Source organism: Limibacter armeniacum (assembly GCF_036880985.1).
Taxonomy (GTDB): Bacteria; Bacteroidota; Bacteroidia; order Cytophagales; family Flammeovirgaceae; genus Limibacter; species Limibacter armeniacum.
Window position 1 is genome coordinate 1 of record NZ_JBAJNO010000002.1, and the last position, 348,801, is coordinate 348,801.

The 348,801-nt window shown below is 42.3% G+C and carries 231 protein-coding genes, 3 pseudogenes and 1 riboswitch; of the genes and pseudogenes, 134 read left to right on the forward strand and 100 right to left on the reverse strand.

Going from position 1 to position 348,801, the window contains the following annotated elements; translation table 11 throughout:
• Both V6R21_RS01235 and V6R21_RS01240 read left to right on the forward strand, forming a co-directional pair.
• A partial coding sequence (locus tag V6R21_RS01235; protein WP_408612966.1) for a sodium:solute symporter family transporter occupies window positions 1-787 on the forward strand: 787 nt, incomplete at its 5' end.
• 100 nt (window positions 788-887) lie between these two features.
• On the forward strand, window positions 888-2,393 hold the full coding sequence (locus V6R21_RS01240; protein WP_334240124.1) for a sulfatase: 1,506 nt from the start codon (window positions 888-890) through the stop codon (window positions 2,391-2,393).
• Between the two features lie 77 nt (window positions 2,394-2,470).
• Here the strand turns inward: V6R21_RS01240 and V6R21_RS01245 are convergent.
• Window positions 2,471-2,800, reverse strand: a pseudogene (locus tag V6R21_RS01245) (nuclear transport factor 2 family protein).
• Window positions 2,801-3,101: 301 nt separating this feature from the next.
• Here V6R21_RS01245 and V6R21_RS01250 point away from each other — a divergent pair.
• Together V6R21_RS01250 and V6R21_RS01255 are read left to right on the forward strand one after the other, a co-directional pair.
• The gene (locus tag V6R21_RS01250; RefSeq protein ID WP_334240126.1) at window positions 3,102-3,359 is read left to right on the forward strand and encodes a hypothetical protein; all 258 of its coding nucleotides are present in this window, start codon (window positions 3,102-3,104) and stop codon (window positions 3,357-3,359) included.
• A gap of 20 nt (window positions 3,360-3,379) precedes the next feature.
• Window positions 3,380-4,369 carry an endonuclease/exonuclease/phosphatase family protein gene (locus V6R21_RS01255; RefSeq protein WP_334240128.1) on the forward strand — a complete coding sequence of 330 codons (990 nt, stop codon included), beginning with the start codon at window positions 3,380-3,382 and terminating at the stop codon, window positions 4,367-4,369.
• A 55-nt stretch (window positions 4,370-4,424) separates the two neighbouring features.
• Here V6R21_RS01255 and V6R21_RS01260 read toward each other — a convergent pair whose 3' ends face one another.
• The 4 genes from V6R21_RS01260 to V6R21_RS01275 all read right to left on the reverse strand — a co-directional run bounded on the left by V6R21_RS01260 (window position 4,425) and on the right by V6R21_RS01275 (window position 9,963).
• On the reverse strand, window positions 4,425-5,828 hold the full coding sequence (locus V6R21_RS01260; RefSeq protein ID WP_334240129.1) for a sulfatase family protein: 1,404 nt from the start codon (window positions 5,826-5,828) through the stop codon (window positions 4,425-4,427).
• A 239-nt stretch (window positions 5,829-6,067) separates the two neighbouring features.
• Window positions 6,068-7,573, reverse strand: a complete 1,506-nt coding sequence (araA, locus tag V6R21_RS01265) for an L-arabinose isomerase (RefSeq protein ID WP_334240131.1) — start codon at window positions 7,571-7,573, stop codon at window positions 6,068-6,070.
• 40 nt (window positions 7,574-7,613) lie between these two features.
• Window positions 7,614-8,315 (reverse strand): L-ribulose-5-phosphate 4-epimerase, encoded by a 702-nt coding sequence (locus V6R21_RS01270; RefSeq protein WP_334240133.1) that lies wholly within the window; start codon window positions 8,313-8,315, stop codon window positions 7,614-7,616.
• On the reverse strand, window positions 8,278-9,963 hold the full coding sequence (locus V6R21_RS01275) for a ribulokinase (RefSeq protein WP_334240135.1): 1,686 nt from the start codon (window positions 9,961-9,963) through the stop codon (window positions 8,278-8,280). The genes V6R21_RS01270 and V6R21_RS01275 overlap by 38 nt, the downstream gene beginning before the upstream one ends.
• Before the next feature lie 431 nt (window positions 9,964-10,394).
• Here V6R21_RS01275 and V6R21_RS01280 point away from each other — a divergent pair, with 431 nt between their 5' ends.
• From V6R21_RS01280 to V6R21_RS01315, 8 genes are all read left to right on the forward strand, one after another.
• The gene (locus tag V6R21_RS01280; protein WP_334240137.1) at window positions 10,395-12,164 is read left to right on the forward strand and encodes an RICIN domain-containing protein; all 1,770 of its coding nucleotides are present in this window, start codon (window positions 10,395-10,397) and stop codon (window positions 12,162-12,164) included.
• Window positions 12,165-12,230: 66 nt separating this feature from the next.
• The gene (locus tag V6R21_RS01285) at window positions 12,231-13,775 is read left to right on the forward strand and encodes a glycoside hydrolase family protein (protein WP_334240140.1); all 1,545 of its coding nucleotides are present in this window, start codon (window positions 12,231-12,233) and stop codon (window positions 13,773-13,775) included.
• Between the two features lie 188 nt (window positions 13,776-13,963).
• Window positions 13,964-16,945: a T9SS type A sorting domain-containing protein gene (locus tag V6R21_RS01290; RefSeq protein ID WP_334240141.1), complete on the forward strand. Its 2,982-nt coding sequence runs from the start codon at window positions 13,964-13,966 to the stop codon at window positions 16,943-16,945.
• A 9-nt stretch (window positions 16,946-16,954) separates the two neighbouring features.
• Window positions 16,955-19,285, forward strand: coding sequence for a sulfatase-like hydrolase/transferase (locus tag V6R21_RS01295; protein ID WP_334240144.1), 2,331 nt, complete (start codon window positions 16,955-16,957; stop codon window positions 19,283-19,285).
• 398 nt (window positions 19,286-19,683) lie between these two features.
• Complete coding sequence (locus V6R21_RS01300) at window positions 19,684-21,165, forward strand: arylsulfatase (protein ID WP_334240146.1); 1,482 nt, start codon at window positions 19,684-19,686, stop codon at window positions 21,163-21,165.
• A gap of 31 nt (window positions 21,166-21,196) precedes the next feature.
• The gene (locus V6R21_RS01305) at window positions 21,197-22,651 is read left to right on the forward strand and encodes a glycoside hydrolase family 27 protein (RefSeq protein WP_334240147.1); all 1,455 of its coding nucleotides are present in this window, start codon (window positions 21,197-21,199) and stop codon (window positions 22,649-22,651) included.
• Between the two features lie 78 nt (window positions 22,652-22,729).
• On the forward strand, window positions 22,730-23,764 hold the full coding sequence (locus tag V6R21_RS01310) for a glycoside hydrolase family 43 protein (RefSeq protein WP_334240149.1): 1,035 nt from the start codon (window positions 22,730-22,732) through the stop codon (window positions 23,762-23,764).
• A 27-nt stretch (window positions 23,765-23,791) separates the two neighbouring features.
• Window positions 23,792-25,468, forward strand: coding sequence for an arylsulfatase (locus V6R21_RS01315; RefSeq protein WP_334240150.1), 1,677 nt, complete (start codon window positions 23,792-23,794; stop codon window positions 25,466-25,468).
• A 31-nt stretch (window positions 25,469-25,499) separates the two neighbouring features.
• Here the strand turns inward: V6R21_RS01315 and V6R21_RS01320 are convergent, their stop codons facing one another.
• The gene (locus V6R21_RS01320; RefSeq protein ID WP_334240152.1) at window positions 25,500-26,432 is read right to left on the reverse strand and encodes an IS1595 family transposase; all 933 of its coding nucleotides are present in this window, start codon (window positions 26,430-26,432) and stop codon (window positions 25,500-25,502) included.
• Between the two features lie 276 nt (window positions 26,433-26,708).
• On the reverse strand, window positions 26,709-26,906 hold the full coding sequence (locus V6R21_RS01325; RefSeq protein ID WP_334240031.1) for a hypothetical protein: 198 nt from the start codon (window positions 26,904-26,906) through the stop codon (window positions 26,709-26,711).
• Between the two features lie 214 nt (window positions 26,907-27,120).
• Between V6R21_RS01325 and V6R21_RS01330 the strand changes: the two genes are divergently transcribed.
• From V6R21_RS01330 to V6R21_RS01350, 5 genes are all read left to right on the forward strand, one after another.
• Window positions 27,121-27,759, forward strand: coding sequence for a helix-turn-helix domain-containing protein (locus V6R21_RS01330; protein WP_334240032.1), 639 nt, complete (start codon window positions 27,121-27,123; stop codon window positions 27,757-27,759).
• Window positions 27,760-27,858: 99 nt separating this feature from the next.
• Complete coding sequence (locus tag V6R21_RS01335; RefSeq protein WP_334240034.1) at window positions 27,859-28,875, forward strand: hypothetical protein; 1,017 nt, start codon at window positions 27,859-27,861, stop codon at window positions 28,873-28,875.
• A gap of 70 nt (window positions 28,876-28,945) precedes the next feature.
• Window positions 28,946-30,625, forward strand: a complete 1,680-nt coding sequence (locus V6R21_RS01340) for an ATP-binding protein (RefSeq protein ID WP_334240036.1) — start codon at window positions 28,946-28,948, stop codon at window positions 30,623-30,625.
• 471 nt (window positions 30,626-31,096) lie between these two features.
• Window positions 31,097-31,240 carry a hypothetical protein gene (locus V6R21_RS01345; protein ID WP_408612967.1) on the forward strand — a complete coding sequence of 48 codons (144 nt, stop codon included), beginning with the start codon at window positions 31,097-31,099 and terminating at the stop codon, window positions 31,238-31,240.
• Between the two features lie 52 nt (window positions 31,241-31,292).
• Window positions 31,293-31,862 carry a transposase family protein gene (locus tag V6R21_RS01350; protein WP_334240154.1) on the forward strand — a complete coding sequence of 190 codons (570 nt, stop codon included), beginning with the start codon at window positions 31,293-31,295 and terminating at the stop codon, window positions 31,860-31,862.
• Window positions 31,863-31,917: 55 nt separating this feature from the next.
• Here V6R21_RS01350 and V6R21_RS01355 read toward each other — a convergent pair whose 3' ends face one another.
• The 7 genes and pseudogenes from V6R21_RS01355 to V6R21_RS01380 form a co-directional block, all read right to left on the reverse strand.
• Entirely contained in the window at window positions 31,918-32,286 is a 369-nt protein-coding gene (locus V6R21_RS01355) for a hypothetical protein (protein ID WP_334240156.1), read from the reverse strand.
• The gene (locus V6R21_RS01360) at window positions 32,255-32,632 is read right to left on the reverse strand and encodes a hypothetical protein (protein WP_334240157.1); all 378 of its coding nucleotides are present in this window, start codon (window positions 32,630-32,632) and stop codon (window positions 32,255-32,257) included. The genes V6R21_RS01355 and V6R21_RS01360 overlap by 32 nt, the downstream gene beginning before the upstream one ends.
• A gap of 237 nt (window positions 32,633-32,869) precedes the next feature.
• Window positions 32,870-33,001 (reverse strand): annotated as a pseudogene (locus tag V6R21_RS32375) (hypothetical protein); the annotation flags it as partial.
• Between the two features lie 50 nt (window positions 33,002-33,051).
• On the reverse strand, window positions 33,052-33,306 hold the full coding sequence (locus V6R21_RS01365) for a hypothetical protein (RefSeq protein WP_334240160.1): 255 nt from the start codon (window positions 33,304-33,306) through the stop codon (window positions 33,052-33,054).
• 448 nt (window positions 33,307-33,754) lie between these two features.
• Window positions 33,755-34,342 carry a hypothetical protein gene (locus tag V6R21_RS01370; protein ID WP_334240162.1) on the reverse strand — a complete coding sequence of 196 codons (588 nt, stop codon included), beginning with the start codon at window positions 34,340-34,342 and terminating at the stop codon, window positions 33,755-33,757.
• Window positions 34,323-34,727 carry a hypothetical protein gene (locus V6R21_RS01375; RefSeq protein WP_334240164.1) on the reverse strand — a complete coding sequence of 135 codons (405 nt, stop codon included), beginning with the start codon at window positions 34,725-34,727 and terminating at the stop codon, window positions 34,323-34,325. Before V6R21_RS01375 ends, V6R21_RS01370 begins: the two co-directional genes overlap by 20 nt.
• 102 nt (window positions 34,728-34,829) lie before the next feature.
• Window positions 34,830-36,839, reverse strand: a complete 2,010-nt coding sequence (locus V6R21_RS01380; RefSeq protein WP_334240166.1) for a cation:proton antiporter domain-containing protein — start codon at window positions 36,837-36,839, stop codon at window positions 34,830-34,832.
• Window positions 36,840-37,426: 587 nt separating this feature from the next.
• Here V6R21_RS01380 and V6R21_RS01385 point away from each other — a divergent pair.
• The 4 genes from V6R21_RS01385 to V6R21_RS01400 all read left to right on the forward strand — a co-directional run bounded on the left by V6R21_RS01385 (window position 37,427) and on the right by V6R21_RS01400 (window position 40,482).
• Window positions 37,427-38,017 (forward strand): TetR/AcrR family transcriptional regulator, encoded by a 591-nt coding sequence (locus tag V6R21_RS01385; protein WP_334240167.1) that lies wholly within the window; start codon window positions 37,427-37,429, stop codon window positions 38,015-38,017.
• 116 nt (window positions 38,018-38,133) lie between these two features.
• A complete protein-coding gene (locus tag V6R21_RS01390; RefSeq protein WP_334240170.1) occupies window positions 38,134-38,835 on the forward strand; it encodes an SDR family oxidoreductase in 702 nt (233 codons plus the stop codon).
• Window positions 38,836-39,019: 184 nt separating this feature from the next.
• A complete protein-coding gene (locus V6R21_RS01395) occupies window positions 39,020-39,628 on the forward strand; it encodes a Crp/Fnr family transcriptional regulator (RefSeq protein ID WP_334240172.1) in 609 nt (202 codons plus the stop codon).
• A gap of 74 nt (window positions 39,629-39,702) precedes the next feature.
• Complete coding sequence (locus V6R21_RS01400) at window positions 39,703-40,482, forward strand: alpha/beta hydrolase (RefSeq protein WP_334240174.1); 780 nt, start codon at window positions 39,703-39,705, stop codon at window positions 40,480-40,482.
• Between the two features lie 58 nt (window positions 40,483-40,540).
• Here V6R21_RS01400 and V6R21_RS01405 read toward each other — a convergent pair whose 3' ends face one another.
• Window positions 40,541-40,957: an OsmC family peroxiredoxin gene (locus V6R21_RS01405; protein ID WP_334240176.1), complete on the reverse strand. Its 417-nt coding sequence runs from the start codon at window positions 40,955-40,957 to the stop codon at window positions 40,541-40,543.
• Between the two features lie 248 nt (window positions 40,958-41,205).
• On the opposite strand from V6R21_RS01405, the gene V6R21_RS01410 reads away from it, so the two are divergent.
• From V6R21_RS01410 to V6R21_RS01485, 16 genes are all read left to right on the forward strand, one after another.
• Window positions 41,206-42,072, forward strand: a complete 867-nt coding sequence (locus tag V6R21_RS01410; protein WP_334240178.1) for a helix-turn-helix domain-containing protein — start codon at window positions 41,206-41,208, stop codon at window positions 42,070-42,072.
• A gap of 283 nt (window positions 42,073-42,355) precedes the next feature.
• Window positions 42,356-42,901 carry a YceI family protein gene (locus tag V6R21_RS01415; RefSeq protein ID WP_334240180.1) on the forward strand — a complete coding sequence of 182 codons (546 nt, stop codon included), beginning with the start codon at window positions 42,356-42,358 and terminating at the stop codon, window positions 42,899-42,901.
• Between the two features lie 464 nt (window positions 42,902-43,365).
• Complete coding sequence (gap, locus tag V6R21_RS01420) at window positions 43,366-44,349, forward strand: type I glyceraldehyde-3-phosphate dehydrogenase (RefSeq protein ID WP_334240182.1); 984 nt, start codon at window positions 43,366-43,368, stop codon at window positions 44,347-44,349.
• 79 nt (window positions 44,350-44,428) lie between these two features.
• Window positions 44,429-45,406, forward strand: coding sequence for an alpha/beta hydrolase (locus V6R21_RS01425; protein WP_334240183.1), 978 nt, complete (start codon window positions 44,429-44,431; stop codon window positions 45,404-45,406).
• 424 nt (window positions 45,407-45,830) lie between these two features.
• The gene (locus V6R21_RS01430) at window positions 45,831-46,403 is read left to right on the forward strand and encodes an RNA polymerase sigma factor (RefSeq protein ID WP_334240184.1); all 573 of its coding nucleotides are present in this window, start codon (window positions 45,831-45,833) and stop codon (window positions 46,401-46,403) included.
• A gap of 84 nt (window positions 46,404-46,487) precedes the next feature.
• Window positions 46,488-47,456: a FecR family protein gene (locus V6R21_RS01435; protein ID WP_334240186.1), complete on the forward strand. Its 969-nt coding sequence runs from the start codon at window positions 46,488-46,490 to the stop codon at window positions 47,454-47,456.
• A 92-nt stretch (window positions 47,457-47,548) separates the two neighbouring features.
• Window positions 47,549-48,739 (forward strand): TonB-dependent receptor plug domain-containing protein, encoded by a 1,191-nt coding sequence (locus V6R21_RS01440; protein WP_334240188.1) that lies wholly within the window; start codon window positions 47,549-47,551, stop codon window positions 48,737-48,739.
• A 9-nt stretch (window positions 48,740-48,748) separates the two neighbouring features.
• Window positions 48,749-50,803 (forward strand): SusC/RagA family TonB-linked outer membrane protein, encoded by a 2,055-nt coding sequence (locus tag V6R21_RS01445; protein WP_334240518.1) that lies wholly within the window; start codon window positions 48,749-48,751, stop codon window positions 50,801-50,803.
• Window positions 50,804-50,834: 31 nt separating this feature from the next.
• Window positions 50,835-52,433, forward strand: a complete 1,599-nt coding sequence (locus tag V6R21_RS01450; RefSeq protein WP_334240190.1) for a RagB/SusD family nutrient uptake outer membrane protein — start codon at window positions 50,835-50,837, stop codon at window positions 52,431-52,433.
• Between the two features lie 174 nt (window positions 52,434-52,607).
• On the forward strand, window positions 52,608-54,281 hold the full coding sequence (locus V6R21_RS01455; protein ID WP_334240192.1) for a calcineurin-like phosphoesterase C-terminal domain-containing protein: 1,674 nt from the start codon (window positions 52,608-52,610) through the stop codon (window positions 54,279-54,281).
• Window positions 54,282-54,283: 2 nt separating this feature from the next.
• On the forward strand, window positions 54,284-55,507 hold the full coding sequence (locus V6R21_RS01460; RefSeq protein ID WP_334240194.1) for a metallophosphoesterase: 1,224 nt from the start codon (window positions 54,284-54,286) through the stop codon (window positions 55,505-55,507).
• A gap of 477 nt (window positions 55,508-55,984) precedes the next feature.
• Window positions 55,985-56,548: an RNA polymerase sigma factor gene (locus V6R21_RS01465; RefSeq protein WP_334240196.1), complete on the forward strand. Its 564-nt coding sequence runs from the start codon at window positions 55,985-55,987 to the stop codon at window positions 56,546-56,548.
• Window positions 56,549-56,742: 194 nt separating this feature from the next.
• Window positions 56,743-57,738 carry a FecR family protein gene (locus tag V6R21_RS01470; RefSeq protein ID WP_334240198.1) on the forward strand — a complete coding sequence of 332 codons (996 nt, stop codon included), beginning with the start codon at window positions 56,743-56,745 and terminating at the stop codon, window positions 57,736-57,738.
• 85 nt (window positions 57,739-57,823) lie between these two features.
• Window positions 57,824-60,961 carry a TonB-dependent receptor gene (locus V6R21_RS01475; protein WP_334240201.1) on the forward strand — a complete coding sequence of 1,046 codons (3,138 nt, stop codon included), beginning with the start codon at window positions 57,824-57,826 and terminating at the stop codon, window positions 60,959-60,961.
• A gap of 112 nt (window positions 60,962-61,073) precedes the next feature.
• Window positions 61,074-62,324 (forward strand): Ca2+-dependent phosphoinositide-specific phospholipase C, encoded by a 1,251-nt coding sequence (locus V6R21_RS01480; protein ID WP_334240203.1) that lies wholly within the window; start codon window positions 61,074-61,076, stop codon window positions 62,322-62,324.
• A 47-nt stretch (window positions 62,325-62,371) separates the two neighbouring features.
• A complete protein-coding gene (locus V6R21_RS01485) occupies window positions 62,372-64,327 on the forward strand; it encodes a glycoside hydrolase family 3 protein (protein ID WP_334240205.1) in 1,956 nt (651 codons plus the stop codon).
• Window positions 64,328-64,665: 338 nt separating this feature from the next.
• Here the strand turns inward: V6R21_RS01485 and V6R21_RS01490 are convergent, their stop codons facing one another.
• From V6R21_RS01490 to V6R21_RS01520, 7 genes are read right to left on the reverse strand one after another with little or no spacing between them, the layout of a single operon-like run.
• Window positions 64,666-65,400 carry an SCO family protein gene (locus V6R21_RS01490; protein ID WP_334240207.1) on the reverse strand — a complete coding sequence of 245 codons (735 nt, stop codon included), beginning with the start codon at window positions 65,398-65,400 and terminating at the stop codon, window positions 64,666-64,668.
• Window positions 65,318-65,902: a toxin-antitoxin system YwqK family antitoxin gene (locus tag V6R21_RS01495; RefSeq protein WP_334240209.1), complete on the reverse strand. Its 585-nt coding sequence runs from the start codon at window positions 65,900-65,902 to the stop codon at window positions 65,318-65,320. The genes V6R21_RS01490 and V6R21_RS01495 overlap by 83 nt, the downstream gene beginning before the upstream one ends.
• Window positions 65,903-65,908: 6 nt before the next feature.
• Window positions 65,909-66,172, reverse strand: coding sequence for a hypothetical protein (locus V6R21_RS01500; protein ID WP_334240210.1), 264 nt, complete (start codon window positions 66,170-66,172; stop codon window positions 65,909-65,911).
• 14 nt (window positions 66,173-66,186) lie between these two features.
• Entirely contained in the window at window positions 66,187-67,002 is an 816-nt protein-coding gene (locus tag V6R21_RS01505) for a YHYH protein (protein ID WP_334240212.1), read from the reverse strand.
• Between the two features lie 47 nt (window positions 67,003-67,049).
• The gene (locus V6R21_RS01510) at window positions 67,050-67,508 is read right to left on the reverse strand and encodes a hypothetical protein (protein WP_334240214.1); all 459 of its coding nucleotides are present in this window, start codon (window positions 67,506-67,508) and stop codon (window positions 67,050-67,052) included.
• On the reverse strand, window positions 67,508-67,792 hold the full coding sequence (locus V6R21_RS01515) for a hypothetical protein (RefSeq protein ID WP_334240216.1): 285 nt from the start codon (window positions 67,790-67,792) through the stop codon (window positions 67,508-67,510). Before V6R21_RS01515 ends, V6R21_RS01510 begins: the two co-directional genes overlap by 1 nt.
• Before the next feature lie 19 nt (window positions 67,793-67,811).
• Window positions 67,812-68,423 (reverse strand): RNA polymerase sigma factor, encoded by a 612-nt coding sequence (locus tag V6R21_RS01520; RefSeq protein WP_334240218.1) that lies wholly within the window; start codon window positions 68,421-68,423, stop codon window positions 67,812-67,814.
• A gap of 82 nt (window positions 68,424-68,505) precedes the next feature.
• Here V6R21_RS01520 and V6R21_RS01525 point away from each other — a divergent pair, with 82 nt between their 5' ends.
• The 3 genes from V6R21_RS01525 (at window position 68,506) to V6R21_RS01535 (ending at window position 70,745) form a co-directional block, all read left to right on the forward strand.
• Complete coding sequence (locus tag V6R21_RS01525; protein ID WP_334240219.1) at window positions 68,506-69,072, forward strand: TetR/AcrR family transcriptional regulator; 567 nt, start codon at window positions 68,506-68,508, stop codon at window positions 69,070-69,072.
• Between the two features lie 141 nt (window positions 69,073-69,213).
• Window positions 69,214-69,762, forward strand: coding sequence for a carboxymuconolactone decarboxylase family protein (locus tag V6R21_RS01530; protein ID WP_334240221.1), 549 nt, complete (start codon window positions 69,214-69,216; stop codon window positions 69,760-69,762).
• Between the two features lie 200 nt (window positions 69,763-69,962).
• Window positions 69,963-70,745 carry a peroxiredoxin-like family protein gene (locus V6R21_RS01535; RefSeq protein WP_334240223.1) on the forward strand — a complete coding sequence of 261 codons (783 nt, stop codon included), beginning with the start codon at window positions 69,963-69,965 and terminating at the stop codon, window positions 70,743-70,745.
• Between the two features lie 144 nt (window positions 70,746-70,889).
• On the opposite strand, the gene V6R21_RS01540 is transcribed toward V6R21_RS01535, so the two are convergent.
• The 6 genes from V6R21_RS01540 to V6R21_RS01565 form a co-directional block, all read right to left on the reverse strand.
• Window positions 70,890-73,094, reverse strand: coding sequence for an alginate lyase family protein (locus V6R21_RS01540; RefSeq protein ID WP_334240225.1), 2,205 nt, complete (start codon window positions 73,092-73,094; stop codon window positions 70,890-70,892).
• Between the two features lie 223 nt (window positions 73,095-73,317).
• Entirely contained in the window at window positions 73,318-76,266 is a 2,949-nt protein-coding gene (locus tag V6R21_RS01545) for a chondroitinase-B domain-containing protein (RefSeq protein ID WP_334240227.1), read from the reverse strand.
• Window positions 76,267-76,464: 198 nt separating this feature from the next.
• Window positions 76,465-77,217, reverse strand: a complete 753-nt coding sequence (locus tag V6R21_RS01550) for an SDR family NAD(P)-dependent oxidoreductase (RefSeq protein WP_334240229.1) — start codon at window positions 77,215-77,217, stop codon at window positions 76,465-76,467.
• Window positions 77,218-77,250: 33 nt separating this feature from the next.
• Window positions 77,251-78,540, reverse strand: a complete 1,290-nt coding sequence (locus V6R21_RS01555; protein ID WP_334240231.1) for an MFS transporter — start codon at window positions 78,538-78,540, stop codon at window positions 77,251-77,253.
• A 24-nt stretch (window positions 78,541-78,564) separates the two neighbouring features.
• Window positions 78,565-78,915 carry a cupin domain-containing protein gene (locus V6R21_RS01560; RefSeq protein WP_334240233.1) on the reverse strand — a complete coding sequence of 117 codons (351 nt, stop codon included), beginning with the start codon at window positions 78,913-78,915 and terminating at the stop codon, window positions 78,565-78,567.
• A 235-nt stretch (window positions 78,916-79,150) separates the two neighbouring features.
• On the reverse strand, window positions 79,151-83,131 hold the full coding sequence (locus V6R21_RS01565; protein WP_334240235.1) for a hybrid sensor histidine kinase/response regulator transcription factor: 3,981 nt from the start codon (window positions 83,129-83,131) through the stop codon (window positions 79,151-79,153).
• Between the two features lie 279 nt (window positions 83,132-83,410).
• Here V6R21_RS01565 and V6R21_RS01570 point away from each other — a divergent pair, with 279 nt between their 5' ends.
• The 5 genes from V6R21_RS01570 to V6R21_RS01590 are packed head-to-tail and all read left to right on the forward strand — an operon-like array spanning window position 83,411 to window position 91,956.
• Window positions 83,411-86,392, forward strand: a complete 2,982-nt coding sequence (locus V6R21_RS01570; protein ID WP_334240237.1) for a SusC/RagA family TonB-linked outer membrane protein — start codon at window positions 83,411-83,413, stop codon at window positions 86,390-86,392.
• A gap of 49 nt (window positions 86,393-86,441) precedes the next feature.
• Window positions 86,442-87,809: a RagB/SusD family nutrient uptake outer membrane protein gene (locus V6R21_RS01575; protein ID WP_334240239.1), complete on the forward strand. Its 1,368-nt coding sequence runs from the start codon at window positions 86,442-86,444 to the stop codon at window positions 87,807-87,809.
• Window positions 87,810-87,868: 59 nt separating this feature from the next.
• A complete protein-coding gene (locus V6R21_RS01580; RefSeq protein ID WP_334240241.1) occupies window positions 87,869-90,211 on the forward strand; it encodes a polysaccharide lyase 6 family protein in 2,343 nt (780 codons plus the stop codon).
• Window positions 90,198-91,220, forward strand: coding sequence for a sugar kinase (locus tag V6R21_RS01585; protein ID WP_334240243.1), 1,023 nt, complete (start codon window positions 90,198-90,200; stop codon window positions 91,218-91,220). The genes V6R21_RS01580 and V6R21_RS01585 overlap by 14 nt, the downstream gene beginning before the upstream one ends.
• Before the next feature lie 25 nt (window positions 91,221-91,245).
• Entirely contained in the window at window positions 91,246-91,956 is a 711-nt protein-coding gene (locus V6R21_RS01590; protein WP_334240244.1) for a bifunctional 4-hydroxy-2-oxoglutarate aldolase/2-dehydro-3-deoxy-phosphogluconate aldolase, read from the forward strand.
• Between the two features lie 549 nt (window positions 91,957-92,505).
• On the opposite strand, the gene V6R21_RS01595 is transcribed toward V6R21_RS01590, so the two are convergent.
• Entirely contained in the window at window positions 92,506-92,787 is a 282-nt protein-coding gene (locus tag V6R21_RS01595) for a hypothetical protein (RefSeq protein ID WP_334240247.1), read from the reverse strand.
• A 201-nt stretch (window positions 92,788-92,988) separates the two neighbouring features.
• Window positions 92,989-93,558, reverse strand: a complete 570-nt coding sequence (locus tag V6R21_RS01600; RefSeq protein WP_334240249.1) for an RNA polymerase sigma-70 factor — start codon at window positions 93,556-93,558, stop codon at window positions 92,989-92,991.
• Window positions 93,559-93,737: 179 nt separating this feature from the next.
• Here V6R21_RS01600 and V6R21_RS01605 point away from each other — a divergent pair, with 179 nt between their 5' ends.
• From V6R21_RS01605 to V6R21_RS01695, 19 genes are all read left to right on the forward strand, one after another.
• Window positions 93,738-94,718 (forward strand): FecR domain-containing protein, encoded by a 981-nt coding sequence (locus V6R21_RS01605; protein ID WP_334240251.1) that lies wholly within the window; start codon window positions 93,738-93,740, stop codon window positions 94,716-94,718.
• 236 nt (window positions 94,719-94,954) lie between these two features.
• A complete protein-coding gene (locus V6R21_RS01610) occupies window positions 94,955-98,359 on the forward strand; it encodes a SusC/RagA family TonB-linked outer membrane protein (protein WP_334240252.1) in 3,405 nt (1,134 codons plus the stop codon).
• A 12-nt stretch (window positions 98,360-98,371) separates the two neighbouring features.
• Window positions 98,372-99,775, forward strand: coding sequence for a RagB/SusD family nutrient uptake outer membrane protein (locus V6R21_RS01615; protein ID WP_334240254.1), 1,404 nt, complete (start codon window positions 98,372-98,374; stop codon window positions 99,773-99,775).
• A gap of 225 nt (window positions 99,776-100,000) precedes the next feature.
• Window positions 100,001-100,987, forward strand: coding sequence for a glycerophosphodiester phosphodiesterase family protein (locus tag V6R21_RS01620; RefSeq protein ID WP_334240256.1), 987 nt, complete (start codon window positions 100,001-100,003; stop codon window positions 100,985-100,987).
• Window positions 100,988-101,213: 226 nt separating this feature from the next.
• Complete coding sequence (locus tag V6R21_RS01625; RefSeq protein WP_334240258.1) at window positions 101,214-102,788, forward strand: S8 family serine peptidase; 1,575 nt, start codon at window positions 101,214-101,216, stop codon at window positions 102,786-102,788.
• A 148-nt stretch (window positions 102,789-102,936) separates the two neighbouring features.
• A complete protein-coding gene (locus tag V6R21_RS01630) occupies window positions 102,937-103,539 on the forward strand; it encodes an RNA polymerase sigma-70 factor (RefSeq protein ID WP_334240260.1) in 603 nt (200 codons plus the stop codon).
• A gap of 428 nt (window positions 103,540-103,967) precedes the next feature.
• Window positions 103,968-104,972, forward strand: a complete 1,005-nt coding sequence (locus V6R21_RS01635; RefSeq protein ID WP_334240262.1) for a FecR family protein — start codon at window positions 103,968-103,970, stop codon at window positions 104,970-104,972.
• Between the two features lie 333 nt (window positions 104,973-105,305).
• On the forward strand, window positions 105,306-108,584 hold the full coding sequence (locus tag V6R21_RS01640) for a TonB-dependent receptor (RefSeq protein WP_334240265.1): 3,279 nt from the start codon (window positions 105,306-105,308) through the stop codon (window positions 108,582-108,584).
• 312 nt (window positions 108,585-108,896) lie between these two features.
• Window positions 108,897-110,333: a hypothetical protein gene (locus V6R21_RS01645; RefSeq protein WP_334240267.1), complete on the forward strand. Its 1,437-nt coding sequence runs from the start codon at window positions 108,897-108,899 to the stop codon at window positions 110,331-110,333.
• A gap of 302 nt (window positions 110,334-110,635) precedes the next feature.
• Window positions 110,636-112,174 (forward strand): hypothetical protein, encoded by a 1,539-nt coding sequence (locus V6R21_RS01650; protein WP_334240269.1) that lies wholly within the window; start codon window positions 110,636-110,638, stop codon window positions 112,172-112,174.
• A gap of 837 nt (window positions 112,175-113,011) precedes the next feature.
• Window positions 113,012-118,324, forward strand: a complete 5,313-nt coding sequence (locus tag V6R21_RS01655; protein ID WP_334240270.1) for a phosphodiester glycosidase family protein — start codon at window positions 113,012-113,014, stop codon at window positions 118,322-118,324.
• Between the two features lie 52 nt (window positions 118,325-118,376).
• Window positions 118,377-118,778, forward strand: coding sequence for a hypothetical protein (locus V6R21_RS01660; protein ID WP_334240272.1), 402 nt, complete (start codon window positions 118,377-118,379; stop codon window positions 118,776-118,778).
• A gap of 918 nt (window positions 118,779-119,696) precedes the next feature.
• Window positions 119,697-122,840, forward strand: coding sequence for a SusC/RagA family TonB-linked outer membrane protein (locus V6R21_RS01665; RefSeq protein ID WP_334240274.1), 3,144 nt, complete (start codon window positions 119,697-119,699; stop codon window positions 122,838-122,840).
• A 20-nt stretch (window positions 122,841-122,860) separates the two neighbouring features.
• Window positions 122,861-124,561 carry a RagB/SusD family nutrient uptake outer membrane protein gene (locus V6R21_RS01670; protein ID WP_334240276.1) on the forward strand — a complete coding sequence of 567 codons (1,701 nt, stop codon included), beginning with the start codon at window positions 122,861-122,863 and terminating at the stop codon, window positions 124,559-124,561.
• A gap of 243 nt (window positions 124,562-124,804) precedes the next feature.
• Entirely contained in the window at window positions 124,805-127,450 is a 2,646-nt protein-coding gene (locus V6R21_RS01675) for a glycoside hydrolase family 3 N-terminal domain-containing protein (protein WP_334240278.1), read from the forward strand.
• The gene (locus tag V6R21_RS01680; protein WP_334240280.1) at window positions 127,447-128,892 is read left to right on the forward strand and encodes an alpha-L-fucosidase; all 1,446 of its coding nucleotides are present in this window, start codon (window positions 127,447-127,449) and stop codon (window positions 128,890-128,892) included. The genes V6R21_RS01675 and V6R21_RS01680 overlap by 4 nt, the downstream gene beginning before the upstream one ends.
• Complete coding sequence (locus V6R21_RS01685) at window positions 128,892-130,253, forward strand: alpha-L-fucosidase (protein WP_334240281.1); 1,362 nt, start codon at window positions 128,892-128,894, stop codon at window positions 130,251-130,253. The genes V6R21_RS01680 and V6R21_RS01685 overlap by 1 nt, the downstream gene beginning before the upstream one ends.
• Window positions 130,254-130,441: 188 nt before the next feature.
• Entirely contained in the window at window positions 130,442-132,763 is a 2,322-nt protein-coding gene (locus tag V6R21_RS01690; RefSeq protein WP_334240284.1) for a glycoside hydrolase family 20 protein, read from the forward strand.
• Window positions 132,764-133,062: 299 nt separating this feature from the next.
• A complete protein-coding gene (locus tag V6R21_RS01695; protein ID WP_334240286.1) occupies window positions 133,063-134,445 on the forward strand; it encodes an SLC13 family permease in 1,383 nt (460 codons plus the stop codon).
• 159 nt (window positions 134,446-134,604) lie between these two features.
• On the opposite strand, the gene V6R21_RS01700 is transcribed toward V6R21_RS01695, so the two are convergent.
• The 5 genes from V6R21_RS01700 to leuC form a co-directional block, all read right to left on the reverse strand.
• Window positions 134,605-134,757, reverse strand: coding sequence for a hypothetical protein (locus V6R21_RS01700; protein ID WP_334240287.1), 153 nt, complete (start codon window positions 134,755-134,757; stop codon window positions 134,605-134,607).
• A gap of 1,051 nt (window positions 134,758-135,808) precedes the next feature.
• Window positions 135,809-136,864, reverse strand: a complete 1,056-nt coding sequence (gene leuB, locus V6R21_RS01705) for a 3-isopropylmalate dehydrogenase (protein ID WP_334240289.1) — start codon at window positions 136,862-136,864, stop codon at window positions 135,809-135,811.
• Between the two features lie 4 nt (window positions 136,865-136,868).
• Complete coding sequence (locus V6R21_RS01710; RefSeq protein ID WP_334240291.1) at window positions 136,869-138,389, reverse strand: alpha-isopropylmalate synthase regulatory domain-containing protein; 1,521 nt, start codon at window positions 138,387-138,389, stop codon at window positions 136,869-136,871.
• Between the two features lie 45 nt (window positions 138,390-138,434).
• Window positions 138,435-139,031, reverse strand: coding sequence for a 3-isopropylmalate dehydratase small subunit (gene leuD / locus V6R21_RS01715; protein WP_334240293.1), 597 nt, complete (start codon window positions 139,029-139,031; stop codon window positions 138,435-138,437).
• A gap of 136 nt (window positions 139,032-139,167) precedes the next feature.
• Entirely contained in the window at window positions 139,168-140,562 is a 1,395-nt protein-coding gene (gene leuC / locus V6R21_RS01720; protein ID WP_334240295.1) for a 3-isopropylmalate dehydratase large subunit, read from the reverse strand.
• Window positions 140,563-140,716: 154 nt separating this feature from the next.
• Here leuC and V6R21_RS01725 point away from each other — a divergent pair, with 154 nt between their 5' ends.
• The 9 genes from V6R21_RS01725 to ccsA all read left to right on the forward strand — a co-directional run bounded on the left by V6R21_RS01725 (window position 140,717) and on the right by ccsA (window position 153,576).
• On the forward strand, window positions 140,717-141,598 hold the full coding sequence (locus tag V6R21_RS01725; RefSeq protein ID WP_334240298.1) for a LysR family transcriptional regulator: 882 nt from the start codon (window positions 140,717-140,719) through the stop codon (window positions 141,596-141,598).
• Between the two features lie 575 nt (window positions 141,599-142,173).
• On the forward strand, window positions 142,174-144,660 hold the full coding sequence (locus V6R21_RS01730) for a tetratricopeptide repeat protein (RefSeq protein ID WP_334240300.1): 2,487 nt from the start codon (window positions 142,174-142,176) through the stop codon (window positions 144,658-144,660).
• Between the two features lie 12 nt (window positions 144,661-144,672).
• Complete coding sequence (locus V6R21_RS01735; protein WP_334240302.1) at window positions 144,673-145,338, forward strand: DUF1266 domain-containing protein; 666 nt, start codon at window positions 144,673-144,675, stop codon at window positions 145,336-145,338.
• 102 nt (window positions 145,339-145,440) lie between these two features.
• Window positions 145,441-146,814: a hypothetical protein gene (locus V6R21_RS01740; protein WP_334240304.1), complete on the forward strand. Its 1,374-nt coding sequence runs from the start codon at window positions 145,441-145,443 to the stop codon at window positions 146,812-146,814.
• 13 nt (window positions 146,815-146,827) lie between these two features.
• Window positions 146,828-147,685, forward strand: coding sequence for a hypothetical protein (locus V6R21_RS01745; protein ID WP_334240306.1), 858 nt, complete (start codon window positions 146,828-146,830; stop codon window positions 147,683-147,685).
• Between the two features lie 17 nt (window positions 147,686-147,702).
• Window positions 147,703-147,969 (forward strand): hypothetical protein, encoded by a 267-nt coding sequence (locus V6R21_RS01750; protein ID WP_334240308.1) that lies wholly within the window; start codon window positions 147,703-147,705, stop codon window positions 147,967-147,969.
• A gap of 309 nt (window positions 147,970-148,278) precedes the next feature.
• Window positions 148,279-148,887, forward strand: coding sequence for a cytochrome c nitrite reductase small subunit (nrfH, locus tag V6R21_RS01755; RefSeq protein WP_334240310.1), 609 nt, complete (start codon window positions 148,279-148,281; stop codon window positions 148,885-148,887).
• Entirely contained in the window at window positions 148,884-150,389 is a 1,506-nt protein-coding gene (gene nrfA / locus V6R21_RS01760) for an ammonia-forming cytochrome c nitrite reductase (protein ID WP_334240312.1), read from the forward strand. Before nrfH ends, nrfA begins: the two co-directional genes overlap by 4 nt.
• Before the next feature lie 76 nt (window positions 150,390-150,465).
• Window positions 150,466-153,576, forward strand: coding sequence for a cytochrome c biogenesis protein (ccsA, locus tag V6R21_RS01765; RefSeq protein WP_334240314.1), 3,111 nt, complete (start codon window positions 150,466-150,468; stop codon window positions 153,574-153,576).
• Here the strand turns inward: ccsA and V6R21_RS01770 are convergent.
• Entirely contained in the window at window positions 153,573-153,983 is a 411-nt protein-coding gene (locus tag V6R21_RS01770; protein WP_334240316.1) for a hypothetical protein, read from the reverse strand. The genes ccsA and V6R21_RS01770 overlap by 4 nt on opposite strands.
• Before the next feature lie 441 nt (window positions 153,984-154,424).
• Here V6R21_RS01770 and V6R21_RS01775 point away from each other — a divergent pair, with 441 nt between their 5' ends.
• Complete coding sequence (locus V6R21_RS01775; protein ID WP_334240318.1) at window positions 154,425-154,865, forward strand: hypothetical protein; 441 nt, start codon at window positions 154,425-154,427, stop codon at window positions 154,863-154,865.
• 84 nt (window positions 154,866-154,949) lie between these two features.
• On the opposite strand, the gene V6R21_RS01780 is transcribed toward V6R21_RS01775, so the two are convergent.
• From V6R21_RS01780 to V6R21_RS01800, 5 genes are read right to left on the reverse strand one after another with little or no spacing between them, the layout of a single operon-like run.
• Window positions 154,950-156,734, reverse strand: a complete 1,785-nt coding sequence (locus V6R21_RS01780; protein ID WP_334240321.1) for an IucA/IucC family protein — start codon at window positions 156,732-156,734, stop codon at window positions 154,950-154,952.
• A gap of 20 nt (window positions 156,735-156,754) precedes the next feature.
• The gene (locus tag V6R21_RS01785) at window positions 156,755-157,381 is read right to left on the reverse strand and encodes a GNAT family N-acetyltransferase (protein WP_334240322.1); all 627 of its coding nucleotides are present in this window, start codon (window positions 157,379-157,381) and stop codon (window positions 156,755-156,757) included.
• Window positions 157,382-157,393: 12 nt separating this feature from the next.
• Window positions 157,394-158,590, reverse strand: coding sequence for an MFS transporter (locus V6R21_RS01790; RefSeq protein WP_334240324.1), 1,197 nt, complete (start codon window positions 158,588-158,590; stop codon window positions 157,394-157,396).
• Window position 158,591: 1 nt separating this feature from the next.
• Window positions 158,592-159,932 (reverse strand): lysine N(6)-hydroxylase/L-ornithine N(5)-oxygenase family protein, encoded by a 1,341-nt coding sequence (locus tag V6R21_RS01795; RefSeq protein ID WP_334240326.1) that lies wholly within the window; start codon window positions 159,930-159,932, stop codon window positions 158,592-158,594.
• 13 nt (window positions 159,933-159,945) lie between these two features.
• Window positions 159,946-161,469, reverse strand: coding sequence for a pyridoxal phosphate-dependent decarboxylase family protein (locus tag V6R21_RS01800; protein WP_334240328.1), 1,524 nt, complete (start codon window positions 161,467-161,469; stop codon window positions 159,946-159,948).
• Window positions 161,470-161,891: 422 nt separating this feature from the next.
• Here V6R21_RS01800 and V6R21_RS01805 point away from each other — a divergent pair, with 422 nt between their 5' ends.
• The 5 genes from V6R21_RS01805 (at window position 161,892) to V6R21_RS01825 (ending at window position 172,706) form a co-directional block, all read left to right on the forward strand.
• A complete protein-coding gene (locus tag V6R21_RS01805) occupies window positions 161,892-162,839 on the forward strand; it encodes a helix-turn-helix domain-containing protein (protein WP_334240330.1) in 948 nt (315 codons plus the stop codon).
• 166 nt (window positions 162,840-163,005) lie between these two features.
• Window positions 163,006-165,936, forward strand: a complete 2,931-nt coding sequence (locus V6R21_RS01810; protein ID WP_334240332.1) for a triple tyrosine motif-containing protein — start codon at window positions 163,006-163,008, stop codon at window positions 165,934-165,936.
• A gap of 345 nt (window positions 165,937-166,281) precedes the next feature.
• Entirely contained in the window at window positions 166,282-169,020 is a 2,739-nt protein-coding gene (locus V6R21_RS01815; RefSeq protein ID WP_334240334.1) for a carbohydrate-binding protein, read from the forward strand.
• Window positions 169,021-169,069: 49 nt separating this feature from the next.
• Window positions 169,070-170,485, forward strand: coding sequence for a carbohydrate-binding protein (locus V6R21_RS01820; protein WP_334240336.1), 1,416 nt, complete (start codon window positions 169,070-169,072; stop codon window positions 170,483-170,485).
• Between the two features lie 61 nt (window positions 170,486-170,546).
• The gene (locus V6R21_RS01825) at window positions 170,547-172,706 is read left to right on the forward strand and encodes a beta-1,3-glucanase family protein (protein ID WP_334240338.1); all 2,160 of its coding nucleotides are present in this window, start codon (window positions 170,547-170,549) and stop codon (window positions 172,704-172,706) included.
• Window positions 172,707-172,759: 53 nt separating this feature from the next.
• On the opposite strand, the gene V6R21_RS01830 is transcribed toward V6R21_RS01825, so the two are convergent.
• From V6R21_RS01830 to V6R21_RS01840, 3 genes are read right to left on the reverse strand one after another with little or no spacing between them, the layout of a single operon-like run.
• Entirely contained in the window at window positions 172,760-173,344 is a 585-nt protein-coding gene (locus V6R21_RS01830; protein WP_334240340.1) for an imm11 family protein, read from the reverse strand.
• Window positions 173,345-173,385: 41 nt separating this feature from the next.
• The gene (locus V6R21_RS01835) at window positions 173,386-173,835 is read right to left on the reverse strand and encodes a GNAT family N-acetyltransferase (protein ID WP_334240342.1); all 450 of its coding nucleotides are present in this window, start codon (window positions 173,833-173,835) and stop codon (window positions 173,386-173,388) included.
• On the reverse strand, window positions 173,823-174,806 hold the full coding sequence (locus tag V6R21_RS01840; RefSeq protein WP_334240344.1) for a LysR family transcriptional regulator: 984 nt from the start codon (window positions 174,804-174,806) through the stop codon (window positions 173,823-173,825). Before V6R21_RS01840 ends, V6R21_RS01835 begins: the two co-directional genes overlap by 13 nt.
• Window positions 174,807-174,855: 49 nt before the next feature.
• On the opposite strand from V6R21_RS01840, the gene V6R21_RS01845 reads away from it, so the two are divergent.
• Entirely contained in the window at window positions 174,856-175,254 is a 399-nt protein-coding gene (locus V6R21_RS01845; RefSeq protein WP_334240346.1) for a rhodanese-like domain-containing protein, read from the forward strand.
• Window positions 175,255-175,310: 56 nt separating this feature from the next.
• Here V6R21_RS01845 and V6R21_RS01850 read toward each other — a convergent pair whose 3' ends face one another.
• From V6R21_RS01850 to V6R21_RS01860, 3 genes are all read right to left on the reverse strand, one after another.
• Window positions 175,311-175,856, reverse strand: coding sequence for a hypothetical protein (locus V6R21_RS01850; protein ID WP_334240348.1), 546 nt, complete (start codon window positions 175,854-175,856; stop codon window positions 175,311-175,313).
• 100 nt (window positions 175,857-175,956) lie between these two features.
• Entirely contained in the window at window positions 175,957-177,525 is a 1,569-nt protein-coding gene (locus tag V6R21_RS01855; protein ID WP_334240351.1) for a Fic family protein, read from the reverse strand.
• Between the two features lie 70 nt (window positions 177,526-177,595).
• Window positions 177,596-178,330, reverse strand: a complete 735-nt coding sequence (locus tag V6R21_RS01860; protein ID WP_334240353.1) for a protein phosphatase 2C domain-containing protein — start codon at window positions 178,328-178,330, stop codon at window positions 177,596-177,598.
• Window positions 178,331-178,850: 520 nt separating this feature from the next.
• Between V6R21_RS01860 and V6R21_RS01865 the strand changes: the two genes are divergently transcribed.
• Window positions 178,851-179,369, forward strand: a complete 519-nt coding sequence (locus V6R21_RS01865; protein ID WP_334240355.1) for a hypothetical protein — start codon at window positions 178,851-178,853, stop codon at window positions 179,367-179,369.
• Window positions 179,370-179,533: 164 nt separating this feature from the next.
• Here V6R21_RS01865 and V6R21_RS01870 read toward each other — a convergent pair whose 3' ends face one another.
• The 3 genes from V6R21_RS01870 to V6R21_RS01880 all read right to left on the reverse strand — a co-directional run bounded on the left by V6R21_RS01870 (window position 179,534) and on the right by V6R21_RS01880 (window position 191,903).
• Complete coding sequence (locus V6R21_RS01870) at window positions 179,534-180,133, reverse strand: hypothetical protein (protein ID WP_334240356.1); 600 nt, start codon at window positions 180,131-180,133, stop codon at window positions 179,534-179,536.
• A 132-nt stretch (window positions 180,134-180,265) separates the two neighbouring features.
• The gene (locus tag V6R21_RS01875; RefSeq protein WP_334240359.1) at window positions 180,266-189,859 is read right to left on the reverse strand and encodes a SpvB/TcaC N-terminal domain-containing protein; all 9,594 of its coding nucleotides are present in this window, start codon (window positions 189,857-189,859) and stop codon (window positions 180,266-180,268) included.
• A gap of 79 nt (window positions 189,860-189,938) precedes the next feature.
• On the reverse strand, window positions 189,939-191,903 hold the full coding sequence (locus V6R21_RS01880) for a T9SS type A sorting domain-containing protein (RefSeq protein WP_334240361.1): 1,965 nt from the start codon (window positions 191,901-191,903) through the stop codon (window positions 189,939-189,941).
• A gap of 468 nt (window positions 191,904-192,371) precedes the next feature.
• Between V6R21_RS01880 and V6R21_RS01885 the strand changes: the two genes are divergently transcribed.
• A complete protein-coding gene (locus tag V6R21_RS01885; RefSeq protein WP_334240363.1) occupies window positions 192,372-193,103 on the forward strand; it encodes a hypothetical protein in 732 nt (243 codons plus the stop codon).
• A gap of 440 nt (window positions 193,104-193,543) precedes the next feature.
• Here the strand turns inward: V6R21_RS01885 and V6R21_RS01890 are convergent, their stop codons facing one another.
• The 8 genes from V6R21_RS01890 to V6R21_RS01925 all read right to left on the reverse strand — a co-directional run bounded on the left by V6R21_RS01890 (window position 193,544) and on the right by V6R21_RS01925 (window position 208,577).
• Window positions 193,544-194,716, reverse strand: coding sequence for an aldose epimerase family protein (locus V6R21_RS01890; RefSeq protein ID WP_334240365.1), 1,173 nt, complete (start codon window positions 194,714-194,716; stop codon window positions 193,544-193,546).
• A 12-nt stretch (window positions 194,717-194,728) separates the two neighbouring features.
• Complete coding sequence (locus tag V6R21_RS01895) at window positions 194,729-196,243, reverse strand: sulfatase-like hydrolase/transferase (RefSeq protein ID WP_334240366.1); 1,515 nt, start codon at window positions 196,241-196,243, stop codon at window positions 194,729-194,731.
• Between the two features lie 2 nt (window positions 196,244-196,245).
• Window positions 196,246-198,336 (reverse strand): hypothetical protein, encoded by a 2,091-nt coding sequence (locus tag V6R21_RS01900; protein ID WP_334240367.1) that lies wholly within the window; start codon window positions 198,334-198,336, stop codon window positions 196,246-196,248.
• 78 nt (window positions 198,337-198,414) lie between these two features.
• Window positions 198,415-199,887, reverse strand: coding sequence for a RagB/SusD family nutrient uptake outer membrane protein (locus V6R21_RS01905; RefSeq protein ID WP_334240368.1), 1,473 nt, complete (start codon window positions 199,885-199,887; stop codon window positions 198,415-198,417).
• 1 nt (window position 199,888) lies between these two features.
• Window positions 199,889-201,124: a hypothetical protein gene (locus tag V6R21_RS01910; protein ID WP_334240370.1), complete on the reverse strand. Its 1,236-nt coding sequence runs from the start codon at window positions 201,122-201,124 to the stop codon at window positions 199,889-199,891.
• A 36-nt stretch (window positions 201,125-201,160) separates the two neighbouring features.
• Complete coding sequence (locus V6R21_RS01915; RefSeq protein ID WP_334240371.1) at window positions 201,161-204,265, reverse strand: SusC/RagA family TonB-linked outer membrane protein; 3,105 nt, start codon at window positions 204,263-204,265, stop codon at window positions 201,161-201,163.
• Window positions 204,266-204,405: 140 nt separating this feature from the next.
• The gene (locus tag V6R21_RS01920) at window positions 204,406-206,724 is read right to left on the reverse strand and encodes a glycoside hydrolase family 2 protein (protein WP_334240373.1); all 2,319 of its coding nucleotides are present in this window, start codon (window positions 206,722-206,724) and stop codon (window positions 204,406-204,408) included.
• 152 nt (window positions 206,725-206,876) lie between these two features.
• Window positions 206,877-208,577, reverse strand: a complete 1,701-nt coding sequence (locus V6R21_RS01925) for an arylsulfatase (protein WP_334240375.1) — start codon at window positions 208,575-208,577, stop codon at window positions 206,877-206,879.
• A 503-nt stretch (window positions 208,578-209,080) separates the two neighbouring features.
• On the opposite strand from V6R21_RS01925, the gene V6R21_RS01930 reads away from it, so the two are divergent.
• The 9 genes from V6R21_RS01930 (at window position 209,081) to V6R21_RS01970 (ending at window position 215,568) form a co-directional block, all read left to right on the forward strand.
• Entirely contained in the window at window positions 209,081-209,389 is a 309-nt protein-coding gene (locus tag V6R21_RS01930; protein WP_334240377.1) for a hypothetical protein, read from the forward strand.
• Between the two features lie 592 nt (window positions 209,390-209,981).
• Window positions 209,982-210,149 carry a hypothetical protein gene (locus V6R21_RS01935; RefSeq protein WP_334240378.1) on the forward strand — a complete coding sequence of 56 codons (168 nt, stop codon included), beginning with the start codon at window positions 209,982-209,984 and terminating at the stop codon, window positions 210,147-210,149.
• A 36-nt stretch (window positions 210,150-210,185) separates the two neighbouring features.
• Window positions 210,186-210,455, forward strand: coding sequence for a hypothetical protein (locus V6R21_RS01940; protein WP_334240379.1), 270 nt, complete (start codon window positions 210,186-210,188; stop codon window positions 210,453-210,455).
• Window positions 210,456-210,763: 308 nt separating this feature from the next.
• Window positions 210,764-211,390 (forward strand): hypothetical protein, encoded by a 627-nt coding sequence (locus tag V6R21_RS01945; protein ID WP_334240380.1) that lies wholly within the window; start codon window positions 210,764-210,766, stop codon window positions 211,388-211,390.
• Between the two features lie 404 nt (window positions 211,391-211,794).
• The gene (locus V6R21_RS01950) at window positions 211,795-212,643 is read left to right on the forward strand and encodes a helix-turn-helix domain-containing protein (RefSeq protein ID WP_334240382.1); all 849 of its coding nucleotides are present in this window, start codon (window positions 211,795-211,797) and stop codon (window positions 212,641-212,643) included.
• A 102-nt stretch (window positions 212,644-212,745) separates the two neighbouring features.
• On the forward strand, window positions 212,746-213,165 hold the full coding sequence (locus V6R21_RS01955; RefSeq protein WP_334240384.1) for an OsmC family protein: 420 nt from the start codon (window positions 212,746-212,748) through the stop codon (window positions 213,163-213,165).
• A 95-nt stretch (window positions 213,166-213,260) separates the two neighbouring features.
• Window positions 213,261-214,256 carry an alpha/beta hydrolase gene (locus tag V6R21_RS01960; protein WP_334240386.1) on the forward strand — a complete coding sequence of 332 codons (996 nt, stop codon included), beginning with the start codon at window positions 213,261-213,263 and terminating at the stop codon, window positions 214,254-214,256.
• Window positions 214,257-214,477: 221 nt separating this feature from the next.
• The gene (locus V6R21_RS01965) at window positions 214,478-215,041 is read left to right on the forward strand and encodes a Crp/Fnr family transcriptional regulator (RefSeq protein WP_334240388.1); all 564 of its coding nucleotides are present in this window, start codon (window positions 214,478-214,480) and stop codon (window positions 215,039-215,041) included.
• 137 nt (window positions 215,042-215,178) lie between these two features.
• The gene (locus V6R21_RS01970; protein WP_334240390.1) at window positions 215,179-215,568 is read left to right on the forward strand and encodes a RidA family protein; all 390 of its coding nucleotides are present in this window, start codon (window positions 215,179-215,181) and stop codon (window positions 215,566-215,568) included.
• 119 nt (window positions 215,569-215,687) lie between these two features.
• On the opposite strand, the gene V6R21_RS01975 is transcribed toward V6R21_RS01970, so the two are convergent.
• The 3 genes from V6R21_RS01975 to V6R21_RS01985 all read right to left on the reverse strand — a co-directional run bounded on the left by V6R21_RS01975 (window position 215,688) and on the right by V6R21_RS01985 (window position 220,813).
• Window positions 215,688-216,290 carry a hypothetical protein gene (locus tag V6R21_RS01975; protein WP_334240392.1) on the reverse strand — a complete coding sequence of 201 codons (603 nt, stop codon included), beginning with the start codon at window positions 216,288-216,290 and terminating at the stop codon, window positions 215,688-215,690.
• Window positions 216,291-216,356: 66 nt separating this feature from the next.
• Complete coding sequence (locus V6R21_RS01980; protein WP_334240394.1) at window positions 216,357-216,752, reverse strand: hypothetical protein; 396 nt, start codon at window positions 216,750-216,752, stop codon at window positions 216,357-216,359.
• 38 nt (window positions 216,753-216,790) lie between these two features.
• Entirely contained in the window at window positions 216,791-220,813 is a 4,023-nt protein-coding gene (locus V6R21_RS01985; protein ID WP_334240396.1) for a hybrid sensor histidine kinase/response regulator transcription factor, read from the reverse strand.
• A gap of 433 nt (window positions 220,814-221,246) precedes the next feature.
• Here V6R21_RS01985 and V6R21_RS01990 point away from each other — a divergent pair, with 433 nt between their 5' ends.
• The 4 genes from V6R21_RS01990 (at window position 221,247) to V6R21_RS02005 (ending at window position 230,169) form a co-directional block, all read left to right on the forward strand.
• Window positions 221,247-223,922 (forward strand): T9SS type A sorting domain-containing protein, encoded by a 2,676-nt coding sequence (locus tag V6R21_RS01990; RefSeq protein ID WP_334240398.1) that lies wholly within the window; start codon window positions 221,247-221,249, stop codon window positions 223,920-223,922.
• Window positions 223,923-223,955: 33 nt separating this feature from the next.
• Window positions 223,956-225,578 carry a glycoside hydrolase family 43 protein gene (locus V6R21_RS01995; protein WP_334240400.1) on the forward strand — a complete coding sequence of 541 codons (1,623 nt, stop codon included), beginning with the start codon at window positions 223,956-223,958 and terminating at the stop codon, window positions 225,576-225,578.
• A 15-nt stretch (window positions 225,579-225,593) separates the two neighbouring features.
• Complete coding sequence (locus tag V6R21_RS02000; RefSeq protein WP_334240402.1) at window positions 225,594-227,144, forward strand: family 43 glycosylhydrolase; 1,551 nt, start codon at window positions 225,594-225,596, stop codon at window positions 227,142-227,144.
• 223 nt (window positions 227,145-227,367) lie between these two features.
• On the forward strand, window positions 227,368-230,169 hold the full coding sequence (locus V6R21_RS02005) for a family 43 glycosylhydrolase (RefSeq protein ID WP_334240404.1): 2,802 nt from the start codon (window positions 227,368-227,370) through the stop codon (window positions 230,167-230,169).
• 49 nt (window positions 230,170-230,218) lie between these two features.
• Here V6R21_RS02005 and V6R21_RS02010 read toward each other — a convergent pair whose 3' ends face one another.
• On the reverse strand, window positions 230,219-231,013 hold the full coding sequence (locus tag V6R21_RS02010) for a hypothetical protein (protein ID WP_334240405.1): 795 nt from the start codon (window positions 231,011-231,013) through the stop codon (window positions 230,219-230,221).
• 149 nt (window positions 231,014-231,162) lie between these two features.
• Here V6R21_RS02010 and V6R21_RS02015 point away from each other — a divergent pair, with 149 nt between their 5' ends.
• From V6R21_RS02015 to V6R21_RS02025, 3 genes are all read left to right on the forward strand, one after another.
• Window positions 231,163-232,599: a glycoside hydrolase family 27 protein gene (locus V6R21_RS02015; RefSeq protein WP_334240407.1), complete on the forward strand. Its 1,437-nt coding sequence runs from the start codon at window positions 231,163-231,165 to the stop codon at window positions 232,597-232,599.
• 226 nt (window positions 232,600-232,825) lie between these two features.
• On the forward strand, window positions 232,826-234,199 hold the full coding sequence (locus V6R21_RS02020; RefSeq protein ID WP_334240409.1) for a sulfatase family protein: 1,374 nt from the start codon (window positions 232,826-232,828) through the stop codon (window positions 234,197-234,199).
• 199 nt (window positions 234,200-234,398) lie between these two features.
• Entirely contained in the window at window positions 234,399-235,391 is a 993-nt protein-coding gene (locus V6R21_RS02025) for a ligand-gated ion channel (RefSeq protein WP_334240411.1), read from the forward strand.
• A 341-nt stretch (window positions 235,392-235,732) separates the two neighbouring features.
• Here V6R21_RS02025 and V6R21_RS02030 read toward each other — a convergent pair whose 3' ends face one another.
• From V6R21_RS02030 to V6R21_RS02065, 8 genes are all read right to left on the reverse strand, one after another.
• A complete protein-coding gene (locus tag V6R21_RS02030; protein WP_334240413.1) occupies window positions 235,733-236,413 on the reverse strand; it encodes an immunity 49 family protein in 681 nt (226 codons plus the stop codon).
• Between the two features lie 236 nt (window positions 236,414-236,649).
• Window positions 236,650-236,823: a hypothetical protein gene (locus V6R21_RS02035; protein WP_334240415.1), complete on the reverse strand. Its 174-nt coding sequence runs from the start codon at window positions 236,821-236,823 to the stop codon at window positions 236,650-236,652.
• A gap of 379 nt (window positions 236,824-237,202) precedes the next feature.
• Window positions 237,203-238,297, reverse strand: coding sequence for a family 43 glycosylhydrolase (locus V6R21_RS02040; protein ID WP_334240417.1), 1,095 nt, complete (start codon window positions 238,295-238,297; stop codon window positions 237,203-237,205).
• A 30-nt stretch (window positions 238,298-238,327) separates the two neighbouring features.
• A complete protein-coding gene (locus V6R21_RS02045) occupies window positions 238,328-240,013 on the reverse strand; it encodes a glycoside hydrolase family 43 protein (RefSeq protein ID WP_334240419.1) in 1,686 nt (561 codons plus the stop codon).
• A 5-nt stretch (window positions 240,014-240,018) separates the two neighbouring features.
• Window positions 240,019-241,275: a cellulase family glycosylhydrolase gene (locus V6R21_RS02050; RefSeq protein WP_334240421.1), complete on the reverse strand. Its 1,257-nt coding sequence runs from the start codon at window positions 241,273-241,275 to the stop codon at window positions 240,019-240,021.
• Window positions 241,276-241,289: 14 nt separating this feature from the next.
• On the reverse strand, window positions 241,290-242,681 hold the full coding sequence (locus V6R21_RS02055) for a sulfatase (RefSeq protein ID WP_334240423.1): 1,392 nt from the start codon (window positions 242,679-242,681) through the stop codon (window positions 241,290-241,292).
• 77 nt (window positions 242,682-242,758) lie between these two features.
• Window positions 242,759-244,303, reverse strand: coding sequence for a family 43 glycosylhydrolase (locus V6R21_RS02060; protein WP_334240425.1), 1,545 nt, complete (start codon window positions 244,301-244,303; stop codon window positions 242,759-242,761).
• Window positions 244,300-245,907 carry an arylsulfatase gene (locus tag V6R21_RS02065; RefSeq protein ID WP_334240427.1) on the reverse strand — a complete coding sequence of 536 codons (1,608 nt, stop codon included), beginning with the start codon at window positions 245,905-245,907 and terminating at the stop codon, window positions 244,300-244,302. Before V6R21_RS02065 ends, V6R21_RS02060 begins: the two co-directional genes overlap by 4 nt.
• Before the next feature lie 331 nt (window positions 245,908-246,238).
• On the opposite strand from V6R21_RS02065, the gene V6R21_RS02070 reads away from it, so the two are divergent.
• A complete protein-coding gene (locus V6R21_RS02070) occupies window positions 246,239-249,232 on the forward strand; it encodes a glycoside hydrolase family 2 protein (protein ID WP_334240429.1) in 2,994 nt (997 codons plus the stop codon).
• A gap of 247 nt (window positions 249,233-249,479) precedes the next feature.
• Window positions 249,480-250,148 carry a hypothetical protein gene (locus V6R21_RS02075; RefSeq protein ID WP_334240430.1) on the forward strand — a complete coding sequence of 223 codons (669 nt, stop codon included), beginning with the start codon at window positions 249,480-249,482 and terminating at the stop codon, window positions 250,146-250,148.
• A gap of 247 nt (window positions 250,149-250,395) precedes the next feature.
• Here V6R21_RS02075 and V6R21_RS02080 read toward each other — a convergent pair whose 3' ends face one another.
• From V6R21_RS02080 to V6R21_RS02165, 18 genes are all read right to left on the reverse strand, one after another.
• A complete protein-coding gene (locus V6R21_RS02080) occupies window positions 250,396-251,220 on the reverse strand; it encodes a helix-turn-helix domain-containing protein (RefSeq protein WP_334240431.1) in 825 nt (274 codons plus the stop codon).
• Between the two features lie 85 nt (window positions 251,221-251,305).
• The gene (locus V6R21_RS02085) at window positions 251,306-251,743 is read right to left on the reverse strand and encodes a nuclear transport factor 2 family protein (RefSeq protein WP_334240433.1); all 438 of its coding nucleotides are present in this window, start codon (window positions 251,741-251,743) and stop codon (window positions 251,306-251,308) included.
• Window positions 251,744-252,113: 370 nt separating this feature from the next.
• Window positions 252,114-254,696, reverse strand: a complete 2,583-nt coding sequence (locus V6R21_RS02090; RefSeq protein WP_334240435.1) for a beta-mannosidase — start codon at window positions 254,694-254,696, stop codon at window positions 252,114-252,116.
• A gap of 67 nt (window positions 254,697-254,763) precedes the next feature.
• Window positions 254,764-255,936, reverse strand: coding sequence for an AGE family epimerase/isomerase (locus V6R21_RS02095; RefSeq protein WP_334240436.1), 1,173 nt, complete (start codon window positions 255,934-255,936; stop codon window positions 254,764-254,766).
• A gap of 95 nt (window positions 255,937-256,031) precedes the next feature.
• Window positions 256,032-257,501, reverse strand: a complete 1,470-nt coding sequence (locus V6R21_RS02100) for a glycoside hydrolase family 30 protein (RefSeq protein WP_334240438.1) — start codon at window positions 257,499-257,501, stop codon at window positions 256,032-256,034.
• The gene (locus tag V6R21_RS02105) at window positions 257,498-258,895 is read right to left on the reverse strand and encodes an MFS transporter (protein WP_334240440.1); all 1,398 of its coding nucleotides are present in this window, start codon (window positions 258,893-258,895) and stop codon (window positions 257,498-257,500) included. Before V6R21_RS02105 ends, V6R21_RS02100 begins: the two co-directional genes overlap by 4 nt.
• On the reverse strand, window positions 258,882-260,072 hold the full coding sequence (locus V6R21_RS02110) for a glycoside hydrolase family 130 protein (RefSeq protein ID WP_334240442.1): 1,191 nt from the start codon (window positions 260,070-260,072) through the stop codon (window positions 258,882-258,884). Before V6R21_RS02110 ends, V6R21_RS02105 begins: the two co-directional genes overlap by 14 nt.
• Window positions 260,073-260,116: 44 nt before the next feature.
• Window positions 260,117-261,871, reverse strand: coding sequence for a DUF5060 domain-containing protein (locus tag V6R21_RS02115; protein ID WP_334240444.1), 1,755 nt, complete (start codon window positions 261,869-261,871; stop codon window positions 260,117-260,119).
• 26 nt (window positions 261,872-261,897) lie between these two features.
• Window positions 261,898-262,863: a glycosyl hydrolase gene (locus tag V6R21_RS02120; protein WP_334240446.1), complete on the reverse strand. Its 966-nt coding sequence runs from the start codon at window positions 262,861-262,863 to the stop codon at window positions 261,898-261,900.
• 74 nt (window positions 262,864-262,937) lie between these two features.
• A complete protein-coding gene (locus V6R21_RS02125) occupies window positions 262,938-264,632 on the reverse strand; it encodes a glycosyl hydrolase (protein ID WP_334240447.1) in 1,695 nt (564 codons plus the stop codon).
• A gap of 112 nt (window positions 264,633-264,744) precedes the next feature.
• A complete protein-coding gene (locus V6R21_RS02130; protein ID WP_334240449.1) occupies window positions 264,745-265,929 on the reverse strand; it encodes a glycoside hydrolase family 26 protein in 1,185 nt (394 codons plus the stop codon).
• Between the two features lie 67 nt (window positions 265,930-265,996).
• The gene (locus tag V6R21_RS02135) at window positions 265,997-266,938 is read right to left on the reverse strand and encodes a hypothetical protein (protein ID WP_334240451.1); all 942 of its coding nucleotides are present in this window, start codon (window positions 266,936-266,938) and stop codon (window positions 265,997-265,999) included.
• Between the two features lie 28 nt (window positions 266,939-266,966).
• The gene (locus V6R21_RS02140; protein WP_334240452.1) at window positions 266,967-268,460 is read right to left on the reverse strand and encodes a RagB/SusD family nutrient uptake outer membrane protein; all 1,494 of its coding nucleotides are present in this window, start codon (window positions 268,458-268,460) and stop codon (window positions 266,967-266,969) included.
• A 14-nt stretch (window positions 268,461-268,474) separates the two neighbouring features.
• Window positions 268,475-271,789, reverse strand: a complete 3,315-nt coding sequence (locus V6R21_RS02145; protein ID WP_334240455.1) for a SusC/RagA family TonB-linked outer membrane protein — start codon at window positions 271,787-271,789, stop codon at window positions 268,475-268,477.
• A 169-nt stretch (window positions 271,790-271,958) separates the two neighbouring features.
• The gene (locus tag V6R21_RS02150; protein WP_334240457.1) at window positions 271,959-272,963 is read right to left on the reverse strand and encodes a FecR family protein; all 1,005 of its coding nucleotides are present in this window, start codon (window positions 272,961-272,963) and stop codon (window positions 271,959-271,961) included.
• Between the two features lie 312 nt (window positions 272,964-273,275).
• A complete protein-coding gene (locus V6R21_RS02155) occupies window positions 273,276-273,899 on the reverse strand; it encodes an RNA polymerase sigma factor (protein ID WP_334240459.1) in 624 nt (207 codons plus the stop codon).
• Between the two features lie 74 nt (window positions 273,900-273,973).
• Entirely contained in the window at window positions 273,974-275,554 is a 1,581-nt protein-coding gene (locus tag V6R21_RS02160; protein ID WP_334240461.1) for a sulfatase family protein, read from the reverse strand.
• Window positions 275,555-275,942: 388 nt separating this feature from the next.
• The gene (locus tag V6R21_RS02165) at window positions 275,943-277,130 is read right to left on the reverse strand and encodes a replication initiation protein (protein WP_334240463.1); all 1,188 of its coding nucleotides are present in this window, start codon (window positions 277,128-277,130) and stop codon (window positions 275,943-275,945) included.
• A 654-nt stretch (window positions 277,131-277,784) separates the two neighbouring features.
• Between V6R21_RS02165 and V6R21_RS02170 the strand changes: the two genes are divergently transcribed.
• Window positions 277,785-278,732, forward strand: a complete 948-nt coding sequence (locus V6R21_RS02170) for a ParA family protein (protein WP_334240465.1) — start codon at window positions 277,785-277,787, stop codon at window positions 278,730-278,732.
• Window positions 278,725-279,627, forward strand: coding sequence for a ParB N-terminal domain-containing protein (locus V6R21_RS02175; protein WP_334240467.1), 903 nt, complete (start codon window positions 278,725-278,727; stop codon window positions 279,625-279,627). Before V6R21_RS02170 ends, V6R21_RS02175 begins: the two co-directional genes overlap by 8 nt.
• A 771-nt stretch (window positions 279,628-280,398) precedes the next feature.
• Here V6R21_RS02175 and V6R21_RS02180 read toward each other — a convergent pair.
• Complete coding sequence (locus V6R21_RS02180; RefSeq protein ID WP_334240469.1) at window positions 280,399-280,869, reverse strand: OsmC family protein; 471 nt, start codon at window positions 280,867-280,869, stop codon at window positions 280,399-280,401.
• Window positions 280,866-281,279, reverse strand: coding sequence for an amino acid-binding ACT domain-containing protein (locus tag V6R21_RS02185; RefSeq protein ID WP_334240471.1), 414 nt, complete (start codon window positions 281,277-281,279; stop codon window positions 280,866-280,868). The genes V6R21_RS02180 and V6R21_RS02185 overlap by 4 nt, the downstream gene beginning before the upstream one ends.
• Window positions 281,280-281,378: 99 nt before the next feature.
• Between V6R21_RS02185 and V6R21_RS02190 the strand changes: the two genes are divergently transcribed.
• The 3 genes from V6R21_RS02190 to V6R21_RS02200 all read left to right on the forward strand — a co-directional run bounded on the left by V6R21_RS02190 (window position 281,379) and on the right by V6R21_RS02200 (window position 286,560).
• Window positions 281,379-282,068 carry an ArsR/SmtB family transcription factor gene (locus tag V6R21_RS02190; protein WP_334240473.1) on the forward strand — a complete coding sequence of 230 codons (690 nt, stop codon included), beginning with the start codon at window positions 281,379-281,381 and terminating at the stop codon, window positions 282,066-282,068.
• A gap of 1,443 nt (window positions 282,069-283,511) precedes the next feature.
• A riboswitch (adenosylcobalamin (AdoCbl) riboswitch) is annotated at window positions 283,512-283,654 on the forward strand.
• Window positions 283,646-284,728 (forward strand): ribonucleotide-diphosphate reductase subunit beta, encoded by a 1,083-nt coding sequence (locus tag V6R21_RS02195; protein WP_334240475.1) that lies wholly within the window; start codon window positions 283,646-283,648, stop codon window positions 284,726-284,728. It overlaps the preceding riboswitch by 9 nt.
• A 185-nt stretch (window positions 284,729-284,913) precedes the next feature.
• Complete coding sequence (locus V6R21_RS02200; protein ID WP_334240476.1) at window positions 284,914-286,560, forward strand: ribonucleoside-diphosphate reductase subunit alpha; 1,647 nt, start codon at window positions 284,914-284,916, stop codon at window positions 286,558-286,560.
• 159 nt (window positions 286,561-286,719) lie between these two features.
• On the opposite strand, the gene V6R21_RS02205 is transcribed toward V6R21_RS02200, so the two are convergent.
• The gene (locus tag V6R21_RS02205; protein ID WP_334240477.1) at window positions 286,720-287,643 is read right to left on the reverse strand and encodes a hydrogen peroxide-inducible genes activator; all 924 of its coding nucleotides are present in this window, start codon (window positions 287,641-287,643) and stop codon (window positions 286,720-286,722) included.
• A 246-nt stretch (window positions 287,644-287,889) separates the two neighbouring features.
• Here V6R21_RS02205 and hemH point away from each other — a divergent pair, with 246 nt between their 5' ends.
• The 10 genes from hemH to V6R21_RS02255 all read left to right on the forward strand — a co-directional run bounded on the left by hemH (window position 287,890) and on the right by V6R21_RS02255 (window position 303,687).
• Window positions 287,890-288,921, forward strand: a complete 1,032-nt coding sequence (hemH, locus tag V6R21_RS02210; protein WP_334240479.1) for a ferrochelatase — start codon at window positions 287,890-287,892, stop codon at window positions 288,919-288,921.
• Between the two features lie 192 nt (window positions 288,922-289,113).
• On the forward strand, window positions 289,114-290,562 hold the full coding sequence (locus tag V6R21_RS02215; RefSeq protein WP_334240481.1) for a catalase: 1,449 nt from the start codon (window positions 289,114-289,116) through the stop codon (window positions 290,560-290,562).
• 674 nt (window positions 290,563-291,236) lie between these two features.
• Window positions 291,237-294,350, forward strand: a complete 3,114-nt coding sequence (locus tag V6R21_RS02220; protein WP_334240483.1) for a SusC/RagA family TonB-linked outer membrane protein — start codon at window positions 291,237-291,239, stop codon at window positions 294,348-294,350.
• 12 nt (window positions 294,351-294,362) lie between these two features.
• The gene (locus V6R21_RS02225) at window positions 294,363-296,141 is read left to right on the forward strand and encodes a RagB/SusD family nutrient uptake outer membrane protein (RefSeq protein ID WP_334240485.1); all 1,779 of its coding nucleotides are present in this window, start codon (window positions 294,363-294,365) and stop codon (window positions 296,139-296,141) included.
• 25 nt (window positions 296,142-296,166) lie between these two features.
• Window positions 296,167-299,169: a SusC/RagA family TonB-linked outer membrane protein gene (locus V6R21_RS02230; protein WP_334240488.1), complete on the forward strand. Its 3,003-nt coding sequence runs from the start codon at window positions 296,167-296,169 to the stop codon at window positions 299,167-299,169.
• Window positions 299,170-299,188: 19 nt separating this feature from the next.
• Window positions 299,189-300,865, forward strand: coding sequence for a RagB/SusD family nutrient uptake outer membrane protein (locus V6R21_RS02235; RefSeq protein ID WP_334240490.1), 1,677 nt, complete (start codon window positions 299,189-299,191; stop codon window positions 300,863-300,865).
• Between the two features lie 42 nt (window positions 300,866-300,907).
• Entirely contained in the window at window positions 300,908-301,930 is a 1,023-nt protein-coding gene (locus V6R21_RS02240; protein WP_334240492.1) for a BT_3987 domain-containing protein, read from the forward strand.
• Window positions 301,931-302,178: 248 nt separating this feature from the next.
• Window positions 302,179-302,874, forward strand: coding sequence for a hypothetical protein (locus tag V6R21_RS02245; RefSeq protein ID WP_334240494.1), 696 nt, complete (start codon window positions 302,179-302,181; stop codon window positions 302,872-302,874).
• A 56-nt stretch (window positions 302,875-302,930) separates the two neighbouring features.
• Window positions 302,931-303,500 (forward strand): helix-turn-helix domain-containing protein, encoded by a 570-nt coding sequence (locus V6R21_RS02250; RefSeq protein ID WP_334240496.1) that lies wholly within the window; start codon window positions 302,931-302,933, stop codon window positions 303,498-303,500.
• Complete coding sequence (locus V6R21_RS02255; RefSeq protein ID WP_334240497.1) at window positions 303,493-303,687, forward strand: hypothetical protein; 195 nt, start codon at window positions 303,493-303,495, stop codon at window positions 303,685-303,687. The genes V6R21_RS02250 and V6R21_RS02255 overlap by 8 nt, the downstream gene beginning before the upstream one ends.
• A 93-nt stretch (window positions 303,688-303,780) precedes the next feature.
• Here V6R21_RS02255 and V6R21_RS02260 read toward each other — a convergent pair whose 3' ends face one another.
• Together V6R21_RS02260 and V6R21_RS02265 are read right to left on the reverse strand one after the other, a co-directional pair.
• Window positions 303,781-305,148, reverse strand: a complete 1,368-nt coding sequence (locus V6R21_RS02260; RefSeq protein ID WP_334240499.1) for a sulfatase family protein — start codon at window positions 305,146-305,148, stop codon at window positions 303,781-303,783.
• Between the two features lie 234 nt (window positions 305,149-305,382).
• Window positions 305,383-309,552 (reverse strand): hybrid sensor histidine kinase/response regulator transcription factor, encoded by a 4,170-nt coding sequence (locus V6R21_RS02265; protein ID WP_334240501.1) that lies wholly within the window; start codon window positions 309,550-309,552, stop codon window positions 305,383-305,385.
• Window positions 309,553-310,030: 478 nt separating this feature from the next.
• Here V6R21_RS02265 and V6R21_RS02270 point away from each other — a divergent pair, with 478 nt between their 5' ends.
• The 7 genes from V6R21_RS02270 (at window position 310,031) to V6R21_RS02300 (ending at window position 323,111) form a co-directional block, all read left to right on the forward strand.
• A complete protein-coding gene (locus V6R21_RS02270; RefSeq protein ID WP_334240503.1) occupies window positions 310,031-313,063 on the forward strand; it encodes a SusC/RagA family TonB-linked outer membrane protein in 3,033 nt (1,010 codons plus the stop codon).
• Window positions 313,064-313,085: 22 nt separating this feature from the next.
• Window positions 313,086-314,627 (forward strand): RagB/SusD family nutrient uptake outer membrane protein, encoded by a 1,542-nt coding sequence (locus V6R21_RS02275; RefSeq protein ID WP_334240505.1) that lies wholly within the window; start codon window positions 313,086-313,088, stop codon window positions 314,625-314,627.
• An 83-nt stretch (window positions 314,628-314,710) separates the two neighbouring features.
• Complete coding sequence (locus V6R21_RS02280; RefSeq protein ID WP_334240507.1) at window positions 314,711-316,147, forward strand: sulfatase; 1,437 nt, start codon at window positions 314,711-314,713, stop codon at window positions 316,145-316,147.
• 44 nt (window positions 316,148-316,191) lie between these two features.
• Window positions 316,192-318,018: a glycoside hydrolase family 2 protein gene (locus tag V6R21_RS02285; RefSeq protein ID WP_334240509.1), complete on the forward strand. Its 1,827-nt coding sequence runs from the start codon at window positions 316,192-316,194 to the stop codon at window positions 318,016-318,018.
• 2 nt (window positions 318,019-318,020) lie between these two features.
• Window positions 318,021-319,418, forward strand: coding sequence for a sulfatase family protein (locus tag V6R21_RS02290; RefSeq protein WP_334240511.1), 1,398 nt, complete (start codon window positions 318,021-318,023; stop codon window positions 319,416-319,418).
• 425 nt (window positions 319,419-319,843) lie between these two features.
• Window positions 319,844-321,505 carry a sodium/sugar symporter gene (locus V6R21_RS02295; RefSeq protein WP_334240513.1) on the forward strand — a complete coding sequence of 554 codons (1,662 nt, stop codon included), beginning with the start codon at window positions 319,844-319,846 and terminating at the stop codon, window positions 321,503-321,505.
• Window positions 321,506-321,605: 100 nt separating this feature from the next.
• Window positions 321,606-323,111 carry a sulfatase gene (locus V6R21_RS02300; RefSeq protein WP_334240124.1) on the forward strand — a complete coding sequence of 502 codons (1,506 nt, stop codon included), beginning with the start codon at window positions 321,606-321,608 and terminating at the stop codon, window positions 323,109-323,111.
• 77 nt (window positions 323,112-323,188) lie between these two features.
• Here the strand turns inward: V6R21_RS02300 and V6R21_RS02305 are convergent.
• Window positions 323,189-323,518, reverse strand: a pseudogene (locus V6R21_RS02305) (nuclear transport factor 2 family protein).
• A gap of 301 nt (window positions 323,519-323,819) precedes the next feature.
• Here V6R21_RS02305 and V6R21_RS02310 point away from each other — a divergent pair.
• Both V6R21_RS02310 and V6R21_RS02315 read left to right on the forward strand, forming a co-directional pair.
• Window positions 323,820-324,077: a hypothetical protein gene (locus V6R21_RS02310; protein ID WP_334240126.1), complete on the forward strand. Its 258-nt coding sequence runs from the start codon at window positions 323,820-323,822 to the stop codon at window positions 324,075-324,077.
• A 20-nt stretch (window positions 324,078-324,097) separates the two neighbouring features.
• Window positions 324,098-325,087: an endonuclease/exonuclease/phosphatase family protein gene (locus tag V6R21_RS02315; RefSeq protein ID WP_334240128.1), complete on the forward strand. Its 990-nt coding sequence runs from the start codon at window positions 324,098-324,100 to the stop codon at window positions 325,085-325,087.
• A 55-nt stretch (window positions 325,088-325,142) separates the two neighbouring features.
• Here the strand turns inward: V6R21_RS02315 and V6R21_RS02320 are convergent, their stop codons facing one another.
• The 4 genes from V6R21_RS02320 to V6R21_RS02335 form a co-directional block, all read right to left on the reverse strand.
• Window positions 325,143-326,546 carry a sulfatase family protein gene (locus tag V6R21_RS02320; protein WP_334240129.1) on the reverse strand — a complete coding sequence of 468 codons (1,404 nt, stop codon included), beginning with the start codon at window positions 326,544-326,546 and terminating at the stop codon, window positions 325,143-325,145.
• A gap of 239 nt (window positions 326,547-326,785) precedes the next feature.
• Window positions 326,786-328,291: an L-arabinose isomerase gene (gene araA / locus V6R21_RS02325; RefSeq protein ID WP_334240131.1), complete on the reverse strand. Its 1,506-nt coding sequence runs from the start codon at window positions 328,289-328,291 to the stop codon at window positions 326,786-326,788.
• 40 nt (window positions 328,292-328,331) lie between these two features.
• A complete protein-coding gene (locus tag V6R21_RS02330; RefSeq protein ID WP_334240133.1) occupies window positions 328,332-329,033 on the reverse strand; it encodes an L-ribulose-5-phosphate 4-epimerase in 702 nt (233 codons plus the stop codon).
• Window positions 328,996-330,681 carry a ribulokinase gene (locus V6R21_RS02335; RefSeq protein ID WP_334240135.1) on the reverse strand — a complete coding sequence of 562 codons (1,686 nt, stop codon included), beginning with the start codon at window positions 330,679-330,681 and terminating at the stop codon, window positions 328,996-328,998. Before V6R21_RS02335 ends, V6R21_RS02330 begins: the two co-directional genes overlap by 38 nt.
• Before the next feature lie 431 nt (window positions 330,682-331,112).
• On the opposite strand from V6R21_RS02335, the gene V6R21_RS02340 reads away from it, so the two are divergent.
• The 8 genes from V6R21_RS02340 (at window position 331,113) to V6R21_RS02375 (ending at window position 346,186) form a co-directional block, all read left to right on the forward strand.
• Entirely contained in the window at window positions 331,113-332,882 is a 1,770-nt protein-coding gene (locus V6R21_RS02340) for an RICIN domain-containing protein (RefSeq protein WP_334240137.1), read from the forward strand.
• A gap of 66 nt (window positions 332,883-332,948) precedes the next feature.
• Complete coding sequence (locus V6R21_RS02345; protein WP_334240140.1) at window positions 332,949-334,493, forward strand: glycoside hydrolase family protein; 1,545 nt, start codon at window positions 332,949-332,951, stop codon at window positions 334,491-334,493.
• Window positions 334,494-334,681: 188 nt separating this feature from the next.
• The gene (locus V6R21_RS02350; RefSeq protein ID WP_334240141.1) at window positions 334,682-337,663 is read left to right on the forward strand and encodes a T9SS type A sorting domain-containing protein; all 2,982 of its coding nucleotides are present in this window, start codon (window positions 334,682-334,684) and stop codon (window positions 337,661-337,663) included.
• Between the two features lie 9 nt (window positions 337,664-337,672).
• A complete protein-coding gene (locus V6R21_RS02355; protein WP_334240144.1) occupies window positions 337,673-340,003 on the forward strand; it encodes a sulfatase-like hydrolase/transferase in 2,331 nt (776 codons plus the stop codon).
• A gap of 398 nt (window positions 340,004-340,401) precedes the next feature.
• The gene (locus V6R21_RS02360; protein ID WP_334240146.1) at window positions 340,402-341,883 is read left to right on the forward strand and encodes an arylsulfatase; all 1,482 of its coding nucleotides are present in this window, start codon (window positions 340,402-340,404) and stop codon (window positions 341,881-341,883) included.
• A 31-nt stretch (window positions 341,884-341,914) separates the two neighbouring features.
• Window positions 341,915-343,369 (forward strand): glycoside hydrolase family 27 protein, encoded by a 1,455-nt coding sequence (locus V6R21_RS02365; protein WP_334240147.1) that lies wholly within the window; start codon window positions 341,915-341,917, stop codon window positions 343,367-343,369.
• Between the two features lie 78 nt (window positions 343,370-343,447).
• The gene (locus V6R21_RS02370) at window positions 343,448-344,482 is read left to right on the forward strand and encodes a glycoside hydrolase family 43 protein (protein WP_334240149.1); all 1,035 of its coding nucleotides are present in this window, start codon (window positions 343,448-343,450) and stop codon (window positions 344,480-344,482) included.
• A gap of 27 nt (window positions 344,483-344,509) precedes the next feature.
• The gene (locus tag V6R21_RS02375; RefSeq protein WP_334240150.1) at window positions 344,510-346,186 is read left to right on the forward strand and encodes an arylsulfatase; all 1,677 of its coding nucleotides are present in this window, start codon (window positions 344,510-344,512) and stop codon (window positions 346,184-346,186) included.
• 31 nt (window positions 346,187-346,217) lie between these two features.
• Here the strand turns inward: V6R21_RS02375 and V6R21_RS02380 are convergent, their stop codons facing one another.
• Window positions 346,218-347,150, reverse strand: coding sequence for an IS1595 family transposase (locus V6R21_RS02380; RefSeq protein ID WP_334240152.1), 933 nt, complete (start codon window positions 347,148-347,150; stop codon window positions 346,218-346,220).
• Between the two features lie 276 nt (window positions 347,151-347,426).
• Window positions 347,427-347,624, reverse strand: coding sequence for a hypothetical protein (locus tag V6R21_RS02385; protein WP_334240031.1), 198 nt, complete (start codon window positions 347,622-347,624; stop codon window positions 347,427-347,429).
• Window positions 347,625-347,838: 214 nt separating this feature from the next.
• On the opposite strand from V6R21_RS02385, the gene V6R21_RS02390 reads away from it, so the two are divergent.
• Both V6R21_RS02390 and V6R21_RS02395 read left to right on the forward strand, forming a co-directional pair.
• On the forward strand, window positions 347,839-348,477 hold the full coding sequence (locus V6R21_RS02390; RefSeq protein ID WP_334240032.1) for a helix-turn-helix domain-containing protein: 639 nt from the start codon (window positions 347,839-347,841) through the stop codon (window positions 348,475-348,477).
• A gap of 99 nt (window positions 348,478-348,576) precedes the next feature.
• On the forward strand, window positions 348,577-348,801 hold a 225-nt coding region (locus tag V6R21_RS02395), incomplete at its 3' end, for a hypothetical protein (protein WP_334240515.1).

The following is a 348,801-nucleotide window of genomic DNA, read 5'->3' on the forward strand; positions in this document are numbered from 1 at the left end:
GGGGGTAGTGTTTGCCGGTTACCTGAAATTGATGATGCCACTGATTGTGGTACTTCCGGGTATTGTGGCATTTGTGATCAACAAAGACCCAATGGCTTACAATGTGGGAGAAAATTTGGCTTCAACAACAGCGGATATGGCAGCAGGCGCTATCACCAAATCAGATGAGGCATACCCTTGGTTGCTGAACACCTTTATCCCGACAGGACTTAAAGGGTTGGCATTTGCAGCATTGGCGGCAGCCATCGTTTCCTCTCTGGCATCCATGATCAATAGTACATCCACCATCTTTACAATGGATATCTACAAGGCACATATACAAAAAGAAGCTTCTAACAAGAAGTTGGTAAGTATGGGACGTCTTGTGTCAGTAATAGCCTTGGTGATTGCCGTTTTTGTGGCGCCATTGTTGGGTGAGTTGGATCAGGCATTCCAATTTATTCAGGAGTTTACAGGACTTGTAACACCGGGTGTATTGGTGATCTTTACCTTAGGTCTTTTCTGGAAAAGGGCAACAGCGAATGCAGCCTTTGCAGCGGCTATCCTGACATTCCCGCTTTCATGGGGAATGAAAGTCTTGGTTCCATCCATGCCATTCCTTGACAGGATGTTTATCGTGATGATATTACTGTTGGCTGTAGGCGTGATTGTTTCACTGATGGGAACAGAAGACAAGGAGAAAAGCATCAAACTGGATAAAGGACTTTTCAGTACCAGTACGCATTTCAATATTGCATCAATAGGGATTTGTGGTATTCTATCTGTGTTATATTTGGTATTCTGGTAGAGGATAAACAGCAAACAGACTTTCAATCGGTTAATTTGGTTTAGGGAAAAGTGGAATCGCTTTATATAGCGATTCCATTCATTTTGAAGTAAATAATAAAATGAAAAGACCATACATAATACTAGCTCTAATTCTGCTACTGTTGTCTAATTCGCTTTGGGCACAAAACACCAAACAGCAGAAAAAGCCCAATGTCCTGATGATTATTGCAGACGATATGAACGGTTTTGGGGTCAATAAAATCTACCCGGTAGTCCAGACTCCCCACCTCGATAAATTGGCAAAAGAGTCCATCAACTTTAAGAATGCCGTTTGCAATTCTCCAGTCTGCAATCCTTCCCGTTCTTCCTTTTTCAGTGGTTTGTATCCTCATACCTCAGGGTCTTACTTAAATGGTAGCGATGCTTGGAACCGTTCTGAAAAGGTAAAAGCAATCAAGAGCTTGCCGGAATGTTTTAAAGAAAATGGATATGAAACGTGGGGTAGGGGAAAACTCACCCACAGTCCTGTTCCTGAAGAACGGAAACAGCAAATGTGGGACAACTCATTAGCACGAAATGGAGGGTTTGGACCTTTTCCTGAAGACCAACAATACTGGTATGGCGGAAACAAGTTCAAGTCTGTAAAGGCGTATGAAGATGATCAGGTATTTCCCGATGTGTGGAATGCTGACTCAGCTGTCGTATTTCTGGAGCGAGAACACAAAAAGCCTTTTTTCATGTGCTATGGCTTGTGGCGACCACACTCACCCTACACTGCCCCGAAAAGATTCTTTGACCTGTACAATGAAGAGGAATTAACCTTGCCCGCAACTCACCAAAAAGGAGATCTGGATGATGTACCATTCTTAGGGCGAATGCTGGTGGACTCCCTAAAGAATTTTCAAGGTAGTGAGGAAAACCCTGATGCTTTGGTTAAAAAATTCCTCTATGGCTATGCTGCCAATACTAGTTTTGCGGATTGGAATATAGGTCGTGTATTGGAAGCATTGGACAAATCTGAATATGCGGATAATACGATCGTTATCCTGTTTTCGGATAATGGATTTCATGCCGGATCAAAACAGCGTTGGGGAAAAGCCACGCTTTGGGATATGGCGGATATTGTCCCGATGCTGGTACGTATGCCTGACAAAAAAGGGAGTGTATCCAATGCGACTGTAAGCTTGGTTGATCTCTACCCAACCTTGGTCGAGTATTGCGGCATCAGCAAACCAGCGCAACAAATGGATGGGCAAAGTTTTCACTACTTACTTGAAAACCCGAATGCAAAATGGGATAGACCTTCTTTTACTTCTTATGGCATAAAATATTCGTCTGTTAGAAGCGAGCAGTACCGCTACATTCAATATCCAAATGGAACGCAAGAATTGTATGATCTAAAGCAAGACCCTTACGAGTTTGAGAATATCGTAGAAAAAAGCGATATGAAAGAAGTGATTGAATACCATCAGCAATTTATTCCTGAAAAGTGGGCTGAATCAACAGGCGGAAGACTGGAAGTGAATAGGGATTTTGACGAGGTAATGCGGGAGCTGACGCCTTTACATAGAGCATATGGTAAAAAGAGTAAGAAGAAGAATAAAAGAAAGGAAAAGCAGAAATAGTTGAAGGAGATCTTGAAAAGAAATCTCAATTGTATTCCTTCTAATATAATTGAGATTTCATTAAACCCGTCGATAGTTTAACTTTGGGGAACTGAGGCATGTATTTGTACTATTTTCCAAATGTTATTCCTTTTTTCTAGTACCCCTGTAATTCGAACATTATACTATTTGGGCTGATTCATTATTGACAGTTAGATACCAGTTGCTTACGTCGAGTCAATTTTAGCTTCATTCATTGCTTCAAACTGGTCTATGTGAGCTTTTTTACATTCCTTCCATCCATCATGATGCTCAGATATACCTGTTCCAAAACTAAGCATACTTTCATCATGTGCCATAAGTTCAGACATGAGATCGATATCTTCCTTCTCAAATGATTCATAAAACCTTTGGATAATCTTCGTCACATTAGTTTTCTCAGGTTCTAAATCTTTTTTTTAGAGCATGAAATGGTTATGACAAAAGAAGAAAAAAGGACAGGAAAGAGTAGTTTTGTTTTAATTACTTGAGTTATTTTTAATGAATGTATTCTATTGGGGTATAGGTTTTGAGTATGCTAATGTCCCAAAAAATTGAACTATGTGTAAATCAAAGTGAACATATGGAAGAATATACAATTTGTTATCCTATTGGAGAGGTATTAATGATCAACAGTTGGATGAAAGCTAAATTCTACATACTGAAGATGCCTTATTAAAAGCCACATTAGTGAAATATGGTATTTTGGATATTACATTCAAGAAAGTGGGTATTCAGAAGTTCGTGAAGGTCTTCTGTAATGGAGAAAAAGTTGGTTATTACAATCAAAACTTTGAGGAAAGTGTAAATCATAAAATAGATTTAAATGCATACATACATAATTTTATAAGGGATATTGATCAGCTTTTTCCAATAGCAATAGAGGTTATTGATTGCTGCAAAACGCATAATGAATGGGTATGGTCAGAAAAACACTTTTACCTATAATTATTGGATGACATGTAAATATGAAAGAGAAAATGAGTTTTTTAAAAGGTATTTCGATTCTATTCTTAGGCTGTTGTTCATTATTACTTTTGGGAAGGGATCATTACCTGTTAGGAACCTCTTTGATAATATTCAGATGGGCGATAGTATTGATTGGGATTATAATTCTGTACAGAATTTTTAAAATAACGACCTTGAAAATACTTAGAGGGGTATTGTTTTTTGTTTTACTGTTGCTTTTGGTTGAATCACTCTGGTATAGTTTTTCGCAGCCTGCTTTAGCTAATGTAACGGAAGGTGTTGAACTTGAAATGATGACTTATAATGTCTTCTTTAGAAACAAGAACCCTTTAGCTGTAATAAGACAAATAACAAAGAGGAACCCTGAAATATTGGTTCTTCAGGAAGTAACACCTAAATGGAAAAAAACTTTGTCTGAACAGCTTAGTAGGGTATATCCTTACAACGCTATTTATATTCAAGATGGAACCCACGGTATAGCCTGCTTTTCAAAATATCCAATATTGAGTGACAAATTGTTACTAAACTCGAATCAATTGCCTTTTGCTCAAGTACTAGACATATCAATTAAAGATAAAAGGCTTCAACTATTCAATGTACATCTAGCATCTCCTGCAGTTGCAGTGGAACATCCTGACAAGTTTATGGAGCTGTATAAAGCCAATTATGAATTAAGAAAAACTCAGTTAGATGAAATTATGAGGCTGGCAAAAATTAGTAGGAATAAAACTGATGCACAAGTGCTGATAGGAGACTTAAATACCATGTCTTTTGAACCCCTATATAGGGATTTGAATGCTGAATGGGTAAACTTATATAGTGAAAAGGGAGAGGGATGGGGATTAAACTTTCCCAATCTTGCTAAGGTACAGCCTTTTGTTACACTAGATTATATTTTTATCAGAGGTCAGTTGCAGGCTGTAGGTGCTGAAGTGATCAGCGGGGGAAGTTCTGACCATTTACCAGTTACAGGTAGGGTAATGTTTTGATAGTGTATTGATAAAGAAAATCCACTGACATATTAGGCAGTGGATTTTCTATTTTTCACTCAAACTCCCACTTATACACCCAAGGATCGCCAGTGGTTTTCTGAAATTTGATCAGCTTTTCAGTCATAGCGTTCAGTGTTTCCTGATGCTGAGGTGAGTCAACTAGATTGATGGTTTCGTCAGGATCGTTTTTCAGGTCATAAAGCTCCAGCTTCGGGTGGTGCAGGTAAGTTTCCACTGCCCTTTTTCCATATTGTTCCATTCCCTGGTTCATCACATATTGCCAAGTGGCGGATGCCCATAGGTCAGAAGCAAATGGGTACTGCAGCGGATGGGCGATATTGTAGATCAGCTTGTATCGGTCCGTCCTGATCACCCGCATAGGGTAATACATTGTGACCTCATGGAAGTTATGGGCGGCATAAATTTCCGGCTGTCCTTTCGTATTCGGGTTGTGCAGTACTTCGGTAAAGGAGTGTCCCTGAAATCCTTCGTCCGGAATTTGTCCGGTTGCTATTTCCAATAGGGTGGGGGTCAGGTCTGCCCAGCTGACCAATTGATTCCGCTCACTTCCTTTTCCTTCCTGTTTCGGCATCTTAACCAGCATCGGCAGACGCATGCCCGGTTCGTAGAGCGTGGTTTTGGCACCCGGAAATGCAACACCGTTATCTGAAATATAGATAATCAGAGTGTTGTCGTATTTACCGGATTCCTTCAGCTGTCTGATCAGCGTTTCAAGTCCCTGATCCACTCTACTAACGGACTCATAATATTGTGCGAGTTCCTGACGGGTCGCTTCCGTATCCGGCAGGAAACCCGGGACAATCACCTCTTCCGGTTTGTAGGATTGTGTCGTTACGCCTTTGTAACCGTTTTTCTTGTTTCCGAAAAGGTTTGGTTTAAAAGGCTTGTCATTGGCGTTGTCATGGCTCCGGTGCGGATCGCAGGGGCAATAATACAGGAAAAAAGGATCATCCGAGTTGCTCATAAAACTGTTGGACGCTTCCGCCATTTCTACCGGATTGCGACAGTTGGATGGCAGGACATGCTGAAAGTGATAGACCTTTTCGGGTGCAAGATGATATTTACCCACCCTTGCAGTCCGGTAACCGGATGCTTCCAACATGACGGGAAGGCTTTTCACACCATCGAAAGTACTGAAATGATGGTAGGCATGTTCGTGACCGTAATGTCCAGTGGCATGCCCAAACTTGCCGGTCAGGATCACCGAGCGGCTGGCACTGCAGCTTGCCGAGGTGCAAAAAGCGTTGTTGAACTTGATGCCTTCTGCCGCCAGCCTGTCCATGGCTGGGGTTTTTATCACCGGATTGCCATAGGCACCGATGGCTTCCTTGCCGTGGTCATCCGAGACGATCAGCAGGATATTGGGTCTTTGCTGGGCAAAACTCATACTTGCCAGCGACCATATCCCGAAGAGTAAAATGATGATTCTTGACATAACAAATACGGTTAAAAAAGAGAAGCTGCAAACGGAAATTAGCAGCTTCCTTCCAAAGAAAAATGAATGATAAGATAGGAATTTCCTATTACACTAGTTCAAGCATTAGCGAAGCGGTGCTTGGACTTTTTCAAAATGAAGCATATGCTTCCCGAAAAAGAAGGATACAAGTACCGCCAATTTCACTCGCTTCGCTCTCTTATTAGGCTAATACTTGTACCAGTAGAGAGATATAGTTACTAATACTCTTTTCTCAGCTGGTAGTACAGGTCTGAGAATTTCAACTGCTGCTTGAACTCACGTATACGGGTGTTCTGGTCGATCACTACCAGCTCCAGGTCAAACATATCGGCAAAGTCTTCCATATACTCGGTGGTCAGTGCCTGACTGTAAACTGTATGGTGGGCACCTCCTGCATGAATCCATGCTTCCAGTCCGGTTTTCATGTCCGGAGTGGTCTGCCACAATACCCTGGCAACGGGCAGTTTCGGCAGATCCTGCGGTGGAGTGATGGCTTCCACCTCGTTGACGAGCAGTCTGAAGCGGTCGCCCAACGTGATCAGTGAGGCATTGATGGCAGGTCCTGCCGGAGAGTTGAACACCAGTCTGACAGCGTCGGCTTTGCCACCGATACCCAAAGGATGCACTTCGCATCTTGGTTTTCTGTCAGCGATTGAAGGACAGATTTCCAGCATATGGGAACCGAGTACGGCTTCCTTGCCCGGCTCAAAGTGGTAAGTATAGTCTTCCATGAAAGAAGTTCCGCCTTTCAGCCCTGCCACCATTACCTTGGAGGCACGCAGCATGGCGGCTGTTTTCCAGTCGCCTTCTGCCCCGAAACCGTATCCGTCTGCCATCAGCCTTTGCGCTGCGATGCCCGGCAGCTGAACCATATTGGTCAGGTTTTCAAAAGTATCGGTAAAGCCCTTGAAGTTGCCATTGGTAAGGAAACTGCGAAGTCCCAACTCAATGCGAGCCGCATCCATCAGAGACTGACGGTGAGTACCGCCTTTCAACAGATTGTCAGTCATGTCGTAGCTTGACTCATATTCTTCCATCAGGCTAGCGACAGCGGGGTCTTCCACTGATCGGATATGCTCTGTCAGATCACCCAGGCCGAAGCCGTTCACCGAGAATCCGAATTTGATCTCTGAAGAAACCTTGTCACCCTCGGTTACCGCCACATAGCGCATATTGTCTCCGATACGGGCAAATTTTCCTCCCTGCAAGTCTGCTTTGGCAGCTGCCACTCTAGCCCAAACATCGATCTTTCTGCGTACCTCAGGATCCTGCCAGTGACCTGCGACCACCTTGCGGTTCAGGCGCATACGGGTATTGATAAACCCGAACTCACGGTCACCGTGGGCAGACTGGTTCAGGTTCATAAAGTCCATATCGATCTCTGACCAAGGGATATCACGGTTGAACTGCGTGTGCAGGTGCAGCATCGGTTTTTGCAGGGTTTTCAATCCTAGAATCCACATCTTGGCAGGAGAGAAGGTATGCATCCATGCTACCACGCCTACACATTGTGCTGCCTGATTGGCTTCCTGACAGAGACCGTAGATTTCTTCGGGCGTCTTGACGGTAGGTTTGTAGACCACTTTCAGGGAAATTTCCTCACAGTCATCCAAACCGTTGACGATCTGTCTGGAATGTTCAGCGACCTGTCTCAGCGTTTCCTCCCCATATAGGTGCTGGCTGCCAGTCACGAACCATATCTCACGTTCTTTAAGGTTGATCATTTTAATAGTATATTTTTATTCGTTTAGTCATTATTAAAAATCAGGATTGCCCGTAATAGGCATTCTTGCCGTGCTTCCTGTAATAGTGCTTTTCCTTAAGGGACTGCTTCAGTCTTGGGGTTTCCGGATTTACCTGCAACGTGATGCTTGCCATACGTGCTAACTCTTCCATAACGGCGCTGTTGTACACGGCTTTGGCGGCGTTCTTACCCCATGAGAAAGGTCCGTGGTTCTGCACCAGTACCATTTCCACTTCTTCTGCGCTGAAACCTTCTTTCAGGAAAGTGTTGATGATCAGGTTGCCAGTTTCATGCTCATAGTTACCCTGAATCATATCATCGGTCAATTCTGGCGTACACGGGATATCCTGCGTTAGGTGGTCGGCATGGGTAGTACCGAAGATCGGCACCGGTCTGCCCGCCTGTGCCCATGATACGGCATAGGTGGAATGCGTATGGCAGATGCCCCCGATATGTTCCCATGTCTTGTAGAGTAGCGCATGGGTTTTGGTATCGGAAGAGGGGCGCATGCTGCCTTCCAGTATATTATTGTCGAAATCGACAATAACCATATCCTCCGGCTTCAGCTGTTTGTAAGGAACACCGCTTGGCTTGATGGCGAAGACGCCTTTGCTACGGTCCACGGCACTCACGTTACCGAAAGTGAAAATAACCAGCTCCAGTTCCGGCAGCTGCATATTGGCTTCATAGCATTCCTGCTTCAACGCTTTGTACTGACTCATTGTCTTTGGTGATTTTTTCGGTGAAAGATCCTATTTGTTTGTATTGTTCATAAAGGGAAGCGTAGTGACTCACATGTGCTGCGATGGGTTGGTAAGTGGTTTCAAAACCGCTTGACATACTTTCCATGGCGGTCAGAACGTCAGGATAGATACCCGCTGCCACTGCTGCATACATGGCAGCGCCCAAGGCAGGTGCCTGCTCCGAGCGGACCACCTTGATCGGTTTGTTCAGTACGTCAGCCAGTGTCTGCATCACGAGGGTGGATTTTTTGGCTACGCCACCCATGCCCACAACAGTATGGATCGGCACGCCCTCTTCCTCAAAGCGTTCCACAATCGCTTTGGAGCCGAAACAGATCGCTTCTACTAGTGCCTTGAAGATTCTTGGGGCATCAATGCCCATATTCAACCCGTGGATAGCGCCTTTCAGCAGTTGGTTGGCATCAGGGGTACGTCTTCCATTGATCCAATCCAGTGCAATCACAGACGAGTCAGTCACCGGAATTCTCTCAGCCGCTTCTGAAAGGGCAGGGATGATATTGTCGGAAACCTGCTGCAGTTCCTGTGGCGCCAGTTCCTTGGCAGACCAGATCAGCAGGTTCTTGAACCATGCCAGCACATCCCCGAATCCGGATTGTCCAGCTTCCAATCCGATCATGCCCGGAATGATGGAACCGTCCACCTGACCGCAGATGCCCTGCACGAGATTATTATCGATTTCTTCTTCCGATGCGACTAACATATCGCAGGTCGAAGTGCCCATCACTTTTACCAAGGTATTGGACGTAATAGCACCGCCTAACGCACCCGCATGGGCATCAAATGTACCCACCGTGACAGTAACCTCCTCGGTAAGTCCCAGTCGGGAAGCCCATTCCTGGCAGAGTTTTCCGGCAGCCTGCTCAGCAGTATAGGTATGTTCATACAGATTGTCTCTCAGGTCTGCCAGCGAAGGATCCAAAGCTGACAGGAATGCCTTGTCCGGAAGTCCGTCCCATGACGGATGCCACATGGCTTTATGACCGGCAGCGCAGCGACTTCTTTTAAAGGTCTTCAGGTCTTTGGCACCGGTCAACACAAAAGGAATCCAGTCGCAGTGTTCCATCCAAGAATAAGCTGCGGCTGCTACCTCCTTGTCCTCACGGATGACATGCAGCACTTTCGCCCAGAACCACTCCGAAGAGTAGATGCCTCCTTCATATTTGGTAAAGTCTTCACCGCCCCAGCTTGCTGCCAGCTGATTGATTTCCTCCGCCTCTCTGATAGCCGTATGATCCTTCCACAACAGGAACATGGCATTGGGATTTTCCTCAAAACCTGCTGTCATCGAAAGTGGTGTTCCCTGTGCATTCACGGCTACTGGGGTGGAGCCGGTTGTGTCTACCGAAATGGCTTTGACAAAACGGCGTTCAGCAAGTGTCAGCTCTTCAACCACAGCCTTCACAGTAGCTTCCAGTCCTTCGAGGTAATCCAGCGGGTGTTGGCGAAACTGATTTTTCAGGGCATCGCAGTAAGTCAACTTGTTCCATCGCTGATACGGGTGGACGTGTGTCGCCATCACTTTTCCATCAGCGGTATTCACCAGTATCGCACGGCATGAGTCGGAACCGTAGTCCAGCCCAATCACATATTGTTTGGTGTTGTTCATATCTTTAAATATTTGATGTACGGTTTGTGCAGGAACTAAAGTAGGAGGAGTGACGGGTGGCGGGTTGTTCAATTGTTCACGAAAATAGTCCTGATCGTTCACAGGGTTTTTAATAGTGAAATGGAACATTGTACAAGTACAAAAGGGAAAAGTAGAAGGCTGTCTAATTTGAACCTGTCAAATTGAGATAATACGATAGGAACGAAATGCTGTACGATGATAGTAGAAAGGATGTTTTCATGACACTACTGATACAAATGGGCAAGCTGTTAGTCCTGTTCAGATATTTTGCCTGAATGTTTCTTATTCAGAATGTGATTTTATGAATTGTAAATCAGTCACTTATTTGGATGAGTGATAAATGAATCATGGCAACATCGCAATTATGTTGTAGCCGATATTCCAAATTCATTTCAATTCTAAAATCCAAAATGAAAAAATTTGTATCTGTTTTACTGGTAGTCTTACTGCTGCCTGTTACTATCCTCTGTGCACAGAAAAGAGTAGCGTTGAGCCATGATGGCAATGCGCACGACAGGGATGATATTCCAGCAGCGGTTGCTACTATGGCGCTGGTCAAGAAAGCAGAAGACCAAGGCATTCTCCAGTTGGTTCACTACCATATTAACTGCCACTCATGGAGTGACCATGATCAAGAAATTACGAATCAGCGAACCAAACAGGAAACTGCTATGGCTGAAGGTAAAGCATTGTGGTATCCAAACAGTAATGTCTTTTACAATGCTCGCTCAGCGACCAGTGCAACCATCACACACCTGAAGAACCAGATCAATGCCTCGACAGCTTCAGATCCGCTGTACATCATTGCGGCAGGACCTTTCGAGGTCATCTATCAGGCATTGGCTGCTGCCACGCAGGCAGGCAGGGACAACACCATTATCATCTCCCACTCCAACTGGAATGAGAACCACGATGATGACGGTGCCAACAGCCATGATTGGGCGGAAACCGATCCGTTTATCAAGGCAGCCAATTTTGTGAAAATCGTGGACCAGAATTTCTGTGAGGACAGCAATGTGGCGACCGGATTCAGGAGAACAAGCGGAAACGGTAACAGCTATGCTGACTTCGACTGGATGATCGGAACGGAGTATCAGATTATCCGTGACAAGATGGTACTGGTCAACCGGGCGGATATTTCCGATGCTGGAATGGTGTATTACCTGATCACCAATGATGAATACGGCGGACCTGTCAAGATGGAAAACTTCCTGCTTTCAGGCGGCGGCGGATGTTCAGGTGTTTCCGATATCTCTGATCTGACCGCTGTACAATCAGGCTGTAACACTGTGGACCTTGACTGGTCAACAGACCCTTGCGCCACAGCGTATATCGTTAGACGGAAGATTGTAGGAGAGGCTACTTATGCCAATCTGGCTACTGTGACAGGGACTTCCTATGCAGACAATAGTGTGGCGTTGGGTACAAGCTACGAGTATCAGGTTCGTCCTTCGGATGGAACCAATAAAGGTGTCTCCAATAATCCGGTAGTGAACATGCCGGCAACCTGTGGCACGACTGGCTACTTCCACATTTTCAACAAGAATTTCGGGAAGAAGATCAGGCCTTATGGCTCAGGGGTTTCTCAGGTACAGGCTAGCAGCACAGGTGACTGGACACAGTGGGAACAGGTGACGACCTCAGGAGGTTATTTTCGCCTCAAGAATAAAGGTTCAGGGCAGTACCTCAGTATGCCTGATGCCACTGATGAAGCAGTGATTACCACCTCTACTGCTACAACCAATCAAGAGGAATGGAAAACAGTAGACACCGGTGACGGCTACTTTCATTTGGAAAACCGTGCAAGTGGCAAGCGTATCAGAAGTACTTCTGCCGATGATTACAATGCAGCTCCATCTGGGGACCATACCGTAAAAGTGGCACCTTCCAGTGCCACTGGTGACTGGACAAGATGGGAGTTTATCAATGTAAGCGGAGCAAGGCTTGGATTAAGTGCAATTGAAATACAGTTAGATAACATCATACTATATCCAAACCCTGTGATACATACACTTTCACTTTCTGGTGTAGAAAAAGGAGAGAAAGTTAGTCTATTTACCTTGGAAGGAAAACAGTTGGGCCTGATCGAACTAGGGCAGAATGGGAATGTGATTAACCTGTTACCTGGATGGTATCTGATTCGCCATATGGGAACCTCTTACAGGTTTGTTAAGAAGTGAATTATGACATTTTTGGGGTATGACTTGACCAGAGTCATACCCTGTTACTTTCAATATCAGACGAAAATGAAATCCAGAAAACTATTGTTTATGCTGTTGCTGGTCGGGATGCCGCTACTGGTACAGGCTCAGCTTGAAGTGTACAGCTATCCAGATAAAATCATTGATGCCAACAAGGGGTACAATGCCCGTTCTGCCTTGTATCAGGTATTTGTATCGGAAGGAAATGCCTCCAAGGAAGCGTATGTGATGTATGACCGCAATCAGGCGGCATACAGGAAAAATCTTAGCCGAAATCCTGACAACCATTGGACAAACTTCTCTCATGGAAAAGAGGTCACGGTTACGGTGGTAAAGAAGGAAGGCGACATCCGAAGCTGTACGGTTTATCCGCTGAAAAAGGGAATTCAGGCAACGGTGATCAATGGGAAAGCAACTTTCCAGATACCCGCAAGTAAAACGCCATTGCAGGTATTTGTCATGCTGGACAGCAACCCTGCAGAGCCGCTCTTTATCTTTGCCGATCCGCTGGAAGAGGATGTGCCGGACAGAAAAGATATTGCCCAAGTGGAGGTGATCCGCACCACGGATAAGATTGAAATGGTCAGAAAGAAACTGAACAGTGCCAAACCTTATGCGGTATTTGAGGAAGGTATGCACCAATGGGACGGCGGCTCGCATATGCAATATGAGGGCTACAAAATGCCCATCAGATCCGGAAAGAAAATTTACCTGCCGGGAGGTGCTTATGTAGTGGGTTCTTTCTCTGGTGAAAGCCAGCAGGATTTCAAGATCTATGGGCGAGGGGTATTGTCCGGTTGTGGTCTGCAGGTGATAGAGGATGTATCTGGCATTCCATATTCCTTGGTTTACCAGACCGGAGAAGAAAGTACCGGTACGGTGGAAGGTATCGTAACAATCTGTCCACCTCATTTTGCCATTACGGGCAGGGGCAAGCTGGATGTATTCAATGTGAAGATGCTGTCTTGGTGGTATTCCACGGACGGTACTATTGTGGGAGACAATTCCAAAAACTATGACTGCTTCTTCAAGGTCAATGATGACGCCATGAAGGTCTACAGCCAGAATTGCCACTATCGGAACAATACCATCTTCCAGCAGGTGAATGGTGCACCTTTCCAGTTCTGCTGGAGCAAACAGAACGGTGACGGTAACCTGATGGAGGACACCTATATTGTCTACAGCGTTTACAGGACTTCCTTCCATAAGTTTACCAGCAACACTGCCGTTATCAACTGTCTGAAAGGGTCGGGAAAAGTGACGGAAAACAATACGTTTGATGGCATTTACATTGACAATGGCTGCCATAGGCTGATTGGTCTCAATACAGAGAATGAAAGCAATTCTATTTTCAGGAAAATAAAAATCCGCAATGTGGCGCTGAATGCCGGATTGAACAGCCAGCCACAGGCTGCTGCCAGTTACTTGGTGAATGGCACTGCACAGAACTATGATATCAGTATCGAAAACCTGACGGTAGATGGACATCCTGTCACGGAAACAGAAACTGGAAAGGACGATGCAGGAAAGCTGTGGGTGGCGGAAAATGGCGAATTGCTGAAGTTCAATCAGGCAAGTGACAGCCAATAGCCATTTATAGTTTTCTAAATCGAAAACTAAGTAAAATCCTTGGACTCCGCTCAGGCAACTTGAATAGGTGGCTGAGCGGAGCCGAAGCTTAGAATATTGGTTCGATCACTTATTAGAAGGTTTATTATCATACACGAATTATGCAGTGAACCACTGCCATTATTACCCAAAAACAACTTTTGAACACCATGAAAACAATGCGTTATCTACTGATGATATTGTGTCTCTTTTGCTCATTTCAGGCATTGGCACAGCTGGAACTCTATAACTGGCCTGGCTCGTCAGACATACAGTCAGACAAGTACAGTGTAAGGGTCAGAACTTACCAGAACGGTACACCAGGCACTTGGCAGAATATGACGGAGATTATGTCCAAACCCCGTGACTATGATACAGACAAGGTGGGATTTCCAGCAAGTGATTTTATTACATCCGGAGGTGATTTGGTACATAAGATATGTGGTGGAGATGCCAGTACCGAATTTTTGGAAGACCGTACCTTGACTTTTGTGGAGTTTGGTTTCTCGGGAACCATTGAGGTCGAGGTGACCAAATTGTTTGGAGGTGCTGCTCCTAGGGTGGAAGTCTCTCCTAAAGCATATGGCATCAATCCGCATTACTTTGACGGAACCAAAGTAAGGTTCCTTCTGACTGAGCCAAGGTATGTAAGCGTCAATTTTGATGTGGCGGATAACTGGGATGATGACCGCTATGGTGGAAATAATATCAAGCATGGTGTGATGATCTTTGGAGACAAACCAGAGTCACAGGCAGGGTATACCATTCCGAGCCAGACCGGTGCCAACGTGGTAGTATGGAATAACAATACCGATATTTCCACCATCCTGAATGCAGACATCATCTACTTTCCTCCGGGAGATCACAAGATGAAAAACCATAAGGACAATATCAGTACTTGGCAGACCAACGTGACGACTCAGCAGAACTATCCCTTGTATCATGGACAGTTGCGACTGACAAAACCTGGACAGAAAGTCTACATCGCTGGAGGTGCCTATGTGCGAGGAGCCTTTAACGCCAAAGGCAATGATGATTGCTGGATTTATGGCAGGGGAATAGTATCAGGCAGGGATCATTTGATGCATGAGATTCTGAACTATGGAGGTACGAATGCGAACGGTACTTGGAAACAAAGTACCCAGATAAAAGAAGCGTTCTGTCACTTTGCTACAGGGGCACAATACCATGGGGTGATTTTCAAGGAAGCATTTCACCATACCTGTCCAAGTGGTCAGAACACTGTCATTAAAAATATAAAAATCATTGGCTGGTGTTCCAATAATGATGGCATACGTCCTGGAGGCGGCAGTGACATTGACGGTATCTTTGTCAAGACCAGTGATGACTATGACTATGCCCGTGATCCGCATGAGGTACGTAATTCCGTATTCTGGCCCGGTGTAAATGGGGCAGTGGGAATGCTTGGATGGGGAAATCTGGGAACAGGATTTGCCGAATACCGAGACAACTACATCATTAACAGTGAATGGTCTTCCGCAGGTAAGGACAACACAGGGGTATTTGGTTCGGTAGCAGACGATGGCATCCAGTTGGAATACAATGTAATTGAGCGGATGGCAGTGGAAGACAAGACGGCTTACCTGATCAATGTGACATTGGAAAACAAGAACGGTAACAGCTTCGGTTATATCCGCAATTTCCTGATCAAAGATGTGAAAGTGGAGCAGCCTTTTCAGCTTCCAAATGGTACGCCAGTCAAGCAAAGGATGGCAGGGCTTTCCAACAACTGGATTGACGGTTGGGTATTCACGAATCTGATTGTGGATGGAAAGCTGGTGAAATGGAACAATTACCAGAACTATTTTGACCTGAACCTGACGGGTTCCAATGGTAGCAATACGGATGCAGCCAAATGGGTGAAAAACATCACTTTTAACTCTTCTGGAACCATCCATAATATTACGGTCACTGCCAATGCTGGCGGTAGTTTCTTTCCGTCAGGGAACAGTGGCGTGATTGATTGTCCGGCAGGGACAGATCAGACAGTTACGATACTGCCGAGCAGTGGCAAGAAAATCACGGATGTACTGATTGATGGCGTAAGTCAGGGACGGATGCAGTCTGTCAGTTTTGAGAACGTGACAGGTAACCACACTGTACAGATAGTATTCGGGACTGGTAATGACTACTACGATTTTACTCCATCAAGTGGAGGTTGCTCCGGCATCCAGAATATCACGGACCTAACAGCCGTTCAGAATGGTTGTGGAACAGTTGACCTTAACTGGTCTGCCGACCCATGTGCGATCCAGTATATCGTCCGAAGAAAGATTGTAGGGGAAGCTACTTTTACCAATCTGGCTACGGTTACCGCTACCAGTTATGCAGACAATTCGGTAGCCTTAGGCACCAGCTATGAGTATCAGGTACGTCCGGATGATGGCACAACCAAGATGGTGTCTAATTATCCGGTAGTCAATATGCCAGCTACATGTGGCGCGACAGGCTTGTTCCATATTTTCAATAAGAATTTTGGCAAGAAAATCAGACCCTACAGTGGTGGTGTCTCACAGGTGGAGGCAGGCAGTACTGGCGATTGGACACAATGGGAACAGGTATCGACATCGGGCGGTTACTTCAGGCTACAGAACCAAGGTTCTTTACAGTACCTGAGTATGCCGGATGCCACCGATGAAGCAATGATTACCACCTCAACAGCGACTACCAATCAGGAAGAGTGGAAAACAGTGGACACGGGTGATGGTTATTTCCATCTGGAAAACAGGGCAAGTGGTAAACGTATCAGGTCTACATCAATAGATGATTATAGTACCAATCCCACAGGAGATCATACGGTAAAGGTGGCTCCGTCAAGCGCTACAGGAGATTGGACAAGGTGGGAGTTTGTTTCGGTTGGAGGAGCACGATTTGCTGCCGAAAATACCGAGTTGAGTAATAAGGAATTGACCTTTTACCCCAATCCAGTATCAGAGTCCTTCAAGCTGATATGGAAAGGTAATGCTACAGCACAAGTACAGATTCTGGATTTGCAAGGTAAGGTAGTAAGAGCCTTGGAAGTCAGTCAAGGAACAAAGGATATTTCAACTGCCCAGATTCCTGCTGGTGTGTATCTGCTTAAAGTAGAATCGTCCAATTTTAAGGAAGTGAATAAACTGGTGATCAAATAGGCTGAGGATATGAGAAAGATCATCTTAATATTGGCAATGTTGCTATTGGGGAATTTCGCATTAGGTCAGCAGAAAAACGTGCTACTGATCATGGCGGATGACTTCAACCATTGGTTGCCGGAAATCGGTTACTATCCTGCAGCACAGACACCCAACGTAAGTTCACTAGCTAATAAAGGAGTCCTTTTTGCTAAAGCCTACTGTTCTTCTCCGGTTTGCAACCCATCCAGAAACTCAATGTGGTCGGGATTGCGTCCTTCCACTACTGGCATAACCTCCAACTCAGGGGGGTATGTCAGGGATATTGCAGGGTTTGAAAATGTGGTTACCATGAACCAGTATTTCAAACAGAATAACTATTGGACATACGGGGGCGGCAAACTCTACCATCCAGGTAGTATGGGGAGTTCTGATACCGACCCTACAAACTGGTCAGCACTTTACACGGGTAATTCTGGTGCACAGGGTGGTAGTTTTTATTCCTATGAGGTAGGCAGTGGCAGCCCTATCAAATGGAGTGCAGGCAATTACGATGTCTCTACGTCCAATGATACCCAACTGGCACAGCATATGGCAGATCAGATCACAAACTATAACAAGAACCAGCCATTCTTTATGGGGGTTGGCTTGTTTCGTCCACACCTGCCGTGGAATTGTCCCAAGGAGTTTTATGACCAATTCAATCCGACACAACTGCCAATACCAGATGGATATAGTGCTTCAGATGGTTCTCCATCCTCGGAACATACGACCATCGTGAATGATGGTCAATGGAGCAATGCGCTGCGTGCCTATTTGGCAAATCTTGCCTATGCTGATTACAATATCGGTATTATCCTAGATGCCTTGGAGAATAGTCCCCATAAGGACAATACAATTGTGCTTTTTATGGGGGATCATGGCTGGCATCTTGGAGAAAAGAAGCGGTGGAAAAAGTCATCGGTCTATGAGCAGGCAAACCATACAACCCTGATTATTTATGACCCGTCAGCATCCGGAAACCAGCAGGTAAGTCAGAAGGTGGTCAGTTTACAGGATGTTTACCCAACATTGATTGAATTGTGTAACCTATCCGCAAGAAGTGATGTACAGGGCAATAGCTTACAGCCTTTACTCAACAATCCGAACCAGAGCAGTTGGGATAAGCCAGTATTTGCTACTTACGGTTCTACGAATTATATCAGAACCAACCAATGGAAGTACATCTCTGATGGAGGTAACAGCCAACTATATGATGTGCAGGCTGATCCTTACGAATGGAACAACCTTTATGGAAACACTGCTTACAATACGATAATCAATGACTTGCAGCAGCAGATAGATGACATGTTACTGGAAGGGCAGCAACTGGTAATTGGAGGAGGAGGGTGCACAGCCATTACGGATATCACTGATCTGTCAGCGGTGCAGAATGGCTGTAATACTGTAGACTTGAGCTGGTCAGCAGCCCCATGTGCCATCGAATATATCGTTAGAAGGAAAATAGTGGGGGAAGCCACCTACGCCAATCTGGCAACTGTAACGACTACCAGTTTTTCAGACAATACGGTAGTGTTGGGGACAAGTTACGAATATCAGGTACGCCCATATGACGGTACAACCAAGAAGGTGTCCAACAATCCGGTAGTCAATATGCCAATCACTTGTGGCACGACAGGTTTGTTCCATATTTTCAACAAGAATTTTGGTAAGAAAATCAGACCCTACAGTGGCGGTGTTTCACAGGTGGAGGCAGGTAGTATTGGCACTTGGACGCAATGGGAACAGGTACCAACATCAAGTGGCTATTTCAGGCTACAGAACCAAGGCTCTCTACAGTACCTGAGTATGCCTGATGCTACTGATGAGGCGATGATTACCACCTCAACAGCTACTACTGCCCAAGAAGAATGGAAAACAGTGGAGACAGGTGACGGGTATTTCCATCTGGAAAACAGGGCAAGCGGTAAACGTATCAGGTCGACTTCTGTAGATGACTACAGCACTAATCCCACAGGAGACCATACCGTGAAGGTAGCTCCGTCAAGCGCTACAGGAGATTGGACAAGGTGGGAGTTTGTTTCGGTTGGGGGTGCAAGAATAGCAGCCTTGGATATCATCGGCGAACAGTTTGAGATGAAAGTGTACCCTAATCCTTCAAGAGGCAGGGTGAAAATAGAGTTACCGATAAAAGAAGTTGTATTCGGTCATCTGTTTGATGTCAATGGGAAAATGGTGAAAAACTTCACCTTAAAACAGGGAACGGCAGCATTCACTACCAAAGAACTGAAACCTGGCTTTTACCTGATCAGGCTTAGTACAGCGGAGGGGCCTCTTATCCAGAAATTGCTGATTGAATAGTAAGTAACCCCGACAGATCTATGTAAAGGCTGTCGGGGTTTTGTTTGAATTTCATTTGACCAAATGTGTTTTTCTGTTGACTTATCGTATTTTTCAATTCTTTTTTTCTGTGCTGCTGTTCACCTCACGTAGCACTCATTTTTTATGCTGTACTAAGACATTTATAGCTTTGATGGTTTGGTTTTTTAAATGGTAAATCATTGAAAATGAGTTTTTTTTATTGGTGGGTGGCGAAGGTGGAGATTGAAAAATAGTTCTTTTGATTACCTCATTTGTTCATAGCTGATTGGTGCAGTTGCAGGCATAATTTCCACCTTTTACTTTCACATTGACAACTCATACGAATCATAACGGAGCTAAATCAGCCCTTAAGATATTTTTCAAAACCAATAAGAGATATGATGAGCTTATCTAATTCGATACAGAAAATACTGACAGCAGTACTTTTATTTTCTGTCCTGCTGAATGCAGGATGCCAAAAAACCGATAAGAAATCGGAATTGCCTAAACAACCCAATGTAGTGTATATACTGGTGGATGACTTGGGTTATGGAGACCTAACTGCTTACGGTCAACAAACAATCAAGACTCCCCATCTTTCCAGGATGGCAGATGAAGGAATGTTGTTTACAGACCATTACGCAGGTAGCACTGTTTGTGCGCCATCAAGGGCAGCACTCCTGACTGGTAAACATACTGGTAACAGTTCTGTAAGAGGTAACCACCCAGCACAGGTACAGATACTGGCAGATGAGGACGTGACAGTGGCTGAGGTATTCAAGCAGGCAGGCTACAAGACTGCCAACATCGGTAAGTGGGGAGTTGGTCACCCGATTCCGAACAATGACCCCGGACGTAATGGTTTTGACTATTTCTTCGGTTACCTGAACATGTGGCATGCCCACAACTACTATCCTGAATTCCTGTACAGAAATGAGGAGAAGGTAAGTCTGGCAAACAAGCTGAAAACAGACGAGAACGGTAACAACCCTTGGGCTGACAAGCCGGAGGGCAATGGCTGGTCGGCAGAACGTACGGAATACACGCCGGACCTGTTTGAACAGGAATCATTGAAGTTTATAGAACAGAACAAGGACAATCCGTTCTTCCTGATGGTAACGCTTACTATTCCGCATGCGAACAACGAAAACCTTGAGAATGGTATGGAAGTACCTGATTACGGCAGCTATGTAGACAAGGACTGGCCGGAAGCGGAAAAAGGTTTCGCGGCAATGTTGGAAAGAATGGACAACACAGTGGGTAATATCAGAGCAAAACTGAAAGAACTGGGACTGGAAGAGAATACACTGGTGATGTTTGCCAGTGACAACGGACCTCATACGGAAGGTGGACACGACCCTGACTTCTTTACTTCAAGCGGTGAATGCAGAGGCACCAAGCGAGACATGTACGATGGCGGTATCAAGATTCCTTTTATGGCTGCATGGCCTGGCAAAATCAAGGCTGGAACAACAACAGAACATCTTTCAGCATTCTGGGATTTACTGCCAACGGCTTGTGACCTTACTGGGCAGGCAGCACCTGAAGACATTAACGGTATCTCATTCCTGCCTACGCTTTTAGGAACAGGTGAGCAGCGTGAACACGATTACCTCTATTGGGAATTTTATGAACAGGGTGGAAAGCAGGCGATCCGTAAAGACAAATGGAAGGCAATTAAGCTGAATGTACGCAGCAGTAAGCAACCAGTGACATTCGAGCTTTATGACCTGACGGCTGATGTTGGGGAGGTCAATAATGTGGCTGATCAGTATCCGGAAGTGGTGGAAGAAATGGAAAAACTGTTTGCAGAAGCACACCGCCCATTCAGCGTAACTGACCTATTCTCTGACAAAGAGAATTTGGAAGTAGCTTTTTAGTGAATTTGACAATTGATAAAAGATAGAAAAAATGATTAGCAGAAAACTGATGGGTCTGCTGGTGGTGGGTACGGCGTTGGCTATGTCCTCATGTGGCATGAAAGCCCAGAAACCTAATGAGAATAAGGTATCTGTCAAGAAGACGTTGGTACATGATGTGGCAGCAACCCCACCTATGGGATGGAATTCCTTTGACGCCTATGATTGTAGAATCAATGAAGAGGAATTCAAGGCAACAGTGGACTTTATGGCAGATAACCTATTGGAATATGGTTGGAACTATGCCGTGGTGGACTATGTTTGGTTCAACCATGCACCCGGCAACTGGGATAACCCTGACAGGCGTTTCGGACATCCAGATGTAAGGCTGGATGAGAACGGAATTCCGATCGACAAGTTGGAAATGGATGAGTATGGCAGGTTGCTGCCGTCTGTAAAACGTTTCCCTTCAGCGGTGGAAGGAAAGGGGTTCAAGCAGTTAGCTGACTATGTACACGGCAGAGGCATGAAATTCGGCATCCATATTATGAGAGGTATCTCGAGACAGGCATATTATGAAAATTTGCCAATCAAGGGAACCGAGTTTACGGCACAGGATATCTCTGAGCCTTGGGATACTTGCCCTTGGCAGAATAATATGTTTGGTGTAGACCCAACCAAACCAGGCGCACAGGAGTACTATAACGCTCTTTTTGAGCTTTATGCTGAGTGGGGAGTGGATTTTATCAAGGCAGATGACATGATGGTACCACCTTATCATAAGGGTGAGATTGAGATGATGCGTAAGGCAATTGACAACAGTGGCAGACCGATGGTACTGAGTCTTTCTTGTGGGGAAGCACCATTGTCTCAGGCAAGACATCTAGAAACCAATGCCAATATGTGGCGTATCTCTGCTGACTTCTGGGACAATTGGGAATCGTTGGAACATAACTTTGAATTGCTTGAGGAGTGGTCTTCCTATATTCAGCCGCATCACTGGCCTGATGCAGACATGCTCCCGATTGGCAAATTGTCGCTCAACAACCGTCCTCATGGACCAGAAAGAATGTCGCAGTTTACGGAGGCTGAGCATTACACACTGTTGACACTTTGGAGCATTTCCCGCTCTCCACTGATGATGGGTGGTGATCTGCTTTCTTCACCTGATTGGGTGATCAAGCTATTACAGAATCATGAGGTGTATAATGTGAACCAGAAAAGTGTGGATAACAGGCAGGTGTACCGCAAAAACGGACATGCCTGCTGGGTAGCAACTGATCCGGATACTGGTGACCGTTACGTGGCACTTTTTAACCTTAGGAATGAGGAAAGCCTCGTTACCTTTGAGACGGAATATGAATATATGAGAAAGAAATACAAGGTAAGGGACCTATGGGAAGGCAAGGAAGTTGGTACGGTTGAAAATGATTTTGCTGTGAAAATACCGTCGCATGGGGCAAAGCTATACAGGTTCAGCGCTGTAAATGACGTAGCCTCAAGGTAAATAAATGTTAAGCTAATAGTTATAGAAAGAGGGGCTGATGGTTCCTCTTTCTTTTTTCACCTGATGATTAAATTTGACATGAAAAAACGACTGATTGTTTTCTGTTTATTGTTAATGATGATAGGCTTTGGCAGCTATGCACAGGAATATCCCATTCATATTGATAACCTAATTGTACATGACCCTTGTATTTTAGCTGATTCGCTAACCCATCAATATTATATATACGGTAACTATTCACCCAAAAAAGAATGGCAATTGCCCAAATCTCCAAATGGAAGGGGAGGTGTACAGGCGTATGTCAGTAAGGATCTGGAGCATTGGTCAATACCGAAGATTGTCTTTGAGGTACCAGAAGACTTTTGGGCAGACAAGCTGGATTCGCCATGGGCGCCAGAAGTGCATTTTTACAAAGGGAAATATTACCTGTTTGTCACTTTCAATGATTGGGAAACGGTGATAGATGAAAGAAAGGGCAGACCAAAAATCACCAAAAGGGCTTCACAAATACTGGTAGCGGATACTCCTTTGGGACCGTTCAAGCCTTTTGATAACAAAGCCCATACACCGGAAGGAGAGATGACGTTGGATGCCACTTTTTGGGAAGAAGACGGCATACCTTGGATGGTGTATTGCCACGAATGGGTACAGGAAAACGACGGGAAAATCAAGGCGATCCGATTGAAAGATGACCTATCAGCTACGGTCGGAGATCCGGTTACCCTTTTCTCGGCAGGGGAACTGGACTGGACACGTAAGTCGATTAACTACAAGGAAGTGCGTTTTCCGGGAGTGGTGACGGATGGGCCTTACCTGTACAGGACAAAGACAGGCAAACTGCTGCTTTTTTGGTCTAGTTGGGGGCAAAAGAAATATGCCCAGACCTATGCTTACTCCACTTCCGGAAAAATCACAGGACCTTGGAAGCATATCAAGTCACCACTATTGGAGGATGACCGTGGGCACGGCATGGTTTTCAGGGATTTTGACGGAAGGCTGCTGCTGGTATTGCACCGTTACTTCAAGCAACCTGCAACAAGGGTTCAGATCTATGAACTCTATGACGAAGGCGATTTTATTGAAGTCGGTAGACAGCTATTGGGAACACTTTAAATTCAGAAAAATAAAAATACTGGAATCATGAAATCATTAACCATGACCCGACTTTTACTAGGCATTCTACTGCTGTTTTTGATGGCATGCACTACTAAAACGGTACAGCAGGAAGCTAGAGACAAACGCCCCAACATTGTGGTGATTATGGCAGATGATCTGGGCTATTCCGACTTAGGCTGTTTTGGAGGGGAAGTCAATACCCCCACACTGGATAGGTTGGCGAAGAATGGTATCCGGATGACACAGTTTTACAATACGGCAAGATGTTGCCCTACAAGAGCCTCATTCCTGACGGGACTTTATCCACATCAAGCAGGCATTGGAGCAATGACTGGTGACAAGGGACTGTCCGGTTACCGAGGGCATCTGACAGAGAATACCGTCACAATAGCGGAAGTGCTGAAAACTGCAGGTTACCGTACGGGTATGGTCGGTAAATGGCACGTGTCACTGACCAAAGCCCAAAAAGGAGAGAAGCAATTAAAATGGCTGGCACATCAAAAGAATTTCGGGGATTTTTCAGACAGGGCATCCTACCCGACAGGCAGAGGCTTTGAGAAATATTATGGCAATATCTGGGGTGTGGTAGATTACTTTGACCCGTTCAGTCTTGTAAATGGCGAAGAGCCGGTAGAGAGTGTACCAGCTGACTATTACCATACAGTGGCAATTGGCGATTCGGCAGTGGCTTATGTGGATGAGTTTGCCAAGGATGACAAGCCATTTTTCCTGTATGTGGCACATTGTGCCCCGCACTGGCCATTGCAGGCATTACCGGAAGATATTGAAAAGTACAAGGACACTTTTACAAAAGGTTGGGATGCTATCAGGGAAACCCGATACAAACGAATGGTGGACATGGGGCTGCTAAAAGAAAGTGAGTCGGTACTGTCTCCAAGGATGTTTAAGGAAAAATGGAAAGATAATGCAGACACTGTTTGGGATGCACATGCAATGGCAGTACATGCAGCCATGATTGATAGGCTTGACCAAACCGTTGGCAATCTGGTGGCAAAACTGGAGGAAACCGGAGAACTGGACAATACCATTATCCTGTTTTTCTCTGACAATGGCGCAAGCCCTGAGCAGCCTATCAGAGCGGGTTTTGACCGTGCCGGAGAAACAAGGGAAGGAGAGACCGTCGTATTCCCAAGAGATAAAAAATCGCTGCCGGGACCACAGACCGTTCATGCTGGAATAGGAAAGGAATGGGCTAATGTGGCTAATACGCCTTATCGTTATTTTAAAGCCAAAGTATTTGAGGGTGGTATCCGTACCCCAATGATTGTACACTGGCCGAAAGGCATTCAGCAGAAAGGAAGTTTTGTCAGCAATCTGGGACATGTATCGGATCTGATGGCTACTTTCGTTGAATTGGCGCAGACCAATTACCCCGAGACTTTTGAAGGCAGAACTATCACTCCAACCGTAGGTAAAAGTCTATTGCCTGCTATGCAGGGTGTTGGAAAGGTGAAACATGACCTGCTGTTTTGGGAGCATCTAGGTAACAAAGCAATAAGGATAGGAGACTGGAAATTGGTGATGCTGAAAGAAACGGATAAGTGGGAGCTTTACAACCTTGCGGAAGACCAGACTGAATTGCAGGATTTGTCAGATAAATATCCGGATAAGCTCAAAGAAATGGTAGCCTTGTGGGAACAGAAAGCAAATGCATATCAGGTATATCCTAACCCTCAGTAAGTAAGAGTAGTTTATATATAAAAGTGAATGGCTATCTGCTTTTTTGCAACAAAGTTTGATTATCAATGATTGCGACAAGTAGCCTGTCGAATAAATGTTCATTGAAATATCTTCTGTTGAACTTATAGCAGAATTCATCGAGATACTTCTGCATATGTTTCTCTGAAATCATGTGGTAGCTAGCCAGCAAATACCTTTTGGCATTGCTGATTGCTGTATGTACCCAAGGCAAGACTTTATATGGCTTACGTTCAAAAGTCTTTGTGTGCTCCTTTATGCATTCAGTAAGTCGATCAAAACAGGGAGCACTGTCGGTGGTGGCATGAACCTGACTACTGATATTTTCACGGACAACCTTTAGCACAGTGTCTGACGTGAGATCGTCAACCACCTGCATTTTCAGATACCCACAACTGCGGTGTTTCTTCCCTTTTTTCGGGCTTTCAATTGGCTCAGACTCGACCATGACCATTACTTTGGCTTGCCGCTGGCTGCCTTTCCCTCTTTTGACAGGCTCTTCCAGTCGGGGATCTCCTTTAGGAAGTACCTGCTTGAAGAAAGCGTCATCGAGTTCAATGGACTGCTCCAATTGGTAATGACTATCTCTTTTGCCCATGGCTGCCCTGATTTTATGCATCATAGCCCAGACTGGCTCATAACGTTTCTGTCCCAGCTGACGCTGAACTTCCAAGGCTGAAAACGGCTTCTTGGTTGAGCTCATCAGGTGCAGGCAAAGAAACCAGGTCTGAAGCGGAAGCTTGCTGTTTTCAAGGACTGTCCCACTTTTAAGAGAAGTCCGGAACCGGCAGGATTTGCATTGCCACATTTCGATACTGGAGCACCAGTGATGGTTTTGACCACCACATTTCTTACAGGTAATTCCTTGCTTTTCGCGTAAACGGTGCATTTCCTTTTTACAGCTTTCCTCATCGGGAAAATGGGTGATGAATTCTATCAATTGCATGGCTGTACTGTCTTTTTTTCAACAGTAAGATACCTGCTCAGATCGTAAGCTATTTACGTCCTAATAATTTGGTTGTAATCATGCGGATACCCATTAAAGATAAAATGTGGGTATTGATCTGATTAGCTACAAGGTCAAAACGATTAACTACTGAATCAACGTGACCTACTGCTGCATCAGAATGACCGACATAATAATAGAGAAGAAATAGAAAGTATATAAGATAGAAAGGCTTATGCTTTTTTATTGAGAATAAAAAAGAGGAGATATCCCCTCTTATTGATTGTCTGTATCTGGTTTGATCTTGCCAGCTTTTAAGTCTTTCTCAAACTTCTCTAGTAGAAATATCAAGAAATCACTTGCATTTGATTTAGTTCGTTTTGCTAATACATATTCAAATTGCATTTCAGCAAATTTTTTCTGAGCCTCTTTGGTAATGGAAATTGAGGTAGTTTGTTTTTTTTCTTTAGTCATGATTCAATTTATTTAGAATCATTCTTTATTTGCTTTGACGTAAAGCTTTTTAGTTTAGAAAAATTGTCAAAAAGCAAAAAGCATGATACTTTTGATTATCCTTTAATATAAAGCAAAATTAAAGAATGTAATTAAAAAAGCCCACTTAAGGTGTTTCCATCGCCAAACAGATCACCTTAAAGGGCTTCAGTAAGAAACAAAATTAATTGAATCTATGAGCGCAAACATACTTGAATTGCGTGCAAAAGTCAATGCGTCCGGTAAGTTGACCGGAAATGCCAAGCGACTTTTTGCCTACCTGTCTGCTGTCCAGAAAGAAAAGACAGCCCTTCTCAATATGAATTTTACCAACAGCCAGCTGGCTGAAAAGTTGGTGATTAGTATATCCACTGTACAGCGAGCCATCCGTGAGCTGGTTCGTTTTGGTGTACTTGCCATCGAAAACCCCAAAAGCTGGAGACGCAAGATCACCATCCGGGTAGGTGAGGTGATTGAGCAGCTGAAGCAGACGCTTTCTCCGCAAAAAGAAAAAAGCAATCCCAGTGACAATCCAGAGCAAATTTCTTCAGGTCTAGAGACACTTTCAGAAGAGGAGATCATTCATAGCTCACCTGAGCTGGTTCCGGAACACTTGAGAAAAGCCAAGCTGGAGCAGGCTGTTCACTTGCTTTTCGATCGCTACCTCTCCCTAGTCAGTGCAGAAAAACCTTTCAAGGACGCTGTGCATAGCAAGCGATTTGTCAGCAAGGCAAAAGCCATGCTGCAAGAAAGGTGTAAGGGCAAACCTAACCTTATCAAGCAAGTGCTTTTACGTACCCTTAAGGCGGGTAGCCCTATCCTGCTTTTTAGCTAATCTATTCTGGAAAAGAAAAGTTGACTACCGCTCTTTGCCCTTTGGCAAGGAGGGATCGATACGCTATTGCCTCAACTTTTCATAACACTGTTTAAACTGATGCGAAATATTCTCAATCACCGCATTTGTCAGCAGGCAGACCGCCTGCTGATGGATAAACCCTATATAGATACTTACAAGGAACTGTACATTGCAGGCCTTGTCGGCAGGTACCTATTCCCACTGGCCAGTATTGCCACAGGTTGCTACTTTCTGGCTGATGCCCTATCCTCCAGCCTGCCCTTCTGGCTTTCTTTATGTATGGCCATCAGTCTTGTCACGCTTTGGGAACTGGCCAAGGCAACCCTGTTGCAACAACTTACCCTGCGTTACCTGAAAGGCGGTACAGTCACCACCCTTCTTGTGCTAGCCTTGCTGTTTTCGGTAGGCTCTATCACAGTCAGCTATTTCGGCGCCAAGGCCCTGCACGCAAGACTTGATACCAAGGGGCAAGTCTTGGAGAGCAGTTTTGCACAAGACTTGGACAGCACAAGGCAACACTTTGAGGGAAGAGTTGCAAGTCTTGAGGCAAGTATTGCCGCACTCAACAGTCACAAGGCCAAACGCTGGGGTGGATTGCTTTCAGCAAGTGAAAACCGTCAGATCGGGGAGTACCTCAAGCAGGTCTCGGAACTGGAAAAAGAGAAAACCCAAGTCTTGTCGGCACTTGCCGCAAGGCAAAAAGCAGCAAGTCTTGAGCTGCATGCAAGTAGCCAATTCAACAGTTGGGTGGTCGGACTGGTTTCAGTCCTGTTGGACCTATTGATTATTGCCTGCAACAGCTGGAGCATCTTCTATCTGTATAGGGTAGGAGAGGAAGCAATACAACAACGTACAGACGGAAAAGAAACCAGACAGGTCAGACTGGAGGAGAGAGCAGAGGACAGGCTTTACCCCCGGCAGACCGTGATTGGTTTTACAACCGGAGAACCCCGGCTGTCCAGCAGCAAATTGGACCGACTCCGAAAGCTCTGGTATCAGGAGCAGGTCCACGATACCCGTGAACTCTCCCAGCTGCTGAAGGTGAACTTCACCCAGCTCAAGCGTATGAAGCAGCAGGCAGGTATAGCCTCCTAATACTTAATGGTCGGCAGGTTGGGTTGTTTGACCACCTGCTGATGTTTTACCCCTAAACTTTTTATTTATCATGGAAATCGATTTTTTAAAACAGAATGTGGCCCTGGTCCAAAAAACAATCCGGAGCATTGATGAAAGCTACAACCTTCCCTGGGATATTCTGGCAGAACTTACCCAAAATGCCGTAGACGCGATCCGTCAGAGGGGAACAGGGCAAGGTAAAATTCATTTGGAAATTGATGCCTACAACAAGCAGATTTCGATAGAGGATAATGGCTGTGGCATCAGTTCAAGCCGGCTGCCTTACCTGCTGGCACCTTTCTCAACAGACAAGGAATGGGATTGGGAGACGGTGGGAGAAAAAGGGGTAGGTTTGACCTATGTCATATTTTCCTGTTTTCGATTCTTTATTGTCAGCGGTGATGGAGAGACTTCCTCCTCAGGCATTGTCCGTTGGGGAAATAACTGGAAACGTACCAGAGAGGAAGAGTTTGTCAAGGTGGAGCATGAGCAAGTCGATGATATTAGGAGGGGCACATATATCAGCCTTACCGGGGTAGAGAAGGAGACGATCTTTGATTTTAGCTTCGAGGAGCTAAAGTTCTTGCTCAGGACGCGAACTGCCCTTGGAAATACGGCCAGGCTTTTTGGCCGTGACCTCAATATTAAGGTCGACTTCACCTATTTTGATAAAAGGGGAATAAAGCAAGAAGAGCGGTTGCCTTTCCGTTACCTGCTGCCCACCGAAGGAATGGAACATATGCTTGTGGACATGGATGAGTACCTGCGTTTCCTTCAGAGAGGGGATCGATCCGATATGGAGAAGCGCATTAAAATACAGGGCAAGATCATTGTCAGGAAAGGAGCCCTGTCCCATAGGGGACGATCGGTCAAGTACTGGAGTTGTGTCGTACCGATGCGCAGCGTATGGGAGAAGCTCTCCAACCAGCATGGACTTAAACAGGAGAAATCTGATGGGCAGGAAACGAAGTGGAACTGCCAGTTTGGCTCCGGGATCCAGCTTGCGACAAAGGGCATGCCCACCAGCATTGATATCAGTCATCCGGTTTCGGGAAAGGACCTGTACTGGGGACAGACCTTTATGCTGTTTGAGGATGGAGAGCTTCGCTTTGATATCGGCAGAAAATCCCTGAGTGATATTAACCCTGATGTGTTTAAATCCTTGGCCTCAAAACTCTTCAACGATTTTGCAAAAGTATTCAAGCATATGCCCCATATGGATAACATTGAAGAAAAGGCCGAGTGGTCCCGCAATCAGGTCTTTAGGGAAATAGCCGCCTTTCCAGACCTTTCAAATCCCCATTCCCGTTTTCTGAAAGAGCCAGTCAATCAGGAAGGAACATTGGTGGGACTGTTCTTTGAAGCGATAGGCAGTGGACTGATCAAAAACATCGCCCCCTTGATGTCAGGCTACCGGAGTCGTTATGATCTGTATGCACTCAAGGACAGGCATCAGGTAGTGGTAGAGTTCAAGCCGGTTTTGCGCAGAATCCTCAAGGATTTTGACAATGACAAGAAGATGTTTGATGAGCTGGATGTGATTGTCTGTTGGGAGGTGGAGAAGGCGGATTACAGCAGCCTTAAGCGAAAGGGGATTAGCCTGGAGAGGATAGACCACGAACGGTTTGGCAAGCAGCCGCTATCCTTTGAACAGGCCACCCATATGCTGCTTATTGCCTATGTGGACCCGGTCTATGTAATAGAGATGAAACAGGTGTTGAACTTGTAGAATTGGAAAGCTTTATTCCCTTTTGGAGTAGGGCTTTTCTGTTTTACATTCTATTTAATAACCTCCATGGTGAGGTTTGGGAAGAGTATTATTTTACCTGGGTTTACATAATTGATTAGGGATACTGAAAATGTCAAGTAGAGACTTGAAGTTGTAGTTATGATAGATAGCAGTAGTCTTACAGATGTTAATCGAAGATTAACAGCAAGGTATGTCAATTGTACGTACATCTGATGTGATGTACGTACAATTGACTACCTCACCTCCCTTCGGTTGTAAAGATAAAAAGCTGCCCTTTGGTGGCTTTATTTTAGATTATAATATGATGAGTACATTAAAGAATAATGGGTATCCGCATGATTACAACCAATTATTAGGACGTAAATAGCTTACGACCTGAGCAGGTATCTTAACTGTTGAAAAAAGACAGTAAAGCCATGCAATTGATAGAATTCATCACCCATTTTCCCGATGAGGAAAGCTGTAAAAAGGAAATGCACCGTTTACGCGAAAAGCAAGGAATTACCTGTAAGAAATGTGGTTGTCAAAACCATCACTGGTGCTCCAGTATCGAAATATGGCAATGCAAATCCTGCCGGTTCCGGACCTCTCTGAAAAGTGGGACAGTCCTTGAAAACAGCAAGCTTCCGCTTCAGACTTGGTTTCTTTGCCTGCACGTGATGAGCACACCCTTGACAATTGGCTCTCTGAACAAATAGACGCCATTTTGTTGGAAGATGCGACCGACCGTCCTGTTCCACGCTCAACGGACTATGTAGTACAAGAAGAGCATTACAGCGGAAAGCATGGGAAACATACGGTCAAGAACCTGATTAACATCAATCGCAACAGGGAAGTCGGTTTCCTTTCCCAAACCTATGAAGGAAGCGTACATGATAAAACTGTCTTTGACAACGAGACGCTGAATTTCCATAGAGAAGGTTTTTCGATGGTACATGATTTAGGATTTCAGGGAGTGAGTATTGAAAATGTACAAGTAATTATTCCCTTTAAAAAGCAAGCAGGACTTTCAATGCCTGACTATATGAAAGAAGCCAACCGGATTATCTCCAGAGCTCGTGTCAGAGTTGAGCATGTGATTGGTTGTATCAAACGCTTACGGATGGTCAAAGAGGTGATCCGATTGAAAAGAGATCAAATTAGAGATCAGATTATGCTGATAGCAACTGGATTACACAATTTCAGAAACCGATTTAGAGCAAAACTAGAAACATAATGATTTATTCGTGATAAAGTCTATTAATTTAGCCTGTTATTCTTTTAGATTAAAATTATTTCACTAAGATTGAGACATCTAATTTCTTCCATTCATATTGCCTAACTTTAAACAGCTTCACATTGTATTCTAATGTTTTATGTTCGCCATATAGTACAATTTTATATGAAGTTGTATCCGCTCTACTTTCTATGATTTTTGTGAAATCTTTATAGAAAAGCTTTCCATTTTTAATTCCTCCTATATTCTTTAATATATTACCATCTAAAATTAAACTATCATAGTCTTCTTGAATAAATGGAGGTTGTCGACTTATAGTCTTATATGAAATAGTCTCTCGTACTATTACTACAAAAATAATAAACATAACTGCTATTATTATTATTTTCCTTCTATTCCCCTCTAACATCATATACCTTTTCATAACTCAATTTAAGTTCAAAACCGATAAAAAACTTAGCACCTATTGTAATACTAGTTTCATTTTTAGACTCAACAACATCCCCTGTATAGTAATCCAAAGATACAACTTCCTTTTGAGCCATCCCTTTTCCTATTAAGGATTTTTCTGTTTCCCAAACAGCATCACTAGAACGTAAGTTGTTATCTATATTTTGTTTAAGTTTACTTGCGCCTCCATATCCAAGTACATTACCACTAATACCCAATGCTGATAATTCTACTTTCCCATCATTAGTTGTTTTCCCTCCATTATCAGTCTTTAATGTTAATAGTTGCATAGTACTTTTCACATCACCTTCACCAGTCACCTCAATTTGTTCAGAATATATTTTAGTAGAAACAACACTAAACTCTCCCGCTAATACTGGAGTTTAAAACCCAACCTCTAATCCAGCACTTACACTACCTTCAAATTTTAATCCTTTTAAAAAGGATAGTATAGTAGAATCGCCATTAATATCAATAAATAATACAGGATTGTTCATCGTATAATGGTATGGTGTATAAGAGTAATATTTCTCTGAATACCTATCGTGTTTCATAAACTACCCCACACTCGGGTCATACATCCTAGCTCCATAATCCATCCAACCAGTCTCCAACTGCTTCTCCTTGCCATTGTACTGGTAAAGGTGGTCCGGACTACCCTGCTTCTCAAACCCCACCAAGTTACCCCCGAATGGATAATAGTGATTCTCCTATGCCACAAAATCCCATAGCTCTACGCTTAGGTCATCAAAGTAAATATCAAACTGGCCTCATTGGCAATATACACAATAGCGTAACCGTCCTGAGGTCCCTCTTCCTTAATAGTCAGCTGGTGCCACTGCCCTTGGGTGTCAAAGACCATCTTGGTCACCTCGCTTGTATCTGACTCCTGCTCGTCCAGCCAAATCAGGGAGAGGTGAGCGCCCATATAGCCATCTGGCACATCAGCCGATGTATCGTAATGGTCAGTATAAGCAAAGCCACTACAGCCCATACCAAATGCGGTACTACCTTCCAACCCAAGGTCCTGACCGAATATAGGGCTAAAGGCACCGACTGCAAAACTGTTGCCGCTTTGGGTAGCGTAGTGCCTGGCAAATGCCTCCGCTTTTACGACCTACCCTTTCTTTACCTTAATCACCTTGTAGGTACCATAGGCCACCTGAGCGTTGTTGCCATTCAGTACCTGTGACCAGCAGCCTATTTTGGGGTTGAGCGCAATTCGGTTGATATCGGCATCCTCAAATTCACTTGGCTTATAACCAACAAGAGACTACCCAGTATAGATTGAGCTGTCTCTTGATTTTTGATTGGTTTGCTTTGCCTACGAGTAATTAGGAAGCAAACCCTTTCCATAAGTTTTGGCACAAGAAAGCCATTACGCTAATCAACCCGCATTCTTGTGCCAGTGAGGCTACATTATTTAGTCTGTTGAAATTTTATTACAGCATTCTAACAAACCGTTGCTTATATTTTACCTGATCCAATAGTATGTCACCTTCTGGACCTGCGATAACCTCTTCTCCACATTCTTTTCCTATCAAATATGTTCCAATAACTCCTTCTTCTTGTGTAACTAAGTAAACAATATCCAAGCTAATACCCTCATATAAATACCCATTTTTTTGTTTAAAAAAGTATACATCACCTCTTCTTGAATCCTTAAATATACTCTCCAAAATCATTGTGAAATTCGTACAATCCGATAAATAACAGCGATAAACGCTCCCAACTTCAACTTTAAAATCAAACCAAGTAAATTCTTTAGATCTAGGAGCTATAAGTTTAACAACTAAAGAATTATCAACTTTCTTAACTTCTCCTTTAATTTCATTAACAACGTTATTTATCATTAAAATACCGGAAATAGAGTATGTACACTCATCTAACTTCTCATCAATGTAAACGTAGGGATTTGAATATTCAGCTCCAAATGAAGGCACTTTAATGTATTCACTGCATATAACATCACAACTCATCAATATGATAATTAAAAAAACAATCATATAATTACTTTCTATTCCTTTCATCTTCAATTATTTTATCAATTTCATCTAATTGCTTTTTTGCTTCCGTATTCCGATACTTTTGATCAGTTCTTACTTCATCATCATCCGGAGATAAATCAGTTTTTTCACCATAGTAATCAAGATGATCTTCTGCATTAGAATTCTTATTATCTGTTTTTATAATGTCATTGCCATGTGCAACTTCTTCATGATTAAGCCCAGATGCTCCAGACGCAGTATTGCTTAATTCACTTTCTTGAATCCCTATTATTATCAAAGGTTTAGTGCCATTTTCAGATACACTATTATATCCTGTTTCAGTTATTGATTTCAAAGCTACAGGATAGCTCTGTTTTAGACTCTTTAACCCCTTACTATCATGAATAACAGTAGTTAATGCATCCATGACACTATTATGTGTAAAATACAATACATTAAATTAAATGGCTATCCGTTTGTCTGCAACAAAGTTTGATTATCAATGCTTGCTTCTTTCTGGTATGGTAACCTAGTAATAAAACTGTAGGTACTTGTTCAGTATTGAAATGTTGTCAGGTTTGCCGAATACATACAGTATATCATCTTGCTCGATCGTGGTGGAAGCCTCGATCTGGGTAATGTAGTTTCCTTGCCTTCTGATCGCCAAAATCGTAATCCCGTAATTGGCACGGATACCCGCTGAATGGATTGGTTTCCCGACAATCTCGTTCGGTCCCTGTTGTACCTGCAGTGTGGAGATTCTCATCTCAGGAATATTGAATTTGGTGAGCGAGTTATCTTCCCCATTGTTGTAGGATGCCCTCAATGCCGCATAGTTACTGGACCTGATACTGTTCACAAATTCCTGTACCTTGTCGAATGGTATCAGGTATTTATCCAGTACACGCACGAAAATCTCTATGGACGTCTCAAACTCTTCTGGAATAACCTGATCGGCACCCAATCTCAGGCATTCCTCGATTTCCTTGATATAACGGGTTCTGACGATGATACACACTTCCTGAGAGAACTGCCTTATCCTTTTTATGATATGTTGTGTCGTCTTGGGTGATGAAATGGCAATTACAGCAACCCTCGCCTTGTGCATCTGTACATGGTGGAGAATCAGGTCATTTTCGGCATCACCAAAGACCACTGGTTCCTTGTTCTGTCGGGCAGTCATGACTACTTCTGGGTCCAGCTCTACGATTACGTAGGGTAGTTGGGCTTTTCGGGCTGCTTTTGAGACATTCTCCCCATTGATACCATATCCGATGATTACGATATGGTCATTCAGTTGTTGTTCTTCCCTTTTTTGTTCAGAAAGCTTGATTTGCTGCAATGCTTTGAGCCTTCTGCGGACAGGCGTTGGCAATGGGGCACTGAGCAGCCTGTTGGTTAGATTAGGAGAGTAGTCAATTACAAATGGGGTAATTGCCATGGTGATAATGGAAACAGCCAGAAAGTACTGATAAGTATCTGGCGACAGCAGCTTGTATTGCATACCATTGGCTGCCAGCAAGAAGGCAAACTCACCGACCTGAAAGAGGGAAAGTGCGGAAAGCAAAGCGGTCTTTGATGGATACTTTAGCAAGATTACGGTTAGCCATATGATCAGGGTCTTGAAGAGGAAGACACCTGCTGTAAGCAGGGAAATCATCAGCAGATGGGAAAAGAAAAATGGCAGGTCCAGCAGCATGCCAACCGATACAAAGAAGAAGCTGATAAAGATTTCTCTGAACGGAAGGATATTGGCAGTAGCCTGATGGCTGTAGTCGGATTCAGAGATGATAAGTCCGGCAAAAAATGCTCCGAGTGCCAGTGAAAGGTCTGCATACGCTGTGATACAGGCAGTAGCAAAACATAGCACTACCACGGTAAGTATAAAGAGTTCCTTGCTTTTTGTCTTGATCACATGGCTGAACAGTACCGGCACAAGGTATCTAGCCATAATGATAATGATGGCCACAATGATAATCAGTTTTGAGACCAGTAAGAGCAGTGAAACACCAGATAAGGTTAGTTCCCCTGCAAGGAATGGAATCAGCAGTAACATAAGGACAACAGCAATATCCTGAAAGATCAGGATGGCGACATTGATTCTTCCGTATGGGGTGGTAAGCTCCCCTTTCTCCTGCAATATTTTCAGTACAATCGCAGTACTGCTCAACGAGATCAGCATACCAAGAAATATAGCGGACTCCATGGAAAGTCCTCCCCAATATACCGTAATGGCGACGATGGTTATTGTACCTACAACCTGTAAAGCACCTCCTAGCAGGACAACCTTTTTCATGGACAGCAAACCCTTTATTGAAAATTCAATCCCGATCACAAAAAGCAGGAATACAATGCCGATCTCAGCCAGTATTTCTACCTCATGGCTGCTTTGGATCAGGTCAAAGCCGGTAGGTCCGGCTATAGTACCAACAAGCAAGAATCCAAGAATGGGCGGTAGTTTCATTTGCTGAAATGCAAGAACAATCAGCACACTAAGTCCAAGAATGACTACCATGTCTGTTAATAATGCCAGCTCCATAGTTCATAAGTTTAGTTGTTAGAATCAGTGTATATCCGGCAGGTGCAGCCAAAAAGTAGATGGCGGAGTTGGCGGCAGGCCGTATGGGTCAAAACAGGATTTTGGAATTGATCTGTATACCAACAGTCCTTTCCTGTTATGGTTGATAAAAATACTCATTCCTGCGTTCGGATTCAGAAAAAAATAGTGCTAAATCCATATGGGAAGTTTGGTTGATAAAGGCAGGATATTTCCTTTTATCGCAACAATCCTTCTCTTTATTGCAAATTGGGAATGGCTATTGCCATTCACTGTTTTCTTCTTTTTATTTGACCAGCTATACCCTTGAAAAAATCACATTATTCAAATAGTCGTGATAAGGTCTAATAAGTGAGTGCTATTACATACAATCCTCTATTGATAAGCGGAATCAATTTTTTATGTATTGTCTCCGCTTTACTTTTTTAAGTTTCCATTATTTGAATGTAGAGATTAGATTTTAATTGATTGATAATCAGTGTAAAGTGAAATTAAATTATGAAATCCCACCCATGAAATAAACCAATCGGTATATTTTTAGGTTATTAAGTTGTAATTCATGAAACGGTATGTCAAAAGCAGATAGAACAAAAGCATTTATCATTGAGAAGTCAGCACCCTTGTTTAACAAGAAAGGGTATGCTGGTACCGCGATTTCTGATATCATTCAGGCTACAGGTCTTACAAAGGGCGCCATTTATGGCAACTTTGAGAACAAGGACCATATCGCCATTGAAGCTTATCACTTTAATGTAAATGAACTAGGTATGAAGATGCGGGCGATGATGAGTGTCAAGGAAACTGCTACCGACAAGCTGGTTGCTTTCGCAGAGTTTTACAGAAGTGATTGGCATACATTCTCAGAGAGAGGAGGGTGTCCTATCCTGAATGCATCCGTTGAGGCTGATGACAGTTATCCCGTCTTGAAGAAACATGTCAGGAACAGCATCCTTAACCTGACCAATGAGTTGGCAGAGGTGATAGAGAAAGGAAAAGCAGAAGGGGAGTTCAGGAAAGAACTGGATGCCCGTGAATACGCCTATACGTTTGTGACGATGATTGAAGGCGGTATCATGATGTCAAAGATTATGGAAAAGCCAGCATTGCTTGATGCTGCAATAGACAGAGTAATCTCAATGGTTCGCATTGAAATGACATAAATACAATCATGGGTTGACCTCTTTGGAGGAATATTGCAAAGCAATTCATGGTTCATTCGATTGATGAAAATTTTTTTAAACAAAAATATACCGATCGGTATAAAATTAAAAAATCTATGAAAACTTCAGGAAACACAATCCTTATCACAGGAGGATCAGCAGGTATTGGTTTTGAAATAGCAAAACTGTTCTCAGAAAAAGGAAACAAGGTAATCATTACTGGACGAAACGCAGACAGGTTGCAGGATGCGGCAAGACAGCTGAAGAATGTGATTCCTTTTCAGGGGGATGTTACAATTGAGGATGATGTAGAAAGACTGGTTGCAGAAGTGAAAAGCAATCACCCAGACCTGAATATTTTGATCAATAATGCAGGAGCAGCTGTATACTATACGCTAGTTGCTGAAGCAAACGCTTATGAAAAGGCTAGTAGGGAGATTATCACCAATTACCTGTCTATTATAAGGCTGACGGAAAAACTGCTTCCGCTGTTGTCAGGCAAGGAAAGTGCAGCAGTGGTCAATGTTACCTCAGTGGCGGCTTTCAGACCATTTGCAGCGCTTCCAACCTATGCGGCAAGTAAGGCTGCCTTGCACTCTTACACAGAGTCCTTGCGTGAAACCATCAATGCAGATTTAGGTGTGGAAGTTTACGAACTGATCCCTCCATTGGTGAACACAGCATTTTCTGCAGAGATTGGTGGTAGGGAAAATGGTATTCCGCCACAGGAAGTCGCAGAAGAGCTGCTGTTGGCATTTGAGAAAAAACAGTATTTGGTTCCTGTTGGAGAAATGGGGAAAGAGATTGTGAAACTATAACATGTAGCATTGTATAGTATCAGAGGAGTGAGAGATGTCTCCTCCTTGTACATGGAGTCCCGGGTAATATTTATCCGGGACTTTTCATTTTATAGCGGTCTTCTGTACTTTGAAAGGTGTTTAAAACCAGAGGAATAATGGTTTTTTAAGGTGAGTTTTTTACAAAAGATACAGAAGCAGATCTATGAGTTCAGAAAATTTAGAGCCAACTCCCTTGCAGGTATTGCAACAGGCATTGTTTACACTGGCAGGGATAGATGAGCAGGAGTTTCAGATTTCGGAAGGTTTTTGGCAGTTTAGGAAATACGAGAAAAAGGAAAGTTTCAATGACTACAAACAGGTGTGCAAGTATCTGGGCTTTGTGTTGGAGGGTGTATTCAGAACCTATTTTATACAAGAGGAGACAGGGGAGGAGAAGAATGTGTTTTTCTTTTCAAAACATCAGGTGATTTCCTCATTTCAGAGTTTTTTGACCCAATCACCATGCAAATATTATACACAGGCCATGACCGAATCACAAGTGCTTTATATCCATAAGGAGCACCTAGATCAGTTGTACAATACTTCGCACAAATGGGAACGTATGGGAAGGCTGATGGCTGAGATGGCATTTGGGGCAGCTATGTCAAGGGCTGAGAGTTTTATGTTTACACCACCAGAGGAGCGGTATCTTGAACTTGTGGCACAGCATCCTGACCTGCTCAATGAGGTGCCACTTTACCATATCTCCTCTTACCTTGGGATACAGGGTCCTTCGCTAAGCAGGATACGGAAAAGAATTTCAGGTAAGTGATGCGTTTTTAACTTGGGTTAATCTTTAAGAACATGCTATGGATGAAATTTGCTTCATAACCAAATAGTAAAGTTATGAAAAAGGCAAATTCAAAAACGATCGTATTCATTACTGGCAACTTCGTAACCCACCACGGATGGGACAGCTGGAAGCACTATTTTAAGGAGAAAGGGTTTACGGTATATAACCCATCATGGCCTCATAAGAATGCAGTACCAGCAGAACTGAGAAACAAACGTCCGGACGATTACCAGTTGGCAAAACTGTCTCTAAAAGATGTGGTTAACCACTATGAGTATTTCATTAACCAGCTATCTGAGAAACCTATCCTGATCGGGCATTCGATGGGAGGATTGATCACACAAATCCTGGTGAGCAGGGGAGTGGCAGAAGCAGCAGTGGTAATTCATTCCGTACCGCCACTGGGAGTGATCCCGTTCGAGTTTACTTTCCTCAAGTCCACATGGAAATCACTAGGCTTATTCACCTCACTGGACAAGACTTATATGATGTCTTTCAAGGATTGGCAATATACTTTTACCAACGGGATGTCATTGGAAGAGCAGAAGAAAGCGTATGAGGAAAATACGATTCCAGAATCCAAGAGAGTATCGAGAGGCGCTTTGTCTTTGGTGGCCAAGATTGACTTCAAGAAACCTCATGCCCCTTTACTGTTTATTGCAGGTGGAAAAGACAACATTATGCCAGCTACCTTGAACAAGAGAAATTTCCAAAGCTACAAGGATACAGGTTCAATCACGGGTTTTAAGGAGTTTGAAGGCAACAACCACTTTGTCCTCGGGTTGCCTAACTGGCAGGAAGTGGCCAGTTATATACACGAGTGGCTCAACTGAACTGCACGGTTGTATAGTAAAAAAGCCGTTGGAGATTACAGACTCCAACGGCTTTTATTTATGCATTGATCAAAGTTGCCTCTACTTTTATATCCGTATCCAGAAGGACACTGATAGGACAATTCTCTTCCGCATCTTTCACACACTTGTGAAATGCTTCTTCATCGATGTTGTTGCCTTTCACTTCCACAGTCAGAAATGATTCTGTGATCTTACCGTTCACAAAGTTGATCTTGCAGGTAGTGGAGATCTCCTTTTCGGTATAACCGGCTTCATCCAGCGAAAAGCTGAGCTTCATGGTGAAGCAACCGGCGTGGGCTGCGGCCACCAGTTCTTCGGGGTTTGTACCTATACCATCCTCAAAACGACTGGAGAATGAGTATTGGGTTTGGTTGAGCACTGTACTTTGTGTAGTCAGTGTGCCTTTGCCTTCTTTGCCTGAACCGTTCCAGACGGCTGTTGCGTGTCTTTTCATAAGTTTATAAGATGAGAGGGATTAGAGAAAGTAATTGTAATTTAGAGTAATACACTGTAAGTTCTTTTAGCGGAACAACTAATCAGAAAGGTAGGTTCTATGGCTGTATTTACTTTTGTATAAGGACCTTTGCGAGGTGCTATCATTATTTTTGAAAAAGAATTGATAACACTTCTTCTTATAATGATGTTTAAACATTAGTATTGAGATCAATATAGTTTTTTAAACTGCTTAAACATGTGAAAATCATGTCACCCAAAAACACCAACAGTTCTCTGGCTGAGCGTGCAGCATCAAAGCCATTCAATATCCAGCAAATGCAAACGATCTTTCAGGCTGCATCGAATAAGAAAGACGTTCCTCATCGACATGCCTACTATACGGTGCTACTGATCAGGGAAGCTGTAGGCAAACATGTAGTGGACTACAAGACCTATCCAATGGCATCAAGTCAGGTTCATTTCATAAGTCCAGGACAGGTACATCAGGTGGACCTGACCGATGAGCCAGATGGGTGGGTGATTACTTTCTCCAAAGAATTCCTGATTGAGAACAATATTCCGGAGAGCTTTATATCCAATATCAATCTTTTCAGGTCGTTTGGTGAAACACCACCATTGGCAGTTGATGCAAAAACTTTCGGTAAGTTGGAAAAGGTAGTGCTGGACATGCTGGAATGCGTGGAAGGTGAAATACACTATTCCAGTCAGGCGATGGGTGCGCTATTGCAGTTATTCCTGATCTACTGTAACAACAGTTGTACACTGGATGCTTCCAGCCATGATACACAGGATACGGGAATCTGTATGTTGAGGGATTTCAAGCGTATGGTGGATCAGCATTATTTTGAATGGCATAAGGTGACTGACTATGCGGAGGCAATGTTTGTCACCACCAAGCATTTGAGCTACTCATTGAAAGAAACCTCGGGAAAGACTGCCAAGCAGCTCATACAGGACAGGATTACACTGGAAGCCAAGAGGCTGCTGCTGCATTCTGACCAGAGTATAAAAGAACTTTCCCTGACATTGGGATTTGAAGAACCTCTTCACTTTAGTGGATTCTTTAAGAAAATGGCAGGGGTTTCGCCTACTGAATATAGAGAGCGTAAATAGGAATAATTCTATATTATTTTACATGTAAATAAAATACATCAAAAAGGTCTATATAGCTATCAATAGCATTTATAGACCTTTTTTTTCTTTAAAAATGATGATTTGCATAAATATCCGACTTTTTTATATATACCTCTTCCTTTTTTGTATCTCTGAATAATTCAATATCCCGCATCTTTGTAGTGTTCTAAATAATTAACCAGAAAGGCAAATCAAACGGTAAGTATGTGAAAATGCCTGAAGGGTTATACAGCATTGTTTTATTATTTAAAATCAAAATAAGATGAGCACTACATCAAACGTAAAAACACTTTGGTCAATTGATCCTGTACACTCTGAAATCTTTTTCAAAGTAAAACACATGATGGTGTCTACAGTAACAGGGGCATTCAATGAATTCAAGGGTAGCGTAGAAGCGCAGGCAGATGATTTTGAGAATGCGGAAATCTCTTTCGAGGCTGATATCAACAGCATTGATACAAAAAATGAGCAACGTGACGGGCACCTGAAGTCTGCGGATTTCTTTGATGCAGAAAACTTCCCAACATTGAAGTTCAAGTCAACTGCATTCCATAAAAAAGCTGATGGTAGTTACGAGCTTTTCGGCAACCTGACTATCAAGGATGTAACGAAAGAAGTATTACTGGAAGTGGAGTACAATGGCAGGGCAGTGGACCCGTATGGACAGGAAAAGGCAGGTTTCGAAATTATCGGTAAGATTAGCCGCAAGGAATATGATCTTAAATGGAATGCACTGACTGAGGCGGGAAGTGTTGTGGTAAGTGATGAGGTACGTTTGGCTTTGAACGTGCAGCTGGTGCTTGGATAAGCACACTAAGTGGTTTGGTTAAAAGAAAAGACGGCAAAATATGCCGTCTTCTTTTTTTTAGGAGCTTTGTTGATTAATAGATAAAAAAATTAGTATGGCATGTCTTACCTCTTTTGAAACACTAACATTGCTGATAATTTAATAAATCGTATTAGACCAAAGGAAAGTCATTAGACCCTATTATTTTTTGAACTTATTTCACATATCAGGTTACTCTTGTTAGAATTGCTAAACGTCTAGAGTTATTACTCTCAATAATCATCTTTTTTAAATGAATCTAAAGATTCAAAACGCTGTTTTCCTCTAAGTAAGGAGCTTGTCTGAGAAAGACAGCTACTTCTCTCTTCTGATAACATAACTATGTGGCTGTTACGGATGGCCATTGACATGCTTACATTTCTCTTTGAGCACAAAGCTGTTTGTGTTGTAGTCGTTATATGTTTTTTTCTATAAACCCAGAAGCTATGAAAAAAATCGCCATCAATGGTTTTGGACGGATTGGCAGAGCATCACTGAAAATTATTTATGAGACGGAAGGTCTGGAAGTGGTAGCCGTCAATGACCTGATGAATATTGAAAATGCAGCGTACCTCCTGAAGTATGACAGTGTGTATGGCAAATACGAAAAGGATGTAAGCTTCAAGGACGATACAATCTCAATGGACGGACACAAAATAAAATACACTTCCATCAAGGATCCGTTGGAGTTGCCATGGAAAAAACTTGGCGTTGATATCGTTATTGAGAGCACAGGCATTTTCACCAATAAAAATGATGCGGAAAAACACATCACGGCAGGTGCCAAGTTTGTGGTGATCTCCGGCCCAACAAAGGATACTCCAACTGTTGTGCATGGTGTAAATACGGAAGACGGACACACTTCCATTTTTTCTTGCGCCAGTTGTACGACAAACAATATCAGTCCGATCATTGAGATTCTTGGAAGAAGACTCGGCATCAGAAAAGCAATTCTGAATACAATTCATGCCTATACAGCTTCGCAAACTTTGATCGATGCGCCTTCAAAAAAAGAATTCAGGATGGGAAGAGCAGCAGCGGCTAACCTGACTCCTGCAGCAACAGGAGCAGCCATCGCAACCACAAAGGCATTGCCCCAATACGCAGGAAAATTTGATGGCGTTGCCGTAAGGGTTCCCGTTACGGTAGGTTCCATTTCAGACATAACTTTTTTGGCGGCAAAAGACACAACGCCAGAAGAAATCAATGCGATACTGATTGAAGAATCAAAAACAGAAAGATATAAAAAAGTGCTTGCCGTAACGGATGAGCCTTTGGTTTCGAGTGATATCATCAAAAGTACTTTTGCCAGCACAATTGATTTGCAGATGACAAGAGTGGTGGATGGTGATCTTGTAAAAGTGATGGCATGGTACGACAATGAATGGGGATTTACCAACCAAATGATAAGACAGATGCTGGAACTCTAATAATAAAGGGATAAACAAAACGAATTGATCAATCCCTTTGCCTGAATATTATTTCTCAAACGCTAACTGAATCAAAACTATGGCACAACGTCCTTTTAAGGGAGAAAATGATCCAATAATTTTTTCGGAAGTAAAAGCTTTTCTGAAAGCGCTTAATGCAGGAGACGGACCTCCTCTTGAAAAATTGCCACCCGAAGATGCACGTCAGGTACTGGTGGGAGCGCAAAAATCAGTTGAAGTGGATTACTCTGGAATTGAAGAAGCAGAACGAAGTATCACACACAACGGCTACACTGTAAACATTCATATAACAAAGCCTACAGGCGCAAAAGACAATGCACCTGTTTTTATTTTTATCCACGGTGGCGGATGGGTTTTGGGTGATTACCCAACGCACAGAAGAATGGTGCGTGACCTTGTGGTTTACAGTGGGGCAGTGGCAGTGTTTCCGGATTATTCTCCTTCACCGGAAGATATTTATCCGAAAGCCATCAATGAAATTTATGCCGTAACGGAATGGGTAGCAGAAAATGGAAAAGAGATTGGTGTTGATGGAAAAAAACTGGGACTGGCAGGGAATAGCGCAGGAGGAAACATGGCAGCCGTTGCAGTGCTGATGGCAAAAGACAAAAATGGACCGAAAATAAAATCACAATTATTGTTGTGGCCCGTTACTGATGCCAACCTTGAAACAGAATCATATAATCTTTTTGCCGAGGAAAGGTTTCTGACAAAGGATATGATGAGATGGTTTTGGGATTGCTACATTCCCGACAAGGAAAAACGGAAGGAAAATTATGCTTCGCCTTTGCAGGCAAGCATTGAACAGTTAAAAGGATTGCCTCCGACACATGTGCAGACAGCAGAAAGTGATGTGTTAAGGGATGAAGGAGAAAGTTATGCCCGAAAAATGGATGAAGCCGGAGTAGAAGTAACACTCACCCGCTACAACGGACTGATTCACGATTATGGATTGCTTAACCCTTTGGCGAAAATTCCTGCCGTGCAGGATGCCATGCGTGCAGCTGGCGCATTCCTGAAGGAGACATTGAAATAATTGAGTTAACCATGGATAGTTTTATTTAAACTATCCATGGTTAATTATATTGGAATATCAACTAAGATTACATTTTTGGAAAGTAGTATTCAATGATTAAGAGTTTACTGTTAGTACCTTTCCACTTGTAGTACCAATGGTACAATTACGAAGAAGGTACTTAAAGGCGTTTGTCCATGATGGTGTAATCTGTCACAATACCTACATTAATATAGCATTATTGAGATTGGAGCTAGTTGTGTTTCAGTCTATGCAAGCATATATAGGAAATACAACTCAATGGTTCGGGGACATTATTTTTATTTTATAACCTAATTTGCCATCAAATACTGAATCGTATGACATATCATAAAACATCATAATACTGTCTTAACCTTCAGTTGATCTAAAAGCTATTAATTTGCTGACTGAGAAACGATGGGTTATGACTGAACAAAAGATACTTAAGTTAATAGCAGAGAGAAATTCGGTTGGGATGCAATTGTTGTTTGCCTATTTTTTTGATGCTATTTTTAATTTCGCCTACAAGCTGACTTCAAACAAGGAAGACAGTGAGGATATTGTACAGACTGTATTTATTGACTTATGGGAAAAAGGGCAATATCGAAATATTAAAGATTTAAAGGCATACCTTTTTCAGATGACAAAGTATCAGGTTTACAAAACTTGGTCAAAACGTGATAATATTACGGAGTTGCTGGAAGAGTACCACGAGACCATTGCTGATGAAAATGTTTATTCTATTGTGGAACATGCTGAAATTAAAGAAGAGGTCAATAATATTGTTAATACGTTGCCTAATGCCTGTCGACAGATATTTGAGTTGAGCAGGTATGAGGGACTTTCACATGACGAGATTGCCTCAAAACTCAACTTATCAAAGCAGACTGTCAAGAACCAACTTTCAAAAGCCCTATCCATACTTAAAAAAGAACTTTACAAGAAAGATCTTATTAACTCATCTTCATTGATTATTGCCTTTCTATTACAAATATGAACTATTGATTAAATGCGAATTTTAGGATAGTACGATTTCCTATTTGTCGACACTAGTATAGTGAAGTGTAAGGGTATTCGTATTATGATGAAAGTTGAAGAAGCATTTAGAAAATTACTGAGAAGAGCCGGTCAGGGTACGGCAAGTACAGAAGAGTACCAGCAGTTAGATAAGTTGGTTCAGAAAAAACTGGTGGAGAGCAATAAGCTTTCAGCTGAAGAAATCAGTAATAGTAGGGAAAGGGTTTTAGGCAGAATTAACATTAATGAAGGAAAAAAGAGAAAACAGATTATTCTCTATTGGGCAAGTTATGGTACAGTTGCAGCTGTCATTATTTTACTTTTTGGGATTGGCTTTTATCAGTTTGATCAAAATCAAAACTTGCCATCAACTACTCCTTTAGCAAGGGTCGAAATTCAGACTGTAAGCGGAGATAGGCAGACAATAGTTTTACCTGATGGTACTGAAGTAGTACTCAACTCTAACTCATCATTATCATATCCAATAGTTTTTGAAGAAAATCTCCGCTCTGTTACACTCCGAGGAGAAGCTTATTTTAAAGTTAAGCGTAATACTAAAAAGCCATTTGTAGTACATTCTGCAGATGTAGTTACCACAGTATTGGGTACAAGCTTTAATATCAGAGAGGCAACAGATGAAGTTGCTGTGACGGTTACTTCAGGAAAAGTGAAGGTGAATCCTGTAGCAGATGAAAGTAATGCCGTTTATTTAGAAAGAAATGATCAAGCAATATATAAAGCCAATACAGGTAACATTGTATTGAATAGTGCGGAGGCAGACCTTTATGCAGATTGGAGTAAGGAAATTTTACATTTTAATAATGTCCCTTTATCAGAAGCAATACCTGAGTTGGAGAAATGGTATGGCGTAAATATCACTGTAAAATCAGCGAATCTGTTTAGTAGATCGTTACAGGGTAGTTATCAGGATAAAACACTCAAATATGTAATGGATGATATAAAGTTTATTTTTGACCTGAAAGTTAATTATCTGAACGATTCAACTATTCAGATTGAAGAGATAGCACAGTAATTTTTAATTAATTATAAAAAAAGCTGGAATTGTTGGCGCAATCCCAGCCAGATTAGAGTATTTTTTTACCCTTTTTTAGCAGAAACAAAATTATGAATTTTAGGAGACTTTTTAAAAAGAAGTCCATGTTTATTGTCAAGTGCAATCAAATATGGGTAGTGGCTTCACTTTGCCTTGTACTGGCAGCATCCCCTGCAATGGCACAGGAAACTACGAATCAACAAGTCATAAGCTTGCAGGTTGAAGATGCAAGGTTGGTGGAAATCTTTAAAAGACTGGAAGAGTCTACAGGTCTGGAATTTAGGTATTCGGATGCTGTACTAAAGGATAAGTTTAGTTATGACTTTGATCTGGTAGACCAACCTTTGAATAAAGTACTTTCTGTAATTGCAGAAAATGCAAAGCTTGAATTCAAGCAAGATGGTCAAAGTATCTCAATCAGAAAAGTATCCAAGGTGAAGGTTTCTGGTAAAGTGATTGATAAGGAGAGCGGTGAATCTTTGATTGGTGTTTCAGTTGTTGTAAAGAACTCCTATCTGGGAACCATTTCTGATATTGATGGTAACTTTTCAATTGTTACTTCTTCTGATGCAGTGTTACAAGTAACATATGTTGGTTATGAGCCATTTGAAATTCCTGTCAATAACCGTTCAGCACTGGATATAGCTTTGGTGCCAAGCTCAAAAATTCTGGATGAGATTGTTGTCGTTGGTTACGGAACACAGAAGAAGCAAGACTTGACTGGTGCTGTGAATTCTTCTGATAGTGATAAGATTGTAAAAACTGGTGCCGTTGACCCTGCTGGAGCTATTCAAGGTAAATTTGCCGGGGTAGATATAGTCCGTAACAATAGTCGTCCGGGTAACAGCTACAGCATCAATATCAGGGGAGTAAATTCCATTGACTATTCCAATGAGCCATTGTATGTGATCGACGGAATCCTTTCAAACTCAGGTCTGGCAGATATTAACCCGGCTGACATTGAACGTATTGACATCCTGAAGGATGCTTCTGCAACAGCAATTTATGGTGCAAGAGGTGCCAATGGTGTCGTGATTGTGACTACAAAAAGAGGTGAGGAAGGCGTTTCAAGAATCAACTACCAAGGTTCAGTAGGTATTGTTCGGGCGACCAACCTGCCAGAGATGTACGACGATGCTTCGTATGTGGACTTCTATACAAAACTGTTCGAAAACCAAGGAAAGGACACTAGCAGAGATAACAAGAAATTCTTTACACCGGAGGAGTGGGAGAATATTGACAACGGTACTTTCTACAACTAGCCTGAGCTGCTGACAAGAGATGCCTTGCAGACTAGTCATACGATATCAATGAGTGGTGGTAACAAGAAAACCAAGCATTCCATTTCACTGGGTTACCTGAACAATGAAGGGGTAGAAGCTCCACAAGTTCTGAAACGTTACACTTTTCGCCTTAACCTAGATCATAATGTAAATGACTGGGCACAAGTTGGTGGTTCAGGTTACTTCACACACTCAGACAATCAGCAGGGTGCTAATGATGCGCTACGTTCAGCATACAATCTGCAACCGACAGAAAGTCCTTACGATACAGAAGGAGAAAAGCAGTTCTGGACAAGTTCATCAGCTAAGTATCCTAACCCGCTGTTTGACTTGGAGAATGACATCAATGAGAAATACGTAAACCGTTTTCTGGGTAACTTTTTCCTGAAGATAAAACCTGCAAAAGGGCTGGAGTTGAAGTCATCTTTGTCAGCAGAATACAAGAACACAAAAACAGGACAGTATAGAGGTACTTTTACAAATGCCAATAACGGAACAGACAAACCGACAGCCAAATACGCAGACAATACAAAATTTGACTGGGTTTGGGATAATACGATCAGCTTCAAAAAGAAATGGAACGGACATAGCTTCAATGCGTTGGGTCTATTCTACATGCAGAAGCACCAGAGCGAACTGATGGATACCTTTGTAGAAGGTTTGCCATATGACTCAAAATGGTACCAGATGCAATCAGCTGAAATCATAAGACGTTTGAATACAAGTTACGATCAGTGGAGTTTGATGTCAACCATGGCTCGTTTCAACTACGACTATAAGAGCAAGTACCTGCTGACAGTGACAGGACGTTACGATGGTTCATCAAAACTGGCAGATGGTAACAACTGGAAATTCTTCCCTTCAGCAGCCGTAGCCTGGAAAGTACATCAGGAAAATGTCGCGCAGGATATCGAAATACTTTCAGAGCTGAAATTGAGAGTCTCATACGGTCAGACGGGTAACGACAATATCCCTTCATTCCTGGTGTCAGGTAACCTTGATAAGATCGATTACAACTTCGGGAATTCATCAGCGATCGGCTATGCACCTGTTGTACTAGGTAATGAAGACCTGACTTGGGAAAAGACAACAGAGATCAACCTTGGTATGGATTTCGGTTTCTTCAAGCACAGAATTTCAGGTTCGGTAGATATTTACAGAAGAGTAACTGACGACCTGCTGCAGGCTAGAGACTTGCCTGAGCATACAGGTTATGCTTCTACAATTGCCAATGTGGGTACGGTTGAAAACAAGGGTATTGAACTGACTTTGTCAACTGTGAACATTGATCGTGGTGATTTCAGATGGACAACAAACTTTGCCTTTGCCAAAAACAAGAACACGTTGCTTGAGCTGGCAAAAGGTGTTGACGAAAACCTGGCTGATGGCTTGATTGTTGGCCAACCAATTGGAGTGATCTACAACTATCAGTTTGATGGTATCTGGCAGGAAGATGAGGTAGAATTGGCTACCATATTTGGAGCAGAGCCAGGTCAGGTAAAGGTGAAAGACTTGGATGGTGATGGAGAAATCACGACAGAAGACAGAACGACTTTAGGTGCTGCTCAACCGGACTGGACTGGCTCGATTACCAATACATTGCAGTACAAAGGGTTTGATTTCTCATTCAATATCTATACTCGTCAGGGTGTACAGGTGATGGATGATTTTATGAGTAAGTACGGGACATTTGACGGTGACAAGAAAGATAAGGGAGGCAATCACCTGAACTTGCCTTATTATACAACTGAGAAACCTTCAAACCTTTATCCGGCTCCAGGTAACCCAGGTAAATACCAAGAAGTACTGTTCATACAGGATGCATCTTTTGTACGTATCGGCAATATCTCACTGGGCTACAACTTTCCTAAAAACATCGCTGAAAAGATGAAAATGGAAAAACTGAAAGTGTATGCCAATGTACTGAATCCATATGTATGGACAGACTACCATGGTTTTGATCCGGAGTGGGCAAGTGAAGGTGTGAAATCTTCAGCCGTATCAGTAACGACTTACCAGTTTGGCTTGAATGCCACTTTCTAATTGAGAACTACATTATCTAAATCTGAATAAGATGAAATCAATATATAAAAGTGCATTGATCCTGATGATCGGATTGATGACATCATGCGAGACTTTTCTGGACAAAAACGATCCTGCAGGTATTACTCCTGATGATTACACCAATGAGCAAATGTATGAGAGTCTGGTGAACTCCATGTATTCACCACTGCGTGACCTTGTTTCAAATCCTGACCTGTTCTTTTACGGAACGGATATCACTTGGGCCAACAGCAATACGGAAGTGATTGCGTTGAACAGCTACAATGGCATTGCTACTGACTATGAGTCTGTCAATGACCTATGGGTTTCACTGTATGCGGGTATTCACCGTGCCAACACGGCAATTGAAAGAGCTGCAGCAGTGGAAATGGATCAGGATATAGTAGCAGTAAGAGTGGGAGAGGCGAAATTTATCCGTGCCTTGTTCCATTTCTATGCTGTACAGACTTGGGGTGATGTGCCATTGATGACAGAAGCTGTAAAGGGAGCTGAAACTGAACTGGTAAGGGCACCTCAGAAAGCCGTGTATGAGCAGATCGTGATGGACCTTAATGAGGCAATGGAAGTGCTTCCGGAAACAGCTTCAGATTATGGCAGAGCTACCAATACAGCGGCTAAGCACTTGCTGTCAAAAGTGTACCTGACAAGAGGTTACAAATCTTTTGCGGAGACAACTGACTTTTCGAACGCAGCAAAAATGGCGGACGAAGTAATCGGGACTTCAGACAGGTCACTGGTGATGAACTTTGCAGACCTTTGGAAAGAATCGAACGAGGAGAATGAAGAGGTAATCTTCAGTATCCAGTACACAACAGATCTGAGTACAATCGGTAAAGGAAACGATCAGCGTAAATGGTTCGGTTTTATCTATGAGTCGTTTACTGGAATGGAACTTTCTACAGAATTGGGCAGCAAGGACCCGGACCTGAGACCAACAGCCTATTTCTTCCAGCTATTTGATACGGATGCAGACCTTCGTTATCGTGATGGTTTCAAGCATTCATTTGATGCCAATATGGATGATGGGGATTTGAGCAAAGGTGATACGGCCATTTTCTTCCCGGATTGGGATAAGCCTTGGACGGAAGATGAAAAAGCAGCAGTTAATTATGAAGTAATCAACTTTGCAGACTGGAACGTACATAATACTTCTGACAATGGTTCGGCTTACCCGATGCTTTGGAAATTCCACCAACCTTTCACTTATGACAAGGGTACAAGGGATGCTATCCTGATGAGATTGGGTGAAACATACCTGACTGCGGCTGAAGCTTACCTTCAGTTGGGTGAAGTGGCAACGGCTGCTGAACGTGTGAATACGTTGAGAAGCAGGTCGGTAAATACTGGCTACGAAACGGAGTTTACGGTGAATGCTTCAGATATTACACTTGATTTTATCCTGGACGAAAGAGCAAGAGAGTTGTTCGGTGAAATGCACAGATGGTATGACCTTGTGCGTACAAACAAGCTGGTGGAAAGAGCAATCAAATACAATCCGCTTGCTAATGAGGGGCAGACTTTGAATGCCAACAATATGTACAGACCAATCCCTCAGAAACAGATTGATTTGTCAACCAATGCTGTTCAGCAGAATAAAGGTTACAATTAAAGTTTAGATTGAATTGTTCAGGCAGCTTGCATCTGCGGGGGCAAGCTGCCACTTTCTGACCCAGCAATCAGGTTGTGTATTGATGTCAACCAGCAAATGATACACTGATGCCTCCTTACAAAATGCATGGCTCACATGTATTGAAAATAGTCTTACTTTTTAAAAAATATGATGATGAAACGTATACACTTAATTGCATGTATGCTGCTGTTCGGTATGTCTGTATCAGCACAGGGTACAATGGTAAAGGGTCGTGCCTTTGTAGATAAAAATGGAAACGGAACTTTTGACAAAGGGGAGAAAACCCTGAAAGGAATTCAGGTGTCTAACGGAGTAGATATTGTAACCACCAACTCAAAAGGACAATACAGCATTAAAGGAATTAATGGACGCCCGGTATTCGCCATTAAGCCAGTGGGCTATCAGTTTCCTTTAGGAGAAGATCTGCATCCTAGATTTTTTCACCTGCTTACAAAGGAAACAGCACAGACTTTTGACCTGCCAATGCATTCCCAGAAGGAAAACAAAGCGACTGAGGTAGCCTTGTTGGGTGATGCACAGCCACACACGTTGGATGATTTCACTTATTATGTACAGACTACGACCAGCGAACTGATTAACGAGCATTATGACTTTTCCCTAATGCTAGGTGATGTGGTTGGTAATTCACTGGAGCTGTATGACCTGACAAGAAGCGCTGCGACTATGTCAGGAAAACCGACCTACTATGTATTCGGAAATCATGATACCAACAGGGATTACAGCGAAGAGCGTAGGTTTCTGGATCAGGATAAAACTTTTGAAGAGAAACTGAATCCTGCATACTATGCGATGTCATGGGGAGAACTGAATGTACTTGTGCTTAACAACGTATATCCGGAAATTCATAATCCAAAAAGAGGGTATTACTCAGCGGGTATTGACCCAGATCAGTGGACATTCCTAGAGAATTACCTGAAGTCTGCAGACAAGGAGAAAATGTTGATGGTAGCCACGCACATTCCGGTGGATAATATGCCGAATGTAAAAGAGTTTTATCAGCTATTCAAAGGATTCAAAAAAGTATTCTTTGTTTTTGCCCACTCACACACAGTCCAGCAGAGATTCGCAGGTGAAGAGGAAGGATGGCCAAATGAGGAACCAGCACACCTGCTTTCAGCCGGTGCGACTTGTGGCGGTCACTGGAGAGGCGAATATGATATCTATGGAATGCCGAATGCCATCATGAAAGATGGTACGCCAAGAGGTTTTATTTTAGCAGATATTCAGGATAATGAATTGAAAATGCGCTATAAGGCAACTGGCTATGGCAAAGAACACCAGATGCATATATATGTAGAGAACTATATGCTGTGGCAGGATGATTTTGCCAGCCAAGGAAAACCTTCCAATAAAGTGCTGGCCAATGTTTACATGGGCCATGAACACTCTACAGTTCGCATGAGAGTGGACAAAGGGGAATGGCAGGAAATGAAGAAAGTGCTGATCATTGATCCATACCTAAATAAGTTGTACGAAACTCAGGTAAAAGGTATTTACCCAACCAAAGGTGCAGTCAATCTGAAGACAACGATTTTCAAAAGACCAATCAAAAGAGTTTCCAAGCACATCTGGGAAGGAGAGTATGACTCTAAACTGTCAGCAGGAGTACATAGTGTAGAAGTGTGGGCAACCAATGAAGAAGGACTGGACACCAAAAAGACGCATGCCTTTGTCGTAGTGGATGAGGAAATCATGGAAACAGCCAAGATGATGGATGCCCGCTATAAGCAGACCATTTACAAGAAGAAAACCAAGACTGCTGAGAAAAAGAAGCAAAAAGAAAAGAAAACCAAAAACAGCAAATAATTATGAAAGTGAGTCAATATATTTTAGCAGGGGTAGCCTTAGGTTCCCTGCTGATGGGAAGTGCTTGCAAAAGGGAAGTGTCATCCCAATCTGACATACAGCTGACCCGTCAGCCTTATATACAGTACAAAAATGAGGACAGTGTAAGGGTCAGATGGATGACAGACCAGCAGATGAAAACACCTGTCATGCAATGGGGTGAGGAAAAAATCGAGGCATACAAGGTAGAACATCGCTTGGGTAACCTGTATGAGGCAATCGTTCCAACCGCTGATGGGCAATTGGTTTCTTATGGTATTTTTGATGGTAAAGAAAAGATTTCAGGTGACCTGAAAACGAATTTGCTAAAAAATACGGGTAAGTCTATTCAGTTTTTTGCAGTAGGCGATATCGGAGAGGCCACTGAAAATGGAGGGTTTCCTACCATGCTAAACAAGGAGCTATCGAAATTCGATGGTCTTCAGTTCGGCTTCCTTCTAGGTGATATTGTTTATCCTGTAGGTGCATCCGAAAAATATGATGAACAGCTATTTACACCTTTGGCAGAAAGCTTAAGCAAAATGCCAGTTTTCCCTATCTTGGGAAACCATGACTATGGTAGCGATCTAGATCAAAACTATTTTCAGGAGTGGGCAAAAGTAGGTAATGGTCATTATTACCATATAGCAAAAGGGAATACACAATTCCTTTGCCTTGATTCAAGAAATGGGAGTGAAGGCTTTTATGAGTTTGAGGAGCAGAAAGCATGGGTAGAAAAAACCTTGAAAGAGAATCAAGGAAAATATAAGTGGACCATTATCGCTTTACATCATCCAGGAAAGACTTGTACCTACAAAAAAGTTAGCAAGCAGTTAATCTCCATGTATCCGATTTTTAATCAATATGATGTCGACTTGGTCATGAATGGACATGCGCATACTTATGAGCGTCTTAACCCAATGGATGCAGAAGGCATACCTATACAGCTAGAGAATGCTTCACAGATTAATGATCCGTTGAAAGATCATTTCATAGCCATGACGCTTGGAGCAGGAGGTAAGCTTAAAGAGGGGTGGACTCCAGAAGAGAAACCCTGTAAGTTTGAAGGGTTAGTGACTAAGCAGATTCATGCAGGGCACGTCGGTATTTTTGAAATCAATGGGGATACTTTGACATTCAACTTGGCAACTCATGGTACTGACGATAAAGATGCTTTTATATGGGTGAAAGAAGCCATTACTCAATAAGGGGCTATATCCTTTGATTATGAATGATTCAATGACCTAACCAACTTTTCAGTACTTATAGCATATGTACTGAAAAGTTGGTTAGGTTGTACCCTACACTAATTAGGGCAATGCGAAATGTTTGTTTTCAAGTATATCATATGGTTTTATTCTTGTGTAATATGAAGCCATCTGGAATCTTTAACTGGCTAAGTATTTTTATACAAACCTTCAATATCCTGACTCTGGGATCATTTATCCATAGTTACTGTCTGCTAGCCAACCTTAGTTGTGAATTAATCTTACTTGGTTACTGCCATAAAATCAGCTATCAAACCTTCAATATATAAGTAGGCTATAAGTTTGAAAATGAAACTTTGCTCAATGGTTGATAGAGAAAATCTTAGAAATAAAACTTAACTCAATCGTAAACAAGACAAAAGAAAACCTAATACCAATTTGCTTTACTTTGTGACTAAATAAGGAAAAGATATAATTATGGATAGGTTGTCAGATAAGGAATTACTGATTAGGTTGGAGGGAGAAGATGAGTTTGCATTCAGGTTGCTTTATGATCGATATGCTAATCAAGTACGCATATTCCTTAGCCGATTACATTTAGATGACCATGTAGATGATGTTGTTCAAGAAACATTTGTGACTATCTGGAAAAAAAGAAAAGAGATTAACCCTGAAAAATCTTTTAATGCCTACCTCTTTACGATAGCCAAAAACTTTGCATTAAAAGAGCTTAAGAAGTCACTAACCGCAAGTGTGGAGTTGGAAGAAAGCATTGTGCCAGCAGACAGTTATAATGTGGAGGAGGCATATGTTGCAGATGAACTGGAAATGGTAATTCATAAGGCTATTGAAGCACTGCCTGAACGCCCAAAGCATGTTTTCAAGCTGAAACGTTATGAGGGTATGAACACTGAAGAGGTCGCTAAGACACTTGGTATTTCTAATAGTACGGTAGAAAACCATATGAACCGAGCCTTGCATACCTTGAAAGATTCACTACTAAAAGCTTCTGTGTTATTGCTTGTGCTTTTTATTAAATAAAGAAGTCTATATTTTTTATTGTTATTAAGGAAACCTGCCCGTTTTGAGATCTGGCAGGTATTTTTTTGTCTTATTATCTCTTGTGAGTATTGATGTACCCGCAATGTTTAATTGATGTTTTGTTAATGGTTTTCACTTAGGTGTAGGAGCCTTTTAGTGGATATATAAGGTGAATGAACATAATTATAAGTAGCATGAGTGAGCTGGAAAGTCTCTGGAAAAAGTACAGAGAGGGAAGATTGAATAAGGAAGAAAAGAAGGAGCTATTAACAGCATTGGAAAATTCAGAAAAGGCAGATGAGCTGGATAGTTTTCTAAAAGTCGAATGGATGGCTTCCAATAAGGTGAAACTTGGTACTCAAGTTGGCCATGACAGATTGTATGAGTTAATCCAGAACCGGATTTCCAATAAGCCTCTAGGGGCAGAACGAAGGATGGATAAATGGTGGAAAGACTACCGTTATGCGGTAGCTGTATGTCTGACTATTTTATTATTGGCAGGGAGTATTTTCACAGCATATAACAATGCAGAATCTGATTTTATAACTTTGCAGGTTCCAGCTGGTGGTCAAGTGAAAAGTTTTACGTTGCCTGACGGTTCTAAGGTATGGCTGAATGTTGCGACTTCCCTACAATATCAGAAAGACTTTGTTGAACATCGTAATATCCGTCTTTTTGGAGAAGCGTACTTTGAAGTAGCCAAGAACAGGCAATCTCCTTTTACTGTAGCTTTTAATGAACATAAGCTAGTTGTTACTGGTACGATGTTTAATATCAAGGCTTACGGCAACGAAGACAGCTCTTCGGTCAATGTGGAGGAAGGAAGTGTCAATGTCATCAGTGAGGCAGATACAAGTAGCTTGGTGCAAAACGATAGGTTGCTTATCGAAAATAAAGGCGGTAAGCAGTATAAGTCTACTAAGGTATTTGGTGAAGCAAGTAAGTGGAAGTTGGGAGAGATGGTATTTGACCATACCCCAATGGAGCAGGTACTGAAGACGCTGGAAAGGCAGTTTGATGTAACTATAGCAGTTGAAGATGTTACTAAATTAAAGGACAGTAACTTGACAACAAGGTATCAGGCGAACGCCAACCTGAAAGAAGTGCTGGATGGCTTAGCTTATTTGCAGAATCTGGAATATCGGATGTATGCGTCAGATTCTGTGACAATCTGGAAATTGGATAAATAAATTTTTAAAAAAACACAAAGTGCACCTTCTGCTGGGGGGCAAATCGGGTGCACTTGTGCTATGTTGTATCTTCAAATTTAAATCAATGCAAAAACAAGTGAAAGCGATTTCATTGGGAGTTCTTTGTGCCCTTTCATCGCTGACATCATCAATTACTTATGGCCAAACGGCTGAAGCCAATACTATCAGTATTACTGTAAAAGCTGATAAGTTAGGCAATACAATCAAGCAAATTGAATCAGAAACTGACTACACTTTTGCCTATGACCCAAAGGTACTAAATCTGGAAAAGAATCTTCACTTTTCAAATGATATTAAGTCACTGAAAGCATTTCTTAAGGTACTGGAAACTTCCTATGGGATAGACTCCAATATAGTGGGGAAAACAGTCTACCTGAAAGTGCAGACAGATAAGGAAAATGGTGCACAGACTAGAAATAGCAGTCTTAGGGGGATTATCCTTGATGAGGTAGGTGCACTGCCAGGTGCTGCTATTAAAGTCTTGGGGGCTAATGTTGGAACTGTATCAAGACTAGATGGCTCATTCTCACTGGTAAACCTTCCTTCAGGAAAGCAAACTGTACAGATTACATTTATTGGTATGGCTGAGCAGCAACTTGAGGTGAACTTGGAATCAGGTCAAACCTATAACATGGGCATGGTGACCATGAAACCAGATGACACTGAGTTGGAAGAAGTGGTGGTAAAAGGTTCTTATTACCCTTCACAGGTAAGGGCTTTGAATATCAAGAAGAACTTTGACGGCATTGCGGAGGTACTGGCCGCCGATGCGATTGGTAAGTTGCCAGACAGAAATGCAGCTGAAGCAGTGCAGCGTCTACAAGGGGTATCAATTGAGCGTGACCTTGGTGAAGGACGGTTTGTGTCTGTTCGTGGTACACCGATTCAGTGGAGTGCAACGTTGATGAACGGAAACCGTTTGCCTAGTGCCAGTGGTGACAACGCCAACCGTGGGGTACAGATGGATATCTTCCCTTCAGAGCTGATTGAATATGTACAGCTCTCAAAAGCATTGACGCCAGATATCGACGGTGATGCAATTGGTGGTAGTATGAACTTTATCACTAAAGCGGCTCCTTATGATAAGGCCTTTAATATTAACTTAGGAGCTACTTACAGTGAACAAGCACAGGAGCCTGGTTACAATGCCTCTATCGTTTATGGTGATCGTATAGGCAAGAAATTTGGTTTCATGATGTCGGCTGTAGTATGGGATAGAAATACAGGAACTGACCAATACCGCTTAGGTTACAACTTTGAAAACCCAGATGCGGTACAGGCTTATTCCATTAACAATATCCAGTTGCGTGATTACCTTGCCCGTAGGCAGACTATGGGTTATAACTTGGGTTTGGAATATGAGTTTAATCCAGACCATAAGGTTTATTTTAAGGGAATGTATTCCCGCTATCTGGATCAACAGAGTGTAAGGGAAGTGTACTTCAATATTGACCAGCATAATACACAATTGCAGGCAAGACATACAGACTATGTAACGGACCTGTACTCGATGCAATTGTCAGGCAAATCAAAGTTGAGTGAAAAATTACATATGGATTGGCAATTGCAGACAGCTCGTTCTTCATTTGCATTTGACGCACCTAAGAACTTGCCTAAAGAAGAGCGTGGCTACCCAATCGTAAACTTTATTCAGCAGACTGATTTTGACAACCTGTCTTCTGATGGTTTCAAATACTTGGAAATGGATTCACCAAATGGTATCGGTGATCAGATTGATGCTGTGCTACCTTACCTGACATCTACTCTGGATCCAAACCAGATGGTGATGCAGTATGCAATTCTAGCTCAGAGCGAAAATGATGAAACAGACTATAAAGGGCAGGTAGATTTCAAGTACGAAGCATCTGACCGACTGAAGCTGAAGGCTGGCGCAAAAGTGTCAGACAAGACTAAAAATGTATTTAGTGCAACAGTGATTAAAATGGCAGGTGGCTTGTTGGGCATTCCAAATATGCCGGCACCTCCAATGCTTAACAATATGGAAAGAGAAAGCTTCCCACATAATGGTGGATTCCTGAGTGAAATTGGAGGGATTTATAATGATATGCTGATTGACCAGTTGACCAACGACCAAATTGATCAGATCTATACGGATGAATTTGCGCAACAATATGGCTTGATTACAGCACAAGGTAAAGATGCTCCTTCCAACCAGACAGGCTCTTATGTGGGTGACGAGCAAGTTTACGCCGCTTATCTGATGGGGAACTATAAGCTGTCTGGTAAGGTGGAGTTGATTGGTGGTATACGTAATGAGTATAACGTTCTGCAATTCAAAGGAGCAAAAGTATCAACTAACGCTGCCGGTGAGACAACCGTGGAAGATATCGTGGAAAATAATGAGTACAATGCCTTTCTTCCAATGCTACACTTGAAATACAAGATGGATGAGCAAAACTTACTGAGATTGGCTGTAACACGTACATATGCTAAGGCAGATTTTAGTCAGCTGAATCCAGGAGTAACGATTTCGGATATTGCCAGAACAGTGGTAAAAGGGAACACGGATCTGAAACCTACATTTTCTATCAACTATGATCTGATGTTTGAGCATTATTTCAATGAAGTTGGTTTGATCTCTGGTGGTGCATTCTACAAGCAGCTCTCCAACTTTATCTACGATAACCAGTCAATTGCTGTCGTAAATGGAGAAAATTACTTGCTGTCAAGACCTGAAAACTTGGACAAGGCATGGCTGTATGGCTTTGAGTTTGGCTTGTCACGTCGTTTCAGAGAGTTGCCAGGCTTCCTAAAAAACTTCGGTATAGAGGGTAACTATACATTTGTTGATTCTGAAGTGAAGATTCCTGAATTCAAGGATGGTGAGCAGGTAGGTGAGTACAGCTCTTCATTGCCAAAACAGGCGAAACATATATTCAATGCAGTATTGTTCTATGAAGACAATGCTTTCACTGCCCGTATTGCAGGTAACTTCAAAGGCAAATATGTGAATACAATCCGTTCGGTAGCAGGTCCTGAGCACTATGAGTGGTTCGATGACAACTTCACAGTTGACTTTTCTACTTCTTATGCCTTTACTGAAAAGATGCGTGTATTCGCTGAGGTGAATAACATTACCAATACGCCTAACAGAATGTATCATGGTACAGTGGACAGACCGGAAAGAGCCTCTTGGTTTGGTGTAAGAGGACAAGTAGGTCTTAGTTATAATTTCAGGTAGTCAAAATACTGTTCCAAGTCGGTGACTAAAAAGACTTTGACTTCGCTTAGTTACTTCGGTAGCTGAGTGGGGTCGGAGCTTTTAATTCACCTTTTATATTCAAATGAAGATAATGAACAAACTACTATATGCAGTCGCAGTGGCGAGTATTGCTTTTACAGGAGTAGGTTGCCACCCTAAGACTGAACAATTTACAGCTGAGAAGGGAGCTAAAGAAGTCACCCTTCCTACTAGTACAAAACTGAATGAGATTCAGGTACTAGGTACACATAACAGCTATGCCAAGCCAATCGACCCTGCAGTTATCAATATGATTGATCCAATCATGGAACAGATGGGGACTAAGTTTATGAAGTCAATGTCTGAGGAAATGATGGCAAGGTTTAAGGAGAACCATCCAAATCCAATGAGCTTTAGTGAAGGGCTTGCCTATGATCACCCTGATTTTGTAGAGCAACTGGACTCTGGTCTCCGCTCATTTGAGATTGATGTATATTATGATCCAACTGGTAACCGTTTCCACAAGCCTGCTACTTATGAGCTACTGAAACAGAGAGGTATAAATGAGTTAGCTCCATTTGATTCAGTTGGACTAACCAAGCCTGGCTTTAAGGTGTTGCACGTAGCAGATATCGATTTTAGAACACACTACACCACTTTTCGTAGTGCACTGGAAGAACTGAAAGGGTGGTCTGATGCCCATGCAGATCATATTCCGATCTTTATCATGATTGAGGCAAAAGACATGGGGATTCCATTGTTTCCGAATTCAACAGAAGTATTGTCTTTTGATAATAAGGCTTTCATGGAACTGGATGCTGAAATTATTTCAATTTTGGGCAGGGATAAAGTCATCACCCCAGATGATGTAAGAGGCAATTACAAGACCTTGGAGGAAGCAGTACTTGCTCAAAGCTGGCCATCGCTTAAATCTTCTTTGGGTAAGTTTGTCTTTATGCTTTTGCCATCAGGTGCCGGTACGACTGATGTCGACAAGACACCTTATTTGCAAGGCAGACCTTCGCTAGAAGACAGGGTTATGTTCGTCCGTTCAGAACCAGGCTATCCACATGCAGCTTTCTTGTTGATGGACAATGCAATCGTAAGAAAAGAAGAGATTACGGAAGCTGTCAAGAAAGGCTACTTGGTTAGAACGCGCTCCGACATCGAAACTTATGAAGCAAAAGTCAATGACCATAGTCGTAAAGAGGCTGCTTTTGAAAGTGGAGCACAAGTAGTATCAACTGATTTTTTTAAGTCAGGTAATGTCTACAATACTGATTATGTGGTGAGGATGCCTAATGGAAAAGCGGCTCGAGTTAGTCCCGCAGTAACAAAAGAGTTGACAGCAAGTGCCCAGTAGTTTTAAGATGAATAATTTCTCATTCTATTTGAGGTAAAAAAGTTCAGATGAAAAAATTAATTAGAATTATAGGATACATCATATTATGTATCCTTTTTTTTGGAGGTGTAGCTTATTCCTTTTTCTATTTTAAATGGATAAGTGAGTCAAAGAAAAATTTATCATTACTAGGGAAAGAGACGCCAATATTGATAGTTGATCAAATCCAATTTAGAGACTTAAACAAGAATGGGAAACTGGATGTTTATGAGGACCATAGAGCCGCTATTGAAGACCGGATCAATGACCTACTTGCCCAGATGAACAATGAAGAAAAGGCAGGTCTTATATTTATCAATAGAATTGCGTTGGGTGAAAATGGTGAAGTGAGTGAAGTCCCATCATTCTCCAATCCCCTGTCTTTTCTGATGGAAAAAGCTTCTGAACAGATTGCCAGAAAGCAAATCAACCATTTCAATATTATGAAGGTCGGTAGTGCTGAAGACCTATTGAAATGGCACAATAACCTTCAGAATATGGCAGAACGAACAAGATTGGGTATACCTGTTACGATCGCAACAAACCCAATTCACGGCGGAGAGGTGAATTTTGGTTCCACTGTATCAACGAGCTTTTTCTCTTATTGGCCATCACCTCTAGGGTTTGGAGCCATTGGAGATATAGCTATCATTCGTGAGTTTGGAGATATTGCCCGTCAGGAATACCTCGCTGTAGGATTGCGTTGGGCTTTACACCCGATGGGTGACCTTGCGACAGAACCTCGTTGGGCAAGGCTAAGCGGTACCTTTGGCGAGGATGCCTACCTGAGTGCAAAACTAATGAAAGCCTATATTCTTGGCTTTCAGGGGGACAGCCTGAGCAGCAATAGTGTGGCTTGTATGTCAAAGCATTTTGCAGGAGGTGGACCTCAAGAGGATGGTTGGGATGCACACTTTGCTTCAGGCAAAGGGCAAGTGTATCCGGGCAACAATTTTGACTACCATCTAATTCCTTTTACGGAAGGAGCGTTGGCTGCAAATACAGCTTCGATCATGACAAATTATGCGATTCCTAAAGGAATCGGGAGAGAAGAAGTTGGGTTTGCCTTTAGCAAGGAAATGGTGACCGACCTTTTGAGAGATTCATTGAAGTTTGATAGGATTGTCTGTTCAGACTGGGGAGTGATCACGGATACTAGATTCAAGCCAGCGGCCGCTTGGGGTATTGAGGACTTATCCGAGAAGGAAAGGGTATTAAAAGTATTCAATGCTGGAGGTGATATGATTGGTGGGGAGTCCCGTACAGATCTTGTGCTGGAGTTGATCAAAGAAGGGAAAATATCCCAAAAACGGTTGAATGCTTCCGTAAGAAGAATTCTGAGGGACAAGTTTACCCTAGGGCTTTTCGACAATCCGTATGTGGATCAAAAGAATCTGGCGCTCTTTGAGAAGGAAGATTTCAAAAGAAAAGGAGAAGAGGCACAAAGAAGGTCATTGGTACTTCTGAAAAATGAAGACAGTATTTTGCCTTTGGTAAGGCAAACAAAAGTTTACCTTGATGGATTGAAGCCTGAAGCATTTGGTTCATTTGCCAAAGTAGTAGAGAATGTAGAGGAGGCGGATGTTATTGTACAGAAATTTACAGCTCCGTATAGACCAGCAGATAATTTTATGGAAAACTTCTTCCATCAGGGAAGATTGGATTTTACAGAGGATCAGAAGCAAGAAAAATTGGAATTGATTACCAAGAAGCCTACAATCACTATTATGACGATTGACCGCCCGGGTGTTATTCCAGAGATCAATAAAGCGAGTAAAGCAATGATTGCAGACTTTGAATGTCAGGACAAAATTTTAGCAGAATTGATTTTTGGAGCATTTACCCCTTCAGGGAAGTTACCTATTGAAATTCCATCAAGTATGGAGGCTGTTGAAAATCAGCTGGAGGATGTACCTTATGACTCTAAAGACCCTTTGTATCCATTTGGTTTTGGGATTACCTATAAGCATGTCGTTAGTAATTAAGTATTTCAATGCTTAGAAATTATGATAGTTAAAATCATGTTCTTAGAACTCATTCTCTCTTACTCGATTTATGCAATCAATAATAACCATTACTAGAACGAACTTGCTTTCCTGATATACTCTTCTAAAGCCAGTCACTATTGTTGACTGGCTTTTCAAAGTACATTGAATACGTTGTATTATTTAGCTTATTTCCAATAAAACCTCAGGATAACTCATTCTGTCCTTGACCCATCTTGCAAAAGCAGACGATAAGTCAGGATTGCGCATGTCTTACCATTCTTGAAAGGAGCTTTAAATTATATTTCATAAAAATTACTCTTAATGCCTACCAACCGTTATTCTTGCTTTAATGTCCTGATATCTGCTATCAGTTGTTGAATAGCGTTTTTGTTTAGTCCATTGTAGATGCCACGGATATGGCGGTTACCGTCAACCAGTACAAAATTTTCGGTGTGTAGAAACTCATCTGCTTTCTTCTGTACTCCAAGATTCTCCTCTATAAAATAAGCTTGTCTTCCTAGTTGATAGATCTCATCACGATTGCCTGTTACCAGATGCCACTTGCCAGACGTTACGTGATGCTCCTGAGCATATTTTTTTAGGATAGGAACTGAATCTGTTTCAGGAGTAACTGAATGTGATAGCAGCAATACATCATCATCATGTTGGAATTCATCTTGTAGCAAAGACATGTTTTCTGTCATTTTTGGACAGATACCAGGGCAGGAGGTGAAAAAGAAATCCGCAACATATACCTTGCCCTTGAATGTAGTATCTGTTACCTGCTCTCCGTCTTGGTTGATCAGGCTAAAGGCAGGAATCTGGTGGAGGAGTTGGATTTCTTTGCTACCGTCTTCCAGCCACAAGGGCGTGAAATTGGCTTCATTAAAATAGGGGAGCTTGTCTACACGACTTTGTTTTTCATCTGAACTGCTGCGTTGGCAACCTACCAAAAGTGTTCCCACCATCATTCCCCAGATCCAGCGTTTAATAAAGTACTTGCTCGTTATCCAGCTTAAAGCAAAGCTTGGAGCGTTTGAGTCCGAATATCCTTCCATTTTTTGCTTCATAGTTATTGTAAATTTTTCCGTTTTTCCGCCATGATTGCTGTAAACCTTCTTCTTTTCCATCTACGAGATTCATCTTCTTGAACTTGGCTCCATTGCTATACCATTGCCACTGTGTTCCATTGGCTTTACCTTGTTTATATTGGTATTTGGTACGGAGGTGTCCATTACTCCACCATGTACGTGAGATACCATGCAATTTACCTTTGGCATAAGTAGCCTCGTAGCTTTTGATACCTGTCAAGAACCACTTCTGTTCAAGACTTTCTTTCTTTCCATCCAAATAGGTAATGCGAGATGCCCGTTGACCATTAGTGTAGAAAGACTCAGATGACCCACTGAAAGGTTGGTCTAGATAGTAGACCAACCCGGTTTGTGGATTTAGTACCACCTTGCTTGCGGGCAAGGTGGTACCTGGTTCAGCAGTTCTGGCATCTGGCTTACAGCTGTTACCTAGAACTGTAATCCATAGCAGAAGCCCTGTCAGATAATGCTTCACTCTCATAGCAGCTTACCTTTTTGGTAGATGACCATTCTCAGGCTTCAGTGCATTTTTGGTTTCCAAATTGGAGAAGCAACCGCCTATGTCCAGATCAATTTCATTGTAATCATTTTTCAGAGATACTTTAACCTCTGATACTTCTAGTTTGCCTCCCTTGTTCCGCATAATTTCTTCAGCATTGAGACTTTCTTTTTTCTGTGGAAGTTGTTGTGTAAAGGCAAAAGCCGGCTTGGCCATCCATGAGAGGATAGCTGCCATCATTATATTTCTCATAATTGGATTCGGATTTATTGGATGTTGCTGGGTGTTCCCTGAAAATCACCAGGGAAAAGAATATAGAAAGAGTTGAGATACAGCTCATTCATAATGTGGTAATGATACTCATTATCCGGATTGTGCTGGGTAGTGCTTGTATGTCCACCTGATGCATCTAAGTCAGTAGGGTAGGTGCCGGTCGCATGGCATTTCCTACCATAGAGAAAAAAGCCGTCAGACATGATTCCAATCAGATTTTCATCATCATTGGACCATGCTTTAGGTTCAAGGTGGTAGTGGTAACTTTGCGGTCCAGTATGGGCTGCAGTGTAGTCCAGTGATACGATGGCATCGTCCAGTGGTACATTAGGGCCTTCTTCATCGTTATAGATCATCGCACCACTGACAGCCATACCGATTGGCCCCAGCCCTGTGGCATAAGAGTTTGAGGCCTTATCAGGGTTGGAGGGTACTCTTAAGGTATAAGAGCCGTTAAAGTCATCGATATTACCAGGTGCCATATGCTCATAGCTTGTAACAGTAGGTTCCACAAAAAGTGGATGATTCTGTTCTGCTGCTGGAGTGGTGATCGCACTACCCATAGGGTCTGTTGCAGATCTTGTTGTTGTGTTGGACCAGTAAGGAGACGTGTGGTTTGGGAGACCATTGGATTCCAGTACAACCTCATCGCCATCCCTGTAGATAGTGAAGTTGTTACTGTCAAACTCCGCAAATGCAGCATGCAGTTCACCAGCATCAGTACTTTCTGCTGTGTTGTCACTTTCACATGCCCCAAAGAATAGGGCAGCTGAAAGCAGGCCCAGTCGGAAAAACATTTTTTGATTCATTGGATTTAAGTTTTTTGATGAATGTTTTTCCTTTAGACCTTACTTGTTTAGAAATCCTTCGGTGGTGGTGATTTTTTTTCTTTTTCTCCTAAAATATGTTCCAGTGCTCCTGTCATGAATTGGTCAAAAAATGGCTTTTGCGAGGGTTTAAGCATAGTTTTTACATCATGAAAGTGTTGGTAGGTTAGTACAATTTTTTTTCCTTCTTCCATCTGGATTTTTGCTAGAATCTCTTGGGAAGGGGTAGTTTCCTGCTGCAAGGCACTAAAATATTGTACGAGTAGATCCTGTTGCTTCTGGTCGATCTCCCTGATGGCTTGTTGGTGTTTATGGGCAAGCGTAAGGAAGTGCTGCTCCTGCTGCTTGTCAAGTTGTAATAACATATGGAGTGGCCTACTTCCTGGATGTCGGTGGTCAGGCTTGGTGAGAACAAAAAAGGCGACCATACCCAGATTGATAAGCAATAATAGAATTGCAACCAGCTTGTAAAGCTTCAGTTTTGACATTATTCGTACAGGTTATAATTGGAAATTAAGGTAGTCTGCTCATAAGGACTGACCCTTTCTTGGTTACCTTGTTTTTGGGTAAAGTGGAGGATACCCCAAACGTTGAGTGAAATGACCAAGGCAGCAGCGACCATCATCCTCCTAAGTTCAGAGGAAGATACAGGCTGTTGCATTGCATTCCACCTGCTTTCAATTTTACCAAACAAAGCCTTGTTTGGTTGGGCACGTTGACTGTCTTTCATGCTATTGAGCACTTGCTCTCTCCAGTCATTTTCTGATTTCATATTTTTCCTATTTAGACACTTACTTTTCAGAATTCCTTCGGTTAGGATACAATTTAGTCAACCGCTCCCGCAATGATTTTTTGGCGCGTTGAAGTAAAGATTCTGTGGCTTTGAGTGAGATTTCCATCACGTCCGCTACTTCCTGACGAGGTAGCTCCTCGATATAGCTGAGGATAAAGGCTGTTTTTTGGTTGTCAGGTAGTCCATCAATGACACGATAGAGCATCTTGGCTTCTTCCTTTTTCTCCATACTGACACCAGGATGTTCAAAATCTGTGTAGGTTGTGTCTTCCTTACCAAATTGCAGGAAAGCAAAACGTTTCTTCCGTTTGACTGTACTCAAGGCCGTATTAATGGCAATGCGGTAAATCCAAGTACTGACAGTGGAATTGCCCTCAAATTTATGGGCTGCTTTGCAGATTTTTAGGAATACATCCTGAGTGATTTCTTCTGCTTCCGGTACATTTTTGACGTAGCTCAGTGCTGTATTGTACACTTTTGCAGCATACCGATCATACAAGTTCTGAAGGGCATCCGTGTCGCCTTTTGCAATCGCTTCTATAAGCTGCTGGTCTGTATTCACGTATCTGTTTTTTTCCTGTGTACAAATATAAGAGGCTTTTCTTTCCATCACACATAGGATTAGAGGAGATGATAGAAGTGTATTTGCTTTTTACTAAACGGTTGGTTAGTTTTGTATTCAACAGAAGAATATGGCCAGGAAAAAAGAATATATAGAAAGCGAGGTAATTGAAAAAGCCATGAACCTTTTTTGGAGAAATGGCTTTGAGACCACTTCCATGCAACTACTTGAGAAGGAAATGGGAATCAATAAATTCTCTATCTATGCTAGTTTTGGCAACAAAAATGGCGTCTTTATTGAAAGCATCAAATGCTATAGACAGAAGCTGACTCCACTGCTTGATAAGTTGGTCGCATCTGCTGAGGGTGTAGAAGCGCTTAAACAATATTTCTATGGTTTTATCTCTTTTTCAAGAGAAAAAGATGGTGCTGGAAAGGGTTGTCTGATAACAAATGCAGCCAATGAGATTGGAAAGGATGCTGACCCGAAAATAAAGGCAGAACTCTATAAGTTTACGGATGAAATCAGAGGCATTTTCAGAGGCAAGCTTGCTCAGAGCTCTACGAGCAGTCAACAGCAGTTGGATGTACAGGCAGATTACCTGCTTATTTCTATGTTTGGCTTAGCATCTGCCTCTAGAACCTTTAATCAGGTTCAGTTAACCAATTACATCGAACAAGTTTTTACAAATCTTTAATTAAATACTTTTCTGACTAGGAGAATTCACCGCAAGTAACTGATACGTATTAGGATCGTTACAAGCAGAAATTATGGATCAGAATAATTTTTACACTATAACTAAACAATCGTTTAGTTATTAAAACAAATAATACTAGTTATGAAATCATTCAAAATTCACAACATCGAGACAGCCCCTGAAAAAAGTAAAACATTGTTAGAGGGCTCACAGAAAGCCAACGGGTTTATTCCTAATCTTCATGGAGTTTTGGCAGAGTCACCTGAACTGTTTAAGGCTTATCAATCACTTCATGAGTTATTTATGAACACTTCTTTTGATAAAGAGGAGTTGACAGTAGTATGGCAGACAATCAATGTTGAGCATGCATGCCATTACTGTGTACCAGCCCATACAGCTATTGCCAATATGATGAAGGTAGATACTGAAATTACTGAGGCCTTGAGGAACAGCACTAAGATGCCTACTGAAAAATTGCAAATACTACATGAAATGACGCTGTCTTTGACAAGAAACAGAGGCAATGTAACAGATGCTGAGGTGGAGGCATTTTTTGTTGTAGGATATGAGCAGAAACACCTGCTTGAAATTATTCTTGGTATTTCACAGAAAGTGATCAGTAACTATACGAACCGTATTGCTGAGACAGCATTGGATCAGCCGTTTAATGGGTTTGCTTGGTCGAAATAAACCTATTTTCCAAAAGTAGTTTTATGCAAGGAGGTTTGTTTTGCTTTATATATATAAATAATCCAGACTATTGGAAAGTGTTTGTGTTGTGGTAATTGATTATTTATCAGGGTGTTTATGCTTTTTAGGTCTTAACCTATTTGTGTATGTAATTTAAATGATTGCTTGATTATATCAATTTGATTCTAAGACGAAAATAGATGAGAAATATAGGAATTGTAATTTTATATGTGTTCGTAAGTGTTATGACTGCTTGTAATGCAGAGACAAATAACCAGTCATCGATAAAAGAAGATAGCAAAATGGAAAAAGAAATCACATCACAGACTCAAGCATTGGAAGAGAGAAAAGTGAATTTTGCTAAAAAAGCAGATGCAAAAACAAAGGGAATATATAAAGAAGGACTAGATGCCGTTTTTGCATCTGGTATTCTAAAAAGAGCAAAAAATGTAGGAGATGTAGCACCAAGTTTTGCATTAAAAAATGCTTTAGGGAAAGACGTTTCATTACAAGAGCTTTTACAGAAAGGGCCTGTGGTATTAGTTTGGTATAGAGGTGGTTGGTGTCCGTATTGTAACATCAATCTACATTACTTACAGGAGGAGTTGCCTAACATTAAAGCTCAAGGCGCCAATTTGGTTGCTCTTACACCTGAATTACCAGATCAGTCTATCAGCACAAGTGAAAAGAATCATTTAGAATTTGAAGTATTGAGTGATATTGGTAACAAAGTGGCAAAAGACTATGGCGTTGTATTCAAATTAACGGATGATGTTGCTAAAATCTACAATGAGAAATTTGATCTTAATAGCCATAATGGTGATTCCTCCAATGAGCTTCCTTTAGCAGCAACCTATATTATAAATACGAATGGTGAAATAGTATATGCCTTTTTAGATTCGGATTATAGAAATAGAGCAGAACCAAAAGAGATCACAGCCTTTTTAAAAGAGATGAGAAAGGAAGAGGGTAAAGTCAAATAGTAAAGCTTAGCAATTTCAGGCTTTTTGGAATTAATGAGATAGAAAATAAGCAAGGACTTGCTGTATATCAGGAATAAGTAATTTCATTTGAATGCTTACTGGTCATATGGCAAGTCCTTTATGCTTTTTTGCAGTAACGTTGTTTTAATGAGTCAAACCCATATTTTCTATTTCCACCTTAAAAGGTCCCGTCCATTGATAAGTTTGCTTAGGGGTGTCTACGGAATGTAGCGCATTTTTTTCTGCCTTATCATTGGCGACCATCAGCAAGAAGTGTTTGCCCTGTTGTGAGGTAATCCGGACAATGGTGGCATCATCCGTATCTGAGATGACCTCTATTCCCTTGATTTTGCTGCTGGATTGGGCTGTGTATTCTGAAGTAGGGTCAAAAACACCATGTGGCTCAATCACTGAGGCAAAAAGGTGGTTGCCTGCTTTTGGCTGCCGTACAATCAGGCAAGGTTCATTGCGGAGATTGAAGTTCGGATCATTGGCACCAATCCTTCCCATCAGCAGTTGAGTATTGGCGTCCGTGATTGTGGTAATGGTGTAGAAACGGGAATCATTGAGCCAAGTAAATTGTGCACTACCCTGTTCAGGGATAGCCTCTGCCTCCAGCCATAGGTGTTGGTAGCCATTGTCACTACCCATTGTCTTGCGCAGGTCCTTATAAGCTTTGTATTCAAAGTTGGTGGCAATCAAATGTCCCTGATAATAAAAGGGAACATCATACTGGTGCTCCATGTCGGATTTTACCCTGAAAAGGTCTACAATTATTGGTTTTTGCATCTCACTGTCCTGAAGCATGGCAATAGTGCGTTGCATCTTTACGCCCGGGTAGGCATGATGATCTTTGGCACTCATTACTTGACTATTCATTTTATCTGTCTCAAAGAAGAAACAGTCAGCATGTTGTTGTTGAGCTACTCTCAGATTACCATCAAAGTTAGAAGTGCCGTCAACAACTAACGTATTGTGGGCTATAGTCTGCTTGGCCCAGGTCTTGTTTTCGGGCAGGTACCTTCCACCTTCTTTCTGTACTGTATTCAGGAAACGGGCAGCACCATAGTCCTGAAGAATCTCTTGGTTATTGTCAAACATGCTGATACTGAGCTTATCGAAATGCCCATGCCCCATTCCTTGTCCTGCATATTTCATCAGTATGCAGAGTTGGTCTGTAGCACTTCCTGCCCTCAGAATACCAATACCGCCTTCGTCTCCATTGGCACCGTCTTTCAACTCAATGGATTGCCAGTCGAACGGTTGGGATTTTCCTTCAGCAACTGCTTTCGCTACTTCTAATCCCGCTTTGGCGATCAGTACTTCCCCATGTTTTTCCGCAATACTCAGTAGGCCATTGGCATGTCCGAACCTGCTGTAGGCTATATCTACATTGCAGATCATTTCCTGTGTGAGATAGGTCTTTTCTTTGAGGGCATCATTGATTGGAAAAAACCTGCCGTTGGTATAGGTAAGTTGCAGAATGGCATTGGAAGCCTTGGCAATGACGCCATCACGGAATTGATAGATATATTTTTCTGGTTGGTTGTTTTGGATAGCCTCCGCAAAGAGGATAAAAGGCATCATGGCATAGCGCTGGTAATAGGGACCTTCCGTGTAATAGCCATCAGGAGAGAATAGTTGTTCCAGTTGTGCCATAAAGCCACCTGATCCATCCAAGCGGGTACTGTAGAGACACTTTTCAACCATCTTGAGGTCTCCCATCACATAGCTGATCATCCCGACCCCTGCTACACACCATGTTCCGTGGTTATGGACAATATCAAAGTTGCGGACATTCTCCTCTGTAAAGAACTGAACCATTGGGTGGAAAAGATGCTCCTCCAGATAAGCTCTTTCCTTTGCTGAAAGGGCATCATAAATACAGTCATAAGCCTGACTGACTTGTACAAGCCATACACTTTCGTTTAACCCTTGCCAGAATAGTTTGCCTGGGTTATTACTTTTCCGTTCCGGATGTAGGGGTAAGGTAGGGTAAAGTGCCGCATATTGTTTTAGCATTCTATGGGCAAAGTCAACATAAACCTTGTCTCCTGTCAGCTGAAAAAGTATACCAGCCATATAAAGCTCCTTGCCATTCTGTTTGTGCTTTTCATGTGTATAGCCACCGCCCGGATCTTTGGGTACTGGTACTAGTATATCCGTTTCCAAGGCTTGTTTAAGCTTATTTTGGTAGTTTTCCACTGTCTGGTCCAGCAGGGGGTACTTTCCGAGTGACCCACGGATTTCCTTTACTGCTTGTTGGGTCAGAATAAGGTTTGGATGCTGCGCATTTGCCATCAGACTAAAAGCTAAAAGTATCAGTAGTATGTTGATTGCTTTGTGCATGTTCATTGGTGTTTGGTTGGGTAATGTAGTTGATTACCAAATTTAAAAGAGCAGCCGGGTGGATAGGTAACAGCATTACAGGGAATGGTGTCAATCTGGACATTGATAACTAAAAGAATTGTCTTTTTATCTGTCAATTTTGTGTACAAGCACCTTTAATGCATATAAAAAGGGCTATCCTACATTTGGATAAGCCCTTTTACTTGATCTGGTCAAATCAACTTTAACGTATCAGTATGGAGGTCACTTGTTGTTTTATGCCACTGCCTTCAATCCTGAAAAGGTAGAGACCAGGTTGTACCTTGGGAAGTGGGATGTCTTGAATCAGCTGGTCAGTTTCCTTTTCAAACAACTTTTGAAAAAGTTGTTTTCCTGTCAGATCATACAGCATAACGGAAATGGTTCCTCTGGCGTCATTCTCCATCTGAAGCGTTAAGATGTCACTTGCAGGGTTGGGATATAACCCGAATGAGGTCGACAAGCTTTCAGTTGTATTTGCAGCAAGTCGACTGCCAGCATTTCCACCCCAGATTTCCACTTCTGTCAGGCTATTCCAATCATTTGAGGAATTGCCATGTCCTGTGATTCTGATATAACGGGCATTGGAATCCACGATGTCAAACTCTTCCAACTGTAAGGTATTGCCGCTGGCATCCTGATTGGTGATTACATTGGTCCAGTTGGAATTGTCCGAGGAAACAGCAATGTCAAAAGAGGTAATCCGCTCATTCCCTTTATGGAATGCGATTTTCACTTTTGAAACCAATTCAATGCTACCCAGGTCGTATTTGACCCATTCACCTTCACCTTGTGCAGACCAGCGGGTAGCCAAGTCACCGTCAAGGGTATTGGCAGGTAGGTTGCCATCGTCACTGCTGGCGGATACGGAAGAGATGGGAAGCTGTGATTCGGAGCTGCCACTACCACCACAGTTGCTGGCAGCACTGCCTGTTCCGGAAGGTAAAGTGCCATCGGTATTCAGAACAATCTTGTCCAGAATGGCGCCCGATTCCCGGTATGCAAAGTAAAGCGTATGGGAACCTGCAGAGAGATTTACAACAAGGTCGGTACCACCAATATTTACTTTGGACCATGTCCATGCTGTTTGGGGTACATTGCTCCAGGATATCCAGTTGCCACCATCTACCTTAACCCAGAACGAATCATCGCTGCCGCTGCTGGCAGTGGTTCTGGCTACAATGTAGTAATCGTCGGCAGTGGTGACATTGAAGCTCATCGCAATCTGGTCGTCTGTGCCGGTAGGAGTCGAGCTGGTACTCTTGAATCCAGCCTTTACTTTGGCATACTCACCGTTGGATGCATTGCCGTCAGACAGAATTTCCCAAGCACTTCCCACCGTTCCGCATTCCGATTCTAACCATATTTCATCGCTGCCATCTTCGGGTGCTTCGCCACTTTGTGACACAGAGATGGTTTCTGACAATGTCCCTGCCGTCACAGTGACAGTCCCTGACCGACTGCTGGTTGAGGTATTTTCTGTAACTGAAATCGTGATGTTGCCATTACCTGACCCACTGCCGCTGCTTATGCTGATCCATGCCTGATTGTCTGTTACTGTCCATGATGTATTGGAAAATACAGAGAGGGTATTGCTGCCAGCTGCTGAACCAAAAGATAGCGTTGATGGAGAGACACTCAGGTTGTCAATCGGGGTTTCGTTGCAGGAGTCACCTGTCAACCAGCATGGACCAGCGGAAGTGGCAGACGCCGGCGTTGCCTCAGGATCCACACTGCCGGTGGCAAACTCATCGGCACCAGTGTCAGGAGTGGTTCGGTTTTGCCCTTCCATATCCTTGGTAACCAGATTACCTACCGCTGTATTAATCAGTGCTGTACTACTTGAAGTGATCTTGAACCAAGTGTAGCCATCGGTTGTACTGGCTGAAGAAAGGTTGGGATTGGTATTGCTCCAGCCTGATGTCGAGAATGTACCGTTGGCAAGGGTACTGATGCCGTAGTACACATTGCCAGCATACACATGACCGGAAAAGGTGGAACTTGGCTTTTCCAGATCCACCACTTGGCTGGCTTGGGTAACGCTGCCGTTGTCGTAGATCACATTGTTGTAGAAGTCATTGTCTGATGGGGCTTCATATACTTCTCCGCTGGTGGCTTTATCAGAGCCGATGACAAAAGGTGCTTTGCAGTTGACAATCGTATTGTGGGCAACCAGACAGTTCTTGGCTGCGAAGTATCGGTTAAGTGGTGAATCAACAATACCTCCCATTACTGTAATGGCTCCCCGTAGGTTACTGGTACTGTTCAGGTCCTGGAAGTAGTTGTTGATGACGGTATGGTTTTCCCCGATAATCCTGACACCAGAAGAGCCGGATTTCCCATTACCGAAGAAGTAATTGCCATCTACCGTACAGCCGTTTCCATGTCTGAGTGTCAGTTGTCCATCATTGTTGTAAAAGGTATTATGGCGGTACACATTATTGCCTGACTTGTTGGAGATGATTTCAATTTCTCCGTCACAGTTTGCAAAGTAGTTGTACTCCACCAGCGTATTGGCATTCTGCATAGAAGTGGAGCTGTCCCCAATACGGAGAATCTCACCGCCATTGGCACCCAGTATAGCACGGTCTGTAAACTGGTTGTGATCAATTTGGTGATTAGGAACTGTACCGTCCAACCAAACCACCAGGAGGGTGCCTCCGTCTGTCTTACCTTTGAATTGGCAATGGTCTACCCGGTTTTGACTGCCGTAGAGCGAAACCCATTTCTGGTCAGCACTACCGCTGTTAAAGTCAATGATGGCACATTGGGTAAGCCGGCTGTGGTTGGCGGTTGTACTGCCAGACTTGAATTCAATAATGGCACCTGAAGCAGTTTGTCCATTTCTGAAGACCAGTCCTTCCACTGTAAGGTAGTCTCCTCCGATTCTCAGGCTTGAAGTACCTTCAATAAAGACCTGCCCAAGTGTAGCAGCCTTGAGGGTAATGGAGCTGGAAGAGGTACCATTGGCATCAAATACGATGTTTAGATTAGTCCAAATACCATCGGTCATGACGATAGTGTCACCGGGCTGTGCACTTCCAATGGCACTGTTGAGCTGGGAAGCATTGGAAACCGTAAAAGTTGCTGCTTGTGAGACATACGAAATCAGGATGCCTACCATGGTGAGTAGCCATAAAATTGGTTGTTTCATGAATTGTTTTGGTAAAGGTAAATAGTACAGATGCGTGTCTGTGGTTAAGAAAATTTTTAATAATTATTTCTCAGTAAGTATTCAGGTAATAGAGTAGTAATGGCTGGCAGAATGAAATGAATGATGTATAGGGATAATTGGATGGTAAAGCAAACCACTGCCCATGGTGGGCAGTGGAAAATTCAGCTGTCAATCAAATCAGGAGAAGCAAAGCCCTCCGTTGATATCAATGTTATTGCCCGTCAGGAATGAAGATTCCTCAGAGGCAAGATAAGCGACTAGGTCAGCCACCTCTCTGGCTTCTCCTTCCCTTCTAAGTGGAGTAGAGGCAGCTACCTTGGTACGCACTTCGTCCTTAGTGAAGGTATCGTGAAAAGTGGTGCTGATCATACCAGGGCAAAGTGCATTGACCCTGATCTGTTGCGGTCCAAATTCTTTTGCCAAGGCACGGGTGTAGGTCATCACAGCGCCTTTGGCAGTTGCATAGGCTGCAGCTCCCGGTCCGCCACCATCGCGGCCAGCCTGAGAGGCAAAGTTGACAATGGAACTGCCTTGGGGCATATAAGGCTTGACAGCTTTGGTTACCATGAATACCGTCTTGAGGTTCAGCGTCATCATATTGTCCCAGAATGCTTCATCCATTTCCTCTATTGTTTTGCGGGCAACCAGTCCGCCTGCCACATTGACCAGTATATGGATCTGATCGCCATATGTATTCACCGTTTCTGAAACCAAGGTTAGTATATCGGTATTCTTGGTCATATCGCCTTGTACGGCAATAGCTTCTCCACCAGCTTCCTTGATCATCTCTATTGTTTCTTGGGCTTCTTCTGGGTTATTGTAGTAATTCACCACTACTTTTACACCTAGTGAAGCTAGTTTGATAGATATAGCGCGGCCAATATCTCTTGCGCCACCAGTTACGATGGCTACTTTTCCTTTCATGTTCATCTTGTTAATTGTTTATCGGTAAATGATTTTGATTTATGAGGCTTGAGCATGTTTGCTGACTTCTTTCTCATTGGTTTGGATTGCATCTATATTTCCACCTATAAATACTGACAGTATACCAAGTGGAACTAGCATAGCGCCTAGTACAAAGAAGGGTACGTAAGAGTCCTGTGTGATGACAGGCACCAACCAAGTGGTAATAAGCACTCCTACCACGGCTGCTGTACCACCCAAACCTGCCAGCGAGCCAACAGACTTGCCCGACATAAAGTCGCTTGGTAAAGTTTGTATGTTGCTGATAGCGAACTGGAAGCCAAACAGGATGACAGCAATAAGTATTACAGCCATCAAGGGAGTGGAAGCATAGGCAGTTGCCAACAATGATGGTAGCATCAAGGTACCTCCCAGTATGACTGTCATCTTTCGGGAGAAATTAACCCCTCTGCCAGACCTGATCAGTTTTCCGGCAAATAGCCCTCCTGCAATACTTCCCAATGCAGCCCCGACGTACGGTACCCAGGCAAACATACCTATCTCCTTGATATTGAAGCCGAACTGGTCAGCCAAGTAAATGGGAAGCCACGATACAAACAGCCACCAGATAGGATCAAGGAAAAAACGTGACAGAATCACTGCCCAGCTTTGCCTCATCGCAAGCAGTTCTTTCCAACTTAGGGATGGGGATGCATCTTGTTGTTCGTTGGGCTGTCCATCCAGAATGGTTTCCTGTTCTTTCTTCGTAATCCAGGGGTGCTTGTTGGGGGAGCTCTTGTAAAGCATCAGCCAAGGGATAATCCATAGCATTCCCAATACACTAATTATAAGGAAGGTGAATCGCCACCCTATCGTTGAGAAGAGCAATGCAATCAGCGGTGCAGAAATGATGGCACCTGCAGAAGCTCCCGCATTGAAGATGCCCTGTGCAGTAGCACGTTCCTTGACTGGAAACCACTCTGCATTCGCCTTGGTGGCGCCAGGCCAGTTACCGGCTTCTCCCAGAGCGAGCGTACCACGTAATAACCCTAAGCTGGCGATACCTCTTACAAGCGTATGTAAACCGATGGAAACCGACCATATCAAAATGGAAACGACGAATCCCATACGTGTACCGATCTTGTCAAACAGTTTTCCAGAAGCTGACTGCCCTATGGCATAGGCAATCATAAAGCAGGTAATCAGCAAAGCGTAGTCATCCTTGGTCATGTTCAGGTCTTCCGCTACCTGAGGCCACATGATTGCCAAAGCATTTCTGTCGATATAATTAATGACAGTCGCCAGGCTGACAAGGCTGGTTACCCACCATCTAAGTCCTTTCACTTTCATGGTTTTGGTATTTAAGGTTAAAAATCAGGGTGTAAGGAAGTCCTCACGGGCAGGGCTGAACACATCGATGAGCATGCCGTCTTCCAGACATACAGCACCGTGTATCACATTGGGAGGAGCATAAAAGGCATCGCCAGCCTCTAGTACTTGCTTCTTGTCTCCAATAGTTACCTCAAACTTTCCTCCCACCACGTAGGTGGTTTGTGAATGGTAGTGCTTGTGGAGCTGACCGATTCCTCCTTTCTTGAAGGTAACTTTCACCATCATTAGCTGGTCATCATAGCCAAGGAACTGCCTTTTTAGTCCATCTTCTAATGTTTGCCATGCTTGTGTAGCACCATTGATAAATACTTCGCTATTTGTTTTAACGTCCATATTTTTTACTGTTTATCGGTTTTATAATTGGGTTTAAAAAATACTAGAAGCCTTTTCAGGAATCCTTGTTGTTGCAAATCTATCCATGATCGGTTTCCTGAACTGTCAGAATTGAATGAGATGGTAGAAAGGGAGAGAGGGGAGGCTGTAAGAATTGTTCAATTGTATATAAAAAATAGCCATTTCAACCTCTATATAGGTCGAAATGGCTATTGAAAGGGGAATGTAAAGAGAGTTAATGCAGGCTGCTTGCTTCCACAAATTCAGAAGGAAGCGAACCGAAATGTTCCTTGAAGCACTTGGTGAAATAGGAAGGTGACTTGAACCCAACACTGTACACCACCTCAATTACGCTGTGCTTGCCAGTGGATAGCAGAGCGGCTGCTTTTTGCATGCGATAGTACTTGATATACTCACTGGGAGGTCTTTCCATAACGTGCTTGAATCGGATATTGAGGTTGGAGCGACTCATACCGATTTCTTTGCAGAAGGTGTCTACAGAAAGATCAGGATCACTCAAGTATTCTTCCATGATTCGTTTCACTTCTATAGAAAATTTATCCTCTTCAGATACCTCATCAGCATGTTGTTCCTCTTCAGAGAGCAGGTCCTTCAGATAGCTTCTCCGGATCTGGTAGTACTTCTGGATAGTCGTCTGTAAGGTCAGGGTCAAATGTTCCCAATCAAATGGTTTTGATACATAAGCATCAGCCCCATTTTGCAATGCTATCTTACGGCTTTCAGTCGCATTTTTGGCAGAAAGCATTACGACAGGGATATGATTGGTTTTCTTATGCTCTTTTACCATGCTGCAGAGTGCATATCCATCTGTCTCTGGCATCATGATATCTGTCAGGATGATGTCAGGCAAATGTGTTTTGGCTAGCTCAAATGCTTCAGCCCCGTCTGAAGCTTCTACTATTTGGAAATCTTCCTCAAGTCCGCTTTTCATAAACGTTCTGAATTCAGCATTGTCATCAGCTAGTAGCAGTGTTTTCTTACCCTCTGTACCGAGAGGCTCCAAGGTTTCCTGAACCTTTACGGTATGAGTTTCTTGTGCCAGTTCCTCATCCGCAAAGTGGGTTTTCCCTTTTGGTAATGAAATGCAAAAGGTAGTTCCTTTTCCTTCTTCACTGGATACGGTGATACTCCCATGATGAAGTTCCACCAGCTCTTTGGTTAGTGCCATGCCAATGCCAAACCCTTTTTCTTCTACCAGTGTGCTTTGCTCTTGGGAATAGTATTCAAAAACTCGTTGTTGCATTACTTCGCTCATACCTTTTCCCGTATCAAACACCCGAAGCAGCACATTTTCCCCTGTATCTTCCACCATGACTTGGATGCGACCTCCTTCGGGTGTGAACTTGAAGGCATTGCCAACTAGGTTTTGAATCACTTTCTGGATTTTACCTTTATCGAGCCATAGTGATATATCACTTTCACCCAAAACCTCTAGTGCTATTTTTTTGCTTTCAGCCCTTGCTTCAAAGGCAAGGCATAACTCCTTGAGAAAATCCACTGCCTTTACCTGTTGTATGCGCAAAGGCTGCTTGCTGCTTTGTATTTTTCGGAATTCCAGCAGTTCGTCGACCAATTGCATCAGTTGTTTGGCATTCTTGAGCATCAGTTTCAGGTACTCGTGGTCAGCAGGTATCGATTCACCTTTTCTGATCAGTCTATCCAACGGTCCTATGATCAGTGATAGTGGTGTCCGTAGTTCATGGGAAATGTTTGTGAAAAAGTTGATTTTCAATTGGTTGATGTGGGACACTTTTTCCTTGTCCATCTTTTCAACCAACAGGTCTTCTTTGAATTGCTTGCGTACCCTCATTTCCTTATAAACCAGCTGAACCATAATGGCTGCCAGCAGCAGGTAGAGGAGATTAGCCCACCATGATCGCCATAAGGGCGGCAAAATTTCGATGGCAAGTACCGTTGCTTCACCCCATACACCATCTTCGTTGGCTGCCTTTACCTCAAAATTATAGTTTCCTGGAGACAGGCGGGCAAAGTTGGCAGTCCGTTGCTTATCAAGGTAGAGCCAGTCATCAATATATCCTTTCATCCTGATGGCGTATGTGACCTGTTCAGGTTGGCTGTAATTGATGGCTGTATAATCAATGGCCAATATGGCTTGACCGTATTGGATACTGATTGACTCCTTGTCCATCAGTTTGAGGGATTCCTGCTTGTCAATGCTTTTGTTTCCCAAAAAGGAAATCTTGTTAAGAATCACATTGGGTGCTTTGTGGTTGATGGCAATCTCATAAGGACGGAAAACATTGAAGCCGTTCGTGCCACCGAAGTAAATATTGTCGTCTGATGCCTGAAAGCAGGCATTCCGGTTGAACTCATCACCTTGCAAGCCTTCGCTGCTGTAAAATGCATTGACCTTTCCGGTATTGATCATCAGTTGGTTAATGCCTTTGGCTGTACTGATCCAAAGGGCATTTTCTCGATCATCATATACCAGTCCGTTGATAATGTGACTCGAAAGCCCTTCAGCAGTTGAATAGTGTACCAAGGTGCTATCTTTGGTATTGAGTCCATATAGTCCGTTTTGTGTCCCAACCCAAAGCCTGTTTTCCTGATCTTCCGCAATACTATAGACGAAACTGTTAAAATAGGACTGTTTGGAAGGTGTAAAAGTCTCAAATATATCGTCTCTTGGATTGTATTTGAGTAGTCCGTTTTGTGACCCGACCCATATTTCCCCAAGGTGGCTGATATGAAAAACACCCCCTCGGTTATAAGACTCATGCAAGTTCCCGTTTTCGTAATTGTAATGGGCACTTATCTTCCCGTTTTCAATCAGGTAAATGGAGCGTGAACAGCTGACCCATACTTTGCCTTTTGGGTATTCTGTAATGCTATATATGCCTTCATTTTCAAGTAGGTGGGTGAATCGTTTCGTTTGGGCATCTTGTCTGCTTAATCCTTTGTACTGTCCCACCCAAAGGTTTCCATTACTATCTTTCATCAATGCTTTTACATGAGGATGTAAGATGCTTTCTGAGCGGTTACCGTTGGGCTTAATGATGTTATATTGTTCACCATTTTTCCTAATCAATCCATTACCTTCCGTTCCTATCAGTACGCTGGAGGAGTCTGCCCAGAACGAGCTGACAGAACCGAAAAATGCCAATCCTGTGGATGTATCGAAGTGTGTGATGGGATAAAACTTACGGGCATTGGTTGAGAAGAAATTCACACCGCCACTCCATGTGCCTACCCACATATTTTGCTTGTTGTCTTCAAAAATGGAGTAAACAGAGTTTTGACTAAGTGTGTTGGTGAGTCCATTGCCCTGTTTGAAGACCTGAAAAGTCTTGTCAAAATGGTCATAACGGGCTACCCCTTCCTTGGTGCCAATCCACAGGTTTTTATGCTGGTCCTGAACGATCACCCGCACGTCATCTGAAGGCAGGGTACCTTTCCGGTAATGCCTGAACTTTTTATTGGCAGGGTCTTCCAGTACACTGATTCCGGCACTGCGGGTACCTACCCAAATGTGATCATTAAAGTCGACAGCTACCGTGAGTAAGTTAGAGCCATTCAATCCTTCAGTATTATTGCTTTCTGATTGGAAGGTAGTGCTTTCTTGCGTGCTGGGATTATAACAAACCAATCCCTTGTAGGTACTGGTGTACCAAATATTTCCTTTGCTGTCTTCGGCTATGGCCCTCACATTACTTGACTCGTTGGCAAGCAGTTCAAAATGGTCTGTTTGATTGTTGTATATCATCAGTCCATTGTTAGTGCCAGCAAATAGGTGACCCTTGCTGTCCCTGAAAAGGCAATTGGTAAAATTCTCCTTCCCATTTTCAAGCATCGTTTCAGGATAGGGTCTGCTTGTTTCACTTTTGATATCAAACTGGCAAATGCCATTGGCTGTACCAACCCATATCTGATGGTTAGCCCCAATTGAAAGAGCTGTGACAATATTGTGTGGGATAGTACTGGAATCTTGGGGAACATGCATGTAGTGAACGAAATCCTTTCCGTCAAAGCGGTTGAGTCCGCCACCTCTGGTTCCAAACCACATAAATCCTTGCTGATCCTGTGCAATGGCATATACAGTGCTTTGTGCGAGACCTTCTTCTACAGAATAATGAGAAATAGAATAAGGAACCTGTGCAAAACAGCTTGAAATGATGAAACCAATGATTGGCAATAGTAATATAGTCTTTAGCAACTGTCGTAAAATGTAGGGCATATGTTAGTTTGTTTAGTAGCTATTTTTTCTTGCCATTGATAGCAAGTGTGTCATTACAAAAGAACTTTTTTCTTCGTTGATTGAAGTATACAAAGTGTAATTTGTACATAAATTACATACAAATAGCTAAAATTGACATATAAATGGAACTGATTGTTAATTGTCAGTGCTGAATTTACAGTGTAATAAGTACACTAATACTACTTTTGAAACATGCTGCAGCAAAGAGGTATAACATCTTTATTCAATGTGAAAAAGTAGAACCCAATCCATATGAAAATGAAACAGATATTAATATTGCTACTGACGCTTTTGCTTCCCCTCTCCCTTTGGGCACAGGAGCGTATCATTAGTGGAACCATCACCGATGAGAATGGGCAGTCGATGCCAGGTGTTTCAGTGCTGGTAAAAGGTACAACTAAAGGTACTGTCACTGACTTGAATGGTAAGTTCAGCCTGAATGTCAATGCATCGGACAAACTGGTTATTTCTTACATTGGTTACATGACCGTAGAGCAGGATGTGAGTAACAAAACTAAGCTTGATCTTTCTATGGCAGTCAATGATGAATTGCTGGATGAGATCGTGGTAGTCGGTTATGGTGTACAGAAAAAGTCTCACCTTACTGGTGCTGTTGCCAAGATCAAGAATGAAGGATTGGCAGATATTCCAGTATCACGGGTAGATCAGGCACTTTATGGACAGCTAGCAGGTTTACAGATCCAGAACACCAACGGTGAAGCAGGTTCTTCTCCTTATATACAGGTACGGGGAATGTCAACGATCAATGCAGGGAAAGGCCCGTTGATTGTAGTGGATGGTTACCCAATTCCAGATGACCTTTCTGGTATTGATATGAATGATGTAGCTTCTATTGAAGTGCTAAAGGATGCTGCTTCAGCTGCTATTTATGGATCTAGAGGAGCCAATGGTGTAATTATGATAACGACCAAAAGTGGAGGTAAGGACAAGATGGACATTTCTTTCCGATCCAATGTGGGTATGAAGACACCAGCACTTTCAATAGATCTTTATTCTCCTCAATCTTGGTTGGAGTATGTGGCGACAAAAAGTAATGTAAGTGACAAGGATCAGGCAAGGCTTGATGCTATGGAGCAATTGGGGACTGCTACTGACTGGCAGGATGCTACGATGAGAGCTGGAAAGACACAGAACTATCAGTTGAGTGTTTCGGGTAGCTCAGGCAAGACCAACTATTATGTTTCGGGCTCTTATTTTAGTGAGCAGGGCATTATGCTGGCAGATAACTACGAGAAGTTTGCCATGCGTGTAAAACTGCAAACAAAGTTGAGTGACCGTTTGGAAATGGGTTTCAATATTAACCCGTCTTTTACCAATAATGATCGCATCAATGTAGGGATTCATGATGTATTGAGAAACTCTCCTTGGTTACCGGTATGGCATACAGCAGAAACTGCAGAGCTGACAGGGAAAACTGAAGGAGAATTGGCAATGGAGAATGATTTCAGAGATGTTTATGGGCAAAGCCTTTCAAATACCAGTAATGTGAATGGTTATGCCAAGCTGACGGGTAGAGAAAAGAATGAGCAGAAACTCAGAGGGTTCTTCAATACGAACCTTAAACTGAACCTGATGGAAGGAATGGATTTTAAGACTTCCATTGGTGTATACGCTACTCAGCGAGACCGCACTACCTACCAGAACTCATGGGCACATCGTAACGGTCAGGCGGCAACAGAAGCTTCTTACAATGGGCAGCGTGTCATAGATATGCTGAATGAGAATATTCTAACCTACAGCAAGGAGTTTGGGAATCATTCCATTGATGCATTGGCTGGTTTCACTTACCAAAAAACGCAGATAAAGGAATCAGAAGTGGAAGCTAACAACTTCCTTACGGATAAGATCAAGACCCTGAATGCGGGTACCATTATAGGAGGTGAGACTTCTGGATCGGAACATGTATTGATGTCTTATTTGTCAAGAGCTAGTTATGCTTATAAGGGCAAGTACCTGCTCTCAGCCAGTATACGATGGGACGGTAGCTCCCGATTTGGTCCAGCCAACAAGTATGGTTTCTTCCCTTCTGTATCGGCAGGATGGAGAGTGACGGAAGAGAATTTCATGGCAGGGATTAAGCCATTGGTCAGCGACCTGAAACTACGTGTAAGTTATGGCGCTACAGGTAACAATGGTATTCCGAACTACGGATATCTGGCTAACATTGGGCCTTCTAATTATGTACTGGGCGATGATGCCATTGTAAGTGGTTACAAGCAAACAAACCTTGGGAACCCTTCATTGAGTTGGGAAAGAACGTTTGAGTTTGATGCCGGATTTGATCTGGGTCTATTCAATGATCGATTCATTATGGGATTTGACTACTACGATGCGACTTCTGACCAGTTGCTGCTGGAACTTCCTATCCCATCAGTAACAGGTTTCACAAGCCTTTGGGTCAATCAAGGTAAGGTGAAAAATACAGGTATTGAATTGGAGCTTACAACTGTCAATATTCAAAAAGCTGATTTCTCTTGGAGCTCAAGCCTGACATTTGCCACTACCAGAAATGAGCTACTGGAGTTTGGAGGGGATGATGTCCTGATTCAGACGGTTGACCCTAAACGCCCTAATGACTTTATCACAAGAGTAGGCGAACCGATTGTTCAATTCTATGGATACAAAATGAAAAGCGAATTGAGTGAAGAGGAGATGAATGTTTACTGGCCAATTGGTGTAGAGTCGCTAAGCGTGTATGTGGAAGATCTGGATGGTGACGGGAAGATCACGGAAGCAGACAAGGTGCCTTTAGGAAAACCATTCCCTGACTTCACTTGGGGTATCACAAACAATGTACGCTACAAGAACCTAGATTTGAGCTTTACTTTCCAAGGATCAGAAGGTGCTTCTGTATTCAATCTTGACCCTTATTACTATGAGACACAGTGGAAAGGCGATGACAATGCATTGGACTTACCTGCTGAGACAAGGGACCAAGTGGCGCTAAAATCCCTGACAGATTACCATGTTCAGGATGCTTCTTATATCGCACTACGTAACCTGACCATAGGGTATAACATTCCGGTTAACAAGTTTATCCGCAAGGCCCGTGTTTATTTCTCTGGTAGCAATCTGATCTATTTGGCAGCTGACAACTATACTTCCCTAAATCCAGAAGGAATCAATCAGTACACAGATTCTCCACTGCTGTACGGTTACCAGCGTGGTGCTAACCCATTGGCTAAAACCTACTCGGCAGGGATCACACTGGACTTTTAGTCAGGAACAAAACAGAGAACCCCTTTGCTTAACCTTTAAATGAACAACCATGAAAAAAAGATATATACTGGGCATTGTTTGCCTACTGATATTTTCGGCATGCGAAGAGCAGTTGGAGCTTAAACCACTCTCAAGCATTACGGATAACAAGTTTTATGAAACCGACGAGGAGATTGAATCAGCTGTTCTGTCCGTTTACAGCGGTTTGCAAGTGTTGACTGATGAGGCTTGGATTTTGGAAGGACTGCGAGATGATAATGCTTATCCAAGCTCACTGGAGGGAACTTACGGTTTTGTGGACAATTTCAGCGATGATGAAAGCAGCCCCTTCTCAGCAAGTTACTGGACCAGTGCTTATGATGTAATTGCTAGAGCCAATACAGTACTGAAGTATGTAGGAAATGTAACGGATGATGGTCTGAGAAGTCAGCTGGAAGGGGAAGCTAAGTTCCTGAGAGCTTACACTTACTTCAAGCTGGTCAGACTCTTTGGTAATGTGCCGTTGGTGTTGGAAACCATTCAGTATGATGACGCTGAAAAGTTCAGTAATAGTACACCGTCAGAAATATATACGGCAATTGAAGCTGATCTGAAAGATGCAATCTCAATGTTACCGGAAAAGTATGCTTCCAGCGAAGCAGGCAGGGCAACACAGTTTGCTGCCAAAGGCATTCTGGCTAAGGTACTAATCACGATGGGAGGAAAGGAAGTGGAGGCAAAGCAGCTGCTAAGTGACATTATAGGAAGTGGTCAGTTTTCATTGATGGATAACTACAAGGAGGTATTTGAAAGTGAGCAGAATAAGGAGGTTATTTTTGCGGTGAGATATGCTGCTCAAAACGGAGAACACCAGACATTCTCTTATACATTCAGTGCCAATGGCTTCTTTGGTGGGGTGCGTCCGAGCCAAGAGTTGATGGATATTTATGAAGACAATGATGTTCGTTTTGAAGCTTCAGCTGCCTATGATGAGGCCAAGGAAAAATGGATTATCAACAAGTTTAATTCTTTGAATACACCTGAAATGTCAGGTGTTGACTGGATCGCTTTGCGTTATGCGGACATCCTACTGCTTTATGCTGAACTGGCTAATGAACTTTCACCAATGGATGCTCAGGCAACACAGTACCTTAACGAGATCAGAGAAAGAGCTGGACTGGCTCCTGTGACAGTGGCATCTCAGGCAGAGCTGCGGGATGCAATCAGGGATGAGCGTCGCGTGGAACTGGCATTTGAAGGGCATCGTTGGTTTGACCTACTTCGCTATGGCAATGCTGTAAATATCATGAGAACCCACCTGGAAGGAGAAGGAATAAGTGCCTTGATAGAGGACTATAAGCTACTATATGCTATTCCAAGATCTGAAATTCTGTTAAGTAAAGGTAAACTTGTACAGAATCCAGGCTACCAACAGTAATTGATAAGCCGGCTTATGATAAGCCGGCACTTTTTTCCAGCCATAAACTTATCAAAGATATGCATATAAATATATTGAAGAGTCTGCTGTTACTGGTAGCGCTCTCAGCCAGCCTTGGTCTTTCAGCGCATGAATACCAAGTGAAAAACATAGAAGAATACAAAGCACTGCCTGAATTGAGTCCAGGGGATACCGTCACATTGGGAAATGGTGTATGGAAGGATGCCCAGCTTTCTTTTAAGGGAAAAGGTACAGCTCAGCATCCGATTATCCTTAGGGCCCAAACCAATGGAAAGGTGACACTTGAAGGAGCGTCTAATTTGAAGCTTTCGGGAGAGTACCTGATCGTATCAGGGCTTGTATTTACTAATGGCTATTCGCCAGATAATGCTGTTATTTCCTTTATGGAAGATAAGCAACATATGGCTTTTCATTCGCGAGTGACTAATTGTGTTATTGATGGGTTTAACAAGCCTGACAGGTTTATGAAAGACAATTGGATCGCCATGCATGGTCGCTATAACAGACTTGACCATAATTACTTTTCCGGAAAAGCAAATGTAGGTCCGCTACTAGTAGTTTGGTTAAAGGACGAAGCAAGTAGAAACAATCATCATAGCATAGATCACAATCATTTTGCAAACAGGATCACGACTGGTTCAAACGGAGGAGAAACTGTCCGTATCGGAACCAGCTTTACCTCTTTGGAACCATCCAGAACTATAGTCCGTGATAATTTCTTTGAGCGCTGTAATGGAGAGGTTGAAGTCATCTCAAATAAGTCCTGTGAAAACAGCTTTATCGGTAATGTCTTTTGGGAATGCCAAGGTTCGCTAGTCCTGAGACATGGCCATAACAACTTGGTGGAAGGGAATTACTTTTTTGGTAACAACGTACCTCAAACTGGGGGCATTCGGGTGATTAATGAAGGACAAACCATCATCAATAACCACTTGCAAGGCATCAAGGGAGACCGTTTCCGATCGGCACTGGCAGTGATGAATGGGGTGCCCAACTCTCCAGCGAACCGATACATGCAGGTTAAGCGAAGCAATATATCTTTCAATACCTTTATTGACTGTGATCATATACAGTTTGGCGTTGGAGCGGATGAGGAAAGAAGCATGGCTCCAGATGAGACAACAGTGGCTAACAACCTTTTTCTTCACCAAAGTGAAAAGCATATTTTTAGCCAGCTATCAAGTGTGGAAGGGATTGACTTCAGTAACAATGTGATAGGGACAGGTGTAGAAATGTTGACCGAAACAGGGTTTTCGCAAGAAAAGATCAAGGTGCTGGAAGAGCGCAAAATGTTGCAGCCTGAAAAACCAGTTGTACTTTCTGCAGCAACTACTGTTTACAGCTGCTACAGGGATATCAGGGGAGGGATAAGAGAAGGTTCAGAGGTTGGGGCACTTTCCCGTAATGGCAGAAAAATATCAGTTACTATTCCAAGCAAAGAAAACACTGGTCCAAGCTGGAACTACGGTTTAACTTCTGGTCTACAACCTAAGGAGTGGCTGGTAGGGCGTACAAGTGAGCTATATGATGCCTTGAAAATGTCAAATGAGGGAGATGTGATTGTGCTTAAGCCTCGTACTTACAGATTGTCCAAATCTCTTATTATTGATAGGGATATAATGATCAGGAAGCAGGAAGGAGAGCAACGTCCCCTATTGAACATAAAAGCTGACAAGGGTTTATTGATTTCCAAAGCCTGTGAGCTGAGGTTGGAAGGAATAGATTGGGAAGGCAATAACAGTGAAGGGCAGTTAGGAATCAGTGCTGAAGCAATTAATGCACCTTATATACTGACGATAGAAAACTGTCGCTTTCAGCAGTTTGATGGAGCTGTATTGAAAGGGCATAAATCCAGTATGGCAAGCTCACTCCGTGTTGTCAACTCAACTTTTAGGTCAATGGGAGGCACAGCATTTCTTTTACACGCCGAAACAGACGATAAGGGTAACTACAATGCAGAAAGGCTTGCTTTCAGCAATAACCTGTTTGAAAACATCAAGGGAGCAGCCATTGACTTGTACAGGGGAGGAACGGATGAAAGCACACTGGGCCCTGTTGTAGACATTAGCCATTGTACCTTTAACAAGGTAGGTAACGGACAGCTGCCCACACTCTACCTCTACGGTATTCAAGGATTAAACTTAAGCCACTCCTTATTTGACAATGGAAGTACGGCAGAAGTAAGGGTAACAACTGGAGAACCAAAAGGAACTGTTCACCATTGCCGTTTCCAGAAAGCCGAAGACCTTGTGCTGGATCAGCCATTTGTTGCAGAGGAACTTATACTGGTGAATGGCCAGCAGCAACTAGATCTTGAAAAAGAAAGCGATCTGGGATATTTACCTACTTTTAATGTGATGCAACAAGATGGAGCTAAATAAAAGTGATATCATTTGTTTTGGGGAATTATTGCTTCGGCTGTCTCCACCAGGTCATCAGTTGATAAGGCAAGCCAAAACTTATGAAGCCAACTATGGTGGGGCTGAAGCCAATGTAGCTGCTTCTCTTGCCTGTTTGGGGCACAAGTCACGTTTTGTTTCCAGACTGCCAACTAATGCTATAGGTCTTGCAGCCAAATCGCAGTTGGCTGCTTATGGTGTAGATACTGACTATATAATCAGTGGTGGCGAACGGGTCGGTACTTATTTTTTGGAGACAGGAACCATGCACCGTAATTCATCCGTCATCTATGACAGGGCATTCTCAGGAATGGCGACAATAGAAAAGGGAATGATCAATTGGGAGGATATATTTCAGCATAGTCAGTGGTTTCATTGGTCTGGAATTACAGCGGGACTATCAGCCACTGCGGCAGAAGTATGTATGGAAGCCATTGCTACAGCTAAAAAAATGGGAATCGTTGTTTCATGTGACCTGAATTACAGGAGTAAGCTTTGGCAATATGGAAAGTCTCCAGCTTCCATTATGCCCGAATTGGTATCCATGTCTGATCTCGTGCTTGGAGGCAAGGACGATGCTCGAATTATGTTGGGGGTTGAGTTTGGGAAAACAGATGACTATGCGGATACCCCTGTACGGATCAAGGAGCATTTTCCTGACGTAAAATGGGTGGCTACAAGTCTGCGGAAATCCTATTCAGCTTCTCATAACAGTATTGCTGGCGTCCTGTCAGATGGTGATAAAGTATATCGGTCAATGGTATATGACATGCCCGTAATGGTTGACCGTGTTGGAGGTGGAGATGCTTTTATGGCTGGCCTGATTCATGGCATGCTTACCTACTCAGAAAACTACCAGTATATCATAGACTTTGCAGCAGCAGCTTCTTGCTTGAAACACACGATACCAGGAGATATCAATCTGGCGGGATTACAAGAGATAGAACAGCTTTGCAAAGGCCATCATGATGCAGGACGAATAGCTCGTTAATGTTCAACCTATAAAGCTAAATATAATGGCGAATTTTAGCCGGATTGAAGTGGTTACTAAGATGTATGAAACAGGTATAGTACCTGTATTTTACCACCCTGACCCCGCTATCTGTATTTCAATTCTCAAAGTCTGCTACCATGCAGGAATTCGTGTTTTTGAATTTACAAACCGAGGAGATTTTGCCCACAAAACCTTCGAGGAACTAGTCCGTTTTGCAGCTATTGAGTTGCCTGAAATGGTATTGGGGATTGGTTCAATTGTCGATCCAGCCACTGCTGCTTTATATCTTCAGCTTGGAGCAAACTTTATTGTTTCTCCAATTATGAACCCTGAGGTAGCGAAGGTATGTAACAGGCGGAAAGTAGCCTGGGTTCCAGGGTGTGGAACACTCACCGAAATTTCGGAAGCAGAATCTATAGGAGCGGAAGTGGTCAAGATATTTCCTGCTGAACAGGTAGGAGGATTAAAGTTTATAAAGGCAGTGAAGGGGCCATGCCCTTGGAGCAGTATTATGCCTACAGGAGGAGTGGAGCCAAATAAGGAAGTGGTGACACACTGGCTTAATAAAGGCGCTCACTGTGTTGGAATTGGCTCCAGTCTTTTTTCGCAAGATAATGAAGGGGACTTTAATCTTATCCAGATTGAAAACCAGCTTATGGCACTTACAGAGGCAGTGACGGCCATGAATAGAACACTAATCAGACATTCAAATAGAAGTGTTGTGATTGGATAAAAACAGAAAGGTACACATTATATGTTTTTGGAAAACTGATGAGGTGTTTTGTCTTAAAAAATGAGAATTTAAATAGATAATTGTGGTTCATCTTCATTCGTATGGAGATGAACTTTTTTATTGATTAAGGCAATTGTTCTTATGGCAGAAGATAGACTTTATTATTTGACAATCATCAAAAATGGAAATTATTGAAAATGAGAAGGAAGATATGCCTTAAGACTCAAGGTGTCCATTTAGCTTTGAGGTTACATATTATAAGTAATAAGAAAAGAATCGAATGTAGCTATTAAATAATTTTCATAGACATGTCATTATTCTTAATAGAAAATAAAAGGTTAAGTAATTATGCAATAACCCTAAGTGTATAACTATGCAAAAGCATAGCATAAAGTGTAGTAAGGGTTATATTTTATGAGCTGAAAGTGCGACATATAAAAAAATTTGGTAATTATTTTAAAGTCAGAAGGTCTTGCTTTCTGACTTTTTTTGTCAACTCATATGCCATTAAATTGGGAAAGTAGCATTAGGGGGGAATTATTTATAATGTTATTGAATGAGATTATTGGTTGGTAAAGTACATAACCTTACACTGTAAGGAATATTGAAGTCGTTTAAATAGATATTTTTTTCAAAAGTTCTTTGATCGAAGGATTTAAAAGCAACATTAAGTTTATTAATGATTGCTTTTAGACCTTCAAACTCGACAAAGGCTTTTTTGTTGACAGTAGATAATGCGCCTAAAGTCCAGTGAATGGCCTCTTCTAAGTCCTCAGTTTGAATGTACTCTTTTACCTGATTAGAGCTAGTGATAATGTATATGTAATACATAATTGACAGTGTGTTAATATGATGGTGCAAAAATAAGCTCAATTCATAACCGCTCAAAAAAACCTATGTTAATTTATTATTGTTTTTTTGATGTTAGAAATAAACTTTGCTATTCAATAGTGAAGGGGAGAAAAATGTATTGCTGTCTGAAAAGGTTTTGTATTATTCTATAATAAGTGTGCTTTATAAAGTAAAAATACTCTAGGCTGAGTTCTTACTCTTGTTATTATATAGGTGCTCTTTAAGGTAAGATAAAGCAATACCAATATGGTTTTCGACAGTTTTTTTGGAGATATCAAGCACCTCTGCAATTTCTTTGTAAGATAGCCCTGCTTCTCTACTCATCATGAATATCTTTTTTCGCATAGGAGGCATTTGCTCAAGTAGTCTTTCTATTGTTTCAGATAGCTCATTGGCATTTAGTGTTTCCTGAGTGTTCTCTGAAGCAGGTTGCCAATGTTCATTTTCTAATTTAGGACTGTCATGGGATAGGTACCGTTGGCGGGCAGAATTTTTAAGGTTGAGAGAGGCATTTTTAACAGCCCTTAAACAATAGGATTGCAATTGTCCATCTAGCGTTATTTGCGCTCTATTCTTCCAAAGGTTGAGAAATACATCCGCAACAAGGTCTTCAGCATCCTCAGGATATACACCAAGGCTGATGCTGAACTTTTTGAGTTTAGCATAGAGAACGATATAAATATGCTGAAAAGCTTTTTCGTCCCCACTCTTAGCAAATTGCCAATACTTATTTAAATCCTCTTGTTGCATATGCCTGCAAAAATAAGAAGATAAACTGAGTTGATAAAGTGAAGCTTCTCTTAACAACAGCCAAAAAAATCCATGATTTAGTTATCTAAATGTTACTCATATTAACTAATTATTAAATGCATTTTTTTGATTGGGGGTATTGGGGGGAAGTCTTGTCTAGCAATATGAAAGGTAAAAACATGAATAAAGAAGAAAGACATATTTGGATGGGCAAAGTGCTTGCCGGTGAACTTAACGAGGAAGAAAACAAAGCTTTTCAAGCTTGGCTATTGGAAGACCCGGCTCGTATGCAGGAGTTTGAGCAGATGAAAAACATATGGGGTGAAAAGATATTTTCGGAAGTTTCACAGGATGAAGTTGATGAGGCAAGTAAAAGGTTACTTTCAAAAATGAAAGCGATGGAGTCGGAAACGGTTGTTTATCAGCTGCCTTATTGGAAAAGACCTCAACTTGTTGCCGCAGCCGCAGTATTGGTACTACTATCTGTTATAGGCTTATCTCAATATAAAGGTGACAATATTGAAGAGTTGTATGCAGGTATTGGAGAACAGCAAAAAATAACGCTTTCAGATGGGACAGTTGTCACTCTTAATTCAGAGAGTACACTTTATTATCCGAATGATTTTGAAAGTAGTATAAGGGAAGTAAGGTTGGAAGGAGAAGCGCTTTTTGAAGTCTCAGAGAATCCACACAAACCGTTTGTCGTGAAAGCGGCTGGTTTAGAGGTACAGGTGTTGGGTACGGTATTTAATGTTGATGCCTATCATGACAATATTAACCAGACTGTAGAGCTCTTGAGTGGTAAAATTGCTTTGAAAAACAGTAATGCCGGCGAAGAAGCAATCGTATTGAATCCTGGAGATCTTTACACTTACAATAACCGAGAAAAGAATGAGCAGTTGGAACATAATTATAATGGGTTTACAACGGATTGGCTCAGGGGAGAACTGAATTTTAACAAAAAGTCATTGGAAGAGGTCGTCTTGGTTTTACAGAGAGAGTACCCAATTGAAATAATATTGGAAAATAGGGAAGCAAAGGGTAAAAAACTGACAGCTTCGTTTCAGCATAGTCAACCTGCTGAAGAAATCATTAGCCTACTGGCTGTCTTGACAGGTCATACATTAGAGAGGAAAGGAAACACCTATTTCTTAAAATAAAAAAAGGCATTGTCCTGCGCCAACAGTCCAATGCCGATGTATCATTTACATTTACGACTTCAAAATTATGAAATTTTTGATTCCAACGTCAAGAAGTTTTGAAATTAATTTTCTAAGACTAACGACATTGACTCATTAGAAACTCAAAATAAAATTTAAGTATCATTTATCAATACCGTGTTGTGCTGCGCCAACAGTGCAATGCTAATGTTTCATTTACATTTACAAACTTATTTATGCGCTTTATTACTAGAACAGCAAGAGCCTTAGGGGTCTTGATGCTTTCGGCTGGACTTCCTTTTGTCCATGCCTCAGCAACGAATCTTACGTCTATTGATATTTATCAGGAGGCAGAAATTGGTAAAAACTCTCTTAAGAGCATATTGGACAAGCTGAAAGCCAAGTTTCAGGTGAATTTTGCTTATATGGAAGAGGTCAACGATCAGGTATTAGTTCAAATGCCAGAAAGTAATGACCTTACACAAGTATTGGAGAGCCTATCATCCCAAACAGGGTACAGTTTTCAGTTAATGGGTAAATCTGTGCTTATAACATTGAGTAAATCAGGAGATGAGTCCAAAAAAATAATTCCTGTTAAGGGGCAAGTGACAGACGAAAATGGTGAAGCCATTATTGGAGCGGCAGTAAAGGTAAAAGGCACTAATACAGGAACCATTACTGATATATCTGGTAACTTTGAATTGGGAGTGCCTTCACAAAGTGCAATATTAATAGTTTCTTTTGTTGGATATCAGGCAAAGGAAGTAAAGATAGGTAACCAAACCTCTTTTGCAATCCAGTTAAAGGAAGATGCCAAGCAACTTGAAGAAGTAGTGGTTATTGGGTATGGCAAGCAATCCAAGACACGAGTGACAGGAGCGATCTCAAGCGTAAAGTCAGAAGACTTGAGCAAGTATACAGCAGGTAGTTTTGACCAGCAGCTAGTAGGTAAGATGTCAGGGGTAATGGTCAGCGAGAATGCAGCAGCTCCGGGACAGGATGCCCAGATTGTAATTCGAGGTACTTCTACTTTGACAGCTGGAACAAATCCATTGATTGTAGTCGATGGTATGCCGCTTTCAGAAGGAACATCACTTAACGATATTCCAGCAAGTTCAATAGCCTCAGTAGATGTATTGAAGGATGCTGCCTCTGCAGCAATCTATGGATCAAGAGCCTCAAATGGTGTGATCTTGATTACAACCAAAAAGGGAAGTAAGGGAAGAGCTCAACTCTCATTCGATTATTATACAGGCATTCAGCAAAGTGCAGGTGGAATTGAGTTTGCAAACGCCTATGAATCTGCCAGATATTTTACTCACGCCCGTGATTATGGTTATGTGTCAAAAGACCCAGCAAATAGAAGTGAAATAGACGATGTAGCTACTAGAAAAGCGAATGGAGCTTCCAAACGTGAATTTCGTTTGAATTACCTGGAACCTTATCTAAATGGAGAAGAAGGCTTGACAGATACCAATTGGTCAGATGAGCTTCTTCGTTCAGCACCAGTAAGCAATTACAGTCTTTCTTTGAATGGCGGAAATGATAAAACGGATTACTTCGCGAATGTTTCCTACTTTGATCAGGAAGGAATTGTGTTGACTTCGGGGCAGCAACGATATAATGCCAACGTGAGTCTGAGATCAAAGTTGAGTGATCGTGTAGAGTTTGGAGTCAACTTGAATGCTGCCTATACAAAAGTCAATGACTTGAAAGTAGGAGGCTTTGATGAAGATCCGATCAATATGCTTTGGGCTACTTATCCTTTTTTCAGTCCTTACAATGAGGATGGATCACTGAATATTGGAGCACAACATCAAGCCAATGGACCAGAGGATGGAGCATTACTGGAAAACCCAGTAGCGATGTTGGAAAACACCAAACGAGTAGAGAACAGGTTCAGAACTTTTGGAAATGCCTATATGCAATTGGAGTTGCTGAAAAACCTAGTCTATAAAACTTCAGTGGGTACTGATTTCAGCAGTAACCATTATGACTACTTCTCTCCGAATACAATTGGTGCGTACCGTCAGCCATTCCCTAACAAACAAGCAAAGTCGTGGGAAAAGAACAGCCATTATTTTAACTACTTGTTTGAGCATATCATGACTTATGCTAATTCATTTGGGGATCATGATATCAACTTGATGGCAGGTGCTACCATGCAGCGTGAAGATGGGGTGAGTACATCAGTATCAGGAACTGGTATTGCTGATAACAATATCGATAACATTGCGGGAGCTTCCTCATTTGGGGTAACCTCAGATAGGTATGCATGGACACAGATATCTTACCTAGCGCGTGTACAGTACTATTATAAAAACAGGTATCAGCTATCTGTAGCAGCCAGACGCGATGGCTCATCAAGATTTGGTGATAACACCAAGTGGGCAGTATTCCCATCAATCTCTGGAGGTTGGATTATTTCAGAAGAAACGTTTTTCCCTAAGCAGGATTTTCTGACGTATCTTAAGTTAAGAGCGAACTGGGGTATGACAGGTAACAACCAGATTGGTTCGTATGGCTCTAAGGCGTTGGTGACTTCTTCGGACTATGTGATGAATGGAACCTTGCAACCAGGTTTTGCAGCAACGACAGCACCTAATCCCAACTTGTCATGGGAAACCAATACCTCTTCTAATTTTGGATTCGATGTACAATTGTTGAGTAAGGTAAACTTCTCAGTCAATTATTACCAGTCTACTACGACAGACCTGCTATTGAGTGTGCCTGTTCCTGAGCATTCAGGCTATAGTAAGTCACTTCAGAATGTGGGTTCTATGAGAAACAAAGGATTTGAGTTGGAACTGAATGCTGTAGAACTGAATGCAGGTGAGTTCACTTTCGGTTTTAATGCCAACCTGACGACCAACCAGAACGAAATCCTTTCATTGGCACCTGGTCAGGAGCAGATCCTGACAGGTTATAACAGTTCTTTCCTTACAGAAGTTGGAGGGCCACTGGCACAGATGATTGGTTACAAAGTGACTGGAGTTTATAAGGATCAGGAGAGCATTGAGGCTACTCCTCACCTAAAAGGGACTATCCCAGGAGATTATATGGTAGAAGATGTTAATGGTGATGGCATCATCAATGCCGATGATAAGGTAGCGCTAGGTACATATGAGCCTAAACTTTTCTATGGTTTTGGTGCCAATATGAGTTACCGCAATTTTGACCTTTCCTTTGCATTCAACGGGATTGAGGGTAGAAAAATCTTTGACCAACCTGTGATGCAAGCCAATACAGGAGAAGGATTTGCAGTGCCTACTAAAGACTATGTCAATAACTACTACCACCCTGAGTTTAATCCGGATGGTAAGTATGCACAGCCTAACATGGGTAACTTCTCTTCTGCCAGAAAGAACACAAGAGGCAATAGTATGGATGTACTTGATGCCGATTACTTGAGACTCCGAAACATTCAGTTGGCATACAAGCTACCAGAAGCAGTACTGACGAAATTGAATCTATCAGCAGCTAGAGTATATGTAGCTGCTAATAACCCACTGACCTTTACAAAATATGCTGGTGCAAACCCAGATGGAAAAGTAACGGCAAACCTTGAACAAGGTAGTGTAAATGCCATTCCTCACCCAGTGGTAAAATCTTATATGGTAGGTATGAACCTAACTTTCTAATTATTGAGATCAATGAAAAAACTATATAGAATATTCATCGTGATATTGGCAGCTAGTCTGGCAGCATGTGATTTTGACTTGAACCAAAGTCCGATAACGGAGAAAGAAAGTTCTAATTTCTTCAAGAGTGAAATTGAAATAGAAGAGGCTGTCTATGGCGTATATGGAGCCTTAAGAAGCAACGGTGTATACGAACTTGGGATTCCTGTCATAGGGGAAATTTCTTCTGACAACACTTTTGATGAAGTACCTGCGAATGATGGGGGTAATTACGGAGAGCTTGATGAGTTTACAGTGATTCCTTCTAACTCTGTGATTGCAAGCATTTGGAAAGACTCATACGTTGCAATACAACGAGCCAATGTAGTACTAAATCGCATTGGGGATATCCCTTTTAAAGATGAGTATGTCAAGCAGAACAGGATTGGCGAGATGAAATTTCTGAGAGGGTTGCTTTATTTCAACCTTGTCAGAATATATGGGGATGTGCCATTGATCATTGAAGAAACAACTGATGTAAATGCGGCCTTTGGTGTAGAGAGAGCCGCTGTATCAGAAGTTTACAATCAAATCATTCAAGATTTGAAAGCAGCAATAGAAGTATTGCCGTTGGATGGTGGCGCTGATGGCCGAGCTGAGAAAGGAGCTGCACAGGCATTGTTGGCAAAAGTTCACCTTACATTGAAGGATTACGCTAACGCTAAACAATTACTGGATCAAGTGCAATCCTCAGGACAGTATGGGTTGCTGGAAAGTGGCAATGATATTTTTGCCATTGCAAACAAAGGCAACCGTGAAGTGATGTTTGCGGTAAAATTTGAATCTGGCATTAACGGAAACTCAATGGGCAGCTCTATCTTCAGAATGTGTACACCTTCTGGTTATTACGCATCTGGAAAAGGACATAATATCCCAACGGAACAACTCTATAGCCTTTATGAGGATGGTGATTTGAGAAAAGAGTCCTATGTCAAGCATGTAGAAGGTATTTATTATGTGTCTGGTAAGATGGATGCACCTACCACAGTACCGGATGATGCCGGCAATGACTTTGTTGTGTTGAGATTCGCAGATGTACTGCTAATGTCTGCCGAAGTGGAAAACGAGTTGGGAAATACAGCTTTAGCTGCGGAAATGCTGAACAAGGTACGTCAGCGTTCAGGAGCTTCAGAAGTGTTGGCTGATGGGCAGGTTACACTTAGAAGTACCATTGCAGCGGAACGTCAAATGGAATTGGTAGGAGAAGGTCACCGCTGGTTTGATCTGCTTAGAACAGGTCAGGCTATAGAAGTGATGAATAAGCACTTTGCAGAGAGAGGACAGAATATTGTGGTGGACCAAGATAACTTACTGATGCCAATTCCTCAGTCACAAATTGACGCAGACCCTGTGTTAAACCAGAACCCGGGCTATTAAGATAAGAAAGGGAGTGCCAAATCTGGCACTCCTTATTAAAACCATAAGTACAAATCATTTTGATTCAATAGACTTTAGCACGATTAACATATGCTGATAATCTCGGTGACTGTGTGTAGCCGCAGCACCAATAAATACATACTTCGATATTATTGAGTGAGTATCGAGAGTTTGTGAAAGTGATGAATGTTAATCATGATAGACATTAATATAACAACTAATAAGATGTTCAAAGAAATATATAAATCGAAATATTGGGCTGTTTTATTGTTGACAACTGTATTGGGTACCGCTTGTCAGCAAACAGAATCTCAAAACAAAAAGGCACAGGTAACAGTACAGGAAGCTGGTGTAGCTAAAGGGAACACGAGAGCGGAGAAAATTCTTTATCGAATTCAAAACCCATCCAAGGATTATGTATTGGCAGTAGCCCATAGAGGAGATTGGCGCTATGCTCCTGAGAACAGCCTTTTGGCAATCCAGCATTGTATTGATCTGGGAATTGATATTGTTGAGGTTGATTTTAGAAAAACGAAGGATGGACATCTGGTAGCAATGCATGACAAAACTGTAGATCGTACCACTAATGGAAAGGGTAAGGTAAGCGACATGACACTAGAAGAGATCAAGGCATTGAGATTGAAAAATAGCTGTGGTGTTCGAAACTCTCGTCAGCAGGTGCCAACCCTTAAAGAGGTGATGGTACTTTGCAAAGGCAAAATCATGGTCAACCTGGACAAAACGGAAGGAGAAACGGTAAGGGAAGCTTTCGAGGTGCTGAAAGAAACAGGAACTGTCAATCAGGCTATATTTAAGGGAAATGATCCTGTCGCTTTTATGAAAGAGAAGTATGGTTCCCTGATGGATAGTCTTATATACTTCCCGAAGGTTTGGCCACACCTTGAAAACCCTGAACAGTTTGTTACTGATTTCAATCAGGAGCTTAGCCCAATCGGCTATGAGATGATCTTTGATCAGGAAAACAGCTTTGTGACAGAAGAGATCAAGCGAATGAACAAACAAGGCATTACAGTCTTGAATTGTGCACTTTGGGATGACCTAGTAGCAGGACATACTGATGAGCGTGTGTTGTTTGATGGTCCTGATGCTTCTTGGGGCTGGCTGATTGACAATGGCGCCAATGCAATCATGACTGATCGATGTGAAGAATTACTCTCTTATTTAGAGAAGAGAGGTGTAAGAAACCTTTAATTGATGCTTGTTGGATAAAGTGGCACGGCGGAAGGAAACGGAAGCCGTGCCTTTCTTTTTTGGTTGTTATGGGTAAAATGCCATTCATGATAATTTAAAATCCCATTTACGTTTTAAACTAACTGTTTCCATATCTTCCCATTTTGGATAACCTTTTACGCATACCCCTATGATTTTTTTGATACCCAAAATGAGAATATACACGTATTATCAGCTTTCGATGCTTATGATACTGCAATTGTACAGCATCTCAGTAGCTTTAGCACAAGTTTATACGACAGAAAGGATAATTGTCAAGATTAAGCCTGAAGTGGATAGTAACAATTGGCAGACTTTTATTGCTTCAAATGCATCACACCCTCAGTCAAGATCAATATGTAAACCACTTACTTTTAATGCTGAAAACCAGGTCTACACTATTGATGGGCTTACATCATCCTTCTGTCAGGAATTGTATCAAAGTGGGATGGTTGATTATATAGAAATGGATCACTGGGGAACGGTAACTGCTTCACATGAAGCTATGTTACCTAATGATCCAGGCTTTTCAGATCAATGGTATTTACATAACGATGGTAACTCGGCGTTATATCCGGTAAAAGCAGGTGCAGACATCAATGTAGAGGAAGCTTGGGAATATACACAGGGAGATACCAGTGTAGTAGTAGCAATTTTGGACACTGGAATCAATCCAAGCAATCCTGATTTTGAGGGGCGAATATGGCAAAATAAGAAAGAGCTCCCCAACGGATTGGATGATGATGGTAATGGACTGGTAGATGATATTTGGGGTTGGGACTTCCATAATAATGATAATGAACCAACAGACAACAGTGGGCATGGTTCTATGGTAGCAGGGATTATAGGAGCTAATGGCAATAACGGTCAAGGGTTTTCGGGAATAGATTGGCATTGTAAGCTGATGATATGCCAAGTAATAGACAGCAAGGAAGGGGGTTTTTATAGCAACTGGATTAGAGGCATCTATTATGCTGTAGAGAATGAAGCAGATATCATTAACCTTTCTGTAGCGGGAAATACTGACTCAAAAGCATTGGAAGAAGCAATCCGCTATGCTGTATCACGAGGGGTACTGGTTGTTTCGAGTATGGGGAACGATAATGTAGAAACTCCTGCTTACCCTTCAGCCTATTCAGAGGTATTGGCTGTAGGTGCCACAAACCCCGATGATACTCGAAGTATCGCTTTCAGTGGTGACTTGACAAAAGGAAGCAACTATGGTACGCACCTAGATATAATGGCACCAGGTAACTATATCAGAGGGTTGAACCATACGGATGACCTATTGCCTGTAAAAGTCTGGAGCGGTACCTCTATGGCTGCACCTATGGTATCAGGAGCAGCAGCACTGCTGAAGGCGTATTATCCTAACCTGACCCCTCAGGAAATTATGGCCTTTATCAAGCATACGGCTGTGGATCAGGTAGGTAACCCGGCAGAGGACCAGAAAGGTCGAGACAACTATTATGGATATGGTAGATTGGATGCAGGTAAGCTTCTGAAAGCAGTCGATAACAAGTTAAAGTTACCGATAGAAGGGCTAACCGTTGCGCCTAACCCAGTCAGTGACCTGATGACCTTTAGTTTGCGATTAGATAGTGAGTCGCCTTTAATGTGGCAACTAATTGATATGGAGGGTAGAAAGCTACGTTCAGGAGAGACTGTTGCGAGCGCTGTCTTCAGTAAACAGCTGAGCCTTCAGGGACTGGTATCAGGTATTTATATATTGAAAGTCAGTACCATTAGGAAGACATATTATTGTAAGTTGTTGAGGAAATGACGAAGGTTAACAGAATATTTGTTGAACTTTAAGGGGCAAAGTTTAAACAAAAATTAATACTTGAGCAATGGGAGGAGCTTCTTCTGTTAGGATACCTTCAGTATCTTCGTAGTTGACTTTATAAATCAGAACCTTACTCAATTTTTCAATGACTATCCAACTATCTAATAACCTAACTATGCTTCAAGACTTTCACCTTCTTCAGCGCCTTCAGTCCGGAGATGAGTACGCTTTTAAGCAAATCTATGAGCAACACTGGGAAAGCCTTTATATCAAAGCGTATAAAAGGTTGGATGATCCTGACTTGGTGGAGGAGATTATTCAACAGTTATTTGTGGAGCTTTGGGAGCAAAGGGAGACAGTTGCCTTTGATAAAAACTGGAGCGCATACCTGCAAGGAATGCTGAAACACAAGATATTGATGTACTTTCGTAAAAGGTATGCCAAAGAGAGCCACTTTGAGGAAATCAGGCAATATCAAACAGAAATGGCAACTTTGACAGAGTCTAGTATCCTGCAGCGTGACTTGTTGAATCAGGTAGAGAAGCTAATACAGGAGTTACCTGAGAAAACCCGTGAAGTATTTGAACTAAGTAGAAAAAGTTACCTTTCTAATAAGGAGATCGCCGAAAGACTTTCAATTTCTACCAAGACAGTAGAATACCATATTAATATGGCACTTCAGTTTTTGCGAAAGCATTGTCAAGAGTACTCCTCGCTTTTTGTGTTTTTTATACTTAATCTGCTGTAATGTGTCATTAAATACCTACCCAAAACCAAAAAACATAAAGCCTCTGCTTCTATTAAGAAAAGCAGAGGCTTTATGTTTTACAGTCGGTAGAAAATACTGGAAATTGCCACCTTTCGCTAACTACCCACTTATTTAAATCGAAAACTTAACACAAATGAAATTCAATCTGGTTTACCATCCAAATATTTTATTAAAAATATAAGACTCATCATTTAAGCAATGATGAAATAGGTCTGATTGTATAATACCTAGATGATATAATAAGAACAACCAACAGAGATTTTAGTAAAAGGGTACTCTTAAGTAGGAAGTATATTAAAATACTTTGATGGGTTTCAATTAATAGGCAACAATTTATTCATGATTTGGTGATCTGCTCCCACTAGGGTTAGGGTAGGGGTTATGCAACTATATAAGTGGAACCAAAGATGAAAATTGTGCAACTCAAAGATTTAATAGAAAAATATAAGAACAACCAACTCAATGACGAGGAGCGTGACCTGTTGGACCGATGGTACTTTGCCTTTGACTTAAAGCCCGATGACGATTTCCTGAATCAATGGAAACAAGGAGGTAGAGAAGCTGCATACCATAGGATCTGGTCAGGGGTTAAGCGTATGTTAGTGGACAGAAAGCCTGTACAGCGTTGGTGGCAGCGTGTGCCTATGCAGCAGGTAGCTGTACTGGTGATTATGTTGAGTGGTCTATTGGGATTGGTTTTAAAACGGGATGTCCTCATTCAGGAACTGGAGCAAGCAATGATCATATCAGTAATAGCACCTAAAGGGCAGATGCTTACCTATCACTTGCCGGATGGCTCGGGGGTGTCGTTGCACCCTGGTAGCAAGCTGAAGCATTATCGCTTTTTTATGGGGAGTACCCGTACAGTCAAGTTAGAAGGTGAAGGTTTCTTTGAAGTCACAAAAAACAAGGACAAACCCTTTGTAGTACAGACAGGCCTGATGGAAACACGGGTATTGGGAACCTCTTTTGATGTAGTAGCCATCCCAAAGAGCAAGCGCTTTGTGGTAACAGTAAAGACAGGAAAGGTACAGGTCAGTTACAAGGATCAGTTGCTGGCACAGTTGGTACCTGGTACCAGCATTCGAGTAAAACTGGAAGAGGATGGAAAGCCAGATGCCGTCAGAGAGGAGGTCAGGGACTTGCGATATCTCAGTTGGATGGAAGGTAAACTGTCATTTGAGGAGATTTCCTTGCAGGAGCTTGTTTGGTACTTGAAGCAGCGCTATGGGGTGGAGGTACATCTTGGAACAACAGCTATCAAGGAATTGAAGCTTTCTGGAGATTTCACGGGACTCTCAGTGGTACAGGTGTTGAAAATCATTCAAGAGATTTACCCACTGGAAGTAACCCAGCTGTCAGAAGAAAAGTTCTCTCTGACTGAGAGAAACTCTGATCCTAATCGGCCATAATCAATTGATGATGCTGACAGAACTATAGAAATATGTTTGGTGATGTTGCAGCTTCGGTTTGTGACTAAATTATATGATGAGCTATTATCTTAAAAATTTATAAAAACACCGACAACCAATTCAATAAAGAATCCAATGGTAAGTTGCTGCTACACTGCTGAAGGGTGGCTTAATGGCTTTGCCAAGACCACAGCAACTAACCAAACACAATAATATCTCCCTACTGTTTGCTGATGAGGCGGATGGGTCCTTAAAAAAACAGGTCTGCGGACCTGAATGGGATTGTATTGTCTAAACTTTTTGGCAGGGAACCATAACAATAAAAATAGGATAATGAAACCAATTAATGGAGCAATGGAACTCAATAAATACAAAAGGCTGAAAGCAAACACTGTCCGCCAAGGACTCGTACTGCTGGTGTTTAGCCTGCTTTGGAATATGAATCAGGTGATAGCCTATCCAACACAAGACTTGTTGAACAGGCGGGTATCTCTGCTATGTGAGGGGTGTCACTTGCAGGACGCCCTTAAGCAGTTGACTCAGGGTACCCATATTAAGTTTGTCTATAACCCTGCTGAGTTAGATGGCTTACAATTGGATCGCGGAAACTACCCTGAGATGGAACTGGGTACCTTGTTGCAACAATTGCTGCAACCGTATGGGTTGGAGCATAAGGTGATTAACAATCGTATAGTGATACGCAAAGTTGCCCGTGAGGGAACCGGCAAGATTATGGGTCGTGTACATGATGCCCAAAAAAAGGAGGAGCCCCTGATTGGAGCCAACGTACGCGTGTTGGGTACAGCATTGGGGGCGGTAGTTAAGGCTGATGGCACTTTTACGATAGACAACCTGCCTGAAGGAGCCTACACATTGGTCGTGACCTTTTTGGGCTATCAATCCAAGCAGCTGGAAGGGGTTAGGGTCTATGCAGACAATATTACCAATCTGGAGATAGGGTTGCTTGAACGTAGTGAGCAGTTGGAGGAAGTAGTTGTGCAAGGAGATATAGATGTCCGTTATGCGCCAGTCGAAAACTCTACGGAAGTCTCTCTGATTACCCAGATGCAGGAGAGTGTGGGCATCGTGACGGGAATATCTAACCAGCAGATTAGCCAAAGCCTAGACAGGGATGCCGGTGATGTGGTTAAGCGGGTACCGGGAGTTACCCTGATGAATGACTTTGTATTGATTCGTGGGCTGGACCCCCGCTATACCATGACTTACCTCAATGGTATGATAGCACCAAGTACTGACCAAAATCGCCGTGTTTTTGCTTTTGATCTAGTGCCCAGCGGGCTTATCGACCAGGTTACGGTATACAAGAGTCCTGCACCTGAGCTGCCAGGGCAGTTTGCTGGAGGAGTGGTCAAGGTCAGTACCAAGAGTGCGGGGGCAGTACGCCGCCTGCAAATAGGCATTTCGGGACAGTACCGTACAGGAGGTAGTTCTTTTGCAGATATCTATTCCAATACAGGCAAGAATGACAGCGACTTGCTGGGATTGGGAATGACTGGCCGCCGTTACGATGAGCGTCTCTATGACCCTGGCTTCAAAATGCCCAGTTACCAGACCTACCCAGAACTGAATAAGGAGTTGGTGGATAACTTTCCGGACCCGTATAGTCTGACCCAAAGTCACCATAACTTTGACAAGCGTGTCCGGATAAACTACTATGACTCTTGGAAGTTAGGAACTACCCGCCTCAACAATCTTACCTCGGTGGGGTATACCAATCAGCAACGCTTTATTGAGCAGTACCGGCAAGGGATTACTAGGCCTGCTTATAACCACCTAGAAGAAAAACCATTTATTGAGAAGGACTTTACCTTTTATGATAGCCTGTACAATGCGGCCGTCAGGTTGAGCCTGTTGGAAGACCTAACTTTCCAGCTAAATGAACAACATAAGGTTGGATTCAACCTGTTCTATAATCGAAGTGTGGAGGACCAAACTGCCAAGCGTAACCGAAGTTTAACAGTAGGGGAATTTCAAGATACCACCATCATTGCATCAAAGGACTATAGTATCAATATGGAGTTTACCCAGCGAGACCTCCTCACTGGACAGCTGGAAGGGGAGCATACCATAGGTAGCCACCACTTGCGCTGGTACCTGGGCCGCACCTGGATCACGGAGGATATGCCGGACTTCCAGAGCTATGATTTTAACAGCGAATCGACTTATACCATTACAGACGAAGGTGGCCGTACAAGCCGCAGAGGAACTTTGGAAACCGAGGAGATGGGCAAGAACTATGGGATGGATTATAGCTGGCAGCTGCCCAGTCAGCTAAAGCTAAAGCTAGGGGGACTATACCAGAAGCGATACCGCTATATGGACTCCTTTTATTACCTGCCATACTTTTCCAAACCGGGTTCCAATACTTATCCCGTGAAAGATGTTTACCAGCCCTGGTTTCATATGACAGAGATCTATAATCCGGAAGGGGCAGAAGAGGAAGGCTGGACCAAGACTATTAAACGAGACTTTGCTGAGGGAAGATATTCGGTGGATTTTGGGATACAGGCCGTTTATGCGGGCATAGAGTTGCCGCTGCTAGACCGCAAGCTGGAGGTACATGCTGGAGTCCGTTTTGAGCATGGTAAAAGGGTGGTCTACGATAACCTAGATCGGGAGATTCTCACTGAGAATGGTCCTGAACGGGACTACTGGCTGCCTTCGGGAGGCATTACTTGGAATATTAACCGAAAGGTAAAACTCCGGGGCACTTATGGGAGAACCTTGGACCGTCCAGCCCTGCGGGAGACCAGTAACTTCACTTTCTATGAGTTTTCAGAAAGCCTACTCTATGTGGGAGATCCTGAATTGGAAGATGTCGTGATTGATAACTATGACCTAAGAGCAGAATGGTACCCTTCTGCAGGAGAGTTTTTGTCGGTAGGTCTCTTCTATAAGAATCTATCTCAACCCATTGAGCTGTTTGATATAACCAACAGTGCAAGTCAGGCACCATATAATGTAGTTGTTTACGGGAACAGCGATCGGGCCACTGTTAAAGGTATAGAGATAGAAGTTCGCCGCAAGCTCTCTTTTATTCCCTGGCAACCTATGCGGTACTTTTCCATTATCGCTAATCTAGCCTTAGTGGACGCTCAGGTAGACCTTGGAAGCGCCTTTTATACTACTGGAAGTTCACGGGCAGAATCAGGACAAGAACGTGCCATGGTGGGCAGTTCGCCTTATGTAATCAACGGAGGGTTGTACTTTGAACAGCCTGACTGGAATACTACCCTGTCGGTGATCTATAACCGAATCGGCCAACGCATGGTCTCGGCTGGGCAGTCTGGGCAAGGGCCTGTCTATGAACTACCCCGTGACCAACTGGATCTGACCTTTACCCAGCAGTTGATGCCTTTCTTGAAAGTGAAACTGGGCGTACAGGATTTGCTTAACCAATGGGTAAGGCTTTATCGGGATAACAATGTGGATGGTAAGTATGAACCAGACAAGCAATACGAGTATGTCAGAAAAATCTATAACGATGAGGGAGAATTGGTAGATGAGCCAGTATATCAAGTAATGGACCATGTTCATAGTCAGTTCCGTCCAGGGAGCTATTACTCGGTAGGGTTTACCTTCTCTCTCTAGATGTAGTCTGGTTTCGGCTTCACTCAATGAGCGAATTAATGCAGAGCAAGTTGGAGTAGCTAGTATCAAATGCCTTTAGGTTGAATAAAAATATAACTGCCTCAGGGTGGGGCAGGGATTGATGTAATACACAAAACAATAAAGACCTAGACAACAAACAGTATCGAATAGTTTTGCATCTGTGGGGGCAGGGCTCCCGCCGTGCAGGTTGTAGCCACCATCCTACCTATCCAGAACCTGTGGCACCTGTGCGGGAAGTGCCACCTTCTCGCTATAATCCATCTTATTTTAATAGAAAACTTAGATTTTAAAATGAAATCATTCTTGAAATTTTCCAAGATTACTTTGTCTGCCATGGTAGGTGGACTCCTATTCCTTTATTCATGTTCAGACCAATTGGTTGACGACGTTGCCAAAGGTGAAGTGTCAGCAGTACAGGCTGAGATTACGTTGGGCGAAAACCCAGATGCAACTGGTGTGTCAGAGATATCTTCTGATATGACTCTGACCGCTGGTAACACCTACGTGCTGAACCAGTTTGTAAGAGTACTTTCAGGAGTAACACTTACTATCCAACCAGGTGTAACGATCAAGGGCAAAAAAGGCACTCTGTCAGGTGATCCTGCGACTGGCACCCCTCCAGGTACCCTAATTATAGAAAGAGGAGCCAAGATCAAGGCAGAAGGAACAGCTTCAAGCCCAATCATCTTTACTTCCTATGAAGGTGCTCCAGCACCTGGTGATTGGGGTGGGGTTGTGATCCTAGGCAAAGCACCTGTAAGCAATAATGATACAGACCCTCAGATTGAAGGGGTACCGGAAGGAACTACTGGAGATAACTCTTACGGCGGTAACAAAGAGACTGATAACTCAGGAGTAATGCAGTATGTACGTATCGAGTATGCAGGCAATACACTCACTAATGGTAACGAAACTAATGGATTAACGTTGGCAGGTGTTGGTAACGGCACAGTGATTGACCACGTGCAGGTTTCACATGGCAATGACGATGGCTTTGAGTTCTTTGGAGGTACCGTAAATGCAAAATACTTGATCTCTTACCGTAACAGGGATGACGACTTCGATACAGACCAAGGCTATACTGGTAAGATCCAGTACGGTATTGTACTTAGAGATGCCAACAGATATGTAGACTTCCCAGCTAACGGCTTTGAGTCCAACGGTGACAATGACGATGCTTCCGCTAATTTTACAGACGGCACATTTGCCAACTTTACTGTAATCGGCCCTATCAAGAATGACTGTTCTCAAGGTACGGTAAACGCTGCCTACAACTCTGGCGCTATCCTGCGTGATGCTTCATCACTGGACGTCTTTAACTCTGTATTTATGGGCTTCCCTAACTACCAGTTTGAGTTGGCTTCAGATGCCGGTACCAACCTGCAGTTTGACGGCAACGTATTGGTTGTACCTAACTATGCTGGTGCGCAAGGCACCAATGCTACTTCAGGTTTTACTGTACTGACTGCAAATACATGCGATGCAGCTGCATCGCCTTTTACTTTTGCAATGTCAGAAAGAGCGGGTCTTACTGCTAACTCATGGTCATTTAACGACACATTTAGCGTAATGCCTATTTCAGGTTCAACGTTGAACAGCGGCGCCAGCTGGACCAACGCCAAGGTAAGCACTGATGCTTTCTTTGACAAGGTAACCTTCCGAGGCGCTATGGGATACAATGCCGTGCAAAACTGGAATTTTAACAGCAACTGGACAAGCTTTAACTAAGCGTATCCCGAAAGCAGGAGATAAACTCCTGCTTTCCTTTTTTCTGCCCAGCAATAGGCTAGAAAACAAGGACCCACATCCCTCACCAACAAATACTATCCAGTGGGGATGACCCTATGTGATCGTTCAGGTGGAAATACCTTGGAAGACGGAAATATGATTGCCTTATTTCAAACAGGAAGTATTAGAAACGCAAGAACAGAAGGCCGAGAGACAAGATAAATACTGCTGCCTTAAGCTAGAAGTGATTAATACCAATTAGTAAACCATAAATCAAGAATCATTTTTTAAAACAAGCACAGATGAAAACAATGTACATAAAACAATGGGCATGGCTGCTGCTGGCCCTGCTGGTATCCGTTTTTACCGGTTGTGATGATGAGGACGATATGTCGATTGAAGGAGAAAACAAACTGATGATTACCGACATTAGCCCAAGGTCTTTTAAAACCAATGAGCCATTCCAGATCATCGGGTCTGGCTTTCACAAGGAGCCTTCCCAGAATGATGTCAAGTTTTATACCGCAGGTGCCGAATTTGGGATACAAGACAGACAGTTAGAGGTGATGGAAGTGACAGAAGAGGGAGGACAAGAGGTCTTGACCGTCAAGGTTCCTTTTGAAATTTCGATGTCAACAGGTGAGTATAATGTTGCGATATGGGTAGGGTTGGAGACCTACCGCTCTGAGCTTGTGGTTGACTTTGAGCAAGATTATGAGCCGACCGAACTGGTGGCAGTTCTTCCTGAAAGTGGCTATGCAGGCTCTGAGGTAAGCATTACACTGGATAAGGTAGCGCAATATACGACTAGTGACCTATCATATGCAGACTCTATCGCTGTTTACTTTAACGAGATTGAGGCAGAGATTTTGAAAGTGGCGCAAAAAGAGATCAAGGTACGGGTACCGAAAGGTTTACCAATTGACGCTGCTACCATCAAGGTGGTCCTGGATGGGGAGGAAGTAGGCAATACCCTCAGCTTTAGTTTACAAGAGCCACCCTCTACGGTAAGGGGCGTGATAATATCTCAAGACGAAGAATTATATAAGCTTTACTATGATGAAGAGGGAGTGAAGCAAAAGGTATATTTAGGTGTTATGCAGATGGATGATATTGTGATTGATAAGGAAACCAATATGGTGTATGGTGCTTATCAAAACAGAATTTTTAGGCTAGATATTTCTAATCCTGCAGAAAGCACTACAGAGGAGCTTTACAACATAGGAGAAGGGATGATTATTATTGAAATAGAGTTGGATGTAGCCAACAATATGATCTACTGGATAGATGCTTTGAATGGTAACATTAACAGGGCAGCAATGGATGGAACAGGTACACCTGAAACTGTTTACAGTTACCCAGGGCAAATAACCATAGGGGCAGAGCTGCTTCTGAGCAATGATGCCTTGTACTGGTCTACTATTGGTTTTGATGAGACCAACCCTGCTGTTTACAGAGGAGATAAATCAGGGACCGCAACACCAGTCAAGCTTTATGATGGCGACAGTGGCTTGATTAACTCCGCTTTTTATCTTCGGTCAGATGAGGCAACCAATAGCCTTTTTATTTCTGACCAATCTCTGTTCAATCCAGCTGGTACAACACTTTGGAGAGGAAGCCTGGATGGAAAAGATCCCCTTGAGAAAATCATAGATAGCGACAGTGGATTGGGATCTTCCTCTTATTTTACTATAGACAGTGAATTTGGATATATCTATTGGTCTGTTAAAGATGAAAGTAACCAATATGTAATAAGAAGAGCTAAGTTGGATGGGACTGAGATGGAAGGTGTCTACTTGGAAGAAAGTAGCACTTGGCATGTATTTGCTCTAGTATTATAAGAAAACTATGTGCATGAGTAAGTTAAAAGTTTTTCATAAGGCAATCGGAGATATAAGTGATTTCTGATTACGCTGAGTAAGTATGGTAAAGGCATGGATTATTGGTCCATGTCTTTCTGCTTGTTTAGTGGCATGGAGATTTGGAGTGTTTGAATATAAGAAAATAAGCAAGTAAAAGGTATAGGCTACTGGTCTATACCTTTTTGTGCTAATAAAAAAGCTGTCAAGGTAAATGCAGTAAATCCCTTTATAGTTTATGGATTAAAATATCGCTAATGTATAAGACCATAAGTCCCGAAGGTACAAAATATATCAGCGATGGACTTTAGTCCATTGTCATGTAAACGATTTTTTGAGCCCTGAAAGGGTGGTATAATCCATAATTCACGTTAGTTAACCATATCCATACCCAGTCAGGTAATATTATGCAATTGATAGTCTGGAAACTTTTCTCATTCATATGTCCTTGAAATTCCGCTAGTACTTTCTTGATTTCTCCATTAGTCACATGATGTAGAATCGAGTATTCTCATTGGAGGAATGGCAGAATACTGTCGTAGGTTAAAGAGTTTGTTTTAACTCATTCTTAAAGCTTATCCATAGCTCTTCAAGATGTATGTGTAGAAGGGAAAAAATAATGACCGGCTACCCTCCCTATACATTGTCCGTAAGCGTTTATGTTGTAAAATTGAGGTTAATGTTAAGCCAAGAAATAAAGTCCAACGGTTAGTGTGTAGCCTGTTATTTTAACTTTATATCAAGTTCATCTTCTACATTTCTTTACGATTTTTTTTCACTCCTTTTTTGTGGCATTAAACCAAAACCATACTCGTACTGATGAGAAATTTTTACCACTTAACCAGAATTTTTCTGGTATGCATTCTGGCTTTAGCCAGTTCGCAACTATTTGCTCAGGAGCCAGAACCTGCCATTAATTGGCAGTGGACACGCAAGACTGATCTCCATCTACCAAAAGGAATACAAGTGTATGAAACCAGCAGTACACTGCCTGATGGTTCACCTAACCATGCTGTCTATACAGTATTGGATAGGACTGCTAATCCTAACCTGGGTTTGAAAACTGTTTATGGCGGTGGACTTAAAACCCCGCTGGAGCGCTATCAGGAAAGTCAGTCTGGACTGGAAAAGGCCTTTGTTGCAGTCAATGGCGGCTTTTTTGGAGGCACGTCATCTGTCAGCCTTGTAGTAAATGACAGTGAGAGATTGTCTGTTGGACTTGGCGGTGTTACCAGACCAGATGCTGCTGGTAACAATGTGACAGCTTACCCTATCAGGGCAGCATTTGGCATTGAACAGGATGGTAGCCCAGCTGTTACTTGGACTTATGATGTAGCAGATGGCACAGGTGGCAAAGTCACTTACGCATTTCCGGAGCCCGGTGATAACAACGAGTACGAATATGTATTCGGACCCCAACCAACAATGGACAACTTACCTGCTGAAGCGGCAATTTGGACACCTGAGATGGCTATTGGAGCAGGTCCAATGCTGATCACCGACGGAGCGATCAACGTGACGGATGCGGAAGAATTTTTTGGAGAGGCTAGTGGTGTTGGAGTTGATGTTAGACACCCAAGAACAGCTATCGGTTATACAGCGGATGGCAAGGTGATCCTGCTGGTAGTAGATGGACGTCAAGCAGGATTTGCGACTGGTGTCACAATGCCTGAACTGGCAGCTGTTATGGAAAGCCTGGGAGCAATGGGTGCCATTAATTTGGACGGTGGCGGCTCTTCTTCTATGGTGGCTGATGGAAAAGCGATCACCAGCCCTTCAGATGCTGTTGGCATGAGAGCAGTTGCATCAGTAGTGATGATTTGTACAGAACCACAAATTTATGATACTGAAAACACGGCGGTATTCTCTACTTCTGCTGGCTGGTCTTCAACTGCTCAGGCAGGGTGGTATGGAACTTCCAACTCCCTGATTGCACCCACAGTAGATCCATCCCTTTCTCCAGATAAGACTGCTACTTATACCCTGCCAGCGGAATTTCAGGCAGCTGAATACGTGTTGGAAGGTGCTTGGGCTTCTTCAGGTTTTCCATGGAGGTCTAACGCTACACCTTACGCTGTAGTAAGAGCAGGTATGGAGGATGAGGTATATTATGCAGACCAATCCAAAAGCCCTGATCGTTTCAACCAACTGGGTACCGTACATTTAGGGCCTGGCGATAAGGTGATAATTGGTAACAATGCACCGGGTAACTATGTAACTGTCGATGCCATTAGGCTGACTAAGGTAGGAGAGAGTGTACCTGTAGTAGCAGTGGCAGAAGGCAATGGAGGCAGTTTCCTGAATGACAGTGAGGTTGCCTTGACGATCAACTTTACCTCTCCTAACACAGGTGTTACAGCTAGTCAGTTAAGGGTATTCAATAGTATTAATGGCAAAGCAGAAGAAGAGATCTTGGTAGATGACCTAAGTGGAAGAGAAGCTACATACAATTTTGCACATACACTAGTAACTCTTGGGGAGAACCGTTTCCGTTTTGAAGCGGAAGATAACTTGGGAAGAAAAGTATCAGCGACTTTCATAGCGGTATCGCGTTCTTTTGACATTGCTTTAGAGAATGGAGAAACAGGAAAACACCAGACACAGCATATGCTCTCAGTTCCGGTTCGGATGGATGCGTCTAACCTTTCAGGGATAAACCTGTCAAAGCTTGAGGTATTCGAAATCAAGGGGATTGATACCGTCAATGTACTGTCAGAAACCTTAACTCAAGCGGTGGAGGAATATACTTTCAACCAGCAAGTTAAAGCGCCGGCCAAATCCAAACTCAAGTATCTCTTCCGTGCTACAGCATCCAATGGTGACATGGCTGAGATTATGTATCAGGCTGAGGTAATTCCGGCAAGAGGAAGCACTCGTCTGGCGGTTATCTCTGATATGAATGGTAGTTATGGCGCTACAGATTATGAATGGCAAGTGGATAGTATCATGCAGCGGATTCCAAGAATATGGAACCCTGATATGGTAGTATGCGGTGGTGATATGGTGGCAGGACAGTCTGCTTCCCTGACACAGGAAGAAGTGAAGGCAATGTGGGCAGGTTTTGATCAGGATGTATTTTCACCGCTAAGAGATGCCACCATTCCTTTTGCCTTTACATTGGGTAACCACGACGGTACGGTAGGTTTTCAAATGGAACAGGATGAGGCAGCGGCTTACTGGAATACGCCGGGTAACCATCCGGGATGGGAGCCGATTAATGAGGAAAGGTACCCGTTCTTCTCCACTTTCAGAATTCCGGGCAACAGTGACCTGTTCTTCCTTTCATGGGATGCATCAAAGGCAAGTTTTACTGCAGAAGAGCTGGCTTGGGTAGAGACACAGCTACAGTCATCGGAAGCTCAGAATGCCAAAATGAGATTTGTAATAGGACACATTCCTCTTTATGCGGTGGCAGCTGAGAGAAATGGCACTGGTAACACATTGGTCAATCCTGAAGAAATCAGGGCTTTACTGGAACAATATGATGTCCATACCTATATTTCAGGTCACCACCATGCCTATTATCCTGCCAAGAGAGGTAACATCGACCTTTTGAATGCAGGAGCTATTGGATCAGGACCAAGACAGCTGCTCAACTCAACGCTAGCCCCTACCAATACCGTGACCTTGATGGATATTTTCCATGCGGCTGACTCTGAGAATGTTTACGGTGTTGATACTGTAATTTATACAACATTTGAGACACAATACCAGCTTGCAGAGGACATGCCTTTGCTGGAAGAGAAGACATTGCCGGAAGCCTTGATCAGTTACAACGGTTATGTGGTCAGAAGAGATATCCCGATGCATGGGGATGCCTCAGCTCAATTGTCAGCTCTGAATATTTCAAGAAACGTTATCTCTAAAGGAAATGGAGAAGTAGACATTCACTTACATAACGGCACATTGGAAATCAGTGGTTCTTTTAATAACCTTTTAGGCAAATTGTCAGAGGCTGATGACGCAGTGGCACTTTATTTTGGTCTGCATGGAGATGAGAGCGGTGAGGCGCTTACCAATTTCACAGTGACTACGGCAGATCAAAAGAATGGAACGTTTACTGCTGTCATCCAGGAAAATGTGGCAGACTTGGTAGAGCAAATGAACATGGGAATGTTGTATGTGATGCTGAAAACAGATCAGTACCCGAACGGTGAGATCAGGGGACAAATTTACCCATTACGTAATACAGCACCTGAAATGGCAACCATTACCTCCCATCAAACAGAGGAGGTTTATCCTGTAAGAGATGTAGAGGCTATTTTCAATGTGGAGTGGAGTGCTGCTACTGATGCTGAACACAACAACGTGACTTACTTCTACCAGCTAGCGAAGGATGCGGACTTTCAGGAAATTGTATGGGAAGGTAGTGCTGGAAAGAAAACAGCTTACTCTTTAAAGACAGAGAAAAACTTTTACACTTTGCTTACGGATATGGGAGCTACAGAAGGAGTTGCCGTAACTTTCTATCATAGAGTGATTGTGACCGATGGTAAGCATATTGAAAAAGGAGCAAGTCATGTACTGAAAGTAGCTTTGAGCAATGAGCCTATTGATGGTTTTGTCAATACGTTGGCACCTGATTATCAGTACAAGCAACAAACAGGTATCACTTCGGCTGCCAACGGTCATGGTGTGGCTGTTGATGGAAACGGACGTATCTGGTCTGTATCCTACTCTGCGGGTATCATGGTGCATAACCCTGACGGTACTATTCATAAGTTTGATGGAGCTACTTACAGTGATGACTATATTTCATCTGTGATGCTTCCAAATGGTAGTAGCCTTTCGGCAGTCTACAATAGGGGATTGGGTACTGATATTGACGGCAACATTTTAGTCTCTATGAATAATTCCAATCTGGTGAAGGTGGATGCCAATACCGGTACAGTGCTGAGGCATTATAACTTGGGTACTTCACTTACAAACCCGTCAATGGATGCCACCGGCCGTATATTTTTGGCTTCGGTTGTGGGCAATAGCCAATTCTTACTGAAAGAAAGTGGAGCTGATACCTATGAGGTGATCAAGCAATTTGAGGTAGCAGAAAGACCATCGGTGGTAAGAGCTGCCGCTATTACAAAAGATGGTTCAAGGATTATCCTACCGCCACATTCGGGACAGAAAGCCAACGTTTACAGAGCTATTGATACAGACAAATTGATCTTTGATCAGGCAGAGGAGATTGCTTTCGAAAACAGTGGTGCATCGTCTAACAGTGTAGCTTCCGTAATGGGTAGCCGTGTATTTGTACTGGTGAATAAGGCTAAAATTGGTGCCCAACTGATCTTTAGGGATTATCAGAAGCAACTTGGATGGACACTTGAACTTCCAGATGTGGCCACTTCAGATATTAGGGGGATTGCATTGGATCAGGCAGAAGGTAAGTTCTACTTGGTCAGCTCAGCAGATGGGTCTGTGTCGGAATGGGCAGTACCAGCGTCTATCAGCTTCGGAAAGCTCAACTTTAAGTACAACGGTAAACAAGCAATGCCTGAGGTTATGACTGAGCCAGCAAGTCTTTCTCCAGTTATTACTTTTAATGGCAATGAAGAACTCCCAGTTAATGCAGGACAATACACAGTTGTAGCACAAACTTTTGAGGCAGGTTATGAGATGAATGCTGAAGCAGTTATGACGATTGAGAAGGCATCCCTGACTGTACATGTCCCTGACCTGACCTTAAGTGAGGGTGAAGCAATGCCGCAGAACTTGATCGTAATATATGAGGGTTTTGTCAACGGAGAAGATGAAAGCAGCTTGCAAGGTGCACTGTTATTCTCTACTGTAGGAGATTCAATGGTAACTGCCTCTGGATTGGAATCGCGAAACTATGAGATCAACTATTTGCCAGGTGAGTTAACAATAGAGGCAGTGACGGGTATTGATGACCTTGTCAATGGACAACCTGTACTGATGTACCCTAATCCGGTAACGGATCAGGTAAAAGTGAAGGCAAATACAAAGGGTATTCTGAAGATTTCAGTATTTAGTGCAACCGGAAGATTGGAGTATCAGGTCATGGCAGAAAATGACAAGCCGTTTTCACTGGAACACCTGAGTCAGGGACTATATTATATGAAGATAAAGGTGGATGAAAGCACCATTGTCAGAAAGTTGATCAAGTTATAATTAAATAGACATTGGACTTCCCAAGTGTGGGAAGTCCTTTTTTTATAAACATATGATGAAACAAGTTTTTATTTGGATAGCTGTGCTGGGGCTTATGTTTACAGCATGCGAAAAATCAGATAACCAGGAGATCGATCCAGTTGTTACATATCAGCTAGTAGAAGCTTCTCCAGTTCAGTTAGAACAGCCTTTTGAGATGACTCTTACATTTGATAAGGTTTATACCAATGGGCAGATAAATGTAAATGGATGGAATGGAGATATATATCCGATGCCGACAGGGTTTCAGAATGGAAGTGGTGATTTTAACACTGAGAATAAGGAGTTGATGGGTGTATCATTTGAGAAGCTAGAAATCTCTGAGCAGCAGGTGAAACTACAATGGTCTGACAAAACGAATGCTCGATTGCTTGAAGGGCCAGTGATCTATACGTATATATTGAACAAGCAATAAAAAATCACAAGTGTCTTAATATCTCTACCCCCTGAAGGAACTTCTTTCAGGGGGCTTTTTATGTGTGAAAGCTAAATAAGAGTAAAAATAATAGCCTTGACTTAACAGCTTCATACAAGGTGTCAGACAAAGTATTGATTTACGCAGAAACAAATAATCTATTGAACCCCCCAATAGAGTATTATTTAGGTGTATCTGAAAGACCTGCACAGGTAGAGTATTATAGGGTAAGAGGTCAAGTAGGAGTAAAGCTACAGGTGAGATAATAGATAGAAAGCTGTAACAAATCATATAATTGAGTTACTCTGAATTTATTTAGGGCAACTCAATTTTTTTGGACTAAAAGATAATGATATTGGCTGTTTTTAAATTTTTTAAAAAAGAAAATGGTTGCTTCCTTCTTCATACAAATAATTAAAATCTCTGTTTGGCAATAAAACAGCCTCGACCTCCCAATGACTCCTATCACAATTACAATATATACCCTCTTTAGACATAAGAATTTCAATCATTTTTCCTTTTATGCGTATATGTGCATGTTTTTAACTAAGTGTTAATGCATAATGTGCACGTTTTAAGAGGTGTTGCCTTTACCCTTGTTAAGTAGGGTGAAATGCCCCGAAAACGAATGAAAATGTTGATTTAGGTGGGTAATTTAGACTTATATAATGATAATTTGTAAACGCTTATTAACATTTGATTCATCGTGTTTGTTTGGTATTTGTAATTGAATGCGTATGTTTACGCAAAGGAATAGCTATAATGTGCACAAACAAGCATTTCTCAAATCATTTTATCACTAATAATAGGTATATGTAAGCGGATTTATGACTGTTCGCTTATTGTTGAGTGTATGTGCTGATTTTTTAGAGGGGGAGAGCATCTCAAGCCATTTTTAAAATTTGAAAAAATAATTTTATGGAACATGCTAGACCACTAAAGCAAAGGCTACAGATTCCTTTTATCAATCGGAGATCCTTACTGTTAATAGGGAGTATATTGATATTGTTTTCAGGATCTGCTTGGGCACAAATTACTGTCAAAGGAACAGTAAAAGATGAAAATAGTGAACCAATCCCTGGTGCATCTATCACAGTTAAGGACAAACCCACAGGTACCATTACAGACTTTGATGGTTTGTACACCATCACAAATCTAAAGTCAGATGATGTACTGCTTTTCTCATTTGTAGGGTATCAGTCACAAGAAATTAAAGTAGGTACACAATCGGTTATCAATGTACAGTTGGAGCCAGATATGATGGAGCTTTCTGAAGTAGTCGTCGTAGGCTACGGTACTCAGGAGAAAGTAAATGTGACAGGCTCAGTCTCGCAGGTAGATAGTGAGGTGATGTCAGGTGTGCCAACACCAGACGCTGTAGGAGCATTACAAGGTCGTATTGCTGGTGTGCAGATTACTTCACAAAATTCGCAGCCAGGTTCAATGCCGTCGATCCGTGTTAGAGGGGTTACTACCTTAGGTAGTAACAATGCACCTTTGGTGGTAATTGATGGGGTTCCTTCCTCATATGAAAACTTTGGTATGCTTTCTAATGGAGATATTGAGTCAGTCTCAGTATTGAAGGATGCAGCGTCAGCTTCCATCTATGGTGCAAGAGCTGCTGCAGGTGTTATTCTCGTTACGACTAAAAAAGGTAGTGGAGGTAAAACCAGAGTGAGTTATGAGGGATATGTAGGGGTACAAACCATGACACGTCGTCCTGAATATATGGATTCATACACTTGGGCACTGAAAGTAAATGAGGCAGCGCCATTGGATGGACAACCAGTTTATTTTACTGATGATATGCTGCAACAGATTAAAGACGGCTCAACCCCATACCGTTTTGCGAATACTGATTGGATAAACGAAGTATATGAGGCTACGGCGGTTCAGCAGTCCCATTACCTGAATGTTTCAGGAGGTAACCATAAAACAAGATATTTTGCTTCAATAGGTTACTTGGATCAGGATGGATTTTTTACTGGAAATGACAACTACAAACGCTACAATGCTAAGCTGAATATGTCTTCAGACTTATCAAAATATTTCAAGGTGAATGCCCAAATGAACTATACCCGTCAGGAACGTAATAGGTCAGCTGACTGGTGGAGGGTAACACAAGCGATGAATATGCCCAATATTGTTCCTGCTTATTATGAAGATGGATCATATGGTGTTCATAAGCCTTGGGATGGAGGATTTGTTGAAAACCCACTGCTATACATGAATACAGGTGACTTGAAAGGACTTACCAATACTTTACAATCCTTCTTGAGTGTTGATTTTAAGCCTTTCAAGGGAATGACTATCACAGGTAGAACTTCGATGAACTACCGTAACTATGAGCAGAATGCTTTCTACGCTAACCAAGATTTTATCCGTTACGACGGGCAGGTTATGAGTAATTCACTTATTGCCAGAGCAGAAGAGCTTTGGAGCAATGACTTGAGAATGGTAAATGACCTAGTAGCCAACTACCAAATTGAACTGGGTAGTCATAACCTGGGTGCCATGGTTGGTATTGCTGAAGAGTTTTTCAGATATGATGAGATCAGTGCAAGACGTACCGGTTTTGCTAACAATGAATTGAACGAACTGGCACCGGGTAATCAGTCAGGACAGATTGGTACATCTACAGCATATGATTGGGCGCTACATTCCTACTTTGGACGCTTCAACTATAGCTATTCTTCCAAATATTTGATGGAGGTCAACTTGAGGGTTGATAATTCATCACGATTTGCACCTGAAAACCGTAGGGCCTTGTTCCCTTCAGCATCACTTGGTTGGAGAGTTACAGAAGAACCCTTCTTTGCTGATAATGTATCAACCAAAACTATCTCAGACTTAAAATTGAGGTTGTCTGTAGGTACACTTGGTAATCAGAATGTGACAGGGTACTATCCTTATATTCCATTGATTGGTTCTGCAGACTACCCTTTCAATAATGAAATGACGATTGGTAAGGCTCAGAACTCTATGACGGTAGAAGATATTACATGGGAGACGACGACTACTTATAACTTGGGTGCTGATATTGATTTCCTTGACGGAAAATTGGGTGCAAGTTTTGACCTTTTCAAGAAAGTTACGGACGATATTTTGCTTCAGTTGCCGGTTTCTTCCACAGCAGGATTGGATAACCCATTCATCAATGCGGGTCAGTTGGAGAACAATGGATGGGAAATAGACCTCAGGTACAGCGATGAAACGCAAGGAGGTTTCAAGTACAGTATTGGTGGAAACGTAGCCAGATTTGAGAACAAGATTACCAACCTTGCAGGGGCTTATTCAGACTACTCTCAAGCATTTAGAGAAGGTGATCCGATTGGGTCAATATATGGATACAGGTCATTGGGTATCTATAGAGACCAAGCACAGGTAGACCTTGATAACAGAGCATTGAATGGTGAACAAGATGCCATTGCTTCAGGGGGTGTAGGTCAAACCCGAGAAGTACAACTTGGAGATTTGCGTTTCGAAGATGTGAATGGCGATGGCATGATTGACTATCAGGATATCGTTAACATTGGCAACACGCTCCCTAAAATTACATATGGAGTTAACTTTGATGCCTCTTACAAGAACTGGGACTTTTCAATGTTCTGGCAGGGTGCGGCCGATATTGATGGCTATGTAGGTAAGTCAATTTATCCAACAAGTATCAATAGTAACTTCCGTGACTTTATGGAAGACAGCTACAACTATGAGAACAATCCTGATGGCGAATATCCTCGCATCTCTATTAATGAAAATACACAAAGTGGACAAATCTCAGATTTCTGGGTACAAAGTGCTTCTTACCTGAGGTTGAAAAACTTACAGATTGGCTATAACCTTCCTGAAGAAGCATTGTCAAAACTAGGAATGTCAAAGTGTAGAATATATGTATCTGGTCAAAACCTGCTGACTTTCACAGGGTTTGATGAAGGTTTTGACCCTGAGATGGTGGCGCCAATGAATGACGATGGTTCATTTGGAGGTAATTCTTCAGACTACCGTGCCCAATTCTATCCGACAGTAGCTGTTTATTCAGGAGGTGTTCAAATTACTTTTTAATCTTCAAAATTAATTAGATCATGAAAAAAGTATTTTATAGCATATTGAGTCTCGTGTTGGCAGTTACAATTATTGGCTGCTCAGAACTGGATTTAGACCCCAAAGATGAACTTTCCGATGAGTCATTTTGGAAGACCCAAAGTGATTTTGAAATGGCTTTGGTTGGATGTTATCAAGGCCTTGATGGTCGCTACAAAATGTTCTGGGTCAATTCTCAGGACATCTTCCAGGATTTAATGACTGATTTATGTCAGGGAGGTATTTATGGAGGTGACCAGATTGCGGCTGGTACGCATCAGCCAGATAACGATTTCCTGAACAATATTTGGGATGAAACCTATCAGGGCATTCGTAAATGCAACAACTTTTTTGAGCAGGGAGAGGCTGCGATTGAAGCTGGCGACGTAAGTGCTGATGACTTGAAAACGATGAACGGAGAAGTACGCCTGATACGTGCAAGTCAGTATTATAGGTTAGCTAAAATTTGGGGCAATGCACCTATGCCTACTACTACTTTGGATAGGGATGAGGCCAATAGTATTAGCGAAACTTCTTATGATGAAATTATCAGTACTGTAATCTCAGAGCTTAAAAAGGCTGCTGAAGAACTTGGTGATTTTGAAGGGGGTGATAACCGATTGACCAAGTATGGTGCTTATGCCTATCTGGTAAGAGTGTATATGGATCAGGAAGATTGGGAAAATGCGTCAAGCTATGCAAAAATGATCATCGACTCTGGAGAGTATGCCCTTTATACAGAAGGTGGACCAGACAAGGCTTATTTCAACTTGTTTACCCCAATGGGAAACAATACCAAGGAAGCTATTGTCGCACATAACTTTACCAGTAATACTTGGGATTACTCGCATGGTACTTTTGAACAGGCAAGCATGTGGGGTTTGCAGAGACCTACTGCCAGGTTCTTGGATATGGTATTGAGCAAGGATGGCAAGTTTGTAGAGTTTGTAGACGAAACAACAGGTGAATCGCTGACACCTATTTTGCCAGAAGATGAGCTGATCATTGAGGCAGTTGGCAAAGAGCAAAGAGTGATTCCAAGTATAGTAGACCCTGATCACTTCAGTTTGATAGAGGACGATAGGGACCCTCGCTGGAAACAGCTGCTGATGCCATTTTCAGGGTTTAAGGCAAGCTCATGGGAGTCAGGTGCCAGTACCAATGAAACGGTGTCATCACTTAGATTTATCAAGGGTTTTGATGATGGCGCTGCCGCAACCTATTACTACAATAGCCAAAAGCATGTAATCCGTCTGGCTGAGATTTACCTTTCATATGCGGAAGCTCAAAATGAAATAGGCAATACAGATGAGGCTATCAACTATGTAAACCTTGTACGTGCTCGTGTAGGTATGGTAGATGCGCCACTGGGACTTACGCAAGATCAGGCAAGAGAGATCATCCGTAGAGAGCGTTGTGTGGAGCTAATCGATGAAGGACAGCTTTACTTTGATTACAAACGCTGGAAATTTAATGACCAAAACTATCTGGAAATGACTACCAACCGAAATGGAGGTGTTCATCCAGCAGGTTTTGAGACAGTAGTTATTGATGAGGGTGCAGGAGTCAAAGGATTCAACTTATCCAACAGGATGAATACATACCTTGAAAGAAACTATGTTTCTCCAAGAAATGACAACTGGCCTTATCCAGTAAATGAAGTACAAATCAACCCTAACCTTGGACAGAAGCAAGGTTGGTAATATCTTATATGAATTAAAGAGGATCGAGTTTCATTTTGGAGTGCCAACTAGGGGGTCAGCATATCGCTCCTCTAGTTGGAGTACTCTAAAGTGTCCTTAAATATTTTTTATTGCTGTTTACTGTACCTCTTATAAATACTTAATCACACCTGAGATTAAGTATAAAGCAGTAAACAATTTTTGAAATGGGAAGAAAGTGCCAAGTGGGTGCCCCTGTCAGCTAGCATGAGGAATTTGAACGAGATGAAGACGAAAAATTTACTATTACTTTTTTGTATCCTTCCAGTGCTGTATTCATGCAGCAAATCATGGGAAGATGAATCTTTACCAAGTATTGAGAGAGCTCAACTGCTAATTTCGGAGATGACTTTGGAAGAAAAAGTCCGTCAGATGAATATGACGCGTGGAGAGTACTTGATGGTGGATGCAAAACCTGACGAAGATAAGATGAAGATGTATCTTGGTGAGTTAGGTATAGGTTCGATCCATGATTTATTTACAGATAACGCAGAGGATTATAACCGAATTCAGAAAGCAACCATTGAAAGTTCCCGACATGGAATTCCAGCATTGGTAATGGAGGAAATGCTACATGGATTTAGTTATAAAGGATCTACAGTGTTTCCAATGCCTATTGGGTTAGGGGCTATGTGGAATCCTGAGCTAATGGAAAAGGTAGGAAAAGTAATTGGTACTGAAGCTCGTATTCATGGTGCCCATGTATCATTGGGACCCACACTTGGTATTGGTAGGGAACCTCGATGGGGACGTGTGGCTGAAACTTATGGAGAAGACACCCATTTGAATGCCGAGATGGCTGTTTCCATGTTGAAAGGAATGGGAGGGCTAGACCCAACAAGTAAATTTTCTATGCTTGGCGGTCCCAAGCACTTTGCTGTTCATTCCGCTCCATTGACAGGTTCAAATGCTTCACCTGTGTTGTTAGGTGAGCGTACTTCCCGCACTGATTTTTTGCCTGTTTTTGAGAGGGCTATCAAAGAAGCCGGTGCTGTCAATGTCATGTCTTCTTACTCCGAGCTCGATGGTGTGCCATGTACAGGGAACGAATGGCTACTGACAGATGTGCTTCGCAATGAATGGGGATTCGATGGTTTTACGGTTTCTGACCTTGGGGCAATGCGTTTTCTGTGGAACGTACATCACTTTGCAGAATCACCAAAAGAGGCTATCCGAAAAGCAACCATTGCAGGGATGGACATGCAGTTTTATGACTTCACAGATTCAGTCTATCAAGCAACGCTTATTGAACTTGTAGAGGAAGGGAAACTGGATGTAAAATATATAGACAGGGCTGTAACAGGTATCCTGAATACCAAATTCAAGTTGGGACTGTTTGAAGATCCATATATTGAACAGAAAAATCTTGACGATTACTTCCATAATAAAGGGCATCAGGATATTGCTTATGAAGCAGGAGTAGAATCTATTGTACTATTGGAGAACAATGGTATTCTGCCTCTGGATAAAAAGAAATACAAGGAAATTGCCGTATTGGGAGCACTGGTGGAAACGCTGGAAATGGGAGGGTATTCTCCTAAAGAATCTGCTGGTAAAGGCATTTCAATATTAGATGGATTGAAAAAAGCAGCTCCTGAAATTGACTTTACTTTTACGCAAGGCGCTAATATAGTAGAGAGGGGTGGCGTAGTTCCGGCTAAGTATATTTTCCATGACAATGGCCAAAAAGGTTTCAAAGCAAAATTTTATAATAACACCGATTTGGAAGGTGAGCCAGCATTTACAGCCATACATAATGAGGTTGATTTTGAGTGGCCTTGGAATCCATACCCAGGTGTAGAGGACGACTATTTCTCGGCATCATGGGAAGGTTATATAGAAGTTGACCACGATATGGAAGGCTGGGTCGGTACTTCCTCCGATGATGGCTCTCGCTTGTTTATTGATGGTGAACTTGTACTAAACGCATGGAAAGGAAGCACTTATATTGCCAAAACACCTTTCACCTTTAAAAAAGGGCAGAAGTATAAAATCCGTTATGAATTTTTTGATTACGGATGGCATGCATCAGCATCACTTCGTTGGTCTGAGACAGAAAACGATATTCTGAATGCTGTTCGTTTAGCAAAGTCAGCAGACCTGTCCATTATTGTTGTAGGGGAAAATGAGCGCACGGTAAGTGAAAACAGGGATGTCTCGTCTCTTGACCTTTCAGGTAACCAGTTGGAATTGATAAAGCAAGTAGCAAGTTTGGGCAAGCCTTATGTGGTCGTACTGCAAAATGGACGTCCACTGTCCACCAATTGGGTTTCTGCCAATGCTGATGCCTTGCTAGAGGCATGGTTTGCAGGAGAGAAAGGCGGAAAAGCGATTGCCGATGTTTTGTTTGGCAACCAGAACCCTTCAGGCAAATTGCCTATATCTGTAGCAAAAAGTGTAGGGCAATTGCCTATTTACTATAACCAAAAACCTACCACTATCCACCGCTATGTAGATGTGGATGACAAACCACTTTACCCTTTCGGTTATGGCCTGTCATACTCAACATTTGCCTACAATAACCTCAAGATAGCTGTAGAGGAAGATCAGGACGATTTTGAAGTGAAAGTAGCTGTGGAAGTGACCAACACTTCAGAAGTGGATGGTAAAGAAGTTGTTCAGCTTTACACAAGTGATCTTTTTTCTTCAGTAACTGTTGCTAGGATAGCCTTGAAGAAATTTGAAAAGGTGCTGATCAAAGCAGGGGAGACCAAGACCATTGAATTTGTCTTGACGAAAGAAGATCTCAAGCTCTGGAATCTGGACAAGAAATGGGTTGTGGAAAGCGGTGAGTTTACAGCAATGGTTGGCACAAATTCTACTGACCTGATAAAAGAAAACTTTAAACTAAATAAAGATTACAGTATATGAAAAAGTGGATACTTACCGCTGTGGCAGCAGCGATATCGTTGACTTCCTATGCACAATGGAAAGATAAGGAGTTTGTATTGGATCAGGATCCTCTGGTACAGAAGAAACTGGAAGAATGGTCTGACCTGAAGCTAGGCTTTTTCGTACACTGGGGCCCATACGCAACTGAGTCACTTTGTGAGTCTTGGCCAGTGGTTTCTGAAGATGTTGATTGGCTGACGCCACATAAGGATATCAAGTCATTCAGGGAACATTATTTCAATGACTTGCCCAAGAAATTTAACCCTACAGAATTTGACCCTGAAAAGTGGGCACAGCTGGCGGAGGATATGGGAGCGAAGTATTTTGTTTTTACAACAAAACACCACGATGGGTTTACCATGTGGGATACCAAGCAGACTGACTATAGGATCACTAATCCAGAGTACCCTTACGCTTCCAATAAGAATGCAGACATCACCAAGGTTTTGTTTGATGCCATGCGTGCAAAAGGGATGATGATTGGGGCTTACATTTCCAAACCGGATTGGCATCATCCAAATTATTGGACACCTTCATTTGATACGCCGGGCAGAAATGTAAACTACAAGATTGAACGCCATCCTGAATGGTGGAAGAAGTTTACAGACTTCTGGCTTGGACAAGTCACTGAATTGATGACTGGATACGGTGATATTGACATCCTTTGGCTTGATGGAGCATGGGCAACAAAAAGCAACCGTGGTCAGGATATGCGCATGGATGAAGTAGGAGAGATCAGCCGTAAGCATCAGCCGGGTATCATGATCGTAGACAGATGGATTGGAGGTAAATGGGAAAACTACCGTACCCCTGAGCAGCATGTACCTTCTGAATCTGAGGACAAAATCTATTGGGAAACCAATATGACTGTGGGAACTTCATTTTCATACCGAGCTGAAGAGACAATCTGGAAAGATGGTAGAGAGATTACGCATAAACTCATTGATGTCGTAGCCAAAGGGGGAAACTTCCTGCTGAATTTGGGTGCTTCACCTGAAGGATGGTTCAATCCGGAAGGAGTGCAGTATGTACGTGAAATGGGAAAATGGTTGGAAGCAAACGGAAAAGCCATCTATGCTACCAGAGCAATTGCACCATTTGCAGAAGCCAATGTACGTTATACCAGGTCTAAGGATGGTAATACGGTATATGCTATTGTACTTCAGGAAGAAGGAGAAAATATATCGCAGATTACTTTACCGGGTTGCCTTGCAGCAAAAAATGCAGTGATCAAAGATGTTGCAACTGGTAAGCGTATTAAGTATTCACGTCAAGGAAATTCAACATTGGTGAGTTTACCGCAAAAATCAGGAGTGGGTAATTTTGCTATTGCACTTGAAATCTCTTCAGTAGAGAAAATGGCAGGCAAAAATTATGGTAAGTCACAGGCACAGAAAGAGGCGGAAAAAAGGAACCTATAATGAAGAAATTATTAGTTGTATTCATGTTACTGGGGGCTGTCGTACAGGCGATAGCCGCTGGTGACCCAAAACCATATAATGAACGGATGCAGTGGTTCAAGGATGCAAAACTGGGCATCTTTATCCATTGGGGACTTTATTCCGTGGGAGATGTCAGTGAGTCTTGGTCAATGTATCATAAACGTATCTCTTGGGAGGATTATATGAAAGGGCAGGCCAAGGAGTTTACTGCTTCTGAATATGATCCGAAAGCTTGGGCTAAACTTTTTAAGGAAGTAGGGGCAGATTATGTTGTAATGACCTCTAAGCATCACGATGGTTTTGCTCTTTGGGATACAAAATATTCTAGTGTCAATGCGAAGCAGTTTGCTGCGGTTGGTCAGGATGTCTATACACCGTACGTGGAAGCTGTAAGGGCAGAAGGTATGAAAGTAGGTGTTTATTATTCGCTTTGTGACTGGTCACATCCGGATTATACCCCCATCACTTTTGATAGGCCAGAGAAGGAATTGCGTAAGCTCTACCCACAACAGCGTCATGAGAAATACCTGACGCAGTGGCAACGATTTACCAAATTCAATTTCGCTCAGCTTAAGGAGCTTTTTGACCGTTACCAACCTGACTTGATGTGGTTCGATGGTGATTGGGAACATAAGGCAGATGAATGGCCCTCAAGGGTCGTAAAGGATTCGCTTCTATCATGGAACCCCGATGTGATCGTCAATTCCCGTTTGAACTGGTATGGGGATTATAATACACCGGAGCAGGATCCTCCAGTAATTGCACCTGACAGGCCTTGGGAACTATGCATTACGATGAATGAATCATGGGGATACCGCAAGGATGACCATAACTATAAGTCATCCAAGTATCTGATCGAGACATTTGTTCGCTCAGTAGCCAAAGGTGGTAACATGTTGTTGGACATTGGACCAAAAGCAGATGGATCAATTCCTGAAGAACAGTTGAAGATACTTGAAGATGTAGGGGAGTGGTATGGAAAACACGAATCGGCAATCAAAAATACGGTTCAGGGTATCCCATACGGTCATTTTGATGGGGAGACGACAGTATCTGGCGATGGCAAAACGATTAACCTTTTTTTGATGGGAGGGTTAAAGGACTTCACAACGCTTAGAGGCGTGAAAGGAAAAGTCAAGAGCATCAAACTAGTGGGAAGTGGTAAGTCGCTTCGCTATCAGGTAGTTGACTCAGCTCCTTGGAATGATATTCCTGGTATCATCCAGATTTTCTTTGACAATGCAGAAGAGGATTCATTCGTCACTGTAGTGTCAGTTGAATTGGAAGAGCCTTTTGAATTGTACCGTGGTATTGGCCATTCGGTAGAGATGAATGACTAATACAAAAGATATAAAGACCAGATGTGTCTATGAGAAAATTGTCAGGATACCCTGATAAACAGTACACTTCTTTTTGAGTGAGTAGCAGAAGGAGTGAATAAAGATCACCAAATAAAATAAACCGCCATAGGCTTTGCCGATGGGGGTTTTGTGGTTATACGCTTATTATAAATTGATAATTGAAAGCTATGAATTATAATCGTTTTTACTTGCCTATATACATCTTACTTACAACACTGTTGGCTTGTGCTTGTCAGGTACAGTCAGGTCAAGTTGTTGTATCCAAAGCAGAAGTAATTCCACAACCAGCATTCATTGAGTATGGTCAGGGGTATTTTAATCTAAATTCAGCGACACCGATTCTTTATCCCGAGAATGATGTAGCACTTGAGAAAACGGCAAGATTACTACAGGGATTTATTAAGGCCTCTCTTGGGTTTGAGCCCGAAGTGAGAATTGGAGATAAACAAGCGGAGGGTATTGTGCTGGTTTCAGAAAACAAGGGTGAAGCTGAAGCTTATGAGCTGGAAGTAAACGACAAGCAAATCCTGATTACTGGAGCATCAGCCAAAGGAGCTTTCTATGGTATTCAGACATTGAGGCAATTGATTCCAGCCCATTCGGATAAGGTCGTGCGTATTGCAGCAATGCATATTAAAGATGCCCCTCGTTTTTCCTATCGAGGTATGCATCTTGATGTCAGCAGGCATTTTTTTGATACATCTTTTGTGAAGCAATATATTGACCTGATTGCGATGCATAAGTTAAATACATTTCATTGGCACCTGACGGATGATCAGGGGTGGCGTATCGAAATAAAGCAATATCCTAAGCTTACCTCTATCGGGAGTAAACGAAAGGAAACCTTGGTAGGTCATGCGGATAGGAGTAAAGAGTATGATGGTCAGCCTTATGGAGGATACTATACGCAAGACGAGATAAAGGAGGTGATTAAATATGCTTCGGACAGGTATATCACCATTATACCTGAAATTGAAATGCCAGGACATGCTTTGGCTGCGCTGTCTGCCTATCCTGAACTTGGTTGTACAGGTGGTCCGTATGAAGCGGCAACGACCTTTGGTGTTTTTGATGATGTATTCTGTGCAGGCAATGACAGTACATTCCATTTCATTGAAAATGTATTGGATGAAGTAATGGCTCTATTCCCGAGTGAATACATCCATGTTGGAGGTGATGAATGTCCAAAGGCTTCTTGGGAAAAATGTGCGAAGTGTCAGGCACGAATCAAGGCAGAAGGGCTCAAAAATGAGCATGAGCTGCAGAGTTATTTTATCACAAGAATGGAAAAGTACCTGAACAGCAAAGGGAGACAAATCATAGGTTGGGATGAAATTCTGGAAGGAGGTTTGGCACCAAATGCGACCGTGATGTCTTGGAGAGGAATGGAAGGTGGCATCGATGCGGCAAAGAGCAAGCATAATGTGATAATGGCACCCAATAGCCATATGTACTTTGATGCCTATCAATCCTTGAATAAGGAAACAGAACCGTTGGCGATAGGAGGGTATTTGAATGTAGAGAAAGTCTATAGCTTTGAACCTGTTCCGGAAGCCCTTGAAGAAAGTGAGCAAGGATACATCATTGGGGCACAGGCAAACTTATGGACAGAATATATTGCAACTCCAGAGCATGTCGAGTATATGGTGCTTCCTAGGATGGCAGCCTTATCTGAAGTGCTGTGGTCTGATAAAAAAGTAAGGGATATTGATTCATTCAAGCCTCGATTGCTGCACCTTATAAATTATTATGGGGAGATGAGATTGAACTATGCCAAACATATTTTTGATGTGGATATAGAAACGGTAGCAAATGCAGAAACAGGAAAAGTTGAAGTGAAACTTTCTTCATTCAGTAATGGGGAATTGTACTATACAATAGATGGTTCTGAGCCTGATGAGAAGAGTAATCAATACACAGGTAAGGTCTTGGAAATTGATGACAATTCGGTGTTCAAAGCTGTTAGCTTTTTCAATAATAAAAAGGGTGTTACCAAGACGGAGGCCATTCCACTAAGTAAGTCAAGTTTTAAACCATTGACCTTGCTGTCACAACCTTCTTCGAGGTACCAAAAATTTGTTTCTGCATTGAACGATGGATTAAGAGGCACTATGATTTTTGGCAATGGAGCTTGGGTCGGCATCAATCAAGGCAACCTTGAGGCGTTAATTGATTTAGAAAAGAAAGAGCCTGTTTCTAGGGTAAAGGTAGGAACCTTGGTTCAGGCAGGAAGTTGGATCATGGGAGCACGTTCACTCAAAGTTTATAGTTCGTATGATGGTCAGGGCTTTACGCTACTTGCTGCTAAAACATATCCAGAAACCAAGCAAGGTTCCAAGGATACGATTGTAGACCTTGAAGTCAATTTTGAAGCAGTTAATACCCAATACTTAAAAGTAGTAGTTGAAAGGCAGGGTAAACTTCCAACATGGCATACTGGAAAAGGAAAAAATGCTTACCTGTTTGTGGATGAGATTATAGTTGAATAATATAGTATAAACGCTAAGTTTTAATAGCAGTGACCCCTTTGGAATATGCTCAATTCTAAAGGGGTTTTATTTTTTACTGCAAATAATTTTCTTGAATAGAAAGTGATGAATCTTGCTGTTTTTGGTCAGGTTTATCGATCACAATAACTCTTCTAATACAGATGTAATGATCACATAAATAGAGGTATTGGCAGCTTTTTTATTCTAAAAGAAATGGAATAATTATATTAGATAGATCTAAAAATTATGAAATAAGCGCTAAGGAATTTTAAAACCTCTTGCTACAGACTTCTAGTATTATGAATATAAAAAAAGCAGTTGCTTTTATAGCAGGCCCTTTTGCATTTATAACAGTTAGCTTATTGGAGTTACCGGGTTTGTCTTCTGAAGGTCAGGCTGTATTGGCTTCAACCATTTGGGTAGGAATTTGGTGGATGACGGAAGCTGTTGAGCTAGAGGTGACTTCTTTACTTCCCATTTTGTTGTTGCCTTTGTCTGGCGCTATGAAGATTGGAGAGGTGACCACTTCCTATGGTCAAAGCTATATATTCTTGTTTATGGGCGGATTTATAATAGGTCTTGCCGTAGAGAAGTGTGGACTGCATAAACGGATCGCCTTTTCAATCATCCATTTTATCGGTACTGGTCCCAAAAAAGTAGTATTGGGATTTATGATCGCCACAGGGTTTTTGTCTATGTGGATATCGAATACCGCTACCGCCATTATGATGCTGCCCATTGCTTTATCCTTATCAGGAGAGGGGCATGACAAGTTTAGTACCCATTTGCTTTTAGGAATTGCATATGCAGCGTCAATTGGAGGCATGGCTACTTTGATTGGAACTCCTCCAAACATCATATTTGCTGCCGTTATGAAAAATTCAGTTGGAGTTGAAATACCTTTTGTAAACTGGATGCTTTTTGCATTTCCATTTTCATTTATCCTTATAATAGCCTGCTGGTGGTATCTTACTCGCTCATTTATTTCAAATCAGGACATCAGCTTAGTGATTCCTGAGAAACCAAGACAAATGGATATTGCTCAAAAAAGAGTCTCCCTGATATTTGGTTTGGTGGCATTGCTTTGGATCATCCGCTCTTTTCTGCTTAGCAAGCTTATTCCAGGAATTGATGATACCGTAATAGCCATGTTCGGTGGACTTATACTTTTTATTATACCGTCAGGTAAATCAAGAGAAACGCTGATGGACTGGAAAACAGCTAAAACTTTACCTTGGGGTATCCTTTTGATGTTTGGCGGAGGACTGGCAATAGCGAAAGGGTTTTCAACAACAGATTTAGCAACTTGGTTAGCAGGTTGGTTTAGGGAGTTAGATTTCTTGCCAGTTATATTAATAACATTAACGGTAGTAGCCTCTACCAATTTCCTAACGGAAATGACTTCCAATACAGCAACAGCTAGTATGTTGTTACCGCTTTTGATCACATTAAGTGCTTCATTAAACATGCCCCCTGTAATTTTAATGTCGGGTGCTGTGTTAGCCTCTTCATGTGCCTTTATGCTCCCAGTTGCCACTCCACCAAATGCAGTGGTTTTTAGCTCTGGAAAGATCAAGATACAGCAAATGATTCATACTGGTTTTTGGTTGAATATTGTATCAATTGTTTTGATCTTACTCTTTTCTACTTATGTCGGTCCGATGTTGTTAAGTATTGAGTAACAGCAATAAGATAGAGAAGTGATTGATTATAAAACTAATTCAATAGCAGGTCTTGTAAGGGAACTCTAAAAGTTTGTTCAATAGATAGTTACACTTCCAAAAAATAACGGCATAGGATTAATTAACCCTATGCCGTTATACAGTAAGAAAGCAATTTTATTACTTTCCTTCTCCTCCATCATCGTTGTTAGAGGCAATTTCTTTGATCTCTTCTTCGCTCAGACCGTCAAGTACGCTTGAACTTGAAGTTTGCTCCTCTGCTAGCTCTTGCTCATTTTTTTCAACCTCTTCGTTTTGGGCTTTATTTGTCATTTTAGTAGAAAGTTTATTATGAAAAAATAATACGATTTCACCTATTGTGTAGGTTGTTTTTAAATGTCTATCATTTATTGTAATGAGGCAAGTATTCTATTGTTTTTTTTAGTATTAATTGAATTTATCAGTCGTAACTTACCTATTAATTTGATATTAATATGCTGATATATAGTTAAATATATGTTGCCAGCAGCTATTGAAAGATGTATATAAATAAGTATAGGTGATTGTTGTTGTTGAAATCAAAATGATAAGAATGAAAGAATAACTTACTCTTTACTTTTTTTCTACTCATAAATAGAAGCTTCTTGGGGTATTACTATAGTAAAGAGACAAACCTTAGTTTTCAGTCCGTAATACAAAACATCATAAGTTTGTGTTGAAAGGTAGTTTTAAATGTCTATAGTTATCTATTATCAATAACCTATACTTTTAAAGTAATAATCAGAATAGCAATGGTTTATATATATCATTTAGATGATATAATACTACTTAAAAATCCAGTTTCATTTGTTATGTTAAATAAAAGCTATCACTTAGAATAGATTTCTAGATGGTAGCTTTTATTCTTTGGGACTATTTCAGTTATAATTAAAAATCCAAATTAATACTTAATAACATCTCCGTTTTTAACATTTAAATCATATTTAACAAAGAAGGAAAAAAGAGAATACTATATAAAGAGCTTCTAATTTTCTAAAAAATATATTTGATTTTACAATAAGTGTTTAACACAATTGAAAGGATACTTTCTTATATCGTTAAACTACTCAATTATAAATATCAGTGATACCAAGCTTCATGATTTATTGTTTTATTTTACATGATATTTCGTTTTCTGTATTGTTAAATTCAATTTTCAAAAAATAAGTTTACTATTAAATTGGCTTTGTCACATTATTTATGCATAAGCTGACTTTACTAGGAATGAGTTTAATGAGACAATTCATTTTACATCTCTAATTGAATTGGCATAAATAAAAACGGAAGGCAACCTATCCTTGTGGTTACCTTCCGTTTCATGATACTTATATATATAAGAAATAGATTATAAGTTGGCTGCTAACCAATCTCCAACTTCCGAAGTCTTATATGCTTTATGATCTCCTGAGATATCTTCGGTTACGATACCTTGATCAAGTGATCTGTTTACTACATCACGAACTGACTTAGCTTCTTCCAACAAATCTAAAGATTCCAATAGCATTGCTGCAGAAAGTACTGTTGCAACTGGGTTGGCAATATCTTTTCCTGCAGCTTGAGGATAAGATCCGTGGATTGGTTCGAACACAGAAGTTTCTTTACCAACTGAAGCTGAAGGAAGTAGACCTAGAGATCCTGTAATAACGGATGCCTCATCAGAAAGAATGTCACCAAACATGTTTTCTGTCACCATCACATCAAATTTCTTTGGCCACTGGATCAGCTGCATTGCAGCATTATCTACAAACATATAGTCTGTTTCGATATCGCTGTAATCTTTTTCCATTCTTTGCGCAACCTCTCTCCACAGACGTGATGTTGCCAAAACATTAGCCTTGTCTACCACTGTCAGACGCTTGTTACGTTTTCCAGCATAATCGTAAGCCAACTTCAGGATTCTTTCGATCTCTTCTGTTGAGTATTCACAGTTATCAAATGCTGATTTCAAATCTTCTGACCTGCCTTTTCCTCCGAAGTAAATACCGCCTGTCAGCTCTCGTACTACTACAAAATCCGCACCTTCAACAATATCTTTTCTCAAAGGGCTCTTGTGAAGCAAAGAAGGGAAAGTTGTAACAGGACGAATGTTTGCATAAAGTCCCAGTTGCTTACGCATTTTCAGCAAACCTTGCTCTGGTCTTACTTTTGCCGACGGGTCATTATCGTATTTAGGGTCACCAATTGCGCCAAACAGGACTGCATCTGACTCCAAACAGATTTTATGTGTCGCTTCAGGGTAAGGCTCTCCCACTTCTTCAATGGCTGCAGCTCCTGTTACTGCAAAGGTAAAGTCAAACTCATGTCCAAATTTCTTTCCTACTGCTTTCAGTACTTTAACAGCCTGATCCACAATCTCTGGTCCGATACCGTCACCCGGCAAAGTAGCGATCTTATATTTCATTTTCTTATATATTGTTTTCAATGATATTTAACATTTTAATCGTTGCCTTAATGGCTGCAACTGTCTGGTCTGGGTCCAGACCTCTCGTTTTGAAGTTACGACCGTTGTTCCACGTAATGGTCGTGATTACCAAGGCATCAGTTTCTCCACCTGGAGGAATCTGAACCTCATAATCAACCAACCTCGGGAGTTTTTTTCCGAGTTCTTCATAAATCAGGTTGAGAGAATTCATAAAGGCATCGTACTGTCCGTCACCAGCTGCCGTTTTCTCATAACTCTTGCCATCTACTTCGATGCAAAGCGTCGCCATAGACTTCAAGCCTTGAGCTACAGACAGGGAATAGTTCTTGATTTGGATTGTAGGGTTTTCAATCTGAGTACCTAGTACATCCTTCATAATAAAAGGAAGGTCTTCTTTGGAAATGCTTTCCTTCCTGTCTCCCAACTCAATGATTTTGGCAGTCACCTTTTTGAGTTCTTCCGGACTCAACTCTATACCCAGTTCATCCAGGTTCTTCTTGATACTCGCTTTACCACTCATTTTACCGAGTGCATATGAGTAAGTCCTTCCGAATCGTCCAGGATTGATACTGTTCTGGTAAAGGTTATCCTTATTATCTCCATCTGCATGAATGCCACTGGTTTGGGTAAAAACAAATTCCCCAATAAGCGGTTTATTTGCAGGAATTCGAATACCTGAGAAAGACTCCACCAGTTTACAGGTCTTGTAAAGCTTTGTCTCATCGACATTCATCTCATAACCAAGATGATCCTGCACGATACCAATCACACTAGACAATGGCACATTTCCGGCACGCTCTCCCAACCCGTTCAAAGTGGTATGAACACCTGTAAAGCCACATTCCAGTGCAGAAAACACATTGGCTACAGATAAGTCGTAGTCGTTATGGGCATGAAAATCAAACTTTATATCAGGGAAAGTTTGTGTCATGATACTACAGTAGGCAGTAGTTTGCTTATGGTTGAGCATTCCCAAAGTATCGGGCAACATGATACGGTTGACTTTCATCTTTTCAAGTGCCTGTACCATTTCCAATACATATTCAGGAGAATCCTTCATCCCATTTGACCAATCCTCCAAATAGACATTTACCGTAATACCCATTTCATCGGCAATATTTACCGTTTTTTGGATATCCGACAAGTGCTCTTCCAAACTCTTTTTAAGCTGCTTTTCACAATGCTTTTCCGAGCCTTTGCAGAGCAGGTTAATTACATGTCCTCCGGCATCCTTGATCCACTTCAGTGAAATATCGCCATCCACAAACCCCAGTATTTCTACTGCTTGTCCGTATCCATGCTCATTGGCCCAGTCCAAAATCTTTTTGGCTGCACGGAACTCCCCATCAGATACCCTTGCTGAGGCTACTTCCACCCTGTCAACCTTTAGCTCACCCAATAGCATCTGTGCAATCCGCAGCTTTTCCACCTCGGTAAACGAGACGCCTGAGGTTTGTTCGCCATCACGCAGCGTGGTATCTAATATTTCAACTTTTCGTGACATAATTATGAAGTAAGGCACTGTAGCAAAGTGCCTTAGGGTTTTAAGTTATAAAGGCAATGTTTCCGAGAAAGATGCTATTTCATCTTTCATATTTTGTAAATAATCGATGTCATCAAATCCATTCAAAAGGTTTCCCTTCTTATAAGTGTTGATTTCAAATGATTCTGAGTCACCTGTAGCCAAAATCGTAATGGTCTGTGTAGGCAAATCCACCTTGATTTCTGTTTTAGGATTGGCTTCCATTGCCGTAAAGATTTTATCCAAAAACGTTTCACTTACCTGAACCGGCAGCACACCCACATTCAAGCAGTTGTTTTTGAAGATATCTGCAAAGAAACTGGAAACCACACATCTGAAACCGTAGTCATATACTGACCATGCAGCATGCTCTCTGGATGAACCCGAACCAAAGTTCTTTCCACCTACCAGTATCTTTCCGCCATACAATGGATTGTTCAGGATAAACTCTTCTTTAGGAGAACCATCCGCATTGTATCTCCAGTCTCTGAACAAGTTATCACCAAACCCTTTTCGTTCTGTCGCTTTCAGGAAGCGGGCAGGAATGATCTGATCCGTATCTACGTTTTCAATTGGCAGCGGCACAGCACTGCTCGTTAGAATATCAAATTTATCGTATGCCATTTTATATTTTCAGTCTATTCATTGTCATATTCAAGCCAATGGGTTGATCGACAGTCAGACAATGATTTCACAGTTAAACAATTATTGAATAAGAATCCCTTGTCAACAAGTATTTCTCAATACTTATCAATCATTTTTATAGAAATTCTCTTGGGTCTGTTACCACGCCTGTTACTGCTGAAGCAGCTGCCACCATTGGACTTGCCAACAATGTTCTTGAACCTGGTCCCTGACGTCCTTCAAAGTTTCTGTTTGACGTACTGACAGCCAGTTTACCAGCAGGAACCTTATCATCGTTCATCGCCAAACAAGCCGAACAACCTGGTTCTCTCAGTTTAAATCCTGCTTCTGTCAGTACATCCAGAATGCCTTCTTCCTTAATGGCAGCCTCCACTTTGTGAGACCCTGGTACTAGCCAAGCAGTTACATGGTCTGCTTTTTTCTTTCCTTTTACAATCGAAGCAAATGCTCTGAAATCTTCGATACGACCATTGGTACAGCTTCCCAAGAATACATAGTCGATCTTTTTACCGATCATGTCTTCTCCTTCTTCAAACTGCATGTAACCTAATGATTTCTTATAGGTTGAAACACCTCCGCCTACCTGCTCGGCAGTTGGGATTTGCTTGCTGATACCCATACCCATACCTGGATTGGTACCATAAGTAATCATCGGTTCAATGTCAGCCGCATCGAAAGTATATTCTTTATCGAACACAGCACCATCATCAGTCTTCAGCGTTTCCCAGTATGTCATGGCCTTGTCCCAAGCCTCACCAGCAGGTGTAAACTCACGTCCCTTGATATACTCAAATGTTTTTTCATCCGGAGCGATCATACCACCACGGGCCCCCATCTCAATACTCAGGTTACAAACCGTCATACGTCCTTCCATAGACATTTCCTCGAAAACCTCACCTGCATATTCAGCGAAGTAGCCTGTAGCTCCTGAAGTTGTCAGCTTACTGATGATGTACAATGCCACATCTTTTGGAGAAACACCTTTGCTCAATTTTCCATTGATCGTGATTCTCATTTTCTTTGGCTTGGGCTGCATGATACACTGCGATGACAGTACCATTTCAACCTCTGACGTACCAATACCAAAAGCAATTGCCCCAAATGCACCATGTGTAGAAGTATGGGAATCACCACATACCATCGTTACGCCTGGTACTGTAATACCATACTCTGGACCTACTACGTGCACGATACCATTTTTCTCATGCCCGAGTCCCCAGTGTGAGATGCCATGTTCTTTAGCATTTTCTTCCAATGCCTTCAACTGGCTAGCCGATAACGGATCCTCAACTGGCAAGTGCTGATTTATCGTTGGAGTATTGTGATCTGCTGTTGCAAATGTACGTTCCGGGTACATTACCTTTAATCCACGTGTTTTCAGCCCTAAAAAAGCTACTGGACTGGTCACTTCGTGTACCATGTGGCGGTCAATAAAAAGTACATCCGGTCCGTCTTCTATTTTTCTAACTACATGTGTATCCCACACTTTGTCAAATAAAGTCTTTCCCATCTTTTTGTAGCGTTATATGATTTTATTACAAAATATAATTTCAACTCCTAGGGTAGGTATAAAACAATAATACCGTTGTATTTTCCAAATATGCGTCTTTTATATTTAACTTAAAAAGACTTATTTTGTCATAAATCAATACTTTTTAGGTATCATGGAATTAAGACATCTGCATTACTTCATTACAGTAGCTGAAACTCTGAACTTTACAAAAGCTGCTGAGAAGTTACACATCTCACAACCACCGCTAAGCAGGCAAATTAAAGAGCTGGAAACACACCTAAACGCCCGTTTATTTGACCGTAACAATAAGAAAGTAGCGCTCACGCATGCTGGAGAGTATTTTTATACAGAAATCAAGCGCTATTTGGAACAATTGGAAAGGATCAAAGTGCAGACCGAGAAAATAGCCAACAACGTAAGTGGTGAGTTCAGAATTTCCTATATCAGTTCTACTTTTTCTGCTGTTATTCCAGAGCTGATGGCACATTTACGTTCCAAGTTTCCCTTTGTTCACTTCAAGCTTTTTGAGGCGCCGACACTAAAGCAAGTGGCAGATTTGGAAAGTGGCAAACTGGATCTAGGCATTATCCGATCTCCTCTGTTTTCCTCCAAAATCAACTGGCAACATTGGTATAAAGATGATTATGCGGTGGTTTTTAATAAGAATATATTTTCTATCGACCATCGCGATCAGTTAAAGGAATTGGGGAAAGCCACCTTTATATATTTTAATAAGGATTACTCTCCTCAAAACTATGAGGCGTTGCTTAAGATTGGAGCATATTTTGGGTTTGTCCCTAATGTGGTTCATGAAGCCAACAATATGCATTCTATTATGCAACTGATAAAAAATGGCTTAGGGGTTTCTATTGTCCCTGCGGGTGTGCTACGAAATCATAAAAATGATCCAGACTTGGGCTTCTTCGAAATAAACGTACCAGGATTGTCTACTGATGTTTTATTGGCAACTCCGGAAGTAGAAAAAAATGAAATCACTCAGGAAGCTATTCATTTCTTAAAAGAGAGCCTATAGTCCCGTATTATAGGTTCTACTTTTATCCATTTATTTTTCCCTATGCAATTTCGGTGTTGCCACATCAACATATAACATTCTACTGAACAGGAAACGAGAGCAATTTTTAACTTAAATTCTTATTGATTTTCCTTCTTTAAACCCCACTACTTACTTTCTTTATCATATAGAATATTGAACGCCATCCATCTCAAATATTCAGTTAACTATTTGATTTTTGGTTCAATAGTTGCTAATCAATCACAATTATTACTTCACAAAAAAGCTTTGTCTTTTTATTCAAATTTCAGTTTTCGGTTAATTATAAAAAATTGTTCCGATAAAATGCTTTTGGAATCTAAAGTTGTAATTTCAAGCTGAAAACGACTGGAAGCTCTGATAAAAGGCATTCAGTATTTTAAGACAAAAACTAACCCCATTTTTTTAATAGATATACTTCACACCAACAATTAAATATCATGAAAACGCTAATTGACTTGTAAAACCAAGTACAAGACACTGATCAAATCAATGGTCAGTCTTAATACATCGTATTTCCTCAGATACATTTATTCAATCCAAAAACACACACAATCTTGAGTACAGAAAACACCGCAATAGAAAAGGATAAAACAGCTGTGCTTCAAAGCTTGAAGCAAGAAATACAAACGGTTGAACCTGACAATCATATCCATGAGTTTTTGAGCCTTTTGGATCAATACCGCTTAACAATTAAAGAACTTACATTGGAGTCAACAGTGGTAAAGCCAAAAGCGCCAACGCCCAATGATGCCCTTATACAGACACCTCAACAGCTTATCGCCAGATTTACAGAAATTTATGATTGTCTGGATACTCGATTTGACCTCTGTGTATGGCAAGCAGCAGTTAAGTCACTAAAAGAAAATACCAATACAGGGCTTCAGGTTTTTTGTATACACATTATCGAGTTTCTGCTGGATCACTGCTACCTAACGTCTGATACTTTTCAACTTTTAAACCATAGCTTCCCTTTTGATTCCCTATTTGAAACATCAGAATGGAATGAGTTGGAAAAGAATACAGAAAAAAGTTATGCTTTTGTAAAGAGCATTCTCAACAAAGGCAACTTTGAGCAGGATTTGTTAATTGAGACCATACCAGTCGAAAGGTATGTTTCAGAACAGTTTGATGCGTATTTGGCTACTATTTTACATTCGAGTGGATTGTTGAGAAATGGACAAAACCAACAAGCTTTACAAGTTCTGTCCAGCATACCTGCTGAAAATAGACCCTTGGTTGTATGGCAGCGAATCATACAGGTTTTCTACAAAGCGTCAATGTTAGAAGGCAATGAAAGAGCTAAAGAAATATTTCCACAATTTATGGACAATGCTTTAGCATATTTTCCAAATGACGACCATTTGTTGTATTTACAAGGAGCTTTCAGATTAGAAACCCGACCTACACAGGAGTCAAAGACAGTTTTAATCACATTACTCAAAAAACACCCTCAACAGGATAAGCTGCTTTTTTTACTAGGCAGGTGTTATTTGAACTTAAAACAATATGAAAATGCTTATGCTATTTTCAAACGACTTGTTGAGATTTACCCTATCAATTTAGAATATGTCAGCTTTTCAACCCTTGCATTGGACGGCGTTTTAAGTCAACCGATTTTAGTAGATCACCACCTAGATTTAAAGGGAAATTATATAAAGCGGATGTTGCTGCAATTGGAACTATATATTCATGACCTAATTGAAGTTCCAGAAGAATTGGAAAAAGACCCTGATATCGAAGCCCTAAAAATGTATGCCGATTTACAAGACGATCAGCAGGACAAAGGTCTGGATATTTCCCTAACAAATGCATTACATATTACGCAGGACAAAAACGTAAAGCTTTTCCTGTTTAATAAGCTAATGGATTGCTATCCTAATTTCGATGATATATTAGGTGTAAAAGACTTGATATTGAGTTTTTTAGAAGCTTATCCTAATGAATTCCCGACTGTTTATGCAGCAGCTGGACTCTACTATGCACAAGGGAATTACGAAGAAGCTTATGATTTTTATGACCGTGCTAGCCAACTGAATCCACAACATATATATACCTTCCAAGGAATGGCCAGAAGTGCTCTTCATATGGAAGAATATGACAAGGCTATTGCTGCCAGTAGGGTCTTTCAGTATGAAAGAAAATATGATCGTTCAGGCTATTACTGTATGGGCAAAAGCTATTACAATATGGGTGTTTATGACAAAGCCTATGAATGCTTTAAATGGATGGTACAACTCGTACGGCCACAGCCCTCACCACATGACCAATATGTATTTGTAGCCTCTCTTAGTAAATACTTATCTCAACTAGATGAAGAAGGTCGTAAAGCTTTTGAACATGAAATAGAAAATGCTATTTCACTCTTTGAGTCTTTGGGCAAAGATGAAGATTTTGACGAGTCCAACGAAGGTAGATGGGCTTACTTACACACAGCCATGCTTTGCGAATATGTTGCCATGCATGAAAATGGACTCGAGACTGTCAATCATACCATCAGCTTATGGCAGCAGGACAATATTTCTATTCCTATAGAAGCAGCAAGTTTAAAGGCTCGTCTGCTGGGGTCTCTTTTTCGTTTCGAAGAGGCAAAAGACTTTCTAAACACTCATTTGGAGTACCTACAGCAAGAGCCTGTTGACAAAGAACAGATAGAGGAAATCATTCAAATGCTGAACCATATAAATGAGCAGCAGGAAGAAGACAGTGAGTTAAGCCGAAAACTAAGGGTACTTATGCAAAAGTCTGATGCTGACCCTGCCGAATGGCGACACGTATATGTACAGCTGATGTATAAAGCAATGATGGGCAAAGAACATAAAGTGATGATCAAAGCTGGCCTGCACTATTTTTCACATTACTTGTCTTCTGACCCTGACGATATTTTTATGGCTTTTTGGACTGGCAACACCTATAAGGAACTAGGTGATTGGGAAACTGCAAAACCTTACTTTGAACGTTGCCTTGCTATGGGAGAGCTATTCCCAGGCGAGTCTCCCAATTTAGTTACAATGGCAGGAATGACACTTCGCAGCAACTCTTAAAACCTGAAAAAAATGATTCAATTCAAATACGAAAACCCAGATCAACTGAGTGAAAAACAACTATGGCTGTTGGCAACATCTGCCATGCTTTCACAACTCAACAACCAAAGACACGATACTTTAAACCCTAAGGGAGATTATACACACCCCGAACTGGTGGAAAATATACAACATGTTTTGAGTCGTGACTGGGAAATCAAAAACCTGGCAGATCTAAGTGATACGATCAAGTACCTACATGAAAAGGTGACCTTTGGACAAGATCAAAACGGTTGGTCGATGTTAAGTGATGTTGAGTTAAGAAAAGCAGCTCAATCGGAAGATATTGGTGAATACCGACATGTAATGGATATGGTACAAAACTACCGTTACGCCTTAAAAAGCAGCGATATAGCTTGGCATTACGGACGTTGTGCCTGGTTAATCCGAATGTCTGCCTTCTTAAAGTGCATCAGTGAAGAGGAAGCTTGGGTCTTACTAGAAGACAATGGGCAACGTATCAAGGAAAGCTTCGATTCTTGGGCAAGTTTTGGCTTGTCTTATATGGTAGGTGCCCAATATTGGAAGAGAGGCTCCTACGCTCTTGAAGCCATTCGCCGTTATATCAAGCATTACCAACTATTAATCACCCATAAAGATTCTCCTTGGAAAAATGTGCCTTGGGATATCGATTTTTAAACTAAAATACTGATCTCACAACCACCAACTTACCTATCCATTCCTATCTTGGAATGGATAACCTTAACAGCTATTACTTATACTGAAAAACATATTTACGCTATGTGGGAAAAAGAAAATATAGCACATGAATTTGAGCAGTTAGTCCAGAATTTCAATGACATGAAAACTGCTGTATTATCTCAAGAGGGATTGACTGAAATACAAGCCAAACATGCCCTCTATGAGATTGAACCATTCTTTTCGGAACATAACAATGATTATTTAGACCCAGAGCAGTCGCTCCTGATTTTTTCTGAAGAAGACTTTAACCCTCAAACGGATGACTTGTATACACATTGGGTAAATCTAGCACAACGAAATACCCAATTCCGTCGCTGGCACATGGGAGAGTCTACCTATTATGATACTGTGTTTGAGTACCATGACAATTACATTAAAAGCGCCACTGTTTTCTTTAGCCCGACGATGGTCAAACCATGCAAACTGGCATATTTGAATCTAGCCGAAAATGTACCCCAACATTATATTGAAATAACAGAATATGGTATTGTCAACAAAAAGTACCAATCTGAAGACCGTGTATTGCTCGGCTATACCATGACTTCAGCAGACCACGTCTGGGATGTAAAGTTTGAATATACACCAGATGGTGCTGCCCTTGACCGGATTGTACAAACTCACCAAGGTTCGAATTTTTCGGGGGAACGAAAGCAATTCTTTACTCAAACTGACAACAATACTGTTCAGCTTAATAAGAAGTATTTCGCTATTTTTAGCATTATTTTGACTGCTTCCATTTTGGTAATCACCTATGTACTAGGAAACCATTTATATACTGATTTTAATTTATGGGCAGTATACCAATACCAACATAGTTGGCTTAATTATATCAATATAGGTGTGGTTGTCTTTACCTTATATTTATATTCGTCCGGTATAGAAGGTCAAAATATAGGTCGCTTTTTCTTGCCTCTGCTAGGGCTTTGTATAGTGACATTAATATCTGTAAAACTTGCAGATGCTTTTTCAATTTCGCTTACATACTTCAATGCACCACTGAGTCCTGATTTTTTCTGGATTGGTTTTGCGGGTCATCTATTTATGCCTGTTCAGGCTTTGCTCTTCACTTTCCTGATAAGAGAAGGAAAAGAGAAACAAGACTGGCATGTGCCTTTGGTATATGGATGCCTGTATCAATTATGTCTTTTTGTACTGAATTGGCTCATGGTAACATTATTAGGAAAGGGACTTACATTCACGCAATTCTTTGGGAAAGGGCAATCACTAATATACTACATTCCCATGTTGGGAGGTTTTCTATATTACCTCCTGTTTTTTGTAAAAGCTAAAAACGAAACAGGTCGCAAAACATGGTTAGGCTGGTTGGTTTATGGTGTAACACTTCTGACTGTTATGCTGACTTTTTTACAAGCCTACAATTACAATCAGATGTTTGAGACTTGGTTTTCATAACTATTAGAAATCAATGCAAATAGAAAAATATTTACAGATAGCTACCGCTTGTTTTAATATCATGCTTAGCCCCTATGGGTTAATTTTATTTTTGTTGTGTTTCTCAAGTAACAAGGATTCATTCTTTGAACATACAGGCGTCAATACAGCCCAACTGAAGAAGAAGCCTTACTTGATTTACCTGTTTGTCTTTACATCAATGGTATTGGCTATATCCTATATGGCAGGCCATTTTTTAGCACCAGACTTTGATATATGGCAAATCTATTTACCCAAATATTATTGGCTTAGCTGTTTATCATGGGGTGTTACAATAGTTACAACAAGAACCTATTTCAAAGGGATGGAAGGCAATATTATGGGCTTTATCTTCTTCCCTATGCTTGCCATTACTTCGATGGCTCTTTTTGTAGTCAACATCTCTGATATATTTCATTTTTCATCCCAAATCAAGACACCTTTAGTCAATACAAAATACTTTTGGTGGGGCTTTTTAGGACATATGTTTTTGCCTTTTCAGTGTATGCTTTTTATGGTTGAAATAAAGAATGGAAAAGCTAAAGGAGACGGAGAATGGCTTACCCCTCTTATAGGTGGCTTGATCTTCCAATTATTATGCTTTGTGCTTCACTGGGTAGTGGTCAAGATTTTTGGTCAAGGACTTACTTTTGCCCAATTCTTTGGAGAGGGTCAGTCACTTTTATATTTCATTCCAATGCTAGGTGGTTTCCTGTATTACCTATTTTATATCCTAAAACCTCAAGGTGATACAAAGCTAAATTGGCTATCGTACGGCATTACCATTCTGACTTTGTTATTAGTTGTTTTACAAGTTTTTAATTACATAAACATGCTTAAAAGCTGGTTTTAGTATAAATAGATTTCATGATGAACAAGAACCGTTTTAAATTTTTAGCAATAGCTGCTTTGCTATTTGGATCAATTGCCTGCACGGATGCAGAGCGCGCCAAGATTGGAGGCCTTGGTGATGAGTTTAAAGTAGAATTGATTAACTGTGATGGTACAGTTGGTCGCACTTGGATTAGCAGTGGAAAAGTATTGAGTGAAGAAACCTCTGATGGTTATTTTTTCAAGGAAAAAGAAACAGGGAAACTGATAGAGGTGACAGGCAATTTAGTCATAACAAAACTCTAGCAAGCTCTGCTCCCTAAAAGGGAAATATTTACGGTAAATCACAGGTATACCATTATTAAATGAGGACATAAACTTGACAATAATTGGTATACCTGTTTAGCTGTCTTGATTGCACTTTAAATACCCCGAACGCTCCAGCTATTTCATTGGTGTAGTCATATTCAAATACAAGACCTCACATTGCCCTTTAAAATATTTCATTTCACAGTTCACTTCACAAAGCTAACCTTAATCATTTTTTACAGATAATCAGTGATTTATATTAGATAAATAACACTGAAATAAGGTTCATCCTGATCAAGATGGCTTATGTCCTTTTTACATAAAATACTTCCTCCAAAAGAGTGGCAACCTGTTGTAGCTGTACTGATGGGAGCCATTGTAGCATTGGGACTTTACATGGTCAAAGCTGCAAATGTGACTTCCTACCTCTCCGATGATCCAAAGGCATGTATCAATTGCCACGTAATGACCACGGAGTATATCACATGGCAACATAGCTCACATCGGGAGGTAGCTCACTGTAACGACTGCCATGTACCTCATGACAGTTTCCTGAAAAAGTATGCATTCAAGGCTAAAGATGGATTGTATCATGCAACCATTTACACATTGCGTGCAGAACCTCAAGCCATCATTATGCACGAAGCAGGACAGGAAGTAGTACAAAGTAATTGCATTCGGTGTCATAAAGCGCAAGTAACCGATGCTAAAAGTGCTTCATGGGTCAGCTCACATATGCACGACCGTCTGGACAGAACCTGCTGGGAATGTCACCGGGAAACTCCTCACGGTAGGGTTAAAAGCCTTTCCGCAGTTGGATACCATGTAGAGCCACTTCCCATCAAGGAACAGCAAGAACTTTTCGTACCTGAATGGCTGGAAAAAGCCACTGAATCCAAAAAGTCAACACCATGAGTAGTCGAATGAAAAACTGGTTGCTGTTTGCGGCAACAGTCGTAATCGTACTGCTGCTAAGTATTCTTGCCAACAGCATCATCAACAGAAAAGCTGAAAGCCAGTTCGCTTACCAGCCACAAGTAAGTATCAATGAGCATGAGCCTCGAAATGAAATTTGGGGTGAAAACTTCCCAAGACAATACCAGTCATTTATGCGGACAAGAGACACCTCTTTCGTTAGTTTTATGAATGGTTCCAAGATGCGGGACGCTCTCGAAGAGGACCCTAATCTCGTTGTTTTGTGGGCTGGATATGGTTTTTCCAAAGATTATAACCAACCAAGGGGACATGGCTATGCTGTTCAGGATATCTACAATACTTTGCGTACAGGTGGACCGACTGGTCCGGGTACAGGTCCTATGCCTAGTACTTGCTGGACTTGTAAAAGTCCTGATGTACCAAGACTGATGAATGAAATTGGCATCAAGGAATTCTATACTGGTAAATGGGCAGATATAGGGGCTGAAATTGTCAACCCGATCGGTTGTGCGGACTGTCATAACCCTAAAACCATGTCTCTACAGATTTCTCGCCCTGCCCTTATCGAAGCATTTCAGTCTATGGGTAAAGATATAAACAAAGCCACCCATCAGGAGATGCGTACACTGGTTTGTGCCCAATGCCACGTGGAGTACTATTTCAACAAGAATATGCCTGACAAAAAAGGCGCCCAATACCTGACATTCCCTTGGAAAGATGGCACTTCGGTTGAAGCAATGGAAGCATATTATGACAGTATGAACTTCTCTGACTGGACGCATTCCATCAGCAAAACACCAATGCTCAAAGCACAGCACCCTGGTTATGAACTTTTCATGACAGGCGTACATGCTGCAAGAGGTGTTTCCTGTGCAGACTGCCACATGCCATACAAGGCTGAAGGAGGACAGAAATTTACAGACCACCATATTCGCTCTCCATTGGACAATGTAGCCAACTCTTGTCAGGTGTGTCACAGACAAGAAAAAGAAGCATTGATTGAAGATGTCTACCAGAGACAGAAAAAGATCAAGAAAACCCAAATAGCATTGGAGAAATTACTGGTAAGGGCACATGTAGAAGCGGGAAAAGCTTGGGAACTGGGTGCTACAGAAGCCCAAATGAAACCCATCCTGCAAGACATCAGACATGCCCAATGGCGTTGGGATTACTCTGTTGCCTCTCATGGTGGCTCATTCCACTCCCCTGTCGAAGTGAGCCGTATTGTTTCAACAGCAACCGCCATTGCTCAGGAAGCCCGCATAAAACTAGCTAGGTTACTGTCAGAGTTGGGCTTTAAAGGTGAAGTTCCATTCCCTGATATCGAGACCAAGGAAAAGGCACAACGGTATGTTGGTTTGGACATGAAAAAGCTGGAAGCTGAAAAGGAAACTTTCAAAGAAAACATAATCCCAAAATGGCTAGAAGAAGCCAAGAAAAGAGAAGATCAAATGGGTGTTGACAAAGTTTCGATGAAGTAATGTAAACTGTTCCTCCACTGAAATAAGCAATCAGTGGAGGAATCATTTTTTTACCATTTTTAGACCTGTACTTTCAATGAGAAATGAGCCTAAGAACAAACTTTGGAACCTGATTGTATCCAACAAACTGACACTTGTTGCGCTACTGGCTTTTGCTTTGGCTATGGCTTACGCCACTTTTCTTGAAAATGATTTTGGAACTCCCTATGCCCGTAATAATATATATAACGCATGGTGGTTCGAACTGCTGATGGGTATTTTGGGGATCAACTTCGTTGCCAATATATTCAGGTACAAACTATACCGTAAAGCCAAACTCAGCATTCTGATGTTCCACTTGGCTTTTATCATCATGATTCTTGGCGCAGGCATTACCCGCTATTTTGGAGAGGAAGGTTTGATCCGCATCAGGGAAGGTCAAAACTCTAACATAATGATTGCTCAAGACAGGGTACTTGCTGTTAATATCCAATCCCCTACTTATTCGAAATCATTAGAGTATTTCCTTCACTTATTTCAGGACCAACCACTTGATGAAACCTTAAAATTTGGAGAAGATCAAGCACCATTGACAATTCATCTTGACCGATATGTACCTGATGCTGTTCAGGGAGTCGTAGAAGGAGATCAGCAAGACGAGGTAGTAGAAATTGTAGCAGTTACGGATGGAACCAGAAAAAGCTTTTTCCTTGAGAATGGAGGCAGTGTATTTATCAACGGGCATGCCTTTACTTTAAACCATTTCAAGGAGAATGCGATCAACCTGCGCAATAAAAATGGTACTTACCTCATCCACTCACCAGAAGCTTTTGAATACATGGTCATGGCTACACAACAGCAAGGCAGGTTATTCAAGGCTCAGGCTGACACCTTGCAATTAAGAGCATTGTACCGTTCTGCTGACCTCAGCTTTGTGGTAAAAGATGTATACATAGGGAAAAAATTAGGTTACCAGTCCACGGAAGATAAAGAACTAAAGAAAGATGCTGCAGACCTCCTATTCCTGACCATCAGTGACAATACGACAACCCGAAAGGTTATCTTACCAGCTGTAGATGGCGTTGTCAGCACTCCGCAGCAATTAAGAATAGGCAATACACTTGTACAAATATCCTACGGACCAAAACTCGAACTATTACCATTTTCTCTTCACCTCTCTGACTTCCAGCTAAAAAGGTATCCAGGTTCTGTAAGCCCCTCTTCCTACAGTAGTGAACTAATAGTAAAAGACCCTGTGGAAGGTGATTTTCCTGTTACCATTTCCATGAACAATGTACTGGATCATCAGGGTTACCGTTTCTTTCAGGCTTCTTATGACCTTGATGAGCTAGGTACAGTACTTTCCGTCAATCAGGATTATTGGGGTACCCGTGTCACTTATGTAGGTTATTTCCTGATGATGATCGGAATGCTACTAAGTTTCTTTGGGCGAGGTTCCCGCTTTGCAGAAGTGAGCCGTCAACTGAAACGGATGAAATATGCCACCATCATTATTATTCCTCTTTTATGTCCTTTGCTACTGAAAGGAGCTGATACTCCTGAAAAAAGGCTGTTGATTGACCGCAATCATGCAGAAGCATTCGGAAAACTATTGGTACAGGATATGGATGGCAGGATTAAACCAATCAACACATTGGCTTCTGAATTACTTAGAAAACTGACCCGAAAAACTTACTTCACACTTCCTTCTTCAGGTCAGGAGCTAAATGCAGATCAAGTATTTCTGTCCATCAACCAAAACCCTGCCTTATGGGAATCTATAGAAATAATTAAGGTCGATCAGGAAAAAGGCAATCCCGTATTCAAAGCCTTAAATATAGATCCAAAACCACGACTTGCCTTTACTGACTTAATAGACAAGCAAGGTAACTACCTGCTGATTTCACAAGTGGAACAGGCTCAACAGAAAAAACCAGCTGAGCGGTCAGAGCAGGACAACGAAGTCATCAAGGTAGATGAACGGTTCAACATTTTCTATCAGGCGCTTTCGGGTAATTACCTGAAGATTTTCCCTCAGCCAAATGATCCATCAGACACTTGGTTCAATTCAGGGTTCATCAATGCAGGATTCAAGCAAGAGGATGCTGTATTCGTACAAAATATTCTTCCTGCCTACTATCAGGATATTACTGAAGCCCAACAAACCGGTGACTGGAGTCTAGCTGATAACAAGCTTGCCTATCTCAAAACTTTTCAGGAAGTAATGGGAGAAAGACTGATCCCCGAACAGGACAGGATTAAGGCCGAGCTGCTCTACAACAAACTCAACATTTATAACAGCCTATTTCCACTCTACTGGCTTTTTGGCTTGTTGTTACTCGTATTAGCTATCCTCAAAAGGTTTTACCTAAGCAAGTGGTTGAAATGGACTTTCCGAACAGCATTATTCGTAGTATGGCTTGGCTTTATGGCACAAACCTTCAATATGGGGTTACGCTGGTATGCAGGTGGCTACCCCCCATGGAGCAACGGATACGAAATGCTAATACTCGTATCTTGGGCTTTGTTATTGTTCGGTTTTTTGTTTCAGAGAAGAAGTGATTTTATCACACCAGTAGTCTCCCTGTTTAGCGGCACTTTGCTTTTTGTCGCTTTCCTTGATTGGCTCAACCCAGAGATCACTTCACTGGTTCCTGTACTGAAGTCCTATTGGCTCAAGATCCATGTAGCCATCATCGTCAGCAGTTATGCACCACTGGCACTTTCTGCATTGTTAGGTTTCCTCTGCCTAATCTTTATGACCGTTAAAAATGATCAATTCAAGAAAAGTATCATTGAACTTACCTTGATCAATGAACTGTCTATGACCATTGGACTATATATGTTGGCAATAGGCACCTTTTTAGGAGGTATTTGGGCCAACGAGTCATGGGGCAGGTACTGGGGATGGGACCCTAAGGAAACATGGGCACTGATTTCCATTATGGTATACGCTGTTGTACTGCATATGAGACTGATTCCTTCACTAAGGAACTTATATGCCTTTAACCTTGCTAGCGTAGTCGCATTTTCCTCCATAGTTATGACTTCATTCGGAGTTAACTATTACTTGTCAGGACTTCACTCCTATGCAGCCGGTGATCCTCTGCCCATCCCTTCTTTTGTGTGGTGGTCCATCGGGATTGTTACAATTGTCGCCTTGGCTGCTTATTTCCGTCATACAAGGAAAAACCTACAGAAGGATTAATGCTTTGCCATAAGCCATTCTTCTGCCTTGACTTTATATTCAAAAGGTTTGAAAGATATAGCGGGGCGACTCTCATAATTGCCAAACTCCAGAAGTATGCTAATCACAAAGTCTCGAGCAACAATATGCCCACCTGTGATAAAAGCAATTTTTTTAAGTTTGGTAAACTTTAACATTGGTAGCCAAGCTTTCATTCTACCCATAATATCCACTGGAAATATCAATCCTTCTGCTGAAATATCTACAATCCAAGTACTGGGATCGTGTCTTAAGATAAATTCCTGTGTATTAAGATCTTCATCTAAAACCTCCTCTTTTTTTTGAGGAAATGCTATTACCTCCGAAATCATCAAGTGTTTTCGATTACAGTAATGATGGGTTAAAAAGTTAGTATTCGTTGATTGCATAGTAAGTTTGGTTAATTATAGTCTTTGACAATTGACCGCTAAGGAATGACGACTTTTACATTCCTGTCCTTGTTTTTTTTATCCATGCCATCCCTTCTTTAATATAAATTCGATTCTTGGGTTAAGAATAGGGTTATTTTGAAACAAAATATAAAATGCCACTTTAATTAATCAAAAACATAAACATATGTATTAATGATTTTTACGTAGACTCATAATAAATAACCCTTCTCACTCAATCCTAAATAATTATCCAAGAGAAAAGTATTTTATCACGAATCATATGAAGAATAGTGATATTTGTCCAAAAGTCAGCTAAAGGAAGTGGTAGCCATTGGCTAACCTTCTGATGATATCCTAAAAAAATGGAGCTGGTTTTAGTAGTAAAATCAGCTATTGATAATGTTCAATGAACGCCTGTACTGATAAAAAAATTAAGAAATGCTCTATATAGAATTCGACATACTTGACCAAAGTAAATTCACTGATTTCCAATATATTTATACAGTTATTGCAGATTTAAAACGTCATGAAACTCAGGAATCCATGTCTTTTTGGAACAAGTTGATACCTGATTACGCTAAAGCCTATTTTCCTTTAAATGACAAGACTGTTATATACAATCATATAACATTTGAACAGCTTGTTGAATACTTACAATGTAACCTTGATGCGGAATTTGATGCATTGGATACTATTGAAAAAAATAGAGGGAGATTAGATTTTACAGCATTTGGGTATCCTTATGGTGGTATGGATTGGCTAATTTTATTCTTAAAAGCATTCGACTGCCCTGCCTATCAAATCTATAATGGCTTTAATACCAATAAGGTAACTTGGACAGCTGATTTTGACTTTGAGTGTGAGGTGATAGACAAATAGAAAAATACTTTTCACACAACATACCCGCTTGAAAAAAGATGAACTTCTTCAAGCGGGCTTTCTATTCCCTATTAGAACTAAATGTTACGCATTTACGCTATGTAAAGTAGCTAACGGATTATCTATACGTCCAATAAACTGTAAACCATTTACAGGGTTAGACAAATCAACCATCTGCTTATGATTATTCAACTGTAGACGGTTAAGGCAAGAGCGTATAAATGAATCTGCAAACAAGTCACAGCTTTTGTATTTTTCTTCAAATTCAGGATGCAATTGCTGATAGGTGACAATACAGTCAGCTACAAGCTCCCAAAAGGTCCTCTCTGTCATTTCACAATGTGCTACGATAACCTGTCCCAAAAACCTAAAGAAACAATCAAATACATCTGTAGCTATCGACAGTACCTTGACCTCATCTTCTGCCTCAACTACCAGTCTTTGGACTTTATCAGGGTAATTTTCATTGGGCCTGAAGGTTACTACTTCCTCCGTAATATCTTTCATAAACATTCCAACAGGAAGATTATCTTCCAAAATCAGGATAATGTTTTCACCGTGTGGCATAAATACAAGATCATATGCATAAAAGCAGTGGAGTAATGGCGCCAGATAACTGGATAGGTAGCTTCTTATCCACGTAGCTTCGTCCTTACCCGATGTTTGGATTAAATGCGGCAGAAGCGCATTTCCATCAGGATCAACATGGAGCAAAGCAGCCATTGTCATCGGCTTCTGATTAGCTTTCAAATAACCCAAAGGGCTTTCTCTCCATAATACAGACAGCATCTTATTGTATATATTGGTTCTGCCCATTGGTTCAAAATTCCGGTTTATATACCCCATTGTGGCTATTTCACCTAGCATGCTAAACCCACAAGATCTCAAGTATTGATCTTCTTTGAGCAAGTCTGAAATCCACATGGTGATTTCTGGAGTACTTTGCATATAATATGGAGAAAGTCCCCTCATAAATCCCATATTCTGAATAGACAAAGCAGTTTTCACATAATACTTTTCAGGGTTTGACTTATTGAAAAGTGTTCTGATGGACTGTTGAGGCTGGTAGGTGTCTTCCCCCTCCCCTAAAAGTACCAATTGGTTCGTCGCAATATCAGTCGCAAACACATAAGAGAGCTTATTCTCCCATTGCCAAGGATTCATTGGAAAAAAGTAGTAATCAGAAGGGTTTAGCCCTCTTTCGAGCAACTGTCCTTCGAAAAGCTTAAGTTGCTTCTTTCCTAGCTCCTGCTCTACCAGCTGCTCATAAGAAAGGGTATTGATTGAGGTAAATATAGCATTGTCTTTATGCCCTGCCAACCATAGTATTTTAAACCCTTGGGAAGCTTCAGGAGAATATTGATGATAATCGCTAACGCTAAAACCTATACGCCCATTGTTTGCAATAAAACAAGGGTGTCCTTCAATCATTGCACCTTCAATTTGCTGAAAAGTCGCATTTGCCAATTCTGCTGAAGTCAGCCATTCTCCCCCATACTTATATGCCGCTCCATACAATGTACAGCTGATCTCTTCCAGATAAGTTGGAAGCATTGGCTCAGGTATCTGAAGCGACTCCTTAAACTCCATGATAAACGCAATCAATGATAAAGTACCTCCAGTCCCTTTACGGATAGAATCTGGATCGATATACCAATGGTCAAAGTGCAACTTCTGCGCATTGAACTGATAAGTGACTTCTTTGTCATCTGACTTAAGCTCATAAACGCCCCAACTATCTTTCCTCTCAACCAATACTGGTTTGATCAATAGCTCATGCGAAAACTCACTGATGGCTTTTTTGATATAAAGCCGATTCACCTTGTTCCAAGTTTTAGGGTCAAGATGGTTATTTGTATGTAAACTCATAAATGGTGTCTGTCTTTAAATTACTGATTTGTTGTGCCACTGTGCTGACAGGCGATCCTATAGTCCTGTCTTGTACAAAAGGCTAAGTAAGCCGTCTTTTCAGGAAAGGTAATTTTCTTATCGTATTGAAAACCTGCTCTTTTATTCAGTTTATGGATCTTGTCATTGTTGATGTCAGGCTCAACCACCAATCTATCCACTTCAGGATTTGCGAAAAGGAAATCCATAATTGTCCTGAAAACGTGCCACGTAAACTGAGGCTGTGGCTGATCTGGAGGACCTATCAAAATATGGAAGCCATAGTCTCCTTCCTTTGCGTCAAAATGTGCAGCCACTCTATCTTCTGAAGCATGGTAAAACTCTACCAAAAACTTGGTCAGTCCATTCAGCTCACCAACACAAACACATACATGAGGTGATGAATCTATTTCCCGATAGGTATTATACACTTCCGTTACAGAGGTCTGCTGCAACTGCCAATAAACTGCATATGGTAAATTGACCCATTCGTGTAGCCACGCAATATCTTGAGCCAGATCAAATGGTCGTAAGGTAAATTTCCCCAAATGGGGCACTTCATTCTGATAGCTTTCCAGTGAGGTTTTCCATTCAGCTTTGTCCAACGGGAGAGACTTGATGTTATTCATTGCATTAAAAAATTATTTGACCAATTCAATGTCTAATTTGCGTTCAAACTCATGTCTGAACGATACATAATAAATCAGTAGTGTCATCACAAATCCAGCAGCAGCTACCCAGAATGGCATCTGAAGGTCATACCAATCTACCAACCATCCGGCTACTATGGATGCGGACAATACGCCTATATTCTGAAAGAAGTGAATCTTGCTATAATCCATTGCATAATCAGCAGGACTACTTAGCTGGAAGGCGATAACATCAAACTTCACATAGACCTGAAATACTGCCCACCCGTATACGATACGTCCAACCAGTACAGCAGTATCATTAGGAATTCCTTGCAAGAGGATTCCTGAAATGCCCAAACCTAGAGCAGGTAAAATTCCTAAAAATGGGTTAGTCTGTTCCTTGTGTTTAGTGTTATACCACAATGCTGCCAGTCCTACAAAAGCAGGAATCGCATAGACCAATCCTGTTGTACTTTTGCTGTCATACTCAGAAACCTGTTCCCAGTACAATGAGAAAAATGGACGTATCATAAAAGTGCTAAAGTATAGCACCAAGGTAATGATACTCACTTTTAGGATTGGCGTTGGAATCTTGAACAACGAGGAACTTGGACGACTTTCCTGAGTTTGACCTGCCATCACTGTTAGTTCCTTGTCAAAGTCATAAATGCTTCTCAGGTACAAACACATACCCATCTGTATAAAATCTCCGACCGCCATGACAAAGAATACCAGTTTTGTATCAAACCAGTCCACCATCATTCCCCCAATAAATGCACCCAGAATGGCACCGAGATGAAGTACCACCGACAGAATACTTATGGCTGATGCATGGTTCTCCTGCTCCTCTATTTTCATGATAAACGGATAGACCAAAAGGTAACTTCCCTTAAACGCTATCATTGAAAGCGCCACCACCCAAAACAGTTCAATATCCTCTATCCAATAGCAACTGATACATAGCATCCCAGCTATAACTTGTGTATAAATCAGAATTTTGAACAGGTGCACTTTCTTGTTGACATATGCCCAAAAAGGGAAAGCTACCATCACTGTCAGGCAACAAGCTGCCAGATAGTATCCCGTATGTTCTGGTGTTTGAATATCAAATCTGTCTGAAAAAAAATGAGGATAAAAAGGGTGCAACATGGTATCACTGACCACAGCCGTAAGCGTCATCAGGATTAGATAAAATCGTATTTTCATGCTAGATCACAGTTTCGATAGGCGTTTCAATCTCATTGCTTGGGTAAGGGATTTCTTCTTCCTCCATTACATCAAACTGTTGGAAGGCAATACGTTTTTCAATAGGATAATATTCCCTTCCTGTCATTGCCTTTATGATGGATGAGTTACGGTAACAGCCCATTCCCAAATCAGGTGTAACGAAGCCATGTGTATGTAATTCTGCGTTTTGCACAAACACTTCACAACCTTCCTTATCTACTGCATAATTCCTTTGGACGTCAAACTGCTCCTCCTCATTCCAACAAATTCTATCATAGATTCCCTTCAAGAACTTCGGCATTCTGTAGGTATAGCCTGTTGCCATAATGACAGCCTCTGTCTGGTGACGATAATACTTGTCTTGCTCATGTTGGTGTATCTCAAGTATTACTTTTCCATCAGTTGTATAAGCATTTTTCAAGGTTGAGTTGGTTCTAAGCCCCACATTGACCTTATGCATTAGCCGTTTTGTATACAGCAAGTCAAAGATATTGGCAATCAAATCACCGTTGATTCCCTTGTAAAGCTGCTTTTGGTTCTTGACCAAAGCTTCTTTTTTATCCTTTGGAAGGTTATAAAAATAGTCCAAGTAATCGGGAGAGGTCATCTCCAAAGTCAGCTTGGTATATTCCAATGGGAAAAACCTAGGAGATCGTGTAATCCAATTCAGTGTATATCCATAGTGGTCAATCTCTGTCAGTAAGTCATAGAAAATCTCAGCCGCACTTTGTCCACTGCCTACAATGGTGATCGCTTTCTGGTGTTGCAATGCCCTCTTTTTCATCAGGTACGAGGATGAATGGATCACCTGTTCATCAATATTTGCTGCACAGTCAGGTATATAGGGACTTGTTCCCGTTCCTAATACCAGTTTCTTGCCTCTATATAGTTTTTGAACACCAGTCTTGGTACATAAACAAACAACAGCATAGCACTCATTGCTTGCTTCGTAGTATACCTCCACCACTTTGGTAGAGAAGTATATATTCGAAAGTTGCTCAACAGCCCACTGACAATACTGATTATACTCATTACGCAATAACAGGAAGTCTTCCTTGATGTAGAAGGAGTAAAGTCGACCTTGCTGCTTGATATAATTCAAAAAGCTGTAAGGACTTGTTGGGTCTGCCATTGTTACCAGATCGGCAAGGAAAGGCACCTGCAACGTAGTATCTTCCAAAAGCATTCCAGCATGCCAATCAAAAGACACCCGCTGATCTACAAATATCCCATCCAATTCTTCTATTGGATCCGTCAGACAAGCCAGACTCAGGTTAAAAGGCCCCACACCAATGCCTACAAAATCATATATTTTATCCATTGTATATTCTTTGTTATGCTTGTTCAAAAAGTATCATTTTCCCTTTCGCTTCAATTAGCGCCAGTATCTTCTCAAAATCGGCTTCTGTTGCCATCGGGTTAAGCACGGTAAATTTCAAGTAGGTATCTCCATTGTTTTTAGTCCCTGCTATAACCGCACTTCCACACCGGAGTAATGCTTTTCTGATCTGGAGGTTGATATGCCCCCAGTCTTCATTATCAAATCCATCAATTTTGAACCTAAAAACTAAGCTGTGCAGTACAGGTGGATTCAACAGCTCAAAACTTGGATGCGCCTCTATCAACGCTGCCGCCGCTTTTGTCAATTCCAAGGTCTTGTCATAGTAATGGCCTAGTTGCATCCGTCCCATCATTCTTAGAGTTGTCCAAACTTTCAGGGCATCAAAACGTCTGGTCGTCTGCAATGATTTATCTACTTGGTTGGGAATTCCTGTGTCTCTTTGCTCCTTCGGGTTGAGATAGTCAGCGTGATAGCTGATCAAGTGTAATGTCTCAGGTCTCTTGACCACAAATGCACTACAACTGACTGTCTGGAAGTAAGTTTTATGGTAGTCTACAGTTACAGAATCAGCCAGTTCAATTCCATCTATCAGGTACCTGTACCTATCTGACAACAGTAGTCCACCTCCTACTGCAGCATCAACATGCAACCATATATCATACTTGCAAGCTATTTGCGCCATCTCCGGTATAGGGTCAATACTGCCATAATCTGTTGTACCCGCTGTCGCCACAATCCCAATAGGATGGTTCCCTTGCTCCACTTCCCGCTTGATCAACTCCTCTAAGACTCCGATATCCATTCTAAAATATTGATCCGTAGGTACTCCAATCACAGCATCTTCTCCAAGTCCTAACAAGGAAGCGCTCTTCTTCAAGCTAAAATGACTGTGCTCTGAACAAAATATCTTAGGTGATGAAAGCCCATTGGGCAATCCCTTAAAAGTCACATTATGCTTCAGTTTGGTATGCATAAAATGGTCTCTCATTAACAGTGTCGCCATCAAGTTGGATTGAGAGCCTCCACTTGTAAAAACGCCGTCTCCACTCAGGAAGCCAATGCGTTCGGCGGTCCATTCAATGATCTTTTGCTCTATCAAAGTACCTCCTGCACTTTGGTCCCATGTATCCAAGGAGGAGTTGATAGCACTCAATATCTGTTCTGCAATCAAGGATGGAATTACTACAGGGCAGTTTAAGTGTGCGGCATATTTGGGCAAATGAAAAGCTACTGCATGATCCAAGTAAACCGCTTGCAATTCTTCCAGTGTTTCATCCAAGCTCAAAGGAGTTTCCTCCAAACTAATACCATCAAATAGTGGCTTCAACTCTTCGGGCGTGATGCCACTAAATGGAGCCTGTCGCTCTGATAGAAATTGGACTACTTTTTCAGTAGCCTTCTCAATTCCATTTCTGTATTGCTCAACATTCTCATTATGATGATGAAATAATAATTTAAGATCTAACTGTTTGCTGTCAGCATATTGAACAGCATTACTCAAAACAGCATTAACCATGGCTGTAAGATTTAGATAGTTTGACGTATTGTTAAGTTATGTAGATTGATTGCGAATAGCAGAAGCGAATATGGAGGGGAAATACAGTGGACTGCTTACGAATTATGGAAAAAGAATGATGTATTTGGAAAAGAGTAATAACAGTAGCAATCCAAACAATTTGAATTGACGAATCTGGAAAAATTAATTACGAATTCGGGAATTATTTGAAAAGTAATCGTCCTATGCATACTACTTGTAATGTGCATAAATGATTAAAAGCAAATACAATAGTATGATACAAGGAGTACTATTTAGTACTTTATAATGAAACACGGTCAACTTGTCTATTTTTATTTAATCTAAATAAGATATAGTTTAGCGTCATTATTAGATAAAAGCACAATAAGTCTAACCTAACAATACAAACTAACAAGAGTATAATGAACTCGCGTCTCTTCTTATCCAATAACAGCACTCCAATACTGTCCAGCAAAAAACTTGGAATCAAACGAAGAACTCGTCAATGGAAACCAAGTCTTGGAAAGGGTTTTTATAAAGATATCAACCTGATGCATGGAATGCTGACACACATAAAAATCAAAGCCAAGGAAAACATCTGTGTCCATTCAAGAATTCAGCCTCAAGAGGTTGGGTTATTACTCTGTATCTCTGCAAATGGCGTCGTACTCTACTCCCAAAGTGAGAATACACCTATGCAGAGTGCTGGCAATTATATTCTTCCCCATGCAGAACATCAATGGAATATCACAAAAGGTGGTGATTTTGAACTGATTACCATAGTTTTAAAACGTATCTATTTCAACCAATTATTTTTCCCTTCGAATGAGTTGAAAAATACATCTCTTGCGCAACTGTTTGATAGGCAATCTACTCCTAAAAGACTCAACTTAACTCATTCATTGAAAGCCTCATTTGTAGCATTGCTGGAAAGTGAACAAGCAGGTATTTGTCACAATATGTTATTACATGCCAAGATATTTGAAATCTTCTCTATCATCTTCAATCAAGAGATGACACAAGAAAGCCAGCATTTATTGTATAGAGATAGACTTGAAAAAGTAAAGGACATCATATCCTCACAACTCCATATACAATATTCCATTTGTAATTTATCTAAGATGGTGGGAATCAATGAGTGTTACCTCAAAAAGTATTTCAAAGAATTATTTGGTGAGACCATATTTGAATATGCCACCAAACTACGAATCCAGAAGGCCCAAGAACTACTAATACAATCTGATTTACCCGTTGCAATTATTTCTGAAAAGGTTGGCTATCAAAACCCTCCCCACTTCTCTTTTGCTTTTAAAAAGAATGTTGGCATATCTCCCTATAAGTACAGAACACAAATGATCATACCAACATAACACAGCATATGTTTAGTTTCATTTTACTTTAAAATCCTTTCTGTCACCACTTGCATACAGACTTTTTTATAAACCCAACTAAGTCAATTAATTATATTGATATTTGGTGAAAATTTTGTAATATAAGTACTTTACCGAACACACACACTAGCAAAACCCAATACCAATGAAGCAGTTACTTATACTATGTCTTTGGATGACATGTGCACCGACCTATGCACAAATAGGTAACAAGGGCGTTCCTAACATTAGGAATTTCTCTTATGAGCAATATCAGGCTGGAGCTCAAAACTGGGCAATACTTCAGGATGCTAAAGGAAAAATGCTCTTTGGCAATAATTATGGCTTACTGGAATACAACGGAAAGGAATGGAGCCTTGAATTACAAACCTCCAATAGAACTGTAGTTCGATCTATCCATCGGGGTAAAGACAATACGATTTACCTTGGAGCCCAAAACGAGTTTGGGTATGTTAAAACCAATGATGCAGGACAACAGCAATACATTTCACTCTTACCCAAAATACCTGAAAAACACAGGCAATTCAGTGATGTTTGGTCGATACTGGAAACTTCTTCTGGTATATTCTTTCACACCAATGAGCTGACTTTTCTTTATCAATCTGATTCAGTTAAAGTACTCGAAACACCTTCCATAGGCAGTTGCTCAAAAGTTGGTGATTCAATACTCGTTCAGGATCAAGCTTATAATATCCATGTTTTAAAACAAGATGGTTTACATAAACTGTTTGACCGTCAACAGGTCCGATACTATGTTCTAAAAATATATGATGACCATCAGGGAGGGCTATACTTTGTCACTCAAAAATATGGTATTCTGAAATACAGTCACGGACAGTTCCACCATGACAAACGTATCACCAATAGCTTCTTTGAAAACAACAAAGTCCAGAGTCTTCAAAAGCTTAGAAACGATTATTTGGCTATCGGAAGTGTAGGGGCAGGACTCCTCATTCTCAATAAAAACTTTACCCCTGTCCAATGGCTCAACAAAAGTAATGGCCTTCAAAGTAATACCATCCTTGCTATTGGAACGGATCAATTGGGAAACCTTTGGTTAGCCACGGAGACAGGTATTGATTATGTAGAAATCACTACGCCACTCTATAAAATAGCAGACCAATACAACCTTGAAGGAACCGTTTCATCGATTTTAAAAAGTGATGACATGCTCTATGTTGGAACAAATACAGGTGTATTCTATTCAAAGTGGAAACAAGACGAAAATCCATTACATCCCACACTCAACTTCCAACAAGTAAAAGGCTTATCCGGTCAGGCTTGGAACCTCTATAAAATCGAAAACAGTATCTATGTTTGTCACCACGAAGGTTTGTTTAAAATAGAAGGAGATTCCATAAGTCAGCAACTGAGTTATTCAAGCGGTGTTTGGAACCTTCGCAAGCTAAAAGGCAACATCTTTCTCCAAGGTGGTTACGACGGAATTCACCTGTACAAATTACTTGATGGAGAACTTCAATACTTATGGAAAATAAAGGACTTTGATGAAACCAGCCGAGTTATAGAGTTGGACAACAAGGGCAATATCTGGATGGCACATGGTTATAAGGGAATTTACAAACTTCAAATATCCGAAGACTTACAATCGTTTAGTGATATTCAGTTATATACAAAGAAAGAAGGTTTCCCATCTGGACTGTTTATCAACCTTTTTAAGGTAAATAACCAGATTTTATTCGGCACAGAATATGGCACATACCAATATGATGACAACACCGATTCGATGGTTATCTCACCGCTCTACTCCCGCATTCTTGGGAACCAACACCATATAAGGTTACTTAAAGAAAATAACGGCGATATCTGGTTTGTCAAGGGGCAAGACATGCACGACGACTTGGGCATCATCGAGTTTTATGACAATGAAAAATTTGAAGTACTGAGATCTCCACTACAACACCTTCGGGGAAAGTTTAACCCAGGATTTGAAAACATCACTATTCTAGATGAAAAAACTGCCCTTTTTGGCACTAAGAATGGTATCATTCACTTTGACAGAAGTGCGAATAGAAACTACGCTCTCCCTTTTAATGCTCATCTTACAGACATCAGATATATGGGAAGTGATTCGGTTCTTTATGGCCAGACAGTACATAGCTCTCTTTCACCTATCAAATCAGAAATCGGTCATATTGAGCTACCTTATACCAAGAATTCATTGACTTTCAGTTTTGCAAGCAGCTTTTATGAGGGCCCTAAAAACACATTTTATAGTTGTTACCTAGAAGGGTTTGACAAACAGTGGCATCATTGGGATACAGGACAGTCAAAAAGCTATACAAACTTACCTGCTGGAGACTATACTTTTCATGTAAAGGCAAAAAACATCTATGGGACAGAAAGTAAGGAAGATATTTATACTTTTTCAATTCTGTCTCCTTGGTACCTTACTACATCAGCATTAGTAGTTTATGGCTTGTTTTGCCTTATTGGAATAACACTACTACTCAAACTTTATAAAGCCAAAATAGAACAAGCCAAGCAAAGGGAATGGACCATTCAGATGGAAATGATGCGTCAGAACAAAAGACGATACAATGAAGAAAAACTCATTACTGAACAGGAACTTATCAGGCTCAGGAATGAAAAACTGGAAGCTGAAGTATCCATCTCCCACTCAAAGATGGAAGTGCTTAAAACTGAAATGGCTGCGTCCATTATGATGATTACCCAGAAAAATAATATGCTGATTAAAGTACGAGATGACTTAGGCAAGTTGGTCAAAAAAGTAAATGAGCAAAACAAGAATCCCATTGAAAAAGTCATTAGAACCATCAACCGAGACATTAACAGTGAGCAAGATTGGGAACAGTTCAAAATCCATTTTGATAAAGTACACGAAAATTTTCTTGAAAGGCTCAAAAAAGAATACCCTGACCTGACGCCTAAAGACCTTCAACTAGCGGCATATTTACGTTTGAACCTTTCATCAAAGGAAATAGCTTCCATGATGAACATTACAATCCGAAGTATTGAAGGATGCCGCTACCGATTGAGAAAACATTTGAACCTAAATAGCAACACCAATCTCAATGAGTTTATCTTAAAATTCTAAGATACTCAATAACAATTAATTATGATTTTTATACGTAGTTTTTACGTATTATTTTTTCACCTAACGAAGTTTTTATGTGGGTGTATTTTTTGGGTCTATTTCAAATAAATCTAGTATGCAACGTAGATTTTTGAACACATAAACCCAACAAAAATATGGCTCACACTTTACGCTTATACACACTGAAATATCACGCTTTTTTTCACACTCCTATACGGTAAATCAGCCGTTTCAGCACTTCTAAATTTTCGATTACCCCTCAGTAAGACCTCATGAAAAGTTGTGTGGTTTTTTACTGTTATGGGAGACCTTTATTTCAAATAAACAATCTGACACATGAGATTTATGAATTACAAAAACACACTACTATTGACGTTGTGCCTGCTATACTATGCAAGCAGTTATGCCCAGATTGGAAATGTCATTTGGGAAGACAATTTCAATACGCTCAATACTGATATCTGGAATGTTGATGTGGGAGATGGTTGTGACCAAGGACTTTGTGGATGGGGTAATGCCGAGTTGCAATGGTACAGTGAAAACAATGTCTATGTAGAAGAAATACCTGGCGAACCGGGCAACTATGCCTTGGTTTTGGAAGCCAAAAATGAGGCTGCTGGAGGAAAGTCTTTTACGTCAGGTAAGGTACAGTCCAATTCCAAACTTGCCATGCAATATGGGCTATATGAGATCAGGATGAGAGTACCCAACCTAAACAATGGACTTTGGCCTGCGGCATGGATGTTGGGCACCAGCACCATTGGTTGGCCCGGTAAAGGAGAGATTGATGTAATGGAAATGGGACACAGCTTGGCAGAACGGACCAGACAAGGACATGCCAGCGCATCAGTGAACAACTTTGTGGGCTCTAACTTGATTTTTGCTGCCGATGCAGCCTGTTCTGAGGCCAATCCATCTTGTGCAGCAAGCACCGCCTATGATGTAGATTATGACAAGCCATATGTTTCAACTACCCCGCTGAATGACCGCTTTGTCACTTACCGTCTTTACTGGACTTCTACAGAACTCAGGTTCACCATTCTTGATAATGGTGTAGAATATGACCTGTATGAGGCACCTTTCGTGATTGGTGAGGAAAGCACTGAGTTTCAGCAACCATTTTACTTGCTTATGAATCTGGCAGTGGGTGGGACTTTTACGGATGCTACAGCCAACGGACAGGTGACAGCACCACTACCTGCCAAGATGTATATTGACTATATCAAGATTTCGGAATACAACGGAGAGGGAGAAGTTTTCTTCGGTAATATCAATCCACCTGAGACGGGTACTTTTGGAATATTTACAGACAATACACCGACTTCGAACAAGTTACAGGCAGGAGTATCTTCAGATATTTATGCTTGGGGCAATCTTGTGGAAGGAACTACGGCTCCATATGAAGGCAGTGAGGTAATCGCTTGGGAGTTTAATGCTCCTAATAACTGGTTTGGTGGAGGAATCGTTACCCGTCAGGCAAGGGATATGAGTAACTTCGAAGGTGGTAACCTTAAGTTCAGAATCAAGATTCCGGCTGATGTCTCTTTCAGAATTGGGGTAACGGACAATTATACCAACCAGCAATATGTAGAGTTTCCTGCCAACCAGACCAAATACGGATTGGTGAGAAATGGAGAATGGGGACAAGCCACGATCCCAATCAGTGATTTGCAGGGAGGATTGATCGCCTTGCAGTCAATGCAATATATGTTTGCCATAGTAAGTGTTGATGGTGCGTTCCCTACTTCCAACTTCCAACTCGCATTGGATGATATCTACTGGGAAGGTGGCGGTGCTGAACCTGACCCGGTACTGACTTCCATCAGTGTTACGCCTGCTACATCTTCTATTGACGTGAATACAACCCAACAATTCAACGCACAAGGGTATGACCAGAATGGTAACCCGATAAATGCGAGTATAACCTGGTCTGCAGATGGTGGCAATATCAACAGTGCAGGTCTGTATACTGGTACCGCTGTAGGTACTTATAATGTTGCAGCAACTTCAGGAAGTGTAATAGGGACAGTAGCCATTACAGTGAACAATGTAGGTGTTACAATCCCAGCCCGTCTAGAGGCAGAGAACTATACTGATATGTTTGGGGTACAACTTGAAGCCACAGCTGACACTGGCGGTGGCCAGAATGTAGGCTGGATAGAAGCAGGTGACTGGCTTGAATACCAGATCAGTGTACCTACAGCTGGAGACTACAATGTATCTTACCGTGTGGCAAGTGAGACCACAGGAGGTAGCATTACCTTATCTGCAAATGGCGTAAATAAAACGACTACTTCTTTTACAGCGACAGGAAGCTGGCAAACATGGGCAACTGTTTCTGACGTTGTCAACCTTTCAGCAGGTTCAAATACAATCAGGCTTACAGCAGATAACGCTGGCTGGAATCTCAACTGGCTGGAGTTCTCTGAAATATCCTCAGGTTTCTCTTCACAGATTGAGGCAGAGGACTATGCCGTGATGAGTGGCATGCAAACAGAAGCCTGCACAGAAGGAGGACTGAACATAAGCTACGTGGATGCTGGCGACTGGATTGTATGGGATATTAATCTGCCTTCATCAGGTACTTATAATGTGGAATACCGTGTAGCAAGTCCTAATGATGGTGGCATAATCCAGCTGGAGCAGGCTGGCGGTAGCCCTGTATTCGGGACCGTGAATGTGCCAAATACAGGAGGTTGGCAAAACTGGACCACTATCTCACATAATGTCAGTCTCAATGCCGGACAGCAGCAAATTGCGATCTCAGTACCTACTGGTGGCTGGAATCTCAATTGGCTAAGCATCAGCAGTACCAGTGGAGCAAGGCTAAGTGGTGTACCAATGCAGTCAAAAGACTTGGGTAAAGTACTGTTGTTCCCTAATCCTGCCGAAAGTCATTTGAGCATAAAAGGAATTGAGGAAACGATGAAGGCATCCATATTTGATCTCTCAGGTAAAGTGATCATCAAGGACATACTGGTTGAACCAGCAGGTAAAGTGGATGTCTCCAACCTGCAAGCAGGTTTCTACTTTATCCAGCTTCAAGGTAAAACCCAACAGACACTTCGCTTTATCAAAAAGTAAAATCGTAACAGTGTAACTACACTTTTTATTACCCTTAAAACCAAAACTGATGAAAACAGTAACTAACCTCAAAATACTGTTTGTGATGTGGGTGTGCCTTGCGATTGGGCATACCGCATCTTCCCAAAACTGGCAGCTTGTCTGGCAGGATGAATTCAATGGTAGCATAAGCTCAGACTGGGTGTTTGAGACTGGTACTGGCTCCGGCGGCTGGGGCAACAATGAGCTTCAATACTACCGTCAGCAGAATGCTACAGTAGAAAATGGCAATCTGGTTATCACTGCCAGACGTGAAAGCTTTGGAGGCATGAACTATACCTCTGCCCGCATGAAAACACAAGGTAGAAGATCATGGAAGTACGGGCGTATAGAAGCCCGAATCCAGATGCCTTCCTTTACTGGTTCATGGCCAGCATTCTGGATGCTCGGAGACAACATCTCATCTGTCGGTTGGCCATCATGTGGTGAGATCGATATTATGGAGCATGTAAACACCGAAGGTCAGACCCACGGAACTATTCACTGGCAGGATCATAACAACTCTTACGCCAGCTACAGTGGCAGTACAGGTGTGAATGTGACTGGTTACCATATCTACGCCATTGAATGGGATGCCAATGCCATCCGTTGGTATGTTGACAATACCCTGTTCCACGAGGCTAGTATTGCCGGAGGTGTGAACGGTACTCACGAGTTCCATAACAACTTCTTTGTCCTTCTGAATATGGCAGTCGGTGGAAACTGGCCCGGATTCACGGTTGACAACAACGCATTTCCGACAAGAATGCTGGTAGACTATGTACGTGTCTATCAGGCTTCTTCTTCCCCAAGCTTTTCAACACAGGTAGAAGCGGAGAATTATGCCGTAATGAATGGCATCCAGACCGAATCTTGTGTTGAAGGAGGTCTAAATGTTGGGTGGATAGATGCAGGCGACTGGATTGTCTGGGATGTCAACCTGCCTTATTCTGGTACTTACAATGTAGAATACCGTGTGGCAAGCCAGAATAATGGTGGTGTCATACAATTCGAGCAGGCTGGTGGTAACCCTATTTTCGGCTCTATTGGTGTACCGAATACAGGTGGCTGGCAAAACTGGACAAGTATTTCCCATAATGTCAACATGAATGCAGGTCAGCAGCAAGTGGCAATTTACGTTCCTGCGGGAGGGTACAACCTCAATTGGTTGAAGATCACAAACGCAAGCGGTGCCAGACTCAGTAGCAGTTTGGCCAATGAACTTTCTGTTGATGCTATTCTTCTGTTTCCTAACCCATCAGAGAGTCAGCTTAAAGTTGAGGGATTGAAAACGGAAAGTGCTTACTCCATTTTTGACCTGAGCGGAAAACAGGTTCTGAAAGGAATCCTGAAACCTAAAGGTGCTGTAGACATTCAGCAACTGAAAGCTGGTGCCTATATCATGGAGCTAGGAACCGGATCAAAGCTGAAGTTTATCAAGAAGTAACCTAATTTATTCAAAGCTGCCATTCATTTGGCAGCTTCTTTTTACCTCCTAAATACTTATCATGAAAACCAAACACGATCTACTTTCAATAACCTATAAATCTGTAATTTCTATCATCTTCGTACTGATAGGAAATATGGTAATAGCACAAACATTACCATATCAGCTTGCCAATAATTCTGACTATGCGGATGATCAAATCTATGTAGCAGTAGTGGGCATTACAGGCGGGCATGTATGGGTTGATCCCGTAACGGGTCAGGTTCACCAAATGAGTCAATCTGACAATACAGTGGCGGGTCCCGTTTATGGAGGCAATATGGGTCCCGGCAATAACGGGCTTTATGCCAACTGTTTCAGAAAACTAAGTGACATTCCAAACAGGACACTGAACCTTCCTCAAATTGCAGGATGTCGTATATTTATTGCTTTTCAAAGCCAATTGTACCTTTACTTTTTTGGCTACTCAGGTGCTCCGAGTGGTTATGCAGCCCCGAATCTGCAAAATGCGACAGACCCCAATCAAGGAATCAAGTTTGAGATCATAGAATTGACCTACAATAACTATGGTCTTTGGTGCAACACGACCCGTGTAGATTCCTACCAATATCCAATGGGATTGGAGATTTGGGGTGGTAACAGCTTCTACAAGAAAGTAGGTGAACTAAAAACCCATCAGCAAATTCTTTCAGAATGGCAGGCAACAGCTCCTTCAGAATTTCAGGGACTATTGGATGCTGGTACATCGACTATCCACTTTCCGACCAAGTCCACTACGTTTCCACAAAGCCTGATTCAGAATTATATTGATCAGATATGGTCTAAATACAGTTCCCAACAATTGGTATTCAATTCTGGAGATGCAGGTACATGGCGAGGAAGTGTTTCAGGCAGCAACTTTGTCTTTACCAGAGACAGTGACGGACAAGTGGCTACTATTCCTGGGAAACCAACCACTGTCATGGCAATGGAAGCCAGCGGTGTAATGGCGTCAGGCGGACAGTGGGATTTGGTGGTACAGGCTCAGATAGCCGCTGCAATTAACCGACATGCGATTAACCTGAATCTGGGTTCTGGAGTTCTACAGGATTTCAGCAATTCAGGCGCTTATTACCAGACTTGGCCTTATAACTGGTATGCAAAATTCTGGCACAGGTCAGACATTTCGAATGATGGACAGACCTATGCCTTCTCCTTTGATGATGTATTCGATCAGTCGGCGACCATTCATACCCCAAGTCCAACAAGTATCAAGATTACAATTGGTGGTTTTGCCGGACTGAATAACAACAACGGTGTGGCTACAATGTATCAGCATTGCAATTATGGTGGATATGCTATATCTCTGAATACAGGAAGCTATACACTGAGTCAATTACAGTCTATGGGAATTGCCGATAATGACATCTCATCACTGAGGGTTCAAAGCGGCTACAAGGTGACTATGTACGACAATGCGAATTTCACAGGCAATTCAATTGTTAAAATGGCTGACGATGATTGTCTGGTGAATGAAGGTTTCAATGATGTTCTCAGTTCAGTAGTAGTTTCACAAGTCTCAGCAGGCTTCTCAACACAAATTGAAGCTGAGGATTATGCAGTAATGAGTGGGATACAAACAGAGGCATGCTCCGAAGGTGGACTAAACGTTGGTTGGATCGAGACAGGTGACTGGATAGTTTGGGATGTAAACTTACCTGCTTCCGGTTCTTACAATGTGGAATACCGTGTAGCCAGTGCTAATAGCGGAGGAGTAATTCAATTGGAACAGGCTGGTGGTAGTCCAATATTTGGTACTGTGGGCGTACCGAATACGGGAGATTGGCAAAACTGGACTAGCATCTCTCATAATGTCAACATGAATGCTGGACAGCAACAGGTTGCCATATATGTTCCAGCAGGTGGATACAACCTGAATTGGTTGAAGATCACTTCTAATAGCGGAGCAAGAGTTGCTTTTGAGAAAGAACTTGACCTTGATGCTGCAAAGATCAATATTTATCCGAATCCGAGTAGCAACAAGTTAAATATTCAATTACCTTCAGAAGAATCTATTCAAGCCGTTCAACTGTATGATATGGCTGGAAAAGTGGTGAAAACATGGTTACACCCAACCTCAGAAAAACAGGCTTTGGATATTTCATCCATCAAGGCAGGAATTTACATCTTAAAACTCAAGACAAATGTGCAGGAAAGGGCTTTTAGGGTGATCAAGGAATAAAGAATACTAGTGTTAAATTAGATATAAGCCGTTTCCGTTTGGAGACGGCTTTTTTACATTGTCTCACCAATTCGACTATTTAGCTTGTCTGTGAAATTCATTCCCTTGAGGTTGTTTTGAATACAAATATCTCTGAATTCCTGTGTACAATAAAGGTGTCTATAGTGATCAAAATTTGATTTGAAAATTGACTTGGAACCAACTGATTCAGGATAAAAATCAAGATGCTTTACGCCAATTTCTCCAAACTCATCATACATTTTTTCAGATTTAGAAAAATCAGCTTCAGCTATTGCATGAACAACAAAAAGGTGGAACTGCTCACCGTTATGATCAAATGGAAGCAATTCTCCAAACGACTCTAGTATATTTTCAAGTAACTTTAATGCTCTTGGAGATAGTACCAAACTAGTATTGTTCCAGATGAAAATATCCGGAGTATCGCTCATCACCTGACTATCTGTTGTTGTCATATCATAAAATACTCCATGACACTTCGGCCAATATTTACCTATAGGATTTATGGATGTTCTCAGCTCATCAAAAATATCGTCATGATATGCATCAATAAGTTTGTAAGTATCTACTTCAAGGATTCCATAGACGCTATTGAGTGCTTGTAATCTGTAATAATACATTTTGAGTTTTTTTATATTCCTTCACTTTGTGGACAATACAATTACAGCGGATAAGAAAACCTCACCTTATTTTTGGCAACCCCTCCAATCCGTTTATAAAACTTGATAGCCCCCTCATTGAACTCAGGTGTTTGCCATTGGATATTGACACAATTATGTTCTTGGGCTATTTCAATTAGCTTTCCCATTATTTTTTCACCTATTCTAAATCCTCGGTAGGCAGGCTCAAGATATAAGGTATCCAAATACAAAAAGGTCTGTGCATCCCAAGTGGAGAAATCAAATGTAAAAGAAAAATAGCCAGCCAGCTCTGCATTGGACTCCACGACATAACAAAACACTTTTGGCTTCTCTGAAAAGATTGCTGTTTTCAGTTGTGCTACTTTGTTTATTTCGGAGTATTCGGCTTGTTCATAGGCAGCATGGTCCCTGCACATTTCTACTAACCTTGGTAGTTCCTCTTCCCTTATTGCTCTGATTAGGTGTTCCATTGTAAATTGATTTCAGTTTGCAAAAATTCAATGAAGTGATGAAAGTATTCAGGGTATATCTTGTCCTTAAGTACAGCTATATAGTGTTTCCTTTTTAAGCCACTTCTACCAATCTTGACAGCTTTCAGCGAACTGTCTCGTAGATAAGGTCGGGCAGCCCACTTTGCCATAGACATGATACCCATCTCTGCCCTAACCATTTCGACAGAGGCTTCTGTAAGGGGTAAAGGGGTTATTTTTTTAGGTGAAACTTTGGCTGGTCCCAACAACATTTGATGCACTGTCACCGTCTCAAGCGGCAGTGAGTGAATCAGTAAATGTTCATTTTCAAAGTCTTCTGCAAGTACATATTTTTTATCAGCCCAAGGGTGATTTTCAGCTACCAGCATAATGACTTCATCCTGAAAAAGCGCAATGTATTGGATATTATCATCCTTGACTACATCACTAATGATAGCCACATCCAAAGTATTTTCCAGTAATTTATTTAATGGATAATGTGTTGCTTCCACGACAATTTTCAATTCAACATTGGGGAATAGCTGATGGAATTGTTTTAAGACTGATGGGAGCCAATGATAGCTTGAATAACATTCTGTACTGATTCTGATTTCACCAACTTCTCCAAAAATCAGCGCCTTTATTTCCTCTTCCGTATCGGATAGCTTTGCCAGAATCTCATTGGCGGTACGGTACAGTTTTTCTCCTGCTTTTGTCAGGATCAGCTTTTTGTTCTGGCGCAAAAAAATCTTTGTTCCCAGTTTGTTTTCTGCCTCTTTCAGCTGATGACTCAGTGCGGATTGTGTCAGGTGCAATGTGTCGATTGCTTTAGTGATGCTGCCTTCTTCCACAATCGCTTTTATAAGCCTTAAATGTCGTATTTCCATGACGGCAAAGTAACAAAATACTTTATTGGGTTTTTCATGAAAAGTTTTGATGATTTTGATGAATTCTTTTCGTTTTTCTCGCATTGGATCCCTGCATAGTTTTGCCTCATTCTTAAACTTAAACACAAGCAAGATGACAGAACAAGTGAAATATTATCAGGACAAACTCTCTAATGAAATGGACCCTTCAGACTTGTTTGATGCCCTGAATAATGGGGAAAACATCATTCCGGTAGATGCCCGCAAACCTTTTGGATACGAAGCAGAGCATATTCCAAATGCCATTAATATTCCTCACAGGGAAATGACTGAGGAAACCACAAAACATCTGGATAGGGATGCACTTTATATTACCTATTGTGATGGTATTGGCTGTAATGCCTCTACCAAAGGAGCCTTGAATATGGCTAAACTTGGCTTTAGAGTAAAGGAGCTGATTGGAGGGATTGAGTGGTGGAAATTTGATGGATATGCCACTGAAGGAACAAAAGCAGAAAAACATGATGGCTTAAAGATAGAATGTGCTTGTTAAGCTTATTCAGCAGGGTAAATACAGTTTCTATTTGCCCTGCTGTAATAGCCTTTCTATTATAAATGCCCCAGTTCATTGTTGATAATCTTATGAACGTGCTTTCTATCTTTTTTCCTTTTCCGTGACTTATTTTCTCTTGAAACCTTATTCTGGTCTGAATCGAAATGCATCTCACATTCTACTAATAAGGTCCCTTGTTTGACCATCAGTCCATTATATGGACAATGACTTACACCACAATCGTGTTTGGCATATACCCCAAAGTTTCGATGTTTGATTTTCTTTTCTGAAAGAATTTTCTCTTGATTTCTTCGGATTTGTTCCCATAACTGTCGATCATCTGCCTCAGTCATTTCCAAGCCCAATGTTTCCAATTCCTTATAAGTAAAAGGATCTTTCAGTTGTAAAAAGTCATAAGTCTTCTGAAAGAATTGGTTGGCAAAATCCCTTATTTTGATTTGCTGATCCAAACTAAGCTGCTCATTCTCAACAATGGAACGGTAGAGACCCAACACATTAAAATCTGTGTATTTCTTATGGTTCTCAATAAATTGGAAGTACTCCACAAATTTTAATTGGTTAAACTGTTTTCCTATTTGCATAGTATGGCTGTTTTTAATGCTTTTGTCATTATATCTTAAAAGTTGAAGAAATATATCAATGCTGATTAAAAAAAAATCAGTCAGTAATAAAAAATACCTTTTATTCTGATAAGAAAATCTCTTCAAACTTTGCTTCTATATCCAAAACTTCAGAAGCTGTTAAAGCACTAAATTCTTTCTCTTTTGCCCGCTTCGAGAGCTTGCCACTATACTGTTCCAAGAACCTAACGAGCAATGCTACCATCGTATCAGGCATTTCATACTCATTATCAAGGTATCTTTTAAACTCATCATACTGACGTAAATAGGTAACCTCCTCAGGTATGATATGGTGAATAGTATCATAAACACAATCATACAGGAATTCTGCCTGTCTTGTCGCATCAAAATAACGGTAGTAATCCACTGTATCATTCAATACCTCCACATTATGGTCAGGTGTTTCCTTCCAGTCAATAAAGTCAAGTAGTGGTATTGAATAGCTTTCCAATACCTCACGGTAATCATTGATATGGTCAAGAATTGAAGCAGAAACAGGAAAAATAATTCCTTGCTGTGTCAAGCCTTTTTTCGCCAAAATATGATGAATCAGGTAACGATGGATACGCCCATTCCCATCTTCTAGTGGATGAATAAATACAAAGCCAAAAGCTATCAGTGTAGCAGCCAGAACAGCATCAATATTACGCTCCAAAAGTAGTTGATTGGTCGCGACCAATCCTTCCATAAGTGTTTCAAGGTCTTGCCAGCGTGCAGAGATATGTTCAGGAACAGGCTCTCCTGACAGGCGGTCATGTTCACCTACAAAGCCTCCTTTTTGTCTAAGCCCAATCGTCACAAATCGGGCATTTTCAATTACTATCTGTTGCAGACGGATTACCTCCTCAACATTTAAATCCTTGCTACCTGCCTGACCAATTGCCTGTCCCCATCGAGCAGCCCTTTTGCTTTTTGGGTTTTCACCTTCAATGCTAAATGAAGCCTTAGAGTCTTTCAGCAGTAAAAATGCTGATGCTCTTTGTAAAATATCCTTTCTGATATTCTCTAGGTAACTGTTGTTCTGAATCGACAGTTTGGAATCAATATACTGATCCAACTTCTCGGTTCTAAAAATCAATGGACAAAACAGACGTGTTCCCGGAAGGTTATTGATGACCAAATGGCGAGGCGATTTTACCCCTTCTACACCATACTGCAACTTCTCATCCAGCAAGGGTACATAGCTTTTTTTACTAAGATCATCTAGTCCCGACAGCACTTCTCCCCTCACCCATTCGATCAGAAACCACATTTTTCTACTATACTGGCCTGTCGGTTCAATGCTAACCAATTCACGCAATTCAGCCTCCCCGTAATACTTGCACAACAGACTAAAGAATAACAGGTTTACCCCTTCATATTTGAGGGCAAATGTAAGGTGTTTATACAGTGCTTCTACTTGTGATAGATCAGTTTGATCATCAGGTAAATATTGCTTGGGAAATACTTTCCAAAAGTCTGTCTGGTATTTCCTGTTCTTTTGGCAAATCACCGCCACCTGAGCCGGTTGAGGCATTGGCAACTCCAATTGGTGTATAATAGCTCCATACCCGACAATCAAACCTTCTTCAGGAAGCTTTCTGCCATAAAAAATAGGTGCTGAAAATGAAAAGTGAGCGCTAATTGACATATAATGTATATTTTGAGCGCAAAATACTGAGATTTTAGCTTTTGGAAAAATAGGAACTGATAAAGTATGATCAAGCTATTACCCTAATAATAGCTAAATCATCAGTTACTATATGATTCCACTCACTTTTGAGCAATCGAACCTTTCTATCAAGAAAATTATTATGTTCTGACAACTTGCTATCAATCAATAAGTAGTGAATAATCTCCGTTTCAGATTTCTGACCTGACTTATTATCAAGATTTTTGAATGTAAAGATACCATCTGTACAAATGGAAAGGTCTTTAAACTCTGAAACCGAGTATCTTTGCTGTTGGCTTTCAAACCATTCTTCAAAGTTATCATTTAAATGATATCCCAAATAGTCAGGCTTATCATCTTGCTCATATTCAATCAGTTTACCATCTACACAAATCAATCCATCTCCGACAGTAAAGAACTCTGCCTCTGCACTCTCAGTATTTACAATTCCAATAATAAGCGTTGAAAGTAGCTCGTTTGTTTCTAATCCAAGCTGATTTTTAATAATACCAGCTTCTACGAATAACTGCCTGATTACTTCCTTTAGTTTTAACGTTAGTGATATTGAGCTATTGGAAACAAACTCTTCATAGAACACCCTCTTTGCAATATTTCTTAACACCTTTCCAAAAAGAATAGAAGCAAATACCGACTCTGTCCCCATAGTACAACCATCCAAAACAGCTATTAATTTTTCATCAGTTGCTATTTGCTCTTCAACTAAAAAGTCCTCACAATAATTTGTATGGAATGCACCAATATACAATGTTTTATAAATTCTCATTTAGTTATTTTAAGTTCCTGATAGATAGTTAATGCTTACATTACATTGTGAATTTTTTCTCTTTTATAAGAAAAAACAAGCTTCCCTTAACACTAAAAACACACTCTGCTTATAGGAGTTTAAAAACTCCTAAAAACAAATTTCAACAAAAAAAAGGCTTAATCAAACCATAAAAATAAATCCCAATTCACCTCGACACTACTCTACTGAGAGTAAATATAAACCTCTCACAACTTAAACTCACTGAATAAAAAATCTCCTTTTTTTTAATTAATTCCCAAGTAAACCCCTCACTATTTTTTCAAAAAAAAACATTAGATATCAGTCTATTAATAATAGGTTAAGTAAGGTAATATTATAACCTAAATATTTATGATATTTTGCTATTTAACAACCTCCTTTTTCTCTTCAGCATCACTAGTATATTACACTAATTATATAAGTCAATAAAGTATACAAAATGGATCAGTTTTTGAGTGATTTATGTTGTTATTTTTTTTGAAAATCAATACTTACTACAATGAAAAAACTATTTATTTTTTTATTATTTATTACAGCAATTAGCTGCTCAGAAGATAATAAAGATCCTGAAAACAATTCAGGCAATACATTTTTCAATCAACTCACTGCTAATGGACAAATTAAAAGTGGTCTAAGTTCTGAAGAAGTATTAAACTTAACTAATATTGAAAACCCTGACAATAGAACTTGGGGCTTTACTTATGACTATAATAAATGTCCATTTACAGGAAACAACGCAACTCATTCTGTTGACTTCTACTTTGAAAATGACGCCTTATATAAAATGAGTGCTCATATTTCTTACGATCAAGATTTCACCCCAACACTTAATCAAGTAAGTGATTGGATAAAGGATGGATTTAAATCCTTTACTTTCATTGGCGAATATCAAAATACACCAACTATTACAGATCATAGATTTGAAGATGGCAAAGGAAACACCATTTACCTAAGCCATGATTCGGAAACAGATCTAGTAAGTTTAATTATGTATATCAATGATATTGATGCCCTGTAAAAATAAAAAGTCCACTCATATAAATGAGTGGACTTTTTTTATTATAAAACTCAAAAAATATGACACAAAATACAACGAAAATTAATAATCAATATACATTCATGTTATCATTAACACATATCATATTTTAAAAATTAACATATCTTTATTTTATTAATAAATAATCAAAAATCTACCGCAACAACATTATCAAAAATAGCTTCTTTCCCTTTAACTTTATAAAAATTAGAATCAAATCTAATTGAAATCACATTATCTCTATCATACATTTCTCCCTTATGATAAAAATCATTTATAGAGAAAGAGAATTTTTCTTTAGAAAACTCTTTAACAAACTCTTTATATGAAAAACAAGGCTGTAACCTAGTGTTTATGCTTTTAATTTTATCTTTAATTTCCACTCTATCATTAGCACTTGCAGGGTAAGTAAGAATAACCTGTCTTTTAATATTTTCTTTTTGATCAAAATGAATATAATTCATATAAGAATCATAATTTACTTGCTTTACTTTATCTAGTGACTTTAATTCATTTTTACTCAACTTATCAATAGAAGTATATGCTCTAATTAATATTCTTTTTTTCACTTGTAACTCAAAAGAACAAAATACTTTACATATATAAACATGACCAATAACCTCTCCTTTCTTATATCTATCTTTTTCTAGTTCAAATCCTTCAGCATATATCATACGGTTAAATATCACTTGACCTATTCCATCTTCTGTACCAACCCATTCTCCTATTTCAAATAATTCTTTCATAAACTATAATTTATCAAGATTACACATCATAGTTAATATCGATAACTGAGCAAAGTCGAAGTCCAAAAAATAGCCCTTCAACTTCGCTCAATGAACATCAAGAATATTGTTAATTACATTAACAACATTTCATCACAATTCTTTATGCAACTTAATATGATTCTCTTTATCCATAAATTCAATGTTCCTTGGATCAGACATTTGAGAAGGATCATCTTTGACAAATTTTTTATGATGCCCCTCTATATTTTTATTCTTTTCATATTTAACGCCTAAACCTTCAACACCACTTGCTTGATCTTTTTGAGCATCTCTTACACCATTACTTCTCATATTTCTTTTAAACTTCTTCTTTTCTGATGCAGGCAAAGCATTATATATCTTTTCTACATATTTATTTTCCAAATCTTGTAATTTCTCATATGCTTTTACTACTTTCTTTCCAAATTTTGTTGCACCATAAGCATCACCTGCCACAGGTATTAACTCGATTGCAGTTTCCCACCACTCACTTTCTAATATATCTAGCACTTCATCTAAATCTTTTAAGAATTGTTTGCCCATTTTTTTAGACATATATTTTGACAACCTTCTTTTAATTTGATTCTTAGCATATGATTTGATTCCTGCTTTTATACCTTGTTTTACAACCATTTTTGCAAGTACTGATATAGGGCTTCTTCCATCTGGATCAAATAAATTAATAGGGTTATTAGAAGAATAATTATAAGGGGTCCACTCTGCGAATTTCTCTGCTTTAGGATCCACACTTAACCAAATACTTGTCCTTGGGTCATAGTACCTCGCTCCATAATAGTAAAGTCCTGTCTCTGCATCTAGCTCCTTCCCATTAAATAGGTATGGGGTACGGTGTGTATTGCTATGCTCCTCCACAAAGGTTTCGCCAAAGGCGAAATACTCCAGGTGCTGGTAAACCTCACCTGTAATATCCGTTATATAGCTGGTATTCCCCAAATGATCCGGATGGTAGAAGTATTGGAACGTTTCGGTATTGCTTTCGCCTCCAATAATCTGCCCTGGAGGCACCTTACCACTTTTTCCGGCTGTCAGGATGGTGCCGTCCATGCCCAAGAATTTCAGGTTACGAACAATTGCCCCTTCCATATCCGTTTGCTTCTTGCCGTAGTTGACCTTGCCGTTACCTGCTGTTTTCAGTGGTCCCTTTCCGTTGTTGTCCCAGCCTCCACCAAGCTTACTGGTAATGCGCTGCGATTCGATATAGTAGTGTTTGGTATAACCCCCGCTCTTGAGTACCACATAAGGGTTCAGGTAGATGGTCATATTCCCAATACCACTGGTACCGCTTTTCTTCTTACCATTGACAAATACCTTCTGTCCGCTGCTGCGTCCTTTGATCACCCTGTTGCCTGCTGCATCATAAATATACAGCTGTGCGGCTCCGTTGTCAAAGATTGCACGGATACGGTTTTCCTCATCCCAAAGCAGATTGCGACGCTGTCCACTTAGCTCATCATCCCAACCGGTCTGGTTACCGTTGGCATCATACTCATAGGTATAATTACCGATCTTGATTGGGGCATGGGCGATGCTGCCACCATAAGTATACGATTGATCGTAAGTAGTCTTACGCTGCTTGACCCAACTTCCACCTTGACCACCAGTTCGCTCATGCAGCTGATTCTTGCGCTCAATACCTCCCACCTTGTTGTAGGCCATTGCCAAAGTGTAGCGGTGTTTCTCATTGCTTCCTTCGTAACTTCCTGTAGCCTCCGTCAGGCGATATAGGTCATCGTACTTGTATTCGTAAATGTTTGAACCTCCCATCAGCTCCGAACCTGGCACCTGTACCTTATTCTCTAGCATGGTGATATTGTCCATCCTATCATAGGTATAGCTGTTGTTCATAAACTGCCTTCCTGCTTTGGTCTGTGCCGTCAGGTTGTCCAACCTGCGTCTGTCTGCCTCATAGGAATAAGTGGTCTTGGTTCCGTTTCCATATGACAGGAACACTCTCTGCTCAAAACGGTCATACCCTAGCTGGGTAACATAGTTGTAAGTTGCATTTTGCTTCTTACCCTGCATACTTTGTAACAAGCCACCTGTATTGTAGGTGTAGGTAACCTCTTCCCCATCAGGGTAGACCATGGAAGTCATACGGTTCCAGGTATCGTACGTCCACTCCGTTTGGTAAGTCTGCTCCCCGTGAATCGGCACCACCACTGTACGGATGTTTTTCACCACCTCTCCAAGAGGACCATAGAAGAATTCCTGTGCACCAGACCCGTCTTCCTGCAATACAATTCGACCAGCTCTGTTATGATTCGCTCCTGCTTCCCCGTAAGTATAATGTACGTTATTCTCCGGATGCTCAGGATAGGTGATATCTGTCAGGCGCTCACGGTCATAGGTATACTTGACAGGCTCTGAACCAGCTTCCCTCAGGTTGGCCGTTATCAGCGCAGTCATATTACCCACCTCGTCGTAAGTATATTCTGTTAGTCCATTGTCAGGATGCTGTCTGCTTGTACGTCTGCCCAACCAGTCGTAAGTAGAGACCGTGATAAAGTCAAGGGCATCCGTTGCCGTCACCTGCTCGTTGATAGCATTATAGGTAAAACTTGTCCAGACAGGTCCTTGCTCAGTCATTCGCTTGACTGCTGTATTCCTTCCCCTGATATCAGCAAACTGTTCGGTTACCTTACCTTCCGCATCCGTGCTCTTGGTCATAAACTGCAGGACGCCTTCTCGGTCTGTACCGAAGCCGTATGCCATTCTAGAAATAGCATTGTCTGGCAAGGTAATTTTCAGGGTACGATCCATGACATCATACTCCGTAACGGTTGGAGCCGCAGAGTCATCCACATTTGGATTGAATACGATATCACCAGACCCATTGGCTGTTTTATCTTCCACTGTTGGGTACCAAACCTTAGTCACTCTTCCGAAGGCATCAAATTCCTGCTTGCCGGATACAATCATGACTTCCTTATCCTCTCTGCCTTCTCCCTCAAAAGTGGCACCGTCTTTCTTGGTTTGGATTACCCTTCCCAGTCCGTCCATAAAGGTCGTGGTCACTAGGTCATTCTTCGGGTGTGCCGGATCAAAGTGGTTGGTCAATGCCCAAGGAATTTCCGCATCCGGATTGTAAGTAAAGGATAGAGTAGCATTTCCTCCCTTCTGCTCGTAAGGTCCCGTGATATGGGTGATACGTCCCTTGTCATCGAGCTTATAGGTGATCTTCTGCTTATTTAGGTCTGTGGTGCTCAGTACAGCCCCAAAACGGTAATCATAAGCTGCTTCTGACTGGTAGCCATAGCTGTTACTCACCTTCTCAACATAAGTATTCACTGTCTGGTCATAGACATATTCCAGTTTCAGTCGCTCTCCCTGCTCGTTTTCAGGTCTCTCGACCGTCTTCAGGTTTCCGTAACGGTCGTATGTATAGTCATATACCGATACCTGATCCTCGCTAGCATACATCCTGATCTGGTTCACATCCAATGTCACCGGATCGATATCAGACTCCCTGAAACGGACAATCTCGTCCTGATGCGTCACCTCAATCGACTTCGGTACGCCTATTCTATCCAAACCTGGCACTACCTGATAGGCAATTGTGGCTTTCAGGTCATCCGCATCGGTGGCATCCCCCTTGTCTGTAAAGACAGTGACGTTACCGACATTGTCATACTGATAGGTGGTCTCAGTGCTTTTACCTGCTTGCTGCTCTCCTTCATAGAAAAGCTGTTTGTTGGCTACGATTGCCGGGAATACATTCTGTACACCACTCACTTCTGAAACATCTGCCAGCTCGTTACCAGTAAAGATATCTTTGAGCTTATACTCATTGATTTTCTCAACATAAGGGTTGCCCGCTGCATCTTCCAACAGTTCCCTTTTCAGAAGTCCCCTTACATAATAGTTATCGTTATCAAATTCCTGAATCAGGCGCTTGTAGACCGGTGCCGCTTCTTTTGCCGTGTCATGGATACGGGTCTCCACTTTGTTGAAACCATAGAAGTCACGCTCTCTTCTGTCGTACTTGCCACCTTCATAGGCATATGAGGTGCGCATCCTGTCTATGCCATCTCCTTCATGTCCGTCATGCATTTCCACAGCACTCAATACCCACTGGCTATTCGGCATCTCAAAGGTGCTTCCCTCCTGTTCATATTCCAGTGAGATTTCAGCACCAAGCGGACGTTTCACTACCTTCAGCAAGTTGGTCCTACCGATTGTAGACTTGGATACAGATATATTTTTGGCACTTTTAGACTTCAGAAAATCAGGATACCCATCTCCGTCAATGTCTGAAAAACGTGATTGCTCCCTATGAAGTCCTTCTGATCCATTCCAGTTTGGATTGATATAGATCGTGGTAAACCATAAGGTAATATTAAAAGTAAAGGCTACATTGGCAGATGCATTGATTGACTCGCTTTCATTAATTTTTGAAGTACCTTCAATCAAATGAATCTTGTCAAAACCCACTCCTGTATTAAAGTAAGTGGTAACTTCCCCATCATCGTACCTAACCTTGTCCACCAGACCATCACCGTTGAGGTCAGTATAAGCAAAGGTTGACTTGTTTTCAGATCTTGCTAAGGAGATACCGGCAGCAAAGGCAGCAGATTCACTTCCTGAAGCTTTACTAATACCAAAACCACCCCCATAGCTTTTACTTTCAGAAGCCGAAAGCTTATTCAGATTCCAATTTTCCGGTTCCGATAAACGGTAACCAAGGTTCAAGCGTACAGTACCATTGCTATTTACCTTATCAGGAAGTCCATCACCATTGATGTCCATCCATGTTGCATCTCCTTTATTGTCTCCTTCACTGTAGTTGCCATTGATAGAACCACTTACTTTACCATCAGAACTTGAAGAAGTCACAACCTTGACATTCGTAGATTTGGGTTCAGGTTTAACTTTTGGAAAACCACCAACTGCAGCTCCTTTTGAAGTAGATTCTGACTTATCGATTGTTCCTGAAATGGAAGAAGTAAAACCACTTTCCAATTGTCCTGTCGGCAATGTATACTGCACCCCTTTGTCTGTCACGATATCAGGGTAGCGGTCACCGTTCATATCCATAAAGTCAGCCCTTACTTTTGTCTCCCCATCGGAATAACTCACGTTTCCGCCTATTCCTACATAACTGCTGCCTCCGGTATAGGAATCTGTCTTGGTTTCACTGATCTTATTGATACCCCGAATAACCTGACTTTCACCTGACTCCACAATGGCAGTTTCAGGGTCAATATTGTCTATACCCATTCTGGAGCTACTCATGATCTTGCCATCCAGATAGGTCAGGTCATCATACCCTATCCATATATGACGTTCGCCATTGGCATAAAGCATAATAAAGTCTGCCTTGGATGGATCATAAGCATTTCCTTCCAGCTCTTCAGGCGTCTGATAGTCGCCTGGCGTATATGGGTTATTGTTTTGTCTCAGTTTTTCGTCAAACTTCAGCTTGCTTTGGTCAATAGGGGCCTCTCCTTTTTCCCTGTTTCCATTATAGACAAACTGTCCCCACTGTCTGTATAGCGGTCCGAAAATGATATCCCATTCCACCTCTCCGTAAACAGTATGCAAACCTACAGGCGCTGTAATGGTATCCTGTGCTATGACGAATGCCGTTCTTTGAAGGCGTTTGGCCAGCCGTTCGTTGTCTGTATGGTATTCGATATACAGGTCTGTTTCGCCATCAAGGTTGACCGTCACTTCATTTCCTTCTTCCACTACCCCATTTTCAACAGATAACTCCTGCTTTGCGATAAGGCTGTCTAGCTTTTTGATTGAAAAGTAAAGTGTTCCATTAAAGTCTTTCAGCGAAAGATTACCTGCTCCTTCCGTATCCACTTCAGCAAATGGCTTTATGATGGTTGTATTGCTTTCTGGGCGGTAAGGCGCCACCACCTTCAACGTGTTTGGATACATGGAGAATTCTGCAATTCCTTTTGTCTCCAAATCAAATAAACCATTCTGCAGGTTCTGGTTGAGGGTATCGTTGGTCAGGCTGAGGTAGTCAACAGACGGTTCACAGACAATGGCAGACCAATCAATAGATGTCTGTGACTTCACCTTAAACGCAATATTATCCCCTTCCAGCACTGGCAGGTTATCTAACTTAACCAGCTCATTCTGGAAACTGTCTTCAGCCGCAAAAGTCAGGGTCTGAAGTGTATCTAATATACCATTCCCTTTCTGTTGGATTACCAATACATCCACAGAGTCAGTCGTTACAGGCTTAGAGAATTGAACGGTTGCCGCTACATTTCCATCCAATGGCATCACCACAGACATTGGAGAAGAAAGCACAAAATCCTCTTCTGCATCAAAGACAAATACTCGCTTGCCATTGGCGTCTACCCTTTCCTCGTCTTCACCTCGGTACGAGATTTGGGGAGCCCATTCTACCTGATCTGCTTCCCCATTTTCAATGGATTGTACCCTAAAGTAGAGTTGCTCCCCTTTGGACACCTTGATATTGTTGACATTGGTTGGTTCCAATACTTCACTGCTTCCGGCTCCCAACTGTGCATCCCATAGGCGCTTGCCGTTGTGCTCAATTGATAGTCTTACCCCATCCGCTGCCGGAGCAGGCTCAGAAGGAGGAATCAAGTGGGCAGGTGCCGTCACTTTTATCCTACCGTCATATGGAGCTCTCCATACCCTTACAATATCATGCAAAGGGTTCTCATCAATTGCTTCTTCTTTTTCCTGTGGGTCAATCTCAAAGATATTTTGAGCAATTGCCCCTGCATTTGAAATTTCGTTGTAGGTACCTGCACTTTCTGTCATGAATGTGATCACTCCCGTCTCAAGGTCAATGGTATTGAAGTATGCGATACCATTATCAATGACATCTGGCAGACCATCACCGTTTACATCTGTAAAATATGTAGAGGTGGTAGACTTTGTCTTGGATTTGCCATAGCCTACAAAAGCTCCTGCACCGCCATAACCAAGGTGTGCCTCAAAACCTTTCCTGCTTGTCTTGCTTTTTTCCTTGTAGAACCTACGCAACCCATTGATTGGAATAGGCGCACCGAATTCTTCACTGCCTTCCAGCTTAGAGATATTCGGGTAATACTCCGCTTTTCCATCCTTCACTGTTACCTTATCTGGCAATCCATCACCATTGATATCAAGCATATACACAAGTCCTTTTGACTCTGCTCTTGACTGACCATAAGAACCCCCAACGGAATTACTTTTGTTTGATCCAGTACCAATTCCTACGGTTACAGTCATGCCTAATCCGCTTTCAGAAGAAACATTACCACTGAAGGCTGAAGACTGGTCGCCAAATCCCTTGTCTGGATCAGACAGTAACAAGCCTGCATGTATTTCCTTGTCCCCTGCTTTCCATTCTTCCTTCTCTGCAAACTTCAGTGTATAACTATCACCATCCTGAATCACATTGTTATAATACTCCAATGTATGGGCATAGAAAAGATTATTCTTGGCATCAAGCTCCTTAATTTCTTCCAAAAGACTTTTATGGAATGCTCCTTCCTTGTACTCCAGCTCATAGGCTCTTATCTGCTCACCAGCTAACGATACTTCTATACGTTTAAGTAGGTCTGCATCCGCTGAGACGAAACCATAGTTACCCCTAGTGGATACATCCTTCCTTGGCCATCCAGTAGACTGCAATTCCCTGTCCCTGACAAAGCGCACTTCGTATTTACCTTCTTCCTGATCAAATCCGGTATAGGTGATGTGGGACAGGTACAACTGCTCCGCATTTCTGCTCTCACCTGTATGTGATTTATAAGTAGATTCTGCAGCGTAGTGATATCTTACAAAGTTGCCATTCAGGTCCCTGATTTCTCTCAGATACCAGCTTGCGATACCTTCTCTAGAACCGTCGGTACCTACTGGGCCTTTCAGTACTGCATCCAGTTCGGATGAAGGCGATTTGCCATAGAAGTACTTTGTTCCTGACTTATCAATTACTTCCCACCAGTAAGTGTCTGGCGTATTGCCATGGCGTATAATCTTACTGAATGATCCTTCAATTCTTGGATAGAAAATCTTGTCGCCCGATCCGTTTCTGGCTACCTTTTTCCCCCTATGTGCCATTGGGGTCAGCTGCTCTCCGTTAAAAGTGTAGGTTTCTGTCTCGTTCTCCACATCATAACGTGGCACACCCCAGCGAACATCTACGGAAAACTGCGGAATCTGCAATCCCCAACCCATACCAAGCCAACCATTGCCTCCACCACTGTTGTAGGAAATTGCCAGCTGTGGCTGCATGCCCTGTCTGCCTGCCGGTAACTTTAATGGATACTGCATGGACGCATTACCCATCGAATTGGCTTGAGGTGCTTCTATCAGGTTAATGCCTGCAGCAGGATTGGCTGCCTTGATATCCTTAATAGAGGTAGAATTGTATGCGGCTGTTTCCGGCGACTCAGGTAGCTGGATTACCGCATTAATCATATCGGTAAAGTGCATCGTTTTTGAAAACACTTCTGTACTCATTGCCAGTACTGTATCTCGTTCCAATGGTACCCAATGGTGGGCACTTTCGTCAAAGAAATAAGTCCTGATTTCCTCGTCAGAGAAACCCTGCGGCAACCTTTCAGTATCATATGCCATCTTGATGGATACGGCAGAATCGAATAGCGTCCCATGTGGCAAAAAGCGGAATCCATCTGCACCTGCTGTTACGTTAACCATACCAGCATCCAACGGTGGCAAGTCTACCTGACGAAGCGTCGTCACAGATAGTGTTGTTTCCTTTTTCACGGCTCCCTTTGGCGCTGTCAATTCTACTCCTTTCAGTTTCAGTGTTCTCTCTGTATTGGGAGATACTACCTGCTCAGCTGTTACCCATTCCTCTACCTGTGTATGGGTAAAATGTGCTACCCCTTTATCTTCTACCACCACTTTTCGGGTAAGGGTCTGTCCATCAGGATACTTGATTTCAACTGGAACAGTATTGTTTGTCAGCGAGGCCTCAGAGGTCAGCAATTCAAATTCTCCATGGAAAGGTTTCACTTTCTTTCCACCTACTTTTACTTCCACATGATCCTGCATACTGCCAGGCACAAACCCTTTGATATAGGTTTGCTTATTTGCCCCAACTTGTTGTGTAGTGGCAGATACCACTACCTCATGCGCCTTCTGGACAGAACGATTTTCTATCTCAATGGCAACATTTCTGACCTTATAGCTGTATTGTGCTCCCTCAGGAATTGTAAACCTCACAATGTTATCTCCTGACTTTAGCCAGGAAATATCCACTCTTTCACGTTGTGTGGACCAACCCTCATACTCCTGTACCATATAACCTCCTATTGAAAGTTGGTCATTGATACTTCTGGCTACTGAACGGTGGTCCTTCACCCCATTCAAGTCATAACTCAACCATACTGCTTGCCCATCTTCAAGATTAGCAGGCAATGCTATATGGAAAATATTGTCATAAGGATTATCCATTGGCTGATCGGTAGAGATACCGATAACCCCTTCCCCTCCAGCTGAACTGTAGCGGATAGCCTTAACTTTAGATACTGTCTCTGCTTGATTCACTACTGTATCAGTACTTACTGTGTCAGTAGCAACCATCGTAGTTTGAGACTCCTGCTGCTGAGCTTCATGCTGCTCCAGTGAAGCTGGAACTGTGACAGGAGTTTTTTCTAAATGCAGTCGGTCCTGAATGGCATATCCCAAAAGTGAAACCAAGCCAACAGTGATTGTCAAAAAAAGTAGTTTTTTCTTCATAAGAATATCAAAAAAGTATCCCTCAGGGGTAAACCTAAAATGGATAACTAAAAGCGTTAAAAGCGATTTCTTTATTGGGTTATCTTACAATGACTTTTCTGGAAGTCTTGCCTTCTGTGGTTTTCAGCGTTACCAAATACATGCCCCTTTGGCGAATCTGGGCCTTGAAAAGATATTCCGCATATCCACTGCCCTCAAAGTGTTCACGTTCCTTACCACTCATATCATAAATCCCTACTTCTACACCTGTGACTTCAGGAAGAGATACACTGATGCTGAATGCTTCTGCTGGCGTCACCAGATTTGGGAAAACCGTCACCCGCTCTGTATCGGAACCTGAGATCACCAGGTCATCCATACAAGTACATCCTCTTTCGTCAGTGACAGTTACTCGGTATACTCCAGGCTCACGGACTTCTATTTTACTGCCTGTAGAATAATTGCCATGACTGCTTTCCCATTCATAAGTAAGGTTTAGTGAATCTGAGATACCCGATGCGGCATCCAACCAAAACGTTTCACCTTCTTCCAGCACCAAATCTTCACCCAGTTCAATCGCTATTTCATCAGGCATCTTGAGTGTAAATGACCTGGAGAGTTCATACCCACTATTGTCACGTACCTTTATCTGGTAATCTCCAGATCGCAACCCATCAACAAAAAGGCTATCACTGCCTTTCAGCTCCTTACGAAATCCCAACCTTTGACTCTCAAGTGTATATTTAAAAGGCCCTGTTCCTCCCACTGTATTCAAAGAAATAATTCCGCTTTCTGGATTCAGGCACAGCGGCGATTGTTTTACCTTAACCTGCGTCAGCATATACTCCTGTTTCAGAAGGGTAAAACCATCTTTGCCTGAATTATCCTGATCCCAATACAGGTTACTGAACTGCAGTTCCTGCTGTGCTGCCTTATCTTGTTTACTATTCTCGTCAGGATAAATTAAGACCAGATCATCAATATTGAAGTTACCACTACCTGTAGGGTCCATCGCCAACCAATACTTCTCCGAAGGCTCTGAAAGTTGATCTTTCTTAAAATACAGATTTGTGGAAAGTGTACTTCCTTCACCAGCAACCTGCAACAACCACTTGCGGTCAAGCATCTCGGTATGCATACCATTTGTCTCAGAAATTGTAGTGTTTAGCTCCTTACCATTGTCTCCCCATACCAAAAAACTAAGGTCCTTGATCGTACTGTTATTGGCTAAATTGGATGCAACAACCTGCTTGACACCAACCGATAATACCGATTTGGTTTCCTTAGTGCTTACAGCTTGTTTCTGATACAGTCCAAAGTAGTCATCCCTACCTATGCCAGCCATATTTTGGCTAAATCCCGCATTTTCTGTCAATGACCACAATAACTGCTCCGCTGAACTGACATAATTACTTTCAGATAAAGTAATCCCATACTTCAAAGCCAAATACGTTTCGTACTGTGCTTTCTCCAAAGGTGTCAGTATGCGATCAAAGATCAGCAACTCTGCCAATGTTCCCTTATAGTTAGGAATCTGACGTGCGTCCGCTACACTGCCAAATGTCAGGTAAGTAGCTGCACTTCGGTCTGTATTCTCACTCCAATTCTGGATAACTGTATTGAGAACAGGCACACCTACTTCATAAGAAAAGACATCCGTCAGACTATCCGGTCCAAGGACACGTCCTGTAGTCAGCATCACATCTCTCTCAGCACCGGTTGGTGTACTCCAGATACCTCTTTCCAATGTATCAGCCGGAGCAAAAACAACCATGGTACTCAAGCCTGTAATCCCTTCCAATCCAAATGGAACCTTAAATCCTTCTGTAATACCATTAAAATGGCGGACAGGCTGATAATTGACCAACTTGACAGAATCTGTCAGGGAAGCATTCAAGATATTTGCATGACGATTATGTCCACTGATATCTTTCCATTCTTTAACTGACGGATTAACTTCCAAACTCCTGTACCATACAGCAGGTCCTTGAAGAGTGTCTTGTGTTTGAGCCTCTGCTGAAAAAATGCAGGACAAAACAAAAAATAAACTTAGTAACCATCTCATAATTCAGCGTAACTCAAAAAAACAGCAAACTTAAGCTCCTTGTTAGGTGCTTACAAAAATGCTTCAGCTTCTTTGAATCAAATAGTGTTTTTTGGTAAAAAATGAAAATAAAAAATACAGGTTTCTCAATATCAATATTCATATCAAGTCCTTATTTTCAACAACTATTTCAGTCTTAGTGAATGCATAACAAAATGCGTATTTGGGTTTAGACCTACTCTACTATATACAACAGACACGATTCATTTTTTCCTACCACCCTTTCACAATTTTTTCTTAAAAATTTATGATTTTATTAAATAGCAGGTCTTTACTACATACAAGTATCTATTATTATATTTCTTCTTGCATAGAGTATTTATTTGAGATACTTATAGAAACGATATCACACAAAATTAAAATAGCCATAAGAAGTTTGACACATTTAAATATTTACAACCATTAAATTAAAAGACAAAACACATTAAAATGGGTAGCATCATTGATGGAAATGTTTCGATAGGTAAAAGTCTCACAGGAAAAACAAAGGAGCTTAATGTAAAATTAGTTCCTTCTATATTTTATTATGAACCATATGGAGACACCATAACTTTCAGTCACTTGCGTGCATATTTTAAGACTAATGCATGGGGTATTACCAAGGAAGGGTTGATTCATTCTGACGAAACGTTTCGTGAAGGCATCAGTAAACTATTAGAAGAGCTAGACTTAAAGCACGCTCAACGAATCAGTTATTCTGAATTAATTATGCAAGGTCAAAATTATGTCGATTTCACAGTAGAGGAAGAACTTGCCAATGAATTAGTTACAAGAGGATTGGCAACAAGTGAAATGAGTTATATTCTTGAAGGCACTGCTTCTATTGAGGATTACTTTACGAAAGAAAGAAAAACAATCACAATAAAACTTGTTCCATCAATGGTATATTATGAGCCCTATGATGGTTGTGTAGATGCCCATATTCGGGCTTACTTTAATACTGATGAATGGGATGTAAAAAGTGAAGGACTGATCTATAACAATGAGGTTTTTTATAATGATGTATGTCATCTTTTAAAAACACTTGGACTGAAACACTATAATCAGGTCTTTTATTCTGAACAGGGTATGCAAGGTGACGACTTTGTCGATTTTGATATAGATGAGGACCTTTCAAGAGAATTGCTCACAAAAGGTTTGACCATAGAGGAAGATGGTTAATAAGAGTTTAAATCACAATCTAACTTAAGCAAGTATTGAATTGGAATAGAGATTTCCTACTCTAATCCTTTCACATATTATGATCTACTAAATGATGTTATCCTGTTCAACCCTTTCAGGGTTATGATATATTGATTGCTGTAAAATCCAGATTGCCATCTGGAGCTAATATGGTTTGTTTCCTTCGGAAACGGTGTTTGCTGTATGAAAAAATAATCCCGAAGGGATTGAACAATAGTAGCCTTAGGCCTAAGCCTGAGGTATAAGTAAATTACATTTATCCAACTCCAAAGGAGTTGAACCTATAAACCATCGATGAGTTTAAAACTTCCGATTTCAATGATACCTCTGCTTAATTTGACGATAATGTTCAAAAAATAAACCTCTCCTGTTTCGAAAACGATGCAGAAGAGGTTCATTTATGAGACTAGCTGTTAAGCTTATTGATTGACAGAGAATTTATAAACAGAAGACGTATGGTAAATCTGTTCGGGCTCCAGTACGGTTGAAGGGAAATCAGGCTGGTTTGGTGAATCAGGGTAGTGCTGTGTTTCAAGACAGAATGCAGTCCTAAATTCATCCTTAATCCCATTTTTGAAAGTGTTATTGCCTTTCATAAAGTTACCACTGTAAAACTGTAGTCCTGGCTCTTCGGTATAAATTTCCATTACGACACCACTTTTATCGCCTTCTACCGTGGCTACCCATTCCATCCCTTGATTGTCTTTTGGTTTATCCAATACGAAGTTATGGTCGTAGCCTGCTCCGTTCTTTAGCTGTTCGTTTTCCTGTTCTATTCTCGCTCCAATAGCCGTTATTTCTCTGAAATCAAATGGAGTACCTTCTACTGTTGCTATCTCCCCTGTTGGAATTAGGGTTTCGTCTACCGGTGTGTAGTGGCTTGCATTGACTTTTAGTCCATGGTTTAGGATTGTTCCACTTCCTTCTCCATTCAGATTAAAGAAAGCATGGTTGGTTAGGTTTACCACTGTTTTCTTATCAGTAGTGGCTTTGTAATCCAACTGTAAAGCATTTTCATCAGTAAGTATATACGTGACCGTTATATCCAAATTACCCGGAAACCCTTCCTCCATATCTTTTGAGAGGTAATGTAATTCCAATGTTTGGGCATCTAGCTGTTTAGCTTCCCATACCACATCCTGAAAACCTTTATTTCCACCATGTAGGGTATTTGGTCCATTGTTCGTAGGTAGTGTGTAAGTTTTACTATCTAAAGTGAAAGTACCTTTGGCAATCCTGTTACCATATCTGCCAATTGTTGCACCGAAATACCTTTCTGAGGAATTAGCAAACTCCTGCACACTGCTGAAACCTACTACCACATCTGTCAGCTTACCTTTTTTATCAGGCACTTTCAGACCTACAAGTCTCCCTCCATAGTTGGTGATGGCCGCTTGCATACCATTGCTGTTTGTCAAGGTATACAGGTGCGTTGCCTGTCCTTCAATGGTGTCTTCAAATGCGTTGGCAGCCACCCAGGGTTTTACAGCTGTTTCTGTTGCCGCTTCCGCTGTTTCAGTCTTTTGGGTATTGCTTGTACAAGCCGTAGCTACCAGCAGCATCAGCATGCCTAAGTAAGTTGTTCTTCTCATGGTCCTGTTATTTTAGTTTGATTGCTGTTGTTTTACCAGTTCTGCCAATCTCTGCTGCATCTCGGCTACTTTTTCAGGATAGCCTTCAGCCAGATTTTTTTGCTCTTTTGGGTCTTTACGAAGGTTATACAGTTGCGGTTCATTTCCTATTCCGTGCGCTACTTTTTTGTTTTTCAGCCAGTCAGGGGTGTCATTTTCCACAGGGGCAATATACTTCCAGTCTCCCTGCCTTAATGCCAATACAAAAGCTTCTTCGATCAGTTCGGTACGCCCTTCCTCTGACACGCCCAATAAAACTTGTAAGTGGTTTTCACTATCAGGCGCTTCACCGTCCTCCACTGTTTGTCCTGTCAACTCTGCCAAAGAAGCATAAAGGTCTGTCTGTGTAAACAATGCATTACTTTTGCCGCTTTTGATTGTTGAAGGCCAGTACACAATGGTTGGTACTCTGGTTCCTGCCTCATATATACTGTATTTACCTCCTTTGAAAGGTCCACCTGGCTTGTGTTTACCTATCAGTTCTTCGGCTTGATCCTCATAACCGTCATCGAGTACCGGACCATTGTCACTGGAAAAGATGATCATGGTTTCTTCTGCGATTCCCCTTACTTCTAGCGCCTTGACGATTTCACCTACTACCCAATCCACCTGGGCGATTGCATCTCCTCTCGGTCCCATCTTGCTGGCTCCCGTAAAACGGGCATGTGGCAATCTCGGCACATGGATATCATGAAAGGAATAGTACAGGAAGAATGGTTTTTCCTTGTCAGTATCCATAAATGCAATGGCTTTTTCTGTCAGCTTATCCGGAAATTCCTCATCGACCCAACGGGCTTGCTTTCCTCCAGCCATATAACCGATTCTGCTTACCCCGTTTACAATCGTATTGCTGTGCTGCGGATCCGCTTTTACCCTCAACATTTCAGGGTTCTCTATACCGGTCGGGTCATCTCCCACCTTTTTCTTGTAACTGACCGTTATCGGGTCATTTGGATCCAACCCTACTACACGGTGGTTTTCCACAAATACAGTGGGCACACGGTCACCCGTTGCCGGAATCAGAAAACTGTAATCAAACCCAATCTCCAAAGGTCCAGGGGTAATGTCCTCATTCCAGTCCACCGTACCATTCCCCAAACCAAGATGCCACTTGCCGACTACACCTGTCCGATAACCTGCCTTCTTCAGCATGCTGGGCAAGGTTGGGGTTTCCGGTCTGATCAGTAAAGGTGCATCACCGGGTAATATCTCCGCCTTGTTACGAAAGGCATACTTTCCGGTAAGCAAGGAAAATCGGGAAGGGGTACACATGGCAGCGGCACAATGCGCATCCGTCATCATTAACCCATTGTCTGCCATCTTGTCGATATTGGGTGTCTTTACTCCTTTGGCTCCATAACACCCAACATCTCCATATCCCAAATCATCTACATACAGGATGATAATATTGGGGTGTTTCTTTTCCTGCGCACCTGCCTCAAATCGAAAGAGTCCCAGAAGGCACAGGAGTAAAAAGTAGTATTTCATGTCTATTGGTTTTTCTTTTCTGCAATGTCAATTTCGAGTCTGAAGACACTTGCCGGAGGCATCTCAATTACGCTTTTTCCCAACAAGGTTTCTTGTCTGGAAATGCTTAAGATTGTCTCATTCCAGTTTTTTTCCTCTGCAAATGGCGTAGGCGCGGTCAGGGAAGTAATCGTTACCTTTTGGTTTTTGTATTGAGGTAACAATACCTGTTTGGCATGCTCCGGGTCTCGGTTTGTCAGGAAGAGCACCAAAGTCTTGTCATTTTGCAGGGCTGCTACATCCGCTAAGGGCACATCCACTTTTGTCATGATTCGTTGTCCTAGTGCGGCTAAGTTAAATGTTTCTCCTTCCATCCGACATGGTACTAGATAAAAGTCCTTCCCATCATCAAAAATTTCAGCAAACATTCTCAACACATAAGCTCCCGGATTGATGGGCCTGAAATCCTTCAGATAAGGGCGAAACCAAAGGGTATTGTCTGTCTGGTGGCTGAATTTCACGAACTCACTTTTCCGGAGAAAAGCGTTGTACATCCCTGCTACAAATACGGCATGCCACATGTTTTCCATTTCAACCTGATAACCTTCCCCTATCCGGAAACCTCCCATATTCCATTCCCCCACATTGACCATCATGGGGTGGGCCTGCCTTTGTATTTCCTCCGTCAACATGGACAGTACCGAATCATATTGAGATGGATACCCCATATAAGTTAGCAGTAACTCTTCTTTAGTATGCTGCTTCAACTCTTTCCGATTTACGGTTACCCTATTGGCATACCTGTGGATGTCTATCCCATCCATGATATCACCCGCTTTTTCCAGTAGTATACGGTTCCAAATCTCGGCATCATGGTCTGTATACATAGGGTCTGCACCTGCTGCTAGCACCTTGATCTCAGGATCTACATTCTTCATAGCAAGGATGTAATTTCTTACTCCTTCTGCATATTCAGGAGCAAAGACATACCCTGCCTGATACGGACCATAATGCTCATTCCCTACCTGCCAATATTTTACTTTCCATGGCTCAGGATACCCATGTTGCTTGCGCAATTTCCCCATAGCTGTTGTGGTATCGCCATTGACATACTCCACCCATTGAGCAATATATTCAGGGGTAGCGATTTCCGGATTGAATGGTACATTGATATAAGGTTCCACTCCTGACAAACGACAGAACGCCAGAAACTCATTGGTACCAAAGTAATTGGGCTCCAAACCGCCCCATTCATCATTGATGCTGACAGGCCTTTGTTCCCAGTTGCCAATACCATCTGTCCAGCGGTAACGGCTCGCATAGTTTCCTCCTGGCCAACGGATTGTCTTCACCCTGTATTCCTTCATGTTCTGAATTGTGGTCGGGTTAAAGATTCCTGTCACAGCATCTGATGATACAAGCTGCACATGGTCAATGTCTACAATGGCCTGCTCACTGAAAGAAAGTTGCAGGTCAAAAATACCAAAAGGGCTTTCCCTATAGCGGTTATTGGAAGCTTGCGGAAGGGTAAGTCGCAACGCATAAGACTGCCAGTCTGCTGATAGTTTTACTTGCTCAGCAGCTACTACCAAACTGTCAGCGCTTTGCAGGCTGACTTTCAGGTTTGCTGTCCGATTGGACCTTGCCCAAAAGCGAATGTCATAAGATAGGGTTCGCTGATCCGGAGTGGCTGTTCGCTGTGAAAGGGTTACCTGATTTCCTGCTGTCAGGTTGATCAGACGCTGAAAATCATGCCCATGTTTCCCATTGGTGATTATGGCTGGTCTGGATTTCCCTTCAGCGCTAACCTGCCAAGGATAGGCCACGTTATGCTGAATAGGAATATCCCTGAAAAGCAATTCATCCCGAATATGGTCATTGTTCCTTTCATTCCAGTGTTCAAAAGACCCATTGGCCAAATGCTGGGAGACAAAACCGGGGTAAGCATCTCTTCCGTTCAACTCAAAGAAGCGACCAAAAATCAAGGGTGACACTTTTGCCTTTGATACTTTACCAGTATCCAACAGCAATGTAACCTTATGTCTCTGAGCAGGGAGCCTGTTGGAATTGAACAGGATAAAAAGTCCTAAAAAATAGATAATAGCTTTTTTCATAGGAGGGTTTATATATTCTAGCTAACGGATAAAAATAACTGCCCACAATCGTGATTGTGGGCAGTGTATCTGTTGCAATTAATATCCTTGGTTTTGTTGACCTTCTAACGCTGGATTCGAATTCATCTCCTTTTCAGGAATCGGGAACCGTACGTGGAAGCCCTGTGCATTTACCCCTCTTGCCTGTGCCTTGGAAACAAACTTTCCATGACGAATCAGGTCTTCTCTTCTCTTGGCTTCTGAAACAAATTCCCAACCTCTTTCCTGCAAGATCAGATCTCTTAAAGCCTCTTTGCTTGATGCTTCAGTCATGGTCAGGTCTGCCAGCCCTGCACGGTTTCTTACCTGATTGATTAGGTCAAGGGCTTCCTGTGTCGGTCCATTGATTTCGTTCAGTGCTTCTGCCCTTGACAGCAGGATATCCGCATACCTGACGATCGGCGTATCGTTCCCATGAAAATTACCCAATGCATTGTTATCAAAGAATTTTAAGCTTCTGGAATTGTCCGGTGTATTTCTCAGGTTGACTTTCTTGCCTTGCAGGTTGATATAATCTTCAATGATCAATCCGAATCGGGCATCTGTCGGGTCAAATGAATCCACAAACTCATCCCTCAAACGATACTGTGTTGCCCAGTTACTCATACCTGTTGTCCAAACCAATTCAGGTAACTTTTCTGAATACTGGAAGCCTGGAGGCACAGCTCCATTTGGGAACATATTTCCTAACTGCAAATCTGCAATCTGTGGCCATGCCACTATCATTTCCCTGTTCTGCTCATTCTCTACCCTGAAAAGTTTTGTGAAGTCAGGGTACAGCTCATAGTAACCCAAATCCATCAGCTGTTGAGAGACTTCTACCACTTTTTGCCACTGCTTGGTATTGAGATAAAACTTGGTCAGAATTCCTAAAGCATGACCTTTGCTTGCCCTTCCATACTGTGCTTCTTGTCCCGGTGCAGGCAAGTCAGCTACAATCTCCGAAAGTTCCATCGCGATAAAGTCCTTTATTTCCTCTTCGGAAGCACGCCCTTTTGGTTCTGCATCAGTCGAGCTAACCACCAAAGGTACTGACCCAAACCAACCATACAGGAATGCATATTCCGTAGCACGGATATATCTGGCTTCTGCCTTCAATTGCGCCTTCATGGCCTCATCCGCATCCGAATTGTCTACATTGTCAATCAACAGGTTGGCATCACGGATAGCAAAGTAAGCCTGATTCCACATATCCACTTCCAGCCATGCTACTGAAGGATCCCAAGTAAAGTTGATAAATAGTGATAAGGTTCTATTTTCTCCACCGCCGGAGTTGAATGCCATATCGGTGGTTACTTCTTCCATATTGATTACATCCTTATAGATGTTCTGGATATTGTAATTGGTGTATGCCGAATACAGCAGGGAAGTAAGTCCTGCCTCATTGGTCAATACATTATTGGAGGCAAATTCTCCCGGAGGTGTTACTTCCAGATAGTCCTCACAAGCCGTCAGCGGAGCAGCCAGCAGGGAAGCAAAAAGAAACGGTTTGATATATTGTTTGATACGCATCTTAGTTCATGTTTTGAATAGCTCTGAAATCGTCAATAAAGGCATAGTTAAACTGCTCTTGCCCAGTAGAAGGGTTCAATACCACTGACCGGTTTACGTACAAGGCGTTCAACACCCAAGGATCCGTATTGGCTGTAAAGTCCTGACCATAAGGGTAGCTCTGTCTGATGCCATATGTAGCAATGTAGAATTTGTTATAGCCCGTCATCAAATCATAAGCATTAGAGAGGTAGAACTTCCGGTTCTCAAACCAGTAGCTGTTTTGCAAGAAAGCCACCCATTCAGGACGTGAAACTGGATTCTTTAGGGCATAATCTATGTACTGGTAGTTCTTCCAGTTAGTATTCCTGCCGTACTCCTGAGCAAAGTTGGAAGGAATATTTTCCTGAAGTTTCAGTTTCCAATGCTTCATCAGTGAGAACTCCGTTACCAATATTTTCTGATCATCCCTGATTCTCGTATTCACATAATCCATGGAGCCTGTAATATCCTCAATCGCTGAATGGTGAATATGCAGGTCAATACCTGAAATCCAGTTCTTTTCCTTTACAAAAGCCAGCAGGTCTACGACAGCCTGTGTCCTGAGAGAATTCTGGTAAAGGTTATTGATTGCCCCCAGGAAAATTGGTGTATCATTCTTGGTCTGGTTAGTACGGTAGTTTTTAACCTTCTTGGCAATCTCTTTATAAAAATCCACCAGACGCTGGTCTCGCTCCCCGATCGGTGTTTCGATAAAAGGTTCGTTCCCCACAACGATAATGTCCGTCTTGTTCCATACCTTGTTCAGCACTTGTGTCAGGAAGTTTTTATAGTCTGTCATCTCCTGACTACCTACTGCAGGCATGGATAAGCCTTTTCCTTTGAAATCCCACTTGATATTCAGGATTGTCTTGTAACCATTGTCTTTCAGCGTCAGGTAATTCTGAATCCGTACGTCAGTATCCAATTTTGAAGGATCATTATAGAACTGGAAAAAGTCTACAAATCCCCTTACCCATGTTGTCTGTGTACGTTGCAGGTTGTCGTAATCCACAAAGTCAAGCTGCCCATTGTAATTGATCCCAAACGCCTGTACTTCAGTTAAGCTAACTTTATAGTTTGAGGTGTCTGATACCTCTTCAATTTTATTGTTGTCTGTCAGCGGTTCCTTCACTGTTTCCATCTCCTTCTCGCACGCACCCAGTCCCATCAGTAGCAGAAAACAAACAACGTTTAACCAAATATTGAACTGTTTCATCTTGGGTTTAAATTTTGGAGTAAATAATGCAAAAGATTAGAATCCAATGTTCAGGCCTACCATAAAGGTTCTCGCCAATGGGTAAGCGTTGTAATCGATCTTCAGGATGTTGCTACCGTTAGCGTTACTTGCAGGGTCTACCCCACTATAACCAGTAAAAGTCATCAGGTTCTGACCGGTTACATACACATTCAACTTGTTGATATATTTCAGTTTTTCGACTGGTAGGTTATAGCCTAACCTTACAGACTGAAGACGAATATAAGAGGCATCCTCCACCGTTTTGGTATTCACCATACGCTGTCCCTGAGCAGTTGGGTTGACAAATGAAGGATACTCATCCGATGGGTTTGACTCTGTCCAACGGTTCAGGTATGGCTCAGCCAGTTTGTTACGTCTGAAGTTGATCGGGAAATAGGTATCCACCAAGTTGTTGTTCAGCAAGCTGTTTCCGTGTACCCCTTCAATAAAGGCTGACAATGAGAAGTTACCATAAGAGAAGGTGTTGGTCAGACCCCAGCTAAAGTCAGGGAATGGACTGCCGATAATTGTACGGTCATCATCGTTGATGGTACCGTCTCCATTCAGGTCACGGAACTTCATATCACCCGGTGCTACATTGTCCTGCGTTACTGAAAAATCATCATTTGCCTGCCATACACCATCCACGATATAACCATAATAGGAGTTTAGAGGCTCACCAACACGGATTACAGAAGCCCCAGACACAAAGCCAAGGTTACCGGCAATGATCTCATCTGTATCGCCCAAGTCCAGTACCTTGTTACGGATCACCGAGAAGTTAATATTGGTATCCCACTTGAACTTGCCTACCAAGTTCTTGGAGTCAATCATAAACTCAATACCTGCATTCTGCATGCTGCCTACGTTTTCAAGTCTTGAGCCAAAGCCAAGGCTGGTAGGTTTTGGTACATTCAACAAAAGGTCTGTTGTTTTCCTGTTGAAATATTCGATGGTACCGTAGATACGATCTTCCATAAAACCAAAGTCCAATCCTATATCCAACTGATTGGTTGCCTCCCATTTCAGGTCTGGGTTTGGCGTTCTTGATGGATTGATTGTTGTGTATTTGTTATCGCCAAATACGACATCCTTACCTACCGAAAGCGTGGACAGGTACATGTAGTTGGCAATGGACTGATTACCAATCGCTCCGTAACTAGCTCTCAATTTCAGTTGTGAAAGCACCTCCACATCTTTTAAAAATTCCTCGTTTTTCATCTTCCATGCCACTGCTGCAGAAGGGAAATAACCGAAGCGATTGCTTGGTCCGAAACGGGAAGAACCATCAGCCCTGAACGAAGCCGTAATCAGGTATCTGTCTTTAATAGAGTAGTTTACTCTGCCTAGGAATGAGAGCAGTCTAGCACTCTGCGCACCGCTTCCCAATTGGTTCAGCAATGGGTCTCCCGAACCGATGGCGTTGTATTCAAGATCAGGCAATGTAAAGCCCCTGCCTGTTCCTGTAAATGACTCACTGAAGAATTCTTCTGTCGTTACACCGGCTACAGCATTGATATAGTTTTCACCAAAAGTCTTGTTATAATTCAGCGTACCTTCTAACAGGTAAGAGGTTCTCAGTCCTGTCAGCAATGAGGCAATCCCCCCTTGTTGACTGCCGTCCAAGGTCTCAGGACTAACCCATACTTTACGTTTAGAAGAGTTAAAGTCTCCCCCTATCCTAACCTTAGCAGACAAGGATGGTAATAGAAAATATTCACCGAATATGGAACCGAATGTACGGTAAGTATCTGCTATCGCTTGCTCACCTTCCAGCAAGGCTACTGGGTTATCAATGGTAATAAACTGAGAGCGATTAAAGTTTCCATTTCCGTCATAGATGGAGATCGTCGGGTCGTAGTTGATCGCTGCATAGATAGCACCACCATTCTCATTTACCCCAACACCATTTGACACAAAGTCATCCTTGATTAAGGAGGTTGTCAGGTTGATTCCAAACTTGTATTTCTTGTCAATGCCATTCTCCAGATTAAGGCGGGCAGTATAACGTTTGATACCAGACTCTTTCACCACACCTTGCTGGTCAAAATAACCCAATGACACATAATAGCTTGTATTGCCACCACTACCTGAGAAGTTCAAGTTGTGGCTCTGTACTGGTGCTGACCTTACCAGTTCTTTTTGCCAATCTGTTCCTCCTTCCTGAATTTCGCCAACTTCCTCATCAGCATTGCCACCACCGTCGGCAATAATATCATTCAGTACTTGCTTATACTCCGTAGCTGACAATAAGTCTAACTGATTGGCAACAGTCTGCATACCATAATAAGTATCATAAGAAACTCTTAAGCTTCCGTCTTTACCTTTTTTGGTTGTAATCATAACTACTCCATTGGCACCCCTGGCACCATAGATCGCTGTTGCGGAAGCATCTTTCAGAATTTCAATAGACTCAATATCACTTGGATTCAAGGCATTCAGCGGATTTCGAGGGTTGTTGTTTGCAGCAAAGCCTGCCCCTGTTCCCGACACTGCCGCTGCATTGTTGATCGGCATGCCGTCAATCACATATAATGGCTCGTTACCTGCCGTTATGGAACTTGCTCCACGGATATTAATCGACATGGCTCCACCCGGCTCACTGCTTTTCTGTTGGATAGCCACACCTGGTGCTCTACCCTGCATCAGTTGCTCAAGAGAAGCATTACTTCCTGCATTCAGCGATTCCGCTTTCATTGAAACGACTGAACCCGTCAAGTCACTTTTCTTTACAGAACCATAACCTACTACCACTAACTCATCCAGCTGTGTCATATCCAACTCAAGAGATACTTTAAGATTGGTTTGGTTACCAACTGCTATTTCTTGCGTTTTATAACCAATATAGCTGACTACCAACGTAGAATTGGATTTGATTGACAACTTGAACTTGCCATCCAAATCTGTAATCGTACCATTGGTAGAACCTTTCTCTACTACGTTTACCCCAATCAGTGGCTCACCATCATCTGAGGAAAACACATGACCAGAGATTAGATTCGCTTGTGCACGTGTAACTTGTGGCAGCAACAGCTGACAAAGTAAAATCACACAAAACAGGAGCTTCAGCAATTGCCGAGTACTACCCCCAATAGAGCATGGTAAATGTTTTGCATTCATTTTCATATTGTTGTTTAATTGGGTTTGAAAACAGCCAGCCAAAGGCTGCCCGATTATCAAGTGTGTCTATCAGTTCAGTTTCAAATCAGGCAGAGGAGCTTGAAGTCCAGAAATCTCCCCTGCCTTGCATTATTGATTTATCAGTTGGCTGCCGTATCAGGCGACAGCGGTATCATTACTTCAGATGTATATAATCCAAGGTCAAAAGCTGCCTTTTCCTTCCCATTTTCCACTTCTACTGCCAGTACATTCTCACCTTCCTTCAAGTATTTGATAGCCTCATTGAATAGCTCATGGCTGTAGTGTCTTTTTCTGCCTCCTTTATCCTCAATGGTTTTAATCTCATGCCCGTTGACATAAATCTTTACCTTTGCCTTCGGTAGATAGTGCTTGATGTATAAGTGCTGTGGCAACTGGCTCAGGTAGAACTTCTTTCTTGCATAAAGCTTGTCTGAATCCCATCCTGTGCTTGCTTCCAGTGTATACATTTCCTCAGTACTGAATGGTCCTTCCTTTTTCATCCAGAAGAAGTCATCGTAATCAGTAGCCATCCAGTTTTTAGCAGGCTTGCTTTCTGTTACCATCCATTCCTGACGTTCTGTTTCCGAATCGGCTACCAACATTTGCTTGTTCCACCAAGGTTGGTACAGCTTGGCAGACAGCTTTTTGATCTCTGCCGGATTTACCTTGATCACTTCACGGTCATAGGTCATCAGTCCATTTACCTCACCTTCCACATCTGTCGTTTGCGTATATACCGCAGCTGAAAGTCCCCAACCTACCAACGGTTGCAACTCTTCCACAATGCGGCTAAACTCATCTGTGAATACTTCTTGACTATTGTAGGTCAGGTACCCCCAGTTCTTCTTATTCCACCACAGGTGATTTTCCACAGGCCAGCCCAATCCACCAAACTCACCCAAAACGGAAGCCCGGTTTTTCTCAGCAGGCTCCATACCAGGTCCTGGATACAGGTGAATGTCTACCAGATCTCCTACGCCACGGTCTGCCCATCCGCTTGGTGCATCACAGATACGGGTTGGGTCATAGTTTTTCACCCATTCAGCGATGCGCTCCGTATCGTACTGTCCCCAACCTTCATTGAATGGTACCCAAACCACAATGGAAGGAAAAGTCCCGAAGTCATCCATCATCTCTTTCAACTCTGACTCAAACTGTACAGCCGACTCTTTGGGACGTTTCACATCCTTTTCCCATGCTTCCACTCTCAGTTCTTTCAGGTAATTGCCGTTCGGCATGTCCTGCCAAACCAAAACACCCATCTTATCGCAGTGGTAGTAGTAACGGGCAGGCTCCACCTTTACATGTTTTCTGATCATGTTAAAACCCATATCACGGGTTACCTTTACGTCATAGAGCATTGCCTCTTCGGTAGGTGCTGTATACAGACCGTCAGGCCACCAACCCTGATCCAACAACCCCCAATGGAAGACAGGCTCGTTGTTCAGCATAATGCGTGTATAACCGTTGGCATCCTTACCCAGTGAGATCTTACGCATACCAAAGTAGCTGCCTACCTTGTCTATGGTATTGCCTTTCTCATCCTGCAAGGCAATTTCCATATCATATAAGAATGGATTTTCAGGAGACCACAATTTCGGATCTGCAATGTTAAGGTCAATCTCTGCCTGACTGCTTCCCACCTTCAGCGCTGTTGTCTGCACGTTCACCGTTTTACCTTCCACTTTGGCTGTCACGACCAGGTTCAGGTCTTTTGAAAGAGGCGAGAATTCCATCTTCACTGCTGCCTGACGCTGATCGATATCAGGTCGGGTATTGATTCTCTTTACATAATCCATTGGCACAGTCTCTAACCAAACCGTCTGCCAGATGCCTGTAACTGGTGTATACCAAATGCCACGAGGAGTAGCCGATTGCTTACCTCTTGCCTGTGTATCTTGGTCTGTCGGGTCCCAAACCCTTACCAGCAGTTCCTGCTCTCCCTCTTTCAGGTATGCCGTAATATCAAACTCAAAAGGGTCAAAACCACCACGGTGTACGCCGATCTCCTTGCCATTCAGGAAAACCGTCGCTTCCCAGTCTACTGCATCGAAGTGCAATAATACACGCTCCTTGTTATTTTTCTTAGCCGTAAAAGTCCTTTTGTACCAAAGGTAATTTTCCTGCCCCACCATTTTCTTAACCTGACTCAACTCAGATTCCACTGCAAATGGCACCAGAATATTACCATCAAATTTGGAAGGTTTTCCTTTTCCTTTTGACTCTATGGCATATTCCCAATAACCGTTCAGGTTTTCCCAATTGTCACGGGTCATCTGCGGACGTGGGTATTCTGGTCTTACATTTTGTGGATCAACCTCCTTTGCCCACTTCGTCTGCATGGAATACTGCAAGACGTCCTGCTTTTTCTGTGCCTGCAAACCGGTTGCACTCAGGCAAGCCATGAGTACCAACAGGGCACTTTTTCTCAATTTCATAAGGATTTAGTTATAATAGTTTCTTGTCAAAATTGTCTTAACAAAAGGCTGTAGGGTATCGGGATACCTTTTGAGGGGTTTCCGAAAATAATGCTCAGTCTTCTTGTTGGAAATTCAGCAGCGGCTGGTCATTACCGCTGCTGAAAGGAATATTATTGCGGCATCGGGTAAACCTGATAAGCCTGTGCTTGCTGCTCCCAAAGGGCTGCCAACTCTTCTACCTTTTCAGGGTGTTTCGCTGCCAGATTATGCATTTCTGTTTGGTCTTCAGCCAGATTGTACAGTTCCCAATCTGATTTTTTGTCTAACATTACCAGCTTCCAGTCGCCCTGTCTGATGGCCTTGCTGCCAAAATGCTCCCAGAACAAGGTATTTCGCTGCACTTCGCCTGTACCTTTGATCGCAGGTACAAGGCTTGTCCCTACTGTTGGCGTAATGTTATGCCCATTTAATTGCGTTGGGTATGCTGTCCCTGCCAGCTCCACAAATGTTGCCATCAAGTCTGCTACATGGCCAGTCTGTTTTTCAAATCCGCCCTGCTTTGTGATTCCCTTTGGCCAGTGCATAATCATAGGGGTACGAATCCCACCTTCGAAAACTTTGGATTTGTAATAACGGAAAGGCGTATTCGCAACATTTGCCCAAACCGGACCAATACCCGCATGAACCGTCTGTGGTCCCGGCATGGCATCTGTGCTTTTGTCTACTGGGAACTTCACTTCTTCACCCTGACGGGTACTACCTGCACGGTCAAAGCCAGGTCCGTATTTGGAAGGACGCTCGTAACTGGCGCCATTGTCGGAAAGGAAGAGGATGATGGTATTATCCATCTCCCCTGTTTCCTCCAATTTATCCATCAACTTTCCAATTGTTTGATCCATTCTATCGATCATTGCTGCATGAACCGCCATCGCATGAGCATCCCATTCTTTGTTGGGGTTAGTTTCCCAATCCAGTTTTGGGAACATACGTGGCGAGAATTCTGCATTCTCTTTGCTGATCAGTCCCAGCTGTTGCATACGCTCATAGCGTTTTACCCTGATTGAGTCCCAACCAATTTTATATACGCTTTCATATTTCTTGATATCCTCCGGCAAAGCTTGCAATGGCCAGTGCGGGGCACAATGCGCCACATACAGGAAGAAGGGCTTATCGTCCTTGGCAAACTCGTCTACATAAGCGACTGCCGAATCTCCGATTGCATTCGTATGGTAATAGCCTTCCGGTACGCTTTCCACTTTCTCATCCCCATTCATCAAACTGAACGGATCAAAGTAATCCACCACTCCCCAGATATTACCATAATACTTTTCAAAACCACGAGCTGTCGGATAGGTAGACTTGTCTGAGAAATCCCCCAAATCTTTTTGGTGTGCTAGCCAAGCCAGTTGCTCATCTTTCTCTCTGCGCTCTGTAGGAGATACATGCCATTTACCCACCATACCTGTATGGTAACCAGCTCCCTTAAGTACCTCAGCCACCGTAACAGTATTTTCGGTCAGGTAGCCTCTGTAGCCCGGCTGTCCTGCATCCATCGTCATGCGACCGATACCAGCCTGATGCGGATAAAGTCCTGTCAGGAATGACGCCCTTGTCGGGCAGCAACGGGAGGTGTTATAAAACTGCGTGAAGCGGACACCTTCTCCCGCCAACTTGTCCAACGATGGAGTCTCAACTTCACCGCCAAAACAACCCAAGTCGGAGTAGCCCAAATCATCTGCCATAATCACGACAATATTCGGTCGCTTATCCCCTTCCGAATCCTGCGTGCTTGCCGTTCTGTTTCCCTGTGTTGCGCATCCTGCCATAAAAGGCAACAGCAGAAAAAAATAAAAGTAAGCTTTATAGTTCATAGAATGCTTTATTTAAAAATGTCTCAGTCAAATTGAGGTGGCGATATGCGCTACCATCCTTCACAAAAGTAAGCGCACCCATCCAATTCGACTTGCACTATTGTTTAAATGTCCTGCCTACACGTTATAATCAAACGTCATGTACACACTTTTAAACAAAAGTACCGGTTGTGAACATATATACATGGAAAAACCCACCAACTGAGCACTTAATCGCACTATTCTGACAGAAAGTTGAACGATAACGAAGGATTTTTTGGGTAGTAGAAATGAAAAAATGCTGGGATTGAACAGAATTGAGGGGGATGAATTTATGACAGCTGATAGTCTATCAGCATTGTATGTACATCACACACATATATTCAAAACCCCAAACTGAATTTGGTTTTAGCAGATATTAATGGTAGGATTGCCCCTCAAAAACAAAACACTCAGGAAAGTTATCAAAGATGTCTATGCACTATATCGTATGGAGGTTTTATTCATTTATCTCACAAAATGAATTGAAAGTAAAAGAAGAAGATATCGGATATGGAAGGTGGTTAGGGGGAGCTGTGTTTTCTATTTTCCCTTTTTTAAATTTAGTTGTTTTAAAAGTTTATCTAAAAAATGAGTTTGGGTTCACAACTATTCTAGATTCTATTAATAGTAGATGGGCAGGACTTATTATGTTGATGTCAGTTAATTTTTTTGTTCACTTTTTAATTGTGAAAAGGGATGATTTTATGACTAGGTATAAAAAGAAAGACCCTTTAAAAGGGTGGCTTATATTTTTGTATATAATCATTTCTATATTAACATTGGCTTTCTAACAACACTTAGCATTAATTAATGCCTAATTGATATTTAAAAGTATGATCCATAATATATTTACAATACTCCGTAAAGTTTTTTGAGTCTTGGCAATAAAAAAGCGAAAGCTTAATTTTGTGGTTCCTACACCCAAATAAAACTTTCGCTCATGAGCATCGAGATACTCACGGAACAAATATTGGATAAAATGCAGGGCTTACGCTGGGCCTCAGAAGAAATTTTTGATTCACCCCTTCACTACCACACTGATAATCAGTGGAATATATAATCTAACCAACATTGCCCGTTACAGTCAGTTGACTGAAACAACATTGAGAAATTGGTTCGGCAAAGGATTCAATTTCTTTACCTTTAATACCTTATTACTCTCTCACTGTCAAAAGCAAGAATGGGTAGTGGCATTTGATCCGAGTTTCCTTTCCAAATCAGGCACGGCTATTTCTAGTCTAGCTGTGCAGGAAGGGAAATGCATGGACTTGAGATTGCAGGTTTTGCAGCCATAGGCTTGGAAGATGAGACCGCTCTTCACTTGGAAGCAGAACAGACCGTGGGACATGGGGGTTATAGTACGCTATTAGTTATTATGCTTTTATGGTCAAACGCAAAGAAGAAGACCTCAAGCGTATTTCTAATATTTTGGTGGCAGATGCCTACTTTTCTCGCAAACCATTCGTGGATAAAGTGATTGAAAGCGGCTTGACATTGGTAAGCAAACTAGCCTCCAATGCGGTGCTGCGCTACCGATATACTGGAGAATAGGCCGCAAAAGGAAGACCTAAAGTCTACAGTAAAAAGGTGGATAAATTGCACCCTGACCTGCTACACTTCAAGTTAATTTCTGGTGAAATGGATGCAGTAAAAATCTATGAAGGGGTTGTCAAGCCTGGCCGGTCGCCTTCAAGCGCGCTACAGCTCTTTGCCAAATGCGTGACCCTGTATAAAACAAACAGGAAGGGCAAGATTAAAACAGAAGTATACTTCAGTACTGACACGAAAATGGATGGCATGAAGCTGCTTAGAATCTACAGACTCCGATTTTCTACAAAGATGGCAAACAGCATCTAGGACTCAATCAGTCACAAGTCAGGAGCAAAGAGAAGGTTCATTTTCATACTAATGCCAGCCTGACGGCGGTGAACTTGGCGAAGGTTTGTCATCACTTGAGTGTACCGATGGAAGAGAGAGGAACTTTCTCTTTGTCGGATATTAAGGCATTGGCTTTCAATGAGCATTTCCTTCAAAAAGTTTTTTTCAAGATTCGGAATAGATGCCCGAACCAATAAAAAATCAGCTGCCTATCGGGAGTTGATTGAATATGGCAAGATTGCCGCCTAAAAGTTTACGGAGTATTGCAATATACAACCAATTGAATAATGACAATTACAGAATTATATAACAAAATATATACTGACGAAACAACCAAAGAGTCCGGCAGGTTTATTGATATTTTCGAGACAAATAGACAAGTAATTGATCACGAGATTATAGATGGAGATAGTGAAATGCACTATAAAGTTATGCGATTAACCGCTGACTACGCACACCATCTGACTATGACCAAAGATTACAAAAAAGCCCTCCCAGTAATAAATAAGGCTATATATTTATTTCAAATACATTCAGGGTTTAAGGAAGTAGAATTGCTTAATATTGAATTCTATGAAACACTCCTGTTTGATTGCGTCATTGCTAATTTTTATCATAAAAAATTCAAAGAAGCAAACCGCTATTTGAGAAAACTAATTATCCAGTTCCCCGAAAAAGTCATCTATCACAATTGGTCTTCCACAATACGTATACACTCGACTCAAAAGCTAATAAATGTCCTTTGGTATGTAATAACAGTTGCAGCTGTAACTACTACATTGTTTGACGGCCAGTATCTAGGAGTTTTCCATGATATCATACTGTATATTGGTGTAACAGCTTTTGCAATAGCAATGTCAGCAGAAGTAATAAAGTTAATTATAAAGCAAAGAATTAAAGATGTACATTTCTGATAATGGTTTTTACAGTAATAAGGCAATGAATGCTACTTATTTGAATTAATTGAGAAAGCAAGGTCATAACATATTAGTTATTTATCTTTTACCTTTTCAAACCACAATGAGTCATTCTTGAAAAACCTACATTTTCCAGAATCGACTGTAATATAAGTCTTACAATACTAATTCAGGATGGCAATCTCTTCAGCCTCATAAGAAGATTATTCTATAAACCCATTCTGAAAGAAAGAAGGTATTGGAGGGGGTACAGTAAATAATGGAATTCCCAAGCTATCAGCTTTTAATTGTAGTCATGGCATCTAGTCCAAGAAAACAAAAGGTTTATCTCTTTCGCTTTTTCATCTTATCAAGTATTTCTTTATTTAGGCTTTTTGATCTGATCTAAAGGATGAATAGATATGAGTCTTTACAAATACTTTGAGTCACATTACAAGAGAATTGGTTACCTGCCTGTAACCACTGATACCATTTCAGAAATAAACGATGAAGCTTACAGACCTTATATCAAGGTACTTTTTCTTCCTGCCGGATATAAGGTTTCTGTAGACTTCAAGAAGTATGAGTCCAAACAACCATGTCTATTTTTCATCAACAGTAACCAGTACATTGAGCTTGAAGAAGCTGGAAAAGCCTCTGGACACTTTATATACTACAACCGTGATTTTTACTGCATTCAAATACATGATGCAGAAGTAGCTTGCGATGGACTTCTCTTCAACAATATCTATCAAATGCCGCAAACAACCTTAGATAAAGAAGCACGGCAAACCATTGAGTTTATCTTTAACCAAATTCAGCAAGAACTTGATTTAAATGATAGCTCACAGGAAGAAATGATACGTACCTATCTCAAACAACTTATTATAAGGGCTACACGGATATGGAAAAAGCAACAATTGAATACCCTCAATGAAGAACCAAGTGCTGAGCTTGAATTTTTTAGGGACTTTAGTAGACTCGTAGAAATCCATTATAAAACAAAACATACAGTGGCTGACTATGCGGACCTTCTTGGAGTTGCATCAAAAACACTTTCCAATAAATTTAAAAGATTAGGGTTACCTCAACCTAATGACATCATAAAAGATAGAATCATACTGGAAGCCAAAAGACTTCTGAGTTACACATCCATGAGTGTGAAAGAAATTGCCTATGAATTGGGTTATGAGGACCCTGCTTATTTCAACCGACTTTTTAGCAATAAGGTAGGTGAGACTCCTACATTTTTTAAGAAAAACTACCAGTGAGGGAAAAACATACAATCATAATGGACTTTTGTGCATTTATTTACCCTTAGCTATCCCATACCTTTGTTTCATCAATAAATTAAAAATGTAAACGCAAAGGTTATGAAACGTAAAGCACAAGCCGTTTGGAACGGTACAATCAAAGAAGGAAAAGGTCACCTAACTACTGCAAGCAAAGTATTGAACCAAACGCAATATTCGTTTAACAGCCGCTTTGCTGATGGCTTTGGAACCAACCCTGAAGAACTGTTGGCTGCTGCCCATGCAGGCTGTTTTACCATGAAACTGAGCTTGGACCTTTCCACTGCTGGTTACACCCCTGATACACTTACAACAGAATCCATCGTAACGCTACTAGATGGTAAAATCACCCAGTCCAAGTTGGTGCTAAATGCTCAGGTTCCTGGTATTTCAGATGAGGAATTTCAGCAGATAGCCAAAAATGCTGAAGCGACCTGTCCTGTAAGTCAAGCTTTCAGTTTTGAAATTCTACTCGAAGCCAACCTACAGCAGCAAAAGTAAAATCACCACCCCAACTATATTCTTATAACACTATGAAAACGATCAAATCAATCAGTCTAATAATAATTTCTGTAATACTCTCAATCTCAAATACGATGGCACAGAAACGATCATATAATGGAGAGAATGACCCACTGATCTTTACAGAAGTACAGTCATTCCTGAAAGCTCTTAACACAAGTGGAGGAAAGCCTTTACAAGAACTTTCTCCAAAGGACGCCCGTCAGGTATTGGTTGGCGCACAAAAATCTGTTGAAGTGGATTATTCTGGAATTGAAGAAACAGAGCGAAGTATCACACACAACGGACACACCGTTAATATTCACATAACAAAAGCCACGGGAGTAAAAGACAATGCACCTGTGTTTATCTTTATCCATGGTGGTGGATGGGTTTTGGGCGATTACCCAACGCACAGGAGGCTCGTAAGAGATTTGGTTATTTACAGTGGTGCTGTTGCAGTATTCCCAGACTATACTCCTTCACCTGAAGCCCAATACCCAACAGCTATCAATGAAATCTATGCCGTTTCGGAATGGGTTGCTGAAAACGGTGGTGAAATAGGTGTAAATGGTAAAAATATGGCAATAGTGGGTAACAGTGTGGGTGGTAATATGACAGCCGCCGTCACATTAATGGCCAAAGACAAAAAAGGTCCAGAGTTCAAACTTCAAGTCTTGCTATGGCCTGTTACGGATGCCAACTTTGAGACAGAATCATATAACCTTTTTGCTGAGGAAAGATTCCTGACAAAGGATATGATGAAATGGTTTTGGGACAATTATTTACCTAAAAAGAATAAACGTAAAGAGATATATGCCTCTCCCCTACAGGCAAGTACTCGTCAGTTACAGGGTTTACCCCCAGCATTGGTTCAAACAGCAGAAAATGACGTGCTAAGAGATGAAGGCGAGGCATATGCTAGAAAGTTGAATGTGGCGGGAGTCCCTGTAACACTTACCCGATACAATGGACTAATTCACGATTATGGATTACTGAATCCTTTAGCAAACATACCTGCAGTACAGGAAGCTTTGATTCAGGCAGGAACATTTATAAAAAATGGATTAAATGACAACAGTAGTTTATAAGTCACATAAGCCAAAGCCGTTGGAATCTTCTAATTTCCAACGGCTTATTTTTTTGTAGAATTCGCTATACTATTCATATCTTCTTCACTTCATGTTACCCGTTATAAGGCTCTATTCTCTTTCTTTTATATTCTGTAACTCATTATGAGAAGCCTTACCTGAACCTTATATTGGAAAGGAGAAACACAAATATATTTGAACCAAAGTATGACAATTGCTCAATGATAGACAAACTCAAACAGCATATTGATAAAGTAATTCCAATTAGCGAGGGTGAATTTTCATCTATTTCATCCTTTTTTTCAAATCAAAAGTTCAACAAAAATGATTTTATCATTAAGCAAGGGGAAAGGGTCAAATACTGTTACTTTATTGTTTCAGGGCTTCTAAAACTTGTTTATGATGATGAGAACGGAAAACAGCATATCGTTTCCTTTGCAACTGAAGACTGGTGGGAAAGCGATTTTTATGCTTTCTTCAAGCAGACCAGTGCAATCATGTCTTTGAGGTGTCTTGAGGATACATCAGTTCTTTGCCTCTCCTACGAAGATTATTGGAAATTGTGTGACAGCATGCCCAAGATGGAAAGGTTTATACTTCATAAATCTCATATGGGTTTTATCAGTGCTCAGTTACGTATCGTTTCCCTACTTACCACCAATGCAAAAGAACGATACGAGCAACTTATCACACAAAATCCTTCTATCGTTCAAAGAGTATCCAAGACCCAGCTCGCTGCTTACCTTGGCGTTTCCAGAGAAACTTTAAGTAGGCTACAACTATAACACACTCATCTATTTCCTAGTCTCAATATTGTGACATATGTCACAGGTATATCTTCTGTGCTTTCTCCAACTTTACACTATCAGTTAATGTATTATTTATAGTAGGTAGTTGAAAGATCTCCAAAACAGAAATTGAGATGGCAAGAAAAGAAATCAACCCGTGGAAATGGCAAGACGAACGCAGTTATGTGCAAGCAGTAGAAGTAACGAATGCAGTATCTACCTTATATGTTTCAGGCCAGACAGCTATCAATGATGAAGGCGTATCCAGCGATGCAGATATGAAAACTCAGCTTGTGGAAGCAATTTCCAACTTAGAAAAAGTGATAAAAGAAGCCGGTTACGAAAGCAAGAATATTGTACGCTTAAATATTTACACAACTTCTACAGACGAGTTAATGTCTTGTTTTCATGTATTTCAAAATTGGATACAAAGCCACAATATCAAGCAAGCTAGTACAGTGCTTGAGGTAAAAAGTCTGTTTGAAACTTTAAAGGTTGAACTAGAGGCTACAGTGGTTAAATAATAGTCTAAAAAGCGATGTACTTTAATCCCTGCCATCAGGCAAAATTTCCAGTTGGTGGGGATTAGTTATTACACTTCATTCAGTACAGTATTAATCTATAACATTACCAGTGAAAAGTACTATTCCATTTCCAACTTTGCTTTCAATGCGTATAGTTCTTCTTCAAACTCTCCCCTTAGTTGCTTGGTGATTCGATCCACATTGAGAATTACTTTTTTCTTTTTCCCTTTCAATGAAATTTGGAATCGATCGTAATCCATTTTTTCAATATTGGAAATGTCACCGTAATGAACCTCATTGTAGCGATCTTCATTAACCACCATTTTCTCATGGTCAAAAATCATATTGTAGTTTAATCGCCTGTTCATAACCAATCGTTCTATTATTTCCGTAACAGCAACTACAACACTTGTTAATGCGAAATAGAAAGAGGGGTCTTTATAACCCAAGAAGATCATACTTAGCAAAATCATCCACTGATCTACTCCTATAAAACTTGACCTATATGGATACAACCTACTTCCTTCCGATACTTCTATTTTTTCAATCCTCAAAATAACATAAGCAGATAAAGCCAAGTAACAATATCCAAAAACTACCAATACCATCAATTGATCATTCGTATCTACCTTATAATAATTTGGTAGCAGCAGGTCTATACAAATCAATAGCAGTATAATCCATCTGATTTTTCTAAGTATTGACAGGGTTTTCTTATCCATTGGTAATCACTAAGTGTTCTTTATCAATATATTTTGTCTTCAGGTATTTTGATACTATCGAATTCATTACCATTCAGCACGGTCTATTCTCCAAAAATACTTTTCCTCGTCTTTTGTGATTTGACCTTCTTTTAAACTAAAAAACTCCTCTTTTCTTGAAAAGTAGACCGTAACAGTCACACTTTTATCATATCCCCTTACTGAGAAACTTCTAGAAGTTTCTATTCCCTCATCTGGCATGGTCGGATCATGATAATATATTTCCTTTATACCACCTATATACTCTCTTATTTCCTTAGTTTCTTTTGAATCTTTGATATACCCTTTTCCTTTGTCAAATAAATATTTGTCAGTTCCTATAAAAAGATCAACTACCATAGAAAGAACCATAGGTATCAAGACGATAAGTATTATAATCACATCTCTTTTCTCTAATTCTTTACCAAGATACAGTCTTATCATTTTTTGCTATTACTTTTAAAAAATTAATTCATCCACTTTCACTCATCCCCCACAAACTCCCTTTCCTTATACTCCGATGGGGAGATATTAAACTTGTCCTTAAAGGAGCGGCTAAAGTAGCTTGGGTCTTTGAATCCTACCTGAAAGGCCACTTCCGAAACGTTCAAACCTTCTCTTAATAGCTTGGCTGCCTGCTGCATCCGAATCATCTTGATAAACTCAGTGGTGGAAAGGTTCAGCAGTTTTTTCAGTTTCATATGCAAAAGGGTACGGCTGACGCCCGCTTCCTTGGTCAGTACGGTGACGTTAAAGTCAGGATCATCCATATGCTTGTGTACCAGCTCGGTCAGCTTATTGACAAATGCCTGATCACGGTTATTGACAGGTTCTGTGTACCCTTCAAGGTTCCCAAATTGCTGGAAGTGTTTTTTCAGGTTGGCTCTAGCATTGAGCGTATTTTTCACCACCAATTCTAGTTCTTTCATATTGAATGGCTTCGGGATATAGGCATCTGCTCCCTCATCAAGTCCTTTCAGTTTGTTTTCTACATTAGCTTTTGCTGTAAGCAGGATAACCGGAATATGGCAGGTTGCTACCTCGGTCTTGACTTTACGGCAAAGCGTCATGCCATCCATCTTGGGCAGCATCACATCACTGATAACCAAGTCGGGCAATCCTTTTTCAATTTTCTCCAATGCCGTCTTCCCGTCTGCAGCATGTGATACTTTATAATGAGGTGAGAAGTGGCTGACCAGAAACTTCAGCAGTTCCTTGTTGTCTTCCACAATCAAGATTTCGTATTCAGCTTTGCCCTCCTCTTTTTCCACTTCAGCTGTTTCAGTTTCTTCATAAAGCAGGTCTTGTGTCAATATGGAGCGATTTCCTTGTCCAAGTACTACCTTCTCCGATAGCGCTACCTGGTCTACCAATGGCAAAGTAACTGTAATCGTCGTGCCCTGATCCAGTTGGCTGTCTACACTTATTTCTCCTTTCAGGTAATGCACCAAGCTTCTGACCAATGCCAACCCGATACCGGTTCCTTCCGCTTTCAGTGTTTCATTCTTGGACTGATAAAAAGGCAGGAATATTTTTTCAGCCTCCCCATCAGATAGTCCTGAACCTGTATCCGTAATCTGTATTTTCAGTGTTCTATTATTTTCCTGTGTTGCTAAAGTGAGACTCATCGAGATTTCACCAAATGCGTTGGTATGCTTTACGGCATTGGAAAGCAGGTTCGTTACAATCTTGTCAATCTTGTCAGGATCAAAGTAGATCACACACTCCTTTATTTCAGCATTAAACCTGTAATCCAGCTGCTTTTTGACAAACAGCGGCACAAAGGATTCGAAAGTGTCTTTCAGGAATACCACCATATCCCCTTTGCTCAGGTGCAGGGAAGTATGGTCTGATTCTGTCTTCCGAAATTCCATCAATTGATCAATCAGGTGATGCAGGCGTGTAGCATTCCGCTTGACCAGTTTCAATTCCTGCTCTCCTGCATGTGTATTACCTTTTTCGGACAACTTATCGATGGCTGCAATGATCAGTGTCAGCGGTGTCTTGAACTCGTGAGAGATATAAGTGAAGAAGTTTAGTTTGTGCTGGTTGACTTCCCGAATCTTTTCCTTTTCTACCCTTTCAAGCTGCAATACCATCTTCTCCTGACTGCGGGCATTCAGGTAAAGCTTATACAGGTAACCGATTAGAATCAGTAGGCAAAGATAAATACCATAAGCCCATTTGCTCATCCAAAATGGTGGCTCAATCACCACAGTCACTTGTTTCTCTTTCGACCATTTACCTCCATAATTGGCTGCTTTCAAATGGAAGAGGTAGGTACCTGGCGAGAGGTTGGTATAAGTAGCTGTTCGCTTGTTGCCTGCGTAGTTCCACTTGTCCTCAAAACCTTCCATATAATAGGCATAGGTATTGTTGCCTGGCGAGAAATAGTTGATGGCCACAAACTCAAAGGTGAAAACATTCTGAACATACGCCAATGTTATGTTGGATGTCTCATCTATCTGTTTTTCGAGTGGCGAGTCTTCCCCAATCTCCAAGCTTCTGTTAAACAGTTTGAAGTCTGTCAGGTGAACTGCTGGCGGATCCTGACTGAATGAAAGGCTGTCCGGATGAAAGTAGCACAAGCCGTTGACCGTACCAAAATACATATAGCCATCCTTCGCCCTAAAGGCAGACTTGAAATTGAACTGGTTGTCAATAACTCCCTGCGAGATAGTAAAGCTGTTCATGGTTTCGGCAGTCGGATCAAATCTAACCAATCCCTTGTTGGTACTGACCCAAAGGTTTTGATGATCGTCTTCCAAAATGCCATAAACATTGTTGTTCGGTAGTCCGTCCTGTGTGGTAAATGCCGTAAAAGTTTGGGACTCAGCTTTCCTCTTGATCAGTCCTCCTCCCAGTGAGCCAAACCACATCTGCTGCTTGCTGTCCTCAAAGGCACTGATAATTCGGTTAGTTGGTAATCCATTTCCTGTATTGAAATGAAACCACTTTTGGGATTTCCTATCGTGATAATACACACCAGCATTCATGGTACAAACCCAAATATTCCCCAAATGGTCTTCCTTTAGGTCATAAATAAACTTTCCGGTAAATTCCTCCGGTCTGTATGGCACTACGGTTCCCTTCTTACTGTCATAAAAATTCAACCCATTTTGTGTTCCGATAAACAGGCTGTCCTTTGAATCGCTGAGCAGGGCATAAACGTGGTTATTGGACAGTGAAAGCGAATCTCCTTCCTGCTTGCTAAAATGAGTAAAGGTTCTGGTCTGCTGATGATAGCGGTTCAGTCCGCCAAGAAACGTTCCGATCCACATATGGCCGTTGCCGTCATCATGAATTGCATGGACGTTGTTGGTACTGATGCTGTTCCGTCCGGCATGGTGCCTCAGGTAATTCATCTTGCCCGACTGTCTGTCAAATATCGTGATGCCCCCATCTTCTGTCCCGATCCAAAGTTTTCCACTTTGGTCATCTGTAATCTGACTCACCGCCTTTCCGCTCAGCCTGCTGACACCTCCATCCGCGACCAACTGCTGAAAGGTTTTCACATTGGGTTTTACAAAATTGACCCCACCAAAATAGGTTCCAATCCACATCATATTTTCCCTGCTACGGTAAAGACAGTATATTGCTTTATCACTTAGTGAACTTACGGTCTGGTCGTAGGAATGCGTAAAGTGTTCAAAGGTTTGTGTACCCCGCTGGTAGACAAAAAGACCTGATTCTGTTCCAATCCAGAGATTTCCCTGTTCATCCTCATCAAGGGTGCGAACCATATTGGCTTCAATCGGATTGCCCTTATGCCTTGGCAGAATCGGTTCAAACCCATCTTCCTTTGCCACATAACGGTAAACCCCACTACGGATCGTGCCAATCCAGATTTCGCCCTGCCTGTCCTTGAAAATTGTCGAGATATTGCCCTCACAGCTTAACAGCCTGTCATCCGTTGCTTTCAGGTACGGGTAGAACTTCACTGTCTCACCTTCCTGATTGATCAGTAATATCTGCTGCTGCGTTGCCAGCCAGAAAACATTTTTCTTGTACTCGGTAATGGAAATGACATTCAGGTCTGGTCTGACGGCTTTCAGCCGATCCCCTTCCAACTTGAACAATCCTTTGGGACTACAAACAAAAAGTGAGCTGTCAGATGCCTGATAAAGTTGGTTCACCAGACCAAAAGACTCTCCTTCCATCTTAATTGGAAGGAATCGGTCTGTCTTGTAGTCGTAACGGTCTACGCCTCTTGACGACCCGACATATAGGTAATCATCTGCATACAGCAATGCCGTGATATGGTTATCCCGAAGGCTTAGTGAATCCTCTCCCGCATAAAAAGTCCTCAGTCCATAACTGTCATACCGGTTTAGTCCTTCACGTGTACCAATCCAAACATAGCCTCGGTCATCCTGTGTAATTGCATAGACTGTGCTGTGCGACAGCCCTTGCCGAGTAGTGATTTTGTTAAATGAAAAATCAGATTGTCCTATTCCTAGAAATGGCAATAATATATAGATCGTCAGTAGAAGCAGTTGTTTCATGTTAGTCATCAGCTAAATAGGCTCAGGAATTTTCCTGAAGCAGAAAGTCATTTTCATATCAATCTGCTAAAGTTAGAGAAATTAGGGAAGTATCCTTTAGGATAGAGATATTAGATTGGTTACAAATTTTACTTCAGTTTTAGTAGGAATAATCTCCTCATCTCATTTAAAATAACCTCCTTACTTTCACCATTTTCGTGATAAATGTGATGACTCTTTCCCTGCTTAAGGCTAATCTTTTACCTTCTATCCTTATCGTCCATATTTTTAGTCAAGATCATTTTCACCCATTCTTAGCCGAACCCTTTTCTCAATAGATATACAGAAGAATTGCCAGTTTGTACAGAATACAAATGGTTGGTTGTAATCATTTCTTGCTGCCTATAATTTCAAAACCAAAATAACTAACAGTATTCACCCAAAAACAACACTGATGAAAAACTTAAGACTACTCCTTATATATATAGTATGCATGGCAGCCCTTTCTCATCTGGCTATAGCACAAGCTACTTGTGAGATCCAAAAGATCAATGACCTGACGGTAACGGAAGTAACCTGTGCAGGCGTAACAATTGCTTGGTCAGATGACCCTTGCGCCATTAAATACTTGGTCAGAAGAAAAATCAAAGGTCAAGCAACTTTTACCAACCTCACTTTTGTAGACGAAGATGTGAATACCTATACAGATGATACCGTTGAACCGGGCATCACTTATATCTATATGGTACGTCCAGATGACGGCAGCAGAAAAGAGAACTCCAACTTTCCTGAGGTAACAATCCCCGACTGTCCAGATTGTGAAGGCGTATCTGATTTACTGACTCTCGATTCCCAAGCGATAGATTGCCAAAGAGTGACCCTTTCATGGGATATTGATCTTTGCGCAGAAGGCTACAAAGTGTTCAGAAAGACGGAAACTGATCTTGACTTTTCACTGATTGGCACTATCAATTCTGGTGACATTACCAGCTATTCAGACAGAGGTTTGAAGTACAGCAGCTACCAGTATCAGGTCAAACCATACAACTCGCTGAGTGAAGCAACCTCTCCTGTAGTCACTGTCAACTTACCAGAGTGTCCTGAAGGTACTGGCCCTTGGCCGGGCACTATTCCAAGGTCTGAATTCTATCAGGTAACCATCACACAAGCAGACGGAACAGTTGAAGAAATATTTACCCATGTTTCAAAGCCAAACCTCACCATCGGACCTCCTGACTTTTCACATGGCGTAACGGGCATTTTGCACAACCGTTCCCTTTCTTTTGCTTCTTTCTCCATGGATCAGCCAGTAACTGTAGAAGTCACCAAACTTTACGGTGAGGCATCTGAACGGGTTGAACTTTCCCCTAAGGCATACGGTGTCAACCCGCATTACTTTGACGGGAACACGGTACGCTTTGAACTGGACAAACCAAAATATATTAGTGTCCACTTTGTAGGAGATGATAATCAGGATCCTGATGGTTCAGGTGGTTTCGATATCCTAAACGGAATGATGATTTTTGCAGACAAACCAGAGGACAGTGCACCCGATCCTACAGCTTCAAATGTAGTGGTGTTTGAGGATGGTGTAGACATAACCGATGCAGATATTGTCTACTTTCCAGCAGGTGATCATTGGCTAGAAAATACCTTCCCATTAGGAAGAATTTATGTATCAAGACCTAATCAAAAGTTCTATCTAGAGGAAGGTGCTTATGTAAGAGGATCGATTGATGGCGAAGGAAAAGATGGCTTATGGTTGTATGGAAGAGGTATCATAACTGGTAATGACTTCCCTTGGCACCACATCCGTGAGAATGGTAAAAAAGTAGCCTATATCCAATGGATGGGGGTAGACGATGCCCATATTGAAGGAGTAACTATCACTAATCCATTCCATCATACCATTCCTACTTCCAAACGTACTTTTATCAAACATCTAAAAATCATAGGATGGGCTTCCAATATGGACGGCATCCGTCCTGGAGGAGATTCTTTTGTAGATAGTATTTTTATCAAAACCAGTGATGACTACGATTATGCACGTGACCCACATACTGTACAGAACAGTGTATTTTGGCCTATGCGTAACGGCGCTACTGGTCAGCTAGGTTGGAACAATTTGGGACAGGGAAAAGCCGTTTACCGCAACTGTTTCTGGATCAATTCGGAATGGAATGGTTTCAACCGAAACAGGGGTGTGATTGGTTCTGTATTGAATCAAGGTGCCAATCTGATGTATGATACTTTGGAGAATATTGTTTGTGAAAACTACACGAGTATTCTAGCCAATATCACAATGGAGTTTGAAAGCAATGCACCTTGGGATCCTTCAAATCCGGGAGAGATCAGCCACTTTCTTTTCAAGAATGTGAAAATGGAACAACCATTTTTGGCTGCAAACGGAAAACGTATCATGCAACCTATCAGAGGGTTTGAGAAAGATGGCGTAAAAGCCACTGTCCATGATATCAGGTTTGTCAACCTGGTGGCGGGTAATACCCTAGTTACTGAAGAGAATTATACCGACTATTTTGATATCGACCCAAACACCACCTACAATATCACCTTCGAAACAGAAGGCGAGGTATTCGATATTATCTCCACTTCGAATACTGGCGGACTGATCACGCCTTCAGGAAGTGTGCCAGTTCCGGAAGGCACCAATCAAACGCTTTCCATTATAGCCGATGAAGGATACCGCATCAAGGATGTGATGGTGGATGGATTTTCAAAAGGAAGATTGCAGACGCTGGCATTTGAGAATGTAAATCAAAACCATCAGGTAGAGGTAATATTTGAGGAAGGGGAAGACTTCTTTAACATGATACTGCCTACGCTTGACCTGCGGGACGGACATAATACTTTCGGTTTCAAAAATGAGAAAAGTGGAAATGTGAAAGTATATCCTAACCCTGCCGTTGATCACGTCAATGTAGACTTCAGTGAGTTGGAAGAAGTTTCAGAAGTACAAGTTGTTGACTGGGACGGCAACATTGTGATGATCAAAAAAGCCCCACAAGGTAATGGTAATCTGATGCTGCCACTTCAGCAACTGGTATCTGGTACTTATTTGATCAGGGTGTTTGCCAAAGATGGCGTACATATATTTAGGTTATTACTTTAATAAAAAGTGTAAGCATCATTCAAATAAGGAAAGATGAAAAAAATACTGATGGTTTTGCTGGGACTTTTCATGCCTATGATTCTTTGGGCTCAGCAACCTCCCCAGACTTTCAGGAACCCCATCATTTCGGGGTTCCATCCTGATCCCAGCATCTGCCGAGTTGGTGAGGACTATTATCTGGCTAATTCTTCATTTGAGTGGTTTCCGGGTGTACCGATCTACCACAGCAAGGACCTTGTCAACTGGGAAGTGATCGGCTACGCCCTTCACCGCAAGGAACAATTGCCTGAACTCATTGACACAAAAACATCTAGGGGAATCTATGCCCCTACCCTACGCTATCACGGAGGGCTGTTCTATATGATTACCACCTGCGTCAGCTGCGGAGGTAACTTTTATGTGACGGCAGAAAATCCTGCCGGACCTTGGAGCGATCCTGTTTGGTTGGAAGATGCCAAAGGTATTGATCCTTCCCTGTTTTGGGATGAGGATGGAAGGTGCTGGTACACCGGTGCCGGAAGGGTCAAGCAACTGGCAGAACCTTGGAAAAACCAAAACGGTGTCTGGTTACAGGAGCTGGACCTGAAACAGGGAAAACTGGTCGGAGAAAAATACCAACTCACACATGGGCATGGCGCAACAGCACAATATACCGAAGGACCGCACCTCTACAAGATCAACGGACGCTATATGCTGATGGTGGCAGAAGGGGGCACTGGTTTCAACCATGCCATCACCGTTTTTGAAAGTGACCATATCACAGGACCTTATACGCCATCACAAGTCAATCCGGTACTGACGCACAGGCATTTGGGCAAGGACTATCCGATCAACACGATCGGGCATGGCGATCTCGTGCAGACACAGCATGGTGATTGGTGGGCTGTAATGTTGGGCAAGCGTCAAGTCAATGGCAGTTATCTATTGGCAAGGGAAACCTTCCTGACACCAGTTTCCTTTGAAAACAGATGGCCGGTATTCAATCCCGGAACAGGTAAAGTACTCGAATTAGACAAACGTCCTGACCTGCCTTGGTCTCCAATTGAAAGAGCTTCTGAAAAAGATGAGTTTGAGACAAGCCAACTCCGATTGGAGTACAACTTTCTGCGTACTCCTCAATCAGATTGGTACAGTATCAGAAACGGAAAACTCGCTATAAAGCTCCGATCTGAGCAGTGTACGGATGAACAGGCAAACCCATCCATGATTGTTCGCCGGATTGAGGATCACCATTTTACCGCTTCCACTGCCCTTGAATTTAAAACCAAAAATGAAAATGAAGTGGCTGGCTTGGTGGCTTTCCGGAATGCAGAATGCCATTACAGCCTGACACTCAACGGTAAGATACTCCAATTGACTAAAGTGGAAAAAGGGAAAGTAGAAACAGTCGCTAAAGTCCCTTATACACATAAGAAAGTGGTATTGCAGGTGTCTTGTGCTGCAGGAATGATGACCTTTTACTATGGTGAATCAGAAGAAAAAATGACCCCGATTGAAGCTGCTCAAACGGCAAGCACGCTAGCAGATGAAACCTCGGGCGGATTCAATGGACCTTATATCGGTATCTATGCAAGCAGTCAGGGTAAGCCATCCAATAATACGGCTTACTTCGATTGGTTTGAATACAGAAAATTTGAAAATGAAATTGAAAACTAAACCTTCACTACTGATATGAATCAGATACAGAAAACCATAACCTTGATACTACTGTCCCTGTCCATCTGCACGATCGGCTTCGGACAGGCAGTCGGATCAAAGAAGAAAAATGTCAATACCAAACCATACCCGTTGGGCAATCCGGTAGTCAAACACATGTACACCGCAGATGCTTCGCCACATGTAATGCCAGATGGCAAGGTGTGGATGGTCACTTCAGTGGATTCTGACAACGGAGGCGGTTATGAAACCATGCACTCCTACCATACCTTCTCTTCTTCAGATATGGTCAATTGGACCGACCATGGTGAAGTGTTCCATGTAGACGATATTATGCCTGAAGAAGTCGAAAATGAAAAATGGGCACTCTGGGCACCGGATATGGTGTACCGCAACGGTCAATATTATCTATATTATCCAGTTAGAATTCTTCATACTGATACCGTAAGAGCCAACGGAGGACGTGTCACTTCTTCGTATATAGGAGTCGCTGTAAGTGATTCTCCCGATGAAAAGTTCAAGGTATTGAACCCTAAAATTGAAGGTACCAAAGGCATTGATCCTGCTATTTTTATAGATGATGATGGCACGCCTTATCTCTATTGGGGCAGACATATGGGTGCTGTACTAAAAGAAAATATGCAGGAATTTGCCACCAAACCTGTGAGTATCGAGTTAGGTACCGACCGCTTTATGGAAGCGCCTTGGATGAACAAGAGAAATGGCGAATATCATTTCTCCTACCATACCAAATACGACTGGAAGGTGAAGCTGACCAAAGACAACCACAATGACCCTAACAGAAAAAAATCAGAACTGGCATATTCGGTCAGCCAATCCCCACTGGGACCATTTGAATATAAAGGAACCCTCAACCATGAGCTGGGCGTCAATGTCAACAACGGTCCAAGACACCCTGATGGTGATTTTGTATCATGGAAATTGACACAGTCCAACCATGGTGGCATTGTGGAATACCACGGACAGGAATACCTTTTCTACCATACTTCTGCTCTTTCTTCATGGCGTCAGGATGAGTTCAAAGGTGAAGGAACTTGGACACAACGTTCTGTCTGTGTAGACTCTCTCAACTATGACACAAACGGGAATGTCATTCCGGTACAACAGACCATCGAATGTGTTGACCCTGTGAAAGTGAACCAACCTTTTGCCATTGCCCTGAATACCAAAGAGGCTGTATTGGAAAAAGGTGTTAAAAGAGTAGGACAGAAAATTATGGTGAAGGGAGAAAAAGGAATGATTCGTTTCAAGAATGTCAACCTAGGTAGTGGTTATTACTATTTCGGTCTGCAAGTGAAGGGAACTGAAAATGCCAAGGCTGAAATCAGATTGGACAAACCGGATGGTAAACTAGTTGGCACTGTAGTAATCAACCAGCATGCTTTGGAAGAAAATGATAAGGTCGAAAACACCTTGAGAGCAGCAGCAGGCAAACATGATATCTACCTTATTTTTACAAATGAGGAAAAAGGAAACATGACCATTTCTGATATGCAATTCTTTGCAGGAGCTCCTGCGCAGCTGAACAGCAGCAGCATACGTTAGTTATCCTTTTAATCTTCTTTTTAAATAGGTCTTATCACAACAGATGATAAGACTTTATTTTTTAACCAATTACTAACAAATCACCTGATCATTTACTTTTCACAAATTGAAATAAGCAAAGTACATAAAGTCAAATCAACTGTACAATATGGCACAGGCAAATGCCCCTATCCTACTAGGTTGTCATGACGATTTTTCTGTATGAACCAAACAACTCTCAGACATGAAGAAAATAATAGGATGGGTGACCGTACTCCTATTGCTGACTGGTAATCTGTTGGCACAGGATAGCTTTTTCACCTATACTAACCCTATAAAGAATGGCATTGAAGGTGGCATCCGTGATGCACAGGTATTCCGTGACAATGACAAGTGGTATCTTGTTGGAACTTCTTATCCATTTTGGACCAGAGAAGGAAAAAACCCAGGTGTCAAGATTTACTCCTCCGACAACCTGCTGGACTGGAAATTCGAGAAGCTGCTGATCGACCGCAGCAGGCTGGACCCGACCGTCTGGTACCTTGACCGTTTCTGGGCGCCAGAAATCCATAAGCTGAAGGGTAAGTATTATCTCCTTTTCAATTGTCAAAATGAATCTACCGAAGGACAGAAACTGGAAGGTCAGCACGGAGGAGTGGCTGTATCTGACGAACTGCTGGGCGACTACACTGTCGTATCTGAAAAAGCGCCATTTATCAAGGGCAATGACCTGACTTTCTTTGAAGACAAAGACGGAACAGTCTATGCCTTCAACAACAGGCAGAAAGGCATCTATGTCACCAAAGTGGATCTTGAGAAGGTACAGACTACCGGAGAATCAACGCTTTGCTTTCCGGTAGGTGATGTGGACAAGAAGGAATGGGACGGCATTGGCATTGAAGGTGCCTATTGTATCAAGGAAGGAGACACCTACTATTTGTTCTATTCTTCTTGGAGTAGAGGGTACGAGATTGGGTATGCCACCGCCAAAAGCCCAATGGGACCTTGGACCAAATATGAGGGCAACCCCATCTACGGAGCGCAAAACCCAAATTCCTGTAAGAAATACGGCTATCCATACGAAGGAGACGACAGTTGTCCATGGAGGGCAGTTGGTCACAACGAGGTTTTCCAAGGACCGGATGGCAGGCCATGGATCTCGTGTCATGGCATCCTGAAAAGCGACCCAACCCCTTACCTGATGCTGGAACCAATTATTTTTGAGAACGGCGTCATCAAAATCAACGGTCCAACCAATACGCCGCAACGCTTTCCACTCCTTGAAAAACAGTACGGGCTACAACCAAAAGTGAAAGGAGAGCTGAAACAGTGGCACAAGACCACGCTTACCTTTACCGGACCTGTGGCGGATGAGTCGGATAACTTTAATCCCTTTACCCACTACCGGTTGGATGTAACCTTCACCAATGGCGAAAAGTCCCTGAGAGTCCCTGGTTACTTTGCCGCTGATGGCAATGCAGCCAATACCTCATCTACCAAAGGCGATCAGTGGCGTGTCCATTTCTCGGCACCGGAAACAGGCGAATGGCAGTATAGCATTTCCTTCAGGAAAGGTGAAAATGTAGCGGTAAGCGACGATCCTAAAGCAGGTATCTCCGCAGGCTATATGGATGGATTCAAAGGCACCTTGTCAATTGCTGACTCAGACAAACCGGCTGATGACCTGAGAAGCAAGGGACGACTCCAGTATACAGGCAGTCGTTACCTGCAACACGCAGGCAACGGGCAGTATTTTGTAAAAGCGGGTACTGATGCCCCTGAAAACCTGCTAGCATATGCCGATTTCGACGGTACCTTCCACCATGACGGACACAAGGACCACTTTGTCAAGACCTGGGAAAGTCACCTGAAAGACTGGAAGGAAGGAGATCCAAGCTGGCAAAACGGCAAAGGCAAGGCACTGATCGGTGCGGTCAATTACCTATCAGCACAGGGCATGAATGCCTTCTCCTTTCTGACGATGAATATTCTGGGAGATGACCAGAACGTATTTCCTTATACCGATTATGACGAAAGGCTCCGCTTCGATGTCTCCAAACTGGACCAATGGGAAATCATCTTTGAACACGGTGAAAAACAGGGCATGTTTCTGCACTTCAAGACGACAGAAACAGAAAATCAGGGTCTGCTGGACAATGGTGATACAGGCTTAGAACGTAAATTGTATTACCGTGAACTGATTGCCCGCTATGCGCACCATCTGGCGCTCAACTGGAATCTCGGGGAAGAGAACGGCAAATGGCAAAAGAAACACAAGACGCCTCCACAGACCACTGCCCAACGGCAGGAGATGGCGCGCTATTTTGCAGAGCATGACCCTTACCATAACCATATCGTGATCCACAACGGACAATCATTTGACGACCTATTGGGCGAAGAAACCCTGATTACAGGTGTTTCTCTGCAAACCAACAAGCAAGATTTCAGCATGGTACATGGCGAAACGTTGCGATGGCTCAATGAGTCAAAAAAAGCAGGCAAGCAATGGGTAGTCGCCTGTGACGAACCGGGGGATGCCAAACATTCCCTGACACCGGATGCGGATGATCCCGAACATAACAATGCCCGCAGCAATGCGCTTTGGGGTAACCTGATGGCTGGTGGCACTGGCGTGGAATGGTACTTTGGCTATAGTCATGACCATTCTGACCTGACCTGTCAGGACTGGCGCAGCCGCCATAACATGTGGCAGCAAAGCCGCTATGCACTGAACTTCTTCCGGAAGATTCCATTCTGGGAGATGGACGCCAATGACGAGCTGATTGGTGATGAAAATACTTATTGCTTAATGAAAGAAGGAGAAGTATATGTATGCTATCAGAAAACTGGAAAGATGCTGAGCCTTCAGTTACCCAAAGGTAAATACTACGCTCGTTGGTACAATCCGAAAACAGGTACTTTTGTCGGAGAAACTGAAAAGGTGAAAGGAGGACGAAATATTACCATTTCTCCGCCAGATACAAATCAGGACTGGGCATTGCTACTAGAAAACAGCAAAGTGAAAAACAATCTTTCTGAACTTTAAAAATACAAGCCTCTCAAGGGATTTCTTGAGAGGCTTTTTTGTATGAAAATCAACTGATCAAATAATCCTGATATGATGCTCGACTAGGATAAACTATGATATATTTCCCATCATCCAACCCTTGCTTCAGTAGCCCTTTGAAAAACGTTCTTTCTTCAATTAAACCTTCAGGGCACTCCCAATCTTCAAGATTATCTATCAGAATCTTTATTCCTTTTGGATTTATTACGTACCACATCCATACTTTATCATCTTTTACTTCAAACTCCATTTTATCAAAGTATAGATCGATAGACTCAAATATGTCATTCCGTTCGTATGGTACTTCTACTAAAGAATTATAAAGCTCTTTATCAAGCCAACCACTTTCCATAAAGCTTATGGACAAGTATGGATATGGTGTATCATACCACCAATAATTATTATTGGAAATAAGGTATTTTGAACGTAAAACAGCCTGTATATACCTGAAAGGTAAATTATTATCACCCTTTTTTATATTCTGCTCTGCACTGTCAAGCACATTATTAAACTTACCCTTATCTGTCAAAATAGACTTGTGAAGTGAACTAATATTATGATCTGAATCAAAAGGTTCTAAATAGTCAATATACCCTGTATTACCCTTATCGCTCAAGAATTTACTTTTTATGGCTTGATGCTCTTTTAAAAGATATTCAAAATCCTTTTCGCCTATTTTATTCAGATAAGTACGACAATCATTTTCAATCTTATACCTATCAACAATTATCAAATCAAAACCTTCATAAATCTTTTTCTTGTTTGGCATACATGAAATATTTATCAATAAGACAAAGCATACTAAAACTTTTTCTTTCCACATCAACTATTCTTTTTTTTTGTTCATTTCGTTTTTCTATCCCTCTGATACTATTCAAACTAAATACAAGATCATTAGAAACAAATAATATACAGCCTACGATTGTAAGTTGCTCCCATAACCAATAAATGCAACAACTTAAATCTGCATCTATGAAAAAGATATTTTCACTATATGCCTGTCTGCTGCTCGTTGCCATTGCTTTTGCCCAGCAACCTGAGTTTGCTGAAAAACGCAGTGTAAAAGAGCAACTGGCAAACAGACCGCCTATGGGATGGAACAGCTACAACTGCTATGGGGCTGCCATAACGGAGGAAGAAGTAAAAGCCAATGCGAAATACATGGCAGAAAAACTGAAGGACAAAGGCTGGGAATATATTGTGGTAGACTACTGCTGGTCGTACCCGCACCCTCCGGGTTCTATACAGAACAATCCACCGCAGTTCAGGCTTAAGGACAATGCCCCTGTGCCTTGGCTAGCGATGGACGAATTTGGCAGGTTGCTGCCTGACCCTCGAAAATTTCCTTCAGCGGCTAACGGAAATGGATTTAAGGAATTGGCAGACTATGTACATTCATTAGGGCTCAAGTTCGGTATCCACGTAATGAGGGGTATACCAAGACAAGCAGTCTGGGCTAAAAGCCCGATCAAGGGAGCGGAAGGTGTAGATGCATCCATGATTGCCGATACAAGTTCTATCTGCCCTTGGTTGAACCAAATGTATGGCGTCGATATGAATAAGAAAGGCGCACAAGCCTACTACAACTCCTTATTGGAACTGTATTCGGAGTGGGGTGTAGACTTTATCAAGATGGATGATATTGACCTGAAAGAAAACTACCCCTACAGAGGAGAGGAGGCTTATGCCTTCCGCAAGGCAATAGATCAGATAGAACGACCAATGGTACTGAGTCTTTCACTAAATATGAAACTGGAAAACAAGGATCATGTAAGAGCCTGCGGTGATATGTGGCGTATTTCCAAGGACTTTTGGGATGACTGGAAACTACTGAAGCAGCAGTTTGAGCTGGCAGAGCAATGGGCAACCGTAAGTGGACCGAACAGCTGGCCAGATGCTGATATGCTTCAACTGGGATGGATCTCCCGCAGAGGACCTCACGGACCAGAAAGGGAATCCAACTTTACCAAAGATGAGCAAAGAACCCATATGAGTTTCTGGGCAATCATGCGTTCTCCACTGATGATGGGAGGTGATATGCCGGATAACTCCCCTTTTGTAGAATCACTGATGACCAATGAGGAAGTGATTGCCCTGAACCAGCAAGGTATCATGAGTAAACAGCTTTACAGAAAGGATGATCTGGTGGTATGGGTAAGTCGCATGCCTGAAACAGGGAACTACAATGTGGGTTTCTTTAACCTGTCAGATAAAACGCAGGATATGACCATCAGCTGGAAAGAGCTCGGCATCAAAAGTAACTGTACTATCCGAAACCTATGGAGTCAAACGGATATAGGTTCATTCAGCCAATCATTCACCATTAAGGTCAATGCCCATGGCAGTGAGTTGTTTACTTTTAGTCCAAAAAGCAAGGCTGATCGCAAAATTCCGGACAAGAATATTTAAGAAAATCATTTGATTGATGCGGTTGACATGCGCGCAGATGAATGATGTACAGGTGAAGCAAAGGTCTTTTTCTTCTGAATTCTGTCCCACAACAGTAGCAGGAAGAAAAGGCTTTTTGCTGTTTTCGGACATTGTTTCTCTTAGATATGTGCAATTTTACCCAAAATTTATTTTATTAAAATACGATTTATCCTAATGGAATTTTTTTACCGAAATCAGTAAATCGATGAAAAAACTATCAGTCATATTTATACTGCAATTACTTTTCTGTACCAACCTGCTTGCACAACAACCTCATATCATTATAATTTATACAGATGATATGGGCATCGGAGATATGTCTTGTTCAGGTGGCGAGGTAGAGCCAACACCCAATATCGACAGACTTGCTCAAGGAGGAAAAAGGTTTACCCAATACTACACCACCGCTCCGGTATGTTCCCCTTCAAGGGTGAGCGTCACGACAGGTATGTACCACGTCAAGTGGAATATCAATACATTTCTCAGCTCTCGCAGGTTCAATGCCAAATGTGAGCAGTCGGACTTTCTGGTGGCAGAAGCCCCAACCATTGCCAAAACCCTTAAAACAGCAGGTTACAAGACCGCCCATTACGGCAAATGGCATATGGGTGGAGGACGTGACGTAAAGAATGCTCCTTCCATCGCCGAATATGGGTTCGATGATTTTGCCAGCACTTGGGAAAGCCCTAACCCAGACCCGCTGCTGACCTCCGGTAATTGGATATGGACTGCGGAAGACAGTATCAAACGTTGGGAGCGTACCGCCTACTTTGTAGATAAGACGCTAGCATTTCTGGATGCCAACAAAGAAACACCTTGTTTTATCAACCTCTGGCCTGATGATGTACACAGCCCTTGGGTTCCGGACGAATCTTCACAGGAAAACTGGAAAGGAACTGCCTTTAACCTAGATAAAATGCAACTGGTTATGGGTGAGTTTGACAAGCAAATCGGTAGGCTATTGGACGGGTTAGAACAAAAAGGACTGCTGGAAAATACGCTGATCATTTTTACCAGTGATAACGGTCCTGCCCCAAGTTTTGATCGAATCAGAACCAACGGATTGAGGGGTGTCAAAAACAGTCTCTACGAAGGCGGTATCCTGATGCCTTTTATCGTGCATTGGCCTAAAAAGGTGCAAGCCGGACAGGTAGATTCCGCATCTGTCATTGCCTCCATTGACCTGCTGCCGACACTTTGTAAGATTGCCAATGCTCAATTGCCAGAACACTTCCAGCCTGACGGAGAAGATATCAGTAAAAGCTGGCTTAGAAAAAAGTCCTATGAACGTGAGCAGGACCTTTTCTTTGAATATGGCAGAAATGAGGATTTCAAATATCCGAAAAACGGAACAGACAGAAGCCTTCACCTTGCGGTAAGGCATGGCGACTGGAAACTGTTTGCGACACCTGATGGTAAGACCGTTGAGCTATACAACCTGAAAAGCGACCCAACTGAAAGCCATAACCTTGTACAGGAAAAACAGGAGATCGTAAAAGAATTGTTGCCAAAGTTGCTCAGTTGGTTTGCCTCTTCGGATAAGGCATATGTATCAGGAAATAATTTGATGTCTAAATAAAGCAGATTAGACTTTACCCCGATCAATCTCTAAAACTCGAGTAACCTAATAGCCTTAATATATCTAGAGAGGATTGGAACTAGACATACAAGTATGGTTGAAATTGGGCAAACATTTTTAGCATTCTAAATTAGCACAAACAAGTAAAAGATAAATTAGGGATTTGCTAAATTAGAAATTATGCTAAAACCTTAACCCTATGGCAACATTGTATAAATATATTATAGCATTATGCCTACTGATTTTTAGCAACAGTCTAATAACTAAAGCACAGGTTGCTGACAGACCAGATAAGGACCGCCCTACTGAAGTGGAAGTCACATTGATCATTTTGGATATAGATGAGATCAGTGACGCCGACCAAAGTTTTGTCGCTAACTTTTTTTCAATTGCCACCTGGAAGGATCCCCGCTTGGCGCACGATAAAGGTGATTTAATAAAAATGCCTTTGGATAGTATATGGCACCCTACCTTCCAGCTTGTAAACCAGCAAAAGGTATGGCGAACCTTCTCCGAGGTGGCTACAGTAACGCAGGATGGAACCGTAATGTTAAGACAGCGTGTATGGGGTAACTTCTCACAACCTTTAGCGCTGCAAGATTTCCCCCTCGACATACAGACGTTTACCATTTCAATTGTGTCTGTAGGCAATCAAAAGGAAGATGTCAAAATCAAGGTAAATCCACAATCTAGTGTTACACGAAAACCATCTGTAGCCGGTTGGAAGATTCTTTCTGACACAGTTGACTTTACTCCTGTCAGACTCACTGAAGAAGTTCAGACAGCCTTGACACTCAACCAACGGTTCAAGGCAAAGCGAAGTATTGGATTCTATGTGTACAATGTCATCCTCCCGCTGGTGATGATTGTGATCATGTCTTGGATAGTATTCTGGATACCCCCTTCTGACCTAGGAACAAGAGTCGGGATTTCTATTACTTCCATGCTTACCGTGATAGCCTACCGATTTATGGTACATAGCTCCTTGCCTACCATTTCCTATCTTACCCGAATTGATTACCTCATTAATGAAGCCACCATCATTATCTTTTGTACACTGCTGATAAACCTGATTGCCAACCTGATGTGGAAAAAGAAACAGGAGAGTTACAAAAATGGCGTAGACCTAATTGCTAGAATATTGTTCCCTCTGATGCTGACAGGAATCCTAGTCAAGTTTTTCTCAGTATAAACTTACAACTTTAACTTTTGACCAATACTCAATGTTAATTGTACTCCAACACCTACAAAGTTTCGAAACCCTTTTTATTTATTCCTCTTTTCAATCCTAAAATCTTATTGCTTTTCCCACTAATACAAGCACTAGTAGGTTAAGTGCTGGAATGCGGTACTTGCCCGAAAAGCCACACAGAAGATATATACTCCCATAAAAAGTACTGCCCAATTGCATTCGTTAATGCTGCAGTATATAAGGTTCTTTTTGGCTAGGTCGCTGAAACGGGGCTATATAAAAAGGCAGTCTCCGAGATGGGAGCTGCCTTTTTATATTTCGCCTAACTATAAGATCTATCATCATTCCATTTCGGGAAGTGTGACTGGTAACTGATCAAAATCTCCTTCTACCAGCCAATCAGGCAGATAGCCGGAGCTTACCTCTGTCTTGAGCCCATTAAGCTGAGCCAAACGAACTGCTGCCAGATAGCCCCATGCTATAAACCAATGGTACTCAGCTGTTCGAGGAATATCATCCTCATCTTCGGGCTCCCGCTCGACAAAGTCTTTGAATAACTTCAGCCCCTCATACAGTTTTTCATTGTATAGCGTAGCATTTTTAGTGATAATCCCCAAGAAAACTTCCAGAAGAGGTGCATATAGGAACAAAACTAGTTCTTCCAGGTATTCATGACTAGGAGGATACTTTTGTATGTCCGTGTATTCATACGCTTCCTTAAAAGCTTGCTGTACGATATCTGATTTTTGAAACAGCTTTTTGTAGAAGTTGACAATTTTATAATGAAATGGCTCAACTCTAGAGGTATCCTTTTTGAAAACCTCATCAGAGACTTGTTCCAGTACTGTTATCCCTTCCCTATATTTTGTAATCATGCACCAATGCCAACAAAGCATCCAATCAGCTGCACTTGTGTATTCCCCTACTGGAACACCTCTGCCCTCTGCTACCTTGCCCGCTATTGGAACTGTAAATGGTTCACCTTTGGGGGTGATTCGTTCTTTGAAAATATATAGCTGCAAATCACGGGCATAGGTCAGGTAGCGATATATTTCTGTGGGAGATTTACCTAATTCATTTCCGTAGAGAAATTTTTGAAAGAAACTGTTTTGATAACTACCCAAAGAATATCTACCATTATTTAATACAACCCAATTTTGAAAAAATTCTATTATCTCCTCTTTATTTAGCGAATTATATCTCCGTAATAATGCCTTAACAATCCAATTCGGTAATGTGTGCTTATCTAAATCCCTCATTATGTACCACTTTCTATTATGTCAAACTTTTTCACAATTGTTTCCAATAGTTCACCATTTTCATCAATTGGTTGACGAACATATAAATACTCAAGTTCTTCTTGTCTTAAGCTTTCAATCAATGACTCTATTTTACTTGTATCCAATTCTTTTCTTTCTGCTTTTTCTAACATCTTCTGTAATGTAGCTTGCAAATATTTTCTAGACCCTTGCTCCGCTTTCTTTGATAGGTTATCTCAAGCCCTAGCACTACCCAAAGGGGATTTCCCTCCTTTAGCTAGCACCGCAATGTATCTTGTATTGAACTCTTCCTCTGTTGACACAAGTTTAAGTATGCTAAGGAACAAATCAAGTGCTGTCTTACACTCTTGTGACTAGACTAATTCAAAAATTTTCACATCTCTTCTTCTAAAATTATTAGACCCGACTCAAAAATCTTCATAATTTCATGCCTTCCTTCACAAAAAAGTACAAAACAAAAGGCTTGCCCAAATATGGACAAACCTTTTCGTTCAAACACTCTGTATGAAAATGAAAAATGCAATTCTTCAATCAGTTGGCTAAACTAAACTGCTGTACCTCTTCCTCTCCCGGAGATGCATAATGCTTGTCCAATACTTTTACCACTACCTCTCCATTTTCCATTTCAATATCCATTGGTACTAGTGTAAGTCCTTGCTTGTTGATGGTGGTCGCTATGTTGGCGTCTGTACCTTGTTGTGCTACCACTTCAGCAGGAATATATTCCCCATTCAGGAAGGCGGTACTCCACCACTGTCCATCCTTGTCCTTGAATGGGGTACCATGCCCGAGGAAGCGGCCTGCAAATTTTCTGGGTCCGTATGGACCCGTTACCTTGTCTGCGGTACAGTAGTAAAGATTATAAGTTCCGTGGCGCATCTCATCAGTACTCCAAGCAGTGCCCCAAAGTACATACTTGTCTTCTACCTTGGTGATGTAGCAACCTTCATGTCCCATCTTGCGGTCAGAAGGTCCCGCCTTGATCGGCTCGCCTACAAATCCTCTCAGGTCATCCGTCAGCTGAATCATTTCAGCGCATCTGTAGACCAGCCACGGCGTATTGCCATCCATAAAAATGGAAGGGTCATGTCTGTGTCCGAAGTCTACTCCGAACGGCTCTTCAAATGGACCTTCCAATTTGTCTCCTTTGGAGATAAAAAGGCTTGCCCGCTGCAGGTTGGAAGTCGTCACGATCACCCACTTGCCATTGATAAAGTGAATCTCCGGCGCCCAAATCATCGGTCCTACACCATGAACATCTGGCGCCAATAGTGTCTTCTTCTTTTTGAAAGTCTTGGCACGCTCATACAGCATATTCCCCCATTCTGTTTCCTTGGCTTTCCACTGTACGCCCAAGTCTTCCCAATCCATCAGGTCTTTGCTGCGGAAAAACTGCATAGCAGGCAGACTGTCCGGATAGTAGGCATTTTTTCGGGTACAGGACAGGTAGTAGTAACCGTTAGGTGCGAGTGTGATAAACGGGTCACGCATCCAAACATCATCCAATACGTGTACTGCCTGACTGTGTTTCTTGATCGGGTCTTGTACTTTTGCCTGCTTATTGTCAGACAGTTTGCAGGCACTGGTCAGTAAAACCAGTACCCACCACAACATATTTGCTTTCATTTTTGGGTTCTTTATTCAATTAAAAAATGATTATTCCACTTCTTCCATCTTGCCTGTCAATGGGGTATAATCAAACCAGTCAAATATTGCCTCGTGCTTGCTTTCCTGTCCCTGACTGCTGGCATACATTCCTACAAAGGCACCGATAAACCCGCCTGAGTGGTTGGAGCAAAGTGCATCCATAGATTGTACACTACCAATCGGTGTCTGCTTCTCCTTGGAAGGTCCGTAGGTAAATTGCACGTCCATCTTGTTGGTGTGCATACCCAATACGACCGATTCATCTCCATAAGGCACCTTTGCCACCAGCTTTTCTACTTGCTCTTTTCTGTTTTCGCTGAAGACTTTGTAAAGGGCAATGTATCGGTCTTTTTTGTTTTCCATGCCCAGTTCCAGTCTATACTGAAAATTTTGGTTCTGCATCGCGACAAGCCCTGCCACTTCATTGGATTTCTTTGGCTTGAATGTCAATTGCGTAAAGACTTCAAATTGGTGGTGTTCCAGTCTTCGGGCAATTAGGGAAGGATTGGCTACATCCTTGGTAGTTTCAGGTCTTAGCTGTAGGGTCAGTTTTCCTTTTTCCAAATGGTACCACTCGCTTTGTGGTGTCCGCAAGAAGCTCCAGTCTACACCCAGCTTGTCTGTTATAAAATCGTCCCTAACCGGCTTTTCCGGAAAAGGTGTCCATGGGAGATCAGGTCGCTTGTCTGCCATCAGTACCCTGCCGTACCCTGGATTGAATATGGGCGTGATACCTTCAAATTTGACCGGTGTCAGGAAGGTTTCCCTGCCGAGGTAATAGTTTTTGCCGTCCATAGGTCTTACGCCCAGCATGACTGACCACCAGTCTCCGTTCTGTGTCTGTACCAAGTCGGCATGCCCGATGGTGGTAATCCCCGAATCATGCCCCAGATGTCGATGTGTCAGTACCGGATTGACCGTCAATGCTGTATAAGGTCCTGTGATCTTGTCTGCCTCAAAAGCAGTGACGGCGTGGTTATTCCAAGTACCTCCTTCTGCTACCATCAGTAAATACTTGTCCTTGATCTTATAGATATGAGGTCCTTCTGTAAACTTGGCTTCCGCAGCATGACCTGAAGTCAGGTAGATTGGTTCCCCGAGCAGTTCACCTGTTTCCAGTTTCAACTCTTGCAGATAGATGCGGTGTTCCTGTTTCCATTTGGGCGCTCCTTCATAATCATGAGTAGAACCTACGTAATAAACCTTTCCGTCCTCATCCCAAAAAATGGTTGGGTCAATGCCCTTGCTGTCCTTGATCCAAACTGGTTCCGACCAAGGACCGGCAGGAGTATCAGCCGTTACATAGAAGTTATTGCCACAGTTACAGTCATTCTTGCTCTGCTTGCAGGTCACAACCACGTAAAACTTGCCGTTATGGTAACGGATTGTTGGTGCCCAAATGCCCGCCGAGAATTTTGTGGTCTCCATCATCAGCTGTGAAGGACGATCGAGTACATAGCCTATCTGCTCCCAGTTCACAAGGTCTTTGCTATGGAATATAGGAATGCCGGGAAACCATTCGAAGGAAGAGTTGACAAGAAAGTAATCATCTCCCACCCGACAAATAGAAGGATCGGGGTGAAAGCCAGAAAGTATCGGGTTTTTAAATGTCTCAGCCGGACGATCCTGGCTCCATCCCCATAACGAGAGGAACAGGAGTGTTGCGACCCATACTAATGTTTTGGTAAACTGCATAAGGGTTATGATTTTTTGGCTACACCGGTTAACTCACGAAAGATTTTAATCTCTTCCTCACTATAAGGAGTTCCGTCCATTCTGAACAAGTCATGAAACCATAGCTCCGGCTCAGGGAATGCCTCTCCCTTATTAACTACTTCCCCTTCTGCCCTCATCTTGTAAACATCCTTTTTCTTGCCGTCTGCTGTCTTGCGGCTGGTCCACGGCCATATTGTTCCTGACTTTCCGGAAACAAACCCCCAGTTAACCGCACCTACATTTAGTTCTTTCAGCACTGGTAAACAATCCTGTACCGTACTGCCGTTTGTTCTTGCCAACCATTCGGAAACAATCACCGGTCTGCCATCCTGCTTGTATTCATTGACCCTACCTCTAACTGCCTTAGACGGTCCGTAGGTATGGATAGAATGCAGATCGGCATTGGCTTTGTTAATCGCCATATTCTGCTCGCCTATACTTCCCGCTGTCGTAGAAGTGATCGGCTGTGATGGGTTGACTTCCCTTGCCCAAACAAAACTGTCATAACACAGCTTGGCAGACTTGTCCCCAATGCTTGCCTTTACTTTCTTGGCTGACATATCTCCATTCAGTCCATTGCCCCTTCCCGGCTCATTGTACAATTCCCACATCAGGATTCTTGTATCATCCTTAAACCTCTTTATCGTTTCCTGTACATACCCCTTCAGTTGCGCTACTTCTTCTTCACTGGCAGTACCCTCCGCATAGCGCAATGCCATATCACGTGCCGGACTGTTCATCCATCCTGAATTGTGATATCCCTTTACAGGTTTAGGCTGTTCACCTAATTTTGGATTGGGAAAATGGCAATCATCAAAGAAAACAAACCAAGGTCTGATGCCATGTTGCTCGCAGATGCCTAGAAACTGGTCCATTCGCTTGTAAAGCCCTTCTTCGTCGCTAGCCCACACCATATCATGCATGTAAACACGCAGGGTGTTCATCCCGATGCTTTCCGCCCAAGTCAGTTCCAAATCAATGCGCTCTGGGTCCCAAGTGGAAGCCTGCCACATATCAATCTGGTTGATGGCGGTTGCCGGATAGTAGTTACACCCCACCAACCAAGGCTGATGTGCATACCATTCATTGATCCTTTCCTTGGACCATCTGCCTGGTACAGTCAGAGAGTCTTCTTTTGTAATAACTCCTGCTTCCTGTACTGCTTGGACATCATTTTTACTTGCTTTATTATTGCATGACAGCAGGGTAACCGTCAGCAATAAGTAGCCAATGTATTTCATTTTCATCTTATGTTTTATTTCGATTTACCTGTTAATGCTTTGTCTTTGGGTGTAATGGTCTTGTCCATCAACTTTCTCAAGTCTTTCAACTTGTCTTCATACTTTTTGTCCATTGCAAGATTGGTATATTCCTTCGGGTCTTGCTGATGGTCATACAGTTCCTCTACCCCATCATGACGACGGATATAGCGCCAATGCTCCACCCGCAAGGAATGTCCTTCCTTTAAGGTAGTTACCGCCGGTACATTCCACTTCTTGTTTGGGTTTTTAAGTAAAGGCAAAAAGCTGGTTCCTTCGTTGGTAGTATTTTCTGGCAAACCACACAGCTCGGTCAAGGTTGGGTACAAGTCCAACAGGCTAACAATTTGCTCGCTTCTTGCACCAGACTTGGTAACACCAGGTGCGCTGACGATCAGCGGCATGCGGGCAGCCCTTTCCCAAAGCGTAAATTTCTTGTAGCGGAGTTTCTCTCCTAAATGCCAACCATGATCTCCCCACAATACTACAATGGTATTGTCACGGTAAGGGCTTTTGTCCAATGCATCGAGTATCACACCGATGCACTCATCTGCATAGTTGATACTAGCCAGATATGCCTGCACCGCCTCTTTTTCCAATCCATGTTTTTTTACCAACCTGTATTCCTTGCTTGGTTTTTCACCCGGAATATCGTCCAGATCATCTGCTTTCACTTCCGGCATCTGCAAGGTCGCTGTCGGGAACTTGTCAAAATACTGCTGCGGCACAAACCAGCTCAGGTGAGGTCTGAAGATACCCACTGCCATAAAGAAAGGTTTGTCTCTTTCCTTCTGAAGCTGCTCTGCTGCCCACTGCGCTGTACGGTAGTCTGGTGTATCTTCCTTGGCGGCGGTAGTGCCTCCCCAATTCAGGTTGCCATCATACTCACTAGTTGGCAAACCGCTATATTCCTTTCCTTCCTTTTTCTTGGCAGGCTTTCCGTAGCGTCCATCATTATTGGACCACTCGTCCCATTTATCATTGTCCGTATCAGGATGATGAAAAATCTTGCCTCTTGAGAGTGTATAATAACCATTCTGCTGAAACCATTGGTTCAGCATCGGGGCATCCTTCAATAATGGGGATGAGCGAAGTTTGTAACCGTTGCCCAATGCGCCGGTGGTGGACGGGCGATAGCCCGACATCAGAGCAGTCCTGGAAGGATTGCAGACTGAAGCGGCACAATACGCCTGCGTAAAGACCTGTCCGTTCTGTGCCAGTCGATCCATATTGGGGGTCTGCGTCTGCGGATGTCCTCCAAGGAAACCAGTCCAGTCGTTAAGGTCATCCACCGCAATCATCAGGACGTTGTACTGTTTCTTGTCCTGTGCCGAAACCCACGAAGCTGAAAAAGCCAGCAGGCTAATGATGAAAAAAATCCGTTTCATATTGTTGAATATTTTATGTGCTTTCTGTTTTGTGGTTTAAATCCGTAAAAGGGCGCCCTTTTACCGTATTTATTGAATCAAACCTCTTTTTTTAATTTTGAATAACGGAAATGCTTATACGTTGCTTTTCCCGTTCCGCAGGTATAAAGCGACAGGTAAAGCACGCCATGCCCTTCCTGTACTTCAAAGCTTCTTGGTAATTTTCGCCAATCATTTCCTTCCTGTCTGTACCAAACCGACACATCAAAATTCTCCTTCCTGATTTTCAGCTCCACAGGCCCTGCTGCCAGTTGAGGGATTTCACCTGCTCTCGCCCGTTGCTTTTTGCCTCTCCAGTAAAGCATTGGTTCATCTCCTTTTACCCCGATACCTGTCGAATTGCCATTACGGGCATACAGTACCAGACCAGCTTCTGTCTGTTCATCGAGTATTAGTTCTATACTCGCCTCAAAAGACTTGTCAATCAAAGTGATACCTACTTCATTGGCATTCGCTGGGTTATCGCCTTTTCCTTTTACTGTCAATGCGTTATTTCCTACTTTGAAATCTGCCGGATTCACCAACGTATGATGTCGCCACAACAGGTTCAATTGATTTCCTTCAAAATCGTTAGAAAAATCCAACGGTTCCCCAATATGCTGTCCTGCAGGCTTCGGTAAATCCGCTTCTGCCGTTAAACCTTCTCTGATATAAGGCCAACTATCTGTCGTCCAATCCACTGGCAACATCAGGGTCGGTCTGCCCATAATTCGTTGCATCTTTTCGTAGGCATGGTATACAGCCCACCATTGCCCTTCGGTATCTTCCAACAAAGTGGCATGCCCCTGTGACCACCACCTTTCCTCCGGCGAGTAGGTATGGATGAGTGGATTATTTGGCGCATTTTCCCAAGGACCCATTGGGTCTTTTGCCCTAGCCGTCACTGCCATATGGCTGGTAGAAGGACCTTTGGTTCCACCCATTGCCGAAACCATATAGCAATAGCCGTCCTTGTAAAAAAGTTTCGGGCTTTCGAGGCAAGGACATTCCACCACCCACTCATCGGGGTATTGCCAACCGTCGTATACTTTGCTGACTTCACTGATTATTTGCTGCCCGTTTTCCGAAAGCTCTGCCACCTGTCCCTTCTCAAAAAAGAGGTAACGTTTTCCTTCAGGCGTAGCGATATGCCCTGGATCAATCAGTCCTTTTACGTTTAGGTTAATGGGTTCGCTCCAAGGTCCTTCCGCCTTATCTGCCGTAAAAACCACGTTGCCGAAGGTGCGGCTGCCATCTTCCAAATAACGGGTCAGCGTTACGTAGATATAGAACTTGCCCTGATGATAGACCAGATCGGGCGCCCAAGGTGTTCCCTGATTATTGGTGCTGACTTTGGAAACCGGGTTCCAATGTACCAGATCTCTTGAGTGCCAAACCAAGAGCGAGAAAGAACCTGACCCGCTGTGTGTCATATAGTAGTCTTCTCCCACCCGCACTACAGACGGGTCTCCATAGTTACCCGCCATAATCGGATTGGTAAAGGTAGTAGCCTCCGCTTCCTTGGAAACCCTATAAGAAGCGGACTGCTGACAGGCGGTCACGATCACAAGCAAAAAGACCCAAATCGGAAAAAATCGTCTCATTTTTCTTGCAGCTTTTTAGGTAAAACATAATGGGAAATTGCCCATTCCTGCCATTTGGTATCCAGCTGTTTTACCAGTTCCGGATGTTGAGCCGAGACATCATGCTGTTCAGTACGGTCGGTAGTGAGGTCATATAGCTGCCATTGCTGATCCTTCAGCTTCTTGACCATTTTCCATTCCCCATACCTGACGGCACAGTTGTTTTGATGTTCCCAAAACATGTATTCGTGCTGTGTGCCCTTTCCTTTTTTGAAAAGTTGAATCAGGCTGTTGCCTTCCAACGGGTGAATGTCATTACCTTGGTGAAATACTTTTGGATATTGGGCATTAGCCGCTTCCAGCACAGTCGGCATCACATCGATCAGATAAGCCGGCTGATGTACAATTTCTCCTTTCTTCTTTTTAAGCCCTTTGGGCCAATGTGCAATCAGTGGCGTAGAGATACCTCCTTCGTGAGTGTATACCTTGTATTTGGAGAATGGCGTATTGGATACATTCGCCCAACCCTGACCGTAAGATATGGCACCGGTTTTCGCAGGATTATTGATATCGGCAAAATCTCCCCCTCCCAATTCCTTGTAAGGTTCTGCACAACCCCCGTTATCCGAGAGAAAGATAATCAGGGTATTGTCCAGTTCGTTGCGCTCTTCCAGCTTGCTGATCAGTTTCCCGATATTCTGATCCATTGAGTAGATCTGAGCTGCATAGACCGCCATACGGTAAGCCACTTCTTCCTGCTCCTTTTCAGAAAGCTGTTCCCAAGGACGGACTATCTCATCTCTTGGTGATAACCCTACTTCCCTGCCCTCAAAAAGTCCCAACTGCTGCTGTTTCTCATAACGAGCTTTTCTGATCACATCCCAACCTGCCTTATATTTCTCCTTGAAAAGTTCGATGTCTTCCGCTTTTGCCTGCAAGGGCCAATGAGGGGCATTGTAGGCTAAGTAAAGGAAATAAGGTTGTAGCTTTTCATGACCTTCTATAAACTCAATGGCGTAATCAGTAAAGGCATCCGTAGTGTAGTAGTTTTCTCCCTCAGGCTGCACATGGGTGTTGTCCAATGTCAGTCCTCTTGGTGCTTTCGGTGCAAAGTAGCTGCTCGCTCCAGAGATAATGCCGTAGTAGCGGTCATAACCTCGTTGCAGTGGCCAGCGATCCTGCTGGTGATAGCCCAAATGCCACTTTCCAGCCATATAGGTATTGTAGCCGGCTTCCTTCAAAGCTTCCGCCATCGTCACACATTTTCTGTTCAGGTAACCTATATAACCCTCCGTTCCCCATTTCTTGAATTGGTCCCCTTTCGGTGAATTGGTCATCTGACCTATTCCTGTCTGGTGCGGAAACAGTCCCGTCATCAGAGTCGCCCTTGTTGGACAGCAACGTGCCTGATTATAGAAGCTACTCATCCGGACGCCATTCTTTGCCAATCGGTCAATATTTGGAGTTGGAATTTCACTGCCATAACAACCTACATCCGAATAGCCCATATCATCTGCCATGATCAGGATAATGTTAGGACGGTCAGCTTTCTTTTGTGCTGACAATGGCAAGGTCAGCCAAAGCAAAACCGATAAGGAGAAAAGTATTTTCAGCAATTGTGTCATAAGTCGGGCATGTGTTAAAGTTGGTCATGAAGAATTTTCAAGACTTATCTGTGATCATGTCTGTTGTAAAAAATCCTTCTGCTTAAAAATATTTGAAGATTTGATAGGATAAAACCATATCAGGTCAGTATTGATAAAAGGGACAAAAAACAGGACGCTCAATCAAATCCGTTCAGATCAGCCCCAAATGAACTTCAGGGACAATCCATTGAATTTCCGTATCAGGACAATAATTCTGTACAACTGAACCAATTGAAACACACGCTTATCCCGATTTTGAACAGGCTTAATTACCTCCAATCATTTTTTCCTAATCCTCAAAAAATAACACATGAAAAAACTGCTTAAAATAGGTTTTGGTACAATACTTATTTTCCTGCTGTCCGGCTCCATGCTGTATGGTCAGGGGTATGATGTAGTAACCCACCTGACCAAACAGACTTGGCACCTTTGGCTGGATGAAACTGCCGAATGGGAAAACGATTCACTGTACCTCCCAAACACTTTCCAGTTGGAAGACTTGCCTGTCAATGCCCCCACCTGTGGTTGGGACGAGTTGGCAAAAGGAAAGGGGAAATCAATCACATTGCCCGCTACGGTGGAAGAACACTACTGGGGCTGGAACGGCAGCCGCTTTGGTGTAACAGGTGACTATGTAGGCGTGTCTTGGTTTGTCACACGTTTCAAGGTGCCTGAAACACAGAAAGGGAAGCGGCTGGTGTTGGACTTTGAGAGTGTCAGGATGAGGGCTGAAGTTTATGTCAACGGAAAACTGACAGGCTACAACCTGATCAACAATACCCCGTTTGAGGCAGATATTACTGAGGCAGTGCATTTTGAGAAGGAAAATATATTGGCGGTCAGGGTCACTGATCCCAACGGAAACTTCGCTTGGCGTGATTGGGACAAATATCAATGGGGGAACTTCGAGACACCTCCCAGTCACGGATTTGGAGGTATCACGAGCCATGTAAAGCTGAGAGTCACCGATCAGACTTTTATTGAGGATGTATTTATAAAGAACCATCCTGACCCGAAACAGGTAACGGCTGAAATCAACCTTCAGAATCTCAGCTCAACAGCCACTGGAGGAACGCTTTCTCTGGAAATCAGGGAATGGAAAACCGGTCAACTGCTCACTTCCAGAAAACTGAAAGTGGACAACCTGAAAGATGAAAAACGAGTATCTGAAAAATTCAAGGTCAGTCAGGCAAAGCTTTGGTCGCCTGATACGCCTCACCTCTACACGATGCAAGTCAAATGGGAAGGCAACGATGGCACTAAGCATCAGTTTGACAGGCGATTCGGTTTCCGTTGGTTTGATGTAGTGGAGAAAAACGGGGACAAACAGTTTGAACTAAACGGCAAACGTATTGTCTTGCGCACTGCTATCTCTTGGGGTTTTTGGCCTGTCAACGGCATGTATCCGACACCCGAACTTGCCCGAAAACAAGTGGAAACCGCCAAGCAACTGGGGCTGAATATGCTAAGCTTTCACCGCTGTATCGGGCAGACACCCGTTTTTGATATGGCGGACGAATTGGGACTGCTTTACTATGAGGAACCGGGTGGTTACAAGGCAGCCGGCAATCCGTTTGTGGAACAGTGGAATACGGAAAAAATGCTACGTATGGTCAAGCGTGACCGCAGCCGTCCTTCGCTTGTGATGTACAATATGATTAACGAGGTATACCGTGATCCGCTGCCAGTCAATGTAGAAGACATTCAGAAGGCACACAAACTGGACGAAACACGTCTGATCACCTTCTCTTCCAACCTGTTTACCCGGAAATTCTATGAACCATTACCATTGGACAGCATTCCGCCCAAACTCCATATGACACCTTACAGCCATAAAGTCCAGTATTTCGGGATGCTGGACAAACACAATGCAGGCGGACCGGGTGTTTATGCAGACAATTTTTACAATGGTCCTGACCAAATGCGCAGAGGCGAATTGAACAATCATCCACAGGAGATTATTTACTGGGGAGAAGATGGCGCCATCGGTACTCCTCACCGTTTGGAACTGATCAAAAAAGAATTGGAAAAAGGTGGTCAACTGGGATGGGACGGCGATGCCTATATCAGACAGTATGAAGCCTTTGACAATTTTCTTAAGCAAAATGGTTTTGACAAGGCATTCCCGACCGTCGATTCCCTGACCAAGGCATTGGGGGCGGTTGCCCACTACTATCAGGGCAGGATGATTGAGAATATCCGCATTGGCAATGTATCGGACGGCTATGTCGTGAACGGATGGGAAGGCGAAAAAATCGAGAACCATTCCGGCATTGTGGACATCTACCGCAACCCGAAAGCTGATCCAAGCATCTTGGCTTATTATAACCAACCCCTTTATGTGGCGGTAAAGCTACGGGATAAGGTTGGCGAAGTAGGTGATACACTAACTGCCGACTTCCATATCATCAATGAACAGCACCTGAAAGGAAGCTTTGACCTACTGGTACAAGCAACTGATGAAAAGGGAACGGTACTGGAAAAAACCTTTAAGGTGAAAGTGACAGGCGGAGACCGTTATGGCGAACTACTACTATCAGGCATAAATATTCCGCTACGTCAGGAAGGGTATGCTACCCTGACAGCAAAGCTGATCAGAAACGGGAAAACCTTTGCTACAGGAAAAGAAAAGCTGCTGGGCGTTGCACTTCCTGCTATTTCACAACTGAAAGTAGCAGTCAAGGATACTGCCGGAACGGTACAGCAAATGTTACAGACTGCCGGCATCGCTTTCAATGATACCTATTCAGAGAAAAAATCCCTGCCTGAAGAAACCGTACTTTTTGTAGGCAAAGACATGCAACCAGGATTCTTCAACACCAATTTCAGGATGAATGACCCGTATTTGGATTGGGTGTCACAAGGCAATACCCTGATCATCTCAGGAGGAACAGAAAACTGGGGCAGCTACCTGATGCTGAAGGAAGCTGCAGACTTCAGGGGCAGCCGGAAAATGTGGCGCGACTGGTTTGGCGGCAATTATATCGTCAAGGAACATCCGCTGTTTGAAGGACTTCCCGTCAATACTGTTTTCAATTGGGAATACCAGACCCTGGCATTGTACCAGAGAGACCGCACCGTGATGCGCATGCATAGTGGCGAATGTGTAGTGGGTGCCTATGCCGACAACAAGGCAGAATTTTATTCTGCCCTGAGCGTCATTCCTTTCGGAAAAGGTCAGATCATCGTTTCAAGCCTTGATCTGGAAGGGGCATTGAAAGAAGGAGGCAAAGCGGCTGTAGTGGCCAAACGTATCCTGTTGAATATGGCGCGTACAGGTACAGCCACAAAGCAGGATATCTAAAACCTTACTTTTCACTTCTGAATTGAAAGGCTGTCATAGTGGAATATGGCAGCCTTTGTTTTTTACATTTACTGTCAAACAATGTATTTGAAAAGTGATGATGGTTTTAGTTTTCGAGACCAGAAGCAGCTGACATTAATTTATCATTAAATATTGTAGCATAAATACTGTACCATTGATCTAAAAATCATATGATTAAAGAAGTTTCCGCTTAAGATGTTTTTTATATAATTATGAAATAGAAGAGATGAGAATTGCTAAAAATATTTTATTGTCTGTAGTGATAACCATAATTTTTTTCTCATGTGAGCCATCGATTCCTGAAGCTGATACGTTAGGCTATGGTAACAATAGATATGGTGTAGAGATTGATGGGGTATCTTGGACTCGAAAGATTGGATTTATCAAATCCAATCAGAGTAGAGCTTTTATCGATGGAGATTCAGTGCTATATATTACTATGATAGGTCAAAATTACGATTCAGTGAAAAATGAATATTTTGATGATACTTCATATGGTTTTTTACACATCACTGTTAAGTTGAATGATAATTATGTAAATGATCCACTATCTTTTGATAGTTTTAATGAGCCAAGACTCAAAATGCACCCTGAAGATATTTTGACTGAAAAAGCAAACGAATGGGCTCTTCGACATTTAGATTATCAATATGGTTTTGATTTTGTTGAGTTAGTCAGACCGTTTGATTATACTTTTGGTTATAGCACCTCAAAGTCCAAATTTAACTTTAAGATTATTGAACTTAATAAAAATAAAGGCGTTGTATCTGGCACATTCAGTGGTGTATTGAAAACAATAAATGGAGAATTTGTACATCTTGATAATGGTATATTTGATTTGCCTATTATTGATGGGAACCCAACACCAGAATTTCCATTTAACATTGTGGAATAAACTAATATTCTGTAAACTATTTGGCGACAATCATCCCTTTTTCAATTAGCGGTTACTCTTTTGTTTCTAGTCTGAGAATCATAAATAAATTTTAAACTTGACAAGCACCTATTTAACATAAGATTTTTTATCCAACTCCAAAGAGGGGTGAATCCATTTATTCCAATAAAGGTATTCACAAATCATGGAAGAGCGTAAAACTTCCGATTTCAATTATTTATCAGCTTAAATGAATGATTCTGACTGCTCAGTTAAATGATTTTCTATATTGAAGTGGCGATAAATTGGTTTTACTCTTGAATAACTTGTTAAATGATTGTGGCTGCACAAACCCTAATTCATAGGCAATTTCTCCAACAGTAAGCTCTGTGGTTACTAATAATTCCTTGGCTTTTTCAATGAGCTTATTATGGATATGTTGTTGCGTGGTTTGTCCAGTGAGGTTGCGGAGCATATCGCTCAAATAGTTAGAAGATACGTTGAGATGGTCTGATATATATTGGACCGATGGTAAGCCCGCTCCCAATGATTTGTTGCTATTAAAATAGTCTTCCAATAAATCCTCCACCTTAATGAGCAAATCATTACTTGCCTTTTTACGTGTGATAAACTGTCGGTTGTAAAACCTATTCGAGTAATTGAGTAACAACCCCAAATGTGAGACCATCACATCTTGGCTATAATGATCAATTGACGACTGATATTCCCTCTGAATATTTTGCATGATGCCCTCCATCATCTGCTCTTCCTCTTCTGATAAGTGCAGAGCCTCATTTACTGCATAGGAGAAATAACCATAATTCTTAATGTCTTTTCCTAGCGGATAATTCCTAATGAAATCAGGATGAAAAACCAACCACCAGCCCGTTGCTTGTTCATTATCAGTATTGTCTGCTGACACCGTTTGACCGGGAGACATCAGTGCCAAAACACCTTCGTCAAAATCATAATAGTGCTGACCATACTTCATTTTGTTTCCCAAGTTTCTTTTCATGGAAACAGTATAAAAGTCCAGTATCAGCACTGTGGAAGCATCAAATATAGGAGCAGTAGCATCCTCCAATTTAATCAAACTAATTAGAGGATGCTTTGGCTTTGGTAAACCCATTAAACGGTATAATTCAGAAATTGAATTGACAAAAATACGTTTAGTGTGTTTATCCTTCATTTTTAAGCATTTGCGCTACAAACAATTCTATAGATTGGATTTTCCAACCCTCTGCTGTTCTTTTGTAAGTAATGTCTTCACTTTCAAAAACAATATTACTGTCACCATTGTTTACGCCTACCCACAAAAGCCATTTGCCTGTAGCTGTATCACCATCCACTTCAATCACAGGATTTGTAAAGCTGTGTTGAGCTATTGCAAATACAGAACCTTGTTTTAAGGTTTCAGAAATTGATACATTTCCCTGAGCATGAAGCCCAAATGCCGCACATTCAAAAGTGGCATCGTCTACAAATAGGCTGCTGACATCCTGAAAAGTTTTTCCGTTCCACCCTTGGTCTACACAGTGTGCATAGGTAGCCTGAAGTTTCTTGATTGCTTCAATGTCTTCCAAAAGCTGGATCCTTTGTTCTAATGTTTTGCCCATATCTCTATTGTTTTAAAGTTATGGCACAAAGGTGGACAGGCTAAATTTCACAAAAGTGTCCAGATCTCCGTTTTGTGTAGCCAAAATTAATTTCCCTTATAAAAACAATGAGTCACCCTAAGTAACGTGAATTATGGATTTATCTTCAAGTATATCGCCCTTTCAGGACTGAACAGTGTGGTTTTCATTACGACGGGATAAATCCCATCGCTGATATATTCAGTCCCTTCGGGACATCTACCCTGAAAGGGTAAAATATAATAGTGATGGATTTCAATCCATCTCATTCATGATGTCTTAAAAGCGAATTCTAATCCAAAACTCACATTAAGTAAGAGTGACTCATTGTTCGTTTTATGCATAAAGGTTGCTATTTTCGACTCAAACCATAGCTCGCTGTTTCTGCCAGGTGCTGTATCTTGAGATGACTTCTAAATGTCTCTATATCTACACTTCCCTCGAAGACAATTTTTTTGCTGCTGTTTGGTAACATATCAAAATAGTTGTCCGAGAAATGCCCTTCTGGTATATCTATTAGGGATACAAATACATCCTTAGCCAGCTTGTCTGTTTTCAACACCAATTCAATTCCTTTTTCAGTCTGTTCAGCCTCCCAAGTCAAATCCGGCGTTGGCAATTGCAATTCCTTTGGATGCTCGAAATAGATATTGCGTGCTGTTATCTGCTGACCTTTGCTATTTACTAGCTCCAATACCAACATATGGCTGTCCAAGTCATGTTGCTTGCCTAATTCTTCTGTATCAATTGATTCAATAACCTTCCGTTCATTGTTAAGAAGGCTAGTCTTTCCTGTTCTGGTCCAAACCACATTTCCTTCAAAGTCCTGCAACTGGATACGCCATTTACCTGTGACCTTCTCAGGACCATCATGAACCAGTGCCAGCTCCAGTTGTTTCTGTTTTTGCTCCGTTACCCAGATTGTCGGCTGGTACATCTCTGCCACTTTATACTGCATCGCTTTCCATTTTCCATAAGAATCGATACTTGACCAAGAGGCTACCGGCCAACAGTCATTGATCTGCCAAAAGAGGGTTCCCATACAGTAAGGCATGGCATTGCGGTGTGCATCAATCGCCATCTCTGCTGACTTAGCCTGAAGCACCTGCCCCACATAAAGTTGCTGCTCAAAATTGTCAGGAACTTTGTAATACATCTCCATATAGCTGCGGATACGAAGATTGCCAATGCCGCTGCGCTGGTGTGATGCCATGACCTCACGCTTGATATCCCAGTCTTCTTCTGTTGTAAACTGCTTGACAGAATTGAATTCAGGGAATGACTGGAAGCCGTACTCACTCATAAATCTTGGCACATATTGCCTGAATTGCTCGAACGGATGCTCACCATGCCAAACGCCCCAGTAATGGCTATCCCCTGATTTTGTTTCATAGGTTGCCAGCTGCTCAAATCCTGCTGATGGGGAAGAATGCCAATAAAAATCGCCATCTGTATAACCATTGACTACATCAGGCAAAATATGATGGAACATATCATCGTAGGCTTTCCAAATCTCTTTGCGTTGCTTGGCATTATAACGCTGTTTCCAGCCCCAACCTGCATTCTCCTTCCACTCAGACCATGCCATCTCAATTTCATTATTGCCACACCACAGCACAATGGATGGGTGATTCCTTAGCCTTACCACATTCTCAATGGCTTCCTGCTTGACATTATCCAAAAACTGCTGATCGCCTGGGTACATGCTACAGGCAAACATAAAGTCCTGCCAAACCATAATGCCGTACTTGTCACACAACTCATAGAAGTAATCCTGCTCATAGATACCACCACCCCATACACGCAACATATTCATATTCGAACGTTTGGCTGACAGTACGATATGCTCGTATGTTTCCTTGCTTACCCTTGGCAGAAACAAGTCGTTAGGGATATAGTTGGCTCCTTTGGCAAAAACAGGCTTGCCGTTGATCTCTACATAGAAGCTTTTTCCTTTTCCGTCTGCATCGGGTTCCTGTACCCATTTCACCGTTCTGAGTCCCACTTCCGTTTCCCATTTTTCCAGCAGCTGATCTTGCCACAGCTCTACGCTGACATGATAAAGATGTGCCTCTCCCATGCCATTCGGCCACCAAAGTTTTGGCTTTTTGATCACAAAGTCGATGCTTGTCGTTTCCTTGTCAATCTGTTGTTCCTTCACCAATTTACCATCTACCAGAATCCTAGCTTTTACGGATGAGGCTGCTGTCAATTTAAGGTCTGCTGACAGGTTGGCCACTGACTTGGTTCTCGCTCCCTGTCTGATATGGACGTTGGCGATGCTAGTCTCATCCCATGCCTGAAGACTAACATTTCTCCAGATACCGGATGTAACAAATCGAGGTCCCCAGTCCCAACCATAATGGTAGCCTGCTTTTCGGGCAAAAATGCTGACCTTATTATCTCCTAATCCACCTAGTTGTGATTGGTCATTGATCGCAGGCAAAGGATAACCGTGATCTGCCAGCATAGCCATTCCCTTGTCAATAGGAGATGTGAATACCACACGCAAAGTGTTGACAGGTTTGGCCAATCCTTTCAGGTCAAGACTGTAAGTACGGAACATATTATCCGTTTCCACCACTGTCTCTCCGTTCCAGTAAATGGTGGCGTAGGTATCCAACCCTTCAAAGTTCAGGATCAGGTGTTGTTTCTTCAGCAGGTCCTCTCCTATTTTCACTTCCTTGCTGTATTCCCAATCTACCTTGTCAATCCACTGCTGATCGTGTTCATTGAGCCTGTAGAATGGGTCTTCTATTACACCGGCAGCTAACAAATCTGTATGCACTGTTCCCGGTACGGATGCATTTTGCCAATGCTGTTGTCCCACTTGTCTGAACTGCCATGTGCTGTTCAGCGACTGGGATACTTTCTGTGCTGTTGCGGTGGTCATCATGCCTAAAATCAATAAGCAAATCTGTAAGGTCTTTTTCATCTCAGCAACTTATGAGTAGAACATTCATTTTCTTAAAAAATCTCTTTTATAGTATGTTATGGCTTCTCTAGTTTTTTAGCCTTTCCATGATTTCCAGCATCGCTCTTCCGTTATGGTATGGACACTTCCAAGGTCCTGCCTTGTCTTCTGAAGTAACCAGTTGATGATCCTTAGTCACCCGCCAGTGCCACTCACCTTCCTGATCGATGATATATGCTTTGGTAAAATCCCAAACTTTTCCTGCTGCATCAAGGAATTTCTGATCATTGTTGATCTGCCATGCATTAAGCCATCCTACCAATGCCTCTGCCTGTGGCCACCAATGTTTGTCCGTGTCTGTCAATCCTTCAGATGACGCCTCATTCATCAGCCCTCCATCCTCATCAAGACCTGACAGGGCTGCCTCTGCCATCTGAACAGCCAGAGCGTTGGTCGTTTCAATCAGAGTTTTATCTCCCAATACCTCGGCTGCTTCAGCCAACAACCAACTACCTTCGATATCATGCCCGAAAGAGATTTCATCGGAAAGCAGTCTCCAGTCATCATCAAAAAACAGATGGAAATGACTGGTTTCACTGATAAAGCAGCTGCTCATCAATACAATCAGGTTCTCAAGACTTTCAGCCAATCTATCGTCTTTCCATATCCGGTACAGGTTGGTATAAGCTTCCAGTACATGCAGGTGCGTATTCATGGTCTTGGTGGCATTCATGTCCTTTTCACTTAATCGCACATCCTCCATAGCTGACCAGTCTCGGGCAAATGCTTCAAAGTAACCATTTCGCTCCCTGTCACGGCTATATTTTTCCAGCAGTCCAAACAATTCAATTGCCAACTCCAGTGCCTGACCGCTACCTTCGATTTGCTCATATTCCGAAAGGGCATAGATGGCAAATGCCTGCGCATAGACCTGCTTCTTGTCTTCGGTTACTTTTCCTTGAAAATCCAGCATCCAAAAAACGCCTCCCTTTTCCTGATCAAAGAAATGATCTTTCAGGTAATGGTATGCCCTGTCAGCCACCTGCTTGTAAACAGTATTTTTTGATTGTCGGAAAGCCGCCGAAAATGTCCACAGGATACGGGTATTGAGGATAATAGCCTTGTCCGCTTCGGGGTATAATTTCCCATCACCATCAATTCTTCCGTAGAAACCGCCATTCTCCCTATCCACCATGCGCTGCTGCCAGAAGGAAAGGATATTCTTGTCCAGCACTTGCTGTGCCTCTTGTATTGTAATCATTTTTCAAAAAAAGACTAACGGTTAAAAGTATACCGGCCGTCCATTGGGGCGACCGGTTGGTTAGTAAAAATAGGTTTCCGAACCTTCATCAATAATTATTGGATCATGACCGTCATGATGGAGTGCTCCAAACTTTTGGCTCCCACTGCCTGACCATTTACCCAAGTGTCAAAATCATATTCCTTGTCACTGAGGTTCAACACCACCACCGCAATACTGTTATCCGGATTGATAAATGCGGTAGTCAACAGGTCATCATGGTTGGAAGAGCTGACGATCCTTCTTGCTCCCGGTCTGATAAACTTCGAGAAGTGTCCCATATAGTAATAGGAGTTAAGGTAAGTCACCTCGCCAGTTCGGGTATCCCCAACCACAGGTGCCAGACAGAAATTGCCGACATGGTTCGGACCTCCTGTTTCATCCAGCAGTACATTCCAGTCTACCCAACCAGAAGCGCCATTGTCCAAATCCTTTAAGATTGATTTTCCATAGCGCTCACCCCATTTCCAAAGATGCAGGCTGTCAATATTGAACGGGTACACACAGCCTTCGGTAAACAGCAGATTCTTGTCAGGGAAAGCTTCGTGATGCAGGCGGACATTGTCGAAATGGTCACCCGCATACCAATGGTAGCCTGTTCCCCAAACGTACTTGGCGGCTTCAGGGTCATCATAAACCACCTTTGCCCGCTGGTACATCAGTCCCCGATTGTGGTCCCAGATGATCAGTTTGGTATCAGGGTATTTGGATTGCTTGATTGTCGGACCCAAGAAGTTTTTGACAAAATCCCGTTCCTCTTCCGCCGTGTACAGGCACGATTCCCACGTCTGTGGAGACATTGGCTCATTCTGTACCGTCAAGCCCCAAATATTGATTCCTTCCTTCTTATATTCTTCTATAAACTTGAGGTAATAATCTGCCCAAGCTTGTCTGTATTCCGACTTCAGCTTTCCACCTTGCAGCATGTTTCCTGTCGTCTTCATCCAAGCAGGTGGACTCCATGGAGAAGCGAATAGTTTCATATCCCCTTCGGTCGCTTTCAATGCTTCCTTGATAAATGGGATACGGAATTTTCTGTCCTGTTCTATGCTGAAGTTATCGAGTTTGGTATCTCCCAACACTTCCGCATAGGCAACACTTTTACTTGAAAAATCTGAACTGTGGATGGAAGTTCTTGCCATTGAATAGCCAATCCCCTTATCCTTATCGAAGTAGGCAGTAATGATTTCCTGTTGCTTTTCCTTCGGCAGCTTGTAAAAGGTTTCTGCCGCTGCATCGGTCAAGGCGCCTCCAATTCCAACTATTTCCTGAAACTTTCGGTCAGGGTCTACAAAGATGGTTGGTGACATTTCGGTTGGCTGTCTCAGCTCCCTAAACGCTCCTTCTCCTACTTCAGAAAGCCGTTCACCACTTTCCTTGGCAGTCCTGTAAAAGGTAGCCGATTTTCCTGTAAGGGAATATTTCTCAATCCTCTTTTCAGCTTGCTCCTGTTTTGGTTTTTCTGTCTGACAAGCAACCATTAAAGCACCTGCCAGCAACAGTCCAGTTATCTTGATTGGTTTCATCTCTTGTTCAGTTCCTGTTTGATAGTAGCCATAAATTTCTCGTCCAGTTTGTAAAGACGCATAAAGGCAAAAGAGGCTAAAGCTCCCAGTCCAGCAATCACACTGATCATCAACCTGATGCCGAGCAATGCTTCCTGTGTCTGCTCCACGTTCGGTTCAAAACCGAAGCCTGCCAGCAACCACCCCGTAATGGCTCCCCCAATGGTCCATCCAAATTTCTGCGACATGGAAGAAGAGGAGAATACCAGCCCTGTTGCCCTGCGACCTGTCTTCCACTCTGAGTAATCGGCAATGTCAGCATACATTGACCAGCCCAGTGGCAGGATAATACCCGCAGTAATCCCGATCAGGACATTCAGTCCAAAGATCAAAAGAAGACTGTCAGCAGGAATGAAAAAGAAAACAAAGCTGAGTCCCGCTGACAACAGTGCCGCATAGCTGAAAGTTGCCTTTTTTCCCAAAGCTACCGCAACTGGTTTGGCAAGCAGTACCCCAATGATATTGGTCGCCAACCAAATAGACATATAGGCAGATGAAAGGGCTGTCGAGGTCCATTCGAAGCTGTTGCCGAACAGTTCCAATGTCTGATCCTTGATGTAATATTTAAAGTAATACAGGATGGAACCATCCCTGAGTGAGTTGAAGATCAGGATAGCGATATTGGCTCCCAGCATCACAAACCAAGGCAGGTTTTTGCTCAAGTCTTTCAGGTCATCCTTCAGGCTTGCTTTCTCTTCCTTTGGAGGCGCCAGCCTTTCCCTTGTCCAGAAGAATGTCAGAAAAAACAACACAGCTGCAATGGTTGCATAAATCATAACCGTGTACTGAAAACCGATTGCCTCATTGGTACTTTGGCTAAAGAAATCTACTAGCACATTGGCTGTTGCGGTCACAAACAAGCCACCCGAGAAAGCACCGATAAATCGCCATGAAGCCAGTGAAGTACGCTCCACTCCATCATCTGTCATTACCGCCATTAGCGAACCGTACGGTACATTGATTGCCGTGTACACCATCATCATCAGCGTATAGGTGATATAAGCGTAGATCAGCTTACCATCTGCGCTCAGATCAGGCGTGGTAAAAGTAAGCACCCCGATAATTCCGAATGGCACTGCCACATACAACAGGTACGGTCGGAACTTACCCCTACGGGTCACAGTCCTGTCCGAGATCAATCCCATGATTGGGTCGTTGAGTGCATCCCATACACGGGTCACCAGAAACATGGTACCTACTGCTGCGGCCGATATTCCGAACACGTCCGTGTAAAAAAACAGCAGGAACATGGAAAATAGCTTCCAGAACATGGATGAGGCAAAATCCCCAAAACTATAGGCGATCTTTTCCTTCAGCTTCAGTCTGGATGAAGTGATTGTTTTATCTAAGACCATGGGCTTTCAGGAATTCAAGGTTGCTGTCAATCAATTTGTTTCGGGTTTGCACACTCGCAAATGAGCGTAATCCATCCTCTGGTGTGTGCTTGCAATAATCCACCAGTTTCTCCACAGTAGAAGTCGCCACATGCAATCTTGTATCAGAGGAAGCATAATAGATCAGTACCTCTCCGTTGTCCTTGGCAATCCAACCATTGGTGAAAAGCACGTTGGAAACATCGCCTATACGCTCTCTGTCCAATGGTGCCATAAAGTGACCAGCTGGGCGATTAATCACTTTTGAAGGGTCTTCCAGTGAAGTCATAAACATGTATAGCACGTAGCGGAGTCCTGCCGCTGTGTTTCTTACGCCATGCGCCAGATGCAGCCAACCTTCTGCTGTTTTGATTGGGGCAGGTCCCTGTCCGTTCTTCACCTCCTTGATGGTGTGATAGGTTTTCGGGTCAATGATTTTCTCGGCGCCTACCTTGGCATTTTCCATGCTCTCCAGCAAAGCCCAACCGATTCCACCACCTTTTCCGGCATCGATGAAACCATCCTGCGGACGGGTATAAAGTGCATACTTGCCATCTATAAATTCGGGATGCAATACCACGTTCCGCTGTTGGCTCCCTCCTGAATCCAAATCCGCTAAACGCTCCCAATTCACAAGGTCTTTAGTACGGGCGATACCGCATTTGGCTTCAGCCGCCGACTGGTCCGCTTCTGGTGCGCTTTTGTCTCTTCTCTCTGTACAGAACAGCCCGTAAATCCATCCGTCCTCATGCCTTGTCAGACGCATATCATACACATTCGTATCTGGTTCATCGGTCTCAGGCAAGGTGATCGGGTAATCCCAGAAACGGAAATTGTCAATGCCGTTCTCACTTTCAGCCACAGCAAAAAAGGACTTGCGGTCATCCCCTTCAACACGCACTACCACACAATACTGACCATTGAACTCAATGGCTCCTGCATTGAAGGTGGCATTGATTCCCTGTCTTTCTAACAGCAACGGATTAGTCTCAGGATTCAGGTCATAGCGCCAGAAAACAGGTGTATGGTTTCGGGTCAAAACCGGATAGGCATATCTTTGAATAACGCCATTACTCTCTGCCTGCTGCTCATTCTTTTGCTTCAAAAAATATTCGTGATCAGCCAGTAGCTGCCTTACTTTTTCTATATGCTTGCTCATTTCTTTATTCTCTATTTTTAATTGAAAAATCTTTCCCCATTCGATCAGTTAGATGCCAATTCCTGCGTATTCAGTGATGCTTCTGGTGTCAGGATATAAAGCATTTCATCCCAACCATTCAAGCTTACTTTTGAGATGGTTAAACCACTTTCTCCTGCTGACAATTTGCCGTTGGAAGAGAAAGAGCGCTCATCCGGATTGAACCTTTTCAGGATATAATTCCCTTTGGCAATGTCCAGCACCAAATCCGAAGACTGTAGCTGCTTCTCATTGTTGAGTACCACCACGAAATACTGCTCCCCACATTTCACACTAAAGGACTCCAACCCTTTGGAAGCGACAGTCACTTCCTCAAACTGTCCTTTACCAGCCTCCAGCATCATGTCATTGATCATGCGTACACTTTGGAAATATGGGGTCATGTCGCGTTTGTCAAAAAATTCCCACCACCATGTCATGGGCAGAATCGGTGTCGGGTTAAAAAGTCCGTACCACAATCCCCTTCTGTAATCGTAATCCGACTCTTCGGCTATCTTGGAAAAATCCTTGTTCCAGTCCCATTCATAACCGAACTCGCCCCATACAAAAGGTTTCTTGTAATGGTCTGCATATTGATGAATCAAGGCAGGAATCTGACCTGTTTTCTTGTAGATATGGTGCTGGGCTATGTCAATGTTTTCTGCCTCAAACATCCCTTCTATTTCCCTGTGGGAAACACTTGTGGTGATGATATGATTATATGGATCAATGGAGCTGATATAATCACTCATTTCCTTGTGCCATGCTGCCACATCCTTGTGCGCAATCAGAACACTGTCGTGCGGTGTTGCTGTAAAAACAGCGTTATCGATCTCGTTAAAGAATTCCCATGCTCCAATGTGCGTGCTGTATCCCCAACGGGCAACCAGAAACCTGAACTTGTTCTTGGACATCTTGCGAGCTTGCTCATTGACAAAGAAATCTGCAGGTGAGGCTGCCGGTCCTCCGTTGGCTACATTATAGCGGTTGTCCTGCCATCCACCACCAGGAATCAGTGCACCATGTGTATCCATTGCCAGCATCAGGTAAAGGTCCAGCGAATCACACATATCCATCAGTTCATCCATTCGCTTGATCCCTTGTGGATGGAAATACTCGTCAGAATCTGTATAGCGGTCAGTATGCTTTGAAACTTTTGGCCATGAGACAGGTAGGTCCCAAGGGCACATCCAGGTACGGAAAAAATTGGCGCCGTTCTCGGAAAGTGTTGGCAGCAAGTATTCATAGGTATATTTTGAGTCCTCATAGTTGCGAGCTTCCCAGCCTACATTCTCTCCAATCCCTCGGAAAAGCTTTCCATTATCATATTTCAATGTCCAATTGTCATTTACATGTAGGAAACCATCCTCACCAGAGGTTTCCACCTTGAAATGGTCAATAGTTGAAGTAGTGGTTTCCCCTCCATGCTCTAACTGGTAAGTATAGGTGTATTCACCATTTTCAGCTGGTGCAAAACGGGCTTTCCAAACTGACTGCTCCTCCTTGTTTTCCTCAAAATAACATGGGAGCACTAGCTGTTTTCCTGCTGGCGAGGTGATCATCATGTCCAACTTGACCTCTTCCTGATCGTAAGGGTTATTGAACTGCTCGTTGATCACAATCTCGAACTCAGTTTTGCCGTATTGCTTAATATCTTCAGTAATCAGGTTATGTTTCTCTATCAGGCTATTAGAACAGCCTTGGTTCAACACCATACCCGCAGCCATCAGTCCTGCGAATAGTGTTCTTCTCAATTGGTTTGTTTGCATTCTGTTTTTCATTTTTCGACCACTGGTTGTTTAAAGGTTTACAGTTGTTCCGGCATCTCATCCCGTGTAATCACCCGCTTGTCTTTGTAGAGTTTCTTTATTTCCTTAATGGAGTTGCTTTGCTCCACCAACTCTGCCCAAGGCATAAAGAATACCCAACGTGGCTGTGCTTTCAGAATATCTGAGGTAGGAAGCTTGCTGCATTCCCCAATGGCCATAGGCTTTTCACCCGCAATCGGAAGGATGTAGTCATACCATTTCTTGTCATAGCCCTGATCGTAGATATCAAAGGCAAACACATCCCAGTACTCTCCTCCTGGATTATAATCCTCGAAATCCCAGCTCATGTCTTGCATATCCCACACCCAAATCAGGTTGTCCAATCCTTTCTCCTTCATGAAATAGTCATGTGTAATCCTGTAAAGCTTGGCGGTTCCTTCAGGTCCGGGACGGCCACCCCACCAGAACAACCCCTGATTCATCTCATGTAATGGGCGGAATAATACGACTACACCATTGTCTTTTAGGAACTGTAGGTAAACTGCGATATCATCCATTCGCTTTTTCCAAGCATTGCTCAGTTCCGTCCCGTCTGTCGTCAGTTCATTCCATTGTTCATCTGTCAATTGAGCATTCAGCAATCCCGGATCCCATCCGCAAGGCTCTCCCTGATCTGGAGGACATGCATGCCACATCAGGTTAATGATGGCGCCATTGTCCCACTGTTCTTTGGCTTGCTTGATCATTGTCCAACGCTCATCTATGTTTTCCTGCTGGAAAAGGAAGTCCCCACTCCAAAGTGCCGGATACTTTCCTGTAGTTTCCTTGATGAAGTTGGTCCACTTTACCGGATCGGCGTTGGGCTCTTTGTTATGTTGTCCTGCCAGTGTCTGTTTTCCTGAGATTTTATACAGGTAATCCAATACATCAGCTCGTGACCGCTGGGCGAAAGATGATGCTGACAAAAGCAGCATCAGCAAAAAAGTCGTTGTGATTCTTTTCATTACAAGCTCATTTGTGTCAGGAGTAGGTCAGGCATATTTCCTTGCCTGACCTGTCCTTAACTACCAACATTCTATTATTTATCCTTCATGATTTTACCTGACAATACCTTCCCTTCTGTGTACAGGCGGTAATGGTACAGACCCGGTGCGACAGCTGTGCCAGTTATATTGCTTCCATCCCATACTACCTCTTTCGGATTGGCAGGATCAGCCTTTGTAAAGCTGCGGACTATCTTACCTGACATATCGTAGATATTCAGGTTGAAAGGACTTTCACCAACCGGTATTTTCACTTTTGCAGTGAATGGGTTAGGGTATGCATTTAGTTTTTCCTCGTTCAATCCTTCTAAAGCTGTCACCCCCAATCTTGCTCCGGAATTTGGCGTGATCGACCACCAGTTGAAATTCCAGCCACCCGTCAGCGCCTTAATCCCAAAACCCTGTACACCTGCATTCAGGTTTACGGTCTGGTAGATGGTTGTCCAACTCTGGTAACCACCTGTATTCGGTACGTTGATTGTCCCGTAGGCAGCACCTCCCGCCTGTTCTAACTGGATAGTTCCTCCACTTGGACTTGCCACCCGATAGGCAATAGTGTATGAGCCAGTTGAGGGCACATTGATATTGCTGTAACTCATCCAGTCACCACTGTCGATCCAGCCGACATTAAGGTTTCCTCCACCTGAATCACTGGTCGTTTCAGTCTGTACGCCACTCATATTGCTGTAGTCCTCAGCCTGAATGTATTGTGTGGTTGGGGTTGTCGGATTCTGCCAAGATCCTGAGCCTGTCCACCCCGGCATCTCATTGAGTGTAAGCACCCGACTTGACCAATAGATGTCCTGAATTTTTTGGGTGCTGTTGCCTGAGAAAGTCAGTTCTGACCAACCCATAAAGAAAGTCCAGAGGGGCTGATTGTTCAGTAGGCTTACTGCCGGAAGGTCTTCACATTCCCCGATCCCAATCGGACGACCGCCAGCCTTGGCGACCATCGCATTGTACTTCTGTGTTGTGTAACCCTGACCATCACTCCAGTACATGTCCAGTGTCAGCACATCCCAATAGTTCCATCCCGGATCGTAGTTATAAAGGTCATTAGCTAGTCCACTGTAATCCTGCATGTTCCACACCCAGATCAGGTTACTCAACCCTTTCGTATTTGTGAAATAGTCATGTGTGATCTGGTAGAGTTTAGCGGTTCCGTTTGGTCCGGGACGACCACCCCACCAGAACATCCCTTGGTTCATTTCATGCAATGGTCTGAAGAATACCTCCACTCCTGCATCTTCCAGCTGCTGCAAGTAGTAGGCAATCTCGTCCATCATGCTTTTCCACTTGTTGTTCAGTGCTGTACCGTTGGTGATCAGCTCATTCCACTGGCTGTTTGTGAGTGATCCCAATACGCCACTGCCATCCCAGTTGCAAGGTTCACCATTGACTGGGTTACAGGCATGCCACATCAGGTTGATCATGGCACCATTGTTCCACTCCGTGATTACCTGATTGATCATGGTTTGCCTTGCATTGACTTCGTTGTACTCGAACTGAAAGTCCGCACTGTAGAGTCCAGGCCACTGTCCCAGTACGCCATTGAGTTGTTGACTGTATTGATTGGGATTTGAATTGGGCTGGCGGTTGTGCATTCCCCCAATCGTTTTTGATCCCTGAATACTGTACAGGTAGTTCAATGACTCAAAAGGTGTCTGGGCTTGTACCCCAAAGTGTAGGCAAAGCAGTGCCAGTACAATAAGTGACCTTATTGTGTTCATTGTAATTGTCATCATGTGTTCAAATTGCTCCTTTCGGATGCGTTTTTTGGGTTAAGAAAAGCAGATCTCAGGCATATGATACCTACCCAAGAAATAGCGATGATTTATTGACTTACTGAACTGTAATTCCTTCCACCGGAGCATACATATCAGGAAGGTCAGCACTAAAAATCATGTAATCACTCTCGTAGAATGTTACAAAATCACTGGCTGAGCTGTGCCCGATCCAAGGACCATAATAATGGTAACCATCATGCGATGGATCATACTTGTTTCGCCACATCACCACCAGACTGACCTCCTTGCCATACAGGGCTGACATAATCTCCTGAGTCCAATAGTTACTGTATTCTGCTCCTCCCTTTCTTACTCCTTCAATACCTGTCTCCGTAATGCCACAAGGTTTTAGCTTTTCATTGGAAAGCGCTCCTAGATTACGGGCATTGGTGGAAAGTGCGGTTGTGTTGGTACCGTGGTAGCTATCCATCCCAATAAAATCCACATATGCATCACCGGGCCACCTGAACAACAGGTTCTCTTTTGTTCCAACCCCATCAAGTTGTGGTGAGATAGCAAATATCAGGTTGTGTAACTCTTTTTCCTTGGTCAGGTAATTTACTGTAAACTGCCAGAAGGCTATAAATTCTTCCTTGGTTGTACAACTGCTTCCCCACCATGACCAAGTCTGGGTATGCTCATGGTAAGGGCGGAAAATGATTGGAATCAACTTGCCATCTTTATCCTTCAATTCTGATACAAAAGCAGCCAGTCTGTCCAACCAAACCTTATACTTTACATTCACTTCATGCCCCTCTTCCAGAATATGCTTCACCACCGTGTTACTGGAATTGTCCCAAGAGTCTCCTCCAGTTTCAGGATTGTTCAAATGAAGGCACGAAGTAATTACCTCACCCCGATTGCGCGCCTCTATAATGGTTCGCTTGCGGTCATCATTCAAGTCACTGCTTGCATTCCGCTCATCCATTACCTCAGCCAGATCCACACTGAATACTGCCGGATAATCGCCACAAACTTCCTTTGTATCAGACCTGCCCTGCTCTGCATACCACTCCCGTCCATAAATCAGGTCATCGTGATGCCCAAACATCAGTCCCTTACTTTGGATTGCCCAAAGGTTGGCATACAACGCTTTCGTTTCTGCTGTTGCCTGTGCATCTGCCAGTGTCAAAGTAACCGCTTCCACTTTTTCACCATCCATATCTGGTTCCACCTCAGTACTTTCTTTTGAACAAGACAGCGACAGCGTTGCGAACAGAATCAAATATATCTTTTTCATCATCATACAGATTTACCGCTTGAAAAAGTACACTGGAACCATGCAGGCTCCAGTGTATTCATTTGGATTATTGCTTTTGCAAGTCTATCCAGTACCTTCTAGGTTTTTTCACAAACTTGTCGTAGTCACTGTAGATCTTGTCCCAATCATCAGTCCCATTCAGGTTAAATGCCAAGGCAAAATCCGTTGTTGCTTTGGTCTTGTCAAAACCTAAATCCTCAGTACCTGCCCCTACAAATTCACCGATTACTTTCGTACCATCCTCAAACGTAAAGACCAGTTGCCCCAAGGCATAGTTTCTCTCCCATGTACCATTGGTTTTTGGCACAGTGCGGTAGAAATGATTCACATCTGTTGCAGGATCTCCTACATATTGGAAATCTGCATACAAACCATCATCACCTGCGTTGTTGATGATTTTTCCATAGGTATTACCTTCCTCTGTTATGCCTTCCATCTCAAAGGTCAGTGTATTGTCCAGCTCTGCCGCTGGTCCACCTGTTTCAGGCCATATCCAAGGTTTCGAAACCATAGACAATACAGCTCCTCCACCATATTCAGGTCCAGTACCACCCCAAACCATAAGGTCAGTGATCTTGTATGTTCCCAACAGCGTTTCCTCAAATGATTCCACCTTGAGTGTGTAATCTCTTGTTTTACCTGTTGGTGAAGTCACAGTAAGTGTGGAGGTTTGTGAATCGTTTTCAAAATTCAGTGCATCTCCTACCTGAACAGAGGCTGTAGCTCCAAATGAAGTCTGAAGGCTTTGCAATGCAATCTGTGATAAGTCAGGTACAGCACTCACATTGATGGTAATATTGATTTCGCCTTTTGTCTCATCAATACGATGGATCTCGGCTTGACCAACCTGGTTTTCAAACTTGATATTGATAACGCTTCTTTCGTTGTTCCAGCTGCCATCCTGAATGTCTTCCAGCGGATCTTTGACACAGGAGGTCTGGGCTAGCACTATCAGCGCCAGCAAAATATATGATGCTATGTTTTTCATGATTTAGCCTTTTCGGATACTTGATGAATTAAAGTGCTTGATTCAAGTCTTCTTCCAATTGAGGAATTGGGTAAAAAGCTGCCTGTTCAGCAGTAATGCCTACGGCTTCCTCTACCATGTCTGTTACACGGTTAAACCTGCGTAGGTCATAAAGCCTGTTCCCTTCAAAGGCAAGTTCCCATCCTCTTTCATCAAAAACATGTTCCCTGAACTCATCTGTTGACAAGCCTGACGGTAAGTTGCCCAATCCTGCTCTGTTACGGATGTAATTCACAAGATCATACGCTTCAGGTGTTGCTCCGATAGCTTCTGCATATATCAATGCGATATCAGAATAGCGAATCAAGAAAGGTCTTGTACTGGTTTTATCAGCGATAAACTGCGGATCAATGTACTTTCTACAAAACCTGTATGGCATATTGCCAGGGAAAGTGGCGATCTCCACACCATCAGCATCGTAAAGTACATCTACTAACAGTAACAGTCCTCGGTCATCAGCGCCGTCAAATGTATTGTAAAAAGACTCATTGGTCTGGAATACACTCCATCCGTCATGGGATTTATCATAAGTGCCATTGCCATTGTCCAGATAGATATCACCACCTGAAACATATGGGATAAATAGCTTTGAAATTTTTGAGTAGTCTCCTTCTACTGAACCTGACCTATCCATTGACATCAAGAAGATATGCTCTGGACCGTCAGGCTTTTCTACATCATAGATATCCAGCAGGTTTGAATCAAACCCATAAGTGCCTTGGTCATTCACAACCTGACCAGCAAAGAAAGCTGCACTATCATATAAAGCATCGGTATTTAAGGACAACTCTGTATAAAGTGGAACGTTGTGTGCCTTGGATGAAGCCATATAGATATATGCTTTTGCCGCCAATGATTGAGCTGCTACCTTGTCTGCTCGTCCAAGCGCTTGGTTCACGTCTAACAATTCAATTGCTTTTCGGCAATCTCCTGTGATCAGGTTGTACAACTCATCCAAGTCCTTAGCTTTTGGAGCTGATGTCTTTTCCAATGAATTGACAACAGAAGTATGGATAGGTACCATTCCAAAATTACGTGCAAGGTTAAAGTAGTTCCATGCTCTCAGGAAATATGCTTCACCCAAGTATTGGTTTTTCAGCTTCTCCTCGATCTGAGAATTAGGAATGGCATCCAGTATGCTATTAGCACGGTTGATTGCGATATATGCATACTTGAAGTAGTTCGACAAACTTCTGTTTGTGTTGAAGTTTTCGGTTGTCCAATTGTGCAATGCCTGCGCATCGGCACCTTCATCGGCTTTTGGTCCAGCTTCATCAGTTGGCATATCACCCAACATAAACACCCCTCTGGAGTATTCAAGGTAAGTCAAGGCATCATAAGCATAACTGATTGCAGACTCCGCATCCGTTGCTGTTTTGTAAAAGTTATCTTCAGAATAAAAACCGTACGGCTCTTCTTGCAAGTCACAGCTGCCGGTCACCAGCAGACCGCACAGCATGAATATATAGTGTTTGATTTTCATTGTCTTGTCTTCAATTAAAATGTCACATTCATACCTACTGTCCACTTTCTTAACCTAGGATAACCACCCCAATACCTGCCGTCAGCACCTACTTCAGGATCATAGCCCTTGAATTTTGTGAAGGTGTACAGGTTAGAGGCATTCATAAACAACCTTGTCTTGAGGTCCTCAGTCACATTGAAAGTATATCCCAAGTTCACATTCTGTATCCTTACAAAAGAGCCATCCTCAATCCACCAGTCAGACACAAGTGTTCTTCTTCCTTCCATCAGTTTCGGATAGTCATTGGTAGGGTTATCCTCTGTCCATCTCAGTGGCTGGTTACTTGGTTGGTTGAATGCCTGTGTATTGTAGACATCATTGCCAAATACACCATTGAAGAATACACTGGCATCAAAGTTTTTGTAACTCAAGTTGAGGTTCAAACTTGCCATAAAGTCAGGATTCGGGTTACCTATAATGGTTCTGTCCTCAGTTGTGATTTGACCATCGCCATTGATGTCCACATATTTGAACTCACCTGGCTGGGCAAATGCTCCTTCCAATCCTGCTTGAAGCCCTTCTTCCAAGGTTTGTACTATACCTTCCGTTTTGTATCCATAGAATACATTCATTGGCTGTCCTAGTGCCAAGATATTTGGTGACGCTCGGAATGCTTCAATCGAGTTGCCTATGATTCTGTATTGTAATCCAGATGTTGGATCTGTGATAACACCTGTCTCCTCAGCACGTCCAAGGTCTGTCACTTCATTTCTGTTACGGTAGTAAATCAGGGTTGCGCCAAACGTAAAGTCATCTTTCTCAATGATGGTACCATCCAATGTAAGCTCAATACCTTTGTTGGTAATTGAACCTTGATTGATAGTCATCAAATCATAACCCGATGAAAGTGGCAGGTAGCGATCCTGTAGCAGGTCATAAGTGTTTTTCTCATAATAATCGAAAGTAGCGTGTAGCCTGTTATTGAACAGTCCGAAGTCTACACCAAAGTCAATTTGAGACGTTGTTTCCCACTTCAAGTCTGGACTTGGAATACCTCCCCAAAGTACTTCAATACCTCCTTGTCCTGTTCTGCCAACTTCCGTACCCGGACCAATTGCCGTAATCCATTGTCCGTTGTTATAGTAATTGCTGATTCCGAATCGGCTCAACGTCTGGTATGGGTTAACCCCTTGGTTACCTGATATACCATAACTTACCCTGAACTTCAGTTCATCAAACAAATCCAGGTCTTTGATAAAACTCTCTTCATGTGCTTTCCAGCTCAAGGCTCCAGATGGGAAGAATGCCCACTTGTTGTTTGCTCCAAACTTAGACGAACCGTCAGCTCTGGAAGTAAAAGTCAACAAGTACTTATTGTTATAAGCATAGTTTAACCTAAAAATACCTGAAACCAGCTCCCACTCCTGTTTGCCATTTTTAACGATATTCAATTCAGGATTTCCTGCCGCCATATTCTCATTCTGAAGAATCTCATTGATGAAATCAAATCCTCCTAATCCCGAAGTCTTCACAATGTCTTTCTGGTATGAGTGTCCGAGTGTCACGCCCAATTCATGCTTACCCAAAATCTTTTTGTAGTTCAGGAAAGACTCTGACACCATCGAGTTGTTTGACCAGTTGTTGATATAGGCAGCGCCATTGTTGAACTGTCCTGCTTCAGTGTAAACTTTTGGATAGTATTGGTCTTCTATAAAGTTGCCGTACTTATAGTTGAATCTGGATGTAAACGTCAGCGATGGAAGGATTTTCCAGTTCATGTCAATAAAGGAAAGTACATCCAATGACTTGGTTTCATTCTTTCTGTTTTCAGTGATCGCAACAGGATGACTAAAATCGTTGTTGCCCACCAAAAAATAATCTCCATTCTCATTATAAACCGGATAGAGCGGGTTTCTCCAATATGCCAATTCGCTGTTGTTATTGCGGAAACCTCGTGTCAGGATATTGGAGAATGTCAACTTCAGGTTATCAAAAACCTTATGGCTGATATTGAAATTATAATTCAGCTTTGAGTAATCATTGTCAATGTAAATACCCTTATCTGTAAAGTAGTTACCACTCAGGTTAAAATTGGTTCTTTCATTTGAGCTGGAAACAGTCAGTGTCGTGTTATTGGATACTGGAGCATCACGGAAAACAATATCATCCCATTGTGTAAAGTGAGGCCAAGAGCCATTTGCCACTTCCTCCACCGAAGGATAATAAATACCATTTACATTGCGTCCGACATACAACTGGTCAAAACCACCGTTTTTTCGCTGCTCATTGCTAAGTTGCGTCATCAGTACCGGATCTCTCCAAAGGTTCAGTTTTGACGTAAACTCCGAAACAGTTACTTGCTGTCTCAAACTGATATGTGTCTCACCAGTAGCAGCCTTACGTGTCGTGATGATGATTACACCATTGGCACCTCTAGAACCGTAGATGGCAGAGGCTGAGGCATCTTTCAGCACCTCGATTGACTCAATGTCAGCAGGGTTAATCTGCTTCAGGTCACCTGCCGTACCCAAAGGAAAACCATCTACAACTACCAATGGGTCATTGGATCCTCTCAAGGTACTGTTACCTCTGATTCTTACTGTAGATGCGGCTCCCGGTTCCTGCGAGTTACTTGTAATCTGTAGTCCGGCAGCTCTACCTTGAAGTACCCCCTCTACAGAGTTAGAAGGAATGTCTTTCACTTCCTTGAGCTCTACTTGCGTAACCGAACCTGTCAGGTCGCTTTTCTTAACTGTACCATAACCTACTACAACTACTTCTTCCAAACTCTTCAAGTCTGGTTGCAATGTAATATTGATGGTTGATTGCCCTTTAACAAGTACTTCCACAGACTCATAACCAACAAAGGCAAATACCAAGGTTGCGTCTTCTGGGACTTTCAACTTGAATTTTCCATTTACATCTGTGGTAGTACCAATGGTCGTCCCCTTAATCATAACCGCTGCACCAGGTAATCCTTCTCCTTGCTCATCTGAAACCTTACCGGATACCGTGATGTCTGCATCTCCTGACTCTGATACATCCGGAAGTTTTTGGTTTCCATTCAAGCCTTTAATTGTGATGATGTCGTTGGTTCTTCGCAGGGAAACGCGTGCCTGCACTGAGATTTCTCTCAATAGTTCTTTCATGTTCCACTCTCCTTTGGAAAGTTGGACTTTTTTCTCAGCAAGTTCTCCGTATGAGTAGGCAAATGTAAACTCACTAGTACTTTCAATGTCACTCAAAAGCCCCAGCAGCTTGTTCCCCTCATACTGCACGTTCACTTTTATCTCATTAAGTGAATACTGTTGTGGGTTAGATGAAACGCTGGCAAAAGTCCAGGTCATCGAACAGCACATAATTGTTGCGCATAAAGCAAGTTTTGTTATGCCAGCAACAATTTTATGTAGCCTTTCATGCATAAATTTGTAATTTTGTGTTGAATAAAAGTTTGATTAAAGAGTTTGAGGACCGGACGTCTTTCCCCAAAGCATACCCGGTTCTCGCTTTTTTTTCTTAGTAAATCGTCACTCGGTTTCCATTTATTTTATAATTAAATCCATAGACGAAAGAGACACTTTCCATCACCTTAACCAATGAAGGGTTTTTGAAATTTGCCGTAAAGCGTTTCCCCATATTCTTTTTTTGCTCCACTTTAAATTCCACCCCATACCATCTGGACAGCTGTGTCAATACAACATCAAAGTTTTCATCCCTGAATACCAGATGCTTGTCTACCCAACCAAAAACTGATGGGTCATTCGCCTCTATCGTTTTCTTATTGATTGATTGGTCTGCCAATGAGTAAGTCGCCATTTGTGCAGGTTCCAATGTCACTCGGTTTTTAGTTTCAATACCACTGACTGCTACTTTACCAGTCTTTACAGCTACAGCTACATCTTGCTCATCCGGATATGAACGAACATTGAATGACGTACCCAGTACTTGTACCATCACGCCATTGGATGCTATCCTGAATGGGTGATCTTCATCACGGGCAACATCAAAAAATGCTTCTCCTGTCAACTGCACATCCCTGTTTTTCCCCTTGAAAGCAGAAGGGTACTTCAGTTTACTTCCAGCATTCAGCTTTACAATTGAGCCATCTGGTAACTGAAAGCTTAGTTTCTGTCCCAATACCGCTTCCTTTTCAACATATACAGCTGTGGCTACATCGTTTGCTCGCCACCATTCGGATTTAAGCAATCCTACCAATGCTAACCCTAACCCCAATAGCAAAACTGCTGCAACACGGTACCCATAACTGCTGAACCAGCTTCTGGCAGGTAAAGTCTTTGTCGAAGTAGGTACTTGCTGGTTTGTTTGTATTCTTTGAAGTACTCGAACTTTGGAAGCTGCTACTTCTTCCTGACTCAAATGCCACTGCCCCACGATATTCTCAAATACCTGTCGGTTCACTTTATCTTTTTCCAGCCAATGCTTCAAATCACTAGCCTCAGCGTCTGTCAGTTCCTTATTTAAATATTTTGCTATTAGCTGCTCCATTTCGTTTTTGTCCATTTCACTTATATAGAGTCAAAACCACCCCACCATACGTAGGTGCTTCATAATTTTTATAAAAATTTTATTTTTTTAGTGTTCTTGTTACAATTAATTCAAAATACAAAACAAATGTTAAGTGTATTTTCAACATTTTGAAATTCGTTAAAACACCAAGAATAGAATTTGGAAGTGTGATACAATAGCTGTCTGCTATTTCACGCTGTTCTGCTGCTTATTGAAAGGTATTCATATAGGAAAAGTCATTTTCAGCCATAAAAAAACAACCAACAGCACTTATCTGCCATTGGTTGTCATCTGAGTAACTTTATTTCATATAACGTACATAAATACCTTGTATAACATGACTAACGTTCCCAACTGAATCAGGAAATAGTATATTGATTCTGAATCCTTAAACCGTGTACGAAGCTCACTCTTCAGCTTCTTTAGAATGGAATGCATATGAGTTTCCACCGTACGCTTGCTAATGCCTAACTCTTCTGCAATTTCTTTGTATTGCTTCCCTTCATTTCTGGCCATCTCATAGACCAATTGAGCATGGGGTGGTAAAGCATCCAAAACCTGCTGAATGCAATGGTCCAACTCCTTTCCCAAGAAAAGCTTCTCAGGATCAATGGTATCAGACAATTGAAGTGTCCCATCCAAAACAGAACAGTTCAAGCTATTTGGGGCAGAGGTAACCTGTTTAAGTGCCAACCGCTTAACAGATACATATAGGTAAGCCCCTAATTCTCGGATGTTTTTATGTTCAGAACGTTTGTTCCATATATTCATAAATACATCCGATACGACATCTTCAGCCAACTGTTTATCCTTTGTGATGGAAAAAGCATAGCGAAGCAATCGTTCAAAGTGTGCTTCATAAGCATCCTCAAACCATTTAGCTAATGAGTTTTCGTTATTTGAGTCCTGTTGTTTATTACTCTTTTTCAATTTTTTGCAAGTATTGAAATTGGATTGTTCTGAATAATTAAAAAGGTAAAAGTCCTTTCCTGTTATTCACATCGCTAATTGTTTACTGTAATAGTATCTCCATATTGTTGTTGCAACCTCCTGAGGGCTGACATCATCTGAGCCTGAGTGCGTTTATATTTTCTATCATTAAACAGGTTGTTTATCTCATCAGGATCTTTAAGCAGATCATACAACTCCCAGCTGTCTACATCATCATAAAAGTGGATCAGCTTATACCTGTCACTTCTTACTCCATAATGTTTTTTGACACTATGCCACCCATCTGGGTACTCATAGTAGTGATAGTAAAGTTCTTTACGCCAATCTTTAATTGGTTTTCCTGCGACCACTTTCGTTAAGGATAAACCTTGCATATCTATTGGAACATCTACTCCGGCATATTCCAATAAAGTAGGTGCATAGTCTATATTTTGTACTAGCTTATCCACCTTTGTTCCAGCCTCAATTCTGTTTGGATACCTTACCATAAGGGGTGTTCTCATGGACTGCTCATACATAAATCGCTTATCAAACCAGCCATGCTCTCCCAAATAAAATCCCTGATCTGAGGTATAGACGACGATTGTATTTTTTGCTAAGCCTGTAGCATCAAGGTACTCAAGCAGTCGACATATATTATCATCCACAGATTTGATACAACGCAAATAATCCTTTAAATAGCGTTGAAGCTTCCATTTCGATAATGCCTTATCACTCAGGTTTGCCTGTTTGAAATTATCATTGATGGTATCATAATGTGCATCCCACAATCTTTTCTGTTCAGGTGTCAGCCTTGCGTATGTAGCTTCCCAATTCCTTTCAGGCTTGAAGTTGGCATTTCCTCCTGTACCTGTTTCCTCTTTGTAACTTCTCTTATGCAACTTCAAGTCAAATGACAGGTACATATCATCAATTCTCATATCTGCCTCTTTTGCCGCTATACGTCCATCATATTCGTCTAAGAATGATGCAGGAATTGGTAAATCCACATTGTTGTACATACCAAGATCCTTGACATTCGGCATCCAGGGTCTGTGAGGTGCCTTATGATGATATAGCAAACAGAAAGGTTCACCCTGTTTTCTACCTTCTATAAACTCAATTGCTTTGTCTGTAATAATATCAGTCACGTACCCTTCTACAACTGTTGTATCTCGCTCCGATACAAATCTTGGCTGGTAATACTCTCCCTGACCAATTAAGATATCATAATAGTCAAATCCCTGAGGCGTGCTTTTCAGATGCCACTTGCCAATTACAGCAGTTGTATATCCATTCTCTTGCAGAATTTTAGGAAAGGTCTGTTGAGAACCGTCAAATGTGTCCAAATTATCTTTTTTACCATTGACATGGCTGAACTTTCCTGTCAGCATTACGGCTCTACTTGGGGCACATATCGAGTTGGTTACAAAACTATTCGTAAATAAAGCCCCTTCGTTAGCAATCCTGTCAATATTGGGCGTCTGAATCAAAGTACTGTCATAAGCACTGATCGCCCTTTGGGCATGATCATCAGACATTATAAAAATGATATTAGGGCGCTTATTTATGTCACTCTCTACCTTCTGACCAAAACAGCCAGTATATAAAGCACACACAATAAAGAGCAGTTCGATTAGTAAAAATGTTTTCATCGTTTTCCATTTTAGTCTTGCTCCAGTACATAGAACAATAACAACATTCAATCAGGATGGAAACCACACAGACTAACCTGTTTTTCACCTATGTCTTGGGGAAAGAGAATCATAAGTGTAAGAGTGACATTCAAAGAAAAGTATTCTAACCGAATAATCAAAGGCTTCATTGGCTATGTACAAAACAACTTGATCCTAATTAATTAATATAAGTGTCGTCCTTTGACTAATTAATAAGATATAAGTTATATAAAATTAGGTTTTAGAAACCAATATACTTCCACCTATAATTTGAAAGAGCGCCCCAAGAAGAGTCCACTATAAATAAAAAAGTCCTGTCACATTTAGTAACAGGACCAGATAGACTAAATTATATTAGTATAACATGTCACAGTAAGGACAGCCCATATTTCTCATTCAGTAGTTTGAGCAGATAACTTTTAGGTACTTTGATACTACCATCCTTTACTCCCATCTTGAAATCATTTAGTAAAGGCCAAATGCCAGACTCTTTCGAAATACCTACTTTCTGCAATACAAATGTAGCCTGTTTCTTCGTCAAACCGTACTCCTGCAAAATATCCAGTAAACGCTTCTGCTTCTGTTGAATGGTTCGGTTTCCAGTATTAGGCTGCATTGCCAAAGATAATTGTCCGTCTTTTGGCTGTTTAGGTTTCGGGGTTTCTTCTGATGATGTAGAGCCTTGATTATCAGGTAGTATCTCAAGGCCAGTAGCGGCCCTAATTTGCTCCTCACTTAAGCCAAGGTCTCTCATTCCAGCAATCTGCTTCATAAGTTGCTCACTCAGCTCCATAGGAATATCCGTCTCCACTTTGCCTGCTTCGGTTTTCATATCTTTCATAAAAAACCGAACGTGCGTGACCTTTCTACCAGATTTCTTCAATACCTTCCAACTTGCTTCAATATCAGATTTCTCTGTAATCTCCTTACAGGCAGGCTCCAAGACCCGACGTTTAAGGTTTGCAAAGTTCTCATAGGATGTCACCCCCATAATCCCCAGCTTCCCTTTTAGCTCATCAAGAGAAAAGTCCCTGTGTGGATATTTGCCTAAGCCCTGAGATAGCAACTCATAGATCCTAATAGCAAAATCAGACCTTAATTTTGATACATTATGATAAAGGTATGTTGTATAGTTACTTTTTACCTTTTGGATATGCTGACTGATCGTTTGGGTAAACTCCACTCTTACCTTTCCACTCTGTTGATCTGCTTTAAATCGTTCAAAGAGGTTAATTAGGTCCATTTTGTGGTTTCCGCTATCTACATCGCCCACATCCATCCTTATCTGTGTCTGCATCAGGGTTTCAGCAGCCTTTCTTATACTATCATACTGCTGCTTTCCAATATTCTTTCTCCCAAAAAACTCCTGTACAGTAAACTCAGAGTGGTATCTCCCTTTGTTTTCACTCTTGGCTTCAGTAATGGAAAATAAGATCAACTTTCTTTCAATAGCCGTCATAGGTCTAGTGTCTTGTGCATTCACAAGCCTATTAGACTTCTTGACTACCCTATTTTCTATATCTACCTCTATTGTTTTATTATTATCGCTTTTCATAGTATAAGCAGACACATTTAGTATATGTTGTCACATAGTAAATCTGATGCAAAGTATATTTCGTCACAAATATTAGTATATCATGACACTTTTATTAGTATATCTTATCACAATAATATAGTATGTCTTGTCACCTTAATTAGTATAACCTGTAACAATAGTTAGTATATATTGTCACAATTATGGTATTTAAAAAATTGGTTATCAACCAATTACAGCGCCTATAATATATAATTAAATAAGTAATATAATAACTACACAATTATATGCCACAATATACTGTGATGAGTTATTCTTTTATATTTTCTACAAGAATTTATTTTATAAATGCCATTTCATTAATTACTGTAACCCTATCGGCTCTTTTGAAATATGACACTTTATACTAAGACTCTTCCTATTGTGACAATATATACTAAAATAAGGCGAGTATTATCACTGTTAGCCATAATAATGTGACCTGAAATACTTTATTTTTGCCCTTATGACAGCAAATTAAAATTTTTTGTCTAAAATTTTATCTTTAAAAGTAGTTTTGTCTAAATTTACATTATTAATTATTCAGATTGATAGAAATAATGTGACATAATACAGTTATCGTTAGTATAACTTGACACACTTAAATATTGATTCAAATCAAACTTCTGAGATAATATGACAAACTTTGATGTAATTGATTTTTTAAAGAAAAACCCTGCACTTTCTCTTTCTGCTTTGGAAAAGGCTGCTGATCTTCCAAGCTCTTTGCTGTCAAAAGTACTTAACGGTAACAGAGTCCTTAAGCTGGATCATATTGAAAGATTAGCCCCTGTTTTAGCCAGATATGGATATAAAGAGATTACAGGAGGTAGAGTAATTTCAGTAGCCAATAACAAAGGTGGAGTTGGTAAAACAACAACTGCTTGTAACCTTGGCAAAGCCCTAAGCATGTTAGGCAAAAAGGTACTTTTGTTGGATATGGACCCTCAGGGTAACCTATCTCAAGGCTTGGGTATTGAACATCCTGAAGTTCAGCTGCTGAATAGCATCATGCAGGAAGATAATTTACCGATTGAAGAAGTAATCTTAGAAATTGAAGAAAACCTTCATATTTGTCCTTCTGATTTGCGTCTTGACAAGGCCACATTAGAGCTTCAACAAAAGCCAATTTCTGGCTTTAAAAGGTTAAGAGAAGTAATATCCACTGTCCGAAATCAATATGACTATATCGTTATTGATTGTCCTCCTTCATTGGGTATGTTGACAGGTACATCTTTGGTGGCATCAAACAGTGTTCTTTTGACTGTTCAGCCTGAGCCTTATTCTGTAACAGGCCTAGAAAATATGTTTAACCTGCTTGAAGATGCCAGAGACCTTAATCCTGATTTGCAGGTTGAAGGTATTCTGTTCACACTTGTCAATAAAAAGACGGTAGTACACAAGCATTATATGGATGATTTGAAGGATACACTTTCTCATGTACGTGTATTTGATTCGATGATACGTAACAATATATCTGTAGTAGAAGCAGTAGCGGCAAAAATGGATATATTCTCGTATGACAATAGAGCTAATGCTGCGGAAGATTATATGGAACTAGCAAAAGAAATATCAAATGGCTAAGAAATTTTTGAAGCAAGGAGGAACTGGCGTAAAGGATAAATTCGGTAGCCGTTCAGCCTTGGCTGATCAGATGAAAGATGTAGTAAGGGAAAATATCAAGATCTTACCTGAACTACAGAAATTTATTCGCCCATTAAATGAACAAGAATATAACCTTCTGAAACTAGGTATTAGTAAAGATGGTTGTAAAGAGCCTCTAAAATTGTGGAGACAAGGTGATGACTATATCATTGTTGATGGTCACCACAGATACCAGATTTGTTCAGAATTAGGTGTTGAATTCAAGTATGAACTGTTAGAGTTAGCCGATATCAGTGCTGTCAAACAGTATATGATCCGTTTGCAGATGGGGCGCAGAAACCTTACTGCACAGGAAGTTTCATACTTCAGAGGAGTTCAGTATAACTTGCTAAAAGATGGCCATGGTGGTGGAAGAGTTGTTGGTGGGAATAAGAAAACATCTGAAATTTTAGCAGAAGAATTCCATGTAGGTGAGAAAACAATCAGAAGGGATGCTGTTATAGCGACTGGAGTAGATTCACTTCCGGAAGATGAAAGAATACTTTACCTTTCAGGTGAGTCTTATCTAAAAAAACAGGATGTGGAATATATCGGTAAGATGCAACCTGAAGATTTGGATGTATTACTTTCTGTATTGAGAGAAGGAGGTAGTGTAGAAGCGTATGAGGCTTCAAAGCAGCAGGAAACTTTTGAGGAAGATACTGTGGAAACTTCAAATCCAGTTGATGATAATGTATTGAATGCCTGGCAAAAGTTTGAGTTAAAAGCTGAAAAAGAAGTCAACAAGCTTATCAAAAGTAATGATCAAGAGCAGATCAATTCTGCAATAGAACGATTTAGTAGTCTTTTGGAGAAGCTAAAATCAATGCAATAGGACAATTTGGTTTCAAATGGTCATTTTGACCACTTGAAAATTATACGTTATTGTCTAAATAAGCCATTGGAGAGAAGTCAAAAACTTTTCTCCAGTGGCTTTTTTTAATATAAAAAGTCTCAATAAACGGAAGAATATTAAGCAGCATTCGGAAGTTGTGAGCTCTTCAATGATTTATGAACAGTCTTTAATTGAATAAATAGAAGGGGTAAACTTCTTTGGAGTTGGATAAATATGATTTACTTATACTCAGACAACAGCTTGAAGCTACTATTTTTTAATTTCTTCAGGATGATTTTCCCTTACAGAAAAACCCTTTCCTAAATAAACAAACCACATTAGTTCCAGAAGGCAATCCTGGTTTTATGACATTCATTATATCATAACCCTGAAAGGGTTAGAATAGAAAATTCCCATTCCAATTCAATACTTTCTTAATAATAGGAGATCAAATTTTTTAAAAAAGAAAATACTTAGAAACCATTTGAAATAGAGATCGTTCTAATATTTGGTTGAATTGAGCTTAATCATAACTGTGTGTTTCAAAATTCTTATTAATGCTTTGATATAACTTTTTAAAAAGGTCTCCCCTACTCTATTTTCTTATTATAAAATAAAAGATATGGATGTTGTGATTTTTATAAAATTACTGCTAGTTGATTCAAGTGGTCAAACTGACCACTTGAATCATGTTTTTCTTATGCTAATAAGTTATTAATGTATTATCGGCTATTTCGATTAATTATGTGTTGAAATTAATCGCTTTACCTTTTATTCAATGATACAAGTAGGCTGATGTGCTACTTTAAAGTTTACTGAATTGGCAATGAAACATAGCTCATTTGCTTTCTTATGCAATTCGTTAGCTTTTTCAATCATTGAGTATTTACTTACTTTCACGATTGGATTAAGAATCACTTCTGAAAAATGCCCACTTCCACCTATTGTTTCGACCATAGTGCCTGTAGGATGATCTACGTAATTCACGACAACGACTCCTGCTTCTGAACATAAATGCAAATACCAAAGCATATGACAGGCAGCTATTGAGGTTAGCAGTAATTCTTCTGGGTTATATTTTGTATTATCTCCTTTAAAAGACGGATCGGAAGAACCTAAAATGTCTGGTTTATTTTCTGTTGAAATCGTGTAACTTCTCTCAAATGCACTATAATTTAATGTGCCTTCTCCTTTGTTACCTGTCCATTGAATATTGGATGAGTATTTGTGTTCCCTATTCATATACTGTAATCTTGATTATCCCACCATGTTTTCATCCATTTGTCTGATACTAACTTTGCTTTCTCATAATTATCAGGAACAATAATCAATTGGTTTGAGTGATCACTGTATTGGGTCAAAATGTTGACACCAGCATTCGCTAATTCTTTACAAAATACCCCCAATTGACCAGGTATATCCTGTCTTAATTTTTGAATAATTACATCGTTAGTGCTGACGACTTTTATTCCTACCTCTTCTAATACTACTTTCGCTTTTTCTGCCTCTTCAATCAAAAAATGGGCTACCGAATATTTTCCATTGTCAAAGACACCTCCACCTTCAAGGCTTATCTGATGTTTTCCTAAAGTTTCTCCCATCAGAGCCAACATACCAGCTTTGTTTTCCAAAATAATTTCCAAGTCTTTCATGATCTCAATTTTTTGCTTTTGCAAAGGAAATAGAACTTATATGGATATGATTCATTTTAAAATGAACTATGGAATATGATTTCTATTTACTTTTGTCGCATGAAAGTAGAAAAAGAGTTTTCTAAGATTGCTTCACTTATTGGTGATAAAGCGAGGTCAATAATATTATGGTCATTACTAGATGGCAAGGCTTATACTGCAACAGAACTGGCAGGTTTTGCTGATATTTCAAGGCAGTCGGTCAGTAATCATTTATCTAAGTTGATTGATGCCAACTTAGTGATAGCCGATAAACAAGGTAGACACAAATATTTTAGACTAGCTAATGAGCAAGTTGCTCAGGTTGTTGAGTCTATGGCTAGCTTAATTGCGATTCAGAAAATAGAGACAAAGAAAAGTGTAGCGGCACAAAAACTTACGTTTTCGAGGACATGTTATGATCATCTTGCGGGGAAACTTTCTGTTGATCTTGTCAAATCTTTATTAGACAATAAAATAATTATATCGAAAGATACTACTTTTGAGGTTACTGATTTTGGTAAGGACTGGTTTAGAGAATTAGGTATTGAAGTGGATACCTTAAAAAACAAAAAACGGTCATTTGCACACAAGTGTATAGATTGGACAGAAAGGAAACATCACATCGCAGGTGCACTTGGTGCAGCTATTTTGGAAAACTTCTTGGAAAATGATTGGATAAGAAGAAAGCAATATTCACGAGAAATTGTAATAACTGCTTTAGGGAAAAGAAAATTATTTGAATTATTAAATATATCAATTGATCATTAGTTCTTAAAATATTCAATCTAATACTATAAAATAGTGAATTAGATCAAGTGGTCATTTTGACCACTTGAATACGAAATTACTTATGTACTGTAAGGTCTCAATTGAAATTTGAATGCTAATGAGACAGAATTAGGACTTTCTTTTTTATCTGAGAAAGTGTGTTTTTCTATTTAATAGTAAAGGTTGTTTGCGCTACTTTGAAACTGGAGTATAGGTACTAATTTTTTGTTAAGTCTAATTATCTACCCTAAAAAATATCTTTACACTACAAGGGATAATCATATGGAGGTTACTATGTAGGAAATTTAGAGAATATCGTTTATATCTGTTTTATCAGTTTAGCCTTTAGTTACAATAGATAGTTAGTTTCTGATTTATTCTACCCTGTACTCTCAAATAGAGATACAAACCAAGTGGTCATTTTGACCACTTGAAATAGGTGAACAAACATGTATTACGCTTAAATTTAAAAGAGAAAAATATTCAAGACTCACTATTTACTTTGTCATAATAGCAAGTGGTCATTTTGACCACTTGAATCTGACTAGTTATTCTATGGTAAGTAGTTTCTTTAGTAAATAATAAAAGTGAGTGAATACTGAGTATTTCGTGTACCTGAAAATTGGGATAAGTTCAAACGTATACATCCTCAGTTAGGATCAAAATATTAAAGACCACTATAAACCTGTTTTAAAAATTATTGCCATAACAAGATGTAGCCACTATTTGGAGATATTTTTTATGTTACTATATATTTTTAAGTATATCTCATAAAAAAGTAGTGAACTGGTAAAACGTAAAGACAAATAATAATACTTGATAGTTTCAAAAACTATTTTTTACCATCATTAAATCATAGAATATTTTGTCACATTTTACACTTCTCCTAACATTTTATCATATATACTGAATAGGAAATTCTTGTATAAACCTGTAAAGTGTTAAGTGAATAGGTCAGTGTAGCAAGTGAAAAATTAATGCGCTAATAAGTCTTCATCTATACATAGAAGGTTTGTGTTTTATGAATGACTTTTTAAAGGTGAAAAAGTAGTGATTGCAATGGCTATTTATGCTACTGAATTATATCAATGAATATTTAGAATGTTAATAACAATAATAGTTCAGAAAAGTATAAAGAGATAATATAATTCTTGTGATATAAACCCTATTTATGATAAGCCCTCTTAATATGTATTCATGTGAAGTTTTATTATTTTTTACACTTTAACAATGTGTATACGCATGTTTTGTGCTGTATTTAATTGGAAATAAATAAAATTGAAAGGTGTTTTTTGGTAACTGATTTTTATAAAAAATGTTGTGTTAAAAATTGATTCTAATTCATAATGAAGGCAGTATAAAAACTTCGAAAAACGAGTTAGCCGCTTGCTATGAAACCAAAAAAATATCTATAAATTTGCGTCCCGGATTACACACCAAGTCACTCAAAAATTTTGGGAAGAAAAATAGGGGAATCGTGTGGGAATCACGAGCTGTAGCGCAACTGTGAGTGGCGTTATGCCATAAGCCAGATTACCTTTCTTGGTGTGTGGATTTTGCTTTCGCATCAAAAGCAAATGTCTAGATCGATCAACAAAGTCATTTATGCCAAAATGTCTCTGATGGGTGTGTTCTGTACATATTGCTGGTGCGAATGGTTTTCTCAATACAATAAAAGCAGCAATATGAGTATCTTTGACAGACGTATTAACTACAAACCATTTGAATACCCTGAAGTATTACAGTTTACAGAAGCAATTAACAAGTCTTTCTGGGTACATTCAGAAGTAGATTTTACTGCAGACGTACAGGATTTTCATTCTTACCTGAATGAAAATGAAAAAGAGGTTGTGAAGAGAAGTCTTTTGGCTATTGCTCAAATTGAGGTAGCTGTGAAGTCTTTTTGGGGCGACCTGTATCACCATTTTCCAAAGCCTGAATTTAATGGATTGGGAAGCACTTTTGCTGAATGTGAATTCCGCCATTCAGAAGCGTACTCCCGTTTGTTAGATGTATTGGGTTACAATAGCGAGTTTGGAAAACTAATTGAGACGCCTGTAATCCGTCAGCGTATTGACTATCTTTCGGATGCTTTGGCACATACTAAGTCTCAGGACAAAAAGAAATACGTTTTCTCGTTGATCCTTTTCTCTATCCTGATCGAAAACGTATCATTGTTCAGCCAATTCGCGATTATCCTTTCATTTACTCGTTTTAAGGGAGTAATGAAAAATATCAGCAACATCATTGCTTGGACTTCTATTGACGAACAGGTACATGCAAATGCAGGAATCTATATCGTGAATACGATCAAGTCAGAATTCCCTGATTTCTTCGATGAGGAGACAGTTGAAGAGTTACGTGAAATTGTGGCAGATTCTATTCAAGTTGAGTCAAATATTCTAGACTGGATTTTTGAAGGAGGTGAAATTGAAAACATCAGCAAGGAAAACCTTTTAAACTTTATGAAGTTCCGTGTTGATGATAGCCTTACTAAAATTGGCCTTGATAAACTTTATTATGTTTCTGACAGCAATTACCAGCCAATGGTATGGTTTGAGGAAGAAGTTTTTGCTAACAGTTTGGATGACTTTTTCGCTAAGCGTCCGGTAGAATATACCAAACATGACAAGAGCATCACTGCTGATGACCTGTTTTAATAAATGTTGCTAGCTGATCAACTGTATCCGAAATCAAGTTATAATAATTAGGAGGTTCTTGATCCAGTTAAAAAGATACTCTAAAGGAGAGGTGGATATAAACCCAATAATGCTACTTTTTTTTATCTCTCTGAATGGCTGTGATATATAGTAGTTCTTTTTTTAAAGAGAAAAGCGAAAGATAAATGGAAAGATTATGGTGGCTCAATGAAGAGAGCCAGAATATGCTCAATAGAGGTTATCTATTGAAAGGCGAAACTGTTCAGGCAGCAATCAGACGAGTAGCTACAGCTGCTGCTAAGCGTCTGTACAAACCTGAAATGGCAGAGTCTTTTGTTGAAATTATTGAAAAAGGGTGGATAAGCCTTAGTTCTCCGATTTGGGCGAACATGGGAACAGAAAGAGGTCTTCCTATTTCTTGTTTCAACGTACATGTACCTGATAATATCGAAAGCATTACCCACAAACTTGGTGAGGTGATTATGCAAACCAAAATTGGTGGTGGTACATCAGGTTATTTTGGTGAGCTTCGTGAGCGTGGTAGTGCCGTAACAGATAATGGTAGAAGTAGTGGTGCAGTTAGTTTTATGAAACTATTTGACACTGCGATGGACACTATTTCACAAGGAGGCGTAAGAAGAGGTGCATTTGCGGCATACCTTGACATCGACCATTCGGATATCAAAGAGTTTTTGGAGATCAAAAACATTGGTAACCCTATTCAGAACCTGTTCTTTGGTGTTTGTGTACCAGACTACTGGATGCAGGAAATGATTGATGGTGATAGAGAGAAAAGAGAAATTTGGGCAAAAGTACTGGAAAGCAGACAGCAGAAGGGATTGCCGTATATTTTCTTCTCAGACAATATCAACCGTTTCAAACCGGATGTCTATAAGGATAAGAACCTGACAATCCATGCAAGTAACTTGTGTTCAGAAATTGCCTTGCCTTCAAGTCATGATGAGTCATTTATTTGCTGTCTGGCTTCTATGAACCTTGAACTGTATGATGAGTGGAAGGATACGGATGCCGTTAAAATAGCCATCTACCTGCTTGATGCGGTACTTCAGGAATTTATCGTTAAAACAGAAGGTAACTATTACCTTGCTTCAGCAAACCGTTTTGCCAAAAGACACCGTGCTCTTGGATTGGGCGCTATGGGTTGGCACTCATATTTGCAGAAGAATATGATTCCTTTTGAAGGAATGCAGTCAAAAGCACTGACAAACAAAATCTTCAAAGGAATCCAAGAGAAAGCCAATGAGGCAAGCCGAGAACTGGCTGAAATCTATGGTGAGCCAGAGATATTGGAAGGATACGGCAGACGTAACTCTACATTGATGGCGATTGCTCCAACTACTTCTTCATCTGCTATTTTGGGTCAGACATCTCCGGGCATCGAGCCATTTAGTAGTAACTACTACAAGGCAGGTTTGGCTAAGGGTAACTTTATGCGTAAGAATAAATACCTGAAGAAGCTGTTGGTAGAGAAAGGTATGGATTCTGAGGCTACTTGGCACAGCATCATGCTGCAGCATGGTAGTGTACAGCACCTTGATGGATTGACTGAAGAGGAGAAAGAAGTATTCAAGACGTTTAAGGAAATCAGCCAGCTGGAGATTATCCAACAGGCTTCTATCCGTCAGAAGTTTATTGATCAGGCGCAAAGCTTGAACCTGAATATTCCGTTTGACCTACCTGTTAAGGAAGTGAACAGGTTACTGATTGAGGCTTGGAAATTGGGTGTTAAGACTTTGTATTACCAAAGAAGCCAAAGTGTGTCAAAAGAGTTTATTGCAAACTTGGTGACTTGCTCAAGCTGTGAGTCATAATCAATGATTCATTAGCCTATAAAAAATATAAATCCCCCTTACGAAGAGTGAGGGGGATTTTTTGATTTAGAAAACCCTAAATGAGCTAATATTGAATGTTAATAGTATAATTTTTTTAGTTAGCCGTAGTTTAAAAATGATTTAGAGTATAGCTATGTTTTATCTCCACTTCACTGTAATAAAGCGATTGGCTTTCTGGAAATGCTCCGGAATATTGTGCTGAATCGTCTTCCTTAGGTTTGCCAGCAAAAGCTCTTTTGTAAAACTCTTATGAACCACAAGGCTGATTTCTCTGGCTGGTTTAGGCTCCTGAAATTCCCTGACAAATTCATGGTCAAGTACTTGAAGATAGGAAAGCTCCGGAATCAGGGTATAGCCATTTGTATGGGGGATTAGCCGTTTCAAGGTTTCAATTGATCCACTCTCAAAAGAGATATTTTGATGGTAGCTTCTCAACTCACAGATTTCAAGTACCTGATTCCTGAAACAATGCCCCTCATTCAATAGCCAAAGCCCTTCTCTTTTTAAGTCATCAGGTGTTACTTGTCCACATTGCATAATCTCATGGTCTTTGTGGGCATACACCATAAAAGGCTCATAGAAAATAGGAATTTCCCTGATTTGTTCATCTCCAGAAGGGGTTGCCATCAATCCTAAGTCTAGCGTGCCATTGGTCAGGGTATTGATCATTTCCTCACTTTGCATCTCTTTTATCTCCAACCGTGTATCGGGATACAACGCTGTAAACTCTTTTAGAAACAGTGGCAGCAGATACTGTGACAAGGTGGGGATAATACCCAACCTGAATGTCCCACTTATTTCATTCCGGTCATCACTGACCATCGTTTTCAGCTGCTCTACATCCCGTAATATTTGCCTTGCTTTCAGGATAAACTTCTTGCCCATAGGAGTAGGAGTCAAAGGTTGTTTGGAACGATCAAATAGCAGGAGTCCTACCTGTTCTTCCAGTTTTTTGACTTGCAGTGTCAGAGTCGGTTGTGCTACATGGCAGCTCTCTGCTGCCTTGACATAATGTCGGTGATTGTCCAATGCCACTACATATTGCAACTGTTGTAAAGTCATAATTGCTGGATTTAATAATGCCTTCTTAGTTTTTGTTGATCTATAATGGATTGAATTACAGATTCAAATGCAAACATATTTATTTTATAAATATACTACTTAATATTATCAATTTGATAAATATTTATCACTATTGAATCTTTGCATAACACAAATGAACAATAGAACAGAATAATTGAAGTATAGAGGAAATAATTGATTTTCTGACGCTTAAAAAAATCAAATCAACCACGTAAGTAGCTGGACATGAAAAAAGTAGGAATATTGTTAGTAAACCTTGGCACGCCTAATACACCGGAAAGAAGCTCAGTAAGAAAGTACCTGACAGAATTCTTGATGGATAATCGAGTGATAGACATTCCTTATTGGAAGAGGTCACTACTGGTCAAAGGGGTTATTGCACCATTCAGGTCTAAGCATGTGGCGAAAGAATATAAAAAGCTTTGGGGAGAAGATGGGGGACCTTTGCTTGTTCATGGCAGATCATTGGAGAAAAAACTAAATGAAATGTACCGAAGTGCAGGGATACAGGTGACAGTCCAACTGGCAATGCGTTACCAGAACCCTTCAATTCAGGCAGGATTGGAAGCCCTTAGAGAGGAGCAAGTAGAAAAGATTGTCGTATTTCCACTGTTTCCTCAGTATGCTTCTGCCACTACAGGTTCTGTTGCCCAGAAAGTGATGGAAGTCGTATCTACTTGGCAGGTTATTCCAAGCATGGAGTTTATCAATTCTTATCACACTCATCCGCTTTATATCGATGCATTTGTGGAGAAGGTTAAAAAGGATATTGAAAAGTATAAGCCTGAACATGTACTGTTCAGCTATCACGGTGTCCCTGAAAGACATATCACAAAGCTGAATAAGGAAGTAAGGAGAAAAAACAATCCTTATGACTATAAAGTAGCCTGCAAGGAAACCTCCGACCTGATTGCAGATAAGTTAGGGCTTAGCCGACCTTCCTATACCACATCGTTTCAGAGCCGATTAGGGAAAGACCCTTGGATCAAACCATATACCGATGCCACAATTGAGTCACTGGCTCAGGCTGGCACCAAGAACCTTCTGGTGGTATCCCCATCATTCGTGGCAGACTGCCTTGAGACTACTCTGGAAATAGGAGAGGAATACCGTGAGTTGTTCGAATCACTTGGTGGGCAAAAATTTCATTTTACGGAAAGTCTGAATGACGATGAACAGTGGGTGGAAGCCATCTTCAATATTATCAATATAAAGAACTCAAACCGTTTGTCTGTCAGTAAAATTCATGCAGCCTGACAGGATTGTAAATCTTTAATAACTGTATTGCAGGGATAATTTTACCTTCTCACACTTCCAAAAGGAAATTTAAAGGCAATGACTATGATCAAGTTTGACGGGGACAATCCTTTAGCTTTTACCTCAGATGCCCTTTATACTTTTGCCCTCAATACCCGCTGAATTATTTAAAACAATAAAATCTAAATGAATATGGATTCTAAGAAAATGACGACCTCAGCAGGGGCACCTATTGCTAACAATCAACAATCACTTACCGCAGGAACCAGAGGACCAGTACTACTGCAAGACTACCAGCTGTTGGAAAAACTGGCGCACCAGAACCGTGAAAGGATTCCTGAGCGTGTTGTGCATGCGAAGGGTTGGGGAGCATTAGGAACATTTACAGTGACCAATGATATTACAAGATATACAAGGGCAAATATCTTCTCCACAGTAGGAAAACAGACGCCTTTACTCTCAAGGTTCTCAACTGTGGCCGGAGAGTTAGGTGCTTCAGACACAGAGCGTGATGTAAGAGGTTTTGCCGTTAAATTCTATACAGAGGAAGGAAACTGGGATATTGTAGGGAATAATACACCTGTTTTCTTTATCCGTGATGGTTATAAGTTCCCGGACTTTATCCATACACAGAAACGCCATCCAAGGACTAATCTCCGTTCTCCTGAAGCGATGTGGGATTTCTGGTCTCAGACGCCTGAATCATTGCATCAGATTACAATCCTGATGTCTGACAGGGGTATACCACAGACACCAATGCACATGAATGGTTATGGCTCTCATACTTATTCGTTCTGGAATGACAAGGGAGAACGTTTCTGGGTGAAATTCCACTTCAAGACGCAGCAGGGACATAAGCATTATACCAATGAAGAAGCAGCGAAGATTACTGGTGAGACAAGGGAAAAATATCAGGAAGAGCTTTATGGCGCAATTGAGAAAGGTGAATTTCCTAAGTGGACACTCTATGTTCAGGTAATGCCGGAAGCAGATGCGGAGAAAACACCGTACAACCCGTTTGACTTGACCAAGGTATGGCCTCATGCGGACTACCCGCTTATTGAGGTGGGCGAGATGGAATTGAACCAGAATCCTGATAACTACTGGCAGTATATTGAGAATGCAGCATATTCCCCTTCCAATATTGTTCCGGGTATTGGTTTCTCACCTGACAAGGTGCTTCAGGCACGTATATTCTCTTATGCAGATGCGCATAGGTATAGGTTAGGAACACATTATGAGGCATTGCCAGCCAATCAACCAAAGTGTCCAATGCACCACTACCACAGGGATGGGTCAATGAGGTTCTTTGAGAACTTCAACAGCAATCCGGACGCTTACTACGAGCCGAATACAAAAGGAGGTCCGATAGAAGACAGTTCAGTTGCTGAGCCACCGATGAAAATCAATGGTGACGTTACCCGATATGAGGAAAACGATACCTACGGTGATTACAAGCAAGCTGGAGACCTGTTCAGGATGTTTGATGAAGGACAGAAGGAAAGGCTTTGTACTAATATTGCTGGGGCAATGCAAGGCGTTTCTGAATATATCATTGAGAGACAGCTGGCACACTTTGAGAAAGCAGATCCTGAATATGCTACAGGAATCAGAAAGTTCTTGAATGTAGCAAGTGTTTAAAACATTATATACGGTACCTATGAGAGGTGTAGTATGGATTAATTCCATGCTGCACCTTTTGTTTTTTTATGGATGCTTAAAATAGTGAGACTATAAGTTTGGCCTGTTAGAGAGAAGTTTTGATAATTCTAAACGGAGAACCCTAACTCTCTAAATCAATTGAAGAAAGTTATTTTCAGAATCATTGTATCATAAACAATACTTTTTAACCTCTAGTACTGTGACAGTTTGTCAAATCAACGTGTAGTGATATTAGTTAGACCTTTTATATTTTGTCTAAATCTCCTTCCAACATTTTAAAGAGCCCATTTCCCGTCTCAACTTTCTGTCATATTTGAAAATTTATACCCTGTCATCATTACACTATTTATTAGGATAGGGTAGTGCTGCATGGCTTGTTATGCTAATTTCTAAGCGAAATGGGGTGTATTTAGAGGTATTATATCCTTTTTAAGCTGGTAAGGTTTGTTCTATTGTCATTTGTCCATATGTACAGGATCTTATAATTTTAACAATCATTTACAATCGTACACTTTATATGTGTCAAATGTACAGATATGCTAAAACTGAAAATCATACAAACAAATAAGCAAATCCATCAATAGGGTTTCATCTAGATTTGACTATGCACTGCCCCCCAATGGGGCACAATAGTAATCCAAAAAATTATTTCAATGAAACACGTTTCTATACAATGGATTTTATGCATGATGCTCTTGCTGTTCAGCTTTGCTGAAGCTTCTGGACAGCAAAGGATCCTAAAAGGACAGGTGATTTCAACTGATGACAATAGTCCTTTACCAGGGGTTAATGTTAAGGTTAAAGGAACCCAAACCGGAACACTTACTGATTTTGAAGGGCAATACTCCTTAAATGTTACAAATGAGTCAATCCTTGTATTTTCTTATATAGGGTTTAAGACTCAGGAAGTAAAGGTCGGCACAGCTAGTGTGATGGATATTGGTTTGGAACTGGATGTTACTGCTTTGGACGAGATTGTAGTAGTTGGGTATGGTGAGCAAAAGAAGGAGAGCGTTGTCGGGGCTATAACCAATGCAACTGCAGAAGAAATTAACAGGACAGGTGGTGTAACCAGCCTTTCCAACGCACTGACTGGTTTGCTACCAGGGGTGGCTACTATCTCAACTACAGGCGAGCCAGGTGCTAATGCTTCTAGTATCCTGATCAGGGGGCAGTCTACCTGGAATGGAGGTGGACCGCTTATTTTGGTCAATGGGGTAGAAAGGGATATGAATGATATCGACCCTAGTGAGGTAGAAAGCATTTCTGTTCTCAAAGATGCTTCAGCAACTGCCGTATTTGGTGTAAAAGGAGCCAATGGGGTGATCCTGATAACAACCAAAAGAGGAGCAGAGGGTAAACCAGAATTAACTTTTTCGGCAAATGCTTCCGTGAAGCAAATATCCAAAATACCCGAGGTACTTGGTTCGTATCAGGCGCTTGCATTACGTAACCGTGCAGTCGAAAATCAGGTGGTAATCAATGAGAACACTTGGGGTTTTTATACACCTACCGAGATTTTGGAACATTACCGTTTACAGGATTTGCCGGAAATTTATCCAGATGTTAATTGGTCTGATTATATGACTGAAGACTATGCGATGTCACATAGGATGAATATGAACGTTACTGGCGGTACCAAGTTCGTCAAGTATTTCGCTTCATTGGCTTATACCCATGATGGAGACGTATTGGCGACGACAGACTTTGGACAGGGATACGATCCAGAGTTTTCCTATGATCGTTTTAACTTCAGGAGTAATCTGGATTTTCAGGTGACACCGTCTACTATTTTCACAGCTGACATTTCAGGGTACTTGGGGATGAAGAAGTCTTCGGCAGGTAATGGGGATACTTTCTGGAAAGGTGTTTACGAGGCTCCGCCTGATCTTTTCCCTGTTCAGTATACTGATGGCACTTTTGCACAAAGCCCCGTTGACGACAGGTACCAAAACAGTGTCGCAGCTATCAATTATGGAGGTTACAATGTCCAGAACAGGACATCTGTGATGGCAGACCTGAAACTGAACCAGAAACTGGACTTTATTACCAAAGGACTATCGTTTAATGGACGCTTCTCTTATGATACTTATCTGGAGACATCTGGGCAGGATATCAATGACTTCGGTACACTACTAAAATATATTGACCCAAGCATTGTGGATGCACAAACAGCAGAAGATAGTTTGGCTGCCATAACCTATCTAAATCAAGGACAGGGCACGACAGGTTACAATTACGTACCTGTACCTTATCAGGTCAACCCAGAGAGGTTTGTAGAGCTGAATAATGACAATGACCTGAATAAGACTAGGTATCAGCTGTTTTATCAGGCATCAGTCAACTATAGTCGAAAGTTCGGTAAACACAACGTGACAGGTTTGGCGCTGTTTAATAGACAGGAAAGTGCAACAGGAAGTAACTTTCCATCTTATCGGGAAGACTGGGTAGGAAGGCTGACCTATAACTTCAACGATCGTTATTTTGCCGAATTTAACGGTGCTTACAACGGTTCAGAAAAGTTTTCAAAGGAATATCGCTTTGGCTTTTTCCCATCTTATGCCTTTGGTTGGCTGGTGTCCAATGAGCAATTCTTTCAGCCTGTAGCCAAGGTGATGAATCACCTCAAGTTCAGGTACTCAGATGGTAAAGTAGGTAGTGACCAAGGAGTAGCTCGTTGGCTGTATCAGTCTAGTTGGGTACAGGGAGGCAATATGAATTTCGGCTATCCTTACTTGCAGAATAGTTTTGACATTTATCGTGAGGACATTATTGCTAACCCAGATGCTACTTGGGAAACCGCACATAAGCAAAATATTGGTATAGAAACAGGATTTTTCAACGATTTCCTCTCTATTAACCTAGACTATTTCTGGGAACACAGGACCGGAATTTTTATGGATGGAAGAGAGCGTAATGTGCCAGTATTCTTTGGTGCTGCGCCTGTAGCTGCCAACCTTGGAGAAACCAAGACACACGGTTGGGAATTGGAGCTCAATATCAATCATGTAACAGATTTTGGTCTGCATTATTGGGCAAAAACAAGTTACAACTTTGCCAAGGATGAGATCCTGTATATGGAAGACCCTGAGCTGGCTTATGATTACCAGAAGCGTGAAGGGTATCAAATAAACCAGACACGTACACAGTTGACAGATGACTTTATTGACAGCTGGGATGAGATGTATACTGGGGTAATGGGAACCAACAATACGGAAGCACTGCCAGGTGACTTCAGAATCGTAGACTACAATGCCGATGGCGTAATTGATACCTATGATGCTGTACCATTTGGTTACCCAAGTCGCCCACAATACACATATAACTTCTCGTTAGGTGGTGATTACAAAGGATTCAGTTTAATGTTACAATTCTATGGTGCACATAATGTTTCCAGAAAGATCAACATGGGAGAGTATAACCTTGGTTACTCAATTGTGAGACCATTCCATTATTATGACTCATGGACACCGCAAACAGCTGGTACAGCTACTTATCCACATATCCGTTACAATTCAGGTTCGCCAAAAGGAGATTACTGGATCAAGGATGCTTCTTACCTGAGATTGAATACCGCTGAACTAGCTTACACTTTCAGTAGTGAATACCTGAAAAAGCTGGGGATAACCAAAACCAAGATATTCCTTAACGGTAACAACCTGTTTTTGTGGACTAACATGATTGAAGACAGGGAAGGTGGAGACTATGGAAGAGAAAACTACCCGATGGTCAAACGGTACAACTTAGGTATGAATATCAACTTCTAAAGCACGGTACTGATGAAGAAAAGAATATATAAATATTGGTTGCTGTTGCTGCTGACTGGGTTGCTGACAGCTTGTGATGATTACTTGGATAAGACTGAAAGTGCGGACCTGACAGAAAAGGACGTATTTGGTACTTATGAAGACTTTCAGGGTTTTGTGGATCAAATGTATGGTTACGTGATTCCTTATTTTCAGAAGTCTATCACTGGTTCGCTTAATTATGGTGACCATGTGATCAATAACAGAGGTTTTTCTCCTTCAGGCGCATTCGATGGTGGCAACTACTGGTATGTTTGGAGTAATACACTTCATAATATTCTATACAAGCTTGACAATGGTACTGAAAAAGGCTTGTGGAGCGAATCTTGGTATGGAATCCGAGCTGCTAATGTAGCATTGTCCCATATGGACGACCTAGTATCCGCTACGCAGGAAGAAAAGGATTTACTAAAAGGTCAGGCACATTTCTTTAGGGCATATTTTCATTGGGAGTTGATCAGGTTTTGGGGAGGACTTCCCTATATCGATCGAGCTTTCAAGCCGTCTGATAACATGCAGATGCCTAGGCTTTCTTACAGAGAGACGACTGAGCGTCTTATAGCGGATCTTGATACAGCAGCCATGTTGTTACCTGAAGATTGGGACCGTACTTCTTTCGGGCAGTTGATCTCAACAGAGACACAAAGCAGTACTGTTGGAAGAGCCACAAAAGGAGCTGCATTGGGGATCAAAGCAAAAGCGCTGATGTATGCAGCCAGTCCATTGATGAACGATGACAACGGTTACCAGTACAATACAGTACTATGCGAAAGAACAGCAGAAGCAGCATGGAACGTGATTGAATTGGCTGATAAGGGTATTTACAAGTTATTGCCATGGTCGTCATACTCTGACAATTTCCACAAGAACGATGGGTCAGTTCCTTGGACTGATGAGGTAATTTGGGAAGCGATCAATCCTGGTGTAGGTAACAGTAGAATGAACAACTTCCACGGCAGGATCTTCAATCCGGGACGTTTCGGCGGCAATGCTGTAATGGAAGCTCCTACTCAAAACATTGTGGACCTTTTCGAAATGGCGAATGGTTACCCAATTGAGCACCCCTCTTCGGGCTATGATCCAAATGACCCTTGGACTGGACGCGACCCAAGATTCTATAATGCCATATTGTTGGATGGTACCAAGTGGATCCTGAAGAACAATAATGCTGCTGCTTACATCCAAACGTACATAGGTGGACAGGACAGGGGCAATGATGCCAGTCGTACAGGCTACATGATCAAAAAGTATTGGCCAATTGGCGTAAACAAAGTGGATAAGAACTGGAATCAGTTTCGTTTTCAGGCCCCTCACTTGAGGTTGGCAGATATCTACCTGATATATGCTGAAGCAGTAAACGAAGTCTATGGGCCAAACGAAGCACCAACTTTTAATGGGAAGACCGGTATGACTGCTACAGAAGCTGTCAACATTATCCGAAATAGGGCAAACATGCCAAGCCTGACAGCAGAGTTTTCAGGTTCAAAAGATGCTTTGCGTGAGAAAATCAGAAATGAGCGAGCGATTGAGTTTTGCTTTGAAGGTCATCGTTGGTTTGACTTAAGGCGTTGGCATATAGCCCACTTGCCTGAATACAAGCCACTTTATGGACTAGAGTTTGACAAGAACCACACCTATTTCAAGAAAGTATGGATACAGGATCGTGTGTTTGATGAACGCAATTACTGGTTACCGCTTCCAGTTAATCAGACCCAACTGTATGAAGGTTTCGGGCAAAATACGGGATGGTAAAATCGAAGCTTAAAAACCTAAAATCATGAATGCTACAATCAAATATATAATTGGGGTCATAGGTTTATGCTTACTGATGTCTGCAGGAGCCTATGCCCAGAAGAAAAAGGCACTTGAGGTTATTACCTCAGAAGTCAGAAATCAGTACGGTTCCCCTGTAGAAGGAGTATTGGTTTCGTCTGAAGAAGGATCAATTGAAACCTATACAGACGCAGCGGGTAAGTTTTCGATCAAGGCAAGCCCTACGGGGAAAGTGATGCTGGAAGCAGATGGTCATTATACAAAGGTATTGACTGTAAGTGAAATAAAAGGTGCAGCAGGGATTGAATTGGAGAGCGCGCCTTATCAGATGGGACCTGATGATATGGTCAATGTACCCTTTTCAAAACAGCCAAAAAGGTTAATGGTGGGCAGTGCCACTTCACTCGATATCAATAAAATCTTTGAGCAGGATACAAGACAAAGTGTTTATGGAGCACTGAACGGTAGGGTGCCAGGTACCTTGCAAGGTTTAAATGTCAGAGGCCTAGGAGATGCCTTGGTCGTAGTGGATGGGATTCCTAGACCTGCTAATACCATTAACTTGTTGGAAGTGGAAAAGATTACTGTTCTGAGGGATGTAACGGCAAGAATGCTCTATGGTTCTCAAGCAGATAAAGGGGTAATACTGGTTACTACCAAACGAGGAAAAGCTAACAAGAAGCAAATTAGGGTATTTGCCGAAACTGGTGTAATGGAAGCCATTTCTCTCCCAAAATATTTGGGTACACCAGAATATATGCAGCTTTATAATGAAGCATTGGCTAATGATGGAAGAGACCCTAGGTTTTCGGATGATCAGATTAGGATAGCGTCCAAAGACAGTTTACCATTGATCTATCCGAACGAGAATTACTACAGCGATAGTTACCTGAAAGACTATAATTCCTACAGCAAGATTTTGACTGAAATGTCAGGAGGAAATGATGTAGCGCAATATTATTTAAATATCGGTTGGGACCAGACAGGTTCTTTCCTAAATGCAGGAGCAGGAGAAAGTGAAAAGAGCAACCGATTCAATATCAGAGGTAATACAGATGTTGCGATCAATGACTATATCACGGCACGTCTTGATGTCGTAGCGATTCTGGACAAGCAGAAAGGACCAAAAGGGGATTATTGGAAAAATGCCTCAGAATTTTTGCCTTTTAATTATCCAGCACTGATTCCAGCAAGTCTGTTACCCGAGGAGATGCGTAATTCTGCTACCCTAATTGACAACCAGTATGTGCTTGGAGGAACATCGCAATATACTACCAATATCTATGGAGACATGACTTTGGCAGGAACAGAAGAGTTGACACAACGTACAGCCCAATTGAATACTGGACTAGACTTTGACCTGAGCGGTATTACCAAAGGATTGACTTTCAAGTCATTTTTGAGCTTTGATTTCCATAATTACTCTCAAAACAATCAGACCAATACCTATGCAGTGTATGAAACACAGGTGCTTCAGTCAGTAAACGGGGCGGACAGTCTGGCTTTCAACAGGATTGGCACAGATGATCAATCCGGTAAACTCAATATATCAGATGCTTACTTCTATAGAAGAATTGGCTATTACGGTATGTTGGATTACCAACGTACTTTCAATGAAAAGCATATGGTATCGGTCACGGCTTTGGCTTACGCTGACCGTTTCCAGACAGAAGGGGTGATTCAGGATGACAAGAATCTTCATTTTGGGTTGAGAGCACACTATGCTTTTGATAACAAATATCTGGTGGAATTGGATGCAGTACAAGCTGGAACTCTCAGGTTGAATGAAGACAATCGCTGGGCATTCTCGCCAGCATTGGGTGCTGGATGGATTTTGTCAGAGGAGTCATTCCTACAAGGAAATAAGTTAATTAACTTCTTGAAACTGAAAGCAAGTGCAGGTCTGATCAACAGTGATCAGGGCGTGAGTGATTATTACCTTTATACCAATACCTATCAGCAGAACGGTACCTATACTTACTATGATGGTCTGGCACAGAATGACTACATGAAAATCAATAATGTGGGTAATCCTAACCTGTCATGGGTCAAAAGGTTTGAGTTGAACGCAGGTTTTGAGTTAGCTGCATTCAAGGATCAGCTTTATATGGAAGCCAACTATTTCAGGAGCAAATTCTACGACTCTATTGTAAAGCGTAACAATGTTTACCCAGCTTACCTTGGAGGTTACTTGCCTTATGAAAACTATGGGGAATACCTCGATCAGGGTTTGGAATTAGGCATTAATGTGAGGAAGAAAAAAGGGGATTTACTGATGACTTTTGGTGCTAATTTGCTGTATGCAGTACCAAAAGTAGTGGAAGTGGATGAACCTGCATTTGAAGACAGTTACAGGCTGAAGCAGGGCAAGTCGACTGATGCCACCTTTGGCTATGTGGCGGAAGGTTTCTTCCAAAGTCAGGAAGAAATCGAATCAAGTCCAGTCCAATCGTTTGGTGCAGTACAACCTGGTGATATCAAGTATAAAGACCTGAATGGAGACAATATCATTGATGAGGCTGACCAACAACTAATTGGAAACTCAAGAGCAAGGCTCTCATTAGGGGTGAATCTCTCAGTGAAATATAAGAACCTGGAATTGTTTGCATTGGGAACAGCTCAAAAGGGAAAAGAAGTGATTTACAACTCTGCTTATGACTGGGTCTATGGGGACCGAAAATATTCGGAGGTTGTACAAGGAAGATGGACACCAGAATCGGCTTCTACTGCGACTTATCCGAGACTGAGCGCACAGAACAATGCCAATAACTTCAGAAACTCTACTTTCTGGATGGTGTCTGACGATCATTTCAATCTTGGAGTTGTTCAGTTGACTTACCACTTACCTAGTAGCTGGGCAAATAAGGCAGCCATGAAGAATGCGAACCTATTTATAAAGGGTAATAACCTGTTGACCATTGGACCTTCGAGTGAGAGAAGACAGCTATCAGTAGGCGGTAACCCGCAGACAAGGTTGTATTCAGTAGGCTTCAGGACATCATTTTAAGCTATAAAAATCGCTAACGATGAAAAGACTAATCATACATACGATAATTGGGTTGACAGGGGCGGTTGTATTGGGGTGTAACAGCTTTCTGGAACCCGAGCGAGACAATCAGTTAACAGAGGAACAGGTACTGGCCAATCCCGCTTTTGCCGAAGGGTTGCTGCTCAATGCATATCAGGCATTGCCAGTAGATTATAACTTTGAGGAGGTGGCTACTGATGATGCAGTCACCAATAACAAAGGAGACAACTTTTTAAGAATGGCGACAGGGGAGTGGACGTCTACCTTTAACCCGATAGGTATTTGGGACAAGGCTTATGAGCAGCTTCACTACATCAACTTGTTTATGGAAAGGATTGATGAAGTGGAATGGTCGTGGGAAAGTGAGGAACAGGATCGTCTACACGCACAAAGATTAAAAGGAGAAGCCTATGGCTTGCGTGCATGGTATACATTTGAATTACTTAAAAGGCACGGAGGAGTGGTCAATGGTGAGGTGATGGGAGTACCTATATTGACCAAGTCACTCACTGTCGCTGATGACTGGAAATTACCAAGAAGTTCATATCAGGAGAGTGTCGTACAAATTATGGCAGATTGTGACAGTGCCCTTGCTTTGCTGACAGATAAGTATGAGAATTCAGGAAACTCAGACTACAATGCTACTTTTGGAGAAAGGTTCGAGAACCGGATGAATGGATGGGCAGTGCAGGCACTGAAGGCAAGAGTTGCCTTACATGCAGCAAGCCCTGCTTTTAATGAAGGTGAAGGAGATTGGGAGATGGCAGCTTTAGCGGCAGGTAAGTTGATTGAGGCAAATGGAGGAGTGTCAGCCCTTTCGGCTACAGGGGATATCTTCTACAAAGATCAAGATGACTCAGATATCATCTGGAGACATAAATTTGTCAATAACATTGGAAGAGAATCCAATAATTACCCGCCATCACTTTTTGGAAAAGGTAGAACCAACCCAACCCAAAACCTGGTAGATGCATTTCCTATGCAGAACGGCTTTCCAATTACGGATGCGGCGAGTGGTTATGACCCAAGTGACCCATACGCCAACCGAGACCCCCGTTTGGCTGAGTATATTATCTATAATGGAAGCAAGTTAAAAGGAAACACTATCCTGACAGGTATATCTTCTGCCAAAGACGGTATAGATGTCACTTTGGAGTCGACCCGTACAGGTTATTACCTTAAAAAATTTATAAATGAGGCAGTAAATCTCGACCCAAAAAATACTTCCAATGGGGTACACTTCTACACACTTATCCGATTTACTGAAGTATACCTGATCTATGCCGAAGCAGCCAATGAAGCATGGGGACCTGATGCTGATCCGTTGGGTATTGGGTTTACGGCAAGAGATGTGGTGTCAGCTATTCGCAAACGAGCGGGAATTGATATGACAGACGCTTATCTGGTAGCAGCAGTATCCAAAACGCAGTTTAGAGAACTGGTACAAAATGAGAGAAGGCTGGAGTTAAGCTTTGAAGGCTTCCGTTTTTGGGATTTGAGAAGGTGGGACAAGCCTTTGAACGAAGAAGCGAAAGGAATCTTTATAGCAGAAGATGGAAGTGCCGAAGTAAAGGTTGTGGAGGCTCGAAACTTTAACAATTACATGCAGTATGGACCTGTTCCCTATGGCGAAACCCAGAAGTATAATCTGCCACAGAATACAGGTTGGCAATAGGAATAGAAGAACTTTTAAGAGAATCAATTAAAAGATTGAAATATGAAAAAACTATGGCTGATACTGGCATTTGCTTGTGGACTACAGGCATGTGAAAATCAGGAAGTGGAATTTGAAGACTTTGAATACAAGGCTGTATACTTTCCACTACAATATCCGCTACGTACACTCTCACTGGGAGAGGATCGGATCGATAACTCACTGGATAAGGAGTTGAAATTCCATATCGGCGTAGGGGTAGGAGGTATGTATGAGAATACCCGAGATTGGGAAGTGTCGTTTGAGGTAGACAATACTTTGGCTTCTAATCTTATTAATGCAGATGGTGATACGGTAGAGGCCTTGCCAGAGTCGTATTATACATTGGCGCCGAATGGTAAGGCAATCATTCCGTCCGGCTCTTTTCAGGGGCTTATACAGGTACAACTGACAGACGCATTTCTGGATGATCCAATGGCATTTAAGGATCATTATATGATTCCGCTTAAGATCGTAAGTTCTAATGCTGATACGGTATTAAGGGGGCTACCCAATATCGCGAACCCTGACCGCAGAATCCTGACACATTGGGATGTACAGCCAAAAGATTTTACCCTTTTCGGTATCAAGTTCGTTAACGGGCTGCATGGCAAATATCTACACAGAGGGATTGACATAGCCTATGATGCTACTGGTGTCGCTGTAGACACAGCGATCTACCGTAGAGACTATGTGGTAAATGATGAGGTGTGGAGTGCTGAAACTTCGGGACGTAACAGCGTGATTCTTCATGGAACAGGGCGTAATAGTGGAGAAGGCGGTAATTATATGATGCATCTGTCATTGGGAACGGATGAGAAAACAATCACCGTGGATGCTGTGGAAGGGGCGAATGTGGCTGTGACAGCAAATGGTACCTGTGAGTGGATAAAAGGTGGCGACGAATGGGGTGGTGAGAAAAGAGATGTACTGCACCTGAGCTACAGCTATGTGGACGGCGCAATGACCCACCAGGTACAGGACACGCTTGTATTCAGGGACAGAGGCATTCACTTCGAAGAGATCAGCGTGCAGGTGGTGGAGTAAGGTAGTATCCATATGGTCAATTGTAGGATCACGCCTATGGCGTGCTCTCGCAAAACACCCTTACTGGGCGCCACGAAACACGTGCCCGTGGTACGATCGAACACGGCATAGCCCTGATCCTACGGGGGCGGTTGACCCCAACACAAAACTGCCGATTTCAATAACACATCTGCATCATTAAGATAATCAGATCGGAATCCCTCATGCTGCCCAGCAGGATTGGGGATTTCTTTTTCAAGACAACTAGGATGAATAAGCAATATATACTGGTGAGCGGGCTACTGCTGCTGCTGACAGTGTCTTTGTCAGGCGTGAAAGGAACAGGCAAGAACAGTCCCTGTCAGGCTGACTACAGGGAAGTCAACAAAATGGTGATCATGGATGCGGCTTCCTTGCCTGACACGGGTGGCTGGGTTATGAAGCAATCAGGTAATGACTATACAGGCAAAGGGTTTATGGAATGGGAAGGTGATAACTGCTTCAGGCAACCTCAAGGTGGGATGCTCACGGTCTCATTTCAGATCACGACCGGTGGACGATACTGTTTTATCTGGAGAAACAGGGTTGGAGAGGGAGATAACCCCACGGAAGCCAATGATTCATGGGTACGCTTTCCGGATGCCTCAGCCTATTACGGTGAGTTGAAAGGGCAAAAGAAATACCCTAAAGGCTTAGACAAACAACCTTATACCAATGGGGTATCTGTCGATGGTTGGATGAAAGTGTTCCACCATAACAAGCACTTGGACTGGACCTGGCATACCCGCACCAGTGACCACGAAGGGATGGAACTCTTTGCTGAATTTGACCAGCCTGGCCAATATACCTTGCAAATAGCAGGGAGGTCAAGGCACCATCAAATCGACAGGATCGTGCTTTACCATACATCAGTGGAAAAGGGAGTGGCCACCGATTCCGCTACTGCTGAAACCCGTTGCCAATAGGGTAAAGAACATACATGGCTTTGCTTTTGTAGCAGGGTTTTCCCTATTTTATCTGCATGATACTGTCCCTTAACACGCCTCTCCGATCTTTCCATCACCTGACCAAGGCACAGCGTATGGCGATCAGCCTCTTCCTGCAGATGGGCAGGTCTCAGGCGGTTATTGCCCAGCTACTGGGAGTACACCGCTCCACCATATGCAGAGAGGTGAAGCGCAACTCCGTTGACGGCATCTATGACCCCTTCAAGGCTGAGCAACTGTATCAGGCAAGGCTTTTTGTAAGAGGGAGCGCCCGCAAGCCAGGCGTGATCCTGCCCAACCTCTTTCCCCGGAAAGCTGCGGCACTTCCCTATGGGCGGGTATGTACAGCCTGGCATGCAGACTATGAGGACCATTACCTCAGACAGTGTACCGGAGGGAACTGCTTAGCCTTCAGAAGCCCCAGCTTCTTCAAGCTGAGGGAGAAACCCATTCAGCCCCGTCTTAACCGGCCCAATGTCAGGCTGTTGCTCAGCCAGTGGAAGAAATTAGTCCCACGGGCAAGAGACTTCCAGACCGCCAAACCTGACCACCCCCACCAGCTGATACAAGTTATCTTGCCCCAGCCTCAGGAGCAGTATGCCTAGCTGTTGCCAAGAGGTACTGTTTATCTTCCTTTATCGCCTGAAAGTGTCATGCGACCTGACAATCTTACGGCCGACAGCCTTGCTGCCGGTTTTTTTGTGCCAATACTCAGAGGCAAAGTACAGGAGTAGTGCTGCTGCAGATGATGTTGCAATAGTTCACGTGATCCGTAACCATCAGCCAACCTAAAGCCCCCTACAGGTACCTTGCTTGGCTTGTTCCTGTAGGGGGCGGACCTCCATCCGTTAAAGGCGAGTGTAGCCTCTTGTCCTGTGCTTGCTTTTATAGCGCTCCAGCTCTAGCTTTCTTCAACATTTTAGGTGTATCCATCTCTGAACCAGGATCTCCTTGTTCCTGCATCCATTTGTCAAGCACTACCGACATCTTCTCCATCAGTTCAGGATTTTCCTGGCTGATATTGTTCAGGTTATAGGGATCATTCTCCATATCATAAAACTCTTCAGCAGGTCGATGCATATAGCGATTGATCATGGCTGCGGCTTTTTCATTCTGGTTGGAGTGGAACATCCACGAACTCCAGATATGCTGGTTTTCGGTATTGCCCATTAGGTAGCGTTGCAAGTAGATACTTTCAGGCATCAGGTTGCGGACATAGTGGTATTTGCCATCAGTCACAGCCCTGATCGGGTAAGCAGTACCTTCAGGCAGGTTATTGTGGATAAAGTAGGCGTACTGTCGGTCTGATTTTCCTTTTCCTTCCAGCACTTTCTTGAAGCTCAATCCATCTAATCCGTAATCTTGCCATGGCTTCCCGATAATATCCAACAGGGTCGGCAATACATCTACCCACTGTACCAATGCATCTGTTCTTACTTTTTGAGGAATATGACCTTTCCATTTGAATACAAGTCCAGTATGTACCCCTGTGTTCCAGTTTGTCCACTTGCCACCTGGCATCTGGGAGCCTTGTTCAGAGGAGAACATTACCAGTGTTTCCTTTTCCTTACCGGATTGCTTCAGTACTTCCAGAATTTTACCGACTTTCTCATCCATTACCTGTATTTCAGCCAGATAGCGTGCATAGTCTTCCCTTGTTTCCTTGGTATCTGCGATATAAGAAGGCAACTTGATTTTTTCAGGAGGGAAGTTCTCAGGATTGCCCAATGTCCAAGGCAGGTGTGGAGATACTAGTCCAATCACCAGACAGAAAGGTTCCTCCGACTGCATAAATTTGGAGATGCCGTCAGAAGAGAATTCAGCGGTTTCTTTAACACAACTTCTTTCTAGTCCACTCACCATATCAAACGGAAAAACCTCCTTGGGTCTGACATGGACTTTACCGGCAATGCCTACTTTGTAGCCCTGTTCCTTTAGGTGGTGTACAATACTCTTGGTACCGTCCTTGGAACGAGAGTGGTTCCATGCAGCTCCGTTACGGATAGGGTAAAGTCCTGTATAGAGTTCAGAGCGGCAAGGCTGACACATCGATGATGATACGAATGCATTGTCAAAGGTTAATCCTTCATTCGCCAGCTTGTCAATATTGGGTGTAATACTGTTCTCGCTGCCATAGATAGACAAGTCAGAGTAGGTACAATCATCTCCCAGAATGATCAGCATATTCGGTTTTTTCTGGGCGTTTGTTTGAAGCGCCACCAGTATAAAAGCAATACAAATAAGGAGTCTCATTACAGTATTTTTATTAAAGGATAAAGCGTAACATAAATGTCCGTGATAGGAAAGGCAAGTTCGCCGTAACTGGCATAAGGCATTTGCACTATCTTTCAGAATTCAGGTATCAGGGTACTTTTCTGAACAAAACTGCCATCATCTGAACATTTGTGACAGTCACCCAATACTTCTGGGATATAAGGACAAGAGAAAGGGTGCCATTTTCATGACACCCTCTTTATTATTTCTATACTACATTGCTTCTTCCATTTCCTCTTTCCGACATTCCTCCTGAATAAATTTGGTAGGAGGCATACCATATTCCTTTTTAAATGCTCTTGTAAAATAAGATGGACTTTGGAAACCGACCAGCTCCATCACTTCCTGAATGGAAAGGTTTTCCGATGACAGGAGCAGGGCTGCCTTTTTCATTTTTGCCTGCCTGATAAATTGGTTGATCGAGCAACCTGTTACGGCTTTTACTTTCTTGTAAAGGTTGGTACGACTAATTCCCAAAGACTTGCAGATAAACTCCACGGTCAGGTTTGGGGTCGAGATATTATCCTCAATTACCTTGGTAAACTCATTCAGGAATTCCTTATCGGAGCGATTATCTGCCTTTTCACGCGCTTCCACAAAAATATCGTGCTGGTATTTGACTTTCAGTTCGGTACGGGCATTCAAGATCTGCTTGATTTTTAGATCCATCAGCTCTAGGTTGAACGGCTTTTCAAAGAAGGTTTCAACACCAATTTTGGCAGCCTCAACCTTATCCTTTTCTGTGTTCTTGGCAGTAAGCATTACCACCGGAATATGTTGTGTCAACTTGTTTTCTTTCAGGTTCTTGACCATTTCTATTCCATCCATCTCAGGCATCATAATATCACTGACTATGATATGCGGATACTTATATTCCAATAGTTCTAGTGCTTCTATTCCATTGGTCGCTTGTAATACATTATAGTTATCACTGAAATGGTCAGAAAGGAATGAGAGCAGCTGCGGGTTGTCCTCTACCAACATAACGGTATGTTCCTTGGTGTTTTCGGCAATATCTACCTTATCATACTGGAACATGACAGTCGGAGTTTTGGTCTTCAGGATGCTCTCCTCGAAGCGCATTTCCACCTGTAGCTGTTCTGCCGGCAATGTTTCGATGGAGTTTGGAATTCCTACGAACATCTCCGTTCCTTTGCCCTTTTCACTAAATACATGGATTACACCATTGTGCAAGGATACAAGGCTTCTCACCAATGCCAGACCTACTCCATACCCGATATTGGAAAGCTTTTCAGTCTCATTACCTCTAAAGTAACTTTCGAAAATATGTGGCAATGATTCTTCACTGATACCCATTCCATTATCCTTTACCCTTATCCAGAAGTATGGGTGTGTGTTTTCTTGCTCATTCAGTGCTACATGGTGTGAATAGATTGAATGTGGTGTGATAGGCATATCTGTACATTCAAATTCAACGATACCACCATTAGGCGTATACTTGAAGGAGTTAGAAAGTATATTGAACAGTATTTTCTGAAGGATTTTAGGATCACAGGCAACCTCTTTGCTACTGAAATGTATCTTCTTCTCAAATCCAATTTTTCGCTCTTCAGCAAGGCTGTTGAATTGCTCTGCAAAATCTTTAGCAAAATCGTATAAGTCGAGTTTGTTTACCATTAGCTTGAAGTGACCTGTTTCAGCTTTTCTGAAGTCTAAAAGTTCACTAACCAACTTATTAAGTTGAATGGCACTACTGGAAATACTGTTAATCAGTTTTTGTTCACCGGCTGATTTCTGGTTAGCAATTTCCTCCAGCTTGTGGATATTGGCAAGGATCAACGTTAAAGGCGTACGGAATTCATGTGAGATATTGGTGAAGAAATCCAATCTCATTTCGTGCATCTTTTCACTTTGCTCATGTGCTATTTTCTCGATTTCGGCCTGTTTTTTCATTCGCAGCCAAATAGTCATTAGGTAAAAGGCAAGCAAGAGCAGGAGAATTGCTATGATAAAATAGGCATTCTGGGCTGCATTGGATTGCCACCAAGGTGGGTTGACGATCACCTTGATCTTAGCAGGCAAGCTCCAAAGGTTTTCGCCATTGGAGGCTTTTACCATTAACGTATAGTTGCCTACAGGAAGGTTACCAAAGTCAGCGTGATGTTCATAGGTGGTGATCCAGTTTTCCTGATGCCCTTCCAGCATATATTTAAAATAGACCTTTTCATTGTTGGAGTAATGGAAACCTGAGAAGAATACGGTCAGGCTATTCTCTTCATGGTCTAGCTCCAGCGTATTGGTTTGCCACAGGTTATTCTTCAGAATTACCTTTCCGTTTACTTTTTTTCCTGTTTCAATATCTGCATTGTTGACTTTCAGGCTGGTGAAACGGACGGTTGGCATATACGGGTTATGAAGGATACTGTCCGGGTAGAAGTAGTTGATACCGTTTACGCCACCAAACCATAGCTGACCATTAGGGCCATTGGCTACTACGTGTGGCTTAAAGCTGTTGGTTTCCAGTCCGTCGGCTGTACTGTAATTGATAAACTTTTCAGTCTTGGGGTCAAATTGGGCAATCCCTCTACCTCCAATCCAAAGTTTTCCATGTTTATCAAGCGTCAAACTTTCTATATCGTTACTTGGCGCACCCTGTTCGGTCGTGAAATGCTTGATGCGGATATCATTGCTTTTCAGTACAATCTTGTTTAGTCCGCCACCAATGGTACCTGCCCAAATGGTAGTGTCATTGGTTTGTAGGATCGGCATAACGAAAGCAGAACTCAAAGTCTGTGAGTCACTAGCCGAATTGATATGTAGTACATCTATAGCTTCCCCTTTTTCATTTAACCTGATGCGGTTGATGCCTGTACGGGTACTGATCCAGACAACCGGTCTGCTTTGGTCAGCATACACGCCAGTAATGGCATTGGAAGTAAGTCCCAGTTCGTGGGTGCTTCCTTCTCTGAATCGGTTGATACTAAAATCACCGTCCTCGTTGAAACTGATCTTGTTAAGTCCCTCTGCCCAAGAACCAGCCCAGATATTACCAAATGCATCATTGGTCATATCATAAATCTGGTTATGAGTCAGGCTGTTAGGGTTATTGGGGTATGATTTTAATTCTATAAAGCGGTAATCACCTGTGTGGATACTGATACCACCATCGGTGCCTATCCATACCCTGTTGAATTTATCGAGTAGCATACAGCGGATATTGTTATTGCAGATGCTTTGTGGGTTATGCTTATCGTGTTCAAGGTGTCGTACTGAATAGTCTTGCATATTGATTGTATAGACACCAGCGCTTGTACCCACCCATAAGTTACCCAAAGCATCAAACTGGATGGCTCTGATGTTCTTTTCCTCAATCTGACGTGTCACCGATAGCGGTAAGGTCATAAAGGCTTTTTGGGTTAAATCAATAAAATTAAGTCCACCCCCTAATGTACCAATCCACATACCTCCTGTCCTGTCTCCCAGAATGCAGGTAATATGATGGGTCGAAGGCCACTGATGATCGCCATCACGTTGGTAACGAACACCACTGCTGAAGTTAGGGTCAGTTTGGATCAAGCCATTCACTGTTCCGATCCATACCTGTTGTTTTACATCTTCATAGACAGAAGTCATCTTGGGGCTAATGCCCATGGTTTCAGGTAGGGACCACACAATAATATTTTCTGAGAGGTTCAGGGCATTCAGACTCTTATGTGGAACCTTAAATACTTTACTGTCGCCACTACAAAGGTAAAGTCCGTTTTTGGGACTGTAATGACCTGCAAAAAATGAGGAGAAAGTATGTTCTCCTAATTGTACCTGCTGAATATTTTCTGCAGAATGGTATTTCCATACACCATTGCTAGTCATGAGCCAAATAGCACCAGGTGTAGTCTGAAGAATATCATGTACCTCCAAGTCAAGTACCTTCTTGACATTCGTTATTTGGTGCTCCTCATCAAGGCATACCTCAAAAAGTCCATTTCTTGCTACAGTAAGCAAGCAAGATTGATCAAGGCTGAAAGTCATTTTAGGAAGATCAGGCTGCTGTTCTTCTGGAAAATGCAGTGATTTGAATACACCAGACTTTTTGTCAAAGTGATAGATACCGCCTTCTGTGGTTACCCAAAGACTATTGCTACTTGCCTCTTGTATATGCTTAATCCTGTTGCTCAACCCTTGTTTCGAAAGTTCTAGTGAAATGTGGTAGTTTTTAAAACTGTAACCATCATATCGCTGTAAACCCGATCGAGTACCTAACCAAAGATATCCAGTTTGATCCTGCAACATAGTCTGTACATCAGTATGTAGAAGTCCTTGATTCAGGTTGTAATTAGTGACCTGATAGTTGATCTGCTGGGCATTTGAGCCGAAGGAAGCTATCAGAGAAATCAGCAATGAGAGTGCAAGTAGTTTTTTCATTTTCATGGGAACTTTTTGTGTTAGTCTTTGTGCAACTCAATATTGTAATATTGACAATTATGTAAAAAATACATTTAAAAAAAGTGGATGTTTTCTGAACATAAAGACAAGCATTGTGAACAAAAGGGCTAATTGAAACGGTCGTACAGATACATTTGGAATGAGTAGATTTCATTTGACTAGTCTTACTGTACAAGTAGTGTGAATAGTTTTAAGTACAGATAGGCAACTTGATTGGTATCCATTTCAGCTGTACTTGACTCCTGCTTATATATTGTCCCAAACGTCCCAACTTATTTGAGGCTGGAATAAATCATTTGTTCAAATGTTACCTCTAGAATCGCCGTATTGATCAATTCTTTTGATAGTGAACATTTGGACAATTCATAAATACATTTGTGAAATATAAGTGTATAATCCATACTTAATTTTCAAATCAAATGGTTTACCATCATCCTTTACTGAATTAATAGACCAAATGAGAAATGTACTGATTATACTCAGCTTGCTGCTGTTTGGAACCAATGCACAGCTTTTAGCACAGGAACAGATCCTGAAAGGAAAGGTAACGGATACAGCCACAGGTTTTCCGTTGCCTGGCGTCAATATACAGATAGAGAACACAGCCAAAGGAACCATGTCGGATGCCAATGGGGCATTCCAGTTGGGGGTATCCAAAGGCGATGTACTGCTAGTATCTTTTATTGGATATAAATCAATGTCTTTGGTGGTAGGTAATGCAACCACGTTGGACATCAAACTCGAAGAGTCACTGGAAGAATTGGAAGAGGTGATTGTGGTGGGTTACGGTACCACCCAAAAGAAAGACCTGACCGGTTCGGTGGCTTCCATCAGTCGGGACGATTTTGTACAGGGAATGGCTTCCTCACCGGAAAACCTGATTCAGGGCAAGATTCCGGGGGTACAGATCAATGCTGCTGACGGACAGCCCGGTGGCGGTAGCCGCATCAGGGTGCGGGGTATCACTTCTATCAATTCAAGCAGTGAACCACTTTATGTTATTGATGGTATTCCATTCGGAACAGGAGGTGCTTCTTCAGCAGGTGGTTTTGGAGGAGAAAATCCGGTGTATGTTAATCCGATGTCCTTTATCAATCCAGATGATATTGAATCCATTAACGTATTGAAAGGTCCTTCGGCTACAGCCATTTACGGTTCTAGGGCTGCCAACGGGGTAATCATGATCACGACCAAAGGTGGAAAGGGACAGCAAAGTGCCATTACCTACGATGTGAGGCTGACTTCCTCAAACGCGGCAAACCTGTATCCGGTATTGGATGCAGCAGCCTTTGATCGGTCACAGCAATGGATTGAGGAAAATACAAATGGGTTTACCCGTAGGGAAAACGGTGGAACAGCTACCGATTGGCAGGATGCCATTACCCGCAATGCCTTTTCGCAGATGCATTCCTTGAGCCTAATGGGTGGACAAGGCAAAAGTTCTTACTATGCTTCCCTGAGCTACACCGATGAGCAAGGGGTGGTAGACCAAACCGGTATGCAGAAAATCTCTGGTAACCTTAAACTGAAGCAGAGTGCCGTTAACAACAGGTTGGGACTGTCACTGAATGCCTTCTTCAACACGAGGGATTATCAGAATGGACAGATGTATACGATTGGTTCCAACGAGCCGGGTGCTGTCGGACAAGCAATTCAGTATGATCCTACCTACAGACTGGATACAGAGATTGATCCTGCCAGTGTCTCATATTTCAACCCTTACAATCTGCTGCATCAGTTGACAGACGAGTTTACCACCAAGAACATGGTGATGAACATGATTGCAGACTTTGCCCTTACAGATTATTTGACCTATGACCTGAGCTATACTTACAGCGATGGAGCTGGCTACCGTGATATCTACTGGCCAAAGAGCAGCCCGAAAGGTTACCCGACGGGCAGGGCAGGAAAAAGCAGTAACCGTAACTGGGGCAATATTCTGGAAACGACCCTTAAGTTCAACAAGTCATTTGGTGACCATGCCATTAATGCTTTGGCAGGTTACTCGTTTCAGGAAAACTTCAGTGCCAACCAGAGTGCAGTTGGAGTAGGCTTCCTGACCGACAGCAACCTGAATAACAACCTAGGTGCCGCACTGGAAAACCCTGAGAAGCCGACTTCAGGTAAGTCCTCTTCAAGGCTGATTTCATTCTTTGGGAGGGTTAATTACAACTATGCAGGCAAGTATTACCTGACAGCTGCCATGCGTAGAGATGGTTCTTCCAAATTTGGTGTCAACAACAAATGGGCTGCTTTCCCTTCAGTTGCATTGGCATGGAACGTAGCGGAGGAGTCTTTCCTGAAAAGCAATGAGCTGGTATCCATGCTGAAGGTAAGAGCTGAATGGGGTATGTCCGGTAATCAGGAGATCGGCAACTATCTTTCGTTGAGTACGCTGAAGCCACAATCCGATCAATATAATATGGGAGATGGCAATTATGTGACGACCATAGCGCCAACCAAATTCCCGAACCCGAACATCAAGTGGGAATCCACTACCGCTTACAATTACGGTGTTGACTTCGAGTTGCTGGACGGAAAGGTTTCCGGAAATATTGACTATTACATCCGGAACACCAATGACCTGCTGCTGACCTACAATGTACCGCAACCGACCATCATTTCAACCATTACGGATAACGTGGGAGAGATGCGCAACAGCGGTATAGAAGCTGCCCTTAACGTGAAGGCACTTAAGAAAGGGGATTTTGCCCTTGACTTCAGCTTCAATATGGCACACAACAGCAATGAGATTGTTTCCCTGTCCAACGGACTGTATAATAAGGAAGACCAGTACTACGGGGAGTTGTATGGCGGTACCAACAACGGGGTATTTGCTTTCCGGATTGCGGAGGGAGAAGCCATGAACAGCTGGTACACGTATGAATTTTCGAAGGTAGCCAAAGACGAAACAGGTCAGTATCAGGAGTATTTCTTGAACAGCAAGGGTGAGGAAGTACTCTTCAATGAGCTGAATGCCGATGAGGACCGCAAGTATTTCGGCGATGCGATTCCGGATGTGACTTACGGATTGACGACTACTGCCCGTTTCAAGAATTGGGATTTCAGTTTCTTCCTGCGTGGTGCAAGCGATTTCTATCTGCTGAACAATACAAAACTGGTGATGTCGGCACCGACCAACCTTTACAACAGTTTCAACCTGTATGATTATGGTTTGGATCAGTTTGGAGGAGAATACCCGAACCTGACCTATAACTTCTCCAACAGATGGCTGGAGAAAGGCGATTTCCTGAAGTTGGACAACCTGACGTTGGGTTACAAGCTAAATACCACTAAAGTCAATTGGCTGAAAGGATTGAGAGTGTATGCGACTGCCCGTAACCTGTTTACGATCACGAACTATTCAGGACTTGATCCGGATGTGGCACAACAGAGCAGAAGATCAGGACAATTGCCTGCCTATGGTATTGAGTACGCAAGCTATCCTGTCACGAGAAGCTACACCTTCGGAATGAATGTAACCTTTTAAGCTAACCTGAAAATCTATTGCCATGAAACATATACTGAAAATATCATTGCTGACTTTCACTGTGCTGCTTGGCGCTTGCACAGACTTGGAGGAGCAACCTTTCTCGGAGATTTTTGCAGATGAGTTTTATAAAACGGAAGCGGAATTTGAAGCGGCACAGGCGACAGTTTACAGTACGATGAGCATCTTGTCGGATTGGCGACTGGAAGGACTGGATATGGAATCGGATGCAATTGCCATTCCGCAAAGAGGTAACGCATGGGGCTATGATGGCTTCAAACAGTTTGAGCGTCACCGCATCCTGTCTACCGAACAGCGGATGATGGGGAGTTTTTGGGCAGGACTTTACAAAGGAATTATGACTGCCAATGCTACATTGGAAACATTTTCATTGGCAGAGCAGTCAGACCTGAATGCCCTCTATTCAGCAGAAACCCGTCTGTTGAGAGCACTTTTCTATATGTACCTGATAGATATGTGGGGCGATGTACCGTTGGTAACTGCTTCAAGAGTGGAAACCACGAACCTGGCAGGCAGAGAAAGCAGATCAGTAGTATTTGACTTTATAGAATCGGAACTGCTGGAAGTGGCACAGGTAATCCCGTCAAGGGGAGAAAGCGATGCATTGCCTTTCCCAAGAGTGACAAAAGAAACAGCCCATGCCCTGTTGGCTACCCTTTACCTGAATGCAGAAATATGGAAAGGGCAGGCAATGCTGGACGAATGTGTGGAACAATGCGATAAAATCCTGAAAAACGGCAATTACGGATTGGTAGACAATTACTTTGACCTGTTCAAGGTAAAGAACGAGGATGCTTCAAGGGAGATTCTGCTTTACCTCGATATTGAGGCTGGCATCACAAATGGAAACCTGCCAACAGTGAACCGATCACTGACCGATACTTATATCAAAGATTTGTATCCTAGTTTCCCAAGCAAGGGGCAGAACGGCATGTGTGTTCAGCCCTACTTCTATAACATGATGGACGATGACGATATCCGTAAGAGCGAAGGGCTGCTGGCTGGACTGGTGATCGGGAAAAACGGAGAGCCATTAAAGGAAAGCGGTCAGGAGATTAACCACAAGGTGGAGTTTGACTATTGGGATGCAGGACTTTTTGACGGAGTAAGAATCACTAAGTGGGAAGTGGATATGGGTGCCATTGGCATCTTCAATAGTCATGGAGTACCGCTGATAAGATTGGCAGATATCATGCTGCAAAAGGCTGAGGCACTGATTCGTAAAAGCGGTCCGAATGCTGTTTCGGATGACCTGATCAATCAGGTAAGGGCAAGGGTATTTGATCCTGCGCTTCATAGCGAGAAGTTGCGTTCGGGATACACGCTGGAAGCAGTGTATTGGGAAAGGGGCTTTGAGCTGCTTTCGGAAGGACACCGCAGAAGGGATATGGTACGCTTCGGTACGTTTACAGAAGCATCCAAAGACCTGAAAGGGGACGGAAGTCCCTGGTATGAGGCGCATTCAGCGGATTATATCCTGTGGCCGATTCCACAAGGAGATATGGATGCGAACCCGAACCTGAAACAGAACGAAGGTTATTGATTTGATTGTGGACCCTTGCCTTATGGCAAGGGTTCACGAATTCATACAAGTGTTTTTCTTTTCATTTACCCAACTACTTTTTTATGAACCAGATCCCCAAAATATTACTGCTTGTTTACCTTTTCTGCTGTGGGGTGTTGCAGGTAAACGCTCAAAACCAAGCCCATAAAAAGCCCAATGTGCTGCTGATTATCACGGATGATATGAATGGTTATGGCGTATTCCATGAATATCCGGGCGTGAAGATGCCCCACTTCGATAAATTCAGGGAAACGGCGATCAGCTTTACCAATGCCCACTGTCCGGCACCGGCATGCAACCCTTCAAGGGCAGCCACTTTTAGTGGGTTCAATCCGAATGTGACAGGCAGCTATGAGAATGGGGCAGACCCTTGGCGACAGTCAGATTTGCTGAAAGAGGTCACTTCGCTTCCTGAACTTTTCCATAATCAGGGTTATACCACTTATGCACAGGGCAAGATATTTCATGCCAAGCTAACGGAAGGAAGGGAGGAAGCCATGTTTGATGCCCACGTATACAAGGGAGGTTTTAAGCCTTTTCCGAATAACAAGGAGGAATGGGTAGATGGCAAGTTTTTCTCCCAGAAAGCATGGGAAGGGCCGGATGAGGATTTTCCGGATAATATCAATGCGGAATCCATGATGAAATTTTTGGGAGAAGCACATGATAAACCGTTTTTGGCGATCTATGGCTTATGGCGTCCGCATACACCGTTTACGGCACCTAAGCGCTTTTTTGATATGTATAAAGGGCTGCAATTTGATTTGCCGGCAGGTTACCGTGATGGAGACCTTTCGGATGTCACTTCCCTTTCCAAGAAAATAATTGACCCATTCAGCAGGTTTGAACATGCCGGAAAAGGAACAGAGGAAACGTGGAAGCAAATGATTGGCGCCTATGCCGCCTGCAATTCCTTTGCAGACTGGAATGTGGGCAGGGTGATTGAAGCATTGGATAACAGCGCATACGCTGACAATACCATTGTGATCATTTGGTCAGACAACGGCTTCCATTGTGGAGAAAAAGACCATTGGGGTAAGTTTATGTTGTGGGAGCAATCTACGAGAGTGCCTATGTTTGTTCGTTATCCGAAAATGAAAAATGCTGGAAAAGTCTGTACCAAACCAGTTAGTTTGGTAGACATCTATCCGACCTTGATTGAATATTGTCAGCTGCAAAGCCCTGAGAGAAAGTTGGATGGAAACAGTATGCTGCCATTGCTGGAAAATATTAAGGACAAGAACTGGACACGTCCGGCATTTACTGCAAATGGTAAACAATGGGCAACATTAAGAACAGAACGTTTCCGATATATCCGTTACCCTGACGGAACGGAAGAACTGTATGACCACAAGAAAGACGGGTTTGAGTTCAAGAATCTGGCAGATGACCCGAAGTATAACAAGGTCAAAAAGGAAATAGCCCAATGGTTGCCGGAGGAATGGCAGACACCGTTGCTGCTCAAAAATGGAATTCCTAAGACAACCGGTAATTTGTAATGACGACATTCAGACAATTTTTTTAATCCTTATCGAGACAAATCATGAATGATAAAGTATTTAAATACTGTATCAGCTTATTGGTACTGACCTTGTCAGTTTCAGGAGCAGTAGCACAGAAGAGCAAATGGAAAATGCAGGAAAGTTCGCTGATGACCCCTTGGGCAGCACAGCTGGATCCTGAGAATGTATTGGGCGAATATCCTCGACCAATTATGGAGCGGGCTGACTGGCAGAACCTGAACGGAATCTGGGAGTTTCAGGAAGCACAGCTTACAGATGGAGTACCTTCCGGCAAAAAGCTGAAAGAAGAAATACTGGTGCCTTTTCCTTGGGAGTCGGCACTGTCCGGTATCAGAAGACAGTTGGATAGCCGTTCGGCTTGGTACAAGAGAACCTTTACCGTTCCTGCCGGATGGAAAGGAAAAGACGTGCTGCTGCATTTCGGAGCAGTGGACTATGAGGCATTGGTATACATCAACGGAAGCTGCGTAGGACAGCACAAGGGTGGTTATGATCCTTTCTCATTCAATATTACCCCTTACCTGAATGCGAAAGGGAATCAGGAGATCATCGTGAAAGTAAAAGATCCGGGCAATGAGGAAGGTATCGCTTACGGCAAGCAGAACAACACCCGTTTTGCTGATCCGCAACGCTTTTCCTATTCACCTGCTTCGGGCATCTGGCAGACGGTTTGGATTGAACCTGTCAGCACCAACCATATTGCAGACCTGAAAATCACCACCAATATCGATAGAAAGACTATTTCGGTGACAGCACTTCCGGAATCTCACACCAATCAGTCTAAGGTAGAACTGTTGGTCATGGATGGAGAAAAGATAGTCGCAACAGGAACAGGGGAATTGAATAAACTTATTGAAGTAAAAATAGCAGACCCGAAGTTATGGTCTCCTGACAGTCCTTTTTTGTATGATCTGGAAGTGAAATTGAAAAAGGGAGAGGAAGTAATTGATCAGGTGAAAAGCTATACAGGCATCAGAAAAATTGCTTTGGGAGAAGGAGAAAAAGGTTTGAAGACCATTGAGCTGAACAATGAATTTGTCTTTCAGATGGGACCACTTGACCAAGGCTATTGGCCCGATGGCATCTATACCGCGCCAACGGATGAGGCATTGAAATGGGATATTGAGAAGACCAAGGAGTTCGGGTTCAATATGATACGTAAGCATATCAAGGTGGAGCCACAACGCTGGTACTATTGGTGTGACAAATTAGGCATACTGGTTTGGCAGGATATGCCGAGTTCTAATAAGCAAAGAACGGAAGCAGAAAAAACGCAGTTTGAAACAGAGTTGCAGCAGATGGTTAAGACCCATTGGAATCATCCGTCGATTATCACTTGGGTAGTATTCAATGAACATTGGGGACTGTATGATCCGGTAAGGCTGACGGAAAACGTAATGGCAATGGACCCAACCAGACTGGTGACAGGTAACAGCGGCATTGATGCAGGAAAGCCGGACATTGATTATGAGGTGGGGCATATCAAGGACAACCATTCTTACCGTCCGCCTAACTGTCCTTTTGCCAATCAGAAACGTGCCGTCGTTTGTGGCGAATACGGCGCAATCGGCTATAAGCTGGAAGGACACGTATGGGATGCGGACGGTCCTTGGGTGCATTTCAACTACAAGGGAATGGAAGCCGCAACAGCGGAGTACGAGAAATTTATCGGGCAGATTCTGGATTTCAAGAAAGAGGGATTAAGCGCCGCCGTTTACACCCAATGGACAGATGTGGAAAATGAGATGAACGGACTTTGGACTTATGACCGCAAGGAAGTAAAGCTGGATCAGAAAAGAGTGACGGAAGCCAATAAAAGTACTTACGAAAAGAAAGAAGGATTATAAGGATGAAGTATTTTCTGACAGGTTGGTTAGTTTGTGCCATTTCCTTTGCAATGGCACAAACTAGCCAACCTAATGTAATTATTATTTTCACTGACGATCAGGGTTATCAGGATTTGGGTAGTTATGGTTCTCCAAATATCAGTACCCCCAACCTTGACAGGATGGCAAAAGAAGGCATCCGCTGTACGGATTTTTACGTAACGGCATCGGTATGCAGCCCTTCGAGAGCTTCCCTTCTGACGGGCAGATATCCCAATAGAAGCAGTGTGGGAAGTGTATTTTTTCCTGATCAGCAAGGCATGGATTCCGAACAGGTCACCATAGCTGAAATATTGAAAGAGGCTGGATATGTCACCGCCTGCTTTGGTAAGTGGCATTTGGGAGATAGCCAAGAAAACCTGCCACTCAATCAGGGATTTGACGAGTACTTCGGTATTCCGTACAGCAATGATATGTATATCGGCAGCAAGCAGTCATTTGCTCAAAATGTGGTATTCAGGGAAGGTTACAGCCTAGAAAAGGCAAAAGCAGATCAGCGATTTGTGTTGGAAAACAAAAAGGATAGGCAGAAGATCAAGGAAAAGGGTTTACGTGGGTTATGTCCATTGTTTGAAGGCAATGAGATTGTAGAATATCCTTGTGAGCAGACGACCCTGACTGAGAGGTACTTTGACAGGGCAATGGACTTTATTGGGAAACAAGGTCCCAAACCGTTTTTTGTCTACCTGACACCTGCTATGCCCCATGTTCCTTTGTATGCCTCAGAAAAGTTTGAAGGCAGAAGCATAGGAGGTCTTTACGGAGATGCGGTGGAGGAAATAGATTGGAACGTTGGCAGGCTAATGCAATACTTGACTGATAACAGGTTGGATGAGAATACGATAGTGATTTTCACTTCCGACAATGGTCCTTGGTTGGGTTATAAAGATCAGGCAGGTCATGCAGCGCCTTTGAGAGATGGTAAGTTTACCAACTATGAGGGAGGGGTAAGGGTACCGTGCATTATGCATTGGAATAGAAAATGGGATGCGGACAAATCAGTCGGAACCATTCTCTCAACAGTGGATTTATTGCCTACCATTGCTTATTACGCTGGAGTGGAATTGCCAAAAGGTCAAACGGATGGAATCAATATGGCAAGGCACTTGGAAAACACTGCCCACCCGTTGGCACGGAATCAAGTACTTTACACCAAAGGAAAGCATGTTGTCGGCATCCGGATTGGGGATTGGAAACTGCTGCCCCAAAGTGGTGCACGTCATTCGGACGAAACTTCAAAACCGGAATTGTTTAACCTGAAGGAGGATATTTCCGAATCCAATAACCTATATGACAAGCATCCTGAAATAGTCAGGCAACTGACCATAGAATTGGAAAAATTTTCCGAAACGGTTAAGTAAAATTATAGATCCTTGAATATAAAGAAATTCCTTCGACTCGCTCAGGAAACTAATAGAGGTGGCTGAGCGAAGTCGAAGCAGAGTAAGCTTTTTTAATTTCTAATTAGGATTTTTATAAATGTAGGGTGTGCCTCCATATGAGTATCCTTTATTAACTGTAACCTCCTAACACCTCGATTTTTACGATTGCCCAAAAGCATTTTCTATTGTCCCATTTGTACCAACCTTTCCCTTCTGCTCTCATCTGAACGATCAAGCCCTATTTAGAAACCTCAGGGCAACCCGAATGACTGCCTTCTCCCAATATTTGAACATGTATGAAGGAGGCTAGCCTTGTCTACCTCCAAGATGAAAATGAAATAAAATTACACACTTACAATGAAGGCAGTGCCAACTGCTGACTCATTGCTAAATAAGAAATGGTTATGATGAGTAGTTTTTCTTTTTGGGATTATGCCGTCTTTATCGGGTACGGCATCCTGATTATGTGTATGGGATTATGGGTGTCGAGAGACAAGAAAGGGGAATCCAAATCGGCAGAGGATTACTTTCTGGCATCCAAGTCACTACCTTGGTGGGCAATTGGTGCTTCACTGATTGCCTCCAACATTTCGGCAGAGCAGTTTATCGGAATGTCAGGGTCGGGTTTTGCCATTGGTTTGGGCATCTCCTGCTACGAATGGATTGCGGCAGCTTCCCTGATTATTGTAGGCAAATACTACCTGCCGATTTTCCTGAAGAAAGGCATCTATACCATGCCACAATTCCTGAAGGAACGCTTTGACGGCAGGGTCAGCATGAGCCTTTCCGTATTTTGGCTGCTGGTTTATGTGTTCGTCAACCTGACTTCAGTATTGTATATGGGCGCCTTGAGTTTGAAGATTATCATGGGCATTCCGATCATGTATGGCATTGCCGGACTGGCACTTTTTGCAGGTATTTATTCGGTCTATGGCGGTCTGTCTGCAGTAGCATGGACGGATGTAGTACAAGTTGTGATTTTGGTCATTGGCGGTTTGTTGACTACCTATCTGGCATTTGATGCACTTTCAGGCGGAGAAGGAATGTGGTCAGGATTGGAAGTTGCCTTCCAACAGGCACCTGAAAAGTTTAAGATGATCATTGAGAAAGGAACCATGATTCCGGATGGAAGCGGCGGTTTTGTAGATGCCTACGATATGTTGCCAGGGTTGGGAGCCCTATTCGGAGGTATCTGGATCGTAAACCTGGCTTACTGGGGACTGAACCAATATATTATCCAACGTGCATTGGCAGGAAAAAGCCTGGAAGATGCACAGACGGGGGTAGTGTTTGCCGGTTACCTGAAATTGATGATGCCACTGATTGTGGTACTTCCGGGTATTGTGGCATTTGTGATCAACAAAGACCCAATGGCTTACAATGTGGGAGAAAATTTGGCTTCAACAACAGCGGATATGGCAGCAGGCGCTATCACCAAATCAGATGAGGCATACCCTTGGTTGCTGAACACCTTTATCCCGACAGGACTTAAAGGGTTGGCATTTGCAGCATTGGCGGCAGCCATCGTTTCCTCTCTGGCATCCATGATCAATAGTACATCCACCATCTTTACAATGGATATCTACAAGGCACATATACAAAAAGAAGCTTCTAACAAGAAGTTGGTAAGTATGGGACGTCTTGTGTCAGTAATAGCCTTGGTGATTGCCGTTTTTGTGGCGCCATTGTTGGGTGAGTTGGATCAGGCATTCCAATTTATTCAGGAGTTTACAGGACTTGTAACACCGGGTGTATTGGTGATCTTTACCTTAGGTCTTTTCTGGAAAAGGGCAACAGCGAATGCAGCCTTTGCAGCGGCTATCCTGACATTCCCGCTTTCATGGGGAATGAAAGTCTTGGTTCCATCCATGCCATTCCTTGACAGGATGTTTATCGTGATGATATTACTGTTGGCTGTAGGCGTGATTGTTTCACTGATGGGAACAGAAGACAAGGAGAAAAGCATCAAACTGGATAAAGGACTTTTCAGTACCAGTACGCATTTCAATATTGCATCAATAGGGATTTGTGGTATTCTATCTGTGTTATATTTGGTATTCTGGTAGAGGATAAACAGCAAACAGACTTTCAATCGGTTAATTTGGTTTAGGGAAAAGTGGAATCGCTTTATATAGCGATTCCATTCATTTTGAAGTAAATAATAAAATGAAAAGACCATACATAATACTAGCTCTAATTCTGCTACTGTTGTCTAATTCGCTTTGGGCACAAAACACCAAACAGCAGAAAAAGCCCAATGTCCTGATGATTATTGCAGACGATATGAACGGTTTTGGGGTCAATAAAATCTACCCGGTAGTCCAGACTCCCCACCTCGATAAATTGGCAAAAGAGTCCATCAACTTTAAGAATGCCGTTTGCAATTCTCCAGTCTGCAATCCTTCCCGTTCTTCCTTTTTCAGTGGTTTGTATCCTCATACCTCAGGGTCTTACTTAAATGGTAGCGATGCTTGGAACCGTTCTGAAAAGGTAAAAGCAATCAAGAGCTTGCCGGAATGTTTTAAAGAAAATGGATATGAAACGTGGGGTAGGGGAAAACTCACCCACAGTCCTGTTCCTGAAGAACGGAAACAGCAAATGTGGGACAACTCATTAGCACGAAATGGAGGGTTTGGACCTTTTCCTGAAGACCAACAATACTGGTATGGCGGAAACAAGTTCAAGTCTGTAAAGGCGTATGAAGATGATCAGGTATTTCCCGATGTGTGGAATGCTGACTCAGCTGTCGTATTTCTGGAGCGAGAACACAAAAAGCCTTTTTTCATGTGCTATGGCTTGTGGCGACCACACTCACCCTACACTGCCCCGAAAAGATTCTTTGACCTGTACAATGAAGAGGAATTAACCTTGCCCGCAACTCACCAAAAAGGAGATCTGGATGATGTACCATTCTTAGGGCGAATGCTGGTGGACTCCCTAAAGAATTTTCAAGGTAGTGAGGAAAACCCTGATGCTTTGGTTAAAAAATTCCTCTATGGCTATGCTGCCAATACTAGTTTTGCGGATTGGAATATAGGTCGTGTATTGGAAGCATTGGACAAATCTGAATATGCGGATAATACGATCGTTATCCTGTTTTCGGATAATGGATTTCATGCCGGATCAAAACAGCGTTGGGGAAAAGCCACGCTTTGGGATATGGCGGATATTGTCCCGATGCTGGTACGTATGCCTGACAAAAAAGGGAGTGTATCCAATGCGACTGTAAGCTTGGTTGATCTCTACCCAACCTTGGTCGAGTATTGCGGCATCAGCAAACCAGCGCAACAAATGGATGGGCAAAGTTTTCACTACTTACTTGAAAACCCGAATGCAAAATGGGATAGACCTTCTTTTACTTCTTATGGCATAAAATATTCGTCTGTTAGAAGCGAGCAGTACCGCTACATTCAATATCCAAATGGAACGCAAGAATTGTATGATCTAAAGCAAGACCCTTACGAGTTTGAGAATATCGTAGAAAAAAGCGATATGAAAGAAGTGATTGAATACCATCAGCAATTTATTCCTGAAAAGTGGGCTGAATCAACAGGCGGAAGACTGGAAGTGAATAGGGATTTTGACGAGGTAATGCGGGAGCTGACGCCTTTACATAGAGCATATGGTAAAAAGAGTAAGAAGAAGAATAAAAGAAAGGAAAAGCAGAAATAGTTGAAGGAGATCTTGAAAAGAAATCTCAATTGTATTCCTTCTAATATAATTGAGATTTCATTAAACCCGTCGATAGTTTAACTTTGGGGAACTGAGGCATGTATTTGTACTATTTTCCAAATGTTATTCCTTTTTTCTAGTACCCCTGTAATTCGAACATTATACTATTTGGGCTGATTCATTATTGACAGTTAGATACCAGTTGCTTACGTCGAGTCAATTTTAGCTTCATTCATTGCTTCAAACTGGTCTATGTGAGCTTTTTTACATTCCTTCCATCCATCATGATGCTCAGATATACCTGTTCCAAAACTAAGCATACTTTCATCATGTGCCATAAGTTCAGACATGAGATCGATATCTTCCTTCTCAAATGATTCATAAAACCTTTGGATAATCTTCGTCACATTAGTTTTCTCAGGTTCTAAATCTTTTTTTTAGAGCATGAAATGGTTATGACAAAAGAAGAAAAAAGGACAGGAAAGAGTAGTTTTGTTTTAATTACTTGAGTTATTTTTAATGAATGTATTCTATTGGGGTATAGGTTTTGAGTATGCTAATGTCCCAAAAAATTGAACTATGTGTAAATCAAAGTGAACATATGGAAGAATATACAATTTGTTATCCTATTGGAGAGGTATTAATGATCAACAGTTGGATGAAAGCTAAATTCTACATACTGAAGATGCCTTATTAAAAGCCACATTAGTGAAATATGGTATTTTGGATATTACATTCAAGAAAGTGGGTATTCAGAAGTTCGTGAAGGTCTTCTGTAATGGAGAAAAAGTTGGTTATTACAATCAAAACTTTGAGGAAAGTGTAAATCATAAAATAGATTTAAATGCATACATACATAATTTTATAAGGGATATTGATCAGCTTTTTCCAATAGCAATAGAGGTTATTGATTGCTGCAAAACGCATAATGAATGGGTATGGTCAGAAAAACACTTTTACCTATAATTATTGGATGACATGTAAATATGAAAGAGAAAATGAGTTTTTTAAAAGGTATTTCGATTCTATTCTTAGGCTGTTGTTCATTATTACTTTTGGGAAGGGATCATTACCTGTTAGGAACCTCTTTGATAATATTCAGATGGGCGATAGTATTGATTGGGATTATAATTCTGTACAGAATTTTTAAAATAACGACCTTGAAAATACTTAGAGGGGTATTGTTTTTTGTTTTACTGTTGCTTTTGGTTGAATCACTCTGGTATAGTTTTTCGCAGCCTGCTTTAGCTAATGTAACGGAAGGTGTTGAACTTGAAATGATGACTTATAATGTCTTCTTTAGAAACAAGAACCCTTTAGCTGTAATAAGACAAATAACAAAGAGGAACCCTGAAATATTGGTTCTTCAGGAAGTAACACCTAAATGGAAAAAAACTTTGTCTGAACAGCTTAGTAGGGTATATCCTTACAACGCTATTTATATTCAAGATGGAACCCACGGTATAGCCTGCTTTTCAAAATATCCAATATTGAGTGACAAATTGTTACTAAACTCGAATCAATTGCCTTTTGCTCAAGTACTAGACATATCAATTAAAGATAAAAGGCTTCAACTATTCAATGTACATCTAGCATCTCCTGCAGTTGCAGTGGAACATCCTGACAAGTTTATGGAGCTGTATAAAGCCAATTATGAATTAAGAAAAACTCAGTTAGATGAAATTATGAGGCTGGCAAAAATTAGTAGGAATAAAACTGATGCACAAGTGCTGATAGGAGACTTAAATACCATGTCTTTTGAACCCCTATATAGGGATTTGAATGCTGAATGGGTAAACTTATATAGTGAAAAGGGAGAGGGATGGGGATTAAACTTTCCCAATCTTGCTAAGGTACAGCCTTTTGTTACACTAGATTATATTTTTATCAGAGGTCAGTTGCAGGCTGTAGGTGCTGAAGTGATCAGCGGGGGAAGTTCTGACCATTTACCAGTTACAGGTAGGGTAATGTTTTGATAGTGTATTGATAAAGAAAATCCACTGACATATTAGGCAGTGGATTTTCTATTTTTCACTCAAACTCCCACTTATACACCCAAGGATCGCCAGTGGTTTTCTGAAATTTGATCAGCTTTTCAGTCATAGCGTTCAGTGTTTCCTGATGCTGAGGTGAGTCAACTAGATTGATGGTTTCGTCAGGATCGTTTTTCAGGTCATAAAGCTCCAGCTTCGGGTGGTGCAGGTAAGTTTCCACTGCCCTTTTTCCATATTGTTCCATTCCCTGGTTCATCACATATTGCCAAGTGGCGGATGCCCATAGGTCAGAAGCAAATGGGTACTGCAGCGGATGGGCGATATTGTAGATCAGCTTGTATCGGTCCGTCCTGATCACCCGCATAGGGTAATACATTGTGACCTCATGGAAGTTATGGGCGGCATAAATTTCCGGCTGTCCTTTCGTATTCGGGTTGTGCAGTACTTCGGTAAAGGAGTGTCCCTGAAATCCTTCGTCCGGAATTTGTCCGGTTGCTATTTCCAATAGGGTGGGGGTCAGGTCTGCCCAGCTGACCAATTGATTCCGCTCACTTCCTTTTCCTTCCTGTTTCGGCATCTTAACCAGCATCGGCAGACGCATGCCCGGTTCGTAGAGCGTGGTTTTGGCACCCGGAAATGCAACACCGTTATCTGAAATATAGATAATCAGAGTGTTGTCGTATTTACCGGATTCCTTCAGCTGTCTGATCAGCGTTTCAAGTCCCTGATCCACTCTACTAACGGACTCATAATATTGTGCGAGTTCCTGACGGGTCGCTTCCGTATCCGGCAGGAAACCCGGGACAATCACCTCTTCCGGTTTGTAGGATTGTGTCGTTACGCCTTTGTAACCGTTTTTCTTGTTTCCGAAAAGGTTTGGTTTAAAAGGCTTGTCATTGGCGTTGTCATGGCTCCGGTGCGGATCGCAGGGGCAATAATACAGGAAAAAAGGATCATCCGAGTTGCTCATAAAACTGTTGGACGCTTCCGCCATTTCTACCGGATTGCGACAGTTGGATGGCAGGACATGCTGAAAGTGATAGACCTTTTCGGGTGCAAGATGATATTTACCCACCCTTGCAGTCCGGTAACCGGATGCTTCCAACATGACGGGAAGGCTTTTCACACCATCGAAAGTACTGAAATGATGGTAGGCATGTTCGTGACCGTAATGTCCAGTGGCATGCCCAAACTTGCCGGTCAGGATCACCGAGCGGCTGGCACTGCAGCTTGCCGAGGTGCAAAAAGCGTTGTTGAACTTGATGCCTTCTGCCGCCAGCCTGTCCATGGCTGGGGTTTTTATCACCGGATTGCCATAGGCACCGATGGCTTCCTTGCCGTGGTCATCCGAGACGATCAGCAGGATATTGGGTCTTTGCTGGGCAAAACTCATACTTGCCAGCGACCATATCCCGAAGAGTAAAATGATGATTCTTGACATAACAAATACGGTTAAAAAAGAGAAGCTGCAAACGGAAATTAGCAGCTTCCTTCCAAAGAAAAATGAATGATAAGATAGGAATTTCCTATTACACTAGTTCAAGCATTAGCGAAGCGGTGCTTGGACTTTTTCAAAATGAAGCATATGCTTCCCGAAAAAGAAGGATACAAGTACCGCCAATTTCACTCGCTTCGCTCTCTTATTAGGCTAATACTTGTACCAGTAGAGAGATATAGTTACTAATACTCTTTTCTCAGCTGGTAGTACAGGTCTGAGAATTTCAACTGCTGCTTGAACTCACGTATACGGGTGTTCTGGTCGATCACTACCAGCTCCAGGTCAAACATATCGGCAAAGTCTTCCATATACTCGGTGGTCAGTGCCTGACTGTAAACTGTATGGTGGGCACCTCCTGCATGAATCCATGCTTCCAGTCCGGTTTTCATGTCCGGAGTGGTCTGCCACAATACCCTGGCAACGGGCAGTTTCGGCAGATCCTGCGGTGGAGTGATGGCTTCCACCTCGTTGACGAGCAGTCTGAAGCGGTCGCCCAACGTGATCAGTGAGGCATTGATGGCAGGTCCTGCCGGAGAGTTGAACACCAGTCTGACAGCGTCGGCTTTGCCACCGATACCCAAAGGATGCACTTCGCATCTTGGTTTTCTGTCAGCGATTGAAGGACAGATTTCCAGCATATGGGAACCGAGTACGGCTTCCTTGCCCGGCTCAAAGTGGTAAGTATAGTCTTCCATGAAAGAAGTTCCGCCTTTCAGCCCTGCCACCATTACCTTGGAGGCACGCAGCATGGCGGCTGTTTTCCAGTCGCCTTCTGCCCCGAAACCGTATCCGTCTGCCATCAGCCTTTGCGCTGCGATGCCCGGCAGCTGAACCATATTGGTCAGGTTTTCAAAAGTATCGGTAAAGCCCTTGAAGTTGCCATTGGTAAGGAAACTGCGAAGTCCCAACTCAATGCGAGCCGCATCCATCAGAGACTGACGGTGAGTACCGCCTTTCAACAGATTGTCAGTCATGTCGTAGCTTGACTCATATTCTTCCATCAGGCTAGCGACAGCGGGGTCTTCCACTGATCGGATATGCTCTGTCAGATCACCCAGGCCGAAGCCGTTCACCGAGAATCCGAATTTGATCTCTGAAGAAACCTTGTCACCCTCGGTTACCGCCACATAGCGCATATTGTCTCCGATACGGGCAAATTTTCCTCCCTGCAAGTCTGCTTTGGCAGCTGCCACTCTAGCCCAAACATCGATCTTTCTGCGTACCTCAGGATCCTGCCAGTGACCTGCGACCACCTTGCGGTTCAGGCGCATACGGGTATTGATAAACCCGAACTCACGGTCACCGTGGGCAGACTGGTTCAGGTTCATAAAGTCCATATCGATCTCTGACCAAGGGATATCACGGTTGAACTGCGTGTGCAGGTGCAGCATCGGTTTTTGCAGGGTTTTCAATCCTAGAATCCACATCTTGGCAGGAGAGAAGGTATGCATCCATGCTACCACGCCTACACATTGTGCTGCCTGATTGGCTTCCTGACAGAGACCGTAGATTTCTTCGGGCGTCTTGACGGTAGGTTTGTAGACCACTTTCAGGGAAATTTCCTCACAGTCATCCAAACCGTTGACGATCTGTCTGGAATGTTCAGCGACCTGTCTCAGCGTTTCCTCCCCATATAGGTGCTGGCTGCCAGTCACGAACCATATCTCACGTTCTTTAAGGTTGATCATTTTAATAGTATATTTTTATTCGTTTAGTCATTATTAAAAATCAGGATTGCCCGTAATAGGCATTCTTGCCGTGCTTCCTGTAATAGTGCTTTTCCTTAAGGGACTGCTTCAGTCTTGGGGTTTCCGGATTTACCTGCAACGTGATGCTTGCCATACGTGCTAACTCTTCCATAACGGCGCTGTTGTACACGGCTTTGGCGGCGTTCTTACCCCATGAGAAAGGTCCGTGGTTCTGCACCAGTACCATTTCCACTTCTTCTGCGCTGAAACCTTCTTTCAGGAAAGTGTTGATGATCAGGTTGCCAGTTTCATGCTCATAGTTACCCTGAATCATATCATCGGTCAATTCTGGCGTACACGGGATATCCTGCGTTAGGTGGTCGGCATGGGTAGTACCGAAGATCGGCACCGGTCTGCCCGCCTGTGCCCATGATACGGCATAGGTGGAATGCGTATGGCAGATGCCCCCGATATGTTCCCATGTCTTGTAGAGTAGCGCATGGGTTTTGGTATCGGAAGAGGGGCGCATGCTGCCTTCCAGTATATTATTGTCGAAATCGACAATAACCATATCCTCCGGCTTCAGCTGTTTGTAAGGAACACCGCTTGGCTTGATGGCGAAGACGCCTTTGCTACGGTCCACGGCACTCACGTTACCGAAAGTGAAAATAACCAGCTCCAGTTCCGGCAGCTGCATATTGGCTTCATAGCATTCCTGCTTCAACGCTTTGTACTGACTCATTGTCTTTGGTGATTTTTTCGGTGAAAGATCCTATTTGTTTGTATTGTTCATAAAGGGAAGCGTAGTGACTCACATGTGCTGCGATGGGTTGGTAAGTGGTTTCAAAACCGCTTGACATACTTTCCATGGCGGTCAGAACGTCAGGATAGATACCCGCTGCCACTGCTGCATACATGGCAGCGCCCAAGGCAGGTGCCTGCTCCGAGCGGACCACCTTGATCGGTTTGTTCAGTACGTCAGCCAGTGTCTGCATCACGAGGGTGGATTTTTTGGCTACGCCACCCATGCCCACAACAGTATGGATCGGCACGCCCTCTTCCTCAAAGCGTTCCACAATCGCTTTGGAGCCGAAACAGATCGCTTCTACTAGTGCCTTGAAGATTCTTGGGGCATCAATGCCCATATTCAACCCGTGGATAGCGCCTTTCAGCAGTTGGTTGGCATCAGGGGTACGTCTTCCATTGATCCAATCCAGTGCAATCACAGACGAGTCAGTCACCGGAATTCTCTCAGCCGCTTCTGAAAGGGCAGGGATGATATTGTCGGAAACCTGCTGCAGTTCCTGTGGCGCCAGTTCCTTGGCAGACCAGATCAGCAGGTTCTTGAACCATGCCAGCACATCCCCGAATCCGGATTGTCCAGCTTCCAATCCGATCATGCCCGGAATGATGGAACCGTCCACCTGACCGCAGATGCCCTGCACGAGATTATTATCGATTTCTTCTTCCGATGCGACTAACATATCGCAGGTCGAAGTGCCCATCACTTTTACCAAGGTATTGGACGTAATAGCACCGCCTAACGCACCCGCATGGGCATCAAATGTACCCACCGTGACAGTAACCTCCTCGGTAAGTCCCAGTCGGGAAGCCCATTCCTGGCAGAGTTTTCCGGCAGCCTGCTCAGCAGTATAGGTATGTTCATACAGATTGTCTCTCAGGTCTGCCAGCGAAGGATCCAAAGCTGACAGGAATGCCTTGTCCGGAAGTCCGTCCCATGACGGATGCCACATGGCTTTATGACCGGCAGCGCAGCGACTTCTTTTAAAGGTCTTCAGGTCTTTGGCACCGGTCAACACAAAAGGAATCCAGTCGCAGTGTTCCATCCAAGAATAAGCTGCGGCTGCTACCTCCTTGTCCTCACGGATGACATGCAGCACTTTCGCCCAGAACCACTCCGAAGAGTAGATGCCTCCTTCATATTTGGTAAAGTCTTCACCGCCCCAGCTTGCTGCCAGCTGATTGATTTCCTCCGCCTCTCTGATAGCCGTATGATCCTTCCACAACAGGAACATGGCATTGGGATTTTCCTCAAAACCTGCTGTCATCGAAAGTGGTGTTCCCTGTGCATTCACGGCTACTGGGGTGGAGCCGGTTGTGTCTACCGAAATGGCTTTGACAAAACGGCGTTCAGCAAGTGTCAGCTCTTCAACCACAGCCTTCACAGTAGCTTCCAGTCCTTCGAGGTAATCCAGCGGGTGTTGGCGAAACTGATTTTTCAGGGCATCGCAGTAAGTCAACTTGTTCCATCGCTGATACGGGTGGACGTGTGTCGCCATCACTTTTCCATCAGCGGTATTCACCAGTATCGCACGGCATGAGTCGGAACCGTAGTCCAGCCCAATCACATATTGTTTGGTGTTGTTCATATCTTTAAATATTTGATGTACGGTTTGTGCAGGAACTAAAGTAGGAGGAGTGACGGGTGGCGGGTTGTTCAATTGTTCACGAAAATAGTCCTGATCGTTCACAGGGTTTTTAATAGTGAAATGGAACATTGTACAAGTACAAAAGGGAAAAGTAGAAGGCTGTCTAATTTGAACCTGTCAAATTGAGATAATACGATAGGAACGAAATGCTGTACGATGATAGTAGAAAGGATGTTTTCATGACACTACTGATACAAATGGGCAAGCTGTTAGTCCTGTTCAGATATTTTGCCTGAATGTTTCTTATTCAGAATGTGATTTTATGAATTGTAAATCAGTCACTTATTTGGATGAGTGATAAATGAATCATGGCAACATCGCAATTATGTTGTAGCCGATATTCCAAATTCATTTCAATTCTAAAATCCAAAATGAAAAAATTTGTATCTGTTTTACTGGTAGTCTTACTGCTGCCTGTTACTATCCTCTGTGCACAGAAAAGAGTAGCGTTGAGCCATGATGGCAATGCGCACGACAGGGATGATATTCCAGCAGCGGTTGCTACTATGGCGCTGGTCAAGAAAGCAGAAGACCAAGGCATTCTCCAGTTGGTTCACTACCATATTAACTGCCACTCATGGAGTGACCATGATCAAGAAATTACGAATCAGCGAACCAAACAGGAAACTGCTATGGCTGAAGGTAAAGCATTGTGGTATCCAAACAGTAATGTCTTTTACAATGCTCGCTCAGCGACCAGTGCAACCATCACACACCTGAAGAACCAGATCAATGCCTCGACAGCTTCAGATCCGCTGTACATCATTGCGGCAGGACCTTTCGAGGTCATCTATCAGGCATTGGCTGCTGCCACGCAGGCAGGCAGGGACAACACCATTATCATCTCCCACTCCAACTGGAATGAGAACCACGATGATGACGGTGCCAACAGCCATGATTGGGCGGAAACCGATCCGTTTATCAAGGCAGCCAATTTTGTGAAAATCGTGGACCAGAATTTCTGTGAGGACAGCAATGTGGCGACCGGATTCAGGAGAACAAGCGGAAACGGTAACAGCTATGCTGACTTCGACTGGATGATCGGAACGGAGTATCAGATTATCCGTGACAAGATGGTACTGGTCAACCGGGCGGATATTTCCGATGCTGGAATGGTGTATTACCTGATCACCAATGATGAATACGGCGGACCTGTCAAGATGGAAAACTTCCTGCTTTCAGGCGGCGGCGGATGTTCAGGTGTTTCCGATATCTCTGATCTGACCGCTGTACAATCAGGCTGTAACACTGTGGACCTTGACTGGTCAACAGACCCTTGCGCCACAGCGTATATCGTTAGACGGAAGATTGTAGGAGAGGCTACTTATGCCAATCTGGCTACTGTGACAGGGACTTCCTATGCAGACAATAGTGTGGCGTTGGGTACAAGCTACGAGTATCAGGTTCGTCCTTCGGATGGAACCAATAAAGGTGTCTCCAATAATCCGGTAGTGAACATGCCGGCAACCTGTGGCACGACTGGCTACTTCCACATTTTCAACAAGAATTTCGGGAAGAAGATCAGGCCTTATGGCTCAGGGGTTTCTCAGGTACAGGCTAGCAGCACAGGTGACTGGACACAGTGGGAACAGGTGACGACCTCAGGAGGTTATTTTCGCCTCAAGAATAAAGGTTCAGGGCAGTACCTCAGTATGCCTGATGCCACTGATGAAGCAGTGATTACCACCTCTACTGCTACAACCAATCAAGAGGAATGGAAAACAGTAGACACCGGTGACGGCTACTTTCATTTGGAAAACCGTGCAAGTGGCAAGCGTATCAGAAGTACTTCTGCCGATGATTACAATGCAGCTCCATCTGGGGACCATACCGTAAAAGTGGCACCTTCCAGTGCCACTGGTGACTGGACAAGATGGGAGTTTATCAATGTAAGCGGAGCAAGGCTTGGATTAAGTGCAATTGAAATACAGTTAGATAACATCATACTATATCCAAACCCTGTGATACATACACTTTCACTTTCTGGTGTAGAAAAAGGAGAGAAAGTTAGTCTATTTACCTTGGAAGGAAAACAGTTGGGCCTGATCGAACTAGGGCAGAATGGGAATGTGATTAACCTGTTACCTGGATGGTATCTGATTCGCCATATGGGAACCTCTTACAGGTTTGTTAAGAAGTGAATTATGACATTTTTGGGGTATGACTTGACCAGAGTCATACCCTGTTACTTTCAATATCAGACGAAAATGAAATCCAGAAAACTATTGTTTATGCTGTTGCTGGTCGGGATGCCGCTACTGGTACAGGCTCAGCTTGAAGTGTACAGCTATCCAGATAAAATCATTGATGCCAACAAGGGGTACAATGCCCGTTCTGCCTTGTATCAGGTATTTGTATCGGAAGGAAATGCCTCCAAGGAAGCGTATGTGATGTATGACCGCAATCAGGCGGCATACAGGAAAAATCTTAGCCGAAATCCTGACAACCATTGGACAAACTTCTCTCATGGAAAAGAGGTCACGGTTACGGTGGTAAAGAAGGAAGGCGACATCCGAAGCTGTACGGTTTATCCGCTGAAAAAGGGAATTCAGGCAACGGTGATCAATGGGAAAGCAACTTTCCAGATACCCGCAAGTAAAACGCCATTGCAGGTATTTGTCATGCTGGACAGCAACCCTGCAGAGCCGCTCTTTATCTTTGCCGATCCGCTGGAAGAGGATGTGCCGGACAGAAAAGATATTGCCCAAGTGGAGGTGATCCGCACCACGGATAAGATTGAAATGGTCAGAAAGAAACTGAACAGTGCCAAACCTTATGCGGTATTTGAGGAAGGTATGCACCAATGGGACGGCGGCTCGCATATGCAATATGAGGGCTACAAAATGCCCATCAGATCCGGAAAGAAAATTTACCTGCCGGGAGGTGCTTATGTAGTGGGTTCTTTCTCTGGTGAAAGCCAGCAGGATTTCAAGATCTATGGGCGAGGGGTATTGTCCGGTTGTGGTCTGCAGGTGATAGAGGATGTATCTGGCATTCCATATTCCTTGGTTTACCAGACCGGAGAAGAAAGTACCGGTACGGTGGAAGGTATCGTAACAATCTGTCCACCTCATTTTGCCATTACGGGCAGGGGCAAGCTGGATGTATTCAATGTGAAGATGCTGTCTTGGTGGTATTCCACGGACGGTACTATTGTGGGAGACAATTCCAAAAACTATGACTGCTTCTTCAAGGTCAATGATGACGCCATGAAGGTCTACAGCCAGAATTGCCACTATCGGAACAATACCATCTTCCAGCAGGTGAATGGTGCACCTTTCCAGTTCTGCTGGAGCAAACAGAACGGTGACGGTAACCTGATGGAGGACACCTATATTGTCTACAGCGTTTACAGGACTTCCTTCCATAAGTTTACCAGCAACACTGCCGTTATCAACTGTCTGAAAGGGTCGGGAAAAGTGACGGAAAACAATACGTTTGATGGCATTTACATTGACAATGGCTGCCATAGGCTGATTGGTCTCAATACAGAGAATGAAAGCAATTCTATTTTCAGGAAAATAAAAATCCGCAATGTGGCGCTGAATGCCGGATTGAACAGCCAGCCACAGGCTGCTGCCAGTTACTTGGTGAATGGCACTGCACAGAACTATGATATCAGTATCGAAAACCTGACGGTAGATGGACATCCTGTCACGGAAACAGAAACTGGAAAGGACGATGCAGGAAAGCTGTGGGTGGCGGAAAATGGCGAATTGCTGAAGTTCAATCAGGCAAGTGACAGCCAATAGCCATTTATAGTTTTCTAAATCGAAAACTAAGTAAAATCCTTGGACTCCGCTCAGGCAACTTGAATAGGTGGCTGAGCGGAGCCGAAGCTTAGAATATTGGTTCGATCACTTATTAGAAGGTTTATTATCATACACGAATTATGCAGTGAACCACTGCCATTATTACCCAAAAACAACTTTTGAACACCATGAAAACAATGCGTTATCTACTGATGATATTGTGTCTCTTTTGCTCATTTCAGGCATTGGCACAGCTGGAACTCTATAACTGGCCTGGCTCGTCAGACATACAGTCAGACAAGTACAGTGTAAGGGTCAGAACTTACCAGAACGGTACACCAGGCACTTGGCAGAATATGACGGAGATTATGTCCAAACCCCGTGACTATGATACAGACAAGGTGGGATTTCCAGCAAGTGATTTTATTACATCCGGAGGTGATTTGGTACATAAGATATGTGGTGGAGATGCCAGTACCGAATTTTTGGAAGACCGTACCTTGACTTTTGTGGAGTTTGGTTTCTCGGGAACCATTGAGGTCGAGGTGACCAAATTGTTTGGAGGTGCTGCTCCTAGGGTGGAAGTCTCTCCTAAAGCATATGGCATCAATCCGCATTACTTTGACGGAACCAAAGTAAGGTTCCTTCTGACTGAGCCAAGGTATGTAAGCGTCAATTTTGATGTGGCGGATAACTGGGATGATGACCGCTATGGTGGAAATAATATCAAGCATGGTGTGATGATCTTTGGAGACAAACCAGAGTCACAGGCAGGGTATACCATTCCGAGCCAGACCGGTGCCAACGTGGTAGTATGGAATAACAATACCGATATTTCCACCATCCTGAATGCAGACATCATCTACTTTCCTCCGGGAGATCACAAGATGAAAAACCATAAGGACAATATCAGTACTTGGCAGACCAACGTGACGACTCAGCAGAACTATCCCTTGTATCATGGACAGTTGCGACTGACAAAACCTGGACAGAAAGTCTACATCGCTGGAGGTGCCTATGTGCGAGGAGCCTTTAACGCCAAAGGCAATGATGATTGCTGGATTTATGGCAGGGGAATAGTATCAGGCAGGGATCATTTGATGCATGAGATTCTGAACTATGGAGGTACGAATGCGAACGGTACTTGGAAACAAAGTACCCAGATAAAAGAAGCGTTCTGTCACTTTGCTACAGGGGCACAATACCATGGGGTGATTTTCAAGGAAGCATTTCACCATACCTGTCCAAGTGGTCAGAACACTGTCATTAAAAATATAAAAATCATTGGCTGGTGTTCCAATAATGATGGCATACGTCCTGGAGGCGGCAGTGACATTGACGGTATCTTTGTCAAGACCAGTGATGACTATGACTATGCCCGTGATCCGCATGAGGTACGTAATTCCGTATTCTGGCCCGGTGTAAATGGGGCAGTGGGAATGCTTGGATGGGGAAATCTGGGAACAGGATTTGCCGAATACCGAGACAACTACATCATTAACAGTGAATGGTCTTCCGCAGGTAAGGACAACACAGGGGTATTTGGTTCGGTAGCAGACGATGGCATCCAGTTGGAATACAATGTAATTGAGCGGATGGCAGTGGAAGACAAGACGGCTTACCTGATCAATGTGACATTGGAAAACAAGAACGGTAACAGCTTCGGTTATATCCGCAATTTCCTGATCAAAGATGTGAAAGTGGAGCAGCCTTTTCAGCTTCCAAATGGTACGCCAGTCAAGCAAAGGATGGCAGGGCTTTCCAACAACTGGATTGACGGTTGGGTATTCACGAATCTGATTGTGGATGGAAAGCTGGTGAAATGGAACAATTACCAGAACTATTTTGACCTGAACCTGACGGGTTCCAATGGTAGCAATACGGATGCAGCCAAATGGGTGAAAAACATCACTTTTAACTCTTCTGGAACCATCCATAATATTACGGTCACTGCCAATGCTGGCGGTAGTTTCTTTCCGTCAGGGAACAGTGGCGTGATTGATTGTCCGGCAGGGACAGATCAGACAGTTACGATACTGCCGAGCAGTGGCAAGAAAATCACGGATGTACTGATTGATGGCGTAAGTCAGGGACGGATGCAGTCTGTCAGTTTTGAGAACGTGACAGGTAACCACACTGTACAGATAGTATTCGGGACTGGTAATGACTACTACGATTTTACTCCATCAAGTGGAGGTTGCTCCGGCATCCAGAATATCACGGACCTAACAGCCGTTCAGAATGGTTGTGGAACAGTTGACCTTAACTGGTCTGCCGACCCATGTGCGATCCAGTATATCGTCCGAAGAAAGATTGTAGGGGAAGCTACTTTTACCAATCTGGCTACGGTTACCGCTACCAGTTATGCAGACAATTCGGTAGCCTTAGGCACCAGCTATGAGTATCAGGTACGTCCGGATGATGGCACAACCAAGATGGTGTCTAATTATCCGGTAGTCAATATGCCAGCTACATGTGGCGCGACAGGCTTGTTCCATATTTTCAATAAGAATTTTGGCAAGAAAATCAGACCCTACAGTGGTGGTGTCTCACAGGTGGAGGCAGGCAGTACTGGCGATTGGACACAATGGGAACAGGTATCGACATCGGGCGGTTACTTCAGGCTACAGAACCAAGGTTCTTTACAGTACCTGAGTATGCCGGATGCCACCGATGAAGCAATGATTACCACCTCAACAGCGACTACCAATCAGGAAGAGTGGAAAACAGTGGACACGGGTGATGGTTATTTCCATCTGGAAAACAGGGCAAGTGGTAAACGTATCAGGTCTACATCAATAGATGATTATAGTACCAATCCCACAGGAGATCATACGGTAAAGGTGGCTCCGTCAAGCGCTACAGGAGATTGGACAAGGTGGGAGTTTGTTTCGGTTGGAGGAGCACGATTTGCTGCCGAAAATACCGAGTTGAGTAATAAGGAATTGACCTTTTACCCCAATCCAGTATCAGAGTCCTTCAAGCTGATATGGAAAGGTAATGCTACAGCACAAGTACAGATTCTGGATTTGCAAGGTAAGGTAGTAAGAGCCTTGGAAGTCAGTCAAGGAACAAAGGATATTTCAACTGCCCAGATTCCTGCTGGTGTGTATCTGCTTAAAGTAGAATCGTCCAATTTTAAGGAAGTGAATAAACTGGTGATCAAATAGGCTGAGGATATGAGAAAGATCATCTTAATATTGGCAATGTTGCTATTGGGGAATTTCGCATTAGGTCAGCAGAAAAACGTGCTACTGATCATGGCGGATGACTTCAACCATTGGTTGCCGGAAATCGGTTACTATCCTGCAGCACAGACACCCAACGTAAGTTCACTAGCTAATAAAGGAGTCCTTTTTGCTAAAGCCTACTGTTCTTCTCCGGTTTGCAACCCATCCAGAAACTCAATGTGGTCGGGATTGCGTCCTTCCACTACTGGCATAACCTCCAACTCAGGGGGGTATGTCAGGGATATTGCAGGGTTTGAAAATGTGGTTACCATGAACCAGTATTTCAAACAGAATAACTATTGGACATACGGGGGCGGCAAACTCTACCATCCAGGTAGTATGGGGAGTTCTGATACCGACCCTACAAACTGGTCAGCACTTTACACGGGTAATTCTGGTGCACAGGGTGGTAGTTTTTATTCCTATGAGGTAGGCAGTGGCAGCCCTATCAAATGGAGTGCAGGCAATTACGATGTCTCTACGTCCAATGATACCCAACTGGCACAGCATATGGCAGATCAGATCACAAACTATAACAAGAACCAGCCATTCTTTATGGGGGTTGGCTTGTTTCGTCCACACCTGCCGTGGAATTGTCCCAAGGAGTTTTATGACCAATTCAATCCGACACAACTGCCAATACCAGATGGATATAGTGCTTCAGATGGTTCTCCATCCTCGGAACATACGACCATCGTGAATGATGGTCAATGGAGCAATGCGCTGCGTGCCTATTTGGCAAATCTTGCCTATGCTGATTACAATATCGGTATTATCCTAGATGCCTTGGAGAATAGTCCCCATAAGGACAATACAATTGTGCTTTTTATGGGGGATCATGGCTGGCATCTTGGAGAAAAGAAGCGGTGGAAAAAGTCATCGGTCTATGAGCAGGCAAACCATACAACCCTGATTATTTATGACCCGTCAGCATCCGGAAACCAGCAGGTAAGTCAGAAGGTGGTCAGTTTACAGGATGTTTACCCAACATTGATTGAATTGTGTAACCTATCCGCAAGAAGTGATGTACAGGGCAATAGCTTACAGCCTTTACTCAACAATCCGAACCAGAGCAGTTGGGATAAGCCAGTATTTGCTACTTACGGTTCTACGAATTATATCAGAACCAACCAATGGAAGTACATCTCTGATGGAGGTAACAGCCAACTATATGATGTGCAGGCTGATCCTTACGAATGGAACAACCTTTATGGAAACACTGCTTACAATACGATAATCAATGACTTGCAGCAGCAGATAGATGACATGTTACTGGAAGGGCAGCAACTGGTAATTGGAGGAGGAGGGTGCACAGCCATTACGGATATCACTGATCTGTCAGCGGTGCAGAATGGCTGTAATACTGTAGACTTGAGCTGGTCAGCAGCCCCATGTGCCATCGAATATATCGTTAGAAGGAAAATAGTGGGGGAAGCCACCTACGCCAATCTGGCAACTGTAACGACTACCAGTTTTTCAGACAATACGGTAGTGTTGGGGACAAGTTACGAATATCAGGTACGCCCATATGACGGTACAACCAAGAAGGTGTCCAACAATCCGGTAGTCAATATGCCAATCACTTGTGGCACGACAGGTTTGTTCCATATTTTCAACAAGAATTTTGGTAAGAAAATCAGACCCTACAGTGGCGGTGTTTCACAGGTGGAGGCAGGTAGTATTGGCACTTGGACGCAATGGGAACAGGTACCAACATCAAGTGGCTATTTCAGGCTACAGAACCAAGGCTCTCTACAGTACCTGAGTATGCCTGATGCTACTGATGAGGCGATGATTACCACCTCAACAGCTACTACTGCCCAAGAAGAATGGAAAACAGTGGAGACAGGTGACGGGTATTTCCATCTGGAAAACAGGGCAAGCGGTAAACGTATCAGGTCGACTTCTGTAGATGACTACAGCACTAATCCCACAGGAGACCATACCGTGAAGGTAGCTCCGTCAAGCGCTACAGGAGATTGGACAAGGTGGGAGTTTGTTTCGGTTGGGGGTGCAAGAATAGCAGCCTTGGATATCATCGGCGAACAGTTTGAGATGAAAGTGTACCCTAATCCTTCAAGAGGCAGGGTGAAAATAGAGTTACCGATAAAAGAAGTTGTATTCGGTCATCTGTTTGATGTCAATGGGAAAATGGTGAAAAACTTCACCTTAAAACAGGGAACGGCAGCATTCACTACCAAAGAACTGAAACCTGGCTTTTACCTGATCAGGCTTAGTACAGCGGAGGGGCCTCTTATCCAGAAATTGCTGATTGAATAGTAAGTAACCCCGACAGATCTATGTAAAGGCTGTCGGGGTTTTGTTTGAATTTCATTTGACCAAATGTGTTTTTCTGTTGACTTATCGTATTTTTCAATTCTTTTTTTCTGTGCTGCTGTTCACCTCACGTAGCACTCATTTTTTATGCTGTACTAAGACATTTATAGCTTTGATGGTTTGGTTTTTTAAATGGTAAATCATTGAAAATGAGTTTTTTTTATTGGTGGGTGGCGAAGGTGGAGATTGAAAAATAGTTCTTTTGATTACCTCATTTGTTCATAGCTGATTGGTGCAGTTGCAGGCATAATTTCCACCTTTTACTTTCACATTGACAACTCATACGAATCATAACGGAGCTAAATCAGCCCTTAAGATATTTTTCAAAACCAATAAGAGATATGATGAGCTTATCTAATTCGATACAGAAAATACTGACAGCAGTACTTTTATTTTCTGTCCTGCTGAATGCAGGATGCCAAAAAACCGATAAGAAATCGGAATTGCCTAAACAACCCAATGTAGTGTATATACTGGTGGATGACTTGGGTTATGGAGACCTAACTGCTTACGGTCAACAAACAATCAAGACTCCCCATCTTTCCAGGATGGCAGATGAAGGAATGTTGTTTACAGACCATTACGCAGGTAGCACTGTTTGTGCGCCATCAAGGGCAGCACTCCTGACTGGTAAACATACTGGTAACAGTTCTGTAAGAGGTAACCACCCAGCACAGGTACAGATACTGGCAGATGAGGACGTGACAGTGGCTGAGGTATTCAAGCAGGCAGGCTACAAGACTGCCAACATCGGTAAGTGGGGAGTTGGTCACCCGATTCCGAACAATGACCCCGGACGTAATGGTTTTGACTATTTCTTCGGTTACCTGAACATGTGGCATGCCCACAACTACTATCCTGAATTCCTGTACAGAAATGAGGAGAAGGTAAGTCTGGCAAACAAGCTGAAAACAGACGAGAACGGTAACAACCCTTGGGCTGACAAGCCGGAGGGCAATGGCTGGTCGGCAGAACGTACGGAATACACGCCGGACCTGTTTGAACAGGAATCATTGAAGTTTATAGAACAGAACAAGGACAATCCGTTCTTCCTGATGGTAACGCTTACTATTCCGCATGCGAACAACGAAAACCTTGAGAATGGTATGGAAGTACCTGATTACGGCAGCTATGTAGACAAGGACTGGCCGGAAGCGGAAAAAGGTTTCGCGGCAATGTTGGAAAGAATGGACAACACAGTGGGTAATATCAGAGCAAAACTGAAAGAACTGGGACTGGAAGAGAATACACTGGTGATGTTTGCCAGTGACAACGGACCTCATACGGAAGGTGGACACGACCCTGACTTCTTTACTTCAAGCGGTGAATGCAGAGGCACCAAGCGAGACATGTACGATGGCGGTATCAAGATTCCTTTTATGGCTGCATGGCCTGGCAAAATCAAGGCTGGAACAACAACAGAACATCTTTCAGCATTCTGGGATTTACTGCCAACGGCTTGTGACCTTACTGGGCAGGCAGCACCTGAAGACATTAACGGTATCTCATTCCTGCCTACGCTTTTAGGAACAGGTGAGCAGCGTGAACACGATTACCTCTATTGGGAATTTTATGAACAGGGTGGAAAGCAGGCGATCCGTAAAGACAAATGGAAGGCAATTAAGCTGAATGTACGCAGCAGTAAGCAACCAGTGACATTCGAGCTTTATGACCTGACGGCTGATGTTGGGGAGGTCAATAATGTGGCTGATCAGTATCCGGAAGTGGTGGAAGAAATGGAAAAACTGTTTGCAGAAGCACACCGCCCATTCAGCGTAACTGACCTATTCTCTGACAAAGAGAATTTGGAAGTAGCTTTTTAGTGAATTTGACAATTGATAAAAGATAGAAAAAATGATTAGCAGAAAACTGATGGGTCTGCTGGTGGTGGGTACGGCGTTGGCTATGTCCTCATGTGGCATGAAAGCCCAGAAACCTAATGAGAATAAGGTATCTGTCAAGAAGACGTTGGTACATGATGTGGCAGCAACCCCACCTATGGGATGGAATTCCTTTGACGCCTATGATTGTAGAATCAATGAAGAGGAATTCAAGGCAACAGTGGACTTTATGGCAGATAACCTATTGGAATATGGTTGGAACTATGCCGTGGTGGACTATGTTTGGTTCAACCATGCACCCGGCAACTGGGATAACCCTGACAGGCGTTTCGGACATCCAGATGTAAGGCTGGATGAGAACGGAATTCCGATCGACAAGTTGGAAATGGATGAGTATGGCAGGTTGCTGCCGTCTGTAAAACGTTTCCCTTCAGCGGTGGAAGGAAAGGGGTTCAAGCAGTTAGCTGACTATGTACACGGCAGAGGCATGAAATTCGGCATCCATATTATGAGAGGTATCTCGAGACAGGCATATTATGAAAATTTGCCAATCAAGGGAACCGAGTTTACGGCACAGGATATCTCTGAGCCTTGGGATACTTGCCCTTGGCAGAATAATATGTTTGGTGTAGACCCAACCAAACCAGGCGCACAGGAGTACTATAACGCTCTTTTTGAGCTTTATGCTGAGTGGGGAGTGGATTTTATCAAGGCAGATGACATGATGGTACCACCTTATCATAAGGGTGAGATTGAGATGATGCGTAAGGCAATTGACAACAGTGGCAGACCGATGGTACTGAGTCTTTCTTGTGGGGAAGCACCATTGTCTCAGGCAAGACATCTAGAAACCAATGCCAATATGTGGCGTATCTCTGCTGACTTCTGGGACAATTGGGAATCGTTGGAACATAACTTTGAATTGCTTGAGGAGTGGTCTTCCTATATTCAGCCGCATCACTGGCCTGATGCAGACATGCTCCCGATTGGCAAATTGTCGCTCAACAACCGTCCTCATGGACCAGAAAGAATGTCGCAGTTTACGGAGGCTGAGCATTACACACTGTTGACACTTTGGAGCATTTCCCGCTCTCCACTGATGATGGGTGGTGATCTGCTTTCTTCACCTGATTGGGTGATCAAGCTATTACAGAATCATGAGGTGTATAATGTGAACCAGAAAAGTGTGGATAACAGGCAGGTGTACCGCAAAAACGGACATGCCTGCTGGGTAGCAACTGATCCGGATACTGGTGACCGTTACGTGGCACTTTTTAACCTTAGGAATGAGGAAAGCCTCGTTACCTTTGAGACGGAATATGAATATATGAGAAAGAAATACAAGGTAAGGGACCTATGGGAAGGCAAGGAAGTTGGTACGGTTGAAAATGATTTTGCTGTGAAAATACCGTCGCATGGGGCAAAGCTATACAGGTTCAGCGCTGTAAATGACGTAGCCTCAAGGTAAATAAATGTTAAGCTAATAGTTATAGAAAGAGGGGCTGATGGTTCCTCTTTCTTTTTTCACCTGATGATTAAATTTGACATGAAAAAACGACTGATTGTTTTCTGTTTATTGTTAATGATGATAGGCTTTGGCAGCTATGCACAGGAATATCCCATTCATATTGATAACCTAATTGTACATGACCCTTGTATTTTAGCTGATTCGCTAACCCATCAATATTATATATACGGTAACTATTCACCCAAAAAAGAATGGCAATTGCCCAAATCTCCAAATGGAAGGGGAGGTGTACAGGCGTATGTCAGTAAGGATCTGGAGCATTGGTCAATACCGAAGATTGTCTTTGAGGTACCAGAAGACTTTTGGGCAGACAAGCTGGATTCGCCATGGGCGCCAGAAGTGCATTTTTACAAAGGGAAATATTACCTGTTTGTCACTTTCAATGATTGGGAAACGGTGATAGATGAAAGAAAGGGCAGACCAAAAATCACCAAAAGGGCTTCACAAATACTGGTAGCGGATACTCCTTTGGGACCGTTCAAGCCTTTTGATAACAAAGCCCATACACCGGAAGGAGAGATGACGTTGGATGCCACTTTTTGGGAAGAAGACGGCATACCTTGGATGGTGTATTGCCACGAATGGGTACAGGAAAACGACGGGAAAATCAAGGCGATCCGATTGAAAGATGACCTATCAGCTACGGTCGGAGATCCGGTTACCCTTTTCTCGGCAGGGGAACTGGACTGGACACGTAAGTCGATTAACTACAAGGAAGTGCGTTTTCCGGGAGTGGTGACGGATGGGCCTTACCTGTACAGGACAAAGACAGGCAAACTGCTGCTTTTTTGGTCTAGTTGGGGGCAAAAGAAATATGCCCAGACCTATGCTTACTCCACTTCCGGAAAAATCACAGGACCTTGGAAGCATATCAAGTCACCACTATTGGAGGATGACCGTGGGCACGGCATGGTTTTCAGGGATTTTGACGGAAGGCTGCTGCTGGTATTGCACCGTTACTTCAAGCAACCTGCAACAAGGGTTCAGATCTATGAACTCTATGACGAAGGCGATTTTATTGAAGTCGGTAGACAGCTATTGGGAACACTTTAAATTCAGAAAAATAAAAATACTGGAATCATGAAATCATTAACCATGACCCGACTTTTACTAGGCATTCTACTGCTGTTTTTGATGGCATGCACTACTAAAACGGTACAGCAGGAAGCTAGAGACAAACGCCCCAACATTGTGGTGATTATGGCAGATGATCTGGGCTATTCCGACTTAGGCTGTTTTGGAGGGGAAGTCAATACCCCCACACTGGATAGGTTGGCGAAGAATGGTATCCGGATGACACAGTTTTACAATACGGCAAGATGTTGCCCTACAAGAGCCTCATTCCTGACGGGACTTTATCCACATCAAGCAGGCATTGGAGCAATGACTGGTGACAAGGGACTGTCCGGTTACCGAGGGCATCTGACAGAGAATACCGTCACAATAGCGGAAGTGCTGAAAACTGCAGGTTACCGTACGGGTATGGTCGGTAAATGGCACGTGTCACTGACCAAAGCCCAAAAAGGAGAGAAGCAATTAAAATGGCTGGCACATCAAAAGAATTTCGGGGATTTTTCAGACAGGGCATCCTACCCGACAGGCAGAGGCTTTGAGAAATATTATGGCAATATCTGGGGTGTGGTAGATTACTTTGACCCGTTCAGTCTTGTAAATGGCGAAGAGCCGGTAGAGAGTGTACCAGCTGACTATTACCATACAGTGGCAATTGGCGATTCGGCAGTGGCTTATGTGGATGAGTTTGCCAAGGATGACAAGCCATTTTTCCTGTATGTGGCACATTGTGCCCCGCACTGGCCATTGCAGGCATTACCGGAAGATATTGAAAAGTACAAGGACACTTTTACAAAAGGTTGGGATGCTATCAGGGAAACCCGATACAAACGAATGGTGGACATGGGGCTGCTAAAAGAAAGTGAGTCGGTACTGTCTCCAAGGATGTTTAAGGAAAAATGGAAAGATAATGCAGACACTGTTTGGGATGCACATGCAATGGCAGTACATGCAGCCATGATTGATAGGCTTGACCAAACCGTTGGCAATCTGGTGGCAAAACTGGAGGAAACCGGAGAACTGGACAATACCATTATCCTGTTTTTCTCTGACAATGGCGCAAGCCCTGAGCAGCCTATCAGAGCGGGTTTTGACCGTGCCGGAGAAACAAGGGAAGGAGAGACCGTCGTATTCCCAAGAGATAAAAAATCGCTGCCGGGACCACAGACCGTTCATGCTGGAATAGGAAAGGAATGGGCTAATGTGGCTAATACGCCTTATCGTTATTTTAAAGCCAAAGTATTTGAGGGTGGTATCCGTACCCCAATGATTGTACACTGGCCGAAAGGCATTCAGCAGAAAGGAAGTTTTGTCAGCAATCTGGGACATGTATCGGATCTGATGGCTACTTTCGTTGAATTGGCGCAGACCAATTACCCCGAGACTTTTGAAGGCAGAACTATCACTCCAACCGTAGGTAAAAGTCTATTGCCTGCTATGCAGGGTGTTGGAAAGGTGAAACATGACCTGCTGTTTTGGGAGCATCTAGGTAACAAAGCAATAAGGATAGGAGACTGGAAATTGGTGATGCTGAAAGAAACGGATAAGTGGGAGCTTTACAACCTTGCGGAAGACCAGACTGAATTGCAGGATTTGTCAGATAAATATCCGGATAAGCTCAAAGAAATGGTAGCCTTGTGGGAACAGAAAGCAAATGCATATCAGGTATATCCTAACCCTCAGTAAGTAAGAGTAGTTTATATATAAAAGTGAATGGCTATCTGCTTTTTTGCAACAAAGTTTGATTATCAATGATTGCGACAAGTAGCCTGTCGAATAAATGTTCATTGAAATATCTTCTGTTGAACTTATAGCAGAATTCATCGAGATACTTCTGCATATGTTTCTCTGAAATCATGTGGTAGCTAGCCAGCAAATACCTTTTGGCATTGCTGATTGCTGTATGTACCCAAGGCAAGACTTTATATGGCTTACGTTCAAAAGTCTTTGTGTGCTCCTTTATGCATTCAGTAAGTCGATCAAAACAGGGAGCACTGTCGGTGGTGGCATGAACCTGACTACTGATATTTTCACGGACAACCTTTAGCACAGTGTCTGACGTGAGATCGTCAACCACCTGCATTTTCAGATACCCACAACTGCGGTGTTTCTTCCCTTTTTTCGGGCTTTCAATTGGCTCAGACTCGACCATGACCATTACTTTGGCTTGCCGCTGGCTGCCTTTCCCTCTTTTGACAGGCTCTTCCAGTCGGGGATCTCCTTTAGGAAGTACCTGCTTGAAGAAAGCGTCATCGAGTTCAATGGACTGCTCCAATTGGTAATGACTATCTCTTTTGCCCATGGCTGCCCTGATTTTATGCATCATAGCCCAGACTGGCTCATAACGTTTCTGTCCCAGCTGACGCTGAACTTCCAAGGCTGAAAACGGCTTCTTGGTTGAGCTCATCAGGTGCAGGCAAAGAAACCAGGTCTGAAGCGGAAGCTTGCTGTTTTCAAGGACTGTCCCACTTTTAAGAGAAGTCCGGAACCGGCAGGATTTGCATTGCCACATTTCGATACTGGAGCACCAGTGATGGTTTTGACCACCACATTTCTTACAGGTAATTCCTTGCTTTTCGCGTAAACGGTGCATTTCCTTTTTACAGCTTTCCTCATCGGGAAAATGGGTGATGAATTCTATCAATTGCATGGCTGTACTGTCTTTTTTTCAACAGTAAGATACCTGCTCAGATCGTAAGCTATTTACGTCCTAATAATTTGGTTGTAATCATGCGGATACCCATTAAAGATAAAATGTGGGTATTGATCTGATTAGCTACAAGGTCAAAACGATTAACTACTGAATCAACGTGACCTACTGCTGCATCAGAATGACCGACATAATAATAGAGAAGAAATAGAAAGTATATAAGATAGAAAGGCTTATGCTTTTTTATTGAGAATAAAAAAGAGGAGATATCCCCTCTTATTGATTGTCTGTATCTGGTTTGATCTTGCCAGCTTTTAAGTCTTTCTCAAACTTCTCTAGTAGAAATATCAAGAAATCACTTGCATTTGATTTAGTTCGTTTTGCTAATACATATTCAAATTGCATTTCAGCAAATTTTTTCTGAGCCTCTTTGGTAATGGAAATTGAGGTAGTTTGTTTTTTTTCTTTAGTCATGATTCAATTTATTTAGAATCATTCTTTATTTGCTTTGACGTAAAGCTTTTTAGTTTAGAAAAATTGTCAAAAAGCAAAAAGCATGATACTTTTGATTATCCTTTAATATAAAGCAAAATTAAAGAATGTAATTAAAAAAGCCCACTTAAGGTGTTTCCATCGCCAAACAGATCACCTTAAAGGGCTTCAGTAAGAAACAAAATTAATTGAATCTATGAGCGCAAACATACTTGAATTGCGTGCAAAAGTCAATGCGTCCGGTAAGTTGACCGGAAATGCCAAGCGACTTTTTGCCTACCTGTCTGCTGTCCAGAAAGAAAAGACAGCCCTTCTCAATATGAATTTTACCAACAGCCAGCTGGCTGAAAAGTTGGTGATTAGTATATCCACTGTACAGCGAGCCATCCGTGAGCTGGTTCGTTTTGGTGTACTTGCCATCGAAAACCCCAAAAGCTGGAGACGCAAGATCACCATCCGGGTAGGTGAGGTGATTGAGCAGCTGAAGCAGACGCTTTCTCCGCAAAAAGAAAAAAGCAATCCCAGTGACAATCCAGAGCAAATTTCTTCAGGTCTAGAGACACTTTCAGAAGAGGAGATCATTCATAGCTCACCTGAGCTGGTTCCGGAACACTTGAGAAAAGCCAAGCTGGAGCAGGCTGTTCACTTGCTTTTCGATCGCTACCTCTCCCTAGTCAGTGCAGAAAAACCTTTCAAGGACGCTGTGCATAGCAAGCGATTTGTCAGCAAGGCAAAAGCCATGCTGCAAGAAAGGTGTAAGGGCAAACCTAACCTTATCAAGCAAGTGCTTTTACGTACCCTTAAGGCGGGTAGCCCTATCCTGCTTTTTAGCTAATCTATTCTGGAAAAGAAAAGTTGACTACCGCTCTTTGCCCTTTGGCAAGGAGGGATCGATACGCTATTGCCTCAACTTTTCATAACACTGTTTAAACTGATGCGAAATATTCTCAATCACCGCATTTGTCAGCAGGCAGACCGCCTGCTGATGGATAAACCCTATATAGATACTTACAAGGAACTGTACATTGCAGGCCTTGTCGGCAGGTACCTATTCCCACTGGCCAGTATTGCCACAGGTTGCTACTTTCTGGCTGATGCCCTATCCTCCAGCCTGCCCTTCTGGCTTTCTTTATGTATGGCCATCAGTCTTGTCACGCTT

Excerpts from the sequence above, each read along its gene's own strand:
- V6R21_RS01785 (WP_334240322.1), bottom strand. The coding sequence starts at position 157,381 with ATGAATAACATCAAGTCTCTCCCGTTGGACAAAGCTGAATGGAAAACC.
- V6R21_RS01655 (WP_334240270.1), top strand. The coding sequence starts at position 113,012 with ATGAGAAATTTTTACCACTTAACCAGAATTTTTCTGGTATGCATTCTG.
- V6R21_RS02060 (WP_334240425.1), bottom strand. The coding sequence starts at position 244,303 with ATGAGACGATTTTTTCCGATTTGGGTCTTTTTGCTTGTGATCGTGACC.
- V6R21_RS01625 (WP_334240258.1), top strand. The coding sequence starts at position 101,214 with ATGATACTGCAATTGTACAGCATCTCAGTAGCTTTAGCACAAGTTTAT.
- V6R21_RS01275 (WP_334240135.1), bottom strand. The coding sequence starts at position 9,963 with ATGAACAACACCAAACAATATGTGATTGGGCTGGACTACGGTTCCGAC.
- V6R21_RS01290 (WP_334240141.1), top strand. The coding sequence starts at position 13,964 with ATGAAAACAATGCGTTATCTACTGATGATATTGTGTCTCTTTTGCTCA.
- V6R21_RS01575 (WP_334240239.1), top strand. The coding sequence starts at position 86,442 with ATGAAAAAAAGATATATACTGGGCATTGTTTGCCTACTGATATTTTCG.
- V6R21_RS02040 (WP_334240417.1), bottom strand. The coding sequence starts at position 238,297 with ATGAAAGCAAATATGTTGTGGTGGGTACTGGTTTTACTGACCAGTGCC.
- V6R21_RS02350 (WP_334240141.1), top strand. The coding sequence starts at position 334,682 with ATGAAAACAATGCGTTATCTACTGATGATATTGTGTCTCTTTTGCTCA.
- V6R21_RS02150 (WP_334240457.1), bottom strand. The coding sequence starts at position 272,963 with ATGGACAAAAACGAAATGGAGCAGCTAATAGCAAAATATTTAAATAAG.
- V6R21_RS01725 (WP_334240298.1), top strand. The coding sequence starts at position 140,717 with ATGGAATTAAGACATCTGCATTACTTCATTACAGTAGCTGAAACTCTG.
- V6R21_RS02205 (WP_334240477.1), bottom strand. The coding sequence starts at position 287,643 with ATGACTTTACAACAGTTGCAATATGTAGTGGCATTGGACAATCACCGA.
- V6R21_RS01835 (WP_334240342.1), bottom strand. The coding sequence starts at position 173,835 with ATGGAACACCTAATCAGAGCAATAAGGGAAGAGGAACTACCAAGGTTA.
- V6R21_RS01515 (WP_334240216.1), bottom strand. The coding sequence starts at position 67,792 with ATGAAATCAGAAAATGACTGGAGAGAGCAAGTGCTCAATAGCATGAAA.
- V6R21_RS02025 (WP_334240411.1), top strand. The coding sequence starts at position 234,399 with ATGGCAACATTGTATAAATATATTATAGCATTATGCCTACTGATTTTT.
- V6R21_RS01630 (WP_334240260.1), top strand. The coding sequence starts at position 102,937 with ATGACTATCCAACTATCTAATAACCTAACTATGCTTCAAGACTTTCAC.
- V6R21_RS01775 (WP_334240318.1), top strand. The coding sequence starts at position 154,425 with ATGCTCTATATAGAATTCGACATACTTGACCAAAGTAAATTCACTGAT.
- V6R21_RS02320 (WP_334240129.1), bottom strand. The coding sequence starts at position 326,546 with ATGTCAAGAATCATCATTTTACTCTTCGGGATATGGTCGCTGGCAAGT.
- V6R21_RS01915 (WP_334240371.1), bottom strand. The coding sequence starts at position 204,265 with ATGAATGCAAAACATTTACCATGCTCTATTGGGGGTAGTACTCGGCAA.
- V6R21_RS01605 (WP_334240251.1), top strand. The coding sequence starts at position 93,738 with ATGAATAAAGAAGAAAGACATATTTGGATGGGCAAAGTGCTTGCCGGT.
- V6R21_RS01480 (WP_334240203.1), top strand. The coding sequence starts at position 61,074 with ATGAACAAACTACTATATGCAGTCGCAGTGGCGAGTATTGCTTTTACA.
- V6R21_RS01975 (WP_334240392.1), bottom strand. The coding sequence starts at position 216,290 with ATGGATAAGAAAACCCTGTCAATACTTAGAAAAATCAGATGGATTATA.
- V6R21_RS01820 (WP_334240336.1), top strand. The coding sequence starts at position 169,070 with ATGAAAACAGTAACTAACCTCAAAATACTGTTTGTGATGTGGGTGTGC.
- nrfA (WP_334240312.1), top strand. The coding sequence starts at position 148,884 with ATGAGTAGTCGAATGAAAAACTGGTTGCTGTTTGCGGCAACAGTCGTA.
- V6R21_RS02065 (WP_334240427.1), bottom strand. The coding sequence starts at position 245,907 with ATGACACAATTGCTGAAAATACTTTTCTCCTTATCGGTTTTGCTTTGG.
- V6R21_RS02045 (WP_334240419.1), bottom strand. The coding sequence starts at position 240,013 with ATGCAGTTTACCAAAACATTAGTATGGGTCGCAACACTCCTGTTCCTC.
- V6R21_RS01740 (WP_334240304.1), top strand. The coding sequence starts at position 145,441 with ATGTGGGAAAAAGAAAATATAGCACATGAATTTGAGCAGTTAGTCCAG.
- V6R21_RS02265 (WP_334240501.1), bottom strand. The coding sequence starts at position 309,552 with ATGAAAAAACTACTTGCACTCTCATTGCTGATTTCTCTGATAGCTTCC.
- V6R21_RS02095 (WP_334240436.1), bottom strand. The coding sequence starts at position 255,936 with ATGATTACAATACAAGAGGCACAGCAAGTGCTGGACAAGAATATCCTT.
- V6R21_RS01505 (WP_334240212.1), bottom strand. The coding sequence starts at position 67,002 with ATGAATCAAAAAATGTTTTTCCGACTGGGCCTGCTTTCAGCTGCCCTA.
- V6R21_RS01285 (WP_334240140.1), top strand. The coding sequence starts at position 12,231 with ATGAAATCCAGAAAACTATTGTTTATGCTGTTGCTGGTCGGGATGCCG.
- V6R21_RS02385 (WP_334240031.1), bottom strand. The coding sequence starts at position 347,624 with ATGACTAAAGAAAAAAAACAAACTACCTCAATTTCCATTACCAAAGAG.
- V6R21_RS02055 (WP_334240423.1), bottom strand. The coding sequence starts at position 242,681 with ATGAAACGGATTTTTTTCATCATTAGCCTGCTGGCTTTTTCAGCTTCG.
- V6R21_RS01860 (WP_334240353.1), bottom strand. The coding sequence starts at position 178,330 with ATGAGAATTTATAAAACATTGTATATTGGTGCATTCCATACAAATTAT.
- V6R21_RS02340 (WP_334240137.1), top strand. The coding sequence starts at position 331,113 with ATGAAAAAATTTGTATCTGTTTTACTGGTAGTCTTACTGCTGCCTGTT.
- V6R21_RS01355 (WP_334240156.1), bottom strand. The coding sequence starts at position 32,286 with ATGAAAAGGTATATGATGTTAGAGGGGAATAGAAGGAAAATAATAATA.
- V6R21_RS01960 (WP_334240386.1), top strand. The coding sequence starts at position 213,261 with ATGGCACAGAAACGATCATATAATGGAGAGAATGACCCACTGATCTTT.
- V6R21_RS01815 (WP_334240334.1), top strand. The coding sequence starts at position 166,282 with ATGAATTACAAAAACACACTACTATTGACGTTGTGCCTGCTATACTAT.
- V6R21_RS01580 (WP_334240241.1), top strand. The coding sequence starts at position 87,869 with ATGCATATAAATATATTGAAGAGTCTGCTGTTACTGGTAGCGCTCTCA.
- gap (WP_334240182.1), top strand. The coding sequence starts at position 43,366 with ATGAAAAAAATCGCCATCAATGGTTTTGGACGGATTGGCAGAGCATCA.
- V6R21_RS01810 (WP_334240332.1), top strand. The coding sequence starts at position 163,006 with ATGAAGCAGTTACTTATACTATGTCTTTGGATGACATGTGCACCGACC.
- V6R21_RS02035 (WP_334240415.1), bottom strand. The coding sequence starts at position 236,823 with ATGTTAGAAAAAGCAGAAAGAAAAGAATTGGATACAAGTAAAATAGAG.
- V6R21_RS01905 (WP_334240368.1), bottom strand. The coding sequence starts at position 199,887 with ATGCGTATCAAACAATATATCAAACCGTTTCTTTTTGCTTCCCTGCTG.
- V6R21_RS01640 (WP_334240265.1), top strand. The coding sequence starts at position 105,306 with ATGAAACCAATTAATGGAGCAATGGAACTCAATAAATACAAAAGGCTG.
- V6R21_RS01560 (WP_334240233.1), bottom strand. The coding sequence starts at position 78,915 with ATGGACGTTAAAACAAATAGCGAAGTATTTATCAATGGTGCTACACAA.
- V6R21_RS02250 (WP_334240496.1), top strand. The coding sequence starts at position 302,931 with ATGATACTGTCCCTTAACACGCCTCTCCGATCTTTCCATCACCTGACC.
- V6R21_RS01590 (WP_334240244.1), top strand. The coding sequence starts at position 91,246 with ATGGCGAATTTTAGCCGGATTGAAGTGGTTACTAAGATGTATGAAACA.
- V6R21_RS02345 (WP_334240140.1), top strand. The coding sequence starts at position 332,949 with ATGAAATCCAGAAAACTATTGTTTATGCTGTTGCTGGTCGGGATGCCG.
- V6R21_RS01700 (WP_334240287.1), bottom strand. The coding sequence starts at position 134,757 with ATGACAAATAAAGCCCAAAACGAAGAGGTTGAAAAAAATGAGCAAGAG.
- V6R21_RS01910 (WP_334240370.1), bottom strand. The coding sequence starts at position 201,124 with ATGAAACAGTTCAATATTTGGTTAAACGTTGTTTGTTTTCTGCTACTG.
- V6R21_RS02215 (WP_334240481.1), top strand. The coding sequence starts at position 289,114 with ATGGATTCTAAGAAAATGACGACCTCAGCAGGGGCACCTATTGCTAAC.
- V6R21_RS01770 (WP_334240316.1), bottom strand. The coding sequence starts at position 153,983 with ATGCAATCAACGAATACTAACTTTTTAACCCATCATTACTGTAATCGA.
- V6R21_RS02195 (WP_334240475.1), top strand. The coding sequence starts at position 283,646 with ATGTCTAGATCGATCAACAAAGTCATTTATGCCAAAATGTCTCTGATG.
- V6R21_RS01310 (WP_334240149.1), top strand. The coding sequence starts at position 22,730 with ATGAAAAAACGACTGATTGTTTTCTGTTTATTGTTAATGATGATAGGC.
- V6R21_RS01550 (WP_334240229.1), bottom strand. The coding sequence starts at position 77,217 with ATGAACATGAAAGGAAAAGTAGCCATCGTAACTGGTGGCGCAAGAGAT.
- V6R21_RS01510 (WP_334240214.1), bottom strand. The coding sequence starts at position 67,508 with ATGTCAAAACTGAAGCTTTACAAGCTGGTTGCAATTCTATTATTGCTT.
- V6R21_RS01320 (WP_334240152.1), bottom strand. The coding sequence starts at position 26,432 with ATGCAATTGATAGAATTCATCACCCATTTTCCCGATGAGGAAAGCTGT.
- V6R21_RS01535 (WP_334240223.1), top strand. The coding sequence starts at position 69,963 with ATGAGAAATATAGGAATTGTAATTTTATATGTGTTCGTAAGTGTTATG.
- V6R21_RS02330 (WP_334240133.1), bottom strand. The coding sequence starts at position 329,033 with ATGAGTCAGTACAAAGCGTTGAAGCAGGAATGCTATGAAGCCAATATG.
- V6R21_RS01980 (WP_334240394.1), bottom strand. The coding sequence starts at position 216,752 with ATGATAAGACTGTATCTTGGTAAAGAATTAGAGAAAAGAGATGTGATT.
- V6R21_RS01665 (WP_334240274.1), top strand. The coding sequence starts at position 119,697 with ATGGAACATGCTAGACCACTAAAGCAAAGGCTACAGATTCCTTTTATC.
- V6R21_RS01635 (WP_334240262.1), top strand. The coding sequence starts at position 103,968 with ATGAAAATTGTGCAACTCAAAGATTTAATAGAAAAATATAAGAACAAC.
- V6R21_RS01895 (WP_334240366.1), bottom strand. The coding sequence starts at position 196,243 with ATGAAATACTACTTTTTACTCCTGTGCCTTCTGGGACTCTTTCGATTT.
- V6R21_RS01935 (WP_334240378.1), top strand. The coding sequence starts at position 209,982 with ATGGTCAAACGCAAAGAAGAAGACCTCAAGCGTATTTCTAATATTTTG.
- V6R21_RS01695 (WP_334240286.1), top strand. The coding sequence starts at position 133,063 with ATGAATATAAAAAAAGCAGTTGCTTTTATAGCAGGCCCTTTTGCATTT.
- V6R21_RS01790 (WP_334240324.1), bottom strand. The coding sequence starts at position 158,590 with ATGAAAATACGATTTTATCTAATCCTGATGACGCTTACGGCTGTGGTC.
- nrfH (WP_334240310.1), top strand. The coding sequence starts at position 148,279 with ATGTCCTTTTTACATAAAATACTTCCTCCAAAAGAGTGGCAACCTGTT.
- V6R21_RS02245 (WP_334240494.1), top strand. The coding sequence starts at position 302,179 with ATGAATAAGCAATATATACTGGTGAGCGGGCTACTGCTGCTGCTGACA.
- V6R21_RS01830 (WP_334240340.1), bottom strand. The coding sequence starts at position 173,344 with ATGTATTATTACAGATTACAAGCACTCAATAGCGTCTATGGAATCCTT.
- ccsA (WP_334240314.1), top strand. The coding sequence starts at position 150,466 with ATGAGAAATGAGCCTAAGAACAAACTTTGGAACCTGATTGTATCCAAC.
- V6R21_RS01240 (WP_334240124.1), top strand. The coding sequence starts at position 888 with ATGAAAAGACCATACATAATACTAGCTCTAATTCTGCTACTGTTGTCT.
- V6R21_RS02285 (WP_334240509.1), top strand. The coding sequence starts at position 316,192 with ATGAATGATAAAGTATTTAAATACTGTATCAGCTTATTGGTACTGACC.
- V6R21_RS01850 (WP_334240348.1), bottom strand. The coding sequence starts at position 175,856 with ATGCAAATAGGAAAACAGTTTAACCAATTAAAATTTGTGGAGTACTTC.
- V6R21_RS02070 (WP_334240429.1), top strand. The coding sequence starts at position 246,239 with ATGAAAAAACTGCTTAAAATAGGTTTTGGTACAATACTTATTTTCCTG.
- V6R21_RS01685 (WP_334240281.1), top strand. The coding sequence starts at position 128,892 with ATGAAGAAATTATTAGTTGTATTCATGTTACTGGGGGCTGTCGTACAG.
- V6R21_RS02375 (WP_334240150.1), top strand. The coding sequence starts at position 344,510 with ATGAAATCATTAACCATGACCCGACTTTTACTAGGCATTCTACTGCTG.
- V6R21_RS02355 (WP_334240144.1), top strand. The coding sequence starts at position 337,673 with ATGAGAAAGATCATCTTAATATTGGCAATGTTGCTATTGGGGAATTTC.
- V6R21_RS02125 (WP_334240447.1), bottom strand. The coding sequence starts at position 264,632 with ATGAACACAATAAGGTCACTTATTGTACTGGCACTGCTTTGCCTACAC.
- V6R21_RS01465 (WP_334240196.1), top strand. The coding sequence starts at position 55,985 with ATGGATAGGTTGTCAGATAAGGAATTACTGATTAGGTTGGAGGGAGAA.
- V6R21_RS02280 (WP_334240507.1), top strand. The coding sequence starts at position 314,711 with ATGAACCAGATCCCCAAAATATTACTGCTTGTTTACCTTTTCTGCTGT.
- V6R21_RS01315 (WP_334240150.1), top strand. The coding sequence starts at position 23,792 with ATGAAATCATTAACCATGACCCGACTTTTACTAGGCATTCTACTGCTG.
- V6R21_RS01460 (WP_334240194.1), top strand. The coding sequence starts at position 54,284 with ATGAAAGTGAGTCAATATATTTTAGCAGGGGTAGCCTTAGGTTCCCTG.
- V6R21_RS01825 (WP_334240338.1), top strand. The coding sequence starts at position 170,547 with ATGAAAACCAAACACGATCTACTTTCAATAACCTATAAATCTGTAATT.
- V6R21_RS01545 (WP_334240227.1), bottom strand. The coding sequence starts at position 76,266 with ATGAAACAACCAATTTTATGGCTACTCACCATGGTAGGCATCCTGATT.
- V6R21_RS01735 (WP_334240302.1), top strand. The coding sequence starts at position 144,673 with ATGATTCAATTCAAATACGAAAACCCAGATCAACTGAGTGAAAAACAA.
- V6R21_RS01585 (WP_334240243.1), top strand. The coding sequence starts at position 90,198 with ATGGAGCTAAATAAAAGTGATATCATTTGTTTTGGGGAATTATTGCTT.
- V6R21_RS02120 (WP_334240446.1), bottom strand. The coding sequence starts at position 262,863 with ATGAAAAGAATCACAACGACTTTTTTGCTGATGCTGCTTTTGTCAGCA.
- V6R21_RS02290 (WP_334240511.1), top strand. The coding sequence starts at position 318,021 with ATGAAGTATTTTCTGACAGGTTGGTTAGTTTGTGCCATTTCCTTTGCA.
- V6R21_RS01570 (WP_334240237.1), top strand. The coding sequence starts at position 83,411 with ATGAAACAGATATTAATATTGCTACTGACGCTTTTGCTTCCCCTCTCC.
- V6R21_RS02180 (WP_334240469.1), bottom strand. The coding sequence starts at position 280,869 with ATGAATAGGGAACACAAATACTCATCCAATATTCAATGGACAGGTAAC.
- V6R21_RS01415 (WP_334240180.1), top strand. The coding sequence starts at position 42,356 with ATGAGCACTACATCAAACGTAAAAACACTTTGGTCAATTGATCCTGTA.
- V6R21_RS01885 (WP_334240363.1), top strand. The coding sequence starts at position 192,372 with ATGGGTAGCATCATTGATGGAAATGTTTCGATAGGTAAAAGTCTCACA.
- V6R21_RS01375 (WP_334240164.1), bottom strand. The coding sequence starts at position 34,727 with ATGGATGCATTAACTACTGTTATTCATGATAGTAAGGGGTTAAAGAGT.
- V6R21_RS01490 (WP_334240207.1), bottom strand. The coding sequence starts at position 65,400 with ATGAAGCAAAAAATGGAAGGATATTCGGACTCAAACGCTCCAAGCTTT.
- V6R21_RS01440 (WP_334240188.1), top strand. The coding sequence starts at position 47,549 with ATGAATTTTAGGAGACTTTTTAAAAAGAAGTCCATGTTTATTGTCAAG.
- V6R21_RS01255 (WP_334240128.1), top strand. The coding sequence starts at position 3,380 with ATGAAAGAGAAAATGAGTTTTTTAAAAGGTATTTCGATTCTATTCTTA.
- V6R21_RS01305 (WP_334240147.1), top strand. The coding sequence starts at position 21,197 with ATGATTAGCAGAAAACTGATGGGTCTGCTGGTGGTGGGTACGGCGTTG.
- V6R21_RS02110 (WP_334240442.1), bottom strand. The coding sequence starts at position 260,072 with ATGAGCAAGCATATAGAAAAAGTAAGGCAGCTACTGGCTGATCACGAA.
- V6R21_RS01610 (WP_334240252.1), top strand. The coding sequence starts at position 94,955 with ATGCGCTTTATTACTAGAACAGCAAGAGCCTTAGGGGTCTTGATGCTT.
- V6R21_RS01965 (WP_334240388.1), top strand. The coding sequence starts at position 214,478 with ATGATAGACAAACTCAAACAGCATATTGATAAAGTAATTCCAATTAGC.
- V6R21_RS02135 (WP_334240451.1), bottom strand. The coding sequence starts at position 266,938 with ATGAAAAACATAGCATCATATATTTTGCTGGCGCTGATAGTGCTAGCC.
- leuB (WP_334240289.1), bottom strand. The coding sequence starts at position 136,864 with ATGAAATATAAGATCGCTACTTTGCCGGGTGACGGTATCGGACCAGAG.
- V6R21_RS02020 (WP_334240409.1), top strand. The coding sequence starts at position 232,826 with ATGAAAAAACTATCAGTCATATTTATACTGCAATTACTTTTCTGTACC.
- V6R21_RS02175 (WP_334240467.1), top strand. The coding sequence starts at position 278,725 with ATGGCTAAGAAATTTTTGAAGCAAGGAGGAACTGGCGTAAAGGATAAA.
- V6R21_RS01855 (WP_334240351.1), bottom strand. The coding sequence starts at position 177,525 with ATGTCAATTAGCGCTCACTTTTCATTTTCAGCACCTATTTTTTATGGC.
- V6R21_RS01865 (WP_334240355.1), top strand. The coding sequence starts at position 178,851 with ATGAAAAAACTATTTATTTTTTTATTATTTATTACAGCAATTAGCTGC.
- hemH (WP_334240479.1), top strand. The coding sequence starts at position 287,890 with ATGAAAAAAGTAGGAATATTGTTAGTAAACCTTGGCACGCCTAATACA.
- V6R21_RS01900 (WP_334240367.1), bottom strand. The coding sequence starts at position 198,336 with ATGAAAAAAGCTATTATCTATTTTTTAGGACTTTTTATCCTGTTCAAT.
- V6R21_RS01390 (WP_334240170.1), top strand. The coding sequence starts at position 38,134 with ATGAAAACTTCAGGAAACACAATCCTTATCACAGGAGGATCAGCAGGT.
- V6R21_RS02255 (WP_334240497.1), top strand. The coding sequence starts at position 303,493 with ATGCCTAGCTGTTGCCAAGAGGTACTGTTTATCTTCCTTTATCGCCTG.
- V6R21_RS01805 (WP_334240330.1), top strand. The coding sequence starts at position 161,892 with ATGAACTCGCGTCTCTTCTTATCCAATAACAGCACTCCAATACTGTCC.
- V6R21_RS02185 (WP_334240471.1), bottom strand. The coding sequence starts at position 281,279 with ATGAAAGACTTGGAAATTATTTTGGAAAACAAAGCTGGTATGTTGGCT.
- V6R21_RS01365 (WP_334240160.1), bottom strand. The coding sequence starts at position 33,306 with ATGGGCTGTAGTGGCTTTGCTTATACTGACCATTACGATACATCGGCT.
- V6R21_RS01890 (WP_334240365.1), bottom strand. The coding sequence starts at position 194,716 with ATGAGAAGAACAACTTACTTAGGCATGCTGATGCTGCTGGTAGCTACG.
- V6R21_RS02365 (WP_334240147.1), top strand. The coding sequence starts at position 341,915 with ATGATTAGCAGAAAACTGATGGGTCTGCTGGTGGTGGGTACGGCGTTG.
- V6R21_RS01780 (WP_334240321.1), bottom strand. The coding sequence starts at position 156,734 with ATGAGTTTACATACAAATAACCATCTTGACCCTAAAACTTGGAACAAG.
- V6R21_RS01495 (WP_334240209.1), bottom strand. The coding sequence starts at position 65,902 with ATGAGAGTGAAGCATTATCTGACAGGGCTTCTGCTATGGATTACAGTT.
- V6R21_RS02115 (WP_334240444.1), bottom strand. The coding sequence starts at position 261,871 with ATGAAAAACAGAATGCAAACAAACCAATTGAGAAGAACACTATTCGCA.
- V6R21_RS01325 (WP_334240031.1), bottom strand. The coding sequence starts at position 26,906 with ATGACTAAAGAAAAAAAACAAACTACCTCAATTTCCATTACCAAAGAG.
- V6R21_RS02090 (WP_334240435.1), bottom strand. The coding sequence starts at position 254,696 with ATGAAAAAGACCTTACAGATTTGCTTATTGATTTTAGGCATGATGACC.
- araA (WP_334240131.1), bottom strand. The coding sequence starts at position 7,573 with ATGATCAACCTTAAAGAACGTGAGATATGGTTCGTGACTGGCAGCCAG.
- V6R21_RS02075 (WP_334240430.1), top strand. The coding sequence starts at position 249,480 with ATGAGAATTGCTAAAAATATTTTATTGTCTGTAGTGATAACCATAATT.
- V6R21_RS01530 (WP_334240221.1), top strand. The coding sequence starts at position 69,214 with ATGAAATCATTCAAAATTCACAACATCGAGACAGCCCCTGAAAAAAGT.
- V6R21_RS01450 (WP_334240190.1), top strand. The coding sequence starts at position 50,835 with ATGAAATCAATATATAAAAGTGCATTGATCCTGATGATCGGATTGATG.
- V6R21_RS01660 (WP_334240272.1), top strand. The coding sequence starts at position 118,377 with ATGATGAAACAAGTTTTTATTTGGATAGCTGTGCTGGGGCTTATGTTT.
- V6R21_RS01345 (WP_408612967.1), top strand. The coding sequence starts at position 31,097 with ATGAGGAAAGCTGTAAAAAGGAAATGCACCGTTTACGCGAAAAGCAAG.
- V6R21_RS01690 (WP_334240284.1), top strand. The coding sequence starts at position 130,442 with ATGAATTATAATCGTTTTTACTTGCCTATATACATCTTACTTACAACA.
- V6R21_RS02230 (WP_334240488.1), top strand. The coding sequence starts at position 296,167 with ATGAATGCTACAATCAAATATATAATTGGGGTCATAGGTTTATGCTTA.
- V6R21_RS01920 (WP_334240373.1), bottom strand. The coding sequence starts at position 206,724 with ATGAAATTGAGAAAAAGTGCCCTGTTGGTACTCATGGCTTGCCTGAGT.
- V6R21_RS01405 (WP_334240176.1), bottom strand. The coding sequence starts at position 40,957 with ATGAAAAGACACGCAACAGCCGTCTGGAACGGTTCAGGCAAAGAAGGC.
- V6R21_RS02360 (WP_334240146.1), top strand. The coding sequence starts at position 340,402 with ATGATGAGCTTATCTAATTCGATACAGAAAATACTGACAGCAGTACTT.
- V6R21_RS01945 (WP_334240380.1), top strand. The coding sequence starts at position 210,764 with ATGACAATTACAGAATTATATAACAAAATATATACTGACGAAACAACC.
- V6R21_RS02315 (WP_334240128.1), top strand. The coding sequence starts at position 324,098 with ATGAAAGAGAAAATGAGTTTTTTAAAAGGTATTTCGATTCTATTCTTA.
- V6R21_RS02225 (WP_334240485.1), top strand. The coding sequence starts at position 294,363 with ATGAAGAAAAGAATATATAAATATTGGTTGCTGTTGCTGCTGACTGGG.
- V6R21_RS01950 (WP_334240382.1), top strand. The coding sequence starts at position 211,795 with ATGAGTCTTTACAAATACTTTGAGTCACATTACAAGAGAATTGGTTAC.
- V6R21_RS01620 (WP_334240256.1), top strand. The coding sequence starts at position 100,001 with ATGTTCAAAGAAATATATAAATCGAAATATTGGGCTGTTTTATTGTTG.
- V6R21_RS01875 (WP_334240359.1), bottom strand. The coding sequence starts at position 189,859 with ATGAAGAAAAAACTACTTTTTTTGACAATCACTGTTGGCTTGGTTTCA.
- V6R21_RS01400 (WP_334240174.1), top strand. The coding sequence starts at position 39,703 with ATGAAAAAGGCAAATTCAAAAACGATCGTATTCATTACTGGCAACTTC.
- V6R21_RS01970 (WP_334240390.1), top strand. The coding sequence starts at position 215,179 with ATGGCAAGAAAAGAAATCAACCCGTGGAAATGGCAAGACGAACGCAGT.
- V6R21_RS01525 (WP_334240219.1), top strand. The coding sequence starts at position 68,506 with ATGGCCAGGAAAAAAGAATATATAGAAAGCGAGGTAATTGAAAAAGCC.
- V6R21_RS01750 (WP_334240308.1), top strand. The coding sequence starts at position 147,703 with ATGAACAAGAACCGTTTTAAATTTTTAGCAATAGCTGCTTTGCTATTT.
- V6R21_RS01425 (WP_334240183.1), top strand. The coding sequence starts at position 44,429 with ATGGCACAACGTCCTTTTAAGGGAGAAAATGATCCAATAATTTTTTCG.
- V6R21_RS02145 (WP_334240455.1), bottom strand. The coding sequence starts at position 271,789 with ATGACCTGGACTTTTGCCAGCGTTTCATCTAACCCACAACAGTATTCA.
- V6R21_RS01990 (WP_334240398.1), top strand. The coding sequence starts at position 221,247 with ATGAAAAACTTAAGACTACTCCTTATATATATAGTATGCATGGCAGCC.
- V6R21_RS01745 (WP_334240306.1), top strand. The coding sequence starts at position 146,828 with ATGCAAATAGAAAAATATTTACAGATAGCTACCGCTTGTTTTAATATC.
- V6R21_RS02015 (WP_334240407.1), top strand. The coding sequence starts at position 231,163 with ATGAAAAAGATATTTTCACTATATGCCTGTCTGCTGCTCGTTGCCATT.
- V6R21_RS01800 (WP_334240328.1), bottom strand. The coding sequence starts at position 161,469 with ATGGTTAATGCTGTTTTGAGTAATGCTGTTCAATATGCTGACAGCAAA.
- V6R21_RS01845 (WP_334240346.1), top strand. The coding sequence starts at position 174,856 with ATGACAGAACAAGTGAAATATTATCAGGACAAACTCTCTAATGAAATG.
- V6R21_RS02260 (WP_334240499.1), bottom strand. The coding sequence starts at position 305,148 with ATGAGACTCCTTATTTGTATTGCTTTTATACTGGTGGCGCTTCAAACA.
- V6R21_RS01260 (WP_334240129.1), bottom strand. The coding sequence starts at position 5,828 with ATGTCAAGAATCATCATTTTACTCTTCGGGATATGGTCGCTGGCAAGT.
- V6R21_RS01370 (WP_334240162.1), bottom strand. The coding sequence starts at position 34,342 with ATGAAAGGAATAGAAAGTAATTATATGATTGTTTTTTTAATTATCATA.
- V6R21_RS02275 (WP_334240505.1), top strand. The coding sequence starts at position 313,086 with ATGAAACATATACTGAAAATATCATTGCTGACTTTCACTGTGCTGCTT.
- V6R21_RS02050 (WP_334240421.1), bottom strand. The coding sequence starts at position 241,275 with ATGAAATACATTGGCTACTTATTGCTGACGGTTACCCTGCTGTCATGC.
- V6R21_RS01335 (WP_334240034.1), top strand. The coding sequence starts at position 27,859 with ATGCGAAATATTCTCAATCACCGCATTTGTCAGCAGGCAGACCGCCTG.
- V6R21_RS01340 (WP_334240036.1), top strand. The coding sequence starts at position 28,946 with ATGGAAATCGATTTTTTAAAACAGAATGTGGCCCTGGTCCAAAAAACA.
- V6R21_RS01385 (WP_334240167.1), top strand. The coding sequence starts at position 37,427 with ATGTCAAAAGCAGATAGAACAAAAGCATTTATCATTGAGAAGTCAGCA.
- V6R21_RS02130 (WP_334240449.1), bottom strand. The coding sequence starts at position 265,929 with ATGAAAAAGATATATTTGATTCTGTTCGCAACGCTGTCGCTGTCTTGT.
- V6R21_RS02235 (WP_334240490.1), top strand. The coding sequence starts at position 299,189 with ATGAAAAGACTAATCATACATACGATAATTGGGTTGACAGGGGCGGTT.
- V6R21_RS02390 (WP_334240032.1), top strand. The coding sequence starts at position 347,839 with ATGAGCGCAAACATACTTGAATTGCGTGCAAAAGTCAATGCGTCCGGT.
- V6R21_RS01540 (WP_334240225.1), bottom strand. The coding sequence starts at position 73,094 with ATGCACAAAGCAATCAACATACTACTGATACTTTTAGCTTTTAGTCTG.
- V6R21_RS02190 (WP_334240473.1), top strand. The coding sequence starts at position 281,379 with ATGAAAGTAGAAAAAGAGTTTTCTAAGATTGCTTCACTTATTGGTGAT.
- V6R21_RS02200 (WP_334240476.1), top strand. The coding sequence starts at position 284,914 with ATGGAAAGATTATGGTGGCTCAATGAAGAGAGCCAGAATATGCTCAAT.
- V6R21_RS01470 (WP_334240198.1), top strand. The coding sequence starts at position 56,743 with ATGAGTGAGCTGGAAAGTCTCTGGAAAAAGTACAGAGAGGGAAGATTG.
- V6R21_RS02240 (WP_334240492.1), top strand. The coding sequence starts at position 300,908 with ATGAAAAAACTATGGCTGATACTGGCATTTGCTTGTGGACTACAGGCA.
- V6R21_RS01475 (WP_334240201.1), top strand. The coding sequence starts at position 57,824 with ATGCAAAAACAAGTGAAAGCGATTTCATTGGGAGTTCTTTGTGCCCTT.
- V6R21_RS01455 (WP_334240192.1), top strand. The coding sequence starts at position 52,608 with ATGAAACGTATACACTTAATTGCATGTATGCTGCTGTTCGGTATGTCT.
- V6R21_RS01710 (WP_334240291.1), bottom strand. The coding sequence starts at position 138,389 with ATGTCACGAAAAGTTGAAATATTAGATACCACGCTGCGTGATGGCGAA.
- V6R21_RS01520 (WP_334240218.1), bottom strand. The coding sequence starts at position 68,423 with ATGGAAAGAAAAGCCTCTTATATTTGTACACAGGAAAAAAACAGATAC.
- V6R21_RS01330 (WP_334240032.1), top strand. The coding sequence starts at position 27,121 with ATGAGCGCAAACATACTTGAATTGCGTGCAAAAGTCAATGCGTCCGGT.
- V6R21_RS01565 (WP_334240235.1), bottom strand. The coding sequence starts at position 83,131 with ATGCCCTACATTTTACGACAGTTGCTAAAGACTATATTACTATTGCCA.
- V6R21_RS01595 (WP_334240247.1), bottom strand. The coding sequence starts at position 92,787 with ATGTATTACATATACATTATCACTAGCTCTAATCAGGTAAAAGAGTAC.
- V6R21_RS01300 (WP_334240146.1), top strand. The coding sequence starts at position 19,684 with ATGATGAGCTTATCTAATTCGATACAGAAAATACTGACAGCAGTACTT.
- V6R21_RS01670 (WP_334240276.1), top strand. The coding sequence starts at position 122,861 with ATGAAAAAAGTATTTTATAGCATATTGAGTCTCGTGTTGGCAGTTACA.
- V6R21_RS01555 (WP_334240231.1), bottom strand. The coding sequence starts at position 78,540 with ATGAAAGTGAAAGGACTTAGATGGTGGGTAACCAGCCTTGTCAGCCTG.
- V6R21_RS01280 (WP_334240137.1), top strand. The coding sequence starts at position 10,395 with ATGAAAAAATTTGTATCTGTTTTACTGGTAGTCTTACTGCTGCCTGTT.
- V6R21_RS01645 (WP_334240267.1), top strand. The coding sequence starts at position 108,897 with ATGAAATCATTCTTGAAATTTTCCAAGATTACTTTGTCTGCCATGGTA.
- V6R21_RS01995 (WP_334240400.1), top strand. The coding sequence starts at position 223,956 with ATGAAAAAAATACTGATGGTTTTGCTGGGACTTTTCATGCCTATGATT.
- V6R21_RS01680 (WP_334240280.1), top strand. The coding sequence starts at position 127,447 with ATGAAAAAGTGGATACTTACCGCTGTGGCAGCAGCGATATCGTTGACT.
- V6R21_RS02165 (WP_334240463.1), bottom strand. The coding sequence starts at position 277,130 with ATGAAAAGCGATAATAATAAAACAATAGAGGTAGATATAGAAAATAGG.
- V6R21_RS02085 (WP_334240433.1), bottom strand. The coding sequence starts at position 251,743 with ATGGGCAAAACATTAGAACAAAGGATCCAGCTTTTGGAAGACATTGAA.
- V6R21_RS01295 (WP_334240144.1), top strand. The coding sequence starts at position 16,955 with ATGAGAAAGATCATCTTAATATTGGCAATGTTGCTATTGGGGAATTTC.
- V6R21_RS01925 (WP_334240375.1), bottom strand. The coding sequence starts at position 208,577 with ATGAACTATAAAGCTTACTTTTATTTTTTTCTGCTGTTGCCTTTTATG.
- V6R21_RS01650 (WP_334240269.1), top strand. The coding sequence starts at position 110,636 with ATGAAAACAATGTACATAAAACAATGGGCATGGCTGCTGCTGGCCCTG.
- V6R21_RS02300 (WP_334240124.1), top strand. The coding sequence starts at position 321,606 with ATGAAAAGACCATACATAATACTAGCTCTAATTCTGCTACTGTTGTCT.
- V6R21_RS02140 (WP_334240452.1), bottom strand. The coding sequence starts at position 268,460 with ATGAAAATCAAACACTATATATTCATGCTGTGCGGTCTGCTGGTGACC.
- V6R21_RS02335 (WP_334240135.1), bottom strand. The coding sequence starts at position 330,681 with ATGAACAACACCAAACAATATGTGATTGGGCTGGACTACGGTTCCGAC.
- V6R21_RS01840 (WP_334240344.1), bottom strand. The coding sequence starts at position 174,806 with ATGCGAGAAAAACGAAAAGAATTCATCAAAATCATCAAAACTTTTCAT.
- V6R21_RS02380 (WP_334240152.1), bottom strand. The coding sequence starts at position 347,150 with ATGCAATTGATAGAATTCATCACCCATTTTCCCGATGAGGAAAGCTGT.
- V6R21_RS01675 (WP_334240278.1), top strand. The coding sequence starts at position 124,805 with ATGAAGACGAAAAATTTACTATTACTTTTTTGTATCCTTCCAGTGCTG.
- V6R21_RS01395 (WP_334240172.1), top strand. The coding sequence starts at position 39,020 with ATGAGTTCAGAAAATTTAGAGCCAACTCCCTTGCAGGTATTGCAACAG.
- V6R21_RS01435 (WP_334240186.1), top strand. The coding sequence starts at position 46,488 with ATGATGAAAGTTGAAGAAGCATTTAGAAAATTACTGAGAAGAGCCGGT.
- V6R21_RS02270 (WP_334240503.1), top strand. The coding sequence starts at position 310,031 with ATGAGAAATGTACTGATTATACTCAGCTTGCTGCTGTTTGGAACCAAT.
- V6R21_RS02220 (WP_334240483.1), top strand. The coding sequence starts at position 291,237 with ATGAAACACGTTTCTATACAATGGATTTTATGCATGATGCTCTTGCTG.
- leuD (WP_334240293.1), bottom strand. The coding sequence starts at position 139,031 with ATGGCATACGATAAATTTGATATTCTAACGAGCAGTGCTGTGCCGCTG.
- V6R21_RS02005 (WP_334240404.1), top strand. The coding sequence starts at position 227,368 with ATGAAGAAAATAATAGGATGGGTGACCGTACTCCTATTGCTGACTGGT.
- V6R21_RS01955 (WP_334240384.1), top strand. The coding sequence starts at position 212,746 with ATGAAACGTAAAGCACAAGCCGTTTGGAACGGTACAATCAAAGAAGGA.
- V6R21_RS01270 (WP_334240133.1), bottom strand. The coding sequence starts at position 8,315 with ATGAGTCAGTACAAAGCGTTGAAGCAGGAATGCTATGAAGCCAATATG.
- V6R21_RS02370 (WP_334240149.1), top strand. The coding sequence starts at position 343,448 with ATGAAAAAACGACTGATTGTTTTCTGTTTATTGTTAATGATGATAGGC.
- V6R21_RS01615 (WP_334240254.1), top strand. The coding sequence starts at position 98,372 with ATGAAAAAACTATATAGAATATTCATCGTGATATTGGCAGCTAGTCTG.
- V6R21_RS01410 (WP_334240178.1), top strand. The coding sequence starts at position 41,206 with ATGTCACCCAAAAACACCAACAGTTCTCTGGCTGAGCGTGCAGCATCA.
- V6R21_RS02100 (WP_334240438.1), bottom strand. The coding sequence starts at position 257,501 with ATGAAACCAATCAAGATAACTGGACTGTTGCTGGCAGGTGCTTTAATG.
- araA (WP_334240131.1), bottom strand. The coding sequence starts at position 328,291 with ATGATCAACCTTAAAGAACGTGAGATATGGTTCGTGACTGGCAGCCAG.
- V6R21_RS01870 (WP_334240356.1), bottom strand. The coding sequence starts at position 180,133 with ATGAAAGAATTATTTGAAATAGGAGAATGGGTTGGTACAGAAGATGGA.
- V6R21_RS02105 (WP_334240440.1), bottom strand. The coding sequence starts at position 258,895 with ATGGTCTTAGATAAAACAATCACTTCATCCAGACTGAAGCTGAAGGAA.
- V6R21_RS02160 (WP_334240461.1), bottom strand. The coding sequence starts at position 275,554 with ATGAAAACATTTTTACTAATCGAACTGCTCTTTATTGTGTGTGCTTTA.
- V6R21_RS02010 (WP_334240405.1), bottom strand. The coding sequence starts at position 231,013 with ATGTGGAAAGAAAAAGTTTTAGTATGCTTTGTCTTATTGATAAATATT.
- V6R21_RS02000 (WP_334240402.1), top strand. The coding sequence starts at position 225,594 with ATGAATCAGATACAGAAAACCATAACCTTGATACTACTGTCCCTGTCC.
- V6R21_RS01430 (WP_334240184.1), top strand. The coding sequence starts at position 45,831 with ATGACTGAACAAAAGATACTTAAGTTAATAGCAGAGAGAAATTCGGTT.
- V6R21_RS01880 (WP_334240361.1), bottom strand. The coding sequence starts at position 191,903 with ATGAGATGGTTACTAAGTTTATTTTTTGTTTTGTCCTGCATTTTTTCA.
- V6R21_RS01380 (WP_334240166.1), bottom strand. The coding sequence starts at position 36,839 with ATGGAGCTGGCATTATTAACAGACATGGTAGTCATTCTTGGACTTAGT.
- V6R21_RS01485 (WP_334240205.1), top strand. The coding sequence starts at position 62,372 with ATGAAAAAATTAATTAGAATTATAGGATACATCATATTATGTATCCTT.
- V6R21_RS01500 (WP_334240210.1), bottom strand. The coding sequence starts at position 66,172 with ATGAGAAATATAATGATGGCAGCTATCCTCTCATGGATGGCCAAGCCG.
- V6R21_RS02295 (WP_334240513.1), top strand. The coding sequence starts at position 319,844 with ATGATGAGTAGTTTTTCTTTTTGGGATTATGCCGTCTTTATCGGGTAC.
- V6R21_RS01985 (WP_334240396.1), bottom strand. The coding sequence starts at position 220,813 with ATGAAACAACTGCTTCTACTGACGATCTATATATTATTGCCATTTCTA.
- V6R21_RS01600 (WP_334240249.1), bottom strand. The coding sequence starts at position 93,558 with ATGCAACAAGAGGATTTAAATAAGTATTGGCAATTTGCTAAGAGTGGG.
- leuC (WP_334240295.1), bottom strand. The coding sequence starts at position 140,562 with ATGGGAAAGACTTTATTTGACAAAGTGTGGGATACACATGTAGTTAGA.
- V6R21_RS01795 (WP_334240326.1), bottom strand. The coding sequence starts at position 159,932 with ATGGATAAAATATATGATTTTGTAGGCATTGGTGTGGGGCCTTTTAAC.
- V6R21_RS02170 (WP_334240465.1), top strand. The coding sequence starts at position 277,785 with ATGACAAACTTTGATGTAATTGATTTTTTAAAGAAAAACCCTGCACTT.